This window comes from Blastococcus sp. SYSU D00922, from assembly GCF_054050495.1.
This window is the reverse complement of record NZ_JBJGZL010000002.1, coordinates 1-446,627: the sequence shown is the minus strand read 5'-3', so window position 1 is coordinate 446,627 and position 446,627 is coordinate 1. Positions and strand designations below refer to the sequence as shown.

Sequence of the window (446,627 nt, the reverse complement as noted above, 5' to 3'; positions counted from 1 at the left end):
CGACGACGACATCACCGTCGTCATCGTCGAGCACCACATGGGCCTCATCGCCGCGCTCACCGACCGCGTCGTCGTCCTCGACCACGGGGCGAAGCTCATGGAGGGGACGGCGGCCGAGGCCCAGTCCGACCCCCGCGTCATCGAGGCGTACATCGGAAAGGACGCGGCGGATGACGCTGCTTGAGCTCGAGGGCGTCACCGCGTCCTACGGTCCCGTGCAGGTGCTCGACGGGGTGTCGCTGACCGTCCCGGACAACGGCGCGGTCGGCATCCTCGGCGCCAACGGTGCCGGCAAGACCACGACGTTGCGGGCGATCAGCGGCACCGTCCGCGCGGGTGGGCGCATCGTCTTCGACGGCACGGACATCCGCGGCATGCGACCCGACCAGGTGGCCGCCCAGGGCATCGCCCACGTGCCGGAGGGCCGCGGGACGCTGGGTGACCTCACCGTCCGCGAGAACCTGATGGTCGGCGCCTACCTGCGCAAGGACCGCAAGGCCGTCGACCAGGACGTCGAGTACTGCCTGGACCTGTTCCCGAACCTGCGGGACCGCATCACGTCGAACGCCTCGGCGCTCTCCGGCGGGGAGCAGCAGATGCTCGCCGTGTCCCGGGCGATCATGTCCAAGCCGCGGCTCCTGCTCCTGGACGAGGCCTCGCTCGGCCTCGCGCCGAGCACCGCGAAGAACGTGTACGACGCGATCCGGCGGCTGCGCATCGAGTCCGGCATCGCGATGCTCGTGGTCGAGCAGAACGCCAACCTCGCCTTCACCCTCGTCGACAGCGCCACGGTCCTGGAGACCGGCCGCAACGCGCTCACGGGCACGTCCGCGGAGCTCAAGGGCATGGACGAGATCCGCCGCGCATACCTGGGAGGCTGACCCGTGGGAGAGTTCGTCCAGCTCGTGGTCGACGGCCTGTCGACCGGCTCGGTGTACGCGGCCCTCGCCCTGGCGATCGTGCTGGTCCACTCGGCGACCGGGCTCATCAACTTCGCGCAGGGCGGCATGGCCGTCCTGGCCGCGTACGTCGCCTGGGTGCTGACCAACCGGGGCGTGCCGCTCGTGCTCGCCATCCTGGGATCGATCGTCTTCTCGTTCCTGCTCGGGGCCGTGCTCGAGCGGTACCTGATGCGGCGGTTCGAGCGGGGCGACCCCGACACCGCCGTCGTCGTCACGGTCGGTCTGCTGACGCTGATCACCGGGATCGCCGGCTGGCTCTGGTCGTACAACAACCAGCAGTTCCCGTCGCTGTTCCCCCTCGACACGGTGGAGTTCCTGGGGGTCGCGATCAGCATCCGCTCGATCGGCACCACGCTGGTGATCGTCGCGGTGATGATCCTGCTGCAGCTCCTGTTCGTCCGGACCAAGCTCGGGCTGGCGCTGCGGGCGGTCGCGATCAACCCGCAGTCCGCGGCCTTCTCCGGGCTCCCCGTCGGCCGGCTGCTCATGGTCGGCTGGGGCCTCGCGGCGGTGCTCGGCGCCGTCGCCGGCGCGCTCGTCGCGCCGCAGCTCACGCTGACGCCGGGGATGCTCGACAGCGCCCTGGTGTACGCGCTGGCTGCGGTCATCCTCGGGGGCCTCACGAGCCCGATCGGCGTGGTCATCGCCGCCTGGATGATCGGCATCCTGGAGAACCTGGCAGCGGTCTACGTCCCCTTCATCGGCCACGACCTGAAGATCGCCGTGCCGTTCATCCTGCTGTTCGTCGTCCTCATCGTCCGACCCCAGGGCCTGTTCGGCCGGAAGACCGTGGTGCGCGTGTGATGGCCTCCTCCTCGAAGACCGGCTCCTCGAAGGCATCCGCCCCGACGACGGTCCCGGGCACGCCCGCCGCCCCGCCGGGCGCGTCGTGGCGGCAGCGTCCGTGGGTGCGCTGGGGAACTCCGCTGCTGATCGTCGTCGTGCTCGCGGTGGTCCCCCTCCTGGGGACGGAGTTCCAGAACGAGACGCTGGCCCGCATCGGCGTCTTCGCCGTCGCCGTGCTGGGGCTCAACGTGGTGATGGGCTACACCGGTCAGGTCTCGCTCGGCCAGATCTTCTTCTTGGGCTTCGGCGCCTACGTCACCGCGTACGGGGTCCAGCAGGAGTGGAACATCGTCCTGGTCTTCGTGCTGGCCACCCTGCTCCCGGCCGTCGCGGGCCTGCTCGTGGCGCTGGCCGCCGCCCGGCTGGGCGGGCTCGCGATCGCGATGGTGACGATCGCGCTGCCCATCGTCGGCGTGCCCCTGGCCAAGCGGCTCAGCGACTTCACCGGCGGCTCGCAGGGCCTCTCGGCGCGCTTCGCCGAGTCGCCGGAGGGCAGCGGGCTCTACGACGACCAGTGGCAGCTCTACCTCGTGATCGCGATCGGCGGGGTGGTGTTCCTGCTGACGTACTTCCTGGTCCGCGGGAAGTACGGGCGGGCCTTCGCCATCGTCAAGGGGAACGAGGCGGTCGCCGCGTCGATGGGCATCTCGCCCTACCGGTACAAGGTGCTCGCGTTCACCATCGCGTCGGCGATCGGCGGGGTGAGCGGCTTCCTCTACATGCTCGTCATCCAGTACACGTCGCCGGAGACCCTCAGCTTCGGGCACTCGATCGAGCTGCTCGCCGCGATGGTCATCGGTGGCGCGGGGAGCATCGTCGGCTCGCTCCTCGGTGGCGCCTTCTACGTGCTCGTCCCACAGCTGACGAACCAGGTCGACGCCAGCCTCACGGCGTTGCTGCAGGGCGCGATCCTGCTGGTGGTCCTGTTCGTCCTGCCCGGCGGCCTCGCGTCGCTGCCCCGCGCGCTGGGCCGCGGACGCCGGCGCCTGCGCGCCGGCCGCGGCCCCGCCGCTCCACCGACCACTCCGTCATCGACCCACGGGTCGGGCACCGCGGCGGAGCAACCCGAGACAGAGAGGCAAGGTCACGCATGAACAGGCACTTTCGATCGCGCAAGGCGGTCGGGATCGCCGCGGTGTCGGCGCTCACGCTGACGATCACCGCGTGCGGCGGCGGGAACGACGCCGGCCGCGGCGGCGACGCCGCCGAGGGAGCGCCGAGCCCCGGCATCACCGACGACTCGGTCACCCTCGGCATCACCACCCCGCTGAGCGGCGCCACCGCGGGACCGGGCACCTGCACGGTCGCCGGCGTCACGGCGTACTTCGGCATGAAGAACGCCGAGGGCGGCGTCGAGTTCGGCGACGGGAAGACCCGCACCGTCGAGATCGAGGCGCTGGACGACACCTACGACCCGCAGCAGGCCAAGGCGAACTACGACCAGCTCAAGGACGACGTCTTCGCCATGACCGCGGGTCTGGGCACCCCCACCAACCGTGCGTGGCGCGACGCCGCCATCGCCGACGAGGTGCCGCAGGCGCTGATCATGACCGGTGACCCGATCTTCAGCGACGCCGAGGAGAGCCCCTGGCAGCTCGGCTTCGTGCCGATCTACCAGAACGAGGGCCAGGCCTTCGGTGAGCTCCTCGCGACGTCGTCCGGGGACCACAAGGTCGCGATCCTGTCGCAGAACGACGACTACGGAGAGGGCTACGTCGAGGGCTTCAAGGCCGGCATCGAGGGCGCCGACAACATCGAGATCGTCGACGAGCTGACCTACGAGGCGACCGACACCTCCGTCGACGCGCAGATCACCGAGCTCGCCAGCAGCGACGCCGACATCTTCTTCAACGCGATGTCGGTGACCCCGCTGATGATCTCCGCGCTGCAGAAGGCGCAGCAGGTCGGCTGGACGCCGAGCTGGTTCCTGCCCTCGAACACGTCGAGCCCGACGGCGATCCTCGAGCCCGGCGGCGCGGCGGCCTACCCCGGCATCTACTCGGTGGCGTTCTCGAAGACGCCGCAGAGCCCGGCGTTCGCCGAGGACGAGGACGTCGTCGAGTACCTGGGCGCCCTCAAGGAGTACGGCAACTACCCGGACCCGCCGGCGTTCCCGCACTGCCAGTGGAGCTGGATGGTCGGCGCGACGCTCGAGCAGGCCTTCCAGAACATGGAGGAGCCGACCCGGGACAGCTTCATGGAGGCCCTGCGCGCCATCGAGGACTTCCAGGCGCCGCTCATGCTCCCCGACACCGCGGTGAACACCACCGAGGACGGTCAGCCGGCGGTGTCGACGGTGGTCGCGCAGAAGTTCAACGGCCGCGGCTACGACGCGGTCGACACCTTCGAGTGATCCGTCCGACCGCGATCGCCTGATGCGGAGGGGCGGTCCGTCCTCGGACGGGCCGCCCCTTCGCACGGGGTGGATCGTTGACAGGATTGTTGGCAATCCAGGTCGCCTGGGATAGCGTGCGGCCATGGCTTCCGCAGCTCAGGAGACGGCGGAGCGGGCGCTCCGCGAGGCGATCCTCCGCGGGGACATGCCCCCCGGGTACCGGCTGGTCGAGGCGGAGCTCGTCTCCCTGACCGGGGTCAGCCGCAGCGCCGTGCGGCTGGCGATCGACGCGCTGAGCGCGGAGGGGCTGGTCGAGCGGATCCAGAACAAGGGTGCGCGGGTGCGGGTCGTCTCCACCGAGGAGGCCATCGCCATCACCGAGTGCCGGCTGCCCCTCGAGGGGCTGCTCGCCCGCAAGGCGGCCGAGCGGCTCACCGACTCCGAGGCCGACCGGCTCCGGGCGCACCTGCACACGATGGTCGCCGCCGTCGAGTCCGGCGACGTCCTGAAGTACTCCGAGCTCATCCAGCAGCTGCACGGCATGGTGGGCGAGGCCGCCCGGCACCCCATCGCGGCCGACCTCGTCGGCCGGCTGCAGGCCCAGCTGGTCCGCCACCAGTTCCGGCTCTCGCTGCGGCCCGGACGTCCGCGCGTGAGCCTGGCCGAGCTGACCGAGCTGGTCTCCGCGATCACCGACCGCGACCCCGACCGGGCCGAGTCCGCGGCCGCCGAGCACTTCCGCAGCGTCCTCGCTGCGCTGTCCGAGACCACCCCGGAAGCCGGAGGACCAGCGTGAGAAACGTCGTCGTCACCGATCCGCCCCGCGCCGACGCGGGCGACGCCGAGACCCTCGGCGGGTTCGGCGTCGCCACCGTGCACGAGGCGCTGGGACGGGTCGGCTACCTCGGTCCCGAGTTCCGGCCGGCCTGGCCCGGGGCGCGCATCGGCGGCACCGCGGTGACGGTGCTCTGCTGGCCGGGGGACAACCTGATGATCCACGTCGCCGTCGAGCAGTGCCGGCCCGGCGACCTGCTCGTCGTCGCGACCAACTCGCCGTCGACCGACGGGCTGTTCGGCGAGCTGTTCGCCACCGCCCTGGCGCGCCGGGGTGTCCGTGGCGTGGTGCTGGGCTGCGGCGTCCGCGACGTCGCCGAGCTGCGCGAGATGGGGTTCCCCGCGTGGTCCCGGGCGGTCAGCGCCCAGGGGTCGGTCAAGGCCACGGCGGGCGCCGTGAACGTCCCCGTCGTCCTCGGCGGCCAGACGATCCACCCCGGGGACGTCGTCCTCGCCGACGACGACGGCGTGATGGTCGTCCCGCGCGCGGACGTGCCCCGCGCGCTCACCGCCTCGCAGGCGCGGATCGACAAGGAGGCCGCCAGCCGGGCCGCCTTCCAGCAGGGCGAGCTCGGCCTGGACCGGTACGGGCTGCGCGACAAGCTGCCGGGCTTCGGCATCGAGTACGTCCCCTACGAGAAGTACGCGGAGGGGGAGAGGTGAGCTACGACGACACGGGCGTCCGCTGCACCATGCTGCGCGGCGGCACGTCCCGCGGGCTGTTCCTCGAGGCGCAGGACCTGCCGGGCGACCCCGCCGAGCGCGACGCCCTGCTGCTGCGGCTCATGGGCACGCCGGACCCGCGGCAGATCGACGGCCTCGGCGGCGCCACGACGCTGACGAGCAAGGTGGCGGTCGTGTCGCCGTCGGACGACCCGGACGTCGACGTCGACTACCTGTTCCTGCAGCTGGGCGTCGGCGAGGCGACGGTCAGCGACCGGCAGAACTGCGGCAACATCCTGGCCGGCGTCGGCCCGTTCGCCGTCGAGCGCGGTCTCGTCCCCGCCCGCGGTGACGAGACGAGCGTGCGGATCCGGATGGTGAACTCCGGCAGCGTGGCCGTCGCGACCTTCCCGACCCCCGGTGGGCGGGTCGAGTACCGCGGTGACGTCGCCATCGCCGGCGTCCCGGGGACGGCCGCACCCGTCGTCCTCGCGTTCACCGACACGGAGGGCTCGGCGACCGGGGCCCTGCTGCCGACCGGGAACGTGCGGGACACCGTCGAGGGCCTCGAGGTCACCTGCGTCGACAACGGCATGCCGGTCGTCCTCGCGACGGCGGAGTCCTTCGGGCTCACCGGTCACGAGCCCCACGAGCAGCTGGCCGCGGACGCCGCGCTGCTCGCCCGGGTCGACGCGTTCCGCCGCAAGGCCGCGCAGCTGATGGGCATGGGCGACGTCGCGAGTGCGTCGGTGCCCAAGACCGTGCTGCTGGCCGCCCCGGCCGACGGCGGCCAGGTCAGCACCCGGTCGTTCATCCCGGTCCAGCCGCACACCTCGATCGGCGTGCTCGGCGCGGTCAGCGTCGTCACCGGGATGCTGCTGCCGGGCGCCGTCGGGCACGAGCTCACCGCCGACTGGCCGCGGGACACCTCGCAGGTCGACGTCGAGCACCCGACCGGCCACCTGCTCGTCGACGTCGTCGTCGACGCTTCGGTCACCCCGCCGCGGGTGGTCCGCTCCGGGGTGGTCCGCACCGCCCGCAAGCTCTTCGACGGCACGGCCTACCCCCGCGCCTGAACCCACCCATCCTCAGGAGACGCCCGGTGCCACCGCTGCATGACATCGCCCACCTCGCCCACATCGAGCTGCTCACCCACAAGCCGGAGGAGAGTCTCGACTTCTTCGTCCGCTACCTCGGGATGACGGAGAACGGCTCGTCGGGCGACTCGGTGTTCCTGCGGGCGTGGGACGACTACGAGAACACCACGATCAAGCTCACCGCGGCGGCCCAGCCCGGCGTCGGCCGGACGAACTTCCGCGCCGGCACCCCGGAGGCGCTGCAGCGGCGGGTGGCCGCGATCGAGGCGACCGGCCTGGGCAAGGGCTGGCAGGACGGCGACCCCGGCTACGGCCCGGTGTACGTCTTCACCGACCCGGACGGCCACGAGATGGGCGTCTACTACGAGACGGAGTGGTACCGGCCGGAGGGGGACCTGAAGCCGGCGCTCAAGAACCAGGCGCAGGCCTACCCGGGCCGCGGCGTGAGCGTCCGCCGGATCGACCACATCAACTACCTCGGGGTGAACCCGCGGGAGAACCGCGACTTCTTCGTCGACACGCTCGGCGCGATGACCACCGAGCAGATCGTGCTCGACAGCGGCGAGATCGCCGGCACCTGGACCACCTTCACCAACCAGGGCTACAACGCCGTCTGGACCAAGGACAAGACGGGCACGGCCGGCCGGCTGCACCACATCTCCTTCGCCGTCGACAGCCGGGACGACATCATCCGGGCCGCCGACCTGGCGCTGGAGCACGGCGTCCACATCGAGACCGGCCCGCACAAGCACACCATCCAGCAGAGCTTCTTCCTCTACGTCTGGGAGCCGGCCGGCAACCGGATCGAGCTGGACAACCCCGGCGCGCGCCTGGTGTTCGCGCCCGACTGGCAGCCGGTCGACTGGTCCGAGGCCGAGCGCGCCAAGGGCCAGGCGTGGGGCCTCCAGACGATCTCGACGTTCCACACCCACGGCACGCCGCCGGTCCAGCAGTGACCCCGCGCATCGCCGTCCTCGGGCTCGGCGAGGCGGGTTCCCTGATCGCGGCGGACCTCGTCGCCGCCGGGGCGGACGTCCGGGGGTACGACCCCCTGGGCCTCCGCGTGGCCGGGGTGGAGCGGCGCGGCAGCGAGACCGACGCCGTCGCCGACGCCGACCTGGTGCTCAGCGTCAACAGCTCGCACGACGCGATGACGGCGCTCGAGAACGCGCTGCCCGAGCTGCGCGCCGGCACCCTGTGGGCCGACCTCAACACCGCCAGCCCGGGGCTCAAGGTGGCCCTCGCCGAGCGGGCGGCGGAGCGGGACGTACCCGTCGTCGACGTCGCGCTGATGTCCCCGGTGCCGGGCAAGGGTCTCCGGACCCCGATGCTGGTGTCCGGCGAGGCCGCCGGCCGGTACGCCGAGCTGCTCGCCGGCCTGGGGGCCGACGTGGCGGTCCAGCCGGGGCCCGTGGGCACCGCCATCTCGCGCAAGCTGCTGCGCAGCGTCTTCTACAAGGGCCTCGCGGCCGCCGTGGTCGAGGCGCTGCGCGGTGCCGAGGCCGCCGGGTGCGCTGACTGGCTGCGCGGCAACGTCGCGGCGGAGCTCGCGAGCTTCGACGAGCGGACCGTGGACCGGCTGGTCGACGGCACGCACACCCACGCCCGCCGGCGCGCCGACGAGATGGCCGCGGCCACCGAGCAGCTGGAGGAGCTGGGCGTCCCGGCCCGCATCGCACCGGCCGCCCGCGACCTGCTCGTCGAGCTGCGCGACGCAGCTGCCGACGTCCCCCAGGAGGAGAGCGCGTGATCATCGACTGCCACGGCCACTACACGACCGCCCCCGCCGCCCACACCGCGTGGCGGGAGCAGCAGGTGGCCGCCTGGGAGGCCGGGACGACGCCGCCTGCCTACCCCTCGATCAGCGACGACGAGATCCGGGAGACGATCGAGTCCAGCCAGCTCCGGCTGATGGACGAGCGCGGCATCGACGTCACGCTGTTCTCACCCCGTGCCTCGGCCATGGCGCACCACGTCGGCGACGCGGCGGTCAGCCTGGAGTGGTCGCGCCGCTGCAACGACCTGGTGCACCGGGTGGCGACGCTCTACCCGGGCCGCTTCGTCCCGGTGGCGCAGCTGCCGCAGTCCCCGGGCGCGGACCTGGAGGCGTCGATCGCCGAGCTGCGCCGCTGCGTGGAGGAGCTCGGCTTCGTCGGCTGCAACCTCAACCCCGACCCCAGCGGCGGGTTCTGGACGTCGCCGCGCCTGACCGACCGCAGCTGGTACCCGGTCTACGAGGCGATGGTGGAGCTGGACGTGCCGGCGATGGTGCACGTCTCGGCGTCGGCGACGCCGGTGTTCCACGCGACCGGGGCGTTCTACATCAACGCCGACACGACGGCCTTCATGCAGCTCGTCCAGGGCAACCTCTTCGGCGACCTGCCGGACCTGCGCCTGGTCATCCCGCACGGTGGGGGAGCGGTGCCCTACCACTGGGGCCGCTACCGGGGGCTCGCCGACATGCTGGGGCAGCCGGCGGTCGAGTCCAACGTCATGGGGAACGTCTTCTTCGACACCTGCGTGTACCACCAGCCGGGGATCGACCTCCTGCTGGAGGTGGTGGACACCCGGAACGTCCTCTTCGGGTCGGAGATGGTGGGCGCGGTGCGCGGGACCGATCCGCGCACCGGGCAGTACTACGACGACACCCGTCGCTACGTCGAGGCAGCCGTGGCCAAGGGGCTGCTCGACGACGACGGGCGCACGGCGGTGTTCGAGGGCAACGTCCGGCGCGTCTACCCCCGCCTCGAGGCGGCGCTGGCGGGCGCCCGGGGGTGACCCCGCCCGGGGTCAGTTCGTCTCGGGGACCCGGAGGTGGGCGATGGCGACGTCGAACTCGGCGGTGCCGACCACCTCGATGCCCATCGCCGGGGCGAACGCCTCGCGGAACTCGCGCGCGCCCTCGCCCGCCTGCTCGAGGTGCTCGCCGCTGTCGTAGGAGATCGCGGCCGCGGTGAGCCCCTCGTCGCGGCGCACCATGATGCTGACGCTGCAGAACCCCGGCAGGTCGTCGAGCTTCGGCATCAGCGACAACCGGACGGCGTCCACGGCGCGCGGGACGGCGTCCGGTTCCGTGCGCAGCCAGGTGACGCGCGCCCGTGCGCCGGCCGGCGCCTCGAGCACCCGGTGCATGGCGGCGATCTCCCACTCCTCCAGCTCCGGCGTGCCACCGAGGAGCTCCGCGGTGCGCTCGGCGGCCGAGCGGACGCCCTCCCGGCTGGCCTCCATCGCCGCGGCGTCCCGCCAGGACGTGGTCACGATGCACCGGCCGGTGCTGCCGTCGGCCAGCATGGACAGGCCCACGCAGCCGTCCATCGCCCGCACCTGCGGCATGACCTCGTCCCGGACGAAGCCGGTCGCGGCGGACACCGACCCCGGGGTGCCCTGGATCGTGGTGGATCGGGCACGCATCTCGGCCACTGGTCCTCCTGGTGCGGGTCGGGCCGGCGACGGTGCCGACGGGGCACAGGGTGGTGGCTCCGCGGGTGCGCGGCAACCCGGGCTTCCCGTCACCGTGCGTCACACGACACATGTCCCGGCGTGACCGCGACGCGGCGGCCTGTGGTGCGCGTCACCTCCTGGTGAGGATCGGGGTACGGCGCGTACCGGAGCACTGACGGCACATATGAGGGATCTCCTCCGGCGCCCGACCACGCAAGCCCCCACGACACGCGACGGAGAAACCAGCCTCATGCGGTCACGCCCACCATCCCTGTTCCGCCTCGCGACGCTCGCGGTCATGACGGCCACGGCGAGCGCGGCGCTCGTCGCCCCTGCGGCCTCCGCGGCGCCCCCACCCCGCCAGCCCGCCCCTGCCGATCCGGTCATGGCGTGCGGGGACCTGACGCAGCTCGCCCTTCCGGGCACGACGGTCACCGCCGCGGCCGCCGACGCCGGTGACGCGACGACGCCGGCCTCGTGCCGCGTCACCCTCAGCGTGGCCGACCCCGAGGACAGCGGCGTCGTCACGGTCTGGGTGTACCTGCCCGAGGACACCTGGAACGGCCGCTTCCAGGGCGTCGGCGGGGGCGGGTTCTCCGGCGGCAGCACCGACCGGCTGCTCGCGCCGCTGCGCAACGGGTACGCCGCGGCGGCGACGGACGCGGGCCACGTCGGCTCCGCGGGCACCTTCGGGCTGTACCCGGACGGCACCCCGAACTGGCCCGCCCGGGAGGACTTCGGCCACGAGGGCGTCCACGACATGACCGTCACCGCCAAGGCGGTCGTGCAGGCCTACTACGGGCAGGCCCCCGCGTACTCCTACTGGAACGGCTGCTCCACCGGCGGCCGGCAGGGGCTCATGGAGGCCCAGAGGTACCCGGACGACTACGACGGCGTCCTCGCCGGCGCCCCGGTGATCAACTTCCCCGAGATGCAGACCGGCCAGATCTGGGGCCAGATCGTCATGCTGCAGGAAGACAACCCGATCCCGGCGTGCAAGTTCGAGACCGCGCTGGCGGCCGCGATCCAAGCGTGCGACACCGTCGGTGACGGCGTCGTCGACGGCGTCATCGGCGACCCCTTCGCCTGCGACTTCGACCTCACCAGGCTCATCGGCACCCCCACGCCGTGCGGCGCGATCACCGAGGACGACGTCGCGGTCATGCAGCGCATCCACGAGGGGCCGCGGGGGACCGACGGTCGCTTCCTCTGGTACGGCCTGCCGTACGGCGCCCCCTACGCCGGCCTGCACGACGTGAAGCTCGACGGCTCCGGCCAGCTGGTCGGCAACCCGTTCGTCTACGACCTGTGGTGGATCCAGTACTTCCTGGCCGACGACCCGGCGTTCGACTGGCGGACGATCGACTACGCCGACTTCGAGGGCCTGTTCGACCTCGCGGTCGAGCGGTACGGCGACATGATGGGCGCGAGCGACCCGGACCTCTCGGCGTTCCGCGCGAGCGGCGGCAAGCTCCTGATGTGGCACGGCCTCGCCGACTTCGGCGTCACCGTCAAGGGCACCGTCGACTACTACGAGCGGCTGCTCGACGAACTCGGCCCCGGCCACACCCAGCAGTTCGCGCGGCTCTTCCTCGCCCCGGGCGTGGGCCACTGCGGCGGCGGGGCCGGCGCCCAGCTGACCGACCCGTTCGCCGCGCTGGTCCAGTGGGTGGAGCAGGGCAAGGCGCCGAAGACCCTCGACGCCCGCACCACCGCGGGCGCCACCCGGCCCGTCTGCGCCTACCCGTTCGTGGCGCGGTGGACCGGGCGGGGCGACTCGGCCGACGGCAGCACGTACCGCTGCGTGCCGGCGACGCGCCTGGAGCTGCGGGAGGCCTGACGCAGGACGGCGGGCCCCGGTCGCGACAGAACACCGTCGCGGCCGGGGCCCGGTCGCGCGGCGTCCCGCGTCGATTGTCGCGGCGGGCGTCGTCCTGCCGACGCAGGGATGTGGTCATCTGTGGGATGCGGCACAGCTGAGGCGGCACGTAGCTTCAGCGACGGCACGGTTCTCTTTCCGAACGAGGAGGCGCAATGACGCGGCCCGCCGACGCGCAGCACGGTGTCCTGGTCCTGTCCTGCCAGGACGCACCCGGAATCGTGCACGCGGTCTCCGGACTGCTCGTGCAGGAGGGCTGCACGATCATCGAGAGCCACCAGTTCGACAGCCTCACCAGCGGCATGTTCTACATGCGGGTCGAGTTCGCGCGGGCCGACGGCGGGCCGCTCGACTTCGGCCACCTGTGCGGCGCCTTCGAGGAGGTCGCCCAGCGCTTCGAGATGAACTGGCGGATCGCCGACGCCGCGGAGCGCCAGCGGGTCCTGATCATGGTGAGCCAGTACGCGCACTGCCTGAACGACCTGCTCTTCCGCAACTCGATCGGCGAGCTCAACCTCGACGTCGTCGCCGTGGTGTCCAACCACCCCGACCTCAAGGGCATCGCCGACTTCTACGGCGTGCCCTTCCACCACATCCCGGTGACCCGGGACACCAAGCCGGAGGCCGAGGCGGCGCTGCTCGAGATCGTGCGGGCGGAGCGGGTCCAGCTCGTCGTCCTGGCCCGCTACATGCAGATCCTCTCCGACGACCTCTGCCGGGCGCTCGAGGGACGGGCGATCAACATCCACCACTCGATGCTGCCGAGCTTCAAGGGCGCCCGCCCCTACCACCAGGCGCACGCCCGGGGGGTCAAGTTCATCGGCGCGACGGCGCACTACGTCACCGCCGACCTGGACGAGGGCCCCATCATCGAGCAGGAGATGCTGCGGGTCAGCCACTCGCTCAGCCCGGAGCAGCTCGCCGCCCGGGGACGGGAGGCGGAGACCCGGGCCCTCGCGCACGCGGTGCGCTGGCACACGGAGAACCGCGTCGTCATCCACGGGAACCGGACCGTCGTCTTCGAGTGAGCCGCCGGGGGGCACCACCCGGTGATCGCGCGCGGGTGGCCGCCGTCCTGCTGGTGGCACTCAACCTCCGCGGCGCCATCGCGGCGGTCGGCCCCGTGCTGCCCGAGCTGCGGCGCGACCTCGCGCTGTCGGCGACGACGGCCGGCCTGCTGACCGCCCTGCCGGTGCTGTGCTTCGCCGCCCTCGCGCCGGCGGCGGCCCGGGTGGGCCGGCGCGTCGGCACGCGGGCGGCGCTGCTGGGCAGCCTGGTGGCCCTCGCGGTCGGCACCGCGCTGCGGGTGCTCGACGGGGCGCCGGTGCTCCTGGCGGGCACGTTCGTCGTCGGCGCCGCCATGACCGTGGGCAACGTCCTGCTCCCGGTCGTGGTGAAGGGCGGGTTCGGTCCCCGCGCGGGGGCCGTGACCGGGCTGTACACGGCCGCACTGGCGGCGGGCGCCGCGCTGACGGCCGCGCTCAGCGCCCCGGTGGCCGACCTGGGCGGCTGGCGGCTCGGCCTGGCGGTCTGGGCGCCGCTCCCGCTGGTGGCGGCGGTGGTGTGGGTCGGCGTCGGGTGGACGGCGCCGACCGGGACGACGCAGCGGCACGACGCACCGGGCGCGTCCGGCGCGTCCCCGGTGCGCGTGTGGCGGGCACCGGTGGCCTGGGCGGTGAGCGTCGTCCTCGCCCTGCAGTCGGCGCTCTACTACGCGCTCACGACGTGGCTGCCGAGCCTGCTCACCGAGGACCTCCGGCTCACCGCCGGGACCGCGGCCGTGGCGGCGTCGGTGTTCCAGGTGCTCGGCATCCCGGGGGCGATGGCCGTGCCGGCCCTGCTCGGCCGGTGGGGGAGCCAGGTCAGGCTGGCGATCGCGGTGGCGATCGGCTGGGCCCTCGTCCCGGCCGGGCTGCTGCTCTGGCCGGAGGCGTGGCCGGCCTGGGTCGTGATCGGGGGGCTCGCCCAGGGGGCGGGCATCTCGCTGGCCTTCGCGCTGGTGGTCCTCCGCTCGGCGGACGACGAGGTCGTCCGCCGGGTCTCGGGCATGTCCCAGCTGGTCGGCTACTCGGTGGGCGCCGCCGCCCCGCTGGCCGTCGGCGGCCTGTACGCCGTCACCGGCGGGTGGGGTGCGCCGCTGCTGCTCCTTCTCGGCGCCGCGGCCGCCCTCGGCGTCGTCGGATCGGTGGCCGGGCGCCCCGCCGTCCTGGGGGGCGCCCGGGCAGCTCAGCCGTAGAAGCGGAAGACCGGCTCGGCGATGCACACCGGCTTGGCGGCGCCCTCGGCCTCGATCACCGCGGAGGCGGTCACCTGCAGGCCGCCGGCGATCTCCTCGACCTCCTTGAGCGTGGCGGTGAGGCGCAGCTTGGCGCCGACCGGCACGGGGGCGGGGAAGCGGACCTTGTTCAGCCCGTAGTTGACGCCCATCTTCACGTCGGTGACGACCAGGACCTCCGACCACATGGGGATGAGCAGCGACAGCGTGAGGTAGCCGTGGCCGATCGGCCCGCCGAAGGGGCTCTCGGCCTTGGCGCGCTCGACGTCGACGTGGATCCACTGGTGGTCGCCGGTGGCGTCGGCGAAGAGGTTCACCCGCTCCTGGGTCACCTCGACCCAGTCGCTGGTCCCGAGCTCGGTGCCCTTGAGGGAGGGCAGCTCGGCGAGGGTGGTGGTGGTGCTGCTCATGCGGAGGACTCCTCGGTGGTGGCGTAGCGGTGGCGCAGGTCGGGCTTGCGGATCTTCCCGGTGGCGGTCTTGGGCAGGGCGTCGGCGAACTCCACGAGCCGGGGCACCTTGAATCCGGCGAGACGTTCGCGGAGGGCGGCGCGGATGGCGTCCGGGTCCCGGTCGGCGCCGGGTGCGGTGACGAGGACGGCGAGCCCGACCTCGCCCCACTTCTCGTCCGGCACGCCGATGACGGCGGCCTCGACGATGCCGGGCAGCTCGAGGAGCGCGGACTCCACCTCGGCCGGGTACACGTTCTCGCCGCCGGAGATGATCATGTCCTTGTAGCGGTCGCGGATGTAGAGGTAGCCGTCCTCGTCGGTGGACCCGGCGTCCCCGGAGTGGTACCAGCCGTCGACGATGGCGGCGGCCGTCCCCTCCGGGTCGTTCCAGTAACCGGCCATGATGTTCGGCCCGGAGAGCACCACCTCGCCGATCTCGCCCGGCGCGCACTCGGTGCCGTCGGGGCCGACCACCCGGACGTCGACGAAGAACTGCGACTTGCCGGCCGAGCCGACCTTCGCGACCGCGTCGGCGCTGTCCAGCGCGGTGCCGGCCGGGGCGGACTCGGTCATCCCGTAGGCCTGCTGCACGGTGACGCCGCGGTCGAGCCAGGTGCGCAGGAGGGGAAGGGGGAGGGGGGCGCCGGCCGCGCCGATGGTGCGCAGGGCGGACAGGTCGACCGTGTCGAAGTCCGGCTGCCGGCTGATGGCGTCGAGCATGGTGGGGACGGCGAAGAACGACGTCACCCGCTGCTCGACGATGGTCCGCAGCGTCGCCGGCGGGTCGAAGCCGCGGACGAGGACGACGCACCCGCCGCGCAGAAGCGTGGGGTTGAGGGTGCCGTTGAGCCCGCCGATGTGGAACAGCGGCGCCAGGCCCAGCGTGCGCTCGTCCGGGGTGAAGTCGAAGCCGAGGATCTGGTTGATGCACGACCAGGTCATGTTCCCGTGGGTCAGCGTGGCGCCCTTGGGCCGGCCGGTCGTCCCGGACGTGTACATGATCAGGCAGTGGTCGTCGAGGGTGACCGGCTCGTCGCGGAGCACCGGCTCGGCGTCGGCGAGCAGCTGCTGCCAGTCGAGGGAGTCCGCGCCGCCGTCGAGCGGCGTCTCGGCGGCCGCCCAGTGCCGGACGGCCGGCACCTGGGCCCGGAGCGCGTCCGCCGTCGCCCCGTGCTCGCGCCCGTGGACGACGACGCTCGCGCCGGAGTGCTCGAGCACGTAGCGCGCCTCGGGCACGGTGAACCGGGCGTTCACCGGGACCCAGATCGCGCCGAGCTGGCCGCACGCGTAGAGCACCTCGAGCGCGGCGGGGTGGTTGGCGCCGAACCAGGCGACCCGGTCGCCGCGCTGCACCCCCAGCGCGGCCAGCGCGGACGCGGCCCGGCGGACGCGGAGGGCGAACTCGCCGTGCGTCGTCGTCGAGCCCTCGAACCAGATCGCCGGCTTGTGCGGGGAGATCCGCAGCCGGCGCTCGGGCCAGGAGCCCAGGCCCGCGTTCCTCATCGCAGCCCCAGGGCTGTGATGGCGTTCTCCTTCATGATCAGCGGCCTGACCTCGGGCTTGATGTCCAGCTGCTCGAAGTCCGCGATCCAGCGCTCGGGGCGCAGCAGCGGGTAGTCCGAGCCGAAGAGCACCTTCTTCTTCAGCAACCCGTTGGCGGCCTTCACCAGCTGCGGCGGGAAGTACTTGGGCGACCAGCCCGACAGGTCGATGTAGACGTTGGCCTTGTGGGTGGCCACCGAGATGGCGGCGTCCTGCCACGGCACCGAGGGGTGGGCCATGATGATCGTGAGCCCGGGGAAGTCGGCGGCGACGTCGTCGAGGAGCATGGGGTCGGAGTAGCGCAGCTTGATGCCCCGCCCGCCCGGCAGTCCCGCGCCGATGCCGGTCTGGCCGGTGTGGAAGAGCGCCGGGACGCCGAGGCTCTGCAGCTCCTCGTAGAGCGGGTAGACCTCGGGGTCGTTGGGCTCGAAGGCCTGGATCGACGGGTGGAACTTGAACCCGCGCACGCCGTGCTGCTCGACGAGCTTGCGGGCCAGCGCGATGCCCTTGCTCCCCCGCGCGGGGTCCACGGAGCCGAACGGGATCAGCACGTCGGGGTGCTCGGCGGCGAGGTCGGCGATCTCCTCGTTCGACAGCGCCGGGTGGCCGGTGGCGTGCTCGATGTCGACGGTGAAGACGACGGCGGCCATGTTCTTGGCCCGGTAGTCCGCGGCGATGTCGGGCACCGTCGGGTCGTAGGGCTCGCCCTTGAAGTACTTCGCCGCCGCGGCGTTGAGCTCGTCGTCCAGGGCCAGGTGGCCGTGGGTGTCGGCGTGCACGTGGGTGTGCACGTCGATCGCGACCAGGTTGTCCAGATCCAGCCGGAGCGTCACTTCGGGGGCTCCGGGAACTGCTGCCCCACCGTCTGCTGCGAGCCCGCGAACCGGTCCGGCCACACCCCGGCGATCGCGTCGGCCGACCAGCCGGTGCCGTCGGCGAACTCGACGACCACCTCGCTCGGGTGCGACCACAGCGCCAGGCGGTCGCCGCCGATGCCGACCGCCTGCCCGGTGATGCCGGACGCGGCGTCGGAGGCGAGGAAGGCGACCAGCCCGGCGGCGTCCTCGGGACTGCCGAAGGCGAGCTCGCGGCGGGCGTACGGCGGCAGCGGCTCGCCGGCCTTCAGCGCGTCGACGAAGGGCTTGAGGAAGGGCACGGTCTCGGTCATCGCGGTGGCGGCGACCGGCACGATCGCGTTCACCGTGATCTCCGCGCGGGCGAGCTCCATCGCCCAGGTGCGGACCATCCCGACGATGCCGGCCTTGGCGGCGGCGTAGTTGGTCTGCCCGAAGTTGCCGACCTGGCCGGTGGGGGAGCCGACGCAGATGATGCGGCCGCCCTCGCCCTGCTCACGCATGCGGACCGCGGCCGCGCGCGTGCAGGTGAAGGTGCCGCGCAGGTGCGTGGTGATGACGGCGTCGAAGTCCTCGTCGCTCATCTTCCAGAGCGTCGTGTCGCGCAGGATGCCGGCGTTGTTCACGAGGACGTCGAGCCGCCCGAACTCGTCGACCGCGCGGTCCACCAGCGCCTGGGCGGCCTCGCTCGAACCCACGGCGACGACCTCCGCGACCGCGCTGCCGCCGTCGCCGGTGATCGTCTTCACCGCGGCGTCGGCGACCTCGGGGTCGACGTCGTTGACGACGACGGCGGCGCCCGACCGGGCGAGCTCGCGGGCGTAGGCGAGGCCGAGGCCCCGTCCGGATCCGGTGACGACGGCGACCTTGCCGGTCAGGTCCACGGCTGCTCCTCATCCAGGGGGTGGTGCTGGCAACGTAGGTGCGTATCGTGGAGGTTGTCAACGATGGAGGAACACATGGTTCAGCCCCTGGCCGACGACCTCGGCTTCCTGCTCTCGCGCGCCAGCGGGCAGGTGGTCCGGGCGACCAACGCGGCGCTCGCCGAGCACGGTCTCCGGGTGCGGCAGTACTCGGTCCTGGTGCTGGCCTGCGAGACCGTCGAGGGGATCAGCCAGCGGGAGCTGGCCACGGTGCTGGGGCTCGACCCGTCCCAGGTGGTGCTGCTCGTCGACGAGCTGGCCGCCGCCGGTCTGGTGGAGCGGCAGGCTCCCGAGGCGGACCGGCGCACCCGGCTGGTGGTCCCGACCGCGGAGGGCCGCCGGGTCCGCGAGGCGGCGGGCCGGGACGCCGACGTCGCCGTCGAGACGCCGCTGAGCCTGCTCGGTCAGGCCGAGCGCGACCGCCTGCGCGACATGCTCACCCGGATCTGGACCGCGGCCGGCTGAGGGCCGGGTCCCGCGTCCTGCGCGATCAGCGGCCGTTGGCCCGCAGGCTGCGCTCCAGGGCCGCCCGGGCGGCCGGCTCGAGGCCGTCGAACACCCGGCGGTAGACCGCGCTGCTGGTCGCGGCGGGCCAGTCCGGGCCCAGCTGCGCGGCCGGCAGCCCGGGGTCGGTGCGCAGCAGGGACAGCCAGTCGGCGCCCAGCAGGGTCAGCTGGGCGAGCGAGCCGGCCACCGCCGGCGGGCGGCTCCAGGTCTCGACGAACCGCAGGTGGGCGGCCCGGACGGCGGGCACGTCCCACGCCCGGTGCACCAGGCGGTCGACGTCGGTGCCGGGCAGGACCCGCGCGGCGAAGGCGTCCGCGAGGCCCGCGACCTCGGCGAGGTCGGAGCGGCCCAGGACGGCGGCGACGTCGACGGTCCCGGGTGCGATCCACAGCCCGTCGCGCAGGCCGCCGAACCCCGCCCAGGTGAGCCGCGCGCGCACGCGGTGCCGCAGGTCGCGCCGGCTCTCGGGCATCGAGTAGCTCAGCAGCGTCCACTCGCCGTCGGGGTGCTCGAACGGTGTCGTCGAGGCGACCCGGCCGGTGGCCTCCCGCAGCACGTCCTCGGCCAGCGGCGTGAGCGCGTACTCCGCCGTCCGCCCGACCTGGCCGCGGGACAGCAGCCCGCGCTGGGTCATCCGCTTCAGGGTGGCCCGGCCGGCCGCCTCGGCGACACCCAGGTCGGCGAGCAGGTCGAGCAGGGTCATCGAGGGCAGTGGCGGGAAGCCGGCGTCGAGGACCAGGGCGCCGAAGAAGCTCAGCAGCAGCGACTGCGGTCGGTGCGCACCGGCGGGCGCCGCCGGCTCCCTCGCCGGTTCCAGCGCGTCGTCCAGCGCCTGCAGCGCGCTCATGCGCCTCCCTCCTTCGCGTCGCCGATCAGAGCACAGCCCGTTTCGGTATCGACAAAGTTAGACACTTGCTTGACGTGCGTCTACGACGGCTCTAGCTTTTCGGTGACCTGCACCACGCCACACCGCCGTCGGGTCGACCGGCCGAGCCCTGAGGACCGCCGATGTCACCTCCCCTCCTGAGCGTCGAGCACCTCGACGTCTCCTACGACGGGGCCGTCCAGGCCCTGCGCGACGTGTCGCTGGACGTGGACGCCGGCTCGGTGGTGGCGGTCCTGGGCTCCAACGGCGCCGGGAAGACCTCGCTGCTGCGGGCGATCTCGCGGGCGCTGGGTTCCTACGGCGGCGCCGTCACCGGCGGCACGATCCGCTACCAGGGGACCGACCTCGCCGGCATGGACGCCTCCGAGGTCGTCCGGCGGGGCCTGGTCCAGGTGCCCGAGGGACGGCGGGTGTTCCGCGACCTGACCGTCGAGGAGAACCTGCAGGCCGGAGGGTTCACCGTCCGGGACGCCAAGCGCCGCAACGAGGCGCGCGACCGGGTGTTCGACCTCTTCCCGGTGCTGGCCGAGCGGCGGTCCCAGCTCGGGGGCCTGCTCTCCGGCGGCCAGCAGCAGATGCTGGCGATGGGCCGGGCGCTCATGACCTCGCCCGAGCTGCTGCTGCTCGACGAGCCGTCGCTGGGCCTGGCCCCGCTCCTGGTCGACCAGATCGGCGAGATCGTCACCCAGATCAACGCGCAGGGGACCGCCGTCCTGCTCATCGAGCAGAACGCCGTCATGGGCCTCCGCGTCGCCGACCGCGCGTACGTGCTCGAGGTCGGCCACGTGACCGCCTCGGGCAGCGCCGACGAGCTGGCGGCCAGCGACGACGTCCGCGAGCGCTACCTGGGCGTCGCCGTCCCGGTCCGCGCCGCCGACCTCGTCGTCACCGAGCCGGCCATCCCGACGGCGGAGGCGCCCAAGCGCCTCGCGGTCGAGGACCTCACCGTCCGGTTCGGCGGCATCGCGGCGCTGTCGGACGTGTCCTTCACCGTCGAGCCCGGCACGGTGCACGCGCTCATCGGGCCCAACGGGGCGGGCAAGTCCACCTGCATCAACGTGCTCGGCGGCGCCTACCGCGCGACCGAGGGCCGCGTGACCTACGGCGACGACGTCCTCACCTCGCTGCCCGCCCACCGGACCGCCGGGCTCGGGGTGGCGCGGACCTTCCAGAACATCTCGCTCGCCCTCGAGGACACCGTCGAGGACAACCTGCTCGTCGGCCGGCACCGGCTGATGCGCGCGGGTGTCGTGACCGGCGCACTGCGGCTGCCGGGCGCCCGGCGCGAGGAGCGCCGGCACCGGGAGACCGTGCGCGACATCGCCGAGATGCTCGGCCTCACACCGCTGCTGGGCGCCCCCGTGCACAGCCTGTCCTACGGCAACCGCAAGCGCGTCGAGATGGGCCGGGCGCTGGCCGCCCGCCCGTCGCTGCTCCTGCTCGACGAACCGGTCGCGGGCATGACGCACGGCGAGTCGCAGGAGATGGCCGAGACCATCCGGCAGGTCCGCCGCGACCTCGGCCTCTCGATCCTGCTCGTCGAGCACGACATGCCCTTCGTCATGGGGCTCGCCGAGCACGTCACCGTCCTCGACTTCGGCAAGAAGATCGCCGAGGGCACTCCTGCGGAGGTCCAGCGCGACCCCGAGGTGCTCCGGGCCTACCTGGGAGCGGCAGCCGTATGAGCTATTTCCTGACCCAGGTCCTCAACGGCCTGTCCTACGGGCTGGTGCTGAGCCTCATCGCGGCCGGCTTCGCGATCGTGTTCACCTCCACGGGGGTGCTCAACTTCGCGCACGGCTCCGTCGTCCTGCTGGGCGCCTACCTGGTGGCGGTCACCCAGCCCACCATCGGGTTCTGGCCCGCGGTGCTGGTCGGGATCGCCGGGGCCGCGCTGGTGGGGGTGCTCATCAACGCCCTGCTGGTGCGCAACCTCGCCGACCCCAACCCCGGCACCGCGGCGATCCTGATGCTGGGCGTCGACATCCTGCTGCTCACCGAGCTGACCCGGCGCATCGGCAACGAGGTGCTGCCCCTCGGTGCGCCCTGGGGCAACGACGTCGTCCGCTTCGGCGGCATCGCCCTGCCGGCCGGCCGCGTGCTGGCGGCCGGGGTCGCCGTCGTCGTCTTCGCCGGCCTGTGGTTCCTCTTCGCCCGCACCCGCCTCGGCGTCGGGATGCGCGCCGCGGCGGCGGACGGGCCGACGGCCTCGCTGATGGGCATCCGGCTCTCCCGCACCGGCGCCACCGGGTGGGCGCTCGCCGGCGTGCTCGCCGCCCTCGCCGGGATCTTCCTGACCTCGTTCCCGGCACCCGGGGTCGCCCCACCGGTGGCGCTGTCGGCCTTCCTCGCCATCCCGGCCTGGGTGCTGGGTGGGTTCGACTCGGTGCCGGGTGCGGTGCTCGGCGGCTTGGTCATCGGGCTGGTGACGGCGCTGACGGTCGGCTACGAGAGCGACCTGCACTTTCTGGGCAGCGGGTTCGGCGAGGTCGTGCCCTACGTCGTGATGATCGTCGTCCTGCTCGTGCGCCCCCAGGGCCTGCTCGGCAGCAAGGAGGCAGTCCGTGTCTGACCTGGTCCGCCGGATCGCCGGCCTCGGCCTCCTGCTGGTCGCCGTCGCCCTGCCCCTGGTGCTCGAGGACTTCTGGCTCCAGCTCGGCCTCTTCGTGATGGCCACGATGGTCGGTGCCGTGGGCCTCACCCTGCTGGTGGGTGTGGCCGGACAGCTCTCGCTCGGGCACGCCGCCTTCGCCGCCATCGGCGCCTACGTCTACGTCTGGGCGACGTCGGAGTCCACGCCCACGCTCTCGGGGGCGGGCCTGCCCGCCGGCATCGGGCTCGTGCTCGCCGTCGCCGCGGCCGCGCTCGTCGGGTTCGTGTTCTCGCCGGTCGCCAGCCGGCTGCGCGGCATCTACCTCGGCCTGGCGACGCTCGGCCTGGTGTTCCTCGTCCGGCACCTCCTGCTGAACCTGGACACCTGGACCGGCGGCTTCAACGGTCGCTCGGTGGAGCCGTTCACGATCGCCGGTTTCAGCTTCAGCAACCGCGATCCCGACTACCTCGCCGTCGCGGGCGTGGAGTTCGAGGGCCTGCACCGGCTCTGGTACCTGTTCCTCGTCCTCACCCTGCTGGCCTGCTGGCTGGCCGCAAACCTGCGGTCCAGCCGCACGGGCCGGGCCTGGGCGAACGTGCGCGACAGCGAGACCGCCGCGGCGGCCATGGGCATCGGCGTGGCCCGGCACAAGGCCTCGGCCTTCGTCGTGTCCTCCGGCTACGCCGGCCTGGCCGGCGCCCTGCTCGCGCTGGCCTACGGCCGGCTGGCGCCCGACGTCTTCACGCTCACGGTGTCGGTCGACTTCCTGGTCATGATCGTGATCGGCGGGCTCGGCTCCGTGGGCGGCGCGATGGTGGGCGCGCTGTTCGTCACCGCGCTGCCCCTCGTGCTGACCCAGTACAGCGACGCGCTGCCCTTCATGGCCGCCCCCGGATCCGGCGGGCTGGACCCGGCGACGACGTCCCGGCTGCTCTACGGGCTGGCCATCATCGCCGTCCTCATCTTCCTGCGCGGGGGCCTCGCCGGCGCCTTCCGCCGGCTCACCGGACGCCGTGGCGCGTCCGGCGCGCCCGACGACACCGGCGGCCCCACCACACCGATCGACCCCGGCCACGAGGCCGGGGACCACCCCTCGAGGTCGAAGGAGACCGCTCGATGAGGAAGACCCGTCCCGCACTGGTCGCCGCAGCAGCCTGCCTGTTCGCGGTCAGCGCCTGCTCCACCACGGAGCCGGAGGCCGCCGGCGGCGGTGACTCCGGAGACGTCGAGACCGGCAACGGGGTCACCGACTCCGCCATCAACATCGGCGTCCTCACCGACCTCTCCGGTCCCTTCGCCGCGGGAGCGGCCGTGCAGGTCACCGAGTTCCAGGCCTACTGGGACCAGGTCAACGCCGACGGCGGCGTCTGCGAGCGCGACGTCGAGATGCAGGTCCAGGACCACGCCTACGACCCGCAGAAGGCCGTCTCGCTGTACCGCAGCATGTCCGCCGACATCGTCGCGCTGCAGCAGGTCCTGGGCGGGCCGACGAGCGCCGCCGTCCTCCCGCTGGCGCAGCAGGACAGCGTCTACGTCGGCGGTGTCGGCTGGGCCAGCACCGCGCTGGAGTACGAGAACAACCAGTTGCCCGGTGCCAGCTACAGCATCGAGGGCGCGAACGCGATCGACTACCTCGTCGACGAGCTCGGCCTGTCCGAGGGTGACAAGGTCGGCGTCGTCTACTTCGTCGGCGACTACGGCAGCGACGCCCTCGCCGGCGCCGAGCACGCCGCCGAGGAGCGGGGCCTGGAGATCGTCCCGCAGGAGATCACCCCCGCGGTCACCGACCTCTCCGCGCAGGCCTCGGCCCTGGTGCAGGAGGGCGTCAACGCCGTCGTCCTCGGTGCCGCGCCCGCCCAGCTGGCCTCGCTGGCCGGCGTCCTCTCCTCCCAGGGCGCGGACGTGCCGATCGTCGGGATGAACCCGACCTTCAACCCGGCGCTGCTGAACACGCCGGCCGCCGACGCGCTGCTGGCCAACACGTACAGCATCACCAGCGTCGCCCCGTACGCCTCGGACGCGCCCGGCGTGCAGGCGGCCAACGAGCTGTACACCGAGGCCGACCCCGAGGGCGCCCTCGGCTGGGAGGTCCCCCTGGCCTACGGCCAGGCCGAGCTGCTGAAGAACGTCCTCGAGGACGCCTGCGAGGCCGGCGACCTGACGCCGGAGGGCGTGGTCGAGGCGCTCGGCAACGCCTCCGACGTCAACACCGACGGTGTCTTCCCCGACGGTCTGGACTACACGAACGTGGGCGAGTCCCCGACCCGGACCGTCTTCGTCTCCAAGGTCAGCGACACCGCCGAGGCCGGGCTGGAGGTCCTCGAGGACGCGTACGTGGGCCCCAGCGCCGAGAGCTACACGTTCGGCTGACGCAGGTGGCCCTGGAGCGCAGTGAATTGCTGGCCGCTCCGGTCCCGGGTGCGGTGGAGGGCGTCCTCGGCGACGTCCTCCACCGCGCCGCCCGGGAGGCGCCGGACGACCTGCTGCTGAGCACGCCCGCCTCCGGCGAGACCTGGACGGCGGCGGAGCTGCTCGCCGAGGCCCGGGCGGTCGCCGGTGGTCTGCTCCGCGACCTCGAGCCGGGCTCCCGCATCGCCACCTGCCTGGGCAACGGCCCCGAGCCGGTGCTGCTCCAGCTGGGCGTGGCGCTGGCCGGGATGACCCTCGTCCCGATCAACCCGCGGTCCCGCCCGGCGGAGCTCGAGCACGCGCTGCGGTTGTCGGGGGCGGTGCGCCTGTACGCCGCCGACGACGTGGCCGGCAACCCGGTCGCCGACCTCGCGACCGCCGCTCTCGACCGGCTCCCGGCGCTGCGCGAGGTCCGGCGGTGCGGCGAGGACGGGCGCGCCTCGATCGACCTCGTCGAGCCTCCCGACCTGCCCCCGGTCAACCCGGAGAGCCTCGCCCAGGTGCAGTTCACCTCGGGCACCACGGGGAGGGCCAAGGGCGTCCGGATCACCCACGCCGGCATGGTCGCCACCGGCCGTGCGTTCGCCGAGCGGCTCGGTCGGCTCGCCGGGCGGGTGTGGGTCAACCCCATGCCGCTCTTCCACACCGCCGGGAACGTGCTCGGCGTGGTGGGCGCGCTGTCGGCGCAGGCCGAGCACGTCGTGCTGCCCTTCGCGCCCGCGCCGGTGCTGCGGGCCATGGCCGAGCGGCGGGCCACCCTGCTCTCGGCGGCGCCCACGCTGCTCGACCTGCTGGCGGCCCACCCCGACCTGCCGGCGACCGACCTGTCCGCCCTGCGGGTCCTCTTCACCGGCGGCATGACCGTCACGCCCGCCTTCGTGGACCGCGTCGAGTCGCTGTTCGGCGCCCGGCTCTCGATCACGTTCGGCATGACCGAGACCTGCGGCGCCGTGCTCCAGACCGCGCCGACCGATCCCGACCCGATCCGCCGGGAGACGGTGGGTGCGCCGCTGGCCGGGACGGACGTGCGCATCGCGGGCCCTGACGGCGCGGCGGTCGTCCCCGGGACGGCGGGGGAGCTGTGGGTCCGGGGAGCACGGATCACCCGCGGCTACCTGGACGACCCGGCCGCGACGGCGGAGGCCATCGACACCGACGGCTGGCTGCACACCGGTGACCTCGCCGAGATGGATGCCGACGGCGCCTGCCGCGTCGTCGGGCGCATCAAGGACATGATCAAGACGGGCGGCGAGAACGTGTCGCCGGTGGAGGTCGAGGAACTGCTCGTCGCGCACCCCGACGTCGAGCGCGCCGCCGTCGTGGGCGTGCCCGACGAGCGCTGGGGCGAGCTCGTCGTCGCCTTCGTCGTCCCCGCTCCCGGACGCGACCCGGAGCCGGCGGACCTCACCGACTTCTGCCGGCAGGGCCTGTCGCCCTTCAAGGTGCCGCGACTGTGGCGCGTCGTCGACGACCTGCCGATGACCGCTTCGGCCAAGGTGCAGCGCGCCGAGCTGCGCCGGATCGCGGCGCAGGACCTGGCGCCGCGCTGAACCCGGCCGGCGGGCATCCTGGTCTCCGGCTGCGACAGCAGGACATCGATCGCGGTGACGCGGTCAGGACGAAGGAGGACGACGTGGCACTGCTCGACGACGGCGCCTGGCAGGGCAAGGTCTGGACCGGCGCGTGGACCGACGGCGCCGGCGGCACGTACGACGCGGTGGAGCCGGCGACCGGCGACGTGATCGGCGCGGTGGGCAAGGCGACCCCGGAGGACGTGCACGAGGCCGCCGTCCGCGCGGTGGAGGCGCAGAAGGCGTGGGCGGCGCTGCCGTTCGAGCAGCGCGCGACGGTGCTGCGCAAGGCCGGCGACGTCCTGGCGGCGCACGCGGACGAGATCAAGGGCTGGCTGGCCCGCGAGTCCGGCGCCATCCAGCCGTTCGGCGACTTCCAGGTGCACACGTCGGCGCAGGAGTGCTACGAGGCCTCCGCGCTGCCGTCGCACCCGTACGGCGAGCTGCTGCGCACCGGCTCGCCGCGGCTGTCCTTCGCCCGCCGCCTGCCCGCCGGCGTCGTCGGCGTCATCGCGCCGTTCAACGTGCCGACCATCCTGGCCATCCGCGCGGTGGCCCCGGCGCTGGCGCTGGGCAACGCGGTCATCCTCAAGCCCGACCCGCGCACCGCGATCAGCGGCGGCGCGATGTTCGCGCGCGTCTTCGAGGAGGCGGGGCTGCCCGCCGGGGTGCTCCAGGTCCTGCCCGGTGGGGCTGACGTCGGCGAGGCGCTCGTCGTCGAGCCCGCCGTCCGGGTCATCGCCTTCACCGGGTCGACGCGCGCGGGGCGGGCCGTCGGCGCACTGGCCGGCCAGCACCTCAAGCGGGCGCACCTGGAGCTGGGCGGCAACTCCGCCTTGATCGTGCTCGGCGACGTCGACGTCACCGCCGCCGCGTCGGTGGGCGCGTGGGGCACGTTCGCGCACCAGGGCCAGATCTGCATGGCGACGTCCCGGCACCTGGTGCACGAGTCGATCGCCGAGGAGTACACGCAGATCCTCACCGAGAAGGTGGAGAAGCTGCCGGTCGGCGACCCGTTCCGCGACCACGTGGCGCTCGGGCCGCTGATCGACGCCGGCCAGCGCGACCGCGTGCACGGGTTGGTCACCGCCTCGGTCGAGGGCGGGGCGACGGTGCGCACCGGCGGCACCTACGAGGGGCTGTTCTACCGGCCGACCGTGCTGGGCGACGTCCCGGTCGAGGCGCCGGCCTACCAGGAGGAGATCTTCGGCCCCGTCGCTCCGGTGACCCCGTTCTCGTCGCTGGACGAGGTGGCCGAGCTGGCCGCGGGCACCGAGTACGGGCTGTCGCTCGGCATCCTGACCCGGGACGTCTACGCCGGCCTGCAGCTGGCCGAGCGGATCCCGTCCGGGCTGGTGCACATCAACGACCAGACGGTCAACGACGAGGCCGTCGCCCCGTTCGGCGGCGTGGGCGCGTCGGGCACCGGGTCCCGGCACGGCGGCCCGATGGCCAACATCGAGGCGTTCACCGAGACCCAGTGGGTCACCCTCCGCGGCGACCTCCCGGCCTACCCCTTCTGACCCGGGGCCCGACTGTCGGGTTGCTGTCGTCACAGCGAGCGGATGACGACAGCAACCCGACACCGGGCGAGCCTGTGGACGCCGGTCACGGGACTCCGCCGGACTTCGGCACGCTGCGCCGGTGTCCCGTCCCCCTCGCCGCCCCGCCGCCCTGCGCGGTCGGGTGTTCCGCGGCTCGTCCGTGGTCGCCGCGGGCACGACCACCTGGGGCGAGCTCCGGGGTCCGGGGTTCCAGCGGTTGTTCCGCGACGTCTACGCCTGCGCCGACGTGGTCGTCAGCCACCGCCTCCGTGCTGTGGCGGCGGCTCGACTGCTCGTGCCGGGCGCGGTGGTCAGCGGCTGGAGCGCCCTCGCGTTGTGGGGCCTGCCGCCCGAGCCCGACCCGGACGTCGAGCTCACCGTGGCTCCTGGGTCGGCCGTCTCCCGGGTCACCGGGATCCGGGTCCGTCGTCGGGCCCTCGACGCGGCGGACGTGACCGTGCGCGGTGTGCCGCTGACGACCGTCGAATGCGCCGCCCTCGACGTCGCCCGGCACATCGAGCGTGATGACGCCGTCGTGCTGCTCGACCGGCTCGTCGACGGACGCCTGACAGATCTCCGGCGGTTGCGCGATGCCGCAGCGGATCTGGCAGGAGCGGGCTGCCGGCGTGCCCGTGAGGCCGTCGCACTGGCGGACGGCCTCGCCGGCTCACCCCAGGAGACCCGGCTCCGGCTGCTGCTGCATCGTTCCGGGCTGCCGCGGCCCGTCGCACAGCACGTCGTGCGGGACGCCGACGGCTTCGTCGGCCGCGTGGACTTCGCCTGGCCGGAGCAGCGGGTGATCGTCGAGTACGAGGGCCGGTGGCACGGCGACGAGCCCCAGCAGGTCGCCAAGGACAGGCGCCGGCTCAACCGCCTCAGCGCGGCCGGCTGGACCGTCGTCTACGTGACGGCGGAGGACCTGCGCCGGCCAGGTGCCCTGCTCGCCCGCCTGGCCACGCTGCTGCGCCCGTGAGTGTCGGGTTCCTGCGGTCACACGGCGCGGATGACGACAGGAACCCGACAGTCGGCGGCGGGAAGGCGTCAGACGGTGGCGGGGAGGGGCATCTCGCGCAGGTCGTCGGCCACGGTGAGCGGCGCCCCCGTGGCGGCCACGACCTCGTCCGCGGTGACGCCGGGCGCCGTCTCGAGGAGGACCAGCCCCTTCTCGGTCACGTCGATGACGGCGAGGTCGGTGATGATCCGGTCGACGCACGCCTTGCCGGTGAGCGGCAGCGTGCACTCCTCGACGATCTTCGGTGACCCGTCGCGGGCGACGTGCTCCATCATGATGATCACGCGCCGCGCGCCGTGGACGAGGTCCATGGCGCCGCCCATGCCGTTGACCATCTTCCCGGGGATCAGCCAGTTGGCCAGGTCGCCGCGGGTGTTCACCTGCATGGCCCCCAGGATCGCGACGTCCAGGTGCTTGCCGCGGATCATCCCGAACGACTCCGACGAGTCGAAGAAGCTCGCGCCCGGCAGGAGCGTGACGGTCTCCTTGCCGGCGTTGATCAGGTCCGGGTCCTCCTCGCCGTCGAACGGGTAGGGGCCGACGCCGAGGATCCCGTTCTCGGAGTGCAGGACGACGTGGACGCCGTCGGGCACGTAGTTCGGCACCAGGGTCGGCATCCCGATCCCCAGGTTGACGTACTGGCCGTCCTCCAGCTCGAGGGCGACGCGGGCGGCGAGCTGCTCGCGGTTGAGGGACATCAGGCGGTGGCCTCCTCGCCGGCGGCGGCCGGGGTGTCGGAGCGGTCGCTGCGGGGGCGGGTGGTGCGCTTCTCGATCGGCTTGCGGTCGCCGCCCACCACGACGACGCGGTCGACGTAGACCCCGGGGAGGTGGACGTGCTCGGGGGTCAGGTCGCCGGGCTCCACCAGCTGCTCGACCTCGGCGATCGTGATCCGGCCGGCCATCCCGGCGAGCGGGTTGAAGTTCCGGGCGGACTCGTGGAAGTACAGGTTGCCGTGCCGGTCGCCCATGAGGGCGTGCACGAGGCCGAAGTCGGCGGTCAGCGCGGTCTCCAGGACGTACTGCTGGCCGTCGAACTCCCGGACCTCCTTGGGCCGGCTGGTCTCCACGACGTTCCCGTCGGCGTCGTACCGGACGGGGATGCCACCGTCGGCGACCAGCGTGCCGACGCCGGTGGGCGTGTAGAACGCCGGGATGCCGGCGCCGCCGGCGCGCAACCGCTCGGCGAGCGTGCCCTGCGGCGTGAGCTCGACCTCCAGCTGCCCGGAGAGGTACAGGCGGGCCAGCTCCTTGTTGCCGCCGACGAACGAGCTGATCGTCTTGCGGATCCGGCCGGCGTACAGCAGCACGCCGAGCGCCGCGTCGTCCACGCCGCAGTTGTTGGAGATGGTGGTGAGGTCACCGGTGCCCTGCTCCAGCAGCGCGTCGATCAGCGCGAAGGGGACCCCGCAGAGGCCGAACCCCCCGACGGCGAGCGTCGCGCCGTCGGAGATGTCCGCGACGGCCTCCCTGGTGGTGGCCACGACTTTGTCCAACACGAGCTCCCATCGATCCGGGCTGCGGGGACCCAGTATCCATTCCGACCACCTCGGCTCCGAGGTGCGGCATCCACTGGGTGGAATGGGCGGTGCGCACACCCGGCCGGGAACTCGCCACCCCGGAGGTCCGTTGCGCGGGCATGGAGCTGACCTGTCCGAAGTGCCACGGGACCATGCGCACCTACGAGCGCAACGGCGTGCACGTGGACCAGTGCACCGACTGCCGGGGGATCTTCCTCGACCGCGGGGAGCTGGACCGGCTGATCGACGCGGAGAACAGCTGGCACGGCGGGCACGCGGACCAGGCCCGCCGGCCCGAGGAGCACCGGTCGTCCGGTCACCCGCAGGGCGCCGCCGCGAGCGCCGGGCTGGGCGGGGTGGTGGGGGAGGTGCTCCGGCAGGTGCAGGGCACCAAGCACTCGTCGCACTCGTCGACCCACCGGCGCAAGAAGGAGTCGTTCCTCGGCGACCTCTTCGGCTGACCGGGCGCCGGGCTCAGCCCAGGCGGACGGTGAGCCGGACGCGCGCGCCCTCGTCGTCGGCGGTGAGGTCGACGTGGTCGCACAGCTGCCGGGCCAGCCACAGGCCCATGCCGCCGCGGGACAGGTCCTCGCCGTGCGCCGGGCCGTACCCGGCGAAGGGGTCGGTGAGCCCCGGGCCCCGGTCGTCGATCGAGCACACGATGCGGTCGTCGGCGACCCACAGCCGCAGGCCCACCGGCGGCTTGCCGTGGCGGACGGCGTTGGAGGTCATCTCGTCGACGGCGAGGAGGTAGTCCTCGATCAGGTCCCGCGGCGCGTCCACCGTCGCCAGCTCGGCGGCGACGGCGTGCCGCAGCCCGATGTAGTCCTCGACGTCGCGGGCCCACAGCCGGGGCGGGCTCGCCTCCAGCGGGTCCACCGGCACGGGCAGTTCCGCGAGGTACCGCGCGGGGGGCACGAACCCGGGGTTGGCGGAGCGCCCCTCCGGAGTCACGAGGGCGGTGTGCGTGCGCCGCGCGGACTCCAGGATGGGCTCGGGGAGGGTCTGGGTGTCGAACACGCACAGCCCCCACAGCGGCCAGTCCGCCAGCGCCTTGTTGATCACCGCCTCGTAGCGCATCCACTCCAGCCAGTCGCGCTCGCTCTGCCCGTAGTCGACCTCGCCGACCACGCGGACGCGGCGGGCCCCTCCACCGGAGCGCTCGTCGGCGACCCGCCGGAAGGTGGTGATCGCCGTCGGCGTGCGGGCGCGGTAGACGTCGCCGCGCTCCAGGATGTGCACGCGGGGGTCGCCACCCAGGGCGTCCCGGATCGCCGACGAGGTCTCCTCCCCGGCCGCCACCACCGCGGCGTCGCCGGCCGCGAGCCCCTCGAGCAGGAAGGGCACCGCGACGTCGACCAGCTGCGCCCGGTCGTCGTAGAGCAGGGCGTCGTGGACGTAGCTGCGCCGGGTGTGCAGGTGGTCGGGGACGTGCGCCGTCCCCTCCGTCCCGCTCCCGGTCATCGGTCACCCCGCTGATGTCAGGTTGCCACCCGACATCGGGGGCTTGCGCGTCCCACGGTAGGCCAGATGCCGCTGGGGGGCCGGATGTCGGCGCGGCGACCTCGGCCACGGGCGCTCTCGCCGGTGCCGGCGCGACGCCCGCCGGACGCTCAGGGCGCCTGGACGGCGGCGTCGCGGCCGCGCATCCGCGAGTGCCGGTAGCCGTAGACGGCGTAGATGACCAGGCCCAGTGCCAGCCACGCGAGGAACCGGATCCACGTCTCGATGCTCAGGTTGGCCATCAGGTAGAGACAAGCCAGCGCCGACAGGACCGGGACGACGGGGGAGAAGGGCACGCGGAAGGGCCGGCTGAGGTCCGGCCGGGTGCGGCGCAGGACCGGGACGGCGGCCGACACCAGCACGAAGGCGAACAGGGTGCCGATGCTGACCAGGTTGGCCAGCTCCTCCAGCGGCACGAAGGTCGCCATGACCAGCACCAGCGCGGCGAACAGCAGGGTCATGCGGACCGGTGTCCCGGTGCGCCGGTGGACCTTCGCCACGGCCGGCGGCAGCAGCCCGTCGCGGCCCATGGCGAAGCCGATGCGCGTCATGGTGATCAGGTCGACGAGGATCACCGAGGTCAGCCCCGCGACGGCGGCCAGCGACACCAGGGCCGAGGCCCAGCCGAGCCCGACCTGGTCGAACGCGTCGGCGATCGGCGCCCCCGGGTCGATGTCGGGGTAGTCGACCATGCCGACCAGCACGAACGAGACGCCGATGTACAGCGCGGTGGCCAGGCCGAGGGTGCCGAGCAACCCGAGCGGCAGGTCCCGGCCTGGACGCCGGGTCTCCTCCGAGAGGTTCGCGACCGCCTCGAAGCCGGTGTAGGAGAAGAAGACCACTGCGGCCGCCGTCAGCACACCGCCGATGCCGAACACCGCCGGCTCCAGGCCGAACACCGCGGAGATGAGCGGCTGGTCGATGCCCCCGCCGGTGTCGCTCGGCTCGCCCGGCGGGACGAACGGGGTGAGGTTGGCGCCCCGCACGAACCAGGCGCCCGCGACGATCACGAACACGCAGATGGCCACCTTGATCACCACGAGCGCGCTGGTCACCCGCGCGGACTCACGGATGCCCAGGGCCGCCACCACGGTCAGCACGACGACGATGAGCGCCGCGCCCACGTTGATCGTCGTCTCCTCCCCGAACAGCGACGGCGGGAGGTCGAGCAGGTTGCCCACGTACCCCGACCACCCGCGCGCGACGACGGCCGCCCCGAGCGCGAACTCGAGGAACAGGTCCCAGCCGATGATCCAGGCGATCAGCTCGCCCACGGTCGCGTAGGCGTAGGAGTAGGCGCTGCCCGCCGTCGGCACGCTGGAGGCGAGCTCGGCGTAGCAGAGCGCGGCCAGCAGGGCGACCACGCCGGCCACGGCGAAGGAGATGACCACCGCCGGGCCGGCGGTGTCGCGGGCCTGGATGCCGGTGAGCGTGAAGATGCCGGTGCCGATGACGACGCCGATCCCCATGCCGACGAGGTGGCGGGCGCTGAGGTTGCGACGCAGCCGGCCGACGTCGCCGGCGGCTCCCTCGCCCGCGGCGTCCTCACCGATGTGCTCGACCGACTTGGTACGGAACAGGTCCACCGCGGGGACGCTAGGACCCATCGCGGCCCGCCGCCTGCCGAGGAGCGGTGGGCTGCGGCACAGCGGTTTCACGAGGGCGTCGGCGGGCAGGGGAGAGCCGACGCGCGGGAGCACCACCGATGGGAGAGAACCCATGGCCATCGCCACGATCAACCCGGCCACCGGCGAGACGCTGAAGACCTACGAGCCGCTGTCCGACGACGCGCTCGAGGACAAGCTGGCCCGGGCGGCCGCCGCGGCCGCGACCTACCGGCGCACGTCCCCGGAGGAGCGGGCGGGCTGGCTGAGCGCCGCGGCCGGCGTTCTCGACGAGGACGCCGACGCCGTCGCCGAGCTGATGACGACGGAGATGGGCAAGACGCTGGCCTCGGCGAAGGCCGAGGTGGCCAAGTGCGCGAAGGCGCTGCGCTGGTACGCCGAGCACGGTCCGGCGCTGCTGGAGCCCGAGCAGAAGGACGCGGGCGCGGTGAAGGCGGAGAAGGCCTACGTCGTCCACCAGCCGATCGGCGTCGTCCTGGCGATCATGCCGTGGAACTTCCCGCTCTGGCAGGCCATGCGGTTCGCCGCCCCGGCCCTGATGGCCGGCAACGTCGGCCTGCTCAAGCACGCCAGCAACGTGCCGCAGACGGCGCTCTACCTGGAGGAGCTGTTCCGCAAGGCCGGCTTCCCCGACGACGTGTTCCAGACCCTGCTGGTCGGCTCGTCCACGATCGAGAAGGTGCTCCGCGACGACCGGGTCGCCGCCGCGACGCTCACCGGCAGCGCCCCCGCCGGGCAGTCGGTCGGCTCCATCGCCGGCGACGCGCTGAAGAAGACGGTCCTGGAGCTGGGCGGCAGCGATCCGTTCATCGTCATGCCGTCGGCGAACCTGGAGAAGGCCGCGGAGGTCGCGGTCACCGCGCGGAACCAGAACAACGGGCAGAGCTGCATCGCGGCCAAGCGCTTCTTCGTGCACCGCGACGTGGCCGAGGAGTTCACCCGGCTGTTCGCCGAGAAGATCGGCGCCCTCACGGTCGGCGACCCGATGGCCGAGGACACCCAGGTCGGCCCGCTGGCCACCGAGTCCGGCCGGGACGACGTCGAGAAGTACGTCGACGACGCCGTCGCCAAGGGCGCCACGGTGCTGGTCGGCGGCAAGCGGGTGGACCGGCCCGGCTGGTTCTACGAGCCGACGCTCCTGACCGGGATCACCCCCGAGATGGACCTCTACTTCGAGGAGGTCTTCGGCCCGGTCGCCGCGCTGTGGACCGTCGACTCGCTGGGCGAGGCGATCGAGATCGCCAACAGCCACCCGTACGGCCTCGGCGCGAACCTCTGGAGCGAGGACGGGGACGAGCGGGCGCAGTTCATCGCCGACGTCGCCTCCGGCATGGCGTTCGTCAACGGGATGGTGACGAGCTACCCCGAGCTGCCCTTCGGCGGCGTGAAGCAGAGCGGCTACGGCCGCGAGCTCACCGAGTTGGGCATGCGGGAGTTCATGAACGCCAAGACCGTCTGGATCGGCCCGCCCAGCAGCGAGCAGTCCGACGGCGACACGGCGGGCGCCGCCTCCGAGTGAGCCGGCCGGCGCGCGGGGGGCTGTCGCCCGCGCGCCGCGGCGACCAGACTCGGCCGCGTGCCGGGATCAGTGCAGTCGGGACCGCCAGTCGGCGGGCACCCGACCGCGCGGGCCGGGCGCCGGCTGGTCGAGCGGGTGGTGCTGCGGGGGCGCCAGGGCCACGCCGACCACGGGCTGCTCGGTCGAGAAGTCCCAGAACCAGTCCTCACCGGGCTCGAAGCTGCGGATCACCGGGTGCCCGGAGGCCGCGGCGTGCGCCCGTGCGTGCTGGTTCGGGGAGGAGTCGCAGCACCCGACGTGCCCGCAGCGTGCGCACCGGCGGAGGTGGAACCACCAGCCGCCGGCCTGCTCGCACTCCATGCACCCGGTGCCCGAGGGCGGCACCGCGGGGTCGATCTCCTGGCCGGTCATCCGCACGCTCCGAGCTGAACCGAAGGGACGCGTTCACAAGTGGAACCTGGGATCTACGGTACGGACGGCACCGACCCCGAGGAAGCCTCCGGGCTGCTCGAGGCCGAGGACACCCTCGACGACCCCCGCGGGGTCCGGGACGTCCTCGACACCGGCTGGTCGCCCCCGGAGCGCCCCTGGGGGGTCGACGACTGGGGGACGACGGAGTCGGAGGAGCTCGCCGGCGAGAGCCTGGACGGGCGCCTGGCGCGCGAGCTGCCCGACCGGTTCGACGACGACGGCGACGGCCTGGGCGACAGCTCGGACACCGACGGCGAGCTGATCGACGACGAGGTCGGGGACGTGCGGGCCGGCCGGCTGGTCGACTCCGACGACGGCGGCGCCGACGACACCGACGACGAGCTGTGGGCCCGCGACGCGGGCATCGACGGGGCGGCGGCGTCGGCCGAGGAGGCGTCGGTGCACGTCGTCCGGGACCGCGACCTCTGAGAAGGGTGCGTGCGCGGTCTCCGCGCGACTAGCGTTGTGCGGGCCACGAGCCGACCGTGGCCGGACAGGAGTCGCTCCATGGGCAAGCCGGTCATCCTGAGCGTGGACGACGACCCCGGTGTCTCCCGCGCGGTCGCCCGCGACCTCCGGCGGAAGTACGGCGAGGACCACCGGGTGCTGCGGGCGTCCTCGGCCGCGGAGGGGCTCGAGGCGCTGCGCGAGCTGAAGCTGCGGGGCGACCCGGTGGCCGTGCTGCTGGCGGACTACCGGATGCCGGAGATGAACGGCATCGACTTCCTCGAGATGGCGATGGACCTGTTCCCCCGTGCCCGGCGCGCGCTGCTCACCGCCTACGCGGACACCGACGCCGCCATCTCGGCGATCAACGTCGTCGACGTGGACGCCTACCTGCTCAAGCCGTGGGACCCGCCGGAGGAGAAGCTCTACCCGACGGTCGACGCCATGCTCAAGGCCTGGCGGGAGGCGCCCGACCCGGAGGTCGAGGGCGTCAAGATCGTCGGCCACCGCTGGTCGGCGCCGTCCTTCCGGGCACGCGACCTGCTCGCCCGCAACGCCGTGCCCTACACCTGGTTCACCGTGGACGAGCCGGAGGGGCAGCGGATCCTGGCGGCCGCCGGCGCCGGGCCCGAGGACATCCCGGTCGTGGTCACGCCGGACGCGCAGGTGCTGCTGCACCCGAGCGAGTCCGAGCTCGCCGCCGTCGCCGGGCTCGCCGTCGACCCGCGCGAGGTGTTCTACGACCTGATCGTCGTCGGCGGCGGGCCGGCGGGGCTGGGGGCCGCCGTGTACGGGGCGTCCGAGGGGCTGCGGACCGTCCTCGTCGAGCGCGAGGCGACCGGCGGGCAGGCGGGGCAGAGCAGCCGCATCGAGAACTACCTCGGCTTCCCCGACGGCGTCTCCGGAGGCCAGCTCGCCGAGCGCGCCCGCCGCCAGGCGGTGAAGTTCGGCGCGGAGCTGCTGCTGACCCGCGACGTCGTCGCGCTCGAGACGCACGGGCCCAAGCGGGTCGTCCGCCTCGACGACGGCCGGGTGCTGGCCGCCCACGCCGTCGTCCTCGCCACCGGCATCTCCTACCGCAGCCTCGGGGTGCAGGGCATCGACGAGCTGACCGGCCGCGGTGTCTACTACGGATCGGCGATGACCGAGGCGGTGGAGTGCGCCGACCGGGACATCTACGTGGTCGGCGGGGCGAACTCCGCGGGCCAGGCCGCCGTCTACCTGTCGCGCTTCGCGCGGTCGGTGTGCCTCCTGATCAGGGGCGGCTCGCTCGACGTCTCGATGTCGTCCTACCTGATCGAGCAGATCGCCGGGATCGAGAACATCTCCGTGCGCAGCTGCTGCACCGTCGTGGGCGCGCAGGGCGACGGCCACCTGGAGGCGATCACCGTCCAGGACGCGAACACCGGCGAGCGGGAGACGCTGCCGGCCAGCCACCTGTTCGTCTTCATCGGCGGCGCGCCGCGCACGGACTGGCTGGACGGGGCTGTCGCCCGCGACGAGCACGGCTTCATCCGGACCGGTCCGGCCCTGCTGAGCGACGGCCGGCGACCGGAGGGCTGGGGACCCGACCGCGATCCCTACCTGCTGGAGGCGAGCCTGCCCGGCGTCTTCGTCGCCGGGGACGTCCGCTGCGACTCGGTCAAACGGGTGGCCTCCGCCGTGGGCGAGGGCGCCATGGCGGTCACCCTCGTGCACCGGTACCTGGGGGAGCGATGACGACGACGGAGCAGCGGCTGACGCCCGAGGAGCTGCGCGGGCTGTTCCTGTTCGAGCACCTCGACGACGAGAAGCTGGCCTGGGTCTCGGCCAACGGCGACGTCGTCGACTGCCCGGCCGGCACCGAGGTGTCGGTCGAGGGGGAGCCGGCGGAGTGCTTCTTCGTGCTGCTCGACGGCACGATGACGATGGTCCGGCTGGTGGGCGGCAGCGAGGTCGAGACCGTGCGGACGTCGCACCGCGGCGTCTACTCGGGCGCGGTGCAGTTCTACTTCGGCGACCGCCTCGAGCAGCGGTACCCCGCGACCGTCCGGGCGGTCACCGACTGCCGCTTCCTGGCGCTGCCGGCCGGCCCGTTCGCCGCGGTCTTCCGGCAGTGGTACCCGATGGCGGTGCACCTGCTCGAGGGCATGTTCGTCGGGCAGCGGAACTCCGCCGAGCTCGTCGGCCAGCGGGAGCGGCTGCTGGCGCTGGGCAAGCTGACCGCGGGCCTCACCCACGAGCTGAACAACCCGGCCGCCGCCGCCGCCCGCGCGGCCGACGCGCTGCGCGACCGGTTCGCCGGCATGCGGCACAAGCTGGCGATGCTGTCCGAGGGCAAGCTCGACGGCGAGGTGCTGCGCTCGCTGACCGGGCTGCAGGAGGAGTTCGTCGGCCGGGTCGGGACGGCCCGCGAGCTGTCCACGCTGGAGCGGTCGGACCTCGAGGACGGCCTGGGGGAGTGGCTCGAGGACCACGACGTGCCTCAGCCCTGGGAGCTCGCCGGGGTGTTCGTCGCCGCCGGGCTGGAGCCCGAGGACCTCGACCGCGTGACCGACGCCGTCGGCCCGGACCACCTGGCGCCGGCGCTGCGCTGGCTGGCCTACACGGTGGAGGCCGAGGCGCTGCTGGTGGAGATCGCCGACAGCACGCACCGCATCTCCAGCCTGGTCGACGCGGCCAAGCAGTACTCGCAGATGGACCGGACCCCGCACCAGCCCACCGACCTGCACGCGGGGCTGGACGCCACCCTCGTGATGCTCGGCGGGAAGATCGGGCCCGGGATCACCGTGGTGAAGGACTACGACCGCAGCCTTCCGGAGGTGCCCGCCTACGCCGGCGAGCTGAACCAGGTCTGGACGAACCTCATCGTCAACGCGCTCGACGCCATGGCCGGCGAGGGGAAGCTGACCGTCCGGACCGCCAGGGACGGCGACTGCGCGGTGGTCGAGATCGCCGACACGGGGCCGGGCATCCCGGCCGAGCTGCGGGACCGCGTCTTCGAGCCGTTCTTCACGACCAAGCCGGTCGGGCAGGGCACCGGCCTCGGGCTGGACGTGTCGTGGCGCGTCGTCGTCAAGCGGCACGGCGGTGACCTGCGGGTGACCTCGCGGCCGGGGGACACCCGCTTCCAGGTGCTGCTGCCGCTCACCGAGACCCCGCCGGACTGACCCGAGGACCGCCGCGCTGGGACAGTGGAGGGCGTGTTCGACGTCGACTGGATGGGCCTGCTGACGCGCGAGGTGCTGCGCGAGCGGGCGGCGGACCTCATCGCCGAGACCTGCGCGTGGGCGGTGGGCATGTCCGACCAGCCGCACCACCTCCGCTCGGGCGGGCGCGTCGTCGCGACCGGCCTGACCGTGGGGGAGCGGGCGGCGCACGGGCTGCCGCTCAGCGGTGACGAGGACGGCCGGCTCGACCTCGGCGACGCCCGGCCCGGCAGCTTCCAGGACGCGCTGAACTCCGTGGACGCCGCCGGCACGGTGGCCGCCGACCGGTACGACACCGACGTCCTGCACCCCTTCGTGCACGCGACGTGCGTGGCCGCCGCCGAGCGCGCCCGGCGGACGCGGCCGGACGCCTGGGCCGAGCTGGCCGACGACGTCGGCGAGGACCCGGCCGATCTGGCCGACGTCGTCCGCGCGGGCGGCTGGGAGGGGCCGTTGCGGATCGACGCCGAGCACCTCGTGCTGGCCGCCCTCCGCGACGTGCCGCTGATCGAGGTGGAGGCGGAGGGGCTGCCGCTCTCCCTCGTGCGCGCCGCCGAGGCGGCGACGCGGGAGGCCGCCGCACCGACCGGGCCCGACCGGGCGGATGACGACCTCGCCGGCTCGCTGTTCCTCGCGCGCGCGGCGGTGACGGCGGTCGCGGCGCCGTTGCCCCTCGGTCCGGACGACGCCGAGCCGCTGGTCGAGCAATTGCTGGCCCACGGGCTGGAGGCCGACGAGGTCGTCGCCGTGCTCCCGCACCTGCCGGTGCAGCCGGCGGCGGCAGCCGAGGTGGTCGCGATCATCCGGGCGGCCGGGATCGGCTGACGCCGCCGACCGGGAGGCGACGGCGTCGGCCGGGCGTCACGCCGGTGCGACGACCGCCTTCGTCCATCCGCTCGCGCGCCGGTCGAAGGTCTCGTACGCGTCCAGCACCGAGGGCATGTCCTCGACCTGGGTGAGGACCGTGGACGGGTCGACGGCACCGGTCCGCACCAGGTCGAGGAGGTGCGGGATGTACCGGCGGTGGTTGCAGTTGCCCATCCTCAGGGTCAGGTTCTTGTTCATCGCCGCGCCGATCGGATACGACGTCATCTCCGGCGGGTAGACGCCGATGATCCCGATGGTGCCGGCCTTGGCCACGGCCTCGACCGCCCACTGCGCCGCCTGGCTCGGTGCGTCGCCGGCCACCCAGGTGCCCCCCTGTGGGTTCTGCTCCGGCGCCACCTGCGACCGCTCCTGCTCGAACTGCTCCGCCTGCTCTTCGCCGGCCGCGGCGGCCGGTCCCGACTTCGGGCGCTGGGCGTCCACCCCGACCGCGTCGATGACCCGGTCGGCCCCGATGCCGCCCGTCAGCTCCTGGACGACCGCCACCGGGTCCTCGGCGTTGAAGTCGATCGCCTCCGCGCCGCGGCCACGGGCCTGGTCCAGGCGGCTGCGGATGCCGTCGACCACGAGCACCCGCCCGGCGCCCTGCTGGAAGGCGCTGGTGATCGCGAACTGGCCGACCGGGCCGGCCCCGAGCACGAGGACGGTGTCCCCGTGGCCGACCTCCGCCAGCCGCGCGCCGAACCACGCCGTCGGGTAGATGTCGGACAGCAGGATCGCCTGGTCGTCGGACACCGACTCCGGCAGCCACACGGGGCCGACGTGCGCGAACGGGATCCGTGCGTACTGCGCCTGCAGGCCGTCGACCGGGCCGGTCGCCTGCGGCCCGCCGAAGAAGCAGGTGCCCGCGGACGGCCCGTTCGGGTTCGCGTTGTCGCACTGCGCGTAGTACCCGGCGCGGCAGTACGAGCAGGTGCCGCAGGCGATGGTCGACGGGACGACCACGCGGTCGCCGGGACGCAGGTTGCGCACCCCCGACCCGACCTCGCGGACGACGCCGACCGCCTCGTGACCGAGGACGGTGCCCTCGACCATGCCCGACATGGTCCCCCGCACGAAGTGCAGGTCCGTGCCGCAGATCCCGGTGGCGGTCACCTCGATGATCGCGTCCGTCGGGTCCTGGATCGTCGGGTCCGGGACGTCGTCCAACCGGATGTCCCCCACGCCGTGCCACACGACTGCCTTCACCGCTGCGCTCCGTCCGGGCGCGCACCCGCCGCTCCGGTGTGGCCCTGGGTTGGACGGTGAGGCGGCGTTGCGCGTCGCAACCGCCCTACCCGCCGTCCGGGCGACTAGTCGCCTGTCGTGGCCGCGGTCGTCCGCCGGTCCGACGGCGCGTCAGCTCTTGTTGCCGGGTTCGTTCCTCCGGGTCTCGAAGGTCTTGTGCCCGTTCGGGCAGGGCGGGATCTCGTCCCCCTGCGTGACGTGCACCTTCTCGTCGCAGTGGGCGCAGTAGAAGTCACCGGTCTTCTGCGCCTTCTCGCCCGCGTGCGCGGCCATGTCCACCTCCTGTGGTCGGTGCCGGGACCGTGCCCTACCCCGTCGGCGGTGCGGCACCCGGGGCGGGGCCCTTGGGCCCTGTCCGACCATCGCTGTCCGAGGCCAGCCTGGCGAGGGCCGCCGACGGCGGCCGCCGGTGTTCGGGGGCGCCGGTCCCTCGGACGAAGGACGCCCCCGACATGACCTCCTCCACCGGCACCGCCGCCGACGCCGACCGCGCCCTCAAGGCCCGGCACCGCTCCATGTGGGCCTCCGGGGACTACCCGCGGCTGGCCGCCGACCTGCTGCCCGAGCTGGGCCAGGCGCTCGTGGCCGCCTGCGGCGTCACGAGCGGGGACCGCGTCCTCGACATCGCGGCGGGCTCGGGCAACGTCGCCGTCCCGGCCGCCAGGACGGGGGCGAGCGTCGTGGCCAGCGACCTGACGCCCGAGCTCTTCGAGGCCGGGCGGGCGCGCGCGGCGGCCGAGGGCGTCGAGCTGGAGTGGCGCGAGGCCGACGCCGAGGCGCTGCTGTTCGCCGACGGCGAGTTCGACGTCGTCCTGTCGGCGATCGGCGTCATGTTCGCCCCGCACCACCAGGCGGCAGCCGACGAGCTCGTCCGCGTCTGCCGGCCCGGCGGCCGGATCGGGATCATCAGCTGGACGCCCGAGGGGTTCATCGGCCAGCTGTTCGCCACGATGAAGCCCTACGCTCCGCCGCCGCCTCCCGGCGCGTCGCCGCCGCCGAAGTGGGGCAGCGAGGAGTACGTGCTCGGGCTGCTCGGCGACCGGGTCACCGACGTCGCGACGGAGCGCCGGTTGCTGACGGTCGACCAGTTCGACCGGCCGGAGGACTTCCGCGAGTACTTCAAGGAGGTCTACGGGCCGACGATCGCGGTGTACAAGGCGATCGCGGACGAGCCGGAGCGCGTCGCCGCCCTCGACGCCGAGCTGGCCGACCTCGCCCGGCGCTCCGACCGCGGGCAGGGCAGCACGGTCGTGGACTGGGAGTACCTGCTGCTGACCGCGACGAGGAAGCGGGAGCAGGTCCCCGGCCCGCGGTAGCTCACAGCTCCGCGGCGACCAGCGACTCCAGCGTCAGGTCCGGGTGCTTCTCCTTGAACACCCGCAGCCCCCACTTGTCGCCGAACACGGCGACCAGCTCGCCGTTGGTGCGCTGCAGCACCTCGGCGTTGCGCGCCGTCGCGACCACCGGCGCGGAGGCCTCGTCGGTACGCAGCGCCATGCTGTAGGGGAGCCGCTCGAGCTCGACCGGCGCGCCGAACTCGTGCTCCATGCGGTGCGTGGCGACCTCGAACTGCATCGGCCCGACGACGGCGAGGACCGGGGCCTGCTCGCCACGCCGGTCGGAGCGCAGCACCTGCACGACGCCCTCGGAGTCCAGCTGCTCGATGCCGCGGCGGAACTGCTTGTGCTTGCCCGTGTCCCGGCCGCGGCAGACGGCGAAGTGCTCCGGGGCGAACGTCGTCAGCGGCGGGTAGGTCACCGGCTTGTCGGCGTAGAGCGTGTCGCCGACGCCGAGGGCCGCGGCGTTGACCAGGCCGACCACGTCGCCGGGGTAGGCGAGGTCGATGCTCTCCCGCTCCCGGCCGAACACGTGCTGGGCGTACTTGGTGGCGAACGGCCGCCCGGTGCGCGCGTGGGTGACGACCATGCCGCGCTCGAAGACCCCCGAGCAGATCCTGATGAACGCCAGCCGGTCGCGGTGCGCGGTGTCCATGCCGGCCTGCACCTTGAACACGAAGGCGCTGAACGGGTCGGTCAGCTCGCGCCGGTCGCCGTCGGCCGTGGGCACGCCGGTGGGCGCGGGCGCCTTGCCGACGAGGGTGTCCAGGAGGGCGCCGACGCCGAAGTTCGACACGGCGGAGGCGAACAGGACCGGGGTGGTCACGCCGTCGAGGAACAGGGACTGCTCGTGGTCCTGCCCGCTCGCCTCGAGCAGCTCGACCTCCTCTACGGCCTGCTGCCAGGCGTCGCCCTCGCGGGCCAGCGCTGCCTCGGCCGGCAAGGTCTCCTCGGGCGCGATCGTCGCCCCTCCGGCGGTCCGGGTGAACCGCCGGTAGGTGCCGTCGGACCGGTCCAGGACGCCGCGGAAGTCGCCTGCGATGCCCACCGGCCAGGTCAGCGGGGTGGGGGTCAGGCCGGTGCGCTCGCTGATCTCGTCCATCAGCTCGAGGGCGTCCTTGCCCGGCCGGTCCCACTTGTTGACGACGGTCAGGACCGGGATGCCGCGGTGCCGGCAGACGGCGAACAGCTTCATCGTCTGGGCCTCGAGGCCCTTGGCGGCGTCGATGAGCATCACCGCGGCGTCGACGGCGGTGAGCACGCGGTAGGTGTCCTCGGAGAAGTCCGAGTGGCCCGGGGTGTCGAGCAGGTTGATGACGGCGTCCCCGTACTCGAACTGCAGCGCCGCCGAGGTGATGGAGATGCCGCGGGCCTTCTCCATGTCCATCCAGTCCGACACCGTGCCGCGGCGGCCGGCCTTGCCGTGCACCGCGCCCGCCTGGCCGATGACGCGAGCGTGCAGCGCGAGCGCCTCGGTGAGCGTGGACTTGCCGGCGTCGGGGTGGCTGATGACGGCGAACGTGCGACGGCGGGCCGCCTGCTCGACGACGTCCTTCGCCGTGCCCGCGGGGACCGCGCGCTCCTCGACGGCGCTCACCGGAGCGTCCTCAGGGCAGCACGGGACCGGGGCAGCAGAGCGGGGGACACGCTCCGAGGGTATCCGCGCTCCGGGGTCGGCCCGGGTGCGTGGTCGGTCACGTCGGCGGGTACCGGCGGCCCATGGCGAAGAACAACGACCAGGACGCCCAGCGCGCCGCCGCCCGTCAGGCGAAGCGCGAGGGGATGTCGCCGAGCGAGGCGGGCGTGACCACGGGCGCGTCCAAGCAGAGGGAGCACCGCACCCACGGCGACGACCGGCACGAGCACTCGAGCGCCCAGGGCAAGAGCAAGACCTGAGCGCCGGAGCGGTCAGACCTCGACGACCTCGAAGGTGCGGGTCGGCGAGACGAACTCCTCCTGCGCGGCGACGAGCAGGATCTCGCGGGAGCCGGCGTCCTCGGTCCGCTGCAGCAGGCCGAACACCGACGCCGCGGCACGCCCCAGCGCCTGCTCGGCCGAGCGGGTGTCGAGCCAGTGGGCGAGGAACAGCGCGGCGATCGCGTCGCCGGCGCCGTTGACCGACACGCCCAGCTTCGGCGTGCGCACCCGGAAGTGCCGGCCACCCTCCGAGGCGAGCAGGTCGATCGCGTCGTCGGGGGTGTCGTCGGTGACCAAGGACGTGGTGAGGACGACCCGCGGGCCGAGCGCCTGCACCGCCGCGACGGCGTCCTCGACCTCGTCCAGCGTGCGGGTGGTGCGGCCGGACAGCAGGTCGAGTTCGAAGTGGTTGGGGGTGACGACGTCGGCGGCCGGGACGGCGACCTCGCGCATGAACTCCTCGATGCCCGGCCGGACGAAGATCCCGCGGCCGACGTCGCCGATCACCGGGTCGCAGGCGTACACCGCGCCCGGGTTGGCGGCCCGGACCTTCGCCACCGTCCCGACGACCGCGTGGCCGATGTCGGCCGAGCCGAGGTATCCGGAGAGGACCGCGTCGCACGTGCCGAGGACGCCGCGGTCGGCGATGCCCTCGACGACCTCCTCGATCGACTGCCCGTCGTAGACCCGTCCGGTCCACGCGCCGTAGCCGGTGTGGTTGGAGAACTGCACGGTGTGGATCGGCCACACCTCGATGCCGAGGCGCTGCAGCGGGAAGACCGCCGAGGAGTTGCCGACGTGCCCGTACGCGACGTGCGACTGGATCGAGAGGACGTTCACCACGGGGAAGACGGTAGCCAGGCCGCTTCCGGCGTAGCTGTCCGGGCGCCGTCGCGCGGTGACGCTGCGGTGACGCCGGCCCGGTAGGCCAGCGGCAGAGGCCGCCCGGCCTCGGGGGAACCGCTGCCCTCGCGCAGCCGCACGAACGAGGCGATCCGATGACGCTGGCCACCTACGTAGAGATGCCCACCCCGCGCCGCGCCGCGGACGAGCGGGCCGACGACCTCCTGCCCGCCGAGCTGACCGTCGCGTTCGGCGCCGGCGACGCCGCCGTGCCGGGGTCCGTCCCGCTGCACGAGTTCCTGCGGACCGCCGGGACGCTGACGCTCGCCGAGCGCATGACGATCGTCGGGCAGGCCCTGCTGATGCTCGAGGGCAACTACGTGCACCTGCCCCTGAAGTCGGCGATGCACGCGGTGAACCCGGTCCAGCGGCTGCGCCTGCTGCGCGCCCGTCTGCTCCGGCAGACCGACGCGACGATGGACCCGGAGCGGTCCTTCCACCAGGAGATGTCCGCGATCTTCCACTCGGTGCGCGACCTGCACACCAACTACCTGCTGCCGCAGCCGTTCGCCGGGATGATCGCCTACCTGCCGTTCCAGGTGGAGAAGTGCGCCGACGGCGACCGGACCACCTACATCGTCACCCGCCTCGCCGCGGGCTTCTCCACGCCGACCTTCGACGTGGGCGTGCGGATCACGCACTGGAACGGCATGCCGATCGACCGCGCGGTGGCGGTCAACGCCGACCGGTTCGCCGGGAGCAACACGGCGGCCCGCCTGGCGCGGGGCGTCGACTCGCTGACGGTGCGGTCCCTGCGCCTGCACCTGCCCCCGGAGGAGGAGTGGGTGACCGTGAGCTACCTCGACCGGGACGGCGTCCGCCGGGAGCTGCGGGAGCCGTGGCTGGTCGCCCCGAACGCCCCCGCGATGGCCGACGCCGAGGTGCTCACGGAGGCCGCGGCGTCCATGGGCCTGGACCTGCACGCCGACGAGACGGGGCGTGCCCGGGCGCTGCTGTTCGCCCCGCGCGCCGTGGAGCAGAGCCTCGGCAACGAGGCCATCGAGCTGTCCGCCGAGCCCGCCGCCGTCGGTGCGGACGTGCCGTCGTCGATGCCGCTGGTCTTCCGCGCCCGCAGCGTGCAGACGGCGTCGGGCGTCTTCGGCCACCTGCGGATCTTCACCTTCAACGTGCCGGACCCGGCCGCCTTCGTGGCGGAGTTCGTCCGGCTGGTCGAGCTGCTGCCCCAGGAGGGGCTGATCCTCGACGTCCGCGGCAACGGCGGAGGGCACATCCTCGCGAGCGAGTTCACGCTGCAGACCCTGACCCCGCGAAGGATCACGCCCGAGCCGGTGCAGTTCGTGTGCACGCCGCTGAACCTCGAGATCTGCCGACGGCACAAGGACAACCCGACCAACCAGATCGACCTGGGGCCGTGGTTCCCGTCCATGGACCAGTCGGTCGAGACCGGGTCGATCTACTCGTCGGCGTTCCCGATCACCCCGGAGGACGGCGCCAACTCCGTCGGGCAGAAGTACTTCGGACCGGTCGTGCTGATCACCGACGCCCGCTGCTACTCCGCCACCGACATCTTCTCCGCCGGTTTCCAGGACCACGCCATCGGGCCGGTGCTGGGCGTCGACGACAGCACCGGCGCGGGCGGGGCGAACGTCTGGACGCACGGCCTGCTCAAGGCGCTGCGCGACGTCCCGGTCGACCCGGCCTCGCCCTACCGGCCGCTGCCCAAGCAGGCCGACATGCGCGTCTCGATCCGCCGCACGCTGCGCGTCGGCGCGCTGGCGGGCACCCCGGTCGAGGACCTCGGTGTGCGGGCCGACGTGCGCCACGACATGACCCGCCGCGACGTGCTCGAGGGCAACGTCGACCTGATGGACGCCGCGGGCGCCCTGCTGGCCGACCGGCCGCGCCGGCGGCTGGGCATGACGACGTCGGTCGACGGGTCCGGCGTCCTCACCCTGCAGCTCACGGTGACCGGCATCGACCGGGTCGACGTCTACCTCGACGGCCGGCCGCGCAGCAGCACCGACGTCACCGACGGCGCCACCTCCCTCACCCTCCCGGGCGCGGCGGGGGCGACGGTGGTTCAGGTCCAGGGCTTCGCGGACGGTGAGCTGGTCGCCGCGCGCACGGCCCCGCTCTGACCTCCCGGCCGGAGGGCGGCCACCAGCAGCCCGCCCAGCACCGCGCCGGTCGCGTTGAGCAGCGCGTCGAGGGGTGACACCACGCGTCCCAGCGGCAGCGCCCACTGCAGCAGCTCGATGGAGACGGCGACGGGGAGGGCGGTAGCCGCCAGCCGGACGGGCGTCGCGAGGCGGGGCCAGCGGAGGACGGCGAGGGCGGCGAGCGGGCCGAGCAGGGCCAGGTTCCCGAACAGCTGCAGCATGGCGGTCGGCGAGCCCCAGCCGGACGCGTACCAGTGCAGCTCGGACGACGGCGCGCCCCACGCCCAGCCCGAACCGGTCGGCAGGAGGGTCAGCAGCGCGACGACGGCGACGGCGAGGAGGAGCGCTCCGTCCAGCGCGCGGCGGGCGGGCATCAGGTGGCCCGGCCCGGCACGGTCCACGGGGCCTGCTCGGCGTAGACGGTGAGAGCCGCGGCCCCCAGCGCGTCCACCTCGGCCGCGAGCGACCCGAGCGGGACGGGCACCCCGGAGAGGAGGAGCGAGGTCAGCCGGGCGACGGCCCGCGCCACGCGCCCCTCGCCGTCGAGGCCCTCGGGAGCGGGCACCGACCCGTCGGAGTGCCACGGCTCGCCCACCTCGTCGACCAGGGCCGGCAGCCGGCGGTGCAGGTCGGCGCAGGCCGCGGCCAGCCGCCACCACCGGCCGGACTCGACGCCCGCCATCCCGCCGGCGTCCGCGGTGGCCCAGCGCAGCAGCTGCACGACCTCTGACCAGACGACGTCGGACACCACGCCGCCCACCGCGGTCAGCGGGACGGGGCGCCGGGCCAGCACCAGACGACGGGCGGCCGGGGGGTCGAAGAGCCAGGAGCGGGGGTCGTCGTCCATGCCCCCGCACCCTGCTCCCGCGAGCCGGGGAACCGCTGGGAAGCACCTGTGCACCGCCTGGCAACGCGTTCGGCGATGATCCCGCCGTGACGACGAACGGGAACGCGACGGTGCGGGACGCCGCACCCGAGGACGCCGGCCGGTGCGCCGAGATCTACGCGCCCTACGTCCGGGACACCGCCATCTCGTTCGAGACCCAGCCGCCGACACCGGCGGAGATGGCCGAGCGGATCGCCGCGGCCCAGCGGGAGCACGCCTGGCTCGTGCTGGAGGACGGCGGCACGGTGACCGGGTACGCGTACGCCGGTCCGTTCATGAGCCGGGCCTCCTACCGCTGGTCGGCGACGGTGAGCGTCTACCTGGACCAGGGGCGCCGGCGAACGGGCGGCGGACGGGCGCTGTACACGGCTCTGCTCGACCTGCTGGCCGGGCGCGGGATCCGCACCGTCCTGGCCGGTGTCGCGCTGCCGAACGAGGCGAGCGAGGGCCTGCACCGGGCGCTGGGCTTCGAGCTCGCCGGCACCTACCGCCGGGTGGGCTGGAAGCTGGACCGCTGGCACGACGTCGCCTGGTACCAGAAGGACCTCGTCACCGACTGGTCGGCGCCCGGTTGAGCGGACGGGACGCGGCCGGGGGTGCCGCCCCTCCGTCGAGCGGCACCCCCGACCGCGGGTCAGGGGGTGCGGGTGGGCAGGCCGGCCGCCGCCCAGGCCCGGTAGCCGCCGGCGAGGTCGGTGGTCCGGTGAAGGCCCAGGCTGCGCAGGGCGTCGGCGGCGAGGCTCGAGGTGTAGCCCTCCGAGCACAGCACGATGACCTCGACGTCGTAGCCCGTGGCCTCGGGCAGACGGGCGTCGCTGGCCGGGTCGAAGCGCCACTCCAGGACGTTGCGCTCGACGACGAGGGCGCCGGGGACCTCCCCCTCGGCGGCGCGCTGGGCGGCCGGGCGGATGTCCACGAGGAGGGCGCCGCGGGCGATCCGGGCGGCGGCCTCGTGCGGCGTCACGCGGTCGATGCGGGAGCGCGCGTCGGCGAGCAGCTCGTCGATCGTGCGCGCGCCGACCGGCCGGGCGAGGGTCGGGGCGCTCACCAGTCCACCCCGGCGCGCTCGGTGCCGGCGCGGCGCAGCGTCCCGCCGTCGACCTCGTAGGTGTTCATCCAGGACAGGCCGGGCGTGTAGACGTGCACGCTCACCGCCGGCTCGGTGCCGGCGTTCGTCACCTGGTGGACGTAGTGGGGGCCGAAGTGCCGTACCCGCCCGGGGGTCAGCAGGTCGGCGGACTCGCGCACGCCGGTGCGGCCGGCGGCGACCACCCGCTCGGACAGCGTGCCGCGGACCACCGCGAAGGCCCCGGCCGAGGTGCCGTGGTCGTGCAGGGGCGTGCCCTGCTGGGGCAGCCAGGAGAGCAGCCAGACCTGCGCGTCGGCGAGCTCGGCGTGCAGCGACGGGTCGAGCGCGTCGGCCGCGTCGTCGGTGGTCAGCAGGTGGGTCCAGCGGCCGGCCGCCCGGAACTCGACGAGGTCGAGCCAGCGGTCGGAGGCGGCGGCGAGCGCGGCGGCCAGGCCGGCGGCGCCGGTGCGCCGCGTGGTGGCGTCGGAGAAGGCCGGGGACAGGAGCGAGCTGTGCGTCATGGGGCTTCCCGGGAGGTGGGCGCGCTCGGCACTCCGGTCGGGGCCGGGGGAGCACGGGAGAACGGTGGGTGGTGGAGGCGTGCGTCAGCAGGCCGGACACAGCGCGCTGGCCGTCCGCAGCAGGTCCACGGCGGACCGGCGGTACAGCTCGTTCGCGATCACCACGCCCCGATACGACCAGTTCCGGGTTTGCCTGTCAAGTTCATCGGTTTGGTAGACATTGGTGTCGCTGCCGACCGGCAGCCAGTGCGGATCCCCGGGTCCCGGCGCGGGAGGAGGATCGGGATGCGACGTGGACGTCCGCCGTCAGCGCGGCAGCAGCACCGTGCGCAGCTCGTGCCCGCCGTCCGCCCGGGTGGCCTCGTAGAACCAGCGGACGCCGCCGTCCCCGAGGTCCACGTGGTCGGCGTAGCGGAGGCCGAAGGGTGCGTGCGGGCTCTGCAGCCAGGGCTGGTCCCCGACGGCGGTGAAGCCACCGTTCCCGTCGGCCACGGCCAGCCCCGTCCGCTCCTCCCAGTTCTCCGCCGCGGTGGCCCGCCCGTCGTAGAGCGCCCAGGTGCGGGAACCGTCGAGGACGACGGTGGCGAAGCGGACCCCGCGGGCGTCCCACTGCCCCTCGCGCCCGGCCAGTGCGGTGCCCCGCCACTGCCACGTCACGCCGTCGGGGCTGGTCGCGTGTTCGGTGGTCATGCGGTCGGTCGCGTCGGGGTCGTCGAGCGGGTGCACCGACGCCCACAGGTGCCACTGCTGCCCGTCGTGCCGCAGGACCGGGTCCTTCACGGCGGACCGGTCGCTGCCGGCGAGCACGGTCCGGGGGAGCGCCGTCCCGAGCCCCTCGACCGTGTCGGCCTCCAGGAGGTCCACCCGCCAGTGCTTCGTCCCCGGCGTGGCGCAGCTGACGTACAGGCGCCAGGTGCCCTCCGGCGTGCGCACCAGCGCCGGACGCTCCAGGGACTCCGCCCCGAAGGCGTCCTTGCCGACCGCCACCACGGGGGTGAAGCGGACACCGTCGTCGGAGCGCGCCACCACGTTGGCGAACCCGCGGCCCGCGCCGACCGGCCGGCGCAGCCGGTAGGCCAGCCACCACGTCCCGTCCACGAACTGCGCGGACGGGCCACCGGCCCACGAACCCGGGCGCGGGTCCTCCGGTTCGAGGACGACCTCGGCGTCGGCCCAGAACGGCTCCGGCTCCGGCGGTCGGAGGCGGGTGGTCGGGGAAGCGCTGGCGGGCATGCGGCGGCTCCGGGCTCGTGCGGGGGACTGGCCGCCCAGTGTGCACACCCGCGCCAGACCGTGACCGGCCCCCGGAGGGACACCTGATGACCGACGCCACCCAGCGACTGCCCCACTTCGTCATCGCCGGGGCGCCGAAGGCCGGGACGACGGCCCTGCACGCGGCCCTCGCCACCCACCCGGGCCTGTACCTGTCGCCGGTGAAGGAGCCGAAGTACTACCTCACGGACGGGCGCCCGCCACCCCGGAGCGGTCAGCGCGGTCCCGGCGACGCGCACAGCGCCCAGGAGTGGATCTGGCGCCGCGAGGAGTACCTCGCGCTCTTCGACGGCGCCCCCGCCGGCACGGTGCGCGGCGAGAGCACCCCCTTCTACCTGTACGACCGCGCGGCCCACGCGCGCCTGGTGGCCGACGTCCCGGACGTGAAGGTGGTCGTCGTCGTCCGCGACCCGGTCGACCGGGCCTACTCGAACTGGGCGCACCTGCGTGCCGACGGTCTCGAGCCCGAGGCGGACTTCGGCGCCGCCGTGGCCCTCGAGGAGCAGCGGATCGCCGACGGCTGGGCCCCGTTCTGGCACTACCGCGGGCTGGGCCGGTACGGCGAGCAGCTGCGGGACCTCTACCGGCACGTGCCGCGGGACCGGGTGTTCCTGCTCCGGTACCGCCAGCTGGTCGACACCCCGCGGGAGACCCTCGACCGCGTCAGCGACTTCCTCGGCGTCCCGACGGGGGTCGCGCACACCGTCGCGCCGGAGAACGTGAAGCCCTTCGTCGCCGACACGCCCCGGTACCGGCTGCTCTCGCGCCTCGCCCGCGGGGGAGCCGCCCTCGGTGCCTCCGTGCCACCCCAGGTGTGGCGGCAGGTCTCCCGCCCGCTGATCGCGGCCCTGCACGCCGGCCGGGCCCCTCGGCCGGCGCTGCCGGTGCAGGTCCGCCGCACCGTCCTCGCGCCCCTGCTGCCGGACATCGCGCTGCTGGAGGAGCTCACCGGCGAGTCCTTCGCCGACTGGAAGGGGGACACCGGCCGGGGCGACTTCCGGTCACGGCAGGCGCCGGCCCGGGAGTCCTGAGCGGAGCGAGGCGTCAGGCGGTGGCCGAACCGTCCCCGGTGCCGCGCGCGACCTCGACGTGCGGCCGCGACTGCCACAGCGCCCACTCGGCGCTGACGTCACCGGCGGTCCGCAGCAGCCGGGGGAGGTGCTCCTGCACGAGCGTCTCCCGCGACGTCTCCGCCGCGTGCACGGTGACGTTCATCGCGGCCCGGACCGCTCCGCCGCCGTCCCGGACCGGCACGGCCACGGACAGCACGCCGGGGGCGAGCTCCTCCTCGGCCAGCGCCCAGCCCCGCGCCCGGACCTCGGTCAGCTCGCGCTGGAGCTGGTCCGCCGTCCTTCCGATGTAGGGCGGCAGCCCGGCCCGGCTCGGGATCGCCAGCGCGGCGGCCAGCTCGTCGGGGGAGAGGGCCGCGAGCAGGACCTTCCCCTGGGACGTCTGGACCGCAGGGAAGCGCGTCCCGATCTCCACCCGCAGCGCGATGATCTTGGGCACCGACACCCGCGCGACGTAGACGATGTCGGAGCCGTCGAGCTGCGCCATCGACGAGGACTCGCCGGTGCCGGCGACCAGTTCCTCGAGGTGCGGGCGCGCGATGTCCCACAGGCCGAGGGAGCCGACGTAGGCCATGCCGAGGTCGAGGACCTTGGGCATGAGCGCGAAGGTGCCGCCCGACGAGCGGACGTAGCCGAGCTCCTCGAGGGTCAGCAGCAGCCGGCGGGCCGTCGGGCGCGCGAGCCCCGCCGCGGCCGCCACCTCGGTGAGCGACATCGCCGGGTGGTCGGCGTCGAAGCAGGTGAGGACGTCGAGACCCCGTGCGAGCGCCTCGACGAAGTCCGGCCCCGTGCCGCGTCCCGCCATGCCGTCCATCCTCCCGTGAGCCTCGGCCCGCACCGGTGGGAGATCTGCGCACCCGCCCCCATCGGGGGGATCGACGGGACGGGTGCGCAGACCGGTCCTACCGGCCGAGGACGCGCTCCTCGCCGCCGGCCCGCTTCGACTCGTCCACGAAGTCCGAGTACTGGTACGGGTTGTCCAGGATCGACGCCTCGGCCTCGGGCATCTGCGGGAACATGCCCGCCTCCCAGACGTCCTCGCCGCACGCGCCCTTGAGGTGGTCGATGGTGTTCTCGATCTCGGTGCGCACCGCGCCGAGGTCGATGCCCACCAGCCGGCCGTCGTGCTTCACCACGCGGCCGTCGACGATCACCGTGTGCACGTCGCCGCGCTGCGCCTGGAACGCCACGTGGCCCAGAGGGTTGAGCAGCGGGAAGGACACCGGCGAGTTCTCGTTCTTGATCAGGACGACGTCGGCTTTCTTGCCCACCTCGAGCGAGCCGAGGTCGTCGTCGCGGCCGATGGTGTGCGCGCCGCCCTTCGTGCACCACTCGACGACCTGCTGGGCGCGCAGCCGGAGGTGGGTGATCGTGTCGCCCTTCAGGTGCGCGGTCAGGTGCTCCGACATGCGGTCGGCGTTGAGGGTGGACCGCATCGCGGAGAACATGTCGCCGCTCCACCAGACGCTGGTGTCCATCGACAGCGACACCGGGATGCCGTACTGCAGCACCTGCTCGGTGGGAGCGTGACCCTGGCCGGCGGAGCACTCCGACTCCGTGGCCACCGAGATCGAGCCGCCGGTGGCGGCGATCCGCTGGTAGCTGTCCCGGGTCAGCGTGGAGGCGTGCACGTAGGTGGTCTCCGGGGTCATGAACCCGCCGTCGTACATCTGCTGGATGCCGGTGTCGCTGGTCGCACCCCAGACGCCGGCGTGGGTGGTGACCGGGAGACCGAGCTCCCGCGCGACCTCGAAGGCGGCCTTCTCGGGGAAGGCCGGGTCGCCGGTGACGTCGAAGGCGATCTGCACGCCCATCATGTCGTCGCGCTCGTCGCGCAGCCGCTCCAGGAACGAGCGGACGGCGGGGTCGGCGGTCCACTCCCACGGGCCCGCCTGGATGTTGCCGTAGGCCAGGACGAACCGGCCGGGCACCGAGCGCAGCGCCTCGAGGGCGGCCTCGCCGTGGCCGATGGTGTGCAGGTTGTGCGACCAGTCGACGGTGGTCGTGACCCCGGCGTCCAGGGACTCGATCGCGGCGAGCCGGTTGCCCGCGGCGATGTCCTGCGGGCGGAACTTCTTGCCGTGCTCCAGGTAGTACCAGACGAAGTACTGGGTGAGCGTCCAGTCCGCGCCGTAGCCGCGCATCGCCGTCTGCCACATGTGCCGGTGGGTGTCGATCATCCCGGGCATGACGATGCCGCCCGACGCGTCGATCTCCTGGGTGCCCTCGGGCACCTCCAGGCGGGGCCCCACGCCGGCGATGCGGTCGTCGACGACCAGCACGTCGGCGTCGTGCAGGACGGTGCACGCGCCGTCCATGGTCAGCACCGTGCCGCCGCGCAGGACCACCGGCCGGCCGGGCTCCGGAGCGGGCTGCGAGTGGGTCATCGTCTCCTCCCCGGACGTCGTCGTCTCGTATCGGACAGGTGTCCGCACAGCGGCCAACCGGTGCGATGCGCGTCACCTTCGCGGGCCGTGCAGGGGCTGTCAAGGGTCTGCCGCACGGCGACCGGAGCGCGTGGACGTGCTGGTTGACAGCGCCACCCGCGGCTGAACAGACTGCCGGGCGAGCGGACGGACATGCGTCCGCGAACGCCTCCGAGGAGCGGTGCCCAGGATGACCTCAGGACCGGTGCAGCCGGGGACGGGAGCGGGCGGGGGCCCGCTCGCCGGCCTCCTGGTCGCGGACTTCTCCCGGATCCTGGCCGGGCCGTACAGCACCATGCTGCTGGCCGACCTCGGGGCCGAGGTGGTCAAGGTCGAGGGGCCGGGCGGGGACGACACCCGCACCTGGCAGCCCCCGGTCCGTGACGGGGTGTCCACCTACTACCTGGGCGTCAACCGGAACAAGCGCTCGGTGGCCCTCGACCTCAAGGACCCCGCCGACCTCGAGCTCGCCCGGGAGCTGGCCCGCCGGGCCGACGTCCTGGTCGAGAACTTCAAGCCCGGCGGGCTGGCCCGGTTCGGCCTCGACTACGACACGGTGGCCGCGGTGAACCCCGGCGTGGTCTACGCCTCGATCAGCGGCTTCGGCAGCGGCGGCGGCGCATCGTTGCCCGGCTACGACCTCATCGTGCAGGCCATCTCGGGGTTCATGAGCCTGACCGGCGACACCGACGGCGAGCCCTACCGGGCCGGGGTGGCGCTGTTCGACGTGATGGCCGGCCTGCACGCCACCATCGGCGTGCTCTCCGCGCTCAACCACCGGCACGAGACGGGCGCCGGGCAGCACGTGGAGGTCAACCTGCTCAGCTCCGCGCTGTCCGGGCTGGTGAACCAGACCAGCGCCTTCGTCGCGGGCGGCGTCGTCCCGTTCCGGATGGGCAACAGCCACCCGAGCCTGTTCCCGTACGAGCCCCTGCCGTGCGCCGACGGCGAGCTGATCATCACCGCCGGGAACGACGGCCAGTTCCGCCGGCTGTGCGAGGTCCTCGGGATCCCCGAGCTGGTCGACGATCCTCGGTTCCGCCGCAACGAGGACCGCACCGCCAACCGCGACGAGCTCAGGCCGCTGCTCGTCGAGCGGCTGCGCACCCGCTCGAAGATGGACTGGTTCCGCGACATCATCGGGGCCGGGGTGCCCTGCGGGCCGATCAACACGATCGACCAGGGGGTGGCCTTCGCGCAGGACATCGGTCTGGACCCGGTCGTGACCGTGGGGAAGGGGGCGGCCGCGGTGCCCTCGGTGCGCAACCCGATCACCTTCTCGGCGACCGCGCCCGGCTACCGGCTGCCGCCGCCGGCGCTCGACGAGCACGGCGCCGAGATCAGGGCCTGGCTGGCGGAGGAGGCCTCGTGAGCTCTGCTGGTCAGTCCCGCCCCGCCGCCCCCGGCCATCTGTCCTTCCCGACGTCCCTGGGCACGTCGACCGCCGACGAGATCCGGCTGCTGGGGCAGGACCTCACCGCCGACCTCATGGGCAAGGTCGGGTTCGGTGAGCTCGCCTTCTGGCTGGTCGCCCTGCGCCGGCCCACGCCGTCGGAGACGCGCGTGTTCGAGGCGGTGCTCGTCGCGCTCGCCGACCACGGGTTCACGCCGACGGCGATCGCCGCCCGCCTCACCTACCTCTCGGCGCCCGACTCGCTGCAGGGTGCGCTCGCCGCGGGCCTGCTGGGCGGCGGGTCCCGGTTCCTCGGGGTCACCGAGGACTGCGGCACCTACCTGCACGAGGTGATCGCCGCGCAGGACGACCTCCCCACGGACGACGCCGGCTGGGACGCCCTGGCTCTGGAGGCGGTCACCGCGACCCGGGCGGCGAAGCGGTTCGTCCCCGGGCTCGGCCACCCGGTGCACAAGCAGGGCGACCCGCGGACGCCGGTGCTGATCGGGATCGCCGAGGAGGAAGGGCTGCGCGGGCCGCACCTGCGCCTGTTCGAGGCGATCGGCCGGGTGCACGAGCAGGTGCTCGGCCGGCGGCTGCCGCTCAACGGCGCCGGCGTCTGCGGCGCGGCGCTGGCCGACCTCGGGCTGCCCGTGGAGCTGCTCCGCGGGTTCGCGCTGCTGGCCCGTGCCGCAGGCCTGCTCGGGCAGATCGCCGAGGAGCGGCGCCGGCCGATCGGGATGGACGCCTACCTCGCCGTCGACCGCAACGCGGTCTACGTCGATCCGGCCGTCCACGTCGACCCCGCGGACGAGGAGGGCTGACCGTGCGCGCCGCCGTCGTCACCGAGCCCGGGCAGCCCCCTGCCTGCGCGACGCACCCGGATCCCGTGGCGTCGGAGGGCCGCGGCGTCGTCCGGGTGACCGCGGCGCCGATCGTGCCGCTGGACCTGCTCGCGGCGTCGGGCACCTCCTACTTCGGCCGCCCGGCGGTGCCCTACGTGCCCGGCGTCCAGGGCGTCGGCGTCGTGGAGGAGTCCGCGACGCTGCCCGCCGGCACCCGCGTCTGGTTCGCCACGAGCGCCGGGATGGCCCCGGGCGACGGCAGTCTGGCCGAGCGGTGCGCCGTCCCGGAGGCCGACCTCGTGCCGGTCGACCAGGACCTGCCCGACGAGCACCTCGCCGCGCTCGGGTTGTCGGCGGTCGCCGCGTGGATGGTGCTGACCGGACCCGGCCGGCTCCGCGCCGGCGAGACCGTGCTGGTGCTCGGCGCCGGCGGGGCCGTGGGGCAGTCGGCGATCGGTGCGGCGCGGGTGCTGGGCGCCGGCCGGGTGGTCGCCGTGTGCCGGTCTCCGGAGGCGCAGCGGCGGGCCCGCGAGCTCGGCGCCGACGTGGTCGTGCCGCTCGAGGGCGACACCGACGCCCTGACCGCGCGCTTCCAGGACGCCTGCAACGGCCGGGCGGACGTCGTCGTCGACCCGGTGTTCGGGTCGGCGGCCACCGCGGCGTCCCGCGTGCTGGGGGAGCGCGGCCGCCTGGTCAACCTGGGCGGCGCCTCGGGTGACGTCGCCGAGTTCTCCTCGGCCGTGCTGCGCAGCAAGTCGGCCGCGGTGCTCGGCTACACGAACAACGCGCTGACGCCGGCCGAGCGGGCGCAGGCGATCGCCGCGGTGGCCCGGCACGCCGCGGCCGGCCGCATCTCCGTCGCCCACGAGGTGCTCGACCTCGGGGCCGTGTCCGACGCCTGGCGCCGCCAGGCCGCAGGGGGGACCGGCGCTCGCCTGGTGCTGACACCCTGACCCGTTCCCCGCGGCCGGCGCCCGCCGGCCGCGTCCCGTCCCAGGAGGATCCCGTGCAGCTGGTCACCGAGGAGAACATCACCGACCTGGCGGTGGAGCGCTGGGCGACGGCGAAGGACCCCCGCCTCGCCGAGCTGATGACCGCGCTCGTGCGGCATCTGCACGACTTCGCCCGCGAGGTGCGGCTGACCGAGGCGGAGTGGATGGCCGCGATCCAGTGGCTGAACCGCACCGGGCAGATCAGCAACGAGAAGCGCGAGGAGTTCATCCTCACCTCCGACGTGCTGGGTCTGTCGATGCTCGTCGTCCAGATGAACCACGCGCTCGACCCGCGGGCGACGCCCGCGACCGTGCTGGGCCCGTTCCACATCGAGGGCTCGCCGCAGCTCGGCTACGGCGAGGACATGTCGCAGGGGCTGCCCGGCACGCCGCTGTACCTGCACGGCGTCGTCAAGGACCTCGAGGGGAACCCGGTGCCCGGTGCCGTCCTCGACATCTGGCAGGCCGACAACGAGGGGCTCTACGAGTCGCAGCACGCCGACGTCGATGAGGCGCGGCTGCGGGCGAAGTACACCAGCCGCGAGGACGGCACCTACTGCCTGCGCACGGTCGCCCCGCTCGGCTACACGATCCCGATGGACGGCCCCGTCGGCGAGCTGATCTCCCGGACCGAGATCAGCCACTTCCGCCCGGCGCACGTCCACTTCCTGCTCAACGTGCCCGGCTACGAGCCGCTGATCACCCACCTGTTCCAGGAGGGCGCCGACTACCTCGACAGCGACGTCGTCTTCGGCGTCAAGGCCGAGCTCGTCGTCCGCTACGAGGAGCGCGAGCCGGGCCCGACGCCGGACGGCGGGAGCAGCGACGTGCCGTGGGTCGAGGCGCGGTACGACTTCGTCCTGCAGCCGCAGGGCTGACGGCGGGTCACCCGGCGCTGCGGGCGGGGAGCAGTCCTTCCTCGTGGTCGAGCTCGCGCTCGAGCGTGCGCAGGCTCTCGTCGGGCAGCCGGCCGACGTCCCGCCAGCGCAGCAGCTCGTGGCGCTGGGTGTCGATGACCATGCGGCGCAGCCGGAGGGCCGCCTCGTACTGCGGTGACAGCGGGATCTCGCCGGCCTCGGCGGTGTCGAGCAGGTCGAGGCGTTTGCGGTACCGGGCGAGCCGCACGGCGAGCTGCGCGCGGATGGCGGCGATCGCCTTGTCGTCCACGTCGTCGTGCTCCTCGGCCGCCATCTCGTCCAGCCGCGCCATCGCCGCCTCCACCGACGCCATCCGGGCGAGGTTGCGCAGCCGCGCCTGGTCGGCCTCGTCGGCGCGCAGGCCCAGGGCGCGCACCAGCGGGGCGAACGTCAGCCCCTGACCGACGAGCGTGACCAGCACGGCGAGGAACGCGCAGAAGAGCAGCAGCTCCCGGTCGGGGAACGGCGACCCGTCGTCCGTGGTGAGCGGCAGCGCGAAGATCGCGGCCAGGCTGATGACGCCGCGGGTCCCCGCCCAGCTGAGGACGACGATCTCCCGTCCCGACAACCGGCCAGTGGCCTGCTGGCCGGCGTCCGGGTCGCCGTCGCCGTCGAGGTCCTGGTCGGTCAGCCGGGCGTGCATCGCCTGGGGCAGGTGCTCGGTGACCCAGAGCCACAGCGGCCGCAGCAGCAGGACGACGCCCACCGTGATGGACGCCGCGATGACGATGGTGGAGGTCTCGTACGCCCCTAGCCCGTCGATGACCGACGGCAGCTGCTGGCCGATGAGGAGGAAGACGAAGCCCTCCAGGAGGAAGTCGACGAGCCGCCACACGGCGTTGGTCTGCAGGCGGCTGGCGCCCGAGGCCCAGCTGGGGTTGTTGTGCCCGATGATCAGCCCGGCGACGACCACCGCCAGCACGCCGGAGACGTGCAGCGCCTCGCCCAGCAGGTAGGCGACGAAAGGGGTGGCCAGCGAGACCGCGTTCGACGACAGGGGGTCGCTGCGCAGCCGGCGAAGGGGGCGGACCGCGTAGGAGACCGCCACACCGGCAGCCACGCCGCCGACGGCCGCGAACAGGAACTGGCCGACGGCCCCGGGGGTGGAGAACCCCTCGCCCTGGGTGGCCGCGATGGCGACGCCCAGGATGGTGAGCGCGGTGGCGTCGTTGAGCAGGCCCTCGCCCTGGATCAGGGTGATCAGCCGCGGCGGCAACCCGGCCCGGCGCCCGACGGCCAGGGCCGCGACGGGGTCCGGCGGGGCGACGGCCGCGCCCAGGGCGATGCCGGCGGCCAGGGTGGCGCCGGCGACGAAGAGCTCGAAGCCGATGCCGATGACGAGCGCCGTGGCCAGCACCAGCAGCACCGACAGGCTGACGACGGTGCGCAGGTTGCGGCGGATGGCGGTCAGCGAGGAGTCCAGCGCCGCGCTGTAGAGCAGCGGCGGCAGGATGAGCGTGAGGACGAGTTCGGGGTCCAGGGTGACGTTCGGGCCGGGCAGGAACGCGTAGACGAGGCCGACGAGCGTGAGCAGGGCCGCCGCCGGCAGGCCCGTCCGCCCGGCCACCCACCGGACGGCGACGATGACGGCGACCGCGCCGAGGACCAGCAGCAACAGCGTCTCGGCGTGCATCACCGCATCCTCCCGGACGGCGCCTCGAGGTCCGGGAGGTCGGGGTCAGCCGCGCTGCTGCGCCGCGCGGTGCGTCGTCAGCGGTTCTGGCGCCGGGCGACCAGGACGAGGACGCCCATCACCAGCAGCAGCGGCGCCCAGGCCGGCACCCCGAACGGCCCGAGGATCAGCCCGGCGACGAACAGCAGGAGCTGGAAGGCGACGAAGATCCCGGCGAACAGCACGATGTAGAACAGGACGGGCCGTTCCATCTGCAGGCGGCGCAGGTAGTCCATGTCGCGTCTCCTCGGTCGTTCTCGGTGTCGTCGTGGCACCAGGAGCATCGGCAGCCCGGGGCCCGAGCTGAAGACGACCCGCCACCTCAACGCGCGACCGGCGCCGCGGCGTTCCCCGCGGTCAGGCGTCGATGACGATCGGGATGATCATCGGGCTGCGCCGGTAGGTGCGGTGCGCCCACTGGCCGACGGCCCGCGAGATCAGCTGCTCGAGCTGCACGGCGCCGCCCACGCCTTCCTCGGCGGCCTTGGCCAGCGCCTTCTCGACGAGGGGGACGACGGCGTCGAACGTCGTCTCGTCGTGGACGAAACCGCGGGCGAGGAAGTCCGGGGGCTCGGCCAGCATGCCGGTGTCGGCGTCGACGATGGCGACGACGGTGATGACGCCCTCCTCGGCGAGGTTGCGCCGGTCCTTGAGGTGGGCCTCGGTGGCCCCGCCCACCGTCTCGCCGTCCACGTACACGTTGCCGGCGGGCACCTTGCCGCTGATGCGCACCCGGCCGCCGACCAGGTCGACGGCGAAGCCGTCCTCGGCCAGGACGACGCCCTTGGGGTGCACGCCGGTGCGGACGGCCAGCTCGCCGTTGGCCTTGAGGTGGCGCCACTCGCCGTGCACCGGCATGACGTTGCGCGGCTTGACGATGTTGTAGCAGTAGACGAGCTCGCCGGCGCTGGCGTGGCCGGACACGTGCACCTTGGCGTTGCCCTTGTGCACCACGTTCGCGCCCCAGCGGGTCAGCTCGTTGATGACCCGGTAGATCGCGTTCTCGTTGCCCGGCACGAGAGAGCTGGCCAGCAGGACGGTGTCGCCCTCGCTGATGCGGATGACGTGGTCGCGGTTGGCCATGCGGGCCAGCGCCGCCATCGGCTCGCCCTGGGAGCCGGTGCAGATCAGGCAGACCTGGTCGGCCGGCAGCTTCTCCAGCACCTTCATGTCGACGACCAGGCCGTCGGGCACGTTCAGGTAGCCGAGCTCCCGCGCGATGCCCATGTTGCGGACCATCGACCGGCCCACGAAGGCGACCTTGCGGCCGTGCGCGTGCGCCTGGTCGAGCACCTGCTGGATGCGGTGCACGTGGCTGGCGAAGCTGGAGACGATCACCCGCTTGGGGGCGGTCCGGAAGACCTTCTCGATCGCCGGGACGAGCTCGCCCTCCGACGTGGTGAAGCCGGGGACCTCGGCGTTCGTGGAGTCGGTGAGGAACAGGTCCACGCCCTCCTCGCCGAGCCGGGCGAAGCCGCGCAGGTCGGTGATCCGCCGGTCGAGGGGGAACTGGTCCATCTTGAAGTCGCCCGTGTGCAGCACCAGGCCGGCGGCGGTGCGGATCGCGACGGCGAGCGCGTCGGGGATCGAGTGGTTGACGGCCAGGAACTCCAGGCCGAACGGGCCGAAGTCGACCAGGTCGCCCTCGGAGACCTGCACGGTCTCCGGGCGGATCTTGTGCTCCTTGAGCTTGGCCTCGATGAACGCCAGCGTCAGCTTCGAGCCGACGAGCGGGATGTCGGCGCGCTCGCGCAGCAGGTACGGGACGCCGCCGATGTGGTCCTCGTGGCCGTGGGTCAGCACGATCGCGACGACGTCGTCGAGCCGGTCCCGGATGGCGGTGAAGTCGGGGAGGATCACGTCGACGCCGGGCTGGTGCTCCTCGGGGAAGAGGACCCCGATGTCGACGACCAGCAGCTTGCCGGCGTGCTCGAACACCGTCATGTTCCGGCCGATCTCACCGAGACCGCCGAGCGCGATCACCCGCAGCCCGCCGTCGGGCAGCGGTGGGGGTGTGCGCAGTTCACGGTGCGTGCGACTCATGCCCCGAACGGTACGGCGGGGTGCCGACGTCGCAGCAGGGGCCCGGGAACGCGGAACGGGGGCCACGGCGCGTCGCGCCGTGACCCCCGTCCGGGGTGGTTCAGAGCGGGCGGACGTTCTCCGCCTGCGGGCCCTTCTGGCCCTGGGTGATGTCGAACTCGACCTGCTGACCCTCGTCCAGCGACTTGTAGCCGTTGGTCTGGATCGCCGAGTAGTGGCAGAAGACGTCGGCGCCGCCGCCGTCCTGGGCGATGAACCCGAAGCCCTTCTCCGCGTTGAACCACTTCACAGTGCCCTGAGCCATGCTGTTCTTCTCTTCCGTGCTGGGGGTGTCGCCGACCGGCTGACTGCCGGTCGCCGGGTCGCTGCACCACCGGCAGGACCGAGAGGAACGTCAGGCAGAAGACGACTGCGGACGTTCGAGAACGAAGCAGAGGCACGACAGCGACCGGGACCAACCGTACGCTGCCGCCGCTCGGGAGCGGTTGCGGACCCCTCGTCCGGGTGGCGCCGCCCGGGCTGCACCGGCGGACGGTCCGTGCCATCGTGCTGCGGAGAGCCGGGCGCCGGACCCGCTCCCCAGGTCCGGAAGGCACGCATGAACCAGCAACTGGCCGATCGGCTCCGCTTCCTCCGCGCGTTCGCCACCAATCCTCGCCAGGTCGGCGCCATCCTCCCGACGTCCCGGCTCGCGGTGCGCGACATGCTCGACATGGCCGACGTGCCCGCCGCCTCCCTCGTCGTCGAGCTGGGGGCCGGGACGGGGTCGCAGACGGGGGAGATCCTCGCCCGGATGGGCCCCGACGCCCGGCTGGTGGCGCTGGAGATCGACCCCCGGCTGGTGACGCTGCTGGAGGAGCGCTTCGACGACCCGCGCCTGCAGGTGGTGTGCGACTCCGCCGAGCACCTGCGCGACCACCTGGGGGAGGAGCGGGCCGACGTCCTCGTGTGCGCGCTGCCGTTCACCTCGCTGGAGCCGAAGCTCCGCCGCCGGATCCTCGAGTCGCTGCCGGGTGCCCTCGGTCCCGGCGGGGTCGCGCTCGTCATCCAGTACTCGCCGCTCATCCAGTCGGAGCTGCGCCGCCTGTTCGGCTCGGTCCGCCGGCGCATCTCGCCGCTGAACGTGCCGCCGGCCTTCCTCTTCGCCTGCCGGGTCGCGCCCGAGGCAGGCTGACGCTCAGGCCCGGACGGCCTGCCACACCCGCTCGGCCAGGCTGGTCCCCGCCGCGGCGAGATCGACCCCCGGCGCCCCGGCCAGCCAGCGCCGGGCCAGCTCGGCCGGCGGGCCGACGACGAGCACCTCCAGCACCTCCGCCGGGACGTCCACCACCCGGCCGGCGGCCACCTGGCGGGCGAACCAGCCGTGCAGCTCCCCGGTCCGCGGTCCGATCGAGGCCGCGATCCCCGGCGCGTGGGCGGGCAGGAACGACGCGTACGACGACGCGTGGACGTAGCGGGCCACGTCGGGGTGCTCGGCGGTGAAGCGCAGGTAGGAGGTCACCACGGCGCGGACGCCGGTGGCCGCGGTGCGGGTGCGCCGCAGGGCCTCGAGGACGGCGTCGAGCAGCTCGCCCAGGCACCGGGCGTACAGCGCCGCCGCCAGCCCGCCGGCGCTGCCGAAGTGGTGGTAGAGGCTGCCCAGGCTGACCCCGCTGCGGTCCAGGACCGCCTGCACCGTCATGCCGTCGTGGCCGGCCTCGGTGTGCACGGCCAGGGCCGCGTCGAGCAGCCGCGCGCTGGTCTCCCGCCCCCGCGTCGTCACAGGGCCGCCCCGGTGAGGCGCACGGCCTCGTCCCAGAGCGCCGGCGCCAGCGCGGAGTCGTCCGCGGGGGGCGCCAGGGGCACCTCCGACTCGCACTCGAAGTAGCGGCCGGTGCCCGCCGCGAGCTCGGGGACGGTCGCCAGCCGCGCCACCCGCGCGGCGCCGAGCTCCGGGGCCTCCCACGACCGCTTGGCCAGCCGGAGCAGCAGTCCCACCGGGCCGCCGCGGTCCCCGAGTGCCGTCCGCAGCACACCGGGGTGGACGGCGTCGATCGTCACGCCGCGAGGCTCCCACCGGCGGGCCCAGAGCGGGATCATGGCGAGGTTGCACAGCTTGGTGTCGGCGTAGGTGCGCAGGGAGGAGAACCGCTCGCCGATCGCGGTCACCCCGGGTTCGGCCCGCCCCTTGACGTAGATGCCGGCGCTGACCTGGACGACGCGGGCGCCGGACTCCGCGAGCCGGTCCTCCAGCAGGGCGTTCAGCAGGAACGGGGCGAGGTGGTTGACGGCGAACGCCTGCTCCACGCCGTCGGCGTTCAGACACCGGCGGCTGGGCCAGATGCCGGCGTTGTGCACGAGCACGTCCAGCCGCGGGCAGGCCGACAGGACGGCGGCGGATGCGCGCACGGACGCGGTGTCGGACAGGTCGCCGACGACGAGCTCGACCGGCACCTCGTGGGCCGTCCGCAGCCGGTCGCGAGCCGCCTCACCGCGCTCCGCATCGCGGGCGAGGAGCACCACGGAGAGGCCCTGTGCGGCAAGGGCGTCCGCCGTGGCCAGCCCGAGGCCGCCGGCGCCGCCGGTCACCAGCGCGGTGCGTCGACCGTCCGTCGTCATAGGCGGACTGTAGCGCTTGCTGCAGGATTGCTCTAGAACATTCCTCTAGTAGCGTGATGGCTCGCGGCGGCCCCTGACCCCGGCCACCGGCAGCCGACCGGGGCCCGGCGATGAGTTCGCCGGGCCCCGGTGGTCGACCCTCCCGTGGCGGACGAGGAGCTGATCCGGCAGCTGGTCGAGCGCTGGGTGCGCGCGGTGCACGGCGGCGACCTCGAGGGCGTCGTGGCCGACCACGCCGAGGACGTCGTCATGTTCGACGTGCCGCCGCCCGATGACGGTGTCCGGGGCATCGCCGCCTACCGCGAGGTCTGGCCCCCGTTCTTCGAGTGGCAGCGGCAGGGTGCCCTGTTCGACCTCGTCGAGCTCTCGGTCACCGCCGGTACCGACGTCGCGTTCGCGGTCGCCCTGCTGCGGTGCGGCACGCCCGAGGAGCTGGCCGCGGACCTCGCCCGCCGGCTGCGGCTCACCCTCGGGCTGCGCCGCCAGGACGGGCGGTGGGTGGTCGCGCACGAGCACCACTCGTTCCCGCTCGGCTGAGCGGCCGGGGTGTCAGGGGGTCGTGCCGCGCACGGCCCACGCGCGCGCGGTCAGCCGGATCTCCCCGGCGGGCAGCCGCTCGCGGACGGCGTCCCGCAGCCTCGCCCGGTCGCCCTCGGGGAGCGAGACCAGGTGGGCCGGCGCGGGGCCGGTCCCCCCGAGGAAGGGCGACCAGAAGTCGTCGAAGTCGCGGAAGACGGTGGGGACGACGATCTCCGTGGTGCCGACGTCGCCCAGTCCGGCGGCGGTGGCCATGGCCCGCAGCGGCTGCGGCCGGCAGAACCCGAAGCGCACCGCCTCGGTGGCCGTCGGGTCGCCGAGCCCGAGGTCGAGGACGGCGTCCCAGTAGGCGCTCATCAGCTGCATCCCGTCCGGGTAGTCCCAGACGTAGGCCGCCACGGTGCCGCCGGGGACCACGGCGCGCCGCATCTCCGCGAGGACGGCGGTCCGCTCGGCGACGAAGTTGAGCATCAGGCCGGAGGCGGCCACGTCGAACGCGCCGTCCGCGACGGGGAGCGCCCGCGCGTCGCCGACCTCGAAGCTCGCACGGGCGTCCGTGACGGTGGCCGTGGCGTGCTGCACGAAGCCGGGGGAGGGGTCGATGCCGACGACCGCGGCCGGCGCGGCCGCGGTGAGGACCGCTCCGGCGAGGGCGCCGGTGCCGCAGCCGACGTCCAGCCACCGCTGCCCGGCGGGCCGCTCCAGCCAGGGGACGAAGCGGGCCGCGACGAGCCGGCTCCACCGGCCGACGTAGGCGTCGTAGCTCTCGCCGCTGGACCAGGCGTCCACGCCGCCCGACCGTAGCGGCCGGGCGGCCCGGTGGCGCGTGTTCCGCGCGCGGTCAGCGACGGGCGGAGGCGGCGGCGATCTCGTGGGCGGACTCGACCGTGGGGGCCGAGGCCAGGGCGCGAGCCAGGGCGCGCTCCTCGCGGAGGTGGCGACGGGCGGCGCGACGGCTGGCGAAGGTGGTGTGCAGGCGGGACATGGGAGGACTCCGTTTCAGATCGTTGCTGTCGCGAGGAGGGAGTCGGCCCGCGGGGATGCGGATACCGGCTCCGGGAGGGGGCTCGTCACGGTCAGGACGTCGGCGTCCGGCGTGACGGTGGAACCCGGGAGGAGCCGCCGGACCAGGCCGAGGACCGGCCGGTTGTCCGGCTGGACGGTCGCGGTGACGGTGCGGACGCCGCGCCGCGCGGCGAGGTCGGTGAGCGCGGCCAGCAGCTGCCGACCCACCCCCGCGCCCTGCCACGCGTCCTCGACCAGGACGGCGATCTCGGCCGTGGACGGGTCGCCGAGCGGACGGTCGTAGCGGGCGACGCCGACCACCTCGCCGCCGACGACCGCGACGACGGCCTCGCGCAGGTCGTGGTCGACGGTCACCAGCCGGCGGACCGTCTCGTCGGGGAGCCGGTGCACCGGCGCGTGGAACCGCCGGTAGATCGTCTCGGGCGACAGGCGCGGCCAGAGCCGGTAGAAGAGCGCCTGATCGGCGGGCCGCACCGGCCTCGTCTCCACCGCGATGTCCATCCCGGCCTCCTGGGTTCGTAAAACGAACTCTCCTCCTCCGATCGAGGTTCGTCAAGTGAACTCAGCCGGTCTAGACTGCCGGTGTGACTGACGCCTCGTGGGACCGGTCCCGCTGCTCCGTGGCGGGCACCCTGGCCGTTGTCGGGGAGAAGTGGAGCCTGCTCGTGCTGCGGGAGGCCTTCCTCGGCGTGCGGCGGTTCGCCGACCTCCAGCGCAACCTCGGCGCCCCGAAGGCGGTGCTCACCGACCGCCTGGCCACGCTGGTCGAGCAGGGCATCCTGCAGCGGGTGCCGTACCAGGCCGAGGGCGAGCGGCAGCGGCACGAGTACCGGCTGACCACCAAGGGGATCGACCTCTATCCGACGCTGGTGGCACTCATGCAGTGGGGCGACAAGTACCTGGCCGACGACGTCGCACCGCTCGCGCTCGAGCACCGCGACTGCGGCTCGCCGGTGCACCTCGGCCTGGTCTGCGACGACGGCCACGAGCTCTCCGGCGCGCGCGAGGTCCGCGCGGTCCCACGCCGGAGCGCCGTCCGCGCCGGCTGACCCGCCGCACCTACGCTGCGCGGGTGCCCTGGCGGACGGTCCTGAGGTCGTGCGCCTGGCTGGTCGTGGGCCTCGGACTGGTCCTGGTCGCCCCGGTGCTCTGGCTGCACGCCGTCGACGAGGGCGGCGTCCCGTCGGCCTCGGACGCGCCGGCGCTGCCGGCCGGGGTGCGGGTCGCGACCGACGACCTGTCGTGCGGGTCGGGCGGCTGCTGGCTCCGGCTCGGGCTGGCCGCGACGGACGGCGGGTCGCCCGCGGACCTCCTGGCCCGCGCCGGGTACCCGGACCGGACGTGCGGGCCGGACAGCCTGCTGGACCGGCGGCGGGTGTGCACCGAGGTCGTCGTCGACGGCTCCCGGGCCTGGCTGGTCGTCCAGTACGACAGGTCGCGCTGGTTCTGAGCGCTCAGCGGCCGCCGAGCGACTCCACGGTGCGCACGAAGTCGGCGGCGCGCTCCTCGTAGTTGCGGTACCGGCCGAAGCTGGGCGCGGCGGGGGAGAGCAGCACGACGCCGTCCGGCCGGGCCCACTCGAAGCCGGCGCGCACGCCCTCGGGCAGGTCGGCCACCTCGCGGACGTCGACGTCCGGGGCGCCGGACCGCAGCGCCTCGGCGATCCGGGGTCCGCTGTCGGGCAGGCAGATCGCGAGCAGGTCCGCGCGGCCGGTGAGCCCCTCGGCGAGCGGGGCGTAGTCGATGCCGCGGTCGTGGCCGCCGACGAGCAGGGCGACGCGGCGTCCGCGGAAGGCATCCACGGCCGCCAGCGTCGGCAGCACGTTCGTCGACAGGCTGTCGTCGACGAAGTCCACGCCGTCGACCCGGCCGACCGGGCGCAGCCGGCTGCCCAGGCCGGCGAAGTCGTGCGCCGCGGCCGCGATGCGGTCGTCGTCGTCGGCGCCGGGCACGCCGAGCGCCACCAGGGCGGCCCGGGCGACCAGCGCGTTGCGCGCGTTGTGCTCACCCAGCAGCCCGAGCCCGGCCGTCCAGCCCGGGTCGTCCGTGGCGGAGATCCAGCGCACCGAGGGGCCGAGCAGGTCGGCGTGCTCGCGCAGGAGGGAGCTGTCGCCGTCCGCGACCACGGTCCGCACGCCCGGGCGGCGGCAGAGCGAGAGTTTGTCGCGGTAGTAGTTCTCGGGCCCGCCGTGCCAGTCGAGGTGGTCCTGGCTCAGCGAGGTGACGGCGACGACGGCCGGGCCGAGCGTCACGTCGGTGGCCTGGTAGCTGGAGGTCTCCACCACCCACCAGTCGACGTCCTGGGGTGCCGCGGGGTCCCACGGGGCCGTGCCGAAGTTGCCGCCCAGCAGCACCCGCTGGCCCAGGCCCGTCGCCAGGTGACCGGCGATCGCGGTGGTCGTGCTCTTGCCCTTGGTCCCGGTGATGCACACGACGCGGTCGCGGTCGGCCTCGGCGAGCCACAGCCCGAGCCCGCCGGCGACCGGGACGCCGCCGGCCTCCAGGGCGCGGAGGTCCTCCCGCGTGCGGGAGATCCCCGGCGACTTGACGACGACGTCGCACCCGGCCAGCGCCTCGAGCCCGCCCTCGCCCGTGGCGAGGACGCCGTCGCCGGCCGGCCGGTCGTCGACGAGGACCTGCGGCGTCACGCCGAGGGCCGCGAGCTTGCGCAGGTTGGCCCGGCCCTCGACGCCGAGCCCCCAGACGCCGACCTTCCGGTCGCGCAGGTCAGACCAGGAGATCGTCGGCGGCATACGGCGCTTCGATGAAGTGCTCGCCCATGGGGGCGAAATAGCGGTCGGCCGGTGCGGGGGCGGGCGGCTGCTCGGCGCGCAGCTGCGCGAGGACGGGGTTGCCGGCCCGGTCGGGGCGGGCGGCGGCCAGCTCCAGGGCGACCCGGCACTCGCCGACGTCGCCGACGCACTCGAACGGCTTGGTGGCAGCCGTGTCGCCGAGCAGACCGCGGAACCTCGGCAGCATCTCGGTCCGGTCCAGCGGCTCGCGGCCGCCGAAGACCGCGCGCAGCTGCTCGGCGGACATGAACGGCGCGAGGATCAGGTCGATGAAGGCGCACTTGTCGCACTCGCCGCACCAGGCAGAGGCGCGCAGGGCCGGGTCGACGTGGAAGGCCCGGTTGCAGCTGCGGAAGACCGGGTGGTACTCGGTCAGCTGCGCGAACCGCTCGGCCACCCACAGCTCCGAGTAGGGCCGCAGCGCCGAGAAGTAGCGGAAGCCGGGCAGGACGGCGTCCAGCAGGCCGCGGAACCCGGCCTCGAAGTCCAGCGACTTCGAGTACTGGTGGTTGATGCCGCGGCCGTCGACCTCGACGGTGGGCGAGGACGCCGACCACTCGTTGCTCATGATCACCGCGGTGCGGTGGTCGAGGACGGCGGCCAGCACGGCGATCGCCGAGAGCACCCCCGTCACCGGCACGTGGCCGTTGAGGAAGCCCAGCTCCTTGCTGCGCAGCACCTGCGGGTCCAGCCGCCGGGTGGCACGCACGATCGGCAGCTTCGTCACCGCGGCGGCGTCCTCGATCGGGTCGAACCGCCCGACGATGAACAGGCTGCTGTCGGGGTGCTCCTTCTTCGTCTCCTCGACGACGACCACCGAGTCGATGCCGCCACCGAAGGGGATCAGCGGCCGCTCGGCGGGCAGCTGCCACGGGACGGGCGCGGCGAGGTCGGGACGGCCGCCGACGATCTGCAGGTCGTCGATCGGCAGGTCGTTGACGTAGCTGAACTCGCCGAGGCCCTGGACGTAGAACTCGCGGAGGAAGTCGATCTCGTCCTCGGTGACCGGGGTGTCGCCGAGATCGATCACCGGCGGCGCGCCGGTCTTGTAGTACGAGATGCCGCTGAGCAGGAAGAGGATCCGGGCCGCGGCGGCCACCCCGGGCTGGTCCCAGTCCAGGTCGCCGGGCAGGTGCACGACCTCCTGGAACTGCCGGCCGTCGAGCGAGTACCGCGAGGTGACCTCGCCGGTGGCGGGGGAGACGTCCACGCCCTCGTAGGTGAACCGCTCGCCCCGGCGACTGTCGTTGGTCATCGCCCCCGAGACTACCCGCCGGCCGCCACCGGGCCGGCCGCCTCGCAGGTCAGCGCCCGGCCCGGAGCGCCCCGGCGAGGACGGCGAGGCCGGCGAGGGCGACGGCGGGGCGCACGGCCCACGCCCCCCTGCCCTGCGATGCGAGCACGCCCAGCAGCGAGCGGTCGGAGAGGACCGACCCCACGGACAGCCAGGACAGGGCGGAAGCGGCGGAGAGCGCGGAGCCGGCGGAGCCGATGGAGGCGAACGAGCCCACGCTGCCGATCGACAGGAACGACCCGACGCTGCCGATGGACAGCGCCGAGCCGCTGGAGCCGATGCACAGGAACGAGTCGGTCGACCAGAGGGACCACAGTGACCGGGTCGGCGTCTCCATGCGGGCAGTGTGGCCCGGTCAGGCGGCCAGGTGGGCCCTCAGCGCCGCGACGACCATGCGGTGGTCCTCCACCTGGGGCAGGCCGGACACCACGACCGCGCCGATCGGCCCGACGTCCCGGACCAGCACGGGGAAGGCGCCGCCGTGGGCCGCGTACTCCGCCGGGTCGAGGCCGAACTCCGCCTCGAACGTCGTCCCGCGCTCGATGCTGGCCTGCCGGACGTAGAGGCTGCTGTGGCCGAACCGGTCGACCACCGCGGTCTTGCGCCGGATCCAGGAGTCGTTGTCCGGCGTCGCCCCGGTGAGCGCGGCGTGGAAGAGCTGGTGCCGGTTGCGGGTGATGTCGACGGCGATCGGCAGCCCCTGCTCGCGGCCGGCGGCCACCAGCCGGGACCCGATCGCCCAAGCGTCGTCCGCGGTGAACCGGGTGAACTGGAGTTCCTGCTCCTCGGCCGCGAGCTGGGCCAGGAGCGGTGCGGCGTCGGTCATGCCGTCTTCCTACCGCGACCGGCGTATCCCCGTGCGCTCCGGGCCCTCTTCCCTGCGACGGCCGCGCAACCGGTGCCGGCCTCGGGAGCGAGAGGAGATGACCATGGTCGGGACGACGCAGTCGACGGCCCTGATGGAGCGGACGGCGGAGGTGTCGCCGACCGAGGACGTCGCCGCGCCGACGTCACGCATGCCGGGTGCCGCACTGGTGGACCGCGCGGTGGAGGTGAACCAGCGCATCGCCCCGACGCTCCTGCGCATGGCGCTGGCCGTCGTGTTCGTGTGGTTCGGCGCCCTCAAGGTGGTCGGCTCCAGCCCCGTGCACGACCTGATCGCGCAGACCCTGCCCTTCGTCGACGCCGACCTCGCCGTGCCGGTGCTCGGCGCCGTCGAGATCGTCATCGGCCTGGCCCTGGCCGCCGGGGTGCTGCCGCGGATCACCCTGCTGGTCCTGTGCGGCCACCTGGCCGGCACCTTCCTCACCTTCGTGACGGCGTCCGAGCTCATGTGGACGTCGAACCCGCTGGAGCTCACCGCGGACGGCGAGTTCGTCGTCAAGAACCTGGTGCTCATCACCGCGGCGCTGGTCCTCATCGGCATCTACAGCCGGCGGGACGGGGAGCGCGCGGCGGGCTGACGCCCCCTCGGACGGCGCCGGCACCCGGACGGGTGCCGGCGCCGCCGCGCGTGCCCGCGGAAAAGTCGCTGGCGACCGATCACTTCGGGGCGGACCCTGCGTCTCAACAACCGAGACGCATGCAGGGCACGTATCCGCGGGACGAGTGAGGAGTCCGATGACGACGCACGCACCGCTGGCCATCGAGGCCACGGGACTGGAGAAGTCGTTCGGGGACACCCGCGCCGTCCAGGGGGTCGACCTGGCCGTCCCGGAGGGCTCGATCTACGGGGTGCTCGGCCCGAACGGCGCGGGCAAGACCACGACCATCCGCATGCTGGCCACGCTGATCCCGCCCGACGCCGGCACCGCCCGCGTCCTGGGCCACGACATCCGGACCGAGGGCGACGCCGTCCGCAGCGAGGTCAGCCTGACCGGGCAGCTGGCGTCGGTCGACGAGGAGCTGACCGGGCGCGAGAACCTGATCCTGCTCGGCCGGCTGCTCGGGCTCTCCCGCGCCGCCGCCCGGCGCCGCGCCGACGAGCTGCTCGAGGCCTTCGGGATCGCGGAGGCGTCGGGCCGGCTGGTCAAGCACTTCTCCGGCGGCATGCGGCGCCGGCTGGACATCGCCGCGAGCATCGTCGTCACGCCGCGGCTGATGTTCCTCGACGAGCCGACCACCGGCCTGGACCCCCGCTCGCGCGGGCAGGTCTGGGAGATCGCGCGGGCGCTGCAGGCGGGCGGGACGACGATCCTGCTCTGCACGCAGTACCTGGAGGAGGCCGACCAGCTCGCCGACGGGATCGCCGTCATCGACCGCGGCCGCGTGATCGCCGAGGGCACCCCGGGCCAGCTCAAGGCCTCGGTCGGGACGGGCGGGCTGCACGTGCGCCTGCTCGAGGCGGACCGCCGCGGCGAGGCCGCGGAAATCCTCGAGCGCGCGGTCGGCACCGTCGCCCTGGAGCCGGACCCGGCCGCGCTGTCGGTGTCCTGCGCCGACGCGGGCCGCGCCGCGGACGGCGTCTCGGCGCTGGCCCGCGCCGGCATCGGGATCGCCGAGTTCTCCCTCGGCCAGCCCAGCCTCGACGAGGTCTTCCTGGCCCTGACCGGCCATGCCGCCGAAGAGCACGAGCCGACCCTCGAGGAGCAGGCGTCATGACCTCCACCACCGCCGTCACCGGTGGCGCGGACACCGCCGCCGTCCGCCAGGCCATCGCCACCACGTCCCGGCCGCCGCGGCCGGGGCCGCTGTCGCAGGCGCTGACCTTCGGCTGGCGCGGCATGCTCAAGGTCAAGCACGTGCCGGAGCAGCTGCTCGACGTCACCGTCACGCCGGTGATGTTCCTGCTGATGTTCACGTACCTGTTCGGCGGCGCGATCGCCGGCTCGACCAGCGCGTACCTCGACTACACGCTGCCCGGGATCCTGGTCATGTCGGTGCTGTTCACGACCGTGTACTCCGGGGTCGCGCTGAACACCGACCTCACCAAGGGCGTGGTGGACCGCTTCCGGTCGCTGCCGATCTGGCGGCCGGCCCCGCTGCTGGGCTCGCTGCTGGGGGACAGCGTCCGCTACGTCGTCGCCGGCACCGTGATCCTCGTCGTGGGCGTGCTGCTCGGCTACCGCCCCGACGCCGGGGTCGCCGGGGCGCTGGGTGCGCTGGCGCTCGTCGTCGTCTTCTCGTTCGGCCTGTCGTGGGTGTTCTGCGTGCTCGGCCTGCTGCTGCGCTCCCCGAACGCGGTCATGAACGCCGGCTTCATGGGCATCTTCCCGCTGACGTTCCTGTCGAACGTCTTCGTCGACCCGACGACGCTGCCCGGGCCGCTCGAGGCGTTCGTGGACGTCAACCCGATCTCGATCCTCGCGACGGCGTGCCGGTCCCTGATGGAGGGCGAGCCGGACGGCGAGGCGATCGTGATCTCGCTGCTCGTGGCCGCCGCGCTCGCCGCGATCTTCCTGCCGATCACCACCCGGCTCTACCGGAGCCGGTGACCGGTCAGCTCCGGGGTACCGGGGTCGACGCGTAGGCGACGAGCTGCCACGGGCCGTCGGCGCGGGTCCACATGGCGAGGGCGAGGACGTCGAGGCTCTTCGGTGTCCCGTCCACGGTGAGGTCGGCGGTCATCCGGCCGACGACGACGGCGCTGTCGCCGAGGAGCTCCACCCGCTCGACGGGGTGGTCGATGCGCGCGTAGTCGTAGTACCCGCGCTCGATCTTCGCGAGGTACTCGGCCTTGGTGTCGCGGACACCGCTGGAGTGGGCGTAGCTCAGCCGCTCGGAGAAGAGCTCGTCCAGGGTGGCCAGGTCGGGGCCCAGCAGCGCCTCGTAGCGCCGGTCCTCCGCGGCCAGCACCGCGGCGACGTCGTCGTCCTCGCTCATGGGCGCACCGTAGCCGGGCGGCCGCCGTCACGTCCGCGTCACCGGGATCCGCCGCTGCGCAGCGGGCCGGACCCGGTGGGTCACGGAACGCCGTGCGCCGTCGTGCGCAGCGTGACCTGCACGCGACCCTCTGGCACCGGCGGGGGCCGACGAGAACCCTTTCCCGTTGCCGAGCAGAACCGCCGGCGGGGACTGAGGGGGAACAGTGATCGATCCGCGCTTCTCGTCAGAGTCTGGATTCCTCGGGGACGGCCGAGTAGGTGCCGTGACACCGCCGGCGACCACCGGGAGGCAGATCGTCGTCCTGGCCGACACCGGCGACGACGCCGGGGTGGACTGGGGCCGCGCCGGCATCAGCGAGGTCGCGGACTCCCGCGACTTCAGCTCGGGCGTCACGCCCGACGCGCTCCAGGACTCGCAGGCCACCGTCTTCTCGCAGCTGGGCATCGCCGTGGTCTCCGCCGACCCGTCGCAGATGGCCCTCCTCCAGGCGGCGGACGCGCCCGGCCGGCGGGTGCTCTCGGTCTCGCCGGAGCTGGTGCACCACGTGCTGCAGGACGTCCTCGAGTACACGCGCGCCTACCGCGACGGGGTCGACGACCTCGCCGAGCGGGTGATGCACGCGGCCGAGGGCAACGGGCACACCGCCGCGGGCGTGATGGCCGCACCGCTGTTCGAGGACAACGCGCAGGCGACGTGGGGCATCCAGGCGGTCCAGGCCGACTCCTCGCCGCACTCGGGCCGGGGCGTCGGCGTCGCCGTCCTCGACACCGGCTTCGACCTCGAGCACCCGGACTTCGCCGGCCGAACCGTGACCGCGCAGTCCTTCGTCCCGGGTGAACAGGCGCAGGACGGGCACGGGCACGGCACGCACTGCATCGGCACCTCGTGCGGGCCGCGTACCCCGTCGACCGGCCCGCGCTACGGCGTCGCGTACGAGGCGGACATCTTCGTGGGGAAGGTGCTGAGCAACTCGGGGAGCGGCACCGACGGCGGCATCCTGGCCGGCATCGACTGGGCCGTGTCCAACGGCTGCCCGGTCATCTCGATGTCGCTGGGCGCCGACGTCATGCAGGCGCACCCGCCGTACTCGGCCGCCGGGGCCCGGGCGCTGGAGAAGGGGTCGCTGATCATCGCGGCCGCGGGCAACAACGCCGACCGCCGGGCGGGCCGGATGGGCTTCGTCGGCGCGCCGGCCAACAGCCCGGAGATCATGGCCGTCGGGGCCCTGGACCAGCAGCTGGAGATGGCGTTCTTCTCCGCCCGCAGCCTGCCGGCCCGCGGCGGGCAGGTCGACATCGCGGGCCCCGGGTTCCAGGTGCTGTCGTCCTGGCCGATGCCGACGCGCTACCGCAGCATCAGCGGCACGAGCATGGCGACGCCGCACGTCGCCGGCGTGGCCGCGCTGTGGTGCCAGGCGACCGGGCGCCGGGGGCTGGAGCTGTGGGCGACCCTCTGCCAGGAGAGCGACCGGCTGATGCAGCCCTCGGTCGACGTCGGCAGCGGTCTCTGCCTGGCGCCGCAGTGATCCCGGCGTACGTTCTGCGGCCATGACGCAGGTGAGCGTGACCGTCGGGGACGACCACCGCGACAGCCTGGACGGCGTCGTGGAGAACCTGCGCGCCTCGGGGCTGCAGGTCGACCAGGTCCTCGGGACGCTCGGGATCGTGACCGGGTCCGCGCCCGACGACGCCCTCGACACCCTGCGGGGTGTCGAGGGCGTCGCCTCGGTCGACGCGCAGCTCACCCACCAGCTGCCCCCGCCGGACAGCCCGGTGCAGTAGGGGTCGGTCCAGGCTCCTGCGGCGCGTCACACCGGCGGCGCGCAGCCGTTCACGACGCGGACGGCGGAGGTGTCGTCGCAGGTCCGACGGTCTCGGCCAGGGTCATCCCGTGAGCCGCGGCGATCAGCTCGGCCGCCTTCTCGCCGATCATGATCGTGGGTGCGTTGGTGTTCCCCGAGATCACGTTCGGCATCACGCTCGCGTCGGCGACCCGCAGCCGGTCGACACCCATGACCCGCAGGTCGGTGTCGACGACGTCCCCGATCCGGCACGTGGACGTCGCGTGGTAGACGGTCAGCGCGTAGTGCCGCGCCAGGTCCTCCAGCAGCTCGTCGCTCGGCACGTCCCCCGGTGCGTGAGCGTGGGACTCGGCCAGCTTCGGCGGCACCAGGAGCGGCCCCATCCCCGGGACCGGCCAGTTCGCCACCATCTCCAGCGCCCGGCGCATCACGGCCACGATGACCTTCGCGTCGTGCGGGTCGTCGAGGTAGTTGAGCGAGATGACCGGCGGCTCGTCCGGGTCGGAGGAGGCCAGCCGGACCTCGCCCTCGGAGTGCGGCTGCACCGGGTTGGGCAGCATCACGACGACCTCCGCGTCGGGGGCGAGCCGCTTCGACGCGTCGTCGAAGTACTCGTCGGGGTCGACTCGGAACAGACCGCGCCACAGGTCGGCGGTGTAGCCGCAGACGAGGAACCCGATCTGCGCGTCGTGGGTGTGCTCGTCGCCCAGGCCGGTGGAGTACCAGAGCCCGGCGTCGTAGAGCGAGGACGACGCCAGGGACCGGCCGGTCGTGACCCACTCCGTCAGGCGCCGCTCGGCCTCGGCCTTGAGGCCGGCCAGCTCGGGCGGGAGGTCGGCGTCGTCCGCCGGGTCGGCCGGCAACGGGCCTGCGGGGGCGCGCAGGGCGTCCGGGCCCAGGGAGATCGCCACCTCGGTCATGTTCAACCCGATGCCGGGGGCGTCGAAGACCATCGGCGCGTGCAGGTGGTCCTTGAGGTGCTTGCCGACGCCGGGCAGGTCGAGCCGGCAGGTGATCCCCGCCTGGGCGAGCTCGCCCTCCGGCCCGATCCCGGACAGCAGGAGGAGCTGCGGCGAGCCGATGGCGCCGGCCGAGACGACCACCTCCTTGGTGGCGGTCACCGACCTCAGCTCCCCGTCCGCCGTGCGGTACTCGACACCCCGTGCCACGACTCCCTCGGAGGAGTCCTCCAGGACGAGGCGCTGGACGCGCGCGTGGGGGATGACGACCAGGTTCGCCCGGGTGTTCATCACCGGCTCGAGGAAGGCGTGGAAGGTCGACGAGCGCTTGCCGTGCCTGGTCGTCGTCTGGAAGAGGGACGCCACCCCCTCGGGACGCAGCCGGTCCCGGCCGTTGTAGTCGCCGGTCGGGATGCCCGTGGCCCTCGCGGCCTCGACGAACTGCTGGGCGGCGGGGACCACCGGCGCGCGCACCGACACACCCAGCGGCCCGTCGAACCCGTGGGCGTCGGGGTCGACGACGATGTCGTCGCTGGGCTGGAACCCCTCGGACTTCGTGAAGTAGGGCAGGACGTCGTCGTAGGCCCAGCCCTTGGCGCCACCTGCTGCCCACGCGTCGAAGTCACCCGGGTGGCCGCGGACGTAGGCCATGTAGTTGATCCCTGACGAGCCGCCGAGCATCCGGCCCCGCGGCACCATCATCCGGCCCTCGGCGAGACCGCGACCGCAACCGCCGGCGTCGCCGGTGTACGCCCAGTCGGTCTCCGGGTTCAGCTGCAGGGCCGCCACCGCCGCCGGCATCAGTTCCTCGGGCGGTGGTGGGCCACCTGCCTCGATCAGCGCCACCCGCACGGAGGGGTCCTCGGAGAGCCGCGCGGCGATCACCGCCCCGGCGGATCCGGCTCCGACGATGACGACGTCGAACTCCTCGGCCATCTGTTCCCGCCCTCCGTCCGGCGACCCCCGGCGGTCGCTCTCGGCGCTGCGGGCGCAGTGTGGCACGCATCACACACGCGGAGGAGCGTTCGGTCGGCTCCGGTCGCATCCCTGGTTCGACGCGGCCGCACTGCGGGGTAGCAACGGGTCGCCGTGCCCGGCGTCCCGGTCGCGGGAGAACGCCACCCGAGAGGAACCGCACCGTGCGCGGAGCTGTCCTGCACGCCCCTGGCGACGTCCGCATCGAGCAGCTGCCCGATCCGGTCATCACCGAGCCCACCGACGCGATCATCCGGCTGTCGGCCACCTGCGTCTGCGGGTCAGACCTGTGGCCGTACCGCGGCGTCAACGAGGTGTCCGAGCCGACGCCCATCGGCCACGAGTACTGCGGCGTCGTCGAGGAGATCGGCGCCGACGTCACCTCGGTCCGGCCCGGCCAGTTCGTCATCGGTTCGTTCATCGCGTCGGACGGCACCTGCGCGCACTGCCGGGCCGGCTACCAGAGCGCGTGCGCCGACCGGGTCGGCATGACCGGTGCCCAGGCCGAGCTGCTGCGTGTCCCGCACGCCGACGGCACGCTGGTGGGCACGCCCGACCACCCCGACCCCGAGCTGCTGCCGAGCCTGCTCACGCTCTCCGACGTCATGGGCACCGGCTGGTTCGCCGCCGTCGCCGCCGGGGTCCGGCCCGGCATGACGGTCGCCGTCGTCGGGGACGGCGCCGTCGGCCTCCTCGGCGTGCTGTCGGCCCGGCAGATGGGCGCCGAGCGGATCATCGCGATGAGCCGGCACGAGCCGCGGCAGAAGCTGGCCACCGAGTTCGGTGCGACCGACGTCGTGGCCGAGCGCGGGGACGACGCCGTCGCGCGCGTCCACGACCTGACCGACGGAGTGGGCGCGGACGCCGTCCTCGAGTGCGTCGGCACGGGGGAGGCGATGGTCCAGGCGATCAGGTCCACCCGGGCCGGCGGCGGAGTGGGCGTCGTCGGCGTCCCGCACGGGGTCGAGATCGGCGGCCGGACGCTGTTCTCGACGATGGTGCGGCTGCACGGCGGGCCCGCGCCGGTGCGCCGGTTCCTGCCCGACCTGATCGACTCGACCCTGCGCGGCGAGATCGACCCGGGGCGGGTGTTCGACCTCGACCTGCCGCTCGACGAGGTGGCCGAGGGCTACCGCGCGATGGACGAGCGGCGCGCGATCAAGACCTTCCTCCGGACCTGAGCCACCGGACGGCGATCCGGACGACGACGGCCAGGAGCAGCAGGCCGGTGATCCAGCCGGCCGGCTCGGCCCCGGCCTCACCGGCGACCGCGCTCCACAGGCCGTGGCCCACGACGTAGCCCAGCACCACCACCAGGAGCGCGGGGACGACCACGACGAGGACGGACACGTCGGACTTCGGCGCCGGAGCGCTGCCCGGATGCACCGGCCCCGGATGCACCGGCCCCGGATGCGACGGAGGCCCCGTCCCGGGATCGGGACGGGGCCTCGGCAGCGGCCGTCAGACGGGGGCGGGCGCCTCGCGCGGGTCGTCGTCCCTGTCGTCCTCGAGGACCACGACCTCCTCGACGGCGGCCGGGGCGGACAGCGCGGCCAGCTCCTCCTCGGAGTTCACCGCCTCGCCGCGGGCGACCATGCCCGCGTGCTCCGACAGCGGGATCTCCCTGAGGAGGAACGCCAGCACGAGCGCGACCGCGAGGATCGGCACGAGGTACCAGAACACCGGCGCCAGGCTGTTCGCGTAGGCGTCGACGATCGCCGTCCGCAGCGGGTCGCCGGCCGCGTCGACCGCCGAGGGGACGAGCGTGTCCGGCGAGGTGATGCCGGCCTGCACCGCCTGCTCGGCGTTGCCCGCCAGTGCCCCGGTGAGGTTCTCGGCCAGCCGGCCGGTGAACAGCGTCCCGAAGACCGCCACGCCGAGCGTCGCGCCGACCTCGCGGAAGTAGTTGTTCGTCGAGGTGGCGGTGCCGATCTGCGTCGCCGGCACCGCGTTCTGCGCGGCGAGGACGACGTTCTGCATGATCAGGCCGAGGCCGGCGCCGAGCAGGAAGAACATCGCGCCGATGGTCCAGAGCGAGGTGTCGCCGGCCAGGGTGGTCATCCACACCATCGCGGCCATGATCACGGCGACGCCGGCGATGGTGAAGACCTTGTACCGGCCGGTCCGCATGATGAAGGCGGCCGAGCTCTGGATGGTCAGGATGATGCCCGCGGTCATGGGCAGCATCAGCAGCCCGGAGTTGGCCGCCGACAGCCCCGAGGCCATCTGCAGGAACGTCGGCATGAAGGCGATCGCCGAGAACATGCCCAGGCCGACCGCCATGCCGAGCGCCGTGGCGACGACGAACGTCGGGTTGCGGAAGAGCGTCATCGGGATGATCGGCTCGGTGGCGCGCAGCTCGACCAGGACGAACACCACCGCGGAGACCACCAGGGCCGCCAGCAGCGACAGCGCCTGCCACGAGCCCCACCCGTCCCGGCCCCCGACGTCGGTGAACAGCACGAGCGACGTCGTCGCGGCCGACAGCGCCACGATGCCGGCGACGTCGATCGGGGTGGTGCTCCGCCGGCGCGGCAGGCTGAGGGCGAACCAGCCGATGGCCAGGACGGCGACGCCGACCGGCACGTTGATCCAGAAGGCCCACTCCCAGCCCAGCGCGTCGTGGTCGGTGAAGAAGCCGCCGACGAGAGGGCCGACGATCGCCGACAGGCCGAACAGGGCGCCGATCGGGCCCATGTACTTGGCGCGCTCACGGGCCGGGACGATGTCGGCGATGATCGCCTGGGACAGGATCATCAGCCCGCCGCCGCCGAGGCCCTGCACGCCGCGCCAGAACACCAGCCAGCCAAAGTCGGGGGAGAGGGCGGCGCCGATGCTCGCGACGGTGAACAGGCCGATGGCGACGAGGAAGAGCGTGCGGCGTCCCCAGAGGTCGCCGAACTTGCCGTAGATCGGCATCACGAGCGTGGTGGCCAGCAGGTAGGCGGTGGTCATCCACGCCATGTGCGAGACGCCGCCGAGGTCGCCGACGATCGTCGGCATCGCCGTCGACACGATGGTCTGGTCGAGGGCGGCCATGAGCATGCCGGCGAGCAACGCCGAGAAGATCAGGTTGATCCGGCGGCGCGTGAGCACGATCGGCGGCGCGGCATCGGTGGGCGGGGCGTGCACGTGTTCTCCAGGGTGGGGTGGTGTGGTGCCGGCCTCGTCCCGGAGGTGGACGAGGTGTTCCTCAGTGCGGGGCGGGAAGCCCCGAGGTCAGGACGTCCCAGGCCTCGTCGACGAGGTCGGGGAGCGCTTCGGTGAAGTCGCCGGCGAGCCAGCGGTGCAGGGACGAACGCATGGCCGCGGCCGCCACGCCGGCGAGGAGCATCGGGTAGGCGTCCACGCCCACCCGGGTCCCGGTCCGCTCGGCGATCGCGCCGGCGAGGACGTGCTCGGCTTCGCCGAACGCGGCAGCCAGGCGCCCGAGGACCGCCGGGTGGGCGTCGATGACCTTCAGCCGCAGCGGCCACAGGTCGGTGTCGCCGGCCATCTCGGTGGCCTGCGCCCGGGCGACGGCCCGCATCGCCTCGACGGGCGACTCGCCGGCAGGACGGCCGAGGAACGTCTCGACCTGGCGCTGCGGCTGGTCCGGGTCCAGGCCGATGACCGCGTCGACCTTGGAGGGGAAGTAGTTGAAGAAGGTCCGCGGGGAGACCTCTGCCCGGTCGGCGATGTCGTCGACCGACACGTCGTCCAGCCCGCGTTCGGCCACCAGCTGCAGGGCGGCGAGGTGCAGGGCCTGCCGCGTGGCGAACTTCTTGCGCTCGCGGAGGCCCGTCGTCACCCGGCCATGATCGCCGCTTACTTGCAGAGTCTGCAAGTTTGCACCGCCTGCACGACGTGTCGTCTGCGTCGCACCAGACGTCCTGGACGTCCGGTTGCGGAACGCCGCAGGATCGGCGATGCTCGGCCCGGGCGGAGCCCCGGGGGAACTCGGGTCGCGCTCCGCCCGCCAAACGTGGCCGATCTCCGGCAGCTGGTTTCGTGCGCAACCGTTCCGGGCACGGCGTGCCCACCGGCCCCGGCGTGGTCGTGAATTCCCCGCGCCTGGGCCGTGTCTTCTCTCCCGGCCCGCTCAGGTGCTCGCGCCCAGCGTGCGCTGGGCCCACGCCCCCACGTCGCCGCGCTCGAGCGCCACCGCCAGCAGGTCGGGGAACGCGTCGGGGGTGCAGGCGAAGGCCGGGACACCCAGGGCGGCGAGGGCCGCTGCGTTCTCCCTGTCGAACGCGGGGGCGCCCTCGTCGCTCAGCGCCAGCAGCACCACGACCTGCACGCCCGCGGCGGTCATGTCGGCCACCCGCTTGATCATCTCGTCGCGGATCCCGCCCTCGTACAGGTCGCTGATGAGCACGAAGAGCGAATCGGCCGGCCGCGTGATCAGCGACTGGCTGTACGCGATCGCGCGGTTGATGTCGGTCCCGCCACCGAGCTGCGTCCCGAACAGCACCTCGACCGGGTCGGCGAGGTGCTCGGTGAGGTCGACGACCGCGGTGCCGAAGACGACGAGAGAGGTCCGGAGGCTTCGCATGCTCGCCAGCACGGCTCCGAAGACGCTCGCGAACACGACCGACGCCGCCATCGACCCCGACTGGTCGATCGCCACGACGACGTCCCGGGCGACCACCTGCTGCCGCCGCCCGTACCCGACCAGCCGCTCCGGGACGACGGTGCGGTGCTCGGGCAGGTAGTGCGCCAGGTTGGCCGCGATCGTCCGGTTCCAGTCGATGTCGCGCAGCTTCGGCCGGTGGGTGCGGGTGGCCCGGTTCAGCGCCCCCGAGACCGCGGCCTTCGTCCGCTGGGCCACCCGGCGCTCGATCTCGGCGACGACCTTCGCCACCACCTGCCGCGCGGTCGCCTTGCTGTGCTCCGGCATGACGCCGTTGAGGCTGAGCAACGTGCCGACGAGGTGCACGTCCGCCTCCACCGACTCCAGCAGCTCCGGCTCGAGCAGCAGCTGGGTCAGGCGCAGCCGCTCGATCGCGTCCTTCTGCATGACCTGGACGACGGTGGACGGGAAGTAGCCGCGGATGTCGCCGAGCCAGCGCGCCACCCTCGGGGCCGAGCCGCCCAGACCGGCCGACCGCTGCCCGGGTGCCGCCCGCTCCGCGTCGTAGACGGCGGCGAGCGCGCCGTCCATGCCCGCGTCCGCGCCACCGAGGGCCACGCCGAGCGCGTCGGCCGCCGGCTCGCCCAGCAGCAGCCGCCACCGCCGGAGCCGCTCGGTCTCCTCCGCCGTCATGCGGGGATCCCGAGCAGCAGGCGGACCGTGGGCAGGGTGGCGGCGGCCAGGTCGGCGTCGACCTCGTCGTCGGCGGCGGGGGCCTGCCGGCGCCCCGGACCGCGCCGGACCCGGTCGCCGATGCTGCGGCGCTCGGGCGGCTCGAAGGACCCGAACGTCCGGCGCAGCAGGGGGAGGACGTCGGTGAAGGCCTCGCCGGGCAGGTCCGTCACCCACCCGTCGAGCAGCCCGAGGAGGTCGGCGTCGTGGACGAGCAGCGTGCCGCCGCCGGAGAGGAAGCCCTCCACCCAGGCCGCCGCGGCGGCCGGCGGGGTCCCGACCGAGAGCGCCCGGGACAGGCGCGCACCGGCCCCGGCCGTGTCCAGGCGGCGGCCGTCGAGCAGCAGCCGCACGAGGCGGCCGGTGACCAGGCCGTGCACGTCCGTGCGGTCCCCGAGACCCGCCAGGGTGGACATCCACCGCTCGGTGGCCGGCTCGTCGTCCCACAGGCGGACGGCGGCGTGGACGCCGTCGATGCGCGTGCGCAGCACCGCCGCCGCGTCGTCGTCCAGACCCGTGAGGGCCGGCGGCAGCCCGGCGCAGATCCGGACGAGCAGCGCGCCGGCGACGTCGGTCAGCGCGGAGGTGTCGGTGCCGCGGACGTCGCCGTAGCGCAGCGAGCGCACCAGCGCGGGCAGCGCCTCCATCAGGTGCACGACGTCGGTGTCGACGGCCGCCCGGGCGTCGAGCGCGCCCAGCAGGCCGGGCAGGGCGTCGGGCAGGTCGGCGAGGAGGCACGCCTCCACCGCGGAGGTGAGGTGCGGCAGCGACGTCTCCCCGGTCCGCGCTTCCCCGGTGATGCGCGCCGTGGCGGCCGCCGCGATCGTCGTCCCCCAGACCGAGGCCTCGGCGAGGGCGACCGACAGCTCGGGCTCCCAGATGAGCGACCACGCCTCGCGGAAGGTGCCGAGGTTCCGGGAGGCGGCCCGCGCCGGGACGCCCCAGGGGACGCCGAGCAGCTGCAGGCGGTGGAGCAGCCGGCTGCGCTCGAGGTCGTTCGGGCGGCGGAGGTCGAGTTCCACGGTCTTCGCGGTGGCGTCCCGCTTCAGCCGCAACGTCGTCGCCTGCCGCCGCAGGTCGGCCTCCAGCGGCACGGTGGGCGCGCTCTCGGGGACCTCGCCGAGCGCCTCACCGACGACGACCCGGCGGGTGACGAGGTCGAGCGCCACCTCGTCGCCCTCCACGAGGACCGCCCGGGTCGCCTCGGTGACCTCCTCCAGCCCGGCGAGCGGCCGGCCGCGGAGCACGGCGAGGGTCTCGGCCAGCCGGACCGCCTCGATCACGTGGGCGCTGGACACCGGCAGGTCCTCGCCGCGCAGCACGCCGGCGACGCCGGTCAGCCAGCGGTGCACCGGCAGGTCGGGGGCGGTGAACAGGTGGTGGTACCAGCCGGGGCTGGCGACGCCGGCTCCGTAGCCGGACGCCGCCGCCAGCCGGCCGTGCGTCCACGGGACCCAGGTGAGCGTGACCTTGCGGCGCGGGGCACCGCGGAGCACCGCGGCGTCGGCGTTCGCCGGGGGGAGCGGCGCGGTCAGGGCCGGGGTGTGCCACGCCCCGCAGACGACCGCCACGCGGGTGCGGCCCTCCTTGAGGACGCCGCGCAGCACGGAGCGCATGTGAGCCTCCCGGCGCTGCTCCCGGGCCTGCTCGCGCGGCGCGGCCTCGGGCGCGTTCGCCCGCAGCTCCACCATGGCCTCGTGGATCGCCTCGAACGGGCCCTCGCCGGTCAGCCGGGACTCGACCACGTCGTCCCACCATCGCTCGGGGTCGTCGAAGCCGGCCGCTTCGGCCAGCAGCGCGATCGGGTCGCTGCGGACCTGGTGCTCCAGGGCGTCGGGCGAGGTCGGCTCGTCCTCCTCGCCGGCCGCCGCCCGGTCGGCCAGCACGGTGGCGGCGGGCAGGTCGCAGAACCGGACGGGGACGCCGTGCGCCGTGGCCCACTCGAGCGCCTGCCACTCGGGGCTGAAGACCGCGAACGGCCAGAACGACGCGACCCCGGGGTCGTCGGCCGCGTAGGCGAGCAGCGCGACGGGCGGCCGCATCCCCTCCTCGGTGACCAGGGGCACGAGGGCGTCGGCGTCGGCAGGTCCCTCGACCAGGACGACGTCGGGCCGGAAGTCCTCCAGCGCCGCCCGGACCGTCCGCGCCGAGCCGGGGCCGTGGTGGCGGACGCCGAGGACCCGGACCTCCGGCGCCTGCGTGCCGGTCGCTGCGGTCACCCGGAGACCTCGCGGCAGGCGCGGTAGAAGTCGGCCCAGCCGTCGCGCTCGCGCGCGACCGCCTCCAGGTACTCGGTCCAGGCCACAGTGTCGGCGACCGGGTCCTTCACGACGGCGCCGACGATGCCGGCCGCGACGTCGGCGGGCCGCAGCACGCCGTCCCCGAAGTGCGCGGACAGGGTCAGCCCGGCGGTGACGACGCTGATCGCCTCCGCCGTCGACAGCGTGCCCGACGGCGGCTTGAGCTTCGTGCGGCCGTCGGCGGTGAGGCCGGAGCGGAGCTCGCGGAAGACGGTGACGACGCGGCGGATCTCCTCCAGGGCCGCGGGTGTCTCCGGGAGCTCCAGCGACCGGCCGAGCGACTCGACCCGGCGCGCGACGATGTCGACCTCGTCGTCGAAGGACGCCGGCAGGGGCAGGACGACGGTGTTGAACCGGCGGCGCAGCGCCGAGGACAGCTCGTTGACGCCGCGGTCGCGGTCGTTGGCGGTGGCGATGACGTTGAAGCCCTTGGCCGCCTGCACCTCGGTCGAGAGCTCCGGGACGGGCAGCGTCTTCTCGCTGAGCACGGTGATCAGCGCGTCCTGCACGTCGCTGGGGATGCGGGTCAGCTCCTCGACCCGGGCGATGCGGCCCTCGCGCATCGCGGTCATGACCGGCGAGGGCACGAGGGCCGCGTCGCTCGGTCCCTCGGCGAGCAGCCGCGCGTAGTTCCACCCGTAGCGGATGGTCTCCTCGGCCGTGCCGGACGTGCCCTGCACCAGGAGCGTCGAGTCGCCGGAGACCGCGGCGGCCAGGTGCTCGCTGACCCAGGTCTTCGCCGTGCCGGGGACGCCGAGCAGCAGCAGGGCCCGGTCGGTGGCCAGCGTCGCGACCGCGACCTCCATCAGCCGGCGCGGGCCCACGTACTTGGGGGTGATCACCGTCCCGTCGTCCAGCGTCCCGCCGAGCAGGTAGGTGACGACGGCCCACGGGGACATGCGCCACCGGGGCGGCCGCGGCCGGTCGTCGGCCGCCCGCAGCGCCGCCAGCTCGTGCTCGGTGGCCTGCTCGGCGTGCGGGCGGAGCAGCGGGGCGCCGGTCGGGTCGACGGTGGGAGAGGCGGTCAACGGAGCTCCTCGAGCATGTCGTGGCGGACGGTCAGGGTGTCGGAGAGGGCGGACAGCGCAGCGCGCCAGGGTGAGTCACCGGGCTGCCGGGCGGCCGCGGCGGCCAGCGCCGGCGCGTGGCGCACCGGCAGCCGGTGGGCGGCGAGGCGCAGCCGCTCGCGGACGGTCCAGTCGTCGGCCGGCCCCGTCGGCCGGACCAGCCAGGCCGTCACCCGGTCCGCCAGGACGTCGGGCCACGGTCCCGGGCAGGCGGCCAGGAGGTCGGTCGTGCCGTGCGAGGGCCGGTGCAGGTCATCACCGACCGCCGCCGCGACGTGGGCGGCGCGCTCGCCGCGGTCGAGCACGCGGACCAGGCTGGGGGCCACGGGACCGGCGGCGACCGCGCCGAGGAGCGCCCGGGCCCAGGCGCTGTCCCCCTGGGCGACCGCGGCGTCGGTCCAGGCGCCGAGCAGGACGTCGCGCCAGCCGTCGGCCACCTCGCTGCGCACCACCTGCTCGACCGGCAGGCCGGTGAGCGCAGGCCACAGGGCGAGTGGTGCCGCGGCGACGACCTGGCGCGCCCACCAGGCCCGCTCCCCGGTGCCCACCGGTGGCTTGAGGCTCACGCCGTCCCGCACGGCGGCCTTGTCCACGCCGGCCGGCGGCGCCACCACCAGCGTCGTGCCGGAGCGCTCCGCCCGGGCCAGGACGACCGACCGCGCGCGCTCGGCCGCGCGCCCGGCGTAGGCCGATCCCGGCAGGCGCTGCAGCAGCGGGACGGCGCGCTCGCGCACCCCCTTGCGGCGGTCGTCGAGCGCCGCCTCCAGGAGCGGCTCGTCGGCGGGGGAGAGGGTGGGTGCCAAGGCGTCGAGGAACGCCTCCCGATCCTCTCCCGTCTCCGTCGCCCACGACCCGGTGAGCAGCTCGCGGGCCAGGTCCGCATCGCTCGCGCGCAGCCGGGCGAACAGCGCACGCCGCTCGGCGGTGGCACCGGTAGCCCAGGTCTCCGCAGGGTCGGCCGGTGAGCCGTCGAGCGGCACCGGGTCGGCCGCCGTCAGGAGCCGGGCCCACTCCGGCCGGTGCCCGGCCAGCCAGCGGCCGCGCGGGCCCAGTACGGGGACGAGGGCGGCCGCCACCCCGGCGTCACGCGTCCCGAGGTCGAGCAGGACTGGCAGCGAGCGAGGTGGGAGCCGGCGTCCGGCGGCGGCCGCGGCGCCGAGCCACTCGAGGAGGAGCAACCGCTCCGTCGTCCCCTGCGGCACGGAGACGAGGTGCGCCAGCCGCGCGCCCGCCCTCGGGCCGATCTCCGGGACGCCGTCCTCGGGGGCCGGTTCGCCGGGTGCCGCCTCAGGTGCCGCCGGCCGGCGCCCCGCCCGGCGGTAGGGGACGGCGAGCGCGGCGGCGTCCAGCAGCGTCGTCGCCGGGTCGCGGTCGTCCAGGGCGCCGGCGGCCGCGAGGACGGGCTCGGGGAGGCCGCCGAGGTCGACGGCCCGCCGCGCCGTGCCCAGCAGCGCCGTCGCCGTCAGGTCCTCCCAGCCGGTCACAGCGCCACCTGCCGGTCCCCGTCGAGGAGGGCCAAGGGGCGGAGCCCGGCGGGCGTGTGCTCGGCCGCGAGGGTGACCGGCCGGCCGGCCGAGACGGCCAGCAGGCGCCACAGGTCGGCGTCCGGCAGGAGCGGCACGCGGTCCCCGGTGCCGTCGATCCCGGCCCACCGCGGCTCGGCGGGGACGACGGTGAGGTCGCGGACGACGACCGGCCAGGACCTCGTCCACGGGTCGGCGGCGACCGCCGCGGCGAAGGCGCGGGCGGCGTCGCCGAGGGTCCCGCCCGCCGGCCACGCCGGCCGGCCCGGCTCCCCCGACCGCTCGCCCACGAGCGCCCGCAGCGGTGCCGCACCGGGGTAGAAGTGGAGGTCGGCCTCGACCGACGTGCCGGGGACGAGGGAGGCGTCGAGCGGCTGACCGGGTGGGGCGAAGGACAGGACCAGCGCCGCCCGGCCGCTGGCCGAACCGTGCAGCCACACCCGGCGGGCGGTGAGCCGGTCCTCCTCGCGGTCGCGGAGTGCCAGCACCTGCCACTGGTCGTGCACCGGGGCCGACGCCAGGACGTCGTCCTTGGCGACGGGGTAGCCGACCTCCCGCCGGACACAGGCGGCCAGCTCCTCCGGGAGGTCGCCGAGCCGGCGGTGGCCGGCGACGGCGAGGCGCAGCATCGCCAGCTCCTCGAGGAGCCGGCCGGGCCACCCGTCCCCGGCGGCGACGACGCCGGGCAGGGCCCGCAGCCGCGAGGCGAGCCCGGGAGCCTGCGCGTCGACCATGCGGGCGGCCACCGCCTCGAACGGCCGGTAGCCCGCCCGCTCCAGCCCGGCGAGCCCGCCGCGCACCTGGTCGGCCAGCCAGGTGTCGAGCTCCTCCACGCCGGCGGCCACCCGGGCGGCCCGCTGCTCGGCCCGCCGGGCGGCGGCCTCCGGATCGGGGGGCGCTGCCGCGTCGGCCCGCGCGGCGCTGCGCTCTGCCGCCTGCCCGGCGCGCTGCGCCCGTCCGGCCAGCCACTCGGCGGCCCAGTCGGGTGGTGTCGCGGTCCCGACGCCGCCGCCTGCCCACAGCAGGAGCAGCCCGAGCGCGTGCTTGCACGGGAACTTGCGGGAGGGGCAGGAGCACTTGTACGCCGGGCCGGTGAGGTCGACGACGGTCAGGTAGGGGTTCTTGCCGCTGCCGGCGCACATCCCCCAGACGGCAGCGGGCTCGTCGGCGGTGCCGGTGCCCGACCACGGACCCGAGCCCGAGAGCTTCCGCGCGGCGGCCACCGAGCTGCTGTCGGGCGCGAGCGCGAGCACCTGATCGGCGCTCCAGGCGGTCGGCACGACCCGGAACCCTAGGGGGATCCCGGTACTGCCGGGTTCCGCGGGGCCGGATCGGGTGAACGCCGTCACCGGTCCGTGACGCGGGCGACCGCGGCGCACCGAGGGGCCGGACCCCGCCGCGCGGCGTAGCGTCCGGTGCGGAGCCGTACCAGGGGACGCCGATGGCACTGCGACGCCGGATCGAGGCCGCCGCGCGGGCGGCCCTGACCGGTGCGGCGGTCGCGGCCACGCCGGCCGTGCTCACCGCCGGTCTGCTGGCCGAGCCCACCCGCGCGGCCGCCCGCCTCGCGCGGACCGCCGCGGAGACGGGGACCCGTGCCGTCGGCACGCTGGTGACCGGCGCGAACCCGATCCCGGACGGGCACGTGCGCAGCCTCGCCCGCGTCGCGCGCGGCATGTTCGAGCCGCCCGACGCGCGGCACACCCGGCGGCTGTCCGCGGGCGACCGGCACGTGGAGGTGGAGGTCGCCGTCCCGGAGGCCGAGGACGCGTCAGCGGCCCGGAGCGCGCTGCGTCGTCACCTGGAACGGCTGGACGGCGTCGAGTGGGCCACCGTGAACGACGTCGTCGGCCGGGTCCTGGTCGGGATCGACGACCGGCGGATCTCCGCGGACGAGGTCGTCGGTGTCGTCACCGCCATCGAGCAGGGCCGCGGGGCGCGGCAGGTGTTCCCGCAGCGGCAGGACCACCCCGCCGACCTGGAACCGCTGCTGGCCGCCGTGCTCGACGCGGCCATCGACACCGCCGCCGTCGGCGTGGCCGTCGCCGCGAAGGTGCTGCCGGTGCCGGCGCTGACCCGGCACGTGACGCTGGCGATCGCGCTCCTTGACTCCCAGCAGTGGCTCAAGGACGGCCTCGAGGCGCGGGTCGGCCCGGTCGGCACCGACCTGGCCTTCACCGGGACCAGCGCCCTGCTGCACGCGCTGACCCAGAGCCCGACCATCCCGGCGATCAACGCCGCCGCGGCGCTGCAGCAGGCCCTGGCGATCCGCGCCCGCCGGCAGGTGTGGCGCCGCCGCGAGGCGGAGCTGTGCCGGCCCGAGCCCGAGGACGACGCGGCGTCGCCCCTGACCCCGCCCGGCGACCGGCCCGCGCCGCTGCCGAAGGGGCCGATCGAGACCTACCGCGGTCGGCTGGGCCCCGCCGCCCTCGGGGGGGCCGTCGGCCTGCTGCCCCTGACCCGGAGCCCCGGGCGGTCCGCCGACCTGCTGAAGGCGCTCACCCCGAAGGCCGCCGTCCTGGGGCGGGAGTCCTTCGCCGCGGTGACCGACCTGCTCATGTGCCGGCGCGACGTGCTGCCGCTGGACGGCTCGGCCTACCGCCGCCTCGATCGGATCGACGCGGTGGTCGTCGACGCCGACGTCCTGTGCACCGGCCCGCCGGTGGTCGTCGACGCGCAGGCCGACGCTGACGGCTGGGACGACGGCGCGGTCTGGACGGCGGCCGCACGGCTGCTCGGCGCGGTGGACGACGGCCGCGGCGACGGCGGACGGCTCCGGCTGGGCCCCGTGCGGTCCGCGCGGGGGTCGCCGGGCGGGCAGGTGCGCACGCTGCTGGAGGGCCGGCGGCGCGTCGGGCAGGTCACCGTCGCGCCGGAGCTCGATCCGCACGCGGAGGCGCTGCTCACCGCGGCCGGGGAGGCGGGCCACCGGCTGGTGCTCACCCCCCACGTGGGCATCCGCGAGATCGCCGCGGCCGCCGACGAGACGGCTCCCGCGGGTGAGGCACTGGTCGACGCCGTGCGACGGCTCCAGGCCGAGGGCCGGGGCGTCCTGGTCGTGTCGGCCGCCGACGGGCCGGCCCTGCTGGCAGCGGACGTGGGCGTCGCCCCGGTGCGGGAGGGCCGGGCGCCGGCCTGGGGTGCCGACCTGGTCACGCCGCCCGGGCTGGCCGACGCCTGCCGGCTGGTGGCCGCGACCACCGCCGCCCGCCGGGTGAGCTCGCGCGCCGCCGGCACGGCGCTGACCGGCAACGTCCTGGGCGCCCTGCTCGCCGCGGTGGGCAGCGCGCGGTACGGCCAGGCCAAGGCCACCGCCCCCGGCAAGACGGCGACCACCTGGGCGATGGCGGACGGCGCCGTGGCGGCCCTGCGGGTGGGCCGCAGTCCGGCGCCCCCGCCGTCGGTGCACACGCCCTGGCACGCGCTCGACCCGGACGAGGTGCTGCGCCGCGTGGCCGACCTCCCGGCGGCGGACGAGGACGGGCCCCGGCTGCCGCCTCGGGTCCGCGCGGTGGCCGCGCTCCCGGTGGTGCGCGGGCCGGCGCGCTTCGCCCGGACCGTCGCCGCCGAGCTCTCCGACCCGCTGACCCCCATCCTCGGGACCGGCGCGGCCGCGACCGCCGTCCTCGGCGAGTCGACCGACGCGATCCTCGTGGGCAGCGTGACCGTCATGAACGCGCTGATCAGCGGCCTCCAGCGGCTGCGGGCGGAGACGGCGCTGGAGTCGCTGCTGCTCGAGCAGGACGTGACCGCGCACCGGGAGACCGACGGCGGCACCGAGGACGTGGCCGCCCGCGCGCTCCAGGTGGGTGACGTCGTGCAGGTGGCGGCCGGGGACGTGGTGGGCGCCGACGCGCGGCTGCTGGAGGCCGTCGACCTGGAGGTGGACGAGTCCGACCTCACCGGTGAGTCGCTCGCGGTGTGCAAGGGCGTCGACGCGACGCCCGGAGCCGATGTCGGCGACCGCACCTGCATGCTCTTCGACGGCACCACGGTGGTCGCCGGCCGCGGGCGCGCGGTGGTCGTCGCCGTCGGGCAGGCGACCCAGGCGGGGCGGGCGGCCCGCGCCGCCGGAGGCGCCGCGCCGCCGGCCGGCGTGCAGGCCCGCCTGGGCGAGCTGACCCGCGCGGTGCTGCCCCTGACGCTCGCCGGGGGCGCGGCGGTCGCGCTGCTCGGCGTCCTCTGGGGGCGGCCGCTGCGCGAGGCCGTCGGCTCGGGGCTCGCCGTCGCGGTGGCCGCCGTCCCCGAGGGGCTGCCGCTGGTCGCGACGGTGGCCCAGCAGTCCGCGGCCCGGCGGCTCTCCCGGCACGGCGCCGTCGTCCGCAGCGCCCGGGTGCTGGAGGCGCTCGGCCGGGTGGACACGGTCTGCTTCGACAAGACGGGGACGCTGACGGAGAACCGGCTCCGGGTCGTCCGCCTGGTCGCGGTCGACGGCAGCGAGGACGACGTCCTCCGGCTCGCCGCGGGGGCGGCGGCCGAGGGGGACGACCGGGCGCACGAGACCGACCGGGCCGTCGCCGAGGCCGCCCGCGAACGGGGCGTGGACGGCGCCGCCCCGGAGTGCGCCCTCCCGTTCGCCGCCGAGCGCGGGTTCTCCGTGGCGGTCCGCGACGGCCGCCTGGTGGTCAAGGGCGCGCCCGAGGTCGTGCTCGGCCGGTGCCCCGGCGGCGAAGGGATGCTGGAGCGGGTCCGGGAGCTGGCCGCCGACGGGCTGCGGGTGCTCGCGGTCGCCGACCGGGCGGTGGACGGGCGACCCGAGGACCTCGACGAGGCGGCCCGCGACCTGACGCTGCGCGGGTTCGTCGGCCTGGCCGACACGCTGCGCGGGTCGTCGGTGGCCGCCGTCGAGCAGCTGCTCGCCGCGGGCGTCCGGGTCGTGGTGGCCACCGGCGACCACCCGGGCACCGCGGGCGCGATCGCGGCGCAGGCGGGCGTCCCGCACGCCGACCGGGTGGTGACGGGCGCGCAGCTCGCGCGGGCGTCGGATCCCGAGCGGGCGGAGCTGGTCCGCACGGCCGGGGTGTTCGCGCGCCTCTCCCCGGAGCAGAAGGTCACCCTCGTCGCGGCGCTGCGGCGGGCGGGCGCGACGCTCGCCATGACCGGCGACGGGGTGAACGACGCTGCCGCGATCCGCCTGGCCGACGTCGGCGTGGGGGTGTCCGGCGCCGAGTCGCCGGCCGCGCGCACGGCGGCCGACCTGGTGCTGACCGACCTCGACCTCACCCGGCTGGTCGACGCGGTCGCCGAGGGCCGGGCGATGTGGGGCCGGGTGCGCGACGCCGTCTCCGTGCTGGTGGGTGGCAACGCCGGCGAGGTGGCGTTCACCGTGCTCGGCACCGTCTTCGGCGGGCGGGCGCCGCTGGGCACCCGTCAGCTGCTGCTCGTGAACCTGCTGACCGACATGTTCCCGGCGCTCGCCGTCGCCGTCTCCACCCCGCGGGCGGCCGCCGTCGAGGAGGTCGAGGGCCCGCTCCGCGGGCACCCGCTGGCGCCGGTCCTGCTCGCCGGGCCGCAGCGCGGCTTCACCGACTCGGTCCGGCGGATGGTCCTCGTGCGCGGCGCGGCCACCACCGTCGGCGCGACCGGGGCGTGGGCGACCGGCCGGCTCACGGGAACCTTCGGTCGCGCCAGCACGATGGGCCTGGCTGCGCTCATCGCGACGCAGCTCGGCCAGACGGCGTGGGCCGGGCGCCGGAGCCCGCTCGTGCTGGCCACGGCGGCCGGGTCCTTCGCCGTCCTGTTCGCGGTCGTGCAGATCCCGGGGCTCAGCCGGTTCTTCGGCTGCCGGCCGCTGACGCCCCTGTCCTGGCTGATCGTGCTCGGCTGGGCGGCCGCCGGGACGGCGACCGCCGAGCTCGGGCCCCGCCTGGTCACCACCGGCGGCCCGACCGGGCTCACCCCAGGGAGGCGATGAGGTCCCGGCAGGCCTGCTCGCACCGGCGGCAGGACTCCGCGCACACGCGGCAGTGCTCGTGCATGGAGGCGTGGCTGCCGCACTCGTCGCCGCACGCCTTGCACGCGGCCGCACACGCCTCCAGCACCGCGCGGGTGAGGTTCGCGTCGTAGCCGGTGTGCCGGGAGAGCACGCGGCCGGTGGTCTCGCACACGTCGGCGCAGTCGAGGTTGGTGCGGATGCACGTGCGGAGCTCGGCCACCATCTCCTCGCTGAGGCAGGCGTCCGCGCAGGCGGTGCAGGCCTGGGCGCACTCGACGCACGCGTCGATGCAGGCCTGCAGCTTCTCCCGGTCGATGCCGCCGAGATCGGCCGGGTAGGTGTCGAGCATCTGCGCTGCCACGGTCATGGGGGCTCCTCGTGCCGTCGGCGGGACGGCCGGGCGCCGTCCCGTGGTCACCGGTCCTCCCGCCCTACCCGGTCAGCCCTCGCCCAGTGCCTCGTCACGGAACCGTCATGGTGGGACGCCGTCGGGGGAGGCGGTGCGGTGCCGGCCGGACCGGCAGCGCAGGATCACGGCATGGAGACCGACGACCGCCGTCCCGGGACCAACTGGGCGGGCAACCACCGCTACGGCGCCGCCCGGTTGCACCGCCCGGCGGACCTGGACCAGCTGCGGGACGTCGTCACCGGCGCGTCCAGCGTGCACGTGCTGGGCTCGCGCCACTCGTTCAACGGCATCGCCGACGCCGAGGACCTCATCTCGCTCGAGCTGCTGCACACCGGCGAGGCGCTCCCGCCCGGAGTCGACGTCGACCGCGACGCCGGCACCGTCTCCTTCGGCGCGGGGCTGAAGTACGGCGAGCTGGTCGGGCTCCTCCAGGACGAGGGGCTGGCCCTGCACAACCTCGCCTCGCTGCCGCACATCTCCGTCGCGGGTGCCGTGGCCACCGCCACGCACGGCTCCGGCGTCGGCAACGGGAACCTCGCAACCGCGGTCGCCGCCGTCGAGCTGCTCACCTCGGACGGCGAGCTGCGCGAGTTCGCCCGGGGCGACGCCGACTTCGACGGCGTCGTCGTCGGCCTCGGCGCCCTCGGTGTGGTCACCCGCCTCACCCTCGACGTGCAGCCGGCCTTCCAGGTGCGGCAGCGGGTGTTCGAGCGGTTGCCCTTCGACGCGCTGTGCGAGCACTTCGACGAGATCGTCTCGTCCGCCTACAGCGTCAGCGTCTTCACGCACTGGGAGGACGACGTCGAGCAGGTCTGGCTCAAGCTCCGGGACGGCGAACCCGAGCCCGACGAGCTCTTCGGGGCGACGCCGGCCACCGCGGACCGCCACGTCATCCGCGGCCTGGACCCGACCCCGTGCACCCCGCAGCTGGGCCGGCCGGGGCCCTGGTCCGACCGGCTGCCGCACTTCCGCATGGGGTTCACGCCGAGCGCGGGGGAGGAGCTCCAGTCGGAGTGGATGCTGCCGCGCGCCTCCGCCGTCGAGGCGCTCCAGGCCCTCCGGTCGCTCGCGGACCGGATCCGGCCGCTGCTGCTGGTCTGCGAGATCCGCACCGTCGCGGCCGACCGGCTCTGGATGAGCATGAACCACGAGCAGGACTCGGTCGGCCTGCACTTCACCTGGGTGCGGGACCAGGCGGCGGTCGAGGAGCTCCTGCGCGACATGGAGGCCGCCCTGGCCCCGGTCGGCGCGCGGCCGCACTGGGGCAAGGTCTTCACCGCGGAGGCGTCCGCCCTCGCGCCGCTCTACCCGCGCCACGCCGACTTCGTCCGCCTCGTCGAACGGCTCGACCCCCGCGGGGCCTTCCGCAACGCGTGGTTCGAGCGCCGGGTGCTCAGCGGGCGCTGACCGAGGACGGCGGCGCGGGCCGGGGCGCGGGGACCCCGAGCCGCGCTGCCAGCTCGGGCCGCGACGTGATCCCGAGCTTGATGTAGACGTGCCGCAGGTGGTACTCGACGGTCTTCGGGCTGAGGAACAGCGCCGCGGCCGCCTCCCGGGTGGTGCGGCCGGCCGCGAGCATCGTGGCGATGCGCAGCTCCTGCGGCGTGAGGTCCTCGGTCGTGCTGCCGCGCCGCCGCTGCGCCGTCTCACCGGTCGCCCGCAGCTCGGCAGCCGCCTGGTCGGCCCACGGGACGGCGCCCAGCCGGTCGAAGGCCGCCAGCGCCGCGCGCAGGTGCTCCCGCGCCTCTCCGCGGCGTCGTGACCGGCGCAGCCGCGCGCCGGCCGACAGCTGCGCGCGGGCGAGCTCGAAGGGGTCGAGCGTGCGACGGGAGTGCTCCAGCGCCGCCGCGACGTGCCGGTCGGCGTCCCGGTCGTCGGCGCAGGTCATCCCGAGGCTGCGCGCGGCCCGCGCCAGCGCCCACGGCTGCCCCTTGGCGGCGGCGCGCGCTGCGTAGGCGCCGGCCTGCGCTCGGGCCTCCTCCACCCGCCCGAGGCGCAGCAGCGTCTCCGCCAGCTCCGGCGCGGGGGAGAGGTCGACGTCGTCCAGCCGGAGCCGGCCCAGCAGCGCGTCGAGGCGCTCGAAGTGCGCCAGCGCGGCCTCGGGCCGGCCGAGGCCCAGCTCCAGGTCGCCCAGGGCGGCCAGCGACCACACCTGGAACAGCGCGAGGTGCGCCGGGCCGCTGATCTGCGCCGCCTCGGCCGCGTGCGCCCGGCACTCCGCCTCCCGACCCTGGCGTGCCTCCAGCCACGCGAGCCCGGCCAGGCAGGCGGCGAGGTCGGAGGAGGCACCGGTCTCCCGGGCGAGCGCGATCCCCTCGGCGTAGTCGACCTCGGCTGCAGCCCAGCCCTCCTGGGTGGCCGCATCCCGCCCGACCAGGAAGAGCAGGTGCGGCAGGACCCCGAGGTCGCTGCGCTCGCGGGCGGCGTCGACCGCGGCGCCCACCAGCTCGCGGCCGGTTCCGCTCTCGCGGAGGAACAGCACGCCGAGCACCAGGCACGGCGCCAGCCGGGGCTCGCGGATCAGGGGCCCGGTGGGATCCACCTCGCGCAGGGCACGGCGGATCCGGTCGGGGCCGCCGGAGCCGGTCAGCACGCCGGCGATGCCCCGGGCCACGTCGGCGAGCCATCCCGCCTGGTCGGTGGTGGTCCGGCCCACCAGCGCGTCGAGCCGGGCGGCGGTCTCGGCGGCGCCGGCCGTGTCGGCCAGGTAGAAGCAGGCCTGGATCGCCTCGGCCAGCAGCAGGACCGCGGTGTCCGGTGCCGTCGCGGCGCTCTCGGTGGCGGCGGTGGTCAGCGCGTCCCGGGCCTGCTCGACCGATCCGGTCCGCGCCGCCACCGTCCCGCGCAGGCCGGTGGCCCGCACCCGCAGGGCCGGCGACTGCGGCAGGCCCGCGGCCTGCGCCAGCAGGGCGTCCGCCTGGCCGCCGGCCCCGGCCCGCCACGCCGACTCGGCGGCGGACACCAGGCACCGGGCCACGTCGGCCGGGTCCGGGCTCAGCCGGGCCGCCCGCTCGGACACCGACGCGGCCACCGCGTGCGCGCCCCGCTCGCGGGCCCGCGCGGCCGCCCGTTCGAGCACCCCGGCGGTCTCCTCGTCCGGGCCGAGCGCGGCCTCGCCCAGGTGCCAGGCGCGGCGGTCGACGTCGTCCGGCGGGAGCGCGGCGGCCAGGGCACGGTGCGCCGCCCGCCGCGCGACGGGCGCTGCCTCCGCCCAGAGCGCGGACCGCACGAGGTTGTGGCGGAAGGTGACCGCACCCCCGGCCAGGGAGACCAGGTCCGCGGCCTCCGCCTCCTCCAGCGCGGCGGGGTCCACGCCGAGCAGCGCGCAGGCGCGGGCGACGAGGGCGAGGTCGCCCCCGGCCGCTCCGGCGACCAGCAGCGCGGTCCGGGCGCGCCCGGACAGCCGGTCGGCCCGCCGCGCGAACGCCCGGGCCAGCCGGGTGGGCACGGGCAGCGGCGCCTCCGGTGGCAGCGCGTCGAGCGCGTCCGGGTCGTCGGTCAGCTCCAGCAGGGCGAGCGGGTTGCCGCCCGTCGCCTCGTGCAGGCGGGCGACGGCCGCGGCGCCCGGCCGGACCCCGGCGGAGGTGATCAGCTCGCCGGCGGCCGCGGGCGAGAGGCCGCCCAGCCGCAGGACCGGCAGCCCGGCCTCGAGGAAGGGGGAGCCGTGCCCCTCGCGCACGGCGGCGAGCAGCACGACGGGGTCGGCGGTGAGCCGGCGTGCGGCGAAGACCAGCGCCTGGGCCGACGGCTGGTCGAGCAGGTGGGCGTCGTCGACCAGCAGAGCCAGGGGCTGGTCCTCGGCGAAGCGGCTGAGCAGGCTCAGCGTCGCGGCGCCCACGGCGAACCGGTCGCCGCCGGTGCCGGGGCGCAGCGCCAGCGCGGAGGCGAGCGCGTCGGCCTGCGGCGCCGGGATCCGGTCCAGGTGCACGAGCGCGGGCCGCAGCAGCTGCAGCAGGCCGCCGAACGGGACCTCCGCCTCCGACTCGGTGCCCGTCGCGCGCAGGACCCTCATGCCGGTGGCCCGCGTGGCGGCGTCCTCCAGCAGCGTGCTCTTGCCGATGCCGACCTCGCCGACCAGCACGTGCACGCCGCTGTGCCCGACCCGGGCGCCGGACACCAGCCCGTCGATCAGGTGCCGCTCGCGATCGCGACCGACCAGCATCCGCCGAGTCTAGGGACCACCCAGGGGGGTGCCCTGATGCGATCGCGCGCCGCTCCTCGCGAGGGTCGGGTCGTCCACCCCACCTCCCGGAGGAGCCGTCATGACCGCCACCGAACTGCCCACCACCAGCCGCCCGATCGACCCCGAGAAGCTGATGGGCTTCGTCTTCCGCGCCGTCGACGAGGTCGGCGCCTCGCTGAACAGCGCCCTGGTCGTCATGGGCGACGCGCTGGGCTACTACCGCGCGATGGCCGACGGCACCCCCGTGACGCCGTCCGAGCTCGCCGAGCGCACCGGCACCGACGAGCACTACGCCCGGGAGTGGCTGGCTGCGCAGGCCGCCGGCTCCTACGTCGAGTACGACGCGGCCACCCGCACCTTCACGCTGCCGGCCGAGCAGGCGGCCGCCCTCACCGACGAGACCAGCCCCGCCTACCTGCCCGGCTTCTTCCAGATCGCCCACGGCACCGTCCGCGACGCCGCCGCCGTGATAGAGGCGGCGCGCACCGGCGACGGGATCGGCTGGCACGCGCACAACGGCGACGTCCACGTCGGCTGCGAGCGGTTCTTCCGCACGATGTACAACGCGCACCTGATCGGCGAGTGGCTCCCGGCCCTCGACGGCGTGGTCGCGAAGCTGGAGCGCGGCGCGGCCGTGGCCGACGTCGGGTGCGGCCACGGCGCCTCGACGGTCCTCATGGCCCAGCACTTCCCGCGCTCGACGTTCGTCGGCTCCGACTACCACGCGGGCTCGATCGAGGTCGCCCGCCGACGGGCCGAGGAGGCCGGCGTGGCCGACCGGGTCCGGTTCGAGGTCGCTCCCGCGACGGGCTACTCCGGTGCCGGGTTCGACCTCGTGACGATGTTCGACTGCCTGCACGACATGGGCGACCCGGTGGGCGCGGCCCGGCACGTCCGCGAGACGCTGGCCGGCGACGGCACCTGGATGATCGTCGAGCCGATGGCCGGTGACCGCCTCGAGGACAACCTCAACCCGGTGGGCCGGGCCTACTACGGGTTCTCCACCCTGCTGTGCACCCCGGCGTCGCTCTCCCAGGACGTCGGCCTGGCGCTGGGCACGCAGGCCGGGCCGGCCCGCATCCGCGACGTCGCCACCGCGGCCGGGTTCGGCCGCTTCCGCCCGGTCGCGGGCACGCCGTTCAACAACGTGCTCGAGGTGCGCCCGTGACGACCCCGGGCGGGCCGCGCGAGGAGCAGACTGCCCCCGTGGGGCACGCACCGAGCCGCGCCCGCGACCCCGACGTCCAGGGCGTGGTCGAGCGGGACGGCGTCCGGCTGGCCTACGAGGTGTTCGGCTCGGACCACCGGCCGACCGTGCTGCTCATGCCCACGTGGTCGATCGTCCCGTCCCGGCACTGGAAGGCGCAGGTCGGCTACCTGGCGCGGCACTACCGGGTGGTCACCTTCGACGGCCGGGGGAGCGGCCGCTCCGACCGGCCGGTCGGAGCGGCGGCCTACACCGACGTCGAGTACGCGGCGGACGCCGTGGCGGTGCTCGACGCCACCGGCACCGACCGGGCTGTCCTCGTGGCGCTCTCCTGCGGGGCCACCTGGTCGGTGCACGTGGCCGCCGAGCACCCCGAGCGGGTGCTGGGGCTGTTCGCAATCGCCCCCTCGTGCGGCTTCCCGGTGCCCGACGCCAAGCGGACGAAGTACCCCTGGGACGTGCGGCACGACCGCCGCGACGGGTGGGCCCGGTACAACCGGCACTTCTGGCTGGAGGACGACTACGACGCCTTCCTGGAGTTCTTCTTCGGCCAGATGTACAGCGAGCCGCACTCCTCGAAGCAGGTCGAGGACAGCCTGGGGTGGGGCCGGGACGTCGCCCCGACGACGCTCGTCGACACGACGGCCGGCCGGATCGGCTGCGACGGCGCGGTCTGCCTGCCGGTGGAGCCGCTGTGCCGCCGCGTCCGGTGCCCCGTCACGGTCGTGCACGGCACCGACGACCACGTCCGTCCGCACGCGATCGGCGAGCAGCTGGCCGAGTACACCGGCGGGTCGCTGGTGCTCCTGGAAGGCAGCGGGCACGGGCCGCACGCCCGCGACCCGGTCAAGGTCAACGGCCTGATCCGCGACTTCGTCGACCGGGTGGCCCCGCGGCCGGAGCGCACCACGTGGACGCGGGCACCCGCCCGGCCGAAGCGGGCGCTCTACCTGTCCTCGCCGATCGGCCTCGGGCACGCCCAGCGGGACGCCGCCGTCGCCGCGGAGCTGCGCCTCCTGCACCCGGACCTGCGGATCGACTGGCTGGCCCAGCACCCGGTCACCCGGGTGCTGGAGGCCCGGGGCGAGCGCGTCCACCCGGCGTCGGCGGAGCTGGCCGGCGAGTCGGGCCACATCGAGCACGAGGCCGGCGAGCACGACCTGAACGCGTTCCAGGCCATCCGGTCGATGGACGAGATCCTGGTCAACAACTTCATGGTCTTCGCCGACGTCGTCGCCGGGGGCGACTACGACCTGGTGGTCGCCGACGAGGCGTGGGACGTCGACCACTTCCTGCACGAGAACCCCGAGCTCAAGCGGTTCGCGTTCGCCTGGATGACCGACTTCGTCGGCTGGCTGCCCATGCCGGAGGGCGGTCCGGCGGAGGCCGCGCTCACCGCCGACTACAACGCCGAGATGCTCGAGCAGCGGGCCCGGTTCCGCCGGGTCCGGGACCGATCGGTGTTCGTCGGCGACCCCGACGACGTCGTCGACGCCGACTTCGGGCCCGGCCTGCCGCGGATCCGGGAGTGGACGGAGGAGAACTTCGACTTCGCCGGCTACGTCACCGGGTTCGACCCCGCGAAGCTGACCGGGACCGAGGAGCTCCGGCGGTCGCTCGGCGTGGGGCCGGACGAGAAGCTGTGCCTGGTCACCGTCGGCGGGTCCGGCGTCGGCGGTCCGCTGCTGCACCGGGTCCTGGACGCCATCCCGCTGGTGCGCCGGCTGGTCCCCGAGCTGCGGTTCCTGGTCGTCAGCGGGCCGCGGATCGACCCCGCCACGCTGCCGCCCACACCCGGCGCCACGGTGGTCGGTTACCTGCCGGACCTCTACCGGTGCACCGCCGCCTGCGACCTCGCGGTGGTGCAGGGCGGTCTCACCACCTGCATGGAGCTCACCGCGCTGCGCAAACCGTTCGTCTACGTCCCGCTGCGCCGGCACTTCGAGCAGAACCTGCACGTCCGGGCGCGGCTGGACCGGTACGAGGCGGGGCGCTGCCTCGACTACGCCGCCGCGTCGGACCCCGACGGGCTGGCCGAGGCGATCGCCAAGGAGCTCACCCGGGAGATCGCCTACCGCCCGGTCGCGACCGACGGGGCGGCGCGGGCGGCGGCGCTCCTGGCCGAGCTCCTCTAGCGGCGCTGCATCGCCGAGCGCCCGGCGCCGGGGGCCGCCTCGGAGGCCAGCAGGGGCAGGGTGCGGAAGGGCACCAGGCAGGACAGCGCGACGACGCTGGTCGACCGCACCACGGCAGGCGACCGGTTGAGGTCGACGAGCACCTGCTGCAGGGCCTCGTGCGAGCTGGCCGCCACCCGGCACAGGACGTCGCCGCTGCCGGTGGTCGCGTGCGCCTCGAGCAGCCCGGGGATGGCCTCGAGGTCGCGCTGCACGTCCTCGATCGCGCCCTGGGCGATCTCCAGGGTGACGAAGGCCTGCACGCCGAAGCCGGCGGCGGTCACGTCGACGTCGGGGCCGTAGCCGGTGACGACGCCGGTGTCCTCGAGCCGCTGGAGCCGCGCCGACACCGTCGCGCGCGCCACGCCGGTGATGCGGGACAGCTCGAGGGCGCCGGCCCGCGGCTGGCGGCGGAGGGCGTCGAGCAGGGCGACGTCGAGGGCGTCGAGGGCGGACCTGTCGGGCATGCGAGCAACTATGCATCCTGTGCAGCAGAGAGCCTGTCCAGGTAGCCCGATCGGGCAGCCGGACCAGCAGCAGCGACACCGATTGCCGAGAGGTGCTCCGGAGGTGTGCACTGCCGCGCATGAGCCTCGAGCAGACCCTCAACGACGAGGAACGGCTGGCCGACCTCGACCTCGGCCAGCTCAAGGAGCTGGTCGGCCTGGTGGAGTACGACGCCTCCGGCGACCCCTTCCCGGTGTCGGGCTGGGACGCGCTGGTGTGGGTCGTCGGCAACGCCGTCCAGTCCGCGCACTTCTTCCAGTCGGCGTTCGGGATGGAGCTGGTGGCCTACTCCGGTCCGGAGACGGGCAACCGCGACCACCACGCCTACGTGCTGCGCTCCGGCGCCGCCCGCTTCGTGATCACCGGGGCGTACGACCCGGCCAGCCCGCTGGCCGACCACCACCGCCGGCACGGCGACGGCATCGTCGACATCGCGCTGGCGGTGCCCGACGTTGACCGCTGCATCGCCCACGCCGAGGCGCAGGGGGCGACCGTGCTGGAGCGGCCGCACGACCTGACCGACGAGCACGGGACCGTGCGGATCGGGGCCATCGCCACCTACGGCGACACCCGGCACACCCTCGTCGACAGGTGGCGCTACACCGGCCCGTACCTGCCCGGGTACGTGGCCCGGACGTCCACGATCGAGCGCGGCGCGGGTGCGCCGAAGCGGCTGTTCCAGGCGGTCGACCACGTCGTCGGCAACGTCGAGCTCGGCGCCATGGACGAGTGGGTCGCCTTCTACAACCGCGTCATGGGCTTCACCAACATGGCGGAGTTCATCGGCGAGGACATCGCCACCGACTACTCCGCGCTCATGAGCAAGGTCGTCGCCAACGGCAACCACCGGGTCAAGTTCCCGCTCAACGAGCCGGCGGTGGGCAAGAAGAAGTCGCAGATCGACGAGTACCTGGAGTTCTACGGTGGGCCGGGCGCGCAGCACGTGGCGCTGGCGACGAACGACATCATCGGGACCGTCGACGCGATGCGCGCCCGGGGCATCGAGTTCCTGTCGACGCCGGACTCCTACTACGAGGACCCGGACCTGCGGGCCCGCATCGGGCAGGTCCGTGCGCCGATCGAGGAGCTGCAGGCGCGCGGGATCCTGGTCGACCGCGACGAGGACGGCTACCTGCTCCAGATCTTCACCCGGCCCACCGGCGACCGGCCGACGGTCTTCTTCGAGCTCATCGAGCGGCACGGCTCGCTGGGCTTCGGCAAGGGCAACTTCAAGGCGCTGTTCGAGGCGATCGAGCGCGAGCAGGCCCGGCGGGGCAACTTCTAGGGACTTTCTGTACAGAAAGTCTCTTCTGGTGAGGAGGTCGACGTGGCGCACTACCGGCAGGTGGGGGAGATTCCGCCGAAGCGGCACACGCAGTTCCGCCGGCCCGACGGCCGGCTGTACTCCGAGGAGCTGATGGGGGAGGAGGGCTTCTCCGCCGACAGCTCGCTGCTCTACCACCGCGGCGTCCCGTCGTCGCTGGTCGACGCCCGCCCGTGGGAGCTGCCCGACCAGACGACGACGCCCAACAGCCCGCTGGTGCCCCGGCACCTGAGGCTGCACGACCTCTTCTCGGGCGAGGAGCACAAGGCCGTCGACGCGGTGACCGGCCGACGGCTGGTGCTCGGCAACGCCGACGTCCGGCTCTCCTACGCCGTCAGTAGCCTGCCCAGCCCGCTCTACCGGAACGCAGTCGGCGACGAGTGCGTCTTCGTCGAGCGGGGGACGGCGACGGTCGAGACGGTGTTCGGGGCGCTGGACGTCGGCCCCGGCGACTACGTCGTCCTCCCGCGGGCGACGACGCACCGCTGGCTGCCGACCGGGGACGAGCCGCTGCGCACCTACGCCATCGAGGCCAGCGGCCACATCGCCCCGCCGAAGCGCTACCTGTCCCGGTACGGCCAGTTCCTCGAGCACGCGCCCTACTGCGAGCGGGACCTGCGGGCGCCGGCCGAGCCGCTGCTGGCCGAGGGCGCGGACGTCGAGGTCTACGTCAAGCACCGCGGCGACGGGCCGGGCGGGCTTGCCGGCACCGTGCACGTGACGCCCGAGCACCCGTTCGACGTCGTCGGCTGGGACGGCTGCCTCTACCCGTACGTGTTCAACGTGAGCGAATTCGAGCCGATCACCGGGCGGGTGCACCAGCCCCCGCCGGTGCACCAGGTGTTCGAGGGGCCGAACTTCGTCGTCTGCAACTTCGTGCCGCGGAAGGTCGACTACCACCCGCTGGCCGTGCCGGTGCCCTACTACCACTCCAACGTCGACTCCGACGAGATCATGTTCTACGTCGACGGCGACTACGAGGCGCGCAAGGGCTCGGGCATCGGCAAGGGCTCGATCACCGTGCACCCCGGCGGCCACTCGCACGGCCCGCAGCCGGCCGCGGTCGAGGCGTCCCTGGGTGCGGAGCGGTTCGACGAGCTCGCCGTCATGGTCGACACCTTCCGGCCGCTCCAGCTCGGCGAGGGCGGCCGGGCCGTGGACGACGGCCGGTACGCCTGGTCCTGGTCGGGCCGCGGGCCCTCGTGACCTGGGTCGACCTCCCGGAGGGCACCGGGTTCGGGATCGGCAACCTGCCGCTCGGGGTGTTCCTCGGCGGCGGGCGGCCGGGGTTCCGGCACGGCGTGCGCGTCGGAGATCTCGTCCTCGACCTGTTCGGGGTGACCGGGCTGCCGGTGCACCGGACCGGGACGCTCGACCCGTTCCTCGCCGCCGGCCCGGGGGCCTGGCGGGACCTGCGCGAGCAGGTGACCGAGTGGCTCACCGACGAGCGCCACCGCGCCCGCGTCGAACCGCACCTGCTGCCGATCGACGCCGTCCGCCTGTTCCGCCCGATCGGGGTGGCGAACTTCGTCGACTTCTACAGCTCGCGGGCGCACGCCGAGAACGTCGGCCGGCTGTTCCGGCCGGGCGCCGACCCGCTGCCGCCGAACTGGCTGCACCTGCCCATCGGCTACCACGGGCGGGCCGGCACGGTGCAGGTCTCCGGGACGCCGGTGATCCGGCCCTGCGGCCAGCTCGGCCCGCCCACCGACGGACCGCCGCCGTTCGGGCCCACGCGCCGGCTCGACCTCGAGGCCGAGGTCGGCTTCGTGGTCGGCGCGCCGAGCGAGCCGGGGAGCCGGGTGCCGGTCGAGGCGTTCGCGGAGCACGTGGTCGGGGTCTGCCTGGTGAACGACTGGTCGGCCCGCGACGTCCAGGCGTGGGAGTACCAGCCGCTGGGCCCGTTCCTCGGCAAGTCGTTCGCGACGTCGATGTCGCCGTGGATCGTCCCGCTGGCGGCCCTGGAGGCGGCCCGCGTGCCGCCGCCGGTGCGCGAGACCGCGCTGCTGCCCTACCTGCGCGACGAAGCCGCGCCCTGGGGCCTGGACGTCGAGCTCGATGTGCGGATCAACGGGGAGGTGGTCAGCCGGCCACCGTTCCGGGACATGTACTGGACGCCGGCCCAGCAGCTGGCCCACCTGACGGTGAACGGCGCTTCGCTGCTCCCCGGTGAGCTGTTCGCGTCGGGCACGGTCAGCGGGTCCGTGCCCGGCCAGGAGGGGTCGCTGCTGGAGCTGACGGCGAACGGCACCCGGCCGCTGACCCTCGCCGACGGGTCCACCCGGACGTTCCTCGAGGACGGGGACACCGTCCGGATCACCGCGAGCGCCCCCGGACCGGCCGGCACGCGGATCGGCCTCGGCGAGGTGACCGGGCAGGTGCTGCCGGCGCGCTGATCAGCCGACGACGACGTTCCAGGGCCGGATCGTCCAGCCGGTGACCAGCCCCTGCACGACGTAGGGGTCGCGGGCGACGAACTCCTCGATGACCTCCCGCGGCGCCGTCCACACCAGCAGCGCGCGGTCGTAGGGGTCGGGCAGCGCCCCGGCGAGCAGCAGCTCGCCGCGCTGGTGGGCCTCCCGCGCGAGGGCGAGGTGCTCCTCGCGCAGCGCCGCCCGGCGCTCCAGGTAGTCGTCGGCCAGCGCGTACTCGAGCACCAGGTGCATGCCGTCCACTGTCACACGACGGGGGTCCCGGTACGGCCCTCGGCGCCCGGAGGTGGCACGGTCCAGGGCATGGAGCGGCTGCTGGTGGTGGTGAACCGGTCGGCGGGGACCACGGACGACGACGCGGTGGGGACCGCGCTCGCCGTCCTGCGCGCGGGAGCGGACGTCACCGTCGCCGCCACCGCGGGCGCCGACGAGCTGGTCGACGTCGTGGGGGCCCGCGACGGGCGGCGGGTCGTGGTCGTGGGCGGCGACGGGTCGCTGCACGCCGTCGTCCGCGCGCTGGACCGTGCCGGGGGGCTCGACCCCTCCGAGGCCGTCGGGCTCGTCCCGCGCGGTACCGGCAACGACCTCGCCCGGACCCTCGGTCTGCCGACCGACCCCGCGGAGGCCGCGGCCGTGGTGCTGAGCGGCAGCGCGCGCCCGCTGGACCTGGTGCGCGACGACACCGGCGGGCTGGTGGTCAACGCCGTGCACGTGGGCGTGGGCGCGGAGGCCGGTGCCGAGGCGGTCCGGTTCAAGGAGCGGCTCGGCACGGCCGCCTTCCCCCTGGGTGCGGCGATCGCGGGCGTGACCAGCAGTGGCTGGCCGCTGCGGGTGGAGGTCGACGGGCGGGTCGCCGCGCACGACGGCTGGGCGGCCGACGGGCGCACCGACGTCCTGATGGCCGCCGTCTGCACGGGTCGGACGATCGGCGGCGGGACGCCGCTGGCGCCGGAGGCCGCACCCGACGACGGGCTGGCGGAGGTCGTCGTCTGCACGGCCACCGGCCCGGTCGCCCGCGCCGCCTTCGCCACCGCACTCCTGGCGGGCCGGCACGCCGAGCGCGACGACGTCCTCGTGACCCGGGGCCGGGAGGTGCGCTTCACCGGCCCGCCGGTCGCGCTCAACGCCGACGGCGAGCTGGAGCAGGAGGTGTCGTCGCGGACGTGGACCGTGCAGCACCACGCCTGGTCGGTCGTCGTCCCCGGCGGGTGAGGCCCACCCTCAGGTCGGCGGGCCGACCCGCTCGCGCAGCACGTGGCCCAGCAGCAGGGAGCCCAGCCCGGCGACGACGACGGCCAGCAGGGCGACCCGCAGGCTGAAGGCGTCGGCCAGGAGCCCGATGAGCGGCGGCGAGAGCAGGAACCCGATCCGCAGCAGCCAGTTGACCACCGCCAGCCCGGTGCCCCGGCGCAGGCCCGGCAGCTCGTCGGCGGCGTGGTAGACCGCCGGGATGAGGGTGGCCACGCCGAGCCCGGCGAGGGCGAAGCCGACCAGCGTGGTCACGACCGAGGGGATGGCCAGCGCCAGGCCCATCCCGCCCGCGATGACCGCCCCGCCCACCTGGGCGACCCGCCGCTGGCCGAACCTGTCGACGACCCGGTCGCCGGTCAGCCGGCCGACGGTCATCGCGCCCTGCAGCGCGACGAACCCGAGCCCTGCCAGCGCGGCACCGGCGGCCAGCTCGGTGCGCAGGTACAGCGCGGCCCAGGAGGCGCCGGCGTCCTCCACGACGGCGCCGCAGACACCGAGCACCCCCAGCGCCGTCATCGCCAGGACGGCGGTCCGCAGCCCGGCCCGGGCGGCGGAGCCCGTGGGCCGCTCGGGCTCGGGCTCGCGGTCGGCGTCGTCGTCCCCGGGCAGCATCAGCCGGTAGGCGACCGCGGCGACGACGCCGAAGAGCACGGTGGAGAACCCGAGGTGCACCTCCAGCGGCACCGCCAGGCCGGCCGCCGCCGAGCCGAGCAGGCCGCCGCAGACCGCGCCGATGCTCCAGAAGGCGTGGAAGCCGTTGAGGATCGACCGCCGGTAGAGCCGCTGGACCCGCAGCCCGTGCGCGTTCTGGGCGACGTCGATGACGGCGTCCAGCGCCCCGGCGATCAGCAGGGCGCCGGCGAGCGCCGGCCAGTTGGGGGCGACCGCGATGCCGAACAGGACGACGCCCAGCAGCACGAGGCCCCACGTCGCCACGCGCGCCGAGGTGAACCGGCGGATCAGGGCCGCCGAGGAGAGGGCGGCGAGCAGCGCGCCCAGCGGCATGGCCGCCAGCGCCGTCCCGAGCGAGGCGTTGCTCAGCCCGAGGTCGGCCTTGATCTCCGGCAGCCGGGGGACGACGTTGGCGTAGAAGACGGCGTTGAGGAAGAAGCACGCCGCGACGGCCACCCGGGCCCGGCGCAGCTCGCGGGTCGGCGCGAGCACCTGGTCCGTGGTCACCGGGCGAACCGCGCGAGGGCGTGCCGGATCTGCCCGGCGTCCATCGGGTCGGTCGACAGCGCGCTGTGCAGCACGAGCCCCTCCACGAACGCGTCGAGCTCCCGCGCGGTCACCGGGTCGAAGTGCCGCTCGAGGCTGCGCCGGCTGCGCCCCATCCAGTCCTGGGTGACCGCCCGCAGCGCCGGGTTCCGCGCGGCGGCCACGTAGAGCTCGACCATGAGGACCAGGTCGCGCGCCGAGTCCAGCAGGTCGCCGGTGAGGTGCTCCACCAGGTAGTCGAGGACGGCGCCGCAGTCCTCCGCCGCGCGCATCCGCTCGTCGAACCGCGGGGCGACCGTGTCGACGTGCGCGGTGAAGGCGGCGGTGAGCAGCTCGTCCAGGGACGCGAAGTGGTAGGTGATCGAGCCGAGGGGCACGTCGGCCGCCCGGGCGATCGCCCGGTGGGTGGCGCCGGTGACACCCTGCTCGGCGACGACGTCCAGCGTCGCGGCCACGATGCGGTTCCGGCGGTCCGGGTCGTACCGCCGCGCCCGGCGGGCCGGTGCCTCGGCCACCGTCACGCCTCGCCGTCCAGCGTCTTCACCACGCGGGCGGGGTTGCCGACGGCGACGACGCCCGCGGGCAGGTCGCGGGTGACCACGGCACCCGCGCCGACGACGGTGTCCGCGCCGATGGTGACGCCGGGCAGCACGATGACGCCGCCGCCGAGCCAGACGTTGTCGCCGATGACGATGGGTGCGGCGGCCTCCCACTTCTGCCGCCGCGGCTCCGGCGCGAGCGGGTGCGTCGGCGTCAGCAGCTGCACGTTGGGGCCGATCTGGACGTCGTCCCCGATGGTGATCGCGGCGACGTCGAGGGCGACCAGCCCGAAGTTGGCGAAGCAGCGGGCGCCGATGCTGATGTGGGAGCCGTAGTCGACGGAGAAGGGCGGCCGGATCTCGGTGCCCTCGCCGACGGCGCCGAGGAGCTGCTCCAGGAGCTGCCGCCGCAGCGGGCCCTGGCGGACCGTGGTCGCGTTGTAGGCGGCCACCAGGTCGAGCGCCGCCGCGCCCCGCTCGGCGAGCTCCGGGTCGTCGGCGAGGTAGAGGTCACCGGCGAGCATCCGCTCGCGCATGCTCCGGCAGTCGTCCACGGCGCGACCGTACAGCACGATAGGAACACGCGTACGCATCGGCGTCCGGCAGGATCCCGGGCATGCCGCGTCTGCTCGTCGTGCACCACACGCCCTCGCCCAACCTGCAGGCGGTCCTGGAGGCGGTGCGCGAGGGCGCGGCCATGGTCGAGGAGGTCGAGCTGGTCGTCCGGCCGGCGCTGTCCGCCGGTGCCGCCGACCTGCTCGAGGCCGACGGCGTGCTGCTCGGGACGCCGGCCAACATCGGCTACATGTCGGGTGCGCTCAAGCACTTCTTCGACTCCGTCTACTACCCGTGCCTCGACGCGACCGTCGGCCTGCCCTACGGCGTCTACGTCCACGGCGGCGACGACACGGCCGGGGCGCTCACCGCGATCCAGCGGATCACCGGCGCGCTCCGCTGGAAGCAGGTCGCCGCGCCGCTCAGCCTCACCGGTCCGCCGTCGCCCGCCGACCTGGACGCGGTCCGCGAGCTGGCGGCCACGGTGGCGGTCGGCCTCTAGCTCACCAGGCGGTGGTCGCCTGGAGCACCGCCTCGGTGAGGGCGCGGGTGCGCAGCTCCGTGACCTGCTGGTACTCGGGGTCGGCGACCATGCGGCTGAACGCGTCGCGGGAGGGATAGCGCACGAGCAGGACGGCGTCCCACGCCTGCCCGTCCTCGGCGACCAGCGCGGTCGACCCCTCGCCCGCGTACAGCACCTCGCCGCCGTAGCGGGGCAGGAAGGTGCTGCTCAGCGCCTCGGCGTACCGGGCGTACAGCTCCCGGCCACCTTCCGCGTACCGGAGCAGGTTGAGCATCACCACCGGACCGCCAGGGTCCTCCTGCAGGTAGCGCTTGAGGTCGGCACCGCGGAGATCGACAGCCATGCCGGGAAGCTATCGGGCCGGCCGCTCGCGTGTGGCGCGGCCCGGCAGCGGCTATGGGGAGCGGATCCTCGACGGAAGGACGACCGTGGCCGAGAGCAGTCGTGCTCGCGCCCTGCTGCCCGCGGCCGGTCGGGGGGCGCTGGCCGGCCTCGCCGGTGTCGCCGCGATGACGGCGGTGGAGAAGGTCGAGCAGGCGGTGACGCACCGCCCGGACTCGTACGTCCCCGCGCGCACGCTGCTGACGCTGCTCGGTCGCCACCCCGGGGACGCCGACCGGCCCGTGGTGTGGAACCACGCGATGCACTGGGGCACCGGCGCGGTCCTGGGCGCCCTCCGCGGCGTCTGGGCGGCCGTCGGGCTCCGCGGGCCGCAGGCCCACCTCGCGCACACCGTCGTCCGCCTGGCCACCGACCAGACGCTGGAGAACGCGACCGGCGCCGGGGCGCCACCCTGCACCTGGCCCCGGCAGGAGCGCGTCGTCGACGGCCTCGAGAAGGCGGTCTACTCGCTGGTGACCGGCCTGGTCGCGGAGCGGGTCGTCGCGCCCCGGCTCGAGTCCCGGCGCGGGACGACGAGCCACTGAGCGCGCGGGGCGACGTGGTGGGCAGCGCACTGGCCGGGCGGGTGCGGCACGCGCTGCGGGGTCTGGTGCGGCCGCCGGAGCTGAACACCGACGAGTCGCGCTCGGCGTCCCGGCTGGAGCTGTTCTTCGACCTCGCCTTCGTGCTGGTCGTCGCCGAGCTGGCCATCGCACTGCGCGAGGACGTCACCGTGCACGGCGAGCTGCTGTTCGCGGGCCTGTTCACCCTCGTCTGGTGGTCCTGGGTCAGCTCGACCCTGTACGCCAACCGCTTCGACCACGACGACGTCGTCTACCGGCTGCTCAAGCTGCTCAGCATGGCCGCCGTCATCGGGCTGGCGGCGTCGGCCACCGAGGCGACCGGCGAGCTGTTCGCCGTCTTCGTCGGCTGCCAGATCCTCCTGCGGATGTCGCTCCTCCTGCAGTACCGGAGGGCCTACCGGCACATCGAGCACGCCCGCCCCATCGCCCGGCTCTACCTGCTCGGCACCGGGATCGGCGCGGCGCTGTGGGCCACCTCGCTGTTCGTGCCACGGCCGGTCGGGTTCGGGCTGTGGGCCACCGCGGTCGCCGTCGAGGCGCTGGTCCCGCTGGTCGCCACCCGGCACTCGGCCGACGTCCCGCTGCACGTGGAGCACCTGCCGGAGCGGTTCGCCCTCTTCGTGATCCTCGTCCTCGGGGAGTCCGTCGCCGGGGTCGCGCACGGTCTGCACGACGCGAAGTGGACCCCCTCGGCCATCCCGGTCGCCCTGCTGTCGTTCGTGCTGGCGGCCGCGCTCTGGTGGAGCTACTTCGATTTCGCCGGCGCCCGGGCGAAGCGGCTGCTCGACGAGGTCGGCGGGGAGCGCAGCGACCGGAGGCACGACGTCTACGTCTTCGGGCAGCTGCCGCTCACCCTCGCGCTGGCCACGGTGGGCGCGGGCATCGAGCTCGCCGTCGTGCAGAGCGGTCAGGGTGAGGTCCCCGTGGGGACCCGCCTCCTGCTCGCCGGAGGGGTGGCCGTCTACCTGATGTCGATGGCGCTGACCGACGGCGGGATGTCGCGCGCCGCCCGCCGGGGCTGGTGGTGGCCGCTGGCCGCCGCGGTGCTCGCCGCCCTGGACGCGGTCCTGGAGCTGCCGGCGGTCGTGGTGGTGGGCGCCCTCGCGGCGTTGCTCGTCGCCGTCCTCGTCGTCGGGTCGGCGGAGCGGTCCACCGGCCGGCTGGACGTCTCGCCGGTCTGAGCCCGTTATCCGGTTGACCGGGTCGGGAACCTGGACGGGTGCGCCTGACCTTCACCCGGATGGCCGACCGCCGGCCCGTCGAGACGCACGTCGAACGGGACGACGGCGTGGTCTTCGCCATGCGCGGCGCGGGCGGCGGTGCCGACCTGCCGCACGACCTGGTGCACGCGCTCGTCGAGACGGAGCTCGGGATCACCGACGGGATCTGGGGCTGCGTCGCCGACGGCGTGGTGTGGAACAGCATGCGCCACGTGTCCGGCCGTCAGCCGCCGCACGCGGCGGTTCGATCCGCCCGCCTGAAGAAGGAGCGCGCGGCCGCCATCCAGCGGGCAGAGGGCGTGGCCGACCTCGTCTCGCGCCTCGCCCGCGGTGCCGAGGTGCTCCCGGGCGAGACGGCGTCGTCCGGCTTCCCCGTGGCCCGGCTGGAGGCGGCGGCCGTGGCGCTGCGCGGCGCGGGGGTCCGGTGGTCGCAGCTGCGACCGGGGGCCACGGAGACGCTGGTCTGGGCCGGGAGCCGGCGCCGCCGGTGATCCTCACCTCGTCGTCCCGCCTCTGACCTGCCCGGACCGGATCCCCGTGGCACCCTCGATCCGTGACACGGGTGGGGCTGGTGCTCGGCGGCGGCGGAGTGGTGGGGCAGGCCTACCACTCGGGCGTCCTGGCGGTCCTGCAGAACGACTTCGGCTTCGACGCCCGCACCGCCGACGTCGTCGTCGGGACCTCGGCCGGCTCGATCACCGGCACGCTGCTGCGGATGGGCGTCTCGGCGGAGGACCTGGCCGCCTGGACGGTGAAGGCGCCGCTCTCCGGGGACGACGACGTCCTGCAGCAGATGGCGGAGGCCGCGCTGCCCGAGCTGGCGCCGCTCCGGCCGCTGGACCTGGTGCGCCGCCCCATGCGGCTGCCGGGCCGGCACATGGTCGCCCGGGCGCTGAGCCGGCCGCTCCAGTTCCGCCCCATGGCCGCCGGCCTGTCCCTGCTCGCCCCCGGGCGGCACGACATCCTCGAGCAGCTGTCCGCCCTGCGGGAGCTCGAGCGCCCGGAGTGGCTTGAGCCCGATCTGTGGATCTGCGCGGTGCGCCGGCGGGACGGACGACGGGTCGTGTTCGGCCGTCCCGGGTCGCCCCCGGCGCCGATCCACCTCGCGATCGGGGCGTCCTGCGCGGTGCCCGGCTACTTCGCGCCGGTGCAGATCGGCCGGCACAGCTACCTCGACGGCGGCGTCCACTCGCCGACCAACGCCGCGATCCTGCGCGGGCAAGGCCTCGACGTCGTCATCGTCGTCGCGCCCATGAGCGGGCCCGCGGGCTGGCGGCCCGGCGTCTTCCGGTCCGTCCGCCGGTACTCCGACCGGCTGCTGCGGCAGGAGGTGCGGGCGCTCGAGGCGGAGGGGATCAGGACGGTCGTCTTCACCCCCGGCTGGGGCGAGCAGCAGGTGATGGGCACCGACATGATGTCGCGCGAGCGGCTGGACGAGGTCATCCAGCAGTCGTTCCTCACCGCCGGCGCGTACGCCGGCACCTCCGAGGTCGCCTCGCTGCTCCGGTCGATCGCGGGTGGCGGCGCCTGACGGTCAGCCGTTGAGCTCGAGGACCTGCATCGTGTCGGTGCGGACCTGCTCCAGCAGCGCGGGCTCCTCCGACAGCCGGTGGCCGTAGGAGGGGATGGCCTCCTGCAGCGCCGGGCGCCAGGCGGCGATCCGGTCGGGGAAGCAGCGCTCGAGCAGGGTGAGCATCGCCGACACGGCGGTGGAGGCGCCGGGCGAGGCGCCGAGCAGACCCGCGATCGAGCCCTCGCCGCCGACGACGAGTTCGGTGCCGAACTGCAGGACACCGCGGCCGGTGGCCGGGTCGCGCTTGATGACCTGCACGCGCTGACCGGCGGTGATCATGTCCCAGTCGGCCTGCTCGGCGAGGGGCACGAACTCGGTCAGCGTCTCGTGCCGCGCGGAGCGCGACTTGAGCAGCTCGGTGATCAGGTACTTGGTGAGCCCCAGCTCGGTGCGGGCGACGCCGAGCATCGAGCCCAGGTTGTTCGGCTTGACGCTCAGGGGCAGGTCGAACATCGAGCCGGCCTTGAGGAACTTGGGCGAGAAGCCGGCGTAGGGGCCGAAGAGCAGCGAGTGGTCGCCGTCGATCAGGCGCAGGTCGAGGTGCGGCACCGACATCGGCGGCGCGCCGACGGCGGCCTGGCCGTACACCTTCGCCTGGTGGGTGCCCACCAGCTCGGGGGACGTGGTCCGGAGGAACATGCCGCTGACCGGGAAGCCGCCGAAGCCACGGATCTCCGGGATGCCGGCCTTCTGCAGCAGCGGCAGCGCCCCACCGCCGGCGCCGACGAAGACGAACCGCGTGCGCAGCGTGCGGCGCTCGCCGGTCCGGGTGTCCTCGACGGTGACCTTCCAGCGCCCGTCGGACTCGCGGTCGAGGTCACGGACGCGCTGGTTGGTGTGCACCATGACGCCGCGGCTGTCGGCGTCGTCGAGCAGGAGGCGGGTGAGCGCGCCGAAGTTCACGTCGGTGCCGGCCACCGACCGGGTGGCGGCGACGACCTGCGACGGGTCGCGGCCGGCCATCATCAGCGGGATCCAGCGGGCGAGCTCGGCGGGGTCCTCGGTGTACTCGAGACCCCGGAAGAGCGGCTGCGCCGCCAGCGCCTCGTGCCGCGCGCGCATGTAGCGGCGGCCGGCCTCGCCGGTGACGAAGCTCAGGTGCGGGACGGGGGTGATGAACTCCTTGGGGGAGCCGGTCATCCCGCCGCGCACCAGGTGCGACCAGAACTGGCGCGAGACCTGGAACTGCTCGTTGATCGTGACGGCCTTGGACGGGTCGACGCGACCGTCGGGGCCGGCCGGCGTGTAGTTCAGCTCGCAGAGCGCGGAGTGCCCGGTGCCGGCGTTGTTCCACGGGCCGGAGCTCTCACCGGCGACCTCGTCCGCGGACTCGAAGACGGTGACGCTCCACTGCGGGGCGACGACGTTGATCAGCGCGGCCAGCGTGGCGCTCATGATGCCGCCGCCGACCAGCACGACGTCGGGGTTCGCGCTGTCGGGTACGCCGGCTGCTACGCCGCTCTCGGAAGTCACGTCTGCCTCTCCGGCCGTCCAAGGGAAGGTGCGCCGCAGCGCCGTCCTCCTGATCGTCGGCCGAAACGGTCTGCTACATGCAGTCCGGAAGGTGTGAGGAATCTCCGGCCCGTGAGCTTCGCCATACTTCCGGCGCCGATCCGGCCGATATGCGCGGGGTCGGGCGCCCCGACGGCGGTGTTCCCTTCGCCACGCCCACCCCCACCGGGGGACCCGGGACGGCGGCCTCAGCCGAGGGAGACGCCGTCCAGGTAACGCCACCGGCCGTCCTCGCGGGCGAACCGGCTGTTCTCGTGCTGGGCTCCCGCGCGGCCGTCGACGCGGTGGTGCGCCCGGAACTCCACGGTGCCCTCGGCGGCCAGGAGCGATCCGCCCGTGGTGGCCAGGACCTCCAGGCCGGTCCAGCGCACGGCCGGGTCGAGGTCGAGCGAGCCGGGACGGGTGGTGGAGTGCCACGTCTCGAGCAGGTAGGCGGCGTCGCCGACGGCGAAGGCGCTGTAGCGCGACCGCATGAGCTGCTCGGCCGTGGCCGCCGGGCGCACGCCGTCGTGGAGCGGACCGCAGCACTCCGCGTAGGGGAGGCCGGAGCCGCAGGGGCAGGGTCGTGAGCGCACCCGCCCAGTGTCCCCGCACCCCGTGCGGCAGCATCCGTGGTGTGACCACGGAGCCGGGCTGGGTGCAGGACGCGATCTGGTGGCACGTCTACCCGCTGGGCTTCGTCGGCGCCGAGCGCGCCTCAGCGCCCGACCAGCCCGTTGTCCACCGGCTCTGCCACCTCGCGGCCTGGCTGGACCACGCCGTCGAGCTGGGTGCCTCCGGGTTGGCGCTCGGGCCGGTGTTCGCGTCGGAGACGCACGGCTACGACACCACCGACCACCTGCGCGTCGACCCGCGGCTGGGGGACGACGCCGACCTGGACGCGCTGATCGCCGCCTGCCGTGAGCGCGGGCTGCGGGTGCTGCTGGACGGGGTGTTCAACCACGTCGGGCGGGGTCACCCCGCGTTCCGGGCCGTGCTGGAGCAGGGGCCGTCCGCGCCGACCGCCGCGTGGTTCCGCCTGCGCTGGCCCGAGGCCGGCGGCCCGCCGGAGTACGACGACTTCGAGGGGCACTCGGCGCTCGTCGCGCTGAACCACGACGAGCCGGCGGTCGCCGACCACGTCGTCGAGGTGATGTGCCACTGGCTCGACCGCGGCGTCGACGGCTGGCGGCTGGACGCGGCCTACGCCGTCCCGGCGCGGTTCTGGGCGGGCGTCGCCGACCGGGTGCGCGAGCGGCACCCCGACGCCTACCTGATGGGCGAGGTCATCCACGGCGACTATCCCCGGTTCGTCGCGGCGGCCCACCTCGACGCCGTCACCCAGTACGAGCTGTGGAAGGCGGTCTGGAGCTCGCTCAACGACGCCAACTTCTTCGAGCTGGACGCCGCACTCTCCCGCCACGGCGGGTTCCTCGACTCGTTCGTGCCGTTCACGTTCCTGGGCAACCACGACGTCACCCGCATCGCCAGCCGGCTCACCGACGAGCGGCACCTCGCCCACGCGCTGGTCGTCCTGCTCACCACCGGCGGCACGCCGGCGGTCTACGCCGGTGACGAGCACGCCTTCCGCGGGGTCAAGGAGGACCGGGCCGGAGGGGACGACGCCGTCCGGCCGCCGTTCCCGGCCACGCCGGGGGAGCTGTCGCCGCTGGGCCTGCCGACCTACGCCCTGCACCAGGAGCTCATCGGCCTGCGCCGCCGGCACCGGTGGCTGCACGCGGCCCGGACCCGGACGCTGCACCTGGCCAACGAGCAGCTGGTCTACGAGGCGGTCGGGGACGGCGGCCGTCTCGTGGTCGCGCTCTCGGTGGGGGAGCGGCCGGTCGAGGTTCCGGCGAAGGGGGCCGGTGCCGTGCTGGCCGGGGCGGCGGAGGTCGTCGGTGGCCGGGTGCGACTGGCGCCGCACGGCTGGGCCGTCCTGGACGGGTGACCGTGCCCGGCAAGCCGCTGCCCGACGTCATCGCGCCGGACCTCGACGTGCTGTTCTGCGGGATCAACCCGTCGCTGATGTCGGCCGAGCGCGGGCACCACTTCGCGCGGCCGGGGAACCGGTTCTGGCCGGCGATCCACCTGGCCGGATTCACGCCGCGGTTGTTCAGCCCGGACGAGGACCGGCTGCTGCCCGGGTACGGCCTCGGCATCACCAACGTCGTGGCGCGGCCGACGCGCACCGCCGCCGAGCTCAGCCGGGAAGAGCTGCGAGAGGGCGCCCTGCAGCTGGCCGCGCTGGTGGAGGAGTACCGGCCCCGCGTGCTGGCGGTCCTCGGGATCACCGCCTGGCGCACCGGCTTCGACCGGCCCAAGGCGGTCGCCGGCAGGCAGCCCGAGCGGATCGGGGGCGCGGCGACCTGGGTGGTGCCGAACCCGAGCGGCCTGAACGCGCACGTCCAGGTGCCGGACCTGGCCCGCATCTACCGTCAGCTTCGCCCGTGACGACGCAGGTCCGGGACCGCGACGGCCGACACCGCGGGATCTGTCCCCTCCGGGTGGTGTCGTCGGGACGCCGGACCACGTACCTTAAGTGCAACCGGAACGTTACTGAGCCGCTTCGCCGTCCTCGGAGGTCGCCATGAGCAGCACGACGCCCTCGCCGCAGGAGGCGTTCGTCCACGGCCAGCTGATCAACCTGGTGCGCACGGGCCGGGCGGTGACCCGCCCGGGCCTGGAGCAGGAGACCGGGATCGGGCGCAAGGTCGTGACCCAGCGCGTCCAGCAGGCCATCGACGTCGGCCTGCTCGAGGACGGGGACCTGGCGCCGTCGGCCGGCGGCCGGCCCTCCCGTCTTCTGCGCTTCCGCTCGGAGGCCGGGCACGTCTTCGCCGGGATGATCGGCGCGACGGAGATGACGGCGGCGGTCGCGACGCTGGACGGCACCCTGGTCGCCTCGCTGCACGAGGACTGGAACGCCGCGGAGCGCCCCGAGGAGACCCTCGAGCTCCTGGACAGCCTCTTCGTCCGGCTGGCGCGGAAGACGCGCACCGAGCCGTGGGCCTTCGGCATCGGCGTGGCCGGCCCGGTCGACTTCGCCACCGGCCGCCTCGTCGACCCGCCGATCATGCCCGGGTGGGACGGCTGGAGCGTCCGCGCCTGGCTCCGCGACCGGTACGACGCGCCGGTCTGGGTCGACAACGACGTGAACCTCATGGCGCTGGGGGAGTGGCACAAGGGCACCCCCCGGGACGGGCGTGACCTGCTGTACGTGTTCGTCGACGAGGGGGTCGGGGCCGGCCTGGTGTCGAAGGGCACCGTCTTCCGCGGCGACACGGGCGCGGCGGGGGACATCGGCCACATCCAGGTCACCGACGACCCCTCCGTCGTCTGCCGGTGCGGGCAGATCGGCTGCCTCGAGGCCGTGACCGGTGGGTGGGGCCTGGTCCAGCGGCTGACCTCGCGCGCCGCCGAGAGCCCTGTCCTCTCCGCCCGCCTGGCCCAGCGCGGCCACCTGACCTCGCAGGACGTGGGCCTGGCGGCTCGCGACGGCGACCGGCTCGCCTCCGAGGAGACGCTCCGCGGCACCCGGCTCATCGGCACGACCGTGGCGGGGGTCGTCAACTTCCTCAACCCCGGGACGGTCGTCCTGGGTGGCGGCGCCCTGCGGATCGGGGACTCGGTCGTGCAGGTCTTCGAGGAGACCGTGCGCGGGCGGGCGACCAAGCTGGCCCAGCAGCGGCTCACCGTGCGGCCGGCGTCGCTGGAGTTCCACGAGGGCGTGACCGGTGCCGCCATCCTGGCGATCGAGCAGCTGTTCGCGCCGGAATCCGTGGGTCTCTGGATCGAGAACGGGTCGCCTATCGGGCACGCCGCGCCTCTTCAGCGCACCGCCGCCGTGTGAGGGTTGACATATGTGCCAACGGCACTAAAGTCATCCCCACGGCGTGACCCGCCCCACAAGCTCGATCTCCGCTCCTGACCCGGAGCGCCTGCTCTTCTCCTCCGCCACTGCGGCCGACGGCCGCCCGGGACCACAGCCGGTCCCGACGTCTCTGGAGTTCACATGCGAAGGTCCCTCGTCGCGGCCACGGTCGCGTCCGCCCTGCTCCTCACCGCCGCCTGCGGCGGGTCGTCCGAGCGTGGCTCCGGCTCCTCGGGCAGCACCGACAGCCTGACCCTGGCCGCGATCACGCCGCCCTCCTCGTTCGCCATCGGCGAGATGGCCAGCAGCGGCCCGGAGGACCACTACTACCAGGCGGTCTACGACAAGCTGCTGAACCTCGACGCCGACGGCCAGCCCATCCCCAACCTCGTCACCGAGTGGAGCTACGACGAGACGGGGACCCGGCTGAGCCTCACGCTCCGGGACGACGTCACCTTCACCGACGGCGCGGCCTTCGACGCCGAGGCGGTCAAGGCGAACCTCGAGCTGGCCAAGACGAAGACCGGTGAGGCGGGGTCCGCCCTCCGCGCCGTCGAGAGCGTCGAGGTCGTCGACGCCACCCACGCCGACATCGTGCTCAGCCGGCCCGACCCCTCGCTCCCGCAGGCGCTGGCGCGCAGCTCCGGCTACATGGCCAGCCCCGACGCCCTGGGCAACGACGACCTGGCGACCGCCCCCGTCGGCTCGGGCCCGTACGTCCTCGACCAGGACGCGTCGACGCCGGGCAGCACCTACGCCTACACGCGCAACGCGGACTACTGGAACGCCGAGGAGTTCCCCTACGAGTCCCTCGAGATCCGGTTCCTCGACGACACCACGGCCATCCTCAACGGACTGCGTTCCGGCGAGCTCGACGGCATCGGGATGTCGACGAGCGACGGGGTGTCCGGCGCCGAGCAGGCGGGCCTGAACGTCACCACCTACACCAGCGGCGGGATCGAGGGCCTCTACCTCTGGGACCGGGCCGGCGCCCTGGTGCCGGCGCTCGGCGACGTCCGCGTGCGCCAGGCCATCAACTACGCCATGGACCGCGAGACCATCGTCGACGTCGTCAAGGGCGGGCTCGGCCAGCCCACCGTGCAGATGTTCGGCCCGAGCTCGCCCGCCTACGACGAGTCGCTCGAGGGCACCTACGACTACGACGTCGAGAAGGCGGAGGAACTCATGGCGGAGGCCGGGTACGCCGACGGCTTCACCATGAGCATGCCGGACGCCTCCCCGGTGGCCCCCGACGAGCAGGCCGCGCTCACGGAGGCGCTCGCGGCGATCGACATCACGGTCACCTTCGAGCCGATCACCGGCGACCAGTACGTCGGCAGCATCATCGGCGGGCAGTGGCCGGTCAACTGGTTCAACCTGACGGCCGGTTCGCCCTTCGAGATGATCGGGCTGGCGCTCACGCCGCAGTCGCCGTTCAACCCGTTCAAGACGTCCGACCCGAAGGTGGACGAGCTCATCGGCCGCGCGGGCAGCTCGACCGGTGACGAGCAGGCGGCGGCGCTGCAGGAGCTCAACGCCTACCTCGTGGAGCAGGCGTGGTTCGCCCCGTGGGTCGCCGGGGAGATCGCCTACGTCACGGGCGAGGGCTTCGACGTCCAGCCGGTGCAGGGCGTCAGCGTGCCCCCGCTGGCCAACATCGATCCGTCGGGCAGCTGATCCCCGGTCCGTGGCCGCGGAGCCCGTTCCGCGGCCACGGACCTCCCGGTACCGATCCCGCTCAACCGGAGGCCGACCGTGCTCCTCTTCCTGCTCCGCCGCATCGGTGTCGGTATCGCACTGATCTGGGCGGCCGCGACGCTGGTCTTCTTCCTGACCACGCTGACCGGCTCGGACCCGGCCCGGCGCATCCTCGGCCCCCAGGCAGGCCCCGCCGAGATCGCGGCCAAGAGCCAGGAGCTCGGGTTGGACCGCCCGGTCCTCGAGCGCTACTGGGACTGGCTGACCAGCGCGCTGCAGGGTGACCTCGGCAGCTCCTGGTTCACCAACCAGCCCGTGAGCCGGCTCGTCGCCGACGCGCTGCCGGTGTCGCTCTCCCTGGTCTTCGCCGCCATCGTGCTGACCGCGCTCGTGAGCATCGTCCTCGGCGTCGTCGCCGCGGTGCGCGGCGGCTGGCTGGACGGCCTCCTGCAGGGCATCTCCACCGTCGCCTTCGCCGTCCCGAACTTCCTCATCGGAATGCTGCTCGCCCTGGTCTTCGCCGTCGAGCTCGGCATCTTCCCGGCCCTGGGCTACACGCCCCTCGGCGAGGATCCCGGGCGGTGGCTGGCGTCGATCACCCTGCCGGCCGTCGCCCTGGCCATCGGCGCGATCGCGACCGTCGCCACCCAGACCCGCGGCTCGATGATCGACGTCCTCCAGCAGGACTACGTGCGGACCCTCCGCAGCCGCGGCCTCCCGACGCGGAGCGTGCTGCTCAAGCACGCCCTGCGCAACGCCGCCCCGGCGTCGCTCACCGTGCTGTCCCTGCAGTTCATCGCGCTGATCAGCGGCGCCGTCGTCATCGAGAAGGTGTTCGGCCTCAACGGCCTCGGCGAGCGCGCCACGGCCGCGGCCGGTCAGGGCGACGTCCCGCTCGTCCTCGGCATCGTCGTCCTCGCGGTCGTGGTCGTGGTGGTGGTCAACCTCCTGCTCGACCTCGCGTTGGGCTGGCTCAACCCGAAGGTGCGTCTCGCATGAGCATCCTGTCCGACGGCGGTCCCGCCGGTCCCGCGCCGGTCGACGCCACTGCCGCGCCGCCCCGCCGGGGCGCCTTCCGCCGGCTCCTGCGCAACCCCGTCGCGGTCGTCGCCCTCGCCTGGGTGCTCCTGGTCGGGCTGCTCGCCGTCCTCGCACCCCTGCTCACCTCGGCCAGCCCCACGGCTTCGCAGATCACCAACGCCCTGGCCCCGATGGGCGGGGCGAACCCGCTCGGCACCGACGGGGTGGGCCGGGACGTGCTCGCGCAGCTCCTGTACGGGGCGCGCACCAGCATCGTCGGCGGGGTCATCGTCGTCGTCGTGTCCCTCGTCCTGGGACTGCCGGCGGGCATCGTCGCCGGCTACTACCGGGGCCGGTTCGACGCGGTGGCCAGCTGGGTGGCGAACCTGCTGATGGCGCTGCCGGCGATCATCGTCCTGCTCGTCGTCCTCGCTCAGTTCGGCCGGAGCACGGAACTCGGCATGGCGGTGTTCGGCGTGATCATCGCGCCGGGTGTGTTCCGCCTGGTGCGCGCGTCGGTGCTGTCGGTCCGCGAGGAGCTCTTCATCGACGCGGCACGGGTCTCCGGTCTCGGGGACGGCCGGATCATGCGCCGGCACGTGCTCCCGGTGGTCATCGCGCCGACGGTCATCCAGGCGTCGCAGCTGCTGGGCATCGCGATCGTCATCCAGGCCGGTCTGGAGTTCCTCGGGCTCGGCTCGCCGAACCAGGCGAGCTGGGGCGGCATGCTCAGCGACGCCTTCCAGAACATCTACGCCGAGCCGGTGCTCCTCCTCTGGCCGGGTCTGGCGATCGTCCTGACGGTCACCGCCTTCAGCCTCCTCGGGAACGCGCTGCGCGACGCCCTCGGTGTGGGGAGCCGCGTGCCCCGCGTGCGACGCCGCCGCGGCATCGAGCCCCCGGCCCCCGTCGAGACCGGCGCGGCGGCCGCCCCGCCGCCGGTGGACGCGCTGCTGGCGGTGCAGGACCTGCGCGTCCAGTACCCCCAGGCCGACGGCACCGCGAAGGAGGTCGTGCGCGGGGTGTCGCTCGCCGTGCGCCGCGGCGAGGTGCTCGGCCTGGTCGGTGAGTCCGGGTCGGGCAAGTCCCAGACCGCCTTCGCAGTCCTCGGCCTGCTGCCCCCGAGCGCCCGCACCTCGGCCGCGCGGCTGGTCTTCGACGGCGCCGACCTGCCGAAGCTGTCCGGGACCCAGCGCAACCAGCTGCGGGGCAGGCGCATCGGCTACATCCCGCAGGAGCCGATGTCGAACCTCGACCCGTCGTTCCGCATCGGCAGCCAGCTGACCGAGCCCATGCGCCACCACCTGGGGATCTCGAAGGCCGAGGCGCGGGGCCGCGCCCTCGACCTCCTCGCCCGGGTGGGCATCAAGGACCCGCTGCGGGTCTTCGACTCCTACCCGCACGAGATCTCCGGCGGCATGGCGCAGCGCGTCCTCATCGCCGGCGCGGTGTCCTGCGACCCGGACCTGCTCATCGCCGACGAACCGACGACGGCGCTCGACGTCACCGTGCAGGCCGAGGTGCTCGACCTGCTGCGCGGCCTGGTCGCGGAGCGGGACCTCGGTGTGCTGCTCGTGACCCACGACTTCGGGGTGGTGGCCGACCTCTGCGACACCGTCGCGGTGATGCAGGCCGGGCGCATCGTCGAGGAGGCGCCGGTGGACCGGCTCTTCGCCGCCCCCGAGCACGACTACACCCGCATGCTCCTCGGCTCCACCCTCGAGGACACCCCGCCCCGTCAGGCGCTTCCCCCGGCCGCACCGCAGGCCGGCGAGCCGGAGCCCCTGCCCTCGTCCGGAGGCATCCGATGACCGCCGTCCAGGAGCCGCTGCTCGTCGCCGACCGGGTGGTCGTCGACTACCCCGTGAAGGGCTGGCGGCAGGCCCCGATCCGCGTGCTCCGCGGGGTGTCGCTCGACATCCGCCCGGGGGAGACCGTCGGTCTGGTCGGCGAGTCGGGCTCGGGCAAGACGACGCTCGGCCGGGCGATCCTGGGGCTGGCCCCGGTCACCGGCGGGGTGATCCGCTTCGCGGGCCGGGAGATCTCCGGGCTGGGCAAGCGCGAGCGCCGGGCGCTCAGCGAGGACATCCAGGTGGTCTTCCAGGACCCGTACTCCTCGCTGAACCCGTCGAAGACCGTCGAGGACATCCTCACCGAGCCGCTGCTGGTCACCGGTACCGCCCGGGCGGAGGCCGGCCGGCGGGTGCGGGCGCTGTTGGACTCGGTCCACCTGCCGGCCGACGCCGGCCAGCGGCTGCCGCGCGAGTTCTCCGGCGGGCAGCGGCAGCGCATCGCCATCGCCCGGGCGCTGACCCGCGACCCGAAGCTCATCGTCTGCGACGAGCCGGTGAGCGCGCTGGACCTGTCGACCCAGGCGCGCGTGCTGGACCTCTTCATCGAGATCCAGGAGCGGACCGGCGTCGCCTACCTCTTCATCACCCACGACCTGTCCGTGGTGCGGCACGTGAGCCACCGGGTCGCCGTGATGTACCGCGGCGAGCTGGTCGAGACGGGCGACGCGGCACGGGTGACGACGACGCCGGACCACGCCTACACGCAGCGGCTGCTGCTCGCCGCACCCGTGCCCGATCCCCGCCGCCAGGCCGAACGCCGCGCCGAGCGCCACCGCTTCCTCGCCGCGCAGGCGCCCGCCGCCTCCTGATCCACCGGGTCGCCCGCCTGCGGCCCTCCGCTCACGAACGTCCACCACGAGAGGGGGACGCATGTCCGACCGCGTCCGTGCCGGCATCGTCGGCACCGGTTTCATGGGCACCGTCCACGCGCGCGCCGTCCGGCGCGCCGGGGGAGTGGTCGCCCGCGTCGTCGGGTCCTCCCCGGAGTCGTCGCGCGCCGGGGCGGAGCAGCTGGGCGCCGAGGGCGCCGCGACCTCGGTCGAGGAGCTGCTCGCCGCCGACGACGTCGACGTCGTCCACGTCTGCACGCCCAACGCCACGCACGCCCCGCTGGTCCGGCAGGTCATCGCGGCGGGCAAGCACGTCGTCTGCGAGAAGCCGCTGGCGGTCGACGCCGACGAGGCCCGCGAGCTGGTCGCCCTCGCGGCGGACGCCGGCGTCGTCGCGACGGTCCCGTTCGTCTACCGCTTCTACCCGATGGTCCGCGAGGCGCGGGCACGGGTCGCCGACGGGACGGCGGGTCCGGTGCGCCTGCTGCACGGCTCCTACCTGCAGGACTGGCTGGCCGAGGACACCGACGACAACTGGCGCGTCGACGCCGCGGCGGGTGGTTCCTCCCGGGCGTTCGCCGACATCGGCGTGCACTGGTGCGACCTGGTCGAGTTCGTGTCCGGGCACCGGATCACCCGCGTCGCCGCACGCACCGTCGTCGCGGTGCCCGAGCGCGGCGGCCGGCGCGTCACCACGGAGGACGCCGCCGTCGTCCTGTTCGAGACCGACGGCGGGGCCACCGGCAACCTGACGATCAGCCAGGTGAGCCCGGGCCGGAAGAACCGGCTCTGGTTCTCGGTCGACGGCGGCAGCGAGTCGCTGTGCTTCGACCAGGAGAACCCGGACTCGCTGTGGATCGGCGGGCGCGAGGTCAACCAGCAGCTGATGCGGGGCACCACCGAGCGCCCCGGCGCCGCCCGCTACACCGTCGTCCCCGCGGGGCACCCGCAGGGCTACCAGGACTGCTTCGACGCCTTCGTCGCCGACACCTACGCCGCCGTCGCGGGCGACGGCCCCGACGGGCTGCCCACGTTCCGCGACGGGCTGCGTGCCGCCCGCATCACCGAGGCGGTCCTCGCCTCCTCCCGTTCCAGCGCCTGGGTCGACGTCGCCCCGTGAACGCTGTGCCGCTCTCTCCGCACAGGCCGTCCGCCCCGCACAGGAAGACAGCAACCTCATGACCAGGAACTTCCCCGACTCCGTCGACGTCGCCATCGTCGGCAGCGGCCCGTGCGGGGCGGCCTACGCCCGCATCCTCAGCGAGCGGTGCCCGTCGGCGACGATCGCGACCTTCGAGGTCGGCCCCCTGCTGGCCGACCCGCCCGGCGGGCACGTGAAGAACATCGTCGACCCGGTCGAGCGGGCCCGCGCGCAGCGGCTCTCCGAGGGCCCCGCGCCGCTGGACGCCGGCACGCCCACCGACACGATGGACGGCTACGCCGACGAGGCGCCCCGGCTTGTCCGCCCCGGGACCTTCCTGCTGGCGACCGGCTACCGGCAGGACGGCGAGGACGGGCTCCCGGGCGCCGCGATGTCCAGCAACGTGGGCGGGATGGGCGCGCACTGGACCGGCGCCTGCCCCCGCCCCGGCGACAGCGAGCGGATCCCGTTCGTCCCCGACCTCGACGAGCTGCTCGCGGAGGGGGAGCGGCTGCTGTCCGTCGACGCGCACGCCTTCGACGACGCGCCGTTCGCCGACGAGGTCCGCAAGCGCCTGAGCGGAGCCCTCGACAGCGGCCGGGACGACGACCGACGGGTGGGCTCCATGCCGCTCGCCGTCGTCCGGCACGAGGACGGCCGCGTCACGTGGTCGGGCTCGGACGTCGTCTTCGGGGACCCGACCCGCGGCAACCCGAACTTCACCCTGGTGCCGGAGGCGCTGGTCACCGAGGTCCTCGTGGACGGCGGCCGGGCCACCGGCGTCCGGGTCCGGGACCTCCAGGACGGGAGCGTCCGCGAGGTCGCGGCCCGGTTCGTCGTGGTCGCCGCCGACAGCCTCCGCACGCCCCAGCTCCTGTGGGCCTCCGGCGTCCGGCCGCGCGCACTGGGCCGCTGGCTCAACGACCAGCCGCAGACCGTCTACGCCGTCCGTCTCCGCGACGTGTCACCGGTGCCCGAGGCACAGGTCGACTCCCGCGACGAGCCGGAGATCGTGCCGCAGAGCGGCGTCAGCTGGGTGCCGTTCACCGACGACGACCCCTTCCACGGCCAGGTCATGCAGCTGGACGCCTCGCCCGTCCCGCTGGCCGACGACGACGAGCCCACCCCCGGGACGATCGTCGGACTGGGCTGGTTCTGCGCCAAGGACCTCCAGGAGTCCGACCGGGTCGAGTTCGACGACACCGAGGTCGACCCGTACGGCATGCCGGCGATGGCTATCCACTACCGGCTGACCGAGGCCGACCACGCCTCGATCGCCGCCTCCCGCGAGGCGGTCAAGCGCGCGGCGGCGGCGCTCGGCGAGCCGCTCGACGACCGCGAGCCGCTGACCTTCCCGCCCGGGGCCTCGCTGCACTACCAGGGCACCGTCCGCATGGGCGAGACCGACGACGGGACGTCGGTCTGCTCGCCGGCCTCGCGGGTCTGGGACGTCGACGGCCTCTACGTGGCCGGCAACGGCGTCATCCCGACCGCCATCGCCTGCAACCCCACCCTCACGTCGGTCGCGCTCGCCGTCGCCGGCGCCCGCGACATCGCCGCCCAGCTCACCACCACCGAGGAGTGACCGTGCTCGACCACAACGTGATCCAGGGACGGGGCTTCCGCAACGTCGTCGAGGGCGGCCGGGTCACCGGTTTCCAGTTCGAGCTGCGCCAGCCCAACTACCGCGGGACGGCGGCCAGCCTGCTCGACGGCGTCGGCGTCGTCGTCGACGGCGAGCGCATCCCCGACCACGTGCCGCTCTGGACGCTCCAGGGCCGCACCTTCACCCTCGACGAGCTGCGCGCCACCACCGACGTGCGCTGGCAGCTCGACGAGCCCGCCGTCATCACGGTGCCGAAGCCCGGCGGCCTCGCCACGGGCGTGCACCGGCTCGAGGTCGTCGTCTACCTGCGGCGGCCGTACTTCCCGCCGGCGGTGTCCCGGACGACGTTCACCGCTGCGGCGACCGGCGTGATCGTGCCCCCGGCGCCCGAGGGCGGGCTGAAGTTCGGCGTCTCGACCTACAGCTACACCGGGGACATCTACACGCTGATGTCCCTCGAGGACGTGCTCGCCGACGTGGCCGACCTCGGCGCCACCGGCATCGAGATCCTCGGCGAGGGCAACATCCCGCACTACCCCGCGCCCGACGCCGCCTGGATCGACACCTGGCACGGGCTGCTGGACCGGTACGGGCTGACCGCGACCAACTACGGGTCCTGGATCGACACCACGATGTGGCGGGACCGCGACCTCACCGCCGAGGAGGGGGCTGCCCAGCTCCAGCTCGACCTGCGCCTGGCCGCGCAGCTCGGCTTCACCTCGGTCCGGCCGAAGTTCGGCGTCACCTCCTGGGAGCTCGACCCGCACCCCATCTGGGAGGGCGTGGTGGAGCGGTCCCTGGACCTCGCCGCCGACCTGGACGTCGTCATCTGCCCCGAGATCCACGCGCCGACGCCGATCAAGCACCGGGCCACCCAGGGCTACGTCGACTTCATCGAGCGCACCGGCACCAAGCACTTCAAGCTGCTGATCGACACCGGCATCTTCAACACCGAGCCCGTCCTCGAGCTGTCGGAGGAGATCGAGGTGGAGGACGGCGAGATCCCGATGCACCTCCGCCCGCTCGCCGTGCCGATGGCCGACCTGGTCGAGGTGCTGCCGCACGTGCACTTCATCCAGGCGAAGTTCGCCGAGGTGGACGACGACCTGAACGACCTGCACGTGCCGTGGGGGCAGATCATCCCCACCCTGCAGGAGGCGGGCTGGTCGGGCTGGCTGTCCAGCGAGTACGAGGGACGGCGCGACCCCTACCGCGGCCGGGACCAGGTCCGCCGTCAGCACGCGCTCCTCCGCACCCTGGCGGCCCGCCGGTGAGCGACGTCCAGCGGCCGGTCATCCCCGGGTTCCACCCCGACCCGAGCGTCTGCCGGGTCGAGGACACCTACTACCTGGTGACGTCGAGCTTCGAGTACGCGCCGGGGGTGCCGATCTTCCGGTCCACCGACCTGCGGTCGTGGGAGCAGATCGGCAACGTGCTCGACCGCGCCTCGCAGCTCGACGTGTCGTCGGCCGGCCCGTCCGGCGGCATCTTCGCCCCGACCCTGCGCCACCGCGACGGCCGGTTCTGGATGATCACCACCAACTGGTCCGACGAGGGCGGCCAGCTGCTGGTGTGGGCCGACGACCCGGCCGGACCGTGGTCGGAGCCGGTGCGCATCCCGTCGGCCATCGGCATCGACCCCGACATCGCGTGGGACGACGACGGCACGTGCCTCATGACCTATGCCGGGTTCGGGCCGCAGGGCGGTGAGGGGATCGTCCAGTCGGCCATCGACCCGCTCACCGGCGAGGTGCTCACCGAGCGCCGGTGGATCTGGTCGGGTACGGGCGGGAAGTTCCCCGAGGGCCCGCACCTGTACCGGATCGGCGAGTGGTGGTACCTGCTGGTCGCGGAGGGGGGCACCGAGAAGGGGCACGCGGTGACGATCGCCCGCGGGCCCTCGCCGCAGGGACCCTTCGAGAGCAACCCGGCGAACCCGATCCTCACCCACCGCAGCACCGACCTGCCGGTGCAGAGCACCGGGCACTCGGACCTCGTGCAGCGGCCGGACGGCACGTGGGCCCTCGTCTACCACGGCGTGCGCACGCGGGGCTCCAGCCCCGAGTGGCACGTGCTCGGCCGCGAGACCTTCGCCGACGAGGTGGTGTGGGAGGACGGCTGGCCGGTGCTCACCGATCACCTCGAGCCGGCATCGGGACCCGATGCCGTGTGCCGTGAGGAGCTGACCGGGGCGGTGCTCCCGCCGGCCTGGGTGGCCGCCTCTCGCTTCCCGTCGGAGGTGGTCGGCCGTGAGGACGACGGCTGGCGCGTCACGGCCGCCGGCGACGAGCCGGTCTTCGTCGGGCGCCGTCAGGAGCACCTGTTCGCCCGGGTCCGGGCGCGGCTGGACGCCGGGGGGACGGGTGGCCTCTCCGTCCGCATCGACCCCCGGCACTCGCTCGACCTGGAGGTCGCCGCCGGTGCCGTGCGCGCCGTGTGGGCGGTGGGCGACGTCCGTCACGAGCTCGGCCGCGCTGAGCACTCCGGGCCGGCCGAGCTGGAGCTCCGCATGCTCCCCACCGAGGGGCACGAGTTCTCCACGGCTCGTGGCCCGGACCGCGTCGTGGCGGGCCTCGTCCGCGAGGGCGGGTTCACCGAGCTCGGCCAGGTGGACGGCCGCTACCTCTCGACCGAGGTCGCCGGAGGCATGACCGGCCGCATGGTGGGGGTGTTCTGCACCGGGGGCAGCGTGCTGCTCCGGTCCTTCGAGTACGAGGGGGCCGACGACCCGGCCGTGGTGGGGGGCGGACCGGCCGGCCCGCGGCCCTGGGCCGCGTGACCGGATGACCCTCCGTGTCGGGCTCGTGGGGGCCGGCCCGTGGGCGACGGCGGCCACCGGGCCGATGCTCGCCGCCGGGCCGGCCACCAGCCTGGCCTGCGTGTGGGCGCGTCGCCCCGCCGCGGCCGCCGAGCTGGCGGAGCGGCTCGGTGTCCCGGCCGCGCCGTCGTTCGACGCCCTCCTGACGGCCTGCGACGCCGTCGCCTTCGCGGTGCCGCCCGACGTGCAGGCCGAGCTGGCTCCGGTGGCGGCCGCGGCCGGCCGGCACCTGATGCTGGAGAAGCCGCTCGCGTTCGGTGTCGCGGCGGCGGAGCGCATCGCCGCGGCGGCGGACGCCGCGGGCGTCGTCACGCAGCTCATGCTCACCAACCGGTGGACCGACGCCGTCCGGTCGTTCCTCGCGGACGTGCGCGGCACGGCCCCCCGGGTGCTCACGGCCGAGTTCGTCGGCAGCAGCGCCTGTCCGGGTTCGCCGTTCGCCACGCCGTGGCGCCGTCCCGACATGGCGCTGCACGACGTCGGCCCGCACGTGCTCGACCTGGTGGAGGCGGCAGCCGGACCTGCGGCGGTGGTGCACGCCGGCCGGGCGGGCGCGGTCACGGCCCTGACCCTGGAGCACGACTCGGGGGCGCTCAGCCACGTCACGGTGTCGATCGCCACGCCCGGCGCCCGCGGCCCGCTGCGGTGCGAGGCGGTCACCGACGCCGGCCGGATCGTGCTCGCGGACCCCGGGGCCGAGGACCGCAGCGTGATCGGGCGGCGGATGACCACGGCGTTCGCGGAGGCCGTCGCGGACGGCGGGCCGACCCTCGCGGACGTGCACCGCGGGGTCGGGTTGCAGCGGCTGCTGGCCGCTGCGGAAGAGGAGCTGAGGACGGCGTGACCGCAGAACCCCGGAACGACTTCCTGGCGCGCCACCTGCCGCCGCCGGCGCCGGTGCGCCGGGACGACGGCGTGCGGCACCACGCGGGCGCCGTCTACGCGGCCGTGCCCGGCTACCGAGCGCTCGAGCTCGACGTGTGGGTCCCCATCACGGAGAACCCACCGCCGGTCGTCGTCTGGGTCCACGGTGGGGCCTGGATGTCGGGCAACCGGCGGCTCCTCCCGCCGGGTCTGCGCCCCGGGCAGCTCTTCGAGGAGCTCCTCGACGCGGGGCTGGCGGTGGCCACGATCGAGTACCGGCACGCCCGCGAGGCCGCGTTCCCCGCTCAGCTGCACGACGCCAAGGCCGCCGTTCGCTGGCTGCGGCACCACGCGGAGACCCTGGGCGTGGACCCGGCACGACTCGGGATCGCCGGGGAGTCGGCCGGCGGCCACCTGGCCGCGCTCGTCGCACTCACCGCGGGTCGTCCGGACCTGGAGGGTGACATCGGGGTGGTGGGGCCGTCGAGCCACGTGGACGCCGTCGTCGACTGGTACGGCGTGTCCTCCGCCGAGGCCATGCCGGAGTTCGAGCTGCCGCCCGAGGTCGCCGCGGTCCTGCCGCCCGACGCTGCAGTGCCACCCCTGGACGTCCTGCTGGCCGGGGCGGACGACGCGACGCGCATCGCGGTGAGTCCGGTCGCGCACGTCCACGCCGGCGCGCCTCCGTTCCTGCTCGTCCACGGCACGGCCGACACCGTGGTCCCGTTCGAGCAGAGCGAGCTCCTGGCGTCGGCGCTGCGCCAGGTGGGCGCCGACGTCCGGCTCGAACCGGTGCCCGGCGCGGAGCACGGCTTCGACGGCTGTGCCGACGCCGACGGCGTCGTCCGCCGGACGGTCGAGCACCTCGCGGCCGTGCTGCGTCCGTCCGCGGGGGCTCCGCCCAGGTGACGCCCCGGCACAGGAGCGCGGTGCTGGCCATCGCCTGCGCGGTGGCGCTGATGACGGTGCTCGACGTCTCCGTGGTCACCGTGGCGCTGCCGGCCGTGCGGGACGACCTCGGGCTCTCCGCGAGCGGGCTGCAGTGGGTGGTGAACGCCTACGCCCTCACGTTCGCGGGCTTCCTGCTGCTCGGCGGGCGTGCGGCGGACCTGCTCGGCCGCAAGCGGGTGTTCCTCTTCGGGCTGGTGGTCTTCACCGGCTCGAGCCTCGTCGGCGGACTCGCCCAGGAGGGCTGGCAGCTGGTGGGGGCCCGGGCGGTGCAGGGCCTGGGCGGCGCGGTGCTCGCTCCCGTCACCCTCAGCCTGCTGACGACCACGTTCACCGATCGGGCGGAGCGGGCTCGGGCCCTCGGGATCTGGACCGCCGTCGCGGGCCTCGGCGGGGCACTGGGCGGCGTCGTCGGCGGCGTCCTCACCGGACTGCTCAACTGGCGGTGGGTGCTGATCGTGAACGTGCCGATCGGTGCGGTCCTGCTCGCCGCCTCCGTCTGGGCGCTGGTCCCCAGCCCACGGCAGCCGGTGCGGGGGCGGCTGGACCTGCCCGGATCGCTGGCGGTCACCCTCGGCACAGCCGGTCTGGTGGCCGGGATCATCGCCGGCGAGGAGTCGGGCTGGGCGGCCCCTCGGACGGTCGCCCTGCTGGTCGGCGCGGTGCTGGCCCTCGTCGTGTTCGTGCTGGTCGAGCGGCGTGCCAGGGCGCCACTCGTACCGTTGTCGATCTTCCGCATCCGTTCCCTCGTCCTGGCCGACGCCATCTCGCTGCTCACCGGTGGCGTGCTGCCCGCGAGCTTCTTCTTCCTCTCCCTGTACCTGCAGGAGGTCCGCGGCATGGGGCCGCTCGCCGCCGGGCTGGCGCTCCTGCCCCCGGCAGTGGGCATCAGCCTGGGTGCGCGGATGGCCCCTCGCCTCATGCGCCGCCTGGCCGACCAGGCGGTGTACTTCACGGGCGTCGCCTTGACCGTCCTCGGGCTGATGTGGCTGTCCCGGCTGCCGGTCACCGGCGACGAGGCCCTGCACGTGCTCCTCCCGTCCTTCGTCGCCATGGTCGGCTTCGGGCTCTCCGGGCTGCCCCTGACGATGGCCGCCGTCGCCGGGGTCGGCGACGACCGCGCGGGCCTGGCATCCGGGCTGCTCAACGCCTCGCGCCAGATCGGGGGCGCGGTGCTGCTGGCCGCGCTGGTGGCCGTCGCCTCTGCCGTCGCTGCCGGCGATCCCGCCGGCGGGCAGGAGGCACAGGCCCACGGGTACGGCACGGCACTGCTGGTGGGCGCCGGTCTCGTGACCCTGGCGGCCGCTCTCGGGCTCGGCCTGCCGCGACGAGCAGCAACCACCACGGCGAGCGAACCGGAGAGGGTCGCGGCGTGAACCTGGAGGATCTGTGGCGCGGTTTCGTCTCGCCCCCGGACGACGCGCGGCCCCGGGCGTGGTGGCACTGGATGGACGGCAACGTCGACCCCGAGGGCATCCGGCTCGACCTCGAGTGGCTGCACCGCGTCGGCGTGCGCGGCGTCCAGCTGTTCGACGGCGGGATGGGGACGCCGCTCGTGGTGCCCGAGCGGGTGACGCACGGCTCCGCTGCCTGGTCGGACGCCGTGCGCCTCGCCGCGGAGACCGCCCGGGAGCTGGGGCTGGAGTTCGCCGTCGCCACGTCGCCTGGGTGGAGCGCGGCCGGCGGCCCCTGGGTCGAGCCGGCCGACGCCATGAAGAAGATCGTCTGGTCCACGACCGAGGTCGAGGGCGGCCGGGCGGTCGAGCAGCCGCTCGCCCCGCTGCCCGACGTCGCGGGCCCGTACCAGGACTGCCCGCGGTGGGGCGCCGATCCCGGCGCGCACCAGTTCGCGCAGGACTGGGCGGCCGTCGCCGTCCCCGCCGGATCCATGCCGGGCGTCCTGGTGCCCGCGTCGGTCGTGGGCTCGGGGCCCCTCGACGGCTGGGGCCCGCTGGTCGACGGGAGCTTCGGCCCCACCGTGTCCCTCCCCAGGGATCCCGACGGCCCCTCGGCGGCATGGCTCGAGCAGGTCTTCGACGAGCCGGTGACCGTCACAGCCCTCACCGTCGGGTTGCCCGGGCCGCGGGGTTTCGGCGCCGCACCGCCGCCGTCCGCGCGGCTGGAGGCCTCCGACGACGGTGCGCACTACCGGCCGGTGGCCGACGTCGAGGTCGTCGAGGACCCGACCGGCAAGGCCGTGCCGGTGCGGACCGTGACCTTCCCGGCCGTGACCGCCCGCCGGTTCAGGCTGGTGCTGACGGGCGAGAGCGCCGCGGCGGCCCTGCCCCGGCTGGGCCAGGGGGTCCGGCCACCGCCGGTGTTCCGCCGGGCGGCGGAGTTCCTGGTCTCCGAGTTCGCGTTGTACCCCGGCGGACGGGTGCACCAGGCGGAGGTGAAGGCCGGCTTCGCGGCCGCGCCCGACTACCACGCCCTCGACACCGTGACGACGACGTCCGCGATCGACCCGGACGACGTCCTGGACGTGACCGCCCGCGTCGGCGCGGACGGCGTCCTGCGGTGGGACGCACCGCCCGGCAGGTGGCGGGTGCTCCGCTTCGGCGCCTCCCTCACCGGCCAGACCAACGGGCCCGCCGCACCCGATGCCACCGGGCTGGAGGTCGACAAGCTCGACGCCGCGAAGGTCCGCCGGTACCTGGCGACCTACCTCGGGCTCTTCGACGGGGTCGGGCTGGACGCGCTGCTGAGCGACAGCATCGAGTCGGGGCCGCAGAACCACACCGACCTCCTGCGCGAGCGGTTCACCGAGCTGCGCGGCTACGACCCGGTGCGGTGGCTGCCGGCGCTGGCCGGGCTCGTGGTCGGCGACGCCGACCGCACCGACCGCTTCCTGTGGGACCACCGGCGGACCATCGCCGACCTGGTGGCCTCGGAGTACTACGGCACGGTGGCCGCGGAGGCGCACGCGCGCGGCCTGTCGTACTACGCCGAGGCGCTCGAGGACCACCGCCCCCAGCTCGGCGACGACCTGGCGATGCGCAGCCACGCCGACGTCCCGATGGGCGCCATGTGGGTCTTCGACGCCGGAACCGAACAGCCGTCGCCGACCTACCTCGCCGACCTCAAGGGCGCGTCGTCCGTGGCGCACGTCCACGGCAAGCAGTTCACCGGCGCCGAGTCGATGACGGCGTTCCACCGCCCGTGGAGCTACACCCCGCGGCGCCTCAAGCACGTCGCCGACCTCGAACTGGCGCTGGGCGTGACGCGCTTCTGCATCCACACCTCGCCGCACCAGCCGGTGCAGGTCCCGCCCCCGGGCATCGGGCTGGCGCCGCACCTGGGGCAGGCGTTCGTCCGGACCGAGCCGTGGGCCGACCTGGCCGGGCCGTGGATCGACTACTTGGCGCGGTGCTCGTGGCTGCTCAACCAGGGGGTGCCGGCCGTGGACGTCGCGGTGTTCGTCGGCGAGGAGGCGCCGGTGACGGCGCTCTTCGGCGGGGCACCGGACCGGACCGTGCCGCCGGGCTTCGACTTCGACTACGTCGACCTCCCGGCGCTCGAGTCACGCGTGGAGGTCTGCGACGGCGAGCTGGTGGCGGGGAAGACGCGCTACCGGCTGCTGTTCCTCGGGGGCTCGAGCGCCCGCATGACCGTCCGGGCGCTGCGCCGGCTCGCCGCGCTGGTCGACGCCGGCGCGACGGTCGCCGGGGCGCGGCCGGTGAGCTCGCCGTCCCTCGCCGACGACGAGGTGGAGCACGCCCGGCTCTGCGACGCGCTGTGGGGGAGCGGACGGGTGCTCGACGCGGACGTGCCGACGGCGCTGCAGCACCTCGGGATGCGGCCGACGCTCACCGTGGAGGGTGGCGAGCTGCTCCGGATCGGGCGGCGGACCGCGGCCGGTGAGGTGGTCTTCCTGGCCAACTCCGCGCCGGAGCCGGTGACCGTGACCCTGCGGCCGGCCGTCGAGGGACCGCTGGTCTCCTGGGACCCGGTGACGCTGGTCCGCCGGACCCTGCCTCGGTCGGGCGGGGAGCACCGGCTGAGGCTGCCCGCCCTCGGCTCGGTCGTCCTCCTCGCCGGTGGCGCCCTCGACGGACCGCCGTCCGGACCGGCTGTCGAGCTGGTGCTCGACGGCGAGTGGGAGTTGCGGCTGCCCGGCGTCGTCTCCACCACCCTGGCGGCCGGGCAGGTGCCGTGGACCGACCTGGGACCGGCGGCCGCCGGTTTCGCCGGGGTCGGCACCTACGCGACGGCGCTCCACCTCGACGAGGACCCCGGGGATGCGGTCGCCGTGCTCGACCTCGGTGCCGACGTCGGGGACCTCGCCCGCGTGCGGGTCAACGGCGCCGACCAGGGCGTGGTCTGGACCGCGCCCTGGCAGGTCGACGTGACCGGCGCCCTCCGCCGCGGTGCGAACAGGGTCGAGATCGACGTGGCCAACGCCTGGATGAACCGGCTGATCGCGGAGGCGGCAGCCCCGACGGGGGAGATCTTCGGCCCGGTCGCCGGGGTGTACGAGGCCGACGCACCCGTGCGGGTGTCGGGGCTGACCGGCCCGGTGACGCTGCGGCTCTTCCGCTGACGCCCGGTCAGCGCCCTCCGCGCAGGTCGCGCGCGACTGCCCGCCCGGCCGCGCGGGCGTCCAGACCGATCTGGAAGAGCAGCCCCTTCAGCGGGTTGGAGATGCCGACGAAGCGGAGCCCGGGTGCTCCCGGCGCGGTCCGGGCGCCCCTGACCAGCGGGCGTCCGCGCTCGTCGAGGACGCCGAGGTGGCCGACGACCGGCTCGAGCCCGCAGGTGTAACCGGTCGCGGCGATCACCACGTCGGGCCGCAGCCGGGTTCCGTCGGCCAGGACGGCGTCGCCGTCGGCGAAGCACTCCAGCGCGACCACGGGGGTCACCCGGCCGGCCTTCAGGGCGTCGATCAGCCCGACGTCGATCGTCGGCGTCACGCCGGTCGCCCGCTGCTGGGCCACCACGCCTCCCGGCGCGGCGGGCAGGCCGTAGCGGGTGAGGTCGCCGACGAACCGCCGCTGGAGCAGCCGGTTGAGCGGGTCGGCCAGTCGGGCCGGGGTGACGTCCAGCGAGATGCCCAGCAGCGTGATGGGCACCGGGCCGAGCTGCCGGGGGATGACGTTGGGCGGGGTGCGCACTGCCAGCCGCACGGTCGCCGCACCGCCCTCGGCCAGGTCCGCGGCGATCTCCGCGCCGGTGTTGCCGGCGCCGACCACCAGCACGTCCCTGCCCCGGAACGGCTCGGGGTTGGCGTACTCCGACGCGTGGAGCAGCGTCCCGCCGAACGTCTCGGCCCCGGTCCAGGTGGTCCGCAGCGGCTCCGAGTTGTAGCCCGACGCCAGCACGACCTGGGCCGCCCGCAGGTCGCCGTCGTCCGTGCGGGCGGTCCACACCGGCCCCTCCCGGTCGAGCCGGCGCACGGTCGTGCCGAACCGCGGCGCGATCCCGTGGTGCGCCGCGTAGTCCCCGAGGTAGCGGACGACGTCGTCGCGGGCCACCCAGCGGCCGTACGCCCGGGGCATGCGCAGGCCGGGGAGCGCCGACTGGACGCGCGGGGTGTGCAGGTGCAGCCGGTCGTACCGGGCCCGCCAGGAATCGCCGACCGCCTCGCCGCGGTCGACCACGAGGGGCTCGACCCCTCGCTTCCGGAGCACCGCCGCGACCGCCAGACCCGCCGGGCCCGCACCCACCACCAGCACCTGCTCCGTCATGGCGGGTCACTCTGCCGGTGGGGGACGGCGGCGCGCCACCCTCAGGAGGTTCCGGTCCCGAGATCGGTTGCACGCGACAACCTCGGGTAGCCCCGACCCGGCACACGGTCGGGAAGAGGGAATCGGTGGCAGCAACGCAGCGGCAGTCGGACACGCACGCCCACGGTGGAGGTGACGAGGGGGCGGACCCCCGTCGGTGGAAGGCCCTGGCGGTCTGCCTGGTCGGCGGCTTCATGGTGCTGCTCGACGTCTCGATCGTGAACGTCGCGCTGCCCTCGATCCGCGAGGGGCTGCAGGCCTCGGAGAGCGAGCTGCAGTGGGTGGTCTCGGGCTACGCGCTCACCTTCGGGCTGCTGCTCGTCCCGGCGGGCCGGGTGGGTGACGTCCGCGGCCGGCGGACCATGTTCGTCGCGGCCCTGGGGCTGTTCTCCCTCGCGTCCCTGGCCTGCGGCCTCGCGCCGACCAGCCTGACCCTGGTCATCGCCCGGCTCGTGCAGGGCCTGGCCGGCGGCCTCCTCACGCCGCAGATCAGCGCGCTGATCCAGCAGCTGTTCCGCGGCCGGGAACGGGGGACGGCGTTCGGCCTCTTCGGCACGGTGGTCGGCGTCTCCACGGCGGTCGGCCCGCTGCTGGGCGGCGCGCTGATCGCCGTGTTCGGCACCGACCACGGCTGGCGGTGGGTCTTCCTCGTCAACCTGCCGATCGGGCTGGCCGCGATGCCCCTGGCGTGGAAGCTGCTGCCGCCACCGGACGAGGGGCAGCGCCGTCGGCACGACTACGACCCGCTGGGCGTCGTCCTGCTCGGCGCCGGCATCGTCGCGCTGCTGCTCCCGCTGGTGCAGGAGCGGCAGTGGGAGGGCTCGGCGAAGTGGCTGCTGATCCCCGTCGCCGCGCTGCTGATCGGTGCGTTCATCGCCTGGGAGTTCCGCTACACCCGCCGGGGCAAGGAACCGCTGGTCGACCTCGCGCTGTTCCGCCTGCGGTCGTGGTCCTTCGGCGCGTCGATGATCACGTTGTTCTTCGCCGGCTTCACCCCGCTGTTCTTCGTCTTCACGCTGTACCTGCAGACCGGCCTCGGCTACAGCGCCCTGGAGGCGGGCCTGGCGATCACGCCGTTCGCGGTCGGCTCGGCGGCGGCCGCCGCTCTCGGCGGGCGGGTCGTGCACCGCTTCGGGCGCTCGCTGGTCGCCGTCGGGCTGCTGCTCGCCGCGCTCGGCTTCCTGGGGACGCTGCTCGCCGTGCACCTCGTCCCGGACAGCGGCACCGGCTGGGCGACCCTGGCCCCGCTGCTGGTCGGGGGCCTCGGCGCCGGGCTGGTGATCTCCCCGAACCAGGCGCTCACGCTCTCGCAGGTGCCGGTCGAGCGGGCCGGGACGGCGGGCGGTCTGCTGCAGGTCGGCCAGCGGATCGGCGCGGCCGTCGGGATCGCGGCCGTCGGCTCGGTGTTCTTCGCGCGGGTCGCCGCCACCCGCGGTGACTTCGCGAGCGCCTTCACCCACGGCCTGCTCGTCGCGACGGGGTTCCTCGTCGCCGCGCTGGTGCTGGCGGTGGTGGACGTCCTCGTGGACCGGTGGATCCAGCGGCGCGCCGCCGCGGACCACGTTGCGCCCGCGGAGTCGCCGGCCGGGTCCTAGTCGGTTCGAAGGACCCGCGCGCGCTCGCGCGCACCAGCCCGGGTTCGCGGCCGCGCATCGAACGGATGGAGGTACGGCTCGACGACGCTGCGACGAGCTGTGGACAGAAATCGTCAGTGGTCGAACGTAGGTTCGATCCATGCGACGGACGACCGGCACCTCCAGCTTCGAGGGCCTCCTCCTCGACTGGGTGCTGACCCGGCCGGAGCCCGATCCGCGACCGCCCGTGTGGTCGCTGGACGACGAGGGCGTCGCCGCGGAACTCGCCCGCCTCGAGCGCAACCGGGCCCGGGAGACCGCCCGGGAGGCAGAACTGATCCTGCGGCTCGCGCAGCTGCGCCCCGACACCGACGACCCGGCGCGGGGCACCCCGGGCGCGCGCAGCCGCGCCTGGCGGCGAAGCGATCCCGAGTTCCCCGGGGTGAGCGAGTTCTTCCCCGACGAGGTCGCCCATGCCATCAACCTCGGCCGGGGCACGGCCGCGTTCCGCGCCCGGCGAGCCTGGACCTGGCGGGAGAGCCTGCCGGCTACCTTCGCCGCGCTGCGCCGCGGGGACATCGACGAGCGCCGCGCCGGCGTGCTGGCCGACGCGCTGCAGCACACGCTCCCCGCCCTGGCACGCACGGTGGAGGCGGCGCTGCTGCCGGAAGCGGGTGATCTGTCGTTGGCCCGGCTGCGGGCACGCGCGCTGGAGCTGCTGGCGGAGCTGGACGCCACCGCGATCGACGAGCGCCACCGGGAGGCCAGGCGGAACGCGGACGTGCGCTGCCGGGACGCGGGCGACGGGATGGCGACCCTGGCCGTCGACCTGCCCGCCGACGAGGCGGCCGCCTGCTACGACCTGATCGACCAGCTCGCGACGATGGCCAAGGCGGACGGCGACCCGCGTCCCATCGGGCAGATCCGCGCGTCGATCCACTCGATGCGCACCCTGCGACCGGCCGATAACGGCCTGCCGGGGGTCACCGTGCATGTGGCGGTCACGGCTGCTCTCGACGGGCTCGAGGGCACCTCCGCCCGGGGCGGGGAGGTCGACGGGCTCCCCGTCACCGCCGCCCACGTGCGCGAGCTGCTCCGCCGGATCGGCGCGCTCGGCCTGACCACGCCCGAGGGCGGCTCGCTGACGTTCGCGATCACGGATCCGGACGGGCGCCTGCGGGCGACCGTCAGCGCAGCCGACCTGACCCGCCGCGCCGCGCAGGGCTGCGCCGAGCACCCGTCGACCGACTGCGACTGCCCGGTGCTCGATGCGCCGCCGGCCACCCGCACCTACGCGCCCACGGCGGCCCAGCAGCGCTTCGTGAGAACCCGGGACCGCCGCTGCCGGATGCCCAACTGCGGTCAGCGGGTCGGTTGGGCCGACATCGACCACGTCGTCGCCCACGCCGAGGGCGGGGCGACGACGTGCGCGAACCTCTGCTGCCTCTGCCGGTCGCACCACCGGCTCAAAACCTTCGCCCGCGGCTGGGCCTTCCGGCTGGACGCCGACGGCACCCTGCACGTGACCAGCCCGTCCGGCGTCACCCGCACGACCCGGCCACCCGGCCGTCGGCCACGCGATCCCGGGCCGCCGCCGTACGAGCCGTCCGACGACCCGCCACCGTTCTGACCGCCGGTCGCGCGGTCGTCCTACTCGATCAGCGCCAGCTGCTGGTTGATCTCGCGCGGGTTGGAGTCGCCGGCCACCTTCTGGAGGAACGGGGTGTGGTCGAAGACGAAGTCGCGGATCGGTCGCAGCGGCGCGGGCGCGTGGTGGAACACCTTGCCGAGCATCCAGGCCATCTGCACCTGCTTGGCGGTGTGCGGCTTGCGCGGGTCCTCGTAGGACTGCAGGGCCTCGGAGACGGCGGCGGGATCGGCGAGGTCGACCCCACGCAGGGCGACCCCGAGGAAGTAGCCGTCCTCGATCGACATGCCGGCCCCGTACGCGGCATAGGGGGACGTCGGGTGGGCGGCGTCCCCGACGAGCGTCGCGCGCCCCTTCGACCACTGCTTCAGCGCGGGGCGGTCGCGCAGCACCCAGCGCTGGACGTCGCCGGGCTCGGCGGCGGACGCCTTGAGGTCGGCCGGCGCCGGTGCGTCGGGGTCGGTGGCGGTGAGCACCCACCACTGGTGGCCGTCGCGGCCCTTGTGCCGGATCGACGTCCAGCTGCCCTGCGTCGTGCGGCTGTGGGTGAGCACGCACTTGTTCGGGATCGTGCCGTCGACCTCGGCGAAGGTGAAGCCGCCGAAGATGTGCAGCCGGTGCTCGCGCTTGGGGGCGTCGCCCCAGAGCGTGCGGCGGACCAGCGAGTCGATCCCGTCCGCGCCGACCAGCACGTCGTGCTCGGCGGTGCTGCCGTCGGCGAAGTGCAGCGTGACCGCGCGGTCGTCCTGCTCGATCCGCTCGACCTGCTGGCCGAACCGGATGATGCCGGTGGGGATGGCGGCGAGCATCCGCTCGTAGAGCTCGGGTCGCAGGAGGCCGATGAAGCCGCCCCCGAAGGCCTGCTTCACGTCCTCGTCCAGCTTGACGTCGACGCGGACCTTGCCCCGCACGTTGCGGAACTCCGAGTGCGTGGGTGCCCCCAGGTCCTCGGTGTCCACGCCGAGCGCTCGCAGCGCCTTCAGGGGCGGGGGCCAGAGGTTGAGGATGTTCCCGGCGGGCCGGGCCTCTCGGTAGCGCTCGTAGACGACGACGTCGTGGCCCGCCCTGATCGCGCCGAGGGCGGCGGCCATGCCGGCCGGCCCCGCGCCCAGGACGGCGACGCGGCCGCGGGGGGAGGGTGAGGAAGGGGTCATGGGGGCACCTCGACATCGACGATGGGACCGTAGTGAGCGCTACAGTTAGCGAGAAACTGTAGTGTGCGTCACGGTTCTGTCAACCGTCGGGGAGGATGGGCACGTGGATGCCGAGCTCGAGGTGCGCCCGCCCAAGCAGCAGCGCAGCAGGGAGGCCTGGAACCGGGTGCTCGACGCCGGCGTCTCCCTGCTGGAGGACGGCGGCTACGACGCCTTCACCATCGCGGCGCTCTGCGACCGGGCGCGGGTCGCCCCGACGGCCCTCTACGCCCGGACCACCAGCAAGGACGCGCTCTTCCTGGCCGTGTACGAGCACGGCATCGGCCGCCTCCTCGCCGAGCAGGAGGTCTTCGACGACGGCGGCAGGTGGGCCGACCTGGCTCCGGCCGAGCTGGTGCGCACGGCGGTCGCGGAGATGGTCGGCATCTCGCTCCGCCACCAGCGCTTCCTCGGCGCGATCGTGCTGCTGTCAGCGGCGCACCAGGAAGTCCAGCGACGGGGGGACCGCTACGCGCGGGAGCTCGGCGACGGCTTCACCGCGGTGGTCCTGGGAGCGGGCTCGGCGATCACGCACCCGGACCGGGAGGCCGCGGTCCGCTCCTGCTTCGGCACCGTGTTCGCCGCGGCGATGATCCGGGTCGCCTACGGGCCGGCCTTCGCGACGCCCGCCCCGGTGGACGACGAGGCATTCGTCGCCCACCTGGGCGAGACGGCGGTGCGCTACCTGCTGGCGGACCCGCCCGGCTGACCGGCTCAGATGGTGTGCAGCTGGTCGAGCCAGGTGATCTCCCAGGCGTTGCCGTCCGGGTCGGTGAAGCTCCCGGTACGGGTGGCCTCGCCGTCCTGGACCGGCTGCCACTCCCGGCCGCCGGCGGTGAGCGCCTTCCCGAGGAGGTCGTCGACCTCGTCCCGGGAGTCGACGACCAGCCGGTGCACGACGGTCGTCGCCTTCCCCGGGTCGCCGACCTCACCGGGGACCAGCTCGGCGAAGCGGTCGCGGGTGTGCAGCATCAGCACGATCTGGTCCGAGACCGTCACCGCGGCGCTGGCCTCGTCCGAGAACCGCTCGTGGACGCCGAAGCCGAGGGCGCCGTAGAAGGACCGTGCCGCCGCCAGGTCGGTGACGGGCAGGTTCACGAAGAGCATCGGCACGGCGGTCAGCGCCCCAGCTCGGCGAAGGTGTCGGCCACCCAGTCGGCGACGAAGACGCTCACGTGCGGCAGGTGGTCCAGGCCGATGTGCTCGGTCGCGCCCTCCTCGGGCGTGAAGACCCGCAGCTCGCGCTTGGGGGAGTTGACCGCCTGCTCGTACGAGCGGTGCGCCATCTCCAGCGGGATCTGCCGGTCGTTGGCGCCGTGCGCGATCAGGAACGGCACGGTGATCTTGTCGACCACGCCGTTCAGGTGGATGTCGTCGGCGAAGTCGAGGAACTCGTCGAGGTGGTGCTCGTCGCCGTCCTTGCCCCACACCCAGAGCACGTGCGACCAGTAGTGGGGGACGGGCCGCTCGCCCTCGCGCTCCTTGCGCCGGCGCTGCACGGCGCCCCAGTCGTGGTTGGCGCCCCAGGCCACGCAGAGGGCGAAGCGCTTCTCGAAGGCGGCCGCGCGGGGGGAGTAGTAGCCGCCCAGCGACCAGCCGACGATGCCGATGCGCGAGGCGTCGACGTCGCCGCGCGTCTCCAGGTAGTCCACCGCCGCACCGGCCCAGACCTCGGTGTCGATCCGCGCGGTCAGCCCCTGCAGCCGCAGCGCCTCACCGGTGCCGGGCTGGTCGAGCATGAGGCAGGAGATCCCGCGGGCGGCCAGCTCCTCCCAGTGGTTGGAGGCGTACATGTGCTCCTTGGTGGAGTCGAGCCCGTTCACCAGCACGATCACCGGGGCCGGGCCGTCGTCGGTGGCCGGTGCCTGGCTGAAGTAGGCCGGCAGCGTCGTCCCCTCGTAGGGGATCTCCACGCGGGACACGCGCGGGCTGTGCAGGTCGAAGGCCTTCTGCGCGATCTCCAGCATCCGCCGGTAGGTGGGCACCCGGTTCGGGTCCGAGTGGGCGAGCATCCGCTCCGCCTGCGCCAGGTAGTTGTTCGCCCGGAAGTACAGCTGCCCGGCGGTGCGGGTGTGCCCGGCCTTCTCGGCGTCCTCCGCCTGGGCGACGAGCTGGTCGGTGAGCGCGGTCCAGGCGCGCAGGAAGTCCGCCGTGCCGGCGTCCTCGCCGGCGTTCGCGGCGTCCTTGATCGGCCGGCAGGCGCGGTCGACCTCGTCGATGAGCCCGCCGGAGTTCAGCGTCGCGACGGCGGCGAGGTTCCAGGTGTAGGGGCCGGTGGGGAAGTACTCGAACACGGGTCGTTCCTCTCGGGAGTTGCTAGGCGGCGCGGACGGCGTCGCTGATCGACTTCACGCCGCCGTGGGCGGTCATGCCGCCGTCGACGGGGATCTCCGCGCCGGAGATGAAGGAGGCCTCGTCGCTGACGAGGAAGAGCACCAGCGGTGCCACCTCGTCGACGGTGCCGGTGCGGCCGAGTGGGGTCTCGGCGACGTTGGCGTCGCGGAACGCCGGTGCCGCCGACGCGGTCATCGGCGTCTCGACGTAGCCGGGGTGCACGGTGTTGACCCGGATGCCCCGCGGGCCGAGCTCCAGGCAGGCGGCCTTGGCCAGCCCGCGCAGCGCCCACTTGGACGCCGTGTAGGCCACGGGGAAGTGCCCCGTCAGCGCCGCCACGGAGCCGACGACGACGACCGAGCCGCCGCCGGTCATCAGGGGGGTCACCGCCTGCATGCCGTGCAGGGTGCCGGCGACGTTGACCTCGCTCACCCGCGCGAGGTCCGCGGCGCCCAGCTCGTCGAGCCGGGCCCGCCAGGTGATCCCGGCGTTGGCGACCAGTCCGTGCACGACGCCGAAGCGGGCCCGCAGGTCCTGGGCGAGCAGCCCCCGCCGGTGGCGTCGGTGACGTCGAGCTGCCGGTACTCGACACCCGGCAGGTCCTCGGCGGGGTCTGGGGTCAGGTCGCAGCCGATCACCGTCGCGCCCTCGGCGGCCAGGAGCCGCGCCTCGGCCGCCCCCTGGCCCTGCCCGGCGCCGGTGACCACGACGACCTTCCCCGCAACCCTCACGACGCGCGCTTGCGGGCCCGGGACCGAGGCCGCGCCGCGGCGACCGGTGGCAGGTCGAGGCCCTCGACGACCCGGTTGCGGATGGTGCCGAGGCCTTCGACCGTCATCTCGACGACGTCGCCGACCCGGAGCGGCGGGGGAGCGGCGTCGCCGCGAATGCCCCACAGTTCGGCGAGGCAGCCGCCGTTCCCGCAGGTGCCCGAGCCCAGGACGTCACCGGCGCGGACCTCGGTGCCGCGCGAGGCGTAGGCGATGAGCTCCTCGAACGGCCAGCCCATGTTGGAGAGCAGGTCCTGCCCGATCTCCGTGCCGTTGACCGACACCCGCATGTCGAGGCCGAGGAAGCCGTCGTCGTCCCGGTACGGCTCGAGCTCGTCGGCGGTGACCAGCCACGGCCCGAGCGTCGTCGCGGAGTCCTTGCCCTTGGCCGGCCCGAGCCGCACGGCCATCTCGCGGAACTGGAGGTCGCGCGCGGACCAGTCGTTGAGGATCGTGTAGCCGAACACGTGGTCGCGCGCCTGCTCCGGCGTCAGCGAGGCGCCGTCCCGGCCGACGACGACGGCCACCTCCAGCTCGAAGTCGAACCGCTGCGAGCCGGGGGGCACCGCGACGTCGTCGTGGGCGCCGACGAGGGCGTAGGGGTTGGTGAAGTAGAAGGTCGGCGCCTGGTACCACTCCGGCGCGACCCCCTCACCGCTCGGCGCGACCATGCCCTCGACGTGCTCCTCGAAGGCGACGAAGTCGCGGACGGTCGGCGCCTCCAGCGGCGGCAGCAGCCGCACCGAGTCCACCGGCACGGCCGGTCCCTCGAGCGCGGCGGCCCCGGCTTCCAACGCGGCGGGCAGCCCGGCCCGGACCAGGTCCAGGATCGTGCGGTCGTCGCGGAGTGCGTGCAGGCCGGCGGCTCCCGCCACGCCGGCCTGCACGCGGCCTCCGGCCTCCCAGGTCGCGAACCGCATCAGACGGGAGGAGCGACGAACAGACCCTTGTCGGGGTCGTTGAACGACTTCTGCGCGACGAACTCGTTCATGGCGTTCGCCGTGCCCCACTGGTCGGAGACCTCGGGTTTGCTGATGTCGTACAGGTGCGGGTGCCAGGTGTCCTCGTCGAGGGTCTCCAGCTCCGTCGTGTACTCGACGGTGTTGCCGTGCGGGTCGAGGAAGTAGGAGAAGGTGTTGTTCCCGGCCAGGTGCCGGCCCGGACCCCAGACCTTCTCCACGCCCGCGCGCAGCAGCCGGCCGGTGCCCCGCATGTACTCGTCGAGGCCACGCATCTCGAACGAGGCGTGGTGCAGCGAGGGGTGCGGGCCCCGGGCGATGGCCATGCTGTGGTGCCACGCGTTCGTGCGCAGGAACCACATCATGTTGCCCATGCGCGGGTGCATGAGCGTGTCCGACAGCGAGAAGGACAGGTACTTGTCGTAGAACGCGACGGTGCCCTCGGGGTCGGCGGAGTTGATGACCACGTGCGACAGGCGCACGGGGATGGACTCGCCCTCCTCGATCGTGCGGTGCTGCCGCACCTCGACGTCGGAGCTGACCTCGATGGTCCGGCCCTCGTTGTCGAAGAAGCGGAAGCCGTAGCCGCCGCCGGGGGTGTGCAGGTCGGTCGGCTCGTGCACGAGCTGCACGCCGTCGGCGGCCAGCTGCCCGGCCAGGGTGTCGACGTCGGCAGCGTTCGCGGCGCCGAACGAGATGAGGTCGATCCGCTTGTCGGTGGCCTCGCGCAGCCGCACGATGTACTGCTCCGGCGACCCCTCGGCGGCGAGGAACGCCAGCCCGGTGTCGGTGTGCTCGGGGGTGAGGCCCCAGATGCCCGAGTAGAAGTCGAGCTGCTTGGCGAAGTCGGGCACGGCGAGGTCGACGTGCCGCAGGTGGGTGATCAGGCGCTGGGTCATGGGTTCTCTGGCTTTCAGGCGGGCTGGCTGGTGAGCATGGCGATCGAGCGCATCATCGAAGGGATGTCGCCCTGCACGTGGTCGAGCTGCCACTGGGCGAGCTGGTTGGACGCGTCGACGACGGTCTTGGCGCGCTGGTAGCGGCGGGCCATGAAGGCGTCCCACAGGTCCTGGTCGAGCTCGTCCCGCTGAACGAGGAGCTCGGCGAGGACGACGGCGTCCTCCAGGGCCATGGCGCCGCCCTGCGCGATGGTGGGCGGGCAGGTGTGCGCGGCGTCCCCGATCAGGACGACGCGGCCGCGGTTCCACGGCTCGTCGAGGACGTGCGTCTCGAACCACGTGTAGTTCACCCGCGACGGGTCGGTCAGCGTCTCGCGGATCTCGTCCCACGGCCCGTGGTAGGCCTGCGACAGCTGCTTCATGACGGCCAGCTGCTCGTCGGGGGTGAGCGCGCTGCGGTCCTGCGCGTCCTCGACGATGTAGGCGTACAGCGAGTCCTCGCCGGTGGGGCAGTAGCCGGCGATGTAGGACGGGCCGCCGTAGTAGAGGTCGGTCCGCGTCACGCTGGCCGGGCGCGGTCCGAAGGCGCGCCAGATCCCCATGCCGACCGACTTCGTCTCCAGGTTCACGCCGAGCGCCCGGCGGGTCCACGAGCGGATGCCGTCCGCGCCCACGACGAGGTCGTAGCGGCCGGTGGAGTGGTCGGAGAACGTGACGTCGACGCCGTCGGCGTCCTGGCGCAGCTCGTTGTGCGTGGTGCCGAACCGGACCTTGACGCCCACCTCCGTCGCCCGCTCGACGAGGATCCGGGCCAGCTCACCGCGCGGCATCCCCATCGCGGCCGGGAGGTCCGGGCCGCCGGTCTTGGCGTCGGGGATCTCGGCCACGATCGTCCCGTTCGGGTCGGGAGCCCGGATGCCGGTGACGTCGAAGGCGTAGCCCGCCGCCTGCACCTGGTCCCACACGCCCAGGGAGCGGAGCTCGCGCAGGGCGTTGCCCTGCAAGGTGATGCCGGAGCCGAGGGCGGCGACGTCGGGCTTGATGTCGACCAGGTCGACGGCGACGCCGGCCTTCGCGAGGTGGATCGCGGTCGCGGTGCCGGCGAGGCCGCCCCCCACGACGAGGACGTTGTTGACGGCAGGCATCGGTGCCTCCTACTTGACGGCGATCGGGTTGACCGGCGACCCGACGGCGCCGGTCACGGGCAGGGGAGCGGCGGTGAGCCAGAAGTCGTAGACGCCGTCCTCGGCGCAGTCGGCGGCGAGCGCGTCGAGGTCCCACATCTCGCCGATGAACAGCCCGATGTTGGGGATGGCGACCTGGTGCAGCGGCTGGAAGGCCACGTCGAACTCGTTGGGCCGGACCTCGAAGCCCCACGTGTCGGTGGCGACCCCGGCGATCTCCGTGCCGTGCAGCCAGTCGGCGGTGGTGAAGGACAGCCCGGGCGCGGCGCCCCCGGCGTAGTCGCCCCAGCCGCGGCCCTCGGCGATGTCGCGCCGGGCCCGGGTGAGCCGGCCGGTGCGCACGAGCAGGAGGTCGCCCCGGCCAACCCGTGACGACTCGCCCTGGGCCGCGATCGTCGCCTCGAGGTGCTCCGCGGTGATCGCGAAGCCGTCGGGCAGCTCGCCGTCGGTGCCGATGGCCCGGCCGACGTCGAGCAGCACGCCGCGTCCGGCGATGAGCGACGCGACGGTCTCGATGCCGGTCACCGAGTCGCCCATGCTGGTCACCACGTCGCCCGCCCGGCGGCCGTTCCAGGCGAAGCCGTGGTCGAAGATGTGGCCGAGGCCGTCCCACTGGGTCGAGCACTGCAGCGGCATCGAGATGACGTCATCAGCGCCGCCGATGCCGTGCGGGAACCCCTGGACGCCGCGCTCGGCGTCGGTGCCGGTGTCGGTCATCGTGTGCACCGGGTTGGTGCGCCGCCGCCAGCCCTTCTGCGGGCCGTCGGTGTCGAAGCGCTGCGACAGGGAGAAGCTGGCGCCGCGGCGGACCAGGGCAGCGCCCTCGCGCCGCTTGGCCTCGTCGAGGAAGTTGAGCGTGCCGATGACGTCGTCGGCGCCCCACCGGCCCCAGTTGGAGCAGCGCTTCGCGGCGGCGGCGATGGCGCCCTCGGGGTCCGTGCGGTCGAGCGGTTCGGGCGTCTCCTGCATGGCCTCGACGGTGGCGCAGCCCACACGGGTGAGGGAAGACCGAATGCCTGATGACGAACATAAGTGACGTCGATACGGTGCGACCGTGAACATCGCGAGCCTGGACCTCAACCTGCTCGTATCGCTCGACGCGCTGCTCCAGCAGCGAAGCGTCACCCGTGCCGCGGCCCAGATGGGGCTCAGCCAGCCCGCCCTCTCGGCCTCCCTCGCCCGCCTGCGCCGGCACTTCGACGACGAGCTGCTCACCCGCGTCGGCAACGAGTACCGCCTCACCCCGCTGGCGGCGCAGCTCCGGGAGCTCGCCCGCATCGCGCTGTCGGGTGTCGAGCGCGTCTTCACCGCGCAGCCGGAGTTCGACCCGGCGTCGTCGACCCGCGAGTTCACGCTGCTGGTCAGCGACTACGTCGTCGCGGTCCTCGGCGACACCGTGGCGGCGCTGCTCGCGGAGGAGGCCCCGAACACCCGGCTGCGGCTGTCCGCCCACTCCCCGGCGGTGGTGGACCGGGCCGATCAGGCGCTGCTGTCGGCCGACCTCCTCTTCCTCCCGCCAGGATTCCTCACCGGCCTGTCCCGCCGGGACCTCTATCGGGACGAGTGGGTGTGCGTGGTGTCCGCCGACAACCCGGTCGCCGACGTCGGGCTGACGGTCCACGACCTGGAGACCCTCCCGTGGGTGGCGTCGTACCACGGGCCGACGGCGTCGACGCCCGCCGCGCGCCAGATGCGGATGCTGGGCATCGAGCCGCGCGTCCAGGTCGTCGTCGAGAACTTCCTGACCGTGCCCGCGCTCATCGCCGGCAGCGAACGCATCGCCTTGCTCCAGCGCCGGCTCGTGGACCTGCTGCCCCTCAACATCGGCATCCGCGCGCTGCCGTGCCCCTTCGACGCAGGTCCGCTCATCGAGTCGATGTGGTGGCACCCGGTGTTCGACGACGACCCGGAGCACACCTACCTGCGCGACCTCGTGGCGCGGGCCGCCGCGCTCGCCACGGACGGACCACAGGTATCGACGTGAGTGATGGGCGTCAGCAGAAGAAGTGATTTCCGCTCGGCACTCTCCGTGCTGACACTTCACGGCCAGTGATGCCGGTCACCCGGACCGGCACGTCGCTGTCAACGGAGACGCCCGTGTCGGAGAACGTCCTGAGCCCTGAGCGACCGGCGGAGGAACCCCTCGCCGGCGAGGTCGCCGTCGACCCCGCCACCGGCCGCCCTGCCGGCCGCGCGCAGGCGCTGGTCCTGCTGTTCGCCAGCTGCCTGTCGGTGCTCGGCGCCGTGCTGCTCGCGCCCGTCCTGCCACGCATCGAGGACGCCTTCGAGGGCACGCCCGGGGTCGAGGCGCTCACCCCGATCGTGCTCACCGCACCGGCGCTGGTGATCGGCCTGACCGCGATGGTGGCCGGACGCATCGTCGACCGGCTCGGCCGCAAGCGGCTCCTGGTCGGGTCGCTCGTCGTCTACGCGTTCGTCGGCACCGCCCCGGTGTGGCTGCCCTCGCTGGAACTCGTCGTCGCCAGCCGCGTGCTCCTCGGGCTCACCGAGGCCGCGATCATGACCTGCTGCACGACGCTGCTCGCCGACTACTTCCACGGCTCGCAGCGCGAGAAGTACTTCGGCCTGCAGGTCGTCTTCACCACCGTCGCCGCCACGATCTTCTTCGGCATCGGTGGCGCCCTGGGCGCGCAGAACTGGCGCACCCCGTTCTGGCTGTACGTCGTCAGCCTCCCGCTGGCGCTGCTCGCGGCCCGCTACATCTGGCAGCCCGCCCCGCGTGCCCAGGCCGCGGCCCGCGCCCAGAAGCTCCCGCCCCTGCCCTGGTCGCGGATCGCCGCGCCGATCGTGGTCAGCCTCGTGGGCGGCCTGGTCTTCTACGTCCTGATCGTCGAGCTGTCGTTCAAGCTGGACGACATCGGCGTGGAGTCGACGGCGGTCATCGGCGCGGCCAGCGCCATCGCCTCCCTCGGCACGGCCGTGGGCGGTTTCCTCTTCGGGCGCCTGGCGAAGCGGGGCCCGGCCGTGCTCGTGCCGCTCGCGTTCGCCCTCTCGGGCGTGGGCATCATCGGCATGGGCGTCGCGTCGGCGGTGCCGGTCGTCATCGTCTTCGCCGTCGTCACCGGCTTCGGCAACGGGCTGCTGCTCCCCTCGCTGCTCACCTGGGCCCTCGGGTCGCTCGGCTTCGAGCAGCGCGGCCGCGGCACCGGCATCTGGACGTCGGCCTTCTTCGTCGGCCAGTTCTTCACCCCGCTCGTGGTCCTCGGCCTCACCGACGCGATCGGCGGCCTCGGTGCCGCCCTGATGGCGCTCGGCGTGGTGGGGCTGGTCGCGGCAGTCGTCGTCCGCGGCCTGCGGCCGACCCAGGACGTCGAGCCGGCGCTCGCCGGCCACTGATCGGCCCGGGACGGGGCCCTGCGGGACACCGCGGGGCCCCGTCGCGCTACCGGGACTTGGCGAAGTCGGCGGGCCGGAACCGGCCGTCCGACAACCGCTTCTCGATCTGCTCGAGGCTGCGACCGGTGAGCTCCGGCATGCGCCGGTAGAGGAAGACGAAGGCGGCGATGTTGAAGGCCGCGTACAGCCAGAAGGTCTGCCCTGTGCCGATGGTGTCGATGGTGCTCAGCAGCGTCAGGGTGATGAGCAGGTTCGTGCCCCACAGCGCCGCCGACTGCGCGGCCGCCCCGGCCTCCCGGGTGGCCAGCGGGTAGATCTCGGAACCCGTGAGCCAGCCCATCAGCTGGATGCCCCCGGCGGTGAACGCCATGAAGGCGATCAGCGTGGCGATGATGTAGGGCACCTGCGCCTGGCCGTCGTTCCCGGTGACGAAGAAGGTGCCCAGCACGATCAGCATCAGCGCCGCCCCCGGCAGCGTGAGCAGGGTCAGCCGCCGCCGGCCGACCCGGTCGATGATCGCCAGGCCGATCAGCTGCGTGATCAGGTACGTCGCGCCGAGACCGACGGAGACGCGCAGCGCCGCGGTGTCGGAGAAGCCGTTGTCGGTGAGGATCGTCGGGGAGTAGTAGACGATCATCTCGATCCCGGACAGCTGGGTGAAGATCGCCAGGCCGCAGCCCACGATCAGCGCCGGGCGCACCCACGCCTTCCGCAGTCCGGACCAGCCCCGGGTGCTCGCCTCCTGCTCGGCCTCGACGAGCTCCTCGATGTCGCGCAGTTCGCCGGAGACGTCCGTGCCGTCCGGCCGGACCCGTTCGAGCGCCTCGCGGGCCCGCTCGTCGTGGCCGGCCTTCACCAGCCACCGCGGGCTGTCCGGCAGGCGCAGCATCAGCCCGAGCATGAGGGCGCTGGGCACGACGGCGGCGCCGATGGCCAGCCGCCAGTCGACGCTCTCGGTCGCGCCGACGATGGTGGCGATCAGGATGCCGACACCGATCGCGATCTGGAAGAACAGCACCAGGCGGCCGCGGTAACGGCTCGGGGCCAGCTCGGCGACGTACACCGGGGCGGTCTGCGTGGCCCCGCCGACGGCGAAGCCCAGGACGACGCGCGCCAACGACAAGGTGACGGGGTTCGGTGCCAGCGACGCGCCGAGCGAGCCGAGGACGAAGACGCCGGCCACGACGAGCAGCGTGGTGCGCCGGCCGAGCCGCTCGCTGAGCCGGCTGCACACCAGCGCCCCGATCACCGCGCCGGCCAGGATCGAGGCAGCGATGACCTGCTCCCAGCCGTTGCCGATACCGAACTCGTCGCTGATCTGCAGGAGGGCACCGGAGATGATCCCCGTGTCGTAGCCGTACAGCAGGCCGGAGATCGCCGACACCAGGGCGACGACGACGACGGAGCCGGTGAGGCCGCCGCCGTCGTCCCTCGAGACCTCGGCGACGGACGCGCTGGACGTGGCGGGGCCGGGGCCCTCGGACCGGGCCATCAGGTACCCCCGTCGGCGAGAAGTGCGCGGTACCCGCGACGCTACGGCCGGTCGGCGGACGGCGCCTGCCGGAGCGCGGCTACGGGCCGGCCAGCCAGGACAGCAGCCGGCCCCGCGACCAGCAGCGGCCGACGGCCTCCACCCGCAGCCGCGGGCCGTCGGTCACCGCCAGCCCGACGATGCTGTGACCGGACGCCGGGCGGTCGCCGAGGGTCGGCACCGACGGCGCCACGCCGACGCCCTCGGCCGACACCCAGGCCACCGGCCGTTCGGCCGCCACCTCCTCGAGCCGGAGCAGGAAGCGCTGCCGCGTCGCCGGCGAGAGAGCGGACAGCGCCCACGTCGTGGTGACGACGGGCAGCGCCTCGGCGGGAACGCGGGCGAGGGCGTCCGGCAGCGCGTCGGCGGCGTCGCCGCGCACCAGCACCGGAGGGGCCGACGCCGCCACCGCGAGCTCCGCCTCCAGCCGGGCGGCCTGCTCCGGCCGGTCCGGCGGCACGCAGGCCCTCAGCCACCGGGCGTCGTCGGCGTCGGTCACGTCCAGCAGGTCGGGGCCGACGGCGACCCGGGCGACCACCGCGGGGAGCGCCCGCGACGGGATCGGCCGCGGACCCACCACCGTGGCCGTGATCTGCACGGCCGACGCCGGATCGCCCACCACAGGTCCGTCGCCGTAGGAGATCCCGACCAGGTCGACGTGCGGGTTCAGCCCGGGCGCGCCGCCGACGTCGACGAGCCCGACCGACGCGGCACCCATCCGGTGGGCCGCCTCGGCGACGGCCGGGTGCAGGACGGCGCACCGCGCGGTGTCCACGGTCTGCGGCCGGCGGCGCGCGACGAGGGTCGCGACCGCGTCGGCCATCCCCACCAGCGCGTCGATCGCCGCCCGTGCCGAGGCATCGGCATCGGCGGACGCCAAGGCCGAGGCGAGGGCGGGCGCGTGCCCCGCCAGGGCGAGGTCCTGCAGCGCCGCGAACACGGCCGCGGGCTGCCGCCGGCGCGGCGGCAGCGCCTCGAGGGCACGCAACGCAGCCTCCGACCCGCTCAGCGCGACCGCCAGGCGACCCAGCAGCGGCGACCCACCGGCCGCCTGCTGCTCGGCGTAGCGCCGGTAGACCTGGGCCGGTGTGCGGCGCTCCGCCACGGGTACCGCGCCTCCTGCCGTCGGCGGTGGGTGGGACCCGAGTATCGGGCACGTCTCCGGCGGGGACGGGACAGCCGCATGGACGACGGGAACGGGCCGCGCGAGGGCAGCCTCCGGCTCGCGGACGGCCGGACCATGGCCTACGCCGAGTACGGCGACCCCGAGGGGTGGCCGGTCCTCGGCTGCCACGGGTCGCCGAGCTCCCGGCTGGAGCGGCACGTCGAGGACCCCGCCGACCACCGCCGGTGGGGCCTGCGCGTCGTCGTCCCCGACCGGCCGGGGTTCGGCCGCTCCGACGCCCAGCCCGGCCGCCGCGTCGCGGACTGGCCGGCCGACGTCGCGCAGCTGCTCGACCACCTCGGGATCGGGGAGTTCGCCGTGCTGAGCCTCTCGGGCGGCGCGGCGTACGCGCTGGCCTGCGCACACGTCTTCGGCGACCGGGTGCGCGCGGTCGGCGTCCTGGGTGGGGCCCCGCCGCCCGACGTCCCGTGGCCCTGGCCGCGGTGGGTGCCCGAGCGGTTCCGCGAGGCCGTGCACCGTCCCTCGCGTGCCTCCGCCCTCCTGCGGCCCGCGTTCGCCCCGCTCGCCGTCCGGCCCGCGCTGATCCCGCGCTACCTGCAGCTGCGGCTCAACCCGGCCGACCGGCGGGTGATCGGCCGCCCGGCCGTCCGCCGGATCCTGGCCCGCACCTTCACCGAGGGACTCCGGAACGGGCCCGCCGCGCTCGCCGAGGACCGGGCGCTGCTGTTCCGCCCGTGGGGCTTCCCCTTGTCGTCGGTCCGCCAGCGCGTCCACATCTGGCACGGCACGCAGGACTGGCAGGTGCCGGTCGCGCTGGGGCAGGTGCTGAGCGCGATGCTGCCGGACAGCGTCGGGCACTGGTTCCCGGGCGAGGGGCACTTCCTGGTGTTCGACCACGCGGAGGAGGTGTACGCCGCGCTCCGGCCGTGACGGCGGGGCGCCGGGACGTGTGCTTGGCTGACGGCCGCTCGCAGCCGGCCAGAAGGGGTCCCGATGTCCATCCTCTCCAGCTTCGCCGAGGCGCTGTCCACCGGAGGGATCGAGGTGGTGGACCTGACCGCCCCGCTCTCGTCGGACACGCCGGTGATCGCCCTCCCGGAGCAGTTCGCCCAGACGGCGCCCTTCCAGCTGGAGGAGCTCAGCCGCTACGACGACCGCGGCCCGGCCTGGTACTGGAACAACTTCCGGACCGGGGAGCACACCGGCACCCACTTCGACGCGCCCAACCACTGGGTCACCGGGCAGGACGGGGACGACGTCGCGTCGGTGCCGCCGCGGCGATTCATCGCCCCGGCCGTGGTCCTCGACTTCTCCGCCGAGGCCGCGGAGGACCCCGACTTCCTGCTGGAGGTGGAGCACGTCCGCGCCTGGGAGGCCGAGCACGGGCCGCTGCCCGACGGCGGCTGGCTGCTGTTCCGCACCGGGTGGGCCGCGCGCTCGGCGTCCCAGCAGGAGTTCCTGAACGCCGACGACACCGGCCCCCACACGCCGGGGCTCTCGCCGGCCTGTGCCCGCTGGCTGGCCGAGGAGACCCCGGTCATCGGGCTCGGGGTGGAGACCGTCGGCACCGACGCGGGCGCCGCGCACTCGTTCGACCCGCCGTTCCCGTGCCACGCAGCGCTCATGGGCAGCGGCAAGTACGGGCTCACCCAGCTGCAGAACCTCCACCTGCTGCCGGCGACGGGCGCCCTGGTCGTGGCGGCGCCCCTGCCCATCGTGTCCGGCTCGGGCTCGCCGCTGCGCGCGGTGGCGCTGGTCGAGCGGGGATGACGCCGGCCGGGGGAACCGTCTCCGAGGTCGTCGGGCAGGTCCTGGTCGCCTCCGGCGTGGGCACCGTCTTCGGCGTCGTGGGTTCGGGCAACTTCTCCGTCACCAACGCGATGGTCGCGGCCGGCGCCCGCTTCGTCGCGGCCCGGCACGAGGGTGGGGCGGCCACGATGGCCGACGCCCACGCCCGGATGTCAGGAGGGGTGACCGCGCTCAGCGTCCACCAGGGGTGCGGGCTGACCAACGCCCTGACCGGCCTCACCGAGGCGGCGAAGAGCCGCACCCCGCTGGTGGTCCTGACCGCGGAGGCCACCTCGCCCCGGTCGAACTTCTTCGTCGACCAGCAGGCGCTGGCCGCGGCGGTGGGCGCGGTGTCGATGCGGGTGGAGGTCGCGGAAGAGGCCGGGGCGGTCGCCGCCGCCGCGGTGGCGACCGCCCGGGACGACCGGCGGGTCGTCGTCCTCAACCTGCCGCTGGACGTGCAGCCGCTGCCCGCCGCAGCGGGCGACGCCGCACCTCCGGCCGGCAGCGCGGCTCCCGACGCCGACCCCGAGCAGGTCCGCCGGCTGGCCGACGCCCTGCGGCAGGCGCGCCGGCCGGTGTTCGTCGCGGGCCGCGGAGCCCGGGCGGGCGGCTCGCGGGCCGCCCTCGAGGACCTGGCCGACCGGTGCGGCGCCCTCCTGGCCACGTCGGCGGTGGCCAAGGGGCTGTTCCGGGGGAGCCCGTGGGACCTCGACGTCTCCGGCGGCTTCGCCACCCCGCTGGCCGCGGAGCTGATCTCCGGCGCCGACCTGGTCGTCGGGTGGGGGTGCGCCCTCAACATGTGGACGATGCGGCACGGCCGGCTGATCGCGGACGATGCCGTCGTCGTGCAGGTGGACGTCGACCCCGCGGCGATCGGCGCGCAGCGGGAGGTGGCGTTCGGCGTGGTCGGCGACGTGCGGCAGGTCGCGCAGGACGTCGCCGGCGCCCTGCCGGGGGAGGTGACCGGCTACCGGACGGCCGAGGTGCGCGAGGCGATCGCCGCGCGGCGCCGCTGGCGGGACGAGCCCTTCGACGACGACGGCGGCGCCGGGCTGATCGACCCCCGGGCGCTCACGATCGTGCTGGACGACCTGCTGCCGGCCGATCGCGTGGTCGCCGTGGACTCCGGCAACTTCATGGGCTACCCGAGCATGTTCCTCGACGTCCCCGACGAGTTCGGCTTCTGCTTCACCCAGGCCTTCCAGTCGGTCGGTCTCGGGCTCGCGACCGCCATCGGCGCCGCCGTCGCCCGACCCGACCGGCTGCCGGTCGCCGCCCTCGGCGACGGCGGTGCGCTCATGGGCGCCTCGGAGCTCGAGACCGTCGTCCGGCTCGGCCTGCCCATGGTGGTCGTCGTCTACGACGACGCCGCCTACGGGGCCGAGGTGCACCACTTCGGCCCGGCCGGTCACCCGCTGGACATCGTCCGGTTCCCCGAGACCGACTTCGCCGCGATCGCCCGCGGCCACGGCTTCGAGACCGTCACGGTGCGGGAGGTCGGCGACCTCGAGCCGCTCCGGCGATGGCTGGCCGGGCCCCGCGCCACGCCGTTCCTGGTGGACGCCAAGGTCGCCCGCGGACGCCCCTCCTGGTGGCTGGAGGAGGCGTTCCGCGGGCACTGACCTGCGGCGATCAGGAGGAGGACCGGAAGCCCGCCGCCGCGGAAGCCTCCTCGTCGTCGGCGGGCGGCGCCTCCGCGACCGTGTTGCCGGAGAACGCCGTCGCCCCGCCCGGCTCGGCGTCGCGGCCGCGCTGCGCCGGCGGCCGGGGCGGGCCCTGCAGCACCGCGGCGGGGTCGGCGCGGCCCCACTCGGTCTCCACGTCCGTGATCAGCGCCTCGAGGTAGGACCGCAGCTGCACGCGCACCGCCGAGCCGAACGCCTTGAGGTAGGCCACCTGCTCCTCGAGCTCCTCGACGCTGCGTCCCGGTGCGTCCGCGCCGGCCGGAGCCGGTCCGGTCATGCGGGCCGCCGCCTCCTGCGCCGCCTGGATGATCGCGCCCGCCCGCTCACGCGCCTCCTGGAGCTCCTCCTCGTAGACGGTCCGCGCCTCGCTGGTCATCTGCCGGCTGAACTCCTCCGCCTCCGCGACGTAGGCGTCCGCCGTCTGCTGCGCCGCCGACAGGATCCGCACCGCCTGGTCGCTGGGCGCCTCGTGGACGGGAGCCCCGTCGACGGCGGCCCGCAGCGCCCGCACCTCGTCGCGCAGCGCGGCCTTCTCGGCGATGTGCCGGGCCAGCTCCTCGGCCACCCGGCTCATCACCCGGTCGACCTCGGTGTCGACGTAGCCGGGCCGCAGCATGGAGGCGCGGGTGAACCGCACGTTCTGGACGTCGGCCGGGTGCAGGCCGCGCTCCTCGTCGGCGGGCTCGTTCTGGACGCTGGTCATTCGGTCACCTCTCCGTCAAGACTGGGCCCCGGTCGGCTGGGGGCGAAGACCTCGCTGTGGATGCGCTGGGCGGGCACGCCGTGCGCCTGCAACCGGGCGGTGGTGTCGTCGACCATCGCGGCCGGTCCGGCGACGTAGACCTCCCGGCTGAGCCAGGGGCCGTGCCGCATGACCACGTCACCGACGTCCCCGTGCTCGAGGGAGGAGACCTTGTCCTCGGAGACGGCCAGGGTGACGCTCAGCCAGGGGTTCTCCTGCTCGAGCCGGCGCAGGTCGGCCCGGTCGTAGTGGTGGTCCTCGTTGCGGGCCCCGACGTACAGGTCGACCCGCCGGGCGGGCCCGCGGCGGGCCACCTGGTCGACCAGCGCCTTGAGCGGAGCCAGCCCCATCCCGCCGGCCACGAGCAGCAGGTCGCGGTCGGACTCGTCGGCCAGGGAGATGTGCCCGACGGGCGGTCCGAGCCGCACCACGTCGCCGACCCGCAGCCGGCGGACCAGCGCGGAGCTCACCGGGCCGCCGTCCCGGGCCTTGACGTGGATCTCCACGAGGCCGTCGGGCCGCGGCGCGTTGGCGGGGGAGTAGTACCGCCACAGCCGCGGCCGGATGCCGGTCTCGAGGGACAGCGACTGCCCGGCCACGTAGTCGTAGCGGGCGCGCGGGCGCAGCTGGAGGACGGCGACGTCGATCGCCCGGGTCTCGTGCCCGACGACGTCGGCGTCCCACCAGGCCGGCTGCTCGGCGGCCTCGTCGGCCGCCGCGATCATCACCTCGGCGACGAGCGTGTACGCCTCGGTCCAGTCCTTGGCGAGCTCGGGGCTCCAGTCGTCGTCGAAGTGCTCGAGGGTGGCCAGCAGGCTGGCCCCGACCGCCGGGTAGTGCGCGGCGAGCGTCCCGAACTTGCGGTGGTCGCGGCCGAGCTGCTGGAGGATCGGGACCAGCGCGTCCAGGTCGTCGACGCGGGCGACCACGTCGCCCAGCGCGCTGAACAGCCGGTCGCGCTGGTGGGCCATCGAGACGGGGAACATCGCCCGGGTCTCGGGATGGCTCAGGAACAGGTGCGAGTAGAAGTACAGCGGTGCCTCGTCGCCGGTGGCCGCGGCCTTCGCGAAGTTGGCCCGCATCGCGGGGATGTCCACGCGCAGCTCCTAGGGGGAGAGGCCGTCCGGCCAGGGCCGGACGGCGGGTGGGCAGGAGGGGTCAGGCGCTGTGGCGGCCGGCGTGCTCGGTGGCGCCGGGTGTCTCCTCGGTCGCGAGGTCGGCCTGCCACAGGTCGGGCCCGAACACCTCGTACTGGATGTCGCGCGCCGGGATGCCCCGCTCGATCAGCGCGCTGCGGACCGCCTGCATGAACGGCAGCGGGCCGCAGAGGTAGTAGAGCGCTCCCCAGGGGAGCTCGACGTCGCCGAGGTCCAGCTGGCCCTGCCGCACGCCGTCCACCGGCAGCGAGCACTCCGCGCCGCTCTCGAACCAGACGTGCACCCGGCCGTTGGCCAGCTTCCGGACGTCGTCGAGCACCTGCTGCCGCAGGGGCCACGAGGCCTCGTCGACGTCGGCGTGCCACAGCCGGACGTCCAGGTGCGATCCGGCGGCGACGAGGTGCGAGAGCATGCCGGCCATCGGCGTGATCCCGATGCCGGCGCTGGCGAAGACCACCGGCCGACCGGAGTCGTCGAGGACGACGTCGCCGAACGGCAGCGACATCGTCAGCCGGTCGCCGACGTCCACGGTGTCGCACAGCAGGTTGGAGACCTCGCCGTCCGGCTTGCCGCCGCCCCGGACCCGCTTGACGGAGAACTGGCGGTGCTGGCCGTCGTCGGCCCGGGTGAGGCTGTACTGCCGGGGCTGGCGCACGCCGTCGGGCATGGGCACCTGCACGGTCACGTACTGGCCGGGCAGGGAGGTCTTCACCAGCCGGTCGTCGATCTTGCGCATCCGGAAGGTGACGACGTCGTCGGTCTCAGAGACCTTCTCCGCGACCTCCCACTCGCGCCAGACGGTCTCGGGGCGCACGCCGCGGGCGCTGTAGAGCCCGCGCTCCTGGTTGATCAGCGCGTACGCCATCAGCCAGTAGACCTCGTCCCACGCGGCCGCCACCTCCGGCGTCACCGCGTCGCCGAGCACGTCGGCGATGGCCCAGAACAGGTGCTCGTGGACGACGTCGTACTGGGCCGGGGTGATGCCCAGCGAGGCGTGCTTGTGCGCGATGCGCGACAGCAGGTGCTCCGGCAGCTGCTCGGGGACCTTCACCAGCGAGCTGGCGAAGACGGCGACCGATCCGGCCAGCGCGAGCTGCTGGGTCTGCTCGGCCTGGTTCCCGCGGTTGAAGACGCCGTCGAACAGCTCGGGGTGCGCGCCGAAGAGGTGGCGGTAGAAGCGGGTGGCGATCTCCGGGATGTGCTCGGCGACCACCGGCAGGGTCGCCTCGACCACGGGACGGGATCGATCGGAAAGCACGTGTCCTCCTTGCCAGTCGACTAGCCCCCCGCTGGCGCGGTCACGTTCCGCTCTGCACCCGCTACCCATGCGCACCGTTCCCAGACCTACGAATTCCGCCCGGGCGTGTCGCGGAACTCCCTCGCGGGCACCCCCGCCGTCGTGGACGGGACCCCCGGGGCGCTGCCCGACCTCGTGATCATCGGGGCGATGAAGTGCGGGACGACGTCGCTGCACGCCTACCTCGACGCGCACCCGGACGTCGCGATGTCGCACCCCAAGGAGCTCAACTTCTTCTTCGGGCCGGCCGACCGCGCCGGCGACCGGGCCGAGGGGAACTGGCACGACGGCAACTGGCACCGCGGGACCGCCTGGTACGCCGCTCGGTTCGACGCCGGGGCCCGGGTGCGGGGCGAGGGCTCGCCGGGCTACACGTCGCCGGACCACCCGGAGGTGGCCGGCCGGATGGCAGAGGTGCTGCCGGGGGCCCGCCTGGTGTACGCCGTCCGGGACCCGGTCGACCGGGCGGTCTCCCAGTACTGGCACCACCGGCGGGAGGGCACGGAGACCCGGCCGCCGGAGGAGGCGCTGCTGGACCCGGGGAGCCAGTACGTGTCGCGCGGCCGTTACCTGGAGCGGTTGGAGCCCTTCCTGGCGACCGGCGCCTTCGACGGGCGGATCGCGGTCGTGGCGCAGGAGGACCTGCGCGACCGGCCCCGGGCGACCATGCGCCGGCTCTTCGGCTGGATCGGTCTCGACGACCACTGGTGCGACGCCATGGACGAGCGGCGGAACGCGGCTCCCGAGCCGCCGGCGCCCGTGGACCCCGCGGTGCGGCAGCGGCTCTGCGCGGCGCTCCGGGACGACGCCGAGCGGCTGAGGGAGTTCACGGGTGAGGAGTTCGCCGCCTGGTCCCTCTGACGTCGAATAAGCCTTGACTCATATAAGTCGTTGCTCCTATGTTGTCGCCGTGCACGCGTTCGACGTCCTGGGGGAGCCGGTCCGCCGCCGGCTGCTGGAGCTGCTCGCCGACGGCGAGCGCTCCGCCGGTGACCTCGCCGCCGTGGTGGGGGCGGAGTTCGGCATCTCCCAACCGGGCGTGTCCCAGCACCTGAGGGTGCTCCGGGAGAGCGGCTTCGCGCAGGTGCGCGCCGAGGGGGCGCGACGGCTGTACGCCGTGGACCCCACGGGGCTGCAGGAGGTCGACGTGTGGCTCGACCGCTTCCGCCGGTTCTGGGACCAGCGCCTCGACGCTCTGGCCACGGAGCTCGCCCGCGGGCGGCGGGACCGACGCAGGAAGGGTGGGAAGCGTCCGGCCGGCCCGGCCGGACCCCCGCCGGAGGACGAGGAGGGAACGTGAACGACATCCTCGGCGAGCTCGCCGACACCAGCCGCGGCGTGCGGCGACAGCGGACCGACGGCACCGAGGAGGTCGTGGTCGTCATCCGGCGGACCTACGCCGCCGCGGTCGACGACGTCTGGGACGCGCTGACCGACCCGGAACGGCTCCGGCGCTGGTTCCTGCCGGTCAGCGGCGACCTCCGCGTGGGAGGCGCCTACCAGCTCGAGGGCAACGTGGGTGGCGAGATCCGCCGGTGCGAGGCGCCGGCCCGGCTCTCGGTGACGTGGGGGATGGAGAGCAGCGTCGTGGACGTCCGGCTCTCCGTCGACGGTGACGAGCGGACCGTCCTGGACCTCGAGCACTCCGTGCCGTTGGAGATCGCCGGCAGCGGCGCCGGTGCCCTGTACGTGGGACCCGGGTGGGACGTCTCGATCCGCGGTTTGGGGGAGTACCTGCGCGGCGCCGTCGTCGACGACCCGGCCGCCTGGGAGGGCACCCTCGAGGGCCAGCGGTACTCCGCCCGGTCCATCGAGGCCTGGACCGCGGCGATCGGGGACACCGCGACCGCCGACGAGATCGCGGTGGCCGCCGAGGTCGCCCGCGCGCAGTTCACGCCGGACCTGCAGCCCGGGAGCTGAGGCTCAGCTCTCGCCCCGACGGAGCGGCGGGGTGCTGTCGGCGACGACGGCGCCCCGCTCGCCCAGGGGGCGGTCGGGGCCGATCGTGGAGTCGCGGACCGTCTGCCGCTCCGCCTCGGCATTGACCGCCGCACCGAGGATGACCAGGAACACGCTGATCCAGAGCCACAGCATGCTGATCGCCACCCCGGCCAGCGAGCCGTAGGTCGACTCGTAGCTGCCCAAGCTCTGCACGTAGGCGAACAGGGCCACGGAGGTGGCCAGCCAGAGGACGGTGGCGACCGCCGCGCCGGTGCTCGTCCAGCGCCAGCGGGCCTGCCGCCGGTCGGGCGCGAACCGGTACAGCACGGCGAGGACCACCGCCATCAGCGTGGCCAGCGCCAGCCAGGTGAACGCCGGGCCCAGGGCGCGGATCCCGGCCGGTGACCGGTCGAGCACCTCGGAGATGGCCTCCGCGACCGCGATCGCCCCGCCCACGACCAGGGCGCCGCCCAGCACGAACAGCAACCCCAACCCCGCCCGGCGGAGGAAGCTCCGGGTCTCGGTCTCGTGGTAGGCAAGGGTGAGCGCGTCGATGAGGTAGGTCGCCGCCGTCGTCGCCGTCCAGAGGGCCAGGACCAGGCCGGTGATGCCGCGGACGGTGATCACCTGCGTCGACGCCGTCGTGATCGTCGTCAGCTGCTCGGCGACCAGCGGTTCGAGTTCCGGCGGCAGCGTCCTGGCGACGCCGGACAGCTGGTCGAGCGCCTCGGCCGGCGTGGTCACCGCGCCGTAGACCGACACCGCGGTCACCAGCATCGGCGCGATGGAGAGCAGCGCGAAGAACGAGATGCCGGCGCTGAGCAGCATGAGCCGGTCGTTGAGCACGTGCCGGACGACGCGCCGCAGGATGCGCCCCCAGTGCCGCGCCGAGATGCGGTGCGGCCACGAGGCGTCGCTCGCCCGGCTGCCCGGCAGGTCGCGTACCTCAGCCATGCGTGGGCGTGTTCCCCGATCGGGGCCCCGTCACGCCGGCCGCCCGCTGCCGTGCGGGGTCCGAGGACCCTCGTCCGGCCGCCCTCCCGGTCCTAGCGTCCGGCGCACGGGGACGACGGCAGACGGCAGACGGCAAGGACCGGAGGCGTGCCATGTTCGTTCAGGTCATCCAGGGCAGGACGTCGGACGCGGAGGGTCTCCGCGCCGCCATGGACCGCTGGGAGGAGGAGCTCGCACCCGGCGCGGTCGGCTGGCTGGGCAGCACCGGCGGCGTGACCGACGACGGGCGGGTGCTCCTCGTCGCCCGCTTCGAGTCCGAGGAGGCGGCCCGCCGCAACAGCGAGCGGCCCGAGCAGGGGCGCTGGTGGGCCGAGACGGAGCGCCTGTTCGAGGGCGGGGCGACGTTCCTGGACAGCACCGACGTGGTGGTCGACCTGCAGGACGATCCGGACCGGGCCGGGTTCGTCCAGGTGATGCGCGGGCGCACGCGCGACCCGGAACGGGCCCGCCAGCTCATGGCGCAGGACCCCGACGAGTGGGCGGCCTACCGGCCCGACGTCCTGGGCACCCTCGAGATCGGGCACGAGGACGGCGCGTACACCGTCGTCATCTGGTTCGCCTCCGAGGAGGAGGCGCGCGCGGGCGAGCGCAAGGAGGTGCCGCTCGAGCTGCGGACCGCCATGGAGGAGATGGGCAAGCTCGCGATCGGGGAGACGGAGTACTTCGACCTCCGCCGGCCCCTCGTCCGGTCCGCCGCGCGGTGACGTTCCGGTGACGCCCCGGCCGCGACGCTGACGCCTACGGGCCGGTGTCGCGACCGGGGGGAGCCCATGGATCTCGAGCTGCTCTTCGACGGGGTGGACGACGACGTCCTCGACGCCGTCGTGGACGTGCGCGTCGCCGATCTCGCCGTGGCCGACGCGCCGGCGGAGGGCCCGGCCGCCACCTCGTCCGACCTCACGGTGACGGCGGCCCGGCCGACGGCCCGGGTCACCCTCGACCTGCCGGTCGGCGGCGGCATGTACGAGCCCGGGCTGCTGGTCCGGGTGCGGGGCCGGACGGCGGACGACGCCCGGGTCGAGTTCTTCACCACGAGCGCCACCCCGGTGGCGGAGCGGTCGGCCGGTCCGGTGCGGGTGCGCCTGTCCCGGATCGCCTGACACCTGATGCACGACACGGCAGCACGACACCCCTGGAGATGGTGGGCATGAGCACGGACGACGACAGGCAGCTCGGCGTGATCGACCACATGGCGGCCAGCCCGGTGAGCGGCAGCGGGTTCCTCACCGGACCCGGCCTCGTCGAGCACCCCGTCCGGTACGCGGTCGTGGACGGCCGCGCCATCCACGACGGCTGCATCGACATGGGCCCGGTGGAGGAGGTCGAGGCGGAGGCCGCCGCGATCGCCCGCCGCCGCGAGCTCCGGTTGACGACCGCGTTCGCCGGCAGCGAGGACGGCGCGCTCACGGTCGGCCCGCTGGGTATCGGGCTGCCCACGGACTCGAGCTTCCTGTGGACCAACGGGCAGGTGGCCTACGCCGTCGACGCCGGGGTGCCGAACCAGCAGCGGGTGACCGACGCGATCAACCACCTCCAGGCCAACACCGGCATCCGGTTCACGCTGCGCACGTCCGCCAACGCCGGCTCGTGGCCCAACTGGATCCAGGTGGTCAGCAACGGCAACGCGTCGTCGAGCTCGTCGCCGATCGGGATGCGCGGGGGCCGGCAGGACCTGCGGCTGGCGGACGCGCACCCGTGGCCGATCCTCGTGCACGAGTTCCTGCACTCGCTCGGCGTCTACCACGAGCAGTCCCGGTCCGACCGCGACTCGTTCGTGGAGATCAAGTGGGACAACATCAAGGACGGGCCGCCGCCCGACGGCGAGGACGACGCCCGGCACAACTTCCAGACCAAGCCCGGCTCGACCGACTACTTCGACTACGACTACGGCTCGCTGATGCACTACCACGCGACCGCGTTCGCCAAGGACACGTCGAAGCCGACGATCGTGCCGCGGCAGTCGGGGGTGACCATCGGCCAGCGCACCGGCATGAGCTTCGGCGACCGGCAGACGATCGCGAAGATGTACGAGCGGTTCTCCGAGAAGGGCTACTCGGGGGTGTGGCGGGCGGGTACCGGGCGCTACGCCCTCTGGGTCAACGACACCTGGGACGGCTTCGCGGCCAAGTGGCAGCAGTGGAGCGCCGACGGCCTGCGGCTGGTCGACGTCCACGTGCGGCCGGTGGCGGGCGGCGCCCGCTACTCCGGGGTGTTCCTCCCCGGCACCGGCGGGCACGCGCTCTGGGCCAACGCGAGCTGGGAGAGCTTCCACGCGAAGTGGGACGAGTGGAGCCGGCAGGGTCTGCGCCTGCACGACATCCACATCGCCAACATCGGCGGCCAGGACCGCTACACCGGCGTCTTCCTCGCCGGGAGCGGCGGGCACGCGCTGTGGGTCGGCGCGAGCTGGGACAGCTTCCGCACGAAGTGGGAGCAGTGGAGCGCGCAGGGGCTGCGGCTGCACGACCTGCACGTGCACCAGGTGGGTGGCCAGGACCGGTACACCGGCGTCTTCCTGCCCGGCAGCGGTGGCCACGCGCTGTGGGTCAACGCCTCGTGGGCCAGCTTCGTGGCGAAGTGGCAGGAGTGGGCGGGCCAGGGTCTGCGCCTGGTCGACCTCAACCAGCACCGCGTCGGCGGCGAGATCCGGTTCTCCGGCGCGTTCCTGCCCGGCCAGGACGGCTTCGCCCTCTGGGCCAACGTGACCTGGGAGAGCTTCCGGGCCAAGTGGGAGGAGCTCGCCGGCCGGGGGCTGCGCCTGGTGGACTTCGAGTTCGTCAACCCGCCGGCGGGTGCGCTGCTCGACGGCGCGGACACCGCCGAGCTGCCCACCCCGGAGGAGCTGCCCGAGCCCTTCGGCGGCATCGTCGACGCCGCGCCGACGGCGGCCGAGGCGGCGGCGGCCGACGGCTACGGGACGGCCGAGCTCGACGGGCGCGTCCCCGCCGCGGCCGGATCGGGCGGCGCCGAGCTGCCCAACGTGGTGATGCCGCGGACGGCCGGTGACGACGAGGGCGCCGGCGGCCGCGCGGAGGAGGCGGCGGTGTCCTCCGGTGCCGGTGCCGGTGCGGGCGCCGGCGGGATGGTCAGCGACGACGGGTGAGCCGGTTCTCCGAGCCGCGGAGGTGGTCGACGACGAGCAGCGGCACGGCGTCGTCGTCCGCCTCCGTGGCGCGGTCCGGGAAGTCGAAGACCGCGACCATCATCTGCACGGGATAGGCGGGCGGCCGCGGGCAGCTGCGCACCACGGTCCCGTCGACGGAGAACTCGGCCCGCTCGGGCGTCCAGTCGACGGCGTAGGTGTGGAACTCCGCCACGTCGATCGGCAGCCGGACGGCGGCGAAGTCCTCGGGCGTCGCCGGGTCGCGGAAGGCGTGCAGGCCCATGCCGACGGCGGCGGAAACCCCCGGCTCGACGGCGTCCCCGAAGACCTCGAACACGCAGATCTCGGCGCACCGCTCGGGGACGTCCTCCAGGCCGACCATCCACCAGGCGGCCATCGAGCGGGGCGTCAGCTCGGCGCGGGCCCGCATCTCCAGCCGCCCGTGGTCCGGGGTCCAGCCCCAGAACGTCTCCTGCTCCTCCCGGACGACCGCGCCGTCCCGCCACGGCTGCTGGCCCGTGGTGCTGCCGGCCGGACCGGAGAAGTTGCCCGACTGGACGCCGGAGACCCGCAGCGGCGGCTCGTGCTCGCCGGGCAGCCACCGCCCCTGCTCCGGCGGGATCGACAGGCGGAGGCAGCCGTCCCGGACCTGGAACGTCGCGGCGGTGGCCTCCCGGGAGCTCCACGCGGGCAGGTAGTGGGGGAACCAGACCGACCGGTCGAGCGCGGTGCCGTCGAACTCGTCGGCGAAGACGGGGCTGGTGGGAGACGCCGGCATGCGCCGATCCTGGCACCGTGGGCGTCGTCCTCGAGACCGATCGGCTGCTCCTGCGCGAGCTGACCGCGGACGACCTCGACGCCCTCGCCGCGCTGTACCGGGACCCGGAGGTGCGGCGGTACTTCCCGGACGGCACGCGCACCCACGAGCAGACGCGCGAGGAGCTGGCCTGGGTCGTCGACGTCTACTACGGCCGGTACGGCTACGGCCTGTGGGCGACGGTCGAGAAGGAGACCGGCGCCTTCGTCGGCCGGTGCGGGTTGCTGCCGTGGGAGATCGGCGGTCGCACGGAGGTCGAGGTCGCGTACCTGCTGGACCGCTCGGTCTGGGGGCGGGGACTGGCCACCGAGGCGGCGCGGGCGATCGCGGAGCACGCCTTCTCGACGCTGCCGGTGGATCGCCTGATCGCGATGATCGACCCCGCCAACACCGCCTCGCGACGCGTCGCCGAGAAGATCGGCATGACGCTGCTCTGGCCCGGCTACGTCGACGAGTACGGGACCTGCGACGTGTACGCCGTCAGCCGCCGTAGGGCCGGGTGATGATCTCCAGCACGTGCCCGTCGGGGTCGTGCCAGTAGACGCCCCGCCCGCCGTCGTGGGTGTTGATCTCGCCCGGGTGCTGCTGGAACGGGTCGGCCCAGTAGTCCAGGCCCCGCTCCCGGATCCGGCCGAAGATGGCGTCGAACTCCTCCTCGGACACCAGGAACGCGTAGTGCCGCGCCACCACGTGCGGGTCGTCCATGAAGTCGAGCGACACGTCGTTGTCCAGCTCGACGACGGCGAACGGGCCGTAGGTGGTCGGCGGCTGCAGGCCGAGCACCTCGGTCAGGAAGTGCGCGGACCGCGCCTTGTCGCTGGCGGCGACGATCGTGTGGTTCAGGTGGACGGGCACCGGCGCATGCAAGCACGGCGCGGGGCGCTCCGGGAGGTCCTCGCGCGCGACGTCAGAACGGGTCGCCGACCACCCGGTCGCGGCCCTGGCGCTTGGCCAGGTACAGGTGCCCGTCGGCCCGGCCCAGCAGGTCGGCCGGCGTGGCGGGGGAGCCGCCGGTGGTGGTGGCCGACCCGATGCTGACCGTCACGGGGAGGTCGCCGACCAGCTCGTGCCACGGGTGCGCGGCGAGGGTCGCGCGCAGGTCCTCCAGGCGCGCGGCGGCCGCCCGCGGATCGGCGCCCACCTGCACGAGGAGGAACTCCTCGCCGCCCATGCGGGCGGCGAACGAGCCGTCCCCCCACGAGCCGGCCGCCTCCAGGAGCTCGGCGACGGCGCGCAGCACCTGGTCGCCCGCCTCGTGGGAGCGGGTGTCGTTGACCGTCTTGAAGTGGTCGAGGTCGAGGAGTGCCACCGTCACCGGCTCGGCGCCGGCGGTGGCGCGCTCGAGCAGCCGCGGCAACTGGTCGTCGACGTAGCGGCGGTTGTAGAGGCCGGTCAGCGGATCGCGCAGGGAGAGCTCGCGGTAGCGGCGGGTCTGCCGGCGCGCCTCGGTGGTCTCGTACATCGCCTGCAGCGCCCGGGCGCGGGCGTCGCGCTCGGCGGACTGCAGGTCCATGAGCTCGTCGGTGTAGAGCCGGTGCTCCTCGTAGGCCATCCGGTAATCGCCCGCGGCGGCGTGCAGCTCCGCCTGCTCCCGACGCGCACGGACGCGGATCGCGGTGAGCCCGTACCGCTCGCACCGGCGCACGCACTCGTCCAGGGTCGCCTGCGCCTCGTCCAGCGAGCCGCGGCGGCGCCGGACCTCGGCGAGGGTGAGCAGGAAGTCCGCGCCGCCGTCCCCGTCGAGGGTGCGGTCGAGCACCTCGGGCGCCGTCCCCGGCAGCAGCGCTGCCTCGGCGTCCTCGAGCCGGCCGAGGGCCATGAGCGCCCGGCCGACGGTGTCCAGCCGCCCCGCGCTCATCGGCACGTCGTGGCGGGCGGCGAGCTGCTGCAGCTGCGTGCTCCAGACCAGCGCCTCGTCGTACGCGCCGGCCACCGTCTCGCAGTAGGCACGGTTGTTGAGCACGAGGAGCTGGCGGTCGACGTCGCCCAGCTCCTCGGCCAGCCGCAGGACGGTGTCGTAGCGGTCCCGGGCGGCGACGTCGCCAGCAAGGCCGAGGCAGTCGGCCAGGCGGGCGAGGTGGTCGATGCGGGTCTCGGGCAGGACGTCGTCGCCGAGCAGGTCGACGGCGCGGACGGCGTGCTCCAGGGCGAGCGAGAGGTCGCCGAGCTCCTGGAAGACCGACGCCAGCACGAAGGAGCTGCGCGCGAGCAGGTGCCGCGCGTCGTGCTCGGTGGCCCACCGCTGGATCTCCTGGGCGCGGCGGCCGGCCTCGGCGACGTCGCCCCGCCGGCGGAGCAGGTCGGCGCGCACCAGGCGGGCGCGCTGGGCCAGGTCCGCCAGGCCGAGCGCCTCGGCGGCGTCGACCGCGCGGGACGCACGCTCGTCGACGTCGGCGCGGTCGAAGCGGGACAGGTTCTCCAGCTCGCCGACGGACAGCGACAGCTCCACGGCGCGGACGTCGACGACGGGCGGGGGCACCGCGTCGCGGCAGCCCTCACCCCCGTCGCGCAGGTCCGCGGTGCTGGTCACAGCACCCCATCGGCGTGATGTCGTTGCAGCTTGAGACTTTTCCGGACGTGATCTGGCCCGCAGGGGGCAGGCGCTCAGGTCGCCTGCGACGCGGGGCGCCAGCCCAGCGCCGGGCCGAGCCGCCCGGCGATGTCGGTGAGCATCTGCTCGTAGTCCTCGTCGTCGAAGCTGAACGGCAGCGCGAACGCCACCTCGGTCACCTCGCGGAATGCCGCGTGCGCGTGCAGCGCCTCGGCGATCTGCTCGGACGTGCCGAGCAGGTCGGGCGCGAACAGCAGCCGGGCCGGGCCCTGGGGCGTCGCCGTCCGCGGGGTGCGGGCGGCGACGTAGTCGGCGTACTTCGCCCGCTGGGCGGGGCTGGCGCTGTCGGTCGGGATGACCACCAGCCCCTGAGACACGCGGGCGGCCGCCCCGGCCGGGGAGGCGGCGCGGAAGGCCTCGACGTGCGACCGCTGGATCTCGGCGAAGTCGCCGCCCTGCTCGGCCTTGACCACGCTGCTGGTCAGGAAGTTCATGCCGTGCTCGCCGGCCCACCGGGCCGAGCCGAGGCTTCCCCCGCCGTACCAGAGCCGGTCGCGCAGCCCGGAGGAGTGCGGCTGCACCCGGTCCGACCACTCCTCGACGACGCCCTCGCGGCCGGAGAACGTCGCCGCGGGCTCGCCGCCGACCAGCCGCAGCAGCCGGGCGACCCGCTCGTAGGAGAAGTCCTCGACGTCGGCGGTGTCCGGGTAGAGGGCGCCCTTGACGTCGTCCCAGTGCATCGGCGGGCCGACGCTCACCCCCGGGTTCAGCCGGCCGCCGGAGAGCACGTCGACGGTCGCGAGGTCCTCGGCCAGCCGCAGGGGGTTCTCCCACCCGAGCGGGATGACGGCGGTGCCGAGCTCGATGCGGCTGGTCCGCTGGGTGGCCGCGGCGAGGACCGCGACCGGCGAGGAGATGCCGTACTGGAGGTGCCGGTGGCGCACCCAGGCGCTGTCGAAGCCCAGGCGCTCGCCGAGCTCGATGACGCGCAGCGTCGTCTCGTGGCCGGGCCGCGGGTCCGCGCCGTCGAAGGAGCCGATGGTGAGGAAGCCGAGCTTCTGGAGCGCGGTACCGGGGGTGGGCACGGGACGATCCTCCTGCCTGTTTGACTCGGCCCATGCATCTGGGCATCGACAGCTTCGTCTCGGCGGTCACCGACCCCTCGACCGGCCGGGTGGTGGGCCCGGCCGAGCGCATGGAGCACCTGCTCGAGGAGATCGAGCTCGCCGACCGGGTCGGCCTCTACTCGTTCGGCATCGGCGAGCACCACCGCAGCGAGTACTACGACTCGGCCCCGCCGGTGATCCTGGCGGCGGCGGCGGCGCGGACCTCCCGCATCCGGCTGGGCAGCGCGGTCGCCGTCCTGAGCGCCGCGGACCCGGTCCGCGTGTTCCAGCAGTTCGCCACCCTGGACCTGATCTCGAAGGGCCGCATCGACCTGGTCGTCGGGCGCGGCTCGTTCACCGAGGCGTTCCCGCTGTTCGGGCTGAGCCTGCGCGACTACGACGAGCTGTTCGAGGAGAAGCTGGACCTGCTGCTGCGCATCCGGGAGTCCGAGCACGTCACCTGGTCGGGCCGGCACCGCCCGCCGCTCACCGGTCAGGGCGTCTACCCCCGGCCGGTGCAGGACCCGCTGCCGATCTGGGTCGGCGTCGGAGGGACGCCGGAGTCCTTCGTGCGGGCGGGTCTCCTGGGGCTGCCCCTGATGGTGGCGATCATCGGCGGCCAGCCACGCCAGTTCGGGCCGCTGATCGACCTGTACCGCCGCGCCGGCGCGCAGGCCGGGCACCCGCCGGAGAGCCTCCAGGTGGGGCTGCACGTGTTCGGGTTCGTCGCCGAGAGCACGCAGGCCGCCGCCGACACGATCTACCCCGGCTGGCACGAGATGTTCGAGAAGGTGTCCCGCGAGCGCGGCTTCGCCCCGCCGTCGCGGGCGCAGTTCGACGCGACCAGCGGCCCGGACGGCGCCTTCTTCATGGGTGACCCGGAGACGGTGGCGGAGAAGCTGGTGCGCATCGCCGGTCAGCTCGGCGGGGTCGACCGGATCTCGCTGCAGATGACCAACCCGCGGCTGGCCCACGCCGACCTGCTGCGCGGCATCGAGCTGCTGGGCACCGAGGTGGCGCCCCGCGTGAAGGAGGTCTAGGCGAGCATCGCCCGGATCGTGTCGACGGTGTCGGTCTCGGCCGGCGTCTTGTCCGGCCGGTAGCGGAGCACCCGCGCGAACCGCAGAGCGACGCCGCCGGGGTACCGCGTGCTGCGCTGGGCGCCGTCGAGCGCGATCTCGACGACGAGCTCCGGGTGCAGGACGACGCCCCACTCGGTCGTCTCGGCGGCGTGCTCGGGGAAGGTCCGGGTCTGCCACTCGAGCAGCTCGTCGGTCATGCCCTTGAAGGTCTTGCCCACCATCACCGGCGGCCCGCCGTCGGGGTCGCGGGCACCGAGGTGGATGTTCGACAGCTTCCCGGTGCGCCGGCCGTACCCCCACTCGGCGCCGATGACGACCAGGTCGAGGGTGTGCACAGGCTTGACCTTCTGCCATGCCTTGCCGCGCCGGCCGGCCGCGTAGGCGGCGTCCAGGGCCTTGACCACCACGCCCTCGTGCCCGGCGGTCAGGGCGCCGTCGAGCACGCCGGCCGCCTCGTCGGGGCTGGGCGACCGGACCCCCGGCATGCGCAGGGCGGCGTGCTCGTCGTCGGCGAGCAGCCCGGCGAGGGCGTCGAGCCGCACGTGCAGCGGCTCGTCGAGCAGGTCGCGGCCGTCGAGGTGCAGCAGGTCGAAGAAGAACGGGCTGAGCAGCACCTCGTCGGATGCGTCGGAGCCGAAGCGGCTCATCGTGTCCTGGAAGGCGCGCGGCCGGCCGTCGTCGTCCAGCGCCAGGGTCTCGCCGTCCAGGACGGCGGTCGTGCAGGGCAGCGCCCGGACCCGCTCGACCAGCTCCGGGACGCCGTCGGTGACCTCGCGCAGCGTGCGGGTCCAGACGCGCACCTCGTCGCCGTCGCGGTGGACCTGGATCCGCGCGCCGTCGAGCTTGAACTCCACCGTGACGTCCGTGCCGAGATCGGCCAGCGCCGCGTCGAGGGAGGAACCGGGGCTGGCCAGCATCGGGCGGACCGGCCGGCCCACCTCGAGGCGGACGGCGTCGAGCGCCTCGACCCCGCCCGCGAGTGCCGCGGCCGCCGTCTCGTCCAGCCGCCCCGAGAGCATGAACGCCCGGCGGACGCTCGCGGCCGGGACCTCGGCCGCCGTCGCGACCGCGTCGAGGACGACGCCCTCCAGCGCCCCCTGGCGCAGCTCGCCGCCGATCAGGCGGACGAGGAACTGCCGCTCGTCGGCGGTGGCGGCCGACACCAGCGAGGTGAGGACGGCGTCGCGCCGGGCGGCCGACCCCGCGCCCGAGGTGGCGGCGAGCTCGGCGAGGGCGGCGTCGACCGCGGTCACTGTCAGCGACGCGCTCTCGGCGGGGGAGCCGCCCACCCGGGACAGCGTGCGCCAGCCGACGCCGAGGCGGCCCTGCCGCACCTCGCCGGAGAGCCACGCGGTGACCGGCCGGACCTCGTCGGGGCCGGCCGCCCGCAGCAGCTCGGCGATCGTCCCGGCCTTCGCGGTGCGCGACCGGGTGGCCGCCACGGCAGCGGAGGCGGTGACGACGTCGCTGAGCAGCACGGGGCCATCGTGGCAGCCACCGCGGCGGCAGGTCAGGATGAGCCCATGGCCGATCAACGGAGCTTCGACCTGGCAGTCTTCGGCGCGACCGGTTTCGTCGGGAGGCTGCTCGCCGCGTACCTGGCCGAGCACGCCCCCGAGGGCACGCGGATCGCCCTGGCCGGGCGGTCGCGGTCGCGGCTGCTCGAAGCGCGGGCGGCACTGCCGGCGGCGGCGCGCGAGTGGCCGGTGGTCGAGGCCGACTCGGGGGACCCGGCGTCCCTGGCGGATCTCGCCGCGCAGACGCGCGTGTTGGCGACGACGGTCGGGCCCTACGCCCGGTACGGCATGCCGGTGGTCGAGGCCTGCGCCGCGGCCGGCACGCACTACGCCGACCTCACCGGTGAGGTGCTGTTCGTCCGGGAGGCCATCGACCGCGTCGACGCCGTGGCGCGGGAGACCGGCGCACGCATCGTGCATGCCTGCGGCTACGACTCGATCCCGTCCGACCTCGGCGCGTTCCTGCTCGCCGAACGGGCCCGGGCCGACGGCGCCGGCGGGCTGTGCGACGTCCGCCTGGTGGCCACCCTCCGCGGCGGCTTCAGCGGCGGCACCATCGACTCGATGCGGGCCCAGGTCGAGGCGCTGCAGGAGGACCCGTCGCTGCGGCGGGTGGCCGGGCACCCGTACGCGCTGAGCCCCGACCGCGCCGGCGAGCCCGACACCCGGCAGCCGCGCGACGCCGTCCCGCCCGCCCGGGCCGCGGACGGCCGGTGGACCGCGCCGTTCGTGATGGCGCCGTTCAACACGCGGATCGTCCGGCGCAGCAACGCGCTGCAGGACTGGGCGTACGGGCGCGGCTTCAGCTACGGCGAGGTGATGGGTGCGGGCCGCGGACCGCTCGGTGCGGCCACCGCCGCCGGGCTCACGGCGGGGCTGGCCGGCACCCTGGCCGCCATGAGCTTCGGGCCCACGCGGGCCGTCCTGGACCGCCTGCTCCCGGCGCCCGGCACCGGGCCGAGCGAGGAGGTCCGGCGCAAGGGCTGGTTCCGGATGACCGTGGACGCCACGACCGAGAGCGGCCGCCGGTACCGCGCCGTCGCCGCGGGGAAGGGCGACCCCGGCTACGCCGCGACCGCCGTGATGCTGGGGGAGGCCGGTCTCGCGCTGGCCCTGGACGGCGACCGGCTGCCCGCCCGCGCCGGTTCGCTCACCCCCGCGACGGCGATGGGCGACGTCCTCGTGGAGCGGCTGCGGGCCGCCGGGCACACCTACGAGGTGACCGAGATCTGACCGTGTCGGTGTGACACGCGTAACCCATCGGCGGGTCGGCCGTTGTGCTGTCCAACAGTCCCGGCTCCGATGGAGAAGCCCGTGCGCCGACTCGCCGCCTGCGTCCTCGCCGTCCTCGCGTTCCTGCTGATCGGCGCGCCGTCGCCCGCCGGTGCGCACTCGCCGATCCGGTACGTCGCGCTGGGTGACTCCTACAGCGCGGCCTCCGGCGTGCTGCCGCCCGACCCGGCAGCGCCGCCGCAGTGCCTGCGCTCGATCGCCAACTACCCGCACGTCATCGCGGCGGCGACGGGCGCGCAGCTGACCGACGTCACCTGCGGCGGGGCGGACACCGGTGACTACTTCGCCGAGCAGCACCCGGGGGTCGCCCCGCAGCTCGACGCGCTGGCGCGGGACACCCAGCTGGTCACGATGACCATCGGCGGCAACGACAGCGGGGTGTTCATCAACTCGATCGTCCAGTGCGGCGCCGCCGGGCTGTCGACGCTCGGCAAGGGCAGCCCGTGCAAGGACCGGTACGGCTCGTCGTTCGAGGACACCGTCCGCAACGTCACCTACCCGTCGCTGGTGACGGCGCTGCGCGCGGTGCGGGCCGAGGCACCCCGGGCGAAGGTGGCGATCCTCGGCTACCCGTGGATCCTGCCGCGGACCGGCGGCTGCTTCGACCGCATGCCGGTGGCCGAGGGCGACGTCCCGTACCTGCGCAGCTTGCAGGCCACCCTCAACGACGCCGTCCGGCGGGCGGCCGCCGCGACCGGCGTGACCTACGTGGACATGAACCGGGTGTCGGAGGGCCACGACGCCTGCGCGCCGATCGGCGTCCGGTGGATCGAGCCGGTGCTGCAGGGCACGAACCCGGTGGTCGTGCACCCGAACGCGCTGGGGGAGCAGGAGATGGCCGCGCAGGCGATGCGCGTGCTCCGGCTCCGCTGAGACCGCGGGGCACCGGCGCGCGGGGCGCCGGTGCCCCGCTCTGCGCTCCGCCGACGGCGCGGCGGATTCACAGCCGGCTCCCGGGACTGCTCGCAGGTCCGCCACAGGGAGCGCCCGCAACCTGATCCGGATCGGTCGCCACGGACCGACCCGGACCAAGGAGTGCACGTGCGGAAGAAGCTGATCCTCGCCACGACGGCCGGGGTGCTGACCCTCGGTGGCGGCGTGGTGTTCGCCGTCCCGGCGCTGGCGGACGACGAGACGGCGACGACGCGGGAGGACCGCATCCGCGACGCCCTGTCCGACCTCGTGGAGGACGGGTCGATCACCGCCGCGCAGGCGGACGAGGTCGCCGCGACGCTGGCCGACGTGGCCCTGGGCGGCCCCGGCGGTCACGGTGGCGGTTTCCGCTTCGGCCTCTCGGCCGCCGCGGAGGCGCTGGGCATGACCGAGGACGAGCTGCGGGAGGCGCTGCGGGCCGACGACACCTCGCTGGCCGACGTCGCCGAGGCGCAGGGGGTCGAGGTGGACGTGCTGGTGGACGCCCTGGTCGCCGAGGCGCAGCAGCGGATCGCCCAGGCGGTCGAGGACGGCCACCTCACGCAGGAGGAGGCCGACGAGCGCCTCGCCGATCTGGAGGAGCGCATCACCGAGCGCGTGAACAGCGACGACCCGGGCCCTCGCGGCCCGGGCGGACCGTTCGGCCCGGGCGGGCCCGACGGCCGGGGCGACCGCGACGCGGAGGACTGAACCGCCGTCCTCAGATGAGCAGCGGTGTCCCGATGACGATCTCGCTGTCGTCGGGGCGGAACGTCCGCCATCGCCCGTCGGGTCGTCGCTCGACGCGGAAGCCGTGGTGGACCTTCGTGTGGTGCCGTTCGCACAGGAGGGCTGAGTTCTCCAGGGACGTCTCGCCGCCGGCGATCCAGTGGACCAGGTGGTGGACGTCGCACCAGTACTTCGGGGCGCCGCAGCCGGCGAAGACGCAGGCCTCGTCGCGCAGCTCGACCGCCTTGCGCAGGTGTGGCGGGACGACCCGTCTGGTGCGGCCCACGTTCAGCGGCATCCCGTGCTCGTCGGTCACGACCGGCGTGGTCGTCCCGTCGCAGGCGAGCATGCGTGCCGTGGCCGCCGACACGAGGTCGGCGAAGCCGAGGGTGGCAGCCGCCGGCCCGGTGGCCGGGTCGAGGAGGTCCGCGGCCGGGACGGTGACGACGACGTTCGGCCTGACGGTGCGCAGGAGCGGCAGCTTCCCGGCGGCGAGCTGGTTGTCGGCCAGCTGCACCAGCGCGTCGGCGTTCTGCTGCGACCGTGTCCGCAGGTCGCCCTTGGGGCGGTCGGCCTGCACGACCGACTCCAGCGCCGTCCTCAGCTTCTCCCCGCCGACCGCGTCGAACTGGCCGCGGAGGACGACGGTCCCGTCGGCGAACGTCGACAGGGTGAGGGACCGCTCGTCGGTGGGGTCGGGTTCAGCGCCGTCCGGGTCCAACCGCGCCAGGTAGTGGTGGACGACCCGGGCCAGACCCTCGACGGACCCCTCCGCGGCGACGGCGGCGAGGGTCCGGTCGACCTCCGTGACGTCGATGCCCTGCCCGAGCGCTGCCGCAAGCCGGTCCACCTTCGCCACAGGCGCGATGACGGCGACCTGCTCCGCCGTGACGGCACCCTGGGCGAAGGCGGCCTCCACCGCCGGCAGGTGGTCGAGCGCGCGACCGTTGCGGACGACCTGGCCGGCGGCCGAGCGGCTGAGCCGCCCGTGCCCGCGCAGCCACGACTGCATGGACGCGGAGCCGTCCTCCTCCGCTGCCCGGTCGTGCTCGGCCGACCGCACCCAGCGGGCCACCTGCGCGTCGAGCCGGTTCCTCGCCTCCAGCAGTGCGCGGATGTCGTCGAGCTTCTGCCGCGGCGTCATGCCGTGGAGGTTCGCGGCGGCCAGGCCGTCGAGCGCCGACTGCAGCTCGCCCATCCCTCACCTCCAGTGCTCGAACACGTGTACGAAAGCTACTCGGCGACCAGCCGGCGCCGCGGAGCGAATCCCCAGGCGAGCCGCCTGTGCACAGATGTCGTGGTCGCGTTGACCCAGGACGTTCGAGGTGCCGCGCCGGAGACCGTCCGCCAGGCTGACCGCCAGTCCCGTCCCGACGTTCGAGGAGACCCATGCCCGAGGTCCGGATCCCCGGCGGCGCCAGCGCGCCCGAGCTGCGCGCCCACCTGGCCGTCCCGCCGGTGGGGGAGGGGCCATGGCCGGGCGTGGTCGTCGTCCACGAGGCGTTCGGGCTGAACGACGACACCCGGGACCAGGCCGACCGTCTCGCAGCCGCCGGCTACCTCGCGGTGGCTCCGGACCTGTTCACCGGCGGTGGTGCGGTCCGCTGCCTGCGGTCGACGTTCGCCACGATGCTGCGCGGGAGCGGGCCTGCCTTCGGTGACCTCGAGGCCACGCGATCGTGGCTGTCGGACCGCGCCGACTGCACCGGGCGCATCGGCGTCGTGGGCTTCTGCATGGGCGGCGGCTTCGCCCTGCTCGCCGCGACGCGCGGATTCGACGCGGCCGCGCCCAACTACGGGTTCGTGCCGCCCAAGGCCCAGGACGTCCTCGAGGGTTCCTGCCCGGTGGTGGCCAGCTACGGCCGCAAGGACCTCGCGCTCCGGGGAGCGGCCGGCCGGCTCTCCGGCGCCCTGGACGCCCTCGACGTCCCGAACGACGTCAAGGAGTACCCCGGCGCCGGGCACTCGTTCATGAACCGGCACAACAGCGGCCCGTTCGGGGTGCTGGAGCGGATCGCCGGCTTCAGCTACCACGAGCCGTCCGCCCAGGACGCCTGGGCGCGCATCCTCCGGTTCTTCGGCGAGCACCTGCAGCCGGCGCCGACCACCTGAACACGGGCGCCTCCCGGCGGCAGGATGCCCGCATGGACTTCGAGTCGGGACTGGAACCGGACCTGCAGCCGGACCTCGACCAGTTCCTCCTGGCCCGCATCGCCGAGGACAAGCGCGTCGCCACCGACGCCGCGCAGGCGACCGGGCAGGAGCGGTGGACCGAGGGCGGCGAGCACGTCAGCCGGCACGACCCCGCGCGCGTGCTCGCCGAGTGCAACGCCAAGCGTCGGCTGGTGCTCGCCTGCCGGGACGTGCGGCCGGACCGGGCGTTCCTCGGCGCCCGGCCGGAAGGGCTGGCCGACTTCCCGCTCGCGCCCGCCGACCAGCACCAGCTGGCCGCGCTCACCCTCGCGCTGCTGGCGCTGCCCTACGCCGACCACCCGGAGTACCGCCAGGAGTGGCGGCCCTGAGCCGGGTCGGCCGCCTGCCCCCCGAACAGCCGCTCCACCTCGGCGGCCCGGCGCAGGTTGACCGCCCGGCCGGCCCGCCCGGCCGCCTCGAGGTGGTCCTGCAACAGCTCCACGGCCCGCGGTGACAGCGACGTGACCGAGCCGGCGTCGATCCCGTCGACCCGCGCCGGCTCCAGGCCGTAGCGCCGCTGGAAGGAGTCCACCGCGGCCGCGTCGACCTCACCGGCCAGGACGAGCATCCGGCCGCCCGCGGTGTTGAGCAGGCGGACGAGGCCGCGGGCGGACGTCGGCGAGGTCACCCCGACAGTGTGTCGCCGTCCCCGCCGGCCCGCCGCCCGGTGTCGGACCCGTGCGCGAGACTGCAGCGGTGAACCGGGTGGTCCTCGCGCGTCGCGGCGAGGGCGGCATCGAGGCGCGGGAGTGCGCCGACGACGGCGCTCCCGTGGCCACCACCCGGCTGCCGGCCGCCGACCTCGCGGGCTTCGTCCGGGACCGGGAGCGCGAACCGGTGCGCTGGGTCTGGGACGACACGACCCGCTGGTACCCGGCGCTGCTGGAGGCCGGCGTCCGCGTCGAGCGGTGCACCGACCTGCGGCTCACACACGCCGTCCTGCGGCGGTCGCCCTTCGTGGACCAGGACCTGCTCGTCACCGGGGACACCGCGGGCTGGGACGCGCTCGCCCCGGTCACGGCCACCGAGGCGGCGCTCTTCCCGCTCGCGGACCCGGCCGACCGGCTGGACCCGTTCCTCGAGCTCGAGCGCCAGCTGGCCGCCCTCGCGGCCTCGCCCGAGCGCGGCCGCCTCGCCCTCCTGGTGGCCGCCGAGTCCTCGGGCGCCCTGGTGGCCGCCGAGATGACCCACGCAGGCCTTCCGTGGCGGGCCGACGTGCACGACCGGCTGCTCACCGACCTGCTCGGCCCGCGACCCGTCGGCGGGAGCCGCCCCGCCGTCCTCGAACGACTGGCCGCGGACGTCCGCGCGGCGCTGGGCGACCCCGCCCTGAACCCGGACTCGCCGGTCGAACTCGTCCGCTCCCTCCAGCGCGCCGGGCTCCCGGTGGTCGACACCCGTTCCTGGACGCTGGAGCAGGTCGACCACCCCGTCGTCCCGCCGCTGCTGGAGTACAAGAAGCTCTCCCGGCTGCTGCAGGCCAACGGGTGGAACTGGCTGGACACCTGGGTGCGCGACGGCCGCTTCCGGTCCCGGTTCCTGCCGGGCGGCGTGGTCACCGGCCGGTGGGCCGCCACCGGCGGGGGAGCGCTGTCGGTCCCGCTCCAGGTGCGCCCGGCCGCGATCGCCGACGACGGGTGGCGGTTCGTCGTCGCCGACGTCGCCCAGCTGGAGCCGCGGGTCCTCGCCGCGATGAGCGGGGACACCGCGATGGCCGAGGCGGCCCGGGCCAGGGACCTGTACGAGGGGATGGTCGCGAGCGGGGCGGTGGCCAGCCGGGCCGACGCGAAGGTGGGCATGCTCGGCGCGATGTACGGCGGCACCCGCGGGGAGAGCGGCCGCATGATGCCGCGGCTGACCCGCCGGTACCCCCGCGCGATCGGCCTCGTCGAGGAGGCGGCGCGGGCGGGCGAGCGCGGCGAGGTCGTGCACACGCTGCTGGGGCGGGGGTCGCCCCGGCCGGGTGCCTCGGCCGGCAACCCCGACGAGCCCGGCGAGCCGCCCGGGGCCGCCGAACCCGCCGCCGACCGGGACCGGCGCCGCCGCGCCTGGGGCCGCTTCACCCGGAACTTCGTCGTCCAGGGCACCGGCGCGGAGTGGGCGCTGTGCTGGCTGGCCGACCTGCGCAACCGGTTGTGGCGGCTGGGCGGGGAGGGCCCGATCGAGCAGCGGCCGCACCTCGTCTTCTTCCTCCACGACGAGGTCGTCGTCCACGCGCCCGAGCACCTGGCCGGCGCGGTCGCCGACGAGGTCCGGGCCGGCGCCGCCGAGGCCGGCCGGCTCCTGTTCGGCGACTTCCCGGTCGACTTCCCGCTCGACGTGGCCGTCGTGCGCTCCTGGGCGGACGCCGGCTAGCGGCCGGCGGAAACTCGGGGTGTCGTCCCGTACGTGCTGGGCACCACCTGCCCGAGAGCACCCCGTACGGGAGAGGCCCCCGTACCCGAGGGAGGACCACCGATGTCCCAGGCCGCACCGCCCCCCGACGGCGACGACACCCAACGGCCGCGCGTGGGCGCGAACCCACGACGGGGCCGGGCGGTGGTCATCGGCACCATCGTGGGCGTCATCGTGGCGATCTTCGCCGTCCTGCTCCTGGTCACCCAGTGCGGCAGCAGCGCGGACGACGTGAGCCAGGCCCCCGTCGGCACGTCCGCGGACGTCGCCGGGCCGGTGCCGGCCGGCTGACGCGTCAGGTCCCGCAGAAGGTCCGGTACGCGCCGAAGTCCTGGGGCGCCGGGGCGGCGTAGCGCTCGAGGCCGGGGCGCTCGGCGTACGGCTCGGTCACCGCGTCGAGCAGCCGGCCGAGCGGGTCCAGGTCGCCGGCGGTGGCCGCCTCGAGCGCCTCCTCGACGAGGTGGTTGCGCGGGATGTAGACCGGGTTCACCCGGTCCATCGCGTCGGCGTCGGGGCCCAGCTCCCGCCAGCGCGCCGTCCACGCGTCGAAGCCGGCGAGGTCGAGGAACAGCAGCCGGGCGGGCTCGGCGTCGCCCCGGGCGGCCGAGGCGAGCGCCCGGTAGAACGACGTGGCGTCGACGTGGTCGCGGGCCAGCAGCGACAGCAGGTCGTCGACGAGCGGACCGGCGACCGCCGGGTCGACGTCCTCCGGCAGGCCGAGCTTGGCGCGCATCCCGGCCGACCAGGTGGCGTTGTAGCGCGGCCGGAACCCGCCCAGCGCCTCCACGGCGATCGGGATCGCCTTCTCCTGGTCCTCGTCGAGCAGCGGCAGCAGCGCCTCGGCGAGCCGGGCCAGGTTCCACTCGGCGACCACCGGCTGGTTGCCGTAGGCGTAGCGGCCGCCGTGGTCGATGGAGCTGTAGACCGTGGCCGGGTCGAAGGCGTCCATGAACGCGCACGGGCCGTAGTCGATGGTCTCGCCCGAGATCGTCATGTTGTCGGTGTTCATGACCCCGTGCACGAAGCCGACGAGCATCCAGTGCGCCACCAGGTCCGCCTGCGCGGCGACGACCGCCTCGAAGAACGCCAGGTAGGGCTGCTCGGCGTCGGCGGCCGTCGGGTGGTGCCGGGCGATCGCGTGATCGGCGAGCCGGCGCAGCAGGTCGACGTCGCCGGTGGCCCGGGCGTACTGGAAGCTGCCGACCCGCAGGTGGCTGGCGGCCACGCGGGCCAGCACCGCGCCGGGGAGCAGCGTCTCCCGGTGCACGTGCCGCCCGGTCCCGACGACGGCCAGCGAGCGCGTGGTGGGGATGCCGAGGGCGTGCATCGCCTCGCTGACGACGTACTCGCGCAGCATCGGCCCGACGGCGGCCAGGCCGTCGCCGCCGCGCGCGAAGGGGGTGCGGCCCGAGCCCTTGAGGTGCAGGTCGCGACGGCTGCCGTCGGGAGCCACGAACTCCCCGAGCAGCAGCGCCCGCCCGTCCCCGAGTCGCGGGGTGTAGCCGCCGAACTGGTGGCCGGCGTACGCCTGGGCGACCGGGTGCGCACCGGGCGGGACGGCCTCGCCGACCAGGAAGCGGAGGCCCTCAGGGGTCCGCAGCTCCTCGGGGTCCAACCCGAGCTCGGCCGCCAGCGGCTCGTTGAGCGCCAGCAGCCGGGGATCGGGCGCGGCCTCGGCCTGCCAGTCGAGGGCGAGCTCCGGGAGCTCGCGGGCGAAGCTGTCGTCGAGGGTGACGCTGGGCGCCGGCGCGATGCTCACCCCGTCCAGGGTACGAGCGGCGGGCGCGCACGGCCCGTCCCCGGCGGAGACGGGCCGTGCGGTCGAGGTCAGTGCTCGCCGGCGCCGACCGGCTCCCGGTGGCGAGCCGCGGCGGCGGGCGCCGCCTTCTCGAGGGCGGCCCCCTCCACGTCGAGGACCGGCAGCCACCGCAGCCAGCGCGGCAGCCACCAGGCCCGCTCGCCCAGCAGGGCGAGCGCCGCCGGCACGAGCACCATCCGGACGACGAAGGCGTCGAACAGGATGCCCGCCGCGAGGGCGAACGCGATCGACTTGATCGTCGCCTCACCGGCCGGCACGAAGCCGGCGAACACGGAGAACATGATCAGCGCGGCCGCGACGACGACCGGGGCCGCCTGCCGGAACCCGGTGCGGATCGCGTCCAGCGGCGCCGCGCCGTGGCTGTGCGCCTCGTGCATCCGGGACACCAGGAAGATCTGGTAGTCCATCGCCAGCCCGAACAGGATGCCGATGACCAGGATCGGCGTGAGGCTGATCAGCGGCCCGGTGGTGTCCAGGTTGACCACGTCGGCGAGCCAGCCCCACTGGAACACCGCGACAGTGGCACCGAGCGAGGCGCCGATGGTCAGCACGAACCCGAGGACGCCGACCAGCGGCACGAGGATCGAGCGGAACACCAGGACGAGCAGCACCAGCGCCAGCCCGACGACCAGCAGCAGGTAGACCGGCAGCGCCTCGTCCAGGCTCTGCGCGACGTCGACGCTGACCGCGGTGGCGCCGGTGACCGAGGCGTCCACGCCGTCCAGCGTCGCCAGCTCGGCGCGCAGGTCGGCGACCAGCTGCTCGGTGGCCGGGTCGGTCGGCCCCGACCGCGGGATGACCGTCAGCAGCGCCGCGGTGTCGTCGGCGTTGGGGATCGGCGGCGTGACCAGCGCGACGTCGTCGAGCTGCGTGATCGCCGGGCTCTCGCCGGCGGCCGTCGTCGAGGCGCCGTCGCCCTCGAACAGGATGGTGATCGGCCCGTTGAAGCCCTCGCCGAAGCCGTCGGCCAGCAGCTGCTCGGCGCGGGCCTGGGTGCTGTCGGCCGGCGGGATCTGGACCAGCGTCGTCTGCATCGAGAAGAACGGGACGGCGATGGTCGCCAGGGCGGCGACGGCCAGCACCAGGGACAGCACGCGCTGCCGGGTCACGGTGGTGGCCCAGCCGACCAGGAAGCCGCGACCGCCCACCGGGACGGCGGACTCGGCGGTGGCCTCCGCGGCGGCGGCGCGCTGCTTCCTCGGCAGGGCGCGGTAGCCGAGCCAGCCGAGGACGGCGGGCACCAGGGTCAGCGCCACGAGGACGGCGACGACGATGGTCGCCGCCGCGGCGATGCCCATCTGGGTGAGGAACGGGATGCCGACGACGGACAGGCCGACGAGGGCGATGACCACGGTGAGGCCGGCGGTGACCACGGCCGAGCCGGCCGTCCCGACCGCGGTCGCGACGGCGGTGCGCACGTCGGAGCCGTGCCGGAGCTCCTGCCGGTAGCGGGTGACGATGAACAGCGTGTAGTCGATGCCGACGGCCAGGCCGAGCATCGCGGCCAGCGTCGGGGTGGTCGACGACAGGTCGATGAAGCCGGTCGCGATGGTGACGCCGAGGACGCCGATGCCCACGCCCACCAGCGCCGTCAGCAGGTTCATGCCGGCGATCGCCAGCGCGCCGTAGGTGACGGCCAGGACGACCAGCGCGATGACGACGCCGATCGCCTCCGCGGGGCCGCCGACGTGCGGCGCCTGCTGCGTGGCCTCGCCGGCGGCCTCGACGGTGAACCCGCCGTCGCGCGCGGAGTCGAGGGTGTCGAACAGCGCGTCCTGCTGCGCGGGCGTCACCTCGCCGGGAGCCGCGTCGTAGGTGAGCGTGCTGTAGGCCGTCGTCTGCTCCTGGTTCACGGAGGGCGCGGCCGGGTCCAGCGGGTCGGTCGCCGAGACGACGCCGGGGAGCCCGGAGAGCTCGGTCACGAGCTCACCCAGGGCCGCGGCGTTCTCCGGCGTGGTCAAGGTCTGGCCGTCGGGGGCCACGACGACCACCCGCGCGGTGGCGCCCTCACCGCCGCCACCGCCGAACTCCTCGCCGATGCGGTCCAGCGCGGTGGTCGACTCCTGGCCGGGGATGGAGAAGGAGCTCGTGGTCTCGCCCGACAGGGTCACCGCGCCGACGCCGCCGCCGACGAGGACGAGCAGCCAGACGAGGACCACCGGCAGGCGGTGCCGGTGCGAGAACGCACCGAGCCGGGACAGCAGAACAGCCATGGGTCAGGCCTCCACCTGATCGGGAACGGGAAGAGCGGCGCCGGGGCCCAGGTCACGGGGCGTGTGGTGGCCGAGCGCGTCGAAGCAGGTGGCGACGATGTAGGGCCGCCACGCGGTCGTCTGCTCCTGGGCGTGAGCAGTGAGGGTGAGCACCGCCAGCGCGGTCAGCGCGCCGACGACGCGGATGGCGCGCTCGGTGGCCGGCGCCTCCGGGTCGACGTCGAAGGCCAGCAGCGCGGCGGCGCCGGCGGCGTCCAGCTCGGCGACCCCCGGCTCCTGCTCGCCCTGGGTCAGCGGCGCGAGGAGCATCGCCACGAGGCCGGGGTGCGCGAGCGCCACGTCGACGAGGAACTCGAGGACGTGCCGGTCACGTGCCGGCCCCGCGGGCAGGTCGCCCACCTGGTCCAGCACCCGGCGCCCGAGGGCCTCGGCCTGGCCCAGCACCGCCTGGTGCAGCGCGTCCTTGCTGGGGAAGTGGTGCAGCAGACCGGCCTTGGACAGCCCGACGGCGTCGGCGAGGTCCTGCACGGAGGTCTTGGCGAAGCCGCGTCGTGCGAACAGCGCGGCCGCCGAGTCGAGGATGCTGTCGTCGATCTGGTCGCGGAACGGTCGGGCCACGCGACCACCGTACGGCCGACCGACCGAAATGGTAGGTCGACCGACCGAAGTGGTCGGTAACCTTGCTCACACGGTCAGCGGGCGAGGAACGCGAGCACCCGCTCGGTGAGGAGCCTCGTGGCCGCCGGGTCGTAGGTCGGCAGCGAGCTGTCGGCGAAGTAGTGCTGGTCGCCCGGGTAGAGGAACAGCTCCGCGTCGTCGGCCTCCTCGACCAGCGCCCGCGCGGCGTCGACGTCGCCCTCGCCCACGAAGATCGGGTCGGCGTCCATCCCGTGGACCTGCACCGGCACGCCGTCGGGCCAGCCGCCGAACTCCGACGACGGGACGCACGAGTAGAAGAGCAGCGCGCCCCGCGCGCCGGCCCGCGTCTGGGCCAGCCGCTGCGCCGGGAGGACGCCCAGCGAGAAGCCGGCGTAGACCAGCTCGGCGGGCAGCCCCTCCACCGCGCGGACGCCGCGCTCCATCGCCTCGCCGAAGCCGAGCTCCTGGACGTGCGCCATCCCGGCCTCCAGCGTGGGGAACGTGCGCCCCTCGAACAGGTCGGGCACGTGCACCGTGTGCCCGGCCGCGCGGAGCTCCTCGGCGAAGGCCTCGATCCCGGGCGTGAGCCCCTGGGCGTGGTGGAACAGCACGACCTCGGCCATGGACGGCCTCCTCCCCGGTGGACTGGTACCGCGCACTCTAGGGACGGGGTCCGACGTCCGCGTACTGCTCGCCGAGCAGCCGGCGCAGCGCGGCGAGGTCCGGGGGCGGGCTCCCGGGTCACCCGTGCGGGCGGGCGACGTGCCGGGTGCGGCGGGGACCGGCACGATGACCGTCCCCGACCCGGACGGAGCAGACCCGTGCACCTGCGCAACGGCGGCCACGGCTACGGCGCCGTCACCAAGCTCCTCCACTGGCTGACCGTCGCGGCGATCGCGGCCCAGTTCGGCGTGGGCTGGGCGATGGACCTCGACGACCCGACCGACCGGGCCGACGACCGGCTCGACGCCGAGGCGGAACGGCTCGAAGAGGAGGCCGAGGGGCGCGGCGAGGCCGCCGAGGAGCAGGCCGAGGCGGAGATCGAGCGGCGTGAGGACGCGCTCGACGCCCGGGAGGACGACGCCGCCGGGGACGTCTTCTCCGACGTGGTGACCGGCGATGCCTTCCGCGACGGGCTCTCGCTCCCCGAGCTGCACGTGGTCCTGGGCCTGTCGATCATGCTGCTCGGGGCGGTCCGCATCCTCTGGCGGCGCACCACCCCGCTGCCGCCGTGGGCGGAGCACCTGACCGCGGGGGAGCGGCGCCTGGAGGGCGGCCTCGAGAAGGTGCTGCTGGGCTCGCTGCTCGTCGTCCCCGCGACCGGCCTCCTGCTCGTGGCCGCCGGCGACGACTGGCTGCCGGTGCACGTCACCGCGCAGCTGGTGTTCCTCGCCGCGATCGCCGGCCACGTCGGTCTGGTGCTGCGGCACACGGTGGTGCGCCGGAACCGGCACCTCGCGCGCATGCTCTGACCCCTTGCCCCGGAGGCCGCGAGGCGCGACGCTCGGGGGCGCCGAACGGAGCCCCCGGTCCGGCGAGGTGTGCCCGCGGGCACGGCGACCAGGCGGCGGAGGATGGACCCTGTCGAGGCCGAGCAGCCGGGCGACGTCCGGACCGGCACGCGGTGGCTGCTCGTCGCGTTCACCGTGCTCACGCTGCTCGCCGTCCTCCAGCTCCTGCTGCTGGCCGACGTCGCCGACCGGTACTGGGCCTGGACCATCCGCACGGAGCTGACCGCCGCCTTCCTGGGCGCCGCCTACGGCGGCGGCTTCGTGCTCTCGGTCGTCGCGCTCCGCCAGCGCGAGTGGAACCGGATCCGGCTGCCGGTGATCACCGTCGCCGCCTTCACCTGGCTGACGGCGGTCGCGACCCTGATCCACCTGCACCGGCTGCACCTCGTGGACGGCGGGCCGGTCGCCCGGGTCGTGGCCTGGGTGTGGCTGGCCGTCTACCTCGTCGTCCCGGTCGCCTGCCTGCTCGTGGTGCTGGCGCAGGAGCGCCGGCGGGTGCGGGTGCCCGCGCTGCGGCCCATGTCGGACGGGCTGACCGTGGCGCTGGCCGTCGAGGGCGCGATGTTCTTCGCGGCCGGCGTCCTGCTGTTCGCCGGCGGGATGACGGTGCACCACGACGAGCCACGCAGCGCGGCGGCGTTCTGGCCGTGGGAGCTGACCCCGCTCAGCGCCCAGGTGATCGGGGCCTGGCTGATCGCGCTCGGCGTCGCCGCCGCGCTGGCGCTGGTCCAGGGGGACGTGGGCCGGCAGCTGGTGGCGGCGACGACCTACACGGCGTTCGGCGTCTTCGAGTTCGTCGCGGTGGCCTGGTACTGGCCGCAGCTCAACCGGCACGACGCGTGGCTGTGGGTCTACCTCACCTTCCTCGCCGCCGTGGTGCTGACCGGAGCGCTCGGTGTCCGGGCGGCCCGGCGCGGTGCTGCCGGCGGTGCCGACGCCGCACCGGCACCCACCCCGCGGACGACGACGACCGCGGGAGGCCGGCCGGCGGCCTGATCCGCGGCGCATCCGGCCGGAGCTCCGGGACCTCCTGACTGCGAGGCGCCGGCTCGGGACCGGCGCCGTCGCGGATCGGGGTCCCCGGTGGACGGCATCTGGGCGTTCGTGGCCATGGCGGTGCTGCTCTCGGTCTCGCCGGGACCGGACGACGTCCTCGTCCTGCGGGCGTCGCTGCGCGGCGGCGCCCGGCTCGGGCTGGCCACCACGGCCGGGGTCGCGGTGGGCACGCTCGCCTGGGGCGTCGCCACGGCGCTGGGCCTCGCCGCGGTGGTCGGGCGGTCCGCGCCCCTCTACGAGGCGCTGAGCCTGGCCGGGGCCGGTTACCTCGTCCTGCTGGGCGTCGTGCCGCTGGTCGCCGAGCTGCGCGGACGGGCCGCACCCGGGCCTGCGCCGTCCGGCCGCTCCCGGGGAGGAGCCGGGCGCGCGTTCTCCGTCGGTCTCGCCAGCGACCTGCTCGGCCCGAAGATCGGCCTGTTCTACCTCGCCGTCGTCCCGCAGTTCGTCCCCGACGGCGCCTCGACGCTGCAGTGCTCGCTGCTGCTCTGCGCCGTCGACGTGACCGTCGCGGTGGTCTGGCTGGCCGGGCTGTCCTGGCTGGCCCACGCCGCCGTCGCCTGGCTCCGGCGCCCGGCCGTCGTCCGCTGGACCCAGCGCGCCGTCAGCGCGTCGCTGATCGGGATCGGCGCCGCGTCCGCCGTCGGGATGTGACCGCTGTCAGGTCCCTCGGCGCCGCCGCCCTGTTCCCGATCGCGGCGCCATCGCCACGGCCGGAGCGCTGGCCGTCCTCCCTATCCGCTCGGACCGCTGAGCTGGTAGAACGCCCGCGCGGGCGACCGGGGAAATTCTTCGGGCGAGCTGTCGATCCGGGCCTCCGGCACGTGTCGTAGGGATGTGGGCCCGAATCCGCGGGCCGCGGACCCGAGGGGACGAGATGACGAAGTACCTGATCCTGATCTACGAGGACGAGGCGTCCTACGCCACGGCGACGCCGGAGGTCATGGGCGAGGTGATGCAGGCGCACGACGAGTTCTCGGCCGGTGTCGAGAAGCTCGGCGCCACGCTGCTGGGCGGTGAGGCGCTCGAGCCGACACCCACCGCCACGAGCGTGCGGGGCGGGTCGGAGGTGACCGACGGGCCGTTCGTCGAGACCAAGGAGGCCCTGGGCGGCTACTACGTGATCGACGCCCCGGACCTCGACACCGCGCTCGCCGTCGCCCGGACCACCCCGGCCCGTTTCGGCGGCGTCGAGGTCCGCCCGGTGATGACGTTCGACTGAGCGGGCGGACGACCTGGGGATGACGGTCGCGGACAGCTCCGCCGTCGCCGCCGCGGTCGCCGACGCGCACCGTCGCGAGTGGGCCTTCGTGCTCGCCGCGACGGTGCGCGTCACCCGCGACCTCGACGAGGCCGAGGAGTGCGTGCAGGACGCCTTCGCCACGGCGCTCGGCGACTGGCGCGCCCACGGGATCCCCGCCCGGCCGGGCGCGTGGCTCACCACCGCGGCCAGGCGGCGGGCGCTCAACGTCGTCCGCCACCGCGGCGTGGAGCACCGGTACCTCCCGTTGCTGGTCGAGGACGACGAGGTGCCCGGCCCCGACGACCTGGTGGCCGACGCCGACGAGGCGCCGATCCCCGACGACCGGCTGCGGCTGGTCGTGACCTGCTGCCACCCCGCCCTGGACCGGCCGGCGCAGGTGGCGCTCACCCTGCGGCTGATGTGCGGCCTGTCCACCGCCGAGGTCGCCCGGGCGTTCCTCGTCAGCGAGCCCACCATGGCGGCGCGGATCACGCGGGCGAAGAAGAAGATCGCCGTCGCGCGCATCCCGTACCGGGTGCCGCCCGCGGCGGAGCTGCCGGAGCGGGTGGACGCCGTCCTCTCGGTCGTGCACCTGCTCTTCACCACCGGGCACACCACGCCGGCCGGCAGCGAGCTGGTCCGGCGAGACCTCGTCGAGCGGTCGGTGGAGCTGGCGAGGATGCTGCGCCGCCTCCTGCCGCAGGACCCCGCCGTCGCGGGGCTGCTCGCGCTCCTCCTGCTCACCGACGCCCGCCGCGAGACCCGCACCGACGGCGACGGCCGGCTCCTCCTGCTGGAGGAGCAGGACCGCTCGCGCTGGGACCGGGCGGCCATCCGCGAGGGCGTGGCCCTCGTCCAGGAGGCGCTGCGGCACCGGCCGCCCTCGCGGTACGCCCTGCAGGCGGCCATCGCGGCGGTCCACGCGGAGTCACCGACGTGGGACGACACCGACTGGCGCGAGATCGCCGCCCTGTACGAGCTGCTGGGCAGGCTCTGGCCGTCCCCGGTGGTGGCGCTCAACCGGGCCGTGGCCGTCGGGTTCGCCCGCGGCGCGGCGGCGGGGCTGGCCGCCCTGGACGAACTGGCCGGCGAGCCGCAGCTCGCCGGGTACGGCTACCTGCCGGCCGCCCGCGCCGACTTCCTCCGGCGGCTGGGCCGGGTCGACGAGGCGCGGCTGGCCTACGAGGAGGCCCTGCTGCTCACCGCCAACGCGGTGGAACGGGACTTCCTCGCCGGCCGGCTGCGCGCGCTGGGGACCTGACCGGGGCGCTCAGGCGGGTACCGGCGCCTTCGTGCGGAGCTCCAGCAGCGCGTTGAGGAACGCCTCGTTGAAGGTCGGGAACGGCTGGATGACGTCCTCGAGCACCGCCAGGGGCACGCGGGCGCGGATGGCGACGGTGGCCTGCTGCAGCCACTCGCCGGCCTCGGGCCCCAGGGCGTAGGCGCCGGTGAGCCGCTGGCCGTCGGAGACGAGGGTGAGGAAGCCCGGCTCGGTGTCGTAGCTGCGGGTGTAGGTGGCGGTGCGCGCGACCGCCGACAGCTGCACGGTGACGGTCACCGGCCCGTCGCCGTCCCCGACCGCCGCGGCCTGCGGATCGGTGAAGGAGACGCGCGGGACGGCGGAGTAGTCCACCGTGCGCGGCCGGCCGAGGATGTTCGACGCCACCACGCGGCCCTGGTACTTGCCGACGTGCGTGAGCAGGTAGGGGGTCGAGACGTCGCCGACCGCCCACAGGCCCTCGCGGACGTTCATGCGGGCGTCGACGCGCAGCTCCTCGATCCCGACGGTCTCCAGGCCGATGTCGTGCACGCGGGGCCGCCGGCCGGTGGCGACGAGGAGCTTGTCGCCGCGCAGGCTCGTCCCGTCCGGGAAGTCGAGCACGTACTCGTCGCCCTCGCGCCGTGCCGCCGCCACCATCTGCCCGAAGTGCAGCCCGACGCCGTCGGCGGCCAGCGCCGTGCCCAGCGCCTCGCCCAGCGGCCGGGGCTCGCGGGGGAGGAGGTGGTCCATGCCCTCGACGATCGACGCCCCGCCGCCCAGCCGCGTGACGGCCTGCGCGATCTCCACGCCGACCGCCCCGCCGCCCAGGACCAGCAGGTGGCGGGGTACCTCCGTCATGCTCGTCGCCTCCCGGCTGCCCCAGACCCCGGGCAGCTCGCGCAGCCCCGGGACCGGCGGGACGAAGGGGTCGGAGCCGTTGGCCAGCACCACATGGGTGGCCGTGTAGACCGTGTCGTCGACCCGCACCCGGCCGCGGCCGGCCAGCCGGCCGTGCCCGCGGATGACGTCGATGCCCGCGCCCTGGGCCCACGCGGCCGCGCCGGAGTCGTCGTAGGAGGACACCATGAAGTCGCGCCAGGCCAGGGCGGCGGCCACGTCGACCGGTCCGGTCACCGCCTGCGCCGCTCCCGGGGCCCGGCGCGCGGCGGCCACCGCCTCGCCGGGACGCAGCAGCGTCTTCGACGGGATGCACGCCCAGTAGGAGCACTCGCCGCCCAGCCGCTCCCGCTCGACGATCGCCACACGGAGCCCGCCCTCCGCCAGCCGGGCGGCGCAGTGCTCGCCGGGGGCGCCGCCGCCCAGGACGATGACGTCGTAGTCCATGGCTTCTCTCCTGTCCGTGCCGGTCGGGGGCACCGACCGTCGCGCCCGCCGCGTGGAGGTCGCGCCCGTGGAAGTCCCTGGTGTCGGCGCCGGCCGCCGGCGGCCCCCGGGACCAGGGTGTCCGACGGGCGCGAGGCATCCGGAGCGTCGGCGAGGCTGGTGCCCTCACCTGCCCGAGGAGCCGTCGTGAGCCCGACCACCCGCACGACCCGGCGGGGCTGACAGTGTTCGGCCGGCTGCACATGCCCGAGCTCAGCGGCGCCACCGCCTGGCTCGGCTCGGAGCCGCTCACGCCCGCGGGCCTCCGCGGCAGCGTGGTGCTGGTCAACTTCTGGACGCTGACCTGCATCAACTGGCTGCGCCAGGAGCCGTGGGTCCGGGCCTGGTCCCAGGCCTACCGGGACGACGGCCTGGTCGTCCTGGGCGTGCACACCCCGGAGTTCTCCTTCGAGCACGACGTCGACGCGGTGCGGGCCGCCATGGAAGAGCGCGGCATCGACTACCCGGTGGCGGTCGACGACGGCTACGCGATCTGGAACGCCTTCACCAACCACTACTGGCCGGCGCTCTACTTCGTCGACCGGGACGGGCTGATCCGGGACAGCCACTTCGGCGAGGGCCGCTACGCGGAGTCCGAGCGCGTGCTCCAGCGGTTGCTCGGCGTCCGGCGGGAGCCGTTGCGGGTGGAGGGGACCGGGGTGGAGGCGGAGGCCGACTGGGCGCACCTGCGGACGGCCGAGACCTACCTCGGCTACCTCCGCGGCGAGGGCCCCGCGTCGCCCGGAGGCGGCGTCCCGGACGTCGCACACGAGTACCGGCTCCCCGCCGGGCTGCGCCCCGGCCAGTGGGCGCTCGACGGGACGTGGACCGCCGGCCCCGAGTGCGTCGTGCTCGCCGAGGCCGGCGGCAGCCTCGCCTACCGCTTCTCGGCCCGCGACGCGCACCTCGTGCTGTCCCGCGCGGGGACCGGGGAGATCCCGTTCCGGGTGCTCCTCGACGGGGAGGCGCCCGGTCCCGACCACGGCGTCGACGTCGGCGAGGACGGCGCCGGCGTGCTCGGCCGCGGCCGGATGTACCAGCTCGTGCGCCAGCACGACGGCGTGCGCGACCGCACGCTCGAGATCTCGTTCCTGGCGCCGGGCGCGGAGGCGTACTGCCTCACGTTCGGCTGAGCAGGGACGGCAGGACCCGGGAAGCCGCTCCCGGTCGCAGTGCTCGTCGTCCGCGAGCCGTTCCACGGGGAGGACGCCTCGTGGCCACCCCAGGAGAGAACGGCCCTCAGGAGGCAGCAGATGTCCGTACCCACCCAGCCCACCACGTCCACGCCCGTCGCCGGTGCCGTACCGGCCCAGCGCACGGAGGACGACCGCACCGCCGTCCGGCCGTTCGAGGTCCACGTGGCGGACGAGTCCCTGCTCGAGCTGCGCCGCCGTCTGGCCGGCGCGCGGCTGCCCGGCCGCGAGCTCGTCGACGACCGCTCGCAGGGCGTGCAGCTGTCGACCGTGCGGGAGCTCGTCCGGTACTGGCTGGCCGACCACGACTGGCGGCGCTGCGAGGCCCGGCTCAACGCGCTGCCGCAGTTCGTCACCGAGATCGACGGCGTGGACATCCACTTCCTCCACGTGCGGTCGCCGCACGCGGACGCGATGCCGCTGATCATGACGCACGGCTGGCCCGGCTCGGTCGTCGAGTTGCTGGAGGCCGTGGGCCCGCTCACCGACCCCACCGCGCACGGCGGATCGGCCGAGGACGCGTTCCACCTGGTGCTCCCGTCCCTGCCCGGCTACGGCTTCTCCGGAGAACCGGCCGAGCTCGGCTGGAACGCCGGTCGCGTGGCGGTCGCGTGGGCCGAGCTGATGCGCCGCCTCGGGTACACCCGCTACGTCGCGCAGGGCGGCGACGTGGGCGCCGCGGTCACCGACCTCATGGGGCGGCAGGCGCCCGAGGGACTGCTCGGCATCCACCTCAACCTGCTGGTCACCGTGCTGGGCGGTCCGCCGTCGGCGGACACGGAGGAGGAGCGGGCGGCCGTGGCGGCGCTGACCACCTTCACGCAGACCGGCTTCGGCTACTTCCTCGAGATGGCCACCCGGCCGCAGACCATCGCCTACGCGCTGCACGACTCACCGGTGGCCCTGGCCGCCTGGATGTGCGACCACGACACGGACAGCTACTACAAGATCGCGCGTGCCTTCGTGGACGGGGAGCCCGCGGGAAACCTCACCCGCGACCACATCCTCGACAACATCACGCTGTACTGGCTGACCGGCACCGGCGCCTCGGCGGCCAGGTCGTACTGGGAGGACCAGCTCGCCCGCGCGGAGGCGGCAGCGGCGGGCACGCCGCCGGACGTGCGGGTGCCCGTCGGCTTCACGACGTTCCCCGGAGAGTTGTGGCGGACGCCGCGCACCTGGGCCGAGGCGGCGTACCCGACGCTGACCTACTTCCACGAGGTCGACCGCGGCGGGCACTTCGCGGCCTGGGAGGAGCCGGAGCTGTTCGCCGCCGAGCTGCGCGAGGCGTTCCGGCCGCTGCGCGCCTGACGCCGCGAGCGCGGCGGTCACACGAGCTGCTGCCCGCCGTCCACGTCGAAGGTCGCGCCGGTGAGGGCGGTGTTGACCATGAGGTGGACGGCGAGCGCGGCCACGTCGTCGGGCTGGACGACGCGGCGCACCGGCAACGTCGCCCGCAGCTCGGCCCGGCGCGCGTCCAGGTCCTCGCCGAGCAACCGCGCCGACAGCGGCGTGTCCACGAAGCCGGCGGCGATCAGGTTGACGCGCACCGGGGCGACCTCCAGCGCGAGGTTGGCGACCAGCGCCGGCATGGCCGCGGTCAGCGCCCCGATGAGGGCGAGCCCGGGCCCGCGGCGACGGCCCCCGGTCCCGCCCATGAACAGCAGCGTCCCGCCGGGGCGCACGCGGCCGACGGCGGCGCGGGCCACCCGCATCGGCAGCCAGAGGTGCTCGTCGACGTCCCGCTGGCCGCGGGCGAAGTCGAAGTCGGCCAGCGGCGCGTAGTAGGGCCCGCCGCCGGTGACCAGGACGTGGTCGACCGGGCGGGGGAGGTCCTGGAAGAACCGGTCCAGCGCGGCCGGGTCGGTGGCGTCGAACGCCGACGTCGCCAGCGGTGCCAGCTCCGCGGCCGCCTCCCGCAGGCGACCGGGGTCCCGGGCGGTGAGGACGACGTCGGCGCCCGCGTCGCGCGCCAGCCGGGCCGTGGCCAGGCCGATGCCGGCGCTGCCGCCGATGAGGACGACGGTCTGCCCGTCGAGCGCCGGACCGCGGTGGAGCGGCCGCTCCTGCTGCGCGGTCACCGGCGTTCCGTTCCCGCGCCCACCGGGAGGGCGCAGCTGTGGAGCAGCGGCTGGGGCGGCATCGGCGGCGCGGCCGTGGGCCGGTCCGAGACGAAGAGCGCGGTGACAGCGGCCGCGGCGAGGGCGAGACCGACCATGACCAGCATCGCCGGGCGGAAGCCGTCGGCGAGCGCCGGGCCCAGCTCGCCGTCGCCGACGCCCACCAGGACCGGCACCAGCGCCACCATGAGCAGCCCCCCGATCCGCGCGGCCGCGTCGTTGACCGCCGACGCCTCGCCGAGGTCGTCGTCGCTCACCGCGGCCAGCACCGACGCCGTCAGCGGGGACACGGTGAGCGCCAGCCCGAGCCCCCAGAGCAGCGCACCGGGCAGGAGCGCCTGCGCGTAGGAGTCCCCGGGGTCGGTCGTCGACAGCACGAGGAAGGAGGCGGCGAGCAGCAGGATCCCGGCGACCATGAGCCGTCGCGGCCCGATCCGGCCCACAAGCCCGCCGACGACGGGGGAGAGGACCAGGAAGACGGCGGCCTGGGGGATCAGCACCGCACCGGCTTCGGCCGCGCTGTAGCCCAGCTGCAGCTGGACGTGCAGCACGACGAGGTACCCGGCGGCGGCGAGCCCGCCGTAGAGCAGCAGCGTCGCGGTGTTGATGGCGTCGAACTGGCGGGAGCGGAACAGCGAGAGGCGCAGCATCGGGTGGCGCACGCGGCGCTCGACGGGGACGAGCGCGGCCAGGCAGACGAGCCCGCCGAGGCCGGTGACCAATACCCGCGCGCTGGCCCAGCCCGCCTGCGGCCCGGCCATCAGGGCGTACACGACCCCGCCGAGGCCGGCCACGGCGAGCACGGCCCCGGCGACGTCCAGCGAGAGCGGACGGCGGGGCTCGGCGACCTCGGGCACGTGCAGGAGCACCCAGAGGGTCGCGGCGACGAGCGGGACGTTGAGCAGGAACAGGTAGCGCCACGAGGTGGTGTCCACCAGCCAGCCGCCGGCGTACGGGCCCAAGGTCATGCCGAGCGTCGCGAGGCCGGCCCACACGCCGATGCCGCGTGCGCGGTCCTCCGGCGCCAGCGTCCCGTTCAGCAACGCCAGCGAGCTGGGCACCACCAGCGCGGCCCCCGCCCCCTGGACGACGCGGGCGGCGACCAGCGTGCCGATGCTCGGGGCGAGGGCGCACAGGACGGAGGCGACCACCATGACCAGCAGCCCGGCCTCGAGCACCCGGCGCCGGCCGAAGTGGTCGATGAGGGCGCCGGCGGGCAGGAGCAGCGCCGCGGCGGTGAGCAGGTAGCCGGCGACCACCCACTGGACGCCGGCGACCCCGGCGTCCAGGTCGTCGGTGATGGCGGGCACCGCGACGTTGACGACGGCCCCGCCGAGGAACGCGATGGCCGAGGCCAGCACCGTGGCGCCGATCAGCGCGGCGCCGGCCCGGCTCCGCAGGGCCACGAGGGCGTGCGGGTCACCCGTGTCCCGGGGCCCGCGGGACACCGGTCGCCGGAGGCGGGGATGTGCCATGAGGGTCCGCCTCCGGCGATCGGGGGTCGGGGTCGGGGGCTACTTCTTCGCGCCCTCGACGATGAGAGTGGCGTCGGCGACGGCCTGCAGGTCGGTCCGCCCGTGCTGCCGGGCGACGACGTAGCCCGCGTACCAGTCCCACCAGTGGTGCGGCGGGGAGTTGGCCTCGTAGGCGCCGTGGTGCTCCTCGGCCTCGCGGAGCAGGCCGGCCAGCGTGGCGACGTCCAGCATGGTTCCTCCTCGGTCCTGGAGACGGGGTCCGGCCGGATCAGCGGCCGGGCAGGCGGGTCGTGAGCTCCTGCACCACGTAGGTGTTCCCGTCCGGGTCGGCGAAGGTCGCGTAGGAGGCGTAGCTGCGCCGCTCGGGGTCGAGCCCGGGCGCGTGCGTGGCGGGGTCGGCGCGCACGGCCAGCCCGCCGCCGGCGTCGTGGAAGATCTCGCTGACGTCGGCCCCGTGGGAGATCAGCTCCTCGCGAGCGGCCTCGATGTCCTCGACGGCCAGGAACAGGCCGGCGATGGAGCCGGGCGGCGCGGGGGGCAGGCCGATCCCGAAGTGGATCGAGCAGGTGGAGCCCGGCGGTGTCATCTGGATGATGTGGAACCCCTCGTCGACCAGGAAGTCCGCGTCCTCCCGCCACCCGAGTCCCTTGTAGAACTGCTTGGCGCGATCGACGTCGGATACGGGCACGACGACGGCCTCGAGCTTCATGTCCACGGTGTGCTCCTCGTGCGGGCGCTGGGATCGGCAGCCGGGGCGGTGCCGGCCCGACGAGCCTGGCGTCCGGAGCGGGCTCCTCGCCCCAGGGAGACTCCCTGGTCTGCTGCCTGGCGGGGGACCGGACGACCGGGTGGTGCCGGACCAGGGCGACACACGGGCGCGACCCGCCCAGGCCCGGGACCACAGTCGCCGCCGAGAGGAGGCCGGTCATGCGTTCCGACATCACCCCGGGGGGCGTCTTCCCGGACTACCGGCTGCCCGACCACACCGGCACCGACCGGACGCTCAGCGAGCTGCAGGGCCGGGACCCGATGATCCTCACGCTCGCCCGGGGGCACTACTGCCCGAAGGAGCACCAGCAGCACCTCCAGCTGGCGGCGCTCCAGCCGGTGCTCGCCGTCGCGTACACGCAGATCGTGACCATCACGACCGACGAGCGGCACACCCTGCAGGAGTTCCGGGCGTCGGTCGGCGCCCAGTGGACGTTCCTGTCCGATCCCGGGCGCATCGTCCAGCGCGACCTGGACATCCAGGAGTACACCGACCCCGGCAACGACCCGATGATCCCGCACACCCTGGTGCTCAAGCCCGGGCTGGTGGTCCACACCGTCTACAACGGCTACTGGTTCTGGGGCCGCCCGTCGATCGCCGACCTCTGGCACGACCTGCGGACCGCGTCGGCCGAGATCCGGCCGGACTGGGACCTCAGCACGCCCGGGCTGCGCGAGGCGTGGGCGGCCGGCGACTGGTCGCAGTTCCACGGCTGGGACCACCGCTCGCGGGACGCCGTCCCGGCCGGGTGACCGGTGCGCCGGGCGTCAGGCAGAGGTGCGCGCGAGGGCAGCGACGAGCTCCCGCCGCGAGGTGACGCCGAGCTTGGTGAAGACCTTGCGCAAGTGCCACTCGACCGTGCGCGGGCTGAGGAACAGCTGCGTGCCGATCTCCGGGTTGGTCAGCCGCTCGCCGGCGAGCCGGGCGATCTGCGCCTCCTGCGCGGTCAGCTCGTCCAGCGTGGCGACGACCCGCCGCCGGGCCGTCGCGCCGGTGGCGGTGAGCTCTTGCCGGGCGCGTTCGGCGAACGCCTCCATGCCGATGTCGACGAACGAGCGGTGGGCCGCGCGCAGCTGCTCCCGGGCGTCGGTCCGGCGTCCCTCGCGCCGCAGCCACTCGCCGTAGAGCAGCCGGCTCCGAGCGAGGGCGACCTGGATGCGCGTGCGGGCCAACCGGTCGATCGACTCCCGGTAGAGGGCCTCCACCTCGTCGTGGTCGGCGAGGAGGGCCCGGCACCGGGCCTCGACGCCGAGGGCCCAGTCGCTGCCGCTCGCCCGGGCGAAGCCGGCGAAGCTCGCCGCCGGCCCGGTGGCCCGCTCCGGGCGGCCGCTGCGGACGGACGCCTCGACGACCTCGGGCCACACCCAGGTCCAGAGCTCGAGCCCCTCGGCGTGCCGGGCCGCCCCCTCCGCCGCGTCCAATGCCTCCCCGTAGCGGCCCAGGCCGATCAGCAGCACCGCCATGGTCCAGTCGGCGGAGATCAGCCACAGCCCCTCGCCGCGGCGCAGGACGTCCGCGCGGCCGGCCTCGATCAGCGCCCGTGCCTCGGTCTCCCGCCCGCGCCAGGTCGCCAGCGAGACCGAGCCGTAGGGGGTCACGCGGCTGCCGATCGCCTCGGTCACCGCGGCCGCCTCGCCGGCCAGCGCCGTCGCGGCGGCGAGGTTGCCGGCGAACAGCTGCATGCTGAAGCGCTCGGTCAACGCCGTCGGCAGCAGCGACAGGGCGCCGGTGCGGCGCGCGACCTGCACCTGGCGCTCCGACAGGACGTCCCAGCTCGCGTCGTCGAAGAGCGCGCGGGCGGTGCGGCAGGCCAGCCACAGCCAGCGCAGCGCGTCCTCCTCGGGGATCACGTCCTCCCGGAACGCGGCGAGGGACTCCCGCAGGACGGGGACGCCGGCGTCGTACCCCTCGGTCACCAGGAGCGCCAGCCCGTCGAGGAGCAGCGCGCACGGCCGCGGCAGCCCGCCGGCGTCGGCTGCCCAGCCGGCGGCGAGGAACGCGGTGGCGACGTCGCGGAGGTCCGCGCCACGGGCCTCCCGCCCGGCGGCGACCGCGGCGGAGAAGGCGTCGACGTAGGTCGCCCGCGCCAGCGACGCGTCCAGCGGCTCCAGCCGCCGGGCGGCCGAGAGGAGCAGCCGCGGGGCGTCCCGGCCGTGGGTGGCGGCGAACGTGATCTGGGCGTGCAGCAGGTCCGCCCGTGCCTCGTCCAGCTCGTCGAGCGGCCCGGCCCGTGCCGTGGCCAGCAGCTGCAGGGCCTGCTCCGGCGCTCCGGCGAGGTTCTTGCCGTGCGCCGCGGCCAGGGCGCGCCGGGCCCGGCGCGCGGGATCCGGGGTCAGCGCCACGGCCCGCTCGAGGAAGGCCGCCGCGGCTGCCTGCCCGCCCCGGGCCCGGGCCCGGGCGGCCGACCGCTCCAGCTCCTCGGCCACCTCCTCGTCGAGGCCGGGGATCGCCTGCGCCCGGTGCCAGGCGCGGCGGTCGGGGTCGGTCGCGGGGTCGGTGGTCGCGGCCAGCGCAGCGTGGGCGGCCCGTCGTCGCTCCGCGGGCGCGGCCCGGTAGACAGCCGACCGCACGAGCGGGTGCCGGAACCGCACGCTCGTGCCGATCTCGACGAGACCCGCCTCGGCCGCCGGTGCCTCCGCTCCCGCGTCGATCCCGAGCCGCTCCGCCGCCCGCCAGACCAGCACGGGATCGCCGACCGGGTCCGCCGCGGCGACGAGCAGCAGCTCGCGCGTGTCGGCCGGCAGCGCCTCGAGCCGCAGCCGGAAGCTGTCCTCGATGCGCCCCGTCAGCGGCGCCGCCTCGGGAAGGCCGAACCCGCCGGCGAGGTCGGCCGGTGTGCGCCCCTGCGGCAGCTCCAGCAGCGCGAGGGGGTTCCCGTGGCTCTCGGCCACGATGCGGTCGCGCACCCGGGGATCGAGAGCCCCGGTCACGGCCGACTCCAGCAGCGCGGCGGCGTCGCTCGTCCGCAGGCCCCGGACGAGGAGCTCGGGCAGGCCCAGGAGCAGCGGTTCCCGGTCGGAGGGCCGGACGGCGAACACCACGGCCACCGGCTCCGCGGCCAGCCGCCGCGCGACGAACTCCAGCGTCTGCGTCGAGGCCCGGTCGAGCCACTGGGCGTCGTCCACGACGCAGACCAGCGGCCGTTCCTCGGCCACCTCGGACAGCAGGGTCAGCACGGCCAGGCCGACGAGGAAGCGGTCGGGAGCCGGACCCGAGCGGAGGCCGAAGGCGGTGCACAGCGCCTCCCGCTGCGGTCCGGGGAGCGTGGGCAGCCGGTCCAGGAACGGGCCGCAGAGCTGGTGCAGGCCGGCGAACGCCAGTTCCATCTCCGACTCCACACCGGCGGCACGGCCGATGCGGCACCCCGTCGCGCGACGCAGGAGGAACTCCAGCAGCGCCGTCTTGCCGATCCCCGCCTCACCGCGCAGCACGAGGACCTGGCTGCGCCCCGCCTTGGCGGCGGCCACGAGGCCGCTCAGGGCCTCGCACTCGTCCCGGCGCCCCAGCAGCCCGGGCCAGGAACTGGTACTCCGCATGCTGCACACCGCCAGATCTCGGGAACGGGCTGGGGTGCCTCATCGGCCGCCGCCGCGTGGTCACGGAGCGCCGACGGGAGTGAGAGTCCCTCTCGCGACGGCGCAGCGGAACGGGTGTCGGTCCGCGCGCGCGGGAAGCCGTCCCCGTCGCGGGTCGCCGTCACGCTGTGTCGAGGGGGCATCCGCCGTACGCTCGGCCGGCGCCGACGGGATCCCGTCCGGTCCGTCGGGGGGCTGTGAGGTGCCATGCGGGGGACGTCGGGGCGTGCGCGGGCGCGCGAGCAGCGCAGCGCCCACATCGAGCAGGTCGCCCTCGAGCTCTTCCGCAGCCGCGGGTTCGACCGGGTGACCGTGGAGGACGTCTGCGCCGAGGCGGGCGTCGGCCCGGCCACCTTCTACCGGCACTTCGGCACCAAGGAGGGGGTCGTCTTCTCCTACCGGGAGACCTTCGCGGCGGCGCTCCGGGCGTCGATCGAGGCCGCGGCCGGTGTGCCGGAGCAGGCGCGCCTCGCTGCCGTGCTGACCCGCTTCGCCGGGTTCCTCGAGTCGCAGAGCGAGCTGCTCGCCCTCCGCGACGAGATCGTCCTGGGGAACGAGCGGCTCCTGCACCGGACCCTGGTCGTGCAGCGGGAGATGGAGGCGGAGCTGGCGGAGGGCCTGGCCGGCCTGCGCGGCGTGCCGCCGTCCGACGCGGCCGTGCGGCTAGAGGCGGGGCTCGGCCTGCTGGTGCTCCGCACCGCCGTCCGCTCGTGGCGGGCGGGGGAGCGGGACTCGCTCCAGGCCGCCGTGGACGACGCCCTGGGAACCACCCGCGGCCTGCTCGGGGCCGGTCCGGGGGCCGGCGCCGGGGACGACCACCGGACCTGACCCGGCCACGATCGGAGGGGTGTCCCGCAGCCGCCGGCGGTGGAAGCATCCCGGCATGACCGGCACGCCTGCTCGCCGTCGTCCCTCCCTCCGCCTTCCCCGGCCCCGCGCGGCCGCCGAGGGCACGCCCGCCCCGAGCGGCCCGGGGCGCCCGCCGCGGGTGGTCGTCGTCGGCGGGGGCTTCGCCGGCTTCTACGCGCTGCGCTCCCTGCAGCGGCACGTCCCCCGGGGGAGTGCCGAGCTGCTGCTCGTGAACCCCAACGACTACTTCCTCTACAGCCCCCTGCTGCCGGAGGTCGCCACCGGCGTCGTCGAGGCCCGGCACATCGCCGTGTCGCTGCGCCGCCCCCTGCGGCGGGTGCGGCTGGTGCTCGGCCGCGTGCAGGACGTCGACCTGGCCGCGCGGACGATCACCGTGCGCCGCGGGGACCTGGAGCAGCGGTTCGAGTGGGACCACCTGGTCCTGACCCCGGGGTCGATCACCCGGCAGTTCGAGATCCCCGGCGTCCCGGAGCACGCCCGTGGCCTCAAGACCCTGGTCGAGGCGGTCTACCTGCGCGACCACCTGCTCGAGCAGCTGGACCTCGCCGACGCCCAGCCCGACACCGCGGAGGGGCGGGCGGCGCGGGCGGCGATGCTCACGGTCGTCGCGGTCGGTGCCGGCTACACCGGGACGGAGTTCGTCGCCCAGGCGCACCGCTGGTTGACCCGCATCGAGCGCCGCTGGGACCACACCCGCGCCCGTGATGTGCGCTGGGTGCTGGTGGACGTGGCCCCGGCGGTGCTGCCGGAGCTGGGGCCCCAGCTGGGCGAGCACGCCCTCGGCGTGCTGCGGCGCAGGGGTGTCGACGTCCGCCTGAGCACCAGCGTCCGCTCGGCCGACGACGACGGCGTCGTCCTCACCGACGGGACGGCGATCGCCACCCGCACCCTGGTCTGGGGCGCGGGGGTCGTGGCCAGCCCGCTCGTCGCCGGGCTCGGCCTGCCGACCCGGCGGGGCCGCCTGGTCACCGAGCCCGACCTCTCGGTCCCGGGGGTCGAGGGCCTCTGGGCGGCCGGCGACGCGGCCGCGGTGCCCGACCTCGCGGCGCGCCCGGGCGAGGACGGCGAGCTGCCCGACACCCAGCCGACGGCGCAGCACGCCCAGCGGCAGGGCACCGCGGTGGGGCGCAACATCGCCGCGGCCCTGGGGTTCGGCACCGCCCGCCCGTACCGGCACCGCGACCTGGGCCTGGTCGCGGACCTCGGCGGCTTCGACGCGGTGGCCCGGCCGCTCGGCATCCGGCTGACCGGGCCCGTCGCGAAGCTCGTCACCCGCGGGTACCACCTGCTGGTCCTCCCGGCGGTGTCCAACCGCGTCCGGGTGGCCCTCGACTGGGCGTTCCAGACCTTGCTGCCGCCCGACGAGACGCAGCTGTCGGTGGTCCGCGAGGAGGACGCCCGCCTGGCCAGCGCGCAGGCCACGGCCATCTACGGCGCGGCGGAGGAGCGGCGATCGGCGGGGTGACCCGACCTCCCGGTGGCGGCCCGGCGGCGGACCCCTACCGTGGAGGGGGCCATGCCGAACTCTTCCCACGGCCGCCCGCACGAGGACGCCGCCTCCCGGTCCGCTGACCGGGACGGGGCCACGCCGGACGCTCCCGCCATCCCGTCCTTCGCCTCGCTGCGGGCTCCTCGCCGGCGCACCGCCGTCGACGTGCTGCTGCCCGACGCCCCACCGGCACAGCCGGCGGCGACGCCCCCGACGGGTCCGCGGCCGGCCGAGTACGCCGACCTCTGGCTGCTCGGCGCCCGCGCCACCCGCGTCCTGGCCGGGCTTCCGTGGCGGGTGGCCGGCTGGTCGGTCCGGGCGCCCGTGGCCTGCGTCGGCCGGCTGCTCGGCCGCCCGGAACGGGGCTAGGCCGCGCTCCTGCCGCGGGTGCCCGCCGGGACGCGGGGCGTCGACCGCCACGGGACCGCGTGCGCGCCGATGCGGTCGTGGATCCGGTCGAGGTACCCCCGGGCGCCCAGGTGGACGGGCCGGGGCGAGGGAGTGGGCGGTTCGGCGGCGTGCTCCGGCTCGGCGAGCAGCTCCGCGCGCCGGCGCTCGAGCTCCGCGACCTCTGCGAGCAGGGCGTCCCGGCGGGCGGCGGCCCGCTGGTCCAGGGCCTCCCGGTGCGCCGCGGCCTCGGCGTCCGCCCGGCGCCGCTCCTCGCGTCCCGTGGCCAGCATGGCGACGACCTCGTCGCGAGCGCGCAGCCGCGCCCCGAGCGCCTCCTCCGCGGCCCGGCGGAGCAGCGCCTCCGCCTGCTCGGCGGCGCGCTGCCCGACCGCGCGGGCGTCCTCGAGCGCGACCGCGGCCTGGGCCCGGACGTCCCGTCCGGCCTGCTCGGCCTCGGCGAGGACCCGGTCGGCCTCCGCGATGCGGTCGGCGACCTCGGTCTCCGCGTCGGCCAGCAGCTGCTGGGCCTCGGTGCGGGCCTCCGCGAGGATCCGGCGTGCGTCGGCGGTCAGCACCTCGGCCTGCGCGCGGACGACGGACCGGTGGTTCTCCGCCTCGGCCCGGATGTTCTCGGCCTCGTCGGCCGCGCCGGCGAGCAGGGCACCGACCCGGCGGGAGGCCTCGACGAGCCGTCCGCCGGTGGGGGAGTGGGACAGCAGCTCCCGCGCGGACGCCAGGGCCGCCTGCGTCTCCAGGTGCCGGGCGAGCAGGTGCTCGCGCTCCCGATCGGCGGCGACGAGCTCGTCCTCGGCCCACCGGACGTAGCTGTCGACCTGGAAGCGGTCGTAGCCGGCGACCACGCGCCGGAACATGGGCCCCGCCTCCAGAACGCCCGGCAGGTCACCGGAGACGTTCGGGCGGACCCGGTCCGGCCGCTCCGCGACGGACTCCGGGTCACCTGCCGCCACGTCGGCGTGCAGCTCGATGCTCATCCCACCTGCCTCCCCACGCAGTTCGGTCCGAGGAGAGGAACGCTACGGGCCCGAAACCGCGGTCCGCTCCGCGAACCTGGCGGGCATCACCCGGAGGAGCGGTGCCGGGCCCACGATCCGGTCACCGGGCCGCAGGAACTCGCGCTGCGTGACCTCGCCCACCCGGGTGAGGCGGTCGGGCCGGCGCGTGTGGGCGCGGGCGCGGAGGCGCACCCTCGTCCCATGACGCCCGTCCCGAGCTCGCCCGCACCGGGGAGCATGACCGTCCCGCCGCTGTTCGGCTGGGAGGTCATCCTCGTCGTGCTCGTCGGCGTCGTGCTGGTGGGCGTCCTCTTCCTCGTGCTCGGGGCGGCGCGGGCCAGCGGCAGCGAGCGGTCGGAGTTCCAGGCCTGGCTGGACGGCCGGTCCGGTAGCCGCGCCGGGGAGGACGCCGGGCGTGACTGAGACCTCAGACGCTTGGTGCCCCAACGATTGGTGCGCCAGCTAATCTGGAGCGCGTGAGCACCACGACGACCCCCGTCGCCGAGGACGTCCTCGCGCTCGACCGGCAGGTCTGCTTCGCCCTGTCCGTCGCCGCGCGCAACGTCGTCGCCGTGTACCGGCCCGTGCTCGAGCCGCTGGGGCTGACCCACCCGCAGTACCTGGTGATGCTGGCGCTCTGGCAGCACGGGTCGCTGTCGGTCAAGCGGCTCTCCGGCCTGCTGCAGCTCGACCCGGGCACGCTGTCGCCGCTGCTGAAGCGGCTGGAGCAGGCCGGTCTGCTGCGGCGGGAGCGCGACGCCACCGACCAGCGCAACCTCGCCCTCTCCCTGACGGAGAAGGGGCAGGCGCTGCGGGAGGAGGCGGAGCGGATCCCCGCCGGGATCGTGGAGCGGCTGGGCATGCCGGTCGACGACCTGATGGCGCTGCACGCCGCGCTCACCGGGGTCATCGCCGCGTCCCAGCAGGCGCTGGCGGAGAGCGAGGGGAGCGGTCGTGGCGAGCGCTGACGTGCAGGACCCGGTCCTCCGCCCCGCTCCGCACCGGTGGCTCTGGTACGCCTTCGGCGGCGCGCTCCCGGCCCGGCACCGCGGGTGGGTGCTGCACGACACCACCACGCGCACCTGGTGGCTGCGCCACGTCGTCCGCACGCTCGTCCAGCTGGCCGTCCCGATCGCCCTGCTCCTCGTCCTCCTCCCGGCCGGGTGGGGGCTGAAGCTGGCGTGCGCCGGCGGCGGTCTGGCCCTGGCGCTGTTCTACTCGTCGGCCTACATGCCCGAGGCGGTCGAGAACCGGGTGGTCAAGGCCGGCTACCCGGTGGGCACCGCCACCCGTCACCGCGACGCCGCCGGCCTGGTGCGCCAGCAGGCGGAGAGCGACCGCAAGCGCGCGGCCGCCGCCAAGCGGGCCGCCCGCTACCGCGAGCGCCTCGGGCGCTGACCCCGGGTCAGCCCACCGCGGCCGCGGCCCTGGCCGGGTCCATGCGCCGGGCACGGGCGATGATCCGGCGGCAGCGCAGCTCGAGCAGCACGACGGCGACGCCGAACAGCCGGAACTGCCGGTTCGTCGTCTGGCCGGTCCAGTACCGCTGGTAGACCTGCTGGGCGATCACGGCGACGCGGAACAGGCCGAACACCTCGTACCAGGCCCACTCGCTGCGGGTGACCGTCCGGCCGCTGCGCTCGGCGTAGTGCGCGACGACCTGCTCGCGGGTCATCATCCCCGGCAGGTGGGTGGGCTGGCGCCGGAAAACCTGCATGAGCCGGCCGTCGTCGGCCTGCAGCCAGTAGCCGAGCGATCCGGCCAGGTCCATGAGCGGGTCGCCCACGGTGGCCAGCTCCCAGTCGAGCAGCCCGATCGGCTGCGTCGGGTCGTCGGGGTCCAGGACGACGTTGTCGAAGCGGAAGTCGTTGTGGACCAGCGTGTGCGCGCGGTCCCCGGGCTGGTTCTCGTCGAGCCAGCGCATGACCGTCGAGAAGCTGCCGACGTTCCAGGTGCGCGCCCGGCGGTAGCGCTCGCTCCACCCCTCGACCTGCCGCCGCACGTAGCCCGGGCCCTTGCCGAGATCGGCCAGACCGGCCGCGGCGACGTCGACCGCGTGCAGCTCCACGAGCAGGTCGACGACGTTCCGGCAGAGGGCGGCCACCTCGTCGCGGGACAGCCGCACGTCGCGGGGCAGCTCCTTGCGGGGGATGGGGCCCTCGATCCGCCGCATCACGTAGAACGGCGTGCCGACGACCGACGCGTCCTCGCACAGGGCCACGGTCCGCGGCACGTACGGGAGCACGCGGCCCAGCGCGGTCTGGATCCGGTGCTCCCGCGCCATGTCGTGCGCGCCCTTGTGGTGCGTTCCCCTGGGCGGGCGGCGGAGGATGAGGTCGCCGTCCGGGTAGCGCAGCAGGTAGGTCAGGTTCGAGACGCCGCCGGAGAACTGCCGAACCTCGGGCACGGCCGCGAGGTCGACGCCGGCCGCCTCCCGGTCGGCGTGCGCGGCGAGCCACGCCGCCGCGGCGCCGACGTCGAAGGCGTCCTCGGCACGGACGTCCCTGGCGTCCGGCGAGGTCACGTCAGCTTCCGGACGGCGGACAGCGGCAGCACCCGCATGAGGAAGCCGATCGGCACCCACGGCCAGGCCGGCACGTACGCCTTGGTCCGGCGGGCCTCGATGGCGGCGACCATGCTGCGCACCCCGGTGGGGGTGTCGACCATGAACCGGGTCTTCTGCCGCACGTGCTCGTTCATCTCCGAGCGGATGTAGCCCGGGTAGATCACCGAGACGTCCAGGCCGGGGATCCGCTCCGAGCGCAGCCCCTCGGCGATCGAGGCGACCCCCGCCTTGGTGGCGGCGTAGACGGTCATCGGCTTCCGCATCCCGCGCAGGGCCGACATCGAGGAGATGAGCACCAGGTGCCCGCGCTGCTGGCGCCGGAAGATCTCCAGCGCCGCCTCGCACTGCGCGAGCGCGCCGACGAAGTTGGTCATCGCGGTCTCGCGGTTGGCGTCGGCCCGTCCGGTGCCGAGGGGAGCGCCTTTGCCGAGCCCGGCGTTGACGACGACCCTGTCGACGGTGCCGAACGCCTCGGCGAACCGGGCGAAGACGGCGGGGACGGCCTCGGCGTCCGTCACGTCGAGCGCCGCGGTCTCCACCCGCCGTCCGGTCGCCGTCCGGATCTCCTCGGCGAGGACGTCGAGCCGGTCGGTGCGGCGCGCGCAGAGCGCGAGGTCGTGCCCCAGGGCGGCGAACTGCCGGGCCATCTCGGCGCCGAGGCCGGAGCTGGCCCCGGTGATCAGGACCGTGCTCATCGGTCGTCCCCGTTCTGCTCGGCCCGGTGGATGCGCGCGCCCATGCCGCGCATCTGCCGGTCGTACAGCGGCCGCGCCAGCCGCTTGGTCCAGTAGGCGATCCGGGCGTTGCGGTCGGGCAGGACGAGGAACCGCCTCGCGTCCACCGCGCTCACCACCCGGTCGGCGATCTCGTCGGCGCCGAGCTTCGACCGCTCGATGAGCCGGGTGGCGACCTGGTCCATCAGCGGGTCGTCCCCGCCGAGGGAGGCGGCCAGGTTCGTGCGGAAGAAGGTCGGGCAGACGACGGAGACGTCGACGCCCCACGGGCCGAGCTCCCAGCGCAGGCTCTCCGAGAGCGCGACCACGGCGGCCTTGCCGGCGTCATAGGAGGTCATCGCCGGCGGGTGGACCAGGCCCGCCGCCGAGGCGACGTTGACCAGGTGACCGGAGCGCTGCTCCTTGAGCAGCGGCACGAACGTCCGGCAGCCGGTGACCGCGCCGAGCACGTTGACGTCGAGCACGCGCCGCCAGTGGTCGGCGCCGAGCCGGTCGATCCGCCCGCCGGCCGCGATCCCGGCGTTGTTCACGAGGACGTCGAGCCCGCCGAACTCCGAGCGGACCCGGTCCAGCGCCGCGGCCCAGTCGGCCTCCGACGTGATGTCCAGCCGCTGGTAGGACGCGCCGGACGGGACGTCGGCGCTCTCGGCCAGGTCACCGACGAGCACGCGGTCGCCCCGGGCCGCGTACCGGGCGGCCAGCGCGGCCCCGAGGCCGGACGCGCCGCCGGTGATCAGGACGCGGCGGGTCATCGCACGGCCACGGGCGAGGAGGAGCGGCAGGAGATCATGCCGGCACGCTACGGAAGACCCGCAGGTCAGCCGTCACCCGCTCCCGCGGCCCAGGGGTCCTCCCGGCGCCAGACGGTCGGCAGGTGCAGCCCGACGCCCTGCTCGGCGGCCAGCCGGCCCAGCACCCGCAGGGTGACGTCCAGGTCGTCGCCGGCGTAGGGCAGCGCGCGCAGCGGCTCCTCGAGGGGCCGGAAGAAGTCGTCCCAGTGCACGAGGACGACGTCCTTCGCCCCGACCGCCTCGACGGTGTGCCGCCAGTAGTCGCGGAGGTAGCTCTCGTCCAGGACGCCGAGCTGGCCGACCCCCAGGTAGGCGACGTCGGCGGCGTGCCCGTCGAGCGAGCCGGGCACGAACCCGGCGCTGCCCTGCACGAGAGCGGTGCGGCCGCTGGTGTGGCCGAGCAGCAGCGACCACGCCTCCCCGCAGCGGTAGGCCGCGGCCTTCACGGGCGGGACCACGGGCGCGGTGATCTCGCCGGGGTAGCGGTCGGGCGGGCAGTGGTCCGACACCACCGGGGTGACGGTGAAGCTGCCGAGGACGATCGGCTCGCCCGGGACGGCCACCCGGATCCGGTCCTCGGGGAGACGCCCGCCGCGGGCCACGTTGGCCGCCGACCGCCCGCCGACCACGACCGCGCCGGTGCGCCGCGCCACCACGGCGGAGTCGAGCGCGTGGTCGACGTGCGTGTGCACCGGCAGCACGGCGCGCAGCCGGCCGCCGAGGTCCAGCCGGGCCAGCGCGGCGTCGATGCGCGCCTCGTCGGGCGCCACCTTCCCGAGCCCCACGCGCAGCAGCGAGGGACGGGAGAAGTAGCCGTCGGTCATCACCGCGTGCTCGCCGTCATCGAAGAGCAGGCTGGCGACGCCGAGGAAGGTGACGCCGAAGCGGCCGGTCGCGGCGGGGACGTCGAACAGCCCCGCGTGGGGCCGCAGGTCGGGGCGCCCGAGCTTCAGGCGCACGGTGCCTCCTCCAGGATCTGCCGGACGTGCGCCAGCGCCGTGGCCAGCTCGCCGAAGCTCGTGCTCAGCGGGGAGAGGCCGACGCGCAGGCCGCGGGGCTGCCGGAAGTCCGGGATGACGCCGCGGCGCCACAGCTCGTCGACGACGGTCTTCATCGCGTCGTGCTCGAGGGTGACGTGGCCGCCGCGGGTGGCGGCGTCGCGCGGCGAGGCGACGACGACACCGAGCGGCGCCAGGACCTGGTCCGCGACGTCGATCGCGAACTCCGTGAGGGCGACCGACTTCGCCCGGACGGCGGGCATCCCGGCCCGCTCCACCAGGGCCAGCATGTCCTCCACCGGGATCATCGACAGGATCGGCGGCGTGCCGCTGAGGAAGCGGCGGATGCCGGTCGCCGGGACGTAGTCGGGGCCCATCGCGAAGGGCTCGGCGTGCCCCATCCACCCGGTGATCGGCTGGACGAGCTCGTCCTGCAGGCGCCGGGCGACGTAGCCGAAGGCAGGCGCCCCGGGCCCGCCGTTGAGGAACTTGTAGCTGCAGCCGACCGCGAGGTCGACGTCGGCGGCGTCCAGTGCCGTCTCGATCACGCCGGCCGAGTGGCAGAGGTCCCAGAGCACGAGCGCGCCGGCGCAGTGGGCCGCGGCGGTGATGGCCGGCAGGTCGGCGACGTAGGCGGACTTGTAGGCGACGTGGCTGAGCACCACCAGCGCCGTCCGGTCGGAGAGCACCGCGGCCACCTCGGCCGGCTGGACGCCGGTGGCCGGGTCCGGCTCGATCCAGCGGATGGTGCGCCCGGTCTCCGCGGCGACCGACGCCAGGATGAAGCGGTCGGTGGGGAAGTTCTCGGTGTCGGCGACGATCTCGGTGCGCTCCGGGCGGGCGTCGACCGCGGCCCGGACGAGCTTGTAGAGCAGCACCGTGGTCGAGTCGGCCACCACCGTCTGGCCCGCCGCGGCGCCCAGCACGACCCGCCCGATCAGGTCGCCCACGGCGGTCGGCCGGTCCAGCCACCGCTCGTCCCACGCGCGGATGAGCCGCTCGCCCCACTCCTCGTCGACGAACCGGGCGAGGCGCCCGCCGGTGACCCGCAGCGGCCGGCCGAGGGAGTTGCCGTCGAGGTAGGCGAGCACGCCGTCGGGCAGCACGAACTCCGACCGGTAGGCCGCGAGCGGGTCGCGCGCGTCGAGGTCCGCGGCCCGCTCGACGAACTCGCGGGGCAGCGGAACGTCGTCCTCAGGCACCGATCCACGTCCTCACCGTGTACAGCTCGGGGAAGAAGGTGAGGTCCAGCGCCCGCTTGAGGAAGTCCACGCCCGAGCTGCCGCCGGTCCCGGTCTTGAAGCCGATGGTGCGCTGCACGGTGCGCAGGTGCCGGAAGCGCCACAGCTGGACGGCGTCCTCGAGGTCGACGAGGTCCTCGCAGGTGGCGTACTCGGCCCAGTGGGTGGTGGTGTCCTCGTAGATCCGCTGGAACACCGGCAGCAGGGAGGCGTCCTCCACCCAGGCCTTCCGGACGTCGCGGTCGAGGACGGGCCGCGGGACGTCGTGCCCCTGGCGGGCCAGGAAGGCGAGGAAGGCGTCGTAGACGGTGGGGGAGTCGAGCAGCTCCGCGAGCATGTCGTGCGCCTCGGGCCGCGACTCGAAGACCTTCAGCATCCGGGCGTTCTTGTTGCCGAGGACGAACTCGACGGCCCGGTACTGCCAGGACTGGAAGCCGGACGCGTTGCCGAGGACGCCGCGGAACTCCGTGTACTCGCTGGGCGTCAGCGTCGCGAGGACCGACCACTGGTCGGTGATCGTCCGGAAGACGTGCTTCACCCGCGCCAGCCCCTTGCGGGCCCGGCGCACGTCGTCGGCGTCCAGGTGGGTGCGGACGGCGCGCAGCTCGTGCAGCGCCAGCTTGAGCCAGAGCTCGGTCGTCTGGTGCTGGATGATGAACAGCGGCTCGTCGTGGTGGTCGCTGATCGGGTGCTGCGCCGACAGCAGGGTGTCCAGCGCCAGGTAGCCGCCGTAGTCCATCCGCGCGGTGAAGTCGGTCTGCACGCCGTCCTCGATCGCGCGGACGCCGTCGTCGATCGCCATGCCGCCTCCCGGGTCCGGACCGGACGCTACCGATCGGGTACACCTGATCGGTGGTCGCTGGCGGATCGGAGGACAGGTCGGTGCTGAGCCGGCCGGCGTCGGCTCCCGACGCCGTCGTCCGCTACGGGCCCGACCGCGACCAGGTCGCCGACCTCCGGTACCCGGCGGAGCCGACCTCCGACCGGCCGGTCCTGGTGCTCCTGCACGGCGGCTTCTGGCGCCCCTCGTTCGACCGGCTGCACCTGCGGCCCATGACCGAGGCGCTCGCGGCGGCCGGCTGGCCGACCGTGGCGCCGGAGTACCGGCGGGTGCCCGGCCGCCCGGACCTCACCGTGGACGACGTCGGCGCCGCGGTGCGGGCGGTCGCCGGGCTGCCGGAGCTCGCCGGCCGCCCGGTCCTGCTGGCCGGGCACTCGGCCGGGGGCCACCTGGCGCTGCACGCGGCCGCCACCCTCGACGCCCCCTACGCGCCGGCCGGGGTCCTGGCCCTCGCGCCGGTGGCCGACCTCCGCCTCGCGCAGGAGCTGCGGCTGGACGGCGACGCCGTGACCGCCTTCCTAGGGGAGGACGCCGCCGGCCGCCCGGACCTGGACCCCGCCGCGCTGCCGTCCCCTGCCGGCGCGGTGCGGATCGTGCACGGGCGCGACGACGGCATCGTCCCGGTCGAGGTGAGCGAGTCCTACCTGCGGCGCCACCCCGCGGCCGCGCTCACCCGGGTCGACGGCGGGCACTTCGGGGTGATCGACCCCTGGAGCCCGGCGTGGCCCGCGGTGCTCCGGGCCCTGGAGGACCTGGCCGCGCCGGCGTGAGCCGTCGCGTCACGCGGCCCGGACGAGCGCGATCGCTTCCCGGTGGCCGAGCTCCGCGCCCTCCGCGTGGGCGGCCGTGTAGGCGTCGCTGCCCAGCTCGCCGGTCACGCGGGTGCGCAGCTCGGCCTCGCTCGGCCGCGCCGCGGGCCAGGCGCGCAGGCCCGCCCGCCGGCGCAGCCCGTCGGCCGCACCCAGGGCGATCGCGGCCCGTCGGGCGTCGGCCCGGGCCAGCGCGAGGTGGGCGGCGGCCACGAGGGAGAAGGTGAGCGGCAGGGTGCTCACCTCCGCGCCGTCCTCGGGCACCGAGTCCAGCAGCAGCGGGCGGGCCTCCTCGAGGCGACCGGTCCAGACCGCGAGGGCGGCGAGCTGGGCCAGGGCGGCCGACATGAGCCACCGGTTCCCGGCCCGGCGGCCGAGCCCGGCGACCTCCGTGAGGTGCGCCCGGGCCGCCTCCGTCCGGCCGAGCACCATCTCGAGCCCGCCCACGGTGAGGACCGCGAAGGCCTCGAACGGCGCGTCCTGGTGCCGGAAGCCGTCCAGCGCCGCCGTCGCCGCGCGGAGGGCGCCGTCGATGTCGCCGACGACCGGCACGGTCCACGAGATGGCCAGCTGGGCGGCGCTCTCGAGGTAGGGATCCCCGATGCGTCCCTCCAGCCGCCGGAGCCCCTCGACGGCGGCGAGCGCGTCGTCGTCGTCCCCGACCTCGACCGCGGTCATGGCCGAGGTGACCAGCAGCTCGGCCCGGGCGCGGTCGTCCAGCGCGACGCCCCGGCGCTGCACCTCGTGGATCCAGGCCCGGCCCTCGGGCATCCGCCCGCGCATCTGCCAGAACAGCCAGAGGATGCGGAACAGGTGCGGCAGCGGCGCGATGTCCTGCGTGCAGAACCAGCGGATGGCCACCCGCAGGTTCTCCTCCTCGGTCCGCCACTGGTCGGCCCACTCGCCCTGGCGCTCGGACGGCCAGTCGGTCGCCTCGACGAGCGCCCGGAAGTACGCGGCGTGCCGCCGGGCGACGTCGTCCCGGTCGGGGCGGCCGGCCAGGCGCTCGGCGGCCAGTTCCCGGACCGCTCCGAGCATGCGGAACCGTGGTCCGGCGCCGGACACGTCGATGACCACGAGGCTGTGCCCGGACAGCTCGTCGAGCAGGTCGAGCGCCCGGTCCTCCGGGAGCCCCGCGACGGCGGTCGCGGCCTCGAGCGTCCACCCCTCGGCGAAGACCGAGAGGGTCTCCAGCATCCGCCGCTCGTCGTCCCCCAGGAGCCCGACGCTCCACTCGACCGTCGCCCGGAGCGTGCGCTGGCGCTCGGGGAGGTCGACCGGGCCGGGCCCGAGCGAGTCGAGGCGGGAGCCGAGCCGGGCGAGCAGCGCGGCGGGGTCGAGCAGCCTGCTGCGGGCCGCGGCGAGCTCGATGGCCAGCGGCAGGCCGTCGAGACGGCGGCAGATCTCCGCGACGACCGGCGCGTTCGACGCGGTGAGGGCGAAGTCGTAGCGGACCGCCCGCGCGCGGTCCACGAACAGCCGGACGGCGGGGAGCGCCGCGAGCTCGTCCACGTCCGGCCGCTCCGGCAGTGCCGGCACGTCGAGCGCACCGACGGGGTACTCGCGCTCGGCCCGCAGCCGGAGCGCGGTGCGGCTGGTGACGAGGACGGTGAGCCCGGCGCACCGCGCCAGCAGCTCGTCGAGCTCGGACGCGACGCCCACGAGCTGCTCGAGGTTGTCGAGGACGAGCAGCGCGGGGGTGTCGGCGAGGTGCTCGGCGACGACGTCCAGCGGCCGGCGGTTCCCGTCGACCGGGGCGCCGAGGGCGGCGGCGACGCGGGGGAGCACCAGGGCCGGGTCGGCGACGGAGGCCAGCGGGACGAAGACGGCGCCGCGCGGGTAGGAGGCGTCGAGGCGTTCGGCCACCGCGATCGCCAGGCGGGTCTTCCCGACGCCGCCGGGGCCGGTCAGGGTGACCAGCCGGACGCCGGGCGACCTGAGCAGGTCCGCGACGGCGTCGATGTCCCCCTCTCGCCCGATCAGCGACGTCGACGTCGTGGGCAGGGACCGCCTGGGCGGCGCAGATGCGGGCGGAGCGGGTGCCGGTACGCCGTGGCCGGCCGCGAACCGCTCGCTGAGCAGCAGCGCCAGGTCGTCGCGCACCAGCCGCCCGAGCTCCCGCGGGGTGCGGAAGGTGCGGTAGGAGTCCGACCCCTGGGCCTGGAGCTCGCCGATCATGCCGGTCAGGCGTGCCTCCCGCTCCGGCGCCGGCTCCTTGACGTAGAGCAGCCGGGGGATCGAGCCGGAGAGCCGGAACTCGTCCTCCAGCCCCGAGACGTCCATGCCGGGGCCGATCCAGCCGTACCGCTGCCAGTACAGGCCGACGAAGACGTCCGACTGCGCGAGGTAGGCGCGGTAGAGCTCGCGCGGCGGGTGCGGGCGGGCCCCGAGCTCGAACATGACGGGGGTGAGCCGGAGCGCGGTGATCGCCCGCGCGACCGCTGCGCGTTCGGGCGCGAGTTCCGCGAGCGTCGAGCTCACGAACACGCGCAATCGCTGGTCCGGCGTCCGGATGGCGACCGTCTCCTGCTGGTCCACGGTCATGCGTCGTCCTCGACAGGGTCGGGAGGGGAGGCGGCCATCGTGTCGGCACGGAGCGCGGCGGGAAAGGGGCTCGCACCTCACACGGTGGTCCGGCCGAGAAACCGGTCGGTCGCGGCGTGCAGAGCGTCCTGGACGGCGGGGTCGAGCGCGACGGGGTTCGGTCGGCCGACGGCGCGCTCGTCGAGGTAGCTCCCGGACGGGGCTCCCACGGTGGTCGCGGCGACGACGTTGGCGCCCCCCTGGTCCGCCCCGGCACCGCCGCCGCCGAACATCGCGTGCAGCAGGCCGGTGGAGATCACGCCGGGGTGCAGGCTCACGACCGTCTGGGGCACCCGGCCGGCGAGCCGGGCGGTGCTCGTGACCACCGCGAGCTTCGACTGCGCGTACGCGGCCACCGGCGAGTAGGGGTGCCGCTCGAAGCCCAGGTCGTCGAGGTCCAGGGAGGCGGTCTGGTGCGTGGCCGAGGCGACGTTGACGACCCGCCCCGCCGGGGGCAGAGCGGGCAGGAGCAGGTCGGTGAGGAGCGCCCCGGCGAGGTAGTTGATGCCGAACGTGCGCTCGGCTCCCCACGGGCCGGGGGTCCGCCGGTCCGGTCCGGGGATGCCGGCGTTGTTGACCAGGACGTCGACGGACCCGGTGACGCCGAGGACCTGCTCGGCCAGCTCGGGGACCGCCCGCTCGTCGCCGAAGTCCGCGGGCAGGTAGTGGATCCCGGTGCCGTCGGCCGCGGCCGCCCGCACGGGCGCCAGGCGGGCGTCGGCCTCGGCCGCCGGCTCCGGGCCCTGGAGGACGAGGGTGACCGGCCGCCGGGCGAGCAGCCGGGCGGCGGAGAGCCCGATCCCGCTGGTGGCGCCGGTCAGCACGATCGTCGGCACGTCGTCCTCCGTCGGGGGCCGCTTCCGGGGGCGTCGGCCGGTAGCATGGCGGTGTACGGCCACGAAGTGGACCCCGCTCGTCGTGCGACGACCTGTTTCTCTGCGGTCGCCGCCACAGTCGTCGACTGCCGGCTCTGGTCTCCCGCCGTGGCCGTCCGCCGGGTTCCGCGGCGCCGACCCTCGGCGCTCGGCACCACCGGGCCGGGGACGCACCCCGTCCGCGGGACCGCACGGCAGCCGGGCACGCTCCGTGCCCGGCATCTCGGAGGAGGAGCACGTGGCTCGACCAGGCCAGCGCCGGAACGGCGCTCGCCGCAGCGCCCCGCGGAACCAGCGTCGTGTCCGGGACGGCGACGTCATCGCCGAGCTCGCCCGCGCCGTGCGCGAGGTCGAGGCCGCCGTCCAGCGCGGCCGGGTGACGCCGTCGGTCCGCACGAAGTTCCAGGCCATCGCCCTGCTGATGCGCGAGCAGCACGCCCAGGTGCGGGCCGACGAGACCAGCAGCGCCGCGCACCGGGCCGAGCAGCTCAAGCGCCTGGACGGCGTCGCCACCATCCTGGCCAAGACCGCGGTGCGCGACTCCGGTCTCCTCGGCCTGCTCGCCGAGGACGCCGTGGTCAGCGACGCGGCCCGGTCGCTGGTGCGCGAGATGCTGCGGGAGGTCGGTGTCGAGCCGGCCCCCGAGGAGGTCGCCGAGCCCGAGCCGGCCGACGTCCCGTTCGTCCCGGAGCGCCGGGTCGTCCCGCAGTCGGTCGTCGCCCGGCAGCTGGCCAACCCCTTCCTCGCCCCCGACTTCTCGGCGGCCCCCCAGCGCCCGGTGCGGCCGCGCCGCCTGGCCGGCTGGGAGCTGCTGGGTCCGCTGCTCCGCTCGTTCGAGCGGGCCGGGAGCGGCGAGCCGGCGTGCATGGCGCTGCCGGCGCCGACCTCCCTGCGCGCCGCCGGTGGCCGCCAGCTGATGCCGCACCAGGCGCAGCTGGTCGCCGCCGCGGCCGACGGCCACCGCACGTTCCTGCTCGCCGACGAGCCGGGCCTCGGCAAGACGGCGCAGGCGCTGCTCGCCGCCGAGGCCGCCGACGCCTACCCGCTGCTCGTCGTCGTCCCGAACGTCGTCAAGACCAACTGGGCGCGCGAGGCCGGGATCTGGACGCCCCACCGCCCCGCCACGGTGGTCCACGGCAACGGCGACACCATCGACGGGTTCGCCGACATCGTCGTCGTCAACTACGAGGTGCTCGACCGCCACGTGGGCTGGCTCGGCGACTTCGGGTTCCGCGGCATGGTGGTCGACGAGGCGCACTTCATCAAGAACAAGTCCTCGCAGCGGTCGCAGCACGTCCTCGAGATCTCCGAGCGCATCCGGGCCCGCACCACGCGGCCCCTGCTGATGGCCCTCACCGGGACCCCGCTGATCAACGACATCGAGGACTTCCTGACGATCTGGCAGTTCCTCGGCTGGATCGACGACAGCAAGCCGCTGGGCGACCTCATGGAGGCGCTCGAGGACACGGGCCTCACGCCCGCCGACCCCGGCTTCTACGCCGCCGCCCGGCGGGCGGTCATCGAGCGCGGCATCGTCCGGCGCCGCAAGGTCGACGTGGCCGCCGACATCCCGGCCCGCCGGGTCGCCGACCTGCCGGTGGAGCTGGAGGGCGCCGCAGGCCGGTCGATCCGGGCGGCCGAGCGGGAACTGGCCCGCCGCATGGTGGCTCGCTACGAGACGGCCATCGCCAACCGCTCGTCCGACGACGTCGTGGACGGCATCGACGAGGAGCTCGTCCGCCGCATCGCGCGGGCGGAGCTCAAGGACGCGGCAGCCGGGGAGGCCGGCGAGAACGTCTTCAGCATGATGCGGCGCCTCGGGCAGGCCAAGGCCGGGCTGGCCGCCGACTACGCCGCCCAGCTGGCCCGCAGCGCCGGCAAGGTCGTCTTCTTCGCCAAGCACGTCGACGTCATGGATGCCGCGGAGGAGTCGTTCACCCGGCAGGGCATCCGGTTCTCGTCGATCCGGGGAGACCAGACCTCGACGGTGCGCCAGCGGAACATCGACGCCTTCGTGAAGGACCCGGACGTGGCGATCGCGGTCTGCTCGCTCACCGCCGCGGGCGTCGGCCTGAACCTGCAGGTCGCGTCGAACATCGTGCTGGCCGAGCTGTCGTGGACCGACGCGGAGCAGACGCAGGCGATCGACCGCAGCCACCGCATCGGCCAGAGCGAGCCGGTCACCGCGTGGCGGATCATCGCCGCGCAGACGATCGACGCGCGGATCGCCGAGCTGATCGACAGCAAGGCCGGGCTGGCCGCCCGGGCGCTGGACGGGTCCGACGAGGAGGTCCAGTCCTCGGCCGACGTGCAGCTGGAGGCGCTGGTCTCCCTGCTGACCGACGCGCTGGCGGAGCGGCCCTAGGTCAGGCGTCCACCGCCAGGAGGCGGCGGGCGAGGTCCTCGTCGGCGGCGGGCACCAGGACGCGGACACCCTGCAGGTCCCACTGCGGCTCCTGGCCACCGGCGTCGTCGGTCGCCACGGCCGCGCGCAGCCCGTGGCTGATCAGCAGGCCGACGACCAGGTCGGCCTCCGCGCGGCTGCCCAGGACCGCGACGACGACGGGTGCACCGTCCACGTCCACCACCTCCAGACGTCCCTCACCGGGGCAACCCTCCCGCCCGGAGGGCTCGGTGGCGCCCGTCGGAGCCACTGGTCGTCGTCGCGGCGGGTGGCGTCACCGCCAGGGGTCGGTGATCTCCCGGAGGTCGGTCAGGATCTCCCTCAGCTCCGCCATGCGCCGCTCGCCGAGGGACGCCGTCCACTCGGCCTCCACCTCGGCGACGACGCGGCGGGAGACCTCGACGCTGCGGGCTCCGCGGTCGGCGACGCGGACCAGTCGCGCGCGGCCGTCCGCCGGGTCGGGGACGCGCTCCACGTAGCCCGCGCGCTCGAGCTGGTCCACGAGGAACCCGGCGCTCTGCTTGGTGATGCCGGCCTGGGCGGCGAGGTCGGTGAGCCGGCTGCCGGCCGGGGCGATGCGCTGGAAGACCCGGGCCTGGGCGGGGGAGACGTCGTCGAAGCCGGCGTCGGCCAGCGCGGCGAACACGCGCGACTCCATCGCCCGGTAGGGCAGGAACAGCAGAAGTCCGACGTTCAGCGGCTCCATCACGCTTGACGATGCTAGAGACCGGTAAGAGACTCTGACCAGTCCGTCAGATTCTCTTACCACCTCGGGAGCACCCGTGGAGCGAGACGAGAAGTGGGCAGTCATCGCCGCCGGACGCCGTGAGCTCGCCGACCTGCTGGACGGCGCGACGGAGGCCGACCGGGACCGGCCGTCGCTCTGCGGCGAGTGGCGGGTGCGAGACGTCGCCGCGCACGTCGCCCTGACCCCGCAGTCGCCCGGGGTCCTGCGCATCGTCGGCATGGGGATCCGTGCCCGGGGGGATTTCGACGCGCTCAACCGCGACCTGGCCGTGCAGCACGCCGACCGCCCGGGCGCCGATCTCGTCGCGGAGCTGCGGCGCCTGGCCGCCAGCCGGAGCAAGCCGGCGATCACGACGCTGGACAACCTGCTCTTCGACACCCTCGTGCACGTGCAGGACGTCGCCGTCCCGCTGGGCCGCACCGTGGTCATGCCACCCGCGGCCGCGCGGGAGGGCGCCGAGCGGGTGTGGCGGATGGGCTGGCCGTTCTGGGCCCGGCGCCGGCTGCGGGGCCTGCGGCTGTCCGCGACGGACGTCGACTGGGCGGCGGGGGAGGGCGCGGAGGTCCGCGGGCCGGTGCGGGCGCTGCTGCTCCTGCTCACCGGCCGGACGGGCGCCGCGCTGCCGGAGCTGACCGGCCCTGGCGCCGCCCGGCTGAGCGGGGCGGGCACGGACTCGGTGCGGTGACGGGCGGGATCGCCCACGAGCCGATATCCGCTTGCCGGCACGGTCCGGGGGCTGCCAGGTTCGCGACGTGCCGCCCCCCAGCGCAGGCCCGCCGACCGCCCCGTTCCTCGCCGCGGCGGAGGCCGCGGCCCGCGCCCGTCCGGAGGTGGACCTGGAGACCGCCCGCGAGGTCATGCGGGAGGCCGCCCGGCTGCTCCACGACGGCCTGGCGCTGGACGACCTGGACGAGCACGACACGCAGGCAGTCGTCGACGCGCTCTGCCTCGACCTCATCGCCGAGGACCCCGGCGCGGCGGTGCGCGCCCGGGTCCGGGCGGTGGTGGACGATCCCGGCGATCTGCACGACCCCGCGGGGGTGTCCGCCGCGCTGCAGACCTCCGCGGCGATCCTGCAGCTCTGACCCGCCGTGCCGCGGGGGGCCGCTCAGGCCGCGGCGGCCTCGCTGCTGCCCGGCACCGGTGCCGCGGCCGCGCCCCGGTCGCGCGGCATCAGCAGCACGGCCACCAGCATGACCACGGCGAGCACGACCGTGCCGAGGAAGACGTGGTGGACCGCCGTCGTCAGCAGCCCGGGTGGCACGTCGTCGCCGGCGACGTCGGCGCTGCCCACGCTCGCGTTGACGATCGCGCCGAAGACGGCGATCCCGACGGCGCTGCCGGCGGAGCGGAAGAACATGTTCGTGCCGGTGACCACGCCCCGCTCCTGCCACTGGACCGCCGACTGCGCCGCGATCAGCGTCGGCGCGGCGGCGAAGCCCATGCCGATGCCGATCACGAACGACGTCGCGCCGAGCTGCAGGACGCTCGTGGACCGGTCGAGCAGGAGCAGCAACCCGGAGCCGAGGACGATGACCGCGGTGCCGATGAGCGCGGTCGCCCGGAAGCCGATCCGGAGGTAGAGCCGGCCGGACCGGGACGCCGAGATCGGCCAGCCGAGCGTGAGGGCGGCGAGCGCGAACCCGGCCACCAGCGGCCCGGTGCCGAGCACGACCTGCACGTACGTGGGCACGTAGGACGTCAGGCCGAGCAGGATGGCGCCCACGCACGCGGCCACGAGGCTCGTCGTTACCAGCAGCCGGTTGCGCAGCAGGTGGAGCGGGACGACGGGATCGGCCGCCCGGCGCTCCACGAGGGCGAACACCACGAGCAGGACGGCCCCCGCGGCCAGGACGGCGATGCTCTGCGGTGAGGTCCACGCCCACGCCTGGCCGCCCTCGAGCAGGCCCAGGATGAGCAGCGTCAGGGCGACGGTGAGCACTCCCGCGCCGGCGTAGTCGATCCGCGGCCGCCGGCGCTCCAGCCGCTCGTGGAACCGGAGCCCGATGGTCGCGGCGGCGACCAGGCAGAGCGGGATGTTGACGAAGAAGATCCACCGCCAGCTGACGTACTCGGAGAAGACCCCGCCGAGCGTCGGGCCCACCACCGACGAGATCCCCCAGACGCTGGCGATGTAGCCCTGGACCTTCGCGCGCTCCTGCAGCGAGTAGAGGTCGCCGACGATCGTCATCGACATCGGCTGGACGGCACCCGCGCCCAGCCCCTGCACCGCGCGGAAGGCGATGAGGGCGCCCATGCTCCAGGCCAGGCCGCACAGGATCGAGCCGACCAGGAACAGGCCGATGCCGACGAGCATGACCGGCTTGCGGCCGAAGACGTCGGCCAGCTTGCCGTAGACCGGGACGGTCACCGCCTGGGCGAGCAGGTAGATCGAGAACAGCCACGGGAACTCGGCGAACCCGCCGAGGTCGTCCACCACCGACGGCACGGCCGCGGCGATGACCGTGGCGTCGATGGCCACCAGCGCCGTGGACAGCATGATCCCGATCAGCACGGGACCCCGCTCCGACCGGAGACCGACACCTGACGACGCTGCTGACCGGCCCTCGCTCACCGGCACGAGGGTAGATCGCGGTGGACGTCAGACCTCGGGGGCGGCGGTGAGGCGCGCGAACTCCCGATGGACGACGTCGTAGCAGGGGCATGCGGTCCGGTGCAGCGCGTCGGCGTCGAGAACCGTCATCCGGCCGCGGGCGTAGCGGATCGCGCCGGCCTGCTGGAGGAGGCCGGCGGTGAGCGAGACCGTGCCGCGGCGGACCCCCAGCATCTGCGCCAGGAACTCCTGGGTAAGGGGGAACTCGTCGGACCCCACCCGGTCGCGCGTCTGCAGCAGCCAGCGGGCGCACCGCTCCTCGGTGGTGTGCATGCGGTTGCAGGCCACGTTTCGGGACAGCATGACCATGGTCGCCTGCGTGTACCGGTGCAGGATCCGGTGGAGGGCTCCGTCGCCCACGAGGAAGCGGCGGAAGCCGGCGACGGAGAGCCGCAGCGCGCGCCCCGGCACCTGGCAGACCGCGTCGTTGGGCCCGGCGGCGGCGCCGAGGAAGACGGGCAGGCCCGCCATCCCCTCGAAGCCGATCGTCGCGACCTCGACGCGGCCCTCGCCCTCGAGGTCGGCCATCAGGGACAGGACGCAGTCCAAGGGGAAGTGCAGGTGCTCGATCGGCTCTCCACGGGCCAGAACCTGGTCGTGCAGGTGGAGGTCCACCGGCTCCAGGTCGGCGAGCAGCCGCTGGAGCTCCTGCTCGGGCAGGCCCGCGAGGAGCAGGTTGCGGCGCGCGTCCGCCGGCGACGGGCGCTCGCCCGCGGTGGTCATGCCGAGACGCCGGGAGCGGTCCCGAGCCGGGCCCACGGCGGCACCGGGACGGCGAGCAGGTCCGCCCCACCGGGGGCCATCGTGTAGGCCACCAGTGCGGGCGCGATGTGCGACAGCGGCAGCACGTGCTCCGCGCAGCCGGTGGCGAGCGCGGCGGTGGGCATGGCGGGGTGCTCGGCCTCGTCCGGGTCCTGGACCAGCACCCGGCCGCCGGCGCGGCGCACCGCCCGCACCCCGACGGCGCCGTCGTCCCGCCGCCCGGTGAGGACGACGCCGACCACGTCCGGGCCGAAGGCGGCGGCCGCCGATGACAGCACCTCGTCCGCCGCCCCGTTCGGATGTGCGGCACGGAGCGTCAGCGTGCCGGACCGGTCCAGGTGCGCGGTGGTCCCGGCGGGCAGCACGCTGACCCCCGCCCGGAGCGGGCCGTCGGTCGCGGCGTGCACCGGGAGCGCCGCGCGGGACCTGAGCAGGGGGGCCAGGAGCTCCGGCGCGCCCGGTCGGCGGTGCAGCACGAGGAGGACGGGAACGGGGAAGTCGGACGGCAGCGCCGGCACGACCGTCTGCAGCGCCTTGATGCCGCCTGCCGAGGCGGCCAGGACCACGACGCCGGTCCCCGCGGGCGGCGCCGGATGCGTCGGCTCCACCCGCCGGACGCTACACCTGTGTCAGGTACCTGACACAGCAGATGGCACGCGTCCGCGCACTCGTGCAGCCCCCTCCGGCGTCCTACGCTCGGATGCGCCACGGTGGACGCACGAGCAGGGGCAGGGCGGCTCCGGTCGGACGGGTCGGGGAGACGAACGGCGATGGCGGGCAAGTCGGGAGAGGTCCTCACCCTCCAGGTCGCGTACGACCTGGTGGGCATGACCGCCCGTGACGTGTGGTTCCGCTATCTGGCCCTCGGGGGCACCGCCGACGAGGTCTCCGTCTCGGCGCAGCTGCACGGCGTCCTCGACCTGCGTCCAGGGGAGTTCAACATCCTGGCGCACGCGCTCAACGAGGAACTCGACGACCTTCCCGGCCCCCGGCCGCTGGGCAGGGTGGCCTACCTGGAGCTGACCGTGCGGGAGGAGCCGGGCAGGAGGTAGTGCCCGTCGCCGGGGTGGCGGGGCCGCAGAGCGCTACGGTTCCTGCAGGCCTCGCCGGTGCTCCGGCTGGAGAGACCCGGCGGGAGGAGGGCAGTGGCCATGGCGCGACGGAACCTCGTGGTGGTGGGTGCGTCGGCCGGTGGGGTCGAGGCCCTCCGGCAGGTGCTCGGCGGGCTCCCGCCCGACTTCCCGGCCGCGGTCCTCGTGGTGCTGCACATGCCGAGCAGTGCGCGCAGCGCTCTGCCGGCGATCCTCGACCGGGTCTGCGCGCTGCCGGTGCGACCCGCGGCCGACGGCGACCGGCTGGAGCCGGGCACCGTCCTCGTGGCCGTGCCCGACCGTCACCTGATGGTCGAGGACGGGCACGTGCTGCTGACGCGCGGCCCCCGGGAGAACGGCCACCGCCCCGCGGTCGACGTCCTGTTCCGCTCGGCGGCCCGCGCCGCCGGTCGCCGCGTGGTCGCCGTGGTCCTGTCCGGGGCCCTCGACGACGGGACGGCCGGCCTGATCGCCGTCCGCACGCGCGGTGGCATCGGCGTGGCGCAGGACCCCGACGACGCGCTCTACCCGAGCATGCCCAAGCACGCCGCGGACATCGGCGGCGCCGAGCACGTCGTCGCCGCCGACAAGATGGGCGCCCTGCTGGGCGAGCTGCTGGGCGAGGACGTCGAGGGGCTCGACGCGCCTCCGCCCAGCGGTCTGATGGACACGGAGACGGCGATGGCCTACCTGGACCCGGACGCGATGGACGCCGACGAGCGGCCCGGCACCCCCTCGGGCTTCGGCTGCCCCAGCTGCCACGGCGCGCTCTTCTCGATCACCGAGGGGGGCCTGGAGCGCTTCCGCTGCCGGGTCGGGCACGCCTGGTCCGCGGAGGCGCTCGCGGCCGAGCAGTCACAGGCCCTGGAGAGCGCGCTCTGGATGGCGCTGCGCGGGCTGGAGGAGCGGGCGGCGCTGAGCCTGCGGATGGGGGAGCGGGCCGAGCAGCGCGGGCACAGCCTCAGCGCCGGCGCCTTCCGGGAGCGGCACGACGAGGCCCTCCGGGCGGCCGGGCTGCTGCGCCAGCTCCTGCAGGACGGCGAACTGAACGGGGAAGCGCTCCCCGACGGCGTGGGAGGTGCCTGACCGGTGAGCGCGCGCGACGAACTCTCGGCGGAGGAGCTGGGCTCCGCCGCCACGGACGACCTCGAGGGCCTGGTCGACGACGAGGCGGCGGACGGGGAACCGACCGGCGACGGAGCGGGTGGGGACGGCATCGACCCCGCCTTCGAGTCCCTGCTCGTGTTCCTCCGCGAGCGCCGCGGGTTCGACTTCACCGGCTACAAGCGGCCCAGCCTGATGCGGCGGGTGCGGCGCCGCATGGCCGAGGTCGGCATCACCTCCACGGTCGAGTACCAGGACTTCCTCGAGGTGCACCCGGAGGAGTTCACGCCGCTGTTCAACACGGTGCTCATCAACGTGACGAGCTTCTTCCGGGACCGCCCGGCGTGGGAGCACCTGCGCGAGCGGCTGCTGCCGGACGTCCTGGCCTCGGCCGGCCCCACCATCCGGGTGTGGAGCGCCGGGTCGGCCTCGGGGCAGGAGGCCTACAGCCTGGCGATCCTGTTCGCCGAGGCGCTGGGCGCCGAGCAGTTCCGCCAGCGGGTGAAGATCTACGCCACCGACGTCGACGAGGAGGCGTTGGCGCAGGCCCGTGCGGCGGTCTTCACCGAGCGGGAGCTGGCCGGCCTGACCCCCGCGCAGGTGGAGGAGTACTTCCAGCCCGACGGCGCACGGTTCGCCTTCCGGAAGGACCTGCGCCGCTCGGTGATCTTCGGCCGCAACGACCTCGTGCAGGACGCGCCCATCTCCCACGTGGACCTGCTGCTGTGCCGCAACACCCTCATGTACTTCAACGCCGAGACCCAGAGCCGGATCCTGGGCCGCCTGCACTTCGCCCTCAACCCCGAGGGCCTGCTCTTCCTGGGCAAGGCGGAGATGCTGCTGTCCCACGGGCAGCTGTTCGCCCCCGTGGACCTCAGCCGGCGGTTCTTCCGGAAGCGGGACGCCCAGCCCGCCGTCGAGCGTCGCCCTGCCGCACCGGTTGCCCGCGATGCGCTCGGGGTGTCCGAGGGCGAGCTCTCGCGCTTGCGCCGCGAGGCCATGCTCGCCGCCCCGACGGCGCAGCTGGCGCTGGACGCCGAGGGTCGTCTGGCGATGGTCAACCGCCAGGCGGAGCGCACGTTCGGGGTGGACACCCGGGACGTGGGTCGGCCGATCCAGGACCTGGAGATCTCCTACCGGCCGGTCGAGCTCCGGACCGCGCTGACCGAGGCCCGGGACAACCGGTCGGCGGTCCGGGTGCGCGCGGTGGAGCGGCGGCGGCCCGGTCAGGAGCCCGACGTGTTCGACGTCCAGGTGGTCCCGCTGTACCGCGAGGACGGCACCTTCCTGGGCAGCACCGTCACTTTCGAGGACGTGACGCAGTACAGCCGGCTGCGCCAGGAGCTCGAGTACGCCAACCGCCAGCTGGAGACGGCGTACGAGGAGCTGCAGTCGACCAACGAGGAGCTCGAGACCACGAACGAGGAGCTCCAGTCGACGGTGGAGGAGCTGGAGACCACGAACGAGGAGCTCCAGTCCACCAACGAGGAGCTGGAGACGATGAACGAGGAGCTCCAGTCGATGAACGACGAGCTCCACTCCACGAACGAGGAGCTGCGGACCACCACCGACGAGGTCGGCTCGCTCAACCGGTTCATGGCCGGCGTGCTCAGCAGCTTCCGGGTGGGCGTGGTCGTGGCCGACCCGGAGCTGCGGGTGCTGGCGTGGAACGAGGCCGCCGAGGACCTCTGGGGCATCCGGCAGGACGAGGCCCGCGGGCAGCACCTGCTGGGGCTGGACATCGGGCTGCCGGTGGTCGAGCTGCAGCCGCTCCTGCGCCGGCAGGTCGTCGGCGAGGGCGAGCCGCACGAGACCCTGGAACTGGACGCCGTGAACCGCCGCGGCCGGCAGGTGCGGGTCCGGGTGACCGTGAGCGCGTTCCAGCACTCACCGGGCGACAGCGGGGGAGCCGTCGTGCTCATGGACCCGACCGAGGGCTGAGCCGCCTGCCGCCCCGCGGTTCAGTCGGCGGCGTGCAGCACGGCGTCGACGTGCCCCTCGACGACCAGGGCGGCCAGGTCGCGGACCTTCACGTTCAGCCGTGAGCTGAGGCTCACGAGCCGGGCGAACGCGTCGTCGGCGTCCACGCCGAGCCGGGCCATGATCATCCCCTTGGCCTGGTCGATGGTCGCCCGGGACGTCAGGGCCCGTTCGAGGTTGGTCGCCAGCTGCTGCATCGCCTCGCGCTCCGCGACGTTCTGCAGGATCCCGGCGACCGCGGCCGCGGTGAGCTCGGCGATCTGCCGGTCGGCGGTGCCGAAGGCGTCGACGCGCCCGGAGTAGCAGTTGATGGCGCCGGTGGTCCTGCCCTCCTCGTGCAGGGGGACGGCGACGACGCTGCGCACCGCGTCGCCCGTGGCGAGCCGGGCCAGCGCCGGCCACCGGGCGTCGGCCGTCACGTCGGCGGTCACGACCACGGCACCGGACGTGTAGGCCTCCCAGCACGGCCCTTCGGCGGCCTGCACCTGGCGACCGTCGAAGGTCTGCGCCTCGACGGAGTCGCTGCCCAGGCGCTGGGGCGCGCCGGGGTGCCCCAGCGTGACGCTCACCCAGTCCGCCGCGGGGACGGCGCCCCGGATCAGCGTCGCCATGCGACCGAGCAGCTGGCGCCGGTGCTCCTCGCCGATCGGCAGGGCGGACAGCTCGGCCAGCGACGAGGCCAGACCCAGCACCTGGGACGCCGGCATCGGTTCCTCGCCCGGCTGCGGATCGGCCGCGGAACCGGGCCCAGGGCCGGCCGGGAACGCGTCCTCCGGCACGAGCACCCACTGGACCCGTGCCGCCGAGGCACGGTGGTCCGGCGTCTCCGTGAAGCCGAACAGGTGCGCACGGCGCGGTGGCACGTGACGCGGCTGCACGGTCACCTGGAGCCGTTCCTCGGTGTTGGACCCCGTGGCGAGCGTCCGCAGCGCCGAGCGGAAGGTGCGCACGTCCTCCGGGGCGAGGTAGACGCTCAGCGGCTTGCCCCGCAGCCGCTGCAGAGCGGCGCCGAGGTGTGTCGCGAGCGCGGGATTGGCGTCGATCAGCGCTCCGTTGCCGTCGGTGAGGCAGAGCCCGACCGGGAGGAGGGCCGACATCTGGCTCCGCCAGCGGCGTTCGGCGTCGTGCCGGAGGAGCAGGTGCGTGATCTGCTCCTGCTGGACGAGCATCTCCTCCTCGGCCACGCGCAGCTCCTCCTGCGCGACCTGGACCGTCGCCAGCTCGGCGAGCACCTGCTCCGCCGTCGCACCCGTCGGGAGCGCCCTGAGCAGGCCACGGACCGGGTCGTCCCGCGGCTCCAGTGCGTCGTCGGCCCGGGGCGATTCGGCGGTCACGGTGCGCCCTCCTCGACCACCTCGTCGGTCATCCCGAACCGCTCGCGGTCCCGCGCGGCCTCGTCGCGGTCGGCCCGGGCGTCGTGCCGGTGCAGCTCCGCGCGGCGCCGGTGGTCGGCGGCGTCCCCGATGCCCCTGCGGGCCGCCTCCTCGTGCACCTCGGCGGCGCGGTCGTGGCTCCGTGCGGCACGTTCGTGCCCGGACACCGCCCGGCGCAGCGACTCCTCGGCCCGTCGCCGGGCGTCCTCGGCGTGCTGCTGGGAGATCCGGACGTCGTCGGCCTCGGACCGGCCGTCCGCGGCCAGCCGTGTCAGCCTCTCGGAGATCTCCCGCGTCCGCCTGCCGGCCGCGGCCGCACGCTCGGCGGCCTCGGTGCCCGCGTCGTCCGGATCCATGACACCCGCCTCCCGCTGTGACCCCGACGCAAGCTCAGCACATCGGCAGGTCGCGCGCTACGGCCGCGGTGCGCCCCCGGGCGACGTCCGTCCGGAGCGCCGTGGTTGCGTGTGCGGGCACCGGGTCTCGGTGGCGTGCGGCGTCGGGAGGTCGGTCAGGAACGTGCTGGGTCTCGACGTCCTGCCCGCCGGCCTCTCCACGACGACGCTGGTCCTCGTCCTGCTCGCCGGGCTCGCGGCCGGGTTCATCGACGCGGTCGTGGGCGGCGGTGGGCTGGTCCAGCTGCCGGCGCTGCTGCTCGTGCCGGGGATCAGCCCGGTGCAGGCCCTCGCCACCAACAAGCTCGGCTCCGTCGTCGGCACCAGCACCAGCGCGCTCACCTACTACCGCCGCGTCCACCCGGACCTGCGGACGGCCCTGCCGATGGCGGCGGTCGCGCTCGTGGGCAGCTTCTGCGGGGCGTCGGTCGCCGCGCTGCTGCCGGCGAGCGTCTTCAAGCCGGTGATCGTGGTCGCGCTGGTCGGCATCGGGGCGTTCACGCTGCTGCGCCCCTCGCTGGGTGAGGTGACCAGGCTGCGGCACAGCGGCCGCCGGCACCACGGGGTCGCCGCCGCGGTGGGCGCCGCGATCGGCTTCTACGACGGCATCCTGGGGCCGGGTACCGGCTCCTTCCTCGTCTTCGCCATGGTGTCCCTGCTCGGCTACGCCTTCCTCCAGGCCAGCGCCAAGGCGAAGATCGTCAACTGCGCGACCAACCTCGGCGCGTTGCTGTTCTTCGTGCCGCACGGCTCGGTGTTCTGGGGGCTGGGCCTGCTGCTCGGGGCGGCCAACATGGTGGGCGGCTACCTCGGCGCCCGGACGGCGACCGCGCGGGGCAGCCGCTTCATCCGCGTCGCCTTCCTCGTCGTCGTCACCGCACTGGTGGCCCGGCTGGGCTGGGACGTGTGGACGGAGAACGTCCAGCCGCAGCTCGGCTGACGGGCGGAAGCCCGGCGGGCCGGCGCCGGTTGGCCCCCCTGTGAGGCTCTCGCTGCTCGACCGCTCCCGGACCCGCGCCGGGCACCCCGACGGGGACGCCCTCCGGCACTCGGTGGAACGGGCGGTCGGGGCGGAGCAGCTCGGCTACGCCCGCTTATGGGTGGCCGAGCACCACGCCGTGCCGGGCATCGCCTCCGGTGCCCCGGCGGTGCTGCTGGCGGCCGTCGGCGCCCGGACGACGCGGATCCGGCTCGGCTCGGGCGGCGTGATGCTGCCCAACCACCAGCCGCTCGTCGTCGCGGAGCAGTTCCTCATGCTCGAGGGGCTGTACCCCGGCCGGGTCGACCTCGGGCTGGGCCGATCGCTCGGGTTCACCGCGCCCGTGCGCCGGGCCCTGCGCCGTTCCGGGGACGAGCCCGACTCCTTCGCCGAGGACATCGAGGAGCTCCGCGGCTACCTCGAGCGCAGCGCACCGGTCACCGCCCGCCCGGCGTCCGCAGCGCCCGTCCCGCTGTTCGTGCTCGCCACCGGCCGGGGCATCGACGTCGCCGCCCGGCTGGGCCTGCCCGTGGTGCTGGGCGGGCCGGTGCTCGCGCAGCCCGACCTCGGCGAGCTGCTGGCCGGCTACCGCCGCGGCTTCCGCCCGCACGCGGGCAGCCGGCCGTACGTCACCGTCTCGCTCGACGTGCTCGTCGCCGACACCGACGAGGAGGCGCGCGAGCTGGCTCTGCCCGAGGTGTGGGCGATGGTCCGCTCGCGGCGCACCGGCGTCTTCGACTCCCTGGAGCCCGTGGCGGGCATCCGTGCCCGGCGCTGGGACGCCCAGGACGCCGACCGGGTGCAGCGGGGGCTCGACCGGGTCACCGCGGGCAGCCCCGCGACGGTGCGCCGGCGGCTCGAGGAGCTGGCCGAGCGCACGGGCGCCGACGAGCTGCTGGCCAGCGGGGCGACCTACGACCGCGCCGCCCTGGCCGCGTCCGACGCTTCGCTCGCGGCACTCCTGACCTGACGGTCAGACGGGCCCGGTGGGTCTCGCCCGGTGGTCACCGGGACGCTGCGCGGGCACCCCGACGAGCAGGTTGAGGACCGCCGCCACGGCGGCTCCGGCCGCCGCTCCGCCCACGACGTCCAGCGGGGCGTGCGCTCCGAGGTACACCCTGGCCACGGAGTTGAGGACGGCCAGCGCGACGACGACCAGCAGCCATCGGCGGCGCAGGTAGGGAGCCAGCAGGACGACGATGCCGAACGCGACGACCGCGTGGCCCGACGGGAAGGACGGGCCGGCCGAGGGGACGTCGCGCAGCACGGCACCCGGGATCGTGGTGCCGGGGCGTTCCCGGTGGACGAGCTGCTTGAGCACCTCCCGCTCGACGACCAGCTTCAGCGGGACCAGCAGCGCCAGGGCCAGCGCCAGGCGCCACCGGCGGAAGACGAGGGCGACGACGGCGACCACCAGCGGCATCGCCAGCACGCCGAGGGTCTGGAAGCCCCACAGCGGCCACCGCAGTGCGTCCGGCCAGCCGTTCAGCAGCTCGAAGACGCGTCGCTCGACGTCGCCGACCGTCCCACCGGCGACGGCCCGCGCGCAGAGGGCGGTGAGGCCGGCCGCCCCGACCGCCGTCGCCACGTCGGCCCAGCGGCGCCGGTAGGCCGGGCTCACGTCAGGTGGCGGTGCTCGAAGCGGACGGACAGGAGCGAGCCGAGACCCGCGGGGATCCAGAAGGTCAGCAACCGGTAGGCGAGGACGCCGGCGCAGGCGCTGGCCAGGGGAGCCCCGAGGGCGAGCAGGGCCAGCAGGAGGGCGACGTCCGCCGCTCCCGGCAGCCCGGTCGCCGGGAAGACCGACCACAGCAGGTGCAGGGCCCCGTAGACGGTCGTCGTCGCCAGCAGCGGCACGTCGGCGCCGACGGCGTGCACGGCGGCCGCCAGGACCGCGGCCTCGAGCGCGACGCCGAGCGTCGCCCAGCCCAGCTGCCGCCACCGCGCCCAGCCGGGCGCCGCTCCGGCCCACGGCGACAGGGCCTCGCGGAGGGTCCGGGTGACGTGCCGTGGCGGCTCCGTGCCGCCGTCGGGCGCCGTCGTGGAGCCGTGCCGGGCGGCCAGCCACTGGCCGGCCAGCACGAGGCCCCACGCCACGACGCCGAGCAGCACGGAGGGCACCAGGGCCTCCGGCGACCGCCAGCCGGTGAGCCTGCCCTCCACGAGGGCGAGGACGAGCGTGACCAGCGCGACGACCGTGGCGGCGGCGATCGCCCCGGCGGCGAACCGGTCGGTGGCCCTGCGGGCCTCCTCGGGCACGACGCCCGCCCGCTCGAGGAAGCGGGCGGCGGAGCGCCGCCACCCGATCTGCCCGTGCAGCAGGGTGGCGCCGTCGGCGGCCATGGTCGCGCCGTACGTGCGACCCAGGGCCAGCCTGCGTCGCACCGTGAGCAGCGCGGACGCCGCCGTCGCCGCGCGGGCCAGCACCGCGAGGGCGAGCGCCCCACCCAGCCAGCGCCAGCCACCCACCTCCACCGACTCGGCGACGGCCGTCGCGCCGGCCAGCAGGGGCATCCCCACGAGGACGAGGACGACCCCGGCGCCCACGGCCAACCGCGCCACGGGCCCGGGCGGGCCGAACTCGGGCCGGCTGGGATCCGGGAGCTGCAGCCGGCGTCGGACCTCGCGGCGGAGGGCGCGGAGGCGTCCCGGCCGTTCGCGCATGCCGGTCCGCGTGGCCGAGGACAGGGTCAGCGGGGCCAGGCCGGGGAGGGCGGCCGTGACCGCGTCCGTCCCGAGCCCGGCGATCGCGGAGGAGACGAGCAGCTCCGGCTCGACGCGGAGGGCGAGGGAGGCCATGAGCTCGGCGACGTCCCCGTCCAGCGACTGCTCGTCGGCCCCCGTCTGCGCGTTGCCGAAGTCGACGATCCAGGGGTCGCCGGACCCGTCGACCAGCACGCTGGCCGACACCAGGTCGTGATGGGCGATCCGCGCGCTGCGGAGGCGGGCGACCTGCTGCCACACCCGGGCGAGCAGGGCTGGGGTGACCTCGTCGGGCAGCAGGTCGCCCAGCGGCCGCCCGGTCAGGTGCTCCTGCACCACGACGGCGCCCCGGTCGGTGCCCCGGGCCAGCACGACCGCCGGCACGCGGACACCGCGTTCCCGCGCGGTCATGGCGGCGACGGCCTCGTGCTCGGCCTGCTGGCCCAGGGGCGCCACGGCGTCGGCGTCCTTGATGTCGCGGACGGCGACGAGCCGGTAGAGGCGGTACAGCCAGTCCCGCTCGAACCGGTCCGGGTCGAGCACCTTCACGTACAGCCGGCGCCCGTCGTCGTCGATGGCGACGAAGGGGTGCGAGCTGCGCGCCACCACGTCCGCCGGCCGCAGGTCGCGGACCGGCAGGCCGAACCGCTGCAGCATCCCCATGACGCGTCCGGGCTCGGGCTCCCAGCGCGGGACGCCGAAAACCCAGTGGACCAGCGAACCGATGGCCCAGCCGACGGCGGCGCCGCCCACGATGTCGAGGGGGAGGTGGGCGCCGACGTAGACGCGGGCGACGGCCACCGTCCACGCCAGCCCCCACGCCAGGCGGCGGCCGCGGCGGGAGAGGTAGGGCACGGCCGCGGTCGCCATCGCCGCGGCCACGGCGGAGTGCCCGGAGATGAAGCCGATGCCGCTGACGTTCCCGTCCAGCAGGTTCGCGTCGAGCAGGCCCGCCGGACGCTCCCGGCCGACGACGGCCTTCACCAGATCGGCCGCGAGGTAGGCGAGCACGCCGGAGACGAGGATGTCGCGCGCCATGCGGAAGCGCCTCGTCAGCGCGGCGACCCCGGCGACGACCGGGACGGCGACGACGTTGCCGAGCTGCATGAACGCCCACACGACCGGGAAGACGAGCCCGGGCAGGTCGTTGACGAGCCGGAAGAGGTCCCGCTCGAGGACCGGCAGCTGCCCGCGCTGCGCGATCAGGAAGCCGACGCTGAACACCGCCAGCCCGAGCAGCACGCGGACCAGGTCGAGGGGGTGCCGCTGGACAGTGGTGCCGCGGTGGCGGCGCGGGGGTTCCGGGCGCGAGGTCGCCCGCGACGTCGCCTCCCGCGTGGTCATCCCGCCAGTGCACCGGGTGGCTGCGCGTGCGGGCAGGGTCTTCCGACCCCACCGGCGCCCGCCGTCGGACCGGTCCCGGAGGCCTTACGCGCGTGGTCGGGTCGCTGGTACAAGGACGTGCGCCGACCGCGCGACGGCGTCCCAGGTTCCCGGATCCGGGGGAGTGGTCGAGGTGGCGTCCGGCACGCACCGACGAGGCCCCCTGGCCGCCGGCGGTGCGCGGTGACGACGACGGAGGGAGCCCCCGGTCGGGGCCCCGCCCCGGCGACCGTCCTGCCCCGGCGCCCGCGCACGCCGGCCGGTGGCCTCGCCGGCGCCGCCGTGGCCGAGCGGGTCGCCGCGGGGCAGACCAACGCCACGTCGGTCCGCACCAGCCGGACGGTGCTGGAGATCGTGCGGGCCAACGTCCTCACGTTCTTCAACGGCCTGCTCGTCGCGTTGTGGGTGGTCGCCGTGACGGCCGGTCGCTGGCAGAACGCCCTCTTCGGCGGGGTCGTGGTGGTCAACGCGGCGATGGGGATCGTGCAGGAGGTGCGCGCCAAGCGGACCCTCGACCGGCTCGCCGTCCTCAACGCGCCCCGCGCCCGCGTCGTCCGGGAGGGTGCCGGGCTCGAGGTACCCGTCGCGGACGTGGTGCTCGACGACCTGCTGGAGCTCCGGGCCGGCGACCAGGTGCCGGCCGACGGGGTCGTGCTCACCTCCGCCGGCCTGGCGGTCGACGAGTCGCTGCTCACCGGCGAGGCCGACGCCGTCGCCAAGGAGCCCGGCGACGAGGTGTGGTCGGGCTCGATCGTGGTCGCCGGGCTGGCCACGGTCCAGGCGGTCGCGGTCGGCGAGGACTCCTACGCGACGCGGCTGGCGACCGAGGCGCGGCGGTTCACCGTCACCTTCTCCGAGCTGGTCGCGGGCACGAACCGCCTGCTGCGCTGGATCGCTGTCGTCCTCCTGCTGGTCGGCCCCGCGGTGCTGTGGAGCCAGTTCCGCACCGACGAGAACGAGGGCTGGCGGGACGCGGTGACCGGGACCGTGGCCGCGCTGGTCGGCATGATCCCGGAGGGGCTCGTGCTGCTCACCACCCTGGCGTTCATGGTGGCGACGCTGACGCTGGCCCGCCGCCAGGTGCTGGTCCAGGAGCTGCCGGCCGTCGAGGGGCTGGCCCGCGTCGACGTCGTCTGCCTGGACAAGACCGGCACCCTGACCTACGGCGACGTCCGGTTCGACCGGCTCGTCGCGCTGGGGGACCGGACCGCGGAGGACGAGGTCGCGGCGGCCCTGGGGCTGCTCGCCGGGGGCGACGAGGCGAACGCCACCGCGTCCGCCCTCGCGGCGGCCTTCCCGTCACCCGCGAGCGCGCCGGTCGCCACGGTGCCCTTCTCGTCGGCCCGCAAGTGGTCCGCCGTCCGGACCGCGGAGGGGACCACCTGGGTCCTGGGCGCCCCGGAGATGGTGCTGCCGCGCCCGGGGACGGAGGCGGCAGCGGCGGCGCGGGCCCGGTCCGACGCGCTGGCCGCGGAGGGTCGCCGGGTCCTCCTCCTCGCCTGCTCGGCGCAGGCCCCACCGGCGCTCGACGGCGACGTCGGACTGCCGGGCGATCTCGTCCCCGTCGCGCTGGTCCTGATGGCCGAGCGCATCCGGGAGGACGCCGCCGAGGTCCTCGGCTACTTCACCGAGCAGCAGGTGGCGCTGAAGGTGATCTCCGGGGACAACCCGCGGACGGTCGGCGTCATCGCGGCGGGGGTGGGGGTCCCGGGCGTCTCCGGAGCCGCGGACGCTGTCGACGCGCGGACCCTGCCGGACGACCCGGACGCGCTCGCGGACGCGGTGGAGGCGCACAGCGTCTTCGGCCGGGTGACGCCGCACCAGAAGCGGGCCATGGTGACCGCGCTCCAGCGGCGCGGGCACGTGGTGGCTATGACCGGCGACGGCGTGAACGACGCGCTGGCGCTCAAGGACGCCGACATCGGGGTGGCGATGGGCAACGGCTCACCGGCCACGCGGGCCGTCGCCCAGCTCGTCCTGCTCGACGGCCGGTTCGCGCACCTGCCGGCCGCCGTGGCCGAGGGCCGCCGGGTCATCGCGAACATCGAGCGCGCGGCCAACCTCTTCCTCGTCAAGAACGTCTACTCGGTCGTGCTGGCGCTCATCACCGTGGTCACGCTCAGCGCCTACCCGCTCGAACCGATCCAGCTCACGCTGATCTCGTTCGTGACCATCGGGGTGCCCGGTTTCGTCCTCGCCCTGGGACCCAACCGCCGTCGCTACGTCCCGGGGTTCCTGGGGCGGGTCCTGCGGTTCTCCCTGCCCGCCGGCGTGATCACAGGCGTCGCGGCCTACGGCAGCTACGCGGCCGCCCGCGTCCTCGACCCGGGGGCCGGCGTCGCAGGGGCGCGGACGACGGCGACCGTCGTGGTGCTGATCGTGGCGCTGTGGACGCTGGTGATCCTCGCCCGGCCGCTGTCACCGTGGAAGCTCGCCCTCGTCGGCAGCATGGTCGGGATCGTCGTCCTGGTGCTGCTGGTGCCGGCGATCGGTCACGGGATCGTGCTGCTGGAGGTCACCCTCGGCGTCCTGCAGATCGCCGTGCCCATCGGCCTGGTGGGCGCCGCCCTGGTGGAGCTCGCCGAGCGGCTCACGGCCGCCGTGGCCGAGCGCCGCCGCGTCGGCCACCGCTGACTGCTGGAGGGCTCGGCCGGGCGTCCGAAGGCGCCGCACGGGAAGATCACCGGAACCCCTGGACGGCGACCGTCGCCGCCCCGTCCCCACCCCCGGAGGCCCCGTGCTGCGAGCCGGCATCTCGATCGACCCGGCGTTCGTCGTCGCCCCGGTGAACCGGCGGACCTTCGGTTCGTTCGTCGAGCACATGGGGCGGTGCGTCTACGGCGGGATCTTCGAGCCCGAGCACCCCACCGCGGACGAGGACGGCTTCCGGCGCGACGTGCTGGACCTGGTCCGGGAGCTCGGGGTGAGCATCGTGCGCTACCCGGGCGGCAACTTCGTCTCCGGCTACCGCTGGGAGGACGGCGTCGGTCCGGTCTCCCAGCGGCCGCGGCGGCTGGACCCTGCCTGGCGGAGCCTGGAGCCCAACACCTTCGGGCTCGACGAGTTCGTGCGCTGGTCCCGCAAGGCGGGCGTCGAGCCGATGATGGCGGTCAACCTCGGCACCCGGGGCCTGCAGGAGGCCATCGACCTGCTCGAGTACTGCAACCACCCCGGGGGCACGGCGCTGTCGGACCTGCGGCGCCGGCACGGCGCCGAGCAGCCGTACGGCATCCGCACGTGGTGCCTCGGCAACGAGATGGACGGGCCCTGGCAGCTGGGCCACAAGCCGGCGGCCGAGTACGGGCGGATCGCCGCGGAGACGGCCAGCGCCATGCGTCAGTTCGACGGGGACCTCCAGCTGGTCGCCTGCGGCAGCTCCTACCGGCACATGCCGACCTTCGGTACGTGGGAGGCGCAGGTCCTGGAACAGGCCTACGACTCGGTCGACTGCATCTCGGCGCACGCCTACTACGAGGACACCGGCGACACCGCGAGCTTCCTCGCCTCGGCGGTGGACATGGACGCGCAGATCCGCGACGTCGTCGCCACCGCCGACCACGTGCGAGCGAAGCTCGGGAAGGCCAAGCGCATCGACGTCTCGTTCGACGAGTGGAACGTCTGGTACGTCAGCCGGCTCTCCGAGCAGGTGCCGGAGGAGTGGACCTTCGCGCCGCGGATCAGCGAGGACGCGTACACGGTGACCGACGCGGTCGTCGTCGGCTCGATGCTCATCACCCTGCTGCGGCACAGCGACCGGGTGACCGCCGCCTGCCAGGCGCAGCTGGTCAACACCATCTCCTCGATCCGCGCGGAGCCCGGTGGCGCGGCGTGGCGGCAGACGATCTTCCACCCCTTCGCGCAGGCGTCCCGGCTCGCCCGCGGGCAGGTGCTGCAGCTGGTGGTCGACAGCCCGACGCACGGGACGGCGAAGCACGGCGAGGTGCCGCTCGTCGACGCGGTCGCCACGCACGACGAGGAGACCGGGGCCCTCGCGCTGCTCGCGGTCAACCGCGGCCAGGACGAGCCGGTGGAGGTCGCCGTGGACCTTCGGGCGTTCCCCGGGCTCCGGGTCGCGGAGGCGAGCGTGCTGGCCGACGACGACCGCCTGGCCGCGAACACGGCTGAGGCGCCCGACCGGGTGCGGCCGCGCCCGCACCCGGACGCCGGCTGCGACGGTTCCCGGCTGCGCCTGGTGCTGCCCCCGGTGTCCTGGAACGCCGTCCGGCTGGAGCCGGCGGGCTGACCCGCTGCCGGGACCCCGTTCACTCCGGGCGGCCCCGGGCGGGTGGCCGACCGGGGCCGGCGGGGGGACAGTGGGACCAGGTCGCCCGCTCCTCCGCCGGAGGTTCCTCCACGATCTCCACCGGAGCCGGCCCGCTCCGGGCCCGGGACGGTGGCGCGACGGACGAGTGGGCCCAGCTCCGGCCGACCGGGCTCTGCGAAGGACGGCTGGACCCTCGATGTCGGTGCTCTACGACGCCCGCCGGGGCGTGACCTACTCCAAGCCCCTGCTGCGCGGCTGGCTGCACCTGGTCTGGTTCGAGGCGTCGCTCGTCGCGGGGACCCTGCTCGCGGTCGCCACGCAGGGGCTGCGGCAGGCGGTCGCGGTCGCGGTCTACGCGACCTGCCTCAGCGGGTTGTTCGGCGTCAGCGCCCTCTACCACCGCGGCAACTGGGGCCCGACGGCCACCGCCGTGCTCCAGCGGGCCGACCACGTGTCGATCTTCCTGCTCATCGCCGGGACGGCGACGCCGGTCCTGGTCCTCGGCGTCCCCGGCACCTTCGGCCTGGTGTGCCTCGCGCTGCTGTGGTTCCTCACCGCCGTGGGGATCGGTGCCCGACTGGCCCGCATGGACGCGCCCGAGTGGCTGGTCGGGGGGACGTTCATCGGGCTGGGGTCGATCAACGCGATCGCGATCCCGCCGCTCTGGGCCCATGCCGGGCCAGGAACCGCGGTCCTGGTCGTGGTCGGCGGGCTGCTCTACGTCGCCGGTGCGGTCGCCTACCACCGTCGCCGTCCCGATCCGTTCCCGGCGGTGTTCGGCTACCACGAGGTGTTCCACGCCTTCGTCTGCGCCGGCGCCACCTGCCACTTCTGCGCCGTCGCCCTGCTGCTCGGCTGAGCTGCCGCCCGGCTCGTCCGGGCGCGGGTCCGAGGGCACTGGCAGGGTGATGGCGTGGCCACCTCTCCTGTCGTCGTCGTGACCGGTGCCAACGGGCTGGTGGGCGCTGCCGTGTGCCGCGCGCTCGCCGAGCGGTCGGCGCAGGTGCGCGCCGTCGTCCGCCGCGCCGGCACCGCGCCCGCCGTGGACGGGGTCAGCGAGCACGTCGGCGACTTCGCCGACGAGTCCTTCGCGCGGACGGTGGTGGATGGCGCCGACGCCGCCGTCACGACGGTCCACCCGATGGGCTCTCCCCGGGACGTGCAGCACCGGGTCGGCGTCGAGGGCACGGCGGCCTTCGCCCGGGCCGCCCGCGACGCCGGCGTCGGCCTGCTCGTCCACGTGTCCACCGCCGGGGTGTACGACCGCTCGCCCGGCGTGGGGGACCTGGCCGAGGACGGTCCGCTCCTGCCCGAGGGCAGCGGCGACTACCCCGACACCAAGAACGCCGCCGACGCCGCGCTGGCGGAGGTCGGCGGGCTCACGATCGTGCTGGTCCGGCCGCCGGCGATCATCGGCGCGGGGGAGACGTCGGTCTGGAACACGCTGCGGCCGCGGGAGATCCGGGACGGCGACCGGGCGGCGAACCCGGCGAAGAGCTGGTCGTGGGTGCACGTCGACGACCTGGCGGCGCTGATCGCCGACCTGGCCACCGGGACCGTCGCCACCGCCGACGACCCGGATCAGGGACCCGTGGCCGGGCGGACGACCCCGGTGCTGGTCGCCGGCGAGCACGCCACGTGGCGCGACTACCTCGGCACGGTCGCCGGCGCGGTCGGCGTCGAACCCGAGTGGACGGACGAGCCGGTCTGGACCGGGCGGTTGGTCACCCACCGCGCCACGGCGTGGGGCTGGTCGCCGCGCGTGAGCCTGGCCCGGGCCCTGGGGGAGCTCCGGGAGGGCCTGGCGGCGCGAGCCTGACCAGCTGCCGGCCCCCGTCTGTCGTCAGGGCGTGACGACGGCGAAGGCAGGGTCGGGGGTGGTGAGGCAGTCGCGTAGGCGCTGCAGCGCCTGCGGGTCCCCGACGTGCTTGGTGCCCTCGAGCCCCTGACCGGCGATGATGCCGAGCAGCTGCGCCTTGGTGAGGCTGACCTCCAGGTCGGGGTCCGCCGCCGTGCGGGGGTTCACCGTCTGGATCAATGCCCCGTTGGACAACCGCGTGCGGATCGTCGTGTCGAGGTCGGTGAACCGCCAGTCGATGACCAGCGACTCGGACGCCGCGCGCAGCCCGTCGATGCGGATGGCGAGGGTGTCGAAGAGCTGCTCGACGGAGAGCGCGCCGGCCATGCCCTCGGCGATGGTGAGCGGGGAGGGCTCCACGCCGTGGCGCAGCTCCTGGGCGCCGGTCAGGTAGAAGGCGCGCCAGGTGGCGTTCTCGCAGCCGAACCCGAGTCGCTCGTAGACCTCGGCGAGCGCGTTGCGGGCGTCGCCGTCGTCGGGGTCGGCGAAGACGGCGTGCTTGAGCAGCTCGGCGGCGAACCGCAGGTCGCCGGTGTCCGCGTAGCCCCTCGCCTTCTCCAGGACGGCGTCGCGGCCACCGATGACGTCGACGTAGCGGGTGGCGGCGGCCTGCGGCGGGTGGGCCCACAGCGAGGACGGGTGGCCGTCGAACCAGCCGAGGTACCGCTGGTAGATCGCCTTGACGTTGTGCGACACGGAGCCGTAGTAGCCGCGGGCGTGCCAGGCCGAGTCCAGCGCGGGCGGGAGCTGGAAGTCCTCCGCGATCTCCATCCCGGTCAGGCCCTCGTTCAGCATGCGCACGGTCTGGTCGTGCAGGAAGGCGTACAGGTCCCGCTGCTCGGCGAGGAAGCGCACCGCGTCCTCGGTCCCCCAGGTCGGCCAGTGGTGCGAGGCGAAGGCCACATCGGTGTCTGCGCCGAACAGCTCGATCGCCTCGTCCAGGTAGCGCGCCCACACGCGCGGGTCCCTGACCAGGGCGCCGCGCAGGGTGAGCAGGTTGTGCAGGTTGTGCGTTGCGTTCTCTGCCATGCACAGGGCGCGCCGGTCGGGGAAGTGGAAGTTCATCTCCGCCGGGGCCTCGGTGCCCGGCGTCAGCTGGAAGACGATGCGCACGCCGTCGACGGTCTCCACCTGGCCGGTGCGGGTGACGTCCACGGTGGGTGCCAGCAGCCCGGCGGTGCCCGTGGATCCCGCGATGCCCAGCCCGGTGCTCGTCTGTCCGGTCGGTCCGGCGTCGAGCAGCATCCCGTACATGTAGCCGCCCCGCCGGATCATGGCACCGCCGGCGTAGACGTTCTCCGACACCGCGTGCTCCATGAAGCCGGCCGGGGCGAGGATGGGGACGTCGCCGGCGCCGTCGGGCAGCACCCCGCGGACACCGCCGAAGTGGTCGCCGTGCGAGTGCGAGTAGATCACCCCGGTGACCGGCCGATCGCCGCGGTGGCGCCGGTAGAGGGCCAGCCCTGCCGCGGCGGTCTCGGCGGAGATGAGGGGGTCGATGACGACGACCCCGGCGTCGCCCTCGACGATCGTCATGTTCGACAGGTCGAACCCGCGGATCTGGTAGATGCCGTCGGTCACCTCGAACAGGCCGTTGATCCGGCACAGCTGCGCCTGGCGCCACAGGCTCGGGTGCACGGTGTCCGGGCAGTCGCCGTCGAGGAACGCGTACCGCTCCAGGTCCCACACGGTCCGCCCGTCGGCCGCCGTGACGACGAGGGGGTCGAGCCTGTCGACCAGCCCTCGCTCGGCGTTCTCGAAGTCGGTGCGGTCGGCGAAGTCCGGGGGCATCGCACGCTCCTGTCGTCGGCGGTGGGTTGCGCCGACCCTGTCCCGGCCGCCACCTCCACGTCTCACCCGCGACGGATGAACGAGCGCGGTCGGCCGGGGCCGCGGCTTGTCCGCCCGCCGGATCCCGAGGAAGCTGCGGCTGGTCGGTCGTCGAGCGGAAGGCGGCAGGACATGGCCAACGTCGTGGTGCTGCTCGACGGCACGTGGAGCGACGCCAACACCCGCACGAACATCGCGCAGATCGATGCGCGGGTGCCCCGCCGGGTCGGTGGCGACGAGCAGCACGTCCGCTACCTGGAGGGCGTCGGCACCGGGCCCTTCGACCGGCTGCGGGGCGGGATCATGGGGGCCGGCCTGGACGACGACATCCAGGAGGGCTACGCCTTCGTCGCCGGGCACCACCGCTCCGACGAGGACCGGATCCACCTCATCGGCTACAGCCGCGGGGCGTTCGCCGCGCGCAGCCTGGCCGGCATGATCGCCAAGTGCGGGCTCCTGGCCGCGTCGGACCTCCCGGCGGAGAAGGTCTTCGCCCGGTACCGCGACACCAAGACCCCGGGCCTGCGCGAGATGCGGGCGGGGGAGAAGCCTCCCCGCAGCGCCGAGGACCGGCTGGTGCTGGCCCGCTCGCGACTGGTGCGCATCCGGTTCATCGGAGTCTTCGACACCGTCGGCGCACTGGGCATCCCGGGGGGCATCGGCCGGGTGGTCAACCGCCGCCGTTACCAGTTCCACGACACCCGGCTCAGCGGCCTGGTCGACGTCGCCTGCCACGCCGTGGCGATCGACGAGCACCGCCGGACGTTCACGCCGACGCTGTGGACCAGCGTCCCGATCCCCGACCCGGTGCACCCGACGCGGGTGGAGCAACGCTGGTTCGTCGGAGCGCACGGCAACGTCGGCGGGGGCGGGACGAGGAACCCGGCCGCGCGCAACCCCCTCTCCCTCCTCGCGCGGGAGTGGATCGTCGAGCGCGCGGTCGGCGCCGGTCTCCGGGTGGACCCGCCGTCGCCACCGCTGACGGGGGAGGAGTGGGCGGGCCGGATCTCCGACTTCTACGGAGGTCCGCTGGGCCGCCTCGCGCGGCTGGTCCCGGGAGTGCGACCCCACCTGCGGCCGGTGCGGACGACGATCGGCGAGGCGCTCGACGGCACGGTGGCCCGCCGCTGGCGGGACAAGCAGCCGCCCTACCGCCCGCGCAACCCCTACCTCGAGCCGTGGATCCGCGAGCAGCTCTGACCCGTGCCGTTCATCCCCGGCGGACGACGCCTCCGACCCCCGGACCGGTGACCGTGGCCGCACCGAGGGAGAGGGGCAGGCCATGGCCAGGAACGAGAAGGACACGCTCTACGTCGTCGGGGCGGCCTACGCCGACGTCGACGCCGCCGTCGCCGACTACGAGGCGGTCAAGGAGCTCTACCGGGCGATCCGCAGCTCGCACGACTTCGACGCGGCCGTCATCGCGAAGAGCGAGGACGGCCGCGTCCGCATCGTCAAGAAGCACGAGCAGCCCACGCGGCACGGGGCCGCGGTCGGCCTCGGCTGGGGGCTGGCCGTCGGGGTCACCGCCGCCCTCTTCCCGCCGGTCGGCATCGGCATCGCCACCGCGAGCGGCGCAGGCGCGGCCATCGGGGCCGTCGCCGGGCACGCCGGCAAGGGGCTCTCGCGCGGGGACCTGAAGGAGCTGGGGGAGACGCTCGACGACGGGCAGGCCGGCCTGGTCGTCGTCTACGCGTTCAACCTCGCCGACCAGGTCGCCGCCACGATCAAGGCGGCCAACCGGGTGGTCGCCAAGGCGACCGACATGGCCGCCGACGAGCTGGCCGCCGACCTGCGGAAGGCGCAGGAGGCAGCGCCCATCCCCGGGCAGCGGGAGCCCGCGCCGTCACCGGAGAAGGCGGAGACCACGCCCGGCTGACCGTGCCCGCGGCGGGACCGGCGCCCGATCAGTGGGGCGCCACACGGAAGACCGGCCAGCCGATCTCGGTGCGCCACGCCGACGGCTCCGGTGTGTCGCGCGGGCCGACGAGGTAGATCTCCCGCACGGGCCCGTCCACCGCCAGCGCGTTGGCGACCACCCAGGCGCCCAGCTCGCCGTACGTGACGTCGATGTCGTCGTGGGCGCCGACGTGGGTCGTGACCGCCAGCTCGACGGCCGGCAGCGTCACCGGCCGCACGCGACCGCTCCGCCGGGGATCAGCCGTCGGCCGGTAGACCAGCACGTGGCCTCGGCCGTCCGAGAACAGAGCGTCGTCGTAGAGCCCACCCGGCGGACCGGCAGGCTCGCCGACGACCGCGTCCAGCTCCGCCATGGCGCCGGCGTACCAGCCGAGGACCTCGTCGTGCGCCACGTCGGCCTCGACAGCGGCGACCGTCTGCGCCGGTAGCGCGCGCAGCTCGACGTCCAGCGGTGGCGGCTCCGGGCGCAGCAGCCGGCGCAGCGACGCGACGGCGGCACGGGTCCGGTCCAGCTCGGCCTCCAGCCGCGCCAGGTGGTCGGCGACCAGCCCGGCCCGGGCGTGCGGGTCGGGGGAGCGCAGGATGCGCTGCACGTCGGGGAGGGGGACGTCCAGCTCGCGCAGCCGGTGGATGACCTGTGCGGTCGGGATCTGCTCCGCGCTGTAGTACCGGTAGCCGGTCGCCTCGTCCACGGACGCCGGCTCGAGCAGGCCCGCGTCGTGGTAGCGGCGCAGGGTGCGCACGCTGAGATGGGTCAGCCGCGAGAACTCCCCGATCGCCAGCACGGCTCCACGGTGCACCCTCCCCCTGGGGGAGGGTCCAGTGCTTGACCTTCCCGCTCCGGGAGGCCGCAGCCTCGGGCCATGACCACACCGACCAGCATCCGGCCCGACCAGCTCCCGGCTCCCGTCCGCGCCTTCCTCGCCGCGCAGGCGGCCCGCGACGCGGATTCGGCGATCCGCGCCTTCACGCCCGACGCCGTCGTCGTGGACGACGGCACGACCTACCGCGGGACCGACGAGGTCCGGGCCTTCCTCGCGGAGGCAGGGGCGGAGTTCTCCTACACCACCACGCTCGTCGCCGCCGAGCGCACCGACGACGCGCACTGGGTCGCGGTCAACCACCTCGAGGGCGACTTCCCCGGCGGCGTCGTCGACCTCCGGTACCGCTTCACGATGGACGGCGACCTCGTCGCGGAGCTCGTCATCGCCCCGTGAGCCGCGCGGGGTCATGCCTCGTCGCTGGGCAGGCTGTGCCAGGTGTCGTAGGCGACGGCGGCCGCGCCCTCGACGTCGCCGGCGGCGCAGAGCCGGATCAGCTCGTCGTGCTGCGCGGCGGACTCCCGTCCGCGCAGGGAGGCGAAGCGCAGCCGCTCCGCGCGCCGCACCGTGGGCGTGAACTGCTCCAGCACGGTGTCGAGCGCGCGGTTGCCCGCGATGCGGACGAGCACCCCGTGCAGCTCGTCGTCGGCGAACAGGGCGGCGTCGACGTCGCCGGACGTCACGGCGGCGGAGAAGCGGCGGTTGGCGTCGCGCATGGCGGTCAGGTCGGCGTCGACGAGGGCGGGGACCGCCTCGCGGACGGCCAGCTCGTGCATCGCCGCGACGACGTCCCGGGCGTCCCGCACCGCCCGGGCGTCGAGCGTGCTGACGATCGTCGACCGGCCCGGCTGGGCCAGGACCAGCCCGCCGTGGGCCAGGCGGAGGAGCGCCTCGCGGACCGGCGTCCGGCTGACGCCGAGCCAGGCCGCGAGCTCCAGGTCCCGGAGCTGCTCTCCGGGGGCGAAGGTGCCGTCGACGATCGCGTCGCGGAGGCGGCGGTAGACGTCGTCACGCAGCAGGCCGCGGTCGACACCGGGTTGCGTCGGGGGGATCGGCACGGGCGGGCCTCCTGGAGTTCGGAGCTCGGACCGCTGCGCGAGGCGGAACGAGGAAGTGCGGAAGGGAGCCTTCCCCATGGCTCCGCCGGTATGCAATATATCGCATACCGGCGGCGTTGGCGGGGGCACGCACCGAGGAGTGCGACAGGACGGGCGACGACCGAGCGCCCGACGACCGAGAGGGAGAAGCCATGACCAGCAGCACGACCGGGACCAGCACCGCTCCGCCGACGGTGGTGCTCGTCCACGGGGCCTTCGCCGACTCGTCGAGCTGGAACGGCGTGATCGCCCGGCTCCGGCGGGACGGCTATCCGGTGATCGGGGTGGCCAACCCGCTCCGGTCGCTGCAGGGGGACGCCGCCCTGCTGCGCGACGTCCTCGACAGCGTCGAGGGGCCGATCGTCGTGGCCGGTCACTCCTACGGCGGCAGCGTGATGAGCGAGGCGGCCGAGGGGCACCCCGGTGTCAGGGCGCTGGTGTACGTCGCCAGCTTCCTGCTCGACGAGGGGGAGAGCACCGGTGACCTGGCCGGCAAGTTCCCGGGCAACGAGCTCGGGACGGCGCTGCGCCCGGTGCCCGTGCAGGGGCCCGACGGGCAGACCGTCGACGACCTCTACATCGAGCAGGAGAAGTTCCACGCGATCTTCGCCGCGGACGTGCCGGTGGACGACGCCGAGCTGATGGCGGTCACGCAGCGGCCGATCATCGCCGACGCGCTGGCGGACACGGCGACGAAGGCCGCGTGGAAGACGATCCCGTCCTGGACCCTGGTCACCCTGCAGGATCTCGCGGTTCCCGCCGAGGCCCAGCGGTTCATGGCCGAGCGCGCCGCGTCCCACGTCGTCGAGGTGGACGCCTCCCACGCCGTGACCGTCTCCCGGCCCGACGTCGTCGCGCAGCTCATCGACGAGGCCGCCCGCGCGACGGCCGCCTGAGCCCACGGCGACCGCCGGCCGGACCGCTCCACCCGCAGGTGGGGCGGCCCGGCCGACGGGGGAGCTCCCGATGCAGACCCTGGACCTGATCGGCGTGTTCGCCTTCGCGGTCTCCGGAGCCCTGGCCGCGATCGGCCGCGACCACGACGTCGTGGGCATCGGGATCCTGGCCGTCGTCACCGCACTGGGCGGCGGGATCCTCCGCGACGTGGTGCTCGGTGACACGCCACCGCCGGCGTTCACGCGGTGGGAGTACCTCGTCGTGGCTCTCGCGGCCGCGGCGCTCACCGCGGTCGCCCACCCGGTGTTCGCGCGGCTCTCCCGACCGCTGCTGGTCTTCGACGCGGCCGGCCTCGGGTTCTTCTGCGTGGCCGGCACGGAGAAGGCCCTCGACGCCGGGCTGGCACCGGTCGCGGCGGCCTGCCTCGGGCTCACGACGGCGGTGGGTGGTGGCGTGCTGCGAGACGTCATCGCCCGCGAGGTCCCGGCCCTGGTCCGGCCGGACTCCGAGCTCTACGCGGTGCCGGCGCTGGCCGGAGCGCTCGTCGTCGGCACCGCATCGACCTTCGACGCCGACAGCACGGCGCTCGGCGCCGGGGTCGCCGTCGCGATCTTCGCCGTCCGCGTCCTCGCCCTGCACCGCCACTGGCGCGGGCCGCGGGCGCGCGGCTCCCGCGCACGACACGAACGAGAGGAAGAGACGACATGACGGTGGACGAGCGGTACGACGTGGTGGTGGTGGGTGGTGGACCGGCCGGGCTGGCCGGAGCCCTCGCCCTGGCCCGGGCACGGCGCACGGTCCTGGTCGTGGACGCCGGCGAGCCCCGCAACGCCCCTGCCGGGCACGCGCACAACGTGCTGGGCCGCGAGGGCACGCCACCCGCGGAGCTCCTGGCCATCGGCCGCCGTGAGGTCGAGGGCTACGACGGGACCGTCGTCGACGGCCGGGTGACCGGGCTGCGCCGGGACGGCGACGGCTTCGGCGTCGCCCTGGCGGACGGGCCGACGGTGTGGGCGCGCCGCCTGCTGGTGACGACCGGGCTCAGCGACGAGCTGCCGGACGTGCCGGGCGTGGCCGAGCTGTGGGGGAGGGACGTCCTCCACTGCCCCTACTGCCACGGCTGGGAGGTGCGCGACCGGGCGATCGGCGTGCTGGGCTCCGGGCCCCAGAGCACCGTGCAGGCGCTGCTGTGGCGGCAGTGGAGCGACGACGTCGTCCTCTTCCCGCACACGGGCGGGGAGCCGGGCCCGGAGCAGCGGGAGCAGCTCGCCGCCCGGGGGGTGCGCGTCGTCGAGGGGGAGGTGGGCGCGCTGGAGATCGCCGGCGGGGAGCTCGCGGGCGTCCGGCTGGCCGCGGGTGGCGTGGTCGCCCGCGACGCGCTGGTGGTGGCGCCGCGGTTCACCGCCAACGCCGGACTGCTCGCGGGCCTCGGCATCGAGCCGGTCGACCTGGTGGTGCACGGAGCCGTCCGCGGCACCCGTGTCGCGGCGGATCCCACGGGCGCGACGGAGGTCCCCGGTGTCTGGGTGGCCGGCAACGTCGCCGACGGAACGGCCCAGGTGATGGCTTCGGCGGCGCAGGGGATGGCCGCGGCGACCGCCATCAACGTCGACCTGGTGTTCGAGGACGCCCGTGCGGCCGTCGAGCGCGGCCGGATCGAGGCCCGGCGGGCGTCCTAGGACGTCGTCAGGTGGCGGTGGAGGAAGGCGCCGACCGACCGCCCGCTCCGCCCGCCGGGTCCCCACGGCAGGATCCCCCCGGGCGGGACCGCGCCCGCAGGGAGACGACGAGGAGGCCCTCCGTGATCGACGACGTGATCGCCCGCTGGCACCGGTACCTGGACGGCGACCTCCCGGACGGGCTCGACGGGCTGCTCGCCGACGACGTCGTCTTCTACTCACCGGTGGTCTACACCCCGCAGCGGGGCAAGCCGGTCGCGACGCAGTACCTCGAGGCGGCGTCCCGGACGCTGTCGGGCGGGGCCGGCGGGGAGTTCCGGTACACGAAGCAGGTGCTCTCCGCCGACACCGCGGTGCTCGAGTTCGAGACGAGCGTGGAGGGGAAGTACGTCAACGGCGTCGACATCATCCGCTGCGACGACGCCGGCCGGATCGTCGAGTTCCGGGTGATGATGCGGCCGCTGCAGGGGATCCAGGCCGTGCACGAGCACATGGGACGGGCCCTGGCCGCCGGCAGCTGAGCCGGCTGGACGGCGTCCGACTCGCGACCGGGCACCGAGCGGGCGTCTCATGGGGGCATGAGGATCACCGCCGCCGTCGTGGAGGAGCTGCACGGGCCGTTCGTCGTCCGCGAGGTCGAGCTCGACGAGCCCGGCCCCGGCGACGTGCTGGTCAGGGTGGCCGCCACCGGGTTCTGCCACACCGACGGCATCGCCCGCGACGGCGACCTGCCCTTCCCGCTGCCCGGCGTCCTCGGGCACGAGGGCGCCGGCACGGTGGTGGCGGTCGGAGAGGGGGTCACCGGCGTCCGCGAGGGGCAGGACGTCGTCCTGGGCTGGCCGTCCTGCGGGGCGTGCCGCAACTGCCAGGCCGGTGAGCCGCGCTACTGCCTGCGGATGGGGGAGCTGGTCGGCGGCGGACACCGCCTGGGCGGGGCGTCGGCGCTGCGCGGCACCGACGGCTCCCCGCTGGCCAGCCACTTCTTCGGGCAGTCGTCGTTCGGCACCTACGCGATGACCACCGAGTCCTCGCTGGTCCCGGTGCCGGCGGGGCTCCCCGTGGAGCTGCTCGGGCCTCTCGCCTGCGGGCTGGCCACCGGCGCCGGCGCGGTGTTCAACACGCTGCGGCCGGAGCCGGGCAGCTCGATCGTCGTGTACGGCACCGGCACCGTCGGCCTGGCCGCGGTCATGGCCGCCCGCAATTCCGCGGCGACGACGATCGTGGCGGTCGACCGGCACGAGGGCAGGCTGCGGCTGGCCGAGGGGCTGGGCGCCACCCACACCGTGGACGCGACCGCTACCGACACGGTGCAGGCGGTGCACGAGATCTGCGGCGGGCCCGCCGACGCGTCCCTGGACTGCACCGGCAACGTCGCCGTCATCCGGCAGGCGATCGACTCCGTGGGCATGCTCGGGACGGCGCTGCTCATCGGCGGCGCACCCGCCGGCGCGGAGTTCAGCGCCGACCACCTGACCACGCTGTGGGGCAAGACGATCCGCGGCACGCTGGGCGGCAGCGGCCACGGCCAGCAGCTCATCGCCGCCCTGATGGACCTGCACCTGCAGGGCCGGTTCCCGTTCGACCAGCTGGTGGAGTACTTCCCGCTGGAGCGCATCGAGGACGCCGTCGAGGCCTCCTACAGCGGTGCGGTCGTCAAGCCCATCCTGCGGATGCCGCACTGACCGGGTGATGCCGTCGCCGGCCTGCCCCGCATCCTCGTAGCGGGCAGACCACGTCCGTATCCGCGATGCATCCGCGCCCATCGGCGCGGACGAAGGCACGACATGAGCGTGAGCACCGCCGACGGCGCCCCCGATGTCCTCCTCGCCGAGTTCGAGCTGGCCCGCCTGGATCTGGCGGCGGCCGAGGCGGCCGTGCGCCGCAAGGACACGCCTGCCGCGCGCAGGGACGTCGTCGACTGCCGGGCGCGCATCGACGCGATCCTCGACTCCTGGAACTCCGGCGTCCGGGTCCCGCTGTGAGGCGGCCGTCGCACGGCCGGACACGCACCGCCACCGGCGTGGACGGATCCACCGCCGGCCCGGGTCCCGTCCTGGCGCCGGGCGGCTCGCCCCACTCACCCACCCGGGTCACCCTGTGGCGATGAGGGTCCTGGTCACCGGCGCGTCCGGGTTCGTGGGGAGCAGGCTGGCGTCCGCGCTCGACGCCGCGGGCCACGACGTGCGCGCCATGACCCGACGGCCGGAGCGCTACGAGGGCGCCGGCAGCCCGGTCGCCGGCGACGTGGGGGACGAGGGATCGCTGCGGGAGGCGCTCGACGGGTGCGAGGCCGCCTACTACCTGGTGCACTCCCTCGACGACCCGGACTTCGAGCGCAAGGACGCCGACGCGGCGCGCGCCTTCGCCCGAGCCGCAGCCGCGAGCGGGATCGACCGGATCGTCTACCTCGGGGGTCTGGGCCAGGACGGTGACCGGTTGTCCCGGCACCTGCGCAGCCGCCGCGAGGTCGAGCGGCTGCTCGGGAGCGCCGGGGTGCCGGTGACGGTGCTGCGGGCCGGCATCGTGGTGGGTCACGGCGGGGTGTCGTGGGAGCTCACCCGCCAGCTCGTGGCGCACCTGCCCGCCATGGTCACGCCGCGGTGGGTCAGCACCCGCACGCAGCCCATCGCGGTCGCGGACGTCGTCCGGTACCTGGTCGGCGTGCTCGACGCGCCGGAGGCCGCCGGGCGGGTGTTCGAGGTGGGCGGACCCGAGATCCTCACCTACCTGCAGATGATGACCCGCGTCGCCGAGCTGCAGAACCGGCACCTGTTCGTCGTCCCCGTGCCGCTGCTCAGCCCGCAGCTGTCCTCGCGCTGGCTGGCCCTCGTCACCGACGTCGACGTCGCGACCGGCCGCTCGCTGATCGACTCCATGACCAACGAGGTGGTCGTCACCGACGACGCCATCCGCTCGGTGGTGCCCTTCGAGCCGGTGGACTACGACGAGATGGTCATGGCTGCGCTGGTGGAACGAGCACGGGAACGCCGGCGGCAGCTCGGTGAGCGGCGCGGAGGATGGCTGAGCCGGGGAGCGCGGCGGTGACCCGCCTGCGTGCGGTCGAGGTGCTGCCGGCCCGGATGCGGCGGGCGGCCGTCCCGCTGCTGCGGCGCGTGCCCCGGGATCACTGGCAGAGCGACGAGGCCTTCCGGCGGCGCCGGCGGGTCACCGGCGCCACCGCGGTCGTCGGCGCGTCGCTGCTGGGAGCGTCGCTGTCGACGCCGCCGGGCTCACCGCGGTTCTACGGGCTGACGCTCGCTGTCGCCGGCACCTGGGTGGTCGGTGGGCTGGCGTCCGGGCCGCTGCACCTGGGACGGATGTTCGGGCCGGGGGAGCAGTTGCGCCGGCCGGTGCTCACGCCGGTCGTCTCGGGGGTCGGCGCCTTCGGGGCCTTCTACGCCGCGGCGCTCGTCGCGCGGCGGATCCCGGTCCTGGAACGGGCCATCGGCTCGGTGCTCCGCTACGCAGACCAGGGGGCGACCCCGCTCGTGCTCACCACCACGCTGGCCAACGGGGTGGCGGAGGAGGTGTTCTTCCGCGGATCGGTCTACGCCGCGGCGGGCCGCCGGCCGGTCCTCGCCTCGACAGCGGTCTACGGGCTGGCCACCACCGCCACCCGCAATCCGGCCCTCGTTCTGGCGAGCCTGCCGATGGGTCTGCTCTTCGCGCAGCAGCGCAGGATCACCGGAGGGATCCAGGCGTCCACGCTGACGCACGTGGTGTGGTCGGCCCTGATGCTCCGGTACCTGCCGCCGCTGTTCGCCCGCCGGCTCGCGGAGGAGCGGCCGTCGCAACCGAGGTGAGGGCGGCCGGCGACCACGGCCGCGCGCAGCCGTACGCGCCGCCGGCCCTTCCGGCCGCGTCCGTGGGGTGGTGCGCGCCTTAACGGGGTCGAAACGCGGTGCGTCCGTGCACGAAACCGGCCGTCCTTAGGTTTCCGCCGAGCCAGGCGCCCGACGGCGCCCTTCACCGCCGGCGCGAGCGCACGGCGAGAAACGGAGCACCCCATGGCCTTGTCCTCCCGCGGCGCGCGTACCGGCGCCCTGCTGACCGCCGTCGCCCTGGCCGTGGCGGCGTGCGGATCCGGCGACAGCGGGTCCGAGGCGTCCGCGGACGGGGGGAGCGAGTACGGCGACATCACCCTCCAGCTGTCCTGGATCAAGAACGCGGAGTTCGCCGGCGAGTTCTTCGCCGACAGCGAGGGCTTCTACAGCGACGCCGGGTTCGGCACCGTGACCATGGACCCGGGCCCGGGGGCGATCGAGACCCTGGTCGCGACCGAGGACGCCGACTTCGGCCTCAGCAACGCCGTCTCGGCCGCCCAGGTGATCGCGGAGGAGGACGCGCCGCTCAAGATCGTGGGCACCAAGTTCCAGAAGAACCCCTTCACGATCCTGTCGCTCGCCGACGGCGGGAACATCGCGACGCCCCAGGACCTGGTCGGCAAGCGCATCGGCGTCCAGGCCGGCGGCAACGAGACCCTGTTCGACGCGCTGCTGGAGGTCAACGGCATCGACCCGGCCTCGGTGGAGAAGGTGCCGGTCGAGTACGACCCGGCCCCGCTCATCGACGGCGAGGTCGACGGCTTCCTGGCCTACCTGACCAACGAGTCGATCACCGTGCAGTCGCAGGGCATCGCGGTCACCAACCTGCCCTTCGCCGACAACGGGCTGCCCTTCGTCGCCGAGTCGGTCATCACCACCGAGCGGATGATCGAGGAGGAGCCGGAGAAGGTGAAGGCGTTCCTGGAGGCCGAGATCCGCGGCTGGAAGGCCGCGCTGGCCGATCCCGCCGAGGGCGCCCGCATGGCGGTCGAGGAGTACGGCAAGGACCTCCAGCTCGACATGGACAAGGAGCTCGAGCAGTCGGAGGTGCAGGCCGACCTGATCGTCACGCCCGACGTCGAGGAGCACGGCCTGTTCACCATCAGCGACGAGCTGATCGAGCAGAACATGGCGACCCTCGAGGCCGCCGGCATCGACATCGAGGCCGAGGACCTGTTCGACCTGTCGCTGCTGAAGGAGCTCCTCGAGGAGAAGCCCGAGCTCGCCGAGCTGTCCTCCTGACCGGTCCCGGATTCCCTGGGGAGCGCGCCATGACCGACGTCGTCACGACGTCGCCCCGCGCCGGTACCGGGGGAGGCGCCGCCTCCCTCGGCACCGGCGTGCGGATCGACCACCTCAGCAAGACGTTCCGGGTCGGACGGCGGAGCGTGCAGGCCCTCGAGGACGCCACGCTGTGGACCGACAAGGGGAGCTTCCTGTCGCTGCTCGGCCCCTCGGGCTGCGGCAAGTCGACGATCCTGCGGATCCTCGCCGGGCTGGAGGAGCCGACCTCCGGTTCGGCGCTGGTCGAGGGCCGCACCCCGCTGCAGCTGCGCCGCGACCACGAGCTCGGGATCGCCTTCCAGGACTCCGCGCTGCTGCCGTGGCGGTCGGTGCTGTCCAACATCCGGCTGCCGTTCGAGGTCTCCGGGCGCACGCCCGACGACGGCCTGGTGGCCGAGATGGTCAAGCTCGTGGGCCTCGAGGGCTTCGAGAAGGCCAAGCCGGCGCAGCTCTCGGGTGGCATGCGCCAGCGGGTCTCCATCGCCCGGGCGCTGGTCGTGCAGCCGTCGGTGCTGCTGCTCGACGAGCCGTTCGGCGCCCTGGACGACATGACCCGCCAGCGGCTGAACGTCGAGCTGCTGCGGATCTGGACCGAGAAGCCCGCGACCACGCTGATGGTCACCCACGGGATCTCGGAGGCGATCTTCCTGTCCGACCAGGTCGCGGTCATGAGCGCGCGGCCCGGGCGGGTGCAGGAGGTCATCCAGGTCGACCTGCCGCGACCCCGTACGCCGGAGCTCATGCGCACGCCGGAGTTCCACGCGCTGCACGACCGCGCCTCCGAGCTGCTCTTCGGCGGCCCGTCGGCCGGGTCGGAGGGCTGACCGTGCAGCTGCCCCGCGGCGCGGCCCGCTCGCTGGGCACCGGCGCGCTCGGCGCCGTCGCCCTCGTCGCCGTCTGGTGGCTGGCCGCCGCCACCGTCCTGTCCGGTGCCCGCATCCCCACCCCGGGCGGCGTCCTCGCCACCGCGGTCGACGACGGCTGGGGCTTCTACGCGCTGCACTTCGGGATGACGCTGCAAGAGGCCGCGGTCGGCTTCCTGTACGGCACCGTGGCGGGGCTGCTCGTCGCCTCGCTGGTGCTCCTGCTGCCGATGACCGAGGCGGTGCTGATTCAAGTGGCGGTGGTGAGCTACTGCGTGCCCCTGGTCGCGGTCGCCCCGGTGCTGTTCATCGTCATCGGCAACCCGGACGAGGGGCAGCGGTCGGGCACCGCCACCGCGCTCGCCGCCCTCTCGGTCTTCTTCACCACCGTCGTCGGCACCGTGCTGGGGCTGCGGTCGGCCGACCGGGCCAGCCTCGACGTGGTCCGGGTCTTCGGCGGCGGTCCGTTCCGCCAGCTGGTGAAGGTGCAGTTGGTGTCGGCGCTGCCGTCGATCTTCGCGGCCCTGCGGATCGGCGCCCCCGCGGCGTTCCTCGGCGCGATCCTCGGCGAGTACGTCGGGGGCGTGCAGCGCGGCGTCGCGCTCATCCTCAAGATCGCCCAGCAGAACATCGACGTCGAGCAGGCGTGGGCGGTCGGCATCGGCTGCGCGCTGGTGGCCGGCGCCTTCTACGGGCTGTTCGCGGTGGTCGGCCGCCTCGTCACGCCGTGGTCGCGGGAGGCCGCCTCGTGACGACGGTGCTGACCGGCTCGCCGCCGGTTCCCGGGCGGACCGGCTCGCTGCTGCGGGCGGCGCTGCGCCAGATCGGGACGACGGTCCTCGTCCTGGGCGTGGTGGTCCTGCTCTGGACGGCGGCGCTGCGGATCTGGGACGTCTCGTCCTACGTCGGCAAGACGCCCGCCGAGGTGTGGACCATCCTGTTCGGCGAGGAGGACTCCGCGGCCCTCCGGGCGGAGATCGGGACCCTGCTCGGGCAGACGCTGACGGACGCCGCCGTGGGGTTCGTGGCCGGCATGCTGACGGCGGTCGTGCTGGCCGCGGTCGTGGTGCGCTACCGGCTCCTCGAGGGCGCGGTCATGCCGGTGGCGCTGGTGCTGCAGACCGTCCCGCTCATCGCGCTCGCGCCGATCCTCATCCTGGCGGTCGGCCGGGGCTACGCCCTCGTCGCGATCATGAGCGCGATCGTCGTCCTGTTCCCGGCGCTGGTGAACATCACCGTCGGCCTGCGCTCGGTGACCCCGCAGATGCGCGACCTGGTGCTGGTCTACGGCGGATCGCCCTCGACCGTGCTGCGCAAGGTCGGCTTCCCGACCGCGCTGCCGGCGCTGTTCGCCTCGGTGCGGATCGCGGTGCCCGGCGCGCTCACCGGGGCGCTGCTCGCCGAGTGGCTGGCGACCGGCAAGGGCATCGGCTACGCCGTCGTCTCCGCGGCCAGCCGCTCGCAGAACGGGCGGGTGTGGGCGCTGGTCGTCGTGGTGACGGTGACCGCGCTGGTGCTCTACCTCGTCGCCCAGCTGGTCGAGGCCGCGGTGCTCAGCCGGTTCGGGCGGCAGGAGGCCTCGCGGTGAGCCGCGCCGCGGCCGTGCACTCGACCCCGGTGCCCGAGGACCCGGCGATCGACGCGATGGTCGCCGCCCTGCCCAAGGTCAGCCTGCACTGCCACCTCATCGGCAGCGTCGCGCCGCGGACCGTCGTCGACCTGGCCCGCAAGCACGGGGTGCGCCTGGGCCGCTCCGCCGACGAGCTCTACGACCACCACAGCTACGAGGACCTCGGCGAGTTCCTCCGCGTCCTCGACGTCGTCGGCTCGCTGATCCGCGACGTCGACGACTTCCACCGGGTCACCTACGAGTCGCTCACCACCGGGGGAGCGGCGCACGGCGTCCTCTACCGCGAGGTGCACCTGAGCCCGCCCGGCCACCCGGGCGTGCCCTACCCGCGGATCCTCGAGGGCGTCCTCGCCGGTGCCCGGGACGCCGAGAGCGACACCGGGATCCGGGCGAACTTCCTGGTCGGCATCTGCCGCGAGCGCGACGGCGCCGCGGCCGTGGAGCTCGTCGAGCAGGTGGTCGAGCACCGGGTCGACGAGGTGCTCGGCATCGGCCTCGACTACGCCGAGGTGAACGGCCCGCCCGGCCGGTTCGTCGAGGCATACCGGCTGGCGGCGCGCGCCGGCCTCCGGCGGACGGCGCACTCGGAGTCCGGGCCACCGCGGCACGTCGAGGTCCTGCTCGACGATCTCGGCTGCAGCCGGGTCGACCACGGCTACCACGTCGTCGACGACCCGGTGATCACCGCGCGCTGCGTGGAGGAGCGGGTGCCCTTCACCTGCACGCCGGTCAGCTCGGACATCGGCCGCTACTCCGGCAGCGGGGACGGCAGCCACCGCCGGATCGGCGAGATGGTCGACGCCGGGCTCTGCGTGGCGATCGACAGCGACGACCCACCGATGTTCGGCACCGACCCCACGCACGACTACCGGGTGCTGGCGCACGCCCTCGGGTACCGCCGCGACCAGCTCGCGGCCTTCACCCGCAACGCCGTCGAGGCCTGCTGGCTCGACCCGTCCGACAAGGCCGCCCTGCTCGCGCAGGTCGAGGCGCAGGTGGCCACCACCCCCGACGCACCAGCCCCTCAGGAGGACCCGGCATGAGCACGCCGTTCCACGTCCCGACCGTCGACCTCTCGCCCTACGTCGGCGCCGGCACACCCGCGGAGCGCGCCGCCACCGCCGCGGCCTTCGACGAGGCGGCGCGCACCGTCGGGTTCGTCCAGGTGGTCGGCCACGGCGTCCCCACCGAGATCACCGACGCCTTCGCCGCGGCCCTCGACCAGTTCTTCGGGCTCCCGCTCGACGTCAAGAAGGCGTACCGGACACCGCCGGAGGTCAACCGGGGCTACGCCCCACCGAAGACCGAGTCGCTGTCGCTGAGCCTGGGGCTCGCGCCGTCCAACCGGATGCACGACTTCTTCGAGGCGTTCAACATCGGGGCCGCGGTGTCCGACTACCCGGGCGTCGACCTGCCGGAGACCGACTACGCCGAGAACGTCTGGCCGGCGGAGGCCACGGACTTCCGGGCGGCGGTCTCGGCCTACTTCGACGAGGCCGGGCGGGTGGCGCGGACGCTCACCACGATGTTCGCCGACGCGCTCGGGCTCCCGGCCGGCTTCTTCGCGGGCTACACCGACCACAGCCTCGACGTCCTGCGGATGAACAACTACGCGCTCGAGCCCGGCACCGTCGACCTGGACGGCGACCTGACCGGGATGGGGGAGCACACCGACTACGGCATCGTCACGGTGCTCTGGGCCGACCAGGTGGCGGGGCTGCAGGTGCTGGGCCGGGACGGCGGCTGGCACGACGTCATGCCGGCCGACGGCGCCCTGCTGATCAACCTCGGCGACCTCATGGCGCGCTGGACCAACGAGCGGTGGATGTCGACGCTGCACCGGGTCAAGCCGCCGATCGTCGACGGCAGCATCCAGCGGCGGCGCAGCGCGGCCTTCTTCCACGACGGCAACATCGACGCCGTCATCGAGACTCTGCCGACCTGCGTGGGGTCCGGTTCGCCGTACCCGCCGATCACCGTCGGCGAGCACATCCGGGCCAAGTTGGCCGGCTCGCGGGCCGGCGTCGCCAACACCGACGCCGAGCGCGAGGCCGCCCGGGTCCTGGCGGCGACGGCCGGAACCTGAGCCCGGGCGGCACGTCGACTTCCGCATCCGCCACAGTTGTGGGGCCACGGCCGACCGTGGTCCGGTGTGCGCGAAGGAGACGGACATGCCCCGAGCCCTGCTGCTCGAGAACATCGACCCGGTGGCGGAGGAGCTGCTGTCGACCGCCGGATACGAGGTGGAGTCGCTCCGGGGAGCGCTGGACGAGGACGACCTGATCGCGGCGCTGGACGGCGTCCACCTGCTGGGCATCCGGTCCAAGACGCAGGTGACGGCGGCCGTGCTGCGCGACCGCCCGGAGCTCGCCGCGGTCGGCGCCTTCTGCATCGGCACCAACCAGATCGACCTGGCCTCGGCGGCCGCGTGCGGGGTGGCGGTGTTCAACGCGCCCTACTCCAACACCCGCAGCGTCGTCGAGCTGGCGATCGCCGAGATCATCTCCCTGGCCCGGCGGCTGATCGACCGGGACCGGGCGCTGCACGACGGGATCTGGGACAAGTCGGCCAGCGGCAGCCACGAGATCCGGGGGCGGACGCTGGGCATCGTCGGCTACGGCAACATCGGCAGCCAGCTCTCCGTCCTGGCCGAGGCCCTGGGCATGCGGGTGCTCTTCTACGACCTGGAGGACAAGCTCGCGCTCGGCAACGCCGAGGCCTGCGGCAGCCTGGACGAGCTGCTGGAGCGGGCCGAGACGGTGTCGCTGCACGTGGACGGGCGCGCCGGCAACGCCGGGCTGTTCGGTGCCGAGCAGTTCGCCAGGATGCGGCCGCGCAGCCTCTTCCTCAACCTCTCCCGCGGGTTCGTCGTCGACCACGAGGCGCTGCGGGAGAACGTGCTCAGCGGGCACATCGCGGGCGCGGCGGTCGACGTGTTCCCCGACGAGCCCAAGGAGCAGGGCGACGAATTCGCCTCCGTCCTGCGCGGGCTGCCCAACGTCATCCTGACGCCGCACGTGGGCGGGTCGACCAAGGAGGCGCAGTACGACATCGGGCGGTTCGTCGCCGGCAAGCTGGCCGACTACGCCCGAGCCGGGACGACGACGCTCAGCGTCAACCTGCCGCCGGTGGCGCTCTACGGCTCGTCGGCGGCCCGGTTCGCGCTGCTGCACCGCAACGTCCCCGGCGTCCTCGCCAGCGTCGACGCGCTGATCGGCGAGCACGGCCTCAACGTCGACGCCCAGGTGCTGGCCACCCGCGGCGAGCACGGTTACGTCGTGACCGACGTGAACGGGGAGCTGTCCCCGGACCTCCGGGCAGCGCTCCGGGCCCACCCGGAGACCATCCGCCTGACCACGTTCCCGAACGGGGCCTGACCCGGTGCCCGGGAGCGGGCGGGATCGCGGGAACGAGCCGGAGCTGCCGCCCGAGGACGGCACCGACTCGGCAGGGGCCGCGCCACAGCAGGACCGGCTGGGCGACGCCCGGGACGAGGCTGCCTGGCGACGGGACGAGGCGGCCGGCCTGCGCGAGGACGCCGCTCGCCGTCGGGACGAAGCGGCCGCCGAGCGGGACCGGCGGGCAGTCGACCGAGTGGTCGCCGCCGGCCGACGGAGGGCGGCGGAGGAGCAGGGTGAAGCTGACGAGCGTCCCTGGCACGCGTGGGCCGGTACCGGGGGAGGGAACCCGCTGGCTGACGAGGAGCAGGCCGTCATCGACGAGGAGGTGGAGGCGACCCGTCAGGAACAGGCCGCCGTCGTCCGAGCGCGGGCCGACCTCGACCGAGCCGCCGAGGACGCCGACCGCGAGGCGGCGCGGCAGGACAGAACTGCGGCCCGGCGGGACCGCGAGGACGCCGCCGCCGATCGGGACGCGGCCGCGCAGGACCGGGCCGCGGCCGCTGCGGACCGGGAGCAGGACGAGATCGACCGGCAGTCCAGGTGGGCCGACGGTGGTCACGGCTGACCCGACGTGAACGGAGAGCTGTCCCCGACCTCCGGGCGGCGCTGCGGGCGCTCCCGGAGGCCATCCGACTGACGACGTTCCCGCCCGCTGCCTGACGCCGGGCCCGGCTCCACGGGACCGCGGGCGCCCGGCGCTGGTAGAACGGGACATGCCCATCGACGCGTTCGAGCCGCACCCGATCGTCCGCGTCCTCGGGAAGGCCGCGAGCGACTTCACCGCCGACGACCTCGTCCGGGCGGTCGAGTCGCTGGGGCTCGGGCAGGTGAACCTGCGCTACGTCGGCGGCGACGGGCGGCTGAAGACGCTGGCCTTCCCCGTGGACTCGCGCGGCCACCTCACCGAGGTGCTGGTCCGCGGGGAGCGCGTCGACGGGTCGAGCGTCTTCCCCGGCACGGACACCGGAGCCAGCGATGTGTACGTCGTGCCGAGGCACCGGACGGCCTTCGTCAACCCCTTCGGCGAGCGGCCCTCGCTCGACGTCCTCTGCTCCTTCTACGACGAGGCGGGGACGCCGCTTCCCCACGCTCGCGAGCAGGTCGTGCGGAAGGCTGCCGAGGTGCTCGAGCAGGAGACGGGCATGACGCTCGAGGCCTTCGGCGAGCTGGAGTACTACCTCGTCGACGAGCCCGACCGGATCTACCCCGTCGAGTCGGAGCGGGGCTACCAGGAGTCGGGCCCCTTCTCGAAGGGGGAACGGATCCGGGAGCAGGTGCTGGGGCACCTGACCGCCATGGGGGTGCCGGTCAAGTACACCCACGGCGAGGTCGGCAACGTCCTGGAGGACGACCGGCAGCTGGTGCAGCACGAGATCGAGCTGCAGCCCGCGCCGGTGGAGCAGGCGGCGGACCACCTCGTCCTGGCGAAGTGGGTGGTGCGCGAGGTCGCCTCCGCCCACGGCCTGGAGGCGACCTTCGCCCCGGCGGTGAGCAGCGAGGGCGCGGGGAACGGCCTGCACATCCACAGCCGGCTGGTGCGCGACGGTGCCAACGCCATCGTCGGCGGGGAGGGGATCGACGACACCGGTCGACGGCTGATCGCCGGCTACCTCTCGGCGGCCAGGGCGCTCACCGCGTTCGGCAACACGGTCCCGGCGTCCTACCTCCGCCTCGCCGACGGGGACGAGTCGCCCGGGGAGATCTCCTGGGGCGAGAAGGACCGCACCGGTCTGGTCCGGGTGCCGCTGGCCTGGAACGGGGACGTGCTGCCCCGGATGGTCGCCCACGCCAACCCCGGGACGGCCGGGCCCGTGCCCGAGCCGGCGATCCACCCGCAGACCGTCGAGCTGCGGGTCGGTGACGGATCGGCCGACGTGCACCTGCTGCTGGCCGGCATGGCGGTCGCCGCGAGGCGCGGGCTGCAGGATCCTGAGGCCCTCGAGCTGGCCGCCCGGCTCAGCACCGCCGACCACGACGACTTCGAGCAGCTGCCGACCTCGTGCGCCGAGTCGGCGGACGCGCTCGAGGCGCAGCGCGAGGTCTTCGAGGCCGACGACGTCTTCCCGCCCGCCCTGGTCGACGCCGTGCTCGCAGGGCTGCGCGAGGCCGACGACTCGGCACCCGCCGGGAAGGGGGAGGCGGCGCGCGACGAGCTCATCCGCAGGCACTGGCACGTCGGCTGAGATCTCGGCCCCGGATGCAGAACGCCCCGGGCTCCTGTCGTGCAGGAACACCGGGGCTGTGCTGTGTCCGAGGGGGGACTTGAACCCCCACGCCCGATAAAGGGCACTAGCACCTCAAGCTAGCGCGTCTGCCATTCCGCCACCCGGACGAGTGCCTGACCAGACTACCGGAGCCCTTCCGCCGGTCGAAGCACCCCCCGGCGCTCAGGCCGTGGCGACCGACACCCGGCCCCGGCCGGCCCGCTTCGCCTCGTACAGCGCGGCGTCGGCGGCGGTGTAGAGCCCGCGGCGGTCGCTGGAGTGCTGCGGCACGTGGGCGACGCCGACGCTGATCGACAGCGCGAGCAGCGTCCCGTCGGCCAGCGTCATCGGCGTGGAGCTGACCGCCTCGAGCAGGTCCTGGGCTCGGTAGACCGCCACCGTGCGGGCGCAGCCCGGCATGAGCACGGCGAGCTCGTCGCCGCCGAGCCGGGACAGGACGGCGTCCTCGGCGCGGACCCGCCCCTTGAGCACGGTGGCCAGGTGCACCAGCACGTCGTCGCCGACGGGGTGCCCGTGGGTGTCGTTGATGGTCTTGAACGAGTCGACGTCGATGAGCACCAGCGCCGTCCCGCCCGGCACCGACCGGGACAGCGCCGCCTCCAGCGCGCCGTCGAACGCCCTCCGGGTGGCCAGGCCGGTCAGCGAGTCGACCGTCAGCTGCTCCTGGAGCGCGGCGACCAGCCGCTCCTGGGTGGCGTTGGCGCGGACCAGCATCCCGGCCATGACGACGAGCACCGCGCCGAAGAAGATCGCGTCCGTGGCCGCCGCGGCCGGCGGCAGGAGGAGGAACAGGGTCGCGGAGTCGGCGGACACCGCGAAGGACGTCACCAGGGCCACGCCGGGGGCGCGCAGGTGGGAGGCGGCCCAGAACACCGGGAAGGCGAAGAACGCCTGGGCGGCCGCCGAGGTGTCCTGGGTGAGCCAGTTCAGCGCGCAGATGAGGACGACGCTGCCGAGCGCGACGAACCCGTTGACGCCCAGCCGGTCGAGCCGCTCCGGTGCGACGACGGTGCACGCCACGGCGGCGGCGAGCAGGCCGAGGACACCGAGCCAGTGGACGGCGAGGGTGCCGAAGTCGGCGCCGGACTGCTGGAAGATGGTGAGGCCGGAGACGACCGCGGCGCAGACGAGGAGGATCAGCCGGCAGCTGGTCGCGGCCGACTGCGGGTCGCGCGCCCGCAGCACCTGTCCCATCCTCACCGGACAGGTATCGGTGACACCTTGCAGACGGTCAAGTGCCGAATCACCCTTCGGGGGGATGACGGCCGACGGTGGCACGATCAGCCCATGGCCGAGCCCACCCCCCAGCCCCTCGCCGCAGCCCAGGACGAGGTCGCCGAACTGCTGTCCGATCTCATCCGGATCGACACGACGAACACCGGCGACACCGCGACGAGCGCGGGGGAGCGGTCGGCCGCCGAGTGGGTGGCCTGCAAGCTGGCCGACGTCGGCATCGAGTCGGAGATCCACGAGTCCGAGCGCGGCCGGGCCAGCCTGGTGGCGCGCATCCCCGGCGCCGACCGCAGCCGCCCGGCGCTGCTGGTCCACGGGCACCTCGACGTCGTTCCCGCCGACCCGGACGAGTGGAGCGTGCACCCGTTCTCCGGCGAGGAGCGCGACGGCTACATCTGGGGCCGCGGCGCCGTGGACATGAAAGACATGGACGCGATGGTGCTGGCGCTGGTGCGCGACTGGGCCCGTACCGGGGTCCAGCCGCCCCGCGACATCGTGCTGGCGTTCCTCGCCGACGAGGAGGCCGGCGGCAAGCTCGGCGCCCGCTGGATGGTCGACGAGCACCCCGACCTGTTCGAGGGCTGCACCGAAGCGATCAGCGAGGTGGGCGGCTTCTCCATCACCGTCCGCGACGACCTGCGCCTCTACCTCGTGCAGACCGCCGAGAAGGGCCTCGCCTGGATGCGGCTCACCGCGTCGGGCAAACCGGGGCACGGCTCGTTCGTGCACGACGACAACGCCGTCACCCGGCTCTGCCAGGCCGTCGCACGGCTCGGATCTGCCCGGCTGCCGACCGTCCTCACCCCGCCGATGCGCGAGTTCCTCGCCGCCGTCGAGGACGCCTACGGCATCGAGATCGACCCGGACGAGCCCGAGCAGGCCCTGGCCCGGCTGGGCAGCATCAGCCGGATGATCGGGGCCGCGCTGCGGAACACCGCCAACCCGACGATGGTCGACGCCGGCTACAAGGCCAACGTCATCCCCGGGACGGCGTCGGCGACCGTCGACGGCCGCTTCCTCTACGGCCAGCACGAGGAGTTCGAGCGGCAGCTCGCCTCGCTCATCGGCGAGGGCATCCAGCGCGACTGGATCGTCCACGACCAGGCGGTCGAGACGACGTTCGACGGCCCGCTGGTCGACCAGATGGTGGCCGCGCTCAAGGCCGAGGACGACGGCGCGCGGCCGGTGCCGTTCACGATGAGCGGCGGCACCGACGCCAAGAGCTTCCAGACGCTGGGCATGCGGTGCTTCGGCTTCTCGCCGCTGCGGCTGCCGCCGGAGCTGGACTTCGCGTCGCTGTTCCACGGCATCGACGAGCGGGTTCCGGTGGAGTCGCTGAAGTTCGGCATCCGGGTGCTCGACCGGTTCCTGCGCTCGGCATGATGGGGCAGTGACGACTCCCACACCCGCGCCCGGTTCTGTCGCCCTCATCACCGGGGGGACCGGCGGCTTCGGCCGCGCCCTCGCCACCAAGCTGAGGGCGCACGACGTCACCGTCGTCCTCACCGACCTGGACTCCGAGCGCAACCGCCAGGTGGCCGCCGACCTCGGCTGCCCGTTCCTGCCGCTGGACGTCACCGACCTCGCCGCCAACGAGGCCGTCGTCGCGCAGATCGAGGCCGAACACGGCCGGCTCGACGCCGCCTACCTGAACGCCGGCATCTCCGCGGCGAAGTCCGACGACGCGCTCGACCTCGACGAGTTCATGAAGGTCGTGAACATCGACCTCTTCGGCGTCGTCTACGGCGCCCAGGCCGCCCGGCCGGCGATCAAGCGGGCCGGGGGAGGGGCGATCGTCGTGACCGCGTCCCTGGCCGGGCTCTCGCCGATGGCCGGCGACCCCGGCTACAGCGTGGCCAAGGGCGGTGCGATCGCGTTCGTCCGGTCGATGGCTCCGCGGCTGCAGCGGGACGGCATCACCATCTCGGCGATCTGCCCGGGCTTCGCCGACACCGCGATCATCGACCGCATCCGCGACCAGTTCACGGCCGCGAACTTCCCGGTGCTGTCGGCCGAGGAGGTCGCCGACGCGATGGTCATGGCCTGGACGTCGGCCGAGCCGGGGGCTGCGTACGTCATCCAGCCCGGCGTCGGCGTCGTGCCGTACAGGTTCAAGGGCGTGCCGTCGGCGAAGACGGAGAGCGGCGAGACCGCCGTCGTCCCGGAGGCGCTGCGCCCGCCGTCCATGCGCTGACGCTCGTCCTCCCTCACGATTCCGGTTCTTCCCTCGTGGTCGACCACGAGGGAAGGCCCGTGATGATCAGGGACCCTGATCACGGGACCCGGTGACGGCGGTCACGGGGCGTCTGGCACTGTCGGGGCCATGCGTGCATGGCGGGTACACGAACTCGGCGACCCCTCCAAGGTCATGAGCCTCGACGAGGTCGACCAGCCCACCCCGGGCGAGGGCCAGGTGCTGGTGAAGGTGCGGGCGGCCGCGCTGAACTTCCCCGACGTCCTCATGGCGATGGGCATGTACCAGGAGAAGCCGCCGCTGCCCTACACGCCGGGCGTGGAGCTGTGCGGCGAGATCGTCGAGACCGGACAGCGGGTCATCGGCTCGCCGTCCGGCGGTCCCGGGGCCTTCGCCGAGTACGCGCTCATGGACGCCGCCGGCGCCTTCCCGGTGCCCGACGAGATGTCCGACGAGAAGGCCGCCTCCCTCTACCTGACCTACCAGACCGGCTACGTCGGTCTCCACCGCCGCGCGGGCATCAAGGCCGGCGACTGGGTGCTCGTGCACGCCGGTGCCGGCGGTGTCGGGACGGCGGCGATCCAGCTGGCCAAGGCCGCGGGCGCGAAGGTGATCGCCACGGCCGGTGGCACGCGCAAGACCGAGGTGTGCACCCAGCTGGGCGCCGACCACGTCGTCGACTACACGACCGAGGACTTCGTGCCGGTCGTCAAGGAGGTCACCGGCGGGCACGGGGCCGACATCGTCTACGACCCGGTCGGCGGCGACGTCTTCGACAAGAGCACCAAGTGCATCGCGTTCGAGGGGCGGCTGGTCGTCGTCGGCTTCACCAGCGGCCGGATGCCCGAGGCCCGCGCGAACCACCTGCTGGTGAAGAACTACAGCGTCGTCGGCCTGCACTGGGGCCTGTACCGCAAGCACGAGCCGGCGATCTTCGGCCAGGTCCACGACGAGCTGGTGAAGCTCGTCAAGTCAGGCGACGTCGACCCGCTGGTCGGGTCGGTGCACCCCCTGGAGGAGGCGCCGCAGGCCCTGCTGAAGCTCGCGTCGCGCGAGACCGTGGGCAAGGTCGTCCTCGTCCCGTAACTACCGTGGGGCCGTGACGGAGCTGCGGCTGATCGACGAGCGGGCGCACCTGCGGGCGGACTGCTCGCGGTGCGCCGGCCTGTGCTGCGTCGCGCCGGCGTTCGCCGCCTCCGCCGACTTCGCGATCGACAAGCCGGCCGGGGTGGCCTGCCCGAACCTGCGCGAGGACTTCCGCTGCGGCATCCACGCTCAGCTGCGCGAGCGCGGCTTCCCGGGGTGCACGGTGTTCGACTGCTTCGGCGCCGGTCAGCGGATCACCCAGGAGACGTTCGACGGCCGCAGCTGGCGCGAGGCACCCGAGCTGGCCGCGGCGCAGTTCGCCGTCCTGGGCGTGGTGCGGCAGCTGCACGAGGCCCTCTGGTACCTCGCCGAGGCCCGGTCCCTGACCGGCGCGCGGGAGGTCGGTGAGCTCGAGGAGCTGACCGAGCGCCTGGCGGCCGGGACGGCGGACGAGCTGGCCGCCCTCGACGTCGCGGCCCACCGGGCGCGGGTGGGGGAGCTGCTCGCCTCGGTCAGCGAGGCGGTCCGCGGGCCCGGAGGGCCGGACCGGCGCGGGGCCGACCTGATGGGACGCGACCTCCGCCGGGCGCGGCTGCGGGACGCCGGCCTGCGCGGCGCCTACCTGATCGGGGCCGACCTGCGCGGCATCGACCTGGGGCGGGCGGACCTGCTGGGCGCCGACCTGCGGGCCGCCGACCTGCGCGGTGCCGACCTGAGCGGGGTCCTCTTCCTCACCCAGCCGCAGGTGACCGCGGCGCGCGGCGACATGTCGACACGGCTACCTGTCGCCGTGTCGGCTCCGCCGCACTGGCTCGGCTAGATGACCGGCAGCGGCAGGTAGGACAGGCGGGCACGTCGGCGCAGGATGACCTTGCGCGTGCCGTCGGGGTGGAGCTGGAGCCGGGCGAGCTCCCAGCCGCCGGTGTCGGCCTGGAGGCTCAGCATGGTCGCCGCTGCGGACCGGGACGTGCCCGGAGGGATCCGCAGCGGCGCGTACTGGTAATCGCCGGCCGCCTCCATCGCCTGCGATTGTGCACGCACCAGGCCGGGACGTCACGCGATCGTGGCCCGGCTGACATCTCCGGTCTGCCCCGGCCGGTCACGTCGGTCAGGATGGGAGCGACCCGTCAGCGCACGACCGGAGGAGGACGACGTGACCGGACCTGGCATCCCGAACGAGGTGCCCGACGCCGACCGCGCGGAGCAGGAGGCCCTCCTGGACCCGCCGGCGGTGACCTCGGCCGGCGACGCCACCGGCCCGGGCGAGGGTGTCCCGGAGGCCGATGCGCTGGAGCAGCAGCTGTCGGCCCGTCCCGGCGAGGCGGGCAACCCCCTGCGGCCGGTGGGGGACCGGGAGGCGAACGAGGCCGACGTCCTCGAGCAGGAGGCCGACGTGCCCGTCGACGAGGACGACGTCCTTAGCTGAGGACTTCCGTGCCCTCCTCCGGTTTGGTTAGGCTGCCCTAACCAAATGGAGGAGCGTGCCATGCCGACCTGTCCGAGCCGTCCGGCGCCGGAGCCCGAGCGTCCCGACGTCGACGCCCTGCGCCCGGGTCCCGCCGAACGCGCCCGCACCGTTGCCGGCCGGGCCGGCGCCAGCGTCTGTGCCGTCGGCGTCGAGGGCACCCGGGTGCTGGCCCACGCGGTCACCGAGGGGGACCAGGTGCTCGTCGCCGTCCCGTCCGACGGCGACCTGGCCCGCGCGGTGGCCTCCGCACCGGGCTCGGACCTGTCGGCCCTGGTGATGGTCACCGACCACGCGCCCGTGCCCCTGCGCCGGCCGGTTCGCGCACAGCTGTGGCTGTCGGGGTGGCTCACGCCCGTCCCGTCGCGCGACGAGCGGGCCGCCGTGCTGGCCTTCGCCGACGTCCGCCCCAGCGAGGTGCTCCTCGACGTCGGCCGGACGGTCACCCTGTTCCGCCTCGACCTGGCCGAGGTGGTGCTCGGTGAGGGCGGGGCCGCGGTCGACGTGAGCCCCCTGGAGTTCCTGGCCGCCCGGCCGGACCCGCTGTCAGCGGTGGAGGCCGAGCACCTGGCCCACCTGGACGGCGACCACCCCGAGTTCCTCGCCCTGCTCGGGGGCCTGCTGCCGCCCGGCTCCCTCGGCCCGGACGACGAGTTGCGCCCGCTCGGGCTCGACAGGTTCGGGTTCCGGCTGCGCGTGGAGCGACCCGCCGGCCACCAGGACGTGCGGATCCCGTTCGGCCGGCCCGTGAGCTGCGCCGGCGAGCTGGCACCGGCCATCGGCCGCCTGACCTGCACCGCGCGCAGCCGCCTGCTGCGCGGATGACAGCGGCACGATGAGTCCCGCGGTCGCCACCGGTCTCCTCCGGTGACGCAACCGCACCCCAGGGGAGGACGCATGACCGCCGTCTACACCTTCGACGTCTTCGCGACCCTCGACGGCTTCGGCTCCTACGGGGAGGACGGCGACTGGGGCGGCTTCTGGGGCAAGCAGGGGCCCGAGTTCCTCGACCGCCGCCTCGCGCAGTACCAGCAGGAGCAGCGCCTGGTCCTGGGCGCGAACACGTTCCGGGAGTTCCTGCACTTCCTCGGCTGGGTCGACGAGGCCGACGACCCGCTGAACGCCCGGATGAAGAACCTCCCGACGACAGTGGTGTCGACGACCCTCGAGGGCCCCTTGGACTGGCCGGACGCCACGCTCGTGCGCGGCGACGCGGTCGAGGTCGTCGCCGCGCTCAAGGAGGAGTCCGACCTGCCGCTGCGCTCGCACGGCAGCCTGTCGATGAACCGGGCGCTGATGGCCGCGGGGCTGGTGGACCTCGTCCAGCTGACGGTCTTCCCGGTGATCACCGGGCGCACCGGGACCGATCCGGTCTTCCGGGGCGCGGCCGACTTCGACCTCGACCTCATCTCCAGCCGGACGCTCGACGGCCGCATCCAGGAGCTCGTCTACCGGCCGACCCTGCACGGCTGACGGGGATCAGCCGGTCAGGTCCCCGAGGTCGCCCAGCAGCGTGGCCAGCCGGGTGCGCCGGGGCCGGACGTCGACCTCGCGCACGGCGCGGGCCAGCGCGGCACCGCTCGCGTGCACGATCGACAGGTGGCTCTGCGCGCGGGTGAGCGCGGTGTAGACCAGCGGCCGCGACAGCATCCCCCCTGCCTCGGGCGGCAGGACGACGACCACACCCGGCCACTCCGACCCCTGGGCGCGGTGCACGGTGATCGCCCAGCCGTGCCGGAGGTCGGGCAGCGCGTCGCCGGTGACGGTCACCGGCCCGGAGGAGAAGTCGACGGTCAGCGACCCCTCGCCGGTGCCGGTCACCACGCCCACCTCGCCGTTCGCGAAGCCGATCGGCTCCAGGTCCAGGTGGTTGGCGGTGGCCACGACGCGGTCGCCGGCGTCGAAGCCGAACACGGTGCCCTCGCCCGGGTTGAGCTGCGCCTTGAGCGCCTTGTTGAGCTCGATCGTGCCGGCCGGCCCGCGGTGCACCGGCGTCACCACCTGCACCGACGTCGCCGGGATCCCGAGCGCCCGCGGGATCGAGTCGGTGACCAGCTGGACCACCCGCCGCGCGGCCTCGGCGCTGCCGGTCGCCGGGACCACGACGACCTCGCGGTCGGGGGAGTCGACCGGCGGCAGCTCGCCACCGCGGACCGCCGTCGCCAGCCGGGCGATCGCGCCACCCTCGGCCTGCCGGTACAGCGTGGTCAGCTCGGTCACCGGCACCGCGCCGGAGTCGATGATGTCGCCCAGCACGTGGCCGGGGCCGATCGAGGGCAGCTGCGCCGGGTCGCCGACCAGCAGCAGGTGCGTGCCGTCGGGGCAGGCCTCCAGCAGCGCCGCGGTCAGCTCGACGTCGAGCATCGACGCCTCGTCGACGACGACGACCTCGGCGTCCAGCGGCCACTCCTCGTTGCGGGCGAACCCGCCGGTCATGCCCTGCGCGCCGAGCAGCCGGTGCACCGTCGTCGCCGGGTGGTCGGTGAGCTCCTCCAGCCGCTTCGCGGCCCGGCCGGTCGGCGCGGCGAGCGCGATCTCCGTGCCCTTGCCCCGCAGGAGCTGCACCACGGCCGCGACCGTGCGGCTCTTGCCGGTGCCCGGACCGCCGGTGAGCAGGCTGACGCCGGAGCCGAGCACCTGGGCGACGGCCGCCGTCTGCGCCTTGTCCAGGCCCTTCGAGACCTTGCGGACCGACAGCGGATCCGCGATGAGCTCGGCGGACGCGGCCAGCCGGGCGATGCCCTCCGCGACCGCCTCCTCCGCCATCCCGTAGCGGGCGAGCGACAGCGACCGGAGGGATGCGTCGGGCTCCGCTTCCGGGTCGTCCGGCTCCGGCGGCTCGTGCTCCAGCACGTCGCCGGACTCCACGGCCGCCACGATCGCTGCGGCCGGGTCCGCGATGCCCTCCGCCTGCAGCGCGGCGACCACCAGGTCTGCCGGGAGCACGGTGTGCCCGTCGCGGGTCGCCGTCCGCAGCGTCAGGCCGACGATCGCCCGGCCCCGCCGGCTGTCCTGCCGGTCGGCGCCCTTGAGGATCGCGATCGCCAGCCGGTCGGCGTCCCCGAGCGTGACGCCGGAGAGGCTCAGCAGCGCCCAGGGGTCGTCGCGCAGCCGGCGGGCGGCGTCGGGACCGAGCGCGTCGGCGACGCCCGACGCCAGCTTGGCCTGCAGCCCGGCCCCGACCAGCAGCTCGACGACCTCGTAGGTCGGCTGCGCGGACAGGAAGCTGGAGAACAGCCGCTCGGCGCGCTGCCGGCCGACGCGCGGCAGCTTCACCAGCCGGTCGGCGGTGACGTCGTCCGGAGCGGTGATGCCGGCCGCGGGGAGCTCCGCCGCCGTCCGCCGGCCCAGCCCCGGCCACAGCCCGGCGGCGCAGAAGGCGGCGAAGACCGGATCGCCGCCGGCCGCCGGCGTCGCCGCCGCCGTCATGCCTCGGACCGGCGTTCGGGGTAGCTGAACGTCGGCGCGGAGACGTCCTCGAGCGCGGTGCGGATCGCGGCCGGGAGGCGGACCTTCTCGGCGTCCAGGCTGGCCTGCAGCTGCTGAGCGGTGCGCGCCCCGACGATGGGGGCGACGACGCCCGGCCGGTCGCGCACCCAGGCCAGAGCGACGGCCAGGGGAGTGGTGCCCAGGCCCTCAGCCGCGGTGATGACGGCCTCGACGATCCGGTCGGCCTTGGCCGAGCGCAGCCCGTCGATGAAGCCCTGCCACTGCGGGGAGGCGCCGCGCGACTCCGACGGCGTGCTGTGCCGGTACTTGCCGGTGAGCAGGCCCCGGCCCAGCGGTGACCACGGGAGGACGCCCAGGCCCATCGCCTCGGCGGCGGGCACGACCTCGCGCTCGACGCCGCGCTGCAGCAGGGAGTACTCGACCTGGGTGCTCACGATCGGCGTGCGCCCGGGCCAGGCGCGCTGCCAGGTGGCCGCCTGCGCGGTCTGCCAGCCGGTGAAGTTGCTGATGCCGACGTACCGGGCGCGGCCCGAGCTGACGGCGAGGTCGCAGGCGGCGAGGGTCTCCTCGAGCGGCGTCGTCTCGTCCCAGGCGTGCAGCTGCCACAGGTCGACGTGGTCGAGGCCGAGGCGCTCCAGCGAGGCGTCGAGGGCGGCCAGCAGGTGCCCGCGCGAGGCGCCGCGGCCCATCGGGCCGGGCGCGGTCCGGCCGACGGCCTTGGTCGCGACGAGGACGTCGGAGCGGGGGACGACGTCGGCCAGCAGGTGACCCAGGGTGCGCTCGCTCTCGCCGTCGCAGTAGACGTCGGCGGTGTCGATGAGCGTGCCGCCGGCGTCGACGAAGGCCGTGAGCTGCATGGCGGCCTCGTCCTCGTCGGTGTCCCGGCCCCACGTCATCGTGCCCAGCGCCAGCCGGGACACGACCAGACCACTGCGTCCCAGCGTGCGTTGCTCCACGACCGGCCAACCTACCGGCGGACACCGACCGGCACCGGGGAGCACCCGGGTGCCCGGAGCGGCGCGCCGGGCGTCCGGGCGGTGCCGCCTAGGGTGAGCGGTCGTGCCCGCCCGACCCGCGTCCCGACCTGTCCGCTCCGACCGGGCGGGAACCCGCTGATGGGCTGGCTCGAGGCCGTCGTCCTGGGCGTCGTCCAGGGGCTGACCGAGTTCCTGCCGATCTCCTCCAGCGCCCACCTGCGCCTCGTCGGGGAGCTGTTCGGCTGGGAGGACGCGGGTGCCGCCTTCACCGCGATCATCCAGATCGGCACCGAGGCCGCCGTCCTGCTCTACTTCCGCAAGGACATCTGGCGGATCGTCGTCGCCTGGGTCGGCTCGCTGGCCGGCCGCCGCAAGGGTGATCCCGACGCCCGCATGGGGTGGCTGATCATCGTCGGCAGCATCCCGATCGTCGTCCTCGGCCTGCTGTTCCAGGACGACATCGAGACGACGCTGCGCGACCTGCGGATCGTCGCGATCTGCCTCGTCGCGTTCTCGCTGATCCTGTTCTGGGCCGACCGGGTCGGGTCCAAGAAGCGGGAGCTGGCCGACCTCACCGTCCCGCACGGCATCGGGTTCGGGTTCGCCCAGGCGATGGCGCTGATCCCGGGGGTGTCCCGCTCCGGCGGCACGATCACCGCCGGCCTGTTCCTCGGGTACTCGCGGGCGGCGGCGGCCCGCTACTCGTTCCTGCTCGCGATCCCCGCCGTCCTGGGGTCGGGGCTCTTCCAGGCGTACGAGGCGCTCACCGGCGACGTCGAGGGCCAGGGGGTGGACTGGGGGCCGACGATCCTCGCCACCGTCATCGGCTTCGGTGTGGGCCTGACCGTGATCGCCTGGCTGCTGCGCTATCTGGACCGCGGCAGCTTCCTGCCGTTCGTGGTCTACCGCATCGTGCTGGGCCTGGTCGTCCTCGCGCTGGTCGGCGCCGGGGTGCTCAGCCCCACATAGGCTCTCGCCCGTGACCACGGTGATCCTGCTCCGCCACGGGCGGACGACGGCCAACACCGGCGGCGTCCTCGCCGGCTGGACGCCGGGCGTGCAGCTCGACGAGACCGGCGCGGCCCAGGTCGCGGCCGTGGGGGAGCGGCTGGCGAAGGTGCCCCTGGCCGCCGTCGTCAGCAGCCCGCTGGACCGGTGCCTGCAGACCGCCGCCGCGATCGCGGCCGGACGGGATCTCGAGGTGCGGAAGGACGACCGGCTGGGGGAGGCCCGCTACGGCGACTGGACCGGCCGGGCCATCAAGGAGCTGGCCAAGGAGCCGCTCTGGAAGGTCGTCCAGCAGCACCCGTCCGCGGCGGTGTTCCCCGGCGCCGAGGGGGAGGGGCTGGCCCAGACCCAGGCCCGCGCGGTGGCCGCCGTCCGGTCCTGGAACGCGCAGCTCGGCCCGGCCGCCGTCTGGCTGGCCTGCAGCCACGGCGACGTGATCAAGGCGGTCCTGGCCGACGCCCTGGGCCTGCACCTGGACCAGTTCCAGCGGATCGTCGTCGACCCCGCCTCGATCTCGGTGGTCACCTACACCGAGACCCGCCCCTTCGTGGTGCGGGTGAACGACACCGGCGGCGACGTGTCGGCGCTCATACCGCCGCCGCGCCGGCGCCGGCGGGCCACGCGGTCCTCCGACGCCGTGGTGGGCGGGGGAGCGGGCACGACCGTCTGACCTCGGCGTCGTCGGAGCCGGACGTCGGCCCCTCCGCGTAACCTGGGCGCGTGCCCCGTCAGGTCCATCTCTTCGAACGTCCGACCCGATTCGTCGCAGGCACCGTGGGCCAGCCCGGGGACCGCACCTTCTACCTCCAGGCCTCCGACGAGACCGGCCGCACGGTCAGCGTCGCGCTGGAGAAGACGCAGGTGCAGGTCCTCGCCGACCGCATGAACGAGCTGCTCGACGAGGTGGCCGGGCGGGCGAACACGATCATCCCGGCGGAGGCGGAGCCCGACGACCTCGAGCCGCTGACCGCGCCGGTCGACGAGGAGTTCCGCGTCGCCGCGATGGGGCTGGCCTGGGACGGCTCCGCCGAGGCCGTCGTCGTCGAGGCGGTCGCCGCGGGCGACGAGCCCATCGACGAGGAGGCGATCCTCTCCGACAGCGAGGACGGCCCCGACGCGCTGCGGGTGACGATCACGCCGATGGCGGCCCGTGCCTTCGTGGCGCGGGCCCGCCGCGTGGTGGCCGCCGGCCGCCCGCCGTGCCCGCTGTGCTCCCTGCCGCTGGACCCGGCCGGGCACGTGTGCCCCCGGCAGAACGGCTACCGCCGCTGACCGGCGGCTCCCCATGAGCGAGCAACCGGTCGAGCCGGACCTGCGCCCACCGGCCGACGACGGTGAGGCGCTGCAGCTGCTGCGCGAGGGCGTCATCGACCTCGAGGGCCGCATGCTGGACGCCTCCAACGTGACGCTGGTCGGCTCCATCCGCTGCGGGGACCTCGCCGCCGAGTGCGTCTACAAGCCCGTGGCGGGGGAGCGCCCGCTGTGGGACTTCCCGGACGGCACCCTCGCCGGCCGGGAGATCTCGGCGTTCCTGGTGTCCGAGGCGACCGGCTGGCGCGTGGTGCCGCCCACGGTGCTGCGCGACGGCCCATTCGGCCCCGGCATGGTCCAGCTCTGGATGGACGGCGACGAGACGGTCGACCTGGCCGCGTTCGTCCGCCGGGACGACCCCGCGCTGCGGCGGATGGCGGTCTTCGACGCGGTGGTGAACAACGCCGACCGCAAGGGCGGGCACATCATCCCGATGCCCGACGGCCACGTGTACGGCGTCGACCACGGCATCTGCTTCTCCGTGGACCCGAAGCTGCGCACCCTGCTGTGGCGGTGGGCGAACAAGCGGCTGACCGAGGAGGCCGTGGAGGTCCTGGAGCGGCTGGGCGACGAGCTGCGCGACGACCTCGGCGAGCAGCTGCACGAGCACCTGACCCGCGGCGAGGTGCGGGCGACGCAGCGGCGGGTCGCCGAGCTGCTGCGCACCGGCCGCCACCCCGAGCCGAGCGGCGAGTGGCCCGCCCTGCCCTGGCCCCCCTTCTGAGCACGACGAGATCTGCACACTCGCCCCCATCAGCGTCCTGATGCGGGCGAGTGTGCAGATCTCGTCGGTGCCGTGGTCCAGGATCACCGCCATGCCGCACCGCTCGCGTCTCTCGATCCTGCTGCTCGACCTGCCGCCGGAGCACCACGTCGCCGGCACCGACTTCTGGGCCGGCGCCACCGGTCGCAGCGCGGAGCCCGACCACACCGACGAGAAGTGGGCCTCCCTCGGCTCCTTCGCCGACGGCTGGCACGTCGAGATCCAGCGGACCGGCGAGGGGACGCCGCCGCGCTGGCACGTCGACATCGAGACCGACGACATCCCGGTCGAGGTCGCCCGGCTGGAGGCGCTCGGGGCCACCCGGCACCGCGACATGGGCTCCTTCTGGCAGATGCTCGACCCGGCCGGGCTGGTGTTCTGCGTCGTCGGCATCCAGACGGGGGAGGCGTTCGAGAAGCACGCGGTCACCTGGCCGTGAGCACCACCCGCGTCACCACCCTGCTCCAGGCGCCCCGAGCGGCGGTGTACCGGGCGCTCACCGACCCCGAGCAGCTGGGCCGCTGGCGGTTCCCCGACGGCATGACCAGCGTCGTGGAGCCGCAGGAGGACGGGAGCTTCCGGGTCACGCTGACCTACGTGTCGCCGGACGCGCACGGCAAGACGACCGCGCACGCGGACGTCTACCGCGCCCGCTTCACCCGGCTCGTGCCGGACGAGCTCGTCGTGGAGGTCGACGAGTTCGAGACCGCCGACCCGGTGATGAGCGGGGAGATGACCCTGACCATGACGCTGACCGACCGGGACGGGGGCACCGAGCTCGAGGCCGTCCACGAGGGCGTGCCGGACGGCGTCGACCCGTCGGTGAACGAGCTCGGTTGGCGGATGGCCCTGCACCGGCTGGCCGCGCTCCTCTCCTGACCGGCGCTCAGGCGAAGCGGCGCGCGATGCCGGGGTAGTCGACCACCAGCCCCGCGGCGTCGTACTCGAGCACCGCCCGGAAGGCGCCGCCCTCGGACGTGTAGTCGAACGTCAGCGCCCCCCGCCGGCGGTAGGTCTGGTCGAGGCGGGTCACCGACACGTCGAGGGCGCGCACGTACACCGCCGGCGCCGCGGTCAGCTCGCCGTCCGCGAGGGAGAGCCGGTGCACCGGCAGCGTGTTGGTGCACGCCGACGCCTCGAGGTCGACGTCCACCAGGCCGTCCAGGTGCGGCGCCGGCACGCCGTCGACCGTCCACCGACCGTCGCCGTCCGACAGCAGGACCGTGGACCGCCGGCCGCTCACGGTCTCGGAGCTGACGTGGACCTCGCGCGTGCGCCACCCCTCGTCGAGGGCGATGTCGTAGGAGACGGCGTAGGGGAGCCCGTCCTCGACGGCCGTCGTGTGCCCGCGCAGCCTGCGGGGCGAGGGGTAGACCACCTCGAAGCCGTCGACGGCGTCGTCGAACCGCCAGGCGGCGAAGTCCGGCAGCGGGGCGTACCCCGGCGCGGTCACTCGAGCGTCACGAGGTCGATCATCGCGGCGGCCTGGAGACCGTCGCCGTCCACCGTGAGCACCTCCATCGGGACGCGGCGCCAGAGGGCCAGGAGCAGGTCGCCCGCGGTGCCGGTCAGCGCCGCGATCGGGAACGGGCGGGTGCCCGGGAACAGCGTGCGTTCCGCGTCGGCGTCGACGGCGTGCAGGACGACGGGGTGCGCGTTCGCGGGCGGCCCGTCGGGGAGCGCGCCCGGGACCATGACCTCCAGCCACTCGTCGATCCCGTCGAGGCCGACGTCGGTGGGGATCGGGCGGACGTCGCCGAGGACCTGCTCGACGTCGACCGTGTGCACGGTCGCCTCCTGCGCCTGGCGGCGCAGCACGAACCCGACGTCCTGCCGGGCCGCCCACGTCCACACCCGCTCGTGCGGGTCCGCGCCCGCCAGCACGGTCTCCAGCTCCGCGTTGCGGGCGGTGAGCCAGCCCAGCAGCTCGTCGTCCGGACGGCGAGCCGGCTCGACGTAGGCCGAAGGGTCGGGCGCGCGCGTCCGCACCACCCACGCCCAGAAATGCTGCACCTCGGACAGGTGCCAGACGAGGTCGCTCAGCCGCCAGCCCGGGCACCCGGGGACGTGCGCCTGCCAGCCGTGTGCCAGCACCGCCTCGGCGGCGGCGTCGGCGAACCGCGCGTTCGCCTTCTCCAGCACCGGCAGGTACTCGTCGAGCTCCATCGGTTCCCCCCTCGTCCGCGCCTGCCCCGGACGCTAGGCGAGGACGGCCGCGATCGGGAGCCCGCGTGCGCGGCGCAAGATCGTCGGCACCCCGAACTAGTCTCGTGCCGTGCTCTCCTGGCCCGCTCCGCTGCTGCCGACCCTGCCCGGGACCGGGCCCGTGCTGAAGGTCCACGACACCTCCCGCGGCGAGGTCGTGGCGACCAGCCCCGGCCCGACGGCCCGGATGTACGTCTGCGGCATCACGCCCTACGACGCCACGCACCTCGGCCACGCCGCCACCTACCTGGCGTTCGACCTGGTCAACCGGGTGTGGCGGGACGCCGGCCACGCCGTGCACTACGTCCAGAACGTCACCGACATCGACGACCCGCTGCTCGAGCGCGCCGACCGCGACGGTGAGGACTGGGTCGTCCTCGGCATGCGGGAGACGGCGCTGTTCCGCGAGGACATGGCCGCGCTGCGCGTGCTGCCGCCGGAGGACTACGTCGGCGCCGTCGAGTCGATCCCGCGGATCGTCGCCCACATCGAGGACCTGCTGGCCGACGACCTCGCCTACGTCCTCGACGACGGCACCGGCGACGTCTACCACGACGTCTCGCAGGCGCCCGGCTTCGGCTCCGAGTCCCGCTACGACGAGGCGACCATGCTGGGCTTCTTCGCCGAGCGGGGGGGAGACCCCGACCGCCCGGGCAAGCGGCAGCCGCTCGACCCGATGCTGTGGCGCGGCCAGCGGCCGGGCGAGCCGTCGTGGCCGGGCCCTCGCGGCACGGCCGGGCGGCCGGGCTGGCACATCGAGTGCGCCACGATCGCCCTCGACACCATCGGCATGGGCTTCGACGTGCAGGGCGGTGGCAGCGACCTGGTCTTCCCGCACCACGAGTACTCCGCCGTGCACGCCGAGGCGCTGACGGCCACCAAGCCCTTCGCGCGGGCCTACGTGCACGCGGCGATGATCGGCCTCGACGGCGAGAAGATGAGCAAGAGCCGGGGCAACCTGGTCTTCGTCTCCAAGCTGCGCGGCGAGGGCGTCGACCCGATGGCGATCCGCCTCGCGCTGCTGTCGGGCCACTACCGCACCGACCGCGCCTGGACGCCGGACCTGCTCCGCACCGCCGAGGAGCGCCTCGCCACCTGGCGCCGGGCGGTCGCGCTGGACGCCGGCGCGCCCGCCGCGCCGCTGCTGACGAGCATGCGCGAGCGGCTAGCCGACGACCTCGACAGCCCGGGGGCCATCGCGCTGGTCGACGCGTGGGCCGCGGAGACCCTGGCCGGCGGTGCCGATCTCGAGGAGGAGTCGCCGCGGATCGTCTGCGACGCGGTCGACGCCCTGCTCGGCGTGGCGCTGGGCGACTGCGGATGACGGCGCCCTTCCGGTTCACCGACCGGGCGGCGCGGGAGGCCGCGGAGGAGGACCTGGCGCCGGCGGCGACCCGTGCGGCGGCCAGCCGCGGCCGGGCCCGTCCCGAACCGGAGGACCCGCTGCGGACCGCCTTCGAGCGCGACCGCGACCGGATCCTGCACGCCAAGGCGTTCCGGCGGCTCAAGCACAAGACCCAGGTCTTCCTCAACCCGGACGGCGACCACTTCGTCACCCGGCTCACCCACACGCTCCAGGTGACCCAGGTGGCCCGGTCGCTGGCCCGGGCGCTCGCGCTGAACGAGACGCTGGCCGAGGCGATCGCGCTGGCGCACGACGTCGGCCACTCGCCGTTCGGCCACCTCGGCGAGGACGCGCTGGAGCCCTACGTCGAGGGTGGCTGGCACCACGCCGCCCAGGGTGTGCGCATCGTCGAGGTGCTCGAGCACCTCAACCTCACGTGGGAGGTCCGTGACGGCGTCCGGTCGCACAGCTGGAAGATCGACCCGCCGCCGTCGACCCGCGAGGGGGAGTGCGTCCGCTACGCCGACCGGATCGGCTACCTGTCCCACGACGCGCTCGACGCCATTCGCGCCGGCGTGATCCGGCCCGACGACCTGCCCGCCCGCGCCCGCCAGGTTTTCGGCGAACCGGGCAGCGAGATGGTCGGCACGATGATCGACGCCGTCGTCGAGGGCTCGCTGTCGCCGGAGAACACCGCCGGGGTCGTCGTCATGTCCCCGGGGCCGCTGGAGGCCATGCACGAGCTGCGGGCGTTCATGTTCGAGCGCGTCTACGCCTCGGAGACCGCGGCCGGGAAGAAGCACGTGGCGATCGACGTCATCCGCCGGCTCGTCGACCACCACCTGGCCCACCCCGAGCTGATCCCGGAGTCGTACCGCGACAGCGAGGCCGACGCGATCACGCAGGTCGTCGACTACGTGTCAGGCATGACCGACCGGTTCGCCCTGGCCATGCACGACCGGCTGTTCGACGCCGACGCGACGTCCCGCATGACCCCGCTGCTGCGCGCGGAGTAGCCGCCGGGTGTCGGCTTGTGGTCGTCATGCGGGCTCGTTTGACGACGACAACCCGACACTCGCCGGCAGAAGGCCGAAGGTCAGCCGCCGGAGGTCCCGCGGCGGCGCAGGTAGCGCTCGAACTCCTTGGCGATCGTGTCGCCGTTGGCCTGGGACATGTCGAGCTCGGTCGCCCGCTCCTCGAGCGAGCGCACGTACTCGACGACCTCGTCGTCCTCGTTGGCCATCTCGTCGACCGTCTTCACCCAGTCGTCGGCCTGCTGCGGGAGAGCGCCCAGCGGCACGGTCAGCTCGAGGACCTCCTCGACGCGCTGGAGCAGCGCCACGGTGGCCCGCGGCGACGGCGGCTGGGAGACGTAGTGCGGCACGGCGGCCCAGAAGCTGATCGCCGGGATCCCCGCCTGGACGCAGGCGTCCTGGAAGACGCCCAGGATCCCGGTCGGGCCCTCGTACCGGGACGTCTCCAGGCCGTAGGCGCGGGCGGACTCCGCGTCGTACGCCGAGCCGGTCACCGGCGTCGGCCGGGTGTGCGGGGTGTCGGCGAGCAGGGCGCCCAGCGCGACGACGATCGAGACGTCGAGCTCGCGCAGGATCGAGATCAGCTCGTCGCAGAAGCCGCGCCAGCGCATGTTCGGCTCGATGCCGCGGATGAGGACGACGTCGCGCTCGCTGCCCGGGGGCCGCGCCACGGAGATGCGGGTCGTCGGCCACTCGATGCGGCGGCTCACCCCGCCGATCAGCGAGACCGTCGGCCGGTTGACCTGGAAGTCGTAGTAGTCCTCGGGGTCGAGCGCGGCCAGCGGCTTGGCGTCCCAGATCAGCTCGAGGTGCTCGACCGCCCCCGTCGCGGCGTCCCCGGCGTCGTTCCAGCCCTCGAAGGCAACGACCACCAGAGGGTCGGTGAGCTGAGGCAGGTCGTCCGGGGTGGACTGAGGATCGATCACCCCTGCGAGCCTACGTCGATCCGCCGGTCCCGCCCGGAGTTCGACCCGTCCGCGTGATGTCTCCGCCGCCCGAGGGGCCAGGAATGAGAGGATGGCGGGCGACATCGGGAGCGCCCAAGCCTGGGTAAGCCCGCCGGGGTGCCGGAGCCACGTAGCCCGCACACCCACTGCAGAGCGCCACTGGGGATTGCCTGTGTCCGAGTCACCCACCCTCCGCCCGGATGCCACCGCCGAGCTGACCGCCCTGCTCGAGGAGCGGATCCTCGTGCTCGACGGCGCGATGGGCACCGCCATCCAGCGGAACCGGCCCGACGAGGCCGGGTACCGCGGCGAGCGCTTCGCCGACTGGCCGACCGACGTCCAGGGCAACAACGACCTGCTCAGCGTCACCGCCCCGGAGATCATCGCCGCCATCCACCGCGAGTACCTCGACGCCGGCGCCGACCTGATCGAGACGAACACCTTCAACGCCAACCGGATCTCCCTGTCCGACTACGGCATGGAGGAGCTGGCCTACGAGCTCAACGTGGCCTCCGCCCGCCTCGCCCGGGCCGAGTGCGACGCCCGCAGCACGGCGGACAAGCCGCGCTACGTCGTCGGCGCGATCGGCCCGACCAGCCGGACGGCGTCCATCTCGCCCGACGTGAACGACCCGGGTGCCCGCAACGTCAGCTTCGACGAGCTGGTGACCGCCTACCTGGAGCAGGCGAACGGGCTCGTCGACGGCGGATCGGACGTGCTGCTGGTCGAGACGATCTTCGACACCCTGAACGCCAAGGCGGCGATCTTCGCCCTGGAGACGCTCTTCGAGGAGCGCGGCCGCCGCTGGCCGGTGATGATCTCCGGCACGATCACCGACGCCTCGGGCCGGACGCTGTCCGGGCAGACCACCGAGGCGTTCTGGCACTCGGTGCGGCACGCGCACCCGCTGCTGGTCGGCCTCAACTGCGCGCTGGGCGCCAAGGAGATGCGGCCCTACCTGGCCGAGCTGTCCCGCGTCGCCGACACGTTCGTCTCCTGCTACCCGAACGCCGGCCTCCCCAACGCCTTCGGCGAGTACGACGAGTCGCCCGAGGAGACGGCCGGGATCCTGGCCGAGTTCGCCGGGAGCGGCTTCGTCAACCTCGTCGGCGGGTGCTGCGGCACCACGCCCGCGCACATCGCGCGCATCGCCGAGGTGGTCGAGGGCGGCAAGCCCCGCGTCCCCGTCCAGGCGGCCCCGGCGCTGCGCCTCTCCGGCCTGGAGCCGGTGACGGTCACCGAGGACAGCCTGTTCGTCAACGTCGGCGAGCGCACGAACATCACCGGGTCGGCCCGCTTCCGCAACCTCATCAAGGCCGGCGACTACCCGGCGGCGCTGGCGGTGGCCCGCCAGCAGGTCGAGGCCGGCGCGCAGGTCATCGACGTCAACATGGACGAGGGGATGATCGACGGCGTCGCCGCGATGGACCGCTTCACCAGGCTGATCGCGAGCGAGCCCGACATCAGCCGCGTGCCCACGATGATCGACTCGTCCAAGTGGGACGTGATCGAGGCCGGCCTGAAGAACGTCCAGGGCAAGGCGATCGTCAACTCGATCTCGCTGAAGAACGGCGAGGAGGAGTTCGTCGAGCACGCCCGGCTGTGCCGCAAGTACGGCGCGGCGGTCGTCGTCATGGCGTTCGACGAGGACGGCCAGGGCGACACCCTCGAGCGGCGGACGCAGATCTGCCGGCGGGCCTACGACATCCTGATCGAGGAGGTGGGCTTCCCCGCCGAGGACATCATCTTCGACCCGAACATCTTCGCCGTCGCCACGGGCATCGAGGAGCACGCCAACTACGGGCTGGACTTCATCGAGGCCACCCGCTGGATCAAGCAGAACCTGCCCGGCGCACTCGTCTCCGGCGGCGTCTCGAACGTCTCCTTCTCCTTCCGCGGCAACAACCCCGTGCGGGAGGCCATCCACTCGGTCTTCCTGTACCACGCGATCGCGGCCGGGCTGGACATGGCGATCGTCAACGCCGGCCAGCTCGAGGTGTACAGCGAGGTGCCCGAGCTGCTGCGCGAGCGGATCGAGGACGTGATCCTCAACCGCCGCCCGGACAGCACCGAGCGCCTGCTGGAGATCGCCGGGGACTTCGCCGGCGACGGCTCGGTCAAGGAGGTGGCCACCGAGGAGTGGCGCACCCTGCCGGTGGACGAGCGGATCACCCACGCGCTGGTGAAGGGCATCGACGCCTTCGTCGAGGACGACACCGAGGAGCTGCGCGCGCTCATCGCCGAGCGCGGGGGCCGGCCCATCGAGGTCATCGAGGGCCCGCTGATGGACGGCATGAACGTCGTCGGCGACCTGTTCGGGGCGGGGAAGATGTTCCTGCCGCAGGTCGTGAAGTCCGCGCGCGTGATGAAGAAGGCCGTCGCCTACCTGATCCCGTTCATCGAGGCGGAGAAGCAGCCCGGCGACGCCGAGCGCACCAACGGCAAGGTCGTGATGGCGACGGCGAAGGGCGACGTCCACGACATCGGCAAGAACATCGTCGGCGTCGTCCTGCAGTGCAACAACTACGACGTCGTCGACCTCGGGGTCATGGTGCCGCCGCAGAAGATCCTCGACACCGCCAAGCAGGAGGGCGCCGACATCATCGGCCTGTCCGGGCTGATCACGCCGTCGCTGGACGAGATGGTCACCCTCGCCACCGAGATGGAGCGGCAGGGCTTCGAGATCCCGCTGCTCATCGGCGGCGCCACCACCTCGCGGGCGCACACCGCGGTGAAGATCGCGCAGAAGTACCACGGGCCGGTCGTGTGGGTGAAGGACGCCTCGCGCTCGGTTCCGGTGGTGGCCGCGCTGCTGTCGGACGAGCAGCGGCCCAAGCTGCTGGCGGAGACGGCGGCCGAGTACGAGGCCCTGCGCGAGCGGCACGCCGCGCGCCAGGACACCCGGACGATGCTGCCGCTGGCCGCCGCCCGCGACGCGGCTCCGGAGCTGGACTGGAGCGGCTACTCGCCGCCGCGGCCGCGGATGCTGCTGCAGCAGGCGATGGACGTGTGCTCGGGCCCGGCCTGCGACCACCAGCAGCACGTGGCCACGCAGTTCGTCCGCACGTTCCGCGACTACCCGCTGGAGGAGCTGCGCGGCTACATCGACTGGCAGCCGTTCTTCAGCGCCTGGGAGATGCGCGGCCGGTTCCCCGACATCCTGCACAACCCCACGACCGGTGAGGCCGCGCGCCGGCTCTACGAGGACGCGCAGGCCATGCTCGACCGCATCGTCGAGGAGAGGTGGCTCACGGCGAACGGCGTCCTGGGGCTGTTCCCGGCCAACCAGGTCGACGGCGACGACATCGAGGTCTACACCGACGAGTCCCGCCGCGAGGTGCTGACGACGCTGCACCAGCTCCGCCAGCAGACCGAGGGCCGCGACGGCTCGCCGCGCAAGTCGCTGGCCGACTTCGTGGCGCCCAGGGCGACCGGGCTGCGCGACTACGTCGGGGCCTTCGCGGTGACGGCCGGCCTGGGCTCGATGGAGCGGGTCACGGCGTTCAAGAAGGACAACGACGACTACAGCGCGATCATGCTGGAGGCGCTGGCCGACCGGCTCGCCGAGGCGTTCGCCGAGCGGCTGCACGAGCGGGTCCGCAAGGAGTTCTGGGGCTACGCGCCTGACGAGACCCACGACAACGAGGCGCTGATCGCCGAGAAGTACCGCGGCATCCGCCCCGCTCCCGGCTATCCCGCCTGCCCCGAGCACACGGAGAAGCTGACGATCTGGTCGCTGCTCGACGTGGAGGCCAACGCCGGCATCGAGCTCACCGAGAGCATGGCGATGTGGCCCGGTGCCGCGGTCAGCGGGCTGTACTTCTCGCACCCGCAGTCGCGGTACTTCGTGCTGGGCCGGATCGGCCGCGACCAGGTCGAGGACTACGCGCGGCGCAAGGGCTGGACGGTCGCGGAGGCGGAGAAGTGGCTCTCGCCGAACCTCGGGTACCGCACCGAGGACGAGTGAGGGCGCGCAGTGTTGCACGCCTCACGGTTTGGCAAGTACGCCGGGCGTGTCGGCTTGCTTCGTAGTAATTTCGTTATCCGTCTGACGGGCCCCGCTCCTCGAACATGAGGACCCCGATGGACACCGCCGAACTGCGCGCGGCCGTGTGCCGTGGCAGACCGGGGACCCAAGGTTCCTCTGGGGTGAATCCTGCGCGCATGCGCAGGTAGGGCAACTTCCGGCCCGAACCCGTCAGCTAACTCGGTAGGCGGCTGAGGAAGAACGGAGAGCCGCCCCCTGTGGCGCCCCTGAACACGTACACCGCACAGCCCGTCGACTCCGCCGAGGCGGACACCGACACCGAACAGTCCCCCCGCAAGGCCGCCCGGCACCGCAAGGTCCGGTTCCGGTCCGCGCCCAGCTCCCGCGTCGCCTACGCCCTCGGCGTGGCCACCGTCTGCTCGCTGGCACTGGTGAACCTGCTGTCCGGCGAGGAGGCCGCCAACGCGACGGCCGACTCGCCGTCCGTAGCCGTCGCCGCCGCTCTCGGCATCGACGGCTCGGGCATCGACGAGCCGGCCATGGAGGAGCCCCAGCTGCTCGACCAGCTCGCCGCCAGCCGCTCCGAGCGCGACGCCGAGCAGGCCGCGGCCGCTGCCTCGCAGGCCCAGGCCGAGGAGGCCGCCGCGGCCGCCAAGGCCGAGGCCGAGCGGAAGGCCGCCGAGGAGGCGGCGGCAGCCGCTGCCGCTGCCGAGGCCGCCGCCGCCCAGGCGTCCGCCGCTGCCGCCGCCCCGGCGGCGCCGGCCGCGTCCGTCGCGGCGAGCGTGATCGCCAAGATCAACAACAGCGCCGGGCCGATCAAGGCGGTGGCGCAGAACGCCGCGAACGCGGTGGTGTCCAACGTGCCCGGCGCGGCCGGGATGACCATCGGCGGAACCCGCGCCAGCGCGGCCGACCCCGGTGGCCACCCGTCCGGCCTGGCGCTGGACTACATGTGCAGCCCGTCGCTCGGGGACGCCATCGCGCAGTACCACATCGCGCACTGGGACGAGCTGGGCGTGGAGTACATCATCTGGCAGCAGCGCATGCTGTCCTCGCCCGGCGGTTCGTGGAAGCCCATGGAGGACCGCGGCAGCGCCACGGCGAACCACTACGACCACGTCCACGTGAACTACCGGGGATGAGCCAGCCCCTCACCGAGCCGCGGGCCGTGCTGTTCGACATGGACGGCACGCTGGTCGAGACGGAGCAGTACTGGGGCCAGGCCATGTTCGAGCTGGCCGCCCGGCTCGGTGGCCGGATGTCCGAGGCCGCCCGTGCGTCGACGGTCGGCTCGACGATGCGCCGGTCGATGACGATCCTGCACGCCGACCTCGGGCTGGTCCGGTCCGAGGAGGAGCTGCTCGCCGACGCGCGCTGGGTCGAGGACCGGACGGCGCAGCTGATGGCGGCCGGCGTCTCGTGGTGCCCCGGTGCCCGTGAGCTGGTCACCGCGGTGCGCGCGGCCGGCCTCCGGACGGCCCTGGTGACGACGACGCCCCGGCGGATCGCCGACATCGTGCTGGCGGCGATCCGCGCGGACCTCGGTGCCGACCCGTTCGACGTCACCGTGTGCGGGGACGAGGTGCCGGCGCGCAAGCCCGACCCGGCGCCCTACCTGCAGGCGATGGCCGCCCTGGGGGTCGAGCCGGGGGAGTGCGTGGTGATCGAGGACTCCGAGTCGGGCGTGGCCGCGGGCCTGGCCGCCGGCGCGGCCGTGCTCGGCGTGCCGACGATGCAGGCGCTCCCGCCGGCGCACGGCCTGCTCCTGCGCGGGGGGCTGGTCGGCGTCGGGGTGCCGGAACTCGCCGACGTGCTCGCGGCGCGCGAGCTGGAGCTGGCGGACCGCCCGACCCTCAGCTGATCGCACCGGTCGCCGGCGTCACCTGCCGCCCGCGCGAGACGACGAGCCGGACTGCACGCAGGGCCGTCACGTCGGTGCGCGGGTCGCCGTCGACGGCCAGCAGGTCGGCGTCGAGGCCGGCCGCCAGCCTGCCGGTCCGCTCGCCGATGCCGCAGGCGCGGGCCGCGACGCTCGTCGCGGCGGCGAGCGCTCCGGGGACCGGGATACCGGATCTCGCCAGTTCGGCCACCGCCTCCGCCACGATCCCGTGCGGCTTGGCCGGGCCGATGCCGGCGTCCACACCGGCGACGAGTGTCACCCCGGCGGCGTGCAGGGCCGCGATCTGCGGATACCTGTCCTCCCACGTCATGTGGGCGCGCTCGAGGACGGCCTGGATGTGCGCGGGGACGGCGGCCTCCACCCGGGCGAAGGTCGGGGACACGGCGATACCGGCCGCGGCCACCGCCTCGGCCAGCCCCGGCGGCAGGCGGAGGCCGTCCGGGGTCATGCACGTGCAGTGCTCGATGCAGTCCACCCGGGCGGCGACGCAGAGCTCCACCGCCGACAGCGGGTGCGCGTGCGCGGCGACCGGCAGGCCGGCCGCGTGCGCCTCGTCGACCACCACCCGCAGGTCCTCGAGGGTGTACTGGCAGGCGAGTGCGTCCGTCGTGCGGGTCATCAGGCCGCCGCTGGTCATGATCTTCACGACGTCGACGCCGTGCTCCACCCGCTCGCGCACCGCCCGGCGGAGGGCGGCCTCCCCGGTCGCCTCGCCGCCCATGGTCGCGCAGTGGCCCTCGGGGGTCGTGATCGGCGGTCCCGCGGCGACGACGGTGGGGCCGTCGGGACGGCCGCGGTGGCGATCGGCCACCGTCCAGTGCGCGTCGCCGAGGTCGCGGACGGCGGTGACGCCACCCGCCAGGGCGGCGGCCAAGGACGCGGCGACGACCGCGTCGAGTCCGCCGTCGTCGAGCTCGGGGAGCTGATCGAGCGCCCGAGGCCCGGCGTCACCGCACAGGTGGACGTGGGCGTCGATGAGGCCGGGGAGGATCGTGGCACCGGGCAGCTCGGTCACCGGGCAGCCGTCGGGCGCGGGCGACCACGCCGGCTCGACGCCGACGACGCGGCTGCCCTCCACCAGCACCAGGGCGCCGTCGGCGAGGAACCGTTCGCCGTCGAAGGCGCTCCGTGCGCGGTACCCGTGCACGTCGCGACAGGCTAGTGCCGCACTCGGCCGGCGTGACCGGTCCTGCGCACGGTCGATGGACGGCGGTGGCCCCTCAGTCGCGCTCGACGATCGGGAGGGTCTGCCAGCCGGCTGCCGCGGCGGCCTCCGCGGGGAACGGCGGGGGAGTGCCGCCGAACGCCGGGCAGACGGCCTGGTGGTCGCACCAGCCGCACAGCCGCGTCTTGTTCGGGCGGAAGTCGCCGGTCGCGACCGCCCGCTCGATGGCGGCCCAGATCGCCAGCAGGGTCCGCTCGAAGCGGACCAGCTCGGCCTCGTCGGGTGCGTAGGTGAGCGTGTCGCCGTCGCCGAGGTAGATGAGCTTGAGCTGGGCGGCGACCACGCCGCGGGTGCGCCAGAGGACCAGCGCGTAGAACTTCATCTGGAACAGCGCCTTGGCCTCGAAGGCCTCGCGCGGCATCGAGCCGGTCTTGTAGTCGACGACGCGGATGGCGCCGGTCGGCGCCACGTCGACGCGGTCGACGTACCCGCGCAGCAGCAGCCCGTCGGGCAGGGTCACCTCGACGAGCTGCTCGCGGCCCTCGGGCTCGATGCGGGTCGGGTCCTCCAGCGCGAAGTACTTCTCGACGAGCTTCCCGGCCGAGGCCAGCCACGCGTCCACCGACTCGGGCGCGTTGGCGTCGGTCTCCGCGCCGTCGTCCTGGGCGACCGTGAACAGGTCGGCGATGCCCGGCTCGTCGCGCAGCTCCGCCCAGGCCGGCTCGATGAGCTCCTGCGCGGCGGTCACCGTGCGGCCCGCGGCAGGCAGGTCGTAGAGCTTCTCGAGCACCGAGTGGACGAGCGTGCCCCGGACCGCCGCGAGGCTCTTGCGCTCGGGCAGCCGGTCGATGGTGCGGAAGCGGTAGAGCAGCGGGCAGGTCTTGAAGTCGGCCGCACGGCTCGGGGACAGCGACGGGCGACGCGGGGCCTGTGCCTCGTCGGGCTGGACCTCGGTGCTCACGTCCGTCTCGACCATCGCCGTCATGCACCCGAGGCTAGGTCGCCCGTCCGACAGTTCCGAGTGCCCGCGCCGCACTGGGGACACGGGTCACACCGACCCCGTCCGTACCCTGAGCGCCCGTGGAGATCGAGGAGCAGCCCGACGTCGAGGCGACCGAGCAGCGGGAGCCGGTGCCGGGGGCGTTCGTCGCCGGTGACCGCGTGCAGCTCACCGACCCGAAGGGCCGGCACCACACCGTCGTCCTCGAGCCGGGCAAGCAGTTCCACACCCACCGGGGCGCCATCGCGCACGACGACCTGATCGGCGCGCCCGAGGGCTCCGTCGTCCACTCGACGGCCAACACCGGCTACCTGGCCCTGCGGCCGCTGCTGGCCGACTTCGTGCTGTCCATGCCCCGCGGCGCGCAGGTCATCTACCCCAAGGACGCCGCGCAGATCGTCGGCTTCGGGGACGTCGGCCCCGGGATGCGCGTGCTCGAGGCGGGCGCCGGCTCCGGCGCGCTGAGCTGCTCGCTGCTGCGCGCGGTCGGCTCCACCGGCTCGCTGACCAGCTACGAGCGGCGGGAGGACTTCGCCGACGTCGCCCGGGGCAACGTCGAGGCGTTCTTCGGCGAGGTGCCGGCGAACTGGTCGCTGCGGCTGGGCGACCTGGCCGACCACCCCGCCGACGAGGTGGTCGACCGCGTCGTCCTGGACATGCTCGAGCCCTGGGCCGTCCTGCCGACCGTCGCGGCCGCCCTGCGGCCCGGCGGTGTCCTGGTCGGCTACGTGGCGACGACGACGCAGCTGTCCACCTACGTCGAGGCGCTGCGCGAGCAGGGCGTCTGGACGGAGCCGCACGCCTGGGAGTCGCTGCTGCGGCCGTGGCACGCCGTGGGGCTCGCCGTCCGCCCGGAGCACCGCATGGTGGCGCACACGGCCTTCCTGGTCACGTGCCGCCGGTTGGCGGAGGGCACCGTGGCGCCGATCCGGCAGCGGCGGGCGCAGAAGTTCTGAGCGTCGCTGGGGCGCGTGTGACAGGCCGGTCACAGCTACCCGCGAGCCCACGGCGAACTGTCCGGCCGCGTGTATAGATTTGCGTCTTGACTCCCTCGATGAGTGTGGAGGTGCGCGATGAGTCTGGGTCCCGACGAGATCCGCGCGCGGCGTGAACGAGACGTCGCGGCACTGCTCAGCCAGATCTCCTACCTCGAGGAAGAGATCGGTCTCCTCCGGCGGAAGGTGGCCGACAGCCCCCGGCAGGTGCGTCAGCTCGAGGAGCGGATCGCCGAGGCCGAGGGTCGTGCGGCGTTCCTGTCCGAGCGCAACGACAAGCTGGCCGGCACCCTCCGGGACGCCCGCGAGCAGCTCGTCACGCTCAAGGAGGAGGTCGACCGGCTCGGCCAGCCGCCGTCGGGCTACGGGGTCTTCCTGACCCGGTTCGAGGACGGCACGGTCGACGTCTTCACCGGCGGCCGCAAGCTCCGGGTCTCGGTGTCGCCGAACGTCGACGTCGAGAGCCTGCGCACCGGCCAGGAGGTCATGCTCAACGAGGCGATGAACGTCGTCGAGGCGCGCGACTTCGAGCGCGCCGGCGACGTCGTCATGCTCAAGGAGATGCTCGAGCCCATCGACGGCGTGACGCCGAGGGCGCTGGTCATCGGGCACACCGACGAGGAGCGCGTGGTCTACCTCGCCGACTCGCTGACCGGCCAGCCGCTGCGCGTCGGCGACTCGCTGCTGCTGGAGTCGCGGTCTGGGTACGTCTACGAGCGGATCCCGAAGAGCGAGGTCGAGGAGCTCGTCCTCGAAGAGGTCCCCGACATCGACTACTCCGACATCGGTGGCCTCTCCCGGCAGATCGAGCAGATCCGGGACGCCGTGGAGCTGCCGTTCCTGCACTCGAACCTGTTCCGCGAGTACGAGCTGCGCCCGCCCAAGGGCATCCTGCTGTACGGCCCGCCCGGATGCGGCAAGACGCTGATCGCCAAGGCGGTCGCGAACTCGCTGGCGAAGAAGGTCGCGGCCGCCAAGGGCGACGGCGACACGAACCAGGGGAAGTCCTACTTCCTCAACATCAAGGGCCCGGAGCTGCTCAACAAGTACGTCGGCGAGACCGAGCGGCACATCCGCCTGGTCTTCCAGCGGGCGCGCGAGAAGGCCAGCGAGGGCACGCCGGTCATCGTGTTCTTCGACGAAATGGACTCGATCTTCCGGACCCGCGGGTCGGGGGTCTCCTCGGACGTCGAGTCGACGATCGTGCCGCAGCTGCTGAGCGAGATCGACGGCGTCGAGGGCCTGGAGAACGTCATCGTCATCGGTGCCTCGAACCGCGAGGACATGATCGACCCGGCGATCCTGCGACCCGGCCGCCTCGACGTGAAGATCAAGATCGAGCGTCCGGACGCCGAGGCCGCGCGCGACATCTTCAGCAAGTACCTGACGACGTCGCTGCCGATCCACGCCGACGACCTGGCCGAGCACGGCGGCAGCCGCGAGGCGACGATCGCCGGGATGATCCAGCGGACCGTCGAGCGGATGTACACCGAGAGCGAGGAGAACCGCTTCCTCGAGGTGACCTACGCCAACGGTGACAAGGAGGTCCTGTACTTCAAGGACTTCAACTCCGGCGCCATGCTGCAGAACATCGTCGACCGCGCGAAGAAGATGGCGATCAAGGAGCACCTGGAGACCGGTACGTCGGGTCTGCGGGTCAGCCACCTGATGGCGGCGTGCCTCGACGAGTTCAAGGAGAACGAGGACCTGCCCAACACCACCAACCCCGACGACTGGGCGCGGATCTCGGGCAAGAAGGGCGAGCGGATCGTCTACATCCGCACGCTCATCAGCGGCAAGGGCAACGAGTCCGGCCGCGCGATCGACACGGCGACGAACACCGGCCAGTACCTGTAGGGACGGCGTTCCCGACGGCCCGGTCCCCGCGTGGGGCCGGGCCGTCGGCGTCGTCAGGCGTGCCGCTCGGCCACCTGGCGGAGATACGCCTCCCCGGCAGCCTCGTAGACGAGCCCGGGCATGGCCGTGACGGCGTAGGGGCGTCCCTGAAGCGGCTCCTGCGGCCCGACGTCGACGTGGGTGACCTCGTAGCCGAGCTCGTGCAGCTGGTCGGCCATCGCGTAGTCCGAGCGCGAGTCGCCGACCGTGTGCCAGACGCGGGGGAGCGGGCCGTCGTCCGCCAGCAGGGCCAACGCCCGTCGCGCACCCAGTGCCTTGCCGGAGGAGTCGGCCTCCACGTCCGTGGCGATCACCGAGGGGTCGATCCGCCACGGCGTCCGCCCGTCGGCGTCGGGGAAGCGTTCGTCGCGGATCCGGACGCCGAGACCCGCCTCCCGGAGACCGGCCAGCAGCTCGGCGTCGAAGGTCCGCTGGTGGGCCTGGTAGACCTCGTTAGGGACGTCGGTGCGGGCCTCGACGGTCGCCATGACCCGCTTGGTGGTGTCGACGAACATCGCGTCGCCGTAGCCGTCGTCGACCAGCCTCGCGATCAGGTCCCGGGCGACGGCAGGGACGCGCAGCGAGGCGTCGACGTGGACCTCGCCGACGCCGTCGCCGTGGGCGGACACCCAGACGGCGCCCTTCTCGCAGACGGCGTGCAGGCGGGCGGCCGCGGGGAGGCCACCGGCGGCGAGCGGGGCGAACACGCGGTCGGCGACGAAGTCCACGGAGCGGCCGGTGTTCAGGACCACCGGGACGCCGGCGGCGAGCAGCCGGCGGACGTCGTCGAGGAGGGCGACGGCCACGGTGCGGGTCGCCGGGCTGGAGACCGGACCGTCGACGTCGAGCAGGAGTCCGAGGGAGGGCGCGTCCACCAGGGCATCCTCCGGGTGGATCGTCGCCCGCCTAGGGTTGGGTCATGAGCGTGCGGCGGGTCATGGGCACCGAGGTCGAGTACGGCATCTCCGTGCCGGGGCAGCCGACCGCGAACCCGACCACGCTGTCGAGCCAGGTCGTGAACGCCTGGGCGGTCGCCGAGGCGCCGACCCCGCGCCGTCCCCGCTGGGACTTCGAGGAGGAGTCGCCGCTGCGCGACGCCCGCGGCTTCGACCTGTCGCCGGCGCAGGCCCTGGACCACAACGACCTCGACGAGGACACCGGGATGGCCAACGTCATCCTGACCAACGGGGCCCGGCTCTACGTCGACCACGCGCACCCCGAGTACTCGACGCCCGAGGTCACCAACCCGCGCGACGTCGTCCTGTGGGACAAGGCGGGGGAGCAGGTGATGGCGGAGGCCTCGCGCCGGGCCGCGCGCATCCCGGGTCAGCCGACGATCCAGCTCTACAAGAACAACACCGACGGCAAGGGCGCCTCGTACGGCGCGCACGAGAACTACCTGATGGACCGGAAGACGCCGTTCATCGACATCATCCGCGGGCTGGTGCCGTTCTTCGTGACCCGGCAGGTCTTCGCGGGCGCCGGCCGGGTGGGCATCGGCACGGAGGGCCGGACGCAGGGCTTCCAGCTGTCGCAGCGGGCCGACTTCTTCGAGGTGGAGGTCGGCCTCGAGACGACGCTCAAGCGCCCGATCATCAACACCCGGGACGAGCCGCACGCCGACGCCGACAAGTACCGCCGGCTGCACGTGATCATCGGCGACGCCAACCTCGCCGAGCTCTCCACCTACCTGAAGGTCGGGACGACGGCGCTCGTGCTGGCGATGATCGAGGCACGGGCGCTGCCGCGCGACCTCGCCATCGAGGAGCCCGTCGAGGCGCTGCAGGCCATCAGCCACGACCCGACGCTGACCCACCTGGTGCGGCTGCGGGACGGACGCCGGATGACCGCGATCGACGTCCAGCGCGTCTACCTGGAGCAGGCGGAGAAGTTCGTCGCGACGCACGGGGAGTCCGACGAGCAGACCGAGGACGTGCTGCGGCGGTGGGCCGAGGTGCTCGACGACCTGGCGATCGACCCGATGCGCTGCGCGGACCGCCTGGACTGGCCGGCGAAGCTGCGGCTGCTGGAGGGCTATCGCAACCGGGACGGCCTCTCGTGGGGGGACTCGCGGCTGCACCTGGTCGACCTGCAGTACTCCGACATCCGGCCGGACAAGGGCCTCTACAACCGCCTGGTGGCCCGCGGCTCGATGCAGCGGCTCCTGACCGACGACGAGGTGGCCCGGGCGATGGTGCACCCGCCGGGGGACACGCGCGCGTTCTTCCGGGGCGAGTGCCTGCGCCGGTATCCCGCCCAGGTGGCCGCGGCCTCGTGGGACTCGGTCGTGTTCGACCTGGGCCGGGAGAACCTGGTGCGCATCCCGACGATGGAGCCGCTGCGGGGTACCCGCGAGCACGTCGGCGCGCTGTTCGAGGCGTCGGCGACGGCGCAGGAGCTCGTGGACACCATCACCGGATCGTGATCCCCAGCCTGTCCGGGTGACCGCTTTCGTCGGCCGCGGCGGGTACTTTCTGCTCAGCAGCAGTTCCGTAGACCGGAGGGCAAGCCATGGCCACCAGGGACACCGGCGGACAGCAGAAGGCGACGCGCACGCGCGAGGAGACCGACGAGGTCGAGGCCTCGGTCGACACCGAGGTCGCCGAGCGCCACAAGGAGATGACCGAGGACGTCGACTCGCTCCTGGACGAGATCGACGAGGTGCTCGAGGAGAACTCCGAGGAGTTCGTGCGCCAATACGTGCAGAAGGGAGGCGAATGATCACGCTCTGTAGTCATCTTGAGCGTGGAGTCCAAGCCTTGCCCCTCCTGTGGAGAGACGAAGCCGGCAACTGACTTCGGTCGCAATCGGTCGCTAGGAGACGGACTCTCCTTCTACTGCCTCGCCTGCAATCGGGCCAAGAGCAACGCCCACTATCGGAAGCGTCGTCAAGCCCTGGGCAAGACGGTTCGGGACCACTCGTGGATCCCGGAGGGCTTCCGCTGGTGCCCCGCCTGCCAACAAGCCGTGGCACATGAGGACTACACCCGGAATGCCGGAACTGCGTCGGGCTTCGGTAGCCGATGCCGCCGCTGTGACCGGGCGACGAACTCGGCCGGCTACTTCTATCGGAAGTACAACCTCACCCAACGAGAGTTGCGGGCCCTGCGTGAGGCCCAGCGGAACCGGTGTGGCATCTGCGGAGCGCCCGAACCAGAGCACCTTGATCACGATCACTCGAGCGGGGAGATCCGGGCGTTGCTCTGCCAGCGATGCAACCAGGGCCTGGGGCTGTTCCGGGACGAGCCAGGCTTGCTGCGTGCGGCCGCCGACTACGTCGAGTTCCACACCCTGAGCCAGTTCGTGGTGGCGGCCGCGGAGGCAGCCGGGCTCGGCACGGTCCGACCCGTCCGACCGGGGGAGCCGCCGGTAGGGTCGCAACGACGCCCAGGAGCCAGCGGCACCAGCACGCGGAGCACCGGGCGGAGCAGCGGTTCACGCCGGCGCACGCAGGCGGGAGAGGCGGATGGGTGAGCGAGCAGTCGATCGGCCGGAGCGGGTTCCCGCCCGCGTACCTGGACCGGGTGGGCTCCTCGTTCACCGACTTCCTGTCGGCCACCGCGCCTGACCTCCTGCCCGGCCGCCGCCCCGTCCCCACCATGCCCGTCGGCGACCTCGCCCCGCACGGCACGACGATCGTGGCCGTCACCTACGAGGGCGGCGTCCTCATGGGCGGTGACCGGCGCGCCACCATGGGCAACCTGATCTCGAGCCGGGACATCGAGAAGGTCTACCCGGCCGACTCCTACAGCGTCATCGGCATCGCCGGCGCCGCGGGCATCGCCATCGAGATGGTGAAGCTCTACCAGGTCGAGCTCGAGCACTACGAGAAGATCGAGGGGCTCACGATGTCCCTCGACGGCAAGGCCAACCGCCTGGCCCAGATGATCCGCGGCAACCTCGGCGCCGCCATGCAGGGCCTCGCCGTCGTCCCGCTCTTCGCCGGCTTCGACCTGGACGCCGGCCCCGGCACCACCCCCGGCCGGATCTTCAGCTACGACGTCACCGGCGGGAACTACGAGGAGCGCGGCTACGCCGCCGTCGGCTCCGGGTCGCTGTTCGCCAAGAACAGCCTCAAGAAGACCTGGCGCAGTGGCCTGCCCGCCGACGAGGCCACCCGCACCATCGTCGAGGCGCTCTACGACGCCGCCGACGACGACTCGGCCACCGGCGGCCCGGACCCCGTCCGCCGGCTCTACCCGATCGTCTACCGGGTCGACGACGAGGGCACCGTCCGGCTCACCGACGCCGAGGTCGCCGCCGTGGCGGACACCATCGTCACGGAGCGGGCCGAGGCCGACCGCCGCAACATGGACCGGGAGGCCTGAGCCATGACCATGCCGTACTACGCCTCTCCCGAGCAGCTCATGCGGGACCGCTCGGAGTACGCCCGCAAGGGCATCTCCCGCGGTCGCAGCGTCGCCGTCCTCACCTATGCCGACGGCGTCCTCTTCATCGCCGAGAACCCCAGCTCCACGCTGCACAAGGTCGGGGAGCTCTACGACCGCATCGGGTTCGCCGCCGTAGGCCGGTACAGCGAGTTCGAGAGCCTCCGCGTTGCCGGCGTCCGCCTGGCCGACGTCCGCGGGTACTCCTACAACCGCCGCGACGTCACCGGCCGGGTCATCGCCAACGCCTACGCCCAGACTCTCGGCGAGATCTTCACCCAGCAGACCAAGCCCTTCGAGGTCGAGCTCTGCGTCGCCGAGGTCGGCGACCGGCCCGAGACCGACCAGCTCTACCGGCTCACCTTCGACGGCTCGATCGTCGACGAGCCCGACTTCGTCGTCATGGGCGGCCAGGCCGAGGCGGTCACGGGCAATCTGCGCGAGCACTTCCACGCAGGTCTGGGCCTGTCCGACGCGCTCGACGTCGGCGTCCGCGCTCTCTCGGCCGTCAGCCCGGTCACCGCGGGCGCCACCAACGGCGGGCCCACCCGCCTGACCGGCGCCCAGCTCGAGGTCGCGGTGCTCGACCGACGCCGTCCCAAGCGGGCCTTCCGCCGGGTCACCGGCTCCGCCCTCCGCCGGCTGCTCGGCGAGGAGGCCAAGCCGGACGCCGTCCAGGACGCCCCGGCGACCGCGGCGCACGCGCCGAGCGTCTCCGAGCCCGGCACCCCCGCCGGCCTGGGCGACCCGGCCAACCCGGACACCGCGGGCGGAGCCGAGCACACCCCGGAGGACTGACGTGCCGACCTACCGCGTCAACGAGGACGCCGTGAAGCAGGCCCGGAAGCTGATCGACCACGGGAAGGTCGACGTCGACACCGAGTGGTCCGACGCCGCCCCGAGCGCCGAGGAAGGCAACGCCGAGATCGAGAAGCACGGGTACGAGGGCTACGCGTCATGGCACCTCGCCATCGATCCCGACGCCGGCGAGGAGACGAAGGGCCGCTACAAGTTCCCCTACGGCGACTTCTCGAAGGTCAACCGCGCCGCGTTGATCCACGGCAAGCAGCGCGCGGCCCAGAACGACCACGACGCGATCGAGAAGGCGTTCGACGAGCTCCTCCAGCGGCTCGACGCGACGTAGGCGGGCCAACGTTCACCTGCTCGTGACGCGTCCTGTGGCACGGGACACGCGCTCTGTCGGTCAGGCGGCCTAGTCTCGGATCGTGGACCGACGGATCTTCGGCATCGAGACCGAGTACGGCGTCACGTGCACCTTCAAGGGGCAGCGCCGTCTGTCCCCGGACGAGGTCGCCCGCTACCTGTTCCGGCGGGTGGTCTCATGGGGCCGCAGCTCGAACGTCTTCCTGCGCAACGGCTCCCGGCTCTACCTCGACGTGGGCAGCCACCCCGAGTACGCCACCGCCGAGTGCGACGACCTCACCGAGCTCGTCGTCCACGACAAGGCGGGGGAGCGGATCCTCGAGGGCCTCCTGGTCGACGCCGAGCAGCGCCTCGCCGAGGAGGGCGTCACCGGCGACATCTACCTGTTCAAGAACAACACCGACTCCGCCGGCAACAGCTACGGCTGCCACGAGAACTACCTGGTCGGCCGGCACGGCGAGTTCAGCCGGCTCGCCGACGTCCTTATCCCGTTCCTGGTGAGCCGGCAGATCGTCGTCGGCGCCGGCAAGGTCCTGCAGACGCCGCGCGGCGCCATCTACTGCGTCAGCCAGCGGGCCGAGCACATCTGGGAGGGCGTCTCCAGCGCCACCACCCGCAGCCGGCCGATCATCAACACCCGCGACGAGCCGCACGCCGACGCCGAGCGCTACCGGCGGCTGCACGTCATCGTCGGTGACTCGAACATGAGCGAGACGACGACGCTGCTCAAGGTCACGATGACCGACCTCGTGCTGCGGATGATCGAGGCGGGCACGCCGATCAAGGACATGACGCTGGAGAACCCGATCCGGGCCATCCGCGAGATCAGCCACGACATGACCGGACGACGCAAGGTCCGCCTCGCCAACGGCAAGGAGATGTCGGCGCTGGAGATCCAGTCCGAGTACCACTCCCGCGCCGCCGAGTTCGCCGACCGCGAGGGCTGCAGCCCCGAGCACCGGCAGATGCTCGAGCTGTGGGGCCGGGTGCTCAAGGCCGTCGACACCGAGGACCTCTCGTTGATCGACCGCGAGGTCGACTGGGCGATCAAGTTCAGCCTGCTCGAGCGGTACCGGGCCAAGCGCGACCTGCCGCTGAGCCACCCGCGGATCGCGCAGATGGACCTCGCCTACCACGACATCAGCCGTCGGCGGGGCCTCTACTACCTGCTGGAGCGGGCCGGCCAGGTCGAGCGGGTCGCCCACGAGCCGCGCATCTTCGAGGCGAAGAACGTCCCGCCGCAGACCACCCGCGCAAAGCTGCGCGGCGAGTTCATCCGCCGGGCACAGGAGAAGCGCCGCGACTTCACCGTCGACTGGGTGCACCTCAAGCTCAACGACCAGGCGCAGCGCACCGTGCTCTGCAAGGACCCGTTCAAGGCCGTCGACGACCGCGTGGACAAGCTCATCGCCTCGATGTGAGCCTCAGGGCTCCTCGACCGACACTATCCGGTACTTCCGCACCTCGGCGGCGAGCACGTCCGGCACGTCGGGCTGCGGCGCGTCCGGGTCGCCCGAGGAGCGGAACCGCAGCAGGTCCTCGTCGGACTCCCAGCGCTCGTAGACGGTGATGCGCTCCGCGTCGAGCGGGTCGGCGGCCTGGGTGAAGTCGAGACACCCTGGGGCGGCCCGGGCCAGCCGCGCCACGTCAGCGACGGCGAACAGGTAGCGGTCCCGGTCCGGGGCGGCGACGCGCAGCCAACCGGCCACGATGATCACGGGGCCGGCTCGGCCTCGGGGACGGGCACCCGCAGGGCGGCGAACCGCCCCGCCGCCGCGGCCGCCAGGAAGTACGCCCGCTCCTCGGGGTAGCCGCGCCCCATCGTGCGCAGCGGCACGGGGGAGAGCACCAGCGCGTCGTCGAGGCCGTCGGTGTCCACCCAGACCACCGGGTTCCGCTCGGGCTGGCCGGCCAGGTCCTCGTCGACCTGACCGCCGAGCTCCGACGACAACCCGCGCGGCGCGACCAGCGTGACGCCGCCCAGCGCCACCCGGCCGAACGCGGTCAGGGAGTGGTGGGAGACGCCGCGGTGGCGGGTGCGCGGGTCGGCGTCGGAGATCCGCAGCGCGCCGATCGCCTCCCCGCCCAGCACCGAGACCGCGTTGCACGCCTCGCCGGCCGCCACCCCGGAGAAGCCCCACGGCGTCCCGGTGCCGAGGTTGCCCGGCCCCTGCGTGACGATCGCCAGGTCGGCGTGCAGCACGTGGCGGGCCGCCAGCAGCCCGGTGTGCACCGTGACCGCCTCCAGATCGCCGCCGAACGCCTGCCCCACGGTGATCACCCCGGCCAGCGACGACGCCAGCGTGTCCAGCGTCCGCGAGAACGCGGCGGGCAGCGCTCCGCCGTCGGTCATGACGTAGGCGACCTTGAGGTCCGGGTCGGTGGCCAGCATCCCGATGAGGATGGCGGGCAGCGCCGAGTGCAGGTCGGCCACGACCACCGGCATGCCGTCCAGGGAGTCGGCCTCCGCCAGCAGCGCGTGGTGCTCGGTCTCCTGCTCGTCGACACCGCTCACCGTCGCCTGCAGCGGCGTGTACCGGGCCTTCACCAGGTGCCCGGGCCCCTCGGGGTCCGGGGGCAGCCGGTCCGGGACGGCCACCACCATGGCGACGCCGCCGGTGCCCAGGCCCTGCGCGAGCGCCGTCGTGTTGAGCAGCACCTCGTCCCCGACCTGGGGGATGCCGACCAGCGACGGGTACGCCAGGGCGGGCAGCTGGCCCTCCTCGGGCACCTCGACGGTGAGCTGGAGGCTGTCGCGGCCCCGCCGCCCGGTCGCCGTGACCCGGCCTCGCCGCCAGCGGACGCGCATGGGCGGGGGAGGGGACGAGGAGAAGGGCATGCAGGCAGGCTAGCCAGCGCCGACGACACCGGCGCACCGGAGCTGTGACGTCTGACTAGCCTGGGCGCCATGGCGGCCAAGCGGGCGGAACGACTGGTGAACCTGGTCATCGCCCTGCTCAGCACCCGGCAGTACGTCACCGCGGCGCGGATCCGCGCCACCGTCCCCGGCTACGAGGCCGACGACGGCTCCGAGCGCGCCGACGAGGCGTTCAAGCGGATGTTCGAGCGGGACAAGGCCGAGCTGCGCGAGATGGGCGTCCCGCTGGAGACCGGCCGCACCAGCGTCTTCGACACCGAGGACGGCTACCGCATCGCCCGCGCGGACTACGAGCTCCCCGACATCCACCTGACCGGCGAGGAGGCGGCCGCCGTCGGCCTCGCGCTGCGGCTGTGGGAGTCGGCGCAGCTGGCCGGCCCCGCGCACAGCGCCCTGGTCAAGCTCAAGGCCGCCGGCATCGACGTCGACAGCTCCCGCGGCATCCCGCTGCAGCCGCGCCTCGACGCCGGGGAGCCGGCGTTCGAGCCGTGCTACGCCGCCGCCCGCGACCGCCGCCAGCTCGAGTTCGGCTACCAGCGGCCCGACGAGGACACCCCGGCCCGCCGCCGCGTCCAGCCGTGGGGCGTCGTCGCCTGGCACGGCCGCTGGTACCTCGTCGGCCAGGACCTCGACCGGCGGGCGCCCCGCGTCTTCCGCCTGTCCCGCGTCGTCGGCACACCGAAGGCCACCGGCCCGGCGAACGCCTTCGAGCCGCCGGAGGGCCTCGACCTCAGCGAGGTGGTCGCCGGGCAGGTGACCGGCGAGGAGCAGCTCGTGGTCGTCCGCGCCCGCCCGGGCACGGCCATCGGCCTGCGCCGGCACGCCACCCCGCTCGGCCCCGCCGAGGACGGCGACGACCGGCTCCAGCTGCGCACCACCGAGCCCGGCAGGCTGGCCGACCAGCTCGCCGCCTACGGCTCCGACGTCCTCGTCGAGGCGCCGGGCGAGATGCGCGAGGCAGTGATCGCCCGGCTCACCCGGCTGGCCGCCATGGGCACGCCGGCATGACCGCCACCGGCACCACCGACCGCATGACCCGCCTGCTCGCGCTGGTCCCGTACCTGACCGCCCGCGCGGACGGCGTCCGCGTGGCCGAGGCCGCCCGCGACTTCGGCGTCACCGAGCGGCAGCTGCGCAGCGACCTCGAACTGCTCTGGATGTGCGGCCTGCCCGGCTACGGCCCCGGCGACCTCATCGACCTCTCGTTCGAGGGGGACCGGGTCCGGGTCACCTTCCCGGCCGGCATGGTGCGCCCGCTGCGGCTGACCACCGACGAGGCCGTCGCCCTCGTGGTGGCGCTCAAGACCCTGCTGGAGCTGCCCGGTCTGGCCGAGCGGGACGCCGTCAGCCGCGCGCTGGCCAAGGTCTCGGCCGCCGCAGGCCACGCCGCGGAGGGCGTCACCCCGGTGGCCGTGAGCGTCGACGCCCGGGAGGAGGCGCTCGCCGTCGTCCGCGACGGCCTGGAGCGCAAGCGCGCCCTGCACCTGCACTACTACGTGCCCACCCGCGACGAGCGGACCGAGCGCACCGTCGACCCGATGCGCCTGCTCCTGGTCGACGGCAAGTGGTACCTCGAGGCGTGGTGCCGCCGGTCCGAGGGCGTGCGGCTGTTCCGGCTCGACCGGGTCGACGACGTCGTGGTGCTGGACGAGCGGGCGGCGCCACCCCCGGAGGCGCACGAGCGCGACGTCGACAACGGCGTCTACCAGCCCGACCCGGACTCGCCGGCAGTCCGCCTGCGGCTGTCCCGGGGAGCGCGCTGGGTGGCCGACTACTACCCGGTCGACTCGGTGCAGCCGGTCGAGGACCCGCCCGGTGGCCTGGCGGTGACGGTCCGGACGCAGGACCTGGCCTGGGCGCGCCGGCTGGTCGCCTCGCTCGGCGGGGAGGCGCTGGTCGACGAGCCCGCCGACCTCGCGACGCAGGTCGCCGCCGACGCCCGTGCCGCGCTGGCCCGCTACGGGGTCGGCCCCACCGGCTAGGGTCGCCGCGTGGTGTTCTGGATCGTGCTGGCCGCCGTGCTGGTGCTGTCGCTCGTCGTCCTCGGCGTCCTGGCCTACGGCCTCCTCGGCGCGTTCGGCCGGCTCGGCCGCGAGCTGGAGGCCGCCGAGCGCGACGTCCGGCCGGTGCTGGAGCAGTTCCAGGCCGCCGCAGCCCGGGCGAACGAGGTGGCGGAAGCCTCGGCGAACCGGCGCTGAACGCTCGGGGACAACCGCGCGAAGGCCCGGATCCGAACCCCTCTCGGCGTAGCATCGCCCGCGAGACCCGCACCCCCTGGAGGACCAGTGAATCTCGGCCCGCTGGAGATCGGCCTGATCATCCTGGCCATCCTGCTGCTGTTCGGCTACAAGAAGCTGCCCGACGCCTCGCGCTCGCTCGGCCGCTCGCTGCGCATCTTCAAGGGCGAGATGAAGGGCATGAAGGACGACGACTCCGCGGGCGGGGGGCTCCGCTCGAAGGACGCCGCGCAGACCACCCCCGTGCGTGGCGAGATCGTCGCGCCGGCCAGCCCCACGGCGGCGCCCGCCGGCGGCGACCTGACCGCCCAGCTGCACGAGGAGGCCCGCGTCGCCGAGGCGCGTGCGGCCGAGCTGCGCGCCCGCGCCGAGCAGTCCCGCGCGGCCGACGGCACCCGCTGACCCACCCGCACCAGGCAGGTCGACGGTGAGCGGTCCCCGGCTGCGTCGGCGCCGCGCACCCCGCGACGCCGAGGCGACCATGTCGCTGGTCGCCCACCTCACCGAGCTGCGCAACCGGATCGCCAAGGCGCTGCTGGCGCTCCTGATCGCCACCGCGGTCGCCTTCTGGTGGTACGAGCACGGCCTCGGCGACTTCATCCGCGACCCGTACTGCGGCCTGGACCCCGACCTGCGCTACGGCGACGCCGACAGCGGCTGCGGCCTCCTGATCACCGACGTCTTCGGCGGCGTGTTCATCCGGCTCAAGGTCGCGTTCCTGGCCGGCGCGGTGCTGTCCGCGCCGTTCTGGCTCTACCAGCTGTGGGCGTTCATCACGCCGGGCCTCAAGCGCAACGAGAAGCGCTACGGCCTCACGTTCGTCGCCGTCTCGTCGCTGCTGTTCGCGCTCGGCGCCCTGCTGGCCTACCTCTCGCTGGCCAAGGGCCTGGAACTGCTGCTGAGCCTGGCGGGGGACGGCGTGGTCGTCGCCCTGACGGCGCAGGACTACATCGGCTTCGTGCTCGCCCTGCTCGTGGCCTTCGGCGTCAGCTTCGAGGTGCCGCTGATCGCGATCGCGCTGAACCTCGTGGGCGTCCTCAGCTACGAGGTGCTCAGGAAGAGCCGGCGGTGGATCTTCTTCCTCACCATCGTCTTCGCCGCGTTCGTGACGCCCACCCAGGACCCGTTCACGATGCTGCTGATGGCCGGGCCGATGATCCTGCTCTTCGAGCTGGCCATCCAGATCGCCCGGGTCGTCGACAGGCGCCGCGCCAGGCGTGACGCGGTCGAGCACTTCCACGACCTCGGCGACGACGAGGCGTCCCCGCTCGACGCGCGGCCGTCCTCCCTGGACGACGCCCCGTCGCCGACGCCCCGATGACGGCGGACGTCGCCCTCCTGGTGAGCCCGTCGGCCGGCCGCGGTCGCGGCGCCGCGCTGTCCGCGGACGTGCTCGGCGCCTTCCGCGACGCCGGCTTCACCCCGGAGGTCCTGCCGGCCAGCAGCGGTGCCGGCGGGGAGCGGCTGGCGGGGAAGGCGGTCGCCGCCGGCACCCGGGCGGTGGTCGCCGTCGGCGGTGACGGCACCGTCCACGCGGCGCTGCAGGCCGTCGCCGGGACGACGACGCCGCTGGCGCTGGTCCCGGCCGGCACCGGCAACGACCTGGTGCGCGCCCTCGGCGGACTCGCCGAGCCGGTCGCCGCCGCCCACGCCGCGGCGGAGGACCTGCAGTCCGGCTCGGTGCGCACCGTGGACGCCGGCCGCACCGGGGACCGCTGGTGGGCGACCGTGCTCTGCTGCGGCTTCGACTCCGCCGTCAGCGACCGTGCCAACCGGCTGCGCTGGCCCCGGGGACGCCGGCGCTACGACGTCGCCGTCCTCGCCGAGCTGGCCCGCCTGCGGCCGCGCGAGCTCACGCTGGTGCTCGACGGCGAGTCGCAGACGCTGCCGATCACGATGGTCGCCGTCGGCAACACCGCCTGGTACGGCGGCGGGCTCAAGATCTGCCCGGGCGCGGACCCGGCCGACGGCCTGTTCGACGTCACGGTCGTCGGCGCGTCGACCAGGCTCGAGCTGATGCGCACCAAGCCGCGGCTGACCACCGGCACGCACGTCGACCACCCGTCGGTGTCGGTGTTCCGCGCCTCCCGCGTCGAGCTGGCGAGCCCGGGCGTCACCACCTACGCCGACGGCGAGCCGGTGGCGCCGCTGCCCGCGCTCGCGGAGTGCATCCCGGGTGCCCTGACCGTGGTCGGCACCGGACGGGTCTGACGCCCCCACCCCTTGACGACCGTGATCGGTTCGTCCAGGCTTACCGTTCGTGGGAGCTGACCGAGCCGGTGATGCGTGGAACGCGCTGGGCGACGCCTCGCGTCGGGCCATCGTCGAGTGCCTGGCCGAGCGCCCACGGGCGGTCGGCGAGCTCGCCGACGCGTTGCCGATCAGCCGCCCCGCGGTGTCACAGCACCTGAAGGTGCTCAAGGACGCCGGCCTGGTCGCCGAACGCGTCGCCGGGACGCGGCGGATCTACCGGCTGAACCCGGCCGGCGTCGCCGCGATGCGCGACCAGCTCGACACCTACTGGAACCGCGCGCTGGCCGGCTTCCAGGGCGCCGTCGCTTCCCCCGACGACATCGAGGAACACCCCGACATCGCACCGGAAGCAGGACCAGGACAGGAGAGGTCATGACCCAGGCAGCCACCGCCACCGTTCGCAAGCAGATCCTCGTCGAGGCGCCCCAGGAGCGGGCGTTCACCGTGTTCACCGAGAACTTCGGGGACTTCAAGCCGCGCGAGCACAACCTCATGCGCTCGCCCATCGCACGGACGGTGTTCGAACCGCGCGTCGGCGGTTCCATCGTCGACATCGCCGAGGACGGCGGCGAGTGCCGCTGGGCGCGGGTGCTCGTCTACGAGCCGTACGAGCGGGTGGTCTTCAGCTGGGACATCGGGCCGGACTGGCAGATCGTGGCCGACCCGGAGAACGCCAGCGAGGTCGAGGTGCGATTCGTCGCCGAGGGTGCCGGACGCACCCGGGTGGAGCTCGAGCACCGCAACATCGACCGGCACGGTCCCGGCTGGGAAGCCGTCCGCGAGGGCATCGCCACCGACCAGGGCTGGCCGCTGTACCTGGACCGCTACGCAGCGGTGCTCACCGGAGCCCGCTGACCCCGAGCCCCGGCGCCCGCCGCGGCCCTGCGAGCCGGTTGCGTCTCGCGCGCCTAACGTGGGGGCATGTCCAGCCCCGCTGAGCGTTACGCGGCTGCGCGGCGGCGGACCGCGCACCCCACGCTGTCGGACTTCACCGCCGAGCTGGGGTTCTCCCTCGACCCGTTCCAGGTCGAGGCGTGCGAGGCGCTCGACGAGGGCTCGGGCGTCCTGGTCTGCGCGCCCACGGGGGCGGGCAAGACCGTCGTCGGCGAGTTCGCCATCCACAAAGCGCTGTCCGAGGGGCGCAAGGCGTTCTACACGACGCCGATCAAGGCCCTGTCGAACCAGAAGTACGCCGACCTCGTCGAGCGCTACGGCGCCGACAGCGTCGGCCTGCTGACCGGCGACAACGCCGTCAACGGCAACGCGCCCGTGGTCGTGATGACCACCGAGGTGCTGCGCAACATGCTCTACGCCGACTCCCCGGCGATCGAGGGCCTCGGCTACGTGGTGATGGACGAGGTGCACTACCTCGCCGACCGCTTCCGCGGCGCGGTCTGGGAGGAGGTCATCATCCACCTCCCGGAGTGGGTCACCCTGGTCTCGCTGTCGGCGACGGTGAGCAACGCCGAGGAGTTCGGCGACTGGCTGGTCACCGTCCGCGGCCACACGAAGGTCGTGGTCAGCGAGGTGCGCCCGGTGCCCCTCTGGCAGCACATGCTGGTCGGCAACCGGGTGTTCGACCTGTTCTCCCTCCGCCCGTCGGCGCACGCGGCCGAGCAGGGCGAGAACCCGCGCGAGCTGTCCACCCGCGAGCGCGGGTCGTCCGTCGTCGACCCGGAGCTGGTCCGGTACGTCCGCGAGCAGGAGCGGCGGATCGACAGCTGGCACGGCGGCAACGGCGGTGGGCGCCGCGAGTCGTGGCACAAGCCGCGCTACCGGCCGCCGGCGCGCCCCGACGTCATCAGCCGGCTGGACGCCGCCGGGCTGCTGCCCGCGATCACCTTCGTGTTCAGCCGCAACGGCTGCGACGCCGCCGTCCACCAGTGCCTGCTGTCGGGCCTGCGGCTCACCGACGAGGCGGAGCGGGCCGAGATCGCCGAGATCATCGACCGCCGCACCGGCTCGCTGCCGGAGGAGGACCTGCACGTCCTCGGCTTCTGGGAGTGGCGGGAGGGCCTGCTCGCGGGCATCGCCGCGCACCACGCGGGGTTGGTCCCGGCGTTCAAGGAGACCGTCGAGGAGTGCTTCGTCCGCGGCCTGGTGAAGGCCGTGTTCGCCACCGAGACCTTGGCGCTGGGCATCAACATGCCCGCGCGCAGCGTCGTCCTCGAGCGCCTGGTGAAGTGGAACGGCGAGGCGCACGTCGACGTGACGCCGGGGGAGTACACGCAGCTGACCGGCCGGGCCGGGCGGCGCGGGATCGACGTCGAGGGCCACGCCGTCGTGATCTGGGCGCCGGGCATGGACCCGTCGGTGGTCGCCGGTCTGGCCAGCACCCGCACCTACCCGCTGAGGTCGAGCTTCCGCCCCAGCTACAACATGGCGGTCAACCTGGTCAGCTCCTTCGGCCGGGCCCGCGCACGGGAGCTGCTGGCGTCGTCGTTCGCCCAGTTCCAGGCGGACCGGTCGGTGGTGGGCCTGGCCCGCGCCGCCGCCCGGCACGAGCAGGACGCCGCGCGGTTCGCCGAGGAGATGCACTCCGACCGCGGGGACGTCGGCGCGTACGCCGAGCTGCGGCGCGAGATCTCCGACCGCGAGAAGGAGCTCTCCCGCGACTCGCAGGCCAAGCGGCGCATCGAGGCCGCCGACGCCCTGGCCGCGCTGCGCCCGGGCGACGTGATCCGGGTGCCCAGCGGCCGTCGGCAGGGGCTGGCCGTCGTCATCGACGCCGGGATCACCGACCTCGCCGACCCCCGGCCGCTCGTCGTCACCGAGGACAAGTGGGCCGGCCGGCTCGGGTCGGTCGACTTCCCGACGCCGGTGACGGCGCTGGCGCGGGTCAAGGTGCCGAAGAACTTCAACCACCGCAGCCCGCACGCCCGCCGCGACCTCGCCTCGACGCTGCGCAACGCCCGCGTCGAGCACGAACTCGGTGCCCGGCGGGTGAAGAACCGCTCGGCGGCCGCGGACGACCCGGTGCTCGCCGACCTGCGGCAGGCGCTGCGCAACCACCCGGTGCACCAGCTGCCCGACCGGGAGGAGCGGGTGCGCGTCGCGGAGCGGTGGCTGCGGTCGGTGCGGGAGGCCGACGCGCTGCAGAAGAAGATGACCGAGCGGACCGGGTCGCTGACCCGGCAGTTCGACGCCACGTGCGACGTCCTGGAGGAGCTGGGCTACCTCGTGCCGGAGGTGGCGCCGCTGGTGCCGGCCGACACGGAGGTCCTCGGCGCGGCGGACGACCTCCCGGTGGTCACCGACGACGGACGACGACTGGCGCGGATCTGGTCAGAGGCCGACCTGCTGGTCGCCGAGTGCCTGCGGTCGGGCGCCTGGCGCGGCCTCACGCCGGCGGAGCTGGCGGCGGCCGCCTCGACGGTCGTGTTCGAGGCGCGGCGGGACAACCCGGCGCTGCCCGCGGTCCCGGCCGGCAAGGTCGCCGCCGCCATCGGGGAGATGCGCCGGATCCGCGACCGGCTGCAGGACGTCGAGTCCTCCCACGGGGTCCGGGTCACCCGCGACCTGGACCTGGGGTTCGCCTGGGCCGCGTACCGGTGGGCCGACGGGCAGAGCCTGGACCGGGTGCTGGCCGGCGCCGAGCAGGCCGGGACGGAGCTGTCGGGCGGAGACTTCGTCCGCTGGATGCGGCAGCTGATCGACCTGCTCGACCAGCTGGCCAAGGTCGCCGAGGAGCCGGTGGCCGCCGTCGCCCGGGCCGCGGTCGGGCGGGTGCGGCGTGGCGTGGTCGCCGTGGCGGTCGGTGGCTGACCGGCGTTTCGCCGCAGGCCGCGGGGGTCGGTGGTAGGGCAGAATTCGCACGCCCGCGGCCGGTCGCCGCGGGGAGGACGCCGGATCGGGGAGCGACCCATGACCAACCCGCCGCAGGGCAGCGACGAGCCCGGCCGCGCGCCGGGGGAGGGCGACGCCGACCGGCAGCCGACCCAGCCGGTGCCGTCCTACGAGCGCCCCCAGCAGCCCGGACCGTCCTACGGCGCGCCGGCGCAGCCCCAGCAGCCCTACGGCCAGCCCCCGTCCGGTCAGCAGTACGGGCAGCCCTCCTACGGCGCGCCGCAGTACCAGCAGCCGTACGGGTCGCCCCAGCAGCCGCCGTCCCAGCCCTACGGGGCGCCCCAGTACGGCCAGCAGCAGTACGGCCAGCAGCCCTACGGCCAGTACGGGCAGCAGCCGTTCGGGCAGCAGCCCTACGACCGGCCGGCGGCCGCTCCATCGAAGTCACGGGTCGGCCTCATCGCCGGCGTGACCGCCGGGCTGCTCGTGCTCATCGCGCTCGTCGTCGTCCTGGTGATGAACCTGTCCTCGACGGTGCTCGACCGCAACGCGGTGCAGCGCGACGTCGCGACGCAGTTCGAGGAGCGCGAGGGCGTCGCCGTTGAGCTCAGCTGCGACGACGAGATGAAGGTCGAGGCCGGCGCCACCTACACGTGCACCGGGACCACGGCGGACGGCGAGGACGTGACCCTCGAGATCGCGATCACCGACGAGGACACCGCCGCCTACACGTGGACCGAGCCCTGATCCTCAGCTGAGCTGCCACCCGAGGGCCGCGCCCAGCCGCCGGACGCTGTTCTCGATCCCGTGCCGCTCGGCGAGCTCGGCCAGCGCGTCGGGGTCGGCCGGGGCCCGGGGCAGCGTCCCCTCCACCGGCGGCAGGTCGATCGTCCGCGCGACGGCGACCACCACCGGTGCGGCGTCGAGGTAGCCGGCCGCGGCGTGCAGCTTCTTGAGGACCGCGGCGGTCAGCGGCGGCTTCGGGACGACGGTCCGGGCCACCGCCGACCGGATGCCGGCCAGGTCGCCGAACTCGTTGATCAGCGCGGCCGCCGTCTTGGCACCGACCCCGGCCACCCCCGGCAGGCCGTCGCTCGGGTCGCCCCGCAGCACGGCGAAGTCGGCGTAGGCCCGGCCCGGGATGCCGTACTTCTCGGCCACCACGGCCTCGTCGACGAACTCGATGTCGGTGATGCCCCGGGCGGTGTAGAGCACGCGGATGCCGCGGTCGTCGTCGACGAGCTGGAACAGGTCGCGGTCGCCGGTCACGACGTCGACGGGGCCGCGGGCGCGGGTGGCGAGCGTCCCGATGACGTCGTCGGCCTCGTAGCCGGGGGCGCCGACCCGGTCGATGCCGGCGGCGGCGAGCACGTCGACCAGCACCGGCACCTGGGGGCTGAGCTCGTCGGGCACCTCCTCGCCGCCCTCCGGGGCCACCCGGTGCGCCTTGTAGGAGGGCAGCGCCTCCACGCGGAAGGCCGGCCGCCAGTCGTCGTCCCAGCAGGCGACGAGCCGGTCCGGGCCGTGCGTGGTCAGCAGCCGGGCGGTCATGTCGAGGAAGCCGCGGACGGCGTTGATCGGGCGGCCGTCGGGCGTCGTCACGCTGGTGGGCACGCCGTAGAAGGCCCGGAAGTAGAGGCTGGCGGCATCCAGCAGCATCGTCGTCACGATGGCGGACGGTAGCGGTCCGGCAACGATTGCGGAGATCGTCGGTCCGGCTGGTTAGTCTGCGCGCGTGGGAACCGCGACTGCACCGGCCGGAACCGGCCCCCTGGTGACGGTCGACCGGGTGCACGCCGCCCGGGAGATCGCCGGCGAGCTGGGGCTCGACCTGCTCGTCTTCACGCCGGGCTCCGACCTGCGCTACCTGGTCGGCTACAACGCCCACCCGCTCGAGCGGCTCACGGCCCTCGCGGTGCCGGCCCGCGGCGAGGCGTTCCTCGTCGTCCCGCGCCTGGAGGCGCCGATGGTGTCGGCGAGCCCGGCGGGGGAGCTCGGCCTCGACGTCCTCGCGTGGGACGAGACCGACGACCCGTTCGCGCTGCTGGCCTCGGCCGCCGGCGCCCGCCTCGGCGGCGCCCCGTCCCGGGTGGGCGTGGGCGCTCGCAGCTGGGCCGAGCACGCGCTCGGCGTGCAGCGCGCCGTCCCCGGCTCGGCCCTCGAGCTGGCCACGCCCGTCGTCGACCGCCTGCGGATGGTGAAGTCGGCCGCCGAGATCGAGGAGCTGGCGATCGCCGGCGCGGCCATCGACCGGGTGCACGCCCGCATGGGGGAGTGGCTCCGGGTCGGCCGCACCGAGGCGCAGGTCGGTGCCGACATCGCCGCGGCGATCCTCGAGGAGGGCCACGTCAGCGTCGACTTCGTCATCGTCGGCTCGGGCCCCAACGGCGCCAGCCCGCACCACGAGCTGTCCGACCGCACGATCGAGGCCGGCGACGTCGTCGTCGTGGACCTCGGCGGTGGGACGCCGACCGGCTACCGCTCGGACTGCACCCGCACCTACGTCGTCGGCGGCCCGGCGGCCCCGGACGTGGCCGAGTGGTACGGCGTGCTGCAGGCGGCGCAGCGGGCCGCCACGGATGCTGTGCGCCCCGGGGTGACCGCCGAGTCGATCGACGCCGCCGCCCGGACGGTGATCGCCGACGCCGGCTGGGGCGAGCACTTCATCCACCGCACCGGCCACGGAATCGGGCTGGACACCCACGAGGCGCCCTACGTCGTCGAGGGCAACGACATCCCGCTGGTACCGGGCATGGCGTTCTCGGTGGAGCCGGGCATCTACCTGGCAGGCCGCTGCGGCGCCCGCATCGAGGACATCGTCGTCTGCACCGAGGACGGCGTCCGAGTGCTGAACCACGGTCCCCGTGAGCTCGTCGAACTCCCCGGCTGAGCCGGGGGCGGCGGTCGACGTCGACCGCGCGCTCCTCGCCGCGCTGGCACGTGACGGCCGGGCCAGCTACACCGACCTCGCCGAGAAGGTCGGCCTGTCGGTGTCGGCGGTGCACCAGCGGGTGCGCCGGCTCGAGCAGCGCGGGCTGGTCACCGGATACCGGGCCACGCTCGACGCCAAGGCGCTCGGCCTGCCCCTGACGGCGTTCGTGTCGATCACCCCGATCGACGTCGCCCAGCCCGACGACGCGCCGGCCCGGCTGGCGCACCTCTCGGCCATCGAGGAGTGCCACTCGGTCGCCGGGGTGGAGAGCTACATCCTCAAGGTGCGGGTGGCCTCGCCCGATGCGCTGGAGCACCTGCTGCAGGACATCCGGGCGGCGGCGAACGTCACCACGCGGACGACGGTGGTCCTCTCCACCTTCTACGAGGACCGCCCACCGATCTGATGGCCGGCCGCTCCTGGTTCTGGACCAACCGGGTCGCCAACCCGGTGCTGCTCCGGGTGCTGCGCACGCGGCTCGGGCGGGGTCTCGGCCGGTCGCTCGCCGTGGTCCGGTACACCGGCCGGCGGACGGCGATCCCGCACGATCTGGTCTGCCAGTACGTGCGGAACGGCGACCTGGTCTGGATCCTGGTCGGGCAGGCCGGGCGGAAGACCTGGTGGCGGAACCTGCGCGCGCCGGCGCCGGTCGAGGTGTGGCTCGGCGGCCGGCACCTGCGCGGGACGGCGGTCGCCGTCGTGGGCGCCGAGGAACCGGAGGAGTGCGGCCGCGGGCTGGCGGTCTACGGGGCCACCGGCACAGCACCGGCCGACGCCGTCATGGTGCGGGTGGACCTCCAGCCGTCCTGAGACTGGACATCCGTTCGAACGTGTGTTCGCATGGTCGTCATGCGATGGGACGCGCAGCGGCTCGACCTCGACGAGCCCACCACGCTGCCGGGCATGCCGAGCATCCGCGGGCTGCTCCGCAGCGTGCAGGTGCCGGAGTTCCCCGGCCTGACGTTCCACGAGGTCCGCGCCAAGAGCGCCCTGAACCACGTGCCCGGCGAATCGGCGATGCCATTTCCGTACACGATCAACCCATATCGGGGATGCAGTCATCAATGTGTTTACTGCCTCAGCGGGGACACCCAGGTGCTGATGGCGGACGGCAGCCAGCGCCGTATCGCGGATCTGCGGGTCGGTGATCGCATCATCGGGACCGAGCAGCGCGGGACCTACCGCCACTACGTCCAGACCGAGGTCCTCGCACACTGGTCGACCATCAAGCCGGCGCACCGGGTGACCCTTCGCGACGGCACCGAGCTCGTGGCCAGCGGCGACCACCGCTTCCTCACCGGGCGGGGTTGGAAACACGTCACGGGCGCCATGAGCGGCGTCGGTCAGCGCCCGTACCTGACGACCAACGACAGCCTCCGCGGTTTCGGCAGGACCGTGGACACGCTCTCCGCGTGCCGCGAGTACCGGCGCGGTTATCTGACCGGCATGGTGCGCGGCGACGCGAACCTGAAGATCTACCGATACGCACGAGCTGGCCGCACGCACGGCGACGTCCACCGGTTCCGCCTTGCTCTCGCGGACGTCGAGGGACTCCACCGGACGCGCGCCTACCTGGCGCAGGAGGGTGTGACCACCGATTGGTTCTCCTTCACCTCCGCCACCGACACCCGCCGTGCGATGACGGCCATCCGCACCTCGGCTGCGGGCAAGGTCGCGCGGATCAAGGAGCTGACCGACTGGCCGTCGCGACCCACCAGTGCGTGGCAGAGGGGGTTCCTGGCCAGGATCTTCGACGCGGAGGGATCTCGCAGCGGCGGTGTCCTCCGGATCAGCAACGCCGACGACGAGATGCTGCGCCGAACGGGACAAGCCTTCTCGGCTTTCGACTTCGACGCCGTGCTGGAGGACCGTCAGCTGCCGAACCGCGTGCGCAGCATCCGACTCCGCGGGGGATTGCGGGAACACCTGCGCTTCCTCCACCTCGTCGACCCTGCGATCCGTCGGAAGTGCACTGTCGACGGGATCGCCCTCAAGAGCGATGCAGACCTCCGAGTGGTCAGCATCGAGGACCTCGGTCTCGAGATGCCGATGTTCGACATCACCACCGGCACCGGAGACTTCGTCGCGAACGGGGTGATCAGCCACAACTGCTTCGCCAGGAAGACGCATGAATGGCTGGAACTCGATTCCGGGCGCGACTTCGACACCCAGGTCGTCGTGAAGACCAACCTGGTGGAGGTGCTGCGTCGCGAGCTGGCCCGGCCGTCCTGGACGCGTGAGCACGTCGCGCTCGGCACCAACACCGACCCGTACCAGCGGGCGGAGGGCCGCTACAAGCTGATGCCCGGAGTCATCGCCGCCCTGGCCGACTCCGGCACGCCGTTCTCGATCCTGACGAAAGGCACCCTGCTGCGCAGGGACGTCCCGCTGCTCGTCGAGGCCGCCCTCCAGGTACCGCTCGGCCTCGGGATCTCGATGGCCATCTGGGACGACGAGCTGCACGCCGGCCTGGAGCCGGGGGTCCCGAGCCCGCGGGCGCGGCTGGACCTCGTGAAGGCGCTCGCCGATGCGGGACTGTCCTGCGGGGTCTTCCTCGCACCGGTGCTCCCCGGGCTGACCGACGACGTCGCGAGCCTCGACTCGGCACTCGGCGCGATCGCCGCTGCGGGCGCCGCCGGGGTCACCGTCATCCCGCTGCACCTGCGCCCCGGCGCGCGCGAGTGGTTCATGGCGTGGCTCTCGCGCGAGCACCCGGAACTGGTGCCGCGCTACCAGCAGCTCTACGCCCGCCGTGCCTACGTGCCGGCCGAGTACCGCACCTGGCTCGCGCGGCGGGTGGCGCCGCTCCTGGCGAAGCACGGCCTCGACCGCCAGAGCGGGGGGACGGCCCGGAAGGCGGTCGACCCGACGGGCGTGCCTGGCGACCCGGAGGTCGGCTTCCCGGAAGGCAGCCTGCCCTCCGGCGGCATGCCCGGGGTCCGGCCGAAGGGCGAGCTCGAGCCGTCGACCGCGCCCGGCGAGCACTCGGCCTGCGGCGAACAGCTCTCGCTGATCTGACCCGGGCACCTCACGGCTGGCAGGCTCGCGCCCGTGAGCTCCGATCCGGTCGACGACTGCATGTTGTGCGTCCCCGAACTGGCCGACGCCGAGTTCGGCCGCGCCCGGCTCTGGGAGGACGAGCTGTGGCGGCTGTCCGCCGTCCTGCAGGGACCGGTGCCCGGGTTCGCGCACCTCGAGCCCAAGCGGCACATCCCCTTCGTCACCGACCTCGACGGCGCCGAGGCGGCGACGTTCGGGCCGGTGCTCGCCCGCGCCACGCGCGCGCTGCGCGACGCGGCCGGCGCGGAGAAGACCTACGTCTACGTGTTCGGGGACCGCGTGCCGCACCTGCACCTCAACCTGGCCCCGCACCGGGACGGCGACGCGCTGCGCGGCGGCCCCGGGCTCCTCGAGCCCGGCGCGCGACCGGCGCCGGCGGACATCCACGAGCGCGTAGCGGAGGCCGCGCGGGCTGCGATGGCGGGGTTCGGCGCCTGACTCAGCCGGCCAGACGGGCGGACCGGCCCACCGCGCGAGCCGCCCGCACCACGCCGCGCGGCGACACCGGGGGCGCGCCGGCGGCCAGCGCCAGTCGGCGGTAGGAGTCGTAGGAGAGCTCGCGGTAGGCCACCGCGAGCTCCTCGGCCCACGCCTGGCGCGAGGGCGCCGCGGTCGCCCGCAGGTGCTGCGCCGTGCGCCCGGCGTGCTTGGTGAAGGTCGTCTGCAGCGCCTGGTTGGACAGCCGCCCACCGATGCGGGAGTCGAGCCCGGGACCGCGACGCAGTGCCGGCAGCACCCAGGGGCTGTCGGCCAGCGCCGGGAACCGGGAACGGACCGACTCCCAGGCGTGCCAGGCGGTCAGCGCGCCCGGCACCGACCACTCGCCGTCATCGGTCGAGACCAGCAGCCGCCGGCCGCTGGGGCGGACCTGATCGCGGCGCAGCGAGCGGAATGCCGCGACCGGCGCCGGCCAGCCAAGGGCCAGCGCGCACCAGGCCACTGCCCGCAGGTGCTCCGGGTCCTCGGTGCGGATCTGCGTCAGGGGACGGAGGTCGAGTTCCGGTGGGTCGGGCTCCGGCGTCGGCACCCGGGGCAGCGCCACCCCGCCGTACCGAGCGACCTTGCTGTACAGCGCCACCGTGGCCGGCTTCCAGCCGCGGGCCGCCGCGAGCGGCTCCAGGCCGGTCTCGCCGAGCTGGTCGGGCCCCAGCCCGAGCTCAAGGGCGGCTTCGGCCAGGCGCCGCCACTGGGCCTCGTACCCGGGTGGTGCGTCCAACCGGCGCCACGCACGCGCCGGCGGAGGGGCCGGCATGTCGGGCAGCGGCTGCTGCCACGCACCTCGCATGACAGAACACTACCGTTATCCCCAACAAACATGCAGCACGGATTTCGGCGTCACCTGCCGAACGGAAGTGCCCGGCGCCCTCCGGGCGCCATCGCAGCAACCGCGTGAGCGAAGGGTTCGTCGGCCGGGTGACCACCAGGAGCGGGGCCGGCAGGCCCCGTATCAAGACGGATATAGCTTGGGGATAACGGAATGACGATTCCCCGATCAGGTGGTGCGGCGGCGTTCGCGCGGCGCGGCCCGGGCGGGCTCCCGATCATGGAGGGCGTGCGCACCGTCGGGGTCGAGGAAGAGCTGCTGGTCGTCGACCCCGAGGGCCGTCCCGTGCCGCTCGGGCCCGACGCCCTGGAGATCGCCTCCCGCCGCGGTGAGGGGGAGACGCCCGAGGAGCACGACCGGGCCGCGCAGGGGAGCGGGACTGCCGACGCCGCCCACCTGATGCCCGAGCTCAAGGCGCAGCAGCTGGAGCTCGGCACCGCGGTGTGCGGGACGCTCCAGGAGGTCGAGACCGAGCTCCGGTTCTGGCGCGGCCGGGCCGCCTCCGCCGCCGCGGCCACCGGCGCGCACGTCGCGGCCCTGGCCAGCTCACCGGTACCCGTCGACCCCATCCCCACCGAGGGCGACCGCTACGCCCGCATGCTCGACACCTTCGGCCTGACCGCGCGCGAGATGCTCACCTGCGGCTGCCACGTGCACGTCTCGGTGGCCGACGACGACGAGGGCGTCGCCGTCCTCAACCGCATCCGGGTCTGGCTGCCGGTGCTGACCGCGCTCACCGCCAACTCGCCCTTCTGGCAGGGCGAGGACAGCGGCTACGCCAGCTTCCGCTCGCAGGCGTGGCACCGGTGGCCGTCCGCCGGTCCCAACGAGGTCTTCGCCGACGCCGGCGAGTACCACCGGCTCATCGACGACGTGCTCGCGACCGGCACGGTCCTGGACACCGGGATGGTCTACTTCGACGCCCGGCTCTCGGCCAACTGGCCCACGGTCGAGGTCCGCACCGCCGACGTCGCGCTGCGCGTCGAGGACGCCGTCACGCTCGCCGGCCTCGTGCGCGGGCTGGTCGAGACCGCGGCCCGCGACGACGCCTCGCCTCCCGACGTGCCCGCGACCGTCCTGCGGGTCGCCGCCTGGCGGGCGGGCCGGTCAGGCCTCGGTGGCGACCTCGTGCACCCGGTCACCGGGCGACCGGCGCCGGCGGCCGACGTCGTCGGCGACCTGCTCGGGCACGTGCGCCCCGCCCTCGCCGACGCCGGCGACGAGCAGCGGGTCACCGACGGCCTGGCCGCGCTGCTCCGCCGCGGTACCGGGGCTGACTTCCAGCGACGGGTCCACCGGCAGACCGGCGACCTGGCGGCGGTGGTGCGCGCCGCGGTGGCGGTCACCGCTGGTCTGCCGGACGATGCCGCCCAGGCGGCTCCCAGCTGGACCGGCTAGATTCCGGCCATGTACACCGCGAGCTGGCGCGACGTCGTCCGCCGCGACCTGTTCGGACCGTCGCCCGATCCGCGCGACAAGCCCTACCGCTTCGTCGACCGGGCGGTCCTCCTGCTGTTCAAGGCGTTCGGCTTCCGGTTCGACATCCGGGGCTCCGAGCACGTGCCGGTCGGCGGCGGCGCGATCATCTCGAGCAACCACGTCAGCTTCTTCGACTTCATGTTCCTGGGCCTGGGGGCGCTGCCGCGGCACCGCATGGTCCGGTTCATGGCGAAGGCCGCCGTGTTCGGGCACTGGTTCGCGGGGCCGTTCATGCGGGCCATGCAGCACATCCCGGTGGACCGGAAGGCCGGCGCGGCCGCCTTCGAGTCCGCCGTCCGCGCGCTCAAGGACGGCGAGGTGGTCGGCGTCTTCCCCGAGGCGACGATCAGCACCAGCTTCACCGTCAAGGAGCTGAAGGCCGGCGCCGCCCGCATGGCCGTCGACGCGGGGGTGCCGATCATCCCGGCGGCCGTCTGGGGCGGTCAGCGGATCGCCACCAAGGGCCACAAGGTGCAGTGGCGCCGCGGCGTCCCGGTCACCGTCATCCTCGGGGAGCCGATCGTCGCCGAGCCGGGGGAGCGGCCCCAGGCTCTGCTCCGCCGGACGAAGGCGGCCATGGAGGCCCTGCTCGACGAGGCCCAGGGCAGCTACCCCGAGCAGCCCACCGGCCCCGAGGACAGCTGGTGGCTGCCGGCCCACCTCGGCGGCACCGCTCCGACGCCCGAGGAGGCCGCGGCCAGCGACGCCGTCCGCGCCGCGGGCAAGGAGGTCACGGCCGCCCGGCCGCACCCCGCCAAACGGCTGCTGAAGCGGCTCCGCCGGCGCTGAGCCCGGCTCACTCCACGACGACGGGCGCCATCAGCCGGAACGTCTCCAGCTCGACGTCGTACCAGCGGCGGAACCGGCCGAGGGGCGCCATGCCCAGCCGGTCGCAGACGGCGATCGAGGCGGCGTTGCCGGGACGCACGACGGCGTAGACCTCGGGCACGCCGGCCCCGAAGCCGCGGTCGATGACGGCGCGCGCGGCCTCGGTGGCGTACCCGTGGCCCCAGGAGTCGGGGTGCAAGTGCCAGCCGACCTCGATCTCGCCCACCCCGTTCGGCAGGGGCTTGAACAGCACCGTGCCGGCGACGGACCCGTCGGCGCACTGGATCGCCCAGCAGCCGTACCGCTCGTCGAGCGCGTGGACGGTCGCCCACCGGTCCACCAGCTCGTCCGGGGGGACCGACGGTGTGCCGCCCACCCAGCGGGTGATCTCCGCGCGGGAGTAGATGTCGGTGAGCCGAGCTAGGTCGGCCGCCGAGGTCGTCCACGGCCGCAGCCGCAGCCGGTCGGTCAGCAGCAACCCGGTCGGTGATCCACCCACACGGGCTGCCTACCCCGGCACGCGGCCGGCGGACACCCGGATCTCAGCCGCCGGGTCCCTGGACCACGGGCCGGGCGAGGAACCCCTCCCGCCACGCCGCGACGGCCTCGGGCTCGGTCTCGATCCGCCAGTCCACCTCCCGCGCCTTGTCCACGTGGGAGAACCAGACGACCCCGGCGATGTCGGGGCGCGCGGCCACCTCGGCGAGCATCGCGGCCAGCCACTCCGCCTTGTCGCCCCCGCGGTTGGAACTCCCGGTCTCGGTCACCCAGATCGGCCGGCTCGTGATGGACCGGAGCTCCGCGAAGGACTGGTCGAACAGGCCGCCGAAGGTCGTCCAGCTGGTGTTCCAGCCATCGCGGCGGTCGTCGCCCCAGTTGTAGTTGCTGACGCCGACCGCATCGACGTAGGCGTCGCCGGGGTAGAGGGGAGCGAGCTGCCGAGCGCCGGTGTAGACGGCGTTCGGCGCCCACATCCACCGGACGTCGGTCACGCCGAGCGCGGTGAAGCGGTCGTGGACGTGCTGCCAGGCCTGGACGAACTCACCCTCGCGATTGCCGTTGACGCCCGTGCTCCAGGGGTACCAGTTGCCGTTCATCTCGTGCATCAACCGGATGGTCACCGGCTGCCCGTAGTCCGCGACCGATCGCGCGAACATGTCGATGTACTCGTCGTGCCGGCCGGCGATGATCGTGGCCAGCGAGTACGCCGGCTGCTGGGGCTTGTCGACGTCGACGTCCCACGGCTCCCAGGTGATCGACAGCCGGGCGCCTCGAGCCGCGACCGCGTCGGCGACGACCCGGTCCAGCGGTCGGTCGCGGCTCCACGCCTCGAAGACGTCGAAGACCTCGGGTGCGGTGCCGGTGGCCACGATGAAGCGGTCGAGGTCGGCCAGCGTCGGGGTCGACAGGCCCAGGGTCGGCGTCCGGACGACGTCCGGCGTCACCGTCGCCACAGCGGGGGGCGGGGGTGCGACCGCCGCGCCACCCTGTGCCGTGGCCTCACGGTCGTGCGCCGCGCCGGAGGCGACCACGATGTAGGCCACCAGTGCCGTCAGCGCCGTGGTGGCGCCGGCGATGACGCGGTATCCGCGCCGTCGTCTGCGGGGTGGTCCGCCAGCCTGGGTCACATCTGGCCCATCGGCAGCGACCTGCCGCGACGTGAGCCGAAACCGCGGGAGCTCACCCCGTACGGGGGATCGCCCCCTTTCGGGTACCAGGACCGGCGGAATCATGGCTCCCCGCACCACCAGGAGCACAGGCTTGAGCCGTGGGGAGCCGTGTTGCAGCGAAGCCGCGCCGCGTGCCGGAGCGGCGGCTGGAAGGGCGCCTCTACGGCCGCACGGCCACCGAGGTCACCGGACCCCTGGGCCGCACGGCGAGCCGGGTCAGCTACCGCGACGTGCTGACACCCGCGCAGCGCCGCAGCGTGCTCCTCCTCGGCTGGTTCCACGTCACCCTGGCGCTGGCCCTCACCGCCTACCTCCTGGTGCCGGAGAACCTTCCCCGGCTGCACGCCGGGCTCCTGGTCGACTCGGTCACCGTCGCAGGGCTGGTCGTCATGGTGGTGCTCCAGCTCGTCACGGCCCTGCGCACCTGGACGATCACCTACCACGCCGGCCAGGCGCGCGATCCCCTCCCGATGCGCCCCCCGCCGGGGCTGCGGGTCGCCGTCCTGACCACCATCGTGCCCGGCAAGGAGCCGGTGGAGCTGGTCATGGCCACTTTGCGCGCCATGCGCCGGATCCGCCACGACGGGGTGCTGGACGTGTGGCTCCTGGACGAGGGCGACGACCCCGAGGTGCGCCGTCGTTGCGCCGAGCTCGGCGTCCGGCACTTCAGCCGGAAGGGTCGCCCGGAGTGGAACGCGCCCAGCGGTGCCTTCCGCGCGCGGACCAAGCACGGCAACCACAACAGCTGGCGGGTCGACCACGAGCTCGACTACGACGTGGTCGCCCAGATGGACCCCGACCACATCCCGTTCCCGAATTTCCTCGAGCGGACCCTCGGCTACTTCGCGGACCCCGACGTGGCGTTCGTCGTCGCACCGCAGGTCTACGGCAACCTGAAGGAGTCCTTCGTCGCCCGCGGCGCGGCGGAGCTGGCCTACCTCTTCCACGGCATCATCCAGCGTGGCGGCAACGGGCACGACGCCCCGCTGCTCATCGGGACCAACCACCTGTACCGACCCGCGGCCTTCCGGCAGATCGGCGGCTACCAGGACTCGATCATCGAGGACCACCTCACCTCGATGGTCGTGTACGCCTCGGTGAACGAGGAGACCGGCCGCAACTGGAAGGGCGTCTACACCCCGGACATCGTCGCGGTCGGGGAGGGCCCGGCGACGTACTCGGACTTCTTCAGCCAGCAGAAGCGGTGGGCCTACGGGATCTGGCAGATCATCCGGCAGCACTCGCCCTGGGTCCTCCCCGAGATGCGCACCCGCCAGCAACGGTGGTCCTTCGTCGCCCTGCAGACGCACTACCCGACGACAGCCCTCACCTGGGTGGGCGGCGTCCTCCTGACGGTGCTGTACCTCGTGGGCGGGGTCACGGTCACCCACCTGCCCGTGCGCGAGTGGGGGCTGCTGTTCGCCGCCAACCTCGGGGTGGGCCTGCTCTTCGCCTTCTGCATGCGTCGGTTCAACCTGGTCGAGCACGAGCGGCGCTCCTGGGGGCTGTCCGGGATGCTCCTGGACCTGGTGACGGCGCCGGTCTACGTCGCGGCGGCGCTCGCGCAACTGGCCGGCCGGCCCCTGACCTACGTCGTCACGCCGAAGGGGAGCGCGGCCAGCCGGGACACCTGGCGGACGTTCCGCCCGCACCTCTTCTGGGCCGGCGTGGCGGTCGTCGCGATGCTCACCGGGCGCCTCCTCGACCACGAGTACCCGTCGCTGTACGTCTGGGCCGGGATCACGGCGCTGATCTGCCTGCTGCCTCTCGCCCACGTGGGGATCGCCAGGCTCGCCGAGGTGAAGGTGGTGCGCCCGGCCGCTCTGCGGCCGGTGATGCGCGCACGCCGGCTCGGGGACGTGCTCGTCGCCCAGGGCGCGCTCTCCCCGGGGCAGCTCCGCGACCTCCTGGACCTGCAGGCCACCCGCGACGCGGGCTGGCTGCGGCTGGGCGACCTCGCGGTCGCGGAGGGGATCATCACCCCGGACCAGCTGAGGGCGGCCCTGTACCCCTCCGGCAGCGACCTCGCTGTCCGCCAGCTCCAGCCGGTCTGAGCCCCCGGACGCTCAGACCCCGAGGTCGGCCACCGACGCCGCGCGCGACTCGGCTGCCCGCAGCTCCGCGGCGACCGGGTCGTGCTCCCGCTCGGCCCACCAGCGCTGCCCGCTCTCCGGCAGGGTGCTGATGGGGTCGTAGTAGGTGTAGCGCCGGTCCAGCGCCGCCTCGTCGCCCAGCTCGATGCCGGTCCGGTAGTTCTTGGTCCAGTAGCTGATGCCGCGCTCGCGGTCGTACTCGGCGACCTGGTGCACCCAGCGCTTGCCGACGTAGGGGACGTCGCAGACGATCCGCGGCGTCGCGAAGCCGGGCAGGTAGCCCATGATGTCGTGCTGCAGCGTCTGGGCCTGCGCCAACGACACCCGCCAGTGCTCGGCGCTGGGGATCATGTCGCACATGTAGAAGTAGTACGGCGTGATACCTGCGCCGTCCTGCAGCGCGAAGCAGAGGTCGAGCAGCTGGCCGGCCGTCGCGTTGACGCCCTTGAGCAGCACGCCCTGGTTGCGCACGTCGCGCACGCCGACCGTCAGCATCGCCCTCGCGGCCTCCGCGACGAGCGGGGTCACCTGCTGCGCCGCGTTCACGTGGGTGTGAATCGCCAGGGAGACGCCGCGCTCGCGAGCGGTCCGGGCGAGCCGGCCCATGCCCTCGACGACGTCGTCCTGGAGCCAGTGCTGGGGCAGGCCCATGAGGGCCTTGGAGGCCAGCCGGATGTCCCGGACCGACTCGATCTCCAGCAGTCCGGCGACGAACGCCTCGAGGTTCTTGAACGGCAGGTTGGCGACGTCGCCGCCGGACACCACGACGTCGCGGACGCCGGGGGTGCGGCGCAGGTAGTCCAGCATCGCCGTCTGGCGGTCGACCGGCTTGAGCTCGAACTTCAGCTTCGGGACGGCGGGCGTCGAGTTGCCGACCAGGTCCATGCGGGTGCAGTGGCCGCAGTACTGCGGGCAGGTCGACAGCAGCTCGGCGAGCACCTTGGTGGGGTAGCGGTGGGTGAGCCCTTCGACGGCCCACATCTCGTGCTCGTGCAGCGAGTCGCGCGCCGCGTACGGGTGGCTGGCCGCCGCGCCGGGCAGCCGGTCGGAGGCCACGGGGAGCATGTAGCGCCGCACCGGGTCGGCCAGCATCGCGGCCGTCGTCGGCACGGCGTCCGGCACCATCGTGTTGAGCATCTGCGGCGGGAGCAGCAGCGACATGGTCGCCCGACCGGCCTGGTCGGCCTCGACGTCGGCGTAGAACGACTCGTCGAGCAGGTCGCCGTAGACGCCGCGGAGCTGGCGCAGGTTCTTCACGCAGTTGACGCGCTGCCACTGGGCGCTGCGCCACTGCTCCTCGGACACGTCCGCGAAGCCGGGCAGCCGGCGCCAATCGGGCTCGACGAGCTCGCGTGCGACGTACTCGTAGGGCTGCTCGAGCACGGTGCCACCTCCTCAGGTCTCCGCAACACGGGTGAGCCTACGGGAGAATCTTCGGCTGAATGTGTCCGACGCGATAGGTTCTCCTGCATCGAACGGGTGAGGCGGGAGAGTCGCGTGGGTGGATCGGTCGAGCGGACCCTCGGGGTGCACCGCGTCCTGGAGCCGCGGGGCGCGCTGCCGCAGGCGGCGCAGCGGCTCGACGCCGACCCCGCGATCGGGCCGGACGAGGTGCGCATCACGGTGCAGCGGCTGAACCTCGACGCGGCCTCGTTCCGCCAGCTGTCGGAGTCCTGCGGCGGCGACGGCGCTGCGGTGCGCGCAGCCGTCCTCGACATCGTCGCGACCCGCGGCAAGATGCAGAACCCGGTGACCGGCTCCGGCGGCATGCTGATCGGCCTGGTCGACGCCGTGGGCCCCGAGTCGCCCCTCGGCCTCGAGGTCGGGCAGCGCGTGGCCACCCTGGTGTCCCTGACGCTGACGCCGTTGCGGATCACCGACGGGCTCGAGGCCTGGGACGGGCGCAGCGAGCAGGTGCCGGCGGCCGGGACCGCGATCCTGTTCGCCCGGTCGATCGCCGCGGTGCTGCCCGACGACCTGCCCGACCCCGTCTCGCTCGCCGTCCTGGACGTCTGCGGCGCCCCGGCGGCGACCGCCCGCGTGGTCGAGCGGACCGGCGCGCGCTCGGTCGTGGTCCTGGGCGCGGCGGGGAAGTCCGGCTGCCTCTCGCTGGCCGCCGCCCAGCAGGCGGGCGCCGCGGAGCTGACCGGCCTCGTGCGCGACGAACGGGAGGCGGTGGCCCTGCGTGCGTCCGGCCTGGCCGACCGGGTCGTGATCGCCGACGCCACCGATCCGCTGGCGGTGGCGGCCGCGGTCGGGGCGCCGGCCGACGTCACCGTGGTCTGCGTCGACGTCCCGGGGGCCGAACACGGCGCCGTCCTCGCCACGGCGGAGGGAGGCACCGTGGTCTTCTTCTCCATGGCCACGTCCTTCTCGGCGGCGGCCCTGGGCGCGGAGGGGATGGCGGCGGACGTGACGATGCTGGTGGGGAACGGCTACACGCCGGGGCACGCGGCTCTGGCGCTGGACCTGTACCGCCGGACGCCCGGCGTCCGTGCGCTGATCGACCCGCGCGTCCGGGCATGAGCCTGCTGCTGACCGACGTCACCGTCGGCGACCGCCCCGGCCGCGCCGTGCACGTCGTGGACGGCCGGATCGCGTGGCTGGGCGACGCCGCGCAGGCACCGGCCGCCGACCGTGTGCTGGCGGGGGAGGGGGCGCTGCTCACCCCCGCCTTCGTCGACGGGCACGTGCACGCCACGGCGACCGGCCTGGCGCTCACCGGTCTCGACCTCCACTCGAGCTCGAGCGTTGCCGACGCGGTGGCCGCCCTCCGCGCGCACGTCGACCGCACACCCGACGGCATCGTGCTGGGCACCGGTTGGGACGAGACCGGCTGGCCGGAAGGGCGTGGCCTGACCCGGCACGACCTCGACGCCGTCGTCGGCGACCGCCCCGCCTACCTCGCCCGGGTCGACGTGCACTCCGCCACCGTGTCGACCGCGCTGCTCGACCGGATCCCGGGCATCACGGAACTGCCCGGCTACGACGCCGACGGGCAGCTGCGGATCGACGCCCACCACGCCGCTCGCCAGGCGGCCTACGGAGCGGTCGACGACGCCCAGCGCAGGGCCGCCCAGCGGGCCACCCTCGACACGGCGGCGGCCCTGGGCATCGGGTCGCTGCACGAGATGGCCGGCCCGGAGGTCTCCAGCGCCGACGACCTCGCCGGCCTCCTCGCCCTGGCGGCGGACCGCCCCGGCCCGAGGGTCCTCGGCTACTGGGGCGAGCTGGCCGAGCGCGGCGGGCTGGACCTGGTCCGCGAGCTCGGCCTCGCCGGGGCAGGGGGCGACCTCTTCTGCGACGGGGCGTTCGGCTCGCACACCGCGGCGCTGGGCAACGGCCCCTACACCGACCGCCCCGACACCTCCGGCAGCCTGCGCTTCGCCACCGGTCAGCTGGTCCACCACGTGCGGGCCTGCACGGAGGCCTCGATCCAGGCGGGCTTCCACGTCATCGGGGACGCCGCCGTCGCCCAGGTGATCTTCGCGGTGGAGACCGTGGCCGCCGACCTGGGCCGGGACGCGGTCCGCGCCTGCCGGCACCGCCTCGAGCACGTCGAGATGGTCGACGGTCCGGACATCGAGCGGATGCGCGACCTCGGCATGGTGGCCAGCGTCCAGCCGGCCTTCGACGCCGCCTGGGGCGGGGACGCCGGGATGTACGCCGAGCGGCTGGGCGTCACGCGCGCGCTCGCGACCAACCCGTTCGCCGACCTCGCCGACGCGGGGGTGGCGCTCGCCCTGGGCAGCGACGCGCCCGTCACGCCGCTGGACCCGTGGGGGAGCGTCCACGCCGCGATCGACCACCGGACCCCCGGCTCCGGGCTGCGACCCTTCGACGCGTTCGACGCGCACACCCACGGCGGCTGGCACGCGGCCCGGGCGGAGCACGCCGACGGCCCGCTGGGGATCGGCGCACCGGCCGACCTGGTCCTCTGGGAGACGCCGCGGACCCTCTCGTCCGTCCTGTCCGAACGCGCGCGGCCCGCGTGCCGCCTCCTGGTCGTCGGAGGAGAACCCGTATGACGCACCTCGACCTCGACCCCGTGCTGGTGGCCCGCGCCCGCGAGCTGGCCGCGCGGGCGGCGCAGCCCGTCGTCGACCTCGCGCACCGGCACACCACCGTCAGCGTGGAACGCGCCGTCCTGCGGCTGGCGGGGCTGACCGGCACCGACCCGGTGACGGGGGAGGGGCGGCTGGAGGACCGGGTGCCGTGGGCCAACCGCGTCGTCGACGCCGTCCGCGAGCAGGTGGGGCTGGAGTCCGGCGTCGCCCTCCCCGTTTGGCACGCCCTCGCCGCCGGGGGGACGCTGCAGTCCCTCGCCGAGGACGTCGGCGCCGGGACGGCGCGCTTCGAGATCCCCACCGGCGCTGCCGCGGAGCGCGCCCGCGACGCGGCGCGAGAGGCAGCGGCGGAGGGCATCGCGCGGATCGACGCCAACCGGCGGCGGCGCGAGGAGCTCGTCGCCCTGCACGGGGACCCGCCGCGCCGGCCGTGGATCTACCTGATCGTGGCCACCGGCGACATCCACGAGGACATCCCGCAGGCGCAGGCGGCCGCGCGGGCCGGCGCCGACGTCATCGCCGTCATCCGCTCGACCGGCCAGTCGCTGCTGGACTACGTGCCCGAGGGGGCCACGCGGACCGGTTACGCCGGCACGTACGCCACGCAGGAGAACTTCCGGCTCATGCGGGCCGCTCTGGACGACGTCAGCGCCGAGCTCGGCCGCTACGTCCGGCTGACCAACTACGCGTCCGGGCTGTGCATGCCGGAGATCGCCGTCCTGGCCGGGCTCGAGCGGCTGGACATGATGCTCAACGACGCGATGTACGGGATCCTCTTCCGCGACATCAACCCGCGGCGCACCTTCGTCGACCAGCGGTTCAGCCGGATGGTGCACGCCCGCGCCGGGATCATCATCAACACCGGCGAGGACAACTACCTCACCACCGCCGACGCCGTCGACGAGGCGCACACCGTCACGGTCAGCCAGTTGCTCAACGAGACCCTGGCCAAGGAGGCCGGCCTCGAGGACTGGCAGCTCGGCCTCGGGCACGCGTTCGAGATCGACCCCGACCGGCCCGAGTCCTTCCGGCTGGAGCTGGCCCACGCTCTGCTGGCGCGGTCGCTCTTCCCCGACGCCCCGCTGAAGTGGATGCCGCCGACCAAGCACATGACCGGCGACGTCTTCCGCGGCTACCTGCTCGACGGGTTCTTCAACCTGACCGGGGCGCTCACCGGCCAGGGCATCCTGCTGGTCGGGATGATGACCGAGGCGGTCGTCACCCCGTGGCTGTCCGACCGCGACCTGGCGCTGCGCAACGTCCGGTACGTGCTGAATTCGGCCGGCAACCTGGCCGAGGACTTCCACCCACCGAGGGGCGGGTTCATCGACCAGCGGGCCGACACCGTGCTCCGGGAGGCCGTCGACCTCCTCGGCCGGATCGCCGACCACCCCGAGGGGCTGATCCAGGCGATCGCCGACGGAACGTTCGGCATCACCAAGCGCCCCGCCGACGGGGGCAAGGGCCTGGACGGCGTCGTCGCGACCGGACCTGAGGCCTACAACCCCGCACTGGAGCTCCTCGAGACGAAGGAGACCGCCCATGCCTGAACGCGGTCTCGACCGTGCACTGCGACCGAGCACGGTCGCGGTGATCGTCGCGGTGGTGCTGGCGCTGACGGGACTCGGCCTCGCCCTTCCGGCGCTCTCCGTCGCCTACAGGGCGGTCGGCTTGCTGCTCATCGTTCTCGCCGTCGTCGTCGGTCTCGTGCAGCTGTTCAGGAGGACCAGACGATGAACGTGATCCGGCCTTACGGAGACACCACCGGCGACGGCATGGTGCAGACGTCGTTCACTCTTCCGGTGCCGATGGGCCCCAGGGCCGAGGGCGCCGCGCTGCAGCTGGCGAACAGGATGGGCATCGAGCCGGCGATGGTGGTGCACAGCCACGCGATCGACAGCGGCTACACGTTCTTCGTCGTCTACGGCAGCGTGAAGCACCTGGTCGACCTCGACGCCGTCGTCGTGGAGGAGCGCGCCTACCCGCTGCTCTCGTCGTCGGAGATCAACGGCGCCATCCGCAGCGGCCTGAACCGCAAGATGGTCGTCCTCGGCGCGTGCATCGGCACGGACGCCCACACGGTCGGCATCGACGCGATCCTCAACGTCAAGGGCTTCGCGGGGGAGAAGGGCCTGGAGTACCTGCGCGAGATGGCCGTGACGAATCTCGGCGCGCAGGTCACCGTGCCCGAGCTCGTCGCGAAGGCCCGGGCCGCCCGGGCCGACGCCGTCCTCGTCTCGCAGGTGGTCACCCAGAAGGACGCGCACCTGCGCAACACCCGGGAGCTCGCCGCTGCCTTCCGCGAGGCGATGGGGGAGCGGCGACCCCTCCTGGTCGTCGGCGGCCCGCGCTTCGACCCGTCCATGGCCGCCGACCTCGGCGTGGACAAGGTCTTCGGCCGGGGCACGACGCCCGGCGAGGTCGCCAGCTACCTCGTGCACGCACTGGTGAAGGAGCCCGCATGACCGAGCAGGACCCGCGCATCGGCCTGACCGTCACCCACCGCCGGTACGTCCCGTACGCGCACGCCCACTACGGCGGCGCGCTGGTCGACGGGGCCTACACGCTCGGGCTGTTCGGCGACGTGGCCACCGAGATGGCGATCGTGATGGACGGCGACGAGGGCCTGCTGGCCGGCTACTCGGAGGTGCGCTTCCTCGGGCCGGTGCGGGCCGGGGACGTGCTGGAGGCGACCTGCGAGGTGGTGCGGATCGGCCGCCGCAGCCGGGAGCTGCGCTGCACGGCGCGCGTCGTGGCCCGCGCCGAGCCGGAGCGGAGCCCCTCGGCCGCCCGCGTGCTGGAGCCCCCGCTGACCGTCGTCGAGGCCACCGCGGCGCTCGTCGTCCCGGGCCCTTGACGCGCCGATAACGTTTCAGCCACAGTAGCTCCCGCAGTCACCGTATGTACGCGCGCAGACGCGCGCAGTTCCTACAGTCGCTGCAGTTCCACCCGGGAGCACCGTGATGCGCTCCTCCGGATCGAGCCGGAACGCCCGCCGACCCAGCCAGGTCGCGCGGACGCCCGGCAGGCCGGAGGGGAGTGGACCGGGCACCCCGGCGGGGCCCCTCGGATCCGCGTCATCAGACAACGGTCGAGCCGATCGCGCCCAGCGACCGGCCGTCCGGCCCGAAGATGCGGAGCCCGTGCGGAGCACCTGCCGGCCGCTGACCCGGTGGAGGGATGGACCGGCCGCGCACGCGGGCCGGGATGGGATGCTGGGTCAGGACCGCAGCCGACGGCGCGGCGGTCCGGACCCCGTCCGACCGGCTCGGGGGAGCGACCCGGGAGGCAGTGGGTGCCGGCAGGAGCTGGAGAGCCGGCGGTCGGCACGCTGACGCGGCCGACCCCGCCGGCGTCGCAGGCGCAGGACCGGCCCCGCGGCCGGTGGCCGTGGCGCACCCTGCTCGCCGCCCTCGGCGGTCTCCTCCTCGTCCTGGCGTTCCCCGGCTACGACCTCGTCGGCCTCGCCGTCCTCGGCCCGGCCGCGCTGGCCTACGCCGTGCACGGCCAGCGGGTCCGCTCGGGGGTCTGGTTCGGCCTCGTGTTCGGGCTGGCGTTCTTCGTCCCGCTGCTCTCCTGGACCGGCATCTACGTCGGGCCGCTGCCCTGGCTGGCGCTCGCCGTCTGGGAGGCGCTGCACCTCGCCCTGCTCGGCGGCGCCACCGCCCTGACCTCCCGGCTGCGGTTCTGGCCGGTCTGGACGGCTGCGCTGTGGGTCGCCGACGAGGCGGTCCGCGGGCGCTTCGTGCTCGACGGCTTTCCCTGGGGGCGGCTGGGCTTCAGCCAGACCGAGGGCCCGCTGCTGTCCCTGGCCGCGTACGGCGGGGTACCCCTCGTGACCTTCGCGGTCGCCCTCGTCGGTGCGTTGATCGCCGCCGCGGCCCTGACCCTGCAGCGCGCCTGGCGGGCGTCGGGCGACGACGCCGTCCGCGGCCCCGCCCTGCGGACGGGGGCGCTGCTCGTCGTGGCGGTGCTCGCGGTGCCGCTCGTGGGCATGCTGGCCTGGCTGCCGCTCGCCGGGGGCTCGCTCACCGCCGGCGGCCCGACGTCGACCGTCGCCGTGATCCAGGGCGACGTGCCGCGGGCCGGTCTGGACTTCAACGCCCAGCGGCGGGCCGTGCTCGACAACCACGTGCAGCGGACGCTGGAGCTGGCCGACGCCGTCGCGGCGGGGGAGGAGCCGCAGCCCGACGCCGTCCTCTGGCCCGAGAACAGCTCCGACATCGACCCCTACCGGAACGAGGACGCCGCCGCGCAGATCCGGCGGGCCGCCCGCGCCGTCCAGGCCCCGATCCTCGTGGGTGCGGTGGTGCAGGGGCCGGACCGGTTCATCAGCAACACCGCGATCGTCTGGGACCCCGAGGACGGGCCCGGCGACACGTACGTGAAGCGGCACCCGGTCCCGCTGGGGGAGTACGTGCCCGCGCGCAGCTTCTTCCGCTTCTTCAGCGAGGACGTCGACCGGGTCACCGACCAGTTCGCCGGCAGCGAGGTCGGCGTGCTCGACGTCGGCGGCGTGACCGTCGGCAACCTCATCTGCTTCGAGGTGGTCTACGACGGGCTCGTGCAGGACGTCGTCGACGGCGGGGCGGGGATGATCGTCGTCCAGACCAACAACGCCACCTTCGGCTACACCGACGAGAGCGCCCAGCAGCTGGCGATGAGCCGGCTGCGCGCCGTGGAGTTCGGCCGGACCGTCGCGGTGGCCGCGACGAGCGGCATCTCCGCCGTCGTCGCGCCCGACGGGTCGGTCGTGCGCTCCTCGGACCTGTTCGAGCCCGCCGTCTTCGTGGAGGAGATCGCCCAGCGCAGCTCCACCACGGTCGCCCAGCAGCTCGGATCGGCCCCGGAGTGGGTGCTCACCGGGCTCGGCGCGGCGGCCGTCGTCGCCGCCGTGGTGCTGCGCCGGAGGGACGCCCGATGAGCGGCCGCGTCCTGGTCATCGTGCCGACCTACAACGAGGTGGAGAACCTCGAGCGGATCCTCGACCGGCTGCACGCCAGCGTGCCGGAGGCCCACGCCCTCGTCGTCGACGACGGCTCGCCCGACGGCACCGGTCAGCTGGCCGACAAGCTCGCCGCCCTCGACGAGCGGGTGCACGTCCTGCACCGCACCGCCAAGCAGGGCCTCGGGCAGGCCTACGTGGCCGGCTTCCGGTGGGCCCGGGAGCGGGGCTACGACGTCCTGGTCGAGATGGACGCCGACGGCTCGCACGCTCCCGAGCAGCTGCCCGACCTGCTGGCGGCCCTCGGGTCGGCGGATCTCGCGCTGGGCTCCCGGTACGTGCCCGGGGGAGCGGTGACCGACTGGCCGCTGCACCGGCTGCTGCTGTCCCGCCTCGGCAACCGGTACACGCGGTGGGCGCTGCGCCTGCCGCTGCAGGATGCGACCGGCGGCTACCGGGCGGCCCGGGCCGAGCTGATCGACCGGCTGCCGTTCGGCGACGTCGCCAGCCAGGGGTACTGCTTCCAGGTCGACTGGGCCTGGCGGGCGGTGCGGGACGGCGCCCGGGTCGTGGAGGTGCCGATCACGTTCGCCGAACGCGCGTTCGGCAGGAGCAAGATGAGCGGCTCGATCGTTAGGGAGGCATTGGTACGGGTCACCGTGTGGGGCCTGCGGGACCGGCTGGCCGACTGGCTGCCGGGCCGCGTGCGCCGTCCGGTGCCGGCGCGAGCCGGGCGCAGAGAGGCAGGACAGCATGAGTGACGCCGTGGGGCGCCGGGTCCGGACGGCCGCGGGCCTGCTGGTGCTCGCCGAACTGGTCGTCTTCGTCCTCGTCGCGGCCTGGATCGGGGTCGGCTGGACGATCCTGGCCACGCTCGCGACCAGCGTGATCGGCTGGGTGCTGCTCGCCCGCCAGGGCACCCGCGCGCTCGCCGACCTGCGCGAGCGCGCCCGCAGCCGCCGCTCGCCCGGGGCCGAGCTCGGCAACGCCGGCCTGGTCGCCGCCGGCGGGCTGCTCATGGTCCTGCCGGGGTTCATCGGCGACGTCGTCGGCCTGCTCTGCCTGCTGCCGGGCACCCGGAACCTCGTGCGGGGCGCGCTGACCCGCCTGGTGCTGGCCCGCCTGCCGATGGGCCTGCGGCCGCCGGTCCGCGTGGAGAGCGTCCGCACCGCCGAGGTGCCCCGTACCGACGGCTACCCGGACGCGAGGTCGGGGAGCTCGCGCCTGGTCATCGAGGGGGAGGTCGTCCGCGGGCCGGACGGGCGCCCGCTCGCCTGACGCAGACGCGACACGGCCCCGGTGGAGTTCTCCACCGGGGCCGTCTGCGTTCGTGCTGGGATCAGCTGGCGCGGGTGCGCCGACCACGGAGCACGTCGAGGCGCTCGGCGAGCACCTCTTCGAGGTCCTCCACGGAACGACGCTCGAGGAGCATGTCCCAGTGGGTCCGCGGGGGCTTGACCTTCTTCGGCGCCGGCTCGGCACCGCCGACCAGCTTCGCGGCCGAACCGTCGAACTTGCACTCCCAGGTGTCGGGGAGCTCGGCGTCGTCGGCGAAGGGCACCGTGAACAGGTGGCCGGACGCGCACCGGTACTCGGCGTACTGCCGGTCGATCGGCGCGGTGTTCCGCTCCGTCTCATAGCTGACGCTGCCCAAGCGGCTGCCGCGCAGGGAACGCTCGCCCATGGCACACCGTCCTCTCGTTCGTGTGTCGGTCGCGACTCGATCTCCGGCCACGCGGGGGCATACCCACGAACCCGGAGGAGTCACAGAGATGAACGACAGAAATCGCGGAAGGATTCCGCCGAATCAGTGGTCCATCATCGCATGGGGGCAGATCCGCCGCGCGATTGCCCCTCGGAGGGGTGAGCGCGCAGGTCAGGGGAGCGCCAGCTGCCCCGGTCCGGCCGCGGTGGGCCCCAGTTCGCCCCGCACGTAGTGCCGCCGGCAGAGCACCTGGTAGCGGACGGCGGGGGAGTGGCCGGGGTCCTCGCCGGGCAGTTCCGCGGGCGCGGTGTCGGCCACCACGACGGTCTCGCCGGAGTGCACCATCACGCCGTCGACCACGCGTGCGTTGAGCAGCCCGGGCAGGCCGCACCAGCACAGCACCTCGACCTGGATGCGCTGCACGTCGTCGGCGACCTCGAGCAGCCGCCGGGTGCCCGGGAACAGCTGGGCGCGGAAGTCGGTGGTCAACCCGAACGCGTAGACGTCGACGTGCGACTCGTCGACCAGCTCGGCCAGCTGGTCCACCTGCGTGCCGGTGAGGAACTGCGCCTCGTCGACGATCAGGTAGTCCACCCGCTGCCCGTCGGCCCACCGCTCGCGGACCAGCAGGCGCAGGTCGACGTCGTCGTCGATCTCCGTCGCGGCCCGCGAGAGTCCGACGCGGGAGCTGATCTGCGGCGCCGCCGAGCGGTCGCCCTGGGTCAGCAGCAGCCCGTGCCGGCCCTGCCGGCTCTGGTTGTGGTCCACCTGGAGGGCCAGCGTCGACTTCCCGCAGTCCATCGGCCCGTGGAAGAACCGCAGGTGGGCGGGCGCGGGGTGGCGGCGGCGGTCGCCGGACGCCGGGATCGAGTTCGGCAGGGGGAGGGGGACGGCCGGGTCGACCGGGGTCACAGGCGCTCCGGGGGTGTGTTGCCAGCGGCGACGACTGCGCGCCGCATCGGCAGGGCCGCCAGCGCGATGAAGCCGCCCACGAAGAAGATGACCAGGCTGACGATCGCCAGCCGGTAGGAGCCGGTCAGCTGGTAGGTCAGGCCGAACGCCAGCGGCCCGAGCCAGCTGGTGCCGCGGTCGCTGATCTCGTAGAAGCCGTAGTACTCGGCCTCCTTGCCCGCCGGGATCAGCTGGCTGAACAGCGACCGCGAGAGGGCCTGGGTGCCGCCCTGCACCAGGCCGATGACGGCCGCCAGGGCGTAGAACTGCGCCACCGCGCCGGTCTGCAGGAAGAAGGCGGCCAGCAGCACGCCGATCCAGGCCACCAGCGCGCCCAGGACGACGCGCTTCGCGCCGTATCGGCCGGCCAGCCGGCCCAGACCCAGCGCGCCGAAGATCGCCACCACCTGCACCATGAGGATGGCGCCGGTCAGCACCTCCTGCTCGAGGTCGAGCTCCTCGGTGGCGTACGTCGCCGACAGCGAGATGACGGTCTGCACGCCGTCGTTGAACAGCAGGTACGCGCCGAGGAACCACAGGGTCAGCGGGAACGCCCGCATCTCCCGGAAGGTCCGCGCGAGCTGGCGGAAGCTGCTGCCCGACCGGGCGGCATCGGCGTCGCGCACCGGCCGGTTGCGCAGGCGGGAGACGGTGAAGACGGTGAACGCGCCCCACCACAGACCGGCGGTGGCCAGGCAGATGCGTACCGCCTCACCCGTGGTCAGGCCGAGCGACTCGGCGCTGAGCACGAGACCGAGGTGGATGGCCAGCAGAACCGCGCCGCCGACGTAGCCGAACGCCCAGCCGCGGCTGGAGACCTTGTCCCGCTCGTCCGGCCCGGCCAGGTCGGGCAGCCAGGAGTAGTAGACGACGGTCGCCGCGCCGAAGCTGACGTTGGCCACGACGAACAGGACGGCGGCCATCAGCCACCGGCCGTCACCGGCGAAGTACAGGGCGGTCGTCGCCAGGGCGCCGAGGAACGCGAAGCCGGCCAGCATCTGGCGCTTGCGACCGGTCCGGTCGGCGACGGCGCCGGCCAGGGGGAGCACGAGGACCTGGACGACGACCGAGAACGACAGCACGTAGGAGAACCAGCTGCCCGCGGCGATCGACAGCCCGAGGAACGACAGCCGCTCGTCGGGCCCCGCGGCGTCGCGGGCGATCGCCGTCAGGTACGGGCCGAGGAAGACGGTCGTCACCGAGGTGTTGAAGACCGACATGGCCCAGTCGTAGGAGTACCAGCCGAAGCGCTCGCGCTTCAGGGCCTTCTCGTCCGCGGGGTCGACGGGTCGGCCGGCGGGCCCGGTGCCGGTGTCCGGGGGCGCAGTCGTCACGGGCGCAGGCTCCCAGCCGCCGGACGGCCGGTCCAGCACCGGGCCGGAGTCGTCACGGGATGTCCTCGGGAACCACACCACCGGGGTACGCCGCGACGGCGGTGGTCGGCCGGGTGGGGTCGACGAACGCCGGGCGGTCCGGTTCGTCGGCGCGCAGCGGCACGAGGCCGCGGGTGATCGCCGCGGCGATCCGGTACCGCGCCCGGTTGGCGTCGCCGACGCGGCCCATCTGCAGGTCGTCGAGCTTCACCGGTGGGCCGAGGTGCACCTTGAGGGCCGGCCGCCGCACGACCGCCCGCAGGGCCGTGCGCAGCTTGCCCCAGTCGTTGCCGTACTGCAGCACCTCGTGCGCACCCCACTGGCTCACCGGGATGACCGGGACGCCGAGCCCGAGGGCCATCCGCGCCATGCCGGTGCGCCCGCGCTCGGGCCAGCCGTCCGCGGTGAGGCCCACCCGGCCCTCGGGGTAGGCCACGACGTGCCCGCCGGAGACCAGGGCGACCTCGGTGACCCGGACGGCGTGCCGGGCGAGCTCCGTGCCGCGCTCGACCCGGATGGCGCCCGTCCGCTCCAGCAGAGGACCGGCCACGGGGGCCGACATGATGCCGCCGGTCGCCATGATCCGGGGGACGACGCCGGCCTCGTGCAGCGCGACTGCGATCACGAACGGGTCGAAGTCGCCGATGTGGTTGGCCGCGAGCAGCAGCGGTCCGTGGCGCAGCTCGTCGGGGACACCGCCGGTCACCTCGACGCGGCCGAAGATGCTCACCAGCCACGAGAAGTTGCGGAGCATGAACCGCCAGAACCACCACGGCGGCGCGGCGGCGATCGCCATCTCCCGCGCGAACCACTCCGGGTCGTCCGGCTTCACCAGCGGCGCGAGGTCGTCGGGGAGCGGCGGCGGGGTGGGGCGCCAGGCGCGGAGGCGTTCTCCCAGGCTCACCGCGGGACCCACTGGCCGCGCTTCTCCAGCAGCTCGCGCAGCATGGCCGGGCGGTCGGTCATGACGCCGTCGACGCCCAGGTCGAGCATCCGGGCGGCGTCCCCCTCGTCGTCGACGGTCCACACGTGCACCTGCAGGCCGCGGGCGTGCGCGGCGGCGATGAAGCGCTCGTCGACCAGGGCGCGGCCGCCCAGCTGGAGCGGCACCTGGGCGCAGCCGGCCTGGATGCGGACCAGCCCGGCGGCCTTGGGCGAGTAGGAGGAGAGCCGGAGGGCGGCGACGCCCCGGGGCCCCAGCGACGTGCACACCGACGGGCCGAACAGCCGTCGGGCGGCGGCCAGCCGCGCGTCGGAGAAGGACCCGAGGCAGATGCGGTCGGCGACCTGCATCCGCCGGACGGTGCGCACCAGCGGCGCGAGCACCCCGGCGGCCTTGATGTCGAGGTTGAAGCGCACGTCCGGCCAGGCGCCGAGCAGGTCCTCCAGCCGCATGATGGGCTCGCGGCCGCCGATGCGGGCCTCCGAGACCTCGGCCCACGACAGGTGCTCCACCCGTCCGGTGCGGTCGGTGACCCGCTCCAGCGTGGGGTCGTGGAACACGACCAGGACGCCGTCGGCGGTCACCCGGACGTCGGTCTCCAGGTAGCGGTAGCCGAGGTCCACGCACGCCTGGAACGCCGGCATGGTGTTCTCGAGGTGCTCGATCGCCCCGCCCCGGTGGGCCATCGCCAACGGCGTCGGCCCGTCGAGGAAGGCGTACTGCACGGCGGGCACGGCATCCACGCTAGTGGCAGCCCTTGCGGCCGTCGCGGGGCCCCGATCAGGCCCGCCGGACGGCGTCGGCCAGCCGCTCCACGATCGTCGTCAGCACCGGCCGGGGCGTCGCGAAGTTGAGCCGCACGTGCCCCGCTCCGGGGTCCCCGCACTCGGGGCCGTCGATCATCGCGACCCCGGCCCGCTCGAGGAAGAACTCGCCCGGCGACATCGGCAGGTCGAGTTCCCGGCAGTCCAGCCACGCCAGGTAGGTGCCCTCGGGCGGCGTCCACCGGACGGCGGGCAGGTGCTCGGCGAGCAGCGCGGCCAGGTGGCGCCGATTCCCGTCGAGGTAGGCCAGGACGCCGTCCAGCCACGGTCCACCGCGGTCGTAGGCCGCCGTGTTCGCCAGGACTCCGGGGGTCGCGGCGCCGTGGGTGTACAGGAACCCGACCTCGTCCCAGCGCGCGGCGTCCTCGTCGTTGCTGAGGACCAGCTGGGCGGTCTTGAGCCCGGGCAGGTTCCAGGCCTTGGACGCCGAGGTCGCGGTGATCGTGTGCCGGGCGGTCGCCGCGGACAGGGACGCATACGGGCGGTGCTCCGCTCCGGGGTGCACCAGCGGTGCGTGGATCTCGTCGGAGAAGACGCGGACCCCCGCGGCCTCGACGACCTCGGCCAGCGCGAGCTGCTCGTCGACGGTGAACACGCGACCCAGCGGGTTGTGCGGGTTGACGTGCACGAGCAGCCGGCCGCCCGCCTCGAAGGCACGGGCGAGGCCGTCGAGGTCGTAGGTGTACCGCCCCAGCCGCTCCACCATCGGCACCTGGATCAGCTCGCGGCCGAGCAGGCCGGGTACGGCGAGGAACGGCATGTACGCGGGGGTGGGGAGCACGACCGGGCTGCCCGGTGGGGTGAAGCGCTCGACGGCCGCCTGCAGGCCCGCGACGACGTCCGCGAGCGGGGTGATCCACCCGGGCGGCACGTCCCAGCCGTACCGCGAGCGCTGCCAGCCGGCGCAGGCGAGGGCCATGTCCTCCGCGGCGTCGGTGGTCAGGTAGCCCAGGCGGCCCTGGTCGACGGCCTCGTGCAGCGCCGCGGTGACCACCGGAGCCGTGCCGAAGTCCATCTCGGCCACGAACGCCCCGATGGCCGGGCCGTAGCGCGTCCACTTGAGGCTGCCGGCCGACCGCAGCGCGTCCTCGGACAGGGCGTCGAAGCCCAGGGTGTCCCGCTCGCTCACGTCGCGGCCTCCTCCGTGGTCCCGACAGGGCTCGTCCCCGCATCGCTCTGGCGTGTCCCCGAAACCTGTCGCCCCAGCCGTCTACCGTGCGCAGACGTGGCAGAACGACACGCAGCAGGCACCACCGCGGAGCTTCCGGTGGCGCCGATCGCGAACCGGGGGAGCGACGAGCAGCGGCGCTGCGGCTGGTGCCGCCGCGTCCTCCCGTCCCAGGGGTCCGTCGGCCGGCCGCGGCTCTACTGCGGGCAGGCGTGCCGTCAGCGCGCCTACGAGCAGCGCTCGGCCACCGCGAAGGCCGGCCTGCCGGGTGACGTCGTCCTGGTCTCGCGGAACGAGCTCGACGGGCTGCAGGACCGGCTGTACCAGCTGCGCTGCGCGCTCGAGGACGCCCAGACGCTGCTGACCGAGAAGCCCACCAAGGCCGAGCTGGAGCGCCAGCTCGCCGAGCTCGTCCGCTCCACCGGGCGCCTGGACCGCCTCTGGGTCAGCGAGCGCTCCGGCTGACCGGATCAGTCCGGGTCCTGCTGGTCGTCGCCGTCGTCCTCGTCGTTCGGCTCCTGGTTGCTGTTGTCGGGAACCTCGGACTCCTGGTCGGCGCCGCCGGTGTTGTCGCTGTCGTCGGTCGTCCCGTCGTTCTGCTCCTGCCCGGCGGCCTCGCAGGCGGTCATCGTGACGCCCCCTCCGAAGAGCGCCATAGCGGTCATCAACGCGGCGATCGGACGTCGGATCTGCATGTCCCGACCCTACGAACACCCGGCCGTCGGCGCCCGTCGAGCCGCCCACATCACCGTCATTACGTCACCGTGACGTAATGAACCGAGGGTGGCTGCACCAGGGGAGACCGCACAGGGAGGCCATCACGGCGATCCGACGGGGTCATGACTGGAACCGAGCGGGTCGGCAGCCGATCACGATCGACTCGTGGATCAAGATCGACTCACGGGGGAGTCGGATCGGTGGACAGCAGCGCCGCGGCGGGGTTCGGCCGGTGTGGCGGTCCAGCAGCCGTCCCACCAGCAGGTGCGCCGACCGGACCGAGGAGCGCCGGAGCGAGCCGTCGAAACCGGCGCTGCGCCGGCCGCGACGAGAGGTCGACATCCGTGGAGGAACGTCAGAGGCGGCGAACCCGGAGATCGCGGCAGTCCGCGCCCCTCTCGAGCCCGAACCGCTGCGCCGATAATGCACATTATGTCAACTCACCGTCCGGGGGCACGGCTAGCGACGAGTTCGCGCCTCTCCTTCGGTCGATGAGGAGGACGACCACCCCGAGGAGGACCCGATGCCGGCCACCGTCCGACCGATCATCGTCACCCACGACCTGGAGCGCTTGCTGGCGTTCTACACGACGCTGCTCGGCGCCGAGCAGATCATGCGGTACCCCGAGGAAGGCGACGCGTTCTACGTCGGCCTGCGCCTCGGTGACTCAGAGCTCGGCCTATCGGCGGACCAAGGTGTCTCCCCCGGTGATCCGGGCCGGATGCTGCTGAGCATCGAGGTGCCCGATGTCGACGCGCTGCTCCCGCGGGTCGAGCGCCTGGGCGGGACGGCGACCAGCGGCGCCAACGACATGCCCTGGGGCCAGCGGGTGGCGCACATCGAGGACCCGGACGGCAACGTCGTCAACCTGACGCAGCAGCTCTAGGCGGGGTTTCGTCACACCCCTTGCCGGGCGCGTTTCCGGGCGTTGCCACGGGTAGCCCGACCCCCATGCAGCGACCCGACACCGACGAGCGGAACGAGCCGGCCGGCACCCCGTCCCCCGGACCGGACAACCTGACCGACAAGCCGGCGACGCCGGGAACGGACGACGCCGGCAAGCCGAGCGCCGTCCCCGGTGCCTACGAGGCCGACGACGCCGAGCAGGAGCGCGGCAAGGCGGTGAAGCCCGGCAACTGACTCAGCGGCTGGACACGGCGACGCGCAGTCCGAGCGCCACGAGGACCGAGCCGCTGACGGCCTCCATCCGGGCGCGGATCCGCGGCCGGCGGAACCACGCGCCGGCTCGCGCCACGCCCGCCGCCAGGGCGAGGTACAGGCCGGTCTCCAGGGTGATCTGCAGCAGCCCGAGCAACGCCGTCGTCGCGAACACCGGTCCGTCCGCCGGCACGAACTGCGGGTAGAAGGCGATCATGAAGACGGCCGCCTTCGGGTTGGCCAGCTGGACGACGACGCCCTCGCCGAACGCGCCCCACCAGTGACGGCGGCCGACGGGGGCGGCCGGCTCCGGGATGCTCGCGCCGCCTCTCCCCCGCCAGGCCGCCCGCAGGGCCTTGAACCCCAGCACCAGGAGCACGGCTGCGCCCACGATCCGCAGCACCAGGTAGGCCACCTCGGACGCCGCGACCAGAGCGGCGAAGCCCGCGCCGGCGAACAGCGCCCACACGTAGAGCCCGAGCTCGAGACCGAGGACCGTCGGCACGGCGCCGCGCAGTCCGCGCAGCGCGGCGCGGCGGAAGATCAGCGCCATCGCCGGCCCCGGCGAGGCGGAGATCAGGAGCACCGCCAGGAGGAAGGCGGGCAGCGACGCGACGAGCTCCACGGCCAGCATGGTGGCACCGCCTCCGGTCGGGTGGCGAGCGGGTTACCGGGACCCGGGCCGCAGCAGGGCCGCCACCGCGGCGGAGTACGTGCGGGGGTCGACGTCCTCGAGCAGGAGCCGCTGCAGGACGAAACCGAGGACCAGGGACAGCATCGCCGCCGCTGCCGCCGGCACGTCGAGCGTCGACGGCAGCCGACCCTCCTCCTTCTCCCGCTGCAGCTCGGCCGCGAAGAGTGCACGCAGCCGGCCGTACGCGCGGTCGGCGACCTTCGCCACCGCCGGGTTGCGCAGCGCCTCCCCCCACGCCTGGACCGCCAGGCGGGAGACGTCCACCGGGCCCCGCTCGGCGACGGCAGCCGCCGTGGTCACCACCAGCTCCACCGCACGGGCCGGGTCCAGCGGCGCCTCCTCGGCGAACAGGTGCTCGATGCGGCCGGCGACCTCGTCCAGCACCCTGTCGACGATGGCCTCGATGATCTGGTCCTTGCCGGCGAAGTACCGGTAGACCGCCCCGGCGGACAGCCCGGACGCCGCGATGAGCTCGGCCATGCCCGTCGCCTGGAAGCCCTCGGCGGCGAACGTGGCCGTGGCGGCGTCCAGGATCTGCTCCCGCCGGGCGAGGCGGTGCTCTTCGGTGACACGTGGCATACGACAAGTAAAGCGAACGATCGTTCTTGACGCACTCCCCCAGCCGGGTCCATCCTGGCCGAGTCCGAGAACGATCGTTCGCTTTTGGAGCCGACCATGTCCGACCGATCCGTGCACCGGGTGCCCCTCCCAGCCGTCGTGGCCCTGGTGGTCACGCTCCTGGCCCTGCTCCTCACTGCCTTCGCGTGGCCCGCCGTGCGCTCGGCCCCCCGGGACGTGCCGGTGGCGGTCGCCGCTCCCCCGCCCGTGGCCGCGCAGGTCACGGAGGCGCTCGAGCAGGCGCGGCCGGGTGCCTTCGAGCCGGCCACGCTCCCCGACGAGGCGGCCGCCCGCCGTGCGATCGCCGAGCGGGACGTCTACGGAGCCGTGGTCGTCGGACCCCGGGGCGCGGAGGTCCTGACCGCATCGGCCGGTGGCCCGGTCGTCGCGCAGACGCTCCAGCAGGTCGCCGTCGGGCTCTCCGAGCGGCTCGGGACGCCGGTCCCGGTGGAGGACCTGGTGCCGGCACCGGCCGACGACCCGCGCGGGGCGGCGCTCGCCACGGGCGCCCTGCCGCTCGCCCTGGGCGGGATCGTGGCCACCGTGCTGCTCATCCGCACGACGCCGGGGCTGGGGCGCCGGTTCGCCGGCGCATCGGCGATCGCCCTGGGCGGCGGTCTGGCCCTGGCCGCACTCCTGCAGGCCTGGCTCGGCGCCCTGGACGGGAACTACTGGGCCACCAGCGGCGTGCTCGCGCTGGGTCTCGGCGCGACCGCCTTCGCCCTGCTGGGCCTGCACGCCGTGGCGGGCACTCCCGGCCTGGGGGTCGGCGCCGCGGTCGTGGTGCTGCTCGGCAACCCGCTCAGCGGCGCGGCCAGCGCTCCGGAGTTCCTCCCGACCGGGTGGGGGGAACTGGGCCAGGTGCTGCCGCCCGGTGCCACCGTCAGCGCCCTCCGATCGGTCGCCTTCTTCGACGGCGCGGCCGCCGCGGGCCCGCTGTGGATCCTCGCCGCGTGGGCGTCGGGTGGGCTCGTGCTCGCCGCGCTCTCTGCCCTGAACAGCCGCCGGCCGGTGCCGGCCGGAGCCCCGCCGACGCCGGCCGAGCGGCCCGCTGCCGTCCGCGTGTGACGGCGGTCATCGGCGGTCCCGGAACCGCCGTCCGTGGAGCCACCAGTCCAGCCGCGCGGTCATCCACGGCAGGAGCAGGTAGGTCATGATCGGCGTGAGCGTCAGGGTCAGGACGGCGACCCGCAGGACCACCGGGACGTCGTCCAGCAGCCGGCCCAGCGTGACGGTGGCCAGCAGGTTCATCGGGAAGAAGACCAACCAGATGGTCACCGCCTGCTTCCAGCGGGGCGGGGCCGTCCGGGCCGACGGGGCGCTCACCTCGGCCTCCACCGGTGCGTCGAACCAGCCCTCGATGCCGGTGCGCCGCTCGGTCCGGGTCACCTCGGCCAGGCCCTGCGCCGAGCGCAGCCACCACTGCCGCTCGGGCGAAGAGTCCCACGCGGCCAGCGACCGCTGGTCGGCGAACCGGCACAGCATGTGCCACTCGTCCGACTCGCCCCGCGGCCGGACCCACCCGCCGCCGAGGAAGCCGGGGAACCCCTCGGCCATGCTCAGCCCGGCCCGGATCCACGCGGTCATCTCCCGCGCGTGACCGGGGTCGGCGCGACGCGTGAAGGAGACGGTCACCGGGAGGTCCTGGGCGACGGCGGGCGCAGGCGGGGTCACCGCTCCAGGATCCCGGTCCGGCGGCCCGCCGTCGCCCCCGGGACGTGTGAGGAGCACCGCAGCCGCCGGTCGCCGCCGGCCTGACGGGCCCACCCGGGTCCGTGCGGTTGACTCGGCCCGTGGAGGTGGTGAGCCGGTTCTGGACGCGCGTCACGGCCACCGTCCCCGACCTCTCGGTGGGCGTCCTCCTCGCGACGCTGGCCGCGGCGGCGGTGCTGGTCCTCTCCCCCGCCCTCTGGCGGGCCACCCGGCACGCGGTCACGATCGCGCACGAGGGGGCGCACGGGCTGGTCGCCCTGGCGGCGGGCCGGCGCCTGTCCGGCATCCGGCTGCACTCGGACACCTCAGGGCTGACAGTCAGCGCCGGGAAGCCGAGCGGCCTGGGCATGGTGCTCACCTGCGCGGCCGGCTACACCGGCCCGGGACTGTTCGGCCTGGGCGCGGCCGCCCTCCTCGCCGCCGGGCACGCGATCGGCCTGCTCTGGGCGCTGCTCGCCCTCCTGGCGCTCCTGCTGGTGCAGATCCGCAACTGGTACGGCCTGTGGTCGGTCCTGGTGACCGGCACCGTCGTCTTCGCGGCGACGTGGTGGCTGCCCCCGCAGGGTCAGGCGGTGTTCGCCGCCGTCGCCACCTGGTTCCTCCTGCTGGCCGCGCCGCGCACGGTGCTGGAGCTGCAGAGCTCGCGCCGCCGCCGGCGGGCGCCGGACTCCGACGCCGACCAGCTCGCCCGCCTGACCCCGTTCCCGGCGCTGGTCTGGGTGGGTGTGTTCCTGCTGGTCGACGTCGGCGCGTTGCTCCTGGGCGGGAGCTGGCTGCTCACCTGAGGACGGCGGCGTCCGTGGCCGAGGCGTGCTCCCGCGGCTTGGTGCCCGACCTCGCGCGGCGGCGCGGCTCGCAGCCGAGCGGCTGGCGGACGGGCTCCACCTGCGGTGCGGGCGGGATGCCGAGGACCAGGTCCTCGTGGTCGACGGTCACCTGGCGGCCGTGGTGGCGGATGTCGAGGGGCTCGCCCTCCACCAGCCGGTACGTCGCGCTCTCGTGCGTCACCGTCACGGTCAGCTTGCGGCCGCGGTAGACCACGCGGAACCGCATCCGGGTGATCCGCTCCGGCAGCCGGGGGCCGAAGGTCAGCTCGCCGTTGTGGTCGCGCAGCCCGCCGAACCCGGCGACCGCGACCGTCCAGCCACCGGCCAGGGACGCGATGTGCAGCCCGTGCCCGGAGTTGTGGTGCAGGTTCTGCAGGTCGGTGAGCGCCGCCTCGGCCCAGTAGTCGTAGGCCAGCTGCAGGTGCCCGGTCTCGGCCGCGACGACGGCCTGCTGGCTCGCCGACAGCGAGGAGTCCCGGGTCGTCCGCTCCTCGTAGTAGGCGAAGTTGGCGATCTTCTCCTCGAGCGTGAACGCGTCCCCGCGCAGGTGCAGCGCCATCACGAGGTCGGCCTGCTTGACCACCTGCTTCCGGTAGATCTCGAAGTAGGGGTAGTGGAGCAGCAGCGGGTAGTTCTCCCTCGGCGTGCCGGCGAAGTCCCACTCCTCGTGGTGGGTGAACGCGTCGGACTGCATGTGCACGCCGCGCTGGGTGTCGTAGGGCACCGCCATGAGCGAGGCGGCCCGCAGCCAGGTGTCCACCTCGTCGGACGCCACGTCCAGCCGGCCCGCGACGTCGGGCTGCCGCTTGACCGCCTCGGCGGCCTCCCGCAGGTTCCGCTGCGCCATCAGGTTCGTGTAGACGTTGTTGTCCACGACGGCGGTGTACTCGTCGGGGCCGGTCACGCCGTCGATCCGGAAGCCGTGCTCGGGGTCGAAGTGGCCGAGCGACGCCCACAGCCGCGCCGTCTCGATGAGCAGCTCGGCGCCGAAGTCGCGGTCGAAGTCGTCGTCGAGGGTGGCGTTGTAGTACCGCACGACCGCGTCGGCGATGTCGGCGTTGATGTGGAAGGCCGCCGTCCCGGCCGGCCAGTAGCCGGAGGTCTCCTCCCCGCGGATCGTCCGCCACGGGAACGCCGCGCCTCGGCGTCCCAGGACCCGCGCCCGCTCCCGGGCCATGTCCAGCGTCGAGTGCCGCCAGCGCAGCGCGTCCCGGACGGCGTGCGGCGCGGTGTAGGTCAGCACCGGGAGGACGTAGGTCTCGGTGTCCCAGAAGGTGTGCCCGTCGTAGCCCGGACCGGTCAGCCCCTTGGCCGGGATGGGCTGGCGCTCGCCGCGCAGCCCCGCCTGGAGGACGTGGAACATGCCCACGCGGACGGCCTGCTGCAGCTCGTCGTCGCCGTCGATCTCGACGTCGGCCTCGTCCCAGTGCTGGTCGAGGATCTCCCGCTGCTCGCGGGCCAGCCGCTCCCAGCCGGCCAGCTTGGCCGTCGCGAGCGCTGCCTCGACCTGGTCGCGCAGGGCGGGGCCCGACCGGCGGGAGGACCAGCCGTAGGCCAGGAACTTGACCAGCTTGAGGCTCCCGCCCTGCGGGATCCGCGCCGCGAGCGTGTAGCGGGCGAGGTCGCCGGCGGCCTCGATGTCCTCGGTGGCGCTGTCGGGGATCTCGATGACGTGGTCCATGCCGGCCGCCATGCGCAGCTTGCTGCGCTTCGTGCAGTGCACGAGGACGGCGCGACGTCCCCGGCCGACCGCGATCTCGCACTGCAGGGGCTTGGCGAGCATCGCCGCCGCCCGCGGGTCGTCGTCGTCGGTGGGCACGGTCTCGTTGGCCAGGAGGTCCGACTGCAGGGCGACGTAGAGGTCGCCGAGGTCGTCGGTGACCTCCACGTTGTACTCGATCGCGGCGATCGACCGGCGGGCCAGCGACACCAGGCGCGTGCTCGTCACCCGGACGGTCCGGCCACCGGGCGAGCGCCACTCGGTGGACCGCCGCAGCACCCCGGCCCGCAGGTCCAGCGTGCGCGTGTGGTCGATGATCTCGCCGTAGTCCAGGTCCAGCGGCGAGTCCTTGACCAGCAGCCGGATCAGCTTGCCGTCGGTGACGTTGACCATCGTCTGGCCCTGCTCGGGGAAGCCGTAACCGGCCTCCGCGTAGGGCAGCGGGCGCTCCTCGAAGAAGCCGTTCAGGTACGTGCCGGGGACGACGACGGGCTCGCCCTCCTCGAACGAGCCGCGCATGCCGATGTGCCCGTTGGTCAGCGCGAACACCGACTCGTGCACGGCCAGCGAGGCGTGGTCGAGCCCCACCTCGGTCAGCGACCACGGCTCGATCGGGAAGGTCGCCCGCCCCTCGGTCATGCCTGCTCCCCCATCAGCTGCTCGAGGTCGGTGACGACGACGTCCGCGCCGGCGGCCCGCAGTGCGTCGGTCTGCCCCACCCGGTCGACCCCGACGACGTAGCCGAAGTTCCCCGCGCGGCCGGCCTGCACGCCCGAGATCGCGTCCTCGTAGACCACCGCGGCGGACGGCTCGACGCCCAGCATCCGGGCGCCGGCCAGGAAGGTGTCGGGCTCCGGCTTGCCGCGCAGCGAGTCGCGGGCGGCCACGAGGCCGTCGACCCGCACATCGATCAGGTCGGCGAAGCCGCCGGCGGCGATGACCTTCTCCCCGTTGGCGGACGCGGTCACGACGGCGGTGGCCAGTCCGGCGTCCTTCACCGCGCGCAGGTACCGGATCGACCCCGGGTAGACCTCGACGCCGTGCTCGTCGAGCTCGCGCAGCACCATCTCGTTCTTCCGGGTCGCGATCGCCTGCACCGTCGCCGCGTCGGGCGGGTCGCCCGGGCTCCCCTCCGGGAGGCTGATCCCCCGGCTGGCGAGGAAGCCCCGGACGCCGTCGGCGCGGTGCTTCCCGTCGACGTAGCGGTTGTAGTCCAGCTGGCTGAACTCGGCCTGGCCCGGGTCGTGGCGGTGCAGGAACTCGTCGAAGGTGCGCTTCCAGGCCGCGAAGTGCACGGTGGCCGTCCTGGTCAGGACGCCGTCGAGGTCGAAGAGGCAGACGCGGACGGTGTCCGGGAGGCCGAGCGGGCCGTGAGGAGGCACGCGGGCGACGGTACCGGCGGCGGGTGCGCCGCACGTGTCGAACCGGCAGCAGTCGTGCAACGGTTCGCACCGACGGGCGCGGGCGGCCCGCCCTGCCTAGGGTCGCCACGGGAGGCACGCCACCCGCCTCCGAGCCCGCCGAGAAGAGGAGAGCTGCGATGGCCGACCGGCCGCTGACCTACGACCCCTACGAGCACCTCCCGAAGGTGCCCGGCTTCACCGTCACGAGCAGCGACTGCAGCGACGGTGAGACCCTGCCGATGCCGCACGTCAGCGGTGTGATGGGGGCCGGCGGCGAGGACCGGTCGCCGCAGCTGAGCTGGTCCGGGTTCCCGGAGGGCACGAAGAGCTTCGCCGTCACCGTGTACGACCCGGACGCGCCGACGGCGAGCGGGTTCTGGCACTGGGCGGTGGCCAACATCCCGGCCACGGTCACCGAGCTGCCCAGCGGCGCCGGCGACAAGGACTCCCCGCGGCTGCCCGAGGGCGCCGTCCAGCTGCGCAACGACGGCGGTTTCGCCGGCTACGTCGGGGCCGCTCCCCCGTCGGGCCACGGTGCGCACCGGTACTTCGTCGTCGTCCACGCCGTCGACACGGAGACGCTCGACGTCACCGCCGACACCACCCCGGCGGTCCTCGGCTTCAACCTCTTCTTCCACACCCTCGCCCGCGCGACGATGGTCGTCACCTACGAGGAGGACTGACCGTCACCGCCGCCTGACGGCGCATCACCGGCGCGCGGGACGTCCATGAAAGTGGAAGCACCTGCCCCTGCCCGGCGGACCATGGACGCATGGGCTCAGCAGCGGCTGCCCCGGTCCACCCGACCCCGTGCGGTCTGCGCCGGCGGGTGCTGCTCCCCCTGACCGTCCTGGTGCTGATCCTGGGCGAGGTGCTGCCGGACCGGCGCGCGTCGGCCGGCGGCCCTCCGGCGGCCGAGCTGGTGCCGGCGGTGGTCGCGGCCTATCCCCCGGTCGGCACGCTGGCCGTGGCGGTGGCGCGCCAGCACGTGCCGGCGACGGGGATGTCGGTCCGGGCGGCGGAGGCGCGCACGGCCCGGACGACCGCCTCCGCCGCCGGGAACGCCGCCGCCGACCGGCCGTTCCCGACGGCGTCGATGGTGAAGCTGTTCATGGCCGAGGACGTCCTGCGCCGTGCCCGGGCCGGGAGCCTGGTGCTGCGGCCCGACGACCCCGCGCTGCTGCGGGACATGATCCGCAGCTCGGACGACCCCGCCGCCTCGACGCTGTGGGTCCGCTACGGCGGCGCCGGGATGGTCACCGACGTCGCCCGCCGGTACGGGCTGCCCGGGACCGCTCCCCCTGCCCGGCCCGGCCAGTGGGGCGAGACCACGACGACCGCGCGCGATCTGGCCCGCTTCCTGGCCCTCCTGCCGGTCGTCGCCCACCCCGACGACGCCGCGGCGATCCTGGGCTGGATGCGGACGGCCACCGCGCTGGCGGCCGACGGCTTCGACCAGCGGTTCGGCGTCTTCGGCACCGCGCCGCCGCTGACGGCCGTGAAGCAGGGCTGGATGTGCTGCGTGGCCGGGAACCGGCACCTGCACTCGGTGGGGCTGGTCGGTCGCCGCGTCGTCGTGCTGCTCAGCGAGGTGCCCTTGGCGACCGGCTACGACGAGGCGCGTGGCGCGCTCACCGCGGCGGCCGCGGCCCTGCCCCCGCCGAAGGGGCCCTGAGGCTCAGAGCGGCGGCCGGCGGTCGGCCACCGCGGAGGTGGCCAGGCGGGCGAACCCGACGCGCTCGTAGACCCGGGCGACGTCGTCGTCCCCCGCGGCGAGGAAGACCAGGTCGGCGGTCTGCGTGGCGTGGGCGACCAGCGCAGACGTCAGGCCGGCCCCGAGGCCCCGCCCGCGCAGGCGCGGCAGGGTCGCCACGCCGACGACCTCGCTGATCTCGGTGCCGTCGACGTCGACCGGCTGGTGGGAGCCCACGGCGACCGGCTCACCGTTCTCGACGGCGACCATCATCACCGTGCGACCGGACGCGATCCGCTCGCGCAGCACCTCGGTGCGCGCCCGGGCCTCCGCGGAGGTGTCCAGGGGGACGGCGCCGGCATCGGAGGCACCGCCCGGGTGGGCGAACGCGGTGGCCGCGACCAGCTGGTAGTGCGGCAGCTCCGGGTCGTCGGCGCCCACCACGTAGAGGCGGACGCCGGCCGGGAGCAGCAGCTCGACCGGGTCGGCGGCGACGAGCAACGGGAGCTCCTCGACGGTGAGACCGGCGGCGCGGGCCGCGGCGGCCGTCTCCGGCGAGCACTCCGGCACCCACTCCAGGGCGGCCTCCAGGCCCGACTCCTCCTGCAGCGCCACGGCGGCCCGGACGTCGTCCTCGGTCACCGGCCCCTCCCCTACGCGTGGGCGGGCCGGGTAGGGCCAGGTCGGGTCCCCGATCGGCACGTCGAGCGGGCCGACGCGGTGGATCCGGGCGTCCGGGAGCGGAGCGGCGGCGAAGTAGCTCTCGATGCACTCGAGCAGCCCCGGACGGGTCGGCACACGCCGAACCCTAGACGCGCCCCGGCCGAACGTCCGCCGCGGCGCCCGTCCGGCGGCGCTCCCCCACCCGCGCGGGTGACCCGGCCGAGGGGACGAGGCGGTCCGGACGGCACGATGGGGCCGTGACGTCCGGTACGCGGAGCTCGATCTCGCCCTACGCGGTCTTCGACCGCGCCTCGTGGCGGGCACTGGCGGCGGGGTCCCGGCACCCGCTGGACGAGGCGGAGCTGCGCGAGCTGGCCACCCTCGGCGACCGGATCGACCTCGACGAGGTCGCCACCGTGTACCTGCCGCTGGCCGAGCTGCTGGAGCTGCACGTCGCGGCGAGCCGGCGGCTCTGGGCGGCCCAGAGCGAGTTCCTGGGCGACGCCACGGCGAAGGTGCCGTTCGTCATCGCGGTCGCCGGGAGCGTCGCGGTCGGCAAGAGCACCACCGCGCGGCTGCTGCAGCGGCTGCTGGCGTCGGCACCCGGCTCCCCGCGCGTGGACCTGGTGACCACCGACGGCTTCCTGCTCCCGAACGCGGTGCTGGAGTCCCGCGGCCTGCTGGGCCGCAAGGGGTTCCCGGAGAGCTACGACCGGCGGGCGCTCGTGCGCTTCCTGGCCGACGTGAAGTCCGGCCGCCAGGAGGTCTCCGCCCCCGTCTACGACCACCAGTCCTACGACATCGTCCCGGGCGCCCGGCAGGCCGTGGACCGGCCCGACATCCTGGTGCTCGAGGGGCTCAACGTCCTGCAGGCCGGCGGCCGCGGCGACGGCACGACGCCGGAGGTCTTCCTCTCCGACTTCTTCGACTTCTCGGTCTACGTCGACGCCGCGGAGTCGGACATCCAGCAGTGGTACGTCGAGCGGTTCCTGGCGCTGCGGCGGACGGCCTTCCGGGACACCACCGCGTACTTCCACAGGTTCGCCGACCTGACCGACGACCAGGCCCGCGAGACCGCGCTGGGCATCTGGTCGGCGGTCAACGGCCCCAACCTGCGCAGCAACATCGCGCCGACCCGGTCCCGCGCCCGGCTCGTGCTCCAGAAGGCCGCCGACCACTCGGTGCGCCGGGTCCTGCTCCGCAAGCTCTGACCCGTCACCGGCGGACACGCTGGGCCTGACCTGGCCGGATGGGTGCGGAGCCGCATTCCGTTGGCAGAACCTGCCGACTCATTGGGGTGATCTGGTGACCCAGCTCACTCCCGCTCGCTTCAGCTCGCGCGCAGACTTGCCGAATCGAGTAGTCGAACGAGCACGGTACGTACTCGTACCGGATCGTGGATACCGAGCGAAGAGGAACCACCATGTGCCACCACGTAACGCCCTGCCCCGAGGCCACCAGCGAGGCGCGTGACCTCGCCGCGGTCGTCAGCAGCCACCCCGAGCAGGGCTGGAGCCTGCTGTGCAACGGCGTCGTCCTCTTCGACGACGACGGCGAGCTGCTCCCCGACGGTCAGGCCGTCAGCGACCACCACGTCTGGCTGACCCCGGCCTGACGCGGCCCGACCGGGGCAGGCCTCAGCCGGCGGCCTCCCGCGCGGCCTGCTCGAGCCGGTCGCGGTAGCCGGCCCACCAGCCAGGGTCGACGTCCGGCAGGTTGTCGCCACCGGCGCGCAGCCCGGCCGCCCCGTCGATCTGCTCGCGGACGATGTCGGCGTGGCCCGCGTGCCGGTGCGTCTCGGCGACCACGTGCACGAGGATCTGGTGCAGGGTCACGGCCCGGCGGTCGGGACGCCACCAGGACACCTCCCCCGGCGCGTCCAGCGGCAGGGCCTCCACCGTCGCGTCGGTGACCGCCCACGCCCGGCGGTACAGCGCGACGATCTCCTCCCGCGACTCGTCGGCCGCCGCCCACATGTCGGCGTTCTCCTCGACGTCGTCGGCGAGCCACGGCTCGACCTCGGGCACCGGCCGGCCGAACGTGGGGCCGAAGTAGCCCATCTCCACGTAGGCCAGGTGCTTGAGCAGGCCCAGGAGGTTCGTGCCGGTCGGCGTCACCGGCCGGCGGACGTCGTACTCCCCCAGCCCCTCGAGCTTCCAGAGCAGCGCCTCGCGCGCGGCCTGGAGGTAGCGGTGCAGGTCGGCCTTGGCGTCCATGCGCCGCACCCTGCCAGGCGGTGCTGACAGGTCAGGCCTGCGCGCCCACCACGTCCGCGGCCGTCCCGAGGTCGTCCGGGTGCGCCTCTCCGCGCCCGGGCACCGCGCCGTCGGCCGAGGGCTCGTGCGACCCGAAGTCGTGCTCCTCGAAGGCCTCCGGGGGCGGGCACGAGCACACCAGGTTGCGGTCGCCGTACGCCTGGTCGATCCGCCGTACCGGGCTGAGGTAGCTGCGGCCCTGCAGCGCCCGCACGGGGAAGACCGCGTCGGTCCGCGGGTAGGGCCGGTCCCACTCCCCCGCCAGCATGGCCAGGGTGTGCGGCGCGTTGCGCAGCGGGTTGTCTCTGGCGTCGTACTCCCCGGTCGCGACCTTCTCGATCTCGGCGCGGATGGTGACCATGGCCTCGACGAACCGGTCGAGCTCGGCCTTGTCCTCGCTCTCGGTCGGCTCGACCATCAGCGTGCCGGCGACCGGGAAGCTCATCGTCGGCGCGTGGAAGCCGAAGTCGATGAGCCGCTTGGCGATGTCGTCGTTGGTCACGCCGGTCGCCTTGGTCAGCGGCCGGATGTCGAGGATGCACTCGTGGGCGACCAGCCCGGTCGCGCCGGTGTACAGCACCGGGAAGTGCTCCTTGAGGCGGGTGGCCAGGTAGTTGGCGGCGAGGATCGCGTGCTCGGTCGCCGCGAGCAGGCCGTCGGGCCCCATCAGCCGGACGTAGGCCCAGGAGATCGGCAGGATGCCCGCCGATCCCCAGGGGGCTCCGGACACGGCCGGGCCCTTCCCGCCCGTGTCGGCCAGCGGGTGGCCCGGGAGGAACGGCACGAGGTGCTCCCGGACGCCGATCGGCCCGACCCCGGGACCGCCGCCGCCGTGCGGGATGCAGAACGTCTTGTGCAGGTTGAGGTGGCTGACGTCGGAGCCGAACCGGCCCGGCTTGGCCAGCCCCACCATCGCGTTGAGGTTCGCCCCGTCGACGTAGACCTGCCCGCCGGCGTCGTGGACCGCCGCGCAGATCTCCTGGATGTCGACCTCGAACACGCCGTGCGTCGACGGGTAGGTGATCATGATCGCCGCGAGCCGTTCGGCGTGCTGGTCCACCTTGGCGTGCAGGTCGGCGACGTCGACGTTGCCGGCCTCGTCGCAGGCGACGACGACCACGCGCATGCCGGCCATGACGGCGCTGGCCGCGTTGGTGCCGTGCGCGGAGCTCGGGATGAGGCAGACGTCCCGCTGGTCGTCGCCCCGCGAGCGGTGGTAGGCCCGGATCGCCAGCAGCCCGGCGAACTCGCCCTGCGACCCGGCATTGGGCTGCACGCTGACCGCGGCGTAGCCGGTGACCTCCGCGAGGGCCGTGCACAGCTCGTCGATCAGCGTGCGGTAGCCGCGCGCCTGCTCGGCGGGGACGAACGGGTGCAGGTTCGCGAACTCCGGCCAGGTGATCGCCGCCATCTCGGTGGCCGCGTTCAGCTTCATCGTGCAGGAGCCGAGCGGGATCATCGTCCGGTCGAGCGCGAGGTCCTTGTCCGACAGCGACCGCAGGTAGCGCAGCATCGCCGTCTCGGACCGGTGCGCCGAGAACACGGGGTGGGTCAGGTACGGCGTCGTCCGGCGCAGGTCGGCGGGCAGCGCGTCCGCGCCGTCCCCCCGCAGCTCCCCTGCCGGGACGCCGAACGCCTCGGCGACTGCCCTCAGGACCACCGGCGTCGTCGTCTCGTCGCAGGCCACGGCCACTGTGTCGCCGTCGACCCGGCGCAGGTTGATCCGCCGCTCGGCGGCCGCCGCGACGACCTCGTCGGCGCGCCCGGGCACCCGCACCTCGATCGTGTCGAAGTAGGCCTCGTGCACCAGCTCGAGGCCGCCGTCGGCGAGCCAGCCGGCGAGCGTCTGAGCGCTGCGGTGCACGCGGGCCGCGATGGCGGCCAGGCCCTCGGGGCCGTGGTAGACCGCGTACGCCCCGGCCATGACGGCGAGGAGCACCTGGGCGGTGCAGATGTTGCTGGTCGCCTTCTCGCGGCGGATGTGCTGCTCACGGGTCTGCAGGGCGAGCCGGTAGGCGACGTCGCCGTCGGCGTCGACCGAGACCCCGACGAGGCGGCCGGGGAGCTGGCGGGCCAGGCCCTCGCGGACCGACAGGTAACCGGCGTGCGGGCCGCCGAAGCCCATGGGGACGCCGAACCGCTGGCTGGTGCCGCAGGCGACGTCCGCGCCCCACTCCCCCGGCGCCTCGAGCAGCGTCAGGGCGAGCAGGTCGGCCGCGACGACGACCGCGGCGCCGGCCTCGTGCGCGGCGGCGGCGAGGGCGCGGTGGTCGCGGACCGCGCCGCTGGCACCCGGGTAGGACAGGAGGACGCCGAACGCGCCGGCCTCGGGCAGGTCGGTGGGCCAGCCGGCGGAGAGGTCGGCGACGTGCAGCCCGATGCCCAGCGGCTCGGCACGGGTCTCCAGGACCGCGAGGGTCTGCGGCAGGGTGTCGGCGTCCACGACGAACACCGCGTCGGCCTTCGCCCGGCCCGCCCGGCGCACCAGCGTCATCGCCTCCGCCGCGGCGGTGGCCTCGTCGAGCATCGATGCGCCGGCGACCGGCAGGCCGGTCAGGTCGGCGACCATCGTCTGGAAGTTGATCAGCGCCTCGAGCCGGCCCTGGCTGATCTCGGGCTGGTAGGGCGTGTAGGCGGTGTACCAGGCCGGGTTCTCCAGCACCGTCCGCTGGATGACCGCCGGCGTGACGGTGCCGTGGTACCCCAACCCGATCATCGAGGTGTAGACGTCGTTGGCCTCGGCCCGCTCCCGGAGCAGCTCGAGCACGGCGGCCTCGTCCAGGGCGGCGGGCAGGTCGAGCGGGGTCCGGTCGCGGACGCCCTCGGGCACGCAGGCGTCGACGAGCGACTCGAGGGTCGGGTGCCCGACCGCGGCGAGCATCTCGGCGGTGTCACCGGCACGGGGGCCGATGTGCCGGGCGGCGAAGGCGCCGGACGGGTTCAGCGACGTCAGGGACGGGAGCGGTCCGGACAGCGGTGGGAGGGTCTCCCCCACCGTTCCGGCCGCGGTGTCAGCACGGTCGGCCACTGCGTGAACGCTACCAGCGCGGCGCGGGTCGGCTCCGACACGCAACAGTGGGCGCTGATGCGCAGTTCTGACGTCCAGAACTGCGCATCAGCGCCCACTGTCGGGGCGTAACCTCACACGGCGGCGCGGCGGCGACGGCGCATGGAGAGCTCGTCGTCGCCCGCGTGCACGGGGCCACCGTCGAGGCGCTCGGCGGGCAGCTCGGCCAGCTCACCGGAGAGCTCGCGCAGGGCACCGCTGACCGCGATGCCGAAGACGCCCTGGCCACCGGCGAGGAGGTCGACGACCTCTTCGGCGGACGTGCACTCGTAGACGGTCGCGCCGTCGGAGAACAGGGTGACGTTGGCGAGGTCCTTGATCCCACGGGTGCGCAGGTGGTCGACGGCCTTGCGGATGTTCTGCAGCGAGACGCCGGTGTCGAGCAGCCGCTTGACGACCTTCAGCACCAGGATGTCGCGGAACGAGTACAGCCGCTGCGTGCCGGAGCCGGTGGCACTGCGCACCGACGGAGCCACCAGGCCGGTACGGGCCCAGTAGTCCAGCTGGCGGTAGGTGATCCCTGCAGCGGCGCACGCCGTCGGGCCGCGGTAACCGACCAGGTCGGTGTCGACCTCGTCGTACGGCGGGGCTCCGACGGCCGCATCACTGAACAGCTGACCCTGGGAGCCGTCCCTCTGGTCGCTCACGTCCAGCGTCCTCCTCTGGTCCCGTGCCGCTCGCGCGGTGCGGGTCGACGGCCGTGCACCTGCGGGGTGTTGCACCCACTGACCTCAGATGTCACACCGTTGTTGTTCGCCGACCGTAAGCCGGGCCAGGGGTGCGGTCAACTGAGCGGGGCGGCGTGTCGTCCCGCTCATCATTTCGAGTGGAGCCGCGTACCGACCCTGCCGATACCCAGGGGTTAGGCCGCGCCGCCCGAGCCGGAGCCCGCACCGAAGTCCTCCGGCGAGATCTGGTCGAGGAACTCGCGGAACTTCTCGACCTCGTCCTCCTGCTCGTCGGGGATCTCGATGCCCACCTCGTCGAGCAGCTCGTCGGCGCCGTAGATCGGGGCGCCGGTCCGCACCGCGAGGGCCACCGCGTCCGACGGGCGGGCGCTGACCACGCGCTCGTCGCCGAACACCAGCTCGGCGATGTAGATGCCGTCGCGCATCTCGGTGATGTTGACGGCTTCCAGCGTCGCGCCCAGCGCGGTCACGACCTCGCGCAGCAGGTCGTGGGTCATCGGCCGGGCGGGCCGGACCCCCTGCTGCTCGAAGGCGATGGCGGCCGCCTCGACCGCGCCGATCCAGATCGGCAGGTACCGCTCCCCCTGCGTCTCCTTCAGCAACAGGATCGGCTGGTTGCCGGGCAGCTCGACGCGTACACCGACGACTCGAAGCTCCTGCACGGTGTGGCTCCTCGGCTGCTGGCCCGGGGAAAGCGGGCGGTCGGTCTCGTCACGCGGTGAAGCGCTGCGACGTCCTCACGGTACGCCGGAGTCAGGGGCGCAGGAGATCCCGGAGGCGCGCCTCCAGGAGGGCGGAGTGCAACTGGGCCGACAGCGTCGCGAGTTCGCGCAGCTTCTCGGCGGCGCGGGTCCGCGCCTCCTCCGACCGGGCCCGCAGCACGGGGGCCACGAGCTGCTCGACCAGCCCGGCCTCGCGCTCGACGCCGCTGCGGTACACGCGCAGGTGGCGCGGCTCGATGCCGTGCCGCGCCAGGCCGGCGGCCGCCCGGGCGATCGGCAGGTCGGCGGCCGGGTGGCGGCCGTCGGCGTCGGTCGCCAGCAGGCCGAACTGCACGCAGTCGGCCAGCTGCCCCGGGTCGAGCCCGGCGGCGCGGGCGAACTGCTCCGGGGAGAGCGGGGGCACGCCCGCCTCGTCGTCGGTGTCGACGGCGGGCGGTGGCGGCGTCGACCCCGGACCGCCCGCGCCGCTCGGCAGCGGCTCACCGCGGTCGAGCGCCTCGAGGTGCTCCTTGATGACCCGCAGCGGCAGGTACTGGTCGCGCTGGGCGGCCAGGACGTAGCGCAGCCGGCTCACGTCGGCGCGCGAGAACTTCCGGTACCCCGACGGCGTGCGCTGCGGGTGCACCAGGTCCTCGGACTCCAGGTACCGGATCTTGCTGATCGTCACGTCGGGGAAGTCGTCGCGAAGAACAGCCAGCACCTCGCCGATGGTCAGACGAGGCGTGCGCTGGTCGGCGGCGTCCCCGAGCGCGCTCTCGCGCTCGGGCACGCTCACTAGCGAGCGGCCGGCTCGCCGGTGCGGGGGCCGGTCAGGTAGACGAGGCGGAACTTGCCGATCTGCACCTCGTCACCCCCGGCGAGGCTCGCGACGTCGACCGGCTCGCGGTTGACGTAGGTGCCGTTGAGGCTGCCGACGTCGTGCACCGAGAAGCCGCCGCCCTCGCGGTGGAACTCGACGTGCCGGCGGCTGACCGTGACGTCGTCGAGGAAGATGTCGCTGTCGGGGTGCCGGCCGGCCGTGGTGACGTCCTGGTCGAGCAGGAAGCGGCTGCCCGCGTTGGGCCCGCGCTTGACGACGAGCAGCGCCGAACCGGCCGGCAGCGACTCCACGGCACCGGCGTGCGCGTCGGCGGCAGCCTCGGTCACCTCGGGCTGGTCGCTGGTGTCCTCACCGCCGACCTTGGGGATCACGCTGGTCGACTCGCCGACCCGCTCCTGGGAGAGCGCCGAGCCGCACTGCGCGCAGAAGCGACTGCCCTCGGGGTTCTCGTGGCCACATCGAGTGCAGTGCACGTCTGTCTCCTCCTGTGCGAGGGGCCCCGCCGCGGGCCTCGGAACGGGCCGCGAGCGGCCGGCGGACGACGGACCGGACGGCCCGTCGTGGGTCGGCCGCCGCGGAGGCGGCGGACCGTTGGTCATGGAACCAGCCGGTCGGCCCGAGGGTCAACCGGACGTTCAGGGTGTGGAACCGAGGTTCCGGTGAGCTGTGACGATCATAGTGATCAGGGTGCCGCCGGGGCCCGGCGGCGGGGCCGTCAGGACGCGTCGACCAGCGCCTGGTAGGCGTCCGCGTCCAGCAGGCCGCCGATCGGGTCGCCGCCCTCCCCGGGCACGCTGATCTCGACCAGCCAGCCCGCCCCGTAGGGGTCGGCGTTGATGGTCTCGGGTGCGTCGGCGAGGGCCTCGTTGACCGCCGCGACGACACCGGCCACCGGCGCGTAGATGTCGGAGACCGACTTCGTCGACTCCACCTCACCGATCGGGGCGCCCGGGCCGACCTCGTCGCCGACCTCCGGCAGCTGCACGAAGACGATGTCACCCAGGGCGTCCTGCGCGTGGTCGGTGATCCCGACGCGGACGACGCTCGCGGTCCCGTCGGTCCCCTGCACCAGCGCCCACTCGTGCTGGTCGGTGTAGCGGCGGTCGTCAGGCGTGGCCATGCGGGCGATCGTCTCCTGGGGCTCAGTCGGTGGTGGGCGAAGCGTATTGAGGCGTGTCGAGCGGCCGCAACGCGTCCACCACGACCTGCTCGGACGGCACGATGTCGACCGAGGCGCCCTGCCGGGTCAGATCCTGCACCACGCCGCCGGGGATGTTCAGGGCGGTCCGCATGTTCTCCGGTGACCCGATCACGACGACCTCGTACGGCGCCGTGATCGGCCGGCCGTCGACCATCAGCTCGCCCGGTCTCCCGGTGACGGCCGACGACACCCCGACGCGGACGCCGTCGATCTGCATCGTCTCGGCGCCGGCGCCGCGCAGCTCCTGGATCGCGTCGAGGAGGTCGCTCACCCGGACCTCCTCCTCCGGATCCCGGATCGTGATCGTCAGCCCCGGGCCCTGCGCGGCGATGGTGCCGTTGAGGATGCCGATCGCCTCCGCCCGGGCGCGGGCCTCCTCGAGCGCGGTCGCCGACTGGCTGTCGGTGTCGGTGAGGTCCTCCAGCGCACCGCGCTGGTCGGCGATCTGGCCGCGCAGGCGCTCCTCGCGCGCGTCGAGGTCGTCGAGGATGCGGACGAGGTCCTCCTCGCGCGCTCCGGCGTACTGCTGGTCCTCCCCCACGGCCCGCACCTGGACGGCGAAGGCGAAACCGAGCAGCAGCGTCAGGACGCCGATCAGGGCCGCGGCCAGCGGATCGCGGGTGCGCCGGCGGGGCGGCTCCGCCGCCACCGCGGCGGCGGGTTCCTCGTCGGCTGGCTCGTCGTCGGCGGCCTCGGTGACCGCCGGAGGCGCCGCCTCCACGTCGGTGTCCGCGTCCTCCGGCTCGACGGCGTCCGCCGGCTCGTCGGCGTCCCCGGCCGGGGCGTCGTCCTGCGCGGCCCCCTGCTCCGCCCGCGAGCCGGGCCCGAAAGGGTGCGGCACGACGACGTCGTCGTCGGCGGGGTCCGGCCCCTGGACGGGCCGCTCGTCGCCGCTCATGCGCGGAACACGTGCCGTCGGATGGCGGCCGCGTTGCCGAAGATGCGGATCCCGAGCACGACCACGACCGCGGTGGACAGCTGGGCGCCGACCCCCAGCTGGTCGCCGAGGAAGACGATCAGCGCCGCGACGACGACGTTGGACACGAAGGAGATGACGAAGACCTTCGCGTCGAAGATGCCGTCCAGCCGGGCCCGGAAGCCGCCGAAGACGGCGTCCAGCGCGGCCACGACCGCGATCGGCAGGTACGGCTGCAGCCACACCGGCACGGTGGGGTCGAAGAAGAGGCCGAGGAGGACGCCGGCCGCGAGTCCGAGGATCGGGATCACGGGGTCAGCCTCCAGCGGTGGGGTCGGGGGTGGTGTCCGGGTCGGTGTCCGGGCCGGGGTCCGGGTCATCGCCGTCCTCGGGGACGGCGGAGCGCAGCTCGGGGACGCTGGCCGCGGGAACGCTCAGCTCCTCCTGCTCCGCGTAGTCGAACCGGAGCCCGAACGTCTGCGAGATGACCGCGAGCGCGCCCACCTCGGGACTGGCGAGGAACTCCGAGACCAGCGTGTCCGGATCGCCGATCGCACTGATCTCGTACGGGTTGGTCACCGGGCGGAAGTCGACCAGCACCGCCTCGCCGGCGAAGCGGATGGCGGTCGTGGGGCCCAGCCGCTGCCCGTTGATGCTGATGGCCTCGGCGCCGGCGGCCCAGAGGGCGTTGACCACCAGCTGCAGGTCGCCGTCCTGGACCTGTTCCCGGGGGTCCTCCTCGGTGGTGCCGCCACCGACCGGGTCCTCGTCGGCGCTCGGGTCGGCGTTCGCGAGGGTGACCAGCAGCCCGGGGCCGGTGACCGGCACCGCGCCGGCGCCCTGCTCGGCGCGCGCCAGCGCGTCCCGGGCTCGCTGGCCGACGGCGCTGGCCGCCAGCAGGTCGTCCCGGGTGCTGGTGACCTCGGTGCGCAGCGCCTCGAGCTGGGCGGCGAGGTCGTCGCTGACCGCGGACGCGCTGTGGATGTCGTCGATGAGCGCGGCCCGCACCTGGTCGCGGCCCTGCACCGTGGCGGCGGCCTGGTCGTAGGTGACGGCGACCAGCAGCCCCGCGACGACCATCGTCACGGCGACGGCGGCACGCCCCCAGCGGCGGCGCCGCGGCGCACCGGCCGACCGGGCTGCGGCCGCCTGGGCGTAGGCGGGGTCGAGGGTCTCGGCGAGGACGGCGTCCAGGAGCGACGCGCCCATCGAGCGCGGCCCGCCGCCCCGCGGGGGTGCGGTCACCGCGCCGTCCGGGACAGGCGGGCCGCCCGCTCGGCGCGGAGGATGCCCCCGACCTGCACGAGGTAGAAGACCCCGGCCAGCAGGTAGAGCGCCGTCCCCCAGATCGTGAACGCCCAGGCGAACGGCTCGATGACGACGGCCAGCCACCCCGACCCGTCGGCCAGCAGCAGGCCGGGGAAGGCGTACAGCAGGAGCAGCGTGGCGGCCTTGCCCAGGTAGTGCACCTGCAGCGGGGGGTAGCCGTAGTGGCGGATGACGAGCAGGGCGAGCGCCAGCACGACCTCGCGGCCGACCAGCAGGGCGACGAGCCACAGCGGGACGATCTCGCGCAGGGCGAGCGCGACGAGGGTGCTGACGATGTAGAGCCGGTCGGCCGCGGGGTCCAGCAGCGCGCCCAGCTTGCTGCTCTGGTCCAGCCACCGCGCGAGCTTGCCGTCGAGCCAGTCGGTGAACCCGGAGACCATGAGGATGGCCACCGCCCAGCCGTCGGCCTCGGGGCCCAGCAGCAGCCAGAGGAAGACCGGGACGCCGAGGAGCCGGAGCAGCGAGAGGGCGTTCGGCACGGTCCAGATGCGGTCGGGCAGCGTGTCGCGGTCGGTCACCGGCGGCGAGCCGGCGATCGGCAGGGAACCCGACGGCGGAACGGGGACGGCCGCCGACGGCCCGTTCGACGACGTCACTGCTCCCCCACCTCGACCGACAGCGTGCTGCACCATCCACGAGGCTAGTGGACGCAACCGCGTCCACTCGTGAGCCGCTACGCGGGGACCGCCAGGTTGGCCGGCGCCGGCTCGTAGCCCAGCGGCCGGCGCGAGAAGCTGCCCGTCCCGTGCGTCACGGACCGCAGCACGCCGGGATAGGTGAGCAGCTCCACCTCGGGCACCTCGGCGCGCACCGTCGTCCGGTCGCGGACCGGGTCGGCGTCGCTGCCGGTGACCCGAGCGCGCCGGCCGGAGAGGTCGCTCATGACCGCCCCCACGTACTCCCCCGGCACGACCACGTCGACCTCGCACCACGGTTCGAGCACCCGGGTGCCCGCCGCCGCGGCGAGCTCGCGCAGCGCCAGCGCACCCGCGGCCTGGAAGGCCGCGTCGGAGGAGTCGACGGAGTGCGCCTTGCCGTCGACGAGGGTCAGGTGGACGTCGACCAGGGGGCGGTCGCCCGTGATGCCCCGCTCCGCCTGCGTCCGGATCCCCTTCTCGACGCTGCCGTGGAACTGGCTGGGCACCGTGCCGCCGACGATCTTCTGCTCGAAGACGATGCCCGACCCCGGCGCTCCGGGCTCGGCGTCGATGACGACCACGGCGTACTGCCCGTGCCCGCCGGACTGCTTGACGTGCCGGCCGGTCACCCGGGTGGGCCGGGCCAGCGTCTCGACCATCGGCACGCGGACGGGGACGGTCGAGACTGCGACGCCGTGCCGGGTGCGCAGGCGGTCGAGCAGCACCTCGGCGTGCGCCTCGCCGACGCACCACAGCAGCAGCTGCCCGGTGTCGGGACGACGTTCCAGCCGCACCGTCGGGTCCTCGGCCACCAGCCGGGCCAGCGCCGTGGCCAGGCGGTCCTCGTCGGAGCGCGAGGCCGCCTCGATGGCGACCGGCAGCTGCGGGACGGGCAGGTCCCAGGGCGGGACCAGCCGGGGGTCCTCCGGCGAGGACAGGGTGTCGCCGGTCTCGGCGCTGCCCAGCCGGGCCACCGCGCAGATGTCGCCGGCCGGGCACGACGGGACGGGGCGCAGCGTGGCCCCGAGCGGCGAGGACAGCGCCCCGATGCGCTCGTCGACGTCGTGGTCGGGATGGCCGCGGTCGGTCATGCCGTGCCCGGAGACGTGCACCGGGACGTCGGGGCGCAGCGTGCCGGAGAAGACCCGCACGAGGCTGACCCGCCCCACGTACGGGTCGGTGGTGGTCTTGACGACCTCGGCCACCAGCGGGCCGTCCGGGTCGCACTCCAGGGACGACGTCGCCGCGCCCTCGGGGCGCGAGACCGGCGGGCACCCGTGCTCCATCGGGCACGGGAAGCCGGAGACGACCAGCTCCAGCAGGTCGTCCACGCCGATCCCGCTCAGCGGGGCGGCGCAGAGCACGGGGTGGAAGTGGCCGCGGGCGACGGCCGTCTCCAGGTCCGCGATGAGGTCGGCCTGGACCAGCTGGTCGCCGGCGAGGTAGCGCTCCATCAGCGCCTCGTCCTCGCTCTCGCCGATGATGCCCTCGATCAGCTCGGACCGGAGCCGGTCGGCCTCGGGGGCGTCCGCGGCCGGCTGCAGGAGGTTGACCAGCCCGCGGACCGAGCCGTCCGGGGCACGGTCGACCAGGTGGACCGGGTAGACGCCCTCCCCCAGCAGCTGCTGGCAGAGGCGGACGGCGTCCTCGACGTCGGCCCGCGCACGGTCGAGCTGGGTGATGACGACGGCCCGGGGCATGCCGACCGCGGCGCACTCCTCCCACAGCTGCACGGTGGCGGCGTCGACGCCGTTGACCGCCGAGACGACGAACAGTGCGGCGTCGGCCGCGCGCAGACCGGCCCGCAGCTCGCCGACGAAGTCCGGCGAGCCCGGGGTGTCGAGCAGGGTGATGCGGTGGCCGGCGTGCTCGATCGTGGCCACCCCGAGGGACACCGATCGCTGCTGCCGGATCTCCACGTCCTCGGTGTCCAGCGCGGTCGTGCCGTCCTCCACCCGTCCCGCCCGGGGAAGGGCACCGGTGGCGACGAGGAGTGCCTCGGCGAGGGTGGTCTTCCCCGCCCCGGCGTGGCCGACGAGTGCCACGTTGCGCACGCGCGCGGCCGGTCGTGGTGCCGGCGCCGTCCCGTTGTCCTTCGCCATCGGGCCGGGCGTTCAGCCGTGCGCGGCTTCGGCACGGACCACCGAGGCGGTGCCGGCCGGGTAGAAGAGGCCGGTGTGCCCGTCGGGCTCCCAGCGCACGCGGTACGGCGGCCCTCCTCCGGGCTCGGCGCACCCGATGACCTCACCCACCCGCTCGGGCTCTCCCTGGTGGGTGGACCGCACGACGATCCGGTCTCCGACATGAGCTTCCACGGCGGCCTCCTGCGGGGTGCGACTGTGGCGTGCTTCACAGCCTGCCCGTGATCCCTGGGCCCGACAAGACCCCCTCCGCCCTCACCCGCCGCGGGCGGTCCGGCGCGTCGGTTCCCGGGCGCCACGCCGGTGCAGGAGCCACCCCCCGCCGATCAGCAGCACCCCGGACGCGAGGAAGGCGAGGTCCCAGCTCAGCGGCGCACCGAGGTCGTCCCGGACGTGGTGGACCCCGAGCAGCTGGTGGTCGACGAGCCCTTCGACGAGGTTGAAGAGTCCCCAGCCGGCCAGGACGAGGCCGAGGTGGAACGACCAGCTGGGCGCGAGCCTCCCGCGCTGCCAGTCGCGGATCGTGGTGAGCGAGCCGGCGAGGACGCACAGCCACGTCGCGAGGTGGAAGAAGCCGTCGGCGAGCGTGTTGACCTCCAGCCCGGCGAGGGTGGCCGGCGAGCGCTCGGCGCTGACCATGTGGTGCCACTGCAGGATCTGGTGCAGCACGATGCCGTCGACGAACCCGCCTAGGCCCAGGCCGAACAGCAGGCCCGCGGCCCGGGCCGGGGGTCCCGCTGCCGTCGTCCGCGCTGCCGCCGCCATGCGGCGGGCCTACCCCACCTCCTCCCCCGTCACCCGCGGCGGGATGCTGGAGGGATGAGCAGCAGCGACCACGCGGCCGGGCGCGACCAGACAACGGGGCGGGCGCACGCCGTGCTGGCCACCACCGCCGACGAGCCGGCGCCGTGGGCGGCCATCTGCGGCGCGTCCGTGGACGTCGTCCAGGGCAGGTGGAACGGGCCGCGGGGCCTCGGTTCCGCCGACCCGTGCCCGGACTGCACACGTCTGGCGCCGGGCTGAGGCCCCGTTGCCGGCGTGGTCCGCCGTCTTCCCGGTAACCCGTAGGGGTGTTGGGGATAACGGTCGAGCGTCAGGGTCGCCGCCGGGCGATCACCGAGCCTTGAAGGAGCTTCGCGGCGTTGCTGGTCGGCTCGGGGGCACGGACCACCTGGGCGACCACGTCGAAGCCCGCGTCCTCCAGCAGCCCCACCACCGCATCGGGGCGCAGCCGGTGGAAGTCCAGCGAGACCGCCGTCCCGAACGCCTCGTCCAGGTTCAGGGTGCCGTCGCCGACCTGGAAGCCGAGCAGCAGGTACCCGCCCGGCCGGAGCACGCGCGCGAACCCGGCCACCACGGCGGGCCTCCGCGGCTCGGGCACGTGGATGAGCGAGTACCACGACACGAGCCCGGCGAGGCTGCCGGCGGCGTGGTCGAGCGCGCCCATCTCGCCCACCGCGAAGGACAGGCCGGGGTGCTCGCGCGCCGCGAGGTCGACCATCGCCGGTGACAGGTCGATGCCGGACACGTCCAGCCCCAGGCGGGAGAGGTGCGCGGTCACGCCGCCGGGGCCGCTGCCCACCTCGAGGACCTGCCCGCCGGGGTGGTCGCGCCCGACCAGCTCCGCGAAACCCTGGAGCACGGCGCGGTCCAGCGGCGCGTCGTCGAGCTCGGAGCGGAACAGCTCGGCGTACGCCCGGGCGATCGCGTCGTAGCCGTTCCTCGTCGCGACCAGCCGCGCGTCCTCCGCCACGAGAGCAGGCTAGGGAGGGCGCCGGCGCTCCCCCGCACCGCCCGGCGCCCCGGCGGACCTCACGGTTCGACGACGCGGCTGGGCTGGGTGTCGTCGTCGCCGGGGAGCAGGTGGCGGTCGAGGCGCAGGCGGGCCAAGGCGTTGCGCACCGCTGGCGACGCGCCGTAGAGGGTGAGCCGGCGCCCGTGCCGCAGCGCCCGCAGGTATGCGCCGACCAGCGCCCGCAGGCCGGCGTGGTCGGCGACGGAGAGCCCGCGGACGTCGAAACCCCACCTCCCGCTCTGCGAACCGAGGAGCGCGGAGACGGCGTCGTGCAGCAGGTGCGCGGTGCGGCCGTACAGCCGCCCCGTGGCGGTCAGCCACCCCGAGACGAAGTCGACCCGCACCGTGAGCTCCGGTCCCGACGGCGGCCGTCCGCCGGGCGGCTCGGCGGTCGCCTGCCGGTTCGCACGCCCTCGGTCGGCCATCACACCGGCTCCTTCTCGCCCGTGCCTGGACCGGGTTCCCGTCCCTCGCGCAGTGTCCGCGCGGCCCGGCCCGTCCGCATCGTCCCCCCGGGAGGAGGTGCCACGGCGCCCGGCGGATGCACGGCCCCGCCAGGCGGGCGCACCCCGGACCGGACGGCCCTCTGTCGCCCGCCTGGCGAGGTGGGTCCAGTGTGACCTACGGCGCGCCGGTCAGTCCGGTGGACGCCGCGGCGCCGGGACCGGGAGGACGCCGAGCTCGGCAGCCGCCCGGACGGCCGCGCCCCGGCCGGTCACCGCCAGCTTCCCCTGCACCCGCCGGACGCGCGTGCGGGCGGTGTTGCCCGACACCGACAGCGCCCTCGCGATCTCGGCCGTCGACCGCCCCTCGGCGAGCAGGTGCAGCAGCCGCACGTCCCGGTCGCCGAGGGGGCCCGGCACCACCGCCGTCGGACCGGACATGACCACCACCTCCGAGAAGACCCGCGCGGGACAAGGTAGGCGCGGCACAACCGGATCGCTTTACCGATCAGGCCGCGCGGCTTTACGGTTTCGCTCCGCGGAGGGAACTCGCGATGAGGCCTCGGATCAGGACCAGCATGCTGACCGGGTACCCCGGCCTGGCCACCTCCCTGGGCGTCAACCCGGCGGACCTGATGGCGCGCGTGGGCCTGCACCTGGCCGACCTGGACCTGCCCGACCGCTGGATCCCCGCCGCACCCGTCGCCCGGCTCCTCGGGCTCTCGGCGGCGGAGTCCGGCTGCGCCGACTTCGGCCTGCGGCTGGCCGCGTCGCGCCACCTGGGGACGCTCGGCCCGATCAGCGTGGTGCTGCGCGACCAGCCCGACCTCCGCAGCGTGCTCGACCTCCTGGTGCGGTACGACCACGCCTACGACGAGTCGACGCACCTGCGCCTGCGCGAGTCCGGCGACGTCGCGACGATCGACGTATGGCTGGAGTTCGGGGAGCCGGCACCCGGCGACGAGATCCACGACCTGGCCATGGGTGCGGTGGCCGGCATCGTCCGTGCCCTGCTGGGGCAGGACTGGTGGCCGCTGCGGGCGTGCTTCGTCCGCCGGGCCCCACCGGACCCCGCCCCCTGGCACCGGCTGTTCGGGCCGTCGGTGGTCTTCGGGGCAGCGTTCACCGGGCTCGTCCTGGATCCCGCGGACCTCGCCACGCCGCTCGTGTCGGCCGATCCCTCGCTGCGCCCCTACACCCAGGAGTACCTCGGTGCGGTCGTGACGCCCGAGGAACCGTCGTCGTCCGACGTGGCCGAGGTCGAGGAAGCGATCGAGCTGCTGCTCCCCCTGGGCCGCCACTCGGTGGACGACGTCAGCCGCCACCTCGGGCTCACGCCACGCGGGCTGCAGCGCTCCCTGGCCGAGCGCGGGGAGACGTTCTCCTCCGTCGCCCACGCGACGCGCGCCCGGCTGGCGGAGCGCTACCTGCCCAACGAGCGCTACTCGCTGACCGAGGTGTCCCAGCTGCTCGGCTTCGAGGCGCCCAGTGCGTTCTCGCGGTGGTTCCGCCAGCGGTTCGGCACCACCCCCAAGGACTGGCGACGGGCGGCGCTGGACCGCTGACCCGGCTGCCCCGACCGTCCCGGCGGGGGGATGACGGGCGGGACGGCCGGGACGAGCGTCGGGCCAGGAGCGTCCCGAGGAGGTCGTCGTGGGATCGATGCGTGCGCGGCGGTGGGAGGCGCGGGGTGCCCTGGCCCTCGCCGGCCTGGCCGTCGTCCTCCTGCTGGCCGTCGCGGGGCTGCGCAGCCTCTGGCTGGTGCTGCTGACCACCGCCGCGGTGGCCCTGGTCGTCGCGGCCCTGTACTGGTTCCTGCTGCACCGGGGCCCGGTGCGCTGGATCTCGCTGGCGGTGGCGGTCACCGCTCCGGTGGTGGTGCTGGGCGTCTTCGTCGCCGAACGGCTGCTCTGGGTCGCCGTGGTGGCGGCGGCGCTGTGGACGCTCGCGCTCGCGGCGGGGCGCGCCGCGCTGCGGCCCGACCACCCGGACGAGGGCCCGGCCGTCCTGGACACGCCGGCGCCACGGCACCCCTTCCTCGTCATGAACCCGCGGTCGGGCGGGGGCAAGGTGGGCCGGTTCCGCCTGCGCGAGCGGGCGGAGGAGCTCGGCGCCGAGGTGGCCCTGCTGGACCGGCCCGGAGTCGACGTCCAGCAGCTCGCCCGGGACGCCGTGCGGCGCGGCGCGGACCTGCTCGGGGTGGCCGGGGGTGACGGCACCCAGGCCCTGGTGGCGCAGGTGGCCGCGGAGCACGACGTGCCGTTCCTCGTCGTCAGCGCGGGGACCCGCAACCACTTCGCGCTGGACCTCGGCCTGGACCGCGACGACCCGGCGCGCTGCCTCGACGCCCTCGGCGACGGCGTGGAGACGCGCATCGACCTCGGCGACATCAACGGGCGGACCTTCGTCAACAACGCGTCCTTCGGCGTCTACGCGGAGATCGTGGAAAACCCCGCGTACCGCGACGACAAGCGCGGCACCACGCTGGACGCCCTCCCGGAGCTGCTGAGCCGCAGGCGGGGCGCCCACCTCGTGGCCGACGTCGGCGGGGAGCGGGTCGACGCGCCGCAGGCCCTCCTGGTCAGCAACAACCCCTACGACGCCTCGGACCTGGCCGGCTTCGGCCGCCGGGCCCGGCTGGACCGCGGGGTCCTCGGCGTCGTGGCCGTGCGCGTCGACGGCGCCCGGCAGGCGGTCGGGCTGCTCAACGGTGCGCACCAGCGCGGGCTGCGCGTGGCGGAGGCCCCGGAGGTGGTGGTGAGCGCGGACGCCGCGACGGTCCCTGTCGGCATCGACGGCGAGACCGTGCAGCTCCCGACGCCGGTCCGGTGCACGGTCCGGCCCGGCGCGCTGCGGGTCCGGCTGCCCCGCCGGCGGCCCGGCGTCCGGGCACCGCGGCCGCGGCCGGACTGGGCGGTGCTGTGGTCCCTCGCCACCGGCCGCGCCGGCGCGCAACCCGCCGGTCGCACCGGAGGCAGCCCGGCCGCCGCCGGCGCGCGCGAGGCTTGAGGTCAGGTCGGCCGGGCGCTCCTGCGCGGATCGCTGGGGGGCCGGGCCTCCGGCAGCTGCGGTACGGGGGCCTCAGGCGGCGGCGCGCTCCAGTCGGCCCCGGTGCGGGCACGCCAGGCGGCCACGGCCTCGTCGAGGGTCGGGAAGAAGTGCCGGGGCTCGATCTCGCGGGTCAGCCCGTAGCGCTCGATCTTCCGCCGCACCGGGTCCTTGAGCTCGGCGAAGACCAGCGTCTGGCCACGGCCGTCGAGGAACGCGTCCAGGTCCAGCAGCATGTCGGCGGCCGTGGTGTCCACGTCGGTGATCGGCTCGGCGGCCACCACGATCCACCGCGTCTCCGGCTCGTTGCGCGCCAGCGCCGTGATCTCGTCCCGGAAGCTCTTGGCGTTGGCGAAGAACAGCGGCGCGTCGAACCGGTAGATCACCAGCCCGGGCAGCTGCCGGCCCCCCGGGTAGGACCGGACGTCGTGGTAGCCGTCCAGGCCGTCGACCCGGCCCAGCTGGGTCTGGTACGGCCGCCAGGCGCGGCGGAAGACGTTCAGGATCGACAGGCCGACGGCGATGCCGATGCCGGGGAGCACGCCCAGGAGGGCGACCCCGAGGAACGCGACGATCGACAGGCTGAACTCCACCTTGCGCTGGTGCCAGAGGCGGGCCGTGCCGCGCGGGTCGGCCAGCGACAGGGACGCGGTGATGACGACCGCGGCGAGGGCCGACTGCGGCAGGTCGCGGAAGAGCCCCGGCAGGAAGACGACCATCACGATGATCAGCGCGGCGCCCGTGACGCCGGTGAGCTGCGACCTGGCACCGGCCCGCTCGGCCACCGCCGTGCGGGAGGCGCTCGTGCTGACCGGGAAGCCCTGGAACAGGCCCGCGGCGAGGTTGGCCGCCCCGATCCCGACCATCTCCTGGTTGCCGTGCACCTCCTGGCCGGTGCGGCCGGCGAACGACGACGCCGTGGAGATGGTGTCGGCGAGGGACACCAGGGCGATGGCCAGCGCGCCGGCCACCAGCGGGCCGACGTCGGACCAGTCCACCGACGGCAAGGTGAGCGGGGGCAGCCCCTCCGGCAGCGTGCCGACGAGGTCGACGCCGCGCTCCCCCAGGTCGAAGACGGCGCTGACCCCGATCGCCCCCACCACCATGACGAGCACCCCGGGGACCTTGGGCAGCCACCGGCGCAGGGCCAGGATCACCGCGATGCCGCCGAGCCCGACCGCGGCCGCGGCGGGGACGACGTCGCCCCCCGCCAGGCCGGCGACGAACGCCCCGAACTCGCCGATCACGCCGTCGGCGTCCACCGAGAAGCCGAACAGCTTGGGCAGCTGGCCGACCAGGATCGTCAGGGCCAGCCCGTTCATGTAACCGATCATCGTGGGCTTGGAGAGCAGGTCGGCGACGAAGCCGAGCCCGGCGGCGCCCGCGGCGATCATGACCACGGCGGTCAGCAGGGCCAGCATCGACGCCAGCGCCACCGCCCGTTCGGGATCACCGCCGGCGGCCACCAGGGGCAGGATCGTGGCCGCGATCATGGGCCCGAGGGACGAGTCCGGCCCCAGGACGAGGATGCGGGACGGGCCGAACACCGCGTACCCGAGCAGGCACGTGATCGTGGTGTAGAGCCCGGTGATCGGCGGCAGCCCCGCCAGCTGCGCGTAGGCCATCCCCTGCGGGACGAGCAGCGTGGTCAGCACCACCCCCGCGACGACGTCCTTGACCAGCCAGGGACGCCGGTAGCCGGCGAACGCACGCAGGCCGGGCGGCACGGGCGCCACGGCCGGCTCACGGACCCGACGGGGTGGGCAGGACGGTCAGACCGGGGCGGGCGGAGATCCGGCGGTACACCGCGTGCAGCCGCTTCTCGACGAGGATCGGGACGAAGGCCTGCACCCTGGCGCCGGCGAAGGACGCGAGCACCTCGCCGGCGAGGACCCGGATGGCCTCGGGGTCGACCCCGTACTGCGCGTGCAGCCGCACGACGAGGGCGTCGACGAACCCACCCTCGCCCCGCGCGGCACCGACGTCCTCGTCGGCGATCGCGGTCACGGTGCACCTCCTCCCCCGGGCGGTCCGGACGGATCGGCCGAGCGTCCCGTCCGGGCCGGGGCGCGGGCATCATCCGAGCGGGATGAGCAGCCAGCTCCCCGTCGGTCAGCCGGGCGGGTCCAGCCACCGGGACACCAGCCCGAAGAGCACCCCGAGGGCGTTGGTGGCCCAGTGCGCCCCCGTCGGGGCGAGCACGCTGCCGGTGCGCCGGCGGAGCTCGCCGAAGACCACCCCGCCGAGGGCGGTGAGCGCGACGGTGCCGGCGACGACGACCGCGGTGCCCACGCCCCCGACGGCGTCGGAGACGGCGCGGTTGGAGCTCCCGAGCCCGAGTGACGGCAGCACGTGCCAGAACCCGAAGAGCACCGACGTGACGGCCAGCACCTGCCACTCCTGGAGGTGACGGGCCAGCGCTCCCCACAGCACCGAGCGGAAGGCGATCTCCTCCAGCAGCACCGTTCCGAGCGGGATGACGACGAACGCGGTGTACAGGGCGTCGGGCAGGGGCAGGTCGTAGCGGGCGTCCTGGAAGGCCGTCCGCGTGGGCGGCAGCAGGATCCCGACGACGTAGACGTTCGCCACCAGCGCTACGGCGCCCAGCCCCCACCGGAGCCCGGTGCGGAAGCGGTCGCGGCCCAGCCCGAGCTGGGACCAGGACAACCCGGCCGCCCGTGCCGCGGCCAGGAGGGCGGCTCCCTCCAGGGTGCGCACCCACCACGGCGGATCCAGGAGGTGGTCGGTCACGTTGATCGCGACGAGGGCGAGGACGACGGCGCCCGAGAACGAGCGGTACCGCGTGCGGAGCGCTGCGGACGAGCTCACCCGGCACTCCCCGTCCGGCCGGACCGCACCCCGTCAGCCTCCCACCAGGGCGCGGAGCCGCTCCGTGTCCGCGTCGTCCCAGCCCGGCGGCCGGACGACCTGGGCCCAGCCGTCGACGTAGTCGGCCCGGTAGGCGTGCCCGTGGCCGTCGGGCACCTCGACGGCGAACACCATGTCCGCGGTGACCTGCCAGAACGTGACGAAGGGCAGCCACACCATCCCCTGCGAGACGTCCGGCCCGCGCTCGCCCTCCAGCCAGTCGGGACGGCTCAGGATCAGCCGCGGCGACCACCACACGATGGGGTCCGAGGCGTTCTGCAGGTAGACCACCCGAGGTTCCCCCCAGCGGCCGCCGGGCCGGTCGAGGTCGGGCGCCTCGTCGGCGAAGCGCACCGTGCGGCCCTCCTCGTACACCGGCAGCCACTCCGGCGAGCCCTCGTCGCGGTCGTCGACGATCGACCGCGTCAGCTGGTTGAAGTTCGGCGGGCCGGCCCACAGCACCCCGTCGGTGCGGTTGACGATGTCGGCGAGCCCGCTGAACGCCGCCTCCCCGCCGAACGTCCCGAGGCTCTCGCCGAAGACGTAGAGCTGCGGGCGGGCGTCCGGGGGCAGCTGGGCCCACGTGCCGTAGACGGCGTCGAACAGCGCGCGCCCGGCCTCCTGCGCCTTCACCTGGTCGACCAGGAACGACATCCAGCTGGGCAGGTACGAGTACTGCATCGCCACCATCGCGGAGTCGCCGTTGAGCTCGTACTCGAGCGCGTCGCTGGCGGCCGGGTCGACCCACCCGGTGCCGGTGGTGGTGACCACCACGAGGGCGGACCTGTCGAAGCCGCCGGCCCGCTCCAGCTCCCGGACGGCGAGCGCGGCGCGGTCGGCCACGTCGTCGCCCGACGCGAGCCCGACGTAGGCCCGCACCGGCTCGAGCGCGGGCTGCCCGGAGAAGGCGGTGAGGTCCGCGGCGGTCGGCCCCGTCCCGACGAAGTTGCGCCCCTGGAGGCCGAGGTCCTCCCACGGGACCAGCGATGCCGGGCTCCCCGACCGCTCGGCCGCCACGGGTTCGACGGCGCCGGCCTCCGTGCCGTCGTCCTTGACGCTGAACGCCGAGTTCATCGCGTCCACGAAGCCGCGGAACAGCACGCCGTTGAGCAGGAAGAGGACCAGCGCCGTGACCACGACGACACCCAGCGGCCGGGCCAGCCGCCGAGGGAGCACCCGGCCGAGCACCCGGACGAGCCACCGCGCCAGGGCGCGGATCCCGCGGCCCACGGCGACGAAGAAGGCGAAGACCAGCACCGCGACGACGACGATGCCGAGGGCGGAGTAGCCCGACGGCGGGTCCAGGCCCATCAGCTCGTGGATGTCCCGCTGCCACTGGGCGCCGAGGACCAGCGTGATCACCACCAGCAGGGCCGCGCCGATGGCGAGCACCTGCCAGGCCCGGCGGCGCACGCCGGCGGAGAGGCGGCGGTCGGTGACCTCCGCGACGAACCACGCCACGGTGACGCCGACCCCGTACCCGATGGCGGCGGTGATGCCCGCGATGAGGCCCTGCAGCAGCCATCCGCGCGGGAGCAGGGAGGGGGTGAGCGAGCTGCAGCCGAACAGCAGCGCCGCCAGGGTCCCGCTCCAGGTGTAGCGGGGCAGCCAGCGGCTCCACCGGGCGGCCGGCGGGCCCTCGGTGGCCCCTGCCGGCTGCGACGGCGCCCTCGGCGCGGGGACGGAGGTGACCTCGGTGCGGCCGGGGGCGTGCCCCGCCGTCGGTTCCGCCGTCATCGCGCCTCCGCTCGCCGGTCGGCCGACGCTAGAGCGGGGCGACGGGCGGCGGACTCACACCTGGAGGATGACCCGCGGCCGGCTCCGTCCCGCCACGATCGCCGTCATGGAACGTGCGGCGGGACGGCGCAGCGGCGGTCGGACGGGGAGCACGGCGACCGACGTGGGCCTGGTGGTCGCCGCCGCGACGGCCCCGGGGACGTTCGCGCCCTCCCTCTCCGCGCGCACGGTCGTCGACCAGGGTCTGGTGACCGGGCTGTCCACGGGCCTGCACTACCTGCTCACCGCCGCCGCCCAGGACGTGCTCGAGGCCGCGGCCCGGTCCCTCGCCGGCGACGGCACCACGCCGTCGCGGGCGCGGGGCGGCGCCCTCGTCGCCGTCGACGGTGCGGCGGTACCCGTGGCGCTCGCCGTGCTCCGGGCGCTTCCACCCCGTGCCGAGGACCCGTTGCGGGGAGCGGTGCGCCAGGCAGCCTGGCGGCTCGGGGCGACCGGTCTGGGTGGGGCGCTGCTGGGCGCCGCGCAGCTCGGCACGCAGGCGCTCGACGCCCGGTGGCGGCTGCACGGCCGGCTGGCGGCCTTCCCGCTGGCCGTCCCCGTGGGCCTCGGCACCGCCTACGCCCTGGACCGCCTCGCCGCCCGGGGGCACCGGGAGCAGCCGGCGACCTCCTCGGGGCCCTCCCCGCTGTCCTCGCTGGCCGTGGCCACCGGGATCGTGGGCGGCGTCGGCGCGGCGGCGTACGGCGAGCAGGCGGTGGCCGACCTGGTGGCGCGCCGGCTCGGCGCCGCGCTACCCGGGCCCCCGGAGCTGTGGCGGCTGGCCGGGCACGCCGGCTTCCTCGCCGTGCTCGGTGCCGGCGCCTCGTCGGTGTGGCACCGCGCCATGCGGCGCATCGAGGGCATGACGTCGGCCGACGTGCCGGTGTTCGGGCCGGACGAGGCCGAGCGGTGGGTGCCGCCGACGGTCAGCGGCGGGCCCGGCAGCCGGGTGTCGTGGGCCGGCATGGGACGTGACGGACGCCTGCACGCCCTGGCGACCGTGCACCCGCGGCCGGTCGCCGACCGCCCCGACGGCACCCCCGACCTGTCCATCGAGACGGTCATGGGCGTCCCCGCCCGTGCCGCCCCCGTGGCCGTCTACGTGGGCCTGGACAACGCGCCCACACCGCGCGACCGCGTCGAGCTCGCGATGACCGAGCTCGAGCGGACGGGCGCGTTCGACAGGTCGCTGCTGGCATTCGTCTCCCCCACCGGGACCGGCTACGTCAACTACGTCGCGACCGCCGCGCTGCAGTACCTCGCGCTCGGCGACGTCGCGACCGTCACCCTGCAGTACTCGCGCCGGCCCTCTCCGCTGTCGCTCGGCATGGTGCGCGGCGCCCGGGAGCAGAACCGGCTCCTGTGGCTCCGCGTCCTCGAGCGCCTGCGGGACCGCCCCGGCCCCCGGCCGCGGGTGGTGCTGTTCGGCGAGAGCCTCGGCGCGCATACCAGCCAGGACGTGTTCCTGCACTGGGGGACGCTCGGCCTCGACGCCATGGGGATCGACCGGGCGCTGTGGATCGGGACGCCCTACGGCAGCGGGTGGATGCGCCAGGTGACCCGGGGCGGCCGGCTCGACGTCGACCCGGAGGCCGTCGCCGTCGTCAACGACCTGGACCAGCTGCGGGAGCGCACCGCGGCGCGGGGTACCCGGCCGCGCTTCGTGCTGCTGAGCCACGACAACGACGGCGTGACGAAGTTCGGCCCCGACCTGCTCTGGTACCCGCCGGAGTGGCTGGGCCCCTCCCGGCCGCGCCCCGAGCCGGTCCCCTCCGGGAGCCCCCGGGGCATCCCGCCGGCCATGCGGTGGCGGCCGCTGACGACGTTCTTCCAGAGCCTCGTCGACATGAAGAACGCGCAGACCGCCGGGCCCTTCGGGGCCTTCCAGCACGACTACCGCGCGGACCTGCCGCGCTTCCTCGCCGAGGTGTACGGGCTATCGGCGACCGAGGAGCAGCTGCGCCGCATCGAGGAGACCCTCGAAGTCCGCGAGACGGTGCGCGAGCGGCTGTTCGCCGACGTCCCGGGAGCCGTCGGCTGACATGCGGACCAGCCTGGAGCAGCACCTCGGGTCCCGGCAGGTGGGCCGGGTCGTCTACGGCGCCATCATCGGCCTGGCGCTGGTGGTCGCGCTGGAGTCGCACCCGCCGGAGCCAGGGGTGATGGCCGTCTGGCTGGTGGGGACGGCGGTCGCGGTCGGTCTCGCCGAGGTCTACAGCGACGTGGTCGGCACCGAGACCCGCGCGCGACGGCCGGTCACCCGCGCCGAGGTGCGGGTCATGGCCGAGGACGCCCTCGCCGTCGGGTCCGGTGTCGCGGGGCCGGCCGCAATCTTCCTGCTGTCGGCACTGGGCCTGTTCGGCGTGGCGACGGCGTTCACCGTCGCCAAGTGGTCCGGGCTCGCGCTGATCGGCTTCTACGGGTTCTGGGCGGCCCGCTTCGCCGGAGCCGACATCCGCCGGGCCCTGGTCAAGGGCGCGCTGGTCGCGCTCATCGGCGCCGGCCTGATCGCGCTGAAGGCGCTCGTGCACTGACCCCGGGTCAGGTGTCGAGCCCCGCGCTGAGGTTGGCGAGCGCCTGCACGAACGAGGCGCGGGGACCGCGGTGCCAGAGCGCGCGCTGGCGGTCGGCCCCCGACCCGCGGCGCAGCCGCAGCACCAGCAGGGTGCGGACCAGGCGGCGGTCGCCGGCGGCCTCGAGCGCGGGCGCGAACGACGTGAGCATCTGCCGCAGCACGGCGGTGGCCGGCGCCCAGCCGCCGTCCACGGGGTCCACGACGGCGGCCGCCAGCCCCCGCCGGGCCGCGGCGTAGGCGGCTGCGAGCAGCATCCGGTCGGGGACGGCGGGCACCGGGCGTCCGGCGGCCTCGTCGGCCAGGGCGGTCATCACGGCGGCCCGCCCGAGCCCGGCCTGCAGCACCGCGTCCGCCACGGTCAGCCCGGTGTCGGGGAGCCGGACCTCCACGGTCGGGTACCGGGTCGAGACGCGCGCCCAGAAGTACACGCCGCGTTCGTCGATGGCCTGCCCACCGGCGACGAGGTCGTCCACGAGGCGCCCGTAGGCGGCGGCGTCCGCGCAGACGGGGGGCGGGCGGAACGACGGCCAGAGCCGCTGGGACACGAACCGGGAGCTCGCCCAGCCGGTGTCCCTGCCCTGCCGGATCGGGCTGTTGCCCCCCAGCGCCATGAGCACCGGGAGCCACGGACGCAAGCGGGCCAGCACCGCCACCCCCAGGTCGCGGCCGGGCACCTCGACGTGCACCTGCGCGGCGCAGGTGACGACGTCCTCCGTGACGCCTCTCGTCTCGGTCACCAGCCGCCGGTAGCGCTCGTCGTCGGAGAGGAGCGCGAAGCCCGGCACGTCGACGGGAGGCGTGCCCACGGCGACCAGCCGGGCCCGCCGGTCGGCGGCGGCCTGCGCGAGCACCCTCCGGGCGACGGAGAGCTCCCGGCCGACGTCGGTGAGGTGCTCGCAGACCCCGGTCGACGTCTCGATCTGGCAGCGGGTGAACTCGGTCGTGGCGCGCACCTCCGGCGGTGCCGCGGCGATGAGCTCGGGTGCCAGGTCGGCGACCCGCCCGTCCGGGCGCACGAGGAAGAACTCCTCCTCCACGCCGAGGGTCGGTACCGGGGTGCCCGGCGCCGGCGTGGGGCGCAGCAGGGTCCAGGGCTCGCCGGCCACCGAGCGCGCCGCGATCAGCCGACCGGCTCGAGGACCGTCGGCGCGAACGGCTGGATCTCCTGCCGGCCGTCGCGGACCACGACGCAGCTGCCCTCCGGCACCTCCTGCCACGCACCGACCAGGCCGCCCAGGGGTTCGGAGACGACGATCCGCGCGTCGTCGGAGAGGCGGTGGAGCACCGGGTTGTCCGGGTACTGGGCGCGCAGCGTCGCGATGTCGGTGCTGTGGAACAGCGAGCGGGACCGGCCCTCGGTGGAGTACCGGAAGGCCCACAGCGTCTGGCCGTCCGTCGTCGCGACGGTCATCTGGACCGGGAACCGGCGGCCGTGCCGCCGGCCGACCGCCTCGATCAGCCCGACCGCGCGGGCGACCGCCGCGGGCGGGTCCTCCCGGAGACCGAAGGTGAGCGCCAGGTGGAAGAACAGCTCGGAGTCGGTGGAGCCCTCGATGTCGGGGAACAGTGCCGGGTCGACCGCCAGCGCGAGCTCCCGCTTCACGTCGCGGAAGCCGGCCAGGGCCCCGTTGTGCATCCACAGCCACCGGTCGTACCGGAAGGGGTGGCAGTTGGTCTGCTGGACGGGCGTCCCGGTGGAGGCGCGCACGTGCGCGAGCACCATCCGCGACCGGATGTGGGCGCCCAGCTCGCGCAGGTTCCGGTCGTTCCAGGCGGGTTCGGTGCTCCGGAAAAGCCCGGGCACCGCCGGCTCGCCGTACCAGCCGACCCCGAACCCGTCCCCGTTGGTCGGCTCCACGCCGAGCTGCGCGTGCAGGCTCTGCACGATCAGCGAGTTCTCGGGGACGTACAGGAGGTCCTCGATCAGCAGCGGTGAGCCGGTGTAGGCCATCCAGCGGCACATGGGGCGCTCCGGGTGGTCGTCGGGTGAGGTGGGGCCCGGCCGCCACGGCGGCCGGGCCCCGGGTCGGTGCGTCGGGTCAGCTCGTGGCCGCCGGCGCCTTCTCCTCCTCGAGGAAGACCTCGCGGAGCTTGGCCTCCTCCTCGTGGCTGAGGTTGGTCTCCACGAGGACCATCTGCTGGCCCTCGAAGGCGTCCCGGACCTTGTCCACGACCGCACCGGAGGAGAGCACGAACAGCGCCGAGGTGCCCGGCTGGATCTCGTCGCGCATCCGGCGGATGAACGCGTCGTCGATGCCGACGTCGGTCATGCTGCCGGTGAGCGCGCCCATCCCGGCGCCGATCGCCATGCCCAGCAGCGGCACGAAGAAGATCAGCCCGAAGAGCATCCCCCAGAACGCGCCCCCGAGGGCCCCTGCTCCGGTGAGGCTGCGGAGCTGACGCGTCTTCGGCTTCTTCGCCCCCTCGGGGAAGGTGACGATGGCGGCGTCGTGGATCTGGATGAGCTCCCTGCGCTGCAGGTCCTTGAGCGTCTCCTCCGCGATCGCCGCCCCGTTGGGGGTGGGGAACTTCCAGACGGTCATGGTGGCCATGGACTTCTCCTCGCGTTGGTTCGGCCGGACCGGTCGGCCCGGGGTCAGGAGTTGAGGATCTGGCTCTTCTGCAGCTCGAACTCGGCCTCGTCGAGGACGCCGGAGTCCCGGAGCTGGGCCAGCTCGCGCAACTGCGCCAGCTTGGTGTCGGTGTCGGTGCGCCGGGGGGCCGGCTCGGCGTACTGGGGCTGCGCGCCGTACCCGCCCCCCTGGCTGGCCCACCGGCCCGCCTGGCGGCGGGAGACCCGGTTGGACACGGCGGTGGCCGTGCCGGCGACGACGGCGGTGCGGGCCATCCCGCGCAGCAGTCCGGGCATGGGTGACTCCCTGGGGTCGGGCCGGGCGGCCGGCGCCCGGCGTCGTCGGTGGCGGGTCAGGCCGCCGCGGCGGCGTCGGCGCGCCGGTCGCCCCGCCAGAACGCGGAGACGAGCAGCAGGACGCCGAACACGGCGATCTGCGCGCCGAGGATCAGCGACAGGACGAACACGGTGGCGTCGGGCCAGGCGATGGCGAGGACACCGACGAGGACGTTGACCGCTCCGGCGAGCGCGAGCCAGCCCCAGCCGGCGATCTCCTGGCGCTCGACGACGGCCAGTCCCACGCGGGCGGCCCCGTGCACGATCAGGGACAGCCCGGTGATGAGGACCAGCGTGTAGAGCGTGATCCCGGGCCAGGCCACGGCGAGGACGCCGCCGACCACGAGGACCGCGCCGAGGGCGACGGACGCCGTCCGCCGCTTCTCCGCGTCCCACCCGACGGCCACCTCCAGCAGGCCGCCGACGACGAGGGAGAGCCCGAGCAGGAGCGCGAGCGTCCGTGCGGCAGCGACCGGGTCGAACAGCAGGACCACGCCGACGACCAGGGCCGCCACGCCGAGCAGCCCGACCACCACCCGGGTGCCGGAATGCCGTGACGGCGTCGCGTGCGCGTAGGGGCTGGAGACGTTCGCGGTCATCCCGGTTCCTCCCGACGTGCGGACACCTGCTGCGAGGCTCGTCCCCGCGGCCGCCGGCGACCTCATCCCCCGCGGATGACGCACGGCGCCACCTGTGACGGGCACGGTCGGCGCATGCGGACGTGGGTGGTGGGGCTCGCCGTCGTGGTCGCCGGGCTGTGCGGCTGCTCGTCGTACGGGGACACGGCGACGACGGCGGCCACGACGGGCGACCAACCGTCGGCGACGCCGGACCTGTGCCGGTCGGCCGACGCGCTGCGGACCTCGCTGACCGGCCTGAGCGCGGGCCGGGTGGTCTCGGAGGGGACCGACGCGCTGGCGGAGCAGTGGTCGGTCGTGCAGGACTACTGGGCGCAGCTGGCCGACGACGCCCGGAGTTCCTACTCCGAGGAGGTCGACGGCGTGCAGGCCGACGCCGACGCCGTCCAGTCGGCCGTCACCGCGGCGACCGGCGACCCGTCCGCCGCGACGCTGGCGACCGTGGCGTCGACCCTGGAGGCCTTCCTCCAGGGCGCCGGCGCCTTCCTGGACGAGGTGGGCTCGACGTGCTGACAGTGGACCGGCCGAGGCCGGCGCAGGACGGGAAGGCGCGGTCGTCCCGGCCGACGCCGAAGGAGCGGCGCGCCGCGGGCAAGGCGCTGCGCGCGACGGTGCCGCTGGAGTCGCAGGCCGCCGTCCCCCCGGCCGGCCCGGGGCGCGACCCCGTGGCGCTGCTGGAGGAGCAGGCCGCCGCCCGGCTGCCGGAGCTCCGGCCGATCCGCTACGGGCGGATGCTGCAGTCCCCGTTCGCGTTCTACCGGGGCGCGGCGCGGGTGATGGCCGCGGACCTGTCCCGCAGCCCGCGGGCCGGCCTGACCGTGCAGATGTGCGGAGACGCGCACGTGTCGAACTTCGGGCTCTTCGGCTCGCCGGAGCGCCGGCTGGTCTTCGACGCCAACGACTTCGACGAGACGCTGCCGGGCCCCTTCGAGCACGACGTCAAGCGGCTGGTCGCCAGCCTGGTCATCGCCGCCCGCGAGAAGGGGCTGCGGCGCAAGGAGCGGCACGCCGTGGCGGTCGCCGCGGGCGCGCGGTACCGGCGCGCGATGGCCGAGTTCGCCGACGCCCGGGAGCTCGAGGTCTGGTACTCCCACGTCGACGCCGACCAGCTCCAGCAGCGGCTCGCCGGTCAGCTGGACGCGGGCGCCCGGAAGCGCCTGTCCCGGGCTCTGGAGCGGGCACGCACGCGGGACACCCTCCAGGCCTTCGGCAAGCTGACCGAGGTGGTCGGCGGGCGGCTGCGGATCCGGGCGGAGCCGCCCCTGCTGGTCCCCCTGCGCGACCTCCTGCCGGCCGACGAGGAGCGCGACCTCGAGTCGGCCTTCCGCGGCATGATCCGCCAGTACCGGTCCTCGCTGCAGGCCGACCGGCGCAGCCTCCTCGAGCGCTACTCCTTCGTCGACATGGCGCGGAAGGTGGTCGGGGTGGGCAGCGTGGGCACCCGGTGCTGGGTCGTCCTGCTGACCGGCCGGGACGACGACGACCCCCTGCTGCTGCAGGTGAAGGAGGCCGCGGCGTCGGTGCACGCCGAGTTCGTCGGCCGGAGCCGGTACGCCAACCAGGGGCAGCGGGTCGTGGCCGGCCAGCGGCTGATGCAGCAGGCCAGCGACATCTTCCTCGGGTGGCAGCGGACCACGGGGATCGACGGGGTCGAGCGGGACTTCTACGTCCGCCAGCTGCGGGACTGGAAGGGCGCTCTCGAGATCGGCGAGCTGCGCCCGGAGGGCCTGCGGACCTACGGGGAGATCTGCGCGTGGTCCCTGGCACGGGCCCACGCCCGATCGGGCGACCGCATGGCCATCGCGGGGTACCTGGGCTCCTCGCCGGCGTTCGAGCACGCGGTCGCGGACTTCGGCGAGGCGTACGCCGATCTCACCGACGACGACCACCGCGCGCTCGCCGACGCCGCGGCCTCCGGCCGGGTCGAGGCGCGCGCCGACCCGTGAGCGACCCCGAGCCGCCGGCGCCCGGGCGCCGGCCGCTCGTCCTGGGGCTGGTGCGGACGGCGCTGACCGTTCTCGTGGTCCTGGTCCTGTACGCGGTCCTCCCCCTCGACCGCGGCTTCCGGGCGGGCGGGGTGTGGCTGGTGGCCGGGCTGGCCGGCATCGGTGTGCTCGTCGGGTGGCAGGTGCGGGCGATCGTCCGCGCTCAGCACCCGGCGCTGCGCGCCGTCGAGGGCATGGCGCTGTCCCTGCCGCTGTTCCTGGTGTTCTTCGCCGCGTCCTACGTGCTCATGTCCGGATCGGACCCGTCGCACTTCACCGAGCCGCTCGACCGGACCGACGGCGTCTACTTCGCCGTGACCGTGTTCGCCACCGTCGGGTTCGGCGACATCGCGCCCGTCGGCGAGGCGGCACGGGTCGTGACGACGGTGCAGATGGTCGCCGACCTGGTGCTGATCGGGCTGGTGGTCCGGCTCTTCCTCGCCGCCGTCGAGCGGGGGCGCCGACGGGCGGCGGACCTGCGGGACGCCGGTTCGCAGCACCCGTCCCGCTGAGCTCCCTCAGACGCCGAGCAGGCGGCTCTTCTCGCGGGTGAACTCCTCCTCGGTGAGGACGCCCGCCTCCCGCGCCTCCCCGAGCCGGACCAGCAGGTCGAGCCGGCCGCTGAGCGTCGACATCACCGCCGGGGTGAGGGCCGCCGGCACCAACGGCTCGGGGCCGTTGGATCCCCGCGGGACCGGCACGACCCCGTGGACCTCGGCCGACGTGGTCGCCGGGGGTGGGGTCGCCGAGGGCGCCTCGGTCGCAGCGGCCGCCGGCGCACGACCCCTCAGCCAGTCGAGGGCGATCAGGTACAGCCCGACCAGTGCCGCGATCCAGATGAGGACCGACAGGGTGGGGGCCGGCCAGAGCAGCAGCACCAGGACACCGACCGAGATCCCCGTCCACCGCGCCGGCCGGTAGTGGTCGCGCACGAGGACCCCCACCCGGGCCGACCGCTCCGGCACGTCCAGCCCGTCGGCGAAGGCCCGGCTCCACGTCGCGACGCGACGGGTCCACGATTCGCTGCTCGCCGGGGTGCCGTCCGCCGCGGGGGCGGCTGCGGCTTCCTCGCGCCGCAGGCGCAACTGGGTCCGCGCGGACCCGACACCGCGCCGGACACCGGCGACGAGGCCCAGCCGACCCCACACGAGGGTGAGGACGACGACGAGCAGCGCGGCGGCGAACACCCACAGGATCCACACCCGCAGGTTCTGCGCGAACACGTCGTACGCGGCACCCAGGGCGTCCCGGTTCTCGGGTCGCGCCTGGAGGACGAGCTGTCCGCGAGCGAGGCGCAGGGTGAGCAGGACGAGCACCGCCAGCACGGCCACGGTGACCGACCAGCCGCGCAGGGTCGCCCGCCGGTGCCGCGAGACCCCGAGCGCGCCGGCCAGGGTGGCGAGGGCGAGGAGGCCGAACCACCACCAGACCGACTCGAGCAGGTCGACCGCGTCGTAGATCTGCGGGGCCTCCGCCGGCGTGAGGAGCGTGACCCCCGCGTCGTCCGGGAGCAGGTCCAGCACCTGACCGGCGAGCCCGTCCTGGAGCGATGCGGGCACCCGCTCCTTCGCCATCCCCAGGGTGAACTCGACCGCTTCCCCGTCGACCAGCTGGTCGTGCGCCGAGGTGAGCGCCGCCTCCGTCAGCGGGCGGAACGGGTCGTTGCTGAGCAGCCGCTGGACCCCGGCGGACACCACGGACTCGATGCCGCTGGTGATCGTCGGCTCGAACCGCTGGAGCCGCGGCGGCAGGGCCTCGACGACGCCGTCGACAGCCCCGGTGACCTCGTCGTTCCCCATGACCGTGGCGGTGACCTGCTCGGTGATGCGCGCCTCCACCTCGGGGAGATCGATGACCTCCTCCACGTTGCCGACGAACACCTGCGTGTTCACGACGTTGCGCCGGGTCCAGAGCGACATGCTGGCGAGCACGACGGAGATCGCGCTCACGAGGACGAGCAGTCCGACGGCGAAGCGGCGCATGACCTCTCCCCTCCCGTGGGGCAGGCGGGCGCGGCGCCCGGCCGACCGGCGACCCAGACTCGTCGCCGGGCGTCCGCGGCTCATCACCCGCCGGGGATGAGGTGGCCGTCGGCCTCCCGGCGTCACGGTCGCCGCCATGACCCAGACAGCCATGACCCAGACACCCACGCTCGAGACCGCGATCGCCGACCACGGCATCATCGGGGACCTGCAGACCGCCGCGCTCGTGACCACGGACGGGTCGATCGACTGGTTCTGCTTCCCCCGCTTCGACTCCCCCAGCGTCTTCGGGGCCCTGCTCGACGACGAACGCGGCGGCCACTTCCGGATCCGCCCGACGGGCGCCGACTACACCAGCAAGCAGATGTACCTCCCGGACACCGCGGTGCTGGTCACCCGCTTCTTCACCGCCGAGGGGCTCGGCCAGGTCGTCGACTTCATGCCGCCCGCCGAGGGGGCGGCCACCGATCGCCACCGGCTGGTCCGGCTGGTGCACTGCGTCCGGGGCCGCATGACGTTCGGTGTCGACGTCGCACCACGGTTCGACTACGGGCGGCGCCCGCACCGCACCGAGCTCACCGCGACCGGCGGCGTGTTCCGTGCCGGCGGGAGCGAGCTGACCGTGCACCTGGTGCGCGAACCGGACGACGAGCGGCTCGCGCGCGTCACGGTCGACGCGGACGACGACGACGTGCACGCGACGCTGGACCTCGCCGCCGGCGACGTGCGCGGCCTGGTGCTCGAGACGGCGGCGGACGGGCCACCGCGCGAGATCCGCTCTGCCGAGATCCAGCAGATGGTCGACCAGACCGTCGCCTTCTGGCGCTCGTGGCTGGCCGGGTCGACCTACCGTGGCCGCTGGCGGGAGATGATCAACCGCTCCGCGATCACCCTGAAGCTGATGACCTATGCGCCGACGGGCGGGCTGGTGGCGGCGCCGACGGCGGCGTTGCCCGAACAGGTCGGCGGCGAGCGGAACTGGGACTACCGCTACACCTGGGTGCGGGACTCGTCCTTCTCCGTGCACGCGCTGCTGCACCTCGGCCTGGTCGACGAGGCGGCCCAGTTCGGCTCCTGGCTCGGCGCCCGGATCCGCGAGCGCAAGGACAGTGCCACCGGGCCGCTCGACATCATGTACCGCATCGACGGCTCCTCCGATCTCGCGGAGGACGTCCTCGACCAGTGGCGGGGCTACCGCGGCTCGGCACCGGTGCGCGTCGGCAACGGTGCCGCCGAGCAGCTGCAGCTCGACATCTACGGCGAGGCCATCGACGCGCTCTACGCCGGCGTGCGCGCCGGGCTACCGGTCCCCTACCAGGGCTGGCAGGCCATGCGCGCCGTCCTCGACTGGCTCGCCGACAACTGGGACCAGCCCGAGGAGGGCATCTGGGAGACCCGAGGGGGCCGGCAACCGTTCACCTACGGCCGGCTCATGTGCTGGGTGGCCTTCGACCGGGGCATCCGGCTCGCCGCCGAACGCGGGCTGCCCGCTCCCGTGGCGCGCTGGACCACCGAGCGCGACGCCATCTACGAGCAGATCATGCAGCGCGGCTTCCACCAGGGCCGCCAGGCGTTCGTCCAGCACTACGACACCGACGTCCTGGACTCGGCCCTGCTGCGCATGCCGACCGTCGGGTTCATCGACGGCCGCGATCCCCGCTGGCTCTCCACCCTTGCGGCCATGGACGACGAGCTCGTGACCGACAGCCTGGTCTACCGCTACGACCCGGAGGCGTCGCCCGACGGGCTGCGGGGGTCGGAGGGGACCTTCTCGCTGTGCACGTTCGCCTACGTCGACGCGCTGACGCGCGCCGGGCGGGTCGAGGACGCACGCAACGCCTTCGAGAAGATGCTGACCTACGCCAACCACGTCGGGCTCTTCTCGGAGGAGATCGCCCTGACCGGGGAGCAGATCGGCAACTTCCCCCAGGCGTTCACCCACCTGGCGCTGATCGACGCCGCGATCAGCCTGGACGCCGCGCTCGACGCCGGCGCATCTGCGGGTCCTCGTCCCGAGCGGGTGAGGACGGCAGGCCGCCCGGTTCGCGACGCTGGGGCGTCGCCCGTCCCCCCCGTCCCCAGGAGCAGCCATGACCCAGACCGCGCCGGAGAACTCGCTCAGCCGGATCGCAGCCGGTGACGCGCCCGTCCTCGAGACCCTTCTCGCGATGAACCTCGACGCCGCGGAGCGCTCGGGGCTGGACCCGGACACCTACCTGGCCGTGAGGCTGGCCGCCCTCGTCGCGATGGATGCGGCACCGGTGTCCTACCTCATCACCCTCGGCGCGGGCGCGGAGGCGGGCCTGACGGTCGAGAAGGCGCAGGCGGTCCTCGTCGCGATCGCTCCCGTGGTCGGCAGCGCGCGCGTCACGGCGGCCGCCGGCGCCATCGTCCGCGGTGTCCTGGGTGCCGAGGCGCTCGCCGACGCCGCCGTCCCCCAGCAGCGCACCCAGTAGCAGCCGCCGCGTCGTCGCCCGGCGCCGATCCCGGAAGCGGAGACCACCATGACCAGGACCGGTGCCGGCGGCGGCACGGCGGTGGCGACGGCGGGCGCCGTCGTCCTGCCGCTCGCGCTGGCGCAGTTCATCGCCAGCTACGCCGCGTCGAACATGAACGTGGCGATCAGCACCATCGCCGACGACCTCGGCACCGACGTGACCGGGATCCAGACGACGATCACGCTGTTCACGCTGACGATGGCTGCGCTGATGATCCCGGGCAGCAAGCTCACCGACATCTGGGGCCGGAAAAACTGCTTCATCCTGGGGCTGCTGGTCTACGCCGCCGGCGCCCTCCTCGCGTCGGTGTCCCAGGGGCTCGGCCTGCTGACAGTCGGCTACTCGCTGCTCGAGGGCGTCGGCTCCGCGCTGCTGATCCCGCCGATCTACATCCTGGTCACCGTCTACTTCGAGGACGTCAAGACCCGCGCCAAGTGGTTCGGCGTGGTCAGCGGCGCCGCGGGGCTCGGGTCGGCCGCCGGGCCGCTGATCGGCGGGCTGATCACCAGCTACGTCAGCTGGCGCGCGTCGTTCCTCCTGCAGGTCCTCGTCGTGCTGGTCATCGCCGTCCTGGCGCGCCGGCTGCCCGACCCGCCGCGCACCGGCGCCCGCCCGCACTTCGACCTCGTCGGCGCGGTGCTCTCCGCGGCCGGCCTCTTCCTCGTCGTCTTCGGCATCCTGCAGACCAGCTCCGTGGGCTGGGGCGCGGCGCGGGTCTGGGTCCTCGTCGCCGCCGGCGTCGTCGTCCTCGCCGCGTTCTTCCTCTACGTCAGCCACCGGGAGCGGACCGGCCGGACGCCGCTGGTGTCGCCGCAGCTGTTCCGCAACCGCACGTCGAACCTCGGGTTGCTCACCCAGAACGTGCAGTGGCTCGTGCTGCAGGGCGTCTTCTTCGTGATCTCGGTGTTCCTGCAGCAGGAGCGCGGCTACTCGGCGATCCAGACCGGCCTGATGCTCGTGCCCGCCACGATCGGCATCCTGACGTCGTCCGCGATGGCGCAGCGCATGGCCAGCCGCCACCCGCAGCGGCTGCTGGTCCGGGCCGGCTTCACCACGACCGTCGTGGGGATCGCCCTGCTCCTCCTGCTCGCCCGCGAGGACTCCGCCGTGTGGACCTTCTGGCCCGGCCTCTTCCTCATGGGCTTCGGGGTCGGCGCCATGCTCACCGCGTCGGTCAACGTGGTGCAGTCGGCGTGGCCGGAGGAGGTGCAGGGCGACATCTCCGGGGTCTCGCGCAGCGTGTCGAACCTCGGGTCCTCGCTGGGCGTCGCGATCGCCGGCTCGGTGCTCGTCGCCGCGACGACCGCCGGCAACGCCCCGTTCCTGACCGCGATCGTCGTGGTGGGCGCCTTCGCCGTCGTCGGCTGGGTCGCCGCCCTGCTCCTCCCCCACCAGCACGAGGACCGGGCGCCGGCCGCCGCCTGACGGTCAGGCGAGGGGGCCGGACTGCTCCGGGGTCGTCCGGACCTCCAGGAGGTCCAGCCCCAGGGCCCGCAGCCGCTGCAGGATGCCGTGGAGCCCCGGCTGGTCCGTGGGCTCGGTGCGGAGGATGGTCAGCGGCGGCTCCTGGCCGAAGTCCGTCGCGCCGATCTCCTCGAGCAGCGCCGTGGGGACGGGACCACGCACCCTGAGCTCGTACACCTGTCCTGGCATCTGCGCGCTCCTCCTGGTTCGGCGCCGGCCGTCGTGTTCCCGGCCCGTGCTGGAGCACCCCGGAGCCTCGTCGGGCGGACCGACGCACGCCTCCCCCTCGCCGGATGAGGCGGTGCCCGCGCCCGCCCGGGCGGCGGCGCGGTCATCCCCGCCGGACGACGACCACGGGCCGCGCGGACGTGATCCTGACGGGAGGAACGTCCCCCGTCCCGGGAGGTGGACCATGATCACCGCGGCCGACGACTACCCGCTGGTCGACCTGCTGTGGACCTTCGTCCTCTTCTTCTCGCTGATGGTCTACTTCTGGCTGCTCATCACCGTGTTCGGCGACCTGTTCCGGCGGCACGACCTGTCCGGCTGGGCGAAGACCGGCTGGATCGTCCTCGTGTTCGTGCTGCCGCTGATCGGCTCGCTCACCTACCTGGTCACGCAGGGGCGCGGGATGGCCGACCGCGACGTCCGCCGAGGGCGCTACGGGACGGAGGTGTCGGTCCCCGCGCCGCGCTCCCGGCCGGTGGACGAGATCAGCCGGGCGAAGGAGCTGCTCGACCGCGGTGCCATCAGCCCCGAGGAGTTCGAGCAGCTCAAGCGGCGGGCCCTCGTCTGACGCCGGGCGCCGAGCGGGCCGGGCCGTGAGCAGGGCGAGGACCGGGCTGCTGCGCCGGTTCACCCTGGGGGCCGGGCCGTCGGCACGTCCGTCCGACCGGCTGCAGCTGGCCGGCCGCCTCGTGGTCGCCCTCTCGGTCCTGGCCGCACCGCCGCTCGCGGTGGCGACGGCGTCGGCCACGACGGAGCACTACGCGGCCCTCTCCGCCGCCCAGGCCGCGGAGCGCTCCGAGGTGCGCGCCGTCCTGCTCGAGGACGCACCGGCGCCGACGGCGGCCGAGGTCGAGGCCGGGGACCTCTCCTCCGCCGCCCGCGCCGTCTGGACCGCGCCCGGCGGGTCGGTGCGGGAGGGGGCCGTGGACGTCGGGCCCGGCACCCCTGAGGGAACCGCCGTCCTGATCTGGGTCGACCGGGACGGCGATCCGACGCAGGCTCCGCTGGACGCGGACGACATCCCGGCGGCGGCGACGGCGAGAGCGGTGCTGGTGCTCGTCGGCCTGCCCCTGGGCGCCGGATTCGCGCACGCCCTGCTCTGCACCGCCCTGGACGCCGTCCGCGAGAACCGGTGGACGCGCGAGTGGGCGGTGGTGGCCCCGCGGTGGACCTCCGAGTTCCGCTGAGCGGACCCGGGGGTCAGCCCATCGGCTCAGCGGACGTGCGCGGGGCGACGACGGAGGTGCCGTCCTGCTCCTCGAGCGCGTCCAGCGTCGCGACGAGCTCCTGCACCGGGATGTGCCCCGCCGCCACCAGCCGCCCGCCGGAACGCCGCACGGCCGCGGCGAACGGCGCGGCCCAGACGTTCTCGTAGACCAGCACGCCGGCCGCGGTGCCGGGGTCCAGCCCGGCGGCGACCTCGGCCACGTCGTCCGGGCCGAGCAGGCCGGACGTGGCCCCCTCGAAGAGCACCGCCTCGAGCACCTTCATGCGCTCCAGGTCGACCTGGGTGAGCGTGGTGACCGTGCCGTCGGCGTCCTTGCGGAGGAACACCAGGTCCAGGATGCGGATGATCCCCCGGTCGACGAGGTCGACGAGCAGCGGCAGGGCCTCACCCGTCATCCGGTCGGTCGGGAAGGCCAGGACGACGTAGTCGACCGGCCCCATCTGGTCGAGGTCGGCTGACTGCTCGAGGCCTGCGGTGGTCATGGCTCCTCCAGGGGGACGATCCGGACGGCGCCCACCGTCGCGGAGCGCCCCGGCCGCCGCGTCACCCCGCGCGGACGAGTCGCCGGACGGCGCCGCGGCGCCCGTCCCGCCGGGCGCGCAGCACCGACGGAACGGGCGCCGCGGAGCGGCGGCCGGCGGGATCAGTAGGTTCCCTTGAGCTCCCGGCCGTGGACGATGATCGCGTAGATCACGATGACGTCGATGGTGATCATCAGGACCGACCACACCGGGTAGGCCGAGATGAACGCCAGGTTCGCCAGGGCGCTGAGCGAGGCCACGATGACGCCCAGGACGCGCGCCGCCGTGTTGCCCGCCAGCAACCCGACACCGACGACGACCCCGACGACGCCGATGATCAGGTGGACCCAGCCCCACGTGTTGTAGTCGACGTCGACGACGAGCCCGTCGGGGCGGACGAGGTAGAACCCGTCGTCGAAGAGCGCCACCAGGCCTTCGACCGCCTGGAACGCGCCGAGCATGATCATCATGACGCCGGCGAAGACGATCCAGCCGGTCCACCCCGACGGTTCGGCGTCGTACCGCCGTTCCGCCTCGGTGTACCCGCGGTGCGAGGTGTCGGTCATGTCCGTTGTCCTCCTAGCTCCGGACCCCGTTCCGGCCGCCCCGGGAGCGGCGACGTGCGGCCGGGGTCCCCGTGCTGTGCAGCGTGGCGACGGCGCCGCTCCGCGGCATCGTCCGCACCGAATGAGCGCGGGCGGTCAGCGGGCCGCGCGCGGGCCCCCGCGGCGGAAGGGCAGGACCTCCCCGCGGGTCGGCGGAGCCGGCTCACGGCGGGCGGGCACGGCCGGAGCCCCGGGCGGCGGACCGGACGGCGGATCGGGGCACCGGCGGATCTCCAGGATCTGCACGCGGCTGTCGGTCAGCTGCCGGATGACGTCGGCCAGGTCGCGGTCGGCCGGGATGCGGAACCGGTACACGGTGTCCCGCGGCACCGGGGTCGGGCTCACCGCGACGCCGAACGTCGCGAGCGCTGCCGGGCTGACCAGCGTCCCGACGCGGAGTTCGAACCGCTCCCGAGCCAGCTCCATGGACGTCCTCCCTCCCGTCGCGGGAACGCGCCGTGCCCGCCCCGCTGACGGTGCCCGCTCACGACGGGGCCGTGCCTCGTCCGCCGCGCATGACGCCGCTCAGAGGAGCCCGCGTTCGCGTGCCCTGCGGACCGCCTGGTAGCGCCGGCTCACCGCGAGCTTGCGCAGGATGCTGCGGATGTGGGTGCGCACCGTGTTCACGGAGATGAACATGGCCGCGGCGATCTCCGCGGTGGACAGCATGTCCGCGAGGTGGCGGAGCACCTCCATCTCCCGCTCGCTCAGCGCCTCCAGCACCTGCGGGCCCTCGGGCGCCGGGCTCCGCCGCGTCACCGTCGGCCCGCCGTCGCGGGGCCGGGGCACCTGCCCGCTCGACGGGTTGAGCCAGGCCCCGGCCGCCTGCAGCCGGGGACTGGTGCGCAGCAGCCGGCGAGCCTGCGGAGGGGTGTCGACGAACGGCCAGCGCATCAGCTCCGGGCAGGCGCGGTCGAGGGCCGCCGCCAGCTCCTCCACCGCCGCGGCCGAGCGGCCCTCCTCCAGCAGCTGGCAGGCGCGGACCACCGACCACTCGACCGCCCCGGCGAGCGGGGCCGAGGGCTCGGGGCCGCCCCGCACCTCGGTGCTGGTCTCCCCCGCGAGCAGGTCGACCGTCGCGTGCAGGCGCCGGCCCCACGGCTCGTCCTCCCCGCTGTCGCGGAGGATGGCCAGCCCCTCGGCCACGTGCCCGCGGGCCACCGCGAGACGGACCACCTCGCCGACGACCTGCTCCGCGATCCACCGCGGGAGGCGGGGGCCGCGCAGGTGCGGGAGCAGGGCCTGCTCGGCCGCGTCGTACTCGTGCCGCAGCCGCAGCTGCTGGGACTGCAGCACGGCGGCCAGCGGGTCCACCGGGACGGCGCACGGGCCGCCCGCCCGGGCCCGCTCCCGTGCCCTGGTCAGCCACTCGCGGGCCTCGGCCAGGCTGTAGCGGCGCAGGTGGACCCAGGCGAGCGCCGTGGCCGCCGCCGGGTCGGGGACCGTGGCGGCCGCGCTGTCGGCGGTCCCCTCCACCTCGGCTTCCGCGGCGAGCTCCGCCGCGCGCGTCAGGTGCCCTTCCAAGGCCTCCAGGAGGGCCAGGCTGCCGAGTGCGCGCAGCCGCAGCCGCCGGGCACCCGCCGCCTGCGCCGCCGCGGCGGCGGCGCGCATCCGCACGAGCAGCTCCGGCAGCGGCCGGTCGGCCCGCAGCGCCGCGGCCGCCCGCAGGGCCTCGAGGAGCACCGCGCAGTCCCGGCGGGCCCGCGCCTCGCCCTCGGGCAGCAGGGCGACCAGCCCGGCCACCTCCTCGACGCGACGGAGGGCCGCTTCGGGGTCGGGACCGGCGCCCTCCTCCGCGACGAGGCGGACCAGGCCTGCCGAGATCCGCAGGACGAGCCGCTCGTCGTCGGCTCCCGCCGTCCTCGCGATCTCGAGGTCGGCCGGGTCGGCGCGGCCGCCGGCGGCGAGCGCCACCGCCAGCCGGAGGACCGCCGCCTCGGTGCCCCGCAGCCCGGCCGGCAGGTTGCGGACGCTCCGCAGGAGCGGGTCGGTGCCGTGCGCGAGGAGCCGGGCGACGGACAGGTCGTCGATCAGCAGGCGGGTGACGAAGGACCAGTCGTGGGCGGCGGTCGCGTGCGACAGCGCCTCCAGGGGGCGACCGGCATCGGCGTACCAGGTCGCGCAGGTGCGGTGCAGGCCGGCCAGCTCCGCCGGGTGCTCGAAGGCCAGCTGGGCCTGGAGCATCTCCCGGAACAGCGGGTGGACGACGAAGCCGCCCGGTGTGCCCGGCGCCTCCTCGACGAACGCGTTGGCGTGGGCCAGGCCGGCCAGGACGCGCCGGACGTTGCGGCGGCCGCAGAGCCGGTCCACCAGGTCGGGCCAGAGCTCCGCGGTCACGCTGGTCCGCAGCAGGACGCGGCGGACGCCGGCCGGCTGGTCGGCGAGGACCTCGGCGAACAGGTACTGGGCGACGCTCCCGTCGTCCCGGGCGAGGGAGGTGACCAGGCGATCCGGCGGCACCCCGTGCTTGAGCGGGGCCGCGGCGAGCCGGAGACCCACGGCCCACCCCGTCGTCTGGGGGCGGTGGTCGCGCGCGACCTCCGCCGTCACGGGCACACCCATCGCGGCGAAGAGCTCGAGGGTCTCGTCGGCCGTGAAGCCGAGCTCGTCGGTGCGGATCTCGCCCAGCGTCCCGGCGACCCGGTACCGGTGCAGCGGCAGGAGCGGGTCGGCGCGGGCGCACAGCACGAGCCGGAGCCGGCTGCCCGCGAGCTGGACGAGGAGGTCCAGCCCCGCCAGGAGGCCGCGGTCGGAGAGGTGGTCGGCGTTGTCGAGCACCAGGACGACGGGGTGGTCACCGGCCACGACGTCCGCCGCGAGCCGGGCCACCGACCAGCCGGAGGACTGCTCCCCCGTCGCCGTCACCGGGTCCTCGGACACGGCGACGCCGGCACCCGCGAGCGCCGCCACGACGTAGCCCCAGAAGACGGCGGGGTCGTCGTCGAACTCGTCCAGGGTCAGCCACGCGACCGGCTGGCCCGCCCCCCTCGACTGCCGCCAGGAGTCGGCCAGCACGGTCTTGCCGGACCCCGCCGGGCCGCTGAGCAAGGTGACCGGGCAGTGCCGCACCTCGGAGGTGAGCCGGTCGAGCAGGCGCCGGCGCGCGACGGTGGCGTGCACCACCTCGGGCGGGGCCAGCTTGGCCGCCAGCAGCGGCCGGGCCACGTGCGGCGGGGCCGGCCGGGTGCGCCCCGGCAGGCCCTCCGCGGTCGACGGGCTCGTCATGCCATTCCCCCTCGCTGCGCGACTCCGCCGCCTCCCGCACTCCTTCGTCCCACGGCCGGGTCTCGGGCTCCGCTGCCAGCCTCGTGACCCGGACCGCGACAGGTCAGGGCCGAAGGTCACTTGCGTGGTCATCCGAGCACCGACCGCGGCCGGCAGGCTCACCCGTTCCGGATGAGGGAGCGGCCCGCGGAGTGCCCGATCCTGGGCACCCACGGACCGGGAGGCCGCATGGGTCGGGTAGCTGGCGGCGCGCCGTCGTGGCCGTGAGCACGGAGGGCCCGCCCCCCGGGCGCCTCCGGCCGCTCCCGCCGCCGCGTCCGGGCCGTTCCCCCGCGCGGCCGGCGGACGTCGTCGACGCGGCGGCCGCCGTCGTCACCGTCGCCCTCGCGCTCCTCCGCTACGCCGGCGGGACGGCGGCGCGAGGACGGCGGCGCGTCGCGCGGCGGCTGCGCGACGAGCTCCCCGGACGGGTGGCCGGCGCCCTCGCCCATCCGGTGGCGGCGACGGTGCGCGCCCTCGGCACGGCTGCCGACGACGTGGTCCCCGGGCTGACCCGGGCGGTTCTCGCCCGACTCGACGTCCCGGCCCTCGTCCGCGACTACGTGGACCTCGACCGGCTCGCGGCGATGCTGGACGTGGACGCCGTGGTCGCGCGCGTCGACCTCGACGCCGTCCTCGCCCGGGTGGACGTCGACGCCGTGGCCGCGCGGCTGGACCTGGACGCGGTCGCGGCCCGGCTCGACCTCGACACCCTGGTGGACAAGGTGGACGTGGCCCGGGTCGTCGACCGCATCGACCTGGACGCGGTCGCGGCCGGCCTCGACCTCGACGCGGTGGTCGACCGCGTGGACGTCACCCGGGTGCTCGACCGGGTCGACGTCGACGGGGTGGTCGAGCGGGTCGACCTCGACCGGGTGATCGCGCGCACCGACGTCGCCGGCATCGCCCGCTACGTCGTGCGCGAGATCGACCTGCCGGGCCTGCTCCGGGCCTCGACCGGCACGGTGACCTCGGACATGGTGCGCAGCGTGCGGGACCAGGGTGTCGACGCCGACCGCGCGGTGGAGCGCGTGGTCGACCGGCTCCTGGGACGACCGGGACGCCGCACGGCCACCAGCGGCGGCGAGCGGGGCGAGCCGCGGTGACCACCGCTGACGGCACCCGGCGCGACGGGACGGCCGCCTACCCCTGGCACGACCCACGGCCGGTGCGCGCGGACACCCGGGGGGACGCGCGGGGTGCGCGGGCGGGGCTGGTGACCCGCTCCCTGGCCAACGTCGCCGACCTCGCGCTCGTCGTCCTGCTGGTCGCCGGTGGGTACGCCGCCGTCGCCGCGACCCGGTTCCTCCTCGGGCCGACGTCCTTCCGGTTCCCCGCCCCGCACTGGGCCGCGCTGCTCCTCGTCGGGCTCGGCGTCCAGGTGCTCTACTTCGCGGTCACCTGGGCGGTGGTGGGCGCGACCTACGGTGACCGGCTGATGGGGCTGCGGGTGACCGACGACCGGGGGGCCCGCCTCGGCTGGGGCCGGTGCGCCGTCCGGGCGGTGCTGTGCGCCCTCGTCCCGGTGGGCCTGCTCTGGGTGCTGGTGAGCGGCGAGAACCGGTCGGCGCAGGACGTGCTCCTGCGGACGTCGGTCGTCTACGACTGATCCCCTCCCGGCTCGTCCGTGCGGGACGATGCCCGGGGCCCTCGACGACGGCAGGCTGCGGGCCGGACACCACCCCTCCCACCGCGGAGGTCCGCGATGACAGCGCCCGCGCCGCCCCGGGACGGCTTCGACGTGCTCGACCAGCTGATCACCGAGGCCCTCGTGGAGCTGCGGTCGGCCCGGATCACCTCGCGGCACGAGGGCGGCAGCCGCAACCGGGACGTCCAGGCACGGGCCGAGGAGCACCTGAACGCGCTCCTCGAGTACCGGTACGCCGCACAGCGCAGGTGACCGACGACGACCCGACGGAGGACGCACGATGACGAGGACCCCGGACCGGACGGCGCTGCCGGAGGGCATGCCCGTGCTGGCGCGCGGCAGCCATCGCAACCCTGCACGGGGCGCGTGCTTCATGGAGTACACGTCGCTGCTGGCCGGTGAGCCGTTCACGGACGAGCCGCGCTGCGTGGACGAGGAGCTCGCGGCGATCCTGCGGGCCGCCAACGACAAGCTCTCCGATCGCGACCGGCCACGGCTCGCCGAGCTGCTCGGCCGCGCCATCGGGCTGACCGTCGAGCCCCCGGAGCCGGGCAGGCCGCCGGGCCGCGGCGCCGAGGCGCGCCGGCAGCGGCGCGCGGCAGTGGCCCGCTACGACGAGCAGACCGCGCTGCTGCACCGGGCCGTGGCCCGCCGGTTCGTCGCCGCGCTGGACCCGCCACCGCCTCCTCCGTCGTTCCGGTACGGCGCCGGCGGCGAGCTGTTCTGGCTGTTCTGGGACTCGCTCGACCGGCCCCGCGGGCGCTCGCCCTCCGACGCCCACGTCCGGCAGCTGGTCGCCCGGCTCGACCTCCTGCACGACTGCTACGAGCAGGCGATGGACGAGCTCGGTCTGCCCCGGCCGGGTCGCCCGGGTGTCGGCGTCCCGGGGACCGTCGCCGCCCACCCGTCCGCGCCAGGAGGCACGCCGTGACCACGGCCGGCGCGCGCTCCCGCGCGTCCGGGGGGCCGCCGGACGAGGGCGAGGACCGGGACGACTACAGCCCGGCCCTCGCCGCCTGGGCGCTGCTGGTCACGCTCGTGGTCCTCGCCGGTCTCGTCGCCGCCGTCTGGGGGCTGCGGGGGCTGTGAGCGTGCCCCCGGCGGGGCGGTAGGCGGCCGTGGAGGCGGCCGTGCTCGTCGTCGCCACCGCGGTGTTCCTGTGGGGTGCGGGGTCCGCCCGGCTGCAGCGCGCGGACCTCACCGCTCCCATGGCCTTCGTCGCGGTCGGGGCTCTCCTCGGTGCCACCGGGGTGGTCGGCTCCGCCGACGTCGTGCCGGCACTGCGTCCGCTGGTGGAGATCACGCTCGTCTGGGTCCTGTTCTCCGACGCGGCGCGCGTCCCGCTCGGCGAGCTGCGCTCGGATGCCGCCCGCTGCGTGCGCCTCCTCGCGATCGGCCTGCCGCTCACCGTGCTGGCGGGGTGGGGCCTCGCCGCCTGGCTGGTCCCGGGTCTCGGCGTCTGGACGGCGCTCCTGCTGGGTGCCGCGCTGGCCCCCACCGATGCCGCCCTGGGCGTCCCGGTGGTGACCGATCCGGCGGTGCCCGCGGACGTGCGCCGGCTGATCACCGTGGAGAGCGGCCTCAACGACGGCATCGCCACCCCGGTCGTGCTGATCGCCCTGGCGGGCGCGGCGTCCGCGGCCGGTCTGGCCGACGCACCCGGCCTGCCCGAGGCGCTGCTCCAGCTGCTGGTCGGGGCCGGCGCCGGCCTGGCCGTGGGGGCGGGTGGAGGGCGGCTGCTGCGCCGCTCGCGCGAGCGCGGCTGGGCCGCCGAGGGCTTCGCCGGGATCGCCGTGCTCGCCCTCGCGCTCGCCGCCTACGGCGCCGCTCTGGCCGCGCACGGCAACGGCTTCGTCGCCGCCTTCTGCGCGGGTCTGGCCTTCGGCGCGACGGCGGGACCGCGCGGGCCGGCCGAGCTGGCGTTCACGGAGCAGACCGGCACGCTCGTGTCGCTGCTCGTGTGGACGGCCTTCGGCGCCGTGGCGGTGCCGATCATGGTCGACCGTGCGTCCGCGTCCGCCGTCCTGTACGCCGTCCTCAGCCTGACCGTGGTCCGGATGGTGCCCGTCGCGCTGGCCCTCGCCGGCGCCCGGCTGACCCGCGCCACGGTGGCCTTCGTCGGCTGGTTCGGCCCCCGCGGGCTGGCGTCCCTGCTCTTCGCCCTGCTCGCCTTGGAGGAGCTGGGCCCGGCGGCGGACGAGGTCGTCGCGGTCATCGCCCTCACGGTGCTCCTCAGCGTCGTGGCGCACGGGGCGAGCGCGGGACCGCTGGCCGCCCGCTACGCGCGGGCGGCGCCGGCACCGACCACCACCGGGTCCCGCACGGGGACCCACCGCCACCGGCCCCGCGGCCGACGCGGCTAGCGGCCGTTCCGCGGCCGCGGGTCGTCGGCGTCGCGGGCGACGTGCCAGGCCGCCACCGAGGAGGTCAGCTCGACCGACAGGTGGACGAGGGACCGGTCCTGCCACGGCCGGCCGTCGAGCGCCCGGACCAGCGCGTCGACGCGCCCGTCGCCGGCCTCCACCGGCTCGAGCTCGTCCGCGTCGCCGATGTCGGCCCCGGGGAGACCGGAGAGGAAGGCGACGACGCTGTGCCGGTCCATCGCGCCCACGGCGCGCCTGGCCAGCATGTGGTCGGAGAAGTCCCGCCAGGGGTGGGATGCCAGCGCAACGGCGACCGCCGCTGCCGACTCTCCGATCGGCGACCGGTCCACGTGGGCTCCTGCTCGTCTGCTCGGTCGCCCTCGGACTGGACTGGACCGCTGATCCGCTCGCGGATCGCAGGGTCAGTACCCCGCAAGACCGCTTCCACTCGGGCCGGCGCCGGGTGCCTGCCGCCCGGCTCCCGCGGGAACGCGCAGACCGCGCCGGACGCGACGTGCCCAGGGCGCCTCGAACCGGTCGAACTCGGAGGCCACCGCCGTCGAGGCGACCACCACCAGCGCGATGGCGAGCAGCCAGCCGATCAGGGCCAGCGTGACGCCGAAGAGCCCGTAGCGCTCGCTGTAGGACTCGAGCAGCGGCGGCATGTACACGGTCGAGGCGGCGCCGTAGACGCTCGTGCCCACAGCGGTCAGGGCGCCGCCCGGCACGAGCCGCCGCCAGCCGATCCGGCGGTGCAGCAGCAACCACGGGAGCGTGGTCCAGACGACGAGGCCGGCGACCAGGGACGCGGGCACCTGCAGGCCGGGGCCGGCCAGCGCGCGCGCTCCGGACAGCACGGCGATCCCGGCGACGAGCACCGCGAGGCCCAACGCCGCGTCGATCGCGTGCCCGACCCCGGGAGCGGCGTCCAGCCGCCATGCCTGCAGGTACATGCGCTGGATCCGGCGGGCCAGGGAGAACCCGGAGAAGAGCAGCAGCGACGCGCTGGCCACTCCCAGCGAGGCTGCCCCCGCGTGGGCGAAGAGCGCCTCCACCGCGTCGGCGGAGTCACCCCGCAGCTCGAACCGCCGGATGATCGCGCGCGCCACGACGTCCCGTCGACCGGCCGGGGCCAGGGCCGACACGAGCAGCAGCAACGGGATGAGCGTCGTGAAGGTCTGCGACGAGAGCACCACGGCGCGATCGAGCCCCTGGATCGCGACGAACTGCCGGAGGCAGCGGCCGGGGAACGAGCCCTCCAGCCGGCGGGCCGTCGTGCGGAGGTCCGGGCCTCTCACCGTGGGCGCTCCTCCCCTGCCGCGCCGCCCGGGAGGCGGCCCCCGCGGCCGGCCACGAGCCGTCGCAGCGACCGTAGGGACGCCCGTCGCCGCCTCGACCCACCCGTTCCGGATGACCGCGGGACCCGCACCGCGGGCGGGAGCTCAGCGCGGGGGCAGCACCGGCACCAGCAGGTGGGAGTCGAACCGGCCGCCGGTGTGGACCACGTTGCGGCCCACGTTCACCGTCTGCGCGTGCCGGGCGAACGTGAGGTGCTCGGGGTAGCGCATGACGTCGCTGCCCTGGACGACCAGGAGCAGCTTCTCCCCCGCCTCGAAGCGGGTGCCCGACGGCCAGACCTCGATGTCCACCCGGGTCGGTTCACCCGGGGTGAGCGGCAGCTCCCGCTGGTGCGCCAGCACCGGCATGTGGTCGGTGGACCGCTCGGGGTCCAGTTCCCGGTGGGACACCCGCAGCCAGCCGTTGGCGACCGGGCCGTCGTCGAACTGCCCGTAGTACGCGAAGCCGACCTGCCGGCCCTGCGCGTCGAGCTTGAACAGCGCGACGAAGACGTCCATGTCCTCGGCCTCGTCGGCCGAGACCCACAGCGCCGCCTTCACGTGGCCGACGAGCTCGACGGCCTCCGGGAACGTGATCTCGAAGGTCGCCCGGCGGGGCGCCAGGCCGCTGCCCAGCCCGTCGTAGCCGACCTCCTCCTCGTCGCCCGGCGGCTCCCAGCTCAGCGAGCCGTCCCCGGCCCGCAGGAACAGCTGCCGGTACTCCACGTCCTCGAGCGGCCACTCCTCGGCGTCGCGCCAGGTGCCCTGGTAGTAGGCCTCGCGCACCTCGGCGCGCACCCGCGGCCAGGAGTCGATCCCGGTGTCGGGCTTGTCGAGGAGGAAGTGGTCGAAGAAGGCCCGCTGGCGCTCGATCAGCTCGGGCTCGTAGTAGTACGCCCACTTCTTCCGGCCGTGGACGTCCAGCCACTTGCGCTCCGAGGAGATCCGGCGGAAGCCCTCGAGCGTGCCGCGGGAGTGCAGCCCCTGGTCGGCCCAGCTGGCGACGACGTAGGCCGGCACCCGGATGTCCTCCAGGGGCGGCACCTTGGACGCCCAGAACGCGTCGAAGAACGGGTGGGCGGCGGTCTCGGCCTCGAGGTCCTCGATCTCGGTGGTGCTGGCCCCCCACCGCTCCCAGATGTAGGGCCAGAACGAGGTCTCGGGGATGCCGCCGTGCCGAGCGACCTCCCGGTAGGTGTCGTTCCACCCCTCCCACGGGTTGATCGCCGCCAGGTGCGGCGGGTTCAGCGCGGCCACCCGCCACTGCAGGCTGGCCAGGTAGGAGACCCCGGAGAGCCCGACCCTGCCCGCGCTCCAGGGCTGCGTGCCGGCCCACTCGACCAGGTCGGCGAAGGCCTGCGCCTCCTCCGGCGCGTGGTAGGTGGCCCGGCCCTCGGAGTACCAGGTGCCTGGGCAGTCGGCGAGCACCAGCGCGTAGCCGTGCGGCAGCCAGTACTCCGGATCGGGCGCCTCGAACGTGGTCAGGTCCGAGGTCCACTCCGGCCGGACGCCGGCGTTCGGGTAGATCTGCCCGATCGGGGCCGGGTTGTGCTTGCCGTAGGGCGACCAGCTGATCAGCGGCGCCGCAGGGACGTCGGTGTCGGGCCGGTAGACGTCGACGTAGAGCACGTGGCCCTCGTCGCCGAACGGGACGGCGACGTCCCGCTCGATCACCATGCCCGGGCGGTGCTCCACGCGCGGCTGCGGTGGGCGGCCACCGCGCGACTCGGGGGTGCTGCGCGGTGCGCGGAACAGGTACTCGAACTCTGCCAACGCCGGAGCTCCTCAGCCGTCGGGGCGCCCTCGGCGCCGATGGCCCGGACGCTACGGCCGGCCGGTCCCAAGCGCGCCGCCGGGGCCGGGCCAGGACGAGATCAGGGGCCGCGCCCGGATGTCCGGACACGGCCCCTGCCTGCGCTGTCGGGCTGACAGGATTTGAACCTGCGACCCCTTGACCCCCAGTCAAGTGCGCTACCAAGCTGCGCTACAGCCCGCGTGCCGCTCCGTCCGGATCGGACGTTCGACCGCCCGAGAAGGTTACCGCACCGCTCTCCGCTCCTCGCCGCCCCCCGGACCGTTCGCAAAGCCGGTGACAGCTCCCCCCGGCCGTCGATAGCGTCGCGGCACGGGGGTTCCACCGCGCAGCCGAGCGCGGACGCCAGTGGGGTGCCGGAGGTCTCCGTCATGGGCAGGTCGTTCGCGTCGAAGGTCAGCCATCCACGCCTGAAGTGGGTGGTGCTGGTCTTCTGGCTGGTGCTGGCGGGGGTCTCCACGCCGCTGGCCGCCGGTCTCCTCGACCAGCAGGACAACGAGATCTCCTCGTGGCTGCCGGGAGACGCCGAGTCCACGCTCGCGCTGGAGCAGCAGATCGCGCTCGGCTCCGATCCCGACGTCGTCCCCGCCGTGGTCGTCTACGAGCGCTCCGACGGGCTCACCGCCGACGACCTCGCCGCCATCCAGGACGACGTCGTGGCCTTCGGGAGCACCGAGGGGCTCGAGGGAGAGGTCGTCGGGCCCATCCCGTCGGAGGACGGGCAGGCGGCGGAGGTCATCGTCCCCATCGACCCCGGCGCGGACGGCTGGGAGGCGATCGCCCCGATCGTCGACGACCTGCGTGCGGAGGCCTCCGACGGACCGGACGGGCTCGACTCCTGGGTGGCCGGTCCGGCCGGCAACGCCGCCGACTCCTCCGAGGCCTTCTCGGGCCTGGACACGACCCTGCTGTTCGCGGCCCTGGGCGTGGTCGTCCTCATCCTGCTGGTCACCTACCGCAGCCCGGTCCTGTGGATCCTGCCGATCTTCTCGGCCGTCATCGCGCTGCAGTGCTCGCAGGCGCTCATCTACCTGCTCGCCCGGTACGCCGACCTGACCGTCAACGCCCAGAGCGCCAGCATCCTCACCGTCCTGGTCGTGGGCGCGGGCACCGACTACGCCCTGCTGCTGGTCGCCCGCTACCGCGAGGAGCTGCGGCTGCACGCCGACCGGCACGAGGCCATGACGGAGGCCGTCCACCGCGCCGGACCCGCGGTGCTCGCCAGCGGCGGCACCGTCATCCTCGGGATGCTGTGCCTGCTGGCCGCGGACATGAACTCGACCCGGGGCCTCGGGCCCGTCGCCGCCATCGGCATCGCGGTGACCCTCGCGGTGCTCATGACCCTCCTGCCGGCGCTCCTGGTCATCTGCGGCCGGTGGGTGTTCTGGCCGGTGCGGCCGACCCTCGGCAGCGCCGAGCCGAGCGCCTCCGGCTTCTGGTCGCGGATCGGCACCCGCATCCAGCCGCGGCCCCGCGTCGTCTGGGTCGGGACCAGCGCGGTGCTGCTGGTCGCCTGCCTGGGGCTGTTCACCCTCAACGCGAAGGGCCTCACCGCGGCCGAGTCGTTCCGCGGCACCCCGGAGTCGGTCGCCGGCGACGAGGTGGCGGCCGAGCACTTCCCCGCCGCGGCGGGCAACCCCGTGCACGTGCTCACCACCGCCGACGACGCGGACGAGGTCGCGGCGGCCGTCGCGGCGAACGACGGCATCGCCGACGTCGCCGAGCCGCAGGTCGTCGGCGACGACGCCATCATCGAGGCCGAGCTCGCCGACCCCGCCGACAGCGAGGCCGCCTACGACACCGTCCGGTCTCTGCGGGTCCAGCTGGACGACGTGGGTGACGGCCAGGCCCTGGTGGGTGGGAACACGGCCATCAACCTCGACGTCCAGACCGCCTCGCAGCGCGACAACCGGGTGATCATCCCGCTGGTCATGCTGGTGGTGCTGCTGGTCCTCGGCGTGCTGCTCCGGGCCGTCGTCGCCCCGCTCATCCTCGTGGCGACAGTCGTCCTGTCCTTCGGCGCGGCGCTGGGGATCAGCGCGCTGATCTTCGACTGGACGATCGACGTCAGCGCCACCGACAGCGCGTTCCCGCTGTTCGTCTTCGTGTTCCTCGTCGCCCTGGGCATCGACTACAACATCTTCCTGATGACCCGGGTGCGGGAGGAGGCGCACGACCACGGCACCCGGCGGGCGGCGCTGATCGCGCTGGCGGCCACCGGCGGCGTCATCACCTCGGCGGGGCTGGTGCTCGCGGCGACGTTCGCGGTGCTGGGCACGTTGCCGCTGACCTTCCTCACCCAGCTGGGCATCGCGGTCGCCCTCGGGGTGCTCCTGGACACCATGGTCGTCCGCTCGGTGCTGGTCACCGCGCTCAACCTCGACGTCGGCCGGTGGATGTGGTGGCCCAGCAGGCTGGCGCAGCACCGGGACGAGCCGGGGTACGTGCGGCACCCCGGGGCGGACGGCGCGCAGGTGCCGTCACCGCGGAGCGACCAGGACGCCGCCCAGGACGTCCGGCCGGGGGGCTGAGGGTCGCCGGGGTCAGCCCTTGCCCCGGTCGCTCCCCCGGCCCTCGCGCACCTTGACCGACACCTCGATCGGCGTCCCCTCGAAACCCCAGCGCTCGCGCAGCTTGCGCTCGAGGAACCGCCGGTAGCCGGCCTCCAGGAACCCCGTGGAGAACACGACGAACCGCGGCGGGCGGACGTCGGCCTGCGTCACGTACTTGATCTTGGGCGCGCGGCCGCCGCGCGCGGGCGGCGGCGTCTCCTGCACGAGCGCCCGGACGAAGGTGTTCAGCTCCGCCGTCGGCACCCGCGACTCCCACGAGGCCAGCGCCGACCGGAGGTGACCGGCCAGCTTGTTCACGCCGCGCCCGGTGCTCGCCGAGATGTTCACCCGGCTGGCCCACCGGACCCGCGCGAGCTCCCGCTCGATCTCCTTCTCCAGCTGGTAGTGGCGGTCCTCGTCGAGGGTGTCCCACTTGTTGATCGCGATGACCAGGGCCCGGCCGGCCTCGACGACCTGGCTGATCACCCGCTGGTCCTGCTCGCTGATCACCTCGTCGGCGGCCAGGAGGACGACGGCCACCTCGGCCGCCTGGATGGCGGCCTCGGTGCGCAGGCTGGCGTAGTACTCCATGCCGCTGGCGGTGTTGACCTTGCGGCGCAGGCCGGCGGTGTCGACGAACCGCCACTCCTCGCCGCCGAGGGTGACGATCGAGTCGACCGGGTCGACGGTGGTGCCGGCCACGGAGTCGACGACCGAGCGCTCCTCCTTGGCCAGCCGGTTGATCAGGCTGGACTTGCCGACGTTGGGGCGGCCGACCAGCGCCACCCGCCGGGGGCCGCCCTCGCCCTCCTGCTCGCGCGGCGCGTCCGGCATGGCCTCGAGGACGAGGTCGAGCAGGTCGCCGCTGGACCGGCCGTGCAGCGCGCTGACCGGCTGCGGCTCCCCCATGCCGAGGGACCACAGCTCGGCGGCGTTGGCCTCGCTGCGCTCGTCGTCGACCTTGTTGGCCACCAGGATCACCGGCCGGTCGCTGCGGCGCAGGATGCGCGCGGCGGCCAGGTCGGTGTCGGTGGCGCCCACCTGGCTGTCGACGACGAAGACGATGACGTCGGCGGTCTTCATCGCGTACTCGGCCTGGCGGGTGATCGCCGCACCGAGGCCGGCGGCCTTGGGGTCCCAGCCGCCGGTGTCGACGACGGTGAACCGCTTGCCGTTCCACAGCGCCTCGTAGCTGATCCGGTCGCGGGTCACCCCGGGGGTGTCCTGGACGACGGCGGCGCGGCGGCCCAGGAACCGGTTGACCAGCGTGGACTTTCCGACGTTGGGCCGGCCGACGATCGCGACGACCGGCAGCGGCCCGCTCTGCTCCTCGCTCATGCCCGCTCCCCCGCTCCGACGGCCGCCAGCTCGAGGATGCGCTCGATGACGCCCTGCTGGTCCAGGTCGGTGCTGTCCACGACCACAGCGTCCTCCGCCGGGCGCAGCGGGCTGTCGGCCCGGCTGCTGTCGTACTCGTCGCGACGCCGCAGGTCCGCCGCGAGGGCGGCGATCTCCGCCGGGTCGGTGATGCCCAGCTGACCGGCCCGGCGCTCGGCCCGCACCTCGGGCGCCGCGGTCAGGTAGATCTTCAGCGTCGCCTGCGGCAGGACGACGGTGCCGATGTCGCGGCCCTCCACGACGACGGCGTCGGCCGCGGCCACCAGGGCGCGCTGCTGGTCGACGAGCTGCCGGCGGACGGCGGGCACCGCGGAGACGGCGGAGACGTTCCGGGTCACCTCGGCGCCGCGGATGCGCGTGGCGACGTCCACGCCGTCGACGAGCACCACCTCCGTCCCGGCCTCGGTGCCCACCTCGATGCGGGCGGCGGACACCGTCCGCTCGACGGCGTCGGCGTTCTCGGGATCGATCCCGGCGTCGAGCACGGCGACCGTGGCGGCCCGGTACATGGCGCCGGTGTCGAGGTAGGCGGCGCCGAGGCGGGCCGCGACACCGCGGGCGACGGTGGACTTGCCGGTGCCCGACGGCCCGTCGAGGGTCACCTGCCCCCGGAACGTCGCGGTCACCGGGCGATCCCCCAGCCCGGTGCGAGCCGCTCGCTGGCGCTCGCTCACTGGGCTATGTCCCGTCGCAGGGCGGTCGCGCCGCGCAGGTACACGTGCTGGATCGCCGACCGCGGCTTCGCCGTCTCGACGTGCGCCATGAGCCGCAGCACCCGCGGGAGCGCGTGCGCGACGTCGATCTCGGTGGCGCACATGAGCGGCACGTCGCCCATCCCGAGCTCGCGCGCGGCCAGCGCCGGGAACTCCGACACCAGGTCGGGCGTGGCGGTGAACAGGATGCTGATCACGTCGTCGTGGCCGAGCTCGTTGCGCTCCAGCACGGTGGTGACCAGCTCGCGGGTGGCCTCGAGCACCTGCTCCCGGTCGTCGGCGTCGACCTGCGTCGCGCCCCGGATGGCTCGGACGGCCATGCACTCTCCTCGTTCGTGGTGCGGCGTCCGGATCGCCGGCGCCCCGTCGAGTCTAGTTTCGCCCGTCGAGCACGCCGCGCCCGCGGCTGCCAGGCTGCTCCCGTGACCGCCGGCCGCGAGGCGATACTCGCCCGCTACCTGGCCTACAACGACGTCTGCAACCGGCACGCGTTCGACGAGCTGCCGCCGTTCCTGGGCGACGTCGTCGAGGTGAACGGGACGCCGCGGACGGCCGCCGAGTACGTCGCGGACCTGCAGGCGGTGCACCGGGCCTTCCCGGACTACCGCTGGGAGGTCCGGCACACCGTCGTCGAGGACCCGTGGATCGCCGTCCACTTCCGGGACACCGGCACCCACCTCGGGCAGTGGCGCGGCGCCGAGCCCACCGGGCGGCCGGTGACCACCGACGAGTTCTCGATGTACCGGTTCGACGGCGACCGCATCGTCGAGGTCTGGGTCACCGCCGACGACGCCCGGCTGCCCGGAGCAGGCGGGAGCTGACCGCCGGTCAGCCGCCCAGGCGCTCGCCGCTCCCGACGTCGAACAGGTGGACGTGGCCCTCGCGCGGGGTCACGTGCAGTACCTCGCCCTTGGCCGGCGGCCGCCGGCCGTCGACGCGCGCGGTGATCTGGTGCTCCCCGTCGCCGAGCCGGGTCCGCCCGTAGACGTAGGCGTCGGCGCCGAGCTCCTCGACCACGTCGACCTCGACCGGCAGCCCGTGCGCGGACACCTCTAGGTCCTCCGGCCGCACACCCAGGACCACCTGCGAGTCCGTCGCCTGGCCCAGGACGTCCCGGGCGACCGGGTGCACGACGTCGCCGAAGACGACGCCCCCGTCCACCACCGGCAGCGTGAACAGGTTCATGGCCGGCGAGCCGATGAAGCCGGCGACGAACACGTTGCGCGGCCGGTCGTAGAGCTCTCGCGGCCGGCCCACCTGCATGAGCAGGCCGTCCTTGAGCACGCAGACGCGGTCGCCCATCGTCATGGCCTCGACCTGGTCGTGGGTGACGTAGACGGTGGTGATCCCGAGCCGGCGCTGCAGCTGGGCGATCTGCGTGCGGGTCTGCACGCGCAGCTTGGCGTCGAGGTTGGACAGCGGCTCGTCCATGAGGAAGACCTGCGGCTGGCGCACGATCGCCCGGCCCATGGCCACGCGCTGGCGCTGCCCGCCCGAGAGCGCCTTCGGCTTGCGGTCGAGGTACTCCTCGAGGTCGAGCAGCGCGGCCGCCTCCTTCACCCGCGAGGCGATCTCGGCCTTGCCCATGCCGGCGATCTTGAGCGCGAAGCCCATGTTGTCGGCCACGGTCATGTGCGGGTAGAGCGCGTAGTTCTGGAACACCATCGCGATGTCCCTGTCCTTGGGCGCCACGTCGGTGACGTCGCGGTCGCCGATGAGGATCCGCCCGTCGGTGACGTCCTCCAGCCCGGCGAGCATCCGCAGCGACGTCGACTTGCCGCAGCCGGACGGGCCCACCAGGACCAGGAACTCGCCGTCCTCGACGGTGAGGTCGAGCGCGTCCACCGCGGCGCGCTCCGCGCCGGGGTAGACCCGCGTCGCCTTCTCGTAGGTGACCGTTGCCATGTCCTGCTCCTGCTCCCCCGGCCGCGTCGCCGGGTGTCGGGTGTCGTGGGTGGTGCGGGTCGTTCAGGCGTGCGGGGCGGGGACGGCGAGGACACCGCGCAGCCAGGCGAGCTGCTCGCGCTGGTGGTGGGCCTCACCGCCCTCGTGGTCGTTGAACGGGTAGACCGAGATCTCCTTCGGACCGCCGTAGGCGGCGTGGGCGGCGAACACCGTCGACGGTGGGCAGATCTCGTCCATGAGGGCGACGGAGAACAGCGCCGGGGCCGACGACCAGCGGGCCAGCACCGCCGCGTCGAAGTAGCTCAGCGTCCCGAAGACGAGTTCCACCCGGTCGCGGTGGGCCTTGAGGTAGCGCGCGATCTCGCCGTACGGGTCGCCGGCGGCGATCCGCGCGGCCCGCGGGAAGTCGCAGAGGAACGGCACGTCGGGCAGGACCGCCGCCACCCCGTCCGCGAGCGCGGAGACGGCCAGCGCGATGCCCCCGCCCTGGCTGATGCCGGTCACCGAGACGCGCTCGCCGTCGACCTCCGGGTGGCCCCGCAGCACCTCGAGCGCCCGGACCGCGTCGGTGTAGACGCGGCGGTAGTAGTAGTCGTGCGGGTCCTCGATCCCCCGGGTCAGGAAGCCCGGCTGGGCGGCCGGTGACCCCACCGGGTCCCCGGTCTCCCCCACGGCCCAGCCGCTGCCCTGCCCCCGCGTGTCGACGACCAGGTGGGCGAACCCGGCGGCGGCCCAGAAGACGTGCTCGTGGGCCAGCCCCCGGCCGCCGTTGTAGCCCTGGAACTGGACGACGCCGGGCAGCGGGCCGTCCCCGCGCAGCGCCCGGGCGGGCAGGTGCAGCCAGGCCCGCACCGGCGAGCCGCCGAAGCCGGCGAAGCACACGTCGTGGGTCTCGACCGCGACCAGGCCCGAGTCCACCGGGGCGGACGTCACGTCCAGCGGCCGCCCGGCGGCCTCGCCGAGGGTGGCGTCCCAGAACTCCCGGAGGTCGGCGGGAGCGGGGAGCTGCGGGTCGTAGCCCCGCAGCTCCTCCAGCGGGAGGTCGGTGTGCGGCATCAGTCGCCCGTCGTGAGCCGGACGGCGCTCTCGGGGTGCAGCCGGCGGTCCGGACCGACCGTGCGGCGGCCGCCGGTGAGCGTGAACCGCAGCACCTCCCGCACGTCGGCGCTGGAGGCGCCCACCCGCAGCTCCACCTCACCCGGCTCCACGATCCGTGCGCCGTCCCGCCCGGTGAAGGACGTGAGGTCGGCGTGCAGCGCGAACCGGACCGTCGCGGCCGAGCCCGGCGCGAGGTCGACCCGACGGGCGGCGAGCAGCGACTGCACCGGGCGGACCACCTCGGCGGCCACGTCGTGCAGGTAGACCTGGACGACCTCGGTGACCTCGCGGTCGGTCTCGTTGCGCAGCTCGACCTCGATCTCGCCGGTGCCGTCGGTCGACCACTCCGGCCCGTTCACCGCCCGGACCCCGGTCCAGGTCGCGGAGCCGTAGCCCAGGCCGTGCCCGAACGGGAACAGCGGGGTCGGGTCCACGACGCTCACGTCGGTGCGCCGGCCCAGCGCCGCCGCCAGATAGGTCCCGGGCTGGCTGCCCTCCGCCCGCGGGAAGCTGACCGGCAGCCGTCCCGAGGGCGACACCCGCCCGCTCAGGACGTCGGCGAGCGCGGGGCCGCCCTCCTCACCGGGGAAGAACCCGCAGACGACCGCGGCGAGCCGGTCGACCTGCCGCGAGAGCTCGTAGGGCCGGCCGACGAGGAGGACCAGCACGACCGGGGTGCCGGTGGCGAGGAGGGCCTCCAGCAGCTCCTCCTGGCGGCCAGGGAGACGGAGGTCGGCGGCGTCGCAGCCCTCGCCGGACGTGCCGTTGCCGAACAGGCCGGCCTGGTCGCCCAGCACCGCGACGCACACGTCGGCGTCGGCGGCGGCACGCACCGCGGCCTCGATGCCCTCGTCGTCGCCACCGAGGACCGGGCACCCCTGGGCGACCACGACGTCGTAGGCCGCCGGCGACGCCCGCAGCGCGTCGGCGACCGACGGGATGTCCACGCCCACGGCGACGTCGGGGTGGTGGACCCCCACGTGCATGGGGAACGAGTAGCAGCCGAGCATCGCCTGCGCGGTGTCGGCGCGGGGGCCGACCACCGCCAGGCGCAGACCGTCCCGCAGCGGCAGCGTCCCGTCGTTGGCGAGGAGCACCACCGACCGGCGCGCCAGCTCGCCGGCGACCTCCCGCGATGCCTGCGAGTCGAGGTCGACCTGGCCGTCGACGACGGCGGGCGCGTCCGGCGACCAGTCGGGGTCGAGCAGGCCGAGCTCGCACTTCTGCAGCAGGACCCGGCGCAGCGCCCGGTCGACCAGCGCCTCGTCGACGGCGCCGCTCCGGAGCGCCTCGACGAGCGGGTCGCCGAAGGTGCTGACCGTCGGCAGCTCCACGTCGATGCCCGCCTCCAGGGCCAGCCCGGCCGCCTCGGCCGGCGACGCGGCCACCCCGTGCAGGGTCTGGAGGAAGGCGATGGAGAAGTAGTCGGCGACGACGGTGCCGGTGAACCCGAGGGTGCCGCGCAGCAGCGTGGTGAGCAGCGCCGGGTCGCCGGCCGAGGGCACCCCGTCGATGTCCGTGTAGGAGTTCATGACCGACCGCGCGCCCGCGCGCAGCGCCATCTCGAAGGGCGGGAGGAGGACGTCGGCGATCTCGCGGGGACCGGCCGAGACCGGCGCGAGGTTTCGCCCCGCGCGGGACGCCGAGTAGCCGACGAAGTGCTTGAGCGTGGCGACGACGCCGCTGGACTCCAGACCGCGCACGTAGGCGCTGCCGATGGTGCCGACGAGGTGCGGGTCCTCGCCCATGGTCTCCTCGACCCGACCCCAGCGCAGGTCCCGGACGACGTCCAGGACGGGTGCGAGCCCCTGGTGGACGCCGAGCTTCCGCATGCTCGCCCCGATCTGCGCGCCCATCCGCTCGACGAGCTCGGGGTCGAAGCTGGCCGCCCAGCACAGCGGCGAGGGGAACACCGTCGCCGTCCACGCCGCCAGGCCGGTGAGGCACTCCTCGTGCACCAGCGCGGGGATGCCGAAGCGGCCGGCCGCCATGATCTGGCGCTGGCTCTCCGCCAGCCCCTTCGCGCCCAGGAGCGGGTCGACCGGCGCCGTGCCGAACGGCCGGGTCAGCTGACCGAGGCCGCTCGCGATGAGGGCGTCCCAGTCGACCGGCGCCGCGGCCATCTCGTGCTGGTGCGGGGCCACCTCGCCCTCGGTCGCGTCGATGCCCACCCACACGCCGTAGAGCTGGGCGACCTTCTCCTCGAGCGTCATGCGCCCGATGAGGTCGGCGACCCGCGCCTCGGCCGGGACCTCCCGGTCGCGCCACGGCGCGGGATCGATGTCGACGTTGGTGCCCATGTGCGTGGAAGTCCGTCCTGTCCGTCGTTGCAGCTGCGACCGGCCGGGGCCGTCGCCTGGTCTGGGTGGTGCTGGGTCCGGCCGTCAGGCCAGGGTGGTCTCGGGCGACGGCTCTCCGCGTCGCAGGGTCCACGTCGCGGAGGAGTCCCCGGCCGACACCCTGTACTCGCCGGGCCAGCCCCGCACCGCGACGCGACCGTCGGCGTCGGTCCGCAGCCGGGTCGGCGGCAGCCACCAGTCGCCCTTCACGAGCCCGCGGAGGGCGTCGTAGGCGGGCTTGGGCGTCCCGTCGGCGCGCACCAGACCGGCGGGCGCGTTCAGCCAGGCGCCCCGGTCGGTGATGCCCCAGTAGGTCACGGCCTCGACCGCGGGGTGCGCCAGCAGCGTGCCGTAGTGGCGGGCGACGTCGTCGGCCTGCCGCTCCTCGCCCTCGGGCGTGGAGGGCCACTCGGCGACCTGGTGGTCGTTGAGGTCGACGATCTCCGGCGGCATCAGGTCGCCGGAGACGAGCGTCGTCTCCGTCCAGTGCAGCGGCAGGCCGTAGCGGGCGAAGCGCTCGAGGACCTCCTGCGTGCGCTCCTCGCCCCAGTAGCCCTGGTGCATGTGGCTCTGCAGGCCGATGGCGTCGACCTGCAGGCCGGCCTCGAGGACGCCCTCGATCAGGCACTCGTACGCCGTCGACAGGTTGAAGTCGTTGAGGACCAGCGTGGCCGCGGGGTTCGCCCCGCGCGCCTCCTCGAAGGCCAGCCGGATGGTCGGGATCCGGCCGATGCGCCGGCACAGCGCGGTGATCGCGTTCTGCCGTTCCTCGTTCGAGAAGACCGGCATGATCACGACCTCGTTGATCGCGTCCCAGGTGTCGACCAGCCCGGCGAACGAGCCGGCCTCGCGCCGGACCCGCGCCCGCACGGTCTGCTCGACCTCGTCGGCGGGGCGGCCCCTCAGCCAGTCGGGCGCGAGGGTGTGCCAGACCAGCGGGTGGCCCTTGACCGACACGCCGCGGTCGCGGAACCAGGCGGCCGCGGCCTGCAGGCGCCGCGTGTCCGGCTCGCCCTCCACCGGCTCGAAGCCCGCCCAGTAGAACGGGAGGGTCGCTGTGTTGAACACGTCGAGCCAGAGTTCCTCGAGGCGCTTGGCAGCCTCGGGGTCGGCGCCGCCGAAGACGTTCTCCCGCCCCTCGCCGTGCTCGCCGTTGGCCAGGCCGACGAAGTCGAAGCCGATGTTCCCGAAGGCGAACTCGTGCCGCACCTGCTCGACCAGCACGTCCGTGTCCGGGCAGGGCGAGCCGTCGGGGCGGCGCACCGTCAGAATGACGTCGGATCGCCGCAGCTCGTCGGCGGCAGTGGAGCAGGTCACAGCGAAAACGTTATCGACAACGTTTGACATTGCCAAGCGCGCCCTGCCATCTTCTGCGCTGTGTCCCACGCCACTGGCGGCGTGCGGTGGAACGAAGGGGTTTCAGAATGCGGCGTTCGGGGCGAGCAGCTCTGTCGGTGCTCTGCAGCAGCGCGGTGCTGCTGACGGCCACTGCCTGTGGCGGTGGGGATGACAGCAGCGCGTCGGGAGACGACAACACGATCACCTGGTGGCACAACTCGAACAACGAGCCCGGCAAGGGCTACTACGAGCAGGTCGCCGAGGACTTCGAGAAGGACCACCCCGGCGTGGACGTCGAGGTCGTCGCCATGGCGCACGAGGACATGGTCGACAAGCTGGAGGCCGCCTTCCAGAGCGGCGACGTGCCGGACGTGTACATGGAGCGTGGCGGCGGCGAGCTGGCCGACCACGTCGAGGCCGGCCTGGTCCGCGATCTGTCGGAGGACGCGTCGGAGGAGATCGGCAAGCTCAACGCCGGCACGCTGGCCGGCTGGCAGGTCGACGGCAAGACCTACGCGCTGCCGTTCTCCGTCGGCGTCGTCGGTTTCTGGTACAACACCGAGCTCTTCCAGCAGGCGGGGATCACGGCGCCGCCGACCACGATGGAGGAGCTGGCGTCCACGGTCGACACGCTCAAGGGCGCGGGCATCACGCCGATCTCGGTCGGCGCGGGCGACAAGTGGCCCGCCGCCCACTACTGGTACTACACGGCGCTGCGCTCCTGCGGCGAGGACGTGCTGACCGACGCGGTCACCAGCCTCGACTTCTCGGACGAGTGCTTCGTCCAGGCCGGCGAGGCGGTGCAGGGCCTGGTCGAGACCGAGCCCTTCAACCCCGGCTTCCTGACGACGCCGGCGCAGGAGGGTGCCACCTCCGCCTCGGGCCTGCTCGCCACCGGGCAGGTCGCGATGGAGCTGCAGGGCCACTGGGAGCCCGGCGTCATGCAGGGCCTCACCGAGAACGGCGAGGGCCTGGGCGACAAGACCGGGTGGTTCCCGTTCCCGGCGGTCGAGGGCGGCGACGGTGACCCCGAGGCCGCGCTCGGCGGTGGTGACGCCTGGGCGGTCGCGGAGTCCGCGCCCGACGAGGCCGTCGACCTGGTCAAGTACCTGCTCTCCGACGAGGTGCAGCAGGGCTTCGCGGAGAACGACATGGGTCTGCCGACCAACCCGGCCGCCTCGGACTCCGTGACCGACCCGGCGCTGGCCGGTCTCCTCGCGGTCCGCGACGCGGCGCCGTTCGTCCAGCTCTACTTCGACACGGCCTTCGGTGCCTCGGTCGGTGGCGCGATGAACGACGCGGTCGCCCTGCTCTTCGCGGGTCAGGCGACCCCGGAGGACATCGTGACGGAGACGCAAGAGGCTGCGGACCAGGAGAAGTGATCTCTCGATGAGCACACCGGTGACCGCTGCGCCGACGGAGGCAACAACCCCCGGCGCAGCGGTCACCCGGCGCTCGGACGGGCGCCGGGTGACCGGCCGTTCCGGTGCGGGGAAGCGTCGTGAGCGCCTGGAGATCCTGCTCTTCGTGGCGCCGGCCCTCGCGCTGATGGCGACCTTCGTCGTCTACCCGGTCTACTCCGCGGCCCGGATGTCGTTCTTCCGCTGGAAGGGCTTCGGCCCCATGGACGACTTCGTGGGCCTGGACAACTACGTCCGCGTGCTGAACGACGAGGTCTTCACCGACGCGGTCATGCACAACTTCCTCATCGTGTTCGCGTCGATCCTGGTGCAGCTGCCGCTGGGCCTGGCGCTGGCACTGCTGCTCAACCGCCGCATCCGCGGCCGCGGCCTGCTGCGGACGATCATCTTCGTCCCCTACGTGCTGGCCGAGGTGATCGCCGGCGTCGTGTGGTTCCAGCTCCTCCAGCCGCGCACCGGCCTGCTCGAGACCATGCTCGGGTGGGTCGGGATCCCGGCCCCCGAGCAGGGCTTCCTCGGCACCCCCGACATCGCCCTGGCCACCGTGTTCGTCGTCCTGACGTGGAAGTACCTCGGGCTGGCGGTGCTGCTCTTCCTCGCCGGGCTGCAGGGCGTGCCCGACGAGCTGCACGAGGCGGCCCAGCTCGACGGGGCCTCGTGGTGGCAGGTGCAGCGGCGCATCGCGATCCCGCTCATCGCCCCGACCATCCGGACCTGGTGCTTCCTCTCGATGATCGGGTCGCTCCAGCTGTTCGACATGGTCTGGATCCTCACCGGCGGCGGTCCGGCGAACGCGACCACGACGATGGCCACCTACCTGATCAGCCAGGGCACCCAGCGCAGCAACTTCGGCATCGCCGGGGCCGCGTCGGTGATCCTGTTCCTGATCGGGTTCGCCATGGCCGTCGCCTACCAGTTCCTGGTCCTCCGGCGCGACACGAAGGCGGACGCATGACCGCGACAGCGCAGGCACCGGCGCGGACGGCCCGCGGGCGGGCCCGCCGGTCGACGTCGTACGGACGGGGCGGCCCGTTCGTCTACCTCGTGGCGCTCGCGGTGGTGGCGCTGACCCTCGGGCCGGTCATCTACGGCGCGCTCGGCGGCTTCCGCAGCAACGAGCAGCTGGCGCGCGACCCCGCCGCGCTCCCCGACCCCTGGGTCGTGCGCAACTACGAGGGCGTCCTCACCAACCCGGACTTCTGGCAGTACGCCGTCAACTCCACGGTGATCGCGCTCATCACGACCGCGGTGGCCGTCATCGCGGGCGTGATGGCCGCCTACCCGCTGGCGCGCTACCAGTTCAAGCTCCGGGAGCCGCTGTTCCTGGTGTTCGTCCTGGGTCTGCTCTTCCCGGCGGCGGTGGCGATCGTCCCGCTGTTCATCCTCGTGACCCGCGACCTGCAGCTGGGCAACACCTGGTGGGGGGTTGCCCTCCCGCAGGCGGCGTTCGCGCTGCCGACCACGGTCGTGATCCTGCGGCCCTTCCTGATGGCCCTGCCCAAGGAGCTCGAGGAAGCCGCGATGCTCGACGGCGCCGGCCGGATCCGGATCTTCTACCGGATCGCGCTGCCCCTGTGCATGCCCGGGCTGGTGACGGTGGGCGTGCTCGCGTTCGTCGCGTCCTGGAACGCCTACCTGCTCCCGCTCCTGCTGCTGCAGGGCGAGATGCGCACCCTTCCCCTGGGCGTGGCCGACTACTCGACCGAGCACTCGGCCGACACCGCCGGCGTGCTCGCCTTCACGACGCTGGCGATGATCCCCGCGCTGGTGCTGTTCCTCGCGATGCAGCGGCGCATCGTGAGCGGGCTCCAAGGGGCGGTGAAGGGCTGAGCCGCGCCGCGGCCGGCACCGGCCGCGGGGATCGTGCGTGCCTTCTGCGGTCGGGCCTGCGAGCCTGTCCGCCGGGCTCCCGGACGACGAGAGGTTGTTCATGACGCTCCACACATCGCGCGACGGCGTCGCGGTGGGTCCCACCACGGGACCCCAGATCGTCCCGTCGCCGGCCCTGCGCGGTCGCGTGACGATGCAGCAGGTGGCCGCGGAGGCCGGCGTCTCGATCTCCACCGTCTCCAAGGTGATCAACGGCCGGTACGGCGTCTCCTCGGAGACCGTCGACCACGTGACCCGCGTGATCGAGCGGCTGGGCTACGAGGCGAGCCTCGTCGCCCGCAGCCTCCGCAACCGCCGCACGAACGTCGTCGGCGTCCTGGTGATGGACTTCGAGCCCTTCAGCACCGAGGTCCTCAAGGGCGTCGCCGACGCGATCCACGGCTCCGGCTACGAGCTGATCGCCTACTCGGCCGGTGGGCACGTGGAGGCCCAGGTCGGGTGGGAGCGGCGGTCCCTGTCCCGCCTGATGGGCAGCCTCGTGGACGGCGCCGTCCTGGTCACGCCGACGGTGACCGACGTGCAGGCCGACGGGCCGGTGGTGGCGGTCGACCCGCACACCGGCCCCTCGGGGCTGCCCTCGGTGGCCGCGGACAACCTGCAGGGCGCCCGTCTCGCGGTGGAGCACCTGCTGGGGCTCGGGCACACGCGCATCGCCATGATCACCGGCCGCTCCGACCTGGCCTCGGCCCAGCAGCGCGAGCAGGGCTACCGCGAGGCGCTGGCCGCGGCGGGGCTCCCCGTCGACGAGACGCTGATGCCCTCCGGCGGCTTCGAGCCGGAGCTCGCTCGCCGGGCGGCCCGGGAGCTGCTGTCGCTGTCCTCGCCCCCGACGGCGATCTTCGCGGCCAACGACCTCTCGGCGCTGGCCACGCTGGAGGTGGCCAGGGAGCTCGGGTTCGACGTCCCGGGCCGGCTGTCGGTGGTCGGTTTCGACAACATCCCCGAGTCGGCGATGGCCGAGCCGCCGCTGACCACCGTGCAGCAGCAGATCCGGCGCATGGGTCAGGAGGCGACGGAGATGCTCCTGGCGCTCATCTCCGGGGAGGAGACGAGCGGCCCGCACCGCACGCTCGACACCTCGGTCGTGGTGCGGGCGTCCACCGCTCCCCCGAAGCGCTGAGGGCTCAGAGGCCCACGAGCTCCTGGAGCGTGCCGAGCTCCTCCTTGGACAGCTTGCGGATCGAGCCCGAGCGCATCCGCTGCAGCTGGATGGGACCGACCGCCGTGCGGGTCAGCCGCGAGACCGGCAGGCCCACGTGCGCGAGCAGCCGCCGCACGATGTGCTTGCGGCCCTCGTGCAGCACCACCTCGACGACCGACTGGCCGGCGTGGGTGTCGACGACGCGGAAGGAGTCGACCTTCACCGGGCCGTCCTCCAGCTCGACGCCGGCGCGCAGCCGGCGGGCCAGGTCGCGCGGCACCGAGCCGGAGACCTGCGCCAGGTAGGTCTTGCGCACCTCGTAGGACGGGTGCGCCAGGCGGTGGGCGAGCTCGCCGTCGTTGGTGAGCAGGAGCAGGCCCTCGGTGTCCTGGTCCAGCCGGCCGACGTGCACGAGACCCTTGGCCAGGTCGCCGACCATGTCCCCGACGGTGGGCCGGGCGCGGTCGTCGCTCATGGCGGTGATGACGCCCGGGGGCTTGTTCATCGCGTAGGTGACGCGGTCCTCGCGGATCTCGATCCGCACGCCGTCGACGGCGATCCGGTCCCGCGACGGGTCCACCCGCATGCCCTGCACCTGGACGACGGCGCCGTTCACGCTGATCCGGCCCGCCTCGATCATGTCCTCGCAGACCCGGCGGGAGCCGACGCCGGCGCGGGCCAGCACCTTCTGCAGCCGCTCGCCGTCGCGGTCGTCGGAGTCGGTCGCGGGCCGGTCGCCCGGGTGCGCCGGGGCCAGCTCCATGTCCGCGGACCAGCCCTCACCGCCGGAGGTGGTGCGCTCGTCGTCGTGGGTCAGGTCGTCCGGTCCGGCGTTCATCACCCGCCAGTCTCCCACCCCGGGCGGCGGGCTAGCGTCCCCGCATGGAGCCCGCACCCCCGGGACAGCTCCTGCGGCTGTCGACCGGCATCAGCACGGCGGTGTCCGAGCACGGCCGCCCGGACGGCGATCCGCCCGTGCTCCTGCTGCACGGGTGGGCCGGCTCGCGCCGTTCCTTCGCGGCCCTGCTGCCCCTCCTGCCGGCGTCGGTCCGGGCGCTCACGGTCGACCTGCGCGGGCACGGCGACGCGGACAAGCCCCTGCACGGCTACGACCTGCCGACCCTCGCGGCCGACGTCGTCGCCGTCCTGGACGCGCTGGGCATCGCCCGAGCGGTGCTGGTCGGCGCCTCGAGCGGCGGCTACGTCGGGCAGCAGGTCGCCGTCGCGGCGCCGGAGCGGGTGGCCGGCCTGGTGCTCGCCGGCGCGCCGCGGGACCTGCGCGGCCGGCCACCCTTCGCCGACGAGCTGGCCCGGATCAGCGACCCGGTCGACCCGGTGTGGGCCAGGGCGTTCGTCGCGGGCTTCACCGACCTCGATCGGCTGCCCGCCTGGTACGTCGACGTCATGGTCGAGGACGCGCTGCGGCTTCCCGCGGCCGTCTGGACCGCCTCCTTCGAGGGCCTCAACCGCTCCAGCCCGCCCACCGACGCCGCCGCCATCACCGCTCCCACGCTCGTGGTCAGCGGCGCCCGGGACGAGCTGCTGGCGCGCGACCACACCGCGAGCCTGGTCGCCGCCGTCCCGGGCGCGGAGTGGGCCGAGTACCCGGACACCGGCCACCTGGTGCTCGAGGAGCAGCCGGACTGGCTGGCGGCCGACGTCGCCGAGTTCGTCGCGACGCTCGGCGAGGACGCGCCGCGCTAGCTGTCGGGGTGCTCGTCGAGCATCGCGGACGTCTCGGGCAGGAGCGGCGCGAGCTCGGGCAGGTCGGCGAGGCTCTCGAGCCCGAGGCGCTCCAGGAACAGCGGCGTCGTGGCGTAGAGGCCGCCGCCGCTGTCGGGATCGGTCCCGACCTCGTGCACGAGCCCGCGGGTCAGCAGGGTGCGCATGACGCCGTCCACCCCGACCCCGCGGATCGCGGACACCCGGGCGCGCGTCACCGGCTGGCGGTAGGCGATGACGGCCAGGGTCTCCAGGGCCGCCTGGGTGAGCCGGCTCCGCTGCCCGTCGACCAGGTACCGCTCGACGACGGGCGCGTGCTCCTCGCGGGTGTAGAGCCGCCAGCCCTCCCCCACCCGGCGCAGGGCCAGGCCGGAGCGACGCCGGTCGTACCCCTCGGCGAGCTCGGCCAGCCCGCCGCGCACCTGCTCGACGGAGCAGCGCAGGGCGCCCGCGAGGGTCTGCTCGTCGACCGGGTCGTCCATGACGAACAGCAGCGCCTCGAGGCCGCCGTGCAGCTCCTCGGGTGCGAGCAGCTCCAGCTGCTCCTCGGGCTCGTCGGGGGCCGGCTCACCCGCCGGGACGTCGGCCGGCGTCGGGTCCTGCGGCGGTTCCGGCGCCGGCTCGACGTCGGGGTCCGGCTCCTGCGGGACCGGCGGCGGCTCGGGGACCTCCAGCGGCTGGTCGGCCACCCGGGCGGCCAGCTCGGCGGCGACGGCGTCCCAGGCGGCCGGGTCCTCCTCGCCGCGGTCCTGGGCCAGCTCCCGGGTCGCGGCCAGCTCGGCGGCCAGCGCCTCCCACGAGATGGGGGCGGGCTCGGGGGCCTGCCGGTCCTGCTCGGTCACGTGTACTCCTCGTCCAGGGCCGTCGTCCCGTCGTCGGGGTCGTCGACGGCACCGTCCACGTCGTCGCTGTGCCGGTCGGCCGGCGCGCCGGCGCCGGTCCAGCGCACGTGCAGCTCGCCCAGCGGCGTGAGCTGCTCGAACACCACCCGCTGCTGCCGGTAGAGCTCCAGGAGCGCCAGGAAGCGGGCGACCACCTCGAGGGTGTGCCCGCAGTCGGCGGTCAGCGCCCGGAAGGTCGCCGTCCCCGACCGGACCAGGTGGTTGCGGACGGCGAGCAGCTGCTCGGAGACGCTGACCGGCGGCGCGTGCAGGTGGGAGACGCTGACGACCTCCGGCGCCTTCGGCGCGAGCACGCGGGCGGCCAGCGCGGCGAACTGCGCGGGGCTCAGGTCGAGCACGACCTCCGGGACGAGGTCGGCGAAGCGCGGCTCGAGGGCGGCCGACCGCGGGAAGCGCTGCGCGGCCCGGGCCTCGCGCTCGCGCAGGAACTGGGCGGCCTGCTTGTAGGCCTTGTACTGGAGCAGTCGGGCGAACAGCAGGTCGCGGGCCTCGAGCAGCTCGAGGTCCTCCTCGTCGTCGACGTCGGCGGCCGGGAGCAGCCGGGCCGCCTTGAGGTCGAGCAGCGTCGAGGCGACGACGAGGAACTCGCTGGCCTGGTCGAGGTCGAGCTGGTCGCCGAGGGCCCGCAGGTGGGCGATGAACTCGTCGGTGACCTTCGACAGCGCGATCTCGGTGACGTCGAGCTTGTGCTTGCCGATCAGCTGGAGCAGCAGGTCGAACGGGCCCTCGAAGTTGGTCAGCCGGACGGTGAACCGCGACGGCGCGGCATCGGGGGCGGGGTCCTCCCCCACGCGCCCCGATGCCGCGCCGCTCTCGCTGCTCACGGTGGCCGAGCCTATGCCCGGCATCCCGGTCACCCCTTCAGGCGCCGGACCAGGATCGACTCGTCGCCGCGCTCCCCGAGGTCGGCGAGCAGGACCGAGATCGCCTCGCGGACGATGCGACCGCGGTCGGCCGCCACGCCGTGCTGACCGCGCAGGGTCAGCCGGGCGCTCTCGAGGGCGAGCAGCTCGTCCGCCGAGATGTAGACGGTGATCTTCTCGTCGTGCTTGGTGCGCTCGGTCCGCCGGGTCGGGCGGCCGCGGGTCGGCACGTGCGGCTGCAGCGTCGGGACCGGCTGCGCTGCCGGGATCTGCTGCGGCACCGCGCGGAACCCGGCCAGCTCGTCGCCGCCGGCCGCCGCGCCGCCGGGGACGAGCGTGAGCGGCATGCTCTGCTGCGCTTCGCCCACCTCCTCGCGGCGAGCGGTGGAGGCGCCGCGGAGCGCCGGCGAGCTGGTGGTGGAGCTCAGGCTGGGCAGCTCGGTCACCTCGGGGGTGGAGGGAGCCGAGTCGGTGCGGCGGAACAGCTCCGAGGCACCGGGCAGGATCGGCCGACGCGTCACTTCTCCTCCTCGCTGGCGCTCGTCGTCGGCGTGCCGCCGCGTGCTGTGTCCCTCGGTGATCTCGCGAGCTCGATCACAGGCTGAGCACCTCCTTCGCGAGGTCGCGGTACGCCGAGGCGCCCGACGACGTGGGAGCCCACGTGGTGATCGGCTGGCCGGCGACGGTGGTCTCCGGGAACCGCACGGTGCGCTGGATGACGGTCTGGAAGACCACGTCGTCGAACGCCTCGACGACGCGGCTGAACACCTCGCGGCAGTGCACGGTGCGCGAGTCGTACATCGTCGCGAGGATCCCGGAGATCTCCAGCGACGGGTTCAGCCGCTCCTTGACCTTGTCGATCGTGTCGACGAGGAGCGCCACCCCGCGCAGCGAGAAGAACTCGCACTCCAGCGGGATGATCACGCCCTGGGCCGCGGTCAGCGCGTTGACCGTGAGCAGGCCCAGCGAGGGCTGGCAGTCGATGAGGATGTAGTCGTACTCGTCGCGCACGTCGGCGAGGACGCGGAGCAGGGTCTGCTCCCGGGCGACCTCGCTGACCAGCTGCACCTCGGCGGCCGACAGGTCGATGTTGCTCGGCACCAGGTCGAGCCCGGGGATGTCGGTCGGCACGCGGACGTCGGCCAGCGTGGTCTTCCGCTCCATGAGGGCGTTGTAGATGGTCCGGTCCATGTTCTGGGCCGGGACGCCCAGCCCGACCGACAGCGCGCCCTGCGGGTCCAGGTCGATGAGCAGGACCCGCCGGCCGTACTCGACCAGGGCGGCGCCCAGGTTGATGGTCGACGTCGTCTTGCCGACGCCGCCCTTCTGGTTGCACATCGCGATGATGCGCGCGGGCCCGTGCTGGGTGAGGGGCTTGGGGTCGGGCAGGGGACGCTGCCGCGCCCGCGCCGGGTCCAGCCGCGACGCCGCACCCATCTCCGCGTCGCTGTCGTGCGGGCGCGCGACGGCAGAGGCCGCGTCCGCTCGGGTAGCCATGGGTCTGTTGCCTCCACCTCGTGCCCGGTCCCGGTCGATCCGGGTGCGGTCAGCCGTCCTGCCCGCTCGGGTGATGAGGACGCTACGAACGTCGGCCAGCTTTGCCGAGGCGGCACGCCGGACCACATGTCGACATGGCGCCACATGACAACAGCTGTGACTGCTCAAGCCGAACCGGTGCCAGAACCTGCCAAGAACCCGGCCCGGAGGGTGTCAGGTGAGCGCCCGCGGATGACTCGTCGCGTAGATCTCGCGGAGGCGGTCGACGGTCACCAGGGTGTACACCTGCGTGGTGGTCACCGAGGCGTGGCCGAGCAGCTCCTGCACCACGCGGACGTCGGCCCCGCCGTCGAGCAGGTGGGTCGCGAACGAGTGCCGCAGGGTGTGCGGCGAGACCGTCGCGGTGTCCAGGCCCGCGCGCTCCGCGGCCGAGCGCAGGATCGCCCAGGCGCTCTGGCGCGACAGCGGGCCGCCGCGCACGTTGAGGAACAGCGTGCCGCCCCGGACCCCGCCGCGGCCGTTGGCGGCCAGGGCGGGGCGGGCGCGCACCAGGTAGTCCTCGACGGCGCGCAGCGCGTAGCTGCCCACCGGGACCACGCGTTCCTTGCCGCCCTTGCCGGCCAGGCGGACGGCCGCCTGCCCCCGGTCGAGGTCGTCGACGGCCAGGCCGACCGCCTCGGAGATCCGTGCGCCGGTGCCGTAGAGCAGCTCGAGCAGCGCGCGGTCCCGCAGGCCCCGGGGGCCCTCCACCGACCCCGCGGCCTCGATGAGGGCGACCACGGACTCGACCGGGATCGCCTTCGGCAGCCGCCGGGCAGGTGTCGGCGGCCGCACCTCGTGGGCGACGTCGTCGGGGACGAGCCCGTCGAGCAGCGCGAACCTGTGCAGCCCGCGGACGGCCACGACCGCCCGAGCCGCCGACGTGGCCGACAGCGGCGGGTGGTCGTCATCCCCCTCGCGGAGCGCTGACAGGAACCCGGACACGTCCGACTCGGTGATCTCCCGCAGCCCGGTCACCCCGGCGGCGGCCAGGTACTCGGTGTACCGCCGGAGGTCGCGCCGGTAGGAGGCGATGGTGTTCGCGGCGAGGCCGCGCTCGACCGTGAGGTGGTCGAGGTAGCCGGTGACGACCCGCTCGATCGCGCCGGCCCCGGTCTGCCTGGCAGTGGCCGTGGCGGTCAGACGAGCACCTCCTCCCACGGCACGGCGGCCATACCGTGCGCCTCGGCCACCTCGGGCAGGACCACCTGCCCGGCGACCACGTTGACCCCGTGCGCGAGCGCCGGGTGGCTGCGGACCGCCGCGGCGGTGCCCTCGTTGGCCAGCTCCATCACGTAGGGCAGCGTCACGTTGGTGAGCGCGTGCGTGGAGGTGTTGGGCACCGCACCCGGCATGTTGGCCACGCAGTAGAAGACCGAGTCGTGGACCCGGAAGGTCGGGTCGTCGTGCGTCGTGGGCCGGGTGTCCTCGAAGCAGCCGCCTTGGTCGACGGCGATGTCCACCAGCACCGAGCCGGGCTTCATCCGGGACACGAGCTCGTTGCTCACCAGCACCGGGGCCTTGGCGCCGGCGACGAGCACCGCGCCGATGACCAGGTCGGCGTCGAGGACGGCCCGCTCGACCTCGTAGGCGTTGGACGCCACCGTCTGGAGGTGGCCCTGGTAGATCCTGTCCGCGGCGCGCAGCTTGTCGATGTCGCGGTCGAGGACGACGACCTCGGCCTGCATGCCCAGGGCGATCGCGGCGGCGTTCATGCCCGACACCCCGGCGCCGATGACGACGACCTTCGCCGCGTACACCCCCGACACGCCGCCCAGCAGCACGCCCCGCCCGCCGTGGGCCCGCTCGAGGCTGTGCGCCCCGACCTGGGGCGCCATCCGGCCGGCCACCTCGGACATGGGCGCGAGCAGCGGCAGCGCGCCGTCGGCGGTCTGCACCGTCTCGTAGGCGATCGCGGTCGTGCCGGACGTGACCAGCGCGTCGGTGCACTCCTTGGACGCGGCCAGGTGCAGGTAGGTGAACAGCGTCTGGTCGGCGCGCAGCCGCCCGTACTCCTCGGCGATCGGCTCCTTGACCTTGAGCAGCAGGTCGGCGTCGGCCCAGACGTCGTCGGCCGCGGCGACGATGCGCGCGCCGGCGGCGACGTAGTCGTCGTCCGGGATGGAGGAGCCCTCCCCCGCGCCGCGCTCGACGAGCACCTCGTGCCCGGCACGGACCAGCTCCGTCACACCGGCCGGCGTCAGCGCCACCCGGTACTCACGGTTCTTGACCTCTCGGGGAACCCCGACCCGCATGTGTCCACTCCCTGGTGTCGGCGGGCACTCCCCCGATGGTGACGGGGTCCGTTCCCGCGGTGGAGGCGACCCGGTCGGGGTGCGCCTCGGGCGGAGTGTAGGCACGGACGCGCGCCGGCCCCGGATCCGTCGGCGATTCGCGGGCTGCGGTCCCGGCGTCCCGACCGCAGGATCGAGCGATGCAGCTCTACGCCCAGCACCCGGTCCACCGCACGCGTCAGGTGACCGCCGACCTCGGGGTGCTCGCCTGGACCGTGCTCTGGGTCCTGGTCGCCCGCGTCGTCCACGGCGCGGTGCTCGTGCTGGCCGAACCCGGCCAGGCGGTCGAGGACCTCGGCCGGTCGGTCGCCGGCACCATGGACTCCGCCGCCGGCGCCGCGGAGGACGTGCCGCTCGTGGGCGACGAGCTGTCGGCCCCCTTCGGCGCGCTGTCCGACGCCGGCGGGTCGGTGTCGGGCGCCGGGCAGGCGGCGCAGGGCGCGGTGGGAACGCTGGCGACCGTGCTGGCCGTCGTCCTCGTCCTCCTGCCGGTCGGCTGGCTGCTGCTGCGCTGGCTGCCCTGGCGGTTGCGGTGGGCGCGCGAGGCGGAGGCCGCCCGGACGCTGCTCCGCGGGACCCCCGACCTCCACGTGCTGGCCGCCCGCGCGCTGGCGACCGCCCCGCTCCCCCAGCTGGCCGCCCTGCCGCCCGGCACGGGCGCCGCCTGGCAGGCCGGCGACCCGGCCGCCGTCCGGGCGCTCGCGGGCCTGGAGCTGCGCCGGCTGGGTCTGCGCCTGCCGGCCGAGGAGGGCGCCGGCTCGGCGGCTGCCGGTCGGGGCTAGCCCTCGTCGGCCGGGCGCAGCCGCGGCGCGGCGCTGCGGACCTGCGCCGCGGCGAGCAGCCCGACGACCGCCGACGCGTTGCGGATGTCCCCGTCGAACACCCGCTGGACCGCGTCGGCGAGCGGCACCCGCTCGACCGTCATGTCGAGCTCCTCGTGCTCGACGACGAAGCCGTCCGGCCGGGCGGCGTCGGAGAGGTCCTCGGCGAGGTAGACCAGCACCTGCTCGTCGCAGAAGCCCGGGGTGCTGTACGTGGTGGTGAGCAGGGACCAGCGTGCCGCCGACAGCTGCACCTCCTCGGCCAGCTCGCGCCGGGCGGTCTCCAGCGGCGGTTCGCCGTCCTCGTCGCGCAGGCCGGCGGGCAGCTCCCACAGGTGGCGGCCGACCGGGTGGCGGTACTGGCGCACGAGCACCACCCGGTCCTGGTCGTCGAGGGCCACCACGGCGACCGCGCCCGGGTGGGCCACCACCTCGCGCACGCTGTCCCCGCCACCGGGCATCGCGACGGTGTCCAGGCGCAGCGAGATGACCCGCCCGTCGTAGACCGTCTCGCTGGCCAGCAGCCGGAACTCATGCGGAGCCGGCTCGCCCGCCATCAGATGCCGACCTTCTCCGCCTCGTCGAACGTCACCGGGAGGCGCTCGCCGTCCTGGTACTCGATCGCCGCCTGCACGAACGCCGCGAACAGCGGGTGCGGGCGGGTCGGGCGGCTCTTCAGCTCGGGGTGCGCCTGCGTGCCGACGTAGAAGGGGTGCGCCTCGCGCGGCAGCTCGGCGAACTCCACGAGCAGGCCGTCGGGCGAGGTGCCGGAGAAGACCAGCCCGGCCTCGGAGAGCCGGTCGCGGTAGGCGTTGGCCACCTCGTAGCGGTGCCGGTGCCGCTCGGTGATCTCGGTGGAGCCGTAGGCGGCCGCGGCGACCGACCCCTTCTCCAGGCTGGCCGGGTAGCTGCCCAGGCGCATGGTGCCGCCGAGGTCCCGCTCGCCGGCGATGACGTCGACCTGGCTGGCCATCGTGGCGATGACGGCGTCGGGGGTCTCCGGGTCGAACTCGGCGGAGTTCGCCTTCTCCAGCCCGGCGACGTTGCGCGCGTACTCGATGACCATGCACTGCAGACCCAGGCACAGCCCGAGGGTCGGGATGCCGTTGGTCCGCGTGTACTTCAGCGCGCCGAGCTTGCCCTCGATGCCCCGGACGCCGAAGCCGCCGGGCACGCAGACGCCGTCGACGCCGGCCAGCGCCTTCTCGGCGCCCTCGGGGGTCTGGCAGTCGTCGGAGGGGACCCAGCGGATCTGGACCCGGTTGCGGTGGGCGAACCCGCCGGCGCGCAGGGCCTCGGTCACCGAGAGGTAGGCGTCGGGCAGGTCGATGTACTTGCCGACCAGCGCGATCGTGACGGTCTCCTTGGGGGCGTGCACCCGCTCGAGCAGGTCGCCCCACACGGTCCAGTCGACGTCCCGGAACGGCAGGCCCAGCCGGCGGACCACGTAGGCGTCGAGGCCCTCGCGGTGCAGCACCTTGGGGATGTCGTAGATCGACGGCGCGTCGGCGCAGGAGATGACGCCCTCGGCGTCGACGTCGCACATCAGGCTGATCTTGCGCTTGAGCCCGGTCGGGATCTCGCGGTCGGAGCGGCACACCAGCGCGTCGGGCTGGATGCCGATGCTGCGCAGCGCGGCGACCGAGTGCTGGGTGGGCTTGGTCTTCAGCTCACCGGAGGGCGCGATGTAGGGCACCAGCGAGATGTGCAGGAAGAAGCAGTTGTCCCGGCCGATCTCGTGCCGCACCTGGCGGGCGGCCTCGAGGAAGGGCAGCGACTCGATGTCGCCGACGGTGCCGCCGATCTCGGTGATGACGACGTCGACCCGCTCCGGCCCCTCGGCCCCGGCCATGATCCGCGACTTGATCTCGTTGGTGATGTGCGGGATGACCTGCACGGTGTCGCCGAGGTACTCCCCGCGCCGCTCCTTGGCGATCACGTCCGAGTAGACCTGGCCGGTCGTGACGTTGGCCCGGCCGGACAGGTCGATGTCGAGGAAGCGCTCGTAGTGACCGACGTCCAGGTCGGTCTCCGCGCCGTCCTCGGTGACGAAGACCTCGCCGTGCTGGAACGGGTTCATCGTCCCGGGGTCGACGTTGAGGTAGGGGTCCAGCTTCTGCATCGTGACCCGCAGGCCCCGGCTGGACAGCAGGGCGCCGAGCGAGCTGGCGGTCAACCCCTTGCCCAGCGAGGAGACAACGCCGCCGGTGACGAAGACGAACTTCGTCGGCTGGGAGTTGTGCAGGAGGCCCCGGGTCGAGAGGGACGGTGACGAGAGGGATTCAGGCGTTCCCGACGGTCGATCCACGGGAGACGACCGTAACACGATCCGGGTCGTCGGCCGGGCCGGAGTGGGGAGCGCCACCCGCTGTCTCCCTCGGAACGGTGGCCTCGGCACCGCGCCCCGCCGCCAGCCACACCAGCAGCGGCACCAGCAGCGCCGCGGCCGCGGCGGGGAGGGCGACCCCGGAGTCGTTGACCGCGGCGCCCAGCGCGAGGCTCAGGGCCGTGGCCAGCAGACCGGCGCGGAGGACGGCGGCGTCGGCGGGCGGCAGCCCGGCACCTCCGCGCAGCAGCCCGCCGGGCCGGAGCAGCCAGACCGCGGCGACCAGCGCCACCGGGAGCATCCACGCCAGCGGGCTCCCCAGCAGGATGTCGAGGTTGGCCTGCGCCTTGCGGCTGATCACCGTCCACGCCTCGCCGGTCAGCACCTGCTCGACGAACCGGCCGAGGTGGCTCCGGTCGTCGGCGGGACCCGTCCAGTCCAGGACGGCGACCGTGCCGACCGCCACGACGGCGACGGCGAGGATCGCGGCGAGCCGCAGGAGCGTGACCCGGACGCGCGCCAGCAGCATGCCCAGCAGCAGGAAGCCGGGCATCGCCGCCAGGACGCCGCCGAAGTCACGGCCCAGCGACGGCGCGCCGATGACCGCGACCACGACCACGCCGATCACCACCACCGTGGCGCCGGTGACCGTGCGCGCCCGGCCCGGACCGGCACGGCGCCCGGCCGCGGTGGCGACCGCCGCCGTGACCAGCAGCGCGCTGGTCGAGAGCGTGCCGAAGGTGAGGTTGCCGAACCCGGTGAAGCGTCCGGCGACGATGGCGTCGTAGCCCAGCAGCCCGTTGAGCTCGAGCGTGGAGCCGGTGAACACGTCGAGCAGGTGGGTCGCCAGCGTGACGGCCAGGACGGCCAGCGCCGGTCCGACGCGGGACCGCCGCCACGGTCCGGCCAGCGCGAGCGCGACGACCGCGAGGTCCGCGGTCGCGACGGCGGCCACCAGCGCCGGCACCGGGGCGCCGGCCCGCTCCCACGGGAACAGCCCCGCCAGGTAGGTCGCCGTGGGGACGGCGGCGACCACGAGCGCGAGCAGGCGCAGCAGGCCCCGGGCGCGGCTCCCCGGCGACGCCGCCACCGGGCGCCGCTGCCAGCCGCCCAGCGCGACCACGCCGAGGACGACCACGGCGGCCGACAGGACCACCAGCACCCAGAAGAAGGCGCCGACGTTGCGGTGGTGCACGGTCGCGGCGGTGTTCATGTCCTCCAGCTGGCCGACCGCCGACGCGAGGTCGGGCCGCTCCCCCGCCGGCCGCAGCGGCTGGCCGTTCATCGACGCGGGCCGGTCGAGCCCCAGCGCGCGCAGCGCGGTCGGGGCCAGGTCGATGAGCTGGGCGTAGGGCGTCCGGCCGGTGCTGGCCGAGCTCAGCCAGGCCCCCCCGGGAAACCCCGGACCGGCGGCCATGCCGACGTGCAGCTGCGGACGGCCGTCGTTGACCTCGGAGATCCCGGCGAGCAGCAGGAGCGTCTCGCCGGGCAGGGCCGCCACCGCTGCGCGCAGCTGCCCCACGGCGGCGTCGATGCGCAGCAGCGCGGCCGCCCGCGGCTCGGGGTCGGTGCCGTCGTCTGTCTTCTCGACGCCGGGCCGTCCCGCGTCGGCCAGCTGGTTGAGCGTGACGAGGGTGAGCGGGCAGCCCTCCAGCAGGCCGGCCAGCTCGTCGGGGTCGTCGGGCAGCACGTCGGCCCGGCTGAGCTCGACCTCCGGTACGGCCGCCGCGAGCGTCGCCGCCCGGCCCACCGCCGTCGCGCAGCCGACCTCTCGCGCCAGCGCCGCCGGCTCCGCCCCGAAGCGCCGGGTCCCCTCGTCCTCGGCGGTGCGGGTGACGGCCGCCTCGGGATCGGCGAGGCCCACGCTGGCGGCCCGCTCCTGCAGCCCGCAGTAGGACAGCGACGTGTCCAGCTGCGGCTCGGGGGCCGGGGTCTCCGTGACCGGCGCAGTCGTCTCCGCCGGGAGCTCGTCCTCGGGCAGCGGGACGGTCGGCAGCGGCACGGGGGGCAGACCGTCGTCCGGCCCCGGCACGCGCGCGCGGTTGCCGGCGCCGAGCGTGGCCCAGCCGTCGAGCACGCAGGTCGTCCCGCGCGCGGCCCGGACCGACAGCGCGCCGACGGCGGCGTCCTCGGCGAGCGCCCACAGCGCCGGCGTCCCCCCGGGGTCGACGTCGCTCCAGGTGAGCCCGGGGACGCCGACGACGAGCACGCGGTCGGCGGCGACGTCGGCCGCGTCGTCCTCCGCCGCGCCCGCCGGGACGAGGAGGCCGAGGAGGAGCGCGAGCAGGACGGCGAGCAGGACCGCCGCGCGGCCGGCGGTCCTCACGGGGCGCCGAGGAGCTCGCGGTAGACGGCCACCAGCTGCCGCCCCGCGGCCTGCTCGTCGGGCCAGCCGGCGGCCTGCCGCGGACCGGCGGCGGCCAGGGCGGCGGCGCGCTCCGGGTCGGTGAGGACCTCGACGACGGCGTCGGCGAGGGCAGCGGGGTCGCCGACCGGGACGAAGGCCGCGGCGTCGCCGAACAGCTCGGGCATGCCTCCGGCACGGGTGGCCACGAGCGGGGTGCCGGCCCGCAGGGCCTCCTGACCGGTGAACGGGCTGCCCTCCCACCGCGAGGGCAGCACGCACAGGTCGGCGGCGCCCAGCAGGTCGGCGACGTCGGAGCGGCGGCCCAGCAGCAGCACGGGCAGGCGCTGCTCGCGGATCCGGGCGGCGAGCTCGTCCTCGAGCGGGCCGTCGCCGGCGATGGCCACGAGCGGCGCCGGGTCCAGCCGCCCGTCGGCCTCCCACCCGGCGACGGCGTCGAGCAGGACGTCGTAGGCCTTCTGGGGGTGCAGCCGGCCGACGGCCACGACGAGCGGGCGGCCGGCGTCGAGGCCGAGCTCCTCCCGGACGTCGTCGCGCGAGCGCTGCGCCGGCGGCAGCGGTGGCGCCAGCGCGGGGACGACGCGCACGTCGCGGGCGCCGAGGCGGCGCGCGTTGTCGGCCAGGTCGCCGGAGACGGCCAGGACCATGTCGGCGGCGCGGATCGTCGTCCCTTCGAGCGCCCGGAGGAGCCGCTGCTTCGGGCCGGAGCCCTCCTGCAGCGCGTTGTGCAGCGTGAGCACCAGCGGCCGGGCCCGGTCACCGGAGAGGCGGCGGGCGGCCGCCGCGACCAGCCCGGCCCGCAGCCCGTGCGCGTGCACGAGATCGGCGCCCTCGGCCGCGGCCCGCAGCTGCAGCACCGCCCGGCCGTCGGCCACCGGCGCCAGGCCGGCGGAGATCCCCACGGGCCGGAACTCGGCGCCCGTGGCGGTGAAGCGGAAGAGATCCTCGGTGGCGGGCGCACCGCAGACGCGGACCGTTGCGCCGGCGTCACGGATGGCCGGGACGATCGTGCGGATGTGGCTGCCCACGCCACCGGCGCTGGTGGCGAGCGCCTCCACGATGCGGCGGCCGTGCAGGGGCGGCCGCTCAGTCACCGTGCACCTCCTGTCGCTCCGGCTCCGCGGCCGGACGGTCTGCCGCCCGCAGCGCCCGCCAGGACTCCGTGACGGGGCGCCGCGCCGTGCCCATCATGACGCTCAGTGCGATCACCAGCACGACCCCTGCGCCCACCAGGCCGGCCCCGACGGCGTGCAGCAGCCCCTCGGGAACCGGGTCGGCGTCCAGCGCGCGGACGGCGAGCAGGCCGCCGGCGGCTCCCAGCGCCGCACCGGCGAGGGCGGGCACGCCGACGCGACCGACACCGGTCAGGGCGCCCGGGCCGGCCGCCCGCCCCACGGCCACCAGCAGGCTGAGCCCCGCGACCGTGACGCCGAGGCTGTGCCCGGCCCCCAGCGCGAGCCCGCGGTCCTCCACCGGCAGCAGCTGCGCCAGGACGACGTCGGCCACCACGGCCAGCAGCCAGCCGCCCACGACGCAGACCGTCGGCGCCTTCCACAGGCCGCGGGCGTACAGCCCCCGGGTGAGGACGGCGACCAGCGCGTACCCGGGCAGGCCGGGCGCGAAGGCGATGATCGTGTCGCGCAGCGCGGCGACCTCGGGCGCCGGGGCGCTGGCGAGGAAGATCCGCGCCACGGGACCCGCAACCGCCACCATCAGCGCCGCCGCGACGGCGGCCGCGGCGACCACCAGCGTGCTGACCGGCGCCAGCGCCCGGCGGTAGCCCGGCTCGTCGCCGGCGTCGGCGCGCTCGGCGAGGCCCGGGTAGGCCGAGGTGGCCAGCGGGACGGCGAGAGCGGCCCACGGCACGAGGAAGAGCGTGAGCCCGGCCGCGTAGACCACCTGGGTGCCGTCGGGACCGTCGGCGGCCAGCCGGATGGCGACGGCGGCGACCAGCTGCTGCCCGGCCAGCGTCAGGACTCCCGCGACGGCCAGCCGCCGGACCCGCGGAGCAGCCCCGACCGGGAAGCGCAGCGCCGGGCGAAGTCCCAGCCGGAGCCCGCGCACGGGCACGAGCAGGCTCAGGCTCAGCGCCACCACCCCGAGCGTCGTGCCCACGCTCAGCACGAGTTCGGCCGGGCGGGAGAGGTCCTCGACGTCCTGCGAGCCGCCGATGGCGGCGAAGGTCAGGTAGGCGGCCGCGACCACCAGGCTCGACAGGAGCGGCGCGACCGCCGGGCCGGCGAAACGCCGGTGCGCCTGCAGCACGCCGGTGAGGACGATGCCGATGCCGTACAGGACGACCTGCGGCGCGAATACGAGGAGGAACCGGGCGGCCAGGGCGATCTCGGCCTCGTCGCTGCTGCCGAGCAGCAGCCGGGCGATGGGCTCGGCGAGCACGGCGATCGCCACGGCCAGCGGGGTGAGCACCAGGAGCGTCCAGCCCAGCAGGGCCGACGCCGTCCGCCGCACCTGCTCGCGGTCGCCGGCGGCGATGCCGCCGGCCAGCATCGGGACGACGAGGCTGGCCAGCGCGCCGCCGGCGACCACCTCGAAGACGATGTTCGGGACGGTGTTCGCGGCCTGGTAGGTGTCCCCGGTGCTGCCGGCGCCGACGGTGTTGGTGAACACCAGCGTGCGGCCGAACCCGGCCACCCGGGCCAGCAGGGTGAGGACGGCGATCAGGGCCGCGGCACCGGCGACTCCCTGGGCGACCGTGCGGCGGTTCACGACGGGCGGCGGCCGAGGCGGTCCAGTTCGCGCAGGCCCGGCGTGGCCTCGATGACCTTCGTGAAGCTGACCTTCTCGCTGGCCAGGGTCAGCGCCACCACGCCCGCCAGCAGACCCGCGCGGGGGCCCCGGCCGGGGATGGCCGCCAGCCGCAGGCCGAGCAGCGCACCGAGGGCGTTGGCCCCGGCGTCGCCCAGCATCACCCTCTCGCCGAGGTCGTCGGGCAGCGTGGCGACGGTGGCCCCCAGCGGGCCGGCGACCAGGGTGCCCGCAGGACCGCCCAGCCCGGCCGCCGCGACGAGCGCGCCGGCCTTGCCGGCGCGGCCGGGACGCAGGTCGAGGAGGTTCACCAGGTTCGCGGTGCCGGCCACCAGGCCGGTGGTGAGCACGCCGTCCACGAGATCGCGCGGCTCGCGGGTCAGGACGGCCGCCGCGGCGGCGGCCGCGCCGATCCCGGCGACCTTGACCGCCCCGGCGGAGACCCGGCCGGCGCGCAGCGCGGCGAGGTGGCCGGCCAGGCCCTTGTCCCGCGCCTGCTCGGGCCGGGCACCGGCCAGGTCGTCGTAGGCGCCGACGACCCCGGAGACGGTGCCCACCAGGGCCGCGGCGGCCCGCGTGCCCGCGGGGGCGCCGAGGACGGCGGTCGTCGTGGCGGCCGCGGCCAACGCCGGACCACCGAGCAGGGTGACCGGCCGCCCGGCGTAGTTCATCCGGCGCCAGGAGGCGCCGGCGGGGCGGGCGGTGAGGGCCGCGGCGCCGGCGAGCGCCGCACGGGCGGCCGCCGCCCCGGCGAGGGCCAGCCCCGCCTTCCGCGCGGTGCTCACGGCGTGGCGGCGGGCACCGGCGGCACCGGCTGGGTGTCCTCGCCGGTGCCGTACTTGCCGGACGTGCCGTCGCTCTCGGAGCCCAGCGCCAGCACCGTGCTGATCCGGCCCGCCGCCGTCCCGACGTTGTCGACGGTCGAGACCGCCGCGGAGACGGTGGGGTCGGACCGGATCGCGCCGACCAGGCCGTTCTCCCCCGCGGAGGCCGAGTCGCCGGACACGACCGCGCCGGAGCCGGCCGCGTCCAGCGCCGACACGAGCTCCACCAGGGTCTGGTTGCGCTCCGCGGCGTCCTCGCCGGTGAAGGCGCCGGCCGTGAGGACGACGGCGAAGTCCGCCGGCTGGACGGTGTCGCTGTCGAGCGAGAGCACGTCGAGCGAGCTGAGACCGGACAGCACCGAGGACACCGCGGCGGCGTCCGGCGCCGCTCCGCCCGGCGGGATCATGAGGACCTCGCCGAGGAGGCCGCCGATCAGCTGCCCGGCGTCGTCGGTGGCCGGCAGCTCGACGCCGGCGGGCAGACCACCGCCGGTGGCGTAGCTCTGCAGGCTCGACGACGTCGAGGGGTCGCTGTACTCCGGGCGCAGGGTGAGGGAGCCGTTGACGGTCCCGCCCGCGTCACCGATGAGGGCCGTCACCTGCTCGACCACCTCCGGGGCGACGTCCTCGGTGGTGCGGACCAGGAGGACCGAGGTGCCGGCGAGGCTGCCCTCGACCAGCACCGGGGCGATGGCCGCCTCGAAGGCGTCGGCGGTCTCGACCTCGGCCTGCAGCCGCTGGGTCTGGTCCTCGAGGGAGCGCTTGTCCTGCTCGAGGTCGGCGACCTGGTTCTCGATGTCGGCGAGGATCGGCTCGTTGAGCGCCGTCGTGCCGATCACGATGCCGAGGGCGACCGCCAGGAAGACGGCGATCAGCGACACCAGGTGGTAGCGGAAGTCGATCACGAGAAGAGGTTCTCCAACCAGAACACGAAGCTGTTCCATTGGTCGAGCAGGAGGTCGAGGTAGACGCGACCGGCCGCGGACACCGCCAGCGCGGACCCGATCGCGAGGAACGCCGCGAGGACCAGCACCACCAGGGCGGTGGTGGAGATGCGGCTCCGGTAGAGGCGGCTCACGCCCTTGGCGTCCACGAGCTTGCCGCCCAGGCGCAGCCGGGTGAGGAAGGTCGAGGCCATGCCGCCGCGGCCCTTGTCCAGGAACTCCACGAGGGTGGCGTGGGTCCCGACGGCGACGATGAGCGTGGCGCCCTTCTCGTCGGCGAGCAGCATCGCGATGTCCTCGCTGGTGGCCGACGCCGGGAAGGTGATGGCCTCGACGCCGAGGTCCTGCACCCGCGCGAGGCCCGGGGCACGGCCGTCGGCGTAGGCGTGCACCACGACCTCGGCGCCGCAGGTGAGCGAGTCGTCGCTCACCGAGTCCATGTCGCCGACGATCATGTCGGGCTGGTAGCCCATCTCGCGCAGCGCGTCCGCGCCGCCGTCGACGCCGATCAGCACCGGCCGGTAGTCGCGGATGTAGGGGCGGAGGGCCTGCAGGTCCTCCTTGTAGTCGTAGCCGCGGACGACGACCAGCACGTGCCGGCCCTCGATCGGCGTGGCCACGTCGGGGACGCCGACGCCGTCGAGCAGGAGCGCGCGCTCCCGCTTCATGTACTCCATGGTGTTGGTCGCGAACGCCTCGAGCTGCGTGGACAGCCCGGCCTTCGCCTCGGACATCGCCATGGCCACGGAGGGGCGGTCGTGCAGCCGGCCCTTGGCGACGACCTCGCCCTCGTCGGTGAGCAGCTGGTCGCCGTCCAGCCGGAGGTGCACGCCCTCCTTGACGCGGGCGAACACCTCCTTGCCGACGTCGTCGAGCAGCGGGATGCCGGCGTTGATGAGGATCTCGGGGCCGAGGTTGGGATAGCGGCCGGAGATGCTGGGCGCGGCGTTGACCACCGCGGCGACCTTCCGGCTCACCAGTGCGTCGGCGGCGACGCGGTCGATGTCGACGTGGTCGATGACGGCGATGTCGCCGGGCTGGAGCCGCTTGGTGAGGTTCTTCGTGCGGCGGTCCAGCCGGACGGTGCCGGAGACACCGGGTCCGGTGTCCTGTCCCCGGCCGCGCCGAAGGGTGCCGATGCGCATGGGCTCGATGCTTTCACGAGGCCCGGACGCCCTGGCCGTCCGACGCGCCTGTGCGACCCGTCAGTTACGCAGAGTGTCCGACACCACGGCGGCAGCGACACGCCCGATCCGGCGCGTCCGGCGCGCCAACGGGACCGTTACCTCCTCGTGACTAGCGTTGCGGGTGTGACTGGAGTGGCCCACGCCCTGCCCCGAAACACCCCCCTCCCCGCCGGTGAGACCACGCCGGCCCAGGCCTCCACCGGCGCGCTGATCAGGGCAGTCCCGTCCGTCGAGCCCGCTCCGGCAGCGGCGTCGCGGCCGGCCGGCAGGCGAGGGCGGAAGGCCGCCGGGGAGCCCGGCGCCCGGGAGCGCAAGCGGCAGGAGACGCGGGCGCGGATCGTCGACGCGGCGGCCGACCTCTTCGCCGAGCGCGGCTTCGACGCGGTCAGCGTGATGGAGATCGCGAAGCGGGCGGGCGTGGTGGAGAAGACCGTCTTCAACCACTTCCCGGTCAAGGAGGGGCTGGTCTTCGACGCCGACCCGCCGATGCGCGCGGCGCTGCTGGACGCGGTGCGCCGCCGCCCGGCGGGCGAGTCGGTGTCGGCCGCCGCGGGGAGCTTCGTCGTGGGCGCGGTCAGCCTGCTGGGCACGCCGGAGGCGTCCGGTGGGGTGGCTCGCATGGCGCGGGTGGTCCGGGGCAGCCGCACCCTGCAGGTGCGCGAGCGGGAGATCCTCGGTGAGCTGACCGACGCGCTGGCCGCGCTGATCGCCGAGGAGACCGGGGCCCGCCCGCACGCGGTGGAGCCGTGGCTGGCCGCGCACGCCGTCCTCGGCCTGTACGCCTCGCTGCTGGAGCTGGCCCGCGACCGGGTGCTCGCGGGGGTGACGGGGCCGGAGCTCGGGGCGGAGCTGCGCCGCCAGGGGCGGCGCGGGCTGTCGCTGCTGCAGTTCGGGCTGGCCGGTTACGCCAAGCGCCGCTGACTAGACCTGCAGCGCGCGCAGGAGCTGGTCGGCGCGGTCGCCGGGGAGGTCGGGGTTCCGGGTGAGCAGCGCGATGGCCACCATGTAGCCGTCGTCCCCGGCCCAGCCGCGCCCCTCGGCGCACAGCCGCCGGATGTGGTCGCGGACCTTCGGCTCGCTGCTGTAGGTGCCGTAGTCCAGCCCCATCGCGAGGAAGTTGACCACCCGGTAGCCGAGGTCGCCGGCGGTCCGGAGGGTCTCGAGCGGGTCGGAGTAGCTGGCGACGGCGGCGATGACGTTGTCGTAGCCGGCCTTCAGCAGCTGCAGCACCAGATCGTTGCCGTGCACGCCACCCCACAGCTCCGGCATGAGGATGTCGCGGTCGGGGGCCGGGATGTAGGGCGGGTTGGAGATGACCGTCGACACCGGCGGGCCGAAGGCGGAGTCCGCCTGGTCGAAGAAGTCGCCGAGCTCGACGCTGTACCGGTCGGCCACCCCGCGGGCGGCGATGTTGGCGCGGGCGGTCTCGACCGACGGCGCGCTGATGTCGAAGCTGCGCACCCGCAGCTCCGGCAGGGAGCGCACGACGTCGGCGATGGCCGTGGCGTCGCCGGTGCCGAGCTCGACGACGCCCTCCTCCTCCCACCGCAGCTGGGCTCGGTACTGCTCCAGCAGCATGCAGACCGAGAAGCCGTAGTGCGCCGACTCGTCGGCCGAGGAGAAGCAGGTCACCGCCCGCCCCTACCCGTTGCGCACCACCGAAACGCTTCCCTCACCCGTTCGGGACGGAGCAGGCTCAGGTGCGGTCGGCGGCCACCGCCAGGAGCTCGCGAGCGTGCGCCTGCCCGGTGTCGCTGTCGGCGAGCCCCGACAGCATCCGGGCCAGCTCGCGCACCCGGTCCTCGCCCTCGACGGCGCGGATGTCGGTCGCCGTCACCCCGGCGTCGGTGTCCGGCGACTTGTCGACGACCAGGTGCGTGTCGGCGAAGGCGGCCACCTGCGCCAGGTGGGTGACGACGACGACCTGGTGGTCGCGCGCCAGCCGGGCGAGCCGCCGGCCGATCTCACCGGCCGCCTGGCCGCCGACCCCCGCGTCGACCTCGTCGAAGACCATCACCGGCACCGGGTCGGCTCCCGCGAAGACCACCTCGATGGCGAGCATCACGCGGGAGAGCTCGCCGCCGGAGGCACCCTTGTGGACCGGTCGCGGCGGGGCGCCCGGGTGCGGGGCCAGCAGCAGCGCGACGTCGTCGATGCCGTCGGGGCCCGGGTCGTCGGGGTGGCTGTCGATCGAGAAGGAGACCGACGCGCTCTTCATCGCCAGCCCGGCGAGCTCGGCGCCGACCTCGGCGGCGAAGCCCTCGGCGGCGGCACGGCGTCCGGCGGAGAGCCCTGCTGCTAGGTCGTCGACCTCGGCGCGGGCGGCGTCGCGGGCGGCGGCCAGCGCCTCCAGCGCCTCGTCGGAGACGTCCAGCTCCGCGAGCCGGCCGGCGGCGTCCTCCGCCCAGGCGAGCACGCCGGCCAGGCCCTCCCCCGGCCCGGCGAACTTCCGGACCAGCGCGGTGATCGCGGCGCGCCGGTCGAGCACCTCGGCCAGGCGCCCGGGGTCGGCGTCGAGATCGGCGACGTAGCCGGCCAGCTGACCGGCGACGTCCGACACGACGGCGACGGCGTCGGCGAGGTCCTGGGCGAGGAGGACCAGCGTGGGGTCGTCGGACCCGGCCAGCGCCCGCTCGGCGATCGCCAGCGCCGCGGTGGCGTCCTGCGGCGCATCGTCTCCGCCGAGGTCGCCGGTCACGTCGCCGACCAGGGCCATGCGGGCCTCGTCGGCGGCGGCCCGGAGCGCGTCGGCGTCGGAGAGGCGCTTGGCCTGGGTGTCGAGGGATTCGTCCTCGCCCGGCTCGGGAGCCACCGCCTCGATCTCCTCGAGCCCGTGCCGCAGGACGTCGGCGGCCTGGGCCAGCTCCCGGGCCTGGCTGTGCCGGCGCTCGAGGTCGGCGGCCAGCTCCCGCCAGCGCCCGTGCGCCTCGCGGTAGCGGTCGAGCAGCGCGAGGTGTGCCGGGCCGGCGTACCTGTCCAGGGCCCGGCGCTGCTCGGCCGGGCGGGACAGCCGCAGCTGGTCGGTCTGCCCGTGGACGGCGAGCAGGCCCTCGGACAGCTCGGCGACGACGCCGACCGGCACGCTGCGCCCGCCGAGGAAGGCGCGGGAGCGGCCCTCGGCGCTGACGGTGCGGGCGAGGATGAGACTGCCGTCGTCGTCCGGGTCGGCGCCCGCGTCGGCCGCCCGCTCCCACGCCGGGGACTCCGGCGGGAGGACCAGCCGGCCCTCGACGCCGGCCTTGCCGCTGGCCCGCACGCGGCCGGGGTCCGCGCGACCACCGAAGAGCAGCGTCAGGCCGGTGACCACCATGGTCTTGCCGGCACCGGTCTCCCCGGTGACGACGGTCAGCCCGCTGCCGAGCTCGAGGGTGGCGTCGTCGATCGACCCCAGGCCCCGGATCCGCAGCTCGGTGAGCCGGCCGGGGTGGCCGTCGACCGCCGGCGCGGGTGGCGGGGCCGGCCGCTCAGGACTCGTCGTGCGAGCCGGCACCGGTCACCTCCGTCCGGCCGTCCCCGTCGACGATGTCGCGGGTCAGCACGTTGCGGCTGGTGTACAGCTCGTGGCCGGGGCCGGCGTGGTGCCGGGCGTCCCGGAACCCGCGGACCGGGAGGCCGAACTTGGCCACGAGGCGGTCGCCGAAGGTGGACGCGTGCACCCGCGCGATCCGCACCGGCCGGTCGGCGCGGCGGACGTCGACGCTGCCGCCGTCGGGGACCTCGACGAACCGGCGGCCGTCGGCGGACACCCGTGAGCGGTTGCCGTCGGCCGGGACCGACACGGTCAGCACCGAGTTGGGCGAGGTCACCAGCGGCCGGGCGAAGAGCGCGTGGGCGTTGCTGGGCACCAGCAGGAGCGCCTCCACGTCGGGCCAGACGACCGGACCGCCGGCGGAGAAGGCGTAGGCGGTGGAGCCGGTGGGCGTGGCGCAGAGGACGCCGTCGCAGCCGAAGCTGGTCAGCGGCCGGCCGTCGATGGCGAGGACGACGTCGAGCACGCGGGAGCGCTGCGCCTTCTCCACGGACACCTCGTTGAGCGCCCAGGTGCTGCCCACCACGCTGCCGTCGCCGTCGAGGACGTCGACCTGGAGGGCGAGCCGCTCCTCGACCGAGTACTCGCACTGCTCGATGGCGACGAGGGTCTCCTCGACCGCCTCCGGCTCGGTCTCGGCCAGGAAGCCGACCCGGCCGAGGTTGACGCCCATGAGGGCCGCGTCGGTGAAGTGCGCGAGCTCGGCGGCGCGCAGGAAGGTGCCGTCGCCGCCGAAGACCATGACGATCTCGGCGCCCTCGGCCGCGCTGGAGTCGGCATGCACCACCTCCGCGCCCGGGATGTCGAGGTCCTCGGCCTCCTCGGCGAGCACCCGCACCACGATGCCGGCGGCGGTCAGCCGGGCGGCCGACGTGCGGGCCAGGTCGACGATGTCGCCCCGCCCGGTGTGGACGGTGAGCAGGACCCGGCGGGGTTCCTGCTGCGCCGTGGACGTGCCCTCGCTGGGCTGGGTCACTGGGGCCCCTCCTGCACTGCTCGACGGACGTCGTCCTCCTGCGGCGGCGGCGCGTCCCGGCGCAGCCACAGGAAGAACTCCACGTTGCCCGCCGGGCCGGGCAACGGACTGGCCACCACCCCGGCGGTCCCCCAGCCGAGCGCCGCGGCCGCGGCGCCCACCTCGAGGACGGCCTGTACCCGGTGCTCGGGGTCGCGCACCACTCCTCCGGCACCGAGCCGCTCGCGGCCCACCTCGAACTGCGGCTTGACCATGGGCAGCAGGTCGGCGTCGTCGCGGGCGCAGGCGGTGAGCGCCGGCAGGACCAGGCGCAGCGAGATGAAGGAGAGGTCGGCGACGACCAGGTCCACCGGGCCGTCGATCGCCTCGGGCGTGAGGGTGCGGACGTTGGTGCGCTCGTGCACCCGCACCCGGTCGTCGGTGCGCAGCGACCACGCGAGCTCGCCGTAGCCGACGTCGACGGCGACGACCTCCGCCGCGCCGTGGCTGAGCAGCACCTCGGTGAAGCCGCCGGTGGAGGCGCCGGCGTCGAGGGCGCGGCGGCCCTCGACCTGGACGGGGAACGCCTCGAGGGCGCCGAGGAGCTTGTGGGCGCCGCGGGAGACCCAGCTCGGCTGGTCGGGGTCGGTGCGGACGACGACGGGGGTGGCCGCGTCGACGCCGGTGGCCGGCTTCGTCGCGGCCTGGCCGGCGACGGCGACGCGGCCCTCGGCGATCAGGGCGACGGCGTGCTCGCGGGAGCGGGCCAGGCCCCGCCGCACGAGCTCCGCGTCGAGCCGGCTGCGACGGGCCATCAGAGCTGGTCGATCGTGCCGAGCTCGCGCTCGAGCCGGGCGTGCTCGGCCTCGTAGACGGCGACGTGCTCGGCGATCGGCCGCTCGGGCAGCTCGGCGAAGGGGTCCTCCGCCGGGCCGGCCTCGTCCGTCCCGGGCTGCGGAGCGGGTGCTGCGTCGTCGGGGCGCGGGCCGGGTCGCGGCGGGCCCGGGACCGGGCGCGACGGGTTGGGCTCGGTCATGTGCTCCCTCCGCGTTGCTCGTCGACGGAGGCGAGGCTGCCCCCGTCGGGTGGTCCGGTGCGCCCGCGAGGTTACCGGCCGGGACCGACGGGCACGGGGGCACGAGCGGGAGCGATAGCGTCCCTCGTCCGCATCGGCACCCTGTCAGCGTTGGAGGCCCGCCCGCGTGGCGACGATGGAGCAGTGCATGAAGGCCCTCCAGGGCATCCTCGGGGACCTCGCGGCCAACCCGGCCGCCGCGGGGCTGGACCGCAGCCTGTCCTGCCGGCTGACCGATCTGGACGAGGTGGTCCTCGGTCGGCTGAGCGCCGGCGCCGTGCGCGACCTGCACGTGCTGCCCCATGGTCCGGCGCTGCCCAAGGCCGACATCCGGCTGACGATGTCCAGCGACGACCTCGTCGCCCTCACCGACGGCCGGCTGGCGTTCGGCCCGGCGTGGGCGAGCGGCCGGGTGAAGCTGGAGGCAGGCCTGCGCGACCTGCTGCGGCTGCGCAAGCTGCTCTAGCCCGGCTACCGCTCCTCCCCCGTCGGGGCCGCGAGGCCCCAGCGGTCCACCGCCTCGAGCGCCCGGGCGCCGGACGCGACGACGCGCGCCCGCGCCCCGCCCTCGGGGTGCCGGGCCCAGTGGGCGGCGCACAGCGCGCGGAGCCCGTCAAGGCCGTCCCCGGCGTCCTCCTCCGCCGTCCCGGACATCTCCAGCACGAGCACGTCCTCCCCCTCGCCGGCGTGCGCCGTCCACGCACCGCACCGCCACGATCCGCGCACGGGCTCCACGGCCGGGTGGGGGCTCAGCAGGCCGGCGGCGTCCGCGGCCAGCAGATCGGGGCGGTGCTCGGGTGGCGCGGAGAGCAGCAGCGCCGCATCGGTCACCCCGGTCAGGACCAGCAGGCTCGCCGCACCGGCGCGGCGGGCGCCCTCGATGTCGGTGTCCAGCCGGTCGCCGACGACCAGCGGCCGGCGCGCACCGGTCCGCCGGACGCACTCGGCGTGCATCGCGGGGTCGGGCTTGCCGGTGACGAGCGGGGTCTGGCCCGTCACGCCGCGGACGACGCCCACCATGGCGCCGTTGCCCGGGAGCGGACCGCGGGGCGAGGGGATGGTGGCGTCGGCGTTCGTCGCCACGTGCCGGGCGCCGTTGCGCACGGCGACCACCGCCTCGGCGAGCTGGGCCCAGCCGACCTCGCGCCCGTAGCCCTGCACGACGGCGACCGGCTCGTCCTCCGCCCGCTCGACGACGGTCAGCCCGGCCTCCCGGAGCGCCGCGGCGACGCCCGGACCGCCGACGGGCAGCACCCGCGCACCGGCGCCGAACGACTCCACGACCACCGTGGCCGCGGCCTGGGAGCTGGTGATCACGTCGTCCGGCGCGGCGCTGACGCCGAGCTCGGTCAGGTGCTCGGCGACCTGCTCCGGGGTCCGCGCGGCGTTGTTGGTGACGAAGCCCAGCCGCATCCCCGCCTCGCGGGCGCCTGCCAGGGCAGCGGGGACCCCCGGCACGGCGTCGGGACCGACGTAGACGACGCCGTCGAGGTCGAGCAGCGCGACGTCGTAGACCTCGGCGGGCGGCGCCGACGTGCCGGCGAGCAGCGGAGCGGGATCGGGGGCGCTCATGCGCTCTCGGCCGCCTGCCGGGCGCGGACGCCGCGCAGCGCCCGCGCGTAGTGCCCGATGTCGGGCCGCATCGCCACGGCCAGCGCCAGGTGCTCGGCGGCGAGCCGGAGCTCCCCGGCCTTGCTGGCGGCCAGGCCGAGGCCGAAGTGGGCGTAGTCGTCGGTCGGGCTCAGCCCGGTCAGCGCGGTGAAGCTGGTGACCGCCTCGCCGTAGCGGCCGGCGTCGTACTGGGCCCGCGCCAGCGCCTCCAGGATGCTGCGCGAGCCGGGCTCGGCGGCGGCTGCGCGGCTCAGCAGGGTCGCCGCCGCGGCGGGATCCCCGTTGCGCAGCAGCCCGACGCCGCGCTGGTACCACTCGTACACGTCGCCGTCGGGAGGAGTTCCGTCGGTGGATGCGCCGGCCACCCCGTCTCCCTTCCCGTCGGGCCGGTCCAGACCGCAGGCTCCAGACGTGGGCGGGCCGCTCCTACGATCGACCTCGTGCCCGAGTCGTCGTCCCGTCCGTCCGCATCGACGACGGGACTCGACGTCCGTCCGTTCCGCGCCCTGACCTATCGGCAGCAGGACCCCGAGCACCTCGCCCGGGTGAGTTCGCCAGCCTACGACCTGGTCACCCCTGCCGGCCGGGACCGACTGGCCGGAACCGACCCGCACAACGTCGTCCGGCTCATCCTCCCCTCGGCCGTCGGCCGCTCCGGCTCGGCGGAGACCGCCGCGCGGACGTTGCGCCGGTGGCAGGAGGAGGCCGTGCTCGTCCGGGACACCGAGCCCGCGCTGTGGCTCTACGAGATGCGTCCGGACGGTCCTGGACCGGCCACCGCAGGCTGGCTCGGAGCCGTCGCGTTGCCGCCGGCCGGGTCCGCGGCCGTCCTCCCCCACGAGGACACCTTCGCGCCGGCCGTCGAAGGCAGGCGGGCGCTGCTGGCCGCGACGGCGACCGACCTGGAGCCGATCGTCCTCGCCCACGACCCCGAACCCGAGGTCGCCGCCCTGACCGACGAGGTCCGCCTCGGGCCGCCGACGCTGACGGTCCGGGACACCGACGGGGTGGAGCACCGCCTCTGGCGGGTGACCGGACCGGACGTGGTCGACCGGCTGGCCGGCGCCCTCGCTCGCACGCAGGCGGTGATCGCCGACGGGCACCACCGGTTCGCCGCCGCCCGAGCCCACGCCCGGACCGCGCCTGGCCAGGCCGGCAGCGACCGCGTGCTCGCGCTCCTCACGCCCATGGGGCCGGGAGGTCTGCGCGTCGATCCGATCCACCGGGTGGTGCCGGACCTGGACCTGGACACCGCCGTGCACACCGCGGCCCGCGGCTTCACGGTGACCGAGCCGGCCGTAGGGGACGCCGCGCGGGACGCCGGTGCCTGGATCGCCGATCCCGCGCAGAGCGGCTTCCTCCTCACCGACGGGCACCGGGTCGCGCGCCTGTCCGAGCCGTCGTCCGAGGTGTGCGCCGCTGTGCCACCCGAGGCGCCGCCGGCCTGGCGGAACCTGGACGTCGTCCTGGCCCACCACGGGCTCCTCGACCGGCTCTGGCACCGCTCGGACGACCCCGACTCGGTCCTCATCGCGCACAGCCTCGAGGAGGCGCTCCGCCTCGCCCGCGAGCGCTCGGGGGTCGCCCTGCTGCTCCGCGCGCCGTCGCCCAGCGACGTGGCCGCCGTCGCGCGGGCCGGGGCACGCATGCCGCGCAAGTCGACGCTGTTCGTCCCCAAGCCCCGGACCGGGTTGGTGTTCCGGCCGCTCGCCGGCTGACGGCCGGTCCGGGCTCACGCCGTCCGCTCGGCCGAGCCGGCGCCCGTCCTCGGCACCTTCCGGCCCTTGCGGCAGTTGACCTCGCACACCGAGGCGGTCCCGCTGCCGGTGCGCCAGAAGCGGCGCTGCAGCGCGCCCTCGACCTCGACGACGTCGCCGGGCTGCCAGAGGGCGGCGCGGCGCTGCAGCCCCCTGTCGTACGTGATGCAGGTCAGGACGTCGACCGACTGGCCACGCGCCCGGGGCTCCGGCCGGCGCACCACCAGGCGGAAGGTCAGCAGCGGATCCCCGCTGGGCAGGGTCCGCAGCTCCGCGGGAGCGGACATCCGCCCGCGGAGCACCACGTCGTTCCGGTCGATCACAGCCACGCTCATGCAGCGAGCCTGCTGGCCCGCGGGATGCCGTCCCAGCGCCCGGCGGCATCTGTGGACGCCGCCGGGCGGTGTGGACGACGAGACGCTCTTTGTCGGGGGTCAGTGCGTGCCGGCGCTACCCTCGGCCGGGGGCTCGACCTCGCCGAGCAGCTCGGCGACCTCGGCCTCGACCTCCTCGTCGAAGCTCCGGCCCAGGCCGTGCTCGTCCTCCGGCAGGGGCTCGACGACCTCGGGCGGGGTCACCGGTGCGTCGCCCTCGGGCTCCACGTCGACCAGCTCGTCCTCGAGGTCGGTGAACTCGATGCCCAGGCGGTCGACCGCCCCGGTGACGTCGCCGGTGTCCGCACCCGCGATGGCGATGAGCCAGTCGGAGGCCCGCTCGTGCTCACCCTGCAGCTCCAGCAGGTCGGCGTAGGCCGAGGCCAGCCGCAGCCGGGCGGTGTCGCCGGGCTGGAGCGTGCCGGGGTCGAGCCGGTTGCCGAGCGCGCTCTCCAGCACCAGGCGGGCCGCCGCGTCCTCGCCGAGGTCCATGCGGGCACCGGACTCGACGATTCGCAGCTCCGCGGTCTCCTCCGGGTCGGTCGCGTCCGCCAGGGCCTCCGCCACGAGCCGGAGGGCGACCTCGGGACGCCCGAGGGCCCGCTCGCAGTCGGCGAGCACCGCGCGGTAGCCCTCGTCACCGCTCATCCGGCGGTAGGCACGGAGCTCGCGCGCAGCCTCGGCGTAGTCCTCGGCGTGGTAGGCCGCGACACCGACGGCCTCGCGGACGACCGCCACGCGCGACGCCCGGTCACGGGCGGCCCGTGCGTGGGCGAGCGCCTCGGCCGGGTCCTCCTCGAGCAGCGTGCCGGCGGCGACGAGGTGGGATGCCACCCGCTCGACGTTGCGCGGGTCCAGCCCGCGCAGCGCCGTGCGCGCCGCCGGGTCGAGATCCCGCACGTCGACCCAGTCCGGGATCGCCGGCCCCGGGGGCAGCGGCGGTCGGCGCTCCTCGCCGGCCACGGCGGGACGACCGCCCCGCCGGTCGTCGGACGGGCGGCGGTCACGCCAGCCACCTCCGCCTCCGCGAGGCCCACCGGACCGCTGGGGGCGGTCTCCTCCCGTGCGACCGCGGTCCTGCCACTGCGGCCGGTCGCCCTGCGCCTCCGCGCGCTCGGTCCGCTGCTGCCACTGGCCACGCGCGTTGCGCGAGCCGCCCTCGGCGGCCGGACGGCCCTCCTGCGGGCGGCGGTCCTGCCACTGCGGGCGGTCGGTCGAGGGGCGGTCGGCCCGGGGACCACCACGCTGGGGGCGTCCACCGCCGGAGGGCCGCTGGCCGTGCGGACGGCGGTCCTGCCACTGCGGCCGATCACCGGCAGGCCGGTCACCCTGCGGACGGCGGTCCTGCCACTGGGGCCGGTCACCGGCTGGCCGCTCGCCCTGCGGTCGACGGTCAGGGCGGTCGCCCTGCGGACGACGGTCCTGCCACTGGGGCCGGTCACCCTGCGGACGGCGGTCCTGCCATTGCGGCCGATCACCCTGAGGGCGGCTGGACCGGGCGGCACCGGAGCCCTGGGATCGGCCTCCGCCCCCCGGACGCTCACCCTGCGGACGACGGTCCTGCCACTGCGGACGATCGCCAGCAGGCCGGTCACCCTGCGGACGGCGGTCCTGCCACTGCGGACGATCGCCGTCGGAACGCACGGGGCGTCCGCCGCCGACACCGTGCGGCCGGCCACCCCCGGCGGGCCGCTCACCGTGGGGTCGGCGGTCCTGCCACTGCGAACGCTCTCCCGCAGGCCGACGCTGCTGCCAACCCTGAGTTTCGTCACGCGACGATCCAGCGCCGCGGGTGCCCGTCCCGCGGCTGCCCTGACCTCCCCCGCTCGTGCCGCGCGGGTAGCCCCCGCCGCCACGACGCGCAGCGCCGCTGGGCGGCCCGTCCCCGCGGCCGCCGGCGCCGCCCCGAGGCGCTCCGCCCTGGTTCCTGCCGGCCGAGCCTCGCCCAGCACCGGAACCGCGATCGTCGCGCGCTCCTCCGGATCCGCGTCGCGGAGATGTCATGACTGCGGATTACCTCTTCGATATCGACGGCACTCATCGGCACATCGCCGACGGTTCACCGGAACAAGACAAACGAACGGGGGTCAGAGCACGTGGCTCTGACCCCCGTTCGGTAATGGTTGTCCGGCGGCGTCCTACTCTCCCACCCCGTCTCCAGGGCAGTACCATCGGCGCTGAGAGGCTTAGCTTCCGGGTTCGGAATGTTGCCGGGCGTTTCCCTCTCGCCATGGCCGCCGTAACT

443 protein-coding genes, 2 tRNA genes, 1 rRNA gene and 1 riboswitch (1 of these 447 running past the window's edge) are annotated in these 446,627 nt (G+C 74.4%); of the genes, 238 read left to right on the top strand and 208 right to left on the bottom strand.

Annotated elements, in window-relative coordinates; translation table 11 throughout:
* The 11 genes from ACI78T_RS04805 to ACI78T_RS04755 form a co-directional block, all read left to right on the top strand.
* A protein-coding gene (locus tag ACI78T_RS04805) for an ABC transporter ATP-binding protein (protein ID WP_456556935.1) crosses the window boundary here: on the top strand, positions 1-184 show its final stretch. Its footprint begins 599 nt before the window's first position; 184 of the gene's 783 nt are visible here — the last part of the coding sequence; the start codon falls outside the window, past its left edge; it ends in the stop codon at positions 182-184.
* A complete protein-coding gene (locus ACI78T_RS04800) occupies positions 171-881 on the top strand; it encodes an ABC transporter ATP-binding protein (protein ID WP_456556934.1) in 711 nt (236 codons plus the stop codon). Before ACI78T_RS04805 ends, ACI78T_RS04800 begins: the two co-directional genes overlap by 14 nt.
* Before the next feature lie 3 nt (positions 882-884).
* Positions 885-1,766 (top strand): branched-chain amino acid ABC transporter permease, encoded by an 882-nt coding sequence (locus ACI78T_RS04795; protein ID WP_456556933.1) that lies wholly within the window; start codon positions 885-887, stop codon positions 1,764-1,766.
* A 104-nt stretch (positions 1,767-1,870) separates the two neighbouring features.
* Entirely contained in the window at positions 1,871-2,902 is a 1,032-nt protein-coding gene (locus tag ACI78T_RS04790; RefSeq protein ID WP_456556932.1) for a branched-chain amino acid ABC transporter permease, read from the top strand.
* The gene (locus ACI78T_RS04785; RefSeq protein WP_456556931.1) at positions 2,899-4,161 is read left to right on the top strand and encodes an ABC transporter substrate-binding protein; all 1,263 of its coding nucleotides are present in this window, start codon (positions 2,899-2,901) and stop codon (positions 4,159-4,161) included. Before ACI78T_RS04790 ends, ACI78T_RS04785 begins: the two co-directional genes overlap by 4 nt.
* 124 nt (positions 4,162-4,285) lie before the next feature.
* Positions 4,286-4,939 carry a GntR family transcriptional regulator gene (locus ACI78T_RS04780; protein ID WP_456556930.1) on the top strand — a complete coding sequence of 218 codons (654 nt, stop codon included), beginning with the start codon at positions 4,286-4,288 and terminating at the stop codon, positions 4,937-4,939.
* Positions 4,936-5,640 carry a 4-carboxy-4-hydroxy-2-oxoadipate aldolase/oxaloacetate decarboxylase gene (locus ACI78T_RS04775; protein ID WP_456556929.1) on the top strand — a complete coding sequence of 235 codons (705 nt, stop codon included), beginning with the start codon at positions 4,936-4,938 and terminating at the stop codon, positions 5,638-5,640. Before ACI78T_RS04780 ends, ACI78T_RS04775 begins: the two co-directional genes overlap by 4 nt.
* Positions 5,637-6,716, top strand: a complete 1,080-nt coding sequence (locus ACI78T_RS04770; protein ID WP_456556928.1) for a 4-oxalomesaconate tautomerase — start codon at positions 5,637-5,639, stop codon at positions 6,714-6,716. The genes ACI78T_RS04775 and ACI78T_RS04770 overlap by 4 nt, the downstream gene beginning before the upstream one ends.
* A 26-nt stretch (positions 6,717-6,742) precedes the next feature.
* Positions 6,743-7,693 carry a VOC family protein gene (locus ACI78T_RS04765; protein ID WP_456556927.1) on the top strand — a complete coding sequence of 317 codons (951 nt, stop codon included), beginning with the start codon at positions 6,743-6,745 and terminating at the stop codon, positions 7,691-7,693.
* Positions 7,690-8,487 carry a DUF1932 domain-containing protein gene (locus ACI78T_RS04760; RefSeq protein WP_456556926.1) on the top strand — a complete coding sequence of 266 codons (798 nt, stop codon included), beginning with the start codon at positions 7,690-7,692 and terminating at the stop codon, positions 8,485-8,487. Before ACI78T_RS04765 ends, ACI78T_RS04760 begins: the two co-directional genes overlap by 4 nt.
* Positions 8,484-9,515 (top strand): amidohydrolase family protein, encoded by a 1,032-nt coding sequence (locus ACI78T_RS04755; RefSeq protein WP_456556925.1) that lies wholly within the window; start codon positions 8,484-8,486, stop codon positions 9,513-9,515. Before ACI78T_RS04760 ends, ACI78T_RS04755 begins: the two co-directional genes overlap by 4 nt.
* Before the next feature lie 12 nt (positions 9,516-9,527).
* On the opposite strand, the gene ACI78T_RS04750 is transcribed toward ACI78T_RS04755, so the two are convergent.
* Positions 9,528-10,148, bottom strand: a complete 621-nt coding sequence (locus ACI78T_RS04750; protein ID WP_456556961.1) for a putative quinol monooxygenase — start codon at positions 10,146-10,148, stop codon at positions 9,528-9,530.
* 328 nt (positions 10,149-10,476) lie between these two features.
* Here ACI78T_RS04750 and ACI78T_RS04745 point away from each other — a divergent pair, with 328 nt between their 5' ends.
* From ACI78T_RS04745 to ACI78T_RS04735, 3 genes are all read left to right on the top strand, one after another.
* Positions 10,477-12,018, top strand: a complete 1,542-nt coding sequence (locus tag ACI78T_RS04745; RefSeq protein WP_456556924.1) for a tannase/feruloyl esterase family alpha/beta hydrolase — start codon at positions 10,477-10,479, stop codon at positions 12,016-12,018.
* A gap of 194 nt (positions 12,019-12,212) precedes the next feature.
* Complete coding sequence (purU, locus tag ACI78T_RS04740; RefSeq protein WP_456556923.1) at positions 12,213-13,085, top strand: formyltetrahydrofolate deformylase; 873 nt, start codon at positions 12,213-12,215, stop codon at positions 13,083-13,085.
* Positions 13,086-13,120: 35 nt separating this feature from the next.
* The gene (locus tag ACI78T_RS04735) at positions 13,121-14,293 is read left to right on the top strand and encodes an MFS transporter (protein ID WP_456556922.1); all 1,173 of its coding nucleotides are present in this window, start codon (positions 13,121-13,123) and stop codon (positions 14,291-14,293) included.
* Here ACI78T_RS04735 and ACI78T_RS04730 read toward each other — a convergent pair.
* Genes ACI78T_RS04730 through ACI78T_RS04715 form a run of 4 tightly spaced genes read right to left on the bottom strand, consistent with a single transcriptional unit; the run spans position 14,284 to position 18,063 of the window.
* Positions 14,284-14,742, bottom strand: a complete 459-nt coding sequence (locus ACI78T_RS04730) for a MaoC family dehydratase (RefSeq protein WP_456556921.1) — start codon at positions 14,740-14,742, stop codon at positions 14,284-14,286. The genes ACI78T_RS04735 and ACI78T_RS04730 overlap by 10 nt on opposite strands.
* Positions 14,739-16,286: an acyl-CoA synthetase gene (locus ACI78T_RS04725; RefSeq protein WP_456556920.1), complete on the bottom strand. Its 1,548-nt coding sequence runs from the start codon at positions 16,284-16,286 to the stop codon at positions 14,739-14,741. Before ACI78T_RS04725 ends, ACI78T_RS04730 begins: the two co-directional genes overlap by 4 nt.
* Positions 16,283-17,146 carry an amidohydrolase family protein gene (locus ACI78T_RS04720; RefSeq protein WP_456556960.1) on the bottom strand — a complete coding sequence of 288 codons (864 nt, stop codon included), beginning with the start codon at positions 17,144-17,146 and terminating at the stop codon, positions 16,283-16,285. The genes ACI78T_RS04725 and ACI78T_RS04720 overlap by 4 nt, the downstream gene beginning before the upstream one ends.
* An 8-nt stretch (positions 17,147-17,154) precedes the next feature.
* Positions 17,155-18,063, bottom strand: coding sequence for an SDR family NAD(P)-dependent oxidoreductase (locus ACI78T_RS04715; protein WP_456556919.1), 909 nt, complete (start codon positions 18,061-18,063; stop codon positions 17,155-17,157).
* A 75-nt stretch (positions 18,064-18,138) separates the two neighbouring features.
* Between ACI78T_RS04715 and ACI78T_RS04710 the strand changes: the two genes are divergently transcribed.
* Positions 18,139-18,567 carry a MarR family winged helix-turn-helix transcriptional regulator gene (locus ACI78T_RS04710; protein ID WP_456556918.1) on the top strand — a complete coding sequence of 143 codons (429 nt, stop codon included), beginning with the start codon at positions 18,139-18,141 and terminating at the stop codon, positions 18,565-18,567.
* A gap of 25 nt (positions 18,568-18,592) precedes the next feature.
* On the opposite strand, the gene ACI78T_RS04705 is transcribed toward ACI78T_RS04710, so the two are convergent.
* A complete protein-coding gene (locus tag ACI78T_RS04705; protein ID WP_456556917.1) occupies positions 18,593-19,456 on the bottom strand; it encodes a PaaX family transcriptional regulator in 864 nt (287 codons plus the stop codon).
* A 161-nt stretch (positions 19,457-19,617) separates the two neighbouring features.
* On the opposite strand from ACI78T_RS04705, the gene ACI78T_RS04700 reads away from it, so the two are divergent.
* From ACI78T_RS04700 to ACI78T_RS04670, 7 genes are all read left to right on the top strand, one after another.
* The gene (locus ACI78T_RS04700) at positions 19,618-21,180 is read left to right on the top strand and encodes an ATP-binding cassette domain-containing protein (protein ID WP_456556916.1); all 1,563 of its coding nucleotides are present in this window, start codon (positions 19,618-19,620) and stop codon (positions 21,178-21,180) included.
* Positions 21,177-22,067 (top strand): branched-chain amino acid ABC transporter permease, encoded by an 891-nt coding sequence (locus ACI78T_RS04695; protein WP_456556915.1) that lies wholly within the window; start codon positions 21,177-21,179, stop codon positions 22,065-22,067. The genes ACI78T_RS04700 and ACI78T_RS04695 overlap by 4 nt, the downstream gene beginning before the upstream one ends.
* Positions 22,060-23,208, top strand: a complete 1,149-nt coding sequence (locus ACI78T_RS04690) for a branched-chain amino acid ABC transporter permease (protein ID WP_456556914.1) — start codon at positions 22,060-22,062, stop codon at positions 23,206-23,208. Before ACI78T_RS04695 ends, ACI78T_RS04690 begins: the two co-directional genes overlap by 8 nt.
* Positions 23,205-24,458, top strand: coding sequence for an ABC transporter substrate-binding protein (locus tag ACI78T_RS04685; protein WP_456556913.1), 1,254 nt, complete (start codon positions 23,205-23,207; stop codon positions 24,456-24,458). Before ACI78T_RS04690 ends, ACI78T_RS04685 begins: the two co-directional genes overlap by 4 nt.
* A 5-nt stretch (positions 24,459-24,463) precedes the next feature.
* Positions 24,464-26,047, top strand: a complete 1,584-nt coding sequence (locus ACI78T_RS04680; RefSeq protein ID WP_456556912.1) for a class I adenylate-forming enzyme family protein — start codon at positions 24,464-24,466, stop codon at positions 26,045-26,047.
* 83 nt (positions 26,048-26,130) lie between these two features.
* Positions 26,131-27,591, top strand: coding sequence for a benzaldehyde dehydrogenase (locus ACI78T_RS04675; RefSeq protein ID WP_456556911.1), 1,461 nt, complete (start codon positions 26,131-26,133; stop codon positions 27,589-27,591).
* A 121-nt stretch (positions 27,592-27,712) separates the two neighbouring features.
* Positions 27,713-28,585, top strand: a complete 873-nt coding sequence (locus ACI78T_RS04670) for a DUF559 domain-containing protein (RefSeq protein ID WP_456556910.1) — start codon at positions 27,713-27,715, stop codon at positions 28,583-28,585.
* A 68-nt stretch (positions 28,586-28,653) separates the two neighbouring features.
* On the opposite strand, the gene ACI78T_RS04665 is transcribed toward ACI78T_RS04670, so the two are convergent.
* Positions 28,654-29,322, bottom strand: coding sequence for a CoA transferase subunit B (locus tag ACI78T_RS04665; protein ID WP_456556909.1), 669 nt, complete (start codon positions 29,320-29,322; stop codon positions 28,654-28,656).
* Entirely contained in the window at positions 29,322-30,107 is a 786-nt protein-coding gene (locus ACI78T_RS04660; protein WP_456556908.1) for a CoA transferase subunit A, read from the bottom strand. Before ACI78T_RS04660 ends, ACI78T_RS04665 begins: the two co-directional genes overlap by 1 nt.
* A gap of 104 nt (positions 30,108-30,211) precedes the next feature.
* On the opposite strand from ACI78T_RS04660, the gene ACI78T_RS04655 reads away from it, so the two are divergent.
* Positions 30,212-30,604, top strand: coding sequence for a TFIIB-type zinc ribbon-containing protein (locus tag ACI78T_RS04655; protein WP_456556907.1), 393 nt, complete (start codon positions 30,212-30,214; stop codon positions 30,602-30,604).
* Between the two features lie 13 nt (positions 30,605-30,617).
* On the opposite strand, the gene ACI78T_RS04650 is transcribed toward ACI78T_RS04655, so the two are convergent.
* Positions 30,618-31,607, bottom strand: a complete 990-nt coding sequence (locus tag ACI78T_RS04650) for an anti-sigma factor RsbA family regulatory protein (RefSeq protein WP_456556906.1) — start codon at positions 31,605-31,607, stop codon at positions 30,618-30,620.
* A gap of 149 nt (positions 31,608-31,756) precedes the next feature.
* Positions 31,757-33,232: an amino acid permease gene (locus tag ACI78T_RS04645; RefSeq protein ID WP_456556905.1), complete on the bottom strand. Its 1,476-nt coding sequence runs from the start codon at positions 33,230-33,232 to the stop codon at positions 31,757-31,759.
* A 133-nt stretch (positions 33,233-33,365) separates the two neighbouring features.
* Here ACI78T_RS04645 and ACI78T_RS04640 point away from each other — a divergent pair, with 133 nt between their 5' ends.
* Entirely contained in the window at positions 33,366-34,790 is a 1,425-nt protein-coding gene (locus ACI78T_RS04640) for an NADP-dependent succinic semialdehyde dehydrogenase (RefSeq protein WP_456556904.1), read from the top strand.
* A gap of 66 nt (positions 34,791-34,856) precedes the next feature.
* Here the strand turns inward: ACI78T_RS04640 and ACI78T_RS04635 are convergent, their stop codons facing one another.
* The gene (locus ACI78T_RS04635; protein WP_456556903.1) at positions 34,857-35,201 is read right to left on the bottom strand and encodes a UBP-type zinc finger domain-containing protein; all 345 of its coding nucleotides are present in this window, start codon (positions 35,199-35,201) and stop codon (positions 34,857-34,859) included.
* Between the two features lie 39 nt (positions 35,202-35,240).
* Here ACI78T_RS04635 and ACI78T_RS04630 point away from each other — a divergent pair, with 39 nt between their 5' ends.
* The 4 genes from ACI78T_RS04630 (at position 35,241) to ACI78T_RS04615 (ending at position 39,721) form a co-directional block, all read left to right on the top strand.
* A complete protein-coding gene (locus tag ACI78T_RS04630; protein WP_456556902.1) occupies positions 35,241-35,690 on the top strand; it encodes a DUF5709 domain-containing protein in 450 nt (149 codons plus the stop codon).
* A gap of 78 nt (positions 35,691-35,768) precedes the next feature.
* Positions 35,769-37,427 carry an FAD-dependent oxidoreductase gene (locus ACI78T_RS04625; protein ID WP_456556901.1) on the top strand — a complete coding sequence of 553 codons (1,659 nt, stop codon included), beginning with the start codon at positions 35,769-35,771 and terminating at the stop codon, positions 37,425-37,427.
* Positions 37,424-38,857: an ATP-binding protein gene (locus tag ACI78T_RS04620; RefSeq protein ID WP_456556900.1), complete on the top strand. Its 1,434-nt coding sequence runs from the start codon at positions 37,424-37,426 to the stop codon at positions 38,855-38,857. Before ACI78T_RS04625 ends, ACI78T_RS04620 begins: the two co-directional genes overlap by 4 nt.
* 33 nt (positions 38,858-38,890) lie before the next feature.
* The gene (locus ACI78T_RS04615; protein WP_456556899.1) at positions 38,891-39,721 is read left to right on the top strand and encodes a hypothetical protein; all 831 of its coding nucleotides are present in this window, start codon (positions 38,891-38,893) and stop codon (positions 39,719-39,721) included.
* Between the two features lie 36 nt (positions 39,722-39,757).
* Here the strand turns inward: ACI78T_RS04615 and ACI78T_RS04610 are convergent, their stop codons facing one another.
* Both ACI78T_RS04610 and ACI78T_RS04605 read right to left on the bottom strand, forming a co-directional pair.
* Positions 39,758-40,969: a zinc-dependent alcohol dehydrogenase gene (locus ACI78T_RS04610; RefSeq protein ID WP_456556898.1), complete on the bottom strand. Its 1,212-nt coding sequence runs from the start codon at positions 40,967-40,969 to the stop codon at positions 39,758-39,760.
* A gap of 150 nt (positions 40,970-41,119) precedes the next feature.
* Positions 41,120-41,281 carry a zinc ribbon-containing protein gene (locus ACI78T_RS04605; protein WP_456556897.1) on the bottom strand — a complete coding sequence of 54 codons (162 nt, stop codon included), beginning with the start codon at positions 41,279-41,281 and terminating at the stop codon, positions 41,120-41,122.
* A gap of 179 nt (positions 41,282-41,460) precedes the next feature.
* Between ACI78T_RS04605 and ACI78T_RS04600 the strand changes: the two genes are divergently transcribed.
* Positions 41,461-42,324 carry a class I SAM-dependent methyltransferase gene (locus ACI78T_RS04600; protein WP_456556896.1) on the top strand — a complete coding sequence of 288 codons (864 nt, stop codon included), beginning with the start codon at positions 41,461-41,463 and terminating at the stop codon, positions 42,322-42,324.
* A 1-nt stretch (position 42,325) separates the two neighbouring features.
* Here ACI78T_RS04600 and ACI78T_RS04595 read toward each other — a convergent pair whose 3' ends face one another.
* Positions 42,326-43,942 (bottom strand): peptide chain release factor 3, encoded by a 1,617-nt coding sequence (locus ACI78T_RS04595; protein WP_456556895.1) that lies wholly within the window; start codon positions 43,940-43,942, stop codon positions 42,326-42,328.
* Positions 43,943-44,064: 122 nt separating this feature from the next.
* Between ACI78T_RS04595 and ACI78T_RS04590 the strand changes: the two genes are divergently transcribed.
* The gene (locus ACI78T_RS04590) at positions 44,065-44,241 is read left to right on the top strand and encodes a hypothetical protein (RefSeq protein WP_456556894.1); all 177 of its coding nucleotides are present in this window, start codon (positions 44,065-44,067) and stop codon (positions 44,239-44,241) included.
* 12 nt (positions 44,242-44,253) lie between these two features.
* Here the strand turns inward: ACI78T_RS04590 and pdxY are convergent, their stop codons facing one another.
* Complete coding sequence (gene pdxY / locus ACI78T_RS04585) at positions 44,254-45,105, bottom strand: pyridoxal kinase PdxY (RefSeq protein ID WP_456556893.1); 852 nt, start codon at positions 45,103-45,105, stop codon at positions 44,254-44,256.
* A gap of 155 nt (positions 45,106-45,260) precedes the next feature.
* On the opposite strand from pdxY, the gene ACI78T_RS04580 reads away from it, so the two are divergent.
* Positions 45,261-47,264 (top strand): S41 family peptidase, encoded by a 2,004-nt coding sequence (locus tag ACI78T_RS04580; protein WP_456556892.1) that lies wholly within the window; start codon positions 45,261-45,263, stop codon positions 47,262-47,264.
* Here ACI78T_RS04580 and ACI78T_RS04575 read toward each other — a convergent pair.
* Entirely contained in the window at positions 47,207-47,686 is a 480-nt protein-coding gene (locus ACI78T_RS04575) for a VanZ family protein (RefSeq protein ID WP_456556891.1), read from the bottom strand. The two genes, ACI78T_RS04580 and ACI78T_RS04575, sit on opposite strands and share 58 nt — an antisense overlap.
* The gene (locus ACI78T_RS04570) at positions 47,659-48,132 is read right to left on the bottom strand and encodes a hypothetical protein (protein ID WP_456556890.1); all 474 of its coding nucleotides are present in this window, start codon (positions 48,130-48,132) and stop codon (positions 47,659-47,661) included. The genes ACI78T_RS04575 and ACI78T_RS04570 overlap by 28 nt, the downstream gene beginning before the upstream one ends.
* 86 nt (positions 48,133-48,218) lie before the next feature.
* On the opposite strand from ACI78T_RS04570, the gene ACI78T_RS04565 reads away from it, so the two are divergent.
* Positions 48,219-48,746 carry an N-acetyltransferase family protein gene (locus ACI78T_RS04565; RefSeq protein WP_456556889.1) on the top strand — a complete coding sequence of 176 codons (528 nt, stop codon included), beginning with the start codon at positions 48,219-48,221 and terminating at the stop codon, positions 48,744-48,746.
* 59 nt (positions 48,747-48,805) lie between these two features.
* Here the strand turns inward: ACI78T_RS04565 and ACI78T_RS04560 are convergent, their stop codons facing one another.
* The 3 genes from ACI78T_RS04560 to ACI78T_RS04550 form a co-directional block, all read right to left on the bottom strand.
* Entirely contained in the window at positions 48,806-49,219 is a 414-nt protein-coding gene (locus ACI78T_RS04560; protein WP_456556888.1) for a rhodanese-like domain-containing protein, read from the bottom strand.
* Positions 49,216-49,761 carry a cysteine dioxygenase gene (locus ACI78T_RS04555; RefSeq protein ID WP_456556887.1) on the bottom strand — a complete coding sequence of 182 codons (546 nt, stop codon included), beginning with the start codon at positions 49,759-49,761 and terminating at the stop codon, positions 49,216-49,218. Before ACI78T_RS04555 ends, ACI78T_RS04560 begins: the two co-directional genes overlap by 4 nt.
* A 306-nt stretch (positions 49,762-50,067) precedes the next feature.
* Positions 50,068-50,994 (bottom strand): hypothetical protein, encoded by a 927-nt coding sequence (locus ACI78T_RS04550; RefSeq protein ID WP_456556886.1) that lies wholly within the window; start codon positions 50,992-50,994, stop codon positions 50,068-50,070.
* A gap of 86 nt (positions 50,995-51,080) precedes the next feature.
* On the opposite strand from ACI78T_RS04550, the gene ACI78T_RS04545 reads away from it, so the two are divergent.
* On the top strand, positions 51,081-52,064 hold the full coding sequence (locus tag ACI78T_RS04545; protein ID WP_456556885.1) for a sulfotransferase: 984 nt from the start codon (positions 51,081-51,083) through the stop codon (positions 52,062-52,064).
* 13 nt (positions 52,065-52,077) lie between these two features.
* Here the strand turns inward: ACI78T_RS04545 and ACI78T_RS04540 are convergent, their stop codons facing one another.
* Both ACI78T_RS04540 and ACI78T_RS04535 read right to left on the bottom strand, forming a co-directional pair.
* Positions 52,078-52,908 (bottom strand): IclR family transcriptional regulator domain-containing protein, encoded by an 831-nt coding sequence (locus tag ACI78T_RS04540; RefSeq protein WP_456556884.1) that lies wholly within the window; start codon positions 52,906-52,908, stop codon positions 52,078-52,080.
* A 97-nt stretch (positions 52,909-53,005) separates the two neighbouring features.
* Complete coding sequence (locus tag ACI78T_RS04535; RefSeq protein WP_456556883.1) at positions 53,006-54,490, bottom strand: amidohydrolase family protein; 1,485 nt, start codon at positions 54,488-54,490, stop codon at positions 53,006-53,008.
* Positions 54,491-54,719: 229 nt separating this feature from the next.
* Between ACI78T_RS04535 and ACI78T_RS04530 the strand changes: the two genes are divergently transcribed.
* Genes ACI78T_RS04530 through ACI78T_RS04515 form a run of 4 tightly spaced genes read left to right on the top strand, consistent with a single transcriptional unit; the run spans position 54,720 to position 58,637 of the window.
* A complete protein-coding gene (locus ACI78T_RS04530) occupies positions 54,720-55,901 on the top strand; it encodes a CaiB/BaiF CoA transferase family protein (protein WP_456556882.1) in 1,182 nt (393 codons plus the stop codon).
* The gene (locus ACI78T_RS04525) at positions 55,898-56,746 is read left to right on the top strand and encodes a citryl-CoA lyase (protein ID WP_456556881.1); all 849 of its coding nucleotides are present in this window, start codon (positions 55,898-55,900) and stop codon (positions 56,744-56,746) included. The genes ACI78T_RS04530 and ACI78T_RS04525 overlap by 4 nt, the downstream gene beginning before the upstream one ends.
* Positions 56,747-56,748: 2 nt before the next feature.
* On the top strand, positions 56,749-57,720 hold the full coding sequence (locus ACI78T_RS04520) for a quinone oxidoreductase family protein (RefSeq protein WP_456556880.1): 972 nt from the start codon (positions 56,749-56,751) through the stop codon (positions 57,718-57,720).
* Between the two features lie 53 nt (positions 57,721-57,773).
* Positions 57,774-58,637: a dioxygenase family protein gene (locus ACI78T_RS04515; RefSeq protein WP_456556879.1), complete on the top strand. Its 864-nt coding sequence runs from the start codon at positions 57,774-57,776 to the stop codon at positions 58,635-58,637.
* Positions 58,638-58,644: 7 nt separating this feature from the next.
* Here the strand turns inward: ACI78T_RS04515 and ACI78T_RS04510 are convergent, their stop codons facing one another.
* The 4 genes from ACI78T_RS04510 to ACI78T_RS04495 form a co-directional block, all read right to left on the bottom strand.
* Complete coding sequence (locus ACI78T_RS04510; protein WP_456556878.1) at positions 58,645-60,309, bottom strand: Na+/H+ antiporter; 1,665 nt, start codon at positions 60,307-60,309, stop codon at positions 58,645-58,647.
* A 77-nt stretch (positions 60,310-60,386) separates the two neighbouring features.
* On the bottom strand, positions 60,387-60,584 hold the full coding sequence (locus ACI78T_RS04505; RefSeq protein WP_456556877.1) for a hypothetical protein: 198 nt from the start codon (positions 60,582-60,584) through the stop codon (positions 60,387-60,389).
* A 121-nt stretch (positions 60,585-60,705) separates the two neighbouring features.
* Positions 60,706-62,391 carry a ribonuclease J gene (locus tag ACI78T_RS04500; protein ID WP_456556876.1) on the bottom strand — a complete coding sequence of 562 codons (1,686 nt, stop codon included), beginning with the start codon at positions 62,389-62,391 and terminating at the stop codon, positions 60,706-60,708.
* A gap of 100 nt (positions 62,392-62,491) precedes the next feature.
* Positions 62,492-62,695, bottom strand: a complete 204-nt coding sequence (locus ACI78T_RS04495; protein WP_456556875.1) for a cold-shock protein — start codon at positions 62,693-62,695, stop codon at positions 62,492-62,494.
* A 294-nt stretch (positions 62,696-62,989) separates the two neighbouring features.
* On the opposite strand from ACI78T_RS04495, the gene ACI78T_RS04490 reads away from it, so the two are divergent.
* Positions 62,990-63,565, top strand: a complete 576-nt coding sequence (locus tag ACI78T_RS04490) for a class I SAM-dependent methyltransferase (protein ID WP_456556874.1) — start codon at positions 62,990-62,992, stop codon at positions 63,563-63,565.
* A gap of 3 nt (positions 63,566-63,568) precedes the next feature.
* Here ACI78T_RS04490 and ACI78T_RS04485 read toward each other — a convergent pair whose 3' ends face one another.
* Together ACI78T_RS04485 and ACI78T_RS04480 are read right to left on the bottom strand one after the other, a co-directional pair.
* Positions 63,569-64,153 carry a TetR/AcrR family transcriptional regulator gene (locus ACI78T_RS04485; protein ID WP_456556873.1) on the bottom strand — a complete coding sequence of 195 codons (585 nt, stop codon included), beginning with the start codon at positions 64,151-64,153 and terminating at the stop codon, positions 63,569-63,571.
* Positions 64,150-64,989, bottom strand: coding sequence for an SDR family NAD(P)-dependent oxidoreductase (locus ACI78T_RS04480; protein WP_456556872.1), 840 nt, complete (start codon positions 64,987-64,989; stop codon positions 64,150-64,152). Before ACI78T_RS04480 ends, ACI78T_RS04485 begins: the two co-directional genes overlap by 4 nt.
* 129 nt (positions 64,990-65,118) lie before the next feature.
* Here ACI78T_RS04480 and ACI78T_RS04475 point away from each other — a divergent pair, with 129 nt between their 5' ends.
* Positions 65,119-65,526 carry a YybH family protein gene (locus tag ACI78T_RS04475; RefSeq protein WP_456556871.1) on the top strand — a complete coding sequence of 136 codons (408 nt, stop codon included), beginning with the start codon at positions 65,119-65,121 and terminating at the stop codon, positions 65,524-65,526.
* Between the two features lie 12 nt (positions 65,527-65,538).
* On the opposite strand, the gene ACI78T_RS04470 is transcribed toward ACI78T_RS04475, so the two are convergent.
* Genes ACI78T_RS04470 through ACI78T_RS04460 form a run of 3 tightly spaced genes read right to left on the bottom strand, consistent with a single transcriptional unit; the run spans position 65,539 to position 67,053 of the window.
* On the bottom strand, positions 65,539-66,315 hold the full coding sequence (locus ACI78T_RS04470; protein ID WP_456556870.1) for a class I SAM-dependent methyltransferase: 777 nt from the start codon (positions 66,313-66,315) through the stop codon (positions 65,539-65,541).
* 52 nt (positions 66,316-66,367) lie between these two features.
* Positions 66,368-66,511: a hypothetical protein gene (locus ACI78T_RS04465; RefSeq protein WP_456556869.1), complete on the bottom strand. Its 144-nt coding sequence runs from the start codon at positions 66,509-66,511 to the stop codon at positions 66,368-66,370.
* A 14-nt stretch (positions 66,512-66,525) separates the two neighbouring features.
* Positions 66,526-67,053 (bottom strand): GNAT family N-acetyltransferase, encoded by a 528-nt coding sequence (locus tag ACI78T_RS04460; RefSeq protein ID WP_456556868.1) that lies wholly within the window; start codon positions 67,051-67,053, stop codon positions 66,526-66,528.
* 83 nt (positions 67,054-67,136) lie between these two features.
* Between ACI78T_RS04460 and ACI78T_RS04455 the strand changes: the two genes are divergently transcribed.
* Positions 67,137-67,601 carry a winged helix-turn-helix transcriptional regulator gene (locus ACI78T_RS04455; protein WP_456556867.1) on the top strand — a complete coding sequence of 155 codons (465 nt, stop codon included), beginning with the start codon at positions 67,137-67,139 and terminating at the stop codon, positions 67,599-67,601.
* Between the two features lie 23 nt (positions 67,602-67,624).
* The gene (locus ACI78T_RS04450) at positions 67,625-68,002 is read left to right on the top strand and encodes a hypothetical protein (RefSeq protein WP_456556866.1); all 378 of its coding nucleotides are present in this window, start codon (positions 67,625-67,627) and stop codon (positions 68,000-68,002) included.
* Positions 68,003-68,006: 4 nt separating this feature from the next.
* Here the strand turns inward: ACI78T_RS04450 and murD are convergent, their stop codons facing one another.
* Genes murD through ACI78T_RS04430 form a run of 4 tightly spaced genes read right to left on the bottom strand, consistent with a single transcriptional unit; the run spans position 68,007 to position 71,464 of the window.
* Positions 68,007-69,305: a UDP-N-acetylmuramoyl-L-alanine--D-glutamate ligase gene (gene murD, locus ACI78T_RS04445; protein WP_456556865.1), complete on the bottom strand. Its 1,299-nt coding sequence runs from the start codon at positions 69,303-69,305 to the stop codon at positions 68,007-68,009.
* Complete coding sequence (locus ACI78T_RS04440) at positions 69,280-70,599, bottom strand: hypothetical protein (protein ID WP_456556864.1); 1,320 nt, start codon at positions 70,597-70,599, stop codon at positions 69,280-69,282. The genes murD and ACI78T_RS04440 overlap by 26 nt, the downstream gene beginning before the upstream one ends.
* A 49-nt stretch (positions 70,600-70,648) precedes the next feature.
* Positions 70,649-70,975, bottom strand: a complete 327-nt coding sequence (locus tag ACI78T_RS04435) for a hypothetical protein (RefSeq protein ID WP_456556863.1) — start codon at positions 70,973-70,975, stop codon at positions 70,649-70,651.
* Between the two features lie 18 nt (positions 70,976-70,993).
* Entirely contained in the window at positions 70,994-71,464 is a 471-nt protein-coding gene (locus tag ACI78T_RS04430) for a heme-degrading domain-containing protein (RefSeq protein WP_456556862.1), read from the bottom strand.
* A gap of 103 nt (positions 71,465-71,567) precedes the next feature.
* Here ACI78T_RS04430 and ACI78T_RS04425 point away from each other — a divergent pair, with 103 nt between their 5' ends.
* From ACI78T_RS04425 to ACI78T_RS04415, 3 genes are all read left to right on the top strand, one after another.
* Positions 71,568-72,101 (top strand): DoxX family membrane protein, encoded by a 534-nt coding sequence (locus tag ACI78T_RS04425; RefSeq protein WP_456556861.1) that lies wholly within the window; start codon positions 71,568-71,570, stop codon positions 72,099-72,101.
* Positions 72,102-72,258: 157 nt separating this feature from the next.
* The gene (locus tag ACI78T_RS04420; protein ID WP_456556860.1) at positions 72,259-73,239 is read left to right on the top strand and encodes an ATP-binding cassette domain-containing protein; all 981 of its coding nucleotides are present in this window, start codon (positions 72,259-72,261) and stop codon (positions 73,237-73,239) included.
* On the top strand, positions 73,236-74,072 hold the full coding sequence (locus ACI78T_RS04415) for an ABC transporter permease (RefSeq protein WP_456556859.1): 837 nt from the start codon (positions 73,236-73,238) through the stop codon (positions 74,070-74,072). The genes ACI78T_RS04420 and ACI78T_RS04415 overlap by 4 nt, the downstream gene beginning before the upstream one ends.
* 4 nt (positions 74,073-74,076) lie before the next feature.
* Here ACI78T_RS04415 and ACI78T_RS04410 read toward each other — a convergent pair whose 3' ends face one another.
* Positions 74,077-74,460 (bottom strand): nuclear transport factor 2 family protein, encoded by a 384-nt coding sequence (locus ACI78T_RS04410; RefSeq protein WP_456556858.1) that lies wholly within the window; start codon positions 74,458-74,460, stop codon positions 74,077-74,079.
* A gap of 265 nt (positions 74,461-74,725) precedes the next feature.
* Here ACI78T_RS04410 and ACI78T_RS04405 point away from each other — a divergent pair, with 265 nt between their 5' ends.
* Positions 74,726-75,988, top strand: coding sequence for a S8 family serine peptidase (locus ACI78T_RS04405; RefSeq protein ID WP_456556857.1), 1,263 nt, complete (start codon positions 74,726-74,728; stop codon positions 75,986-75,988).
* A 22-nt stretch (positions 75,989-76,010) separates the two neighbouring features.
* The gene (locus ACI78T_RS04400; protein ID WP_456556856.1) at positions 76,011-76,244 is read left to right on the top strand and encodes a hypothetical protein; all 234 of its coding nucleotides are present in this window, start codon (positions 76,011-76,013) and stop codon (positions 76,242-76,244) included.
* A gap of 49 nt (positions 76,245-76,293) precedes the next feature.
* On the opposite strand, the gene ACI78T_RS04395 is transcribed toward ACI78T_RS04400, so the two are convergent.
* Positions 76,294-78,159 carry a GMC family oxidoreductase gene (locus ACI78T_RS04395; RefSeq protein ID WP_456556855.1) on the bottom strand — a complete coding sequence of 622 codons (1,866 nt, stop codon included), beginning with the start codon at positions 78,157-78,159 and terminating at the stop codon, positions 76,294-76,296.
* 203 nt (positions 78,160-78,362) lie between these two features.
* Between ACI78T_RS04395 and ACI78T_RS04390 the strand changes: the two genes are divergently transcribed.
* On the top strand, positions 78,363-79,379 hold the full coding sequence (locus ACI78T_RS04390) for a zinc-dependent alcohol dehydrogenase family protein (protein WP_456556854.1): 1,017 nt from the start codon (positions 78,363-78,365) through the stop codon (positions 79,377-79,379).
* Here ACI78T_RS04390 and ACI78T_RS04385 read toward each other — a convergent pair.
* The 8 genes from ACI78T_RS04385 to ACI78T_RS04350 form a co-directional block, all read right to left on the bottom strand.
* Complete coding sequence (locus ACI78T_RS04385) at positions 79,357-79,548, bottom strand: hypothetical protein (protein WP_456556853.1); 192 nt, start codon at positions 79,546-79,548, stop codon at positions 79,357-79,359. The two genes, ACI78T_RS04390 and ACI78T_RS04385, sit on opposite strands and share 23 nt — an antisense overlap.
* Positions 79,549-79,659: 111 nt before the next feature.
* Complete coding sequence (locus ACI78T_RS04380; RefSeq protein WP_456556852.1) at positions 79,660-81,330, bottom strand: MDR family MFS transporter; 1,671 nt, start codon at positions 81,328-81,330, stop codon at positions 79,660-79,662.
* Between the two features lie 61 nt (positions 81,331-81,391).
* Positions 81,392-81,988 carry an acyl-CoA-like ligand-binding transcription factor gene (locus ACI78T_RS04375; protein ID WP_456556851.1) on the bottom strand — a complete coding sequence of 199 codons (597 nt, stop codon included), beginning with the start codon at positions 81,986-81,988 and terminating at the stop codon, positions 81,392-81,394.
* Positions 81,989-82,279: 291 nt separating this feature from the next.
* Complete coding sequence (locus ACI78T_RS04370) at positions 82,280-83,443, bottom strand: VWA domain-containing protein (RefSeq protein ID WP_456556850.1); 1,164 nt, start codon at positions 83,441-83,443, stop codon at positions 82,280-82,282.
* A complete protein-coding gene (locus ACI78T_RS04365) occupies positions 83,440-85,701 on the bottom strand; it encodes a DUF5682 family protein (RefSeq protein ID WP_456556849.1) in 2,262 nt (753 codons plus the stop codon). The genes ACI78T_RS04370 and ACI78T_RS04365 overlap by 4 nt, the downstream gene beginning before the upstream one ends.
* Positions 85,698-86,810, bottom strand: a complete 1,113-nt coding sequence (locus ACI78T_RS04360; RefSeq protein ID WP_456556848.1) for an ATP-binding protein — start codon at positions 86,808-86,810, stop codon at positions 85,698-85,700. Before ACI78T_RS04360 ends, ACI78T_RS04365 begins: the two co-directional genes overlap by 4 nt.
* Positions 86,807-88,333 carry a DUF5691 domain-containing protein gene (locus tag ACI78T_RS04355; RefSeq protein ID WP_456556847.1) on the bottom strand — a complete coding sequence of 509 codons (1,527 nt, stop codon included), beginning with the start codon at positions 88,331-88,333 and terminating at the stop codon, positions 86,807-86,809. Before ACI78T_RS04355 ends, ACI78T_RS04360 begins: the two co-directional genes overlap by 4 nt.
* Positions 88,330-89,652: an SWIM zinc finger family protein gene (locus ACI78T_RS04350; protein ID WP_456556846.1), complete on the bottom strand. Its 1,323-nt coding sequence runs from the start codon at positions 89,650-89,652 to the stop codon at positions 88,330-88,332. The genes ACI78T_RS04355 and ACI78T_RS04350 overlap by 4 nt, the downstream gene beginning before the upstream one ends.
* A gap of 161 nt (positions 89,653-89,813) precedes the next feature.
* Here ACI78T_RS04350 and ACI78T_RS04345 point away from each other — a divergent pair, with 161 nt between their 5' ends.
* On the top strand, positions 89,814-94,286 hold the full coding sequence (locus tag ACI78T_RS04345) for a cation-translocating P-type ATPase (protein WP_456556845.1): 4,473 nt from the start codon (positions 89,814-89,816) through the stop codon (positions 94,284-94,286).
* On the opposite strand, the gene ACI78T_RS04340 is transcribed toward ACI78T_RS04345, so the two are convergent.
* Entirely contained in the window at positions 94,267-94,674 is a 408-nt protein-coding gene (locus ACI78T_RS04340; protein ID WP_456556844.1) for a four-helix bundle copper-binding protein, read from the bottom strand. The two genes, ACI78T_RS04345 and ACI78T_RS04340, sit on opposite strands and share 20 nt — an antisense overlap.
* A 171-nt stretch (positions 94,675-94,845) precedes the next feature.
* Here ACI78T_RS04340 and ACI78T_RS04335 point away from each other — a divergent pair, with 171 nt between their 5' ends.
* A complete protein-coding gene (locus ACI78T_RS04335) occupies positions 94,846-96,123 on the top strand; it encodes a D-arabinono-1,4-lactone oxidase (RefSeq protein WP_456556843.1) in 1,278 nt (425 codons plus the stop codon).
* Here the strand turns inward: ACI78T_RS04335 and ACI78T_RS04330 are convergent.
* A complete protein-coding gene (locus tag ACI78T_RS04330) occupies positions 96,110-98,878 on the bottom strand; it encodes an AAA family ATPase (protein ID WP_456556842.1) in 2,769 nt (922 codons plus the stop codon). The genes ACI78T_RS04335 and ACI78T_RS04330 overlap by 14 nt on opposite strands.
* 100 nt (positions 98,879-98,978) lie before the next feature.
* On the opposite strand from ACI78T_RS04330, the gene ACI78T_RS04325 reads away from it, so the two are divergent.
* A complete protein-coding gene (locus ACI78T_RS04325; protein ID WP_456556841.1) occupies positions 98,979-100,067 on the top strand; it encodes a class I SAM-dependent methyltransferase in 1,089 nt (362 codons plus the stop codon).
* Complete coding sequence (locus ACI78T_RS04320; RefSeq protein ID WP_456556840.1) at positions 100,064-102,241, top strand: alpha/beta fold hydrolase; 2,178 nt, start codon at positions 100,064-100,066, stop codon at positions 102,239-102,241. The genes ACI78T_RS04325 and ACI78T_RS04320 overlap by 4 nt, the downstream gene beginning before the upstream one ends.
* On the opposite strand, the gene ACI78T_RS04315 is transcribed toward ACI78T_RS04320, so the two are convergent.
* Positions 102,238-102,747, bottom strand: a complete 510-nt coding sequence (locus ACI78T_RS04315; protein ID WP_456556839.1) for an Lrp/AsnC family transcriptional regulator — start codon at positions 102,745-102,747, stop codon at positions 102,238-102,240. The genes ACI78T_RS04320 and ACI78T_RS04315 overlap by 4 nt on opposite strands.
* 119 nt (positions 102,748-102,866) lie before the next feature.
* Here ACI78T_RS04315 and hppD point away from each other — a divergent pair, with 119 nt between their 5' ends.
* The 3 genes from hppD to fahA are packed head-to-tail and all read left to right on the top strand — an operon-like array spanning position 102,867 to position 106,507.
* Positions 102,867-104,072, top strand: a complete 1,206-nt coding sequence (gene hppD, locus ACI78T_RS04310) for a 4-hydroxyphenylpyruvate dioxygenase (RefSeq protein ID WP_456556838.1) — start codon at positions 102,867-102,869, stop codon at positions 104,070-104,072.
* Between the two features lie 42 nt (positions 104,073-104,114).
* A complete protein-coding gene (locus ACI78T_RS04305) occupies positions 104,115-105,317 on the top strand; it encodes a homogentisate 1,2-dioxygenase (RefSeq protein ID WP_456556837.1) in 1,203 nt (400 codons plus the stop codon).
* Positions 105,314-106,507, top strand: a complete 1,194-nt coding sequence (fahA, locus tag ACI78T_RS04300; RefSeq protein ID WP_456556836.1) for a fumarylacetoacetase — start codon at positions 105,314-105,316, stop codon at positions 106,505-106,507. The genes ACI78T_RS04305 and fahA overlap by 4 nt, the downstream gene beginning before the upstream one ends.
* On the opposite strand, the gene ACI78T_RS04295 is transcribed toward fahA, so the two are convergent.
* Positions 106,508-106,777, bottom strand: coding sequence for a YciI-like protein (locus ACI78T_RS04295; RefSeq protein WP_456556835.1), 270 nt, complete (start codon positions 106,775-106,777; stop codon positions 106,508-106,510). It abuts the gene before it with no gap.
* Between the two features lie 69 nt (positions 106,778-106,846).
* Here ACI78T_RS04295 and ACI78T_RS04290 point away from each other — a divergent pair, with 69 nt between their 5' ends.
* The gene (locus ACI78T_RS04290; RefSeq protein WP_456556834.1) at positions 106,847-107,755 is read left to right on the top strand and encodes a diacylglycerol/lipid kinase family protein; all 909 of its coding nucleotides are present in this window, start codon (positions 106,847-106,849) and stop codon (positions 107,753-107,755) included.
* Positions 107,756-107,764: 9 nt separating this feature from the next.
* Here ACI78T_RS04290 and ACI78T_RS04285 read toward each other — a convergent pair whose 3' ends face one another.
* From ACI78T_RS04285 to ACI78T_RS04275, 3 genes are read right to left on the bottom strand one after another with little or no spacing between them, the layout of a single operon-like run.
* Positions 107,765-108,973, bottom strand: a complete 1,209-nt coding sequence (locus ACI78T_RS04285; protein ID WP_456556833.1) for an MFS transporter — start codon at positions 108,971-108,973, stop codon at positions 107,765-107,767.
* A complete protein-coding gene (locus ACI78T_RS04280; RefSeq protein ID WP_456556832.1) occupies positions 108,970-109,527 on the bottom strand; it encodes a TetR/AcrR family transcriptional regulator in 558 nt (185 codons plus the stop codon). Before ACI78T_RS04280 ends, ACI78T_RS04285 begins: the two co-directional genes overlap by 4 nt.
* A 2-nt stretch (positions 109,528-109,529) precedes the next feature.
* Positions 109,530-110,105, bottom strand: a complete 576-nt coding sequence (locus ACI78T_RS04275) for a sugar O-acetyltransferase (protein ID WP_456556831.1) — start codon at positions 110,103-110,105, stop codon at positions 109,530-109,532.
* Between the two features lie 62 nt (positions 110,106-110,167).
* Between ACI78T_RS04275 and ACI78T_RS04270 the strand changes: the two genes are divergently transcribed.
* Positions 110,168-110,608, top strand: a complete 441-nt coding sequence (locus ACI78T_RS04270) for a flavodoxin family protein (protein ID WP_456556830.1) — start codon at positions 110,168-110,170, stop codon at positions 110,606-110,608.
* A gap of 1 nt (position 110,609) precedes the next feature.
* Here ACI78T_RS04270 and ACI78T_RS04265 read toward each other — a convergent pair whose 3' ends face one another.
* Positions 110,610-110,972, bottom strand: a complete 363-nt coding sequence (locus tag ACI78T_RS04265; RefSeq protein WP_456556829.1) for a DUF1330 domain-containing protein — start codon at positions 110,970-110,972, stop codon at positions 110,610-110,612.
* Between the two features lie 85 nt (positions 110,973-111,057).
* Here ACI78T_RS04265 and ACI78T_RS04260 point away from each other — a divergent pair, with 85 nt between their 5' ends.
* The 4 genes from ACI78T_RS04260 to ACI78T_RS04245 all read left to right on the top strand — a co-directional run bounded on the left by ACI78T_RS04260 (position 111,058) and on the right by ACI78T_RS04245 (position 114,345).
* Positions 111,058-111,555 (top strand): hypothetical protein, encoded by a 498-nt coding sequence (locus tag ACI78T_RS04260; RefSeq protein WP_456556828.1) that lies wholly within the window; start codon positions 111,058-111,060, stop codon positions 111,553-111,555.
* Positions 111,556-111,572: 17 nt separating this feature from the next.
* On the top strand, positions 111,573-112,775 hold the full coding sequence (locus tag ACI78T_RS04255; protein ID WP_456556827.1) for a low temperature requirement protein A: 1,203 nt from the start codon (positions 111,573-111,575) through the stop codon (positions 112,773-112,775).
* A gap of 38 nt (positions 112,776-112,813) precedes the next feature.
* Positions 112,814-113,305: a hypothetical protein gene (locus ACI78T_RS04250; RefSeq protein ID WP_456556826.1), complete on the top strand. Its 492-nt coding sequence runs from the start codon at positions 112,814-112,816 to the stop codon at positions 113,303-113,305.
* Positions 113,306-113,367: 62 nt separating this feature from the next.
* The gene (locus ACI78T_RS04245; protein ID WP_456556825.1) at positions 113,368-114,345 is read left to right on the top strand and encodes a patatin-like phospholipase family protein; all 978 of its coding nucleotides are present in this window, start codon (positions 113,368-113,370) and stop codon (positions 114,343-114,345) included.
* 3 nt (positions 114,346-114,348) lie between these two features.
* On the opposite strand, the gene ACI78T_RS04240 is transcribed toward ACI78T_RS04245, so the two are convergent.
* Together ACI78T_RS04240 and ACI78T_RS04235 are read right to left on the bottom strand one after the other, a co-directional pair.
* Positions 114,349-115,860 (bottom strand): malate:quinone oxidoreductase, encoded by a 1,512-nt coding sequence (locus ACI78T_RS04240; protein ID WP_456556824.1) that lies wholly within the window; start codon positions 115,858-115,860, stop codon positions 114,349-114,351.
* A gap of 227 nt (positions 115,861-116,087) precedes the next feature.
* Positions 116,088-116,474 (bottom strand): YchJ family protein, encoded by a 387-nt coding sequence (locus ACI78T_RS04235; RefSeq protein WP_456556823.1) that lies wholly within the window; start codon positions 116,472-116,474, stop codon positions 116,088-116,090.
* 41 nt (positions 116,475-116,515) lie between these two features.
* Here ACI78T_RS04235 and ACI78T_RS04230 point away from each other — a divergent pair, with 41 nt between their 5' ends.
* From ACI78T_RS04230 to ACI78T_RS04160, 15 genes are all read left to right on the top strand, one after another.
* Positions 116,516-117,829 (top strand): alpha-amylase family protein, encoded by a 1,314-nt coding sequence (locus ACI78T_RS04230; protein ID WP_456556822.1) that lies wholly within the window; start codon positions 116,516-116,518, stop codon positions 117,827-117,829.
* Positions 117,826-118,332: a G/U mismatch-specific DNA glycosylase gene (gene mug, locus ACI78T_RS04225; RefSeq protein ID WP_456556821.1), complete on the top strand. Its 507-nt coding sequence runs from the start codon at positions 117,826-117,828 to the stop codon at positions 118,330-118,332. Before ACI78T_RS04230 ends, mug begins: the two co-directional genes overlap by 4 nt.
* Before the next feature lie 136 nt (positions 118,333-118,468).
* Positions 118,469-119,731, top strand: coding sequence for an ROK family protein (locus ACI78T_RS04220; RefSeq protein WP_456556820.1), 1,263 nt, complete (start codon positions 118,469-118,471; stop codon positions 119,729-119,731).
* A gap of 162 nt (positions 119,732-119,893) precedes the next feature.
* Positions 119,894-121,429: an ABC transporter substrate-binding protein gene (locus ACI78T_RS04215; RefSeq protein WP_456556819.1), complete on the top strand. Its 1,536-nt coding sequence runs from the start codon at positions 119,894-119,896 to the stop codon at positions 121,427-121,429.
* Positions 121,430-121,507: 78 nt separating this feature from the next.
* Positions 121,508-122,449 (top strand): ABC transporter permease, encoded by a 942-nt coding sequence (locus tag ACI78T_RS04210; RefSeq protein WP_456556818.1) that lies wholly within the window; start codon positions 121,508-121,510, stop codon positions 122,447-122,449.
* Positions 122,446-124,281 (top strand): dipeptide/oligopeptide/nickel ABC transporter permease/ATP-binding protein, encoded by a 1,836-nt coding sequence (locus tag ACI78T_RS04205; RefSeq protein WP_456556817.1) that lies wholly within the window; start codon positions 122,446-122,448, stop codon positions 124,279-124,281. Before ACI78T_RS04210 ends, ACI78T_RS04205 begins: the two co-directional genes overlap by 4 nt.
* Positions 124,278-125,132: an ATP-binding cassette domain-containing protein gene (locus tag ACI78T_RS04200; protein ID WP_456556816.1), complete on the top strand. Its 855-nt coding sequence runs from the start codon at positions 124,278-124,280 to the stop codon at positions 125,130-125,132. The genes ACI78T_RS04205 and ACI78T_RS04200 overlap by 4 nt, the downstream gene beginning before the upstream one ends.
* Positions 125,133-125,193: 61 nt before the next feature.
* On the top strand, positions 125,194-126,273 hold the full coding sequence (locus tag ACI78T_RS04195; protein WP_456556815.1) for a Gfo/Idh/MocA family protein: 1,080 nt from the start codon (positions 125,194-125,196) through the stop codon (positions 126,271-126,273).
* Between the two features lie 58 nt (positions 126,274-126,331).
* Positions 126,332-127,879 (top strand): GMC oxidoreductase, encoded by a 1,548-nt coding sequence (locus ACI78T_RS04190; RefSeq protein WP_456556814.1) that lies wholly within the window; start codon positions 126,332-126,334, stop codon positions 127,877-127,879.
* Positions 127,880-127,881: 2 nt separating this feature from the next.
* Positions 127,882-129,174 carry a C-glycoside deglycosidase beta subunit domain-containing protein gene (locus ACI78T_RS04185; RefSeq protein ID WP_456556813.1) on the top strand — a complete coding sequence of 431 codons (1,293 nt, stop codon included), beginning with the start codon at positions 127,882-127,884 and terminating at the stop codon, positions 129,172-129,174.
* Positions 129,171-130,679: a family 43 glycosylhydrolase gene (locus ACI78T_RS04180; RefSeq protein WP_456556812.1), complete on the top strand. Its 1,509-nt coding sequence runs from the start codon at positions 129,171-129,173 to the stop codon at positions 130,677-130,679. Before ACI78T_RS04185 ends, ACI78T_RS04180 begins: the two co-directional genes overlap by 4 nt.
* 4 nt (positions 130,680-130,683) lie before the next feature.
* Positions 130,684-131,562 (top strand): Gfo/Idh/MocA family protein, encoded by an 879-nt coding sequence (locus tag ACI78T_RS04175; RefSeq protein ID WP_456556811.1) that lies wholly within the window; start codon positions 130,684-130,686, stop codon positions 131,560-131,562.
* Positions 131,559-132,491 carry an alpha/beta hydrolase fold domain-containing protein gene (locus ACI78T_RS04170; RefSeq protein ID WP_456556810.1) on the top strand — a complete coding sequence of 311 codons (933 nt, stop codon included), beginning with the start codon at positions 131,559-131,561 and terminating at the stop codon, positions 132,489-132,491. The genes ACI78T_RS04175 and ACI78T_RS04170 overlap by 4 nt, the downstream gene beginning before the upstream one ends.
* Before the next feature lie 20 nt (positions 132,492-132,511).
* On the top strand, positions 132,512-133,906 hold the full coding sequence (locus ACI78T_RS04165; RefSeq protein ID WP_456556809.1) for an MFS transporter: 1,395 nt from the start codon (positions 132,512-132,514) through the stop codon (positions 133,904-133,906).
* Entirely contained in the window at positions 133,903-137,070 is a 3,168-nt protein-coding gene (locus ACI78T_RS04160) for a glycosyl hydrolase (protein WP_456556808.1), read from the top strand. The genes ACI78T_RS04165 and ACI78T_RS04160 overlap by 4 nt, the downstream gene beginning before the upstream one ends.
* A 7-nt stretch (positions 137,071-137,077) precedes the next feature.
* Here the strand turns inward: ACI78T_RS04160 and ACI78T_RS04155 are convergent, their stop codons facing one another.
* On the bottom strand, positions 137,078-138,214 hold the full coding sequence (locus ACI78T_RS04155) for a flavin-containing monooxygenase (protein WP_456556807.1): 1,137 nt from the start codon (positions 138,212-138,214) through the stop codon (positions 137,078-137,080).
* 125 nt (positions 138,215-138,339) lie between these two features.
* Here ACI78T_RS04155 and ACI78T_RS04150 point away from each other — a divergent pair, with 125 nt between their 5' ends.
* Together ACI78T_RS04150 and ACI78T_RS04145 are read left to right on the top strand one after the other, a co-directional pair.
* Complete coding sequence (locus ACI78T_RS04150; RefSeq protein ID WP_456556806.1) at positions 138,340-139,848, top strand: MFS transporter; 1,509 nt, start codon at positions 138,340-138,342, stop codon at positions 139,846-139,848.
* A gap of 139 nt (positions 139,849-139,987) precedes the next feature.
* Entirely contained in the window at positions 139,988-141,457 is a 1,470-nt protein-coding gene (locus tag ACI78T_RS04145) for a DUF222 domain-containing protein (RefSeq protein WP_456556805.1), read from the top strand.
* Positions 141,458-141,477: 20 nt separating this feature from the next.
* Here the strand turns inward: ACI78T_RS04145 and ACI78T_RS04140 are convergent, their stop codons facing one another.
* Positions 141,478-142,629 carry an FAD-dependent oxidoreductase gene (locus tag ACI78T_RS04140; protein ID WP_456556804.1) on the bottom strand — a complete coding sequence of 384 codons (1,152 nt, stop codon included), beginning with the start codon at positions 142,627-142,629 and terminating at the stop codon, positions 141,478-141,480.
* A 103-nt stretch (positions 142,630-142,732) separates the two neighbouring features.
* On the opposite strand from ACI78T_RS04140, the gene ACI78T_RS04135 reads away from it, so the two are divergent.
* Positions 142,733-143,377 (top strand): TetR/AcrR family transcriptional regulator, encoded by a 645-nt coding sequence (locus tag ACI78T_RS04135; RefSeq protein ID WP_456556803.1) that lies wholly within the window; start codon positions 142,733-142,735, stop codon positions 143,375-143,377.
* Positions 143,378-143,382: 5 nt separating this feature from the next.
* Here the strand turns inward: ACI78T_RS04135 and ACI78T_RS04130 are convergent, their stop codons facing one another.
* Genes ACI78T_RS04130 through ACI78T_RS04095 form a run of 8 tightly spaced genes read right to left on the bottom strand, consistent with a single transcriptional unit; the run spans position 143,383 to position 149,807 of the window.
* Positions 143,383-143,775 (bottom strand): VOC family protein, encoded by a 393-nt coding sequence (locus ACI78T_RS04130; RefSeq protein ID WP_456556959.1) that lies wholly within the window; start codon positions 143,773-143,775, stop codon positions 143,383-143,385.
* Positions 143,776-143,786: 11 nt separating this feature from the next.
* Positions 143,787-144,962 (bottom strand): alpha/beta hydrolase family protein, encoded by a 1,176-nt coding sequence (locus ACI78T_RS04125; protein WP_456556802.1) that lies wholly within the window; start codon positions 144,960-144,962, stop codon positions 143,787-143,789.
* A gap of 22 nt (positions 144,963-144,984) precedes the next feature.
* Positions 144,985-145,533 carry an SDR family NAD(P)-dependent oxidoreductase gene (locus ACI78T_RS04120; protein ID WP_456556958.1) on the bottom strand — a complete coding sequence of 183 codons (549 nt, stop codon included), beginning with the start codon at positions 145,531-145,533 and terminating at the stop codon, positions 144,985-144,987.
* Positions 145,431-145,709 (bottom strand): hypothetical protein, encoded by a 279-nt coding sequence (locus ACI78T_RS04115; RefSeq protein ID WP_456556957.1) that lies wholly within the window; start codon positions 145,707-145,709, stop codon positions 145,431-145,433. The genes ACI78T_RS04120 and ACI78T_RS04115 overlap by 103 nt, the downstream gene beginning before the upstream one ends.
* A 20-nt stretch (positions 145,710-145,729) precedes the next feature.
* On the bottom strand, positions 145,730-146,692 hold the full coding sequence (locus ACI78T_RS04110) for a fumarylacetoacetate hydrolase family protein (protein WP_456556801.1): 963 nt from the start codon (positions 146,690-146,692) through the stop codon (positions 145,730-145,732).
* The gene (locus tag ACI78T_RS04105) at positions 146,692-147,630 is read right to left on the bottom strand and encodes a VOC family protein (RefSeq protein ID WP_456556800.1); all 939 of its coding nucleotides are present in this window, start codon (positions 147,628-147,630) and stop codon (positions 146,692-146,694) included. Before ACI78T_RS04105 ends, ACI78T_RS04110 begins: the two co-directional genes overlap by 1 nt.
* A gap of 14 nt (positions 147,631-147,644) precedes the next feature.
* The gene (locus ACI78T_RS04100) at positions 147,645-148,775 is read right to left on the bottom strand and encodes an FAD-dependent oxidoreductase (protein ID WP_456556799.1); all 1,131 of its coding nucleotides are present in this window, start codon (positions 148,773-148,775) and stop codon (positions 147,645-147,647) included.
* A 9-nt stretch (positions 148,776-148,784) separates the two neighbouring features.
* Positions 148,785-149,807 carry a cyclase family protein gene (locus ACI78T_RS04095; RefSeq protein WP_456556798.1) on the bottom strand — a complete coding sequence of 341 codons (1,023 nt, stop codon included), beginning with the start codon at positions 149,805-149,807 and terminating at the stop codon, positions 148,785-148,787.
* 61 nt (positions 149,808-149,868) lie between these two features.
* Here ACI78T_RS04095 and ACI78T_RS04090 point away from each other — a divergent pair, with 61 nt between their 5' ends.
* Both ACI78T_RS04090 and ACI78T_RS04085 read left to right on the top strand, forming a co-directional pair.
* The gene (locus ACI78T_RS04090) at positions 149,869-150,798 is read left to right on the top strand and encodes a LysR family transcriptional regulator (RefSeq protein ID WP_456556797.1); all 930 of its coding nucleotides are present in this window, start codon (positions 149,869-149,871) and stop codon (positions 150,796-150,798) included.
* A gap of 113 nt (positions 150,799-150,911) precedes the next feature.
* Positions 150,912-152,171, top strand: coding sequence for an MFS transporter (locus ACI78T_RS04085; RefSeq protein ID WP_456556796.1), 1,260 nt, complete (start codon positions 150,912-150,914; stop codon positions 152,169-152,171).
* 46 nt (positions 152,172-152,217) lie between these two features.
* Here ACI78T_RS04085 and ACI78T_RS04080 read toward each other — a convergent pair whose 3' ends face one another.
* Together ACI78T_RS04080 and ACI78T_RS04075 are read right to left on the bottom strand one after the other, a co-directional pair.
* Entirely contained in the window at positions 152,218-153,663 is a 1,446-nt protein-coding gene (locus tag ACI78T_RS04080) for a sugar porter family MFS transporter (protein ID WP_456556795.1), read from the bottom strand.
* Between the two features lie 79 nt (positions 153,664-153,742).
* Positions 153,743-154,807: a DUF2332 domain-containing protein gene (locus ACI78T_RS04075; RefSeq protein ID WP_456556794.1), complete on the bottom strand. Its 1,065-nt coding sequence runs from the start codon at positions 154,805-154,807 to the stop codon at positions 153,743-153,745.
* 78 nt (positions 154,808-154,885) lie between these two features.
* Here ACI78T_RS04075 and ACI78T_RS04070 point away from each other — a divergent pair, with 78 nt between their 5' ends.
* The 3 genes from ACI78T_RS04070 to ACI78T_RS04060 all read left to right on the top strand — a co-directional run bounded on the left by ACI78T_RS04070 (position 154,886) and on the right by ACI78T_RS04060 (position 158,241).
* Positions 154,886-155,758, top strand: a complete 873-nt coding sequence (locus ACI78T_RS04070; protein WP_456556793.1) for an alpha/beta fold hydrolase — start codon at positions 154,886-154,888, stop codon at positions 155,756-155,758.
* A 63-nt stretch (positions 155,759-155,821) separates the two neighbouring features.
* Positions 155,822-156,598: a cyclase family protein gene (locus ACI78T_RS04065; protein ID WP_456556792.1), complete on the top strand. Its 777-nt coding sequence runs from the start codon at positions 155,822-155,824 to the stop codon at positions 156,596-156,598.
* Positions 156,595-158,241, top strand: coding sequence for a thiamine pyrophosphate-binding protein (locus ACI78T_RS04060; protein ID WP_456556791.1), 1,647 nt, complete (start codon positions 156,595-156,597; stop codon positions 158,239-158,241). Before ACI78T_RS04065 ends, ACI78T_RS04060 begins: the two co-directional genes overlap by 4 nt.
* Before the next feature lie 10 nt (positions 158,242-158,251).
* On the opposite strand, the gene ACI78T_RS04055 is transcribed toward ACI78T_RS04060, so the two are convergent.
* From ACI78T_RS04055 to ACI78T_RS04045, 3 genes are all read right to left on the bottom strand, one after another.
* Positions 158,252-159,007, bottom strand: a complete 756-nt coding sequence (locus tag ACI78T_RS04055) for a DivIVA domain-containing protein (RefSeq protein ID WP_456556790.1) — start codon at positions 159,005-159,007, stop codon at positions 158,252-158,254.
* Positions 159,004-160,143, bottom strand: a complete 1,140-nt coding sequence (locus ACI78T_RS04050) for a globin domain-containing protein (RefSeq protein WP_456556789.1) — start codon at positions 160,141-160,143, stop codon at positions 159,004-159,006. The genes ACI78T_RS04055 and ACI78T_RS04050 overlap by 4 nt, the downstream gene beginning before the upstream one ends.
* Before the next feature lie 61 nt (positions 160,144-160,204).
* Positions 160,205-161,461: a globin domain-containing protein gene (locus tag ACI78T_RS04045; RefSeq protein ID WP_456556788.1), complete on the bottom strand. Its 1,257-nt coding sequence runs from the start codon at positions 161,459-161,461 to the stop codon at positions 160,205-160,207.
* A 105-nt stretch (positions 161,462-161,566) separates the two neighbouring features.
* Between ACI78T_RS04045 and ACI78T_RS04040 the strand changes: the two genes are divergently transcribed.
* The 3 genes from ACI78T_RS04040 to ACI78T_RS04030 are packed head-to-tail and all read left to right on the top strand — an operon-like array spanning position 161,567 to position 163,420.
* Positions 161,567-162,361 (top strand): sulfotransferase family protein, encoded by a 795-nt coding sequence (locus ACI78T_RS04040; protein ID WP_456556787.1) that lies wholly within the window; start codon positions 161,567-161,569, stop codon positions 162,359-162,361.
* 49 nt (positions 162,362-162,410) lie between these two features.
* Positions 162,411-162,800, top strand: coding sequence for an ArsR/SmtB family transcription factor (locus ACI78T_RS04035; protein WP_456556786.1), 390 nt, complete (start codon positions 162,411-162,413; stop codon positions 162,798-162,800).
* Positions 162,797-163,420: an SRPBCC family protein gene (locus ACI78T_RS04030; RefSeq protein WP_456556785.1), complete on the top strand. Its 624-nt coding sequence runs from the start codon at positions 162,797-162,799 to the stop codon at positions 163,418-163,420. Before ACI78T_RS04035 ends, ACI78T_RS04030 begins: the two co-directional genes overlap by 4 nt.
* Positions 163,421-163,423: 3 nt before the next feature.
* On the opposite strand, the gene ACI78T_RS04025 is transcribed toward ACI78T_RS04030, so the two are convergent.
* Positions 163,424-164,395 (bottom strand): YihY/virulence factor BrkB family protein, encoded by a 972-nt coding sequence (locus tag ACI78T_RS04025; RefSeq protein WP_456556784.1) that lies wholly within the window; start codon positions 164,393-164,395, stop codon positions 163,424-163,426.
* Positions 164,396-164,547: 152 nt separating this feature from the next.
* On the opposite strand from ACI78T_RS04025, the gene ACI78T_RS04020 reads away from it, so the two are divergent.
* The 3 genes from ACI78T_RS04020 (at position 164,548) to ACI78T_RS04010 (ending at position 167,558) form a co-directional block, all read left to right on the top strand.
* Entirely contained in the window at positions 164,548-165,159 is a 612-nt protein-coding gene (locus ACI78T_RS04020) for a hypothetical protein (protein WP_456556783.1), read from the top strand.
* A gap of 66 nt (positions 165,160-165,225) precedes the next feature.
* A complete protein-coding gene (locus ACI78T_RS04015; RefSeq protein WP_456556782.1) occupies positions 165,226-165,555 on the top strand; it encodes a hypothetical protein in 330 nt (109 codons plus the stop codon).
* A 47-nt stretch (positions 165,556-165,602) separates the two neighbouring features.
* Positions 165,603-167,558, top strand: a complete 1,956-nt coding sequence (locus ACI78T_RS04010; protein WP_456556781.1) for a M12 family metallopeptidase — start codon at positions 165,603-165,605, stop codon at positions 167,556-167,558.
* Here the strand turns inward: ACI78T_RS04010 and ACI78T_RS04005 are convergent.
* A complete protein-coding gene (locus ACI78T_RS04005; protein WP_456556780.1) occupies positions 167,542-168,336 on the bottom strand; it encodes a glycoside hydrolase family 16 protein in 795 nt (264 codons plus the stop codon). The genes ACI78T_RS04010 and ACI78T_RS04005 overlap by 17 nt on opposite strands.
* Before the next feature lie 17 nt (positions 168,337-168,353).
* Here ACI78T_RS04005 and ACI78T_RS04000 point away from each other — a divergent pair, with 17 nt between their 5' ends.
* Entirely contained in the window at positions 168,354-168,878 is a 525-nt protein-coding gene (locus ACI78T_RS04000; RefSeq protein ID WP_456556779.1) for a GNAT family N-acetyltransferase, read from the top strand.
* Here the strand turns inward: ACI78T_RS04000 and ACI78T_RS03995 are convergent.
* The 3 genes from ACI78T_RS03995 to ACI78T_RS03985 form a co-directional block, all read right to left on the bottom strand.
* Positions 168,856-169,230, bottom strand: a complete 375-nt coding sequence (locus ACI78T_RS03995) for a VOC family protein (protein ID WP_456556778.1) — start codon at positions 169,228-169,230, stop codon at positions 168,856-168,858. The two genes, ACI78T_RS04000 and ACI78T_RS03995, sit on opposite strands and share 23 nt — an antisense overlap.
* A gap of 52 nt (positions 169,231-169,282) precedes the next feature.
* The gene (locus ACI78T_RS03990) at positions 169,283-170,905 is read right to left on the bottom strand and encodes a diguanylate cyclase (protein WP_456556777.1); all 1,623 of its coding nucleotides are present in this window, start codon (positions 170,903-170,905) and stop codon (positions 169,283-169,285) included.
* A 74-nt stretch (positions 170,906-170,979) separates the two neighbouring features.
* On the bottom strand, positions 170,980-172,011 hold the full coding sequence (locus ACI78T_RS03985) for an LLM class flavin-dependent oxidoreductase (RefSeq protein ID WP_456556776.1): 1,032 nt from the start codon (positions 172,009-172,011) through the stop codon (positions 170,980-170,982).
* A gap of 32 nt (positions 172,012-172,043) precedes the next feature.
* On the opposite strand from ACI78T_RS03985, the gene ACI78T_RS03980 reads away from it, so the two are divergent.
* Positions 172,044-173,072, top strand: a complete 1,029-nt coding sequence (locus ACI78T_RS03980) for an LLM class flavin-dependent oxidoreductase (protein ID WP_456556775.1) — start codon at positions 172,044-172,046, stop codon at positions 173,070-173,072.
* Here ACI78T_RS03980 and ACI78T_RS03975 read toward each other — a convergent pair.
* Positions 173,069-174,592, bottom strand: a complete 1,524-nt coding sequence (locus tag ACI78T_RS03975; protein WP_456556774.1) for an ATP-dependent DNA ligase — start codon at positions 174,590-174,592, stop codon at positions 173,069-173,071. The genes ACI78T_RS03980 and ACI78T_RS03975 overlap by 4 nt on opposite strands.
* 45 nt (positions 174,593-174,637) lie before the next feature.
* Between ACI78T_RS03975 and ACI78T_RS03970 the strand changes: the two genes are divergently transcribed.
* The 3 genes from ACI78T_RS03970 to ACI78T_RS03960 all read left to right on the top strand — a co-directional run bounded on the left by ACI78T_RS03970 (position 174,638) and on the right by ACI78T_RS03960 (position 177,547).
* Positions 174,638-175,864, top strand: coding sequence for a saccharopine dehydrogenase family protein (locus ACI78T_RS03970; protein ID WP_456556773.1), 1,227 nt, complete (start codon positions 174,638-174,640; stop codon positions 175,862-175,864).
* An 81-nt stretch (positions 175,865-175,945) separates the two neighbouring features.
* A complete protein-coding gene (locus ACI78T_RS03965; RefSeq protein WP_456556772.1) occupies positions 175,946-176,797 on the top strand; it encodes an SGNH/GDSL hydrolase family protein in 852 nt (283 codons plus the stop codon).
* A 168-nt stretch (positions 176,798-176,965) separates the two neighbouring features.
* Positions 176,966-177,547: a hypothetical protein gene (locus tag ACI78T_RS03960; protein WP_456556771.1), complete on the top strand. Its 582-nt coding sequence runs from the start codon at positions 176,966-176,968 to the stop codon at positions 177,545-177,547.
* 10 nt (positions 177,548-177,557) lie between these two features.
* Here the strand turns inward: ACI78T_RS03960 and ACI78T_RS03955 are convergent, their stop codons facing one another.
* A complete protein-coding gene (locus tag ACI78T_RS03955; protein WP_456556770.1) occupies positions 177,558-178,763 on the bottom strand; it encodes a DUF222 domain-containing protein in 1,206 nt (401 codons plus the stop codon).
* 191 nt (positions 178,764-178,954) lie between these two features.
* Between ACI78T_RS03955 and ACI78T_RS03950 the strand changes: the two genes are divergently transcribed.
* On the top strand, positions 178,955-179,677 hold the full coding sequence (locus ACI78T_RS03950; RefSeq protein ID WP_456556769.1) for a dienelactone hydrolase family protein: 723 nt from the start codon (positions 178,955-178,957) through the stop codon (positions 179,675-179,677).
* Positions 179,678-179,709: 32 nt separating this feature from the next.
* Positions 179,710-180,087 (top strand): DUF6221 family protein, encoded by a 378-nt coding sequence (locus ACI78T_RS03945; RefSeq protein ID WP_456556768.1) that lies wholly within the window; start codon positions 179,710-179,712, stop codon positions 180,085-180,087.
* On the opposite strand, the gene ACI78T_RS03940 is transcribed toward ACI78T_RS03945, so the two are convergent.
* On the bottom strand, positions 180,045-180,386 hold the full coding sequence (locus ACI78T_RS03940) for a hypothetical protein (RefSeq protein ID WP_456556767.1): 342 nt from the start codon (positions 180,384-180,386) through the stop codon (positions 180,045-180,047). The genes ACI78T_RS03945 and ACI78T_RS03940 overlap by 43 nt on opposite strands.
* Before the next feature lie 68 nt (positions 180,387-180,454).
* Between ACI78T_RS03940 and ACI78T_RS03935 the strand changes: the two genes are divergently transcribed.
* The gene (locus ACI78T_RS03935; RefSeq protein WP_456556766.1) at positions 180,455-182,113 is read left to right on the top strand and encodes a bifunctional 3'-5' exonuclease/DNA polymerase; all 1,659 of its coding nucleotides are present in this window, start codon (positions 180,455-180,457) and stop codon (positions 182,111-182,113) included.
* A 102-nt stretch (positions 182,114-182,215) separates the two neighbouring features.
* Complete coding sequence (locus ACI78T_RS03930; protein WP_456556765.1) at positions 182,216-182,443, top strand: hypothetical protein; 228 nt, start codon at positions 182,216-182,218, stop codon at positions 182,441-182,443.
* 4 nt (positions 182,444-182,447) lie between these two features.
* On the opposite strand, the gene ACI78T_RS03925 is transcribed toward ACI78T_RS03930, so the two are convergent.
* The 4 genes from ACI78T_RS03925 to ACI78T_RS03910 all read right to left on the bottom strand — a co-directional run bounded on the left by ACI78T_RS03925 (position 182,448) and on the right by ACI78T_RS03910 (position 187,446).
* Complete coding sequence (locus ACI78T_RS03925) at positions 182,448-183,911, bottom strand: protein adenylyltransferase SelO (protein WP_456556764.1); 1,464 nt, start codon at positions 183,909-183,911, stop codon at positions 182,448-182,450.
* A gap of 68 nt (positions 183,912-183,979) precedes the next feature.
* Complete coding sequence (locus ACI78T_RS03920; RefSeq protein WP_456556763.1) at positions 183,980-186,184, bottom strand: MMPL family transporter; 2,205 nt, start codon at positions 186,182-186,184, stop codon at positions 183,980-183,982.
* A 3-nt stretch (positions 186,185-186,187) separates the two neighbouring features.
* Positions 186,188-186,802 carry a TetR/AcrR family transcriptional regulator gene (locus tag ACI78T_RS03915; RefSeq protein ID WP_456556762.1) on the bottom strand — a complete coding sequence of 205 codons (615 nt, stop codon included), beginning with the start codon at positions 186,800-186,802 and terminating at the stop codon, positions 186,188-186,190.
* 74 nt (positions 186,803-186,876) lie between these two features.
* Positions 186,877-187,446: a dienelactone hydrolase family protein gene (locus ACI78T_RS03910; protein ID WP_456556761.1), complete on the bottom strand. Its 570-nt coding sequence runs from the start codon at positions 187,444-187,446 to the stop codon at positions 186,877-186,879.
* Between the two features lie 198 nt (positions 187,447-187,644).
* On the opposite strand from ACI78T_RS03910, the gene ACI78T_RS03905 reads away from it, so the two are divergent.
* From ACI78T_RS03905 to ACI78T_RS03885, 5 genes are all read left to right on the top strand, one after another.
* Positions 187,645-188,295 (top strand): cytochrome b, encoded by a 651-nt coding sequence (locus ACI78T_RS03905; protein ID WP_456556760.1) that lies wholly within the window; start codon positions 187,645-187,647, stop codon positions 188,293-188,295.
* Between the two features lie 102 nt (positions 188,296-188,397).
* Complete coding sequence (locus tag ACI78T_RS03900) at positions 188,398-189,330, top strand: hypothetical protein (protein WP_456556759.1); 933 nt, start codon at positions 188,398-188,400, stop codon at positions 189,328-189,330.
* An 87-nt stretch (positions 189,331-189,417) separates the two neighbouring features.
* On the top strand, positions 189,418-190,041 hold the full coding sequence (locus tag ACI78T_RS03895) for a LysE family translocator (RefSeq protein WP_456556758.1): 624 nt from the start codon (positions 189,418-189,420) through the stop codon (positions 190,039-190,041).
* 223 nt (positions 190,042-190,264) lie between these two features.
* Positions 190,265-190,609, top strand: a complete 345-nt coding sequence (locus tag ACI78T_RS03890) for a YciI family protein (RefSeq protein WP_456556757.1) — start codon at positions 190,265-190,267, stop codon at positions 190,607-190,609.
* A gap of 19 nt (positions 190,610-190,628) precedes the next feature.
* Positions 190,629-191,891, top strand: coding sequence for an RNA polymerase sigma factor (locus ACI78T_RS03885; RefSeq protein WP_456556756.1), 1,263 nt, complete (start codon positions 190,629-190,631; stop codon positions 191,889-191,891).
* Between the two features lie 9 nt (positions 191,892-191,900).
* On the opposite strand, the gene ACI78T_RS03880 is transcribed toward ACI78T_RS03885, so the two are convergent.
* Positions 191,901-193,235 (bottom strand): dihydrolipoyl dehydrogenase family protein, encoded by a 1,335-nt coding sequence (locus ACI78T_RS03880; RefSeq protein WP_456556755.1) that lies wholly within the window; start codon positions 193,233-193,235, stop codon positions 191,901-191,903.
* A gap of 242 nt (positions 193,236-193,477) precedes the next feature.
* Between ACI78T_RS03880 and ACI78T_RS03875 the strand changes: the two genes are divergently transcribed.
* Together ACI78T_RS03875 and ACI78T_RS03870 are read left to right on the top strand one after the other, a co-directional pair.
* On the top strand, positions 193,478-194,407 hold the full coding sequence (locus ACI78T_RS03875; RefSeq protein ID WP_456556754.1) for a redoxin domain-containing protein: 930 nt from the start codon (positions 193,478-193,480) through the stop codon (positions 194,405-194,407).
* 120 nt (positions 194,408-194,527) lie between these two features.
* Positions 194,528-195,778, top strand: a complete 1,251-nt coding sequence (locus tag ACI78T_RS03870; RefSeq protein WP_456556753.1) for an epoxide hydrolase family protein — start codon at positions 194,528-194,530, stop codon at positions 195,776-195,778.
* Between the two features lie 17 nt (positions 195,779-195,795).
* Here the strand turns inward: ACI78T_RS03870 and ACI78T_RS03865 are convergent, their stop codons facing one another.
* The 4 genes from ACI78T_RS03865 to ACI78T_RS03850 all read right to left on the bottom strand — a co-directional run bounded on the left by ACI78T_RS03865 (position 195,796) and on the right by ACI78T_RS03850 (position 198,771).
* Positions 195,796-196,548, bottom strand: coding sequence for an SDR family oxidoreductase (locus ACI78T_RS03865; RefSeq protein ID WP_456556752.1), 753 nt, complete (start codon positions 196,546-196,548; stop codon positions 195,796-195,798).
* The gene (locus ACI78T_RS03860; RefSeq protein ID WP_456556751.1) at positions 196,545-197,993 is read right to left on the bottom strand and encodes a DHA2 family efflux MFS transporter permease subunit; all 1,449 of its coding nucleotides are present in this window, start codon (positions 197,991-197,993) and stop codon (positions 196,545-196,547) included. Before ACI78T_RS03860 ends, ACI78T_RS03865 begins: the two co-directional genes overlap by 4 nt.
* Positions 197,994-198,101: 108 nt before the next feature.
* Positions 198,102-198,293, bottom strand: coding sequence for a hypothetical protein (locus ACI78T_RS03855; protein WP_456556750.1), 192 nt, complete (start codon positions 198,291-198,293; stop codon positions 198,102-198,104).
* Between the two features lie 37 nt (positions 198,294-198,330).
* The gene (locus tag ACI78T_RS03850) at positions 198,331-198,771 is read right to left on the bottom strand and encodes a VOC family protein (RefSeq protein WP_456556956.1); all 441 of its coding nucleotides are present in this window, start codon (positions 198,769-198,771) and stop codon (positions 198,331-198,333) included.
* 218 nt (positions 198,772-198,989) lie between these two features.
* Between ACI78T_RS03850 and ACI78T_RS03845 the strand changes: the two genes are divergently transcribed.
* Positions 198,990-199,583, top strand: coding sequence for a redoxin domain-containing protein (locus tag ACI78T_RS03845; RefSeq protein ID WP_456556749.1), 594 nt, complete (start codon positions 198,990-198,992; stop codon positions 199,581-199,583).
* Positions 199,584-199,598: 15 nt separating this feature from the next.
* Here ACI78T_RS03845 and ACI78T_RS03840 read toward each other — a convergent pair whose 3' ends face one another.
* The gene (locus tag ACI78T_RS03840) at positions 199,599-202,367 is read right to left on the bottom strand and encodes an ATP-binding protein (RefSeq protein WP_456556748.1); all 2,769 of its coding nucleotides are present in this window, start codon (positions 202,365-202,367) and stop codon (positions 199,599-199,601) included.
* A gap of 246 nt (positions 202,368-202,613) precedes the next feature.
* Between ACI78T_RS03840 and ACI78T_RS03835 the strand changes: the two genes are divergently transcribed.
* The 3 genes from ACI78T_RS03835 to ACI78T_RS03825 are packed head-to-tail and all read left to right on the top strand — an operon-like array spanning position 202,614 to position 205,134.
* Positions 202,614-203,234 (top strand): TetR/AcrR family transcriptional regulator, encoded by a 621-nt coding sequence (locus ACI78T_RS03835; protein ID WP_456556747.1) that lies wholly within the window; start codon positions 202,614-202,616, stop codon positions 203,232-203,234.
* A gap of 55 nt (positions 203,235-203,289) precedes the next feature.
* Positions 203,290-204,741, top strand: coding sequence for an NAD(P)/FAD-dependent oxidoreductase (locus ACI78T_RS03830; RefSeq protein WP_456556746.1), 1,452 nt, complete (start codon positions 203,290-203,292; stop codon positions 204,739-204,741).
* A gap of 51 nt (positions 204,742-204,792) precedes the next feature.
* Positions 204,793-205,134, top strand: coding sequence for a hypothetical protein (locus ACI78T_RS03825; RefSeq protein WP_456556745.1), 342 nt, complete (start codon positions 204,793-204,795; stop codon positions 205,132-205,134).
* On the opposite strand, the gene ACI78T_RS03820 is transcribed toward ACI78T_RS03825, so the two are convergent.
* Complete coding sequence (locus tag ACI78T_RS03820) at positions 205,131-206,147, bottom strand: hypothetical protein (protein ID WP_456556744.1); 1,017 nt, start codon at positions 206,145-206,147, stop codon at positions 205,131-205,133. The genes ACI78T_RS03825 and ACI78T_RS03820 overlap by 4 nt on opposite strands.
* A 222-nt stretch (positions 206,148-206,369) precedes the next feature.
* Here ACI78T_RS03820 and ACI78T_RS03815 point away from each other — a divergent pair, with 222 nt between their 5' ends.
* Genes ACI78T_RS03815 through ACI78T_RS03805 form a run of 3 tightly spaced genes read left to right on the top strand, consistent with a single transcriptional unit; the run spans position 206,370 to position 207,566 of the window.
* Positions 206,370-206,591 (top strand): hypothetical protein, encoded by a 222-nt coding sequence (locus ACI78T_RS03815; RefSeq protein ID WP_456556743.1) that lies wholly within the window; start codon positions 206,370-206,372, stop codon positions 206,589-206,591.
* Between the two features lie 53 nt (positions 206,592-206,644).
* Positions 206,645-207,136, top strand: a complete 492-nt coding sequence (locus tag ACI78T_RS03810; protein ID WP_456556742.1) for a MarR family winged helix-turn-helix transcriptional regulator — start codon at positions 206,645-206,647, stop codon at positions 207,134-207,136.
* Positions 207,123-207,566: a DUF5313 family protein gene (locus ACI78T_RS03805; protein WP_456556741.1), complete on the top strand. Its 444-nt coding sequence runs from the start codon at positions 207,123-207,125 to the stop codon at positions 207,564-207,566. Before ACI78T_RS03810 ends, ACI78T_RS03805 begins: the two co-directional genes overlap by 14 nt.
* Positions 207,567-207,573: 7 nt before the next feature.
* Here ACI78T_RS03805 and ACI78T_RS03800 read toward each other — a convergent pair whose 3' ends face one another.
* From ACI78T_RS03800 to ACI78T_RS03775, 6 genes are all read right to left on the bottom strand, one after another.
* Positions 207,574-208,692 carry a phosphotransferase family protein gene (locus tag ACI78T_RS03800; protein ID WP_456556740.1) on the bottom strand — a complete coding sequence of 373 codons (1,119 nt, stop codon included), beginning with the start codon at positions 208,690-208,692 and terminating at the stop codon, positions 207,574-207,576.
* Positions 208,689-209,429, bottom strand: a complete 741-nt coding sequence (locus ACI78T_RS03795; RefSeq protein ID WP_456556739.1) for an SDR family oxidoreductase — start codon at positions 209,427-209,429, stop codon at positions 208,689-208,691. The genes ACI78T_RS03800 and ACI78T_RS03795 overlap by 4 nt, the downstream gene beginning before the upstream one ends.
* Positions 209,426-210,220, bottom strand: a complete 795-nt coding sequence (locus ACI78T_RS03790) for an SDR family NAD(P)-dependent oxidoreductase (protein WP_456556738.1) — start codon at positions 210,218-210,220, stop codon at positions 209,426-209,428. Before ACI78T_RS03790 ends, ACI78T_RS03795 begins: the two co-directional genes overlap by 4 nt.
* A gap of 65 nt (positions 210,221-210,285) precedes the next feature.
* Positions 210,286-211,218 carry an MBL fold metallo-hydrolase gene (locus ACI78T_RS03785; protein WP_456556737.1) on the bottom strand — a complete coding sequence of 311 codons (933 nt, stop codon included), beginning with the start codon at positions 211,216-211,218 and terminating at the stop codon, positions 210,286-210,288.
* Positions 211,209-212,459 (bottom strand): kynureninase, encoded by a 1,251-nt coding sequence (locus ACI78T_RS03780; RefSeq protein ID WP_456556736.1) that lies wholly within the window; start codon positions 212,457-212,459, stop codon positions 211,209-211,211. The genes ACI78T_RS03785 and ACI78T_RS03780 overlap by 10 nt, the downstream gene beginning before the upstream one ends.
* Positions 212,452-213,300 carry a tryptophan 2,3-dioxygenase gene (locus ACI78T_RS03775; protein WP_456556735.1) on the bottom strand — a complete coding sequence of 283 codons (849 nt, stop codon included), beginning with the start codon at positions 213,298-213,300 and terminating at the stop codon, positions 212,452-212,454. Before ACI78T_RS03775 ends, ACI78T_RS03780 begins: the two co-directional genes overlap by 8 nt.
* Positions 213,301-213,380: 80 nt before the next feature.
* On the opposite strand from ACI78T_RS03775, the gene ACI78T_RS03770 reads away from it, so the two are divergent.
* Positions 213,381-214,109, top strand: coding sequence for an alpha/beta hydrolase family protein (locus tag ACI78T_RS03770; protein WP_456556734.1), 729 nt, complete (start codon positions 213,381-213,383; stop codon positions 214,107-214,109).
* A gap of 9 nt (positions 214,110-214,118) precedes the next feature.
* On the opposite strand, the gene ACI78T_RS03765 is transcribed toward ACI78T_RS03770, so the two are convergent.
* On the bottom strand, positions 214,119-216,692 hold the full coding sequence (locus tag ACI78T_RS03765; protein WP_456556733.1) for an ATP-binding protein: 2,574 nt from the start codon (positions 216,690-216,692) through the stop codon (positions 214,119-214,121).
* Between the two features lie 77 nt (positions 216,693-216,769).
* Positions 216,770-217,567: an SDR family NAD(P)-dependent oxidoreductase gene (locus ACI78T_RS03760; protein WP_456556732.1), complete on the bottom strand. Its 798-nt coding sequence runs from the start codon at positions 217,565-217,567 to the stop codon at positions 216,770-216,772.
* Positions 217,568-217,844: 277 nt separating this feature from the next.
* On the opposite strand from ACI78T_RS03760, the gene ACI78T_RS03755 reads away from it, so the two are divergent.
* Entirely contained in the window at positions 217,845-219,971 is a 2,127-nt protein-coding gene (locus ACI78T_RS03755; protein WP_456556731.1) for a DEAD/DEAH box helicase, read from the top strand.
* A 1-nt stretch (position 219,972) separates the two neighbouring features.
* On the opposite strand, the gene ACI78T_RS03750 is transcribed toward ACI78T_RS03755, so the two are convergent.
* Both ACI78T_RS03750 and ACI78T_RS03745 read right to left on the bottom strand, forming a co-directional pair.
* Positions 219,973-220,185 (bottom strand): hypothetical protein, encoded by a 213-nt coding sequence (locus tag ACI78T_RS03750; RefSeq protein WP_456556730.1) that lies wholly within the window; start codon positions 220,183-220,185, stop codon positions 219,973-219,975.
* Between the two features lie 99 nt (positions 220,186-220,284).
* Positions 220,285-220,716 (bottom strand): MarR family winged helix-turn-helix transcriptional regulator, encoded by a 432-nt coding sequence (locus ACI78T_RS03745; RefSeq protein ID WP_456556955.1) that lies wholly within the window; start codon positions 220,714-220,716, stop codon positions 220,285-220,287.
* 76 nt (positions 220,717-220,792) lie between these two features.
* On the opposite strand from ACI78T_RS03745, the gene ACI78T_RS03740 reads away from it, so the two are divergent.
* Together ACI78T_RS03740 and ACI78T_RS03735 are read left to right on the top strand one after the other, a co-directional pair.
* Positions 220,793-221,443, top strand: coding sequence for a maleylpyruvate isomerase family mycothiol-dependent enzyme (locus tag ACI78T_RS03740; protein ID WP_456556729.1), 651 nt, complete (start codon positions 220,793-220,795; stop codon positions 221,441-221,443).
* A 67-nt stretch (positions 221,444-221,510) separates the two neighbouring features.
* Positions 221,511-221,843, top strand: coding sequence for a hypothetical protein (locus ACI78T_RS03735; protein WP_456556728.1), 333 nt, complete (start codon positions 221,511-221,513; stop codon positions 221,841-221,843).
* Between the two features lie 23 nt (positions 221,844-221,866).
* Here the strand turns inward: ACI78T_RS03735 and ACI78T_RS03730 are convergent, their stop codons facing one another.
* The 3 genes from ACI78T_RS03730 to ACI78T_RS03720 form a co-directional block, all read right to left on the bottom strand.
* A complete protein-coding gene (locus ACI78T_RS03730; RefSeq protein ID WP_456556727.1) occupies positions 221,867-223,273 on the bottom strand; it encodes an MDR family MFS transporter in 1,407 nt (468 codons plus the stop codon).
* A gap of 87 nt (positions 223,274-223,360) precedes the next feature.
* Positions 223,361-224,095, bottom strand: a complete 735-nt coding sequence (locus tag ACI78T_RS03725) for a Crp/Fnr family transcriptional regulator (RefSeq protein WP_456556726.1) — start codon at positions 224,093-224,095, stop codon at positions 223,361-223,363.
* Entirely contained in the window at positions 224,092-224,742 is a 651-nt protein-coding gene (locus tag ACI78T_RS03720; RefSeq protein ID WP_456556725.1) for a chemotaxis protein CheB, read from the bottom strand. Before ACI78T_RS03720 ends, ACI78T_RS03725 begins: the two co-directional genes overlap by 4 nt.
* Positions 224,743-224,904: 162 nt before the next feature.
* Between ACI78T_RS03720 and ACI78T_RS03715 the strand changes: the two genes are divergently transcribed.
* The 3 genes from ACI78T_RS03715 (at position 224,905) to ACI78T_RS03705 (ending at position 228,270) form a co-directional block, all read left to right on the top strand.
* On the top strand, positions 224,905-225,186 hold the full coding sequence (locus ACI78T_RS03715) for a hypothetical protein (protein WP_456556724.1): 282 nt from the start codon (positions 224,905-224,907) through the stop codon (positions 225,184-225,186).
* 99 nt (positions 225,187-225,285) lie between these two features.
* A complete protein-coding gene (locus ACI78T_RS03710) occupies positions 225,286-226,311 on the top strand; it encodes a chemotaxis protein CheB (RefSeq protein WP_456556723.1) in 1,026 nt (341 codons plus the stop codon).
* A gap of 3 nt (positions 226,312-226,314) precedes the next feature.
* The gene (locus tag ACI78T_RS03705) at positions 226,315-228,270 is read left to right on the top strand and encodes a CheR family methyltransferase (protein WP_456556722.1); all 1,956 of its coding nucleotides are present in this window, start codon (positions 226,315-226,317) and stop codon (positions 228,268-228,270) included.
* A gap of 20 nt (positions 228,271-228,290) precedes the next feature.
* On the opposite strand, the gene ACI78T_RS03700 is transcribed toward ACI78T_RS03705, so the two are convergent.
* Both ACI78T_RS03700 and ACI78T_RS03695 read right to left on the bottom strand, forming a co-directional pair.
* Positions 228,291-229,643 carry an ANTAR domain-containing protein gene (locus ACI78T_RS03700; protein WP_456556721.1) on the bottom strand — a complete coding sequence of 451 codons (1,353 nt, stop codon included), beginning with the start codon at positions 229,641-229,643 and terminating at the stop codon, positions 228,291-228,293.
* Positions 229,640-230,038 (bottom strand): hypothetical protein, encoded by a 399-nt coding sequence (locus tag ACI78T_RS03695; RefSeq protein WP_456556720.1) that lies wholly within the window; start codon positions 230,036-230,038, stop codon positions 229,640-229,642. The genes ACI78T_RS03700 and ACI78T_RS03695 overlap by 4 nt, the downstream gene beginning before the upstream one ends.
* A 163-nt stretch (positions 230,039-230,201) precedes the next feature.
* Here ACI78T_RS03695 and ACI78T_RS03690 point away from each other — a divergent pair, with 163 nt between their 5' ends.
* The gene (locus tag ACI78T_RS03690) at positions 230,202-231,017 is read left to right on the top strand and encodes a TSUP family transporter (protein ID WP_456556719.1); all 816 of its coding nucleotides are present in this window, start codon (positions 230,202-230,204) and stop codon (positions 231,015-231,017) included.
* Positions 231,018-231,057: 40 nt separating this feature from the next.
* Positions 231,058-232,026, top strand: a complete 969-nt coding sequence (locus tag ACI78T_RS03685; RefSeq protein ID WP_456556718.1) for an MsnO8 family LLM class oxidoreductase — start codon at positions 231,058-231,060, stop codon at positions 232,024-232,026.
* A 3-nt stretch (positions 232,027-232,029) separates the two neighbouring features.
* On the opposite strand, the gene ACI78T_RS03680 is transcribed toward ACI78T_RS03685, so the two are convergent.
* Positions 232,030-232,677, bottom strand: a complete 648-nt coding sequence (locus ACI78T_RS03680; RefSeq protein ID WP_456556717.1) for a phosphatase PAP2 family protein — start codon at positions 232,675-232,677, stop codon at positions 232,030-232,032.
* Complete coding sequence (locus tag ACI78T_RS03675) at positions 232,674-235,103, bottom strand: phosphatase PAP2 family protein (RefSeq protein ID WP_456556716.1); 2,430 nt, start codon at positions 235,101-235,103, stop codon at positions 232,674-232,676. Before ACI78T_RS03675 ends, ACI78T_RS03680 begins: the two co-directional genes overlap by 4 nt.
* A gap of 222 nt (positions 235,104-235,325) precedes the next feature.
* On the opposite strand from ACI78T_RS03675, the gene ACI78T_RS03670 reads away from it, so the two are divergent.
* From ACI78T_RS03670 to ACI78T_RS03655, 4 genes are all read left to right on the top strand, one after another.
* Positions 235,326-237,776, top strand: coding sequence for an HAD-IC family P-type ATPase (locus ACI78T_RS03670; RefSeq protein ID WP_456556715.1), 2,451 nt, complete (start codon positions 235,326-235,328; stop codon positions 237,774-237,776).
* 103 nt (positions 237,777-237,879) lie between these two features.
* Entirely contained in the window at positions 237,880-239,385 is a 1,506-nt protein-coding gene (arfA, locus tag ACI78T_RS03665; protein ID WP_456556714.1) for an arabinosylfuranosidase ArfA, read from the top strand.
* A gap of 217 nt (positions 239,386-239,602) precedes the next feature.
* Complete coding sequence (trhA, locus tag ACI78T_RS03660; protein ID WP_456556713.1) at positions 239,603-240,265, top strand: PAQR family membrane homeostasis protein TrhA; 663 nt, start codon at positions 239,603-239,605, stop codon at positions 240,263-240,265.
* Between the two features lie 54 nt (positions 240,266-240,319).
* Entirely contained in the window at positions 240,320-241,225 is a 906-nt protein-coding gene (locus tag ACI78T_RS03655) for an NAD-dependent epimerase/dehydratase family protein (RefSeq protein ID WP_456556712.1), read from the top strand.
* A gap of 24 nt (positions 241,226-241,249) precedes the next feature.
* Here the strand turns inward: ACI78T_RS03655 and ACI78T_RS03650 are convergent, their stop codons facing one another.
* Positions 241,250-243,055 (bottom strand): alkyl/aryl-sulfatase, encoded by a 1,806-nt coding sequence (locus ACI78T_RS03650; protein ID WP_456556711.1) that lies wholly within the window; start codon positions 243,053-243,055, stop codon positions 241,250-241,252.
* Positions 243,056-243,226: 171 nt separating this feature from the next.
* Between ACI78T_RS03650 and ACI78T_RS03645 the strand changes: the two genes are divergently transcribed.
* Positions 243,227-244,294, top strand: coding sequence for a phospholipase effector Tle1 domain-containing protein (locus ACI78T_RS03645; RefSeq protein WP_456556710.1), 1,068 nt, complete (start codon positions 243,227-243,229; stop codon positions 244,292-244,294).
* A gap of 82 nt (positions 244,295-244,376) precedes the next feature.
* Positions 244,377-244,973: a DUF1269 domain-containing protein gene (locus tag ACI78T_RS03640; RefSeq protein ID WP_456556709.1), complete on the top strand. Its 597-nt coding sequence runs from the start codon at positions 244,377-244,379 to the stop codon at positions 244,971-244,973.
* A 28-nt stretch (positions 244,974-245,001) separates the two neighbouring features.
* On the opposite strand, the gene ACI78T_RS03635 is transcribed toward ACI78T_RS03640, so the two are convergent.
* On the bottom strand, positions 245,002-245,799 hold the full coding sequence (locus ACI78T_RS03635) for a MerR family transcriptional regulator (RefSeq protein ID WP_456556708.1): 798 nt from the start codon (positions 245,797-245,799) through the stop codon (positions 245,002-245,004).
* A 78-nt stretch (positions 245,800-245,877) separates the two neighbouring features.
* Between ACI78T_RS03635 and ACI78T_RS03630 the strand changes: the two genes are divergently transcribed.
* Complete coding sequence (locus ACI78T_RS03630) at positions 245,878-246,231, top strand: nuclear transport factor 2 family protein (RefSeq protein WP_456556707.1); 354 nt, start codon at positions 245,878-245,880, stop codon at positions 246,229-246,231.
* A gap of 11 nt (positions 246,232-246,242) precedes the next feature.
* Here the strand turns inward: ACI78T_RS03630 and ACI78T_RS03625 are convergent, their stop codons facing one another.
* The gene (locus ACI78T_RS03625) at positions 246,243-246,893 is read right to left on the bottom strand and encodes a GntR family transcriptional regulator (protein WP_456556706.1); all 651 of its coding nucleotides are present in this window, start codon (positions 246,891-246,893) and stop codon (positions 246,243-246,245) included.
* 191 nt (positions 246,894-247,084) lie between these two features.
* Between ACI78T_RS03625 and ACI78T_RS03620 the strand changes: the two genes are divergently transcribed.
* The 17 genes from ACI78T_RS03620 to ACI78T_RS03540 all read left to right on the top strand — a co-directional run bounded on the left by ACI78T_RS03620 (position 247,085) and on the right by ACI78T_RS03540 (position 262,693).
* Complete coding sequence (locus ACI78T_RS03620) at positions 247,085-247,828, top strand: alpha/beta fold hydrolase (protein ID WP_456556705.1); 744 nt, start codon at positions 247,085-247,087, stop codon at positions 247,826-247,828.
* Between the two features lie 70 nt (positions 247,829-247,898).
* Complete coding sequence (locus ACI78T_RS03615; RefSeq protein WP_456556704.1) at positions 247,899-248,537, top strand: trimeric intracellular cation channel family protein; 639 nt, start codon at positions 247,899-247,901, stop codon at positions 248,535-248,537.
* A complete protein-coding gene (locus ACI78T_RS03610; RefSeq protein ID WP_456556703.1) occupies positions 248,534-249,508 on the top strand; it encodes an NAD(P)/FAD-dependent oxidoreductase in 975 nt (324 codons plus the stop codon). Before ACI78T_RS03615 ends, ACI78T_RS03610 begins: the two co-directional genes overlap by 4 nt.
* 122 nt (positions 249,509-249,630) lie before the next feature.
* A complete protein-coding gene (locus ACI78T_RS03605) occupies positions 249,631-250,029 on the top strand; it encodes a nuclear transport factor 2 family protein (RefSeq protein WP_456556702.1) in 399 nt (132 codons plus the stop codon).
* Between the two features lie 57 nt (positions 250,030-250,086).
* On the top strand, positions 250,087-251,190 hold the full coding sequence (locus ACI78T_RS03600; protein ID WP_456556701.1) for an NAD(P)-dependent alcohol dehydrogenase: 1,104 nt from the start codon (positions 250,087-250,089) through the stop codon (positions 251,188-251,190).
* A gap of 102 nt (positions 251,191-251,292) precedes the next feature.
* On the top strand, positions 251,293-251,490 hold the full coding sequence (locus ACI78T_RS03595; protein ID WP_456556700.1) for a hypothetical protein: 198 nt from the start codon (positions 251,293-251,295) through the stop codon (positions 251,488-251,490).
* A gap of 121 nt (positions 251,491-251,611) precedes the next feature.
* Complete coding sequence (locus ACI78T_RS03590; RefSeq protein WP_456556699.1) at positions 251,612-252,553, top strand: NAD(P)H-binding protein; 942 nt, start codon at positions 251,612-251,614, stop codon at positions 252,551-252,553.
* A complete protein-coding gene (locus ACI78T_RS03585; RefSeq protein WP_456556698.1) occupies positions 252,550-253,311 on the top strand; it encodes a CPBP family intramembrane glutamic endopeptidase in 762 nt (253 codons plus the stop codon). Before ACI78T_RS03590 ends, ACI78T_RS03585 begins: the two co-directional genes overlap by 4 nt.
* Positions 253,312-253,515: 204 nt before the next feature.
* Positions 253,516-254,574, top strand: a complete 1,059-nt coding sequence (locus ACI78T_RS03580; protein WP_456556697.1) for an ABC transporter substrate-binding protein — start codon at positions 253,516-253,518, stop codon at positions 254,572-254,574.
* 29 nt (positions 254,575-254,603) lie between these two features.
* Complete coding sequence (locus ACI78T_RS03575; RefSeq protein WP_456556696.1) at positions 254,604-255,440, top strand: ABC transporter ATP-binding protein; 837 nt, start codon at positions 254,604-254,606, stop codon at positions 255,438-255,440.
* Between the two features lie 2 nt (positions 255,441-255,442).
* Entirely contained in the window at positions 255,443-256,231 is a 789-nt protein-coding gene (locus tag ACI78T_RS03570; RefSeq protein WP_456556695.1) for an ABC transporter permease, read from the top strand.
* Positions 256,228-257,067, top strand: coding sequence for an ABC transporter permease (locus ACI78T_RS03565; RefSeq protein WP_456556694.1), 840 nt, complete (start codon positions 256,228-256,230; stop codon positions 257,065-257,067). The genes ACI78T_RS03570 and ACI78T_RS03565 overlap by 4 nt, the downstream gene beginning before the upstream one ends.
* Positions 257,064-258,152, top strand: coding sequence for an adenosine deaminase (add, locus tag ACI78T_RS03560; protein WP_456556693.1), 1,089 nt, complete (start codon positions 257,064-257,066; stop codon positions 258,150-258,152). Before ACI78T_RS03565 ends, add begins: the two co-directional genes overlap by 4 nt.
* Positions 258,149-259,195 (top strand): isopenicillin N synthase family dioxygenase, encoded by a 1,047-nt coding sequence (locus ACI78T_RS03555; RefSeq protein WP_456556692.1) that lies wholly within the window; start codon positions 258,149-258,151, stop codon positions 259,193-259,195. The genes add and ACI78T_RS03555 overlap by 4 nt, the downstream gene beginning before the upstream one ends.
* A gap of 85 nt (positions 259,196-259,280) precedes the next feature.
* A complete protein-coding gene (gene serA, locus ACI78T_RS03550) occupies positions 259,281-260,486 on the top strand; it encodes a phosphoglycerate dehydrogenase (RefSeq protein ID WP_456556691.1) in 1,206 nt (401 codons plus the stop codon).
* A gap of 4 nt (positions 260,487-260,490) precedes the next feature.
* Positions 260,491-261,075: a hypothetical protein gene (locus ACI78T_RS03545; RefSeq protein ID WP_456556690.1), complete on the top strand. Its 585-nt coding sequence runs from the start codon at positions 260,491-260,493 to the stop codon at positions 261,073-261,075.
* A gap of 148 nt (positions 261,076-261,223) precedes the next feature.
* The gene (locus ACI78T_RS03540; RefSeq protein WP_456556689.1) at positions 261,224-262,693 is read left to right on the top strand and encodes a glutamine synthetase beta-grasp domain-containing protein; all 1,470 of its coding nucleotides are present in this window, start codon (positions 261,224-261,226) and stop codon (positions 262,691-262,693) included.
* A gap of 64 nt (positions 262,694-262,757) precedes the next feature.
* On the opposite strand, the gene ACI78T_RS03535 is transcribed toward ACI78T_RS03540, so the two are convergent.
* Both ACI78T_RS03535 and ACI78T_RS03530 read right to left on the bottom strand, forming a co-directional pair.
* Positions 262,758-262,842, bottom strand: a tRNA-Leu gene (locus tag ACI78T_RS03535).
* A gap of 55 nt (positions 262,843-262,897) precedes the next feature.
* A complete protein-coding gene (locus tag ACI78T_RS03530) occupies positions 262,898-263,929 on the bottom strand; it encodes a GGDEF domain-containing protein (RefSeq protein ID WP_456556954.1) in 1,032 nt (343 codons plus the stop codon).
* A 93-nt stretch (positions 263,930-264,022) separates the two neighbouring features.
* Between ACI78T_RS03530 and ACI78T_RS03525 the strand changes: the two genes are divergently transcribed.
* From ACI78T_RS03525 to ACI78T_RS03510, 4 genes are all read left to right on the top strand, one after another.
* A complete protein-coding gene (locus ACI78T_RS03525) occupies positions 264,023-265,351 on the top strand; it encodes a M20/M25/M40 family metallo-hydrolase (RefSeq protein WP_456556688.1) in 1,329 nt (442 codons plus the stop codon).
* Between the two features lie 7 nt (positions 265,352-265,358).
* Positions 265,359-266,162: an SDR family oxidoreductase gene (locus ACI78T_RS03520; RefSeq protein ID WP_456556687.1), complete on the top strand. Its 804-nt coding sequence runs from the start codon at positions 265,359-265,361 to the stop codon at positions 266,160-266,162.
* A gap of 174 nt (positions 266,163-266,336) precedes the next feature.
* Positions 266,337-267,248: an NADPH:quinone oxidoreductase family protein gene (locus ACI78T_RS03515; protein ID WP_456556686.1), complete on the top strand. Its 912-nt coding sequence runs from the start codon at positions 266,337-266,339 to the stop codon at positions 267,246-267,248.
* A gap of 13 nt (positions 267,249-267,261) precedes the next feature.
* Positions 267,262-268,068: a pentapeptide repeat-containing protein gene (locus ACI78T_RS03510; RefSeq protein WP_456556685.1), complete on the top strand. Its 807-nt coding sequence runs from the start codon at positions 267,262-267,264 to the stop codon at positions 268,066-268,068.
* Here the strand turns inward: ACI78T_RS03510 and ACI78T_RS03505 are convergent.
* Positions 268,065-268,268: a DUF5703 family protein gene (locus tag ACI78T_RS03505; RefSeq protein WP_116451757.1), complete on the bottom strand. Its 204-nt coding sequence runs from the start codon at positions 268,266-268,268 to the stop codon at positions 268,065-268,067. The genes ACI78T_RS03510 and ACI78T_RS03505 overlap by 4 nt on opposite strands.
* A gap of 133 nt (positions 268,269-268,401) precedes the next feature.
* On the opposite strand from ACI78T_RS03505, the gene ACI78T_RS03500 reads away from it, so the two are divergent.
* From ACI78T_RS03500 to ACI78T_RS03490, 3 genes are all read left to right on the top strand, one after another.
* Positions 268,402-268,674: a hypothetical protein gene (locus tag ACI78T_RS03500; protein ID WP_456556684.1), complete on the top strand. Its 273-nt coding sequence runs from the start codon at positions 268,402-268,404 to the stop codon at positions 268,672-268,674.
* A gap of 60 nt (positions 268,675-268,734) precedes the next feature.
* Positions 268,735-269,538: a DUF2470 domain-containing protein gene (locus ACI78T_RS03495; protein ID WP_456556683.1), complete on the top strand. Its 804-nt coding sequence runs from the start codon at positions 268,735-268,737 to the stop codon at positions 269,536-269,538.
* Between the two features lie 72 nt (positions 269,539-269,610).
* The gene (locus tag ACI78T_RS03490) at positions 269,611-270,186 is read left to right on the top strand and encodes a dihydrofolate reductase family protein (protein ID WP_456556682.1); all 576 of its coding nucleotides are present in this window, start codon (positions 269,611-269,613) and stop codon (positions 270,184-270,186) included.
* Positions 270,187-270,192: 6 nt separating this feature from the next.
* Here the strand turns inward: ACI78T_RS03490 and ACI78T_RS03485 are convergent, their stop codons facing one another.
* On the bottom strand, positions 270,193-272,142 hold the full coding sequence (locus ACI78T_RS03485) for an AAA family ATPase (RefSeq protein WP_456556681.1): 1,950 nt from the start codon (positions 272,140-272,142) through the stop codon (positions 270,193-270,195).
* Positions 272,139-273,119, bottom strand: a complete 981-nt coding sequence (locus ACI78T_RS03480; RefSeq protein WP_456556680.1) for an aldo/keto reductase — start codon at positions 273,117-273,119, stop codon at positions 272,139-272,141. The genes ACI78T_RS03485 and ACI78T_RS03480 overlap by 4 nt, the downstream gene beginning before the upstream one ends.
* Before the next feature lie 159 nt (positions 273,120-273,278).
* Between ACI78T_RS03480 and ACI78T_RS03475 the strand changes: the two genes are divergently transcribed.
* The 6 genes from ACI78T_RS03475 (at position 273,279) to ACI78T_RS03450 (ending at position 277,101) form a co-directional block, all read left to right on the top strand.
* Positions 273,279-274,109, top strand: coding sequence for an undecaprenyl-diphosphate phosphatase (locus tag ACI78T_RS03475; protein WP_456556679.1), 831 nt, complete (start codon positions 273,279-273,281; stop codon positions 274,107-274,109).
* A 10-nt stretch (positions 274,110-274,119) separates the two neighbouring features.
* Positions 274,120-274,818: a histidine phosphatase family protein gene (locus ACI78T_RS03470; protein WP_456556678.1), complete on the top strand. Its 699-nt coding sequence runs from the start codon at positions 274,120-274,122 to the stop codon at positions 274,816-274,818.
* A 50-nt stretch (positions 274,819-274,868) separates the two neighbouring features.
* The gene (locus ACI78T_RS03465; RefSeq protein ID WP_456556677.1) at positions 274,869-275,420 is read left to right on the top strand and encodes a DUF3090 family protein; all 552 of its coding nucleotides are present in this window, start codon (positions 274,869-274,871) and stop codon (positions 275,418-275,420) included.
* A gap of 13 nt (positions 275,421-275,433) precedes the next feature.
* Entirely contained in the window at positions 275,434-276,183 is a 750-nt protein-coding gene (locus ACI78T_RS03460) for an SCO1664 family protein (protein WP_456556676.1), read from the top strand.
* A gap of 91 nt (positions 276,184-276,274) precedes the next feature.
* Positions 276,275-276,661, top strand: coding sequence for a VOC family protein (locus ACI78T_RS03455; protein WP_456556675.1), 387 nt, complete (start codon positions 276,275-276,277; stop codon positions 276,659-276,661).
* Positions 276,658-277,101: an SRPBCC domain-containing protein gene (locus ACI78T_RS03450; RefSeq protein ID WP_456556674.1), complete on the top strand. Its 444-nt coding sequence runs from the start codon at positions 276,658-276,660 to the stop codon at positions 277,099-277,101. Before ACI78T_RS03455 ends, ACI78T_RS03450 begins: the two co-directional genes overlap by 4 nt.
* 7 nt (positions 277,102-277,108) lie before the next feature.
* Here the strand turns inward: ACI78T_RS03450 and ACI78T_RS03445 are convergent, their stop codons facing one another.
* Together ACI78T_RS03445 and ACI78T_RS03440 are read right to left on the bottom strand one after the other, a co-directional pair.
* Positions 277,109-277,675 carry a putative glycolipid-binding domain-containing protein gene (locus ACI78T_RS03445; RefSeq protein WP_456556673.1) on the bottom strand — a complete coding sequence of 189 codons (567 nt, stop codon included), beginning with the start codon at positions 277,673-277,675 and terminating at the stop codon, positions 277,109-277,111.
* A complete protein-coding gene (locus ACI78T_RS03440) occupies positions 277,672-278,388 on the bottom strand; it encodes a maleylpyruvate isomerase family mycothiol-dependent enzyme (RefSeq protein WP_456556672.1) in 717 nt (238 codons plus the stop codon). The genes ACI78T_RS03445 and ACI78T_RS03440 overlap by 4 nt, the downstream gene beginning before the upstream one ends.
* A gap of 109 nt (positions 278,389-278,497) precedes the next feature.
* Between ACI78T_RS03440 and mshC the strand changes: the two genes are divergently transcribed.
* A complete protein-coding gene (mshC, locus tag ACI78T_RS03435; RefSeq protein ID WP_456556671.1) occupies positions 278,498-279,751 on the top strand; it encodes a cysteine--1-D-myo-inosityl 2-amino-2-deoxy-alpha-D-glucopyranoside ligase in 1,254 nt (417 codons plus the stop codon).
* Entirely contained in the window at positions 279,748-280,788 is a 1,041-nt protein-coding gene (locus ACI78T_RS03430; RefSeq protein ID WP_456556670.1) for an HD domain-containing protein, read from the top strand. Before mshC ends, ACI78T_RS03430 begins: the two co-directional genes overlap by 4 nt.
* A gap of 80 nt (positions 280,789-280,868) precedes the next feature.
* Here the strand turns inward: ACI78T_RS03430 and ACI78T_RS03425 are convergent, their stop codons facing one another.
* Positions 280,869-281,732, bottom strand: coding sequence for a PAC2 family protein (locus ACI78T_RS03425; protein WP_456556669.1), 864 nt, complete (start codon positions 281,730-281,732; stop codon positions 280,869-280,871).
* A gap of 193 nt (positions 281,733-281,925) precedes the next feature.
* Here ACI78T_RS03425 and metH point away from each other — a divergent pair, with 193 nt between their 5' ends.
* The 3 genes from metH to ACI78T_RS03410 all read left to right on the top strand — a co-directional run bounded on the left by metH (position 281,926) and on the right by ACI78T_RS03410 (position 287,602).
* Positions 281,926-285,720, top strand: a complete 3,795-nt coding sequence (gene metH / locus ACI78T_RS03420) for a methionine synthase (protein WP_456556668.1) — start codon at positions 281,926-281,928, stop codon at positions 285,718-285,720.
* A gap of 114 nt (positions 285,721-285,834) precedes the next feature.
* Positions 285,835-285,985, top strand: a riboswitch (cyclic di-AMP (ydaO/yuaA leader).
* Between the two features lie 13 nt (positions 285,986-285,998).
* Positions 285,999-286,883 (top strand): hypothetical protein, encoded by an 885-nt coding sequence (locus ACI78T_RS03415; protein ID WP_456556667.1) that lies wholly within the window; start codon positions 285,999-286,001, stop codon positions 286,881-286,883.
* Complete coding sequence (locus ACI78T_RS03410; protein WP_456556666.1) at positions 286,880-287,602, top strand: HAD family hydrolase; 723 nt, start codon at positions 286,880-286,882, stop codon at positions 287,600-287,602. The genes ACI78T_RS03415 and ACI78T_RS03410 overlap by 4 nt, the downstream gene beginning before the upstream one ends.
* Here the strand turns inward: ACI78T_RS03410 and ACI78T_RS03405 are convergent.
* On the bottom strand, positions 287,595-288,788 hold the full coding sequence (locus ACI78T_RS03405) for an amidohydrolase family protein (RefSeq protein WP_456556665.1): 1,194 nt from the start codon (positions 288,786-288,788) through the stop codon (positions 287,595-287,597). The two genes, ACI78T_RS03410 and ACI78T_RS03405, sit on opposite strands and share 8 nt — an antisense overlap.
* Before the next feature lie 73 nt (positions 288,789-288,861).
* Positions 288,862-289,791 (bottom strand): RecB family exonuclease, encoded by a 930-nt coding sequence (locus ACI78T_RS03400; protein ID WP_456556664.1) that lies wholly within the window; start codon positions 289,789-289,791, stop codon positions 288,862-288,864.
* Positions 289,792-289,886: 95 nt separating this feature from the next.
* On the opposite strand from ACI78T_RS03400, the gene ACI78T_RS03395 reads away from it, so the two are divergent.
* Positions 289,887-290,762, top strand: a complete 876-nt coding sequence (locus ACI78T_RS03395; protein WP_456556663.1) for a tRNA (adenine-N1)-methyltransferase — start codon at positions 289,887-289,889, stop codon at positions 290,760-290,762.
* Between the two features lie 117 nt (positions 290,763-290,879).
* The gene (gene arc, locus ACI78T_RS03390; protein ID WP_456556662.1) at positions 290,880-292,658 is read left to right on the top strand and encodes a proteasome ATPase; all 1,779 of its coding nucleotides are present in this window, start codon (positions 290,880-290,882) and stop codon (positions 292,656-292,658) included.
* A 53-nt stretch (positions 292,659-292,711) separates the two neighbouring features.
* On the opposite strand, the gene ACI78T_RS03385 is transcribed toward arc, so the two are convergent.
* Positions 292,712-293,572 (bottom strand): hypothetical protein, encoded by an 861-nt coding sequence (locus ACI78T_RS03385; protein ID WP_456556661.1) that lies wholly within the window; start codon positions 293,570-293,572, stop codon positions 292,712-292,714.
* Positions 293,573-293,616: 44 nt separating this feature from the next.
* Between ACI78T_RS03385 and dop the strand changes: the two genes are divergently transcribed.
* The 7 genes from dop to pafA all read left to right on the top strand — a co-directional run bounded on the left by dop (position 293,617) and on the right by pafA (position 299,670).
* A complete protein-coding gene (dop, locus tag ACI78T_RS03380) occupies positions 293,617-295,122 on the top strand; it encodes a depupylase/deamidase Dop (RefSeq protein ID WP_456556660.1) in 1,506 nt (501 codons plus the stop codon).
* A gap of 86 nt (positions 295,123-295,208) precedes the next feature.
* Positions 295,209-295,418: a ubiquitin-like protein Pup gene (locus tag ACI78T_RS03375; protein ID WP_456556659.1), complete on the top strand. Its 210-nt coding sequence runs from the start codon at positions 295,209-295,211 to the stop codon at positions 295,416-295,418.
* Positions 295,419-295,442: 24 nt separating this feature from the next.
* Positions 295,443-296,171 (top strand): endonuclease VII domain-containing protein, encoded by a 729-nt coding sequence (locus ACI78T_RS03370; RefSeq protein ID WP_456556658.1) that lies wholly within the window; start codon positions 295,443-295,445, stop codon positions 296,169-296,171.
* Complete coding sequence (prcB, locus tag ACI78T_RS03365) at positions 296,168-297,025, top strand: proteasome subunit beta (RefSeq protein WP_456556657.1); 858 nt, start codon at positions 296,168-296,170, stop codon at positions 297,023-297,025. Before ACI78T_RS03370 ends, prcB begins: the two co-directional genes overlap by 4 nt.
* 3 nt (positions 297,026-297,028) lie before the next feature.
* On the top strand, positions 297,029-297,883 hold the full coding sequence (prcA, locus tag ACI78T_RS03360) for a proteasome subunit alpha (RefSeq protein WP_456556656.1): 855 nt from the start codon (positions 297,029-297,031) through the stop codon (positions 297,881-297,883).
* 1 nt (position 297,884) lies between these two features.
* Entirely contained in the window at positions 297,885-298,229 is a 345-nt protein-coding gene (locus ACI78T_RS03355; protein WP_456556655.1) for a hypothetical protein, read from the top strand.
* Positions 298,230-298,311: 82 nt separating this feature from the next.
* Positions 298,312-299,670: a Pup--protein ligase gene (pafA, locus tag ACI78T_RS03350; RefSeq protein WP_456556654.1), complete on the top strand. Its 1,359-nt coding sequence runs from the start codon at positions 298,312-298,314 to the stop codon at positions 299,668-299,670.
* A 3-nt stretch (positions 299,671-299,673) separates the two neighbouring features.
* Here pafA and ACI78T_RS03345 read toward each other — a convergent pair whose 3' ends face one another.
* The gene (locus ACI78T_RS03345) at positions 299,674-299,967 is read right to left on the bottom strand and encodes a putative quinol monooxygenase (RefSeq protein WP_456556653.1); all 294 of its coding nucleotides are present in this window, start codon (positions 299,965-299,967) and stop codon (positions 299,674-299,676) included.
* A complete protein-coding gene (locus ACI78T_RS03340) occupies positions 299,964-301,088 on the bottom strand; it encodes a DUF3866 family protein (RefSeq protein ID WP_456556652.1) in 1,125 nt (374 codons plus the stop codon). Before ACI78T_RS03340 ends, ACI78T_RS03345 begins: the two co-directional genes overlap by 4 nt.
* A 69-nt stretch (positions 301,089-301,157) precedes the next feature.
* Between ACI78T_RS03340 and ACI78T_RS03335 the strand changes: the two genes are divergently transcribed.
* From ACI78T_RS03335 to ACI78T_RS03290, 10 genes are all read left to right on the top strand, one after another.
* Complete coding sequence (locus tag ACI78T_RS03335; RefSeq protein ID WP_456556651.1) at positions 301,158-302,135, top strand: helix-turn-helix transcriptional regulator; 978 nt, start codon at positions 301,158-301,160, stop codon at positions 302,133-302,135.
* A complete protein-coding gene (locus tag ACI78T_RS03330) occupies positions 302,132-303,109 on the top strand; it encodes a helix-turn-helix transcriptional regulator (RefSeq protein WP_116451788.1) in 978 nt (325 codons plus the stop codon). The genes ACI78T_RS03335 and ACI78T_RS03330 overlap by 4 nt, the downstream gene beginning before the upstream one ends.
* A 9-nt stretch (positions 303,110-303,118) precedes the next feature.
* Positions 303,119-303,325, top strand: a complete 207-nt coding sequence (locus ACI78T_RS03325; RefSeq protein ID WP_456556650.1) for a hypothetical protein — start codon at positions 303,119-303,121, stop codon at positions 303,323-303,325.
* Positions 303,326-303,412: 87 nt separating this feature from the next.
* Positions 303,413-303,766 carry a Sec-independent protein translocase subunit TatA gene (tatA, locus tag ACI78T_RS03320; RefSeq protein ID WP_456556649.1) on the top strand — a complete coding sequence of 118 codons (354 nt, stop codon included), beginning with the start codon at positions 303,413-303,415 and terminating at the stop codon, positions 303,764-303,766.
* A gap of 25 nt (positions 303,767-303,791) precedes the next feature.
* A complete protein-coding gene (gene tatC, locus ACI78T_RS03315; RefSeq protein WP_456556648.1) occupies positions 303,792-304,685 on the top strand; it encodes a twin-arginine translocase subunit TatC in 894 nt (297 codons plus the stop codon).
* A complete protein-coding gene (locus ACI78T_RS03310; RefSeq protein ID WP_456556647.1) occupies positions 304,682-305,575 on the top strand; it encodes a diacylglycerol/lipid kinase family protein in 894 nt (297 codons plus the stop codon). Before tatC ends, ACI78T_RS03310 begins: the two co-directional genes overlap by 4 nt.
* Positions 305,576-305,624: 49 nt before the next feature.
* Positions 305,625-305,993: an ArsR/SmtB family transcription factor gene (locus ACI78T_RS03305; protein ID WP_456556646.1), complete on the top strand. Its 369-nt coding sequence runs from the start codon at positions 305,625-305,627 to the stop codon at positions 305,991-305,993.
* Entirely contained in the window at positions 305,990-306,472 is a 483-nt protein-coding gene (locus ACI78T_RS03300; protein ID WP_456556645.1) for an SRPBCC family protein, read from the top strand. Before ACI78T_RS03305 ends, ACI78T_RS03300 begins: the two co-directional genes overlap by 4 nt.
* A 66-nt stretch (positions 306,473-306,538) precedes the next feature.
* Positions 306,539-309,382, top strand: coding sequence for a DEAD/DEAH box helicase (locus tag ACI78T_RS03295; protein ID WP_456556644.1), 2,844 nt, complete (start codon positions 306,539-306,541; stop codon positions 309,380-309,382).
* Between the two features lie 99 nt (positions 309,383-309,481).
* Positions 309,482-310,150, top strand: a complete 669-nt coding sequence (locus tag ACI78T_RS03290) for a DUF4333 domain-containing protein (RefSeq protein ID WP_456556643.1) — start codon at positions 309,482-309,484, stop codon at positions 310,148-310,150.
* Between the two features lie 3 nt (positions 310,151-310,153).
* Here the strand turns inward: ACI78T_RS03290 and ACI78T_RS03285 are convergent, their stop codons facing one another.
* A complete protein-coding gene (locus ACI78T_RS03285) occupies positions 310,154-311,062 on the bottom strand; it encodes a 5'-3' exonuclease (protein WP_456556953.1) in 909 nt (302 codons plus the stop codon).
* A gap of 76 nt (positions 311,063-311,138) precedes the next feature.
* On the opposite strand from ACI78T_RS03285, the gene ACI78T_RS03280 reads away from it, so the two are divergent.
* From ACI78T_RS03280 to ACI78T_RS03260, 5 genes are read left to right on the top strand one after another with little or no spacing between them, the layout of a single operon-like run.
* On the top strand, positions 311,139-312,293 hold the full coding sequence (locus tag ACI78T_RS03280; RefSeq protein WP_456556642.1) for a M24 family metallopeptidase: 1,155 nt from the start codon (positions 311,139-311,141) through the stop codon (positions 312,291-312,293).
* Positions 312,268-312,741 carry an Lrp/AsnC family transcriptional regulator gene (locus tag ACI78T_RS03275; protein ID WP_456556641.1) on the top strand — a complete coding sequence of 158 codons (474 nt, stop codon included), beginning with the start codon at positions 312,268-312,270 and terminating at the stop codon, positions 312,739-312,741. Before ACI78T_RS03280 ends, ACI78T_RS03275 begins: the two co-directional genes overlap by 26 nt.
* Positions 312,741-313,145 carry a nitroreductase/quinone reductase family protein gene (locus ACI78T_RS03270; RefSeq protein ID WP_456556640.1) on the top strand — a complete coding sequence of 135 codons (405 nt, stop codon included), beginning with the start codon at positions 312,741-312,743 and terminating at the stop codon, positions 313,143-313,145. Before ACI78T_RS03275 ends, ACI78T_RS03270 begins: the two co-directional genes overlap by 1 nt.
* A gap of 30 nt (positions 313,146-313,175) precedes the next feature.
* Positions 313,176-315,353, top strand: a complete 2,178-nt coding sequence (locus tag ACI78T_RS03265) for an intein-containing Rv2578c family radical SAM protein (protein WP_456556639.1) — start codon at positions 313,176-313,178, stop codon at positions 315,351-315,353.
* Between the two features lie 33 nt (positions 315,354-315,386).
* Positions 315,387-315,833 (top strand): HIT family protein, encoded by a 447-nt coding sequence (locus ACI78T_RS03260; RefSeq protein ID WP_456556638.1) that lies wholly within the window; start codon positions 315,387-315,389, stop codon positions 315,831-315,833.
* Position 315,834: 1 nt separating this feature from the next.
* On the opposite strand, the gene ACI78T_RS03255 is transcribed toward ACI78T_RS03260, so the two are convergent.
* Positions 315,835-316,680 carry a hypothetical protein gene (locus ACI78T_RS03255; RefSeq protein ID WP_456556637.1) on the bottom strand — a complete coding sequence of 282 codons (846 nt, stop codon included), beginning with the start codon at positions 316,678-316,680 and terminating at the stop codon, positions 315,835-315,837.
* 258 nt (positions 316,681-316,938) lie between these two features.
* Between ACI78T_RS03255 and ACI78T_RS03250 the strand changes: the two genes are divergently transcribed.
* The gene (locus tag ACI78T_RS03250; RefSeq protein ID WP_456556952.1) at positions 316,939-318,117 is read left to right on the top strand and encodes a carboxylate-amine ligase; all 1,179 of its coding nucleotides are present in this window, start codon (positions 316,939-316,941) and stop codon (positions 318,115-318,117) included.
* A gap of 9 nt (positions 318,118-318,126) precedes the next feature.
* The gene (locus ACI78T_RS03245; RefSeq protein WP_456556636.1) at positions 318,127-318,987 is read left to right on the top strand and encodes a lysophospholipid acyltransferase family protein; all 861 of its coding nucleotides are present in this window, start codon (positions 318,127-318,129) and stop codon (positions 318,985-318,987) included.
* A gap of 7 nt (positions 318,988-318,994) precedes the next feature.
* Here the strand turns inward: ACI78T_RS03245 and ACI78T_RS03240 are convergent, their stop codons facing one another.
* Entirely contained in the window at positions 318,995-319,525 is a 531-nt protein-coding gene (locus tag ACI78T_RS03240) for a GNAT family N-acetyltransferase (RefSeq protein ID WP_456556635.1), read from the bottom strand.
* A gap of 43 nt (positions 319,526-319,568) precedes the next feature.
* Complete coding sequence (locus tag ACI78T_RS03235; RefSeq protein ID WP_456556634.1) at positions 319,569-320,654, bottom strand: glycoside hydrolase family 26 protein; 1,086 nt, start codon at positions 320,652-320,654, stop codon at positions 319,569-319,571.
* Positions 320,655-320,794: 140 nt separating this feature from the next.
* On the opposite strand from ACI78T_RS03235, the gene ACI78T_RS03230 reads away from it, so the two are divergent.
* Positions 320,795-322,750, top strand: a complete 1,956-nt coding sequence (locus ACI78T_RS03230) for a glycosyltransferase family 2 protein (RefSeq protein WP_456556633.1) — start codon at positions 320,795-320,797, stop codon at positions 322,748-322,750.
* Between the two features lie 12 nt (positions 322,751-322,762).
* Here the strand turns inward: ACI78T_RS03230 and ACI78T_RS03225 are convergent, their stop codons facing one another.
* On the bottom strand, positions 322,763-324,172 hold the full coding sequence (locus ACI78T_RS03225; protein WP_456556632.1) for a KamA family radical SAM protein: 1,410 nt from the start codon (positions 324,170-324,172) through the stop codon (positions 322,763-322,765).
* A 114-nt stretch (positions 324,173-324,286) separates the two neighbouring features.
* On the opposite strand from ACI78T_RS03225, the gene kdd reads away from it, so the two are divergent.
* From kdd to ACI78T_RS03180, 9 genes are all read left to right on the top strand, one after another.
* Positions 324,287-325,315 carry an L-erythro-3,5-diaminohexanoate dehydrogenase gene (gene kdd / locus ACI78T_RS03220; RefSeq protein ID WP_456556631.1) on the top strand — a complete coding sequence of 343 codons (1,029 nt, stop codon included), beginning with the start codon at positions 324,287-324,289 and terminating at the stop codon, positions 325,313-325,315.
* Positions 325,312-326,817, top strand: a complete 1,506-nt coding sequence (locus ACI78T_RS03215) for an amidohydrolase (protein WP_456556630.1) — start codon at positions 325,312-325,314, stop codon at positions 326,815-326,817. The genes kdd and ACI78T_RS03215 overlap by 4 nt, the downstream gene beginning before the upstream one ends.
* Entirely contained in the window at positions 326,814-328,406 is a 1,593-nt protein-coding gene (gene kamD / locus ACI78T_RS03210; protein WP_456556629.1) for a lysine 5,6-aminomutase subunit alpha, read from the top strand. The genes ACI78T_RS03215 and kamD overlap by 4 nt, the downstream gene beginning before the upstream one ends.
* The gene (locus ACI78T_RS03205) at positions 328,399-328,593 is read left to right on the top strand and encodes a hypothetical protein (RefSeq protein ID WP_456556628.1); all 195 of its coding nucleotides are present in this window, start codon (positions 328,399-328,401) and stop codon (positions 328,591-328,593) included. The genes kamD and ACI78T_RS03205 overlap by 8 nt, the downstream gene beginning before the upstream one ends.
* A complete protein-coding gene (gene kamE, locus ACI78T_RS03200) occupies positions 328,590-329,321 on the top strand; it encodes a lysine 5,6-aminomutase subunit beta (RefSeq protein WP_456556627.1) in 732 nt (243 codons plus the stop codon). Before ACI78T_RS03205 ends, kamE begins: the two co-directional genes overlap by 4 nt.
* Positions 329,318-329,713 carry a 3-aminobutyryl-CoA ammonia lyase gene (kal, locus tag ACI78T_RS03195; protein WP_456556626.1) on the top strand — a complete coding sequence of 132 codons (396 nt, stop codon included), beginning with the start codon at positions 329,318-329,320 and terminating at the stop codon, positions 329,711-329,713. Before kamE ends, kal begins: the two co-directional genes overlap by 4 nt.
* 438 nt (positions 329,714-330,151) lie before the next feature.
* Positions 330,152-331,780 carry an apolipoprotein N-acyltransferase gene (gene lnt / locus ACI78T_RS03190; RefSeq protein WP_456556625.1) on the top strand — a complete coding sequence of 543 codons (1,629 nt, stop codon included), beginning with the start codon at positions 330,152-330,154 and terminating at the stop codon, positions 331,778-331,780.
* A complete protein-coding gene (locus ACI78T_RS03185) occupies positions 331,777-332,562 on the top strand; it encodes a polyprenol monophosphomannose synthase (protein WP_456556624.1) in 786 nt (261 codons plus the stop codon). The genes lnt and ACI78T_RS03185 overlap by 4 nt, the downstream gene beginning before the upstream one ends.
* Positions 332,555-333,079, top strand: coding sequence for an FxsA family protein (locus tag ACI78T_RS03180; RefSeq protein WP_456556623.1), 525 nt, complete (start codon positions 332,555-332,557; stop codon positions 333,077-333,079). The genes ACI78T_RS03185 and ACI78T_RS03180 overlap by 8 nt, the downstream gene beginning before the upstream one ends.
* Before the next feature lie 61 nt (positions 333,080-333,140).
* Here the strand turns inward: ACI78T_RS03180 and ACI78T_RS03175 are convergent, their stop codons facing one another.
* From ACI78T_RS03175 to ACI78T_RS03150, 6 genes are all read right to left on the bottom strand, one after another.
* Positions 333,141-333,485 (bottom strand): RNA polymerase-binding protein RbpA, encoded by a 345-nt coding sequence (locus ACI78T_RS03175; protein WP_097183270.1) that lies wholly within the window; start codon positions 333,483-333,485, stop codon positions 333,141-333,143.
* A 192-nt stretch (positions 333,486-333,677) separates the two neighbouring features.
* A complete protein-coding gene (locus ACI78T_RS03170) occupies positions 333,678-334,418 on the bottom strand; it encodes a thymidine kinase (RefSeq protein ID WP_456556622.1) in 741 nt (246 codons plus the stop codon).
* Positions 334,415-335,791 carry an MFS transporter gene (locus ACI78T_RS03165; protein ID WP_456556621.1) on the bottom strand — a complete coding sequence of 459 codons (1,377 nt, stop codon included), beginning with the start codon at positions 335,789-335,791 and terminating at the stop codon, positions 334,415-334,417. The genes ACI78T_RS03170 and ACI78T_RS03165 overlap by 4 nt, the downstream gene beginning before the upstream one ends.
* 52 nt (positions 335,792-335,843) lie before the next feature.
* On the bottom strand, positions 335,844-336,734 hold the full coding sequence (locus ACI78T_RS03160) for a lysophospholipid acyltransferase family protein (protein WP_456556620.1): 891 nt from the start codon (positions 336,732-336,734) through the stop codon (positions 335,844-335,846).
* Entirely contained in the window at positions 336,731-337,507 is a 777-nt protein-coding gene (locus ACI78T_RS03155) for a glycerophosphodiester phosphodiesterase (RefSeq protein WP_456556619.1), read from the bottom strand. The genes ACI78T_RS03160 and ACI78T_RS03155 overlap by 4 nt, the downstream gene beginning before the upstream one ends.
* A gap of 46 nt (positions 337,508-337,553) precedes the next feature.
* Positions 337,554-338,726 (bottom strand): MalY/PatB family protein, encoded by a 1,173-nt coding sequence (locus ACI78T_RS03150; protein ID WP_456556618.1) that lies wholly within the window; start codon positions 338,724-338,726, stop codon positions 337,554-337,556.
* A 138-nt stretch (positions 338,727-338,864) separates the two neighbouring features.
* Between ACI78T_RS03150 and ACI78T_RS03145 the strand changes: the two genes are divergently transcribed.
* Positions 338,865-339,230 carry a hypothetical protein gene (locus tag ACI78T_RS03145; protein ID WP_456556617.1) on the top strand — a complete coding sequence of 122 codons (366 nt, stop codon included), beginning with the start codon at positions 338,865-338,867 and terminating at the stop codon, positions 339,228-339,230.
* Positions 339,231-339,235: 5 nt separating this feature from the next.
* Here the strand turns inward: ACI78T_RS03145 and ACI78T_RS03140 are convergent, their stop codons facing one another.
* Positions 339,236-339,460 carry a hypothetical protein gene (locus tag ACI78T_RS03140; protein WP_456556616.1) on the bottom strand — a complete coding sequence of 75 codons (225 nt, stop codon included), beginning with the start codon at positions 339,458-339,460 and terminating at the stop codon, positions 339,236-339,238.
* Between the two features lie 545 nt (positions 339,461-340,005).
* On the opposite strand from ACI78T_RS03140, the gene ACI78T_RS03135 reads away from it, so the two are divergent.
* Both ACI78T_RS03135 and ACI78T_RS03130 read left to right on the top strand, forming a co-directional pair.
* Entirely contained in the window at positions 340,006-340,368 is a 363-nt protein-coding gene (locus ACI78T_RS03135) for a VOC family protein (protein ID WP_456556615.1), read from the top strand.
* Between the two features lie 65 nt (positions 340,369-340,433).
* A complete protein-coding gene (locus ACI78T_RS03130; protein ID WP_456556614.1) occupies positions 340,434-340,622 on the top strand; it encodes a hypothetical protein in 189 nt (62 codons plus the stop codon).
* A gap of 1 nt (position 340,623) precedes the next feature.
* Here ACI78T_RS03130 and ACI78T_RS03125 read toward each other — a convergent pair whose 3' ends face one another.
* A complete protein-coding gene (locus ACI78T_RS03125) occupies positions 340,624-341,274 on the bottom strand; it encodes a LysE family translocator (RefSeq protein WP_456556613.1) in 651 nt (216 codons plus the stop codon).
* A 33-nt stretch (positions 341,275-341,307) separates the two neighbouring features.
* On the bottom strand, positions 341,308-341,913 hold the full coding sequence (locus ACI78T_RS03120) for a TetR/AcrR family transcriptional regulator (RefSeq protein ID WP_456556612.1): 606 nt from the start codon (positions 341,911-341,913) through the stop codon (positions 341,308-341,310).
* A gap of 96 nt (positions 341,914-342,009) precedes the next feature.
* Between ACI78T_RS03120 and ACI78T_RS03115 the strand changes: the two genes are divergently transcribed.
* A complete protein-coding gene (locus tag ACI78T_RS03115) occupies positions 342,010-343,020 on the top strand; it encodes a hypothetical protein (RefSeq protein WP_456556611.1) in 1,011 nt (336 codons plus the stop codon).
* Positions 343,021-343,026: 6 nt separating this feature from the next.
* Here the strand turns inward: ACI78T_RS03115 and ACI78T_RS03110 are convergent, their stop codons facing one another.
* Complete coding sequence (locus ACI78T_RS03110) at positions 343,027-343,626, bottom strand: antibiotic biosynthesis monooxygenase (RefSeq protein WP_456556610.1); 600 nt, start codon at positions 343,624-343,626, stop codon at positions 343,027-343,029.
* A 119-nt stretch (positions 343,627-343,745) separates the two neighbouring features.
* Here ACI78T_RS03110 and ACI78T_RS03105 point away from each other — a divergent pair, with 119 nt between their 5' ends.
* Entirely contained in the window at positions 343,746-344,450 is a 705-nt protein-coding gene (locus tag ACI78T_RS03105; protein ID WP_456556609.1) for a M50 family metallopeptidase, read from the top strand.
* On the opposite strand, the gene ACI78T_RS03100 is transcribed toward ACI78T_RS03105, so the two are convergent.
* Together ACI78T_RS03100 and ACI78T_RS03095 are read right to left on the bottom strand one after the other, a co-directional pair.
* Positions 344,443-346,851, bottom strand: coding sequence for a glycoside hydrolase family 65 protein (locus ACI78T_RS03100; protein ID WP_456556608.1), 2,409 nt, complete (start codon positions 346,849-346,851; stop codon positions 344,443-344,445). The two genes, ACI78T_RS03105 and ACI78T_RS03100, sit on opposite strands and share 8 nt — an antisense overlap.
* Positions 346,848-347,594: an HAD family hydrolase gene (locus ACI78T_RS03095; RefSeq protein ID WP_456556607.1), complete on the bottom strand. Its 747-nt coding sequence runs from the start codon at positions 347,592-347,594 to the stop codon at positions 346,848-346,850. Before ACI78T_RS03095 ends, ACI78T_RS03100 begins: the two co-directional genes overlap by 4 nt.
* Positions 347,595-347,752: 158 nt before the next feature.
* Between ACI78T_RS03095 and ACI78T_RS03090 the strand changes: the two genes are divergently transcribed.
* Together ACI78T_RS03090 and ACI78T_RS03085 are read left to right on the top strand one after the other, a co-directional pair.
* A complete protein-coding gene (locus tag ACI78T_RS03090) occupies positions 347,753-348,298 on the top strand; it encodes a YbhB/YbcL family Raf kinase inhibitor-like protein (RefSeq protein ID WP_456556606.1) in 546 nt (181 codons plus the stop codon).
* Positions 348,299-348,387: 89 nt separating this feature from the next.
* On the top strand, positions 348,388-349,290 hold the full coding sequence (locus ACI78T_RS03085) for a serine hydrolase (RefSeq protein WP_456556605.1): 903 nt from the start codon (positions 348,388-348,390) through the stop codon (positions 349,288-349,290).
* A gap of 3 nt (positions 349,291-349,293) precedes the next feature.
* Here ACI78T_RS03085 and ACI78T_RS03080 read toward each other — a convergent pair whose 3' ends face one another.
* Entirely contained in the window at positions 349,294-350,106 is an 813-nt protein-coding gene (locus ACI78T_RS03080) for a GNAT family N-acetyltransferase (protein ID WP_456556604.1), read from the bottom strand.
* A gap of 122 nt (positions 350,107-350,228) precedes the next feature.
* Between ACI78T_RS03080 and coaA the strand changes: the two genes are divergently transcribed.
* Together coaA and ACI78T_RS03070 are read left to right on the top strand one after the other, a co-directional pair.
* Positions 350,229-351,182, top strand: a complete 954-nt coding sequence (coaA, locus tag ACI78T_RS03075; protein WP_456556603.1) for a type I pantothenate kinase — start codon at positions 350,229-350,231, stop codon at positions 351,180-351,182.
* Between the two features lie 212 nt (positions 351,183-351,394).
* Positions 351,395-351,586: a DUF5999 family protein gene (locus ACI78T_RS03070; RefSeq protein WP_456556602.1), complete on the top strand. Its 192-nt coding sequence runs from the start codon at positions 351,395-351,397 to the stop codon at positions 351,584-351,586.
* A 22-nt stretch (positions 351,587-351,608) separates the two neighbouring features.
* Here ACI78T_RS03070 and ACI78T_RS03065 read toward each other — a convergent pair whose 3' ends face one another.
* The 14 genes from ACI78T_RS03065 to ACI78T_RS03000 all read right to left on the bottom strand — a co-directional run bounded on the left by ACI78T_RS03065 (position 351,609) and on the right by ACI78T_RS03000 (position 364,514).
* Entirely contained in the window at positions 351,609-352,187 is a 579-nt protein-coding gene (locus tag ACI78T_RS03065) for a DinB family protein (protein ID WP_456556601.1), read from the bottom strand.
* Positions 352,188-352,218: 31 nt separating this feature from the next.
* A complete protein-coding gene (gcvP, locus tag ACI78T_RS03060; RefSeq protein WP_456556600.1) occupies positions 352,219-355,254 on the bottom strand; it encodes an aminomethyl-transferring glycine dehydrogenase in 3,036 nt (1,011 codons plus the stop codon).
* A gap of 113 nt (positions 355,255-355,367) precedes the next feature.
* The gene (locus tag ACI78T_RS03055; protein ID WP_116451826.1) at positions 355,368-355,940 is read right to left on the bottom strand and encodes a MerR family transcriptional regulator; all 573 of its coding nucleotides are present in this window, start codon (positions 355,938-355,940) and stop codon (positions 355,368-355,370) included.
* 215 nt (positions 355,941-356,155) lie between these two features.
* A complete protein-coding gene (locus tag ACI78T_RS03050; protein ID WP_456556599.1) occupies positions 356,156-356,644 on the bottom strand; it encodes a bifunctional nuclease family protein in 489 nt (162 codons plus the stop codon).
* Between the two features lie 91 nt (positions 356,645-356,735).
* On the bottom strand, positions 356,736-357,473 hold the full coding sequence (gene ftsR / locus ACI78T_RS03045) for a transcriptional regulator FtsR (RefSeq protein ID WP_456556598.1): 738 nt from the start codon (positions 357,471-357,473) through the stop codon (positions 356,736-356,738).
* 5 nt (positions 357,474-357,478) lie between these two features.
* Positions 357,479-357,997 carry an oxoglutarate dehydrogenase inhibitor Odhl gene (odhI, locus tag ACI78T_RS03040; protein WP_116451828.1) on the bottom strand — a complete coding sequence of 173 codons (519 nt, stop codon included), beginning with the start codon at positions 357,995-357,997 and terminating at the stop codon, positions 357,479-357,481.
* A gap of 242 nt (positions 357,998-358,239) precedes the next feature.
* The gene (gcvH, locus tag ACI78T_RS03035) at positions 358,240-358,644 is read right to left on the bottom strand and encodes a glycine cleavage system protein GcvH (protein WP_456556597.1); all 405 of its coding nucleotides are present in this window, start codon (positions 358,642-358,644) and stop codon (positions 358,240-358,242) included.
* A gap of 22 nt (positions 358,645-358,666) precedes the next feature.
* On the bottom strand, positions 358,667-359,623 hold the full coding sequence (locus ACI78T_RS03030) for a DUF881 domain-containing protein (protein ID WP_456556596.1): 957 nt from the start codon (positions 359,621-359,623) through the stop codon (positions 358,667-358,669).
* A complete protein-coding gene (locus ACI78T_RS03025) occupies positions 359,620-359,952 on the bottom strand; it encodes a small basic family protein (protein WP_116451831.1) in 333 nt (110 codons plus the stop codon). Before ACI78T_RS03025 ends, ACI78T_RS03030 begins: the two co-directional genes overlap by 4 nt.
* 4 nt (positions 359,953-359,956) lie before the next feature.
* Positions 359,957-360,886: a DUF881 domain-containing protein gene (locus ACI78T_RS03020; RefSeq protein WP_456556595.1), complete on the bottom strand. Its 930-nt coding sequence runs from the start codon at positions 360,884-360,886 to the stop codon at positions 359,957-359,959.
* Positions 360,883-361,566 carry a CDP-alcohol phosphatidyltransferase family protein gene (locus tag ACI78T_RS03015; RefSeq protein ID WP_456556594.1) on the bottom strand — a complete coding sequence of 228 codons (684 nt, stop codon included), beginning with the start codon at positions 361,564-361,566 and terminating at the stop codon, positions 360,883-360,885. The genes ACI78T_RS03020 and ACI78T_RS03015 overlap by 4 nt, the downstream gene beginning before the upstream one ends.
* A 77-nt stretch (positions 361,567-361,643) precedes the next feature.
* Positions 361,644-363,710, bottom strand: a complete 2,067-nt coding sequence (locus ACI78T_RS03010) for an elongation factor G-like protein EF-G2 (RefSeq protein ID WP_456556593.1) — start codon at positions 363,708-363,710, stop codon at positions 361,644-361,646.
* Positions 363,711-363,722: 12 nt separating this feature from the next.
* A complete protein-coding gene (locus ACI78T_RS03005; protein ID WP_456556592.1) occupies positions 363,723-363,923 on the bottom strand; it encodes a DUF1918 domain-containing protein in 201 nt (66 codons plus the stop codon).
* An 81-nt stretch (positions 363,924-364,004) separates the two neighbouring features.
* Positions 364,005-364,514: a DUF2243 domain-containing protein gene (locus ACI78T_RS03000; RefSeq protein WP_456556591.1), complete on the bottom strand. Its 510-nt coding sequence runs from the start codon at positions 364,512-364,514 to the stop codon at positions 364,005-364,007.
* A gap of 54 nt (positions 364,515-364,568) precedes the next feature.
* Here ACI78T_RS03000 and ACI78T_RS02995 point away from each other — a divergent pair, with 54 nt between their 5' ends.
* Positions 364,569-364,772 carry a hypothetical protein gene (locus tag ACI78T_RS02995; protein ID WP_456556590.1) on the top strand — a complete coding sequence of 68 codons (204 nt, stop codon included), beginning with the start codon at positions 364,569-364,571 and terminating at the stop codon, positions 364,770-364,772.
* Between the two features lie 70 nt (positions 364,773-364,842).
* On the opposite strand, the gene ACI78T_RS02990 is transcribed toward ACI78T_RS02995, so the two are convergent.
* From ACI78T_RS02990 to ACI78T_RS02980, 3 genes are all read right to left on the bottom strand, one after another.
* Positions 364,843-365,502: a class I SAM-dependent DNA methyltransferase gene (locus tag ACI78T_RS02990; protein ID WP_456556589.1), complete on the bottom strand. Its 660-nt coding sequence runs from the start codon at positions 365,500-365,502 to the stop codon at positions 364,843-364,845.
* Positions 365,503-365,561: 59 nt separating this feature from the next.
* Positions 365,562-365,969 carry an STAS domain-containing protein gene (locus ACI78T_RS02985; RefSeq protein ID WP_456556588.1) on the bottom strand — a complete coding sequence of 136 codons (408 nt, stop codon included), beginning with the start codon at positions 365,967-365,969 and terminating at the stop codon, positions 365,562-365,564.
* Between the two features lie 210 nt (positions 365,970-366,179).
* A complete protein-coding gene (locus ACI78T_RS02980) occupies positions 366,180-366,428 on the bottom strand; it encodes a helix-turn-helix domain-containing protein (RefSeq protein WP_456556587.1) in 249 nt (82 codons plus the stop codon).
* Positions 366,429-366,565: 137 nt separating this feature from the next.
* On the opposite strand from ACI78T_RS02980, the gene ACI78T_RS02975 reads away from it, so the two are divergent.
* Entirely contained in the window at positions 366,566-367,552 is a 987-nt protein-coding gene (locus tag ACI78T_RS02975; RefSeq protein WP_456556586.1) for an AraC family transcriptional regulator, read from the top strand.
* A 97-nt stretch (positions 367,553-367,649) separates the two neighbouring features.
* Positions 367,650-368,996 carry a diacylglycerol/lipid kinase family protein gene (locus tag ACI78T_RS02970; protein ID WP_456556951.1) on the top strand — a complete coding sequence of 449 codons (1,347 nt, stop codon included), beginning with the start codon at positions 367,650-367,652 and terminating at the stop codon, positions 368,994-368,996.
* Between the two features lie 2 nt (positions 368,997-368,998).
* On the opposite strand, the gene ACI78T_RS02965 is transcribed toward ACI78T_RS02970, so the two are convergent.
* From ACI78T_RS02965 to ACI78T_RS02950, 4 genes are all read right to left on the bottom strand, one after another.
* On the bottom strand, positions 368,999-370,771 hold the full coding sequence (locus tag ACI78T_RS02965) for a SulP family inorganic anion transporter (protein WP_456556585.1): 1,773 nt from the start codon (positions 370,769-370,771) through the stop codon (positions 368,999-369,001).
* A gap of 7 nt (positions 370,772-370,778) precedes the next feature.
* Positions 370,779-371,042: a three-helix bundle dimerization domain-containing protein gene (locus ACI78T_RS02960; RefSeq protein ID WP_456556584.1), complete on the bottom strand. Its 264-nt coding sequence runs from the start codon at positions 371,040-371,042 to the stop codon at positions 370,779-370,781.
* A 105-nt stretch (positions 371,043-371,147) separates the two neighbouring features.
* Positions 371,148-371,864 carry a CPBP family intramembrane glutamic endopeptidase gene (locus ACI78T_RS02955; protein WP_456556583.1) on the bottom strand — a complete coding sequence of 239 codons (717 nt, stop codon included), beginning with the start codon at positions 371,862-371,864 and terminating at the stop codon, positions 371,148-371,150.
* A 33-nt stretch (positions 371,865-371,897) separates the two neighbouring features.
* Positions 371,898-373,640 (bottom strand): alpha/beta hydrolase, encoded by a 1,743-nt coding sequence (locus tag ACI78T_RS02950; RefSeq protein WP_456556582.1) that lies wholly within the window; start codon positions 373,638-373,640, stop codon positions 371,898-371,900.
* A 106-nt stretch (positions 373,641-373,746) separates the two neighbouring features.
* Here ACI78T_RS02950 and ACI78T_RS02945 point away from each other — a divergent pair, with 106 nt between their 5' ends.
* Both ACI78T_RS02945 and ACI78T_RS02940 read left to right on the top strand, forming a co-directional pair.
* The gene (locus ACI78T_RS02945) at positions 373,747-375,720 is read left to right on the top strand and encodes an alpha/beta-hydrolase family protein (RefSeq protein ID WP_456556581.1); all 1,974 of its coding nucleotides are present in this window, start codon (positions 373,747-373,749) and stop codon (positions 375,718-375,720) included.
* Between the two features lies 1 nt (position 375,721).
* Positions 375,722-376,213 carry a hypothetical protein gene (locus ACI78T_RS02940; RefSeq protein ID WP_456556580.1) on the top strand — a complete coding sequence of 164 codons (492 nt, stop codon included), beginning with the start codon at positions 375,722-375,724 and terminating at the stop codon, positions 376,211-376,213.
* A 7-nt stretch (positions 376,214-376,220) separates the two neighbouring features.
* Here ACI78T_RS02940 and ACI78T_RS02935 read toward each other — a convergent pair whose 3' ends face one another.
* The 5 genes from ACI78T_RS02935 to ACI78T_RS02915 form a co-directional block, all read right to left on the bottom strand.
* A complete protein-coding gene (locus tag ACI78T_RS02935) occupies positions 376,221-377,360 on the bottom strand; it encodes a carboxylate-amine ligase (protein WP_456556579.1) in 1,140 nt (379 codons plus the stop codon).
* Between the two features lie 14 nt (positions 377,361-377,374).
* On the bottom strand, positions 377,375-378,217 hold the full coding sequence (locus tag ACI78T_RS02930) for a class II glutamine amidotransferase (RefSeq protein ID WP_456556578.1): 843 nt from the start codon (positions 378,215-378,217) through the stop codon (positions 377,375-377,377).
* 76 nt (positions 378,218-378,293) lie between these two features.
* Complete coding sequence (locus ACI78T_RS02925; protein WP_456556577.1) at positions 378,294-378,806, bottom strand: DUF1269 domain-containing protein; 513 nt, start codon at positions 378,804-378,806, stop codon at positions 378,294-378,296.
* 44 nt (positions 378,807-378,850) lie between these two features.
* On the bottom strand, positions 378,851-379,123 hold the full coding sequence (locus ACI78T_RS02920; protein ID WP_456556576.1) for an SHOCT domain-containing protein: 273 nt from the start codon (positions 379,121-379,123) through the stop codon (positions 378,851-378,853).
* A gap of 56 nt (positions 379,124-379,179) precedes the next feature.
* The gene (locus tag ACI78T_RS02915; protein ID WP_456556575.1) at positions 379,180-379,761 is read right to left on the bottom strand and encodes an HdeD family acid-resistance protein; all 582 of its coding nucleotides are present in this window, start codon (positions 379,759-379,761) and stop codon (positions 379,180-379,182) included.
* Between the two features lie 114 nt (positions 379,762-379,875).
* On the opposite strand from ACI78T_RS02915, the gene ACI78T_RS02910 reads away from it, so the two are divergent.
* Genes ACI78T_RS02910 through ACI78T_RS02900 form a run of 3 tightly spaced genes read left to right on the top strand, consistent with a single transcriptional unit; the run spans position 379,876 to position 382,297 of the window.
* A complete protein-coding gene (locus ACI78T_RS02910) occupies positions 379,876-380,313 on the top strand; it encodes a hypothetical protein (RefSeq protein WP_456556574.1) in 438 nt (145 codons plus the stop codon).
* Complete coding sequence (locus tag ACI78T_RS02905) at positions 380,307-381,746, top strand: DUF2252 domain-containing protein (protein ID WP_456556573.1); 1,440 nt, start codon at positions 380,307-380,309, stop codon at positions 381,744-381,746. The genes ACI78T_RS02910 and ACI78T_RS02905 overlap by 7 nt, the downstream gene beginning before the upstream one ends.
* Complete coding sequence (locus tag ACI78T_RS02900; RefSeq protein ID WP_456556572.1) at positions 381,743-382,297, top strand: potassium channel family protein; 555 nt, start codon at positions 381,743-381,745, stop codon at positions 382,295-382,297. The genes ACI78T_RS02905 and ACI78T_RS02900 overlap by 4 nt, the downstream gene beginning before the upstream one ends.
* Before the next feature lie 6 nt (positions 382,298-382,303).
* Here the strand turns inward: ACI78T_RS02900 and ACI78T_RS02895 are convergent, their stop codons facing one another.
* On the bottom strand, positions 382,304-383,767 hold the full coding sequence (locus tag ACI78T_RS02895; protein WP_456556571.1) for an SHOCT domain-containing protein: 1,464 nt from the start codon (positions 383,765-383,767) through the stop codon (positions 382,304-382,306).
* 136 nt (positions 383,768-383,903) lie between these two features.
* Here ACI78T_RS02895 and ACI78T_RS02890 point away from each other — a divergent pair, with 136 nt between their 5' ends.
* The 3 genes from ACI78T_RS02890 to ACI78T_RS02880 are packed head-to-tail and all read left to right on the top strand — an operon-like array spanning position 383,904 to position 387,690.
* Complete coding sequence (locus ACI78T_RS02890) at positions 383,904-385,907, top strand: glycoside hydrolase family 15 protein (RefSeq protein WP_456556570.1); 2,004 nt, start codon at positions 383,904-383,906, stop codon at positions 385,905-385,907.
* Positions 385,858-386,223, top strand: coding sequence for a carboxymuconolactone decarboxylase family protein (locus ACI78T_RS02885; protein ID WP_456556569.1), 366 nt, complete (start codon positions 385,858-385,860; stop codon positions 386,221-386,223). The genes ACI78T_RS02890 and ACI78T_RS02885 overlap by 50 nt, the downstream gene beginning before the upstream one ends.
* 48 nt (positions 386,224-386,271) lie before the next feature.
* Positions 386,272-387,690, top strand: coding sequence for an MFS transporter (locus tag ACI78T_RS02880; RefSeq protein WP_456556568.1), 1,419 nt, complete (start codon positions 386,272-386,274; stop codon positions 387,688-387,690).
* A gap of 3 nt (positions 387,691-387,693) precedes the next feature.
* Here the strand turns inward: ACI78T_RS02880 and ACI78T_RS02875 are convergent, their stop codons facing one another.
* The gene (locus ACI78T_RS02875; RefSeq protein WP_456556567.1) at positions 387,694-387,918 is read right to left on the bottom strand and encodes a hypothetical protein; all 225 of its coding nucleotides are present in this window, start codon (positions 387,916-387,918) and stop codon (positions 387,694-387,696) included.
* A 223-nt stretch (positions 387,919-388,141) separates the two neighbouring features.
* Here ACI78T_RS02875 and ACI78T_RS02870 point away from each other — a divergent pair, with 223 nt between their 5' ends.
* Together ACI78T_RS02870 and ACI78T_RS02865 are read left to right on the top strand one after the other, a co-directional pair.
* Entirely contained in the window at positions 388,142-388,525 is a 384-nt protein-coding gene (locus ACI78T_RS02870; RefSeq protein ID WP_456556566.1) for an SHOCT domain-containing protein, read from the top strand.
* A 25-nt stretch (positions 388,526-388,550) separates the two neighbouring features.
* Positions 388,551-389,144 carry an Rv1733c family protein gene (locus ACI78T_RS02865; protein WP_456556565.1) on the top strand — a complete coding sequence of 198 codons (594 nt, stop codon included), beginning with the start codon at positions 388,551-388,553 and terminating at the stop codon, positions 389,142-389,144.
* Between the two features lie 13 nt (positions 389,145-389,157).
* Here ACI78T_RS02865 and ACI78T_RS02860 read toward each other — a convergent pair whose 3' ends face one another.
* The 4 genes from ACI78T_RS02860 to ACI78T_RS02845 all read right to left on the bottom strand — a co-directional run bounded on the left by ACI78T_RS02860 (position 389,158) and on the right by ACI78T_RS02845 (position 393,536).
* The gene (locus ACI78T_RS02860) at positions 389,158-389,667 is read right to left on the bottom strand and encodes a DUF6325 family protein (RefSeq protein ID WP_456556564.1); all 510 of its coding nucleotides are present in this window, start codon (positions 389,665-389,667) and stop codon (positions 389,158-389,160) included.
* Positions 389,668-389,828: 161 nt separating this feature from the next.
* Entirely contained in the window at positions 389,829-390,272 is a 444-nt protein-coding gene (locus ACI78T_RS02855; protein ID WP_456556563.1) for a DUF7144 family membrane protein, read from the bottom strand.
* A gap of 135 nt (positions 390,273-390,407) precedes the next feature.
* On the bottom strand, positions 390,408-390,737 hold the full coding sequence (locus ACI78T_RS02850) for a hypothetical protein (RefSeq protein ID WP_456556562.1): 330 nt from the start codon (positions 390,735-390,737) through the stop codon (positions 390,408-390,410).
* Between the two features lie 99 nt (positions 390,738-390,836).
* The gene (locus ACI78T_RS02845; RefSeq protein WP_456556561.1) at positions 390,837-393,536 is read right to left on the bottom strand and encodes a LuxR C-terminal-related transcriptional regulator; all 2,700 of its coding nucleotides are present in this window, start codon (positions 393,534-393,536) and stop codon (positions 390,837-390,839) included.
* Positions 393,537-393,799: 263 nt separating this feature from the next.
* Here ACI78T_RS02845 and ACI78T_RS02840 point away from each other — a divergent pair, with 263 nt between their 5' ends.
* The 6 genes from ACI78T_RS02840 to ACI78T_RS02815 all read left to right on the top strand — a co-directional run bounded on the left by ACI78T_RS02840 (position 393,800) and on the right by ACI78T_RS02815 (position 397,586).
* Entirely contained in the window at positions 393,800-394,681 is an 882-nt protein-coding gene (locus tag ACI78T_RS02840; protein ID WP_456556560.1) for a hypothetical protein, read from the top strand.
* Entirely contained in the window at positions 394,678-395,184 is a 507-nt protein-coding gene (locus tag ACI78T_RS02835; protein ID WP_456556559.1) for an RDD family protein, read from the top strand. The genes ACI78T_RS02840 and ACI78T_RS02835 overlap by 4 nt, the downstream gene beginning before the upstream one ends.
* A gap of 96 nt (positions 395,185-395,280) precedes the next feature.
* Entirely contained in the window at positions 395,281-395,475 is a 195-nt protein-coding gene (locus tag ACI78T_RS02830) for a hypothetical protein (RefSeq protein ID WP_456556558.1), read from the top strand.
* A 28-nt stretch (positions 395,476-395,503) separates the two neighbouring features.
* Complete coding sequence (locus ACI78T_RS02825) at positions 395,504-396,154, top strand: hypothetical protein (RefSeq protein WP_456556557.1); 651 nt, start codon at positions 395,504-395,506, stop codon at positions 396,152-396,154.
* Positions 396,151-396,312, top strand: coding sequence for a hypothetical protein (locus ACI78T_RS02820; RefSeq protein ID WP_456556556.1), 162 nt, complete (start codon positions 396,151-396,153; stop codon positions 396,310-396,312). The genes ACI78T_RS02825 and ACI78T_RS02820 overlap by 4 nt, the downstream gene beginning before the upstream one ends.
* A 41-nt stretch (positions 396,313-396,353) precedes the next feature.
* The gene (locus tag ACI78T_RS02815) at positions 396,354-397,586 is read left to right on the top strand and encodes a cation:proton antiporter domain-containing protein (RefSeq protein ID WP_456556555.1); all 1,233 of its coding nucleotides are present in this window, start codon (positions 396,354-396,356) and stop codon (positions 397,584-397,586) included.
* Here the strand turns inward: ACI78T_RS02815 and ACI78T_RS02810 are convergent.
* The 4 genes from ACI78T_RS02810 to ACI78T_RS02795 form a co-directional block, all read right to left on the bottom strand.
* The gene (locus tag ACI78T_RS02810) at positions 397,583-397,936 is read right to left on the bottom strand and encodes a hypothetical protein (RefSeq protein WP_456556554.1); all 354 of its coding nucleotides are present in this window, start codon (positions 397,934-397,936) and stop codon (positions 397,583-397,585) included. The genes ACI78T_RS02815 and ACI78T_RS02810 overlap by 4 nt on opposite strands.
* Positions 397,937-398,008: 72 nt before the next feature.
* Entirely contained in the window at positions 398,009-398,884 is an 876-nt protein-coding gene (locus ACI78T_RS02805; RefSeq protein ID WP_456556553.1) for a YhjD/YihY/BrkB family envelope integrity protein, read from the bottom strand.
* A 144-nt stretch (positions 398,885-399,028) separates the two neighbouring features.
* Positions 399,029-400,696, bottom strand: a complete 1,668-nt coding sequence (locus ACI78T_RS02800) for a CocE/NonD family hydrolase (protein ID WP_456556552.1) — start codon at positions 400,694-400,696, stop codon at positions 399,029-399,031.
* Positions 400,697-400,843: 147 nt separating this feature from the next.
* Positions 400,844-400,917, bottom strand: a tRNA-Pro gene (locus tag ACI78T_RS02795).
* Positions 400,918-401,107: 190 nt separating this feature from the next.
* On the opposite strand from ACI78T_RS02795, the gene ACI78T_RS02790 reads away from it, so the two are divergent.
* Complete coding sequence (locus ACI78T_RS02790; protein ID WP_456556551.1) at positions 401,108-403,267, top strand: MMPL family transporter; 2,160 nt, start codon at positions 401,108-401,110, stop codon at positions 403,265-403,267.
* A 12-nt stretch (positions 403,268-403,279) separates the two neighbouring features.
* On the opposite strand, the gene der is transcribed toward ACI78T_RS02790, so the two are convergent.
* The 3 genes from der to aroH are packed head-to-tail and all read right to left on the bottom strand — an operon-like array spanning position 403,280 to position 405,719.
* The gene (gene der, locus ACI78T_RS02785) at positions 403,280-404,626 is read right to left on the bottom strand and encodes a ribosome biogenesis GTPase Der (protein ID WP_456556550.1); all 1,347 of its coding nucleotides are present in this window, start codon (positions 404,624-404,626) and stop codon (positions 403,280-403,282) included.
* Positions 404,623-405,312: a (d)CMP kinase gene (cmk, locus tag ACI78T_RS02780; RefSeq protein WP_456556549.1), complete on the bottom strand. Its 690-nt coding sequence runs from the start codon at positions 405,310-405,312 to the stop codon at positions 404,623-404,625. Before cmk ends, der begins: the two co-directional genes overlap by 4 nt.
* 44 nt (positions 405,313-405,356) lie before the next feature.
* Entirely contained in the window at positions 405,357-405,719 is a 363-nt protein-coding gene (aroH, locus tag ACI78T_RS02775) for a chorismate mutase (protein ID WP_456556548.1), read from the bottom strand.
* A 102-nt stretch (positions 405,720-405,821) separates the two neighbouring features.
* Here aroH and ACI78T_RS02770 point away from each other — a divergent pair, with 102 nt between their 5' ends.
* On the top strand, positions 405,822-406,220 hold the full coding sequence (locus ACI78T_RS02770) for an ester cyclase (protein WP_456556547.1): 399 nt from the start codon (positions 405,822-405,824) through the stop codon (positions 406,218-406,220).
* 7 nt (positions 406,221-406,227) lie between these two features.
* Here ACI78T_RS02770 and ACI78T_RS02765 read toward each other — a convergent pair whose 3' ends face one another.
* The 4 genes from ACI78T_RS02765 to ACI78T_RS02750 form a co-directional block, all read right to left on the bottom strand.
* Entirely contained in the window at positions 406,228-407,304 is a 1,077-nt protein-coding gene (locus ACI78T_RS02765; RefSeq protein ID WP_456556546.1) for an ABC transporter ATP-binding protein, read from the bottom strand.
* 63 nt (positions 407,305-407,367) lie between these two features.
* On the bottom strand, positions 407,368-408,360 hold the full coding sequence (locus ACI78T_RS02760; protein WP_456556545.1) for an acetylxylan esterase: 993 nt from the start codon (positions 408,358-408,360) through the stop codon (positions 407,368-407,370).
* Positions 408,360-410,702 carry a beta-xylosidase/alpha-l-arabinosidase gene (locus tag ACI78T_RS02755; protein WP_456556544.1) on the bottom strand — a complete coding sequence of 781 codons (2,343 nt, stop codon included), beginning with the start codon at positions 410,700-410,702 and terminating at the stop codon, positions 408,360-408,362. Before ACI78T_RS02755 ends, ACI78T_RS02760 begins: the two co-directional genes overlap by 1 nt.
* A gap of 84 nt (positions 410,703-410,786) precedes the next feature.
* On the bottom strand, positions 410,787-412,058 hold the full coding sequence (locus tag ACI78T_RS02750; protein WP_456556543.1) for an endo-1,4-beta-xylanase: 1,272 nt from the start codon (positions 412,056-412,058) through the stop codon (positions 410,787-410,789).
* 137 nt (positions 412,059-412,195) lie between these two features.
* Between ACI78T_RS02750 and ACI78T_RS02745 the strand changes: the two genes are divergently transcribed.
* The 4 genes from ACI78T_RS02745 (at position 412,196) to ACI78T_RS02730 (ending at position 416,510) form a co-directional block, all read left to right on the top strand.
* Positions 412,196-413,461, top strand: coding sequence for an ABC transporter substrate-binding protein (locus ACI78T_RS02745; protein WP_456556542.1), 1,266 nt, complete (start codon positions 412,196-412,198; stop codon positions 413,459-413,461).
* A gap of 88 nt (positions 413,462-413,549) precedes the next feature.
* Positions 413,550-414,455 (top strand): carbohydrate ABC transporter permease, encoded by a 906-nt coding sequence (locus ACI78T_RS02740; RefSeq protein WP_456556541.1) that lies wholly within the window; start codon positions 413,550-413,552, stop codon positions 414,453-414,455.
* Complete coding sequence (locus ACI78T_RS02735; RefSeq protein ID WP_456556540.1) at positions 414,452-415,330, top strand: carbohydrate ABC transporter permease; 879 nt, start codon at positions 414,452-414,454, stop codon at positions 415,328-415,330. Before ACI78T_RS02740 ends, ACI78T_RS02735 begins: the two co-directional genes overlap by 4 nt.
* Positions 415,331-415,430: 100 nt before the next feature.
* Complete coding sequence (locus ACI78T_RS02730; RefSeq protein ID WP_456556539.1) at positions 415,431-416,510, top strand: LacI family DNA-binding transcriptional regulator; 1,080 nt, start codon at positions 415,431-415,433, stop codon at positions 416,508-416,510.
* Between the two features lie 4 nt (positions 416,511-416,514).
* On the opposite strand, the gene ACI78T_RS02725 is transcribed toward ACI78T_RS02730, so the two are convergent.
* Complete coding sequence (locus ACI78T_RS02725; RefSeq protein ID WP_456556538.1) at positions 416,515-417,369, bottom strand: pseudouridine synthase; 855 nt, start codon at positions 417,367-417,369, stop codon at positions 416,515-416,517.
* Between the two features lie 44 nt (positions 417,370-417,413).
* On the opposite strand from ACI78T_RS02725, the gene ACI78T_RS02720 reads away from it, so the two are divergent.
* Complete coding sequence (locus ACI78T_RS02720; protein WP_456556537.1) at positions 417,414-418,235, top strand: alpha/beta fold hydrolase; 822 nt, start codon at positions 417,414-417,416, stop codon at positions 418,233-418,235.
* Here the strand turns inward: ACI78T_RS02720 and scpB are convergent.
* The 6 genes from scpB to ald all read right to left on the bottom strand — a co-directional run bounded on the left by scpB (position 418,232) and on the right by ald (position 423,809).
* Positions 418,232-419,095 carry an SMC-Scp complex subunit ScpB gene (scpB, locus tag ACI78T_RS02715; protein ID WP_456556536.1) on the bottom strand — a complete coding sequence of 288 codons (864 nt, stop codon included), beginning with the start codon at positions 419,093-419,095 and terminating at the stop codon, positions 418,232-418,234. The two genes, ACI78T_RS02720 and scpB, sit on opposite strands and share 4 nt — an antisense overlap.
* Positions 419,092-419,979, bottom strand: a complete 888-nt coding sequence (locus ACI78T_RS02710; RefSeq protein WP_456556535.1) for a segregation and condensation protein A — start codon at positions 419,977-419,979, stop codon at positions 419,092-419,094. The genes scpB and ACI78T_RS02710 overlap by 4 nt, the downstream gene beginning before the upstream one ends.
* A 29-nt stretch (positions 419,980-420,008) precedes the next feature.
* The gene (locus tag ACI78T_RS02705; protein ID WP_456556534.1) at positions 420,009-420,539 is read right to left on the bottom strand and encodes a hypothetical protein; all 531 of its coding nucleotides are present in this window, start codon (positions 420,537-420,539) and stop codon (positions 420,009-420,011) included.
* 73 nt (positions 420,540-420,612) lie between these two features.
* Positions 420,613-421,515, bottom strand: a complete 903-nt coding sequence (locus ACI78T_RS02700) for a ParA family protein (protein ID WP_456556533.1) — start codon at positions 421,513-421,515, stop codon at positions 420,613-420,615.
* Positions 421,516-421,728: 213 nt separating this feature from the next.
* Positions 421,729-422,715 (bottom strand): site-specific tyrosine recombinase XerD, encoded by a 987-nt coding sequence (xerD, locus tag ACI78T_RS02695; RefSeq protein WP_456556532.1) that lies wholly within the window; start codon positions 422,713-422,715, stop codon positions 421,729-421,731.
* On the bottom strand, positions 422,694-423,809 hold the full coding sequence (gene ald / locus ACI78T_RS02690; RefSeq protein WP_456556531.1) for an alanine dehydrogenase: 1,116 nt from the start codon (positions 423,807-423,809) through the stop codon (positions 422,694-422,696). Before ald ends, xerD begins: the two co-directional genes overlap by 22 nt.
* A gap of 179 nt (positions 423,810-423,988) precedes the next feature.
* On the opposite strand from ald, the gene ACI78T_RS02685 reads away from it, so the two are divergent.
* Positions 423,989-424,630: a hypothetical protein gene (locus ACI78T_RS02685; RefSeq protein WP_456556530.1), complete on the top strand. Its 642-nt coding sequence runs from the start codon at positions 423,989-423,991 to the stop codon at positions 424,628-424,630.
* Here the strand turns inward: ACI78T_RS02685 and ACI78T_RS02680 are convergent.
* Genes ACI78T_RS02680 through steA form a run of 8 tightly spaced genes read right to left on the bottom strand, consistent with a single transcriptional unit; the run spans position 424,627 to position 435,039 of the window.
* Positions 424,627-425,226, bottom strand: a complete 600-nt coding sequence (locus tag ACI78T_RS02680) for an NUDIX domain-containing protein (RefSeq protein WP_456556529.1) — start codon at positions 425,224-425,226, stop codon at positions 424,627-424,629. The two genes, ACI78T_RS02685 and ACI78T_RS02680, sit on opposite strands and share 4 nt — an antisense overlap.
* A complete protein-coding gene (locus tag ACI78T_RS02675) occupies positions 425,226-426,977 on the bottom strand; it encodes a CTP synthase (protein WP_456556528.1) in 1,752 nt (583 codons plus the stop codon). The genes ACI78T_RS02680 and ACI78T_RS02675 overlap by 1 nt, the downstream gene beginning before the upstream one ends.
* Positions 426,952-429,321 (bottom strand): hypothetical protein, encoded by a 2,370-nt coding sequence (locus tag ACI78T_RS02670; RefSeq protein ID WP_456556527.1) that lies wholly within the window; start codon positions 429,319-429,321, stop codon positions 426,952-426,954. The genes ACI78T_RS02675 and ACI78T_RS02670 overlap by 26 nt, the downstream gene beginning before the upstream one ends.
* Positions 429,318-430,454, bottom strand: a complete 1,137-nt coding sequence (locus ACI78T_RS02665) for a glycosyltransferase family 4 protein (RefSeq protein ID WP_456556526.1) — start codon at positions 430,452-430,454, stop codon at positions 429,318-429,320. The genes ACI78T_RS02670 and ACI78T_RS02665 overlap by 4 nt, the downstream gene beginning before the upstream one ends.
* Complete coding sequence (murJ, locus tag ACI78T_RS02660; RefSeq protein ID WP_456556525.1) at positions 430,447-432,087, bottom strand: murein biosynthesis integral membrane protein MurJ; 1,641 nt, start codon at positions 432,085-432,087, stop codon at positions 430,447-430,449. The genes ACI78T_RS02665 and murJ overlap by 8 nt, the downstream gene beginning before the upstream one ends.
* Positions 432,084-432,911 carry a hypothetical protein gene (locus tag ACI78T_RS02655; protein WP_456556524.1) on the bottom strand — a complete coding sequence of 276 codons (828 nt, stop codon included), beginning with the start codon at positions 432,909-432,911 and terminating at the stop codon, positions 432,084-432,086. The genes murJ and ACI78T_RS02655 overlap by 4 nt, the downstream gene beginning before the upstream one ends.
* Entirely contained in the window at positions 432,908-433,855 is a 948-nt protein-coding gene (locus ACI78T_RS02650; protein WP_456556523.1) for a copper transporter, read from the bottom strand. The genes ACI78T_RS02655 and ACI78T_RS02650 overlap by 4 nt, the downstream gene beginning before the upstream one ends.
* The gene (gene steA, locus ACI78T_RS02645) at positions 433,852-435,039 is read right to left on the bottom strand and encodes a putative cytokinetic ring protein SteA (RefSeq protein WP_456556522.1); all 1,188 of its coding nucleotides are present in this window, start codon (positions 435,037-435,039) and stop codon (positions 433,852-433,854) included. The genes ACI78T_RS02650 and steA overlap by 4 nt, the downstream gene beginning before the upstream one ends.
* A 165-nt stretch (positions 435,040-435,204) precedes the next feature.
* Between steA and ACI78T_RS02640 the strand changes: the two genes are divergently transcribed.
* Entirely contained in the window at positions 435,205-436,002 is a 798-nt protein-coding gene (locus tag ACI78T_RS02640) for a TetR/AcrR family transcriptional regulator (protein ID WP_456556521.1), read from the top strand.
* Here the strand turns inward: ACI78T_RS02640 and ACI78T_RS02635 are convergent, their stop codons facing one another.
* The 5 genes from ACI78T_RS02635 to ACI78T_RS02615 all read right to left on the bottom strand — a co-directional run bounded on the left by ACI78T_RS02635 (position 436,003) and on the right by ACI78T_RS02615 (position 440,601).
* Positions 436,003-436,713 carry a methyltransferase gene (locus ACI78T_RS02635; RefSeq protein WP_456556520.1) on the bottom strand — a complete coding sequence of 237 codons (711 nt, stop codon included), beginning with the start codon at positions 436,711-436,713 and terminating at the stop codon, positions 436,003-436,005.
* 64 nt (positions 436,714-436,777) lie between these two features.
* A complete protein-coding gene (recN, locus tag ACI78T_RS02630) occupies positions 436,778-438,571 on the bottom strand; it encodes a DNA repair protein RecN (RefSeq protein ID WP_456556519.1) in 1,794 nt (597 codons plus the stop codon).
* Entirely contained in the window at positions 438,546-439,586 is a 1,041-nt protein-coding gene (locus ACI78T_RS02625) for an NAD kinase (protein WP_456556518.1), read from the bottom strand. Before ACI78T_RS02625 ends, recN begins: the two co-directional genes overlap by 26 nt.
* Complete coding sequence (locus ACI78T_RS02620; RefSeq protein WP_456556517.1) at positions 439,583-440,380, bottom strand: TlyA family RNA methyltransferase; 798 nt, start codon at positions 440,378-440,380, stop codon at positions 439,583-439,585. Before ACI78T_RS02620 ends, ACI78T_RS02625 begins: the two co-directional genes overlap by 4 nt.
* Positions 440,380-440,601: a hypothetical protein gene (locus ACI78T_RS02615; RefSeq protein WP_456556516.1), complete on the bottom strand. Its 222-nt coding sequence runs from the start codon at positions 440,599-440,601 to the stop codon at positions 440,380-440,382. Before ACI78T_RS02615 ends, ACI78T_RS02620 begins: the two co-directional genes overlap by 1 nt.
* A 187-nt stretch (positions 440,602-440,788) precedes the next feature.
* On the opposite strand from ACI78T_RS02615, the gene ACI78T_RS02610 reads away from it, so the two are divergent.
* Positions 440,789-441,106 carry an alkyl sulfatase C-terminal domain-containing protein gene (locus tag ACI78T_RS02610; protein ID WP_456556515.1) on the top strand — a complete coding sequence of 106 codons (318 nt, stop codon included), beginning with the start codon at positions 440,789-440,791 and terminating at the stop codon, positions 441,104-441,106.
* A 5-nt stretch (positions 441,107-441,111) separates the two neighbouring features.
* On the opposite strand, the gene ACI78T_RS02605 is transcribed toward ACI78T_RS02610, so the two are convergent.
* Together ACI78T_RS02605 and ACI78T_RS02600 are read right to left on the bottom strand one after the other, a co-directional pair.
* Positions 441,112-442,212 (bottom strand): HAD-IIA family hydrolase, encoded by a 1,101-nt coding sequence (locus tag ACI78T_RS02605; RefSeq protein WP_456556514.1) that lies wholly within the window; start codon positions 442,210-442,212, stop codon positions 441,112-441,114.
* A complete protein-coding gene (locus ACI78T_RS02600) occupies positions 442,209-442,616 on the bottom strand; it encodes a tetratricopeptide repeat protein (protein WP_456556513.1) in 408 nt (135 codons plus the stop codon). The genes ACI78T_RS02605 and ACI78T_RS02600 overlap by 4 nt, the downstream gene beginning before the upstream one ends.
* 180 nt (positions 442,617-442,796) lie before the next feature.
* Between ACI78T_RS02600 and ACI78T_RS02595 the strand changes: the two genes are divergently transcribed.
* A complete protein-coding gene (locus ACI78T_RS02595; protein WP_456556512.1) occupies positions 442,797-443,969 on the top strand; it encodes a DUF1015 domain-containing protein in 1,173 nt (390 codons plus the stop codon).
* 14 nt (positions 443,970-443,983) lie between these two features.
* Here the strand turns inward: ACI78T_RS02595 and ACI78T_RS02590 are convergent, their stop codons facing one another.
* The 3 genes from ACI78T_RS02590 to rrf all read right to left on the bottom strand — a co-directional run bounded on the left by ACI78T_RS02590 (position 443,984) and on the right by rrf (position 446,624).
* A complete protein-coding gene (locus tag ACI78T_RS02590; protein ID WP_456556511.1) occupies positions 443,984-444,343 on the bottom strand; it encodes a single-stranded DNA-binding protein in 360 nt (119 codons plus the stop codon).
* Positions 444,344-444,442: 99 nt separating this feature from the next.
* Positions 444,443-445,345: a hypothetical protein gene (locus ACI78T_RS02585; protein ID WP_456556510.1), complete on the bottom strand. Its 903-nt coding sequence runs from the start codon at positions 445,343-445,345 to the stop codon at positions 444,443-444,445.
* 1,162 nt (positions 445,346-446,507) lie between these two features.
* Positions 446,508-446,624 (bottom strand): 5S ribosomal RNA (gene rrf, locus ACI78T_RS02580).
* Positions 446,625-446,627 lie beyond the last annotated feature (3 nt).

Bases quoted from the DNA above. Each gene is read 5' to 3' on its own strand.
- ACI78T_RS04800 (WP_456556934.1), top strand. From the start codon at position 171: ATGACGCTGCTTGAGCTCGAGGGCGTCACCGCGTCCTACGGTCCCGTG.
- ACI78T_RS04785 (WP_456556931.1), top strand. From the start codon at position 2,899: ATGAACAGGCACTTTCGATCGCGCAAGGCGGTCGGGATCGCCGCGGTG.
- ACI78T_RS04780 (WP_456556930.1), top strand. From the start codon at position 4,286: ATGGCTTCCGCAGCTCAGGAGACGGCGGAGCGGGCGCTCCGCGAGGCG.
- ACI78T_RS04750 (WP_456556961.1), bottom strand. From the start codon at position 10,148: ATGCGTGCCCGATCCACCACGATCCAGGGCACCCCGGGGTCGGTGTCC.
- ACI78T_RS04745 (WP_456556924.1), top strand. From the start codon at position 10,477: ATGACGGCCACGGCGAGCGCGGCGCTCGTCGCCCCTGCGGCCTCCGCG.
- purU (WP_456556923.1), top strand. From the start codon at position 12,213: ATGACGCGGCCCGCCGACGCGCAGCACGGTGTCCTGGTCCTGTCCTGC.
- ACI78T_RS04730 (WP_456556921.1), bottom strand. From the start codon at position 14,742: ATGAGCAGCACCACCACCACCCTCGCCGAGCTGCCCTCCCTCAAGGGC.
- ACI78T_RS04725 (WP_456556920.1), bottom strand. From the start codon at position 16,286: ATGAGGAACGCGGGCCTGGGCTCCTGGCCCGAGCGCCGGCTGCGGATC.
- ACI78T_RS04710 (WP_456556918.1), top strand. From the start codon at position 18,139: ATGGTTCAGCCCCTGGCCGACGACCTCGGCTTCCTGCTCTCGCGCGCC.
- ACI78T_RS04705 (WP_456556917.1), bottom strand. From the start codon at position 19,456: ATGAGCGCGCTGCAGGCGCTGGACGACGCGCTGGAACCGGCGAGGGAG.
- ACI78T_RS04700 (WP_456556916.1), top strand. From the start codon at position 19,618: ATGTCACCTCCCCTCCTGAGCGTCGAGCACCTCGACGTCTCCTACGAC.
- ACI78T_RS04695 (WP_456556915.1), top strand. From the start codon at position 21,177: ATGAGCTATTTCCTGACCCAGGTCCTCAACGGCCTGTCCTACGGGCTG.
- ACI78T_RS04685 (WP_456556913.1), top strand. From the start codon at position 23,205: ATGAGGAAGACCCGTCCCGCACTGGTCGCCGCAGCAGCCTGCCTGTTC.
- ACI78T_RS04665 (WP_456556909.1), bottom strand. From the start codon at position 29,322: ATGTCCCTCAACCGCGAGCAGCTCGCCGCCCGCGTCGCCCTCGAGCTG.
- ACI78T_RS04650 (WP_456556906.1), bottom strand. From the start codon at position 31,607: ATGACCGGGAGCGGGACGGAGGGGACGGCGCACGTCCCCGACCACCTG.
- ACI78T_RS04640 (WP_456556904.1), top strand. From the start codon at position 33,366: ATGGCCATCGCCACGATCAACCCGGCCACCGGCGAGACGCTGAAGACC.
- ACI78T_RS04635 (WP_456556903.1), bottom strand. From the start codon at position 35,201: ATGACCGGCCAGGAGATCGACCCCGCGGTGCCGCCCTCGGGCACCGGG.
- ACI78T_RS04625 (WP_456556901.1), top strand. From the start codon at position 35,769: ATGGGCAAGCCGGTCATCCTGAGCGTGGACGACGACCCCGGTGTCTCC.
- ACI78T_RS04620 (WP_456556900.1), top strand. From the start codon at position 37,424: ATGACGACGACGGAGCAGCGGCTGACGCCCGAGGAGCTGCGCGGGCTG.
- ACI78T_RS04605 (WP_456556897.1), bottom strand. From the start codon at position 41,281: ATGGCCGCGCACGCGGGCGAGAAGGCGCAGAAGACCGGTGACTTCTAC.
- ACI78T_RS04600 (WP_456556896.1), top strand. From the start codon at position 41,461: ATGACCTCCTCCACCGGCACCGCCGCCGACGCCGACCGCGCCCTCAAG.
- ACI78T_RS04590 (WP_456556894.1), top strand. From the start codon at position 44,065: ATGGCGAAGAACAACGACCAGGACGCCCAGCGCGCCGCCGCCCGTCAG.
- ACI78T_RS04580 (WP_456556892.1), top strand. From the start codon at position 45,261: ATGACGCTGGCCACCTACGTAGAGATGCCCACCCCGCGCCGCGCCGCG.
- ACI78T_RS04570 (WP_456556890.1), bottom strand. From the start codon at position 48,132: ATGGACGACGACCCCCGCTCCTGGCTCTTCGACCCCCCGGCCGCCCGT.
- ACI78T_RS04555 (WP_456556887.1), bottom strand. From the start codon at position 49,761: ATGACGCACAGCTCGCTCCTGTCCCCGGCCTTCTCCGACGCCACCACG.
- ACI78T_RS04550 (WP_456556886.1), bottom strand. From the start codon at position 50,994: ATGCCCGCCAGCGCTTCCCCGACCACCCGCCTCCGACCGCCGGAGCCG.
- ACI78T_RS04545 (WP_456556885.1), top strand. From the start codon at position 51,081: ATGACCGACGCCACCCAGCGACTGCCCCACTTCGTCATCGCCGGGGCG.
- ACI78T_RS04540 (WP_456556884.1), bottom strand. From the start codon at position 52,908: ATGGCGGGACGCGGCACGGGGCCGGACTTCGTCGAGGCGCTCGCACGG.
- ACI78T_RS04535 (WP_456556883.1), bottom strand. From the start codon at position 54,490: ATGACCCACTCGCAGCCCGCTCCGGAGCCCGGCCGGCCGGTGGTCCTG.
- ACI78T_RS04530 (WP_456556882.1), top strand. From the start codon at position 54,720: ATGACCTCAGGACCGGTGCAGCCGGGGACGGGAGCGGGCGGGGGCCCG.
- ACI78T_RS04510 (WP_456556878.1), bottom strand. From the start codon at position 60,309: ATGCACGCCGAGACGCTGTTGCTGCTGGTCCTCGGCGCGGTCGCCGTC.
- ACI78T_RS04505 (WP_456556877.1), bottom strand. From the start codon at position 60,584: ATGGACTACCTGCGCCGCCTGCAGATGGAACGGCCCGTCCTGTTCTAC.
- ACI78T_RS04500 (WP_456556876.1), bottom strand. From the start codon at position 62,391: ATGAGTCGCACGCACCGTGAACTGCGCACACCCCCACCGCTGCCCGAC.
- ACI78T_RS04495 (WP_456556875.1), bottom strand. From the start codon at position 62,695: ATGGCTCAGGGCACTGTGAAGTGGTTCAACGCGGAGAAGGGCTTCGGG.
- ACI78T_RS04490 (WP_456556874.1), top strand. From the start codon at position 62,990: ATGAACCAGCAACTGGCCGATCGGCTCCGCTTCCTCCGCGCGTTCGCC.
- ACI78T_RS04480 (WP_456556872.1), bottom strand. From the start codon at position 64,989: ATGACGACGGACGGTCGACGCACCGCGCTGGTGACCGGCGGCGCCGGC.
- ACI78T_RS04465 (WP_456556869.1), bottom strand. From the start codon at position 66,511: ATGTCCCGCCTGCACACCACCTTCGCCAGCCGTCGCGCCGCCCGTCGC.
- ACI78T_RS04460 (WP_456556868.1), bottom strand. From the start codon at position 67,053: ATGGACATCGCGGTGGAGACGAGGCCGGTGCGGCCCGCCGATCAGGCG.
- murD (WP_456556865.1), bottom strand. From the start codon at position 69,305: ATGCCGCCGACGATCTCCTGGTCTGACCTGCGCGACCGGAAGGTCGGC.
- ACI78T_RS04440 (WP_456556864.1), bottom strand. From the start codon at position 70,599: ATGACCAACGACAGTCGCCGGGGCGAGCGGTTCACCTACGAGGGCGTG.
- ACI78T_RS04435 (WP_456556863.1), bottom strand. From the start codon at position 70,975: ATGGAGACGCCGACCCGGTCACTGTGGTCCCTCTGGTCGACCGACTCG.
- ACI78T_RS04430 (WP_456556862.1), bottom strand. From the start codon at position 71,464: ATGACCGACGCCGCACCGCTCCTGGCCCAGCTCGCGGCCGAGGAGCAG.
- ACI78T_RS04425 (WP_456556861.1), top strand. From the start codon at position 71,568: ATGGTCGGGACGACGCAGTCGACGGCCCTGATGGAGCGGACGGCGGAG.
- ACI78T_RS04420 (WP_456556860.1), top strand. From the start codon at position 72,259: ATGACGACGCACGCACCGCTGGCCATCGAGGCCACGGGACTGGAGAAG.
- ACI78T_RS04415 (WP_456556859.1), top strand. From the start codon at position 73,236: ATGACCTCCACCACCGCCGTCACCGGTGGCGCGGACACCGCCGCCGTC.
- ACI78T_RS04410 (WP_456556858.1), bottom strand. From the start codon at position 74,460: ATGAGCGAGGACGACGACGTCGCCGCGGTGCTGGCCGCGGAGGACCGG.
- ACI78T_RS04400 (WP_456556856.1), top strand. From the start codon at position 76,011: ATGACGCAGGTGAGCGTGACCGTCGGGGACGACCACCGCGACAGCCTG.
- ACI78T_RS04395 (WP_456556855.1), bottom strand. From the start codon at position 78,159: ATGGCCGAGGAGTTCGACGTCGTCATCGTCGGAGCCGGATCCGCCGGG.
- ACI78T_RS04370 (WP_456556850.1), bottom strand. From the start codon at position 83,443: ATGACGGCGGAGGAGACCGAGCGGCTCCGGCGGTGGCGGCTGCTGCTG.
- ACI78T_RS04345 (WP_456556845.1), top strand. From the start codon at position 89,814: ATGGCACTGCGACGCCGGATCGAGGCCGCCGCGCGGGCGGCCCTGACC.
- ACI78T_RS04340 (WP_456556844.1), bottom strand. From the start codon at position 94,674: ATGACCGTGGCAGCGCAGATGCTCGACACCTACCCGGCCGATCTCGGC.
- ACI78T_RS04335 (WP_456556843.1), top strand. From the start codon at position 94,846: ATGGAGACCGACGACCGCCGTCCCGGGACCAACTGGGCGGGCAACCAC.
- ACI78T_RS04330 (WP_456556842.1), bottom strand. From the start codon at position 98,878: ATGCTGGTCGGTCGCGATCGCGAGCGGCACCTGATCGACGGGCTGGTG.
- ACI78T_RS04325 (WP_456556841.1), top strand. From the start codon at position 98,979: ATGACCGCCACCGAACTGCCCACCACCAGCCGCCCGATCGACCCCGAG.
- ACI78T_RS04315 (WP_456556839.1), bottom strand. From the start codon at position 102,747: ATGCCCGACAGGTCCGCCCTCGACGCCCTCGACGTCGCCCTGCTCGAC.
- hppD (WP_456556838.1), top strand. From the start codon at position 102,867: ATGAGCCTCGAGCAGACCCTCAACGACGAGGAACGGCTGGCCGACCTC.
- ACI78T_RS04295 (WP_456556835.1), bottom strand. From the start codon at position 106,777: ATGCACCTGGTGCTCGAGTACGCGCTGGCCGACGACTACCTGGAGCGC.
- ACI78T_RS04290 (WP_456556834.1), top strand. From the start codon at position 106,847: ATGGAGCGGCTGCTGGTGGTGGTGAACCGGTCGGCGGGGACCACGGAC.
- ACI78T_RS04270 (WP_456556830.1), top strand. From the start codon at position 110,168: ATGCCGCGTCTGCTCGTCGTGCACCACACGCCCTCGCCCAACCTGCAG.
- ACI78T_RS04265 (WP_456556829.1), bottom strand. From the start codon at position 110,972: ATGGCTGTCGATCTCCGCGGTGCCGACCTCAAGCGCTACCTGCAGGAG.
- ACI78T_RS04220 (WP_456556820.1), top strand. From the start codon at position 118,469: ATGAGCAGCACGACGCCCTCGCCGCAGGAGGCGTTCGTCCACGGCCAG.
- ACI78T_RS04215 (WP_456556819.1), top strand. From the start codon at position 119,894: ATGCGAAGGTCCCTCGTCGCGGCCACGGTCGCGTCCGCCCTGCTCCTC.
- ACI78T_RS04205 (WP_456556817.1), top strand. From the start codon at position 122,446: ATGAGCATCCTGTCCGACGGCGGTCCCGCCGGTCCCGCGCCGGTCGAC.
- ACI78T_RS04200 (WP_456556816.1), top strand. From the start codon at position 124,278: ATGACCGCCGTCCAGGAGCCGCTGCTCGTCGCCGACCGGGTGGTCGTC.
- ACI78T_RS04195 (WP_456556815.1), top strand. From the start codon at position 125,194: ATGTCCGACCGCGTCCGTGCCGGCATCGTCGGCACCGGTTTCATGGGC.
- ACI78T_RS04190 (WP_456556814.1), top strand. From the start codon at position 126,332: ATGACCAGGAACTTCCCCGACTCCGTCGACGTCGCCATCGTCGGCAGC.
- ACI78T_RS04175 (WP_456556811.1), top strand. From the start codon at position 130,684: ATGACCCTCCGTGTCGGGCTCGTGGGGGCCGGCCCGTGGGCGACGGCG.
- ACI78T_RS04155 (WP_456556807.1), bottom strand. From the start codon at position 138,214: ATGACGGAGCAGGTGCTGGTGGTGGGTGCGGGCCCGGCGGGTCTGGCG.
- ACI78T_RS04145 (WP_456556805.1), top strand. From the start codon at position 139,988: ATGCGACGGACGACCGGCACCTCCAGCTTCGAGGGCCTCCTCCTCGAC.
- ACI78T_RS04140 (WP_456556804.1), bottom strand. From the start codon at position 142,629: ATGACCCCTTCCTCACCCTCCCCCCGCGGCCGCGTCGCCGTCCTGGGC.
- ACI78T_RS04130 (WP_456556959.1), bottom strand. From the start codon at position 143,775: ATGCTCTTCGTGAACCTGCCCGTCACCGACCTGGCGGCGGCACGGTCC.
- ACI78T_RS04110 (WP_456556801.1), bottom strand. From the start codon at position 146,692: ATGCGGTTCGCGACCTGGGAGGCCGGAGGCCGCGTGCAGGCCGGCGTG.
- ACI78T_RS04105 (WP_456556800.1), bottom strand. From the start codon at position 147,630: ATGACCCAGCGCCTGATCACCCACCTGCGGCACGTCGACCTCGCCGTG.
- ACI78T_RS04100 (WP_456556799.1), bottom strand. From the start codon at position 148,775: ATGCCTGCCGTCAACAACGTCCTCGTCGTGGGGGGCGGCCTCGCCGGC.
- ACI78T_RS04080 (WP_456556795.1), bottom strand. From the start codon at position 153,663: ATGGCCCGGTCCGAGGGCCCCGGCCCCGCCACGTCCAGCGCGTCCGTC.
- ACI78T_RS04070 (WP_456556793.1), top strand. From the start codon at position 154,886: ATGGACGACGGGAACGGGCCGCGCGAGGGCAGCCTCCGGCTCGCGGAC.
- ACI78T_RS04065 (WP_456556792.1), top strand. From the start codon at position 155,822: ATGTCCATCCTCTCCAGCTTCGCCGAGGCGCTGTCCACCGGAGGGATC.
- ACI78T_RS04060 (WP_456556791.1), top strand. From the start codon at position 156,595: ATGACGCCGGCCGGGGGAACCGTCTCCGAGGTCGTCGGGCAGGTCCTG.
- ACI78T_RS04055 (WP_456556790.1), bottom strand. From the start codon at position 159,007: ATGACCAGCGTCCAGAACGAGCCCGCCGACGAGGAGCGCGGCCTGCAC.
- ACI78T_RS04025 (WP_456556784.1), bottom strand. From the start codon at position 164,395: ATGGCTGAGGTACGCGACCTGCCGGGCAGCCGGGCGAGCGACGCCTCG.
- ACI78T_RS04020 (WP_456556783.1), top strand. From the start codon at position 164,548: ATGTTCGTTCAGGTCATCCAGGGCAGGACGTCGGACGCGGAGGGTCTC.
- ACI78T_RS04015 (WP_456556782.1), top strand. From the start codon at position 165,226: ATGGATCTCGAGCTGCTCTTCGACGGGGTGGACGACGACGTCCTCGAC.
- ACI78T_RS04010 (WP_456556781.1), top strand. From the start codon at position 165,603: ATGAGCACGGACGACGACAGGCAGCTCGGCGTGATCGACCACATGGCG.
- ACI78T_RS04005 (WP_456556780.1), bottom strand. From the start codon at position 168,336: ATGCCGGCGTCTCCCACCAGCCCCGTCTTCGCCGACGAGTTCGACGGC.
- ACI78T_RS03980 (WP_456556775.1), top strand. From the start codon at position 172,044: ATGCATCTGGGCATCGACAGCTTCGTCTCGGCGGTCACCGACCCCTCG.
- ACI78T_RS03970 (WP_456556773.1), top strand. From the start codon at position 174,638: ATGGCCGATCAACGGAGCTTCGACCTGGCAGTCTTCGGCGCGACCGGT.
- ACI78T_RS03955 (WP_456556770.1), bottom strand. From the start codon at position 178,763: ATGGGCGAGCTGCAGTCGGCGCTCGACGGCCTGGCCGCCGCGAACCTC.
- ACI78T_RS03950 (WP_456556769.1), top strand. From the start codon at position 178,955: ATGCCCGAGGTCCGGATCCCCGGCGGCGCCAGCGCGCCCGAGCTGCGC.
- ACI78T_RS03945 (WP_456556768.1), top strand. From the start codon at position 179,710: ATGGACTTCGAGTCGGGACTGGAACCGGACCTGCAGCCGGACCTCGAC.
- ACI78T_RS03930 (WP_456556765.1), top strand. From the start codon at position 182,216: ATGTCCCAGGCCGCACCGCCCCCCGACGGCGACGACACCCAACGGCCG.
- ACI78T_RS03920 (WP_456556763.1), bottom strand. From the start codon at position 186,184: ATGGCTGTTCTGCTGTCCCGGCTCGGTGCGTTCTCGCACCGGCACCGC.
- ACI78T_RS03910 (WP_456556761.1), bottom strand. From the start codon at position 187,446: ATGGCCGAGGTCGTGCTGTTCCACCACGCCCAGGGGCTCACGCCCGGG.
- ACI78T_RS03900 (WP_456556759.1), top strand. From the start codon at position 188,398: ATGGACCCTGTCGAGGCCGAGCAGCCGGGCGACGTCCGGACCGGCACG.
- ACI78T_RS03890 (WP_456556757.1), top strand. From the start codon at position 190,265: ATGACGAAGTACCTGATCCTGATCTACGAGGACGAGGCGTCCTACGCC.
- ACI78T_RS03885 (WP_456556756.1), top strand. From the start codon at position 190,629: ATGACGGTCGCGGACAGCTCCGCCGTCGCCGCCGCGGTCGCCGACGCG.
- ACI78T_RS03880 (WP_456556755.1), bottom strand. From the start codon at position 193,235: ATGGACTACGACGTCATCGTCCTGGGCGGCGGCGCCCCCGGCGAGCAC.
- ACI78T_RS03875 (WP_456556754.1), top strand. From the start codon at position 193,478: ATGCCCGAGCTCAGCGGCGCCACCGCCTGGCTCGGCTCGGAGCCGCTC.
- ACI78T_RS03870 (WP_456556753.1), top strand. From the start codon at position 194,528: ATGTCCGTACCCACCCAGCCCACCACGTCCACGCCCGTCGCCGGTGCC.
- ACI78T_RS03855 (WP_456556750.1), bottom strand. From the start codon at position 198,293: ATGCTGGACGTCGCCACGCTGGCCGGCCTGCTCCGCGAGGCCGAGGAG.
- ACI78T_RS03850 (WP_456556956.1), bottom strand. From the start codon at position 198,771: ATGAAGCTCGAGGCCGTCGTCGTGCCCGTATCCGACGTCGATCGCGCC.
- ACI78T_RS03845 (WP_456556749.1), top strand. From the start codon at position 198,990: ATGCGTTCCGACATCACCCCGGGGGGCGTCTTCCCGGACTACCGGCTG.
- ACI78T_RS03840 (WP_456556748.1), bottom strand. From the start codon at position 202,367: ATGCGGAGTACCAGTTCCTGGCCCGGGCTGCTGGGGCGCCGGGACGAG.
- ACI78T_RS03835 (WP_456556747.1), top strand. From the start codon at position 202,614: ATGCGGGGGACGTCGGGGCGTGCGCGGGCGCGCGAGCAGCGCAGCGCC.
- ACI78T_RS03830 (WP_456556746.1), top strand. From the start codon at position 203,290: ATGACCGGCACGCCTGCTCGCCGTCGTCCCTCCCTCCGCCTTCCCCGG.
- ACI78T_RS03825 (WP_456556745.1), top strand. From the start codon at position 204,793: ATGCCGAACTCTTCCCACGGCCGCCCGCACGAGGACGCCGCCTCCCGG.
- ACI78T_RS03820 (WP_456556744.1), bottom strand. From the start codon at position 206,147: ATGAGCATCGAGCTGCACGCCGACGTGGCGGCAGGTGACCCGGAGTCC.
- ACI78T_RS03815 (WP_456556743.1), top strand. From the start codon at position 206,370: ATGACGCCCGTCCCGAGCTCGCCCGCACCGGGGAGCATGACCGTCCCG.
- ACI78T_RS03795 (WP_456556739.1), bottom strand. From the start codon at position 209,429: ATGAGCACGGTCCTGATCACCGGGGCCAGCTCCGGCCTCGGCGCCGAG.
- ACI78T_RS03790 (WP_456556738.1), bottom strand. From the start codon at position 210,220: ATGACCCGCCGCGTCCTGATCACCGGCGGCGCGTCCGGCCTCGGGGCC.
- ACI78T_RS03775 (WP_456556735.1), bottom strand. From the start codon at position 213,300: ATGGCGATCGACGACGGCGTCCGCGCGATCGAGGACGGCGTGCAGACC.
- ACI78T_RS03765 (WP_456556733.1), bottom strand. From the start codon at position 216,692: ATGACCGTGGACCAGCAGGAGACGGTCGCCATCCGGACGCCGGACCAG.
- ACI78T_RS03745 (WP_456556955.1), bottom strand. From the start codon at position 220,716: ATGGAGCCGCTGAACGTCGGACTTCTGCTGTTCCTGCCCTACCGGGCG.
- ACI78T_RS03725 (WP_456556726.1), bottom strand. From the start codon at position 224,095: ATGACCACCGCGGGCGAGCGCCCGTCGCCGGCGGACGCGCGCCGCAAC.
- ACI78T_RS03715 (WP_456556724.1), top strand. From the start codon at position 224,905: ATGGCGGGCAAGTCGGGAGAGGTCCTCACCCTCCAGGTCGCGTACGAC.
- ACI78T_RS03710 (WP_456556723.1), top strand. From the start codon at position 225,286: ATGGCGCGACGGAACCTCGTGGTGGTGGGTGCGTCGGCCGGTGGGGTC.
- ACI78T_RS03695 (WP_456556720.1), bottom strand. From the start codon at position 230,038: ATGGATCCGGACGACGCGGGCACCGAGGCCGCCGAGCGTGCGGCCGCG.
- ACI78T_RS03675 (WP_456556716.1), bottom strand. From the start codon at position 235,103: ATGACCACGCGGGAGGCGACGTCGCGGGCGACCTCGCGCCCGGAACCC.
- trhA (WP_456556713.1), top strand. From the start codon at position 239,603: ATGTCGGTGCTCTACGACGCCCGCCGGGGCGTGACCTACTCCAAGCCC.
- ACI78T_RS03650 (WP_456556711.1), bottom strand. From the start codon at position 243,055: ATGCCCCCGGACTTCGCCGACCGCACCGACTTCGAGAACGCCGAGCGA.
- ACI78T_RS03645 (WP_456556710.1), top strand. From the start codon at position 243,227: ATGGCCAACGTCGTGGTGCTGCTCGACGGCACGTGGAGCGACGCCAAC.
- ACI78T_RS03640 (WP_456556709.1), top strand. From the start codon at position 244,377: ATGGCCAGGAACGAGAAGGACACGCTCTACGTCGTCGGGGCGGCCTAC.
- ACI78T_RS03630 (WP_456556707.1), top strand. From the start codon at position 245,878: ATGACCACACCGACCAGCATCCGGCCCGACCAGCTCCCGGCTCCCGTC.
- ACI78T_RS03620 (WP_456556705.1), top strand. From the start codon at position 247,085: ATGACCAGCAGCACGACCGGGACCAGCACCGCTCCGCCGACGGTGGTG.
- ACI78T_RS03615 (WP_456556704.1), top strand. From the start codon at position 247,899: ATGCAGACCCTGGACCTGATCGGCGTGTTCGCCTTCGCGGTCTCCGGA.
- ACI78T_RS03610 (WP_456556703.1), top strand. From the start codon at position 248,534: ATGACGGTGGACGAGCGGTACGACGTGGTGGTGGTGGGTGGTGGACCG.
- ACI78T_RS03600 (WP_456556701.1), top strand. From the start codon at position 250,087: ATGAGGATCACCGCCGCCGTCGTGGAGGAGCTGCACGGGCCGTTCGTC.
- ACI78T_RS03595 (WP_456556700.1), top strand. From the start codon at position 251,293: ATGAGCGTGAGCACCGCCGACGGCGCCCCCGATGTCCTCCTCGCCGAG.
- ACI78T_RS03590 (WP_456556699.1), top strand. From the start codon at position 251,612: ATGAGGGTCCTGGTCACCGGCGCGTCCGGGTTCGTGGGGAGCAGGCTG.
- ACI78T_RS03580 (WP_456556697.1), top strand. From the start codon at position 253,516: ATGGCCTTGTCCTCCCGCGGCGCGCGTACCGGCGCCCTGCTGACCGCC.
- ACI78T_RS03575 (WP_456556696.1), top strand. From the start codon at position 254,604: ATGACCGACGTCGTCACGACGTCGCCCCGCGCCGGTACCGGGGGAGGC.
- ACI78T_RS03555 (WP_456556692.1), top strand. From the start codon at position 258,149: ATGAGCACGCCGTTCCACGTCCCGACCGTCGACCTCTCGCCCTACGTC.
- serA (WP_456556691.1), top strand. From the start codon at position 259,281: ATGCCCCGAGCCCTGCTGCTCGAGAACATCGACCCGGTGGCGGAGGAG.
- ACI78T_RS03540 (WP_456556689.1), top strand. From the start codon at position 261,224: ATGCCCATCGACGCGTTCGAGCCGCACCCGATCGTCCGCGTCCTCGGG.
- ACI78T_RS03530 (WP_456556954.1), bottom strand. From the start codon at position 263,929: ATGGGACAGGTGCTGCGGGCGCGCGACCCGCAGTCGGCCGCGACCAGC.
- ACI78T_RS03525 (WP_456556688.1), top strand. From the start codon at position 264,023: ATGGCCGAGCCCACCCCCCAGCCCCTCGCCGCAGCCCAGGACGAGGTC.
- ACI78T_RS03515 (WP_456556686.1), top strand. From the start codon at position 266,337: ATGAGCCTCGACGAGGTCGACCAGCCCACCCCGGGCGAGGGCCAGGTG.
- ACI78T_RS03505 (WP_116451757.1), bottom strand. From the start codon at position 268,268: ATGGAGGCGGCCGGCGATTACCAGTACGCGCCGCTGCGGATCCCTCCG.
- ACI78T_RS03495 (WP_456556683.1), top strand. From the start codon at position 268,735: ATGCCGACCTGTCCGAGCCGTCCGGCGCCGGAGCCCGAGCGTCCCGAC.
- ACI78T_RS03490 (WP_456556682.1), top strand. From the start codon at position 269,611: ATGACCGCCGTCTACACCTTCGACGTCTTCGCGACCCTCGACGGCTTC.
- ACI78T_RS03485 (WP_456556681.1), bottom strand. From the start codon at position 272,142: ATGACGGCGGCGGCGACGCCGGCGGCCGGCGGCGATCCGGTCTTCGCC.
- ACI78T_RS03475 (WP_456556679.1), top strand. From the start codon at position 273,279: ATGGGCTGGCTCGAGGCCGTCGTCCTGGGCGTCGTCCAGGGGCTGACC.
- ACI78T_RS03460 (WP_456556676.1), top strand. From the start codon at position 275,434: ATGAGCGAGCAACCGGTCGAGCCGGACCTGCGCCCACCGGCCGACGAC.
- ACI78T_RS03455 (WP_456556675.1), top strand. From the start codon at position 276,275: ATGCCGCACCGCTCGCGTCTCTCGATCCTGCTGCTCGACCTGCCGCCG.
- ACI78T_RS03440 (WP_456556672.1), bottom strand. From the start codon at position 278,388: ATGGAGCTCGACGAGTACCTGCCGGTGCTGGAGAAGGCGAACGCGCGG.
- ACI78T_RS03430 (WP_456556670.1), top strand. From the start codon at position 279,748: ATGACGGCGCCCTTCCGGTTCACCGACCGGGCGGCGCGGGAGGCCGCG.
- ACI78T_RS03410 (WP_456556666.1), top strand. From the start codon at position 286,880: ATGAGCCAGCCCCTCACCGAGCCGCGGGCCGTGCTGTTCGACATGGAC.
- ACI78T_RS03400 (WP_456556664.1), bottom strand. From the start codon at position 289,791: ATGACGGCGATGGTCGAGACGGACGTGAGCACCGAGGTCCAGCCCGAC.
- arc (WP_456556662.1), top strand. From the start codon at position 290,880: ATGAGTCTGGGTCCCGACGAGATCCGCGCGCGGCGTGAACGAGACGTC.
- dop (WP_456556660.1), top strand. From the start codon at position 293,617: ATGAGCGTGCGGCGGGTCATGGGCACCGAGGTCGAGTACGGCATCTCC.
- ACI78T_RS03375 (WP_456556659.1), top strand. From the start codon at position 295,209: ATGGCCACCAGGGACACCGGCGGACAGCAGAAGGCGACGCGCACGCGC.
- prcA (WP_456556656.1), top strand. From the start codon at position 297,029: ATGACCATGCCGTACTACGCCTCTCCCGAGCAGCTCATGCGGGACCGC.
- ACI78T_RS03340 (WP_456556652.1), bottom strand. From the start codon at position 301,088: ATGCCCTTCTCCTCGTCCCCTCCCCCGCCCATGCGCGTCCGCTGGCGG.
- ACI78T_RS03335 (WP_456556651.1), top strand. From the start codon at position 301,158: ATGGCGGCCAAGCGGGCGGAACGACTGGTGAACCTGGTCATCGCCCTG.
- ACI78T_RS03330 (WP_116451788.1), top strand. From the start codon at position 302,132: ATGACCGCCACCGGCACCACCGACCGCATGACCCGCCTGCTCGCGCTG.
- ACI78T_RS03310 (WP_456556647.1), top strand. From the start codon at position 304,682: ATGACGGCGGACGTCGCCCTCCTGGTGAGCCCGTCGGCCGGCCGCGGT.
- ACI78T_RS03300 (WP_456556645.1), top strand. From the start codon at position 305,990: ATGACCCAGGCAGCCACCGCCACCGTTCGCAAGCAGATCCTCGTCGAG.
- ACI78T_RS03295 (WP_456556644.1), top strand. From the start codon at position 306,539: ATGTCCAGCCCCGCTGAGCGTTACGCGGCTGCGCGGCGGCGGACCGCG.
- ACI78T_RS03290 (WP_456556643.1), top strand. From the start codon at position 309,482: ATGACCAACCCGCCGCAGGGCAGCGACGAGCCCGGCCGCGCGCCGGGG.
- ACI78T_RS03285 (WP_456556953.1), bottom strand. From the start codon at position 311,062: ATGCTGCTGGATGCCGCCAGCCTCTACTTCCGGGCCTTCTACGGCGTG.
- ACI78T_RS03270 (WP_456556640.1), top strand. From the start codon at position 312,741: ATGGCCGGCCGCTCCTGGTTCTGGACCAACCGGGTCGCCAACCCGGTG.
- ACI78T_RS03265 (WP_456556639.1), top strand. From the start codon at position 313,176: ATGGTCGTCATGCGATGGGACGCGCAGCGGCTCGACCTCGACGAGCCC.
- ACI78T_RS03255 (WP_456556637.1), bottom strand. From the start codon at position 316,680: ATGCGAGGTGCGTGGCAGCAGCCGCTGCCCGACATGCCGGCCCCTCCG.
- ACI78T_RS03250 (WP_456556952.1), top strand. From the start codon at position 316,939: ATGGAGGGCGTGCGCACCGTCGGGGTCGAGGAAGAGCTGCTGGTCGTC.
- ACI78T_RS03245 (WP_456556636.1), top strand. From the start codon at position 318,127: ATGTACACCGCGAGCTGGCGCGACGTCGTCCGCCGCGACCTGTTCGGA.
- ACI78T_RS03215 (WP_456556630.1), top strand. From the start codon at position 325,312: ATGAGCCTGCTGCTGACCGACGTCACCGTCGGCGACCGCCCCGGCCGC.
- kamD (WP_456556629.1), top strand. From the start codon at position 326,814: ATGACGCACCTCGACCTCGACCCCGTGCTGGTGGCCCGCGCCCGCGAG.
- ACI78T_RS03205 (WP_456556628.1), top strand. From the start codon at position 328,399: ATGCCTGAACGCGGTCTCGACCGTGCACTGCGACCGAGCACGGTCGCG.
- kamE (WP_456556627.1), top strand. From the start codon at position 328,590: ATGAACGTGATCCGGCCTTACGGAGACACCACCGGCGACGGCATGGTG.
- kal (WP_456556626.1), top strand. From the start codon at position 329,318: ATGACCGAGCAGGACCCGCGCATCGGCCTGACCGTCACCCACCGCCGG.
- ACI78T_RS03185 (WP_456556624.1), top strand. From the start codon at position 331,777: ATGAGCGGCCGCGTCCTGGTCATCGTGCCGACCTACAACGAGGTGGAG.
- ACI78T_RS03180 (WP_456556623.1), top strand. From the start codon at position 332,555: ATGAGTGACGCCGTGGGGCGCCGGGTCCGGACGGCCGCGGGCCTGCTG.
- ACI78T_RS03175 (WP_097183270.1), bottom strand. From the start codon at position 333,485: ATGGGCGAGCGTTCCCTGCGCGGCAGCCGCTTGGGCAGCGTCAGCTAT.
- ACI78T_RS03140 (WP_456556616.1), bottom strand. From the start codon at position 339,460: ATGCAGATCCGACGTCCGATCGCCGCGTTGATGACCGCTATGGCGCTC.
- ACI78T_RS03135 (WP_456556615.1), top strand. From the start codon at position 340,006: ATGCCGGCCACCGTCCGACCGATCATCGTCACCCACGACCTGGAGCGC.
- ACI78T_RS03130 (WP_456556614.1), top strand. From the start codon at position 340,434: ATGCAGCGACCCGACACCGACGAGCGGAACGAGCCGGCCGGCACCCCG.
- ACI78T_RS03125 (WP_456556613.1), bottom strand. From the start codon at position 341,274: ATGCTGGCCGTGGAGCTCGTCGCGTCGCTGCCCGCCTTCCTCCTGGCG.
- ACI78T_RS03120 (WP_456556612.1), bottom strand. From the start codon at position 341,913: ATGCCACGTGTCACCGAAGAGCACCGCCTCGCCCGGCGGGAGCAGATC.
- ACI78T_RS03115 (WP_456556611.1), top strand. From the start codon at position 342,010: ATGTCCGACCGATCCGTGCACCGGGTGCCCCTCCCAGCCGTCGTGGCC.
- ACI78T_RS03100 (WP_456556608.1), bottom strand. From the start codon at position 346,851: ATGACCGAGGGGCGGGCGACCTTCCCGATCGAGCCGTGGTCGCTGACC.
- ACI78T_RS03090 (WP_456556606.1), top strand. From the start codon at position 347,753: ATGGCCGACCGGCCGCTGACCTACGACCCCTACGAGCACCTCCCGAAG.
- ACI78T_RS03085 (WP_456556605.1), top strand. From the start codon at position 348,388: ATGGGCTCAGCAGCGGCTGCCCCGGTCCACCCGACCCCGTGCGGTCTG.
- ACI78T_RS03070 (WP_456556602.1), top strand. From the start codon at position 351,395: ATGTGCCACCACGTAACGCCCTGCCCCGAGGCCACCAGCGAGGCGCGT.
- ACI78T_RS03065 (WP_456556601.1), bottom strand. From the start codon at position 352,187: ATGGACGCCAAGGCCGACCTGCACCGCTACCTCCAGGCCGCGCGCGAG.
- gcvH (WP_456556597.1), bottom strand. From the start codon at position 358,644: ATGGCCACGCCTGACGACCGCCGCTACACCGACCAGCACGAGTGGGCG.
- ACI78T_RS03030 (WP_456556596.1), bottom strand. From the start codon at position 359,623: ATGAGCGGCGACGAGCGGCCCGTCCAGGGGCCGGACCCCGCCGACGAC.
- ACI78T_RS03010 (WP_456556593.1), bottom strand. From the start codon at position 363,710: ATGGCGAAGGACAACGGGACGGCGCCGGCACCACGACCGGCCGCGCGC.
- ACI78T_RS03000 (WP_456556591.1), bottom strand. From the start codon at position 364,514: ATGGCGGCGGCAGCGCGGACGACGGCAGCGGGACCCCCGGCCCGGGCC.
- ACI78T_RS02995 (WP_456556590.1), top strand. From the start codon at position 364,569: ATGAGCAGCAGCGACCACGCGGCCGGGCGCGACCAGACAACGGGGCGG.
- ACI78T_RS02985 (WP_456556588.1), bottom strand. From the start codon at position 365,969: ATGGCCGACCGAGGGCGTGCGAACCGGCAGGCGACCGCCGAGCCGCCC.
- ACI78T_RS02980 (WP_456556587.1), bottom strand. From the start codon at position 366,428: ATGTCCGGTCCGACGGCGGTGGTGCCGGGCCCCCTCGGCGACCGGGAC.
- ACI78T_RS02975 (WP_456556586.1), top strand. From the start codon at position 366,566: ATGCTGACCGGGTACCCCGGCCTGGCCACCTCCCTGGGCGTCAACCCG.
- ACI78T_RS02970 (WP_456556951.1), top strand. From the start codon at position 367,650: ATGCGTGCGCGGCGGTGGGAGGCGCGGGGTGCCCTGGCCCTCGCCGGC.
- ACI78T_RS02950 (WP_456556582.1), bottom strand. From the start codon at position 373,640: ATGACGGCGGAACCGACGGCGGGGCACGCCCCCGGCCGCACCGAGGTC.
- ACI78T_RS02945 (WP_456556581.1), top strand. From the start codon at position 373,747: ATGGAACGTGCGGCGGGACGGCGCAGCGGCGGTCGGACGGGGAGCACG.
- ACI78T_RS02940 (WP_456556580.1), top strand. From the start codon at position 375,722: ATGCGGACCAGCCTGGAGCAGCACCTCGGGTCCCGGCAGGTGGGCCGG.
- ACI78T_RS02930 (WP_456556578.1), bottom strand. From the start codon at position 378,217: ATGTGCCGCTGGATGGCCTACACCGGCTCACCGCTGCTGATCGAGGAC.
- ACI78T_RS02925 (WP_456556577.1), bottom strand. From the start codon at position 378,806: ATGGCCACCATGACCGTCTGGAAGTTCCCCACCCCCAACGGGGCGGCG.
- ACI78T_RS02920 (WP_456556576.1), bottom strand. From the start codon at position 379,123: ATGCCCGGACTGCTGCGCGGGATGGCCCGCACCGCCGTCGTCGCCGGC.
- ACI78T_RS02915 (WP_456556575.1), bottom strand. From the start codon at position 379,761: ATGACCGCGAACGTCTCCAGCCCCTACGCGCACGCGACGCCGTCACGG.
- ACI78T_RS02910 (WP_456556574.1), top strand. From the start codon at position 379,876: ATGCGGACGTGGGTGGTGGGGCTCGCCGTCGTGGTCGCCGGGCTGTGC.
- ACI78T_RS02895 (WP_456556571.1), bottom strand. From the start codon at position 383,767: ATGCGCCGCTTCGCCGTCGGACTGCTCGTCCTCGTGAGCGCGATCTCC.
- ACI78T_RS02890 (WP_456556570.1), top strand. From the start codon at position 383,904: ATGACCCAGACAGCCATGACCCAGACACCCACGCTCGAGACCGCGATC.
- ACI78T_RS02885 (WP_456556569.1), top strand. From the start codon at position 385,858: ATGACCCAGACCGCGCCGGAGAACTCGCTCAGCCGGATCGCAGCCGGT.
- ACI78T_RS02880 (WP_456556568.1), top strand. From the start codon at position 386,272: ATGACCAGGACCGGTGCCGGCGGCGGCACGGCGGTGGCGACGGCGGGC.
- ACI78T_RS02875 (WP_456556567.1), bottom strand. From the start codon at position 387,918: ATGCCAGGACAGGTGTACGAGCTCAGGGTGCGTGGTCCCGTCCCCACG.
- ACI78T_RS02870 (WP_456556566.1), top strand. From the start codon at position 388,142: ATGATCACCGCGGCCGACGACTACCCGCTGGTCGACCTGCTGTGGACC.
- ACI78T_RS02860 (WP_456556564.1), bottom strand. From the start codon at position 389,667: ATGACCACCGCAGGCCTCGAGCAGTCAGCCGACCTCGACCAGATGGGG.
- ACI78T_RS02855 (WP_456556563.1), bottom strand. From the start codon at position 390,272: ATGACCGACACCTCGCACCGCGGGTACACCGAGGCGGAACGGCGGTAC.
- ACI78T_RS02850 (WP_456556562.1), bottom strand. From the start codon at position 390,737: ATGGAGCTGGCTCGGGAGCGGTTCGAACTCCGCGTCGGGACGCTGGTC.
- ACI78T_RS02845 (WP_456556561.1), bottom strand. From the start codon at position 393,536: ATGACGAGCCCGTCGACCGCGGAGGGCCTGCCGGGGCGCACCCGGCCG.
- ACI78T_RS02830 (WP_456556558.1), top strand. From the start codon at position 395,281: ATGACAGCGCCCGCGCCGCCCCGGGACGGCTTCGACGTGCTCGACCAG.
- ACI78T_RS02825 (WP_456556557.1), top strand. From the start codon at position 395,504: ATGACGAGGACCCCGGACCGGACGGCGCTGCCGGAGGGCATGCCCGTG.
- ACI78T_RS02790 (WP_456556551.1), top strand. From the start codon at position 401,108: ATGGGCAGGTCGTTCGCGTCGAAGGTCAGCCATCCACGCCTGAAGTGG.
- der (WP_456556550.1), bottom strand. From the start codon at position 404,626: ATGAGCGAGGAGCAGAGCGGGCCGCTGCCGGTCGTCGCGATCGTCGGC.
- aroH (WP_456556548.1), bottom strand. From the start codon at position 405,719: ATGGCCGTCCGAGCCATCCGGGGCGCGACGCAGGTCGACGCCGACGAC.
- ACI78T_RS02765 (WP_456556546.1), bottom strand. From the start codon at position 407,304: ATGGCAACGGTCACCTACGAGAAGGCGACGCGGGTCTACCCCGGCGCG.
- ACI78T_RS02760 (WP_456556545.1), bottom strand. From the start codon at position 408,360: ATGCCGCACACCGACCTCCCGCTGGAGGAGCTGCGGGGCTACGACCCG.
- ACI78T_RS02755 (WP_456556544.1), bottom strand. From the start codon at position 410,702: ATGGGCACCAACGTCGACATCGATCCCGCGCCGTGGCGCGACCGGGAG.
- ACI78T_RS02735 (WP_456556540.1), top strand. From the start codon at position 414,452: ATGACCGCGACAGCGCAGGCACCGGCGCGGACGGCCCGCGGGCGGGCC.
- ACI78T_RS02730 (WP_456556539.1), top strand. From the start codon at position 415,431: ATGACGCTCCACACATCGCGCGACGGCGTCGCGGTGGGTCCCACCACG.
- ACI78T_RS02725 (WP_456556538.1), bottom strand. From the start codon at position 417,369: ATGAACGCCGGACCGGACGACCTGACCCACGACGACGAGCGCACCACC.
- ACI78T_RS02720 (WP_456556537.1), top strand. From the start codon at position 417,414: ATGGAGCCCGCACCCCCGGGACAGCTCCTGCGGCTGTCGACCGGCATC.
- ACI78T_RS02700 (WP_456556533.1), bottom strand. From the start codon at position 421,515: ATGGCTACCCGAGCGGACGCGGCCTCTGCCGTCGCGCGCCCGCACGAC.
- ald (WP_456556531.1), bottom strand. From the start codon at position 423,809: ATGCGGGTCGGGGTTCCCCGAGAGGTCAAGAACCGTGAGTACCGGGTG.
- ACI78T_RS02685 (WP_456556530.1), top strand. From the start codon at position 423,989: ATGCAGCTCTACGCCCAGCACCCGGTCCACCGCACGCGTCAGGTGACC.
- ACI78T_RS02680 (WP_456556529.1), bottom strand. From the start codon at position 425,226: ATGGCGGGCGAGCCGGCTCCGCATGAGTTCCGGCTGCTGGCCAGCGAG.
- steA (WP_456556522.1), bottom strand. From the start codon at position 435,039: ATGCGCATCGGCACCCTTCGGCGCGGCCGGGGACAGGACACCGGACCC.
- ACI78T_RS02620 (WP_456556517.1), bottom strand. From the start codon at position 440,380: ATGGCCCGTCGCAGCCGGCTCGACGCGGAGCTCGTGCGGCGGGGCCTG.
- ACI78T_RS02615 (WP_456556516.1), bottom strand. From the start codon at position 440,601: ATGACCGAGCCCAACCCGTCGCGCCCGGTCCCGGGCCCGCCGCGACCC.
- ACI78T_RS02610 (WP_456556515.1), top strand. From the start codon at position 440,789: ATGAAGGCCCTCCAGGGCATCCTCGGGGACCTCGCGGCCAACCCGGCC.
- ACI78T_RS02605 (WP_456556514.1), bottom strand. From the start codon at position 442,212: ATGAGCGCCCCCGATCCCGCTCCGCTGCTCGCCGGCACGTCGGCGCCG.
- ACI78T_RS02590 (WP_456556511.1), bottom strand. From the start codon at position 444,343: ATGAGCGTGGCTGTGATCGACCGGAACGACGTGGTGCTCCGCGGGCGG.